The 438,978-nt window shown below is 72.7% G+C and carries 413 protein-coding genes, 11 tRNA genes, 1 other RNA gene, 2 pseudogenes and 1 riboswitch (1 of these 428 only partly in view); of the genes and pseudogenes, 296 read left to right on the top strand and 131 right to left on the bottom strand.

Annotation, left to right across the window (positions count from 1 at the left end; genetic code table 11):
* Positions 1 to 100: 100 nt before the first annotated feature.
* From ACVWW9_RS14300 to ACVWW9_RS14285, 4 genes are read right to left on the bottom strand one after another with little or no spacing between them, the layout of a single operon-like run.
* Complete coding sequence (locus ACVWW9_RS14300; protein ID WP_456516022.1) at positions 101 to 1,504, bottom strand: aldehyde dehydrogenase family protein; 1,404 nt, start codon at positions 1,502 to 1,504, stop codon at positions 101 to 103.
* A gap of 28 nt (positions 1,505 to 1,532) precedes the next feature.
* Positions 1,533 to 2,624, bottom strand: a complete 1,092-nt coding sequence (locus ACVWW9_RS14295) for a GNAT family N-acetyltransferase (RefSeq protein ID WP_456516021.1) — start codon at positions 2,622 to 2,624, stop codon at positions 1,533 to 1,535.
* Positions 2,621 to 3,715, bottom strand: coding sequence for an N-acetyltransferase family protein (locus tag ACVWW9_RS14290; protein WP_456516020.1), 1,095 nt, complete (start codon positions 3,713 to 3,715; stop codon positions 2,621 to 2,623). The genes ACVWW9_RS14295 and ACVWW9_RS14290 overlap by 4 nt, the downstream gene beginning before the upstream one ends.
* Entirely contained in the window at positions 3,712 to 4,788 is a 1,077-nt protein-coding gene (locus tag ACVWW9_RS14285) for an N-acetyltransferase family protein (protein ID WP_456516019.1), read from the bottom strand. The genes ACVWW9_RS14290 and ACVWW9_RS14285 overlap by 4 nt, the downstream gene beginning before the upstream one ends.
* 124 nt (positions 4,789 to 4,912) lie before the next feature.
* Between ACVWW9_RS14285 and smc the strand changes: the two genes are divergently transcribed.
* Positions 4,913 to 8,395 (top strand): chromosome segregation protein SMC, encoded by a 3,483-nt coding sequence (gene smc, locus ACVWW9_RS14280; protein ID WP_456516018.1) that lies wholly within the window; start codon positions 4,913 to 4,915, stop codon positions 8,393 to 8,395.
* Positions 8,396 to 8,416: 21 nt separating this feature from the next.
* Here the strand turns inward: smc and ACVWW9_RS14275 are convergent, their stop codons facing one another.
* Positions 8,417 to 8,899 (bottom strand): hypothetical protein, encoded by a 483-nt coding sequence (locus ACVWW9_RS14275; protein ID WP_456516017.1) that lies wholly within the window; start codon positions 8,897 to 8,899, stop codon positions 8,417 to 8,419.
* A 202-nt stretch (positions 8,900 to 9,101) separates the two neighbouring features.
* Complete coding sequence (locus tag ACVWW9_RS14270; RefSeq protein WP_456516016.1) at positions 9,102 to 9,773, bottom strand: hypothetical protein; 672 nt, start codon at positions 9,771 to 9,773, stop codon at positions 9,102 to 9,104.
* Between the two features lie 93 nt (positions 9,774 to 9,866).
* Here ACVWW9_RS14270 and ACVWW9_RS14265 point away from each other — a divergent pair, with 93 nt between their 5' ends.
* Complete coding sequence (locus ACVWW9_RS14265; protein ID WP_456516015.1) at positions 9,867 to 10,607, top strand: arginase family protein; 741 nt, start codon at positions 9,867 to 9,869, stop codon at positions 10,605 to 10,607.
* Between the two features lie 45 nt (positions 10,608 to 10,652).
* On the opposite strand, the gene ACVWW9_RS14260 is transcribed toward ACVWW9_RS14265, so the two are convergent.
* Complete coding sequence (locus tag ACVWW9_RS14260) at positions 10,653 to 12,023, bottom strand: FAD-binding oxidoreductase (RefSeq protein WP_456516014.1); 1,371 nt, start codon at positions 12,021 to 12,023, stop codon at positions 10,653 to 10,655.
* A gap of 62 nt (positions 12,024 to 12,085) precedes the next feature.
* Here ACVWW9_RS14260 and ACVWW9_RS14255 point away from each other — a divergent pair, with 62 nt between their 5' ends.
* Both ACVWW9_RS14255 and ACVWW9_RS14250 read left to right on the top strand, forming a co-directional pair.
* Positions 12,086 to 13,228 carry a class I SAM-dependent methyltransferase gene (locus ACVWW9_RS14255; protein WP_456516013.1) on the top strand — a complete coding sequence of 381 codons (1,143 nt, stop codon included), beginning with the start codon at positions 12,086 to 12,088 and terminating at the stop codon, positions 13,226 to 13,228.
* 13 nt (positions 13,229 to 13,241) lie between these two features.
* Complete coding sequence (locus ACVWW9_RS14250) at positions 13,242 to 14,162, top strand: DUF817 domain-containing protein (RefSeq protein WP_456516012.1); 921 nt, start codon at positions 13,242 to 13,244, stop codon at positions 14,160 to 14,162.
* A 240-nt stretch (positions 14,163 to 14,402) separates the two neighbouring features.
* Here the strand turns inward: ACVWW9_RS14250 and ACVWW9_RS14245 are convergent, their stop codons facing one another.
* Together ACVWW9_RS14245 and ACVWW9_RS14240 are read right to left on the bottom strand one after the other, a co-directional pair.
* Positions 14,403 to 15,242, bottom strand: a complete 840-nt coding sequence (locus ACVWW9_RS14245; protein ID WP_456516011.1) for a DNA-3-methyladenine glycosylase family protein — start codon at positions 15,240 to 15,242, stop codon at positions 14,403 to 14,405.
* A 7-nt stretch (positions 15,243 to 15,249) separates the two neighbouring features.
* Complete coding sequence (locus ACVWW9_RS14240; protein WP_354260132.1) at positions 15,250 to 16,536, bottom strand: TerC family protein; 1,287 nt, start codon at positions 16,534 to 16,536, stop codon at positions 15,250 to 15,252.
* Positions 16,537 to 16,705: 169 nt separating this feature from the next.
* On the opposite strand from ACVWW9_RS14240, the gene ftsY reads away from it, so the two are divergent.
* Positions 16,706 to 17,575, top strand: coding sequence for a signal recognition particle-docking protein FtsY (ftsY, locus tag ACVWW9_RS14235; RefSeq protein WP_123698210.1), 870 nt, complete (start codon positions 16,706 to 16,708; stop codon positions 17,573 to 17,575).
* A gap of 74 nt (positions 17,576 to 17,649) precedes the next feature.
* On the top strand, positions 17,650 to 18,327 hold the full coding sequence (locus ACVWW9_RS14230) for a hypothetical protein (protein ID WP_456516010.1): 678 nt from the start codon (positions 17,650 to 17,652) through the stop codon (positions 18,325 to 18,327).
* A 5-nt stretch (positions 18,328 to 18,332) separates the two neighbouring features.
* Here ACVWW9_RS14230 and ACVWW9_RS14225 read toward each other — a convergent pair whose 3' ends face one another.
* Complete coding sequence (locus ACVWW9_RS14225) at positions 18,333 to 19,496, bottom strand: AMP-binding protein (RefSeq protein ID WP_456516009.1); 1,164 nt, start codon at positions 19,494 to 19,496, stop codon at positions 18,333 to 18,335.
* 79 nt (positions 19,497 to 19,575) lie between these two features.
* Between ACVWW9_RS14225 and ffh the strand changes: the two genes are divergently transcribed.
* The 6 genes from ffh (at position 19,576) to ACVWW9_RS14195 (ending at position 25,849) form a co-directional block, all read left to right on the top strand.
* Complete coding sequence (ffh, locus tag ACVWW9_RS14220; RefSeq protein WP_354260141.1) at positions 19,576 to 21,117, top strand: signal recognition particle protein; 1,542 nt, start codon at positions 19,576 to 19,578, stop codon at positions 21,115 to 21,117.
* 150 nt (positions 21,118 to 21,267) lie between these two features.
* On the top strand, positions 21,268 to 22,260 hold the full coding sequence (locus tag ACVWW9_RS14215; RefSeq protein ID WP_456516008.1) for a siderophore ABC transporter substrate-binding protein: 993 nt from the start codon (positions 21,268 to 21,270) through the stop codon (positions 22,258 to 22,260).
* 90 nt (positions 22,261 to 22,350) lie between these two features.
* Entirely contained in the window at positions 22,351 to 23,331 is a 981-nt protein-coding gene (locus tag ACVWW9_RS14210) for an ABC transporter permease (protein ID WP_456516007.1), read from the top strand.
* A 43-nt stretch (positions 23,332 to 23,374) separates the two neighbouring features.
* Positions 23,375 to 24,400: an iron chelate uptake ABC transporter family permease subunit gene (locus ACVWW9_RS14205; protein ID WP_456516006.1), complete on the top strand. Its 1,026-nt coding sequence runs from the start codon at positions 23,375 to 23,377 to the stop codon at positions 24,398 to 24,400.
* Complete coding sequence (locus tag ACVWW9_RS14200) at positions 24,397 to 25,152, top strand: iron ABC transporter ATP-binding protein (protein ID WP_354260150.1); 756 nt, start codon at positions 24,397 to 24,399, stop codon at positions 25,150 to 25,152. The genes ACVWW9_RS14205 and ACVWW9_RS14200 overlap by 4 nt, the downstream gene beginning before the upstream one ends.
* A gap of 37 nt (positions 25,153 to 25,189) precedes the next feature.
* Positions 25,190 to 25,849: an NAD(P)H-binding protein gene (locus tag ACVWW9_RS14195; RefSeq protein WP_456516005.1), complete on the top strand. Its 660-nt coding sequence runs from the start codon at positions 25,190 to 25,192 to the stop codon at positions 25,847 to 25,849.
* A 7-nt stretch (positions 25,850 to 25,856) separates the two neighbouring features.
* Here the strand turns inward: ACVWW9_RS14195 and ACVWW9_RS14190 are convergent, their stop codons facing one another.
* Entirely contained in the window at positions 25,857 to 26,963 is a 1,107-nt protein-coding gene (locus tag ACVWW9_RS14190) for a GNAT family N-acetyltransferase (RefSeq protein ID WP_456516004.1), read from the bottom strand.
* Positions 26,964 to 26,994: 31 nt separating this feature from the next.
* On the opposite strand from ACVWW9_RS14190, the gene ACVWW9_RS14185 reads away from it, so the two are divergent.
* On the top strand, positions 26,995 to 27,804 hold the full coding sequence (locus ACVWW9_RS14185; RefSeq protein ID WP_456516003.1) for an LLM class F420-dependent oxidoreductase: 810 nt from the start codon (positions 26,995 to 26,997) through the stop codon (positions 27,802 to 27,804).
* Positions 27,805 to 27,811: 7 nt separating this feature from the next.
* Here the strand turns inward: ACVWW9_RS14185 and ACVWW9_RS14180 are convergent, their stop codons facing one another.
* Positions 27,812 to 28,906 carry a glutamate--cysteine ligase 2 gene (locus tag ACVWW9_RS14180; RefSeq protein WP_354260157.1) on the bottom strand — a complete coding sequence of 365 codons (1,095 nt, stop codon included), beginning with the start codon at positions 28,904 to 28,906 and terminating at the stop codon, positions 27,812 to 27,814.
* A gap of 183 nt (positions 28,907 to 29,089) precedes the next feature.
* Here ACVWW9_RS14180 and rpsP point away from each other — a divergent pair, with 183 nt between their 5' ends.
* From rpsP to ACVWW9_RS14140, 8 genes are all read left to right on the top strand, one after another.
* Positions 29,090 to 29,515 (top strand): 30S ribosomal protein S16, encoded by a 426-nt coding sequence (gene rpsP, locus ACVWW9_RS14175; RefSeq protein ID WP_123698200.1) that lies wholly within the window; start codon positions 29,090 to 29,092, stop codon positions 29,513 to 29,515.
* Between the two features lie 2 nt (positions 29,516 to 29,517).
* A complete protein-coding gene (locus ACVWW9_RS14170) occupies positions 29,518 to 29,754 on the top strand; it encodes an RNA-binding protein (RefSeq protein WP_354260159.1) in 237 nt (78 codons plus the stop codon).
* On the top strand, positions 29,747 to 30,460 hold the full coding sequence (rimM, locus tag ACVWW9_RS14165) for a ribosome maturation factor RimM (protein WP_456516042.1): 714 nt from the start codon (positions 29,747 to 29,749) through the stop codon (positions 30,458 to 30,460). Before ACVWW9_RS14170 ends, rimM begins: the two co-directional genes overlap by 8 nt.
* 3 nt (positions 30,461 to 30,463) lie before the next feature.
* Positions 30,464 to 31,216, top strand: a complete 753-nt coding sequence (trmD, locus tag ACVWW9_RS14160) for a tRNA (guanosine(37)-N1)-methyltransferase TrmD (RefSeq protein ID WP_456516002.1) — start codon at positions 30,464 to 30,466, stop codon at positions 31,214 to 31,216.
* 46 nt (positions 31,217 to 31,262) lie between these two features.
* Positions 31,263 to 31,907 carry a hypothetical protein gene (locus ACVWW9_RS14155; protein WP_456516001.1) on the top strand — a complete coding sequence of 215 codons (645 nt, stop codon included), beginning with the start codon at positions 31,263 to 31,265 and terminating at the stop codon, positions 31,905 to 31,907.
* 195 nt (positions 31,908 to 32,102) lie between these two features.
* Positions 32,103 to 32,453 carry a 50S ribosomal protein L19 gene (rplS, locus tag ACVWW9_RS14150; RefSeq protein WP_123698196.1) on the top strand — a complete coding sequence of 117 codons (351 nt, stop codon included), beginning with the start codon at positions 32,103 to 32,105 and terminating at the stop codon, positions 32,451 to 32,453.
* Between the two features lie 132 nt (positions 32,454 to 32,585).
* Positions 32,586 to 33,359: a signal peptidase I gene (lepB, locus tag ACVWW9_RS14145; protein WP_354260167.1), complete on the top strand. Its 774-nt coding sequence runs from the start codon at positions 32,586 to 32,588 to the stop codon at positions 33,357 to 33,359.
* On the top strand, positions 33,359 to 34,012 hold the full coding sequence (locus tag ACVWW9_RS14140) for a ribonuclease HII (protein WP_456516000.1): 654 nt from the start codon (positions 33,359 to 33,361) through the stop codon (positions 34,010 to 34,012). Before lepB ends, ACVWW9_RS14140 begins: the two co-directional genes overlap by 1 nt.
* A 31-nt stretch (positions 34,013 to 34,043) precedes the next feature.
* Here ACVWW9_RS14140 and ACVWW9_RS14135 read toward each other — a convergent pair whose 3' ends face one another.
* Positions 34,044 to 34,604: an alpha/beta hydrolase gene (locus ACVWW9_RS14135; protein ID WP_456515999.1), complete on the bottom strand. Its 561-nt coding sequence runs from the start codon at positions 34,602 to 34,604 to the stop codon at positions 34,044 to 34,046.
* A 59-nt stretch (positions 34,605 to 34,663) separates the two neighbouring features.
* On the opposite strand from ACVWW9_RS14135, the gene ACVWW9_RS14130 reads away from it, so the two are divergent.
* Complete coding sequence (locus ACVWW9_RS14130; RefSeq protein ID WP_123698192.1) at positions 34,664 to 34,987, top strand: DUF2469 domain-containing protein; 324 nt, start codon at positions 34,664 to 34,666, stop codon at positions 34,985 to 34,987.
* A 30-nt stretch (positions 34,988 to 35,017) separates the two neighbouring features.
* On the opposite strand, the gene ACVWW9_RS14125 is transcribed toward ACVWW9_RS14130, so the two are convergent.
* Entirely contained in the window at positions 35,018 to 35,206 is a 189-nt protein-coding gene (locus ACVWW9_RS14125; RefSeq protein ID WP_354260172.1) for a hypothetical protein, read from the bottom strand.
* Positions 35,207 to 35,306: 100 nt separating this feature from the next.
* On the opposite strand from ACVWW9_RS14125, the gene ACVWW9_RS14120 reads away from it, so the two are divergent.
* The 5 genes from ACVWW9_RS14120 (at position 35,307) to ACVWW9_RS14100 (ending at position 40,296) form a co-directional block, all read left to right on the top strand.
* Positions 35,307 to 35,660, top strand: a complete 354-nt coding sequence (locus ACVWW9_RS14120) for a YraN family protein (RefSeq protein ID WP_354260174.1) — start codon at positions 35,307 to 35,309, stop codon at positions 35,658 to 35,660.
* Positions 35,657 to 37,168, top strand: coding sequence for a YifB family Mg chelatase-like AAA ATPase (locus ACVWW9_RS14115; protein ID WP_456515998.1), 1,512 nt, complete (start codon positions 35,657 to 35,659; stop codon positions 37,166 to 37,168). Before ACVWW9_RS14120 ends, ACVWW9_RS14115 begins: the two co-directional genes overlap by 4 nt.
* Complete coding sequence (dprA, locus tag ACVWW9_RS14110) at positions 37,165 to 38,370, top strand: DNA-processing protein DprA (protein ID WP_456515997.1); 1,206 nt, start codon at positions 37,165 to 37,167, stop codon at positions 38,368 to 38,370. Before ACVWW9_RS14115 ends, dprA begins: the two co-directional genes overlap by 4 nt.
* Before the next feature lie 128 nt (positions 38,371 to 38,498).
* Complete coding sequence (locus tag ACVWW9_RS14105; protein WP_456515996.1) at positions 38,499 to 39,392, top strand: metallophosphoesterase; 894 nt, start codon at positions 38,499 to 38,501, stop codon at positions 39,390 to 39,392.
* Between the two features lies 1 nt (position 39,393).
* A complete protein-coding gene (locus ACVWW9_RS14100) occupies positions 39,394 to 40,296 on the top strand; it encodes a tyrosine recombinase XerC (protein WP_456515995.1) in 903 nt (300 codons plus the stop codon).
* Between the two features lie 132 nt (positions 40,297 to 40,428).
* On the opposite strand, the pseudogene ACVWW9_RS14095 reads toward ACVWW9_RS14100, so the two are convergent.
* Positions 40,429 to 40,779, bottom strand: a pseudogene (locus tag ACVWW9_RS14095) (murein hydrolase activator EnvC family protein); the annotation flags it as partial.
* A gap of 261 nt (positions 40,780 to 41,040) precedes the next feature.
* Between ACVWW9_RS14095 and rpsB the strand changes: the two are divergent.
* The 9 genes from rpsB (at position 41,041) to ACVWW9_RS14050 (ending at position 47,611) form a co-directional block, all read left to right on the top strand.
* Entirely contained in the window at positions 41,041 to 41,961 is a 921-nt protein-coding gene (gene rpsB / locus ACVWW9_RS14090) for a 30S ribosomal protein S2 (RefSeq protein WP_123698185.1), read from the top strand.
* A gap of 10 nt (positions 41,962 to 41,971) precedes the next feature.
* The gene (tsf, locus tag ACVWW9_RS14085; protein ID WP_354260200.1) at positions 41,972 to 42,799 is read left to right on the top strand and encodes a translation elongation factor Ts; all 828 of its coding nucleotides are present in this window, start codon (positions 41,972 to 41,974) and stop codon (positions 42,797 to 42,799) included.
* 162 nt (positions 42,800 to 42,961) lie between these two features.
* On the top strand, positions 42,962 to 43,675 hold the full coding sequence (pyrH, locus tag ACVWW9_RS14080; protein WP_354260202.1) for a UMP kinase: 714 nt from the start codon (positions 42,962 to 42,964) through the stop codon (positions 43,673 to 43,675).
* 44 nt (positions 43,676 to 43,719) lie between these two features.
* Positions 43,720 to 44,271: a ribosome recycling factor gene (gene frr, locus ACVWW9_RS14075; protein ID WP_123698182.1), complete on the top strand. Its 552-nt coding sequence runs from the start codon at positions 43,720 to 43,722 to the stop codon at positions 44,269 to 44,271.
* A gap of 22 nt (positions 44,272 to 44,293) precedes the next feature.
* Positions 44,294 to 45,223 (top strand): phosphatidate cytidylyltransferase, encoded by a 930-nt coding sequence (locus ACVWW9_RS14070; RefSeq protein WP_354260205.1) that lies wholly within the window; start codon positions 44,294 to 44,296, stop codon positions 45,221 to 45,223.
* Positions 45,224 to 45,251: 28 nt separating this feature from the next.
* Positions 45,252 to 45,800 (top strand): DivIVA domain-containing protein, encoded by a 549-nt coding sequence (locus ACVWW9_RS14065; RefSeq protein ID WP_354260207.1) that lies wholly within the window; start codon positions 45,252 to 45,254, stop codon positions 45,798 to 45,800.
* Positions 45,801 to 45,852: 52 nt separating this feature from the next.
* Positions 45,853 to 46,530, top strand: a complete 678-nt coding sequence (locus ACVWW9_RS14060) for an aggregation-promoting factor C-terminal-like domain-containing protein (RefSeq protein ID WP_456515994.1) — start codon at positions 45,853 to 45,855, stop codon at positions 46,528 to 46,530.
* Positions 46,531 to 46,570: 40 nt separating this feature from the next.
* Positions 46,571 to 46,819 carry a hypothetical protein gene (locus ACVWW9_RS14055; protein ID WP_354260211.1) on the top strand — a complete coding sequence of 83 codons (249 nt, stop codon included), beginning with the start codon at positions 46,571 to 46,573 and terminating at the stop codon, positions 46,817 to 46,819.
* A gap of 45 nt (positions 46,820 to 46,864) precedes the next feature.
* Positions 46,865 to 47,611 (top strand): alpha/beta hydrolase, encoded by a 747-nt coding sequence (locus ACVWW9_RS14050; protein WP_456515993.1) that lies wholly within the window; start codon positions 46,865 to 46,867, stop codon positions 47,609 to 47,611.
* A gap of 33 nt (positions 47,612 to 47,644) precedes the next feature.
* Here ACVWW9_RS14050 and ACVWW9_RS14045 read toward each other — a convergent pair whose 3' ends face one another.
* Complete coding sequence (locus tag ACVWW9_RS14045) at positions 47,645 to 48,712, bottom strand: AI-2E family transporter (protein WP_456515992.1); 1,068 nt, start codon at positions 48,710 to 48,712, stop codon at positions 47,645 to 47,647.
* Between the two features lie 186 nt (positions 48,713 to 48,898).
* Here ACVWW9_RS14045 and ACVWW9_RS14040 point away from each other — a divergent pair, with 186 nt between their 5' ends.
* The gene (locus ACVWW9_RS14040) at positions 48,899 to 50,797 is read left to right on the top strand and encodes a hypothetical protein (RefSeq protein ID WP_456515991.1); all 1,899 of its coding nucleotides are present in this window, start codon (positions 48,899 to 48,901) and stop codon (positions 50,795 to 50,797) included.
* 23 nt (positions 50,798 to 50,820) lie between these two features.
* Entirely contained in the window at positions 50,821 to 51,720 is a 900-nt protein-coding gene (locus tag ACVWW9_RS14035) for a tetratricopeptide repeat protein (RefSeq protein WP_456515990.1), read from the top strand.
* 460 nt (positions 51,721 to 52,180) lie between these two features.
* Here ACVWW9_RS14035 and glgB read toward each other — a convergent pair whose 3' ends face one another.
* Positions 52,181 to 54,376: a 1,4-alpha-glucan branching protein GlgB gene (glgB, locus tag ACVWW9_RS14030; protein WP_456515989.1), complete on the bottom strand. Its 2,196-nt coding sequence runs from the start codon at positions 54,374 to 54,376 to the stop codon at positions 52,181 to 52,183.
* Positions 54,373 to 56,364 carry an alpha-1,4-glucan--maltose-1-phosphate maltosyltransferase gene (locus ACVWW9_RS14025; RefSeq protein ID WP_456516041.1) on the bottom strand — a complete coding sequence of 664 codons (1,992 nt, stop codon included), beginning with the start codon at positions 56,362 to 56,364 and terminating at the stop codon, positions 54,373 to 54,375. Before ACVWW9_RS14025 ends, glgB begins: the two co-directional genes overlap by 4 nt.
* An 85-nt stretch (positions 56,365 to 56,449) precedes the next feature.
* On the opposite strand from ACVWW9_RS14025, the gene glgP reads away from it, so the two are divergent.
* Entirely contained in the window at positions 56,450 to 58,987 is a 2,538-nt protein-coding gene (glgP, locus tag ACVWW9_RS14020) for an alpha-glucan family phosphorylase (RefSeq protein WP_456515988.1), read from the top strand.
* An 88-nt stretch (positions 58,988 to 59,075) separates the two neighbouring features.
* Here the strand turns inward: glgP and glgX are convergent, their stop codons facing one another.
* Positions 59,076 to 61,178 carry a glycogen debranching protein GlgX gene (glgX, locus tag ACVWW9_RS14015; RefSeq protein ID WP_456515987.1) on the bottom strand — a complete coding sequence of 701 codons (2,103 nt, stop codon included), beginning with the start codon at positions 61,176 to 61,178 and terminating at the stop codon, positions 59,076 to 59,078.
* A 41-nt stretch (positions 61,179 to 61,219) separates the two neighbouring features.
* On the opposite strand from glgX, the gene ACVWW9_RS14010 reads away from it, so the two are divergent.
* Positions 61,220 to 62,401: a cysteine desulfurase family protein gene (locus ACVWW9_RS14010; RefSeq protein ID WP_456515986.1), complete on the top strand. Its 1,182-nt coding sequence runs from the start codon at positions 61,220 to 61,222 to the stop codon at positions 62,399 to 62,401.
* A 19-nt stretch (positions 62,402 to 62,420) separates the two neighbouring features.
* Here ACVWW9_RS14010 and ACVWW9_RS14005 read toward each other — a convergent pair whose 3' ends face one another.
* Together ACVWW9_RS14005 and ACVWW9_RS14000 are read right to left on the bottom strand one after the other, a co-directional pair.
* Positions 62,421 to 62,984, bottom strand: coding sequence for a hypothetical protein (locus ACVWW9_RS14005; RefSeq protein WP_456515985.1), 564 nt, complete (start codon positions 62,982 to 62,984; stop codon positions 62,421 to 62,423).
* The gene (locus tag ACVWW9_RS14000) at positions 62,981 to 63,754 is read right to left on the bottom strand and encodes a glycosyltransferase family 2 protein (RefSeq protein WP_456515984.1); all 774 of its coding nucleotides are present in this window, start codon (positions 63,752 to 63,754) and stop codon (positions 62,981 to 62,983) included. The genes ACVWW9_RS14005 and ACVWW9_RS14000 overlap by 4 nt, the downstream gene beginning before the upstream one ends.
* A 57-nt stretch (positions 63,755 to 63,811) precedes the next feature.
* Here ACVWW9_RS14000 and mnmA point away from each other — a divergent pair, with 57 nt between their 5' ends.
* Positions 63,812 to 64,915, top strand: coding sequence for a tRNA 2-thiouridine(34) synthase MnmA (gene mnmA / locus ACVWW9_RS13995; protein ID WP_456515983.1), 1,104 nt, complete (start codon positions 63,812 to 63,814; stop codon positions 64,913 to 64,915).
* Positions 64,916 to 64,931: 16 nt separating this feature from the next.
* On the opposite strand, the gene ACVWW9_RS13990 is transcribed toward mnmA, so the two are convergent.
* Both ACVWW9_RS13990 and ACVWW9_RS13985 read right to left on the bottom strand, forming a co-directional pair.
* A complete protein-coding gene (locus ACVWW9_RS13990) occupies positions 64,932 to 65,423 on the bottom strand; it encodes a hypothetical protein (protein ID WP_456515982.1) in 492 nt (163 codons plus the stop codon).
* Between the two features lie 10 nt (positions 65,424 to 65,433).
* The gene (locus ACVWW9_RS13985) at positions 65,434 to 65,844 is read right to left on the bottom strand and encodes a DUF4383 domain-containing protein (RefSeq protein WP_456515981.1); all 411 of its coding nucleotides are present in this window, start codon (positions 65,842 to 65,844) and stop codon (positions 65,434 to 65,436) included.
* Positions 65,845 to 66,037: 193 nt separating this feature from the next.
* On the opposite strand from ACVWW9_RS13985, the gene ligA reads away from it, so the two are divergent.
* The 3 genes from ligA to ACVWW9_RS13970 are packed head-to-tail and all read left to right on the top strand — an operon-like array spanning position 66,038 to position 70,049.
* On the top strand, positions 66,038 to 68,380 hold the full coding sequence (gene ligA / locus ACVWW9_RS13980) for an NAD-dependent DNA ligase LigA (protein WP_456515980.1): 2,343 nt from the start codon (positions 66,038 to 66,040) through the stop codon (positions 68,378 to 68,380).
* Entirely contained in the window at positions 68,380 to 68,886 is a 507-nt protein-coding gene (locus tag ACVWW9_RS13975) for a mycothiol transferase (RefSeq protein ID WP_456515979.1), read from the top strand. The genes ligA and ACVWW9_RS13975 overlap by 1 nt, the downstream gene beginning before the upstream one ends.
* Positions 68,883 to 70,049, top strand: coding sequence for an AAA family ATPase (locus ACVWW9_RS13970; protein WP_456515978.1), 1,167 nt, complete (start codon positions 68,883 to 68,885; stop codon positions 70,047 to 70,049). Before ACVWW9_RS13975 ends, ACVWW9_RS13970 begins: the two co-directional genes overlap by 4 nt.
* Positions 70,050 to 70,068: 19 nt before the next feature.
* Here the strand turns inward: ACVWW9_RS13970 and ACVWW9_RS13965 are convergent, their stop codons facing one another.
* Positions 70,069 to 71,130: an Rv2578c family radical SAM protein gene (locus ACVWW9_RS13965; protein WP_456515977.1), complete on the bottom strand. Its 1,062-nt coding sequence runs from the start codon at positions 71,128 to 71,130 to the stop codon at positions 70,069 to 70,071.
* A 268-nt stretch (positions 71,131 to 71,398) separates the two neighbouring features.
* Here ACVWW9_RS13965 and ACVWW9_RS13960 point away from each other — a divergent pair, with 268 nt between their 5' ends.
* The 5 genes from ACVWW9_RS13960 to ACVWW9_RS13940 all read left to right on the top strand — a co-directional run bounded on the left by ACVWW9_RS13960 (position 71,399) and on the right by ACVWW9_RS13940 (position 76,158).
* The gene (locus ACVWW9_RS13960; RefSeq protein ID WP_456516040.1) at positions 71,399 to 72,379 is read left to right on the top strand and encodes a YdcF family protein; all 981 of its coding nucleotides are present in this window, start codon (positions 71,399 to 71,401) and stop codon (positions 72,377 to 72,379) included.
* 64 nt (positions 72,380 to 72,443) lie between these two features.
* The gene (gene gatC, locus ACVWW9_RS13955; protein WP_354260244.1) at positions 72,444 to 72,743 is read left to right on the top strand and encodes an Asp-tRNA(Asn)/Glu-tRNA(Gln) amidotransferase subunit GatC; all 300 of its coding nucleotides are present in this window, start codon (positions 72,444 to 72,446) and stop codon (positions 72,741 to 72,743) included.
* A complete protein-coding gene (gene gatA / locus ACVWW9_RS13950) occupies positions 72,740 to 74,254 on the top strand; it encodes an Asp-tRNA(Asn)/Glu-tRNA(Gln) amidotransferase subunit GatA (protein WP_456515976.1) in 1,515 nt (504 codons plus the stop codon). The genes gatC and gatA overlap by 4 nt, the downstream gene beginning before the upstream one ends.
* Positions 74,251 to 75,762, top strand: coding sequence for an Asp-tRNA(Asn)/Glu-tRNA(Gln) amidotransferase subunit GatB (gatB, locus tag ACVWW9_RS13945; protein WP_456515975.1), 1,512 nt, complete (start codon positions 74,251 to 74,253; stop codon positions 75,760 to 75,762). Before gatA ends, gatB begins: the two co-directional genes overlap by 4 nt.
* Before the next feature lie 120 nt (positions 75,763 to 75,882).
* Positions 75,883 to 76,158, top strand: a complete 276-nt coding sequence (locus ACVWW9_RS13940; RefSeq protein ID WP_354260250.1) for a GlsB/YeaQ/YmgE family stress response membrane protein — start codon at positions 75,883 to 75,885, stop codon at positions 76,156 to 76,158.
* A gap of 184 nt (positions 76,159 to 76,342) precedes the next feature.
* On the opposite strand, the gene ACVWW9_RS13935 is transcribed toward ACVWW9_RS13940, so the two are convergent.
* A complete protein-coding gene (locus ACVWW9_RS13935) occupies positions 76,343 to 77,263 on the bottom strand; it encodes an LLM class F420-dependent oxidoreductase (protein WP_456515974.1) in 921 nt (306 codons plus the stop codon).
* A 62-nt stretch (positions 77,264 to 77,325) separates the two neighbouring features.
* On the opposite strand from ACVWW9_RS13935, the gene ACVWW9_RS13930 reads away from it, so the two are divergent.
* The gene (locus ACVWW9_RS13930) at positions 77,326 to 78,189 is read left to right on the top strand and encodes a DUF3097 domain-containing protein (protein WP_456515973.1); all 864 of its coding nucleotides are present in this window, start codon (positions 77,326 to 77,328) and stop codon (positions 78,187 to 78,189) included.
* Positions 78,190 to 78,206: 17 nt separating this feature from the next.
* Here ACVWW9_RS13930 and ACVWW9_RS13925 read toward each other — a convergent pair whose 3' ends face one another.
* Positions 78,207 to 78,968: an SGNH/GDSL hydrolase family protein gene (locus ACVWW9_RS13925; protein WP_456515972.1), complete on the bottom strand. Its 762-nt coding sequence runs from the start codon at positions 78,966 to 78,968 to the stop codon at positions 78,207 to 78,209.
* Between the two features lie 70 nt (positions 78,969 to 79,038).
* Positions 79,039 to 79,148, top strand: a riboswitch (TPP riboswitch).
* Positions 79,149 to 79,171: 23 nt separating this feature from the next.
* Here ACVWW9_RS13925 and ACVWW9_RS13920 point away from each other — a divergent pair.
* The 5 genes from ACVWW9_RS13920 to ACVWW9_RS13900 all read left to right on the top strand — a co-directional run bounded on the left by ACVWW9_RS13920 (position 79,172) and on the right by ACVWW9_RS13900 (position 83,645).
* Positions 79,172 to 79,783: an ECF transporter S component gene (locus ACVWW9_RS13920; protein WP_456515971.1), complete on the top strand. Its 612-nt coding sequence runs from the start codon at positions 79,172 to 79,174 to the stop codon at positions 79,781 to 79,783.
* Positions 79,780 to 81,258 (top strand): ABC transporter ATP-binding protein, encoded by a 1,479-nt coding sequence (locus tag ACVWW9_RS13915; protein ID WP_456515970.1) that lies wholly within the window; start codon positions 79,780 to 79,782, stop codon positions 81,256 to 81,258. Before ACVWW9_RS13920 ends, ACVWW9_RS13915 begins: the two co-directional genes overlap by 4 nt.
* The gene (locus ACVWW9_RS13910; protein WP_456515969.1) at positions 81,255 to 82,019 is read left to right on the top strand and encodes an energy-coupling factor transporter transmembrane component T family protein; all 765 of its coding nucleotides are present in this window, start codon (positions 81,255 to 81,257) and stop codon (positions 82,017 to 82,019) included. Before ACVWW9_RS13915 ends, ACVWW9_RS13910 begins: the two co-directional genes overlap by 4 nt.
* Positions 82,016 to 82,495, top strand: a complete 480-nt coding sequence (locus tag ACVWW9_RS13905; protein WP_456515968.1) for an ATP-binding protein — start codon at positions 82,016 to 82,018, stop codon at positions 82,493 to 82,495. The genes ACVWW9_RS13910 and ACVWW9_RS13905 overlap by 4 nt, the downstream gene beginning before the upstream one ends.
* A gap of 79 nt (positions 82,496 to 82,574) precedes the next feature.
* On the top strand, positions 82,575 to 83,645 hold the full coding sequence (locus ACVWW9_RS13900; RefSeq protein ID WP_456515967.1) for an NAD(P)-dependent alcohol dehydrogenase: 1,071 nt from the start codon (positions 82,575 to 82,577) through the stop codon (positions 83,643 to 83,645).
* A gap of 355 nt (positions 83,646 to 84,000) precedes the next feature.
* On the opposite strand, the gene ACVWW9_RS13895 is transcribed toward ACVWW9_RS13900, so the two are convergent.
* A complete protein-coding gene (locus ACVWW9_RS13895; protein WP_456515966.1) occupies positions 84,001 to 84,345 on the bottom strand; it encodes a metallopeptidase family protein in 345 nt (114 codons plus the stop codon).
* Positions 84,346 to 84,437: 92 nt separating this feature from the next.
* Here ACVWW9_RS13895 and ACVWW9_RS13890 point away from each other — a divergent pair, with 92 nt between their 5' ends.
* Together ACVWW9_RS13890 and ACVWW9_RS13885 are read left to right on the top strand one after the other, a co-directional pair.
* Complete coding sequence (locus ACVWW9_RS13890) at positions 84,438 to 85,274, top strand: siderophore-interacting protein (protein WP_456515965.1); 837 nt, start codon at positions 84,438 to 84,440, stop codon at positions 85,272 to 85,274.
* A 43-nt stretch (positions 85,275 to 85,317) separates the two neighbouring features.
* Positions 85,318 to 85,596 (top strand): DUF3253 domain-containing protein, encoded by a 279-nt coding sequence (locus ACVWW9_RS13885; protein ID WP_456515964.1) that lies wholly within the window; start codon positions 85,318 to 85,320, stop codon positions 85,594 to 85,596.
* Between the two features lie 32 nt (positions 85,597 to 85,628).
* Here the strand turns inward: ACVWW9_RS13885 and ACVWW9_RS13880 are convergent.
* The 4 genes from ACVWW9_RS13880 to ACVWW9_RS13865 form a co-directional block, all read right to left on the bottom strand.
* A tRNA-His gene (locus ACVWW9_RS13880) sits at positions 85,629 to 85,701 on the bottom strand.
* A gap of 77 nt (positions 85,702 to 85,778) precedes the next feature.
* On the bottom strand, positions 85,779 to 86,402 hold the full coding sequence (gene orn, locus ACVWW9_RS13875; protein WP_281273321.1) for an oligoribonuclease: 624 nt from the start codon (positions 86,400 to 86,402) through the stop codon (positions 85,779 to 85,781).
* A 9-nt stretch (positions 86,403 to 86,411) separates the two neighbouring features.
* A complete protein-coding gene (locus ACVWW9_RS13870) occupies positions 86,412 to 87,071 on the bottom strand; it encodes an HAD family hydrolase (protein ID WP_456515963.1) in 660 nt (219 codons plus the stop codon).
* 33 nt (positions 87,072 to 87,104) lie between these two features.
* Entirely contained in the window at positions 87,105 to 87,626 is a 522-nt protein-coding gene (locus ACVWW9_RS13865) for a pyridoxamine 5'-phosphate oxidase family protein (RefSeq protein ID WP_456515962.1), read from the bottom strand.
* Between the two features lie 56 nt (positions 87,627 to 87,682).
* On the opposite strand from ACVWW9_RS13865, the gene ACVWW9_RS13860 reads away from it, so the two are divergent.
* The 3 genes from ACVWW9_RS13860 to ACVWW9_RS13850 all read left to right on the top strand — a co-directional run bounded on the left by ACVWW9_RS13860 (position 87,683) and on the right by ACVWW9_RS13850 (position 89,114).
* Positions 87,683 to 87,755 (top strand) — tRNA-Arg (locus ACVWW9_RS13860).
* A gap of 1 nt (position 87,756) precedes the next feature.
* A complete protein-coding gene (locus tag ACVWW9_RS13855) occupies positions 87,757 to 88,440 on the top strand; it encodes a DedA family protein (protein ID WP_456515961.1) in 684 nt (227 codons plus the stop codon).
* Between the two features lie 113 nt (positions 88,441 to 88,553).
* The gene (locus tag ACVWW9_RS13850) at positions 88,554 to 89,114 is read left to right on the top strand and encodes a YceI family protein (protein ID WP_123698148.1); all 561 of its coding nucleotides are present in this window, start codon (positions 88,554 to 88,556) and stop codon (positions 89,112 to 89,114) included.
* Positions 89,115 to 89,173: 59 nt separating this feature from the next.
* On the opposite strand, the gene ACVWW9_RS13845 is transcribed toward ACVWW9_RS13850, so the two are convergent.
* Entirely contained in the window at positions 89,174 to 89,425 is a 252-nt protein-coding gene (locus ACVWW9_RS13845) for a hypothetical protein (protein ID WP_354260281.1), read from the bottom strand.
* A 69-nt stretch (positions 89,426 to 89,494) separates the two neighbouring features.
* Between ACVWW9_RS13845 and msrA the strand changes: the two genes are divergently transcribed.
* The 6 genes from msrA to ACVWW9_RS13815 all read left to right on the top strand — a co-directional run bounded on the left by msrA (position 89,495) and on the right by ACVWW9_RS13815 (position 94,854).
* Positions 89,495 to 90,019 (top strand): peptide-methionine (S)-S-oxide reductase MsrA, encoded by a 525-nt coding sequence (gene msrA, locus ACVWW9_RS13840; RefSeq protein WP_456515960.1) that lies wholly within the window; start codon positions 89,495 to 89,497, stop codon positions 90,017 to 90,019.
* 81 nt (positions 90,020 to 90,100) lie between these two features.
* Entirely contained in the window at positions 90,101 to 90,595 is a 495-nt protein-coding gene (locus tag ACVWW9_RS13835; protein ID WP_456515959.1) for a single-stranded DNA-binding protein, read from the top strand.
* A 79-nt stretch (positions 90,596 to 90,674) separates the two neighbouring features.
* On the top strand, positions 90,675 to 91,133 hold the full coding sequence (locus ACVWW9_RS13830) for a DUF6993 domain-containing protein (protein ID WP_456515958.1): 459 nt from the start codon (positions 90,675 to 90,677) through the stop codon (positions 91,131 to 91,133).
* A gap of 4 nt (positions 91,134 to 91,137) precedes the next feature.
* Positions 91,138 to 92,820 carry an energy-dependent translational throttle protein EttA gene (ettA, locus tag ACVWW9_RS13825; protein ID WP_456515957.1) on the top strand — a complete coding sequence of 561 codons (1,683 nt, stop codon included), beginning with the start codon at positions 91,138 to 91,140 and terminating at the stop codon, positions 92,818 to 92,820.
* On the top strand, positions 92,820 to 93,275 hold the full coding sequence (locus tag ACVWW9_RS13820) for an acyl-CoA thioesterase (protein WP_123698142.1): 456 nt from the start codon (positions 92,820 to 92,822) through the stop codon (positions 93,273 to 93,275). Before ettA ends, ACVWW9_RS13820 begins: the two co-directional genes overlap by 1 nt.
* Before the next feature lie 52 nt (positions 93,276 to 93,327).
* Positions 93,328 to 94,854, top strand: coding sequence for a CoA-acylating methylmalonate-semialdehyde dehydrogenase (locus ACVWW9_RS13815; RefSeq protein ID WP_456515956.1), 1,527 nt, complete (start codon positions 93,328 to 93,330; stop codon positions 94,852 to 94,854).
* A gap of 72 nt (positions 94,855 to 94,926) precedes the next feature.
* On the opposite strand, the gene ACVWW9_RS13810 is transcribed toward ACVWW9_RS13815, so the two are convergent.
* Positions 94,927 to 95,499, bottom strand: coding sequence for a GNAT family N-acetyltransferase (locus tag ACVWW9_RS13810; RefSeq protein WP_456515955.1), 573 nt, complete (start codon positions 95,497 to 95,499; stop codon positions 94,927 to 94,929).
* The gene (locus tag ACVWW9_RS13805) at positions 95,496 to 96,374 is read right to left on the bottom strand and encodes an acyl-CoA thioesterase (RefSeq protein ID WP_456515954.1); all 879 of its coding nucleotides are present in this window, start codon (positions 96,372 to 96,374) and stop codon (positions 95,496 to 95,498) included. The genes ACVWW9_RS13810 and ACVWW9_RS13805 overlap by 4 nt, the downstream gene beginning before the upstream one ends.
* 52 nt (positions 96,375 to 96,426) lie before the next feature.
* On the opposite strand from ACVWW9_RS13805, the gene ACVWW9_RS13800 reads away from it, so the two are divergent.
* Complete coding sequence (locus ACVWW9_RS13800; RefSeq protein ID WP_456515953.1) at positions 96,427 to 97,041, top strand: hypothetical protein; 615 nt, start codon at positions 96,427 to 96,429, stop codon at positions 97,039 to 97,041.
* A gap of 23 nt (positions 97,042 to 97,064) precedes the next feature.
* Here ACVWW9_RS13800 and ACVWW9_RS13795 read toward each other — a convergent pair whose 3' ends face one another.
* The gene (locus ACVWW9_RS13795; RefSeq protein ID WP_456515952.1) at positions 97,065 to 97,532 is read right to left on the bottom strand and encodes a VOC family protein; all 468 of its coding nucleotides are present in this window, start codon (positions 97,530 to 97,532) and stop codon (positions 97,065 to 97,067) included.
* Positions 97,533 to 97,712: 180 nt separating this feature from the next.
* Here ACVWW9_RS13795 and ACVWW9_RS13790 point away from each other — a divergent pair, with 180 nt between their 5' ends.
* Positions 97,713 to 98,759: an NAD(P)-dependent alcohol dehydrogenase gene (locus ACVWW9_RS13790; protein WP_456515951.1), complete on the top strand. Its 1,047-nt coding sequence runs from the start codon at positions 97,713 to 97,715 to the stop codon at positions 98,757 to 98,759.
* A gap of 63 nt (positions 98,760 to 98,822) precedes the next feature.
* Here the strand turns inward: ACVWW9_RS13790 and ACVWW9_RS13785 are convergent, their stop codons facing one another.
* The 3 genes from ACVWW9_RS13785 to ACVWW9_RS13775 are packed head-to-tail and all read right to left on the bottom strand — an operon-like array spanning position 98,823 to position 101,016.
* Entirely contained in the window at positions 98,823 to 99,230 is a 408-nt protein-coding gene (locus ACVWW9_RS13785) for an NUDIX domain-containing protein (protein ID WP_456515950.1), read from the bottom strand.
* Positions 99,231 to 99,247: 17 nt separating this feature from the next.
* The gene (locus ACVWW9_RS13780) at positions 99,248 to 100,285 is read right to left on the bottom strand and encodes an App1 family protein (RefSeq protein WP_354260305.1); all 1,038 of its coding nucleotides are present in this window, start codon (positions 100,283 to 100,285) and stop codon (positions 99,248 to 99,250) included.
* A 35-nt stretch (positions 100,286 to 100,320) separates the two neighbouring features.
* A complete protein-coding gene (locus ACVWW9_RS13775; protein WP_456515949.1) occupies positions 100,321 to 101,016 on the bottom strand; it encodes an SOS response-associated peptidase in 696 nt (231 codons plus the stop codon).
* A 49-nt stretch (positions 101,017 to 101,065) separates the two neighbouring features.
* Between ACVWW9_RS13775 and ACVWW9_RS13770 the strand changes: the two genes are divergently transcribed.
* The 5 genes from ACVWW9_RS13770 (at position 101,066) to cydC (ending at position 107,598) form a co-directional block, all read left to right on the top strand.
* Positions 101,066 to 101,737, top strand: coding sequence for a TetR/AcrR family transcriptional regulator (locus tag ACVWW9_RS13770; protein ID WP_456515948.1), 672 nt, complete (start codon positions 101,066 to 101,068; stop codon positions 101,735 to 101,737).
* A gap of 67 nt (positions 101,738 to 101,804) precedes the next feature.
* Positions 101,805 to 103,229 (top strand): cytochrome ubiquinol oxidase subunit I, encoded by a 1,425-nt coding sequence (locus tag ACVWW9_RS13765; protein WP_456515947.1) that lies wholly within the window; start codon positions 101,805 to 101,807, stop codon positions 103,227 to 103,229.
* 9 nt (positions 103,230 to 103,238) lie between these two features.
* Positions 103,239 to 104,270: a cytochrome d ubiquinol oxidase subunit II gene (cydB, locus tag ACVWW9_RS13760; RefSeq protein WP_456515946.1), complete on the top strand. Its 1,032-nt coding sequence runs from the start codon at positions 103,239 to 103,241 to the stop codon at positions 104,268 to 104,270.
* Positions 104,267 to 105,961: a thiol reductant ABC exporter subunit CydD gene (gene cydD, locus ACVWW9_RS13755; protein WP_456516039.1), complete on the top strand. Its 1,695-nt coding sequence runs from the start codon at positions 104,267 to 104,269 to the stop codon at positions 105,959 to 105,961. Before cydB ends, cydD begins: the two co-directional genes overlap by 4 nt.
* Complete coding sequence (gene cydC / locus ACVWW9_RS13750) at positions 105,958 to 107,598, top strand: thiol reductant ABC exporter subunit CydC (protein ID WP_456515945.1); 1,641 nt, start codon at positions 105,958 to 105,960, stop codon at positions 107,596 to 107,598. The genes cydD and cydC overlap by 4 nt, the downstream gene beginning before the upstream one ends.
* 6 nt (positions 107,599 to 107,604) lie before the next feature.
* On the opposite strand, the gene ACVWW9_RS13745 is transcribed toward cydC, so the two are convergent.
* A complete protein-coding gene (locus tag ACVWW9_RS13745; RefSeq protein WP_354260317.1) occupies positions 107,605 to 108,249 on the bottom strand; it encodes a DedA family protein in 645 nt (214 codons plus the stop codon).
* A complete protein-coding gene (locus ACVWW9_RS13740) occupies positions 108,246 to 109,058 on the bottom strand; it encodes an aminotransferase class IV (protein WP_456515944.1) in 813 nt (270 codons plus the stop codon). The genes ACVWW9_RS13745 and ACVWW9_RS13740 overlap by 4 nt, the downstream gene beginning before the upstream one ends.
* A gap of 12 nt (positions 109,059 to 109,070) precedes the next feature.
* On the opposite strand from ACVWW9_RS13740, the gene ACVWW9_RS13735 reads away from it, so the two are divergent.
* Positions 109,071 to 110,387: an anthranilate synthase component I family protein gene (locus tag ACVWW9_RS13735; RefSeq protein WP_456515943.1), complete on the top strand. Its 1,317-nt coding sequence runs from the start codon at positions 109,071 to 109,073 to the stop codon at positions 110,385 to 110,387.
* Between the two features lie 545 nt (positions 110,388 to 110,932).
* On the opposite strand, the gene ACVWW9_RS13730 is transcribed toward ACVWW9_RS13735, so the two are convergent.
* The 3 genes from ACVWW9_RS13730 to ACVWW9_RS13720 form a co-directional block, all read right to left on the bottom strand.
* Positions 110,933 to 111,295, bottom strand: a complete 363-nt coding sequence (locus ACVWW9_RS13730) for an ArsR/SmtB family transcription factor (protein ID WP_456515942.1) — start codon at positions 111,293 to 111,295, stop codon at positions 110,933 to 110,935.
* Complete coding sequence (locus ACVWW9_RS13725) at positions 111,292 to 112,254, bottom strand: SRPBCC domain-containing protein (RefSeq protein WP_456515941.1); 963 nt, start codon at positions 112,252 to 112,254, stop codon at positions 111,292 to 111,294. Before ACVWW9_RS13725 ends, ACVWW9_RS13730 begins: the two co-directional genes overlap by 4 nt.
* 162 nt (positions 112,255 to 112,416) lie before the next feature.
* A complete protein-coding gene (locus ACVWW9_RS13720) occupies positions 112,417 to 112,887 on the bottom strand; it encodes an SRPBCC domain-containing protein (protein ID WP_354260327.1) in 471 nt (156 codons plus the stop codon).
* A 139-nt stretch (positions 112,888 to 113,026) separates the two neighbouring features.
* Here ACVWW9_RS13720 and leuS point away from each other — a divergent pair, with 139 nt between their 5' ends.
* The 4 genes from leuS (at position 113,027) to holA (ending at position 119,705) form a co-directional block, all read left to right on the top strand.
* Entirely contained in the window at positions 113,027 to 115,570 is a 2,544-nt protein-coding gene (leuS, locus tag ACVWW9_RS13715; protein WP_456515940.1) for a leucine--tRNA ligase, read from the top strand.
* A gap of 235 nt (positions 115,571 to 115,805) precedes the next feature.
* A complete protein-coding gene (locus ACVWW9_RS13710; RefSeq protein WP_456515939.1) occupies positions 115,806 to 116,393 on the top strand; it encodes a helix-hairpin-helix domain-containing protein in 588 nt (195 codons plus the stop codon).
* Positions 116,394 to 116,477: 84 nt separating this feature from the next.
* Positions 116,478 to 118,709 carry a ComEC/Rec2 family competence protein gene (locus ACVWW9_RS13705; protein ID WP_456515938.1) on the top strand — a complete coding sequence of 744 codons (2,232 nt, stop codon included), beginning with the start codon at positions 116,478 to 116,480 and terminating at the stop codon, positions 118,707 to 118,709.
* 9 nt (positions 118,710 to 118,718) lie between these two features.
* Complete coding sequence (gene holA / locus ACVWW9_RS13700) at positions 118,719 to 119,705, top strand: DNA polymerase III subunit delta (RefSeq protein WP_456515937.1); 987 nt, start codon at positions 118,719 to 118,721, stop codon at positions 119,703 to 119,705.
* 152 nt (positions 119,706 to 119,857) lie between these two features.
* Here holA and ACVWW9_RS13695 read toward each other — a convergent pair whose 3' ends face one another.
* Positions 119,858 to 120,442, bottom strand: coding sequence for a helix-turn-helix domain-containing protein (locus ACVWW9_RS13695; RefSeq protein ID WP_456515936.1), 585 nt, complete (start codon positions 120,440 to 120,442; stop codon positions 119,858 to 119,860).
* A gap of 96 nt (positions 120,443 to 120,538) precedes the next feature.
* Here ACVWW9_RS13695 and speB point away from each other — a divergent pair, with 96 nt between their 5' ends.
* Genes speB through ACVWW9_RS13675 form a run of 4 tightly spaced genes read left to right on the top strand, consistent with a single transcriptional unit; the run spans position 120,539 to position 124,045 of the window.
* On the top strand, positions 120,539 to 121,543 hold the full coding sequence (speB, locus tag ACVWW9_RS13690) for an agmatinase (RefSeq protein ID WP_456515935.1): 1,005 nt from the start codon (positions 120,539 to 120,541) through the stop codon (positions 121,541 to 121,543).
* The gene (locus ACVWW9_RS13685) at positions 121,540 to 121,965 is read left to right on the top strand and encodes a nuclear transport factor 2 family protein (protein ID WP_456515934.1); all 426 of its coding nucleotides are present in this window, start codon (positions 121,540 to 121,542) and stop codon (positions 121,963 to 121,965) included. Before speB ends, ACVWW9_RS13685 begins: the two co-directional genes overlap by 4 nt.
* 54 nt (positions 121,966 to 122,019) lie before the next feature.
* Positions 122,020 to 123,399: a purine-cytosine permease family protein gene (locus ACVWW9_RS13680; RefSeq protein ID WP_456515933.1), complete on the top strand. Its 1,380-nt coding sequence runs from the start codon at positions 122,020 to 122,022 to the stop codon at positions 123,397 to 123,399.
* A complete protein-coding gene (locus ACVWW9_RS13675) occupies positions 123,389 to 124,045 on the top strand; it encodes a cyclase family protein (RefSeq protein WP_456515932.1) in 657 nt (218 codons plus the stop codon). The genes ACVWW9_RS13680 and ACVWW9_RS13675 overlap by 11 nt, the downstream gene beginning before the upstream one ends.
* 541 nt (positions 124,046 to 124,586) lie before the next feature.
* On the opposite strand, the gene rpsT is transcribed toward ACVWW9_RS13675, so the two are convergent.
* Positions 124,587 to 124,847, bottom strand: a complete 261-nt coding sequence (gene rpsT / locus ACVWW9_RS13670) for a 30S ribosomal protein S20 (protein WP_123698118.1) — start codon at positions 124,845 to 124,847, stop codon at positions 124,587 to 124,589.
* A gap of 252 nt (positions 124,848 to 125,099) precedes the next feature.
* Between rpsT and lepA the strand changes: the two genes are divergently transcribed.
* From lepA to hemW, 3 genes are read left to right on the top strand one after another with little or no spacing between them, the layout of a single operon-like run.
* Entirely contained in the window at positions 125,100 to 126,950 is a 1,851-nt protein-coding gene (gene lepA, locus ACVWW9_RS13665; RefSeq protein ID WP_123698117.1) for a translation elongation factor 4, read from the top strand.
* 31 nt (positions 126,951 to 126,981) lie between these two features.
* Complete coding sequence (locus tag ACVWW9_RS13660; protein WP_456515931.1) at positions 126,982 to 127,617, top strand: DUF1990 family protein; 636 nt, start codon at positions 126,982 to 126,984, stop codon at positions 127,615 to 127,617.
* 2 nt (positions 127,618 to 127,619) lie between these two features.
* A complete protein-coding gene (gene hemW, locus ACVWW9_RS13655; protein ID WP_456515930.1) occupies positions 127,620 to 128,825 on the top strand; it encodes a radical SAM family heme chaperone HemW in 1,206 nt (401 codons plus the stop codon).
* A 9-nt stretch (positions 128,826 to 128,834) separates the two neighbouring features.
* Here hemW and ACVWW9_RS13650 read toward each other — a convergent pair whose 3' ends face one another.
* Complete coding sequence (locus ACVWW9_RS13650; protein ID WP_456515929.1) at positions 128,835 to 129,695, bottom strand: DUF4870 domain-containing protein; 861 nt, start codon at positions 129,693 to 129,695, stop codon at positions 128,835 to 128,837.
* A 181-nt stretch (positions 129,696 to 129,876) separates the two neighbouring features.
* Here ACVWW9_RS13650 and hrcA point away from each other — a divergent pair, with 181 nt between their 5' ends.
* From hrcA to era, 8 genes are read left to right on the top strand one after another with little or no spacing between them, the layout of a single operon-like run.
* Positions 129,877 to 130,890: a heat-inducible transcriptional repressor HrcA gene (gene hrcA / locus ACVWW9_RS13645; RefSeq protein WP_123698113.1), complete on the top strand. Its 1,014-nt coding sequence runs from the start codon at positions 129,877 to 129,879 to the stop codon at positions 130,888 to 130,890.
* Positions 130,891 to 131,979, top strand: a complete 1,089-nt coding sequence (locus ACVWW9_RS13640; protein ID WP_354260357.1) for a DnaJ C-terminal domain-containing protein — start codon at positions 130,891 to 130,893, stop codon at positions 131,977 to 131,979.
* The gene (locus ACVWW9_RS13635) at positions 131,979 to 132,704 is read left to right on the top strand and encodes a 16S rRNA (uracil(1498)-N(3))-methyltransferase (RefSeq protein WP_354260359.1); all 726 of its coding nucleotides are present in this window, start codon (positions 131,979 to 131,981) and stop codon (positions 132,702 to 132,704) included. Before ACVWW9_RS13640 ends, ACVWW9_RS13635 begins: the two co-directional genes overlap by 1 nt.
* Positions 132,705 to 132,729: 25 nt before the next feature.
* Positions 132,730 to 133,077, top strand: a complete 348-nt coding sequence (locus ACVWW9_RS13630; RefSeq protein WP_123698110.1) for a histidine triad nucleotide-binding protein — start codon at positions 132,730 to 132,732, stop codon at positions 133,075 to 133,077.
* A gap of 34 nt (positions 133,078 to 133,111) precedes the next feature.
* The gene (locus ACVWW9_RS13625) at positions 133,112 to 134,086 is read left to right on the top strand and encodes a PhoH family protein (protein WP_456516038.1); all 975 of its coding nucleotides are present in this window, start codon (positions 133,112 to 133,114) and stop codon (positions 134,084 to 134,086) included.
* Positions 134,086 to 134,562, top strand: a complete 477-nt coding sequence (gene ybeY / locus ACVWW9_RS13620) for an rRNA maturation RNase YbeY (protein WP_123698109.1) — start codon at positions 134,086 to 134,088, stop codon at positions 134,560 to 134,562. The genes ACVWW9_RS13625 and ybeY overlap by 1 nt, the downstream gene beginning before the upstream one ends.
* Positions 134,562 to 135,839 carry a hemolysin family protein gene (locus ACVWW9_RS13615; protein ID WP_456515928.1) on the top strand — a complete coding sequence of 426 codons (1,278 nt, stop codon included), beginning with the start codon at positions 134,562 to 134,564 and terminating at the stop codon, positions 135,837 to 135,839. Before ybeY ends, ACVWW9_RS13615 begins: the two co-directional genes overlap by 1 nt.
* On the top strand, positions 135,839 to 136,780 hold the full coding sequence (era, locus tag ACVWW9_RS13610) for a GTPase Era (protein ID WP_456515927.1): 942 nt from the start codon (positions 135,839 to 135,841) through the stop codon (positions 136,778 to 136,780). The genes ACVWW9_RS13615 and era overlap by 1 nt, the downstream gene beginning before the upstream one ends.
* A gap of 305 nt (positions 136,781 to 137,085) precedes the next feature.
* Here the strand turns inward: era and ACVWW9_RS13605 are convergent, their stop codons facing one another.
* Complete coding sequence (locus ACVWW9_RS13605) at positions 137,086 to 137,862, bottom strand: FkbM family methyltransferase (protein ID WP_456515926.1); 777 nt, start codon at positions 137,860 to 137,862, stop codon at positions 137,086 to 137,088.
* Between the two features lie 164 nt (positions 137,863 to 138,026).
* Between ACVWW9_RS13605 and ACVWW9_RS13600 the strand changes: the two genes are divergently transcribed.
* The 8 genes from ACVWW9_RS13600 to ACVWW9_RS13565 all read left to right on the top strand — a co-directional run bounded on the left by ACVWW9_RS13600 (position 138,027) and on the right by ACVWW9_RS13565 (position 146,541).
* Complete coding sequence (locus ACVWW9_RS13600; RefSeq protein ID WP_456515925.1) at positions 138,027 to 139,238, top strand: histidine kinase; 1,212 nt, start codon at positions 138,027 to 138,029, stop codon at positions 139,236 to 139,238.
* Complete coding sequence (locus ACVWW9_RS13595; RefSeq protein ID WP_123698103.1) at positions 139,235 to 139,885, top strand: response regulator; 651 nt, start codon at positions 139,235 to 139,237, stop codon at positions 139,883 to 139,885. Before ACVWW9_RS13600 ends, ACVWW9_RS13595 begins: the two co-directional genes overlap by 4 nt.
* 81 nt (positions 139,886 to 139,966) lie before the next feature.
* Positions 139,967 to 140,788, top strand: coding sequence for an ABC transporter ATP-binding protein (locus ACVWW9_RS13590; RefSeq protein ID WP_456515924.1), 822 nt, complete (start codon positions 139,967 to 139,969; stop codon positions 140,786 to 140,788).
* Positions 140,785 to 142,236, top strand: a complete 1,452-nt coding sequence (locus ACVWW9_RS13585) for an ABC transporter permease (protein WP_456515923.1) — start codon at positions 140,785 to 140,787, stop codon at positions 142,234 to 142,236. The genes ACVWW9_RS13590 and ACVWW9_RS13585 overlap by 4 nt, the downstream gene beginning before the upstream one ends.
* A 174-nt stretch (positions 142,237 to 142,410) precedes the next feature.
* A complete protein-coding gene (leuA, locus tag ACVWW9_RS13580; RefSeq protein WP_456515922.1) occupies positions 142,411 to 144,198 on the top strand; it encodes a 2-isopropylmalate synthase in 1,788 nt (595 codons plus the stop codon).
* Positions 144,198 to 144,929: a DNA repair protein RecO gene (gene recO / locus ACVWW9_RS13575; RefSeq protein ID WP_456515921.1), complete on the top strand. Its 732-nt coding sequence runs from the start codon at positions 144,198 to 144,200 to the stop codon at positions 144,927 to 144,929. Before leuA ends, recO begins: the two co-directional genes overlap by 1 nt.
* Positions 144,926 to 145,702 carry an isoprenyl transferase gene (locus ACVWW9_RS13570; RefSeq protein WP_354260377.1) on the top strand — a complete coding sequence of 259 codons (777 nt, stop codon included), beginning with the start codon at positions 144,926 to 144,928 and terminating at the stop codon, positions 145,700 to 145,702. Before recO ends, ACVWW9_RS13570 begins: the two co-directional genes overlap by 4 nt.
* Complete coding sequence (locus ACVWW9_RS13565) at positions 145,702 to 146,541, top strand: endo alpha-1,4 polygalactosaminidase (RefSeq protein WP_456515920.1); 840 nt, start codon at positions 145,702 to 145,704, stop codon at positions 146,539 to 146,541. The genes ACVWW9_RS13570 and ACVWW9_RS13565 overlap by 1 nt, the downstream gene beginning before the upstream one ends.
* 101 nt (positions 146,542 to 146,642) lie before the next feature.
* Here the strand turns inward: ACVWW9_RS13565 and ACVWW9_RS13560 are convergent, their stop codons facing one another.
* The gene (locus ACVWW9_RS13560) at positions 146,643 to 147,242 is read right to left on the bottom strand and encodes a nucleotidyltransferase domain-containing protein (RefSeq protein WP_456515919.1); all 600 of its coding nucleotides are present in this window, start codon (positions 147,240 to 147,242) and stop codon (positions 146,643 to 146,645) included.
* A 203-nt stretch (positions 147,243 to 147,445) separates the two neighbouring features.
* On the opposite strand from ACVWW9_RS13560, the gene ACVWW9_RS13555 reads away from it, so the two are divergent.
* The 4 genes from ACVWW9_RS13555 to dnaG are packed head-to-tail and all read left to right on the top strand — an operon-like array spanning position 147,446 to position 153,075.
* A complete protein-coding gene (locus tag ACVWW9_RS13555) occupies positions 147,446 to 148,825 on the top strand; it encodes a glycine--tRNA ligase (RefSeq protein ID WP_123698096.1) in 1,380 nt (459 codons plus the stop codon).
* Positions 148,822 to 149,976 (top strand): tRNA dihydrouridine synthase DusB, encoded by a 1,155-nt coding sequence (gene dusB / locus ACVWW9_RS13550; protein WP_456515918.1) that lies wholly within the window; start codon positions 148,822 to 148,824, stop codon positions 149,974 to 149,976. Before ACVWW9_RS13555 ends, dusB begins: the two co-directional genes overlap by 4 nt.
* Complete coding sequence (locus ACVWW9_RS13545; RefSeq protein ID WP_456515917.1) at positions 149,966 to 151,216, top strand: deoxyguanosinetriphosphate triphosphohydrolase; 1,251 nt, start codon at positions 149,966 to 149,968, stop codon at positions 151,214 to 151,216. The genes dusB and ACVWW9_RS13545 overlap by 11 nt, the downstream gene beginning before the upstream one ends.
* A gap of 8 nt (positions 151,217 to 151,224) precedes the next feature.
* On the top strand, positions 151,225 to 153,075 hold the full coding sequence (gene dnaG / locus ACVWW9_RS13540; protein WP_456515916.1) for a DNA primase: 1,851 nt from the start codon (positions 151,225 to 151,227) through the stop codon (positions 153,073 to 153,075).
* 31 nt (positions 153,076 to 153,106) lie between these two features.
* On the opposite strand, the gene ACVWW9_RS13535 is transcribed toward dnaG, so the two are convergent.
* The gene (locus ACVWW9_RS13535; RefSeq protein WP_456515915.1) at positions 153,107 to 153,796 is read right to left on the bottom strand and encodes a hypothetical protein; all 690 of its coding nucleotides are present in this window, start codon (positions 153,794 to 153,796) and stop codon (positions 153,107 to 153,109) included.
* Positions 153,797 to 153,906: 110 nt separating this feature from the next.
* Here ACVWW9_RS13535 and ACVWW9_RS13530 point away from each other — a divergent pair.
* Positions 153,907 to 153,979, top strand: a tRNA-Asn gene (locus tag ACVWW9_RS13530).
* Positions 153,980 to 154,145: 166 nt separating this feature from the next.
* Here ACVWW9_RS13530 and def read toward each other — a convergent pair.
* Complete coding sequence (def, locus tag ACVWW9_RS13525; RefSeq protein ID WP_456515914.1) at positions 154,146 to 154,709, bottom strand: peptide deformylase; 564 nt, start codon at positions 154,707 to 154,709, stop codon at positions 154,146 to 154,148.
* A 41-nt stretch (positions 154,710 to 154,750) separates the two neighbouring features.
* Here def and ACVWW9_RS13520 point away from each other — a divergent pair, with 41 nt between their 5' ends.
* The 6 genes and pseudogenes from ACVWW9_RS13520 to ACVWW9_RS13495 all read left to right on the top strand — a co-directional run.
* Positions 154,751 to 155,692, top strand: coding sequence for a DMT family transporter (locus ACVWW9_RS13520; RefSeq protein WP_456515913.1), 942 nt, complete (start codon positions 154,751 to 154,753; stop codon positions 155,690 to 155,692).
* The gene (locus ACVWW9_RS13515) at positions 155,689 to 156,888 is read left to right on the top strand and encodes a glycosyltransferase (RefSeq protein ID WP_456515912.1); all 1,200 of its coding nucleotides are present in this window, start codon (positions 155,689 to 155,691) and stop codon (positions 156,886 to 156,888) included. The genes ACVWW9_RS13520 and ACVWW9_RS13515 overlap by 4 nt, the downstream gene beginning before the upstream one ends.
* A gap of 26 nt (positions 156,889 to 156,914) precedes the next feature.
* Positions 156,915 to 156,988: transfer RNA gene (locus ACVWW9_RS13510), tRNA-Ile, on the top strand.
* A 534-nt stretch (positions 156,989 to 157,522) separates the two neighbouring features.
* On the top strand, positions 157,523 to 158,461 hold the full coding sequence (locus tag ACVWW9_RS13505; RefSeq protein ID WP_456515911.1) for a hypothetical protein: 939 nt from the start codon (positions 157,523 to 157,525) through the stop codon (positions 158,459 to 158,461).
* Positions 158,462 to 158,574: 113 nt separating this feature from the next.
* The gene (locus ACVWW9_RS13500) at positions 158,575 to 159,057 is read left to right on the top strand and encodes a Pycsar system effector family protein (RefSeq protein ID WP_456515910.1); all 483 of its coding nucleotides are present in this window, start codon (positions 158,575 to 158,577) and stop codon (positions 159,055 to 159,057) included.
* Between the two features lie 94 nt (positions 159,058 to 159,151).
* A pseudogene (locus tag ACVWW9_RS13495) lies at positions 159,152 to 159,751 on the top strand (transposase); the annotation flags it as partial.
* 49 nt (positions 159,752 to 159,800) lie between these two features.
* Here the strand turns inward: ACVWW9_RS13495 and ACVWW9_RS13490 are convergent.
* The gene (locus ACVWW9_RS13490; protein ID WP_456515909.1) at positions 159,801 to 161,174 is read right to left on the bottom strand and encodes a hypothetical protein; all 1,374 of its coding nucleotides are present in this window, start codon (positions 161,172 to 161,174) and stop codon (positions 159,801 to 159,803) included.
* Between the two features lie 746 nt (positions 161,175 to 161,920).
* Between ACVWW9_RS13490 and ACVWW9_RS13485 the strand changes: the two genes are divergently transcribed.
* A complete protein-coding gene (locus ACVWW9_RS13485; RefSeq protein WP_456515908.1) occupies positions 161,921 to 162,892 on the top strand; it encodes an aldo/keto reductase in 972 nt (323 codons plus the stop codon).
* A 1-nt stretch (position 162,893) separates the two neighbouring features.
* Here ACVWW9_RS13485 and ACVWW9_RS13480 read toward each other — a convergent pair whose 3' ends face one another.
* The 6 genes from ACVWW9_RS13480 to ACVWW9_RS13455 all read right to left on the bottom strand — a co-directional run bounded on the left by ACVWW9_RS13480 (position 162,894) and on the right by ACVWW9_RS13455 (position 168,796).
* Complete coding sequence (locus ACVWW9_RS13480; protein ID WP_456515907.1) at positions 162,894 to 164,627, bottom strand: carbamoyltransferase C-terminal domain-containing protein; 1,734 nt, start codon at positions 164,625 to 164,627, stop codon at positions 162,894 to 162,896.
* A complete protein-coding gene (locus ACVWW9_RS13475) occupies positions 164,624 to 165,430 on the bottom strand; it encodes a TauD/TfdA family dioxygenase (RefSeq protein WP_456515906.1) in 807 nt (268 codons plus the stop codon). The genes ACVWW9_RS13480 and ACVWW9_RS13475 overlap by 4 nt, the downstream gene beginning before the upstream one ends.
* On the bottom strand, positions 165,427 to 166,614 hold the full coding sequence (locus ACVWW9_RS13470) for a hypothetical protein (RefSeq protein WP_456515905.1): 1,188 nt from the start codon (positions 166,612 to 166,614) through the stop codon (positions 165,427 to 165,429). Before ACVWW9_RS13470 ends, ACVWW9_RS13475 begins: the two co-directional genes overlap by 4 nt.
* The gene (locus ACVWW9_RS13465; RefSeq protein ID WP_456515904.1) at positions 166,611 to 167,681 is read right to left on the bottom strand and encodes a cytochrome P450; all 1,071 of its coding nucleotides are present in this window, start codon (positions 167,679 to 167,681) and stop codon (positions 166,611 to 166,613) included. The genes ACVWW9_RS13470 and ACVWW9_RS13465 overlap by 4 nt, the downstream gene beginning before the upstream one ends.
* Before the next feature lie 15 nt (positions 167,682 to 167,696).
* Entirely contained in the window at positions 167,697 to 167,852 is a 156-nt protein-coding gene (locus ACVWW9_RS13460) for a hypothetical protein (protein WP_456515903.1), read from the bottom strand.
* A gap of 689 nt (positions 167,853 to 168,541) precedes the next feature.
* Positions 168,542 to 168,796 carry a hypothetical protein gene (locus tag ACVWW9_RS13455; RefSeq protein WP_456515902.1) on the bottom strand — a complete coding sequence of 85 codons (255 nt, stop codon included), beginning with the start codon at positions 168,794 to 168,796 and terminating at the stop codon, positions 168,542 to 168,544.
* A gap of 818 nt (positions 168,797 to 169,614) precedes the next feature.
* Between ACVWW9_RS13455 and ACVWW9_RS13450 the strand changes: the two genes are divergently transcribed.
* From ACVWW9_RS13450 to ACVWW9_RS13435, 4 genes are all read left to right on the top strand, one after another.
* A complete protein-coding gene (locus tag ACVWW9_RS13450; protein WP_456516037.1) occupies positions 169,615 to 170,457 on the top strand; it encodes an NAD-dependent epimerase/dehydratase family protein in 843 nt (280 codons plus the stop codon).
* A gap of 94 nt (positions 170,458 to 170,551) precedes the next feature.
* Positions 170,552 to 171,382 carry a phosphatase PAP2 family protein gene (locus ACVWW9_RS13445; RefSeq protein WP_456515901.1) on the top strand — a complete coding sequence of 277 codons (831 nt, stop codon included), beginning with the start codon at positions 170,552 to 170,554 and terminating at the stop codon, positions 171,380 to 171,382.
* 94 nt (positions 171,383 to 171,476) lie between these two features.
* On the top strand, positions 171,477 to 171,671 hold the full coding sequence (locus ACVWW9_RS13440; protein ID WP_456515900.1) for a hypothetical protein: 195 nt from the start codon (positions 171,477 to 171,479) through the stop codon (positions 171,669 to 171,671).
* A 109-nt stretch (positions 171,672 to 171,780) separates the two neighbouring features.
* Positions 171,781 to 172,455 (top strand): DUF6338 family protein, encoded by a 675-nt coding sequence (locus ACVWW9_RS13435; protein ID WP_456515899.1) that lies wholly within the window; start codon positions 171,781 to 171,783, stop codon positions 172,453 to 172,455.
* A gap of 13 nt (positions 172,456 to 172,468) precedes the next feature.
* Here the strand turns inward: ACVWW9_RS13435 and ACVWW9_RS13430 are convergent, their stop codons facing one another.
* The gene (locus ACVWW9_RS13430) at positions 172,469 to 173,812 is read right to left on the bottom strand and encodes an APC family permease (RefSeq protein WP_456515898.1); all 1,344 of its coding nucleotides are present in this window, start codon (positions 173,810 to 173,812) and stop codon (positions 172,469 to 172,471) included.
* Between the two features lie 133 nt (positions 173,813 to 173,945).
* On the opposite strand from ACVWW9_RS13430, the gene ACVWW9_RS13425 reads away from it, so the two are divergent.
* Together ACVWW9_RS13425 and ACVWW9_RS13420 are read left to right on the top strand one after the other, a co-directional pair.
* Complete coding sequence (locus tag ACVWW9_RS13425) at positions 173,946 to 176,495, top strand: hypothetical protein (protein ID WP_456515897.1); 2,550 nt, start codon at positions 173,946 to 173,948, stop codon at positions 176,493 to 176,495.
* A gap of 60 nt (positions 176,496 to 176,555) precedes the next feature.
* Entirely contained in the window at positions 176,556 to 177,632 is a 1,077-nt protein-coding gene (locus tag ACVWW9_RS13420) for an alanine racemase (RefSeq protein ID WP_456515896.1), read from the top strand.
* Here the strand turns inward: ACVWW9_RS13420 and ACVWW9_RS13415 are convergent.
* The gene (locus tag ACVWW9_RS13415) at positions 177,629 to 178,465 is read right to left on the bottom strand and encodes an LLM class flavin-dependent oxidoreductase (protein ID WP_456515895.1); all 837 of its coding nucleotides are present in this window, start codon (positions 178,463 to 178,465) and stop codon (positions 177,629 to 177,631) included. The genes ACVWW9_RS13420 and ACVWW9_RS13415 overlap by 4 nt on opposite strands.
* Before the next feature lie 70 nt (positions 178,466 to 178,535).
* Here ACVWW9_RS13415 and ACVWW9_RS13410 point away from each other — a divergent pair, with 70 nt between their 5' ends.
* The 3 genes from ACVWW9_RS13410 (at position 178,536) to ACVWW9_RS13400 (ending at position 181,722) form a co-directional block, all read left to right on the top strand.
* Positions 178,536 to 179,360, top strand: a complete 825-nt coding sequence (locus ACVWW9_RS13410; protein ID WP_456515894.1) for a DUF1684 domain-containing protein — start codon at positions 178,536 to 178,538, stop codon at positions 179,358 to 179,360.
* An 86-nt stretch (positions 179,361 to 179,446) separates the two neighbouring features.
* Positions 179,447 to 181,087 (top strand): DUF222 domain-containing protein, encoded by a 1,641-nt coding sequence (locus ACVWW9_RS13405; RefSeq protein ID WP_456515893.1) that lies wholly within the window; start codon positions 179,447 to 179,449, stop codon positions 181,085 to 181,087.
* Between the two features lie 107 nt (positions 181,088 to 181,194).
* Positions 181,195 to 181,722 carry a DUF3145 family protein gene (locus ACVWW9_RS13400; protein ID WP_456515892.1) on the top strand — a complete coding sequence of 176 codons (528 nt, stop codon included), beginning with the start codon at positions 181,195 to 181,197 and terminating at the stop codon, positions 181,720 to 181,722.
* Between the two features lie 120 nt (positions 181,723 to 181,842).
* Here ACVWW9_RS13400 and ACVWW9_RS13395 read toward each other — a convergent pair whose 3' ends face one another.
* The 6 genes from ACVWW9_RS13395 to aceE form a co-directional block, all read right to left on the bottom strand.
* Positions 181,843 to 183,078 carry a beta-ketoacyl-[acyl-carrier-protein] synthase family protein gene (locus tag ACVWW9_RS13395; protein ID WP_456515891.1) on the bottom strand — a complete coding sequence of 412 codons (1,236 nt, stop codon included), beginning with the start codon at positions 183,076 to 183,078 and terminating at the stop codon, positions 181,843 to 181,845.
* Between the two features lie 64 nt (positions 183,079 to 183,142).
* Positions 183,143 to 183,394, bottom strand: a complete 252-nt coding sequence (locus tag ACVWW9_RS13390; RefSeq protein WP_123698076.1) for an acyl carrier protein — start codon at positions 183,392 to 183,394, stop codon at positions 183,143 to 183,145.
* Positions 183,395 to 183,430: 36 nt separating this feature from the next.
* Complete coding sequence (locus ACVWW9_RS13385; RefSeq protein WP_354260419.1) at positions 183,431 to 184,417, bottom strand: beta-ketoacyl-ACP synthase III; 987 nt, start codon at positions 184,415 to 184,417, stop codon at positions 183,431 to 183,433.
* Between the two features lie 5 nt (positions 184,418 to 184,422).
* Positions 184,423 to 185,343: an ACP S-malonyltransferase gene (locus ACVWW9_RS13380; RefSeq protein WP_456515890.1), complete on the bottom strand. Its 921-nt coding sequence runs from the start codon at positions 185,341 to 185,343 to the stop codon at positions 184,423 to 184,425.
* Positions 185,344 to 185,348: 5 nt separating this feature from the next.
* Complete coding sequence (locus ACVWW9_RS13375; protein WP_456515889.1) at positions 185,349 to 186,512, bottom strand: PucR family transcriptional regulator; 1,164 nt, start codon at positions 186,510 to 186,512, stop codon at positions 185,349 to 185,351.
* Between the two features lie 86 nt (positions 186,513 to 186,598).
* Positions 186,599 to 189,316: a pyruvate dehydrogenase (acetyl-transferring), homodimeric type gene (gene aceE / locus ACVWW9_RS13370; RefSeq protein ID WP_354260423.1), complete on the bottom strand. Its 2,718-nt coding sequence runs from the start codon at positions 189,314 to 189,316 to the stop codon at positions 186,599 to 186,601.
* 119 nt (positions 189,317 to 189,435) lie between these two features.
* On the opposite strand from aceE, the gene ACVWW9_RS13365 reads away from it, so the two are divergent.
* Both ACVWW9_RS13365 and ACVWW9_RS13360 read left to right on the top strand, forming a co-directional pair.
* The gene (locus ACVWW9_RS13365; protein WP_456515888.1) at positions 189,436 to 189,903 is read left to right on the top strand and encodes a peroxiredoxin; all 468 of its coding nucleotides are present in this window, start codon (positions 189,436 to 189,438) and stop codon (positions 189,901 to 189,903) included.
* Positions 189,904 to 190,062: 159 nt separating this feature from the next.
* Positions 190,063 to 190,461: a hypothetical protein gene (locus ACVWW9_RS13360; RefSeq protein ID WP_456515887.1), complete on the top strand. Its 399-nt coding sequence runs from the start codon at positions 190,063 to 190,065 to the stop codon at positions 190,459 to 190,461.
* A 15-nt stretch (positions 190,462 to 190,476) separates the two neighbouring features.
* On the opposite strand, the gene ACVWW9_RS13355 is transcribed toward ACVWW9_RS13360, so the two are convergent.
* Positions 190,477 to 190,549: transfer RNA gene (locus tag ACVWW9_RS13355), tRNA-Val, on the bottom strand.
* 92 nt (positions 190,550 to 190,641) lie between these two features.
* Between ACVWW9_RS13355 and ACVWW9_RS13350 the strand changes: the two genes are divergently transcribed.
* From ACVWW9_RS13350 to rnpB, 5 genes are all read left to right on the top strand, one after another.
* Entirely contained in the window at positions 190,642 to 191,418 is a 777-nt protein-coding gene (locus ACVWW9_RS13350; protein ID WP_456515886.1) for an SDR family NAD(P)-dependent oxidoreductase, read from the top strand.
* A 42-nt stretch (positions 191,419 to 191,460) separates the two neighbouring features.
* Positions 191,461 to 192,297, top strand: a complete 837-nt coding sequence (locus ACVWW9_RS13345) for a Nif3-like dinuclear metal center hexameric protein (RefSeq protein ID WP_456515885.1) — start codon at positions 191,461 to 191,463, stop codon at positions 192,295 to 192,297.
* Positions 192,288 to 193,028: a zinc ribbon domain-containing protein gene (locus tag ACVWW9_RS13340; protein ID WP_354260431.1), complete on the top strand. Its 741-nt coding sequence runs from the start codon at positions 192,288 to 192,290 to the stop codon at positions 193,026 to 193,028. The genes ACVWW9_RS13345 and ACVWW9_RS13340 overlap by 10 nt, the downstream gene beginning before the upstream one ends.
* Before the next feature lie 56 nt (positions 193,029 to 193,084).
* Positions 193,085 to 194,182 carry a hypothetical protein gene (locus ACVWW9_RS13335; protein WP_456515884.1) on the top strand — a complete coding sequence of 366 codons (1,098 nt, stop codon included), beginning with the start codon at positions 193,085 to 193,087 and terminating at the stop codon, positions 194,180 to 194,182.
* Between the two features lie 29 nt (positions 194,183 to 194,211).
* An RNA gene (gene rnpB, locus ACVWW9_RS13330) (RNase P RNA component class A) lies at positions 194,212 to 194,575 on the top strand.
* 85 nt (positions 194,576 to 194,660) lie between these two features.
* Here rnpB and ACVWW9_RS13325 read toward each other — a convergent pair.
* The 5 genes from ACVWW9_RS13325 to map all read right to left on the bottom strand — a co-directional run bounded on the left by ACVWW9_RS13325 (position 194,661) and on the right by map (position 200,337).
* Positions 194,661 to 196,634, bottom strand: coding sequence for a PTS fructose transporter subunit IIABC (locus ACVWW9_RS13325; RefSeq protein ID WP_456515883.1), 1,974 nt, complete (start codon positions 196,632 to 196,634; stop codon positions 194,661 to 194,663).
* On the bottom strand, positions 196,634 to 197,632 hold the full coding sequence (locus ACVWW9_RS13320) for a 1-phosphofructokinase family hexose kinase (protein ID WP_456515882.1): 999 nt from the start codon (positions 197,630 to 197,632) through the stop codon (positions 196,634 to 196,636). The genes ACVWW9_RS13325 and ACVWW9_RS13320 overlap by 1 nt, the downstream gene beginning before the upstream one ends.
* Positions 197,629 to 198,426, bottom strand: coding sequence for a DeoR/GlpR family DNA-binding transcription regulator (locus ACVWW9_RS13315; RefSeq protein WP_342769314.1), 798 nt, complete (start codon positions 198,424 to 198,426; stop codon positions 197,629 to 197,631). The genes ACVWW9_RS13320 and ACVWW9_RS13315 overlap by 4 nt, the downstream gene beginning before the upstream one ends.
* Before the next feature lie 230 nt (positions 198,427 to 198,656).
* Complete coding sequence (ppgK, locus tag ACVWW9_RS13310) at positions 198,657 to 199,412, bottom strand: polyphosphate--glucose phosphotransferase (protein ID WP_456515881.1); 756 nt, start codon at positions 199,410 to 199,412, stop codon at positions 198,657 to 198,659.
* A 55-nt stretch (positions 199,413 to 199,467) separates the two neighbouring features.
* A complete protein-coding gene (gene map, locus ACVWW9_RS13305) occupies positions 199,468 to 200,337 on the bottom strand; it encodes a type I methionyl aminopeptidase (RefSeq protein WP_456515880.1) in 870 nt (289 codons plus the stop codon).
* 101 nt (positions 200,338 to 200,438) lie between these two features.
* Between map and ACVWW9_RS13300 the strand changes: the two genes are divergently transcribed.
* The 3 genes from ACVWW9_RS13300 (at position 200,439) to ACVWW9_RS13290 (ending at position 203,470) form a co-directional block, all read left to right on the top strand.
* Positions 200,439 to 201,332, top strand: a complete 894-nt coding sequence (locus ACVWW9_RS13300; RefSeq protein ID WP_354260444.1) for an SDR family oxidoreductase — start codon at positions 200,439 to 200,441, stop codon at positions 201,330 to 201,332.
* Positions 201,329 to 203,191 carry a glycoside hydrolase family 15 protein gene (locus ACVWW9_RS13295; RefSeq protein ID WP_456515879.1) on the top strand — a complete coding sequence of 621 codons (1,863 nt, stop codon included), beginning with the start codon at positions 201,329 to 201,331 and terminating at the stop codon, positions 203,189 to 203,191. The genes ACVWW9_RS13300 and ACVWW9_RS13295 overlap by 4 nt, the downstream gene beginning before the upstream one ends.
* 63 nt (positions 203,192 to 203,254) lie before the next feature.
* A complete protein-coding gene (locus ACVWW9_RS13290) occupies positions 203,255 to 203,470 on the top strand; it encodes an SPOR domain-containing protein (RefSeq protein ID WP_123698061.1) in 216 nt (71 codons plus the stop codon).
* Positions 203,471 to 203,494: 24 nt separating this feature from the next.
* Here the strand turns inward: ACVWW9_RS13290 and ACVWW9_RS13285 are convergent, their stop codons facing one another.
* Both ACVWW9_RS13285 and panB read right to left on the bottom strand, forming a co-directional pair.
* Positions 203,495 to 204,022 carry a DUF1697 domain-containing protein gene (locus ACVWW9_RS13285; protein ID WP_456515878.1) on the bottom strand — a complete coding sequence of 176 codons (528 nt, stop codon included), beginning with the start codon at positions 204,020 to 204,022 and terminating at the stop codon, positions 203,495 to 203,497.
* A gap of 6 nt (positions 204,023 to 204,028) precedes the next feature.
* Positions 204,029 to 204,949: a 3-methyl-2-oxobutanoate hydroxymethyltransferase gene (gene panB / locus ACVWW9_RS13280; RefSeq protein WP_354260448.1), complete on the bottom strand. Its 921-nt coding sequence runs from the start codon at positions 204,947 to 204,949 to the stop codon at positions 204,029 to 204,031.
* A 66-nt stretch (positions 204,950 to 205,015) separates the two neighbouring features.
* Here panB and ACVWW9_RS13275 point away from each other — a divergent pair, with 66 nt between their 5' ends.
* From ACVWW9_RS13275 to ACVWW9_RS13250, 6 genes are all read left to right on the top strand, one after another.
* On the top strand, positions 205,016 to 206,347 hold the full coding sequence (locus ACVWW9_RS13275; protein ID WP_123698058.1) for a glutamine synthetase family protein: 1,332 nt from the start codon (positions 205,016 to 205,018) through the stop codon (positions 206,345 to 206,347).
* Positions 206,348 to 206,350: 3 nt separating this feature from the next.
* Positions 206,351 to 209,257 carry a bifunctional [glutamine synthetase] adenylyltransferase/[glutamine synthetase]-adenylyl-L-tyrosine phosphorylase gene (locus tag ACVWW9_RS13270; protein ID WP_456515877.1) on the top strand — a complete coding sequence of 969 codons (2,907 nt, stop codon included), beginning with the start codon at positions 206,351 to 206,353 and terminating at the stop codon, positions 209,255 to 209,257.
* 194 nt (positions 209,258 to 209,451) lie between these two features.
* Positions 209,452 to 209,655, top strand: coding sequence for a zinc-ribbon domain-containing protein (locus ACVWW9_RS13265; protein WP_456515876.1), 204 nt, complete (start codon positions 209,452 to 209,454; stop codon positions 209,653 to 209,655).
* A 546-nt stretch (positions 209,656 to 210,201) separates the two neighbouring features.
* Positions 210,202 to 210,630: a hypothetical protein gene (locus tag ACVWW9_RS13260; RefSeq protein ID WP_456515875.1), complete on the top strand. Its 429-nt coding sequence runs from the start codon at positions 210,202 to 210,204 to the stop codon at positions 210,628 to 210,630.
* A gap of 248 nt (positions 210,631 to 210,878) precedes the next feature.
* Positions 210,879 to 211,592 carry a trypsin-like peptidase domain-containing protein gene (locus ACVWW9_RS13255; RefSeq protein ID WP_456515874.1) on the top strand — a complete coding sequence of 238 codons (714 nt, stop codon included), beginning with the start codon at positions 210,879 to 210,881 and terminating at the stop codon, positions 211,590 to 211,592.
* A gap of 520 nt (positions 211,593 to 212,112) precedes the next feature.
* Complete coding sequence (locus ACVWW9_RS13250; protein ID WP_456515873.1) at positions 212,113 to 212,430, top strand: hypothetical protein; 318 nt, start codon at positions 212,113 to 212,115, stop codon at positions 212,428 to 212,430.
* A gap of 154 nt (positions 212,431 to 212,584) precedes the next feature.
* On the opposite strand, the gene ACVWW9_RS13245 is transcribed toward ACVWW9_RS13250, so the two are convergent.
* Positions 212,585 to 212,830 (bottom strand): hypothetical protein, encoded by a 246-nt coding sequence (locus ACVWW9_RS13245; protein WP_456515872.1) that lies wholly within the window; start codon positions 212,828 to 212,830, stop codon positions 212,585 to 212,587.
* Between the two features lie 328 nt (positions 212,831 to 213,158).
* Here ACVWW9_RS13245 and ACVWW9_RS13240 point away from each other — a divergent pair, with 328 nt between their 5' ends.
* On the top strand, positions 213,159 to 214,055 hold the full coding sequence (locus ACVWW9_RS13240; RefSeq protein ID WP_456515871.1) for a hypothetical protein: 897 nt from the start codon (positions 213,159 to 213,161) through the stop codon (positions 214,053 to 214,055).
* 583 nt (positions 214,056 to 214,638) lie between these two features.
* Here the strand turns inward: ACVWW9_RS13240 and glnA are convergent.
* Together glnA and ACVWW9_RS13230 are read right to left on the bottom strand one after the other, a co-directional pair.
* Positions 214,639 to 216,063, bottom strand: coding sequence for a type I glutamate--ammonia ligase (glnA, locus tag ACVWW9_RS13235; RefSeq protein ID WP_354260456.1), 1,425 nt, complete (start codon positions 216,061 to 216,063; stop codon positions 214,639 to 214,641).
* A gap of 98 nt (positions 216,064 to 216,161) precedes the next feature.
* Positions 216,162 to 216,851: a DUF4191 domain-containing protein gene (locus ACVWW9_RS13230; protein ID WP_354260458.1), complete on the bottom strand. Its 690-nt coding sequence runs from the start codon at positions 216,849 to 216,851 to the stop codon at positions 216,162 to 216,164.
* 92 nt (positions 216,852 to 216,943) lie between these two features.
* On the opposite strand from ACVWW9_RS13230, the gene ACVWW9_RS13225 reads away from it, so the two are divergent.
* A complete protein-coding gene (locus tag ACVWW9_RS13225) occupies positions 216,944 to 218,326 on the top strand; it encodes a hypothetical protein (RefSeq protein WP_456515870.1) in 1,383 nt (460 codons plus the stop codon).
* Between the two features lie 3 nt (positions 218,327 to 218,329).
* Here ACVWW9_RS13225 and sucB read toward each other — a convergent pair whose 3' ends face one another.
* From sucB to ACVWW9_RS13210, 3 genes are all read right to left on the bottom strand, one after another.
* Positions 218,330 to 220,273 (bottom strand): 2-oxoglutarate dehydrogenase, E2 component, dihydrolipoamide succinyltransferase, encoded by a 1,944-nt coding sequence (sucB, locus tag ACVWW9_RS13220; RefSeq protein WP_456515869.1) that lies wholly within the window; start codon positions 220,271 to 220,273, stop codon positions 218,330 to 218,332.
* Between the two features lie 25 nt (positions 220,274 to 220,298).
* Positions 220,299 to 221,672: a dihydrolipoyl dehydrogenase gene (gene lpdA / locus ACVWW9_RS13215; protein ID WP_354260464.1), complete on the bottom strand. Its 1,374-nt coding sequence runs from the start codon at positions 221,670 to 221,672 to the stop codon at positions 220,299 to 220,301.
* Between the two features lie 154 nt (positions 221,673 to 221,826).
* Positions 221,827 to 223,275 carry a leucyl aminopeptidase gene (locus ACVWW9_RS13210; RefSeq protein ID WP_354260466.1) on the bottom strand — a complete coding sequence of 483 codons (1,449 nt, stop codon included), beginning with the start codon at positions 223,273 to 223,275 and terminating at the stop codon, positions 221,827 to 221,829.
* 59 nt (positions 223,276 to 223,334) lie between these two features.
* Here ACVWW9_RS13210 and ACVWW9_RS13205 point away from each other — a divergent pair, with 59 nt between their 5' ends.
* The 6 genes from ACVWW9_RS13205 to ACVWW9_RS13180 all read left to right on the top strand — a co-directional run bounded on the left by ACVWW9_RS13205 (position 223,335) and on the right by ACVWW9_RS13180 (position 229,589).
* Complete coding sequence (locus ACVWW9_RS13205; RefSeq protein ID WP_456515868.1) at positions 223,335 to 224,255, top strand: PAC2 family protein; 921 nt, start codon at positions 223,335 to 223,337, stop codon at positions 224,253 to 224,255.
* Positions 224,252 to 225,580: an MFS transporter gene (locus ACVWW9_RS13200; RefSeq protein WP_456515867.1), complete on the top strand. Its 1,329-nt coding sequence runs from the start codon at positions 224,252 to 224,254 to the stop codon at positions 225,578 to 225,580. Before ACVWW9_RS13205 ends, ACVWW9_RS13200 begins: the two co-directional genes overlap by 4 nt.
* 161 nt (positions 225,581 to 225,741) lie before the next feature.
* Positions 225,742 to 227,124: an RNA polymerase sigma factor gene (locus ACVWW9_RS13195; protein WP_456515866.1), complete on the top strand. Its 1,383-nt coding sequence runs from the start codon at positions 225,742 to 225,744 to the stop codon at positions 227,122 to 227,124.
* Between the two features lie 90 nt (positions 227,125 to 227,214).
* Positions 227,215 to 228,063 carry an amino acid ABC transporter substrate-binding protein gene (locus ACVWW9_RS13190; protein ID WP_456515865.1) on the top strand — a complete coding sequence of 283 codons (849 nt, stop codon included), beginning with the start codon at positions 227,215 to 227,217 and terminating at the stop codon, positions 228,061 to 228,063.
* Positions 228,064 to 228,139: 76 nt separating this feature from the next.
* The gene (locus ACVWW9_RS13185; RefSeq protein WP_456515864.1) at positions 228,140 to 228,796 is read left to right on the top strand and encodes an amino acid ABC transporter permease; all 657 of its coding nucleotides are present in this window, start codon (positions 228,140 to 228,142) and stop codon (positions 228,794 to 228,796) included.
* A complete protein-coding gene (locus tag ACVWW9_RS13180) occupies positions 228,786 to 229,589 on the top strand; it encodes an amino acid ABC transporter ATP-binding protein (protein WP_456515863.1) in 804 nt (267 codons plus the stop codon). Before ACVWW9_RS13185 ends, ACVWW9_RS13180 begins: the two co-directional genes overlap by 11 nt.
* A gap of 95 nt (positions 229,590 to 229,684) precedes the next feature.
* Here ACVWW9_RS13180 and ACVWW9_RS13175 read toward each other — a convergent pair whose 3' ends face one another.
* On the bottom strand, positions 229,685 to 230,137 hold the full coding sequence (locus tag ACVWW9_RS13175) for a DUF7455 domain-containing protein (RefSeq protein WP_456515862.1): 453 nt from the start codon (positions 230,135 to 230,137) through the stop codon (positions 229,685 to 229,687).
* Between ACVWW9_RS13175 and ACVWW9_RS13170 the strand changes: the two genes are divergently transcribed.
* Positions 230,110 to 232,203 (top strand): DNA gyrase/topoisomerase IV subunit B, encoded by a 2,094-nt coding sequence (locus ACVWW9_RS13170; protein WP_456515861.1) that lies wholly within the window; start codon positions 230,110 to 230,112, stop codon positions 232,201 to 232,203. The two genes, ACVWW9_RS13175 and ACVWW9_RS13170, sit on opposite strands and share 28 nt — an antisense overlap.
* A gap of 52 nt (positions 232,204 to 232,255) precedes the next feature.
* Positions 232,256 to 233,215: a polysaccharide deacetylase family protein gene (locus tag ACVWW9_RS13165; protein ID WP_456515860.1), complete on the top strand. Its 960-nt coding sequence runs from the start codon at positions 232,256 to 232,258 to the stop codon at positions 233,213 to 233,215.
* 126 nt (positions 233,216 to 233,341) lie between these two features.
* On the opposite strand, the gene ACVWW9_RS13160 is transcribed toward ACVWW9_RS13165, so the two are convergent.
* On the bottom strand, positions 233,342 to 235,789 hold the full coding sequence (locus ACVWW9_RS13160; RefSeq protein WP_456515859.1) for a DNA gyrase/topoisomerase IV subunit A: 2,448 nt from the start codon (positions 235,787 to 235,789) through the stop codon (positions 233,342 to 233,344).
* A 77-nt stretch (positions 235,790 to 235,866) separates the two neighbouring features.
* On the opposite strand from ACVWW9_RS13160, the gene ACVWW9_RS13155 reads away from it, so the two are divergent.
* Complete coding sequence (locus ACVWW9_RS13155; RefSeq protein ID WP_456515858.1) at positions 235,867 to 236,883, top strand: alkaline phosphatase family protein; 1,017 nt, start codon at positions 235,867 to 235,869, stop codon at positions 236,881 to 236,883.
* 365 nt (positions 236,884 to 237,248) lie between these two features.
* The gene (locus ACVWW9_RS13150; RefSeq protein ID WP_456515857.1) at positions 237,249 to 237,641 is read left to right on the top strand and encodes a hypothetical protein; all 393 of its coding nucleotides are present in this window, start codon (positions 237,249 to 237,251) and stop codon (positions 237,639 to 237,641) included.
* 5 nt (positions 237,642 to 237,646) lie between these two features.
* Here the strand turns inward: ACVWW9_RS13150 and ACVWW9_RS13145 are convergent, their stop codons facing one another.
* The 4 genes from ACVWW9_RS13145 to sepH form a co-directional block, all read right to left on the bottom strand.
* Positions 237,647 to 238,762, bottom strand: coding sequence for an alcohol dehydrogenase catalytic domain-containing protein (locus tag ACVWW9_RS13145; protein WP_456515856.1), 1,116 nt, complete (start codon positions 238,760 to 238,762; stop codon positions 237,647 to 237,649).
* Positions 238,762 to 239,676: an NAD(P)-dependent oxidoreductase gene (locus tag ACVWW9_RS13140; RefSeq protein ID WP_123698036.1), complete on the bottom strand. Its 915-nt coding sequence runs from the start codon at positions 239,674 to 239,676 to the stop codon at positions 238,762 to 238,764. The genes ACVWW9_RS13145 and ACVWW9_RS13140 overlap by 1 nt, the downstream gene beginning before the upstream one ends.
* Before the next feature lie 103 nt (positions 239,677 to 239,779).
* Positions 239,780 to 241,147 (bottom strand): MFS transporter, encoded by a 1,368-nt coding sequence (locus ACVWW9_RS13135; RefSeq protein ID WP_456515855.1) that lies wholly within the window; start codon positions 241,145 to 241,147, stop codon positions 239,780 to 239,782.
* A gap of 141 nt (positions 241,148 to 241,288) precedes the next feature.
* On the bottom strand, positions 241,289 to 242,524 hold the full coding sequence (sepH, locus tag ACVWW9_RS13130) for a septation protein SepH (protein WP_456515854.1): 1,236 nt from the start codon (positions 242,522 to 242,524) through the stop codon (positions 241,289 to 241,291).
* Between the two features lie 226 nt (positions 242,525 to 242,750).
* Between sepH and ACVWW9_RS13125 the strand changes: the two genes are divergently transcribed.
* Complete coding sequence (locus ACVWW9_RS13125) at positions 242,751 to 243,041, top strand: DUF4193 domain-containing protein (protein ID WP_123698033.1); 291 nt, start codon at positions 242,751 to 242,753, stop codon at positions 243,039 to 243,041.
* A gap of 83 nt (positions 243,042 to 243,124) precedes the next feature.
* Here the strand turns inward: ACVWW9_RS13125 and ACVWW9_RS13120 are convergent, their stop codons facing one another.
* Positions 243,125 to 243,598, bottom strand: a complete 474-nt coding sequence (locus ACVWW9_RS13120; protein ID WP_456515853.1) for a DUF3093 domain-containing protein — start codon at positions 243,596 to 243,598, stop codon at positions 243,125 to 243,127.
* Between the two features lie 68 nt (positions 243,599 to 243,666).
* Here ACVWW9_RS13120 and dut point away from each other — a divergent pair, with 68 nt between their 5' ends.
* The 8 genes from dut (at position 243,667) to ACVWW9_RS13080 (ending at position 252,413) form a co-directional block, all read left to right on the top strand.
* Positions 243,667 to 244,119, top strand: a complete 453-nt coding sequence (dut, locus tag ACVWW9_RS13115) for a dUTP diphosphatase (RefSeq protein ID WP_123698031.1) — start codon at positions 243,667 to 243,669, stop codon at positions 244,117 to 244,119.
* The gene (locus ACVWW9_RS13110; protein WP_123698030.1) at positions 244,116 to 244,715 is read left to right on the top strand and encodes a DUF3710 domain-containing protein; all 600 of its coding nucleotides are present in this window, start codon (positions 244,116 to 244,118) and stop codon (positions 244,713 to 244,715) included. Before dut ends, ACVWW9_RS13110 begins: the two co-directional genes overlap by 4 nt.
* Positions 244,715 to 245,491 (top strand): DUF3159 domain-containing protein, encoded by a 777-nt coding sequence (locus tag ACVWW9_RS13105; protein WP_354260497.1) that lies wholly within the window; start codon positions 244,715 to 244,717, stop codon positions 245,489 to 245,491. Before ACVWW9_RS13110 ends, ACVWW9_RS13105 begins: the two co-directional genes overlap by 1 nt.
* A gap of 104 nt (positions 245,492 to 245,595) precedes the next feature.
* A complete protein-coding gene (locus tag ACVWW9_RS13100; protein ID WP_456515852.1) occupies positions 245,596 to 248,439 on the top strand; it encodes an aconitate hydratase in 2,844 nt (947 codons plus the stop codon).
* Positions 248,440 to 248,511: 72 nt separating this feature from the next.
* Positions 248,512 to 250,476, top strand: a complete 1,965-nt coding sequence (gene dxs / locus ACVWW9_RS13095) for a 1-deoxy-D-xylulose-5-phosphate synthase (RefSeq protein ID WP_456515851.1) — start codon at positions 248,512 to 248,514, stop codon at positions 250,474 to 250,476.
* A gap of 64 nt (positions 250,477 to 250,540) precedes the next feature.
* The gene (locus ACVWW9_RS13090) at positions 250,541 to 251,011 is read left to right on the top strand and encodes a hypothetical protein (RefSeq protein ID WP_456515850.1); all 471 of its coding nucleotides are present in this window, start codon (positions 250,541 to 250,543) and stop codon (positions 251,009 to 251,011) included.
* Between the two features lie 49 nt (positions 251,012 to 251,060).
* A complete protein-coding gene (gene arfB / locus ACVWW9_RS13085; protein ID WP_456515849.1) occupies positions 251,061 to 251,513 on the top strand; it encodes an alternative ribosome rescue aminoacyl-tRNA hydrolase ArfB in 453 nt (150 codons plus the stop codon).
* A 75-nt stretch (positions 251,514 to 251,588) separates the two neighbouring features.
* The gene (locus ACVWW9_RS13080; protein WP_456515848.1) at positions 251,589 to 252,413 is read left to right on the top strand and encodes an ADP-dependent NAD(P)H-hydrate dehydratase; all 825 of its coding nucleotides are present in this window, start codon (positions 251,589 to 251,591) and stop codon (positions 252,411 to 252,413) included.
* Positions 252,414 to 252,442: 29 nt separating this feature from the next.
* Here ACVWW9_RS13080 and ACVWW9_RS13075 read toward each other — a convergent pair whose 3' ends face one another.
* The 5 genes from ACVWW9_RS13075 to ACVWW9_RS13055 form a co-directional block, all read right to left on the bottom strand.
* Positions 252,443 to 253,945, bottom strand: a complete 1,503-nt coding sequence (locus tag ACVWW9_RS13075) for a DUF7059 domain-containing protein (protein ID WP_456515847.1) — start codon at positions 253,943 to 253,945, stop codon at positions 252,443 to 252,445.
* Between the two features lie 26 nt (positions 253,946 to 253,971).
* Entirely contained in the window at positions 253,972 to 256,113 is a 2,142-nt protein-coding gene (locus ACVWW9_RS13070; protein WP_456515846.1) for a 3-hydroxyacyl-CoA dehydrogenase NAD-binding domain-containing protein, read from the bottom strand.
* Positions 256,113 to 257,318 (bottom strand): thiolase family protein, encoded by a 1,206-nt coding sequence (locus tag ACVWW9_RS13065; protein WP_456516036.1) that lies wholly within the window; start codon positions 257,316 to 257,318, stop codon positions 256,113 to 256,115. The genes ACVWW9_RS13070 and ACVWW9_RS13065 overlap by 1 nt, the downstream gene beginning before the upstream one ends.
* A gap of 74 nt (positions 257,319 to 257,392) precedes the next feature.
* The gene (locus ACVWW9_RS13060; RefSeq protein WP_456515845.1) at positions 257,393 to 258,613 is read right to left on the bottom strand and encodes an HRDC domain-containing protein; all 1,221 of its coding nucleotides are present in this window, start codon (positions 258,611 to 258,613) and stop codon (positions 257,393 to 257,395) included.
* Positions 258,606 to 259,202 carry a DUF3000 domain-containing protein gene (locus ACVWW9_RS13055; RefSeq protein ID WP_123698020.1) on the bottom strand — a complete coding sequence of 199 codons (597 nt, stop codon included), beginning with the start codon at positions 259,200 to 259,202 and terminating at the stop codon, positions 258,606 to 258,608. Before ACVWW9_RS13055 ends, ACVWW9_RS13060 begins: the two co-directional genes overlap by 8 nt.
* A 22-nt stretch (positions 259,203 to 259,224) precedes the next feature.
* Between ACVWW9_RS13055 and ACVWW9_RS13050 the strand changes: the two genes are divergently transcribed.
* Positions 259,225 to 260,436 (top strand): alpha/beta hydrolase family protein, encoded by a 1,212-nt coding sequence (locus ACVWW9_RS13050; protein WP_456515844.1) that lies wholly within the window; start codon positions 259,225 to 259,227, stop codon positions 260,434 to 260,436.
* A 9-nt stretch (positions 260,437 to 260,445) separates the two neighbouring features.
* On the opposite strand, the gene ACVWW9_RS13045 is transcribed toward ACVWW9_RS13050, so the two are convergent.
* Together ACVWW9_RS13045 and ACVWW9_RS13040 are read right to left on the bottom strand one after the other, a co-directional pair.
* Complete coding sequence (locus tag ACVWW9_RS13045) at positions 260,446 to 260,874, bottom strand: SufE family protein (protein ID WP_456515843.1); 429 nt, start codon at positions 260,872 to 260,874, stop codon at positions 260,446 to 260,448.
* Positions 260,871 to 261,761, bottom strand: coding sequence for a sulfurtransferase (locus tag ACVWW9_RS13040; RefSeq protein ID WP_456515842.1), 891 nt, complete (start codon positions 261,759 to 261,761; stop codon positions 260,871 to 260,873). Before ACVWW9_RS13040 ends, ACVWW9_RS13045 begins: the two co-directional genes overlap by 4 nt.
* A 125-nt stretch (positions 261,762 to 261,886) precedes the next feature.
* Here ACVWW9_RS13040 and zapE point away from each other — a divergent pair, with 125 nt between their 5' ends.
* Positions 261,887 to 262,882, top strand: coding sequence for a cell division protein ZapE (zapE, locus tag ACVWW9_RS13035; RefSeq protein WP_456515841.1), 996 nt, complete (start codon positions 261,887 to 261,889; stop codon positions 262,880 to 262,882).
* A gap of 5 nt (positions 262,883 to 262,887) precedes the next feature.
* Here the strand turns inward: zapE and ACVWW9_RS13030 are convergent, their stop codons facing one another.
* Positions 262,888 to 264,087, bottom strand: coding sequence for a Na+/H+ antiporter NhaA (locus ACVWW9_RS13030; protein ID WP_456515840.1), 1,200 nt, complete (start codon positions 264,085 to 264,087; stop codon positions 262,888 to 262,890).
* A 167-nt stretch (positions 264,088 to 264,254) separates the two neighbouring features.
* On the opposite strand from ACVWW9_RS13030, the gene ACVWW9_RS13025 reads away from it, so the two are divergent.
* On the top strand, positions 264,255 to 265,487 hold the full coding sequence (locus ACVWW9_RS13025; RefSeq protein WP_123698014.1) for an ammonium transporter: 1,233 nt from the start codon (positions 264,255 to 264,257) through the stop codon (positions 265,485 to 265,487).
* Between the two features lie 60 nt (positions 265,488 to 265,547).
* Here ACVWW9_RS13025 and ACVWW9_RS13020 read toward each other — a convergent pair whose 3' ends face one another.
* Positions 265,548 to 266,225 (bottom strand): SDR family NAD(P)-dependent oxidoreductase, encoded by a 678-nt coding sequence (locus ACVWW9_RS13020; protein WP_456515839.1) that lies wholly within the window; start codon positions 266,223 to 266,225, stop codon positions 265,548 to 265,550.
* Between the two features lie 104 nt (positions 266,226 to 266,329).
* Between ACVWW9_RS13020 and ACVWW9_RS13015 the strand changes: the two genes are divergently transcribed.
* The gene (locus ACVWW9_RS13015; RefSeq protein ID WP_456515838.1) at positions 266,330 to 266,722 is read left to right on the top strand and encodes a four-helix bundle copper-binding protein; all 393 of its coding nucleotides are present in this window, start codon (positions 266,330 to 266,332) and stop codon (positions 266,720 to 266,722) included.
* 57 nt (positions 266,723 to 266,779) lie between these two features.
* Here the strand turns inward: ACVWW9_RS13015 and ACVWW9_RS13010 are convergent.
* Positions 266,780 to 266,855 (bottom strand) — tRNA-Val (locus ACVWW9_RS13010).
* A 145-nt stretch (positions 266,856 to 267,000) separates the two neighbouring features.
* Between ACVWW9_RS13010 and ACVWW9_RS13005 the strand changes: the two genes are divergently transcribed.
* From ACVWW9_RS13005 to ACVWW9_RS12995, 3 genes are all read left to right on the top strand, one after another.
* Positions 267,001 to 267,072 (top strand) — tRNA-Gly (locus tag ACVWW9_RS13005).
* Positions 267,073 to 267,133: 61 nt separating this feature from the next.
* Positions 267,134 to 267,204 (top strand) — tRNA-Cys (locus ACVWW9_RS13000).
* Positions 267,205 to 267,218: 14 nt separating this feature from the next.
* A tRNA-Val gene (locus ACVWW9_RS12995) sits at positions 267,219 to 267,293 on the top strand.
* 48 nt (positions 267,294 to 267,341) lie between these two features.
* Here the strand turns inward: ACVWW9_RS12995 and ACVWW9_RS12990 are convergent.
* Positions 267,342 to 267,584: a hypothetical protein gene (locus ACVWW9_RS12990; RefSeq protein WP_354260528.1), complete on the bottom strand. Its 243-nt coding sequence runs from the start codon at positions 267,582 to 267,584 to the stop codon at positions 267,342 to 267,344.
* A gap of 105 nt (positions 267,585 to 267,689) precedes the next feature.
* Here ACVWW9_RS12990 and ACVWW9_RS12985 point away from each other — a divergent pair, with 105 nt between their 5' ends.
* The 9 genes from ACVWW9_RS12985 (at position 267,690) to ruvC (ending at position 276,373) form a co-directional block, all read left to right on the top strand.
* The gene (locus tag ACVWW9_RS12985) at positions 267,690 to 269,183 is read left to right on the top strand and encodes a protein adenylyltransferase SelO (RefSeq protein WP_456515837.1); all 1,494 of its coding nucleotides are present in this window, start codon (positions 267,690 to 267,692) and stop codon (positions 269,181 to 269,183) included.
* Between the two features lie 73 nt (positions 269,184 to 269,256).
* Positions 269,257 to 271,182 (top strand): threonine--tRNA ligase, encoded by a 1,926-nt coding sequence (gene thrS, locus ACVWW9_RS12980; protein WP_354261609.1) that lies wholly within the window; start codon positions 269,257 to 269,259, stop codon positions 271,180 to 271,182.
* A 128-nt stretch (positions 271,183 to 271,310) separates the two neighbouring features.
* The gene (locus ACVWW9_RS12975; protein ID WP_123698591.1) at positions 271,311 to 271,829 is read left to right on the top strand and encodes an HIT family protein; all 519 of its coding nucleotides are present in this window, start codon (positions 271,311 to 271,313) and stop codon (positions 271,827 to 271,829) included.
* Positions 271,830 to 271,869: 40 nt separating this feature from the next.
* Positions 271,870 to 272,760: a pyridoxal 5'-phosphate synthase lyase subunit PdxS gene (pdxS, locus tag ACVWW9_RS12970; protein WP_354260532.1), complete on the top strand. Its 891-nt coding sequence runs from the start codon at positions 271,870 to 271,872 to the stop codon at positions 272,758 to 272,760.
* A gap of 2 nt (positions 272,761 to 272,762) precedes the next feature.
* Positions 272,763 to 273,365 carry a pyridoxal 5'-phosphate synthase glutaminase subunit PdxT gene (pdxT, locus tag ACVWW9_RS12965; protein WP_456515836.1) on the top strand — a complete coding sequence of 201 codons (603 nt, stop codon included), beginning with the start codon at positions 272,763 to 272,765 and terminating at the stop codon, positions 273,363 to 273,365.
* A gap of 51 nt (positions 273,366 to 273,416) precedes the next feature.
* Positions 273,417 to 274,373: a DMT family transporter gene (locus tag ACVWW9_RS12960; protein ID WP_456515835.1), complete on the top strand. Its 957-nt coding sequence runs from the start codon at positions 273,417 to 273,419 to the stop codon at positions 274,371 to 274,373.
* Between the two features lie 8 nt (positions 274,374 to 274,381).
* Positions 274,382 to 274,996 carry a hypothetical protein gene (locus ACVWW9_RS12955; protein ID WP_456515834.1) on the top strand — a complete coding sequence of 205 codons (615 nt, stop codon included), beginning with the start codon at positions 274,382 to 274,384 and terminating at the stop codon, positions 274,994 to 274,996.
* Between the two features lie 54 nt (positions 274,997 to 275,050).
* On the top strand, positions 275,051 to 275,812 hold the full coding sequence (locus ACVWW9_RS12950) for a YebC/PmpR family DNA-binding transcriptional regulator (RefSeq protein ID WP_354260540.1): 762 nt from the start codon (positions 275,051 to 275,053) through the stop codon (positions 275,810 to 275,812).
* Positions 275,813 to 275,815: 3 nt separating this feature from the next.
* On the top strand, positions 275,816 to 276,373 hold the full coding sequence (gene ruvC / locus ACVWW9_RS12945; RefSeq protein ID WP_456515833.1) for a crossover junction endodeoxyribonuclease RuvC: 558 nt from the start codon (positions 275,816 to 275,818) through the stop codon (positions 276,371 to 276,373).
* Between the two features lie 19 nt (positions 276,374 to 276,392).
* Here ruvC and ACVWW9_RS12940 read toward each other — a convergent pair whose 3' ends face one another.
* Positions 276,393 to 276,572: a hypothetical protein gene (locus tag ACVWW9_RS12940; RefSeq protein WP_123698002.1), complete on the bottom strand. Its 180-nt coding sequence runs from the start codon at positions 276,570 to 276,572 to the stop codon at positions 276,393 to 276,395.
* A 104-nt stretch (positions 276,573 to 276,676) separates the two neighbouring features.
* On the opposite strand from ACVWW9_RS12940, the gene ruvA reads away from it, so the two are divergent.
* The 6 genes from ruvA to ACVWW9_RS12910 all read left to right on the top strand — a co-directional run bounded on the left by ruvA (position 276,677) and on the right by ACVWW9_RS12910 (position 283,681).
* Positions 276,677 to 277,270, top strand: a complete 594-nt coding sequence (ruvA, locus tag ACVWW9_RS12935) for a Holliday junction branch migration protein RuvA (protein WP_354260544.1) — start codon at positions 276,677 to 276,679, stop codon at positions 277,268 to 277,270.
* Positions 277,267 to 278,280: a Holliday junction branch migration DNA helicase RuvB gene (ruvB, locus tag ACVWW9_RS12930; protein ID WP_354260546.1), complete on the top strand. Its 1,014-nt coding sequence runs from the start codon at positions 277,267 to 277,269 to the stop codon at positions 278,278 to 278,280. The genes ruvA and ruvB overlap by 4 nt, the downstream gene beginning before the upstream one ends.
* Positions 278,281 to 278,341: 61 nt before the next feature.
* Entirely contained in the window at positions 278,342 to 278,722 is a 381-nt protein-coding gene (gene yajC, locus ACVWW9_RS12925) for a preprotein translocase subunit YajC (RefSeq protein WP_123697999.1), read from the top strand.
* 3 nt (positions 278,723 to 278,725) lie between these two features.
* Positions 278,726 to 280,426, top strand: coding sequence for a protein translocase subunit SecD (secD, locus tag ACVWW9_RS12920; RefSeq protein ID WP_456515832.1), 1,701 nt, complete (start codon positions 278,726 to 278,728; stop codon positions 280,424 to 280,426).
* Positions 280,426 to 281,397 carry a protein translocase subunit SecF gene (gene secF / locus ACVWW9_RS12915; protein WP_456515831.1) on the top strand — a complete coding sequence of 324 codons (972 nt, stop codon included), beginning with the start codon at positions 280,426 to 280,428 and terminating at the stop codon, positions 281,395 to 281,397. Before secD ends, secF begins: the two co-directional genes overlap by 1 nt.
* A gap of 55 nt (positions 281,398 to 281,452) precedes the next feature.
* Positions 281,453 to 283,681 (top strand): RelA/SpoT family protein, encoded by a 2,229-nt coding sequence (locus ACVWW9_RS12910; RefSeq protein ID WP_123697996.1) that lies wholly within the window; start codon positions 281,453 to 281,455, stop codon positions 283,679 to 283,681.
* Positions 283,682 to 283,753: 72 nt separating this feature from the next.
* Here ACVWW9_RS12910 and ACVWW9_RS12905 read toward each other — a convergent pair whose 3' ends face one another.
* The 3 genes from ACVWW9_RS12905 to ACVWW9_RS12895 form a co-directional block, all read right to left on the bottom strand.
* A complete protein-coding gene (locus ACVWW9_RS12905) occupies positions 283,754 to 285,412 on the bottom strand; it encodes a DUF349 domain-containing protein (protein ID WP_456515830.1) in 1,659 nt (552 codons plus the stop codon).
* Positions 285,413 to 285,479: 67 nt separating this feature from the next.
* Positions 285,480 to 286,235, bottom strand: coding sequence for a peptidylprolyl isomerase (locus tag ACVWW9_RS12900; protein ID WP_354260554.1), 756 nt, complete (start codon positions 286,233 to 286,235; stop codon positions 285,480 to 285,482).
* 105 nt (positions 286,236 to 286,340) lie between these two features.
* Positions 286,341 to 287,018 carry a DUF6584 family protein gene (locus ACVWW9_RS12895; protein ID WP_456515829.1) on the bottom strand — a complete coding sequence of 226 codons (678 nt, stop codon included), beginning with the start codon at positions 287,016 to 287,018 and terminating at the stop codon, positions 286,341 to 286,343.
* Positions 287,019 to 287,109: 91 nt separating this feature from the next.
* On the opposite strand from ACVWW9_RS12895, the gene ACVWW9_RS12890 reads away from it, so the two are divergent.
* The 46 genes from ACVWW9_RS12890 (at position 287,110) to pyk (ending at position 336,174) form a co-directional block, all read left to right on the top strand.
* Complete coding sequence (locus ACVWW9_RS12890) at positions 287,110 to 288,429, top strand: replication-associated recombination protein A (protein WP_456515828.1); 1,320 nt, start codon at positions 287,110 to 287,112, stop codon at positions 288,427 to 288,429.
* A 125-nt stretch (positions 288,430 to 288,554) separates the two neighbouring features.
* Positions 288,555 to 289,184, top strand: coding sequence for a 30S ribosomal protein S4 (rpsD, locus tag ACVWW9_RS12885; protein WP_123697993.1), 630 nt, complete (start codon positions 288,555 to 288,557; stop codon positions 289,182 to 289,184).
* Between the two features lie 112 nt (positions 289,185 to 289,296).
* Positions 289,297 to 289,476 carry a hypothetical protein gene (locus tag ACVWW9_RS12880; protein WP_123697992.1) on the top strand — a complete coding sequence of 60 codons (180 nt, stop codon included), beginning with the start codon at positions 289,297 to 289,299 and terminating at the stop codon, positions 289,474 to 289,476.
* A 121-nt stretch (positions 289,477 to 289,597) separates the two neighbouring features.
* Positions 289,598 to 292,255: an alanine--tRNA ligase gene (gene alaS, locus ACVWW9_RS12875; protein ID WP_456515827.1), complete on the top strand. Its 2,658-nt coding sequence runs from the start codon at positions 289,598 to 289,600 to the stop codon at positions 292,253 to 292,255.
* Between the two features lie 11 nt (positions 292,256 to 292,266).
* On the top strand, positions 292,267 to 292,767 hold the full coding sequence (gene ruvX / locus ACVWW9_RS12870; protein ID WP_456515826.1) for a Holliday junction resolvase RuvX: 501 nt from the start codon (positions 292,267 to 292,269) through the stop codon (positions 292,765 to 292,767).
* Position 292,768: 1 nt separating this feature from the next.
* A complete protein-coding gene (mltG, locus tag ACVWW9_RS12865) occupies positions 292,769 to 293,845 on the top strand; it encodes an endolytic transglycosylase MltG (RefSeq protein WP_354260563.1) in 1,077 nt (358 codons plus the stop codon).
* A 1-nt stretch (position 293,846) separates the two neighbouring features.
* Entirely contained in the window at positions 293,847 to 294,725 is an 879-nt protein-coding gene (locus tag ACVWW9_RS12860) for a shikimate dehydrogenase family protein (RefSeq protein ID WP_456515825.1), read from the top strand.
* A 2-nt stretch (positions 294,726 to 294,727) separates the two neighbouring features.
* A complete protein-coding gene (gene aroC, locus ACVWW9_RS12855; RefSeq protein ID WP_123697987.1) occupies positions 294,728 to 295,915 on the top strand; it encodes a chorismate synthase in 1,188 nt (395 codons plus the stop codon).
* Entirely contained in the window at positions 295,912 to 296,472 is a 561-nt protein-coding gene (locus ACVWW9_RS12850; protein WP_456515824.1) for a shikimate kinase, read from the top strand. The genes aroC and ACVWW9_RS12850 overlap by 4 nt, the downstream gene beginning before the upstream one ends.
* A 19-nt stretch (positions 296,473 to 296,491) precedes the next feature.
* Positions 296,492 to 297,553, top strand: coding sequence for a 3-dehydroquinate synthase (gene aroB, locus ACVWW9_RS12845; RefSeq protein WP_354260571.1), 1,062 nt, complete (start codon positions 296,492 to 296,494; stop codon positions 297,551 to 297,553).
* A 504-nt stretch (positions 297,554 to 298,057) separates the two neighbouring features.
* The gene (locus ACVWW9_RS12840; protein WP_456515823.1) at positions 298,058 to 298,414 is read left to right on the top strand and encodes a VOC family protein; all 357 of its coding nucleotides are present in this window, start codon (positions 298,058 to 298,060) and stop codon (positions 298,412 to 298,414) included.
* Positions 298,415 to 298,462: 48 nt separating this feature from the next.
* The gene (gene aroQ / locus ACVWW9_RS12835; RefSeq protein WP_456515822.1) at positions 298,463 to 298,897 is read left to right on the top strand and encodes a type II 3-dehydroquinate dehydratase; all 435 of its coding nucleotides are present in this window, start codon (positions 298,463 to 298,465) and stop codon (positions 298,895 to 298,897) included.
* Positions 298,898 to 298,948: 51 nt separating this feature from the next.
* Positions 298,949 to 299,509: an elongation factor P gene (gene efp / locus ACVWW9_RS12830; protein ID WP_123697983.1), complete on the top strand. Its 561-nt coding sequence runs from the start codon at positions 298,949 to 298,951 to the stop codon at positions 299,507 to 299,509.
* A 1-nt stretch (position 299,510) separates the two neighbouring features.
* Positions 299,511 to 299,930 (top strand): transcription antitermination factor NusB, encoded by a 420-nt coding sequence (nusB, locus tag ACVWW9_RS12825; protein ID WP_354260577.1) that lies wholly within the window; start codon positions 299,511 to 299,513, stop codon positions 299,928 to 299,930.
* Positions 299,931 to 300,006: 76 nt separating this feature from the next.
* Positions 300,007 to 301,233 carry an FAD-dependent oxidoreductase gene (locus tag ACVWW9_RS12820; protein ID WP_456515821.1) on the top strand — a complete coding sequence of 409 codons (1,227 nt, stop codon included), beginning with the start codon at positions 300,007 to 300,009 and terminating at the stop codon, positions 301,231 to 301,233.
* A gap of 57 nt (positions 301,234 to 301,290) precedes the next feature.
* Positions 301,291 to 301,869, top strand: a complete 579-nt coding sequence (pyrR, locus tag ACVWW9_RS12815; RefSeq protein ID WP_456515820.1) for a bifunctional pyr operon transcriptional regulator/uracil phosphoribosyltransferase PyrR — start codon at positions 301,291 to 301,293, stop codon at positions 301,867 to 301,869.
* Entirely contained in the window at positions 301,866 to 302,858 is a 993-nt protein-coding gene (locus tag ACVWW9_RS12810) for an aspartate carbamoyltransferase catalytic subunit (RefSeq protein WP_456515819.1), read from the top strand. The genes pyrR and ACVWW9_RS12810 overlap by 4 nt, the downstream gene beginning before the upstream one ends.
* On the top strand, positions 302,855 to 304,159 hold the full coding sequence (locus tag ACVWW9_RS12805; protein ID WP_456515818.1) for a dihydroorotase: 1,305 nt from the start codon (positions 302,855 to 302,857) through the stop codon (positions 304,157 to 304,159). Before ACVWW9_RS12810 ends, ACVWW9_RS12805 begins: the two co-directional genes overlap by 4 nt.
* Entirely contained in the window at positions 304,156 to 304,659 is a 504-nt protein-coding gene (locus tag ACVWW9_RS12800) for a PH-like domain-containing protein (RefSeq protein WP_456515817.1), read from the top strand. The genes ACVWW9_RS12805 and ACVWW9_RS12800 overlap by 4 nt, the downstream gene beginning before the upstream one ends.
* Entirely contained in the window at positions 304,656 to 305,882 is a 1,227-nt protein-coding gene (gene carA, locus ACVWW9_RS12795) for a glutamine-hydrolyzing carbamoyl-phosphate synthase small subunit (RefSeq protein ID WP_456515816.1), read from the top strand. The genes ACVWW9_RS12800 and carA overlap by 4 nt, the downstream gene beginning before the upstream one ends.
* Entirely contained in the window at positions 305,883 to 309,167 is a 3,285-nt protein-coding gene (carB, locus tag ACVWW9_RS12790; RefSeq protein ID WP_456515815.1) for a carbamoyl-phosphate synthase large subunit, read from the top strand.
* Positions 309,164 to 309,973: an orotidine-5'-phosphate decarboxylase gene (gene pyrF, locus ACVWW9_RS12785; RefSeq protein WP_456515814.1), complete on the top strand. Its 810-nt coding sequence runs from the start codon at positions 309,164 to 309,166 to the stop codon at positions 309,971 to 309,973. Before carB ends, pyrF begins: the two co-directional genes overlap by 4 nt.
* On the top strand, positions 309,970 to 310,890 hold the full coding sequence (gene gmk / locus ACVWW9_RS12780; protein WP_456515813.1) for a guanylate kinase: 921 nt from the start codon (positions 309,970 to 309,972) through the stop codon (positions 310,888 to 310,890). The genes pyrF and gmk overlap by 4 nt, the downstream gene beginning before the upstream one ends.
* Positions 310,891 to 311,045: 155 nt before the next feature.
* Positions 311,046 to 311,225 (top strand): hypothetical protein, encoded by a 180-nt coding sequence (locus ACVWW9_RS12775; RefSeq protein WP_456515812.1) that lies wholly within the window; start codon positions 311,046 to 311,048, stop codon positions 311,223 to 311,225.
* 3 nt (positions 311,226 to 311,228) lie between these two features.
* Entirely contained in the window at positions 311,229 to 311,414 is a 186-nt protein-coding gene (locus tag ACVWW9_RS12770) for a hypothetical protein (RefSeq protein ID WP_456515811.1), read from the top strand.
* Positions 311,415 to 311,536: 122 nt separating this feature from the next.
* Entirely contained in the window at positions 311,537 to 311,794 is a 258-nt protein-coding gene (rpoZ, locus tag ACVWW9_RS12765) for a DNA-directed RNA polymerase subunit omega (protein ID WP_123697970.1), read from the top strand.
* Positions 311,794 to 313,032: a bifunctional phosphopantothenoylcysteine decarboxylase/phosphopantothenate--cysteine ligase CoaBC gene (gene coaBC, locus ACVWW9_RS12760; protein WP_456515810.1), complete on the top strand. Its 1,239-nt coding sequence runs from the start codon at positions 311,794 to 311,796 to the stop codon at positions 313,030 to 313,032. The genes rpoZ and coaBC overlap by 1 nt, the downstream gene beginning before the upstream one ends.
* Positions 313,029 to 314,216 carry a methionine adenosyltransferase gene (gene metK, locus ACVWW9_RS12755; protein WP_123697968.1) on the top strand — a complete coding sequence of 396 codons (1,188 nt, stop codon included), beginning with the start codon at positions 313,029 to 313,031 and terminating at the stop codon, positions 314,214 to 314,216. The genes coaBC and metK overlap by 4 nt, the downstream gene beginning before the upstream one ends.
* Before the next feature lie 5 nt (positions 314,217 to 314,221).
* A complete protein-coding gene (locus ACVWW9_RS12750) occupies positions 314,222 to 316,189 on the top strand; it encodes a primosomal protein N' family DNA-binding protein (RefSeq protein ID WP_456515809.1) in 1,968 nt (655 codons plus the stop codon).
* 25 nt (positions 316,190 to 316,214) lie between these two features.
* Entirely contained in the window at positions 316,215 to 317,153 is a 939-nt protein-coding gene (locus tag ACVWW9_RS12745) for a methionyl-tRNA formyltransferase (protein WP_456515808.1), read from the top strand.
* Positions 317,150 to 318,490 carry an RsmB/NOP family class I SAM-dependent RNA methyltransferase gene (locus tag ACVWW9_RS12740; protein ID WP_456515807.1) on the top strand — a complete coding sequence of 447 codons (1,341 nt, stop codon included), beginning with the start codon at positions 317,150 to 317,152 and terminating at the stop codon, positions 318,488 to 318,490. Before ACVWW9_RS12745 ends, ACVWW9_RS12740 begins: the two co-directional genes overlap by 4 nt.
* A 571-nt stretch (positions 318,491 to 319,061) precedes the next feature.
* A complete protein-coding gene (gene rpe / locus ACVWW9_RS12735; protein ID WP_123697964.1) occupies positions 319,062 to 319,733 on the top strand; it encodes a ribulose-phosphate 3-epimerase in 672 nt (223 codons plus the stop codon).
* Positions 319,730 to 319,993: a phosphoribosyl-ATP diphosphatase gene (locus tag ACVWW9_RS12730; RefSeq protein ID WP_123697963.1), complete on the top strand. Its 264-nt coding sequence runs from the start codon at positions 319,730 to 319,732 to the stop codon at positions 319,991 to 319,993. Before rpe ends, ACVWW9_RS12730 begins: the two co-directional genes overlap by 4 nt.
* 37 nt (positions 319,994 to 320,030) lie before the next feature.
* Positions 320,031 to 320,870, top strand: coding sequence for an ATP phosphoribosyltransferase (gene hisG, locus ACVWW9_RS12725; protein ID WP_456515806.1), 840 nt, complete (start codon positions 320,031 to 320,033; stop codon positions 320,868 to 320,870).
* Positions 320,871 to 320,884: 14 nt separating this feature from the next.
* Positions 320,885 to 321,658 carry an imidazole glycerol phosphate synthase subunit HisF gene (gene hisF, locus ACVWW9_RS12720; RefSeq protein WP_456515805.1) on the top strand — a complete coding sequence of 258 codons (774 nt, stop codon included), beginning with the start codon at positions 320,885 to 320,887 and terminating at the stop codon, positions 321,656 to 321,658.
* Entirely contained in the window at positions 321,655 to 322,071 is a 417-nt protein-coding gene (gene hisI, locus ACVWW9_RS12715) for a phosphoribosyl-AMP cyclohydrolase (RefSeq protein WP_456515804.1), read from the top strand. Before hisF ends, hisI begins: the two co-directional genes overlap by 4 nt.
* Positions 322,068 to 323,582 carry a chorismate-binding protein gene (locus tag ACVWW9_RS12710; RefSeq protein WP_456515803.1) on the top strand — a complete coding sequence of 505 codons (1,515 nt, stop codon included), beginning with the start codon at positions 322,068 to 322,070 and terminating at the stop codon, positions 323,580 to 323,582. The genes hisI and ACVWW9_RS12710 overlap by 4 nt, the downstream gene beginning before the upstream one ends.
* Positions 323,579 to 324,124: a Trp biosynthesis-associated membrane protein gene (locus ACVWW9_RS12705; protein WP_354260618.1), complete on the top strand. Its 546-nt coding sequence runs from the start codon at positions 323,579 to 323,581 to the stop codon at positions 324,122 to 324,124. Before ACVWW9_RS12710 ends, ACVWW9_RS12705 begins: the two co-directional genes overlap by 4 nt.
* A gap of 98 nt (positions 324,125 to 324,222) precedes the next feature.
* Positions 324,223 to 324,441 (top strand): DUF6704 family protein, encoded by a 219-nt coding sequence (locus ACVWW9_RS12700; RefSeq protein ID WP_354261611.1) that lies wholly within the window; start codon positions 324,223 to 324,225, stop codon positions 324,439 to 324,441.
* 3 nt (positions 324,442 to 324,444) lie between these two features.
* Positions 324,445 to 325,233, top strand: coding sequence for an indole-3-glycerol phosphate synthase TrpC (gene trpC, locus ACVWW9_RS12695; RefSeq protein ID WP_123697958.1), 789 nt, complete (start codon positions 324,445 to 324,447; stop codon positions 325,231 to 325,233).
* Positions 325,230 to 326,453 (top strand): tryptophan synthase subunit beta, encoded by a 1,224-nt coding sequence (gene trpB, locus ACVWW9_RS12690; protein WP_456515802.1) that lies wholly within the window; start codon positions 325,230 to 325,232, stop codon positions 326,451 to 326,453. The genes trpC and trpB overlap by 4 nt, the downstream gene beginning before the upstream one ends.
* A complete protein-coding gene (gene trpA, locus ACVWW9_RS12685; RefSeq protein ID WP_456515801.1) occupies positions 326,450 to 327,322 on the top strand; it encodes a tryptophan synthase subunit alpha in 873 nt (290 codons plus the stop codon). The genes trpB and trpA overlap by 4 nt, the downstream gene beginning before the upstream one ends.
* Before the next feature lie 251 nt (positions 327,323 to 327,573).
* Positions 327,574 to 328,491, top strand: coding sequence for a prolipoprotein diacylglyceryl transferase (gene lgt / locus ACVWW9_RS12680; protein ID WP_456516035.1), 918 nt, complete (start codon positions 327,574 to 327,576; stop codon positions 328,489 to 328,491).
* A gap of 67 nt (positions 328,492 to 328,558) precedes the next feature.
* A complete protein-coding gene (gene gltB / locus ACVWW9_RS12675; protein WP_456515800.1) occupies positions 328,559 to 333,121 on the top strand; it encodes a glutamate synthase large subunit in 4,563 nt (1,520 codons plus the stop codon).
* Positions 333,114 to 334,568 (top strand): glutamate synthase subunit beta, encoded by a 1,455-nt coding sequence (locus tag ACVWW9_RS12670; protein WP_354260624.1) that lies wholly within the window; start codon positions 333,114 to 333,116, stop codon positions 334,566 to 334,568. Before gltB ends, ACVWW9_RS12670 begins: the two co-directional genes overlap by 8 nt.
* Before the next feature lie 112 nt (positions 334,569 to 334,680).
* Complete coding sequence (pyk, locus tag ACVWW9_RS12665) at positions 334,681 to 336,174, top strand: pyruvate kinase (RefSeq protein ID WP_123697954.1); 1,494 nt, start codon at positions 334,681 to 334,683, stop codon at positions 336,172 to 336,174.
* Positions 336,175 to 336,257: 83 nt separating this feature from the next.
* Here pyk and ACVWW9_RS12660 read toward each other — a convergent pair.
* A tRNA-Leu gene (locus ACVWW9_RS12660) sits at positions 336,258 to 336,339 on the bottom strand.
* Between the two features lie 47 nt (positions 336,340 to 336,386).
* On the opposite strand from ACVWW9_RS12660, the gene ACVWW9_RS12655 reads away from it, so the two are divergent.
* Positions 336,387 to 337,028 carry an ANTAR domain-containing response regulator gene (locus ACVWW9_RS12655; protein WP_123697953.1) on the top strand — a complete coding sequence of 214 codons (642 nt, stop codon included), beginning with the start codon at positions 336,387 to 336,389 and terminating at the stop codon, positions 337,026 to 337,028.
* 406 nt (positions 337,029 to 337,434) lie between these two features.
* On the top strand, positions 337,435 to 338,316 hold the full coding sequence (locus ACVWW9_RS12650) for a DUF559 domain-containing protein (RefSeq protein WP_456515799.1): 882 nt from the start codon (positions 337,435 to 337,437) through the stop codon (positions 338,314 to 338,316).
* Between the two features lie 225 nt (positions 338,317 to 338,541).
* Here ACVWW9_RS12650 and ACVWW9_RS12645 read toward each other — a convergent pair whose 3' ends face one another.
* Positions 338,542 to 338,895 (bottom strand): PaaI family thioesterase, encoded by a 354-nt coding sequence (locus ACVWW9_RS12645; protein ID WP_456516034.1) that lies wholly within the window; start codon positions 338,893 to 338,895, stop codon positions 338,542 to 338,544.
* Positions 338,896 to 339,044: 149 nt separating this feature from the next.
* Between ACVWW9_RS12645 and polA the strand changes: the two genes are divergently transcribed.
* Positions 339,045 to 341,666 (top strand): DNA polymerase I, encoded by a 2,622-nt coding sequence (polA, locus tag ACVWW9_RS12640; RefSeq protein ID WP_456516033.1) that lies wholly within the window; start codon positions 339,045 to 339,047, stop codon positions 341,664 to 341,666.
* 58 nt (positions 341,667 to 341,724) lie between these two features.
* Here polA and ACVWW9_RS12635 read toward each other — a convergent pair whose 3' ends face one another.
* A complete protein-coding gene (locus tag ACVWW9_RS12635; protein WP_456515798.1) occupies positions 341,725 to 342,324 on the bottom strand; it encodes a hypothetical protein in 600 nt (199 codons plus the stop codon).
* A 110-nt stretch (positions 342,325 to 342,434) separates the two neighbouring features.
* Entirely contained in the window at positions 342,435 to 343,085 is a 651-nt protein-coding gene (locus tag ACVWW9_RS12630) for a hypothetical protein (RefSeq protein ID WP_456515797.1), read from the bottom strand.
* A gap of 60 nt (positions 343,086 to 343,145) precedes the next feature.
* Between ACVWW9_RS12630 and ACVWW9_RS12625 the strand changes: the two genes are divergently transcribed.
* The 5 genes from ACVWW9_RS12625 (at position 343,146) to ACVWW9_RS12605 (ending at position 349,397) form a co-directional block, all read left to right on the top strand.
* Complete coding sequence (locus tag ACVWW9_RS12625; RefSeq protein WP_456515796.1) at positions 343,146 to 344,156, top strand: LLM class F420-dependent oxidoreductase; 1,011 nt, start codon at positions 343,146 to 343,148, stop codon at positions 344,154 to 344,156.
* 30 nt (positions 344,157 to 344,186) lie between these two features.
* A complete protein-coding gene (locus ACVWW9_RS12620; RefSeq protein WP_456515795.1) occupies positions 344,187 to 345,881 on the top strand; it encodes a DUF885 domain-containing protein in 1,695 nt (564 codons plus the stop codon).
* Complete coding sequence (locus ACVWW9_RS12615) at positions 345,878 to 346,333, top strand: hypothetical protein (RefSeq protein WP_456515794.1); 456 nt, start codon at positions 345,878 to 345,880, stop codon at positions 346,331 to 346,333. Before ACVWW9_RS12620 ends, ACVWW9_RS12615 begins: the two co-directional genes overlap by 4 nt.
* Before the next feature lie 155 nt (positions 346,334 to 346,488).
* Positions 346,489 to 347,949 (top strand): 30S ribosomal protein S1, encoded by a 1,461-nt coding sequence (gene rpsA, locus ACVWW9_RS12610; RefSeq protein ID WP_123697946.1) that lies wholly within the window; start codon positions 346,489 to 346,491, stop codon positions 347,947 to 347,949.
* A gap of 77 nt (positions 347,950 to 348,026) precedes the next feature.
* A complete protein-coding gene (locus ACVWW9_RS12605) occupies positions 348,027 to 349,397 on the top strand; it encodes a serine hydrolase domain-containing protein (protein WP_456515793.1) in 1,371 nt (456 codons plus the stop codon).
* On the opposite strand, the gene ACVWW9_RS12600 is transcribed toward ACVWW9_RS12605, so the two are convergent.
* Complete coding sequence (locus tag ACVWW9_RS12600; protein WP_456515792.1) at positions 349,394 to 350,017, bottom strand: DUF4126 domain-containing protein; 624 nt, start codon at positions 350,015 to 350,017, stop codon at positions 349,394 to 349,396. The two genes, ACVWW9_RS12605 and ACVWW9_RS12600, sit on opposite strands and share 4 nt — an antisense overlap.
* A 100-nt stretch (positions 350,018 to 350,117) precedes the next feature.
* Between ACVWW9_RS12600 and ACVWW9_RS12595 the strand changes: the two genes are divergently transcribed.
* Both ACVWW9_RS12595 and ACVWW9_RS12590 read left to right on the top strand, forming a co-directional pair.
* On the top strand, positions 350,118 to 351,740 hold the full coding sequence (locus ACVWW9_RS12595; protein ID WP_354260646.1) for a sensor histidine kinase: 1,623 nt from the start codon (positions 350,118 to 350,120) through the stop codon (positions 351,738 to 351,740).
* A complete protein-coding gene (locus tag ACVWW9_RS12590) occupies positions 351,737 to 352,945 on the top strand; it encodes a diguanylate cyclase domain-containing protein (protein WP_354260648.1) in 1,209 nt (402 codons plus the stop codon). The genes ACVWW9_RS12595 and ACVWW9_RS12590 overlap by 4 nt, the downstream gene beginning before the upstream one ends.
* Here ACVWW9_RS12590 and ACVWW9_RS12585 read toward each other — a convergent pair.
* Both ACVWW9_RS12585 and ACVWW9_RS12580 read right to left on the bottom strand, forming a co-directional pair.
* Positions 352,927 to 353,772: a response regulator transcription factor gene (locus ACVWW9_RS12585; protein WP_456515791.1), complete on the bottom strand. Its 846-nt coding sequence runs from the start codon at positions 353,770 to 353,772 to the stop codon at positions 352,927 to 352,929. The genes ACVWW9_RS12590 and ACVWW9_RS12585 overlap by 19 nt on opposite strands.
* A gap of 94 nt (positions 353,773 to 353,866) precedes the next feature.
* A complete protein-coding gene (locus tag ACVWW9_RS12580) occupies positions 353,867 to 354,367 on the bottom strand; it encodes a hypothetical protein (RefSeq protein ID WP_456515790.1) in 501 nt (166 codons plus the stop codon).
* Positions 354,368 to 354,517: 150 nt separating this feature from the next.
* Between ACVWW9_RS12580 and coaE the strand changes: the two genes are divergently transcribed.
* Both coaE and uvrB read left to right on the top strand, forming a co-directional pair.
* A complete protein-coding gene (coaE, locus tag ACVWW9_RS12575; RefSeq protein ID WP_456515789.1) occupies positions 354,518 to 355,135 on the top strand; it encodes a dephospho-CoA kinase in 618 nt (205 codons plus the stop codon).
* Positions 355,136 to 355,144: 9 nt separating this feature from the next.
* The gene (gene uvrB / locus ACVWW9_RS12570) at positions 355,145 to 357,196 is read left to right on the top strand and encodes an excinuclease ABC subunit UvrB (RefSeq protein WP_354260655.1); all 2,052 of its coding nucleotides are present in this window, start codon (positions 355,145 to 355,147) and stop codon (positions 357,194 to 357,196) included.
* Positions 357,197 to 357,200: 4 nt separating this feature from the next.
* On the opposite strand, the gene ACVWW9_RS12565 is transcribed toward uvrB, so the two are convergent.
* On the bottom strand, positions 357,201 to 357,842 hold the full coding sequence (locus ACVWW9_RS12565; RefSeq protein ID WP_456515788.1) for a GntR family transcriptional regulator: 642 nt from the start codon (positions 357,840 to 357,842) through the stop codon (positions 357,201 to 357,203).
* Between the two features lie 146 nt (positions 357,843 to 357,988).
* Here ACVWW9_RS12565 and ACVWW9_RS12560 point away from each other — a divergent pair, with 146 nt between their 5' ends.
* The 15 genes from ACVWW9_RS12560 to ACVWW9_RS12490 all read left to right on the top strand — a co-directional run bounded on the left by ACVWW9_RS12560 (position 357,989) and on the right by ACVWW9_RS12490 (position 375,379).
* Entirely contained in the window at positions 357,989 to 359,263 is a 1,275-nt protein-coding gene (locus ACVWW9_RS12560) for an NRAMP family divalent metal transporter (RefSeq protein WP_456515787.1), read from the top strand.
* A 4-nt stretch (positions 359,264 to 359,267) separates the two neighbouring features.
* On the top strand, positions 359,268 to 360,035 hold the full coding sequence (locus tag ACVWW9_RS12555) for a LamB/YcsF family protein (protein ID WP_354260661.1): 768 nt from the start codon (positions 359,268 to 359,270) through the stop codon (positions 360,033 to 360,035).
* On the top strand, positions 360,032 to 360,835 hold the full coding sequence (locus ACVWW9_RS12550; RefSeq protein WP_456515786.1) for a putative hydro-lyase: 804 nt from the start codon (positions 360,032 to 360,034) through the stop codon (positions 360,833 to 360,835). The genes ACVWW9_RS12555 and ACVWW9_RS12550 overlap by 4 nt, the downstream gene beginning before the upstream one ends.
* Before the next feature lie 10 nt (positions 360,836 to 360,845).
* Positions 360,846 to 362,441, top strand: coding sequence for a 5-oxoprolinase subunit B/C family protein (locus ACVWW9_RS12545; RefSeq protein WP_456515785.1), 1,596 nt, complete (start codon positions 360,846 to 360,848; stop codon positions 362,439 to 362,441).
* A complete protein-coding gene (locus ACVWW9_RS12540) occupies positions 362,426 to 364,150 on the top strand; it encodes an acetyl/propionyl/methylcrotonyl-CoA carboxylase subunit alpha (protein ID WP_456515784.1) in 1,725 nt (574 codons plus the stop codon). Before ACVWW9_RS12545 ends, ACVWW9_RS12540 begins: the two co-directional genes overlap by 16 nt.
* 52 nt (positions 364,151 to 364,202) lie before the next feature.
* The gene (uvrA, locus tag ACVWW9_RS12535) at positions 364,203 to 367,079 is read left to right on the top strand and encodes an excinuclease ABC subunit UvrA (RefSeq protein ID WP_456515783.1); all 2,877 of its coding nucleotides are present in this window, start codon (positions 364,203 to 364,205) and stop codon (positions 367,077 to 367,079) included.
* Positions 367,076 to 369,004 carry an excinuclease ABC subunit UvrC gene (uvrC, locus tag ACVWW9_RS12530; protein WP_354260671.1) on the top strand — a complete coding sequence of 643 codons (1,929 nt, stop codon included), beginning with the start codon at positions 367,076 to 367,078 and terminating at the stop codon, positions 369,002 to 369,004. Before uvrA ends, uvrC begins: the two co-directional genes overlap by 4 nt.
* The gene (rapZ, locus tag ACVWW9_RS12525; RefSeq protein WP_354260673.1) at positions 369,001 to 369,864 is read left to right on the top strand and encodes an RNase adapter RapZ; all 864 of its coding nucleotides are present in this window, start codon (positions 369,001 to 369,003) and stop codon (positions 369,862 to 369,864) included. Before uvrC ends, rapZ begins: the two co-directional genes overlap by 4 nt.
* A gap of 14 nt (positions 369,865 to 369,878) precedes the next feature.
* Positions 369,879 to 370,856 (top strand): DNA-binding protein WhiA, encoded by a 978-nt coding sequence (whiA, locus tag ACVWW9_RS12520; protein WP_354260675.1) that lies wholly within the window; start codon positions 369,879 to 369,881, stop codon positions 370,854 to 370,856.
* An 88-nt stretch (positions 370,857 to 370,944) separates the two neighbouring features.
* A complete protein-coding gene (locus ACVWW9_RS12515) occupies positions 370,945 to 371,568 on the top strand; it encodes a superoxide dismutase (RefSeq protein ID WP_456515782.1) in 624 nt (207 codons plus the stop codon).
* Between the two features lie 78 nt (positions 371,569 to 371,646).
* Positions 371,647 to 372,654 carry a type I glyceraldehyde-3-phosphate dehydrogenase gene (gene gap / locus ACVWW9_RS12510; RefSeq protein WP_456515781.1) on the top strand — a complete coding sequence of 336 codons (1,008 nt, stop codon included), beginning with the start codon at positions 371,647 to 371,649 and terminating at the stop codon, positions 372,652 to 372,654.
* Positions 372,655 to 372,659: 5 nt separating this feature from the next.
* On the top strand, positions 372,660 to 373,880 hold the full coding sequence (locus ACVWW9_RS12505; protein ID WP_456515780.1) for a phosphoglycerate kinase: 1,221 nt from the start codon (positions 372,660 to 372,662) through the stop codon (positions 373,878 to 373,880).
* Positions 373,880 to 374,665 carry a triose-phosphate isomerase gene (gene tpiA, locus ACVWW9_RS12500; RefSeq protein ID WP_456515779.1) on the top strand — a complete coding sequence of 262 codons (786 nt, stop codon included), beginning with the start codon at positions 373,880 to 373,882 and terminating at the stop codon, positions 374,663 to 374,665. The genes ACVWW9_RS12505 and tpiA overlap by 1 nt, the downstream gene beginning before the upstream one ends.
* Positions 374,666 to 374,774: 109 nt before the next feature.
* A complete protein-coding gene (gene secG / locus ACVWW9_RS12495; protein WP_123697927.1) occupies positions 374,775 to 375,023 on the top strand; it encodes a preprotein translocase subunit SecG in 249 nt (82 codons plus the stop codon).
* Positions 375,023 to 375,379, top strand: a complete 357-nt coding sequence (locus ACVWW9_RS12490; protein ID WP_123697926.1) for an RNA polymerase-binding protein RbpA — start codon at positions 375,023 to 375,025, stop codon at positions 375,377 to 375,379. Before secG ends, ACVWW9_RS12490 begins: the two co-directional genes overlap by 1 nt.
* A gap of 453 nt (positions 375,380 to 375,832) precedes the next feature.
* Here ACVWW9_RS12490 and pgl read toward each other — a convergent pair whose 3' ends face one another.
* From pgl to tkt, 6 genes are read right to left on the bottom strand one after another with little or no spacing between them, the layout of a single operon-like run.
* Complete coding sequence (gene pgl, locus ACVWW9_RS12485) at positions 375,833 to 376,528, bottom strand: 6-phosphogluconolactonase (protein ID WP_456515778.1); 696 nt, start codon at positions 376,526 to 376,528, stop codon at positions 375,833 to 375,835.
* Positions 376,528 to 377,463, bottom strand: a complete 936-nt coding sequence (locus ACVWW9_RS12480) for a glucose-6-phosphate dehydrogenase assembly protein OpcA (protein WP_354260686.1) — start codon at positions 377,461 to 377,463, stop codon at positions 376,528 to 376,530. Before ACVWW9_RS12480 ends, pgl begins: the two co-directional genes overlap by 1 nt.
* Complete coding sequence (zwf, locus tag ACVWW9_RS12475) at positions 377,460 to 378,989, bottom strand: glucose-6-phosphate dehydrogenase (protein WP_456516032.1); 1,530 nt, start codon at positions 378,987 to 378,989, stop codon at positions 377,460 to 377,462. Before zwf ends, ACVWW9_RS12480 begins: the two co-directional genes overlap by 4 nt.
* 53 nt (positions 378,990 to 379,042) lie before the next feature.
* Positions 379,043 to 380,638 (bottom strand): glucose-6-phosphate isomerase, encoded by a 1,596-nt coding sequence (locus ACVWW9_RS12470; protein ID WP_456515777.1) that lies wholly within the window; start codon positions 380,636 to 380,638, stop codon positions 379,043 to 379,045.
* Positions 380,635 to 381,750: a transaldolase gene (gene tal, locus ACVWW9_RS12465; protein ID WP_456515776.1), complete on the bottom strand. Its 1,116-nt coding sequence runs from the start codon at positions 381,748 to 381,750 to the stop codon at positions 380,635 to 380,637. Before tal ends, ACVWW9_RS12470 begins: the two co-directional genes overlap by 4 nt.
* A gap of 17 nt (positions 381,751 to 381,767) precedes the next feature.
* Complete coding sequence (gene tkt, locus ACVWW9_RS12460; RefSeq protein WP_456515775.1) at positions 381,768 to 383,882, bottom strand: transketolase; 2,115 nt, start codon at positions 383,880 to 383,882, stop codon at positions 381,768 to 381,770.
* 178 nt (positions 383,883 to 384,060) lie between these two features.
* Between tkt and ACVWW9_RS12455 the strand changes: the two genes are divergently transcribed.
* Both ACVWW9_RS12455 and ACVWW9_RS12450 read left to right on the top strand, forming a co-directional pair.
* Positions 384,061 to 385,005 carry a heme o synthase gene (locus tag ACVWW9_RS12455; RefSeq protein ID WP_456515774.1) on the top strand — a complete coding sequence of 315 codons (945 nt, stop codon included), beginning with the start codon at positions 384,061 to 384,063 and terminating at the stop codon, positions 385,003 to 385,005.
* A gap of 170 nt (positions 385,006 to 385,175) precedes the next feature.
* Complete coding sequence (locus ACVWW9_RS12450) at positions 385,176 to 386,048, top strand: hypothetical protein (RefSeq protein WP_456515773.1); 873 nt, start codon at positions 385,176 to 385,178, stop codon at positions 386,046 to 386,048.
* Here the strand turns inward: ACVWW9_RS12450 and ACVWW9_RS12445 are convergent.
* Positions 386,045 to 387,019 carry a Ppx/GppA phosphatase family protein gene (locus ACVWW9_RS12445; RefSeq protein ID WP_456515772.1) on the bottom strand — a complete coding sequence of 325 codons (975 nt, stop codon included), beginning with the start codon at positions 387,017 to 387,019 and terminating at the stop codon, positions 386,045 to 386,047. The genes ACVWW9_RS12450 and ACVWW9_RS12445 overlap by 4 nt on opposite strands.
* 16 nt (positions 387,020 to 387,035) lie before the next feature.
* Entirely contained in the window at positions 387,036 to 387,956 is a 921-nt protein-coding gene (locus ACVWW9_RS12440; RefSeq protein WP_456515771.1) for a COX15/CtaA family protein, read from the bottom strand.
* A gap of 183 nt (positions 387,957 to 388,139) precedes the next feature.
* Here ACVWW9_RS12440 and sufB point away from each other — a divergent pair, with 183 nt between their 5' ends.
* From sufB to ACVWW9_RS12415, 5 genes are read left to right on the top strand one after another with little or no spacing between them, the layout of a single operon-like run.
* Positions 388,140 to 389,558 carry a Fe-S cluster assembly protein SufB gene (gene sufB, locus ACVWW9_RS12435; RefSeq protein WP_123697916.1) on the top strand — a complete coding sequence of 473 codons (1,419 nt, stop codon included), beginning with the start codon at positions 388,140 to 388,142 and terminating at the stop codon, positions 389,556 to 389,558.
* On the top strand, positions 389,558 to 390,781 hold the full coding sequence (gene sufD, locus ACVWW9_RS12430; protein ID WP_456515770.1) for a Fe-S cluster assembly protein SufD: 1,224 nt from the start codon (positions 389,558 to 389,560) through the stop codon (positions 390,779 to 390,781). Before sufB ends, sufD begins: the two co-directional genes overlap by 1 nt.
* Positions 390,778 to 391,107 (top strand): non-heme iron oxygenase ferredoxin subunit, encoded by a 330-nt coding sequence (locus ACVWW9_RS12425; protein ID WP_354260704.1) that lies wholly within the window; start codon positions 390,778 to 390,780, stop codon positions 391,105 to 391,107. The genes sufD and ACVWW9_RS12425 overlap by 4 nt, the downstream gene beginning before the upstream one ends.
* A gap of 50 nt (positions 391,108 to 391,157) precedes the next feature.
* Positions 391,158 to 391,916, top strand: coding sequence for a Fe-S cluster assembly ATPase SufC (sufC, locus tag ACVWW9_RS12420; protein ID WP_123697913.1), 759 nt, complete (start codon positions 391,158 to 391,160; stop codon positions 391,914 to 391,916).
* On the top strand, positions 391,916 to 392,248 hold the full coding sequence (locus ACVWW9_RS12415) for a metal-sulfur cluster assembly factor (protein WP_354260708.1): 333 nt from the start codon (positions 391,916 to 391,918) through the stop codon (positions 392,246 to 392,248). The genes sufC and ACVWW9_RS12415 overlap by 1 nt, the downstream gene beginning before the upstream one ends.
* A gap of 208 nt (positions 392,249 to 392,456) precedes the next feature.
* On the opposite strand, the gene ACVWW9_RS12410 is transcribed toward ACVWW9_RS12415, so the two are convergent.
* The gene (locus ACVWW9_RS12410) at positions 392,457 to 392,810 is read right to left on the bottom strand and encodes a tryptophan synthase subunit alpha (RefSeq protein ID WP_354260710.1); all 354 of its coding nucleotides are present in this window, start codon (positions 392,808 to 392,810) and stop codon (positions 392,457 to 392,459) included.
* Positions 392,811 to 392,817: 7 nt separating this feature from the next.
* Positions 392,818 to 394,602 carry a DEAD/DEAH box helicase gene (locus ACVWW9_RS12405; protein WP_456515769.1) on the bottom strand — a complete coding sequence of 595 codons (1,785 nt, stop codon included), beginning with the start codon at positions 394,600 to 394,602 and terminating at the stop codon, positions 392,818 to 392,820.
* A gap of 70 nt (positions 394,603 to 394,672) precedes the next feature.
* On the opposite strand from ACVWW9_RS12405, the gene ACVWW9_RS12400 reads away from it, so the two are divergent.
* The 6 genes from ACVWW9_RS12400 to ACVWW9_RS12375 all read left to right on the top strand — a co-directional run bounded on the left by ACVWW9_RS12400 (position 394,673) and on the right by ACVWW9_RS12375 (position 401,879).
* Positions 394,673 to 395,821, top strand: a complete 1,149-nt coding sequence (locus tag ACVWW9_RS12400; protein WP_456515768.1) for an ROK family protein — start codon at positions 394,673 to 394,675, stop codon at positions 395,819 to 395,821.
* 111 nt (positions 395,822 to 395,932) lie between these two features.
* Positions 395,933 to 397,000, top strand: a complete 1,068-nt coding sequence (locus tag ACVWW9_RS12395) for a substrate-binding domain-containing protein (RefSeq protein WP_354260716.1) — start codon at positions 395,933 to 395,935, stop codon at positions 396,998 to 397,000.
* Positions 397,001 to 397,008: 8 nt separating this feature from the next.
* Positions 397,009 to 398,631, top strand: coding sequence for a sugar ABC transporter ATP-binding protein (locus ACVWW9_RS12390; protein WP_456515767.1), 1,623 nt, complete (start codon positions 397,009 to 397,011; stop codon positions 398,629 to 398,631).
* Complete coding sequence (locus ACVWW9_RS12385) at positions 398,628 to 399,617, top strand: ABC transporter permease (RefSeq protein WP_456515766.1); 990 nt, start codon at positions 398,628 to 398,630, stop codon at positions 399,615 to 399,617. Before ACVWW9_RS12390 ends, ACVWW9_RS12385 begins: the two co-directional genes overlap by 4 nt.
* Complete coding sequence (locus tag ACVWW9_RS12380; protein ID WP_456515765.1) at positions 399,614 to 400,585, top strand: ABC transporter permease; 972 nt, start codon at positions 399,614 to 399,616, stop codon at positions 400,583 to 400,585. The genes ACVWW9_RS12385 and ACVWW9_RS12380 overlap by 4 nt, the downstream gene beginning before the upstream one ends.
* A gap of 43 nt (positions 400,586 to 400,628) precedes the next feature.
* The gene (locus ACVWW9_RS12375; protein WP_456515764.1) at positions 400,629 to 401,879 is read left to right on the top strand and encodes a Gfo/Idh/MocA family protein; all 1,251 of its coding nucleotides are present in this window, start codon (positions 400,629 to 400,631) and stop codon (positions 401,877 to 401,879) included.
* 60 nt (positions 401,880 to 401,939) lie between these two features.
* Here ACVWW9_RS12375 and ACVWW9_RS12370 read toward each other — a convergent pair whose 3' ends face one another.
* Positions 401,940 to 402,587 (bottom strand): biotin transporter BioY, encoded by a 648-nt coding sequence (locus ACVWW9_RS12370; protein ID WP_456515763.1) that lies wholly within the window; start codon positions 402,585 to 402,587, stop codon positions 401,940 to 401,942.
* Positions 402,588 to 402,665: 78 nt separating this feature from the next.
* Here ACVWW9_RS12370 and ACVWW9_RS12365 point away from each other — a divergent pair, with 78 nt between their 5' ends.
* The 5 genes from ACVWW9_RS12365 to ACVWW9_RS12345 all read left to right on the top strand — a co-directional run bounded on the left by ACVWW9_RS12365 (position 402,666) and on the right by ACVWW9_RS12345 (position 407,619).
* A complete protein-coding gene (locus ACVWW9_RS12365; RefSeq protein WP_456515762.1) occupies positions 402,666 to 403,421 on the top strand; it encodes an isocitrate lyase/PEP mutase family protein in 756 nt (251 codons plus the stop codon).
* Positions 403,422 to 403,633: 212 nt separating this feature from the next.
* Complete coding sequence (locus tag ACVWW9_RS12360; RefSeq protein WP_456516031.1) at positions 403,634 to 405,196, top strand: ABC-F family ATP-binding cassette domain-containing protein; 1,563 nt, start codon at positions 403,634 to 403,636, stop codon at positions 405,194 to 405,196.
* Positions 405,197 to 405,217: 21 nt separating this feature from the next.
* Complete coding sequence (locus ACVWW9_RS12355) at positions 405,218 to 405,877, top strand: trimeric intracellular cation channel family protein (protein ID WP_354260730.1); 660 nt, start codon at positions 405,218 to 405,220, stop codon at positions 405,875 to 405,877.
* A 66-nt stretch (positions 405,878 to 405,943) separates the two neighbouring features.
* Positions 405,944 to 406,615, top strand: coding sequence for a MerR family transcriptional regulator (locus tag ACVWW9_RS12350; RefSeq protein ID WP_456515761.1), 672 nt, complete (start codon positions 405,944 to 405,946; stop codon positions 406,613 to 406,615).
* The gene (locus ACVWW9_RS12345; RefSeq protein ID WP_456515760.1) at positions 406,612 to 407,619 is read left to right on the top strand and encodes a hypothetical protein; all 1,008 of its coding nucleotides are present in this window, start codon (positions 406,612 to 406,614) and stop codon (positions 407,617 to 407,619) included. Before ACVWW9_RS12350 ends, ACVWW9_RS12345 begins: the two co-directional genes overlap by 4 nt.
* Here ACVWW9_RS12345 and ACVWW9_RS12340 read toward each other — a convergent pair whose 3' ends face one another.
* The 3 genes from ACVWW9_RS12340 to ACVWW9_RS12330 are packed head-to-tail and all read right to left on the bottom strand — an operon-like array spanning position 407,620 to position 409,015.
* The gene (locus ACVWW9_RS12340) at positions 407,620 to 408,420 is read right to left on the bottom strand and encodes an SURF1 family cytochrome oxidase biogenesis protein (protein WP_456515759.1); all 801 of its coding nucleotides are present in this window, start codon (positions 408,418 to 408,420) and stop codon (positions 407,620 to 407,622) included.
* Positions 408,420 to 408,656: a hypothetical protein gene (locus tag ACVWW9_RS12335; RefSeq protein WP_245989893.1), complete on the bottom strand. Its 237-nt coding sequence runs from the start codon at positions 408,654 to 408,656 to the stop codon at positions 408,420 to 408,422. Before ACVWW9_RS12335 ends, ACVWW9_RS12340 begins: the two co-directional genes overlap by 1 nt.
* Positions 408,653 to 409,015 (bottom strand): DUF3099 domain-containing protein, encoded by a 363-nt coding sequence (locus tag ACVWW9_RS12330; protein ID WP_456515758.1) that lies wholly within the window; start codon positions 409,013 to 409,015, stop codon positions 408,653 to 408,655. Before ACVWW9_RS12330 ends, ACVWW9_RS12335 begins: the two co-directional genes overlap by 4 nt.
* Before the next feature lie 80 nt (positions 409,016 to 409,095).
* Between ACVWW9_RS12330 and fabG the strand changes: the two genes are divergently transcribed.
* Both fabG and ACVWW9_RS12320 read left to right on the top strand, forming a co-directional pair.
* Positions 409,096 to 409,803, top strand: coding sequence for a 3-oxoacyl-ACP reductase FabG (gene fabG, locus ACVWW9_RS12325; protein ID WP_456515757.1), 708 nt, complete (start codon positions 409,096 to 409,098; stop codon positions 409,801 to 409,803).
* Between the two features lie 35 nt (positions 409,804 to 409,838).
* Positions 409,839 to 410,231, top strand: a complete 393-nt coding sequence (locus ACVWW9_RS12320; protein WP_456515756.1) for an SRPBCC family protein — start codon at positions 409,839 to 409,841, stop codon at positions 410,229 to 410,231.
* Positions 410,232 to 410,242: 11 nt separating this feature from the next.
* On the opposite strand, the gene serB is transcribed toward ACVWW9_RS12320, so the two are convergent.
* Positions 410,243 to 410,887 (bottom strand): phosphoserine phosphatase SerB, encoded by a 645-nt coding sequence (gene serB, locus ACVWW9_RS12315; protein WP_456515755.1) that lies wholly within the window; start codon positions 410,885 to 410,887, stop codon positions 410,243 to 410,245.
* The gene (gene glgC / locus ACVWW9_RS12310; RefSeq protein ID WP_123697894.1) at positions 410,884 to 412,122 is read right to left on the bottom strand and encodes a glucose-1-phosphate adenylyltransferase; all 1,239 of its coding nucleotides are present in this window, start codon (positions 412,120 to 412,122) and stop codon (positions 410,884 to 410,886) included. Before glgC ends, serB begins: the two co-directional genes overlap by 4 nt.
* An 80-nt stretch (positions 412,123 to 412,202) precedes the next feature.
* Between glgC and glgA the strand changes: the two genes are divergently transcribed.
* The 3 genes from glgA to ACVWW9_RS12295 all read left to right on the top strand — a co-directional run bounded on the left by glgA (position 412,203) and on the right by ACVWW9_RS12295 (position 414,586).
* Positions 412,203 to 413,414: a glycogen synthase gene (gene glgA, locus ACVWW9_RS12305; RefSeq protein WP_456515754.1), complete on the top strand. Its 1,212-nt coding sequence runs from the start codon at positions 412,203 to 412,205 to the stop codon at positions 413,412 to 413,414.
* 46 nt (positions 413,415 to 413,460) lie between these two features.
* Complete coding sequence (locus ACVWW9_RS12300; RefSeq protein ID WP_354260748.1) at positions 413,461 to 414,246, top strand: ABC transporter ATP-binding protein; 786 nt, start codon at positions 413,461 to 413,463, stop codon at positions 414,244 to 414,246.
* A gap of 91 nt (positions 414,247 to 414,337) precedes the next feature.
* On the top strand, positions 414,338 to 414,586 hold the full coding sequence (locus tag ACVWW9_RS12295) for a type B 50S ribosomal protein L31 (protein WP_123697891.1): 249 nt from the start codon (positions 414,338 to 414,340) through the stop codon (positions 414,584 to 414,586).
* Positions 414,587 to 415,261: 675 nt separating this feature from the next.
* Here the strand turns inward: ACVWW9_RS12295 and ACVWW9_RS12290 are convergent.
* Positions 415,262 to 416,119 (bottom strand): exonuclease domain-containing protein, encoded by an 858-nt coding sequence (locus tag ACVWW9_RS12290; RefSeq protein WP_456515753.1) that lies wholly within the window; start codon positions 416,117 to 416,119, stop codon positions 415,262 to 415,264.
* 48 nt (positions 416,120 to 416,167) lie between these two features.
* Between ACVWW9_RS12290 and ACVWW9_RS12285 the strand changes: the two genes are divergently transcribed.
* Both ACVWW9_RS12285 and ACVWW9_RS12280 read left to right on the top strand, forming a co-directional pair.
* The gene (locus ACVWW9_RS12285; protein WP_456515752.1) at positions 416,168 to 417,103 is read left to right on the top strand and encodes an alpha/beta fold hydrolase; all 936 of its coding nucleotides are present in this window, start codon (positions 416,168 to 416,170) and stop codon (positions 417,101 to 417,103) included.
* A 4-nt stretch (positions 417,104 to 417,107) separates the two neighbouring features.
* Positions 417,108 to 418,184 (top strand): glycosyltransferase family 4 protein, encoded by a 1,077-nt coding sequence (locus ACVWW9_RS12280; protein WP_456515751.1) that lies wholly within the window; start codon positions 417,108 to 417,110, stop codon positions 418,182 to 418,184.
* Positions 418,185 to 418,418: 234 nt separating this feature from the next.
* Here ACVWW9_RS12280 and ACVWW9_RS12275 read toward each other — a convergent pair whose 3' ends face one another.
* The gene (locus tag ACVWW9_RS12275; protein WP_354260756.1) at positions 418,419 to 419,231 is read right to left on the bottom strand and encodes a Sir2 family NAD-dependent protein deacetylase; all 813 of its coding nucleotides are present in this window, start codon (positions 419,229 to 419,231) and stop codon (positions 418,419 to 418,421) included.
* Between the two features lie 54 nt (positions 419,232 to 419,285).
* Here ACVWW9_RS12275 and ACVWW9_RS12270 point away from each other — a divergent pair, with 54 nt between their 5' ends.
* Both ACVWW9_RS12270 and ACVWW9_RS12265 read left to right on the top strand, forming a co-directional pair.
* On the top strand, positions 419,286 to 420,110 hold the full coding sequence (locus tag ACVWW9_RS12270) for a TrmH family RNA methyltransferase (protein WP_456515750.1): 825 nt from the start codon (positions 419,286 to 419,288) through the stop codon (positions 420,108 to 420,110).
* Positions 420,107 to 421,378 carry a D-alanyl-D-alanine carboxypeptidase family protein gene (locus tag ACVWW9_RS12265; protein ID WP_456515749.1) on the top strand — a complete coding sequence of 424 codons (1,272 nt, stop codon included), beginning with the start codon at positions 420,107 to 420,109 and terminating at the stop codon, positions 421,376 to 421,378. Before ACVWW9_RS12270 ends, ACVWW9_RS12265 begins: the two co-directional genes overlap by 4 nt.
* A gap of 26 nt (positions 421,379 to 421,404) precedes the next feature.
* Here ACVWW9_RS12265 and ACVWW9_RS12260 read toward each other — a convergent pair whose 3' ends face one another.
* Positions 421,405 to 422,208: an SGNH/GDSL hydrolase family protein gene (locus tag ACVWW9_RS12260; protein ID WP_354260762.1), complete on the bottom strand. Its 804-nt coding sequence runs from the start codon at positions 422,206 to 422,208 to the stop codon at positions 421,405 to 421,407.
* Between the two features lie 102 nt (positions 422,209 to 422,310).
* Here ACVWW9_RS12260 and dinB point away from each other — a divergent pair, with 102 nt between their 5' ends.
* From dinB to ACVWW9_RS12245, 3 genes are read left to right on the top strand one after another with little or no spacing between them, the layout of a single operon-like run.
* Positions 422,311 to 423,570 carry a DNA polymerase IV gene (gene dinB / locus ACVWW9_RS12255; protein WP_456515748.1) on the top strand — a complete coding sequence of 420 codons (1,260 nt, stop codon included), beginning with the start codon at positions 422,311 to 422,313 and terminating at the stop codon, positions 423,568 to 423,570.
* Between the two features lie 47 nt (positions 423,571 to 423,617).
* Complete coding sequence (locus tag ACVWW9_RS12250) at positions 423,618 to 424,166, top strand: dihydrofolate reductase family protein (RefSeq protein ID WP_456515747.1); 549 nt, start codon at positions 423,618 to 423,620, stop codon at positions 424,164 to 424,166.
* Complete coding sequence (locus ACVWW9_RS12245; RefSeq protein ID WP_456515746.1) at positions 424,163 to 425,056, top strand: aminoglycoside phosphotransferase family protein; 894 nt, start codon at positions 424,163 to 424,165, stop codon at positions 425,054 to 425,056. The genes ACVWW9_RS12250 and ACVWW9_RS12245 overlap by 4 nt, the downstream gene beginning before the upstream one ends.
* A 15-nt stretch (positions 425,057 to 425,071) precedes the next feature.
* Here the strand turns inward: ACVWW9_RS12245 and ACVWW9_RS12240 are convergent, their stop codons facing one another.
* Positions 425,072 to 425,314 carry a PspC domain-containing protein gene (locus ACVWW9_RS12240; RefSeq protein ID WP_456515745.1) on the bottom strand — a complete coding sequence of 81 codons (243 nt, stop codon included), beginning with the start codon at positions 425,312 to 425,314 and terminating at the stop codon, positions 425,072 to 425,074.
* Positions 425,315 to 425,422: 108 nt separating this feature from the next.
* Positions 425,423 to 425,508: transfer RNA gene (locus ACVWW9_RS12235), tRNA-Leu, on the bottom strand.
* A gap of 152 nt (positions 425,509 to 425,660) precedes the next feature.
* Between ACVWW9_RS12235 and ACVWW9_RS12230 the strand changes: the two genes are divergently transcribed.
* The 3 genes from ACVWW9_RS12230 to ACVWW9_RS12220 are packed head-to-tail and all read left to right on the top strand — an operon-like array spanning position 425,661 to position 429,118.
* Positions 425,661 to 426,953, top strand: coding sequence for a M20/M25/M40 family metallo-hydrolase (locus tag ACVWW9_RS12230; RefSeq protein WP_456515744.1), 1,293 nt, complete (start codon positions 425,661 to 425,663; stop codon positions 426,951 to 426,953).
* Positions 426,954 to 426,987: 34 nt separating this feature from the next.
* Entirely contained in the window at positions 426,988 to 427,821 is an 834-nt protein-coding gene (locus tag ACVWW9_RS12225) for an undecaprenyl-diphosphate phosphatase (RefSeq protein ID WP_456515743.1), read from the top strand.
* A 13-nt stretch (positions 427,822 to 427,834) separates the two neighbouring features.
* Positions 427,835 to 429,118, top strand: coding sequence for a cysteine--1-D-myo-inosityl 2-amino-2-deoxy-alpha-D-glucopyranoside ligase (locus tag ACVWW9_RS12220; RefSeq protein ID WP_456515742.1), 1,284 nt, complete (start codon positions 427,835 to 427,837; stop codon positions 429,116 to 429,118).
* Positions 429,119 to 429,328: 210 nt separating this feature from the next.
* Here ACVWW9_RS12220 and ACVWW9_RS12215 read toward each other — a convergent pair whose 3' ends face one another.
* Positions 429,329 to 430,267 (bottom strand): PAC2 family protein, encoded by a 939-nt coding sequence (locus ACVWW9_RS12215; protein WP_354260778.1) that lies wholly within the window; start codon positions 430,265 to 430,267, stop codon positions 429,329 to 429,331.
* Positions 430,268 to 430,391: 124 nt separating this feature from the next.
* Between ACVWW9_RS12215 and ACVWW9_RS12210 the strand changes: the two genes are divergently transcribed.
* The 9 genes from ACVWW9_RS12210 to lnt form a co-directional block, all read left to right on the top strand.
* On the top strand, positions 430,392 to 431,063 hold the full coding sequence (locus ACVWW9_RS12210; RefSeq protein WP_456515741.1) for an HAD family hydrolase: 672 nt from the start codon (positions 430,392 to 430,394) through the stop codon (positions 431,061 to 431,063).
* Positions 431,060 to 432,118: a tRNA (adenine-N1)-methyltransferase gene (locus ACVWW9_RS12205; protein WP_456515740.1), complete on the top strand. Its 1,059-nt coding sequence runs from the start codon at positions 431,060 to 431,062 to the stop codon at positions 432,116 to 432,118. Before ACVWW9_RS12210 ends, ACVWW9_RS12205 begins: the two co-directional genes overlap by 4 nt.
* A 32-nt stretch (positions 432,119 to 432,150) precedes the next feature.
* Entirely contained in the window at positions 432,151 to 433,131 is a 981-nt protein-coding gene (locus ACVWW9_RS12200; RefSeq protein WP_456515739.1) for an FKBP-type peptidyl-prolyl cis-trans isomerase, read from the top strand.
* Positions 433,132 to 433,141: 10 nt separating this feature from the next.
* Positions 433,142 to 434,152 (top strand): helix-turn-helix transcriptional regulator, encoded by a 1,011-nt coding sequence (locus ACVWW9_RS12195; RefSeq protein ID WP_456515738.1) that lies wholly within the window; start codon positions 433,142 to 433,144, stop codon positions 434,150 to 434,152.
* Positions 434,149 to 435,102, top strand: coding sequence for a helix-turn-helix transcriptional regulator (locus ACVWW9_RS12190; protein ID WP_456515737.1), 954 nt, complete (start codon positions 434,149 to 434,151; stop codon positions 435,100 to 435,102). The genes ACVWW9_RS12195 and ACVWW9_RS12190 overlap by 4 nt, the downstream gene beginning before the upstream one ends.
* 71 nt (positions 435,103 to 435,173) lie before the next feature.
* Entirely contained in the window at positions 435,174 to 435,386 is a 213-nt protein-coding gene (tatA, locus tag ACVWW9_RS12185) for a twin-arginine translocase TatA/TatE family subunit (RefSeq protein ID WP_354260788.1), read from the top strand.
* Between the two features lie 4 nt (positions 435,387 to 435,390).
* A complete protein-coding gene (gene tatC, locus ACVWW9_RS12180) occupies positions 435,391 to 436,176 on the top strand; it encodes a twin-arginine translocase subunit TatC (RefSeq protein WP_456515736.1) in 786 nt (261 codons plus the stop codon).
* Complete coding sequence (locus tag ACVWW9_RS12175; RefSeq protein WP_456515735.1) at positions 436,173 to 438,602, top strand: DEAD/DEAH box helicase; 2,430 nt, start codon at positions 436,173 to 436,175, stop codon at positions 438,600 to 438,602. Before tatC ends, ACVWW9_RS12175 begins: the two co-directional genes overlap by 4 nt.
* Positions 438,599 to 438,978 carry the start of an apolipoprotein N-acyltransferase gene (gene lnt / locus ACVWW9_RS12170; RefSeq protein WP_456515734.1) on the top strand. Its footprint extends 1,264 nt past the window's final position, so only the first 380 of its 1,644 coding nucleotides appear in the window; its start codon is at positions 438,599 to 438,601; its stop codon lies beyond the right edge, outside the window. The genes ACVWW9_RS12175 and lnt overlap by 4 nt, the downstream gene beginning before the upstream one ends.

The following is a 438,978-nucleotide window of genomic DNA, read 5'->3' as shown; positions in this document are numbered from 1 at the left end:
TACTCGATCAGCGGGTGGGGCGGCGCTTCGCACTGCTACTCGATCAGCGGGTGGGGCGGCGCTTCGCACTGCTACTCGATCAGCGGGTGGGGCGGGTGGGTCAGCCGAGGATGCGCTTCGCGAGCCTGCCGCGCAGCTCGGTGAACGGCGGGTAGATCACCCGCAGCGTGTCGACCGCGGTCGGCTTCGAGAGCACGGCCTTCCGGTGGCTGAAGACCTCGAACGAGTGCCGCCCGTGGTACGCGCCCGAGCCGCTCTCGCCGACGCCGCCGAACGGCAGCCCCGCCGCGCCGACGTGCGCGACGGCGATGTTGATGCCGAGCCCGCCCGATGAGGTCTCGCGCTCGACGCGCCGCACGGCATCCCGGTCCCGCGCGAAGACGTAGAGCGCGAGCGGCTTGTCGCGCCCGCGCATCGTCTCGATGAAGCCGTCGACGCCGTCGACGGGCAGCACGGGCAGGATCGGGCCGAAGATCTCCTCCTGCATCACCGGTGCATCCTCGGCGACGTCCGTGAGGATGGTGGGCGCGATGTAGCGCGCGGCGGCGTCCACCTCGCCGCCGGTCACCACGGAGCCGCTGCCGAGCAGGCCGCGCAGGCGCTCGAGGTGCCGGCCGTTGACGATGCGCGCGAAGTCGGGCGATGTGCGCGCGTCGCCGAGCTGCTCGGCGGTCGCGAGGCGCAGCTGCTCGACGAGCTCGTCGGCGACCTCCCGGTCGACGCGGATGTGGTCGGGCGCGACGCAGGTCTGCCCCGCGTTGATCCACTTGCCCCACGCGATGCGGCGGGCGGCCGCCGCGATGTCGGCCGAGCGGTGCACGTAGACGGGGCTCTTGCCGCCGAGCTCGAGCACGGTCGGCGTCAGGTGCTTCGCCGCGGCCGCGGCGACGACCCGCGCGACCGTGCCGTTGCCGGTGTAGAAGATGAGGTCCCAGCGCTGCTCGAGCAGCGCCGTCGTCTCGTCGACGCCGCCCTCCACCACCCGCACCGAGCGGGGGTCGAGGTGCTGTGGCGCGAGTCGCGCGAGCAGCCGCGAGGTGGCGGGCGCGAGCTCGCTCGGCTTCACCACCGCGGCGTCACCCGCGGTGATCGCCCCGATGAGCGGCGCGAGCGCGAGGTGCAGCGGATAGTTCCACGGCGCGATGATGAGCGTCGCGCCGAGCGGCTCGGGGACCGTGCGCGCCGACGCCGGCTGCAGCGCGAGCGGCGCCGCGACCCGCGTGGGCGCCATCCAGCGCCGGAGGCTCCTGCGAGCCGCGCGCGCCTCCGCGACGACGTAGCCGATCTCGGTGAGGTGCGCCTCGATCTCGCTCTTGCCGAGGTCGGCCTTCAGCGCCGACTCCCACTCCGACGCGTGCTGCAGCAGCATGCGCACGAGCCCCTCGAGCTGCTGCTCGCGGTACGCCCGCGGCCGGGTGACGCCGCCATCGACCGCGGCCCGCAGCTCGGCGGCGATGCCGTCGACGGATGCGGCAGGTGGGGCTTCGGTGCGGATGTCGCTCATCCGCTCATGCTGGCAGGTCACGCTGTGCTCAACCGGCGGGGGAGACGCGCTTCTGCCAGCCGCCCTCGGCGCCGACCGGCGTGAAGCCGAGCGCCTCGTTCACCGCGAGCATCGGGCGGTTCTCCTCGGCGTTCCAGGTGACGACGCGCGAGCGGTCGGGGTGGAGTCGGCCCAGCTGCAGCAGGTTCTCGGCCTTCACGAGCATGCCGAGCCGGTGTCCGCGGTGGTCGGCGTGCACGAGCGTGTCCTCCTGCGTGGCCGGGCGGCCCTCCGCGGGCACGAGCAGCACGGTGAAGGCGACCACCTCGCCGGTCGCGCGATGCACCGCAGCAGCCTGCAGGATCGACTGCCCGGCCTCCTCGAGCTCGCGCTCCGTGCGCTCGAGCCGTGCGGCGTCCCAGTGCTCGTCATCGGCGTCCAGCCCCGCGCTCGGGACATCCGTCGCCATCCGGGCGTGCAGGGCCGCCATGCCGTCGCGAAGCTCCGGCGGCGTGCGACCCGACCACGAGCGCGCCTCGTAGGCGTCGCCCGCCTTCGCAGCCGCATCCGCGCGGTGCTGCTCGAGGGAGCCCCTGGCCGCCTCGACGTCGAGCTCGGAGATGCGCTCGACCTGCTCGAGCGCGTAGCCCATCGCGACGGCCAGCCGCGCCGCGGCATCCGCGGCCACCGAGCCGTGCCCGCTCACGGGCGAGATCGCGGCGTCGCCCTCGACGGGCGCCCGGTGGTCGGCCCACGCCTGCAGTGTCGTCGCGCCGAGCTCGATGGCGATCCGCTCGGTGTGCTCGGCGATCGCTCGACCCAGGCCGTGACCGCGTGCGTCGGGCACGACCCAGGCGGAGACGTAGGCGACAGAGGATCCCTCCTCGGTGTTGAGCGCGGCCACGGAACGGCCGACGTCGCGGCCGTCCTCGACGACGAGGAAGCGGCGCACGACCTCGTCCTCCTGGTGGCGCATGCTCGCGAGGATCTCGCCGACCGTCGTGTCGCGCGAGTCGTCGCCCCAGAAGTCCTGCGTGACGCGGTTGGCCGTCGCGACGTAGCGAGCGATGCGCGAGAGCGCAGGCTCGTCGAAGCCGTCGGCAGGAGCCTCGAGCTCCAGGTACTCCACCGTGCCGGTCATGTCGCCGACTCCTTCCGCTGCCAGACCCCGCCGTGGCAGATCGTCTCGAACCCGAGCGCCTCGTTCACCGACAGCATCGGGCGGTTCTCCTCGGCGTTCCAGGTGCGGACGACGCCCCGAGGGTCGCGCTCGGCGACCGCGAGCAGGTTGGCGACCTTCACCGCCATGCCGAGCCGGTGCCCGCGGTGCTCGCCGTGCACGAGCGTGTCGTGCTGGTACCAGGGCTCGCCGACGCCCTGCCCTGCGAGCGTCGTGAACGCCACGACGTCGCCCGTCGAGACCTCGACGGCGACCGCGCGCAGCAGTGTGCGCCCGCCGTCGAGCTGGCTCGTCTCGTAGCGCTCGAGCCGCTCCGCGTCCCAGCCCTCGGCCTCGTGCTCGACGCCCGCCGACGGCGCGTCCGTCGACATGCGCGCGTGCAGCGCGGCGAGCGATGCGACCCGCTCGGCCGGCGCTCGACCCGCCCAGGTCTCGACGCGGTACCGCGGCGCGGCATGCGCCTCGGCATCGGCGCGGTGCGCGGCCAGCGCAGGCACGGCGGCCGCGAGGCGCAGCTCGCTCGCCCGCTCGATCTGCTCGAGCTCGAAGCCGTAGCGCTGCAGCAGCGCCACCTGCGCGCTCGCGGCGGGAATCTCGCCGAAGCCGGTCGGCGACGGGATCGTCGGTCCGGGCTCCGGGTGGTGGTCGACCCAGGCCTGGAGCGTCGTCGCGCCGCGCTCCCGCATCCGCGCGATGAGGTCGTCGGCGAGCGCCGTGCCGACGCCACGGCGCCGCGCGCTCGGGAGCACCATCACGTCGACCTCGGCGATCGTCGTCCCCTCGAGCAGGCCGCGCGAGGCGTAGCCCCGCCCCGCGGGCACCCCGTCGAGGAGCGCGACCGTGCGGAGGTCGTCGCTCTCGCCCACCTGGCTCTGCCACTGCGCCCACGCCTCCCGATAGCTGAAGGCGTGGCTCTCGTCGCCGCCCCACCCGTCGACGACCACCGCGTTGCGCACGTCGACGAGCATCCGCAGCCGCCTGGCGCCCTCGCTGTCGTCGTCCCATGCCGCCGGCACGGGCACGTCGATGATCTCGATGATCTCGATGGTCATCGCTCCGCCTTCCACTGCCACTGCGCCTCGTAGGCGACCGGTGCGAATCCGGATGCCTCGTTCACGGCGAGCATCGGCCGGTTCTCCTCGGCGTTCCAGGTGACGACGCGCACGAGCTCCGGTCGCAGCTCGCGGAGCCGCACGAGGTTGTCGAGCTTCATGAGCATGCCGAGGCCGTGCCCGCGGTGCGGCTTCGTGACGAGGGTGTCGTGCTGGCGGGCAGTCGCACCGCTCAGCGGCAGGATGAGCGTCGAGAAGCCGCCGAGCTCGCCCGTCGACCGCTCGCGCGCCGCGACCGTGAGCAGCGTGCGGCCGCCCGCCTGCACGGTGCGCTCGAACTCGGCGAGCCGCGCCTCATCCCACACCTCCTCCTCCCACGCGAGGTTGCCGATCGGCGCATCCGTCGACATGCGCTCGTAGAGCGTCCGCATCGCCGGCCGGTGCTCGGCGGGCGTGCCGCCGATCCAGCGCACGAGCTCGTACCCCGGCGCACCGGCCGCTGCCGCGGCGAGCCGCGAGTCGAGGTCGGGCAGGTCGGCGAGCTCCGCCACGCTCACCCGATAGACCTGCTCGAGGGCGTAGCCGCGGCGCACGAGCGGCGCGGCCTCCGGATGCGCGGGGTCGGCACCGCCGAAGCCGCTCGTCGCCGTCACGGTGCCCTCGGCGGCACCGACGGTCGACATGATGACCGTCGAGCGCCCGTCCGTAGCCGCGAGCTCGTGGGCGCGCTCGGTGAGCGCCTCGGCGAGCTCGTGCTGCTCGGCGGCGCTCAGCGCGCTCGAGAGCTCGGGCTGCGCCTCGACGACGTCGGTCGAGTCGAGCAGGTTCGAGTAGAGCGTGATGATGCCCACGAGCCGGTCGCCGTCCCACGCGTGCAGCCGGTCGAGCCGGTAGTCGGCGTTCGGCTGCAGCGAGGCGAGGAACTCGACCGGGGTGTTCACGTAGAGGCCCTCGCCGTAGCGCTCGGCGTTGCTGCGCTCGTTGTAGGCGTGGGCGAGGCGGAACTCGTCGCCCGCCGGGCCGTCCTCGTCCGGGTGCGCCGGCAGCACCATGGGGCGGATGTCGATCTGCATGGGATTCCGCCGCTCGCACCGGCACCGTGCCGGCGGGCAGCCTTGCAGAGTAGACGCGCGCGTGCCGTCCGCGCAACGCGCGACCGCCCGGCTACGGTGTTCCCAGCACCGACCCGGGAGCCGCATGCACCTCAAGAGCCTGACCGTCAAGGGCTTCAAGTCGTTCGCGCGCCCGACGACCTTCCAGTTCGAGCCGGGCGTCACGTGCGTCGTCGGCCCGAACGGGTCGGGCAAGTCGAACGTCGTCGACGCCCTCGCCTGGGTGATGGGGGAGCAGGGCGCGAAGACGCTCCGCGGCGGCAAGATGGAGGACGTCATCTTCGCCGGCACCGCGACCACGGGGCCGCTCGGCCGCGCGCACGTCGAGCTGACGATCGACAACGCCGACGGCGCGCTGCCGATCGAGTACGCCGAGGTGCAGATCTCGCGCACGCTCTTCCGCAACGGCGGCTCCGAGTACGCGATCAACGGCGAGTCCTGCCGACTGCTCGACGTGCAGGAGCTGCTGAGCGACTCGGGCCTCGGCCGGGAGATGCACGTCATCGTCGGCCAGGGCCAGCTCGACAACGTGCTGCAGGCGACGCCGGCGGACCGCCGCGGCTACATCGAGGAGGCCGCGGGCATCCTCAAGCACCGGCGGCGCAAGGAGAAGACGCTCCGCAAGCTCGACGCGATGCAGGCCAACCTCACGCGGCTGCAGGACCTCACGGGCGAGATCCGCCGCCAGCTGAAGCCGCTGGGCCAGCAGGCCGAGATCGCGAAGGAGGCCGCGACCATCCAGGCGACGGTCCGCGACGCTCGCGCACGGCTCATGGCCGACGAGGTCGTCGGGCTGCGCCAGCAGCTGGAGTCGGCCGCCCGCTCGGAGTCGGAGCGCAAGTCGGAGCGGATCGTGCTGCAGGAGCAGCTCGAGCAGGCGCGCCTCCGCGCGGGCCGCATCGAGGAGTCGATGGTCGGCGACGACGTCGACCGCGCCCGCACCGTCGCGCACGCGCTCGAGCGGGAGCTCTCGCGCCTGCAGTCGCTCCACGCGCTCGCGGGGCAGCGGCTCGCGCTGCTCGAGGAGGCGCCGGAGGTCGGCGACGCGGCACCGCTCATCACGCCCGACATGGTGCAGGCCGCGCGCGACGACGCCGCGGCGCTGGGCGCTCGGGTGGCGGATGCCGAGGGCCGCCTCGGCAAGGCCGCATCGGCGACCGCGCTGGCCCGCGCCGGGCTCGACTCGCTCGACGAGGAGATCGCCGCGCAGGCCGCGCTCGTGTCGCGCCACGACCTCGAGGCCGCAGCCCACCGCTCGAAGGTGGAGGTCGCGCAGTCGACGCTCGCGGCCCGCGAGGCGGAGGTCGCGCGACGCGAGAGCGCACTCGCGAACGCCGAGCAGCGGCTCGCCGACGCGCAGGGCGCCGCCACCGACCTCGGCGACGAGCAGGCCGACGGCGACGCGGAGTCGCTCGCGCAGCGCTACCGCGACGCCGACGACCGACAGGCTGCCCTCTCGGCTGACCTCGACGAGCGGCGCGAGGCGCTCCACGCGGTCGAGCGCGAGCGCGATGCGCTCGCCGCCCGCACCTCGGCCCTGACCGCGGCGCTCGCGACCGCGAACGCGTCGGCGGGTCTCGTCGACGCGGGCATCCCGGGACTCCGCGGCCTCGTCGCCGAGCGGGTCAAGGTGAGGAAGGGCTTCGAGGCGGCGATCGCGGCGGCGCTCGGCACGCTCGGCGAGGCGGTGCTCGCCGACACGCGCGAGGCCGCCGCGGCGGCCATCGAGCACGCGCACGAGGCCGGGCTCGGCCGCGTCGAGGCGGTCGTCGCGGATGCCACGCCCATGCGGCCCGACGTGCGCCCCGTCGAGGGCGCCGTGCACGCGCCGACGGTCGTGGATGCGCCGGCCGGCGTGCTCGGCGTGCTCGCCTTCACGTTCGTCGTCGACTCGCTGGAGGCGGCGCAGCAGGCGGGGCCGGCGATCGCCGCGCTCGAGCTCGGCGCGCCGGTGACGATCGTCACGAGGCGCGGCGACTACGTCAGCGAGTACCTGCTGCGCGGCGGCAGCGACGACGCGCAGTCGCGGCTCGAGCTGCTCGCCGAGCGAGACGCGGCAACGGAGCGGCTCGATGAGCTCTCGACCGCGATCGAGCGGGAGGCGGGTGCGCTCGAGGACGCGCGCCAGGCGCACCAGCAGGCCAAGCGCGGCGCGCAGGAGGCGCTCGAGGAGCTCCGAGCGCACGACGCGGCGTCGGCGGCGCGCGGCGAGCAGCGCAGCCGGGCTCGCGCCCGGCTCGAGTCGGCGACCGGTGAGCACCAGCGGGCCGAGGCCGCGCTCGCCGAGGCGAGGCAGGGCATCCGCGAGGCCGCGGAGGGGGTCGAGGCGGCGCAGCTCGCCCTCGAGCGCTTCCAGGCCAAGCCGCGGCCGATGCTCGACGCCTCCGCGCGCGACGGGATGCTGCAGGAGCTGGAGGCCGCGCGCACGGCTGAGACGGATCTGCGCATCGAGCTCGAGACCGCGCGCGAGCGCGTGCGAGCCGAGCTCGCCCGCGCCGAGTCGCTCGCCCGCGATGTCGAGGCGCAGCGCGCGCGGGCCGAGGAGGCCGCGCGCCGCGCCGTGCTGCGCGAGCGCCAGCGCGAGCAGGCTGCGCGGGTGCTCACCGCGATCCCGCCGGTGCTCGGGGTCGCCGATCGATCGGTCGCCGACGCCCGCGGCGTGCTCGCCGAGCGCGAGGCTGCGCGGCGCGACCGCAACGAGGAGCTCGGCAGGCTGCGCCGCGACGAGGCGAGCCTGCGCGAGCGGCTGCAGGTGATCACCGAGCACGTGCACGTCGCCGAGATGGAGGCGTACGAGCAGCGACTGCACCTGTCGAACCTGCTCGAGCGGGCCGCGAGCGAGCTGGGCCTCGAGGAGGCGGTGCTCGTCGCCGAGCACGCGCCGGAGGAGGGCTGGGACCGCAAGGCCGAGCAGGCCCGGCTGCAGGACGCGGAGCGCAAGCTCGCCCGGCTCGGCCGCGTCAACCCGCTCGCGCTCGAGGAGTTCGCCGCGCTCGAGCAGCGCCACACGTTCCTCACCGAGCAGCTCGCCGACCTCGCGTCGACCCGCAAGGACCTCGAGCAGATCATCGCCGACCTCGACGTGACGATGGAGCAGATCTTCGCGGCGGCCTTCGAGGACACGAAGGCGGCCTTCACCGAGGTCTTCCCGATCCTGTTCCCGGGCGGCTCGGGGGCGCTCGCGCTCACCGACCCAGAGAACATGCTCGAGACGGGCATCGAGGTGACGGTGCGGCCGGCCGGCAAGAAGATCGACCGCATCTCGCTGCTGTCGGGGGGCGAGCGCTCGCTCGCGGCGGTCGCGCTCATGGTCGCGATCTTCAAGGCCCGGCCGAGCCCGTTCTACATCATGGACGAGGTGGAGGCCGCGCTCGACGACGCCAACCTCGGGCGACTGCTGACCGTCTTCGAGCAGCTGCGCGAGGCGAGCCAGCTCATCATCATCACGCACCAGAAGCGGACGATGGAGATCGCGGATGCCCTCTACGGCGTCTCGATGCGCCAGGACGGCGTCTCGGCCGTCGTCGGCCAGCGCACGGTGAGGGAGCGGGAGCGCGTCGAGGCGTAGCGGGCGCGGGTCGCGACGGCTTCAGTCGACGAACCATGACGTGACGTGGATGACGCCGTCACCGTAGACCCGGTCGAACGCGGTCTGCATCGACCCGTCGTCGTAGACGACATCGACGACGTAGGTGCCGTTCTCGCCTCCGTGCCCCAGCACATCCGGCCGCTCGAGCGTGAGCAGATCCGCCTGCAGCGCCGCGAAGGACGCCTGGTCGAGGTCCCCGGCGGGGATCTCGCGCGCCGGCATCGTGAGCGCCGCGGGGTCCAGCGGCGGCTCGGTCGGCGTGACCGTGAACGCCTCGGCGTCGTAGGTGGTCCGCAGCGCGACGAGGTCGGCCCAGCGCACGCCCGACGCCTCCTCGTGCGCGACGGCCGTCCAGTCCCAGCCGACGATCGCCGGCCCACCGCACTGCGGCGGGTACGACGTGGCGACGTTGAAGCAGAGCATCGGCGTGCCCGAATCGATGACCGTGCCGACAGCGAGCACCGGCTCGGTCGCGCTCGGCATCGGCAGCTCGCCGAATCGGGGGTCGGCCGTCTCACCGATCTCCGGGTCCGCTGTCGGTGCGGACGATGACGGAGCGGGTGGCACCGTCGCTGTCTCCGAAGACGGGGGTGTCGCAGAGCCGCTGCCGGCCGTCGCCGCGCAGCCCGCCAGGACCAGCAGGGTGGCCGCCCCGACGATGGCGGTGTGCAGCCTGCTCATGGGCTCACCGTAGCGCTCGCACCACGAAGACGACGCCGTCGCCGTAGATGTCGTCGATCGCGGCCTGCACCGAGCCGTCGTCGTACGTGACGTTCAGCACGACCGTGCCGCGCTCGCCCCAGCTGCCGAGCATGTTCGGCCCGGGGATGGTCGTCAGGTCCTCCTGCACAGCCGCGATCGTCGCCTCGTCGAGCTCGCCCTCAGGGGTCTCGATCGCGGGCAGCTGGATGGCGGCGGCGCTCGTCGGCTCGCCCGTCGGCGTGAAGGTCTGCGCCTCCGCGTCGTAGGTGCCCTCGATGGCGACGCCCTGCACCCAGCGCACGCCGCCGGTCTCCTCGTGGTCGAACGCGGCCCAGTCCCACCCGAGCAGCTCCGGGCCGTCGCACTGCGGCGGCGCGGACTCGGCCACGGCACCGACGCAGAGGATCGCGCCGCCGTCCTGCTCGAGCACGGTGCCGATCGCGAGCACGGGCTCGGTCGCGCTCGGTGTCGGCAGGTCGGCGAGCCGTGCCTGCGCGTCGGCGCCCGTTCCGACGGGTGCGGCTGGAGCAGCAGGGCTGTCGGTCGCGCCCGGTGACGCGGGGGCGTCGGGAGCGCTCCCGGCTGTCGTGGCGCAGCCGGCGAGGGCGAGGGCGAGCGATGCGGCCGCGATGCCGCCGAGCACGATGCTTCTCATGGCATCACGCTAGGTCGGCGCCGCGCGAAGCACATCCCAACGTTCTCCGGCATTCGCACGTCCAGCGCTCCCCGCTCGGGCTAGCGTGACCGCATGCCGGTCATCCTGTCGCCGTTCCACCTCGACGAGCGGCTGCGCGGCGGCTGGCCGCTCGACGCCACGACCGTGCTCGACCCGTCGCTGCCCGATGCAGCGCCGTGGGAGCGCATGGCGGTCATCGCGCGCGGCATCGCGGATGCGGTCGCCGAGGAGCGTGCGCGCGGTGCGGTGCCGCTCGTGCTCTCTGGCGACTGCGTCGCGGCGCTCGCGGTCGTTGCCGGCGTGCAGCGCGCCGGCGACGACCCGGTCGTCGTCTGGCTCGACGCCCACGGCGACGTGCAGTCGCCGCAGACGAGCGCCTCCGGCTACCTCGGTGGCATGCCCATCCGGCAGCTGCTCGGCGGCGCCGACCGGACGGTCCCGGAGTCACTGGGCCTCCGGCCGCTCGACGAGGGTGACGTCGTGCTGCTCGACGGCCGCGACCTCGACCCGCCGGAGGCGGCCTTCCTCGCCGCCTCGCGCGTCCGGCACGAGCCGCTCCACGCGGTGCAGACCGACCGCCCGGTCGTGCTCCACGTCGACGTCGACGTCGTGGACGGCGCGGACCTGCCCGGCCTGCTGTTCCCGGTGGGCGGCGGACCGTCGCTCGAGCGGGTCGTGGAGGCCGTCACCGCGATCGTCGCCCGGAACGACGTCGTCGCGGTGAGCCTCGCGTGCACGACCGCGGATCGCGCGTCGGCCGGCGTGCGTGCGATCGCCGAGGCCGCGCGGGGAGCGCTCGAGCAGTCGCGCTGAGGGGTCGCGCTGAGCCGCCGCCTGATTCGCCGGGCAGCGGTGAGGTCAGCGGGGGAGTCGTCCCTCGTGCAGCACGCCGTCGGGGTCGGCGGCGTCGCGGATCGCGCGCAGCCGCGCCAGGTCGTCGGCGGTCGCGCAGCGCTCGAGCGTGTCGTCCTCGCCGAGGAAGGTCGGCACCATCCGCTCGGAGGCGTGCGGCCGCAGCAGCGCGTCGAGGCCGGCGAGGCTCGCCGCGCCCGCCTCGGGCGGTGCGCCGGGGAACATCGGCGCGAGCCCCATCGAGAGCCACGAGGCGCCCGCGAGCGTCGCGAAGCCCGGGCGCTGCGGCGCGTCGAGCGCACCGCCCAGCATGCGCATCGTCACGCCGATGAGCGCCGCCTGCTCCGGCAGCGCGCGCCACTCGAGCAGCTCGTCGATCACCGGGTCGGGCAGCGCATCGAGCGCGATCGAGCTGCCGCGGCTCGGCGACGGGTCCTCGGGCTCCATCGACATCGCGGCCATCGCCGCCTGGGTCGTCGCTCCGAGCTGCTCGCGCACCGGCGTCGCCACGGCGCGCAGGTCGGCGAGCGGTGCGAGGTCCGCCTCCGCGCGCGCGAGCACGTCGACGGTCGTGAAGCTGCGCCCGCGCACCTCCTCCGGCAGCATCGGCGCGTCCGGCATGCGCATCGTCGAGACGAACAGCCCGAGCCCCTCGGGCGCGTCCGCCGCCGCATCGCGCACGGCCCGCAGCACCGCGGGTCCGTCGGCGGCCGAGAACACGAGCGAGCCGCCGAAGAGCGTCGGCGCCTCGAGCAGGTCGATCTCGAGCTCGGTGACGATGCCGACCGCGCCGCCGGCGCCGCGCAGCGCCCACATGGTGTCGGGGTCGGATGCGTCGTCGACGCGCTCGTGCGTGCCGTCCGGCCGCACGATCCACGCGGCCCGCAGCGACTGCGCGCCGAGCCCGGCCCAGCGGCTCAGCCACGAGTGGCCGCCGCCCAGCAGGTAGCCGGCCGGGCTCACGACCCGGCTCGTGCCGGAGGGCACGACGAGGCCCGTGCCGTCGAGCGCCGCGATCACCGCGCCCCACTGCACGCCCGCGCCGACGACCGCGGTGCGTGCATCGGCGTCGATCTCGAGCCGGTCGAAGGCGGCGGGACGCGTGAGGATCGCTCCCTCGAGCGAGCCGGAGGCCCCGTGCCCGTTCGGCTGCACGGCGACGGTCGCGCCGCTGTCGCGGGCGAAGGCGAGGATCGCCTGCAGGTCGTCGACGCCTGCGGGGTAGGCGATCGCCGCGGGGCGCTGGTCGACGGCGAGGTTCCAGGGGGAGCGCTCGGCGTCGTAGCCGGGGTCGTCGGGGGTGGTGAGGCGACCGCGGAGGCTGTCGGCGAGGGAGGTGAGGGCGGCGGGGGCGACGTAACGCTGTTCCGTGGTCACGCGGGCGAACGTACTCCCTGCGACGGACGCCCGCCAGAGTCGCGAGGTGCGAGGATCGACGGGTGACCGACCGCGACGCCCTCTTCGCCGGCCTCCGCCGGTGGCCCGACGTCGAGGATGCGGCGCTGCAGGCGCACGACGCGAGCGACGCGCTCGTCCTCGACCAGGCGGCCGGGGGGATGGCACAGGGCCGGATGCCCGCCGAGGTCGTCGTGATCGGCGACCGGCACGGGGCGCTCACCCTCGGCGCGCTGCACGACGGCGCCGAGCACGTGCGGGTGCACCAGGACTCGATCGTGGGGGAGCGGGCGCTCGACGCGAACGCCGCGGCGGCGGGCATGAGCGGCTACGCGCACCACCAGCTCGACGCCTCGCTCGTGGAGGGCGCGCGGCTCGTGCTGCTGCAGCTGCCCAGGTCGCTCGACGAGCTCGACGAGATCGCCGAGCTCGTCGCTACGCACGCCGACGAGCGCGTCGTGCTCGTCGCCGGCGGGCGGGTGAAGCACATGTCGATGAGCATGAACGCGCTGCTCGAGCGCAGCTTCCGCAGCGTGCACGCGTCGCTCGGCTGGCGCAAGTCGCGGGTGCTGCGTGCGCAGGCGCCGCGTCGGCCCGGCATCAGCTGGCCGCGCACGCGCCGGCACGACGTCGCGGGGGAGCCGCTCATCGTCGCTGCCCACGGCGGCGCGTTCGCCGGCACGTCCATCGACATCGGCGCGCAGACGCTGCTCGCGCACCTGCCCGAGATCCTCGACCGCCCGCTCGCAGCGGATGCGCCGCAGGTCGTCGACCTGGCGTGCGGCACCGGCGTGCTCGGCGTCGCGCTCGCGCTCGCGCACCCCGACATCCGGGTGCTCGCGACCGACGCCTCTGCCGCGGCGATGGCGTCGGCGCGGGCGACGGCCGCCGCGAACGCGGTCGAGGACCGCGTGGTCGTGCGGCAGGCCGACGGCCTCGAGGACGTGCCCTACGGCTCCGTGCACCTCATCCTGCTGAACCCGCCGTTCCACATCGGCGCGGCCGTGCACACGGGCATCGCGGAGCGGCTCATCGCCGACGCCGGCCGGGCGCTCGCGCACGGCGGCGAGCTGTGGTGCGTGTGGAACGCCCACCTCGGCTACCGCCCGCTGCTCGATCGGATCGGCGAGACCCGGCAGGTCTCCCGCAACGCGAAGTTCGTCGTCACCGCCACGCGGCGTCGGTGACCGCACCCGCCCGATGAGCGCTCGATCGGCGTCGGCCCGCGAGTTCACCGCGGTCGAGGAGGCGATCGACCGCGCCGCGCACCGGCTGCTCGACGGCCGCGGCCGCTCGCGCTGGCGACGCGGCGTCATCGAGCTCGGCGTCTTCACGCTCAAGCAGGCGTGGGCGAGCGTCTTCGGCGGGCTGCTGCTCGCCTGCATCCTCGCCGCGCGGCTCTGGTGGCCCGACGACGCGGCCGTCGCGCGCAACGACGCGCTCACTGTCGCGGCCGTGCTGATCCAGCTGGCGATGCTGGGCTTCCGGCTCGAGACGCTGCGCGAGCTGTGGGTGGTCGCGCTCTTCCACATCGCGGGCACGGTCATGGAGCTCTTCAAGACCGACGTCGGCTCGTGGGCCTACGAGGCGGAGGGCATCCTGCGCGTCGGCGGCGTGCCGCTGTTCTCCGGCTTCATGTACGCCGCGGTCGGCTCCTACATGGTGCGCACGATGCGCATGTTCGACCTGCGCTTCACGCGCTACCCGCCGCTCTGGGCGACGATCGCGGTGGCGGTCGGCATCTACGCGAACTTCTTCCTCCACCACTTCTGGATCGACCTGCGCTGGGTGCTCGTCGCCGCGATCGTGCTGCTGTGGGGCGCGTGCACCATGCGCTTCCGCGTGCTGCGCACTCACCTGCGGATGCCGATCCTCGCGGCGTTCGCGCTCGTCGCGGTCGTGATCTGGGGCGCCGAGAACATCGCGACCTGGGGCGGCGCCTGGGCCTACCCCGACCAGGTCGGCGGCTGGCAGCCGGTGTCGTGGACGAAGATCGTCAGCTGGTTCCTGCTGATGATCCTGTCGGTGGTGCTCGTGACGCTCGTGCACCGTCCGCAGCCGGCCGCGCACGCGCGCGCCGACACGCCGTCCCCGCTGCGCGACGGCGTGCACGGCGACTGATCTGATGGCGGCACAGGAACCCGGCCACGTATGAGGTGGCCGGGCTTCGTGCATCCGGGGCTCCAATGGCGGCGGGACGGCCGCTGACGAGGAGGAGGCCCCGCGCGGTATGAGCGTGCGGGGCCTCCGGCCCTCCGAGGAGGGTCACCCTCCGGAGAGGGTCGCATCAGCATGCGCCTCGCACCGACGGAGCGCAAGCCCCGTCGGCGAACCGGCCTCGACCGATGGTCGAGGGTTCGATCAGGCCGGCTCGCTCGCCGCCGCCCAGCAGCGCAGCATGAGCGCGGAGCGGTGGCCCGCGCAGTCGGCGGCGAATGCGGCGAGGTCGGCGAGCCCGTCGCCGATGCCGAGACGCCGCGCGCCCTTCCGCACCGCGACGTCGCCCAGCAGCAGCACGTCGGGATCGCCGAGCCGCAGCGAGAGGTAGCCGACGGTCCACGGGCCGATGCCCTTGAGCTCGAGCAGCTGCGCGCGGATCGCCTCGAGGTCGGCAGTGCCAACGTGGGATGAGCGCTCGAGGGGTATCGCGCCGCTCGCGACCGCCTCGGCCGCCCGCCGCACGGTCGCGGTCTTCGCGGCGGGACCGCGCAGCACGCCGGCGCCGTCGGCGACCTGCGCCATCGTGGGGAAGCAGCGCTCGACGCCGTCGTCGGCGAGCTCCGGCGGCAACGAGTCGCCGAGCGCGCCGAGCAGCGCGAGCTGCTGCGTCGCCGCGACCACCGAGATCTGCTGCCCGACGATCGCGCGCACGAGCATCTCGTGCGCGTCGGCGCACCCCGGCTGGGCGAGCGCCGGCTGCGCGGCGATGGCGTCGGCGAGCGCCGGCACGCCGTGCCGCTCCGCCGCCCACGTGAGGCGCGCATCCGCATCGGCCCGAGCATCCGTGCCACCGGCTGCCCGGTGCAGGTCGAAGACCCGCGCGAGGTCGGGGTCGGCTGTCGTGGCGACGTCGTCGGCGACGGCCGCCGTCGCCACGCGGGGACCGCGCAGCGCGCGCCGGTAGCCATCGGGCCCGACGACCTCGACGCCCGGCACCGCGCGCGGCGCGAGCCACGCGAGGATGCCGGACGCCCCGGTCACGCGTCGGTCAGACGTTGCGGTCGCCGCGCTCGTCGAGCTCGCGCGCGTCGAGGTTCTCGCCCTTCGCGATGCGACGGCGGAGCTCATCGAGCGCATCCGGGTCCATGTCCTCGCGAGCGGCCTCGCGCAGCACGTCCTCGTGGAAGTCGGCGGCGGGCGCCTCGGTGCCCTTCGCGTCGATCACCTGGAGCGTGCCGGTCTCGGAGTGCTCGACCCGCAGCGGGCGGTAGAAGGTCCGGCCGGTCGCGTCGACGATGTGGTAGTGGCCGTCGGCGCCCAGCTCGGCCTCGGACGGGCCGAGGTGGAGCGATGCGTCGCCGGTCTGCTTGGCGTCGATGCGGATCTTGATGAGCGACGCGACGACCGCGACGACCATCGAGACGAGGATGACGAGCAGCGAGTGCCAGGTCTCGATGTGGGGGACCCACTCGATGTGCTGGCCGCCGTTGATGAACGGCAGCTCGTTCTCCTCCATGGCGTGGAAGACGAGCTTGACGCCGATGAAGCCGAGGATCGCCGCGATGCCGTAGTGCAGGTAGACGAGGCGGTCGAGCAGGCCACCGAGCAGGAAGTAGAGCTGGCGGAGACCCATGAGCGCGAAGATGTTGCACGCGAAGACGAGGAACGGATCCGTCGTCACCGAGAAGATCGCGGGGATCGAGTCGATCGCGAACAGCAGATCGGTCGTGCCGAGCGCGATGATCACCATCAGGAACGGCGTGAAGTAGCGGACGCCCTGCTCGGTGAGCGTGGCCTTGCCGCCGTTCCACGTGTCGGTGAAGTTGACGCGCTTCTTCATCAGGCGGACGACGAGGTTGTCCTTCTCGCCCGAGTCGTCGTCGTGGCCGAACGCCTGCTTGTAGGCGACGTAGACGAGGTAGCCGCCGAAGATGTAGAAGAGCCACGAGAGCTGCTCGACGAGCTGCACGCCGACGACGATGAAGATGCCGCGGAGCACGATGGCGATGAGGATGCCGATCATCAGCACCCGCTGCTGCATCTCCTTCGGCACCGAGAAGCGGCTCAGGATGATGATGAAGACGAACAGGTTGTCGATCGACAGCGAGTACTCGAGCAGCCAGCCGGTGACGAACTCGCCCGCGTGCTGGGCGTCGCCCATCACGAAGAGCACGCCGGCGAAGACGAGCGCGAGCGCGACGTAGACGACGACCCAGCCGGTCGCCTCCTTCATCGACGGCACGTGCGGCCGCTTGATGACGATGAGCAGGTCGAAGATGAGGATGGCGACGAGGATCGCCATCGAGGCGATCTCGAAGATCTGATAGGGAGTCAAGCGACGGCCTTCCGATGGGTGCGCGAACGGGCGCGAACGTCTCTCCCGCGCTTCACGCGCCGCCGCGACCGGGAGCGCAGCATCGGGCTCCGTGATGACGATCGCGGCGAGTCGGGATACTCCCCTTCGCCGGAGCCGAGTCTAGCGGCTGCCCGCCTAGCATGGACGCATGGCAGCGAAGTGGTCTCTCACCGGCGCCCTCCGGGGCATGTTCCAGCGCGAGACGATCACCGAGGAGACCTGGGACGACCTCGAGACGGCACTCATCACGGCCGACTTCGGCCCGGACATCACCGAGCAGCTCGTCGACGCGCTCCGCGCCGACGTCGAGCGGCTCATGGTCGACGACCCGCAGGACCTGCGCCGGATGCTGCGGGAGCGGCTCGAGGAGCGCTTCGCCGAGTACGACCCGACGCTCGCGCTCAAGGAGCGGCCCGCGGTCATCCTCGTGGTCGGCGTCAACGGCGTCGGCAAGACCACGACGATCGGCAAGCTCGCCCGCTTCCTCGTCGTGAACGGCCAGTCGGTCGTCGTCGGCGCCGCCGACACGTTCCGCGCCGCGGCCGTCGAGCAGCTCGCCACCTGGGCGCAGCGCGCGGGCGCAGCGATCCTGCGCCCGGAGCGCGAGGGCCAGGACCCCGCATCCGTCGCCTTCCAGACCGTCGAGGCGGCGAAGGCGCACGGCCACTCGATGTGCATCATCGACACCGCCGGCCGCCTGCACACCAAGGGCGGGCTCATGGACGAGCTCGGCAAGATCAAGCGCGTCATCGAGAAGCAGTCGCCGATCGCGGAGGTGCTGCTCGTGCTCGACGCGACCACCGGCCAGAACGGCGTCAACCAGGCGATGGCGTTCATCGAGCACGCGGGCATCACGGGCCTCGTCGTGACGAAGCTCGACGGCAGCGCCAAGGGCGGGTTCATCCTCGCGGTGCAGGAGCGCACCGGCATCCCGATCAAGCTCATCGGCCAGGGCGAGGGCATCGACGACCTGACCGGGTTCACGCCGCACGTCTTTGTCGAGCAGCTCGTCGGGTAGACCGCGTTTCCGAATCGGCCCGTGGACGAACCCGCGCGTCGTCTGCATACTGCCGTCATGAAGCGGAGCCGCTCGTGAGACGGCTGCGGGCACTGCTCGCAGCGGCGCTGCTGACGGTCGCGCTCGTCGCATGTGCTTCGGGCGCGCCGACCGCGAGTGCGCCGACCGCGAGCGCGCCGACCGCGAGCGCGCCGGCGGCGCACTCGATGGAGGCCCAGCGCGATCCGCCATCCGGGATGCCGCCGCCGGTGCTCGCGGAGGACTGTCGCTCGCTGACGGGCATCCTTCCGGTGTCTCCGACCGACCTCGACCCGTATGGGAACACCTGGGCGTTCGCGCTCCGCTACGCGCTCGCCGTCGACCAGCCGGACGCATTCGCCTCCGTGGGCATCCGGGTCGACGAGGTCGTCGTCTATCCGGTCGCCCACGACGTCGAGGGCACGCGACAGGTCGTGGACGCAGCGACCGACGGGCTCGCCGCGGCAGGCTTCACCGTCGGGCAATGGCGGCTGGGCGAGCCTCGCTCCTGGACCTTCACCGACCTCTGCAGCACCTTCGAGCTGCTCCTCGCAGCGGACAGCCCCGACATCGTCGGCCATGGCCCCACGGACGACGGGCACATGGAGGTGTGGGTCCCCGACGAGCGCGCCAGGTCGAGCCCGATCCTCGCCGACATCGAGGCGCGCCGTCCCGGGATGCTGCTCGTGACCCTCCAGGTCGGCGAGATCGTCGCCGAGGTGGGCGGCGGCTAGGCCCGCTAGTCCGACGTGTCGGGCTGCGTGAGCGGGCCGACGATCGTCAGCATGCCGTCCTCGATGCGGGCGCGGTCCTCGGTGATCACGGTCGAGTGCGCGCCGCGCACCCACAGCAGGCCGCTCGCGTCGCCGCGGCCGCGGTGGCCGACGATGCCGAAGTCGCTGCCCGGCAGGCGTCGCCCGACGGTGCCGGGATGCGCCGAGAGCAGCTCGGGCGTCGCGACCGCGACCGTGCCGGTCTGCACCGACCCGTAGGCGCTCAGCACGATCGGACCCCAGACGGTGTGGAGGCGGCGCACGAGGTCGGCGTCGACATCCTGGCCGGCGACCACGATGCGGCGCAGCCGCGGGGGCGCCTCGCCGGTGCGCTCGAGCTCGTCGAGGATGCCGGCGAGCTGGCTCGGTGAGGCGGAGAGCACCGATACGAAGCGGTCGCGGATGATGCGGATGCGATCGGCCGACGGCGTGTGGGCGGCGCTCACGAGCGTCGCGCCGGTGAGCAGCGCCATGCCGAGCAGCTGCAATCCCTTGCCGCGGTGCAGCGGCGCGCAGGTGAGGATGACGTCGGTGCCCTCGATGCCGAGCCGGTCGTGCAGGCCGGCGAGCTGCCGCAGGCCCTGCACGCCCATCGCGCCCTGCACGTGCGTGGTGATGGTGCCGGCGAGCGAGCGGTCGGGGAGCACGATGCGCGCGCGGCGGCGCGGTCGGGCGAGCCCGGAGCCGTCGCTCGTCGACCACGCGACGATCTGCTCGGCCTGCACCGTCGGCCCGCGGTGCCAGGCGGGCGCCTCGCCGTCGTGGATGAGCAGCGCGTCCTGCGGCACGGCGCGGCGGAATTCCTCGAGCGAGCCGCGGCTCACCGGCATGACGTCGAGCCCGAGCCGCGCGACGGCGATGAGCGAGAGCGGCATCGCCGGTCCGGCGCACGCGATCACGACCGGCCGCGGTGTGCGGTCGAGCGGGCCGAGGTAGAGCACCGCGGCGACGCCCTGCGCCGCGCTCCAGAGCTCCCCGAAGGTCACGCTCCAGCCGTCCACGACGAGCCCGAGCCTGTCGCGGTGCACGCGCGCCGCGTGGCGGGCGAGGGCCGTGATGGTGAAGCCGTGGAAGCGGACGCTGCGCGCCAGCGACCTGGCGTGCGACGGCGGCATGCCTCGAAGACGCATCCGGACCCTCCTCGTGCTGGCGGCAGGCGAGGCCTGCTCGCCACCAGCATGCCAGTCGGATCGGTAGACTCGGCCCATCATGGCTGCCTTCGGTTCACTCTCCACCCGCCTCACCGAGACCCTCGCCAAGCTGCGGACGAAGGGCAAGCTCTCGGCGGCGGACGTCGACGGCACGGTGCGGGAGATCCGTCGCGCCCTGCTCGACGCGGATGTCGCGCTCGAGGTCGTGAAGTCGTTCACCGCCGCGGTGCGCGAGCGCGCCCTCGGCGCGGAGGTCTCCGAGGCGCTCAACCCCGCGCAGCAGGTCGTGCAGATCGTCAACGACGAGCTCGTCGGCATCCTCGGCGGCGAGTCGCGCCGGCTCGAGCTCGCGAAGCAGCCGCCCACCGTCATCATGCTCGCCGGCCTCCAGGGCGCCGGCAAGACGACCCTCGCGGGCAAGCTCGCGAAGCACCTGCTCGGCCAGGGGCACACGCCGCTGCTCGTCGCGAGCGACCTGCAGCGACCGAACGCCGTCACGCAGCTGCAGGTCGTCGGCGGCCAGGCGGGCGTGCCCGTCTTCGCCCCCGAGCCCGGCAACGGCGTCGGCGACCCGGTGCGCGTCGCCCGCGACGGCGTCGCCGAGGGCAAGCGCAAGCAGCACGACATCGTCATCGTCGACACGGCCGGCCGCCTCGGCGTCGACGCCGACATGATGCGCCAAGCCGCGGACATCCGTCGCGCCGTGCAGCCCGACGAGGTGCTGTTCGTCATCGACGCGATGATCGGCCAGGACGCGGTCGCGACCGCGAAGGCCTTCCAGGAGGGCGTCGACTTCACCGGCGTCGTGCTGACGAAGCTCGACGGCGACGCGCGCGGTGGCGCCGCGCTCTCGATCCGCGGCATGACCGGCAAGCCGATCCTCTTCGCGTCGACGGGCGAGTCGCTCGACGACTTCGAGCCCTTCCACCCCGACCGCATGGCGAGCCGCATCCTCGACCTCGGCGACATCCTCACGCTCATCGAGCAGGCGCAGAAGGCCTTCGACGAGGACGAAGCCCTCCGCATGGCGGAGGCGATCGCGACCGACGGCTTCACGCTCGAGGACTTCCTCAAGCAGATGCAGCAGCTGCGCAAGGCCGGCAACTTCAAGCAGATGCTCGGGATGCTGCCGGGCGGCAAGGGCATGCGCCAGGCGATCGACTCGTTCGACGAGCGCGAGCTCGTGCGCACCGAGGCGATCATCCAGTCGATGACGCCGCAGGAGCGCAAGCAGTCGAAGCTGCTCAACGGCTCGCGCCGGCTGCGCATCGCGCGCGGCGCAGGCGTGACCGTGACCGACGTCAACCAGCTCGTCTCGCGCTTCGAGCAGGCGGCGAAGATGATGAAGACGGTCGCGAAGGGCGGCGTGCCCAACATGCCCGGCATGGGTCCGATGCCTCCGGGCATGCGCGCGCCGAAGAAGGCCGCGAAGCCGCAGGGCAAGCAGCAGCGACGGTCCGGCAACCCCGCCAAGCGCCAGGAGCCCGCGGTGGAGGCGCCGCAGGGGAGCGCCTTCGGGAAGCCCAAGGCAGAGGGCGCCTTCGGCGAGCTCTCCGGCCCCGACCAGGCGGCGCTGCAGCGCATGCTCGGCAACGGCTGACGCGCCGCGCCGAAAGATTTGACTTAGGTAAGGCTTACCTCATAGCCTGCTATCAGATATGCAGGGCCGCCCGCGGCCGCATGCTGACCTCGCCCCGCTGAGCCCACGCCGGTCCAGTGCGCCGGCGGCATCCAGCACAAGGAGACAGCCATGCCCTCGAACCGTTCGCTCGCCGGCCTCTCGGCGCTCGCCGCGTCCGCGATGCTCCTCGCGGGCTGCTCGGCCGCCACCGCCGAGGAGGCGCCCGCCGAGACGACAGCCGCCGCCTCGACCGTCGAGATCACCGACAACGCCGGCACGCACACGATCGAGCTGCCGCCGACCTCCGTCGTCGCGCTCGACAACCGCACGTTCGAGACGCTCGACGCCTGGGGCATCGAGCTGAGCGCCGCCGCCGTCGCGCTCATGCCCGACACGATCTCGTACACCGAGGACGACGCGATCATCGACATCGGCAACCACCGCGAGCCCGACCTCGAGGCCATCGTCGCCGTCGAGCCCGACCTCGTCATCAGCGGCCAGCGCTTCTCGGACCGCGACGCCGACATCGCCGCCCTCGTGCCCGACGCGACGATCCTGCAGCTTGAGCCGCGCGAGGGCGAGCCCTTCGACGAGGAGCTCCGCCGCCAGGTGACCGTGCTCGGCGAGGTGTTCGGCAAGCAGGCGGAGGCCGCGCAGCTCGTCGCCGACTTCGACGCCGCGATCGAGCGCGCTGCCGCGGCCTACGACGACGCGGACTCCGTCATGGCGGTCACGACCTCCGGCGGCGAGATCGGCTACCTCGCGCCGGGCGTCGGCCGCACGCTCGGGCCGGTGTTCGACATCCTCGGCCTCACGCCGGCGCTCGAGGTCGACGGCTCGACCGACGACCACCAGGGCGACGACATCTCGGTCGAGGCGATCGCGGCCTCGAACCCCGCATGGATGCTCGTGATGGACCGCGACGCGGCCGTGGCCGCCGACGACCCGGCCTTCTCGCCCGCCGCCGACATCCTCGAGGGCTCGGAGGCGCTCGCCGGCGTCACCGCGGTGCAGGAGGACCGGATCGTCTACATGCCCGCCGACACGTACACGAACGAGAGCATCCAGACCTACACCGAGTTCTTCGAGGCGTTCGCGGACGCGCTCGAGTCGGCGAGCTGATCCGATCGTGACGCTCGCGACGGCGGCGGTGCCCGGTCCTGTGGCCGGGGCCGCCGTCGTCGCGCCGTCGCGGCGCCCAGCGGGGGAGCGATGACCACCACCGACGTCCGGGCGAGCACGCGCCCGCCGCTGCTCGACGGCCGCCTCGTCATCGGCATCGCCGTCGTGCTGCTGCTGCTCGGCGCGTCGCTCCTCACCGGCGTCTACGACGTCTTCGGTGCGAGCGACGGGCAGGAGATGTTCGCGATCACGCGCATCCCGCGCACGATCGCGCTCGTGCTCGCGGGCGCGGCGATGGCGATGTGCGGCCTGGTGATGCAGCTGCTCACGCAGAACCGCTTCGTCGAGCCGACCACGACCGGCACCACCGAGTGGGCGGGGCTCGGGCTCATGGCCGTCATGATCATCGTGCCGACCGCGGGCATCCTGCCGCGCATGCTCGGCGCGGTCGCCGCGGCCTTCGTCGGCACGATGCTGTTCTTCCTCTTCCTGCGCCGCATCTCGCTGCGCTCGTCGCTCATCGTGCCGATCGTGGGGATCATGATGGGCGCCGTCGTCTCGGCCGTCTCGACCTTCATCGCGCTGCAGACCGACATGCTGCAGAGCCTCGGCGTCTGGTTCGCCGGCAGCTTCACCTCGGTGCTGCGCGGCCAGTACGAGCCGCTCTGGATCGTCGCCGTCGTGGCGATCGTCGTCTTCATCGTGGCCGACCGCTTCACGCTCGCGGGGCTCGGCGAGGAGGTCGCCACGAACGTCGGCCTCGACTACCAGCGCGTGGTGCTGCTCGGCGCCGCGCTCGTCGCGATCGCGACCGGCGTCGTGACCGTCGTCGTCGGCAACCTCCCGTTCCTCGGCCTCATCGTGCCGAACGTCGTGTCGATGGTGCGCGGCGACGACCTGCGCAGCAACCTCCCATGGGTGTGCCTCGTCGGCATCGCGATCGTGACCGCGTGCGACCTGCTCGGCCGCACGATCATCGCCCCGTTCGAGGTGCCGGTGTCGCTCATCCTCGGCGTGCTCGGCGCCATCGTGTTCATCGCCCTCCTGCTGCGGCAGCGTCGCCGTGGTTGACGTCGTGCGCTCGGGGTCAGCGGACGGCGCGCGAGCGGTTGCGATGCCTGCGCATGCTGTGCCGACGGCCGCGCGCACCTCAGGACCGCTCGCCGGGCGCGCGCGCCGACGCTACTGGGTCGTGCTCGGCGCGCTCGTCGTGCTCGCGCTGGTGTTCGGCTTCGGCCTGCTCGCGTGGGACAACCCCATGCCGATCGGCTCCGCCGGCTTCTGGACGATCGCCGAGATGCGGGCCACGAGCGTCACGGTGATGGCCGTCGTCGCGGTCTGCCAGGCCTTCGCGACCGTCAGCTTCCAGACCGTGACGAGCAACCGCATCATCACCCCGTCGATCATGGGGTTCGAGGCGCTCTACGTGGCGGTGCAGACCACCTCCGTCTACATGCTCGGCATCGCCGGCGTCGTCGCCCTCCAGGGCGTGCCGCAGTTCGTGCTGCAGGTCGGGCTCATGGTCGGCTTCGCGCTGCTGCTCTACGGCTGGCTGCTCTCCGGCCGCTACGGCAACCTCCAGGTGATGCTGCTGATCGGCATCGTCATCGGCGGCGGGCTCGGCTCGGTCTCGGCCTTCATGCAGCGGCTGCTCTCGCCGAGCGAGTTCGACGTGCTCAGCGCGCGGCTCTTCGGCAACGTCTCGAACGCCGACGCCGACTACCTGCCGATCGCGATCCCGCTCGTCGTCGTCGCTGCCGCGCTGCTGTGGCTGCGGTCGCGGCGGATGAACGTGCTCGCGCTCGGCCGCGACGCGAGCACGAGCCTCGGGCTCCACCACCGCGGCGAGGTCATGCGCGTGCTGCTGCTCGTGTCGGTCCTCATGGCCGTCTCGACCGCGCTCGTCGGGCCGATGGTGTTCCTCGGGTTCCTCGTCGCGACGCTCGCGTACCAGGCGGCCGACACGCACGACCACCGGTACATCCTCCCGGTCGCCGCGCTGCTCGGCTTCGTCGTGCTGAGCGGCGCCTACTTCATCATGCGCCACGTGTTCTACGCGGAGGGCGTCGTCTCGATCATCATCGAGCTGATCGGCGGCAGCGTGTTCCTCTTCGTCATCCTCAGGAAGGGCCGACTGTGATCACGCTCCGAGGAGTGCGGAAGGACTACGGCAGCGAGGTCTCGATCGGGCCGGTCGACCTCGACATCCCGCGCGGCGGCATCACGGCGCTCGTCGGCCCCAACGGCGCCGGCAAGTCGACGCTGCTCACGATGATGGGCAGGCTGCTGAGCCTCGACGCGGGCTCCATCGAGATCGCGGGGCACGACGTGACGCGCACGCCGTCGAAGCGGCTCGCGACCGTCGTCTCGATCCTGCGGCAGGAGAACCACTTCGTCACCCGCCTCACCATCCGCCAGCTCGTCGCGCTCGGCCGCTTCCCTCATTCGCCCGGCCGCCTGACGCCCGAGGATGAGCGGCACGTGAGCGACGCGATCGACTTCGTCGACCTCCGGGAGCTCGAGCACCGCTACCTCGACGAGCTCTCGGGCGGTCAGCGGCAGCGCGCCTACGTCGCGATGGTGCTCGCGCAGGACACCGAGTACGTGCTGCTCGACGAGCCGCTCAACAACCTCGACATGCGCCACTCGGTCCAGATGATGCAGCACCTGCGCCGGGCCGCCGAGGAGCTGGGGCGCACGATCGTCATCGTGCTGCACGACATCAACTTCGCGGGGCACTACGCCGACCGCATCTGCGCCGTGAAGGACGGCCAGGTGGTCGAGTTCGGCACGCCCGATGAGGTGCTCACCGACGAGGTGCTGTCGCGGGTGTTCGACACGCCCGTGCAGATGGTCGACGGGCCGAGCGGCAGGCTCGCCGTCTACTACTGAGGCACGACGCCCAGGCGCTCCGCGTAGCGTTGCGGCCATGGCACGCATCCTCGTCCTCGGCGGACACGGCAAGATCGCCCTCCTCGCGCAGCGCATGCTCGCATCGGCCCAGCACACCGTGCACGGCGCCATCCGCAACCCCGACCACGCCGGCGACGTCGCCGACACCGGTGCGGAGCCCGTCGTCGCCGACCTCGAGCAGCTCGACCAGCAGGGCGTCGACGAGCTCGTCAAGGGCTTCGACGTCGTCGTCTGGTCGGCGGGCGCGGGCGGCGGCTCGGCCGAGCGCACGTGGGCGGTCGACCACGATGCGGCGCTGCGCGTGCTCGACGCGGTGCAGCGCAGCGGCGCGCGGCTCGTGATGGTCTCCTACTTCGGCTCCCGCCGGGACCACGGCGTGCCAGAGGACCACCCGTTCCACACCTACGCCGAGGCGAAGTCGCTCGTCGACGAGGCCATCCGCGCGTCCGGCGCCGACTGGGTGATCCTCGCGCCCTCCACCCTCACGCTCGACGAGGAGGGCGGCATCGAGCTCGACGAGCCCTCGGGCTCGCTCGAGTCCAGCGAGATCTCGCGCGCGACCGTCGCGCGGCTCATCGCCGAGGTGGTCGCGCACCGCGGCGTGCGCGGCATCACGCTCCGCTGCAACGCCGGGGGGACGCCGGTCGCCGAGGCGCTCGGCTCGCTGCCCTGGTAGGGGCCGGTCAGAGCTCGATCGACGCCATGTGCGAGCCGGAGACCTTGGCGTAGCCGAGCCGCGCGTAGAGGCCGTCGGCGCCCGTCGGGCTCGCGGTGTCGACGTCGAGCACCGCGGCGTCCATGCCGTCGGCGGCGAACGCGCGGATGCCCGCGGCGAGCGCGACGACCGCGACGCGGCGGCCGCGGTAGGCGCGGCGCACCCCGAGCAGATCGGTGTAGCCGAAGGAGTAGCCGCGCAGGGCGAAGTCACCCTCGTAGCGGCTCGCCAGCTGGTAGCCCACCACGAGCGGCTCGCCGGCACGCAGCGATGCGGCCGTCTCCTCGTCGGTGGACGGGTCGGCGAGTAGCGCGTCGACGTCGGGTGCGTCGTCCACGACGAGGTACGACCACGTCGGCGCGAACTCGCTGCGCCCGTTGGTCCACTGCTCGCGGGTCTGCGGCTCGCTGCCCCAGTGGTCGCGGAAGGCGTCGTTGTGCGCGAGCCGCGCAGGCTCGTCCAGCTCGTCCGACCAGGGCACGAGCCGCAGGGAGCCGGACAGCGCGACCTCCGGCACGGGCTCGCCGTCGACGATCGGCCGCTTGAGGTCGGCGAACCAGCGCCGGATCTCGAAGCCGCCCTGCTCGTGGAGCCGCAGCTTCGACTCGGGCGCGTCGTCCTCGGCGAACGTGGCGATGCGCGCGGGGAGCTCCTTGCCGGAGGCGGCGAGCACCTGACGGGCGCGCGCGATGAGCCATGCCTGCAGCTGCGTGCCGATGCCCTCGCCGCGGCGCTCGGGGTGCACGTTGCCGAAGACGAAGGCGCGCACGGCGCGCACGTCGCCGGGCGCGGTGTTGACGAAGCCGGATGCGCGCAGCTCGCCGTCGGCGTCGAACCCGAGCAGCGAGTCGGTGTCGAGGCTGCGCCACGGCGCCGCGAGGTCGTCGTGCACCTCCTCGAGCGACTCGCGGTACGGCTCGCGGTCGGCGTCGCCGACCGCGCCGTAGAGCGCGACGAGCGCGGGCGCGTCGTCGACGCTCGCGGGGCGCCACGTCAGCGAGCCGGCGGTGATCTCGGGCAGCGTGGCGGGCGCCTGGGCGCGCTCGGCGATGGGGGCGAGGGGCGTTGCGGTCACCGCCCCAGGCTAGCCGCGTAGGGTCGATCGCATGACTGAGCGACCCACCAGGATCGGCGTGCAGCTCGCGCCGCAGCACGCCCCCATGCAGGCCACGATCGACGCCGCCCGCCGGCTCGAGGACATGGGCGTCGACGCCGTCTTCGGCTGGGACCACTTCTTCCCGCTCTCTGGCGATCCGGAGGGCGTGCACTTCGAGTCGACGACGCAGCTCGCCGCGTGGGCGGTCGCGACCGAGCGCGTGCAGATCGGCCCGCTCGTCTTCTGCAACTCCTACCGCAACCCCGATCTGCTCGCCGACGTCGCCCGCACGATCGACCACATCTCCGGCGGCCGCTTCGTCTTCGGCATCGGCTCGGGATGGTTCGAGCGCGACTACATCGACTACGGCTACGACTTCGGCACGGTCGGGACGCGGCTCGACGCGCTCGCCGAGGCGCTGCCGCGCATCCGCGCCCGCTGGGACCAGCTGAACCCGCCGCCGCTCGGCCGCATGCCGATCCTCATCGGCGGCAAGGGCGAGCGGAAGACGCTGCCGCTCGTCGCGCGCCACGGCGACATCTGGCACTCCTTCGTCGGGCCCGACGAGCTGCCGCAGAAGCTCGACGTGCTGCGCGGGCTGTGCGAGGCGATCGGCCGCGACGTCGCCGAGATCGAGATCTCGAACGGCGCGAGCGTGCGCGACGGCATCGGCGGCGTGGGCTTCGAGCGCCTCGACGCGCTGCACGCGGCGGGCACGCGCCTGCTCACGATCCCGCTCTCGGGCGACGACGGCCCCGACGGCTACGCGCTCGACCGGGTGCCGGCCTTCCTCGAGTGGCGCGACCGCAAGAACGCGTGAGCCGCGGCTAGGAGCGCATCGCCTCGATGAGCTCGGCGAGCACCGCCTCGTGGCCGCCGCGCTCGAACGCCGCGCGCTGCCGGGCGGCCGAGCCGCCGCCGTCGAGCACCCGCTCGACGGTCGCGAGCGAGCGGGACGCGCCGAGGTCCTCCGCGATCGGGCGCAGCCGGTCGGCCGCCTCCGCGATCGCGTCGCGGGCGTTCTGCAGCGTGCCCTGCTCGTCGACGATCACGGTCGCGCCGAGGCCGTCGCGCGCCGCGCGCCACTTGTTCTCGCGCACGAGCCAGTACGGCAGGTGGTGCTGCGGCGCACCGTCGTCGAGCGCGCGCGACGCCTCCTCGATGAGGCAGTGCGTGAGCGCGGTGACGGCCGCGAGGTCGTCGACCGACGGCGCGCCGTCCGCGACGCGCACCTCGAGCGTCCCGATCGAGGGGGAGGGGCGCACGTCCCAGCGCAGCTCGCCGAGCTCGTCGATGACGCCGGCGGCGAGCATGTCCGAGAGCGTGCGCTCGTACTCCGCCCAGTCGACGAGCATCGGCGGGAGCCCGCCGGTCGGCAGCTGCTGGAAGAGCATCGTGCGGTGCGACGCGAAGCCGGTGTCGAGGCCCTGCCAGAAGGGACTCGACGCCGAGAGCGCGAGGATGAGCGGCAGCCGGTCGAGCATCGTGCGCAGCAGCGGCACGACCTTCTCGCGCTGCTCGATGCCGACGTGGTTGTGCACGCCGAAGATGATGAGCCGACGGCCCCAGTCCCCGGCCTTCTGCACCACGCGGCGGTAGCGGGCGTCGTCGGCCTGCTCCTGCTCGCGCCAGCGGCTCGTCGGGTGCGTGCCGGTGCCGACGATCGCGACGCCGAGGCGCTCGGCGGCCGTCACGGCGACGTCGCGCATCTCGCGCAGCTCGTCGACCGCCGCATCCGTCGTGGTGTGCACGCCCGTGATGAGCTCGATCATCCCGGTGAGGAACTCCTTGTCGAACCGCGGATCGTCGATCGCGGTGAGCAGCTCCTTGGCCCGGGGCACCATCTCGCCCGACTGGGGGTCCACGAGCGCCAGCTCCCACTCGACGCCGAGCGTCGAGCGCCTGGAGGATGCGAAGTCCATGGGTCGAGCGTAGGGCCGCGCCGCTGGATGGCGCGCACGTCGCCCCGCGGTGTGCCAGAATAGGGGGTCGAGCACGCGCCCGACCCTCTACCCGGCGCGCGGATGCTCACCGAGCTTTGCGGGCCGCGCATATCCCACGTGCGCAGGCCGCGGTGCAACACGAGAACACAAAGCAGGAGAACTGTGGCAGTCAAGATCCGTCTGAAGCGCTTCGGCAAGATTCGCGCACCCTTCTACCGCGTCGTCGTGGCCGACTCGCGCACCAAGCGCGACGGCCGCGTGATCGAGGAGATCGGCAAGTACCACCCGACGCTGAACCCGTCGCTGATCGAGATCGACAGCGAGCGCGCTCAGTACTGGCTCGGCGTCGGCGCGCAGCCGACCGAGCAGGTGCAGGCGCTCCTCAAGCTCACGGGCGACTGGGGTCGCTTCACGGGCGAGGGCCCGACCGAGAGCCAGGTCAAGCAGCCCGAGGGCAAGAAGGCGTTCGTCGCCGACGAGCTCAAGAAGCCGGTGCTGAAGCCCAAGGCCGAGAAGCCCGCTGAGGCTCCGGCCGCGGCTGCCGAGGAGGCGCCCGCCGCCGCCGAGGCCGAGTCGACCGAGTCCTGAGCATGCTGCGCGACGCCCTCGAGCACCTCGTCAAGGGGATCGTCGATCGCCCCGGCGACGTGCGCGTCGGCGCGCGCGACACGCAGCGCGGCGAGGTCCTCGAGGTGCGCGTGCACCCCGAGGACCTCGGCCGCGTCATCGGGCGTGGCGGCCGCACGGCCGGCGCGCTGCGCACCGTGATCGGTGCGCTGCCCGGGGGGCGCCGCGTCCGCGTGGACGTGGTGGACACCGATCGCTAGGCCCGCCGTGCCCGCTCGCACCCAGCTGCGCGTCGGCCGGCTCACGCGCGCCCACGGGCTGAAGGGCGCGATCAAGGTCGAGCTCTACACCGACGACCCCGCGCGGCGGTTCACGCCCGGCGCGAAGTTCACGCTGCAGGTGCCCACGTCGTCGAAGTGGCACGGCAAGACCCTCGAGCTGCTCGAGCTGCGCGTCTACAACGGCACGCCCGTCGCGTTCTTCGCCGGCGTCACCGACCGCACCGAGGCGGAGTCGCTCGTCAAGGCCGTGCTCTGGATCGATCAGGACCCCACCGAGGTCTCGACGGAGCCCGACGCCTGGTACGTGCACCAGCTGGCCGGCCTCGACGTCATCCGCGACGGCGTCCGCATCGGCCGCGTCGTGCGCGTCGACCCGATGCCCGCGCAGGACATGCTCATCATCGACATCGATGGCGCCGAGACGATGGTGCCGTTCGTGAAGGCGATCGTGCCGGAGGTCGACCTCCGCGCCGGGCGCATCGTCGTGACCCCGCCGCCCGGGCTGCTCGAGGATCTCGAGACGCCCGACGAGCCGGCGGAGGGCGCGACCGACGAGGCTGCCGACGCATCCGTCGCCGACGAGGCACCCGAGGCGCCCGAGGGCGCTGTCTCCGACGATGCAGTGTCCGACGGCGCCGTCTCCGACGACGCAGCCGCCGACGACGCGCCCGCCGGCCGGGCGTAGGCCGTGCGCTTCGACATCGTCACGATCTTCCCCGAGTTCTTCGGCGTCCTCGACGTCTCGCTGCTGGGCAAGGCGCGCCGCGACGGTGTGCTCGAGCTCGGCGTGCACGACCTCCGGCAGTGGACGCACGACCGCCACCGCACGGTCGACGACACCCCCTACGGCGGCGGCGCTGGCATGGTCATGAAGCCCGAGCCGTGGGGCGAGGCGTTCGACGCGCTGCTCGGACCGGACGAGGACGCGGCAGGCATGTCGGATGCGGTGGTCGTGTTCACGACGCCCGCCGGCACCCCGTTCACGCAGTCGCTCGCGCGCGAGCTCGCGGCCGAGCGGCGCATCGTCTTCGCGTGCGGCCGCTACGAGGGCATCGACGCCCGCGTTGTCGAGCACGTGGCCACGCGGGCGCGCGTGCTGGAGGTGAGCCTCGGCGACTACGTGCTCAACGGCGGCGAGGTCGCCGCGATGGCGATGATCGAGGCAATCGGCCGGCTCGTGCCGGGGGTCGTCGGCAACCCCGAGAGCCTGGTCGAGGAGAGCCACGAGAGCGGCCTGCTCGAGCACCCGTCGTACACGAAGCCGCGCGTGTGGCGTGGGCTCGAGGTGCCGGAGGTGCTGCACGGGGGCAACCACGCCGCGGTCGCCGCATGGCGCCGCGAGCAGGCGCTCGAGCGCACCCGTCGCGTGCGGCCGGACCTGCTGCCGGACCTGCTGCCGGACGGCGACGACGCGGAGCGCGCGGCGTCCCGCCAGCCCTGAGCGAACATCCGGGCGCCCATCGGCTCGGCCGGTTAGCCTCGATGGCATGGCAGGGACCGCAGGCACGTCGGCAGGCTCGCGCACCGGTGCTCGACCCGGTGCCGGACGACACTGGGCGCTGCGTGGCTTCTTCTGGGCGATGATCGCCGCCATCGTGGTGCTGCCCGCCTGGATCATGTTCGGCCGCGCCTTCGCGGGTGCGCCGCTCGGCGACTGGCTGCTGCTGCAGGCGCTGCTCGGCCCCGGGCTCGCGGTGCTCATCGGCGTCGTCGTCGGCCTCACCGTCGCCCGCAAGGAGGTGCGCCGGCCCCGAGCCGTCCAGTGGCGCGACCTGCGCCTCGTCGGCCCCTGGCTGCTCGTGATCGCGCTCCTCGGCTTCACCGTCGTCGACTCCGGCGGCGGACGCACCGGCAGCGCGCTCACCGCGTGGTTCGGCGACGGCTGGCTCACGGCATCCCAGTCGCTCACCTCGATCGGCATCCTGGCGGTCGTCCTCGGCGGCGCCGTGATCGCATGGCTGCAGGTGCTCGAGCTCGGTCGCGAGACCCGGGCCCGGGTCGAGCGCGCCGTGAACGACCTGCAGTCGCCGCTGCTCGAGCAGCGCGCCCGTCAGGCCGATGCGACCTTCGAGCCCGTCGACGGACCGCAGGCCGGCCGCATCATCAGCATCGACGACGACCCGCGCCGCTAGCGAGCCCGCGCGCGTTGGCGCGCGCTGCCGCGGTATGGCAAGATGGTCCGTTGGTGCCACACGCAGTCACCGCCGTCGTGCGGCCTCTGCCACATTTCCTCTGCCACAGGGGAGCGGCGGGCACCGAGCAAGAACCCCCTGATCCTTCCATCCATTCGCGGCCGACCTGTGGCGGCTGCAGAGAGCGATACCGCCATGCACATCCTCGACAAGGTCGATGCCGTCAGCCTCCGTTCCGACGTCCCCGACTTCCGCCCCGGCGACAACGTCAAGGTCCACGTCAACATCATCGAGGGCTCGCGCTCGCGCGTGCAGATCTTCCAGGGCGTCGTCATCGGCCGCCAGGGCCACGGCGTGCGCGAGACCTTCACGGTCCGCAAGGTCTCGTTCCAGGTCGGCGTCGAGCGCACGTTCCCCGTGCACTCCCCGGTCATCGACCACATCGAGCTCGTGAGCCGCGGCGACGTCCGCCGCGCGAAGCTCTACTACCTCCGCGGCCTGCGCGGCAAGGCTGCGAAGATCCGCGAGAAGCGCGACTTCTCCTGATCGCACCAGAACGGGGCCGGCATCACGCCGGCCCCGTTCTGCGTTCGTCGCCGAATCGTGACCGGATGCGTCGCGGCGGCGCCGGGGTGGCGCACGCGCGCGCCTAGACTTGCCGAGGCGAAGGGTCGAGGGATGACGGAGACGGTGGAGACGGGTGCAGCGGGCCGCGAGCAGCGGTCCGGTGGCCGTGGCTTCCTGCTGTTCCTGCGCGACCTCGTGGTCATCTTCCTCATCGCGCTGCTGATCTCCTTCCTCGTGAAGACGTTCCTCATCCGGCCGTTCTGGATCCCGTCCGAGTCGATGAACGAGACGCTCCAGGTCGACGACCGCATCATCGTCAGCCTGCTGACGCCCTCCGTCGTGGCCGCCGAGCGGGGCGACGTCGTCGTCTTCGAGGACCCGGGCGGCTGGCTGCCAGAGCCGACGCCCGAGCCCGAGTCCGGCGTCTTCGGCGCGATCGACTGGTTCCTGACCTTCGTCGGCCTCGCCCCGGAGGACGAGCACGGCTACCTCATCAAGCGCGTCATCGGGCTGCCCGGCGACCGCGTGCAGTGCTGCAACGACTTCGGCCAGCTGACGATCAACGGCGTGCCGATCGACGAGCCCTACGTGCACCTCGACGCCGCCGGCCAGCCCGCGAGCTCCGTGCCCTTCGATGTCACCGTGCCCGAGGGCCACGTCTGGGTGCTCGGCGACAACCGCAACCACTCCGGCGACTCCCGCGCGCACATGGATGCGCCGGGTGGCGGCTTCGTGCCCATCTCGTCGATCGTCGGCCGCGCCGTGCTCGTGTCGTGGCCGCTCGACCGCTGGACCTGGCTCGACGGCTACGAGCCCTCGTTCATCGGCGTCGAGCCGCAGAGCGCCCCCGCGGAGCAACTGCTGCCGGTCGCCGTCGCCGGCTGATGCCCGCACTGCCGACGCTCGAGGTCGAGCGCACGCTCTGGGCCCAGACGCCGCTCGTCATCGGGATGGACGAGGTGGGCAGGGGTGCGCTCGCCGGCCCCGTGAGCGTCGGCGCGCTCGCGCTGCAGGCCGACTGCGGCGACTGGCCCGAGCACCTGCGCGACTCCAAGACGATGACGGAGCCGCGCCGCACCGCGACGGCGCCGCTCGTGCGCACGTGGGGCGTGAGCGCCGTCGGCCACGCCACGAACGACGAGATCGACGAGCTCGGCATCCAGGTGGCGCTCGGGCTCGCCGGACGGCGCGCGCTCGTCGCCCTGCACGAGGCGGGCATCGACGTGCCGGCCGCCGCGATCCTGCTCGACGGCATCCACGACTGGCTCGCGCCGGCGCTGCGGCGGCCCGTGCGCACGATCCTGCGCGCCAAGGCCGACCGGGACTGCGCATCCGTCTCGGGTGCCGCGCTCGTCGCGAAGGTCGAGCGCGACGGCCGGATGATCGAGTGGGACGACGTGCACCCGGGCTACGGCTGGGTGTCCAACAAGGGCTACGGCTCCGCCGCGCACATGGCCGCCATCGCCGAGCTCGGCCCGAGCGCGCTGCACCGGCGGTCCTGGCTGCACGCGCCGGGTGCGGCGCCCGTCGAGGACTGAGCGTCACACCCTGTGCCTCACACCGTGAGCCTCAAGCCCTGAGCGCCGCGCGGATGTCCTCCGCGACGACGCGCAGGTCGTCGCCGAGCTGGTGCCCGCCCGTCGTCGTCAGCGTCGTGGCCCGGGGGATCGCCGCGGCGTAGCGGGCGCGGTGGGCCAACGGCACCGTCTCGTCGTCCTCGCTCGCGCACAGGAGCACCGGCGCATCCGCCGGCAGCAGCCGGTCGAGGTCGTCCGGGAGGTCGAACCCGTCGAACGTCCAGGCCGGATCGGCGCCCGGGAACGGCGCGGCGATGAGGCAGATGACGGCGACCGCCCGTGCGCTCGGCCGCACCGCGAGGTGCTTGACCAGCAGGTAGCCGCCGATCGAGTGACCGACGAGCACGACCGGCTCGGATGCCGCATCGATCGCCGCGCCGATCGCGTCTAGCCATCGCTCGTCGTCGGGGTCCTCCTCCGGCAGGCGCGGGAACGCGACCGAGAAGCCGGAGCCTAGGTGACGGGCGAGGCTGTCTGCGAGGGCCGCGTCCTCGTCGAAGGCCCCCTCGCCGGCACCGTGGAGGAACACGACGTCGATGATCACAGCGGGCACCTGCTCTCCTGATCGGCCGTGCAGACGGGGCGCCCGCACGGGGGCCATAGGATGGCACCGTGGAACCCGAGGACATCGAGGACTACGACCGCGAGGTCGAGCTGGCCCTCTTCAAGGAGTACCGCGACGTCGTCGGCATGTTCAAGCACGTCGTCGAGACCGAGCGACGCTTCTACCTGGCCAACGACGTGAAGGTCACCCGCCATGACGCGGGCACGGACTTCTACTTCGAGCTCGAGCTGACCGACGTCTGGGTGTGGGACATCTACCGCTCCGACCGGTTCATCAAGTCGGCGCGCGTGCTCACGTTCAAGGACGTGAACGTCGAGGAGCTCGCCTCCCGCGACCTCGAGCTGCCGAAGGACCTCGCGATCGAGGAGTAGCGGCGGTGCCGTGGCACGCATGCCGCGGCGTCAGCTGAGCGTGCGCTTCGACCGCTCCTCGCGCACCATGGTCGCGACCTCATCGCGGGCGGGCTCGAGCCCTGCGTCGCGCAGCTGCCGCTCCACGTCGTCGATCGCGGCGTCCTCGTCGCCGTCGAGCTGCACGTGCACGCCGGTGGTGAGGAGCTGCCTGAGCTTCGGGTTCCACTCGATCTCCATGGACCGAGGCTCCCACGGGCGCGGCCGTCCGGCCAGGGGTTGTCCACAGGGCCGACCGTGACGCGCTCGCCGGGCGCCGTCGCTGCGCTTCGATGCGCCCATGCGAGCGAAGGACCAGCTGGGCCTCGACGGCGAGGCCGCCGCGAGCGTGCACCTCGAGCGCGCCGGGATGCGCATCGTCGAGCGGCGCTGGCGCTGCGCCTACGGCGAGCTCGACATCGTCGCGCTCGACGGCGACACGCTCGTCTTCGTCGAGGTGAAGACCCGGCGCGGGCTGGCCCACGGCCATCCGTTCGAGGCGATCACGCCCGCGAAGGTGCGGCGGCTGCGCACGCTCGCGGGGCTGTGGCTGCAGGAGCGGCCGCACCGCGGCCCCATCCGGATGGATGCGGTCGGCATCGTCGCGCCGCGCACCGGTTCGTGGCGGGTCGAGCATCTCCGGGGCATCCAGTGAGCGGCTTCGGCCGCGCGGCGTGCATCGCGCTGCAGGGGCTCGCCGGCATCAGCGTGCAGATCGAGGTGCACGCGGCATCCGGGCTGCCGGCGGTCTTCATCGTCGGGCTGCCCGATCAGGCGGTGCGCCAGGCGCAGCACCGCACGTGGAGCGCGATCGCGCGCATGGGCATCGCGGCGCCGAGCGGCCGCGTCGTCATCAACCTCACGCCCGCGTCGCTGCCCAAGGCCGGCACCCACTTCGACCTCGCGATCGCGATCGCGGTGCTGCGGGCGACGGGCGTCGTGCCGCCGGACGACGGCGAGACCGCGCTCATCGGCGAGCTGGGCCTCGACGGTCGGCTGCGACCGGTGGCGGGCACCCTGCCGCTCGCCCGCGCCGCCGCGGAGGAGGGGCGGGCGCGCATCGTCGTGCCGACCGGATCGGTCGGCGAGGCGTCGCTCGTCGAGGGCATCCGCGTGCTCGGCGCGCCGAGCCTCGCGCATGCGGCGGCGCTGCTCGGCGCCGAGCTGGACCCCGAGCCCGTCGACGCCGTGCCTGCACCGGCGGCGGTGCCTCGGATGCACGCCGACCTCGACCTCGCCGACGTCGTCGGCAACCGCGATGCCGTCCAGGCGCTCGAGATCGCGGCCGCCGGCGCGCACCACCTGATGATGGTCGGCCCGCCCGGTGCGGGGAAGACGATGCTCGCCATGCGGCTCCCGGGCATCCTGCCAGCGCTCGACACCGACGCCGCGCTCGAGGTGGCATCGCTGCGCTCGCTCGCGGGCGAGCCGCCGCCGTCGACGCTCGACGTGCTGCCGCCGTTCGAGCATCCGCACCACTCGGCGACGGCGGTGTCGCTCATCGGCGGCGGCTCGGGCACGATCCGGCCCGGTGCGGCGGCGCGCGCGACGCACGGGGTGCTGTTCCTCGACGAGGCTCCGGAGTTCCCGCGGGCGGTGCTCGACATGCTGCGGCAGCCGCTCGAGTCCGGCACGATCACGATCCACCGCGCGATCGGGGTCGCGACCTTCCCGGCGCGGTTCCAGCTGCTGCTCGCGGCCAACCCCTGCCCGTGCGGCCTCTTCGGCTCGGGGGAGTGCAAGTGCGCGCCGCAGCAGCGCCGCCGCTACTTCGGGCGGCTCTCCGGGCCGCTGCTCGACCGCGTCGATCTGCAGGTGCGGGTCGACCGGGTCGCTCCGGGCGCCGACGGTGCGCGCCGCACGACCGCGGAGGCGTCCGCCAGGGTCGCGGCGGCACGGGAGCGCGCGGCGCAGCGCCTCGCCGGCACCGGCTGGACGGCGATGGGCCATGTGCCCGGGCCATGGCTGCGCCGCAACCTCCCGCTCGACCGCGCCCTGCTCGAGCCGCTCGAGCGCGCCGTGGAGCGCGGCGCCCTGACGATGCGCGGCATGGATCGCGCGATCCGCGTCGCGTGGACCGCCGCCGACCTCGACGGCGTCGCCGGCCCGACGCGGGCGCACATCGGTCGCGCGCTCGCGCTCCGGAAGGGGATCCCGGCATGACGCCCTTCCGCATCGACCTCGCCCGGCTGCGGGCCGCCGTCACGCCGACGCTGCCGGACGGGGAGGCCGACATCGCGGATGCCGACGTGCTCGAGCGCTTCGCGGCGGGCGCGTGGACGGTGCTGCCCGAGCCGGGCGACGGCGTCGCCGGCCTCGTGCGCGAGCGCCTCGGCGCCGTGCGCTCGCTGCAGCTGCTCATCGACGGCGCGACGGCCGCGGACTGGGCGCGGGAGCTCGGCGATCGTGAGTCGGCGAGCGCCGTCGCGCAGGGGATCGCGCGCTGGCAGCCGCGACTCGCGGCCGAGCGCATCCTCGGCGCTTTCACGCAGGGCGCCGCCTTCGCACAGCGGCTCCTGACCCGCGCCGACGAGCACTGGCCGCACGCGCTCGACGACCTCGGACCGCATGCCCCAGCAGCACTCTGGGTGCGCGGGGAACCGGCGGCGATCGCCGCGAGCGAGCGGTCGGCGGCGCTCGTCGGCTCGCGGGCATCGTCCGGGTACGGCGAGCTCGTGACCGGTCAGCTCGCAGCCGGCCTCGTCGACCGGCGCTACGCGGTCGTCTCCGGCGGCGCCTACGGCATCGACGGCACCGCGCACCGCGCGACGATGGCGGCAGGCGGCAGCACCGTCGCGGTGCTGGCCGGCGGCCTCGACCGCTTCTACCCCGCGGGGCACGACGAGCTGCTGCAGCGCGTCGCCGACACCGCGTGCGTGATCGCCGAGGCGCCGAGCGGCGTGCCGCCGACCCGCTGGAGGTTCCTCGCGCGCAACCGGCTCATCGCGGCGCTCGCGAGCGTCACGGTCGTGGTCGAGGCGGGCAGCCGGTCGGGCTCGATCAACACCGCCGGGCACGCGGCGGCGCTCGGCCGACCGCTCGGTGCGGTGCCGGGGCCGGTGACCTCCGGCGGCAGCACGGGCTGCCACCGGCTGCTGCGCGAGTACGGCGCGGTGCTCGTCGAGCGCGCCGAGCATATCGTCGAGCTCGTCGAGGGGCCGGGCGACGAGCCAGCGCCGCTCGGCGGGGAGACGCGCGACGAGATGCGCGTGCTCGACGCGCTCAGCACCCGCGCCGCGCGATCGGCCGACGAGCTCGCGATCCGCACCGGCATGGCGCCGTCCGACGTCGCCGCCTCGCTCGCGCTGCTCGAGCTGGGTGGGCGCGCCGTCGAGCGGGGGAGCGGATGGGTGCGGTCCTCGTGACCCGAGCAGCCGAGCGGGACCCGCTCCACCGACGAGGACCCGGTGCACCGGGTCCCGAAGGGTCGACGGGGTCCTCGACGCGGGCGAGGCAGCACGGCGCTGCGCCCAGGCGTGACTAGCCTGGGCGCGTGACCCTCGGGATGCATCCGGAACCGGCTGCGGTGATCGCCCACCTCAGCGACACGCACCTGCTCGCGGGCGGTGCGCCGCTCGCGGGCGTCGTCGACACCGAGGGGCACCTGCGCGCCACCGCGGAGCGGCTCGCCGTCGCCGCTGCCGACGCCGACGTCATCATCGTCTCCGGCGACGTCGCCGACCTGGGGGAGCCGGAGGCGTATGCGCTCGCCCGCGAGATCCTCGAGCCGGTCGCCGCCGCCATCGGCGCGCCCATCGTCTGGACCGCGGGCAACCACGACGAGCGCCCCGCGATGCGCGCGTCGCTCGGCCTGCCGGGGGCGCCGCTTGACCCGCTCGACTCGGTGGTCGAGGTCGCGGGGCTCCGCATCGTCGCGCTCGACTCGAGCCTCCCGGGCTGGCACCACGGCGGCCTCGACGAGGGGCAGGCCGCGTGGCTGGCGGACGCGCTCGCCGACCCGCCGCCGCTCGGCACGGTGCTCGTCATGCACCACCCGCCGCTCGCGTACCGGGGCCAGCTGATGCGGCTGCTCGAGTTCCGCGACGAGGCGCTGCTCGCCGAGGCGATCGGCGGCGCCGACGTGCGCGCGATCCTCTCTGGCCACCTCCACATCAACGGCTCCGGCACGTTCGCCGAGATCCCGGTCGTCCTCGCCGGCGCGACGAGCTACGCCGACGACCTGGGCGGCCCGCCGCCCGCGATGCACGGCATCGACGCGACGCAGTCGTTCAACCTCATCGAGGTCTACGCCGACAGCATCGCGCACTCCGTCGTGCCCGCCCTGCCGCACCCCACCCGCGAGACCATCTCGCTCCAGCTCGCCGAGCAGGTGATCGCGCTCGATCCCGAGACGCGGGCCGACCGCTTCAGCCGGAAGCCGGACTGACGTGCGGATCGCCGAGGCCGTCGACGGCTACCTCGACCACCTCGAGCGCGAGCGCGGGTACTCGGCGAACACGGTGCGCGGCTACCGCGGCGACCTCCGCAGCCTCACCGAGCACTGCGAGGGCGCGGGCCTCGAGGACGCCGCCGGGCTCGACATCGACGTGCTGCGCGACTGGCTCTACGCGAGCGCGGAGGCCGGCATGGGCAAGTCGACGATCGCGCGCCGCAGCGCGGCCGCGCGCGGCCTGAGCCGCTGGATCGCCGCGCACGGCGGCGCCGACGTCGCCGGACGGCTCCGCACGCCCAAGCGCGACCGCCACCTGCCGCGCGTGCTCTCGCGCCAGGTGATGGACGGCGTGCTCGGCTCGCTCTCCGCCGCCGCGGGGGAGGGCGACCCGGTCGCGCTCCGCGACCTCGCCGTCGTCGAGCTGCTCTACGCGAGCGCGCTGCGCGTGAGCGAGCTCGTCGGCCTCGACGTCGACGACGTCGACCTCGAGCGCCTCACCGTGCGCGTGACGGGCAAGGGGTCGAAGGAGCGGGTCGTGCCGTTCGGGCGGCCCGCGCTCGACGCGGTGCTCGACTGGATGCGCGTCGGCCGCCCGCAGCTCGCCGACGCCGAGCGCGCGCATCCGGCGCTCTTCCTCGGCGCCCGCGGCGGACGGCTCGGCCAGCGGCGCGTCCACGAGCTCGTCACCGCGCTGCTCGAGGAGATCCCCGGCTCCGGCCCGCGCGGCCCGCACACGCTGCGCCACACGGCCGCGACGCACCTGCTCGACGGCGGCGCCGACCTGCGGGCGGTGCAGGAGCTGCTCGGGCACGCGAGCCTCGGCACCACCCAGATCTACACGCACGTCTCGCTCGAGCGGCTCGCCGAGGCGTACCGCGGCGCGCATCCGCGGGCCTGACCCCGACCACTGACCCTGCTCGCTGCCGCCCATCGGCAGCAGCACCGGCCGGGCGACGCCGAGGAGCGGCAGCGGATCGACGTAGGCGCCCCGCAGCCGCGCGCCGAGGTGCAGCCGCGCGAGCGGCGCCGAGGTGCCGGCGTGGCCCGCCAGCAGCACGCCGATGGTCTGGCCGCGCTCGACGCGCGCGCCCGCGACGACCGACGGCTCGACCGGCTCGAAGCTCGACACGAGCCCGCCGGCGTGCTCGATCGAGACGACCGGGCGGCCGGCGACCGGTCCCGCGAAGCGCACGACGCCGCGCTCCGGAGCGACGACCACCGACCCCACCGGTGCCGCGATGTCGATGCCCCGGTGTCCCGCGCCGTAGGGTGACGCGGGCAGGTCGAACGCGCGCGCGACGTCGTGCGGCGACCCGGCGGATGAGACCGGCCAGGCCCACGAGCCGGCCGCGACCGCCAGCAGGACCGCGAGGATGCGCATGCCGGCATGGTGCCCGGCCGGCCGCCGCGCGCGTGCGCAGTGCGTGCCGACCGGTGGACAGCGGCCGTCGGCGAGCAGGGCCCCCGAGCGTGTATCGTTGGAGGGCATCGCTCATGCGATGACTTCGCGCGCCCGTCGCGACGACACCCCCTTCGGTCCAGCTGCTCGAGCTCGCTCGCGCGCCTGGTGGTGGTGCGTCAGGGCGCCAGGGGCTCGACCACCCGGTCGCGCCGGCAACCAGAACAGAAGAAGGAGGCGGCCATGGCCGTCGTCACGACTCGCCAGCTGCTCGACAGCGGCGTCCACTTCGGGCACCAGACCCGTCGTTGGAACCCCAAGATGAAGCGCTTCATCTTCACGGAGCGCTCGGGCATCTACATCATCGACCTGCAGCAGTCGCTCGCCTACATCGACAAGGCGTACGACTTCGTCAAGGAGACCGTCTCGCACGGCGGCTCGGTGCTCTTCGTGGGCACGAAGAAGCAGGCGCAGGAGTCGATCGCCGAGCAGGCGACGCGCGTGGGCCAGCCCTACGTCAACCAGCGCTGGCTCGGTGGCCTCCTCACCAACTTCAACACGGTCTCGAAGCGCCTGAGCCGCATGAAGGAGCTCGAGGAGCTCGACTTCGAGGACACCACGCAGGGCTACACGAAGAAGGAGCTGCTGCTCAAGAAGCGCGAGCTCCTGAAGCTGCAGAAGTCGCTCGGCGGCATCCGCAACCTCCAGCGCACGCCGTCGGCGATCTGGATCGTCGACACGAACAAGGAGCACCTCGCCGTCGACGAGGCGAAGAAGCTGGGCATCCCCATCATCGCCATCCTCGACACGAACTGCGACCCGGACGACGTCGCCTACCCGATCCCGGGCAACGACGACGCGATCCGCTCCGTCGCGCTGCTGACGAAGATCGTCGCCGACGCTGCCGCCGAGGGCCTCATGCAGCGCCACGGTGGCGGCGACGCCGCTGCCGAGCCGATGGCTGAGTGGGAGCGCGAGCTCCTCGAGCAGCACGAGGCCGAGGCCGCCGCGCCGGTCGTCGAGGAGACGCAGGCCGAGGAGCCGGCCGCCGAGGCACCGGTCGCCGACGAGCCCGCCACCGAGGAGCCGGCCGCCGACGCGCCCGTCGCCGAGGAGCAGCCCGCCGAGACCACCGAGGGCGACACGACGCCCGAGTCCAAGTAAGGAGCAGCGGATGGCATCCATCAGCATCGCCGACCTCAAGATGCTGCGCGAGCAGCTCGGCACCGGCATGAGCGACACGAAGGCAGCCCTCGAGGAGGCCGGCGGCGACGTCGAGAAGGCCACCGAGATCCTCCGCCTCAAGGGCGCGAAGGGCAACGCGAAGCGCGCCGACCGCTCGACGAGCGAGGGCCTCGTGGCCGTCTCCGCCGTCGACGGTGCGACGACGATGATCGCGATCGGCTGCGAGACCGACTTCGTCGCGAAGAACGAGAAGTTCATCGCGCTCGCCGACCGCGTGGTCGCCGCTGTCGCGGCCGCCGGTGCCACCGACCTGGCCTCGGCGCTCGCCGCCCCGGCCGAGTCCGGCACGGTGCAGACCGTCATCGAGCAGCAGGCCGCGACGCTCGGCGAGAAGATCGAGCTGACGAAGGTCGCTCGCATCGAGGGCGAGCAGCAGGCCGTCTACCTGCACCGCACGTCGAAGGACCTGCCCCCGCAGGTCGGCGTCGTGGTGGCCTACTCGGGCGACGACGCGGACACGGCTCGCGCCGTGGCGCAGCACATCGCCATGTTCGACCCCACCTACGTCACCCGCGACGAGGTGCCGGCGGATGCGGTTGAGAAGGAGCGCGAGCTCGTCACCGAGATCGCACGCGGCGAGGGCAAGCCCGAGGGCGCCATGCCGAAGATCATCGAGGGTCGCATCAGCGGCTTCTTCAAGCAGATCGTCCTGCTCGACCAGGACTACGCACGCGACAACAAGCAGAGCGTCGCCAAGGTGCTCGAGGCCGCTGGCCTCACGGTCACCGGCTTCGCGCGCTTCAAGGTCGGCGCGTAGGCACGAGACGCACGAAGAGGGCCGGGGGAGACCCCGGCCCTCTTCGCGTCCGCGGACGGATCCGCGCACGCGGACGCACCCGCGGGGGACGAGTCCCGCCACCCGCGCACGGTAGGCTTCTGCACGGCCCACTCGGGTCGTGACCCCCCAGGAGGACGCCCGATGACAGCACAGCCGCGACGCCGAGTCCTCCTGAAGCTCTCGGGCGAGGCGTTCGGCGCCGGCAGCCTCGGCGTGAACCCCGACGTGGTCGCCTCGATCGCCCGCCAGATCGCGGATGCGGCCGAGACGGTCGAGATCGCGATCGTCGTCGGCGGCGGCAACTTCTTCCGCGGTGCCGAGCTGAGCCAGCGCGGCATGGAGCGCGGCCGCGCCGACTACATGGGCATGCTGGGCACCGTCATGAACGCCCTCGCCCTGCAGGACTTCCTCGAGCAGGCCGGCGCCGAGACGCGCGTGCAGTCGGCCATCCAGATGACGCAGGTCGCAGAGCCGTACATCCCGCGCCGCGCCGAGCGGCACCTCGAGAAGGGCCGCGTCGTCATCTTCGGCGCCGGCGCAGGCCTGCCCTACTTCTCGACCGACACCGTCGCCGCGCAGCGTGCGCTCGAGATCACCGCCGACCAGGTGCTGGTCGCGAAGAACGGCGTCGACGGCGTCTACTCCGCTGACCCCAAGCACGACCCGACGGCGACGCGGTTCGACGAGATCACCTACCAGGACGCCCTCGTCCGCGGCCTCAAGGTCGTCGACTCGACGGCCTTCAGCCTCTGCATGGACAACAAGATGCCCATGCGCGTGTTCGGCATGGATGGCGACCGCGCCCTCGAGCGCGCGATCCTGGGCGAGCCGGTCGGCACGCTCGTGCGCGCCTGACGCCCGCCCCACGCAATACACTCAGCAGCGACGGAAGGAACCACGTGATCAGCGACGTTCTGGCTTCGGCCAAGGAGAAGATGGCCCAGTCGATCGAGGTCGCGAAGGCCGACTTCCAGACGGTCAGCGCGGGCAGGGCCAACCCGGCGCTGTTCCAGAAGCTGCTCGTCGAGTACTACGGCTCGCCGACGCCGCTCGTGCAGCTCGCGGGCTTCCAGCAGCCCGACGCGCGCACGCTCGTGATCACGCCGTTCGACAAGAGCGCGCTCAAGGACATCGAGCGCGCGATCGTCGCCGCGCCCCACCTCGGCGTCAGCCCGTCGAACGATGGCGCGATCATCCGCGTCGTCATGCCGGAGCTCACCGAGGAGCGCCGTCGCGACTACGTCAAGATCGTCAAGGACAAGGCCGAGCAGGCTCGCGTCGCCGTGCGCAACATCCGTCGCCAGGCGCTCAGCGACCTCGACAAGCTGACCGAGGTCGGCGACGACGAGGTCGCGCGCGCCGGCAAGGAGCTCGAGGCCGCGACGAAGCAGGCCGTCGACGGCATCGACGACGCGCTGAAGAAGAAGGAGTCCGAGCTCCTCGAGGTCTGATCGAGGAGTCGGGAGGCGACGCGTGCGACGAGAGCATCGGAGCCCCGCCGAGATCGAGGCGCAGATCCAGGCGCAGATCCATGCCGCGCGGGACCAGATCGAGGCGACCCGCGCGCGCGTGAACAAGCGCACGGGCCGCGACCTCGCGGCCGCGACCGGCATGGCCATCGTGCTCGGCGTGGTGCTGCTGGCGAGCCTGCTGTGGGTGAAGACGCTGTTCATGGTCTTCGCCACCGTGCTCGTCGGCTTCGCGCTCTACGAGCTCGCGAGCGCGATGCGGTTCGGGGGCCGCGACGTGCCGCGCATCCCGCTCGTGCTGCTCGGCAGCGCGATCCTGCCGATCACGTGGGTGCTCGGCGCCGCGGGGATGTGGTGGTCGACGCTCGGCGCGATCGCTGCGGTCGCGCTCGCGCGGGTGCTCGAGCTCGCCGACCGCAGGACCCGCACCGGCCTCCGCGCCGTCGCGGCCGACATCGCCGGGGGAGCGCTCTGCATCGCCTACGTGGCGGTGCTGGGCGGCTTCGCGGTGCTGCTCACCGCGCAGGACGGCGGTCAGTGGTGGACGCTCGCGATGATCATCATGACGACCGTGATCGACACCGGTGCGCTCGCCGCCGGCGTGCTGCTCGGCCGCCACAAGCTCGCGCCCCGCATCAGCCCTGGGAAGACGTGGGAGGGGCTCGCCGGCGGCGCCCTGTTCGCGACCATCACCGGCATCGCGCTCTCGGTGTGGATGCTGCAGCAGGAGTGGTGGTTCGGGTTCATCCTCGCGGCGCTGCTCGTCGCGGCCGCCACGGTCGGCGACCTCGCGGAGTCGATCATCAAGCGCGACCTCGGCATCAAGGACATCGGCTCGTTCCTGCCCGGCCACGGCGGCTTCCTGGACCGGCTCGACTCGATCCTGCCGAGCGCCGTCGTGATGATGGCGCTGTTCCAGGTGGTGCACGCCTGACCAGGCGGCCGCTGGCATGATGGAGACGATGAGCACGTTCCCGAGGGCAAAGCGCTCGCAGCCCGGCTACGACATCGAGCAGGTCGAGGACTTCCTCGAGGATGCTCGGCGCGCGTACGCCACGGACGCGCGCGCGGCGACCGCGATCGACAGCTCCACCATCCGCCGCATGAGCTTCACGATGCAGAAGGGCGGCTACTCGCCGGCCCACGTCGACGCGGCGCTCGAGCGGCTCGAGGAGGCCTTCGCGCGCCGCGAGCACGAGCGCGGCGTCATCGAGCACGGCGAGGAAGCCTGGTACGCGAAGGTGCGGGACCGGGCGCAGCAGGCGCTCGAGACGCTCAAGCGCCCGGACGGCGAGCGCTTCCGCCGCGTCAGCCGGATCTCGCGCGGCTACCGCGTGCTGGAGGTCGACCGCTTCGCCGCGAAGATCGCCGACTACCTCGAGGACGGACCCGACATGACGGTGCGCGAGGTGCGCACGGCGCAGTTCGACGCCCAGTTCGGCGGCTACGACGAGGACGAGGTCGACCAGCTGCTCGACACCGTCGTGAGCCTCATGCTGGCGGTCCGCTGACGGCTGCGAGCCCGCGCAGCCGGGGCTCGACCCTGGGCGTCGTTACCATTCCGTGATAACGTCGATTCTCGTGTTCACCAGGTCCCACTCCGCTTCCGCGCGCTCGACGCGCACGCGCGGCGTGCTCTCCGGGGTGTCGCTCGTGGCAGCTGCGGGCTTCGTGCTCGTCTCCGTCGCCGCGAGCCCCGGCTCCGAGGTGATGGCCGAGCCCGCGTCGCTGCCGAGCCAGCCGCGCGCCGGCCAGGCCGTCGACGCGGTCACCGGCTCGCAGGCATCCCTCGTCCGCGACGAGATCGTGGTGCACACGCCCACCCCGACGCCGACCCCGACGCCCGAGCCGGCACCTGCCGCCGCACCGGCAGCACAGGCTGCGGCGAGCGCCCCGCGCGCGGCGTCGATCGCGATCCCCGCCGTGGCGGCGCCGAACCCCGGCAGCGCCCAGGCCGCGGCCCGCCAGATGGTGCTGGCGCGCGGATGGGGCGAGGACCAGTACTCGTGCCTCTACAACCTGTGGCAGCGCGAGTCGAACTGGAACGTCTACGCGCAGAACCGCTCGAGCGGCGCATACGGCATCCCGCAGGCCCTGCCCGGGTCGAAGATGGCGACCGCGGGTGCCGACTGGCAGACCAACCCCATCACCCAGATCAACTGGGGCCTCGGCTACATCGCCGGTCGCTACGGCACGCCCTGCGGCGCCTGGGGCCACTCAGAGTCTGTCGGCTGGTACTGAGGTGGCCGCGCGGCGGCCCAAGCGTCGCGCGCAGCCCCACGTGCCGCTCGACGTCGACCGCCTGATGCACGGCGCGGCGCGCACCGAGCACCGCGCGGGGGCCGAGTGGCACGTGCAGCCGATCTCGCCGCGCAACGCGGCGAAGGAGTACGTGTGCCCCGGCTGCGGCGGCACGGTATCCGCTGGCGTCGCGCACGTCGTGGTGTGGCGCGCCGACTCGATCTTCGGCGACGAGCGCGCGCTCGAGGATCGGCGACACTGGCACACCGGGTGCTGGCGCGCGCGCTGACCGCACCCGCGTTCGCATGCCCGCGAGGGCGAGACAGGAGATGACGTGACGGAGACCATCGAGATCCGCTCCGGGGCCGAGCTGCCCGCGCGGCGCGAGGAGATCGAGCTGCACACGCTCGACGGCCTCACGCTCGTGGGCGAGCTGGCGCTGCCGCTCGAGCGCGATCCGGTCGCGACCCTCGTCTGCCTGCACCCGCTGCCGACGCACCACGGCTTCATGGACTCGCACGTGCTGCGGAAGGCCGCGCTCCGGCTGCCCGCGCTCGCCGACCTCGCGGTGCTCCGCTTCAACTTCCGCGGCGTCGAGAGCCCGCGCGGGCGCAGCGAGGGGGAGTTCGATGGCGGCGACGACGAGCGCTACGACCTCGCTGCCGCGCTCGGTCTCGTGGCCGAGCGCGCGCTGCCGTCGCCGTGGCTGCTCGGCTGGTCGTTCGGCACCGAGGTCGCGCTGAAGCACGGCCGCGAGTCGAGCGCCGTAGGCGCGCTGCTGCTGTCGCCGCCGCTGCACCGCACGAGCGAGCAGGAGCTGCGCGCCTGGTCGGGCTCGGGCAAGCGGATGGCGGCGATCGTGCCGGAGCTCGACGACTACCTCCGCCCGGCCGAGGCGCGCGAGCGCTTCTCGGTCGTGCCGGAGGCCGAGATCGTCGCCGTCGAGGGCGGCAAGCACCTGTGGGTGGGCGAGAACCAGGTGCGGCGCGTGCTCGACGAGATCGTCGCGCGCGTCAACCCCGCCGCGGCGCCGCTGCCGACGCACTGGCCCGTCGAGGCTCGCGCCGGCTCCGCTGGATGACGGAGCGCTCGCGCGGGCCGCTGACGCGGCCCGCTACTTCGAGTCCTGCCGGGGGATGACGACTTCCTTCAGGATCAGCTGGATCGCCGCCGCGATCGGGATCGCGACGAGCGCGCCCAGGATGCCGAGCAGGGTGCCGCCGATGAGGGCGGCGAGCACGACGACGACGCCCGGCACCTTGACGGCGCGGTTCATGATCTGCGGGCTGATGACGTAGGCCTCGAGCTGCATGTAGATGAGGTACCAGATGGCCACGGGCAGTGCCGTCTGCGGCCCGTCGAGGAGCAGCACGAGCAGCGAGATGACCACCGAGGCCGAGATCGTGCCGACCAGCGGGATCGTGGAGGCGATGAGCGCGATCACCGCGTAGACGCCCGCGAGCTCCGAGCCCACGATCGAAAGCACGATGAACGACAGCACGCCGTTGAGCAGGCCGAGCGCGCCCTGGCCGAGCACGAAGCGGCCGACCGACCGCATGATCTGCTCGGCGATCTCGATGAACTTGGGCCGCGACGACGCGGGCACGAGCCGGTACATGCCCGACTTCAGCGCGGGCATCGAGCCGGTGAAGTAGAGCATCAGCACGAGCACGATGAGCAGCCCGCCGACCGCGAAGACGACCTGCACGGCGCCGCCGACGATGCCCGCTGCGATGTCGGCCACCCACGGCGGCAGGCTCGACCAGGTGTTGAAGTCGTTGAGCGCCTCGCTCAGCTGCTGGAGCGTGCCGTCGAGGTCGAACTGCGGGAACGTCGCGCGCACCCATTCCAGGACGCTCTCGAAGGCGCCGCCCTCGATCTCCGCGACGATCGACTGCACGAGCACCGTGAACTGCGCGACGATCGTCGGCACGATGAGCCAGGTCGCGCCGACGGCGATGCCGAGGATCAGCGCGAAGATCACGAGCACCGCGGCCCATCGGGGCACGCCGCGGCGGATGAAGAACTGGATGACCGGCTCGACGCCGAGCGCGAGGAAGATGCCGGCGAAGGCCCACACGAGCACGGTGCTGATCTGCTGCACCGCGACGCCGATGGCGAGCGCGAGCAGCACGCCGAGGCCACCGACGAGGCCGAGCAGGAAACCGTTGCGGATCTTCACATCGGCAATCCTAGGGTCGCGCCGAGTGGCGGCCCTGCCGCCCCGCCCGCGGCCGGGCTTGGCAGGCTCAGGACCTCCCGGTACCCTGGAGGCTTGCCCGCTCTGCGCCGTCCTGCCCGGACGGCCCGCCGGATCCCCCGGTGAGCGTGAAAGGACCTCTGACTCGTGCGATACATCCTCGCGGCCGTGAGCCTCGTGATCTCGCTCGTGCTGCTCGGGCTCGGCATCGGACAGCGCACCATCTGGGCTCCGCCGGAGTCGATCGTCTCGCAGCTCGACACCGCCACCGACTCGCAGATCCTCGTGATCCCCGGCACGACCATGAACGCGCACGACGGCAGGCAGAGCGTCGTCATCACCGGCGACGGGCCGATCACGGCCGTCGTCGGCCGTGATCACGACGTGCTCGGCTGGGTGGGGGAGTCGGCGCACGCGGTCGCGGGCATCGACGAGTCGGATGCGCTCACGCTCACGGAGCAGTCGGGCAGCAGCGACGCCGTGCCGCAGCTCGCGGGCAGCGACATGTGGATCGAGGAGCACGCCGGCGAGGGCGAGGTCAGCTTCTCGATCGACCTGCCGGTCGGGTACTCGATCGCGATCGCCGGCGAGCCCGGCACCGCCGCGCCCGCCGACGTCCGGGTCGAGTGGCCCTTCGATGCCAAGACGCCGCTCTTCGGGCCGCTCATCACCGCGGGCCTCGTCTTCCTCGCTCTCGCGCTCGTGCTGTTCCTGCTGGCCCTGCGCCGCCACCGCCGACGCCGCGGTCCGCAGCGCCGCTCGCACCGCGAGCTGAGCCGGGCCGAGCGCCGCGCGCTCGCCCGCGACGCGCGCGAGGGCACGCCGCGGGGTGCGGTCGGGCCGGCCCAGGGCGCGCTCGAGGCGCCGTCGGCCGACCAGGCTCCGACGGACGTGCCGGATGCGGTCACGACGCCGGATGCCGCCGACGCCCCGGACGGCTCGGAGGCGCCCGCGGACGACGCGACGACCGACCGCTCGCGCGGCACGGCCGAGCGCACCGCCGCGCCGACCGGCCGCCGCCGCTTCGGCATGATCGCGCTGCCGATCGTCGCGGTCGTGGCGCTCACGGGCTGCGGGCCGCAGTACTGGCCGAGCGGTCCTTCGACGCCCGCGGCGACCGAGGAGCCCACGCCGACGAGCCTCGAGGACACGCTCCCGCCGGTCGCGCTCACCGAGAACCAGTTCGACCGCGTGCTCGAGGAGACGCGGACGGTGACCGCAGCCGCCGACGAGGCGCGCGACCTCGAGCAGGTCTCGACCCGCGTCGGGGGCGCGGTGCTCGACGCCCGCACCACGAACTACGAGGTGCGCGGGCTCAACGGCGAGGTCGAGCCGCTGCCGGGGATCCCGGACGGCGACGTGCAGCTGATCCTGCCGCAGCAGACCGAGGTCTGGCCGCGCACGGTCATGGCGGTCGTCGCGTGGCAGGACGAGGCGCGCGCGCAGTCGGCGCTCGTCTTCGAGCAGGCGGACGCGCGCTCCGACTACCGGCTCGTCTACCAGACGACGCTCGCGTCCGGCGTGCAGCTGCCCGCCGTCGCGAGCCCGACGATCGGTGCCGCGAGCCTGCCCGGCGACACCCCGCTGCTGCAGCGGCGCCCCACCGAGATCACCGACGCGTACGCCGACCTGCTGCTGCGGGGCGACGCATCCGAGTTCGCCGCGTGGTTCCGCGAGGACGGCGACACCCTGCGCGCCGACCTCGGCCGCGCCGCGAAGGACGAGCTCATCCAGCGGCCGGAGTTCGCGCTCTCGGTGCTCGAGTGGGGCGCGGCGGGCGACGCGCCCGCACCGCTCATGCTGGTGACGAACGAGGGCGGCGCGCTGCTCGCGACGTCGTTCAACGAGACGGTGCGCGTCACGCCGAAGGAGGAGGGCGTCGAGATCTCGACGAGCGGCGCCGCCGCCAGCCTCGCGGGCGTCCAGGAGACGACCGCGGGCATCGAGACGACGTACCAGATCCAGGTGCTCTTCGCCGTGCCGCCGGCCGATGCGCCGGAGGGCACGCAGATCCAGGTCGTCGGGTACAGCCAGGCGCTGCTCGACGCGAACGAGGTGGGACAGTGACCGATACGCAGCTTCCGGCATCCATGGGTGGGGCCATCGACCTCTCGGCGCTCGCCGCGCGGCGGGACCAGCCGCCGGCGCCCGAGCGCGCGCAGGGCGGTGCGCCCGGTGTGATCGTCGACATCGGCGACGCCGACTTCGGCCAGATCGTCGAGCTGTCGAGCAGCGTGCCGGTGATCATCGACATCTGGGCCGAGTGGTGCGGGCCGTGCAAGCAGCTCTCGCCGGTGCTCGAGCGCCTCGTCGAGGGCTACGGCGGCCGGCTCGTGCTCGCGAAGGTCGACGCCGATCAGAACCCGCAGCTCGTGCAGGCGTTCAACGCGCAGTCGATCCCGACCGTAGCCGCCGTCATCGGCGGACGCCCGGCGCCGCTCTTCACGGGCGCGCTGCCCGAGGAGCAGGTCAAGGACGTGCTCGAGCAGGTGCTCGCGTTCGCCGAGCAGCAGGGCATCACCGGCCGCGTGCCGGTGGGCGAGGCACCCGCAGACGCGGAGCCGGAGCCGGAGCCCCTGCCCCCGCTGCACCAGGAGGCGTACGACGCGATCGACGCCGGCGACCTCGACACGGCGATCGCCGCGTTCGAGAAGGCCATCGCGCAGAACCCGCGCGACACCGACGCGATCGCCGGCCTCGCGCAGGTGCGCCTGCTCGCACGGCTGCGCGACCGCTCCGCCGACGACATCCGGTCCGCGGCCGCCGCGCAGCCGCAGGACACCGAGGCGCAGCTGCTCGCTGCCGACCTCGACCTCTCGGGCGGCCACGTGGAGGACGCGTTCCTGCGCCTGCTCGACCTCATGGCGACGCTCGTCGGGGACGAGAAGCAGGACGTGCGGCTGCGGCTGCTCGACTACTTCGAGATCGTCGGCCTCGATGACCCGCGCGTGCACGCCGCGCGCCGCCGCCTGACCACGCTGCTGTACTAGCCGTCGGCGCCCGGCCAGGTGGTTGCCGGCGGGCGCGTGCAGTGGCCGAGAGGTCGTCCGGGAACGTGGACGGTAGCTCGCGCGGTGCGTGGTCAGTCCGGTCCGTGAGTGGTCACTCCGGTCGGTGAGCGGTCAGTCTGGCGCGTGAGTGGTCAGTCTGGCGCGTGACCGGTCAGGTCCGCAGATGGCCGGTCAGTTCCGCACGTCAGCAGCGAGCACGGGATGTGTTCGTCGGCTCGGGCGCGGGAGTGACCGCTCAGGCGTGGGAGTGACCGCTCGGGTGCGGGAGTGACCGCTCGGGTGCGGGAGTGACCGCTCGGGCGTGGGAGTGACCGCTCGGGCGCGGGAGTGACCGCTCGGGCGCGGGAGTGACCGCTCGCCGTCCAGGTCCGCGAGGCGACGCTCGCATGCGCGTGGCGCCACCCGGCTCCGGGTGGCGCCACGCACACGGGGGCGCCTGTCAGCTGGCGGCGGGCTTGGTCGCCGGGAGCTGCGTCTCGGAGGCCTTCGGGCGCAGGATCAGGCCCGCGAGCGGCGGGATCGTGACCGTCGCGGATGCGGGACGGCCGCCCCACGCGTCGCCGGTCGCGTGCACCGTGCCCAGGTTGCCGACGCCGGAGCCGCCGAACTCGACCGCGTCGGAGTTCACGAGCTCCTCCCACTCGCCGGCGAACGGCAGCCCCATCCGGTAGCCCTCGATGGGCCGGCCGGAGAAGTTCATGATCGCCGCGACCGGGTCGCCGTTCGCGCCCCACCGCAGGAACGCGATGACGTTGTCGGACGAGTTGCCGCCGTCGATCCACTCGAAGCCGCCGGGCTCGTTGTCGCGCAGCCACAGCGCCTCGGTCTCGCGGTAGACCCGGTTGAGCTGCGAGACGAGCGACATGAGCCCGCGGTGCACCGGCTGATCGAGGATCCACCAGTCGAGGCCGCGCGCCTCGCTCCACTCGCTCGGCTGCCCGAACTCCTGGCCCATGAAGAGCAGCTGCTTGCCGGGGTGCGCCCACATGAACGTCAGGTAGGCGCGCACCGAGGCGAGCTTCTGCCACTGGTCACCCGGCATCTTGTTGAGCAGCGAGCCCTTGCCGTGCACGACCTCGTCGTGGCTGATGGGCAGCAGGAACTGCTCGCTGAACGCGTAGAGGAACGAGAACGTGATCTCGCCGTGGTGGTGCGACCGGTACATCGGGTCGACCGCCATGTACTGGAGCGTGTCGTGCATCCAGCCCATGTTCCACTTCATGCCGAAGCCGAGGCCGCCGGCGCTCGTCGGCTTCGTCACGCCCGGCCACGACGTCGACTCCTCGGCGATCATGATGATGCCGGGGCAGCGGCGGTAGACGGTCGCGTTGACCTCCTGCAGCAGCGAGATCGCCTCGAGGTGCTCGCGGCCGCCGTGCACGTTGGGCAGCCACTCGCCCTCGTTGCGCGAGTAGTCGAGGTAGAGCATCGAGGCGACCGCGTCGACGCGCAGGCCGTCGATGTGGAACTCCTCCATCCAGTACACGGCGTTCGCGACCAGGAAGTTCTTCACCTCCGGGCGGCCGAAGTCGAACACGTGGGTGCCCCAGTCGGGCTGGTCGCCGCGCCGGGGGTCCGGGTGCTCGTAGAGCGGCCGGCCGTCGAAGCGCGCGAGCGCCCACTCGTCCTTGGGGAAGTGGCCGGGCACCCAGTCCATGATCACGCCGTAGCCGGCGCGGTGCAGGCGGTCGATGAGGTAGCGCAGGTCGTCGGGGTGGCCGAAGCGGCTCGTCGGCGCGAAGTAGCCGGTGACCTGGTAGCCCCAGGAGCCGCCGAACGGGTGCTCGGCGAGCGGCATGAACTCGACGTGCGTGAAGCCCGTCTCCTCCAGGTGCTCGACGAGCGCGTCCGCCATCTCGCGGTAGCCGAGGCCCGGGCGCCAGGAGCCGAAGTGCAGCTCGTAGGTCGACATGGGGGAGTTGTGCACGTCGCGGGCGGCGCGGGCGGTCATCCAGTCGTCGTCGCTCCACGCGAAGCGGCTCGTGCCGATCTTCGACGCGGTCGCGGGCGGCACCTCGGTGTAGCGGGCCATCGGATCCGCGCGCGTCACCCAGCCGTGGTCGGTGAGGATCTCGTACTTGTAGGCGCTGTGCTCGAGGTCGCCGGGCACGAAGAGCTCCCAGACGCCGCTCGAGCCCATGGTGCGCATCGCGTGGGTGCGGCCGACCCAGCCGTTGAAGTCGCCGATGATGCGCACCGCGCGCGCGTTGGGCGCCCAGACGGCGAACGCCGCACCGGCGACGCCCTCGTGCTCGACGAGGCGCGAGCCGAGCACCTTCCAGGCCTGCTCGTGCCGGCCCTCGCGCCACAGGTGGAGGTCGAGCTCGCCGAGCGTCGGCGTGAAGCGGTAGGGGTCCTCGGACTCCCACGAGCCGCCGTCGCCGTAGGTGGTGCGCAGGCGGTACGGGCGCACCGGTCCCGGCACGCTCGCCTCCCACAGGCCGTGGCCGACGTGCGCCATCTGTGTTGTGACGGCGCCGGTCGCGCCCTCGCCGATGACCTCGACGGCCGTCGCGAGGTGCCGGACGGCCCGCACGACGTGCGCCGAGCCATCCGGATGCGCGCCGAGCAGGTCGTGGGGTGCGGCGTGCGCGCCGGCGGCCAGCTGCTGGATCGTCGATTCGTCGAGCATCATGCGACCGATCGTCGCACGTGCAGCACGTGAGCCGGCTCGACGAACGCGTCGAGCCGCACGAAGTTGTGGTCGCTCCACGTCCAGGTCTCGCCCGTGATGAGGTCGTGCGCCTCGAACGACTCGCCCGGGCGCAGGCCCAGCTTCGTCAGGTCGAGGTGCACCGTCGTCTGCCGTGCCGAGTGCGGGTCGACGTTCGCGACCACGATGATCGTGTCGTCCTCGCCCGACTCGGTGAAGCGGCCCTCGAGGTGCTTCGAGTAGACGAGGATCGCGTCGTCGTCCGACCAGTGCACGTCGAGCGCCCACAGCTGCTGCACGGCGGGATGCTGGGCGCGGATCTCGTTGAGGCGCGTGATGTACGGCGCGATCGTCGTGCCGTTGCGCGCAGCCTGCTCCCAGTCGCGCGGACGGTACTGGAACTTCTCGTTGTCGTTCGCCTCCTCGGCGCCTGGGCGCGCGACGTCCTCGATGAGCTCGTAGCCGGCGTACATGCCCCACGTGGGGACGGCGGTCGCCGCGATCGCCGCACGCACCTTGAACGCCGGGACGCCGCCGAACTGCAGGTACTCGGTGAGGATGTCGGGGGTGTTGACCCAGAACGCGGGCTTGAACCACGCCGCCTGCGGACCGGTCACCTCGCGCAGGTACTCCTCGAGCTCCGCCTTCGTGTTGCGCCAGGCGAAGTAGGTGTACGACTGCTGGAACCCGACCTTGCCGAGCGCCTGCATCATCGCGGGGCGCGTGAACGCCTCGGCGAGGAAGACGACGTCGGGGTGCGCGGCGTTCACGTCGCGGATGAGCCGCTCCCAGAACCACAGCGGCTTCGTGTGGGGGTTGTCGACGCGGAAGATCTGCACGCCGCAGTCGATCCACTGCTCGAGGATGCGCAGCACCTCGGCCAGGATCCCCTCGGGGTCGAGGTCGAAGTTGATCGGATAGATGTCCTGGTACTTCTTCGGCGGGTTCTCGGCGAACGCGATCGAGCCGTCCGGGAGGGTCGTGAACCACTCCGGGTGCTCAGTGACCCACGGATGGTCGGGCGCCGCCTGCAGCGCGAGGTCCATCGCGACCTCGAGGCCCTCGGCCTCCGCGCGCTGCACGAACGCGCGGAAGTCGGCGATCGTGCCGAGATCGGGGTGGATGGTGTCGTGGCCGCCCGCCTTCGAGCCGATCGCCCACGGGCTGCCGGGGTCGCCCGGCTGCGGCGTGAGCGTGTTGTTCGGTCCCTTGCGGTTGACCTCGCCGATCGGGTGCACCGGCGGCAGGTAGACGACGTCGAAGCCCATCGCCTTCACGGCGGGCAGGCGCTCGGCGGCGGTCGTCAGCGTGCCGGAGGCCCAGCTGCCGTCCTCGCGCTGCTCTGCGCCCTCCGAGCGGGGGAAGAGCTCGTACCAGGCGCCGACGGCGGCACGCGAGCGCTCGACGCGCAGCTGCAGGGTCTCGGATGCGCTGACGAGCGAACGCGGCCGGTTGCGGTCGACCGCGGCGAGCACGGCAGGGTCGTTGACCTCGGCCCAGCGCTGCAGCGGCGCGGTCTCGGTGCGGCGCATCCGCTGGGCGGCGCTCGTGAGCGCCGTCGCGTCCGCGGCCTGCGCCTGCGCCGCGGCACGCTCGAGCAGGTCGGCGCCCATCGTCGCCATGAGCTCGACGTCGATGCCGGCGGCGATCTTGATCTCGGCGTTGTGGTGCCATGTCGCCCACTCGTCGGCCCAGGCCTCGACGAACCAGGACCACATGCCCTGCTCGTCGACCTGCGCGAGCGCGCGGTAGGTGTCGAAGCCGTCGAGGAGCGGCTCCATCGGCACGCGCCGCTGCGACCCGGAGGGGGAGCGGAGCACGAGGGTCACGCCGATGAGGTCGTGCCCCTCCCGGAAGGCGACGGCCTGGAACGGCACCGCGTCGCCCACCACCGCCTTCGCGGGGAACCGGTTGCCCGGCACCTGCGGCGCGAGGTCGAGCACCGGGATCCGGGGCGTCAGGACATCCATCTGCTGGGCATTCGTCTGCTTCGGCACATCACTAACGTAGCGAGCCTGCCTGCGAGCGGGGAGGATGCCCCTAGGCTCTGTCCTCGTGAGAGCGATCCGCAAGTTCACCGTCCGCACCTCCCTTCCCGCGCGCCTCGGCAGGCTCGAGGCGCTCGCCTCCAACCTGCGGTGGTCGTGGCACGAGCCGACTCGCGAGCTGTTCCGCGAGATCTCGCTCGACGGGTGGCGCGCCACCGGCCACGATCCGGTCCAGCTGCTGGGATGGGTCGGCCCCGAGCGCCTCCACCAGCTCGCCGAGGACGACGACTTCGTCGCCCGCGTCGACGCGCTCGCCGACGACCTCGACGACTACCTGTCGCAGGCTCGCTGGTACCAGTCGCTCGACGACGCGCCCGAGTCGATCGCCTACTTCTCGCCGGAGTTCGGCATCACGAGCGCGCTGCCGCAGTACTCGGGCGGCCTCGGCATCCTGGCCGGCGACCACCTCAAGGCCGCGAGCGACCTGGGCGTGCCGATCGTCGGCGTGGGCCTCTTCTACCAGTCCGGCTACTTCAAGCAGGCCATCTCGCGCGAGGGCTGGCAGCAGGAGTCGTACCCGGTGCTCGACCCGGATGGGCTGCCGCTGACGATCCTCCGCAACCCGGACGGCCGCCACGCCACGGTGGAGCTCGCGCTGCCCGGGCACCGCACGCTGCACGCGCGCATCTGGGTCGCGACGATCGGCCGCGTGCCGCTGCTCCTGCTGGACACGAACATCCACGAGAACGACGCCGACCTCCGCAGCGTCGCCGAGCGCCTCTACGGCGGCGGCGGCGAGCTGCGCCTGCAGCAGGAGCTGCTGCTCGGCATCGGCGGTGTCCGCGCGCTCGCCGTCTACAGCGACCTCACGGGCGCGCCGGTCCCGGCCGTCTTCCACTCCAACGAGGGCCACGCCGGCTTCCTGGGCATCGAGCGCATCTCGCAGCTCACGGCGACCGGGCTCTCGTTCGACGCCGCCCTGCAGCTCGTGCGCGCCGGCACCGTCTTCACGACGCACACGCCGGTGCCCGCGGGCATCGACCGCTTCGACGTCGAGCTCGTGCGCCGCCACCTCACGCGCGAGCTCGTGCCGGGCGTCGACGTCGAGCGCGTGCTCGCGCTCGGCCGCGAGTCCGACCCGACGATCTTCAACATGGCGCAGCTCGGCTTCTCGATCGCCCAGCGCGCGAACGGCGTCTCGAAGCTGCACGGCAAGGTCTCGCGCCAGATGTTCCAGGACCGCTGGCCCGGCTTCGACGCGCAGGACGTGCCGATCACCTCGGTGACGAACGGCGTGCACGCGCCCACGTGGACGTCGCCGATCCTCAAGCACCTCGCCGAGCGCGAGCTCGGCACGCTCGACACGGCGCGCTGCGACTGGGCGTCGGATGCGATCACCGACGAGACGCTCTGGGGCGTGCGCCGCGAGATGCGCCAGCACCTCGTCGAGGAGGCGCGCGACCGCACCCGCGTCAAGCACGAGCGCAACGACGGCGTCGTCCCGTCGTGGGTCGACACCATGCTCGACCCCGACGTGCTGACGATCGGCTTCGCCCGGCGGGTGCCGACCTACAAGCGGCTCACGCTCATGCTCCACGACCGCGACCGACTGCGCTCGATCCTCACGAACGCCGAGCGCCCCGTGCAGCTCGTCATCGCCGGCAAGTCGCACCCCGCCGACGAGATGGGCAAGGCGCTCATCCAGGAGCTCGTGCGCTTCACGCAGGAGCCCGAGGTGCGCGGCCGCATCGTCTTCCTCGAGAACTACGACATCTCGATGGCGAAGTCGCTCTACCCCGGCTGCGACGTGTGGCTCAACAACCCGCTGCGCCCGCTCGAGGCGTGCGGCACGAGCGGCATGAAGGCGGCGCTCAACGGCTCGCTCAACCTGTCGATCCTCGACGGCTGGTGGGAGGAGTACTTCGACGGCAAGAACGGCTGGGCGATCCCGTCGGCGCACGAGCAGATGGACGCCGCCGAGCGTGACGCGTTCGAGGCGAACGCGCTCTACGACCTCATCGAGCACCAGGTGGCGCCGCGCTTCTACGACCGCGACGAGCGAGGCCTGCCGACCGCCTGGATCGCCTCGATCCGGCACACGCTCGCGACCCTCAGCCCCGAGCTGTCGGCCGAGCGGATGCTCGCCGAGTACGTCGGCCGCCTCTACACGCCCGCCGCGAAGGCAGCCGCCGTGGCCGCCGCCGACGGTGCGAGCGCCGCACGCGACTTCGCCGACTGGACCGCGCGGATGCGCGATGGGTTCGGCGGTGTGCAGGTGCACCACGTCGAGGTCGAGGGCGTCGACGTGCCGCCGATCATCGGCGACGCCGTGACCGTGCGGGCGTTCGTCGCGCTCGGCTCGCTGCAGCCGTCGGACGTCGCCGTCGAGGTCGTCGCCGGCACCGTCACCGAGGAGGGCGAGCTGCGCCACGCACGCCGCTTCCCGCTCGAGGAGGCAGGCGCCGAGGACGGCAACCACCGCTTCGAGTCGGCGATCGGCCTCGAGCGCGCGGGCACGTTCGGCTACACGGTGCGCGTCGTCCCGCGCCACCCGATGCTCGCCTCCGAGGCGGAGCTCGGCCTGGTGGCCTACCCGCGCAGCTGACCCCGGTCCGTTTCCATCGAACTTCCCTGAACTGCGGGATCCTCCGGAAGGAACCCGCAGTTCGGGGAAGTTCGGCGTTCGGGTCAGCTCAGGACGGGCGGTAGAGCTGAGGGGACGGCGGCGACGCGGGGGAGCGCAGCCGCATGACGGTCGGGGCAGGCACGCCGGCTGCGGGCATGCCGTGCACCGCGTACACGCGCATGCTCATCGCCGTCATGGCGACCGCATCGCCCGGCACCACCCGCTCGGCGCCCTGGTGGTCGGCGGCGGAGTCCCACAGCAGCTCGAGCGCGGTCGCGCCGTCGGCGACTGGCGTCGTCACCCTCGTGTCGCGCGGCGAGCCGTGGAAGATCACGAGCACGCGCGAGTACGGCTCCTCCACGGGGGTCGACTCGGCGAGCATCTGCATCGTGCGGTCGTGGGAGTGGTCCCAGTCGTCGATCGTCATCCGCAGCCCCGCGGCGTTCCACCAGTCGAGGCGCGACGAGCCCGCCACGCGCTGACCGGTCTGGCCGTACTCGAGCGGCCGCAGCGCGGGGTGCTCGCGGCGCAGCTGCAGCAGCCTGCGGGTCTGCTCGAGGAAGGCGTCCTGCCAGTCGCGGCGCTCCCAGCGCATCCACGTGAGGGCGGAGTCCTGGCAGTAGGCGTTGTTGTTGCCGCGCTGGCTGCGGCCGAACTCGTCGCCCATCGTGAGCATCGGCACGCCCGCCGAGACGAGCAGCGTGCCGAGCAGGTTGCGCATCGACTTGCGGCGGTCGAGCTGCACGGCGACGTCGTCGGTGCGCCCCTCGATGCCGTGGTTGTACGAGTGGTTGCCGTCGGCGCCGTCGCGGTTCTCCTCGCCGTTCGCCTCGTTGTGCTTGCGGTCGTAGCGGGTGAGGTCGGCGAGCGTGAAGCCGTCGTGGGCGGTGATGAAGTTGACGCTCTGCAGCGGACCGCGCTCGGAGGCGATGAGCCCCTCGGAGCCGGAGACGGCGTGCGCGAGCGGGCCCACGCCCGTGGCGCCGTCGCCGCCGTGGCGGAACGAGCGGTAGTCGCTCAGCCAGAACTGCCGCGCGGTGTCGCGGTAGCGGTCGTTCCACTCCCCGAAGCCGTCGGGGAACCGGCCGGTCTGCCAGCCGTCGGGGCCGACGTCCCAGGGCTCCGCGATCATCGTCGCGCCGGCGAGCAGCGGGTCGGTGACGATGCGCCGCAGCAGCGGATGCTCGGGGTCGAACGCGCCGTCTGCCCTGCGTCCGAGCACGGGTGCGAGGTCGAAGCGGAAGCCGTCGACGTGCACCTCGCGGTGCCAGTAGCGCAGCGAGTCGAGCACGAGCTCCTCGGCCGCGTGCTCGGAGCAGTCGAGCGTGTTGCCGCAGCCCGTGTAGTCGATGCACTCGCCATCGGGGCCGGTCCGGTAGTACGACGCGTTGTCGATGAGCCGCAGGCTCGACGGTGGGCCGTCCGCGCCCTCCTCGGCGGTGTGGTTGTAGACGACGTCGAGGAAGACCTGCAGGCCGGCCTCGTGGAGCAGCCGCACCATGCCCTTCACCTCGCGCAGCACGCCGCCGGTGCCGTCGAAGCGCGCGCCGCGCGACGCGTAGTCGCTGTGGGGCGCGAACCAGCTGAGGGTGTTGTAGCCCCAGTAGTTGACGCGGCCCTGGCGGATGAGCCGCTGCTCCGAGACGAACTGGTGGATCGGCAGCAGCTGCACCGTCGTGACGCCGAGGTCCTTGAGGTAGCCGATCGTCGAGGGATGCGCGAGGCCGGCGTAGGTGCCGCGCAGCTCCTCCGGCATGTGCGGGCTCAGCTTCGTGAGCCCCTTGACGTGCGCCTCGTAGATCACCTGGCGGTCGAGCGGCACGTGCGGGCGGGGCGCGTCACCCCAGTCGAAGGCCGGGTCGACGACGGTCGCGCGGTGCTGCCCGTGCGGCGTGCGCACGATGCCGCGCGCGTGCGGCGGGATCGCGTGGCGGCCCGGGTCGAAGGCGTGACCGGGGCCGCTCGGGCCGTCGACGCCCACGGCGTAGGGGGTGCCGAGCTCCAGCAGCGGGGTGTCGATCGTGAAGTCGTCGCCGACGCGCTCCATGGGCAGCGACGTCCGCAGCCAGTCGGGGTCGTCGCGGTCGAAGAGCCGCAGCTCCATGCTCGTCGCGCTCCGCGACCACACCGTCAGCCGGTGGCCCTCCGGGGTGCGCTGGATGCCTCGCACCCGACTCCCCGACTCCACCACGCGCCCTAGGCTATTGGAGCATGTCCGAGTCCGAGCACCGAGCCACCGAGCGGGGCTCCGCCGCGCCTCGACCGGCCCGGCAGCTGCTCTTCGACCACGCGGCCGCGACGCCCATGCGCGAGTCCGTGCGGCGCGCGCTCGCGAGCGCGGAGCCGCTCGCCAACCCCGCGTCCACACACCGCGAGGGCCAGCGAGCGAGGGCGGTGCTCGAGGAGGCCCGCGAGCGGCTCGCCGCGACCCTCGGCGCGCATCCGACCGAGGTCGTGCTCACCTCCGGCGGCACCGAGTCGATCAACCTCGCGCTCAAGGGGGCGTGGTGGGCGTCGCGCGATGCCGGCTCGAGCGAGGCGCTCGTGGTGCCGGTCGCGGAGCACCACGCGACGCTCGACGCGGTCGAGTGGCTCGAGCGGCAGGGCGCCGCGGTGCGGTGGGTGGGCGTCGACGGCTCGGCGGTCACTGACGCGGACGCCTTCGCGACGGCGCTCACCGACGGTGCGGCGGTCGCCACGATGCTCGTCGCGAGCAACGAGCTCGGCTCCGTGCAGCCCGTCGACGCCGTCGCGGATGCCGCGGCGCGCGCGGGCGTGCCGCTCCACCTCGACGCTGTGGGAGCGTTCGGCCACGTGCCGCTGCGGTTCGACGAGACGGGGGCGGCGCTCATGAGCGTCGCGAGCCACAAGCTCGGCGGACCGCACGGGGTCGGCGCGCTCGTGGTGCGCCGCGACGCGCGGCTGCAGGCGCTCCACCACGGGGGCGGGCAGCAGCGCGGGCTCCGCTCGGGCACCCAGGACGCGCTCGGCGCCTCGCTCTTCGCGCTCGCGGCCGAGGAGGCCCAGGCCGAGCTGGCCGCGGAGTCGGCGCGCCTGCGCGCCGAGACCGATCGCATCCTCGCCCTCGCCGCGTCGCTCGAGGGCGTGCGCGTGCTCGCCGCGCCCGACCGGCTGCCGCACATCGCGCACCTCGTGGTGGAGGGCGCGGAGGGGGAATCGCTGCAGTTCCTGCTCGACGAGGCGGGCTTCGCCGTCTCGAACGGGTCGGCGTGCTCGGCGGGCGTGGCGCGCGAGTCGCACGTCGTGCGCGCGTGCGGCGTCACGGGCGTCGCGCCGCTGCGGCTCTCGCTCGGCCGCACGACGACGGCCGACGACGTGGATGCCCTGCTGGCAGCCCTGCCCGCGGCGATCGCGCGCGCCCGATCGCTGTGAAGGAGTCCGGGCGTCGCGCTCAGCTCGCGCGACGCCGCCGCGCGAGCTCGATGACCACCACCGCGACGATCGCGCCGACCACGTCGGCGACGAGGTCGCTCAGCGTGTCGGCGTAGCCGACGCGGATCGCGGTCGTGATGAACGTGTTGCCGGCCCACTCGCCGAGCTCCCACAGCAGCCCCAGCAGCGCGACCCCGCTCACGACGTGGAGCATGCGCGCCGCCGCGGCCCGGCCGCCGTCGCCGCCGGGCAGCAGCCCGGCCTGCAGCAGCAGCGCCCTGGCGAGGAGCGCGAGCACCGCGCCCGAGGCGACGTGCGCGACGAGATCGAGGGCGGGCACGGTCTCGTAGAGCCCGAGCGTCGCGCACCACGCGGCTGCGAGGAGCACCGCCTGCGTCGTCACGTCGACCGCGCTCGAGACGGGCGCGATGCGCGTGAGCATCGACCCGCCCAGCACGAGCAGCATCGCGGCGGCGGAGGGCGGCCCCGCGATGAGCCATGCGAGCGGGATGGAGGCGAGGATGACGAGCCGCAGCGCGTCGGTGGCGTGCCACCGCCCCAGCTCGAGCACGCGCGCGCTCATCCGCGCACGCGTCGCAGCCGGCTCGGGGAGAGCCGCCGCACCCAGCGGCGGCCGGGCGAGCCGCCCTCTGCCCAGTTGCGGCGGAACGTGCGCATCGCGACCGAGACGCGGCGGCGCACGTCGTCGCGGCTGCGGAAGATGCGGCCCTCCGCGCTCACGCGCATCCGCGGGTCGAAGCGGATCCGCGCCGCGGGTCCGAGGCGCATCGCCACGTCGAGGTCGTCGTGCACGTCGGCGTCGTCGCGCGTGGCGCGGTGCGCGATCGCCGTCCACGCCGAGCGCCGCAGCGCCATGTTCGATCCCCAGAGCGGCACGTTGCCGATCGCGGCGCCCGCGACGACGAACGTGCCGAACGCGTAGGCGACGCTCGCGAGCCCGGCCCACGGCGCAGGCACGTCGTGGAAGCGGCCCGGGCCGGTGATGGCGTCGAGCGCCGGGTCGTGGGCGAACGCATCCGCGATCCGCGCGATCCAGTCGACCGGCACGCGCGAGTCGGCGTCGCAGCGGGCGATCACGTCCCCGAGCGCGGCGTCGTAGCCGCACGCCGCGGCCGCCGCCACGCCCGGGCGCAGCTCCTCGACCACGCGCGCGCCGCCGGCCAGGGCGACCGCGGCGCTGTCGTCGGTGCTGCCGTTGTCGACCACGACGATCTCGAGCGGCGGCACCGACTGCGCCGCCAGGCGGGCGAGGCAGCCCCGCAGCGCGACTGCGTCGTCGCGCACCGGGATGACGACGGAGACGCGCGGGGGCGTCGACGACTGGGCGCTCACCCCTCCAGCCTCGCACGCCGCGCCCGATCGGTACCCTGGCACGCGGAGGTGGAGCGCATGAAGGTGCTGGCAGCCATGTCGGGTGGGGTGGACTCCGCGGTCGCGGCCGCGCGCGCGGTCGACGCCGGGCACGAGGTCGTCGGCGTGCACCTCGCGCTCAGCCGCATGCCCGGCACGCTCCGCACCGGCAGCCGCGGCTGCTGCACCGTCGAGGACGCGATGGATGCGCGCCGCGTGGCCGACCGCCTCGGCATCCCCTTCTACGTGTGGGACTTCTCCGAGCGCTTCCACGGCGACGTGGTGCAGGACTTCGTCGACGAGTACGCGGCGGGCAGGACGCCCAACCCGTGCCTGCGGTGCAACGAGCGCATCAAGTTCGAGGCGCTGCTCGACCGCGCGATCGGGCTCGGCTTCGACCGGGTCGTGACCGGCCACTACGCGCGGGTCGAGCGCACCGCCGATGGCGTCGAGCTGCACCGGGCGGCGGACTGGGCGAAGGACCAGTCCTACGTGCTGGGCGTGCTCACCGCAGCGCAGCTCGCGCACTGCTGGTTCCCGCTCGCGGACACGCCCACGAAGGCGGCCGTGCGCGCGGAGGCGGCCGAGCGCGGGTTCCTGCTGGCGCAGAAGCCCGACAGCCACGACATCTGCTTCATCCCGGACGGCGACACCCGGGGGTTCCTCGCCGAGCGGCTCGGCGCCGATCCGGGCGACATCGTCGACCGCGACGGCCGCGTCGTCGGCGGCCACGACGGCGTGCACGGCTACACGGTCGGGCAGCGGCGGGGCCTCTCGCTCGGCGTGCCGTCTCCGGACGGGCGCCCGCGCTTCGTGCTCGAGGTGAAGCCCTCGACGCGGCAGCTCGTCGTGGGGCCGAAGGAGGCGCTCGACGTGGTGCGCCTCGCCGGCACCCGCATCTCGCATGCCGGCGCGGTGCATCCGCAGCTCGCCGACGGGCTCCACGTCGAGGTGCAGATCCGCGCGCACGCCGATCCGGTGCCCGCGCGAGCCCGGATGGACGGCGACGAGCTCGTGATCGAGCCTGCGGTGCCGCTCAGCGGCGTCGCGACCGGGCAGTCGGCCGTGTTGTACCTCGGCACGCGGGTGCTCGGGCAGTGCACGATCGACCGCACGGTCGCCGCCGACGTCGTGGCGGCGTAGCGCGCCTCGGCGGCGGTCAGTGACCGCCGTGCTCCTCGACGGCGATGCCGTGCTCGCCGTGCGGCTGCGCGAACTGGCCGGCGTTCGTGCCGGCGAGGGCGGTGGTCGCGATCGTGGCGACGACCGCGGCCGACGACAGCAGCCCGAGCACCGTGTGGATGGGCCTCGGCTCGTCGTCGTGCGTGCGCCGCAGCAGCAGGAGCGCCGCCGCGCCGAGCGCGAGCGTCGACTCCGCGAGCAGCGGCGCCATCGGCAGGGACGATGCGGCCTCGGGCACCGCGAGCAGCGCACCGAGCCAGACGATCGTCGGCAGCAGCAGCGGCACGAGCACGATGCCGGGGTGCCAGCGGGTGCCGCGCAGGGCTGAGACCGCGATGACCGCCTGCCCGATGCCCGCGGCCACCATGGGCACCGCGACCCACGGCACGGCCGCGGCGCCCACCGCGAAGGCGATGAGCGCCGCGCCGAGCGCTGCCACGGCTCCCCAGATCCGGGTCAGCGCTGCCATGACCTGATCCTTACGCGACCGCGCGGCGGGCCGTCGTGCCGCGGTCGAGCGCGAGGCCCGTGCCGAGGAGGACGATCGCCGAGGCGAGGTGCAGGATGTGGTCGGCGGTGTTGAGCGCCAGGATGTTCAGCGCCGTGCCGACGAGGAAGAAGCCCACGATGCCGAGCAGCAGGTAGACCGCGCCGACCGTCGTGTTCGTGGCCTTCGCCGCGGGGGTGCTGCGGAGACCGGCGGCCAGCAGGGCGCCGCCGATGATGAGGTGCGCGACGTTGTGCAGGTGGTTGACCTGGAAGATGCCGAGCAGCAGGCCGCCCTCCTCACCGACGATGTTGCCGCCGGCCACGAAGAGGCCGAGCACGCCGACGAGCAGGTAGACGGCGCCGAAGATCGTGGCGACGAGGCGGTTGGGGGACTGAGTCATGACTCCTCCTTCTGTCAGGGCCGTTTCCGGCCTGCGCGCCGAGGTGGCGCACAAGGTGTCGATCAAGGTTCGGAGCCTCGGTCGACGCGGATTGGTCCTGATGCTGTGAATTCCTGTGCGAATGGACAGGTGGTGCATAGGGGGTGCACCCGGGGGACAGCATGCACGCACCGGCTGAGTGCATGATGGGGACATGGTGGGAATCGAGGCGGACGCCGCCCTCAGTGACGCGAACGCCCGAGCGCAGGACCTGCGCGCCCGCATCGAGGAGGCGAGCACCGCCTACTACGACCGCGACGCGTCGATCATCGACGACGCGACGTACGACGCGCTCGTGCGCGAGCTCGACGAGCTCGAGCGCGCGCACCCCGAGCTGCAGAGCCAGGACTCGCCGACGCAGGCGGTGCAGGGCGGCACGGGCAGCGGCCTGCCGACGATCGAGCACCGCGAGCGCATGCTGAGCCTCGACAACGTCTTCTCGGTCGAGGAGCTGCGCGAGTGGTGCGCGAAGGCGGAGGCCGCGGCGGGCAGGCGGGTCGCGTGGCTCACGGAGCTGAAGATCGACGGCCTCGCGATCGCGCTGCGCTACGAGCACGGCGTGCTCACGTCCGCCGCGACGCGCGGCGACGGGCGCGTCGGCGAGGTCGTGACGGTCAACGCGCTGCGCGTCGCGGGCGTGCCGGAGCGCCTGGCCGGCACCGGGCATCCGCCGGTCGTCGAGGTGCGCGGCGAGGTGTTCATCCCGGTCGAGGCCTTCGAGCGCCTCAACGCCCTGCAGGCGGCGCTGCGCGACCGCTCGGTCGAGGAGGACCGCGGCAAGTGGGAGCGGCGGCCCGCCGCGAGCCGCGGCGACTTCGACGCCGAGCGCGCGGCCGACCGCGCGGCGAAGCGCTTCCCGGCGTTCGCGAACCCGCGGAACGCGGCCTCCGGCGGCCTGCGGCAGCAGCTCGAGAAGAAGACCGGGCTCGAGCTCGAGGCCGGCGAGGCGCGCATCGCGGCGCTCGCGATGTACGTGCACGGCTTCGGCGCGTGGCCCGACCCGCCGGTCGCCGCGCAGAGCGAGGTGTACGACCTGCTCGCCCGCTGGGGGCTGCCGACGAGCCCGCACGTCGAGGTGCTCGACGGCATCGACGGCGTCGTCGCGTACGTCGAGCGCTTCGGCGAGCGGCGCCACGCGGTCGAGCACCAGCTCGACGGCATCGTGGTGAAGGTCGACGAGCTCGCGCTGCACGACGAGCTGGGGCAGACCTCCCGCGCGCCGCGCTGGGCGATCGCCTACAAGTACCCGCCCGAGGAGGTGCACACGAAGCTCCTCGACATCGTCGTGAGCGTCGGCCGCACCGGCCGCGCGACGCCCTACGCCAACATGGAGCCGGTCCAGGTGGCCGGCTCGGTCGTGCGGCAGGCGACGCTGCACAACCAGGACGTCGTGCGCGTCAAGGGCGTGCTCATCGGCGACACGGTGGTGCTGCGGAAGGCCGGCGACGTCATCCCCGAGGTGCTCGGCCCCGTGGTCGAGCTGCGCGACGGCACCGAGCGCGAGTTCGTCATGCCGGATGCGTGCCCGGAGTGCGGCACGACGCTCCGGCCGATGAAGGAGGGCGACATCGACCTCCGGTGCCCGAACGCGAAGGACTGCCCCGCGCAGGTGCGGGGCCGCGTCGAGCACATCGGCAGCCGCGGCGCGCTCGACATCGAGGCGCTCGGCGAGGTCACCGCCGCGGCGCTCACGCAGCCGAGCGTGCCGGCCGAGCCGCCGCTCGCGACCGAGGCGGGGCTCTTCGCGCTCACGCTCGAGGCGCTCGTGCCGATCGAGGTGGTCGTGCGCGACGCCGAGACCGGTCAGCCGAAGCTCGACGACGCAGGCTCGCCGGTCGTCCGCCGGCCCTTCCAGCGCCTCGCCACTGCCGCGGAGCGCAAGGCGGGCGCCGACGGGCCGCAGCCGTCGAAGCAGGCCGAGACGCTGCTCGCCGAGCTCGAGCGCGCGAAGACGAAGGACCTCTGGCGCCAGCTCGTCTCGCTCAACATCCGCCACGTCGGGCCGGTCGCGGCGCGCGCGCTCGCCGACTGGTTCGGCTCGCTCGCCGCGATCGAGGCGGCGACGCCCGAGGAGCTCGCGCAGGTGGAGGGCGTCGGGCCGATCATCGCCGACGCTGTCACCGAGTGGCTCGCCGTCGACTGGCACCGCGACATCGTGCGGTCGTGGCGCGACGCGGGCGTGCGGTTCGCGACGCCCGACCACCCGGGCCCGGGTGCCGCAGCGGAGCGCGGCGGCGTGCTCGCCGGGATCACCGTCGTCGCGACCGGCACCCTCGAGGGCTACACCCGCGAGGGGGCGCAGGAGGCGATCATGGCCGCCGGCGGCAAGGCGGCCTCGAGCGTCTCGAAGAAGACCGATTTCGTCGCGGCCGGTCCCGGTGCGGGCTCGAAGCTCGGCAAGGCCGAGGCGCTCGGCCTGCGCATCCTCGACGCGGCGCAGTTCCGGATCCTCGTCGAGCAGGGCCCGGACGCGCTGCCCGCGGTCGAGGAGGCGTGATGGACGGCATCGCCGTGCTCGTCGAGGCCTTCTCCCGCGTGCCCGACGCCGCCCGCCGGGCGGTGCGCGGCCTCACCCCCGAGCAGCTCGTCGCCGCGCCCGCCGAGGGAGCGAACACGATCGGCTGGCTCGTCTGGCACCTCGCGCGCGGCCAGGACGCGCAGATCGCCGACGTCGCCGGCACCGAGCAGGTCTACCTGACGGGCGCGTGGGCCGCCAGGTTCGGGCTCGAGCCAGAGCCGGACGACACCGGCTACGGCCACGACCCCTCCGCGGTGCGCGCCGTGCGGCCGGAGTCGGCCGACGCGCTGCTCGACTACCTCGACGCCGTGCACGCGGCGACGCTGGCGTACCTCGGCACGCTCGACGACGCAGACCTCGACCGCGTCGTCGACGACGCGTGGGATCCGCCGGTGACGCTCGGCGTGCGGCTCGTGAGCATCGTCGACGACGACGTGCAGCACGTGGGCCAGGCGGGCTACGTGCGCGGGCTGCTGGGCGCGTGATCGACCGGCTCGCGATCGAGGGCTACCGCTCGATCCGCTCGCTCGTCGTCGACCTCGCGCCGCTCACCGTGGTGACGGGGCGCAACGGCAGCGGCAAGTCCAGCCTCTACCGCGCGCTGCGGCTGCTCGCGGCCGCGGGCCAGGGCAGGGCGGTGGGCGAGCTCGCGGCAGACGGCGGCCTCGACGCCGTGCGCTGGGCCGGGCCCGAGCGCATCTCGCGCGCCGTCCGCGAGGGCGGGCCGACCGAGGGTCTCGTGCGCTCCGGTCCGGTCGCGCTGCGGCTCGGCTTCGGCGCGGCCGACGGGCTCGGCTACGCGATCGACCTCGGCCTGCCCGTGCCCGCGAGCGGCGGCGGCTTCGTCAGCCACTTCGACCGCGACCCCGACATCAAGCAGGAGCACGTCTTCGCCGGGCTCGAGCCACGACCGTCGAGCGTGCTCGTCGAGCGTCGGGGTGGCGTCGCACGGGTGCACGGCGACGACGGCTGGCGCGAGCTGGCCCGCGGCATGCCGGCGTGGGGATCGGTGCTCGACGAGCACGCCGGGGCGGCGGACGCGCCCGAGATCGCGGGCCTCCGGCGCCAGATGCGCGCGTGGCGGTTCCACGACGCCTTCCGCACCGACGCCGGCGCGCCCGCCCGACGGCCGCAGATCGGCACCAGGAGCCCGCGGCTCGACGACGACGGCGCGAACCTCGGCGCCGTGCTGCGCACCTCGATCGAGGCGGGCCACGAGCGCGAGATCGCCCGCGCCGTCGCCGAGGCGTTCGACGGCTCCGAGCTCGAGATCGTCGGGCACGACGGCCGCATGACGCCCGCGCTGCGCCAGCCGGGCGTGCTGCGGATGCTCACCGCCGACGAGCTCTCGGACGGCACGCTGCAGTTCCTGCTGCTGCTCGCGGCGCTCACCTCGGTCGAGCGGCCCACGCTCATCGTGCTGAACGAGCCGGAGCGCAGCCTGCACGCCGAGCTCTTCGCGCCGCTCGCCGCGCTCATCCGCCGCGCGAGCGAGCAGACGCAGGTGCTCGTCGTGACGCACCAGCGGCAGCTCGCCGACGCGCTCGACGGCGTGCGCATCGAGCTCGAGAAGGAGCACGGGCAGACGGTGGTCGCGGGCCGCGAGGGCCTGCTCGATCAGCCGGGCTGGCACTGGCCGAAGCGCTGACCCGGGCCGCGCGCGCTCGTCAGAAGAGCGTGGGCGCTGCGACGAGCGGCTCGCTCGTCGACGCGAGCTGCCGCGCTCGCGGCGGCGGCGCGCTCCCGGGCGCGGCGAGGCCCGTGCCAGCGGTCACCTGCACCGGTCCGAGCCGGTGCTCGCGCATGAGCGGGCGGATGCGGTCGCGCAGCCAGTCGCGGTAGCCGCGGTCGGCGTAGCTGCCGGTGCCGTAGATGCGCGCGTAGAGCGGCACCAGGTGCGGGTGCGCCTCGCGCAACCACTGCGTGTACCACTCGCGGGCGCCGGGCCGCAGGTGCAGGGCGCTCGCGATCGCGCGCGTCGCGCCCGCCTCGGCGATCGACGCGAAGGCCGTCTCGAGGTGCGCACGCGTGTCGGTGAGCCCCGGCAGCACCGGCATCGCGAAGACCGCGCAGTCGAGCCCGGCGTCGCGCACCGCGCGGACGGTCTCGAGCCGCGACCGGGTCGTCGGGGTGCCGGGCTCGACCTGCTGCTGCAGCTCGTCGTCGAAGATGGCGATCGACATCGCGATCGAGACCGGCACGTCGCGCGCGATCTCGGCGAGCAGCGGCAGGTCGCGGCGCAGCAGCGTGCCCTTCGTGAGGATCGAGATCGAGGCCCCGTGCCGCGCGAGCGCCCGCAGCACGCCGGGCATGAGCCGGTAGCGGCCCTCGGCGCGCTGGTAGGGGTCGGTGTTCGTGCCGAGCTGCACGGCCGTGACGTCCTTGCGCGTCCCCGCGAGCTCGCGCTCGAGCACCTCGACGAGGTTCGCCTTCACGACGATGCGGGAGTCGAAGTCGGCGCCCGCGTCGAGGTCGAGGTAGGTGTGCGTGTTGCGCGCGAAGCAGTAGCGGCACGCGTGCTGGCAGCCGCGGTAGGGGTTGATCGTCCACGCGCCGCCCATGAAGCCGTCGCCCGCGACGTGGTTGAGGGCGCTCTTCGCCGTCACCTCCAGGAAGGAGGCGCCGTCGAAGCCGGGCGTCGGCCACGACTCCAGCACGCTGCCGCGCTCCTCGAGCCCCGGCAGCGCATCCGCGTCGACGTGCGTCGCCGTCTGTCCCTCCCACCGCATGCCACCATTCGAACACACGTTCGATCCCCGCGCAACCTCGCCGCGCAGGCGACCCCCCGCGCCGCAGGAGCCTCCCCTCGTGCGCGCACAACGCAAGCCCGCCGGGCTGGTCCAGCGGGCGAGCGGGCGAGCGTCACCCGATGGGGCCGGATCCGGGCTGCCGGGCTTGCGTTGTGCGGAGGGGTCGGCGGGCGGCGGAGCTCGCCGAGAGGAGCTCGCCGGGAGGAGCGAGCGGGGAGGCGGGCGCGGCTAGGGTGCTGAGGTGGCGATGCGACGGCGGATGCGCGTGCTCGCCCCGGCGCTGTGGGCGGCGGTCGTCGTCGCCACCGGTGCGCTGCTCGCCGCGAGGCTGCTGCAGCGGCCGGTCGCCGCGTGGCTCGACGTGCCGCTCGAGCACGGCGGATGGGCGCTGCTCGTCACCGTCGCGGCGATCGCGACCCTCGGCCTCGGTGCCGCCTCGCTGTGGCACGCGCTCATGCTGCCCCGACTCGTGCGCGTGCGCCGCGTCGACCGGCTGATCGCTGCGCTGGGCGCCGGCATGGCGGGGTTGGCCACGGCGATCGCGGTGGCCGGCGCGATCGACCCTGCGCTCGCCCGGGCGGCGCTGCTCGTCGCGCTCCCGCTCTGGGCCGCCGGCCTCGGCACCGCCGTGCTCGTCGTCGCGATGCTCGTGCACGCCCGCGCGGCGCGCACGCCGCCACCGCCCGGCACCGTGCTCATCCTCGGCGCCGGCCTCCGCGGTCGCGAGGTCGGCCCGCTGCTGCGCCGCCGCGTGCAGCGGGGCGCCGAGGTGTGGCGCGATGCGCTGGCCCAGCGGCCGGACGCGCGGATCGTCGTCTCGGGCGGCCAGGGCGCCGACGAGGTGCGCTCCGAGGCGTCGGCGATGGCCGAGCACCTCGAGCGGCAGCTGGGCGTGCCGGCAGCGGCGATCGACCTCGAGGACGCGTCCACCACGACCCGCGAGAACCTGCGGCTGTCGAGGCCGCTCGTCACCGCGCCCGGCCGGGCGCCGCTCGCCGTCGTGACGAGCGAGTACCACGCCTACCGCACCGCTGGGCTGCTCGCCGAGGCCGGCATCGACGGCACCGTGATCGGCGCATGGACCCGGCCCTCCTACCGCCCCGGCGCGATCGTGCGCGAGGCGCTCGCGATCGCCGCCGACCTGCGGTGGTGGTGCCTCGCCGCCGCGATCGCGCTCGAGGCGCTCGCGGTCTGGGCGGTCGTCGCCACGCAGGGCTTGGGCCCGTAGCCGGTCCGCCACCGCGGGGTCGGACCGTAGGATTGAGCGACCCCCGCCGCCGCAGAGGAGACGCATGTCCGAGATCACTCGCGAGGAGGTCCAGCACCTTGCTGGACTCGCTCGCATCGCGCTGACCGACGACGAGGTGACGAGCCTCACGACCGAGCTCTCCGCCATCGTCGACGCGATCGCCACCGTGCGCGAGATCGCCGGCGACGACGTCCCCGCCACGAGCCACCCGGTGCCGCTCACGAACGTGCTGCGCGCCGACGTCGTCGGCGAGACCCTCGTGCACGAGCAGACCTTCGCCGGCGCTCCCAGCCACGACGGCGAGCGCTTCCGCGTCTCGGCGATCCTGGGGGAGGAGCAGTGAGCGGCGACCTCACGCGCCTCGCGGGCCACGAGCTCGCCGGCCTGCTCGCCTCCGGCGACGTCTCGAGCGTCGAGGCCACGCAGGCGCACCTCGACCGCATCGCCGCGGTCGACGGCGAGATCCACGCGTTCCTGCACGTCAACGACGGCGCGCTCGACGCAGCCCGGGCGATCGACGAGCGCCGAGCCGCCGGCGAGCAGCTGCATGAGCTCGCGGGCGCCCCGATCGCGATCAAGGACGTGCTCTGCACGATCGGCATGCCCTCGACGGCAGGCTCGCGCATCCTCGAGGGCTGGATCCCGCCCTACGACGCGACCGTCGTCGAGCGCGTGAAGGCGGCCGGCCTCGTCGCGCTGGGCAAGACGAACATGGACGAGTTCGCGATGGGATCGTCGACCGAGCACTCCGCCTACGGCCCCACCCGCAACCCCTGGGACCGCGAGCGCATCCCCGGCGGCTCGGGCGGCGGCTCGGCCGCTGCCGTCGCCGCCTTCGAGGCGCCGTTCGCGCTCGGCTCCGACACCGGCGGCTCGATCCGCCAGCCCGCCGCGGTCACCGGCACCGTCGGCGTCAAGCCCACCTACGGCGGCGTGAGCCGCTACGGCGCCATCGCGCTCGCCTCGAGCCTCGACCAGGTCGGCCCCGTCACCCGCACGGTGCTCGACTCGGCGCTCATCCACGACGTCATTGGCGGGCACGACCCGCACGACTCCACGAGCCTCGCGCGCGAGTGGCCGTCGTTCACGGCCGCGGCCCGTGAGGGCGCTGCATCCGGCAGCCTGCAGGGCGTGCGCGTCGGCATCGTCAAGGAGCTCGACGCCGAGGGCATCGCCGCCGACGTGCAGGCACGCTTCCGCGAGACCGTCGACGTGCTGACGGCCGCTGGTGCCGAGGTCGTCGAGGTCTCGTGCCCGTCGTTCGCCTACTCGGTCGCCGCGTACTACCTGATCCTGCCGGCGGAGGCGTCGAGCAACCTCGCGCGCTTCGACTCCGTGCGCTTCGGGTTGCGCGTCGAGGGCCCCGGCCAGACGGTCGAGGACGTCATGGCGGCCACGCGCGAGGCCGGGTTCGGCGCGGAGGTGAAGCGACGCATCATCCTCGGCACCTACGCGCTGTCGGCCGGCTACTACGACGCCTACTACGGCTCCGCGCAGAAGGTGCGCACGCTCATCCAGCGCGACTTCGACGCCGCGTTCGAGCAGGCCGACCTGCTCATCAGCCCCGCGGCGCCCACGACGGCGTTCAAGCTCGGCGAGAAGCTCGACGACCCGCTGGCGATGTACGTCAACGACATCACGACGATCCCCGCGAACCTCGCGGGCATCCCCGGCATGGGGCTCCCGATGGGGCTCGGCGACGACGGCATGCCCGTCGGCCTGCAGATCCTCGCGCCGATGTTCGAGGACGAGCGGCTCTACCGCGCCGGCGCCGCGATCGAGGCGCTGCTCGCCGACCGCTGGGGCGGCATCCTCACGACCAAGGCACCCGAGCTCACGGAGGCGGCGCGATGAAGGACAAGCTGATGGACTTCGACGAGGCGCTCGAGCGCTTCGAGCCGGTGATGGGCTTCGAGGTGCACGTCGAGCTCGGCACGCGCACGAAGATGTTCTCGGCGGCGCCCAACCCCGCGCACCCCGACTTCCACGACGTCGAGCCGAACACGCTCGTCGACCCGCTGAGCCTCGGCCTGCCGGGCAGCCTGCCGGTCGTGAACGAGCAGGCGGTGCGCTACTCGATCGCGCTCGGCCTCGCGCTGAACTGCGAGATCGCGACCTCGAGCCGCTTCGCGCGGAAGAACTACTTCTACCCGGACACGCCGAAGAACTACCAGATCTCGCAGTACGACGAGCCCATCGCCTTCGAGGGCTCGGTCGAGGTCGAGCTCGCCGACGGCCGACGGATCACGATCCCGATCGAGCGCGCGCACATGGAGGAGGACGCCGGCAAGCTCACGCACGTCGGCGGCTCGACCGGCCGCATCCAGGGCGCGGAGTACTCGCTCGTCGACTACAACCGCGCCGGGGTCCCGCTCGTCGAGATCGTGACGAAGCCGATCTTCGGCGGCGAGCACTCGGCGCCCGAGATCGCGAAGGCCTACGTCGCGACGATCCGCGACATCGTGCTGTCGCTCGGCATCTCGGAGGCGCGGATGGAGCGCGGCAACCTGCGCTGCGACGCGAACGTGAGCCTGCGCCCGCGCGGCCAGGAGGCGCTCGGCACGCGCACCGAGACGAAGAACGTCAACTCGATGCGCTCGGTCGAGCGCGCCGTGCGCTACGAGATCCAGCGGCAGGCCGCGATCCTCGCGGCCGGCGGCACGATCGTGCAGGAGACGCGGCACTGGCACGAGGACACCGGCACGACGAGCCCCGGTCGCCCGAAGTCGGACGCCGACGACTACCGCTACTTCCCGGAGCCCGACCTGCTGCCCGTCGCGCCGAGCCGCGAGCTCGTCGAGGAGCTGCGCGCGCAGCTGCCCGAGCAGCCCGTCGCCCGCCGTCGCCGGCTGAAGGCTGACTGGGGCTTCACCGACCTCGAGCTCCAGGACGTCGTGAACGGCGACATGCTCCACCTCGTCGAGGCGACGGTCGCCGCCGGTGCGACGCCGCAGTCGGCCCGCAAGTGGTGGACGGGCGAGCTCGCCCGCGTCGCCAACGAGCGCGGCGTCGAAGCGTCGACGCTCGTCGATCCTGCGTACGTCGCGGAGCTGCAGCGGCTCATCGACGAGGGCACGCTCACCGACCGGCTCGCGCGCCAGGCGCTCGAGGGCGTCATCGCTGGTGAGGGGTCGCCGAGCGAGGTCGCGGCCGCTCGCGGCCTGCAGGTGGTCACCGACGAGTCCGCCCTCGTCGCGGCCGTGGACGACGCGCTCTCGGCGCAGCCCGACGTGCTGCAGAAGATCCGCGACGGCAAGGTGCAGGCTGCCGGAGCGGTGATCGGCGCCGTCATGAAGGCGATGCGGGGACAGGCGGACGCGGCACGAGTGCGCGAGATCGTACTCGAGCGCGCCCAGGCCTAGTCAGGCGAGTTCCCAGGAATTCTCAATGAATCCGCGTACGCTTGCAGTCGGACATCGCAGAGCGCGAAGTCCCGGCGGAGCGACACCCTTGCACCGCTGCGACACGGAAGGATCACTTACATGGGATTCCTCGTCTTCCTCATCTTCGGCCTCATCGCAGGCGCACTGGCCAAGCTCATCCTGCCCGGCAAGCAGGGCGGCGGCTGGATCACGACGCTGATCCTCGGCGTCGTCGGCGCCATGATCGGTGGCTGGATCGCCGGTGGCATCTTCAACCTCGACATCTACAACAGCTTCTTCGAGCCGCTGGCGTGGGTGTTCGCGATCGGCGGCGCGATCATCGTGCTGCTCATCTGGGGCCTCGTCACCAAGAACCGCGGTCGTACGCGCGCCTGAGACTCGGCGCACACGGAGGGGGCTGCCTGCGGGCGGCCCCCTTTCGCATGCCCGGACGGCGCGCCGAGCGCCCGGCAGCGTCCCGATACTCGCCGGCGAGCTCACCCCTGGCGATCGACGAGTGTCGGCTTCGTGCGGGAGTGTCGGGACACTCGAGCAGCATCCCGACACTCCCCGCACCGGGTCAGGCGGCGCTGACCCCGGCGAAGGCCGCGATCTCGTCGAGGTGATCGAGGTCGGTCATGTCGAGCACCTGCAGGTAGACGCGCTCGACGCCGTCGTCGGCGAGCGCGCCGAGCCGGTCCTCGACCTCGGCGCGCGAGCCGGCGATGCCGTGCTCGCGCAGCTCCGCCGGCTCGCGGCCGATCGCGGCGGCGCGACGGGCGAACGTCGCCTCGTCGTCGCCCACGACCGTCACGAGCGCCGCCGACCGCACGACCGGGGTCGTGCGCTCGGCGCGCTCGATCGCGCGGTCGAGCGCCGCGAAGAGCGGGCGGATGCGGTCGAGCTCGGGGAAGGGCAGGTTGTGCTCATCGGCGAACTCGGCGGCGAGGCGCGGCGTGCGCCGCTCGCCCAGGCCGCCGACGATCACCGGCAGCCGCTCCTGCGCGGGCTTCGGCAGCGCGGGGGAGTCGTCGAGCCGGTAGTGCTCGCCCTCGAACGAGAAGCGGGCGCCGACGGGCGTCGCCCACAGCCCGGTCACGATCGCGAGCTGCTCCTCGAGCAGGTCGAACCGGCGCTCCGGGAACGGGATGCCGAACGCCGAGTGCTCCTCGGCGAACCAGCCCGTGCCGAGCCCGAGCTCGACGCGGCCGCCCGACATCTGGTCGACGTTCGCGACCTGCACGGCGAGGATGCCGGGCAGCCGGTAGGTGACGGACGACACGAGCGTGCCGAGCCGCACCCGCTCGGTGTCTCGCGCGAGGCCGGCGAGCGACGTCCACGCATCCGTCGGGCCGTAGCCGGGATCGCCGTCGCCCATCCGGAGGTAGTGGTCGGAGCGGAAGAAGCCGTCGAAGCCGAGCTGCTCGGTGCGCTGCGCGATCGCGAGCAGCTCGTCGTAGGAGGCGCCCTGCTGGGGCTCGGTGAAGATGCGGAGGTCCATGCCGGAAGCCTGGCACAGCGCGCCTCGCGGGCCGCGGCGCGACGCCCGCGTACGCTCGATCGGTGCCGAACGACAGCCTGCGGATCGACTGGGACGCCTGGGGCGGCGACGTGCTGTCGCCCGAGGCGAAGGCCGCCAGGAAGCCCGCGCCGCCGAAGCGGGTCCCAGCCGAGCGCGACCTCGTGGTCGAGCGCCACGACGGCTGGGTGGGTGCCGTCGTGCGCGTCGAGACGGGCAACGTGCACCTCGAGGATCGCCGCGGCCGGGTGCGCGCCTTCCCGCTCGGCCGCGGCTTCTTCGTCGACGGCGTCGAGGTCGAGCTCGTGCCGGCAGCGTCGCGACAGCAGGCGGCGACGCGCACGGCGTCCGGATCCCGCGCGGTCGCCGACGTGCGGGCACGGGTCGCGCTGCCGAGCCGCATCCTCGTCGAGGGCGTGCACGACGCCGAGCTCGTCGAGCAGGTCTGGGGGCACGACCTGCGGGTCGAGGGCGTCGTCGTCGAGCCGCTGCACGGCGCCGACGACCTCGCGGGCATCGTCGCGGACTTCGCGCCGACCGCGGAGCGGCGGCTGGGCATCCTGCTCGACCACCTCGTGCGCGGTTCGAAGGAGACGCGCATCGCCGAGGCCGTGCTGCGCGGCCCACACGGGGCGCACGTGCGCATCGTCGGCCATCCGTTCATCGACATCTGGCAGGCGATCAAGCCCGCCCGGCTGGGCATCCCGGCGTGGCCGGATGTGCCCAAGGGTGAGGACTGGAAGCGCGGCACGCTGCGCAGGCTCGGCATGCCGCACGAGTCGCAGGAGGACGTCGGCCGCGCGTGGCAGCGGATGCGCACGCGCGTGCGCGACTGGAACGACCTTGAGCCCGCGCTGCTCGCGCGCGTCGAGGAGCTCATCGACTTCGTGACGACAAACCGCCACTGAGCGGAGCCGGCGTCGCGCTATGCGATCGGCTGCACCTCGGTGAGCGTCGGCAGCTTGGGGTCGCGGCCGTCGCCGGAGGAGCGCCCGGTGAACCGGCGCCCGAGCCACGGCAGCACGTACTCGCGGTAGTACCCCAGGTCCCGCCGGCCCTCCGCCGTGCTCGCGCCGGCCAGGTCGCGCCAGCCGGGAGGCGCCTCGTGCCCGAGCGCGCGCAGCACGTTGCGGGCGACGTGCGCGTGCCCGGCCGCGTTGAGGTGCAGCCGGTCGACCGACCAGAAGCGGGGGCTCGCGAGCTCGGTGTCCGACCAGTTGTCGACGTAGGGCGCGTCGAGGTCGCGGATGCGTGCGTGGACGGCGCGGGCGAGCGCGTCGCCCCGGCGCTGCATGACGGCACCGATCGGCATGACCTGGCTCGGGTTGCCGCCCGAGAGCAGGATCGGGCGGATGCCGGCGGCGGCGATGCGGTGCGCGGCGTCGGCGAGCCGCTCGCCGACGTGCTCGATCGAGACCTTCGGGCGCAGGATGTCGTTGCCGCCGCCGTTGAGGCTGATCGCGTCGGGCTGGAGCGCGATGGCCGCATCGAGCTGCTCGTGCAGGATGCCGGCGAGCTTGCGCCCCCGGATGGCGAGGTTGGCGTAGCGCACCGGCTGCCCCTGCGCGGTCGCGAGGCCCGCGGCGACGAAGTCGGCCCAGCCGCGCACGCTGCCGTCGGGCAGCTCGTCCCCGACGCCCTCGGTGAAGCTGTCGCCGATGGCGACGAACGATCGGATCGGCTGCACCGCTCCACCCTACGCGCGCCGTGACGGGGCTCGCGCGGCGCCGTCGGCCGGTCGGACCGCGGGGCTACACTGAGGGCATCACGGGAGTCCGGTGCGCCGGGCTGAGAGGAAGGCCGAAGCCTTCGACCGTCAAACCTGATCTGGATCATGCCAGCGCAGGGAGGACACCACACCCGTGCCATCTCCTCCAGGAAGGCACTGCAATGACCACCACCGCACCCGCGCCAACGCGCACCCGCTCCAGCCGCTGGCGCGTCGTCGACATCGTCGTCGCCGCGGTGCTCGGCGTCGCGACCGGCCTGCTGTTCGTCGTCTGGAACGGCATCGGCTACGTCTGGTTCAGCGCGATGGACGCGCTCACCCCCGGCTTCGGCGGCCTCGCGGCCGGCATCTGGCTCATCGGCGGCGTGCTCGGCGGGCTCATCATCCGCAAGCCCGGCGCCGCGCTCTTCGTCGAGCTGCTCGCCGCCAGCGTCTCCATGCTGCTCGGCTCGCAGTGGTCGATCGAGACCGTGTACTCCGGGATCGCGCAGGGGCTGGGCGCCGAGCTGATCTTCCTGCTCTTCGCCTACCGCCGCTTCGGCCTCCCGGTCGCGATGCTGGCCGGCGTCGGCGCCGCCGTCGCCGCCTGGACGCTCGAGCTCTTCACCTCCGGCAACCTCGCGAAGGGCGCCGAGTTCCTCGGCATCTACCTCGGCTGCCTCGTCGTCTCCGGCGCCCTGCTCGCCGGCCTCGTCGGCTGGCTGCTCACCCGCGCGCTCGCCGCGACCGGCGTGCTCGACCGCTTCGCCTCGGGTCGGTCGCGCTCCCGGTGACCGGCTCCCGCATCCGCGCGCGCGGGTGGGGCTGGCGGCACGCGAGCCGGTCGGCGCCCGCCGTCGCCGGGCTCGACCTCGACGTCGAGCCGGGCGAGCGCGTGCTGCTGCTCGGGCCGTCCGGGGCGGGCAAGTCGACGCTGCTCGCGGCCCTCGCCGGCGTGCTCGGCGGCGAGGACGAGGGCGACGAGACCGGCGAGCTCTCGGTCGACGGCGTGCATCCGTCGACCCGGCGGGGCGCGCACGACCGCGGCACCGCCGGGCTCGTCCTGCAGGATCCGCAGGCGAACACGATCATGTCGCGCGTCGGCGACGACGTGGCGTTCGGCTGCGAGAACCTCGCGGTGCCGCGCGACGAGATCTGGCGGCGGGTCGGGGCCGCGCTCGACGCCGTCGGGCTCGACGTGCAGCTCGACCGCTCGACCGCGGCGCTCTCCGGCGGGCAGCGGCAGCGGCTCGCCCTTGCCGGGGTCATCGCGATGCGGCCCGGGCTCATCCTGCTCGACGAGCCGACCGCCAACCTCGACCCCGCAGGGGTCGCGGAGGTGCGGGACGCGGTCGCCCGCGTGACCGCCGAGACGGGCGCGACGCTCGTCGTCGTCGAGCACCGGGTCGAGACGTGGCTCCCGGTCGTCGACCGCGTCATCGTGCTCGAGCCGGGCGGGGGAGCAGCCGCCGACGGCTCGCCCGAGCTGGTGCTCGACGCCCACCGGGACGAGCTCGCAGGGCACGGCGTCTGGGTGCCCGGGCTGCCGGTCGAGGTGCCGCGCGGCCGCCGGTCGCCGGGCGACGCGCTGCTCGTCGCCGACGCCGTGCGCTCCGGCCGCGCCGGCGCGCCCGTGCACGCGGCGGTCGACCTCGAGATCCCGGCGGGGCAGGCGCTCGTCGTCACCGGCCCGAACGGCGCGGGCAAGTCGACGCTCGCCCTCACGCTCGCGGGGCTGCTGCCGCCCGTCGCCGGTGCGGTGCGGGCCACGCCGGCGCTGCGCGGCGACGTCGCCGCCGAGGCGCCGATCCGGTGGCGGCCCAAGCAGCTCGCGACCCGCATCGGCACGGTGTTCCAGCAACCCGAGCACCAGTTCGTCGCCGCTCGCGTGCGCGACGAGGTCGCGGCGGGGCTCCGCGCGCTGCGGCTGCCGCCCGCCGAGATCGAGGCGCGCGTCGGCGGGCTGCTCGCCGCGCTGCGGCTCGACGCGCTCGCCGACGCCAACCCCTTCACGCTCTCCGGCGGCGAGCAGCGGCGGCTCTCGGTCGCGACCGTGCTCGCGCCGGCGCCGCGCGTCATGGTGCTCGACGAGCCCACGTTCGGGCAGGACCGCCGCACCTGGCAGGAGCTCGTGCGGCTCATCGCCTCGCTCGTCGACGATCGCGGCTGCGCCGTCGTCGCGGTGACGCATGACGCCGACGTCGAGCGGGTGCTCGGCGACCGCGTGCTGCGGCTCGGCACGCAGGCGGCCGACGAGGCCGCGGCATGAGCGCGCTCGACCGCGTCAACCCGGTGACGCCGCTCGCGGCCGCCGTGCTGTACTCCATCCCCATGCTCATGACGATCGACGTCGTGACCGCGGCGGTGGCGCTCGGCGCCTGGCTCGTCGTCTTCGTTGCCGTGGGCATCGGCGCCCGCACGGTGCTGCGCCGCTCGTGGCCGCTGCTCGTCGCTGCGCCCCTCTCGGCCGTGAGCATGCTGCTCTACGCCGAGCCGGCCGGGCGCATCCACGCGCAGGTGTGGCTCGCCACGATCAGCGACGGATCGATCGAGCTCGCGCTCGCGATCGGGCTGCGCGTGCTGGCGCTCGGCGTGCCGACGCTCGTCGCGCTCGTCGGGCTCGACCCGACGCGGCTCGCGGACGGCCTCGCGCAGGTCGCGCGGCTGCCGCACCGCTTCGTGCTCGCGGCGCTCGCCGGCGCTCGCCTGTTCGGCGTGCTGGGCGAGGACTGGCGGCATATCGCGCTCGCGCGGCGCGCGCGGGGGCTCGGCGACACGGGCGCCGTCCGGCGGGCGCTGCAGGCGGCGTTCGCCCTGCTCGTCGTCGCGCTCCGCCGCGGCGGGACGCTCGCGACCGCGATGGAGGCGCGCGGGTTCGGCGGGCCGACGCGCACGTGGGCGCGGCCGTCGACGGTCGGTCGCGCCGACGCCGTGCTGCTGATCCTCGCGATCGCCGTCGCGGCGCTCGCGATCGGCGTCTCGATCGCGGCAGGATCGTTCCGACCCGTCTGGGAGGGAGCCTCGTGGTGACGCGCACGCCGATCACGATCGTCGACGGCCGCTCGGGCGCGGGCAAGACCGCGCTCGCCGCGCGGCTCGCCGAGGCGTCGGGAGCGCGCGTGCTGCACATGGACGACCTCTACGCCGGCTGGCACGGTCTCGCGACCGGCTCCCGCCTGCTCGAGCGCGGCATCCTCGCGCCGCTCGCCGCCGGTCGCCGCGCGGTCTGGCGACGCTGGGACTGGGAGATCGGCGACTGGGGTGCGGAGGACAGCGCGTCGCCCGGGGAGCCGCTCATCGTCGAGGGCTGCGGCTCGCTGACGCTCGAGAGCCGCGAGCACGCCGCCCGCGCCATCTGGCTTGAGGCGCCGGAGGAGGTGCGGCGCAGCCGCGCGCTCGCCCGCGACGGCGACGACTCCTGGTGGCTGCTGTGGCGCGAGCAGGAGGACGCGCACGTCGCGGCGAACGACCCGGCGTCGCTCGCCGACGAGGTGCGCGCGACGTAGCGGCACCCGGCGAGCTCGCCGCTGCCCGGTCGTAGGCTTGCGGCCGGCGTCGCACGATGCCCCACGACGAGGAGGCGCCATGCCCGTCCGCACCCGAGCCCTGCAGAAGACCGCACCCGACCAGCCGTTCCGGATCGCCGAGATCGAGCGGCGCGACCCTCGTCCCAACGACGTGGTCATCTCCATCAAGGCCGCCGGCATCTGCCACAGCGACATCCACACGATCCGCGACGAGTGGGGTGCCGCGCCGTTCCCGCTCACGGTCGGCCACGAGATCGCGGGCGTCGTCGAGGCGGTCGGCGAGGCCGTCACGCGCCACGCCGTCGGCGACCGCGTGGGCGTCGGCTGCATGGTCGACTCGTGCGGCGAGTGCGAGCAGTGCGTCGCCGACCAGGAGCAGGACTGCCTGAACGGCACCGTCGGCACCTACGCATCCGTCGACCGCGACGGCACCGTCACGCAGGGCGGCTACAGCGAGCACGTCGTCGTCGATGAGCGCTTCGTGCTCGGCATCCCCGAGGGGATCGAGCTCGACGTCGCGGCACCGCTGCTGTGCGCGGGCATCACGCTCTACTCGCCGATCGACCGGTGGGGCGTGGGCCCTGGCACGAAGGTCGCGGTCGTCGGGCTCGGCGGCCTCGGCCACATGGGCGTGCAGCTCGCTGCCGCGAAGGGCGCGGAGGTGACCGTGCTCTCGCGCTCGCTCTCGAAGGCCGACCTCGCGGCGGAGCTGGGCGCCGCGCGCACCGTCGCCACCGGTGAGGAGGGATGGGTGGAGGCGCACCGGGGCGAGTTCGACGTGATCCTCAACACGGTGAGCGCGGACCTCGACCTCGGCATGTACCTCTCGACGCTCAAGCCCCACGGCGCGATGGTCAACGTCGGGCTGCCGCCCGAGCCGCAGCAGCTGTCGCTCGGCTCGCTGATCGGCGGCGGCAAGGTGCTCGCCGGCTCGAACATCGGCGGGATCCGGCAGACGCAGGAGATGCTCGACTTCTGCGCCGAGCACGGGATCGGCGCGGTCATCGAGCGCATCGGCGTCGACGATGTGGATGCGGCCTACGACCGGGTGGTCGACGGCGACGTGCGCTTCCGCTTCGTCATCGACACGGCGACCTTCGCCGACGCCGCCCCCGCCTCCCCACGCTGATCGAGCAGCGGCCGCCCCACCCCGCTGATCGAGTAGCAGCCGGCGGAGCCGGCCGCGTATCGAGATCAACTCCTGTCGTCTCGATACGCGGCCTTCGGCTGCTACTCGACGAGCAAGGTGGGGCGCAGCCCGGCGGCCGCCCTCTCTCGCTGATCGATCAGCGGCCGCCCCACCCCGCTGATCGAGTAGCAGCCGGCGGAGCCGGCCGCGTATCGAGATCAGGTGGGTCGTCTCGATACGCGGCCTTCGGCTGCTACTCGACGAGCGGCGGGGAGCGGCCTCCGGCTGCTGATCGACGAGCAAAGGGGCGCGGCCTTCGCCTGCTCCTCGACGAGCGGGTGGCCCGCTGACGCCGCTACGCCCAGCCCAGCTCGTGCAGCTGCTCGTCGTCGAGCCCGTAGAAGTGCGCGATCTCGTGCACGAGCGTCGTGCGCACCTCTGCGCGCAGCTCCTCGAGCGTCTCGGTGGTCTCGAGGTGCGGCAGCCGGTAGACCATGATGCGGTCGGGCAGCTCGCCGAAGCCGTACTGCCCGCGCTCGGTGATCGCGACGCCCTCGTAGATGCCGAGCAGGTCCTCGTCCGGGTGCTCGTCCTCGACGAGGAACACGACGTTGTCGAGGCCATCGACCATCTCGTCGGGCAGCGCGTCGAGCACCTCGGTGACGAGCGCCTCGAACGCACCCTGGTCGAGGTCCAGCATGCGTCCTCCGGTCTCTGCACGATCATCGTGAGCCTAGCGGCGGCTCGCGGGACGGCCCCCGCATGAGCCCCGCTGCTACCGTCGAGAGCACCATGAGCATCCCCGGTCGCGCGCCCCGCCCCAACCGCCCGCAGCACATCATGGAGGTCCTCCGCACGGAGCGGATCGCGCCGAGCCTCGTGCGGGTGTGGATCGGCGGACCGGGCTTCGGCACCTTCGTGCCGAACGACTTCACCGATGCCTACGTGAAGCTCCACTTCGTGAAGCCCGAGCTCGGCCTCGAGCCGCCCTACGACCTCGCCGCGTTGCGCGAGACGCTCGCGCCCGACGACCTGCCGGTCACGCGCACCTACTCGGTGCGGGCCGTCGCCTCCGACGCGATCGCGCTCGACTTCGTCGTGCACGGCGACGCCGGCATCGCCGGCCCCTGGGCGGCGCGGGTGCAGCCGGGGGAGCGGGTCGTCTTCGGAGGTCCGGGTGGCGCCTTCGCGCCCGACCCCGCCGCCGACTGGCACCTCTTCGCCGGCGACGAGTCGGCGCTCCCGGCGATCGCGCGTGCGGTCGAGGCGCTGCCCGACAACGCGCGCGGCATCGCGGTGCTCGAGGTGCGGGACGCCTCGGAGCAGATCCCGCTCCGGCACCCGGACGGCGTCGACCTGCACTGGCTGCACCGCGGCGAGCCGAGCGAGGCGACCATCGGGCTGCTCGCCGACACCGTCGGCGCGCTCGCGTGGCCGGAGGGCCGCGTGCAGGTCTTCGCGCACGGCGAGCGGGAGTCGATGAAGGCGATGCGCGAGCAGCTCTTCACGCAGCGCGGCCTCGAGCGGTCGCAGGTGTCGCTCTCGGGCTACTGGGCGCTCGGCCGCACGGAGGACCGCTTCCAGGCCGAGAAGCGCGAGCCGATCGGCGTCGTGCTGCCGCCGGCATGACGGCACGGATGCGCTGCGGCGCGCGCCGCGCCAGGATGGCGGCATGACCGACGACGCGATGGAGACGGCGATCCTCGAGCTGCTCGCGACGCGACGGCCGGGCGCCACCATCTGCCCGAGCGACGCGGCACGGCGCGTGGCGGGCGACGATCCGGAAGCGTGGCGGCCGCGCATGGACGACGCGCGAGCGGCGGCCGCACGGCTGGTCGACCGCGGCGAGGTCGTCATCACGCAGCGCGGGGATCCGGTCGATCCGGAGCTCGCTCGCGGGCCCATCCGCATCCGACGCATCGTCGAAGAGCAGGCGCCCGAAGACGAGTGAAGGCCCGGAGGACGAACCTCCGGGCCTCTCTGGGTGAGTAACGGGACTTGAACCCGCGACATCCGCCACCACAAGGCGGCGCTCTACCAGCTGAGCTATACCCACCATGTGCGCTCGAAACGCAACCAGGACAGCATACGACATCCTGAGCCCGATCGCCGCATCGGGCGATCGGGCGCCGATCACTCGGGCAGCAGCTCGCCGAATCCCTCGGTCACCTCGCGGGCGATGCCTTGCAGCTCGTCGCTCGGACGACCGGGCGCATCCGTGAAGACCGCGCGGCGGTAGTAGCGCAGCTCGCGGATCGACTCGAGGATGTCGGCGAGCGCGCGGTGCCCGCCGGCCTTCTCGGGCGCCTGGAAGTAGGCGCGAGGGAACCAGCGGCGCGACAGCTCCTTGATGCTCGACACGTCGATCGAGCGGTAGTGCAGGAAGCCGTCGAGGGTCGGCATGTAGCGCGCGATGAACATCCGATCGGTGCCGATCGTGTTGCCGCCGAGCGGCGCCGATCGCTCGACCGGCACGAAGCGCTGCACGTACTCGAGCACCTCGAGCTCGGCCTCGGCGAGCGAGACGCCGTGCGCGAGCTCCTGGTCGAGGCCGCTCGTCGCGTGCATCGTCCGCACGAAGTCGCCCATCTGCGCGAGCGCGGCGTCGGAGGGCTTGATGACGATCTGCAGCCCCGGGTCGAGCACCTCGAGCTCGAAGTCGGTGACGACGACGGCGATCTCGACGAGCTCGTCGACCGACGGGTCGAGCCCCGTCATCTCGCAGTCGATCCAGACGATCCGATCAGCAGCAGCCACGGGCAGAGTCTACGTCGCGGGGACCGCGCCGCCGAGCGCGGCGAAGAGCTCGTCGGCATCGACGTCGGCGAGCGTGCCGATCGTGCGCTCGGCGGGCACGGGGGATGCGGTGAGCTGCGTCGTGAGGAACCACAGCCGGGCGCCTGCCGCGGTCGCGGCGCGCGCACCGCTGCCCGAGTCCTCGAAGGCGATGGATGCGGCCGCGTCGGCGCCGAGCCGCTCGATCGCCCGGGCGTACGGCTCGGGGTCCGGCTTCGAGCGCGACACGTCATCGGCGGAGATCGCGAAGCGCAGCGCTCCCTCCGGCGCGGCTTCGAGCATCGCGCGGGCGTTCTCCGCAGACGCGTTCGTGATGAGCGCCGCTGGGATGCCGGCCTCGGCGACGCGCTCCAGCAGGGCGAGGCTGCCGGGCAGCCACGGCACGTCGTCGCGCACGAGCGCCGCGACGGCGCCCGCGACCGTCGCGATGATCGACGGGGCGTCCATCGTCACGCCGCGCTCGCGCATCCGCTCCGCCCACTCGACCATCGGCCTGCCGGTCGTCCAGTGCGCGTCGTCGGCGGTCCACTCGATGCCGTGGTGGCGGGCGAAGACGCGCATCTGCTCGTGCCACATGGGCTCCGAGTCGATGAGGGTCCCGTCCATGTCGAACAGCAGAGCACCGGCCATGGCATCAGCCTGGCATGCCGGCGCTGCGGGCGCTCACCAGCGGAAGCGCGTCACGTCCTTCGGGAACGAGAACCAGGCGAGCACCCGCTCGGGCGTGACGACGCGCAGCCCGCCGCCGTCGTCGCCCGACCAGGCGTCGGGCGCGGGTGCGTAGCCGTCGTCGGCGTACTTGCCGAACGCCGCCGAGAGGCGCTCGCCCAGGCCGTCGGCCTCCGCCCGGGTGGCGACCGAGGTGCCCTCGACGATCACGACCTGGGTGCCGCTCTCGAGCGTGAGCGTGACCGCAGGATTGCGCTGGGCGTTCCGGGAGTGCTGCGTGGTCGGTGCGCCGTCGTACCACCAGCGGCCGTCGACCCAGACGCCCCAGCGGGGGATGCTGTGGGGCCGGCCGTCCGGTCGTACCGACGAGATCCAGTAGTGCTTCGCCGCGACGAGGCGCGCCTCGACGTCGGCCCAGTCGAGCAGGCCGTCGTCGTCGGCGGGGAGGCCGTACCCCTCGGGGAGTCGAGCGCGATCGCGGCGCGGAGCAGGCAGCACGGGCAGGGGAGCGTCCATGCGCCGGACGCTAGCGTGGGCCGCCCACAGCGGCGCCTCGTAGGATCGAGCGCACCGCCCCCGTAGCTCAGCGGATAGAGCAGGAGCCTTCTAATCTCTTGGTCGCAGGTTCGACTCCTGCCGGGGGCACATGGCATCGATCGTCACGCTCCTCGCCCAGTCCGTTCCCGACACCTCCGAGCTCACCGGTGTCGCTGGCTGGGCCGTCGGGCTCATGGAGGCGGTCGGCGCGCCGGGAGCGGCGATCGCCATCGCCGCCGAGAACCTCTTCCCGCCGATCCCGAGCGAGGTCATCCTCCCGCTCGCCGGGCTCACCGCCTCTGCCGGTGGCTTCACGCTCGCCGAGGCGATCATCTGGACGACGGCCGGCTCCGTCGTCGGCGCCCTGCTGCTCTACGCGCTCGGCCGCATCCTGGGCCACGAGCGGCTGTCGCGCATCGCAGCGAAGATGCCGCTCGTGCGGGCGAGCGACATCGACAAGACCACCGCGTGGTTCGCCAAGCACGGGTGGAAGACCGTGCTCTTCGGCAGGTTCCTGCCCATCTTCCGCAGCCTGATCTCGATCCCGGCGGGGATCGAGCGGATGCCCGTGCTGCTGTTCCTCGGCCTCACCGCGGTCGGCTCCGCCATCTGGAACACGATCTTCATCATGCTCGGGTTCACGCTGGGGCAGAACTGGCACGTCATCGAGCCCTACATGGACTGGCTGCAGTGGCTCGTGATCGCCGCGGTGGTCGTGGTGATCGCCTGGTGGGTGACGCGCCGCATGCTCCTCAACCGCCGCGAGGGGAAGCACCTCTTCCACGGCGAGTGAGGCGTCGCCGGGATCTCTCCGACGGATCGGGAATGGATCGGCGACGGGGGCAGTTCCCTCCTCTCGGACCGCTCGTTCGATTCTGAACGACTCCCCCTGACAGAGAGGCACCCATGCTGCAGAACATCCCCGGCTACCAGCCCGGCACCTACGTCATCGACGGCTCGCACTCGAACGTGACCTTCTCGGTCCGCCACATGATGGTGGCCAAGGTCCGCGGCGAGATCGAGGGCCTCGAGGGCACGATCGTCCTGGCCGAGCAGCCCGAGGCGTCGTCGATCACGGCGACCGTCGACCCGTCGACCATCAACACGAAGAACGCGGACCGCGACACGCACCTGCGCTCGGGCGACTTCTTCGCGACCGAGGAGCACCCCGAGTGGACGTTCACGTCCACCGGTGCGCGCGTCGAGGGCGACGACCTCTACATCGACGGCGACCTGCAGCTCCGCGGCGTGACCAAGCCGGTCTCGCTGCTCGTCGAGTTCGGTGGCATCGGCCCGGACACGTGGGGCAACACCCGCGCCGGCGCCTCTGCCCGCACGCGCATCAAGCGCAGCGACTTCGGCATCACCTGGAACGTCGCCATCGAGTCGGGCGGCGTCATGCTCTCCGACGACATCGACATCGAGATCGAGATCTCGGCGATCCAGCAGGCGCCCGTCGCGGCCTGAGCCGATCCCCAGCAGCGGGGCCGGGGCGCGAGCCTCGGCCCCGCTGTCGCGTTCGCGGGCTAGGGCCCGGTGAAGCACGCGAGCGCGTCGGCGAGCGACCACCCGCCGCCGATCGGCACCATCGCCGTGCCGCCGGGCAGCAGGCGGCGCGCCTCGAAGGCAGGCCCGGTCGGGCCGTCGACGCGCGCGATGTAGCCGAGCGCGAGGCCGGATGCGCTGACGACGCGCCAGAGGTCGTCGCGCACGCGGCGGGTGGCGACGTGGCTCGCCTGGGGCGCCGTGCGCCGCTGGGTGCTGGACATGATGGCCATGGCCCCTCCTCTCCCTCGTCTCCGACGCTACGACGGGCCACCCACACGGGCGCGGGCTAGGCTCGACCCATGCAGGAGATCGTGCTCGCCGGTGGTTGCTTCTGGTGCCTGGACGCCGCGTATCGCGTCGTCGAGGGCGTCGAGGATGTCGTGTCCGGCTACACGGGCGGCGACGTCGCCCACCCGAGCTACGAAGCGGTGTGCACCGGCAGCACCGGGCACGCGGAGGCCGTCAAGGTCGTCTACGACGAGGAGCGGCTGCCCACCGAGGTGGTGCTCGACATGTTCTTCACCATGCACGACCCGCGCCAGCTCAACCGGCAGGGCAACGACATCGGCACCCAGTACCGGTCGGCGATGTTCTACCGCGACGACGCCGAGCGGGAGCGCTTCGAGACCGCGATCGCCCGCGCGAGCGACTGGTGGCCGGGCGAGATCGTCACGACGCTCGAGCCGCTCGGCGAGTTCTACGAGGCCGAGGACTACCACCAGGACTTCTTCGCCAAGAACCCGACGCAGGGCTACTGCCTCGCCGTCGCCGCCCCCAAGGTGAACAAGATCCGCGCCGGCTTCGCCGACTACCTGCGCGTCTGACGGTCCCCGAGGACGGACGCTCTCCACAGGTCGCGCGGTCCGTCGCACGCCGCCGTGCGTCGCGGATGCATGCTCCGTGGCATGAACGAAGACGTCATCACCGTCGTCGGGCGCCTGGGCGGCGACCCGATGCTGAAGTCCGTGCACGGCGACCGCGTCGCCGAGTTCCGCCTCAGCAGCAAGCCGAGGCGCAAGGAGGGTGAGACCTGGGTCGACGGTCCTCCCAACTGGTACTCGGTCGAGGCCTGGGGCGACTTCGCACAGCACGTCGCCACCTCGCTGCGGAAAGGCGACCTCGTCGTGGTGCTCGGCAAGCTCAAGGTCGAGCAGTGGGAGTCGGGGGAGCGGCGCGGCACGAGCGTGAAGATCCGCGCCGACCACATCGGCCACACGCTCCGCGCCGGTGCGGTCGCGAAGGACCGCAGGCCGCGTGAGCAGGACCCGGCGCGCGCGCCCGAGCCCCAGCCGGTCGCGGCGGCCGAGCCGGACCGGGAGCCGGAGCGCGAGCCCGCGATGGCGCTGACGGCGCAGGAGGCGTGGACCGCGCCGCTCGCGGAGCCCGACACGCCCTTCTGACACGCCTGGCCCGACGCCTCGAGGCGCAGAGCGCCGCCGCCGTAGGCTTGCACGGTCCGGCAGCGGCGGAGGAGGGTGCGTGCATCGGCATCGGCATCGGCACCAGATCGTCGCGGTCGCGGTCGCGGTCGCGCTCGCAGCCGCCGTGCTCGCCGGCTGCACCTCGACCGGCATCACCGAGCCGCCCGTCGCGAGCGAGGGTGCGGTCGAGACGCCGGGTGCGGTGGGTGGCGGCGCGGCAGACGCAGCGCCCGACGCCGAGCTCGACGCCTTCCGTGCCGCGATCGCCGGGCACGCCCCCACGGATCCCGACGCGCTCGTCGCCGCTGTCGAGTCCGCCGGCTTCCCGCGATCGGCGATCGAGCGCACCCGCGAGGTCGACTCGCTCGGCGCGCCGGTGACCTTCCTGCAGATCGCCGTGCGCACTGACGCGGGCTGCATCGTCGGCGAGGTGGGCGCCGGCGAGCCGAGGGCCGTGCGGGCGGCTGCGCTCGGCGGCGGCCGGTGCCTGGTCGGGGAGATCGTCACCGTAGACTGAGCGCATGGCCGAATACATCTTCTCGATGGTGCGCGCCCGCAAGACTGTGGGCGACAAGGTGATCCTCGACGACGTCACGACGGCGGTGATCCCGGGCGCCAAGATCGGCGTCGTGGGACCCAACGGCGCGGGCAAGTCGACGATCCTCAAGATCATCGCCGGCCTCGACACGCCGTCGAACGGCGAGGCGAAGCTGACCCCCGGGTACTCCGTCGGCATCCTCATGCAGGAGCCCGAGCTCGACGAGACGAAGACGGTGCTCGAGAACGTCCAGGAGGCGTTCGGCCACCTGACGGCGAAGCTCACGCGCTTCAACGAGATCTCGGCCGAGATGGCCGATCCGGATGCCGACTTCGACGCGCTCATGACCGAGATGGGGCAGCTGCAGGAGCAGATCGACGCCGCCGACGCGTGGGACCTCGACTCCCAGCTCGAGCAGGCGATGGACGCGCTCCGCTGCCCGCCGGGCGACTGGCCCGTCACGACCCTCTCCGGTGGCGAGCGCCGCCGCGTCGCGCTGTGCAAGCTGCTGCTCGAGAAGCCTGACCTGCTGCTCCTCGACGAGCCGACGAACCACCTCGACGCAGAGAGCGTGCTCTGGCTCGAGCAGCACCTCGCGAAGTACCCCGGCGCCGTCATGGCCGTCACCCACGACCGGTACTTCCTCGACCACGTGGCCGGCTGGATCTGCGAGGTCGACCGCGGTCGCCTCTACCCCTACGAGGGCAACTACTCGACCTACCTCGAGAAGAAGGCCGAGCGCCTCCAGGTGCAGGGCAAGAAGGACCAGAAGCTCGCGAAGCGCCTCTCGGACGAGCTCGAGTGGGTCCGCTCCAACGCGAAGGGCCGGCAGGCGAAGTCGAAGGCCCGCCTCGCCCGCTACGAGGAGATGGCAGCGGAGGCCGAGCGCACCAGGAAGCTCGACTTCGAGGAGATCACGATCCCGCCCGGCCCGCGCCTGGGATCGATCGTGCTCGAGGCGAACGGCCTCGAGAAGGGCTTCGGCGACCGCAAGCTCATCGACGGCCTGTCGTTCTCGCTGCCGCGCAACGGCATCGTCGGCGTCATCGGCCCGAACGGCGTCGGCAAGACGACGCTCTTCAAGACGATCGTCGGCCTCGAGCCGCTCGACGACGGCGCGCTCAAGATCGGCGAGACCGTCAAGCTCAGCTACGTCGACCAGAGCCGCTCGAACCTCGACCCGAACAAGAACCTGTGGGAGGTCGTCTCCGACGGGCTCGACTACATCCAGGTCGGCAACGTCGAGATCCCGTCGCGCGCCTACGTCAGCCAGTTCGGCTTCAAGGGTCCCGACCAGCAGAAGCGCGCCGGCATCCTCTCCGGTGGTGAGCGCAACCGCCTGAACCTGGCGCTCACGCTCAAGGAGGGCGGCAACCTGCTGCTGCTCGACGAGCCGACCAACGACCTCGACATCGAGACGCTCGGCAGCCTCGAGAACGCGCTGCTCGAGTTCCCCGGCTGCGCCGTGGTCATCACGCACGACCGGTGGTTCCTCGACCGCATCGCGACGCACATCCTCGCCTACGAGGGCACCGACGAGGACCCGGCGCAGTGGTACTGGTTCGAGGGCAACTTCGAGGCGTACGAGCAGAACAAGATCGAGCGCCTCGGCCCCGACGCGGCCAAGCCGCACCGCTCCGCGTACCGGAAGCTCACGAGGGACTGATGCGCCTCGAGGTGCCGGTGCAGGTGCGCTGGTCGGACCTGGACGCGTACGGGCACGTCAACAACGCGTCGCTGCTGACGCTCCTCGAAGAGGCGCGGGTCTCGGCGTTCTGGGCGGGAGGGCCCGAGGGCTCGCCGACGACGGCGATCATCGACGCCGGTCCGGGCGCGACGAGCATCACCGTCATCGCCCGCCAGGAGGCGGAGTACCTCGGGCAGATCCCGCACCACCGGGAGCCGATCCTCGTCGACACGTGGGTGGGCCACCTCGGCGGCGCGAGCATGCAGGTCTGCTACGAGGTGCTCTCGCCCGACCGCACCGAGCTCTACGCGCGCGCCGCGACGATCGTCGTGATGCTGGACGCGTCGACGGGCGCGCCGCGGCGGCTCACGGATGCGGAGCGCGCGGCCTGGGAGCCGTACCTCGGGCCTCCGGTCGACTTCCGGCGCGGCTGAGCCTCGCTAGGCTGGCGGCGCAACGATGCCACCACGCCGAGGAGCTGCCACCATGACCGACACCGCCGTCGACACCGCGAACGCGCCCGCCGCCCCCACGTCGATCCCGCACTGGATCGCGGGCCGCCGCCAGGAGGGCTCGAGCCGCACCGCGCCGGTCTTCAACCCGGCGCTCGGCACCGCCGTGAGCGAGGTGGCGCTCGCGAGCGCCGACGAGGTGGCCGAGGCGATCGCGACGGCGAAGGCCGCCTACCCGGCCTGGCGCGACCTGTCGATCGCGAAGCGGCAGGCGATCATGTTCCGCTTCCGCGAGCTGATCGTCAGCCGCAAGGACGAGCTCGCGCAGATCATCACCCGCGAGCACGGCAAGGTGCACGCCGACGCGCTCGGCGAGATCGCGCGTGCGATCGAGGTCGTCGAGCTCGCGACCGCCTTCCCGCTGCTGACGAAGGGCGAGTACTCCGAGAACGCGTCGACCGGCGTCGACGTCTACTCGCTGCGGCAGCCGCTCGGCGTCGTCGGCATCATCAGCCCCTTCAACTTCCCCGCGATGGTGCCGCTGTGGTTCGCGCCCATCGCGCTCGCCTCCGGCAACGTCGTGGTGCTCAAGCCGAGCGAGAAGGACCCGTCGGCGTCGATCTTCATCGCCGAGCTCTACCAGGAGGCGGGGCTGCCGGACGGCGTGCTCACCGTCGTGCACGGCGACAAGGAGGCCGTCGACACGCTGCTCACGCATCCGGACGTCCAGGCCATCTCGTTCGTCGGCTCGACGCCGATCGCGCAGTACGTCTACGAGACGGGCTCGAAGCACGGCAAGCGCGTGCAGGCCCTCGGCGGTGCGAAGAACCACATGCTCGTGCTGCCCGACGCCGACCTCGACGTGACCGCGGACGCCGCCGTCAGCGCGGGCTTCGGCTCGGCGGGGGAGCGCTGCATGGCGATCTCCGTCGTCGTCGCGGTCGACGCGATCGCCGACGAGCTCGCCGCGAAGATCGCCGAGAAGATGGGCGGCATCCGCACCGGCGACGGCACGCGCGACAACGACATGGGACCGCTCATCACGGGCGCGCACCGCGACAAGGTGGCCGGCTACATCCAGACCGCGGCCGACGACGGCGCGGAGCTCGTCGTCGACGGGCGCGACCCCGAGGTCGACGGCGACCCGAACGGCTTCTGGATCAAGCCGACGCTCATCGACCGGGTGCCGACCACCTCCTCGGCGTACCGCGAGGAGATCTTCGGCCCGGTGCTCTCGATCGTGCGGGTCGCCTCCTACGAGGAGGGCCTCGCGCTCATCAACGACAACCCGTACGGCAACGGCACGGCCATCTTCACGAACGATGGCGGCGCCGCCCGGCGCTTCCAGAACGAGGTGCAGGTCGGCATGGTCGGCATCAACGTGCCGATCCCGGTGCCGGTGGGCTACCACTCGTTCGGCGGCTGGAAGCAGTCGATCTTCGGGCAGGGCAAGGCCTACGGCAAGCATGCCTACGACTTCTACACGCGCGAGAAGGTCATCACGAGCCGCTGGCTCGACCCGAGCCACGGCGGCCTGAACCTGGGCTTCCCCTCCAACTGACCCGCCTCCTCGACGTCGCCGGTGGTCGCACGACCCGCCATGCGGGATGCGCGACCACTGGCGACGTTGAGATCAGGGGCGGCGGATGGCCAGGATGAGCGAGGTGCCGAGCTCGCCGGTCGCTGGGTTGACCTCGTCCTCGACGTGGCGTGCCTCGACGACCATGCCGAGCCGCTCGGCCACGCGCCGCGACGCGGCGTTCTCCTCGTCGAGGTGCGCGATCACCCGGTACGCGCCCATCGCCCACGCGAGCTGGAGCGCGGCGCGCGCGGCCTCGGTCGCGACGCCCTTGCCCTGCGCCTCGGCGGCGACCATCCAGCCGAGCTCCGCCTGCCGGCTCCGCAGGCTCGTGATGCGCACCATGAGGTCGCCCACGAGCACGCCGTCCAGCTCGATGCCGAGCTGCGTCGCGTCGCCGTCGCGCAGCACCACCGGGGCGCCGCCGGCCGTCCAGGCCATGAGCTCCGCCTCGGTCTGGTCCGGCGTGTAGGTCCAGCGGCGCTGGCCGGGCGCGTTGCGGTAGCCGCGCACGACGTCGATGTCGTCGGGGCGCAGCGTGCGCAGCACGAGCCGCTCCGTCCGGAGCGGCAGCGCGCCCCGCAGCGCGCGCATCGCGTCGGCCGGCGCGATCGGGTCGACCCTCATCGTGCGTCCTGGGGCACGCGCACCATGCCCTCCTGGGCGATCGTCGCGACGTGCGTGCCGTCGGCGCTGTAGACGAAGCCGTTCGCGAGTCCGCGGCCGCCGCCTGACGAGCTGGTCTTGAGCTCGAGCAGCAGCCACTCGTCGACGCGCGCCGGCCGGTGCCACCAGACGGCGTGGTCGAGGCTCGCCGCCTTGAGGCCCGGGGTCGCCCAGGCGGCGCCGTGCATGCGCACGATCGGCTCGAGGATCGCGTAGTCCGACAGGTAGGCGAGCGCGGCGCGGTGGAGCGCGTCGTCGTCGGGCAGCGGATCCTTCGCCTTGATCCAGACGTGCTGCTTGCCGTGGCGCGGGCGCGAGGGGTCGGGCACGTAGACCGGTCCCTCGACGTGGCGGATGTCGAACGGCCGCGCGACCACGGCGCGCGCCTGCGGGTGGCCGGCGTAGGGCGCGAGCAGGTCCTCCGAGCTCGGCAGCTCCTCCGGCGCGGGCAGCCCGGTCGGGATGGTGTGCTGCGAGCTGGGGCCGTCATCGGGGTCCTGGAAGGAGGAGATCATCGACATGATCGGCAGCCCGTGCTGGTAGGCCTGCACGCGGCGCGTCGAGAACGACCGGCCGTCGTGGATGCGCTCGACCGAGAACGTGATCGGCAGCTCGACGTCGCCGGGCCGCACGAAGTAGCCGTGCACGGAGTGGATGGGCCGCGGCGAGTCGACCGTGCGCTGCGCCGCGACGACCGCCTGCGCCATCACCTGGCCGCCGAAGACGCGACCGAACGGCATCGGGTGGCTCGCACCGGTGAAGATGTCCTCGCTCGTGCGCGCACCGGTGTCCTCCAGCGCGAGGGTCTCCAGCAGGATGCGGATGCGCTCGGTCATGCGGGTCCTCTCGACGGTGCCCGGTGCGGGGCCGCTCTAGTCTAGGGAGCGCATGCACGCCATCCTCGCCCTCGACGACCGCTCCCGCGCCGACCTCGTCCTGCTGCTCGACCGCGCAGCGGTGTTCGGCGATGGCTCCGTCCGGCTCGTCGCCGACGGCGAGGTCGCGCTGCTCACCACGCCGATGGCCGCCGCGAGCGGGCTGCTCGACACCGGCCCGACGGTGCTCGTCGCGCGCGCCTCGCGCATGCGCGCTGCGGCGCGTTTCGACGGCGTCGTCCCGCTCGCCGCGCTGCGCGACGCGCTGCGCGAGGGCGCCGACGTCGAGGTGCCGGACGCGATCGGACGACCCGCGTGGGCGGCCGTGTCGCCGCCGCAGGGCGGCTGGGCGCACGGCGGTGACGTGACCGCCGAGGCGGTGCGCGCGTTCGCCACGCAGGCTGCCGCCGACGTCGAGGCAGCGCTGCCCCGATCGCCCGGCGAGGCGGTGCGTCGCCGCGCCGAGCGGGCGGTGTGGGCGCGCGCGGTCGATCCGAGCGGGCTCACCGCCGGGCAGGCGGCCGCGCTCGTGGCGATGCGGTTCCTCGGCGACGCGCCCGTGCGCGTGACCACGGCGGGCGGCTGGACGCGCGCCTCCGGCCGCGCCGGCGAGGTGCTCGCCCGCTAGCAGCCCCTGGCCAGCCGATGCGGCTACGCGGCGGGGTCGAGCATGGCTGATGGATCGCCGATCTCCTCGGCGAGCTCGACGAGGATCTCCTCCGGTCCGCGCACGTAGCAGAGCAGGTAGATGCCCCGGTAGTCCTCGACCGTGCCGATCGTTTCGAAGCCGAGCCGGGCGAGCCGCTCGAGCATGCCGCGGAGGTCGGTCACCACGAAGGCGAGGTGCCGGATGCCGAGCCGGTTCGACTGCGCCGGCTGCGGCCCGTCCTCGTCGACGGGGTCGAGGAACCGGCTGACCTCGAGCCGGGCGTGCCCGTCGGGCGTCTCGAGCATCACGAGCTCGACCCGCTGGCCGGGCAGCCCCGTCACGCGCCCCGCCCACGGCTCGTCGACCCGCGCCTCGCCGACCACGCGGAGTCCGATCTCCTCGAAGAAGCCTCGTGCGCCCGCGAGGTCCTCGACGATCACGCCCACGTGATCCATCCGCTGCACCGCCATGCGCCCACGCTCGCACGTCGGCCGCGCGAGCGGAAGGACCGGCTCGCGGAGCCGCTGAGGGGCACCGACAGGGCCTCCCGGCGAGCGGGCGACCACGCGAGACTCGACGAGGCGCGCCGACGCGCGCCATCCATCGACATCGCACACCCGGGCTCACCCATGCCCGGGAGAAGGAGCACGATGCTGACCGTCAACGCATACGCCGCACCATCGGCCACCGAGCCGCTCGTCAAGACCACGATCCAGCGCCGCGACCTCGGCCCGAAGGACGTGCTGATCGAGATCGCCTACGCGGGCATCTGCCACTCCGACATCCACACCGTCCGCGGCGACTGGGGACCGATCACCTACCCGCAGGTCGTGGGTCACGAGATCGTCGGCCACGTGACGGACGTCGGGTCCGAGGTCACGAAGCACCGCGTCGGCGACCGCGTCGGCGTCGGTTGCATGGTGAACTCCTGCGGCAAGTGCGAGCAGTGCCTCGCGGGCCAGGAGCAGTACTGCCTCGAGGGCAACATCCAGACGTACAACGGCGTCGACCCCGCCGACGGCACCATCACGCAGGGCGGCTACGCCCAGGCCGTCGTGGTCGACGAGGGCTTCGTGCTCCGCGTGCCCGAGTCGCTCGACATCGAGAAGGTCGCGCCGCTGCTCTGCGCCGGCATCACCACCTACTCGCCCCTGCGCCGCTGGAACGCCGGACCCGGCACGAAGGTCGCCGTCGTCGGCATGGGCGGGCTCGGCCACATGGCCGTCAAGATCGCCGTCGCGCTCGGCGCCGAGGTGACCGTGCTGTCGCAGACGACCTCCAAGCGGGAGGACTCGCTCCGCTACGGCGCGACGGCGCACTACGCGACGAAGGACGCGGCGACGTTCGACGAGCTCGCCGGCACGTTCGACCTCATCATCAACACCGTCTCCGCGAAGATCGACATGGGTGCCTACCTGGGGCTGCTCGCCATCAAGGGGACGCTCGTGAACGTCGGCGCCCCGGCGGAGCCGCTCGAGGTCCCGGTGTTCCAGCTGATCATGGCCGGCCGCAGCTGGGCGGGCTCGGCCATCGGCGGCATCGCCGAGACGCAGGAGATGCTCGACTTCTGCGCCGAGCACGGCATCCTGCCCGAGACCGAGCTGATCGCTGCCGAGCAGATCAACGACGCCTACGAGCGCGTGCTCGCCTCCGACGTGCGCTACCGCTTCGTCATCGACGCGAAGACCTTGGCCTGACGGCGGATGCCTGATGCCTGATCACCGATGGCCGGCGGCGATGCCGCCGGCCATCGGTCTCGGCTAGCCCTCCGCGTCGAGCAGGTCGAGCAGCCCGTGGGGCACGACCTCGAGCGCGGGGTCGTCGAAGCGGTCCCGCTCGAGCCACCACACCGGATGCCCGGCGTCCGTCGTGGGCGGGAGCGTCGCATCCGCCGGCAGGTCGACCGCCAGGATCGCGACGCGCTCGTGCAGCGCGCGGCCGGCGAACACGATCCGGTGCTCGAGCTCGCCCAGCGGGCGCGGGCGCGCGGCCTCGACGCCGAGCTCCTCGCGCAGCTCGCGCACGACCGCGTCCGCCGCGGTCTCACCCGGGTCGATGCCGCCGCCGGGCGGTCGCACGAGCGTGCGGCCGGTGCCGGGCTCGGTGGCGCTCGTCACGAGCAGCGCGCCGTCGGCGCGGCGGACGACCGCGATGGCGATCGAGCGCATGCCGGCCGGATCGGCCGTCACAGCACCTGCAGCTCGGGGAGCGACGCGAGCTCCTTCACGAGCCCTCCGCCGTTCGGCGACCACACCCACGGGTGCATCGAGCGCGTCTCGGCGTGCTTGCGGCCACCGGCGAGCACCGCCTCCTGCGTCGACAGCTCCCGGATCGCGACGGCGCGCACCGAGGTGGGGTGCGCGTTCGCGAACTCGCCGTAGAGCTCCTCGTCGTGCTGGCCGTCGTCGCCGACGAGCAGCCACTGGATGTCGGGGAACTCGCGCGCGAGCCGCTGCAGCTGCGAGCGCTTGTGCTCCTTGCCGGAGCGGAAGAAGCGGTCGTGCGTGGGGCCCCAGTCGGTCAGCAGCATGCTGCCGGCCGGGTACAGGTTGCGCGAGAGGAAGCGGGTGAGCGCGGGCGCCGCGTTCCAGGCGCCGGTCGAGAGGTAGACGAAGGGGCTGCCCGGGTGCTGCTGCTTGATGCGCTCGTAGAGCACCGCCATGCCCGGCACCGGGGTGCGGCCGTGCTCGTCGAGCACGAACGCGTTCCAGGCGGCGAGCAGCGGCCGGGGGAGCGACGTGACCATGACGGTGTCGTCGATGTCGCTCACCACGCCGAAGCGCGTCGCGGGGTCGACGACGAGCACGGGCGCGACGACGGGCAGCGAGCCGGCGACGGAGACCGTCACCTCGCGCCAGCCGGGCTCGAGGCGGATCGGCACGATCGCGTCCACGACGCCGCCGCGATCGGCGGTGACGACGTGCCGGTCGTCGCCGGCCGAGATGGTGACGTCGACGTCGTTGAGCGTCAGCGACGTGAAGGATCGCCAGCCGCGCACGTTCTCGTACTGGGCGCGTTGCTCGCCGCCCGGCTCGACGAGCAGCACGCGCGCGAGCACGCGCACCCAGCCGTCGCCGCCGTAGCCCGGGTACGAGACGATCACGGGCAGCCTGCCCGAGCGCAGCGCCCGCGCCTCGCGCTGCTCGTGGAACCAGTCCTCGATGCGGGCGGCGGTGTGCTTGATCGGCTCCGGGATGCGGGCGAGCGGATCGAGCTCATCCATGCGTGACCTCCGAGCGCCGTGAACGATTCCCGACCCTACCCGGTGGTGCTTGCCGCGATGAGATCGGGACCCTGCTCGCGCACGTTCACGACCCGGTTGTCGACGACGTGCGAGGACAGGTCGGCGACGACGGAGGGCGCCTCGGCGATGACGGCCTCGAGCGCGGCCTCGCCGTCCTCGGTGGGGTCGAGCCACGCGTCGCGCATCTCGGGCGAGACGACGAGCGGCATCCGCTCGTGGATCGCGGCGAGGTCGCCGGCGGCGGCGGTGGTGAGGATGCTCGTCGACAGCAGCCAGGTGCCGTCCGGCTGCTTCCACCACGCGTAGAGGCCTGCGAACGAGATCGGCGCGTCGCCGTGCACGTAGTGCGGCGTCTTCGCGTCGCCCTCGCGGTGCCACTCGAACCAGCCGTCGGCGGGCACGAGCGCGCGCCGCTCGCGCACCGCGTCGCGGAACATCGGCTTCTCGGCGGCCGACTCGCTGCGGGCGTTGAAGGCGCGCACCCCGACCGAGATGTCGTCCGCCCAGGCGGGCACGAGCCCCCAGCGCGCCGCCTCGAGGCGGCGGATGGGCGGCGAGTCGTCGCGCGGCGCGGGCTCGACGACGATCGGCACCGTGGTGGTCGGCGGGATGTTCCAGTTCGCCTCCGGCTGGTCGGGACCGACCTCGTCGATCTCGAAGAGCGCGACGAGGTCGCTCGTCGGGGTGGCCATCACATACCGTCCGCACATGGGTGAAATGGTCTCACCTTGACGTCCCCCGGTGCGAGAGGATGTGCGCATGAGCGATCGTCCGAACGGCCAGCCCTCGGTCACCGTGCGCCACGAGCCGGTGCAGGCGCGAGCCGCGCAGCGCGTCGAGGCGCTGCTGGACGCCGCCGCGGCGGTGGTCGTCGAGCACGGCATCGAGCACCTCACGACCGCGCTCGTCGCCGACCGCGCCGGCGCCTCGATCGGCACGGTGTACCGGTACTTCCCAGACCGCGTCGCGGTGCTCGTCGCGCTCGCGGAGCGCAACCTCGAGCGGATGCGCCACGCGGTCGGTCGTGTGCTCGCGCAGCCGCACGAGACCTGGACCGACGCGACGGATGCCGTGATCGGCGCGATGATCGACACCTTCCGCGAGGTGCCCTCGTTCCGCTCGCTCCGCACCGGGGAAGGCCTCGACCTCGGGCCGGTCGCGCGGCAGGAGGTCGCGCCGCTCTTCGCCGACGTCATCGCCGAGTACGTCGCCGAGCGCTGGGGCATCGAGCTCGACGAGGAGGGGCGCGACGGCCTCGTGCTCGCGATCGGCGGGCTGGACGCGCTCGTCACCTACGCGTTCCTGCACGACCCGCACGGGGATCCGCGCTACCTCGCGCTCGGCCGCACGTGCGCGATGCAGCACCTGACCGCCGCCTTCGGCGACCCGGTGGCTCCGGACGACCCCCGAGACGGCGCACCTGTCACATAGGTATCGGCGTGTCGTTGCTGTCATATAGGTCGCGGCGAGAGGATGGAGGCATCCGAAAGGCGGCCTGATGCCCATCGTCCCTCTCGCGCAGGAGCTCGACCCGCTCGTCCTGTCCCAGTGGCAGTTCGGGCTCACGACGATCTACCACTTCCTCTTCGTGCCGATCACGCTCGGCATGGTGTGGCTGACCGCCGGCTTCCAGACGGCGTGGCTGCGCACCGGGAACGTGGACCACCTCCGGCTCACGCACTTCTTCGGCAAGCTCTTCCTCATCAACTTCGCGATCGGCGTCGCGACCGGCATCGTGCAGGAGTTCCAGTTCGGGATGAACTGGTCCGACTACTCCCGCTTCGTCGGCGACGTGTTCGGCGCCCCGCTGGCGTTCGAGGGCCTCATCGCCTTCTTCTTCGAGGCGACCTTCATCGGGCTGTGGATCTTCGGGTGGAACCGCCTGTCGCCGAAGCTGCACCTGCTGACCATCTACATGGTCGCCCTCGGCACGATGGCGAGCGCCTACTTCATCCTCGCCGCCAACGCGTTCATGCAGAACCCCGTCGGCTTCGCGATCAACGAGGCGCGCGAGCGCGCCGAGCTCACCGACATCGGCGCGGTGCTCACCAACCCGGTGCTGCTCGCCTCGTTCCCGCACACGATGTTCGCCTCCGTCATGGTCGCCGGGGCCGTCATGGTCGGCGTCGCGGCATGGCACCTCAAGCGCGCGCAGCACACGTCGATGATGTACACCGCGCTCCGCGTGGGGCTCTGGAGCGTCATCGGCGGCGGGATGCTGACCTTCATCACCGGCGACATGGTCTCGATCGCGATGGTCGCCGCGCAGCCGATGAAGATGGCCGCGGCCGAGGCGATGTACGACACGTCCTCCGGCTACGACGCATCCTTCTCGCTCTTCAGCCTCGGCACGCCGGATGGCGAGCACGAGATCTTCTCGGTGCGGGTGCCGTACCTCCTCGCACTGCTGTCGACGCACGACCCGCTCGGCACCGTCGAGGGCATCAACGACCTCGAGGCGGAGTACACCGCGCTCTGGGGACCGGACGACTACACGCCGATCATCTGGGTCACGTACTGGTCGTTCCGCTGGATGATGGGCCTCGGCTTCCTCGCCTTCGCGATCGCGATCGTCGGCCTGTGGCTGACCAGGAAGCGCCGCATCGAGCAGCCGCGGTGGGTGTGGAACGTCGCCATCTGGAGCCTGCCGCTGCCGCTCCTCGGGATGACGGTCGGCTGGGTCTTCACCGAGATGGGCCGCCAGCCGTGGCTCGTCTTCTCGCAGATGCGCACCGAGGACGGCGTGAGCCCCGGGGTGAGCGGCGGCGAGGTGCTCGCCTCGCTGCTGGCCTTCACCGCGATCTACGCGATCCTCGGCGTCATCGAGTTCCGGCTCATGCAGCGGGCCGCGCAGCGCGGTCCCGCCGAGGCGCCCGAGCTCGACGAGTCCGGCAGGCCCGCGCAACCCGTCACGGTCTACTAGGAGGCTGCCGTGGATCTCCCGCTCATCTGGTTCCTCGTCATCGGGTTCATGTTCGTCATGTACTTCGTGCTCGACGGCTTCGACTTCGGCGTCGGCATGAGCCTGCCGATCCTGGGCCGCAGCGAGACCGACCGCCGGCGCATCATCAACGCGATCGGCCCGGTCTGGGACCTCAACGAGACGTGGCTCATCGTGGCCGGCGCGAGCCTGTTCGCGGCGTTCCCCGAGTGGTACGCGACGATGTTCTCGGGGTTCTTCCTGGCGCTGCTCGTGCTGCTGCTGGGCCTCATCGCACGTGCCGTCTCGTTCGAGTTCCGGCACCAGCGCGACTCCGCCCGCTGGCGCGCGGGCTGGGACGCGTGCATCGTCGCCGGCTCCGTGATCCCGGCGCTGCTGTGGGGCGTCGCGTTCGCGAACGTCGCGCAGGGCGTGCCGATGGAGCCGCACCAGGGCGGCGCGCTCGTCACCGGCTCGCTGCTCACGCTGCTCAACCCCTACGGGCTGCTCGGCGGGCTCACGATGGTCGCCCTCTGCCTCGCGCACGGCGCCGTCTTCCTGTCGCTGAAGACCGACGGCGACCTGAAGGCTCGGGCGCACCGCCTCGCGGACCGCGCGCTGCTCACCACCGCCGGGCTCGCCGTGGTGTTCCTGCTGTGGACGGTCATCCAGAACCCGGCACCGCTCGTCATCGTGCTCGCGGCGCTCGCCGCGATCACGTGCCTCGCGGCGTGGATGCTCAACCGCGTCGAGCGCGACGGGTGGGCGTTCGCGTCGACCGCGGCGACGGTCGTGCTCGCCGTCTCGACGCTCTTCGGCTCGCTGCTGACGCGAGCGGGCGGGCCGTTCGTGATGCCCGCCTCCGACCCGGAGGGCGGCTTCGTCGGCCTCACGGTCGCCAACGCCTCGTCGAGCGCGTACACGCTCGAGGTGATGAGCTGGGCGGCGCTCGTCTGCCTCCCGCTCGTGCTCGCCTACCAGGCGTGGACCTATTGGGTGTTCCGCCGGCGCGTCACCACCGCGGCCGTCGAGGTGCTGCACTGAACGAGCAGGGATCGGACCAGCGGCGCCCGGCGGGTCCCGCTCGCCGCGGCCCGCTCGATCCGCGGCTGCTGCGGCACGCGCCGGGCGCCCGCGCGCACCTCGCGCTCGAGGCCACGATCGCGCTCGTGCAGACCGGCGCGATCGTCGCCTTCGCGTGGTTCGCCGGCCACGCGATCGGCGCGGTCGTGCAGGGTGCGCCGCCGGCGTCGATCCTGCCCGACCTCGGCCTCGCGGCGATCGCCGTCGTCGTGCGTGCCGCGGGTGCCTGGCTGTCGGGATCGCTCGCCCCTGCCGCCGCCGCGCGCGTGCAGTCGCAGCTGCGCACCGCCGCGCTCGCCCGCATCGGCGCGCACGGCAGCCCGGCCGGCGCGGCCGACACCGCGACCGCGCTCGGCCGCGGGCTCGCCGCGCTCGACGGCTGGTTCGGGCAGTTCCTGCCACAGCTCGTGCGCACGGTCGTGGCGACGCCCATCATCGTGCTCGCGCTCTGGTCGCAGGACGCGTTCAGCGGCATCGCGGTGCTCGTCTGCCTCCCGCTCATCCCCGTCTTCATGGTGCTCATCGGGCTCGCGACCGAGCACGTGCAGCGCGAGCAGTGGGCGGCGACCGGCAGGCTCGCGCGCTCGTGGCTCGACACGCTCGAGGGGCTCGCGACGCTGCGGCTGTTCGGCCGCGACCGCCGCGCGGGGGCGCGGGTCGACGCGCTGAGCGACGAGCACCGCATCCGCACGATGGCCGTGCTGCGCGTCTCGTTCGTGTCGTCGATGGTGCTCGAGCTCGCCGGCGCGCTCTCGGTCGCGCTCGTCGCCGTCTCGGTCGGCATCCGGCTGGTCGAGGGCGACATCGCGCTCGGCCTCGCGCTCAGCGTGCTCATCCTGGTGCCGGATGCCTTCCTCCCGGTCCGGCAGGTGGGCGCCGCCTACCACGCGTCCACCGAGGGCATCGAGGCGTCGCGCGCCGTGCTCGACCTCATCGAGGCGCCGGCGCTCGCGGAGCGGCCGGGGGTCGCCGTGGGCTCGGGGCTCGACGTCGGTGCCGGGCTCGTCGTCGACGCTGGTCTCGTGGTCGAGGCGCTCGAGGTGCGCCGCGGCGAGCGGTGGCTGCCGCCGGTCTCGCTCTCCGCGCGAAGCGGCGAGCTCGTCGTGCTGGCGGGGCCGTCCGGCGCGGGCAAGTCGAGCGTCATCGCCGCGCTGCTGGGCCTCGCGCCCGCGCGCGGCACCGCATCCCTCGACGGCGCAGCGCTGGAGCCCGATCGGCTCGCGTGGGCGCCGCAGGGCGCGTGGGATGCCGTCGTCACCGGTACGGTGCGCGAGAACCTGGCGCTCGGCCGAGCGTCCGCCGACGACACGGGGCTGCGCGCCGCGCTGGCCCGCGCGGGCGTCGACGTCGACCTCGACGCGCGCATCGAGCCGGCCACCGGCGGCTCCCTCGGCCTCTCCGGCGGGCAGGCGCAGCGCGTCGTGCTCGCGCGGGCGCTCCACCGCGTCGCGACCGGCGCGGCCGTGCTGCTCGCCGACGAGCCGACGAGCGCGCTCGACGCCGACGCCGAGCGGCAGGTGATCGCGGGGCTCCGCGCCGCCGCCGCCGAGGGCACGATTGTCGTCGTCGCGAGCCACCGACCCGCCGTGATCTACGCCGCGGACCGGGTGGTGCGGCTCGCTGGGGCGCCCAGCATCGAGGTGCGCGCATGACCGGCCGCGACGTGCTCGCGACGCTCGGGCAGCGCCGCCGCATGGCCGGCGGCATCGCGGCCGCGGCGCTCACCGCAGTCCTCGCGATCGCGCTCATGGCGACCGCCGGCTGGCTGCTCGCCGCCGCCTCCTTCCAGCCGCCGATCCTGCACCTGCAGATGGCGATCGTGGGCGTGCGCGCCTTCGCGGTCGGCCGTGCGGCCGGCCGGTACCTCGAGCGGGTCGTCTCGCACGACGCGGCGTTCCGCATGCTCGGCTCGGCCAGGCGCGCCGCGTTCGACCGGCTGCGCCCGGTCGCGCCCGTCGGGGTGGGCCGCTCGAGCGAGCTGATGCCGCGCCTCGTCGGCGACGTCGACCGGCTGCAGGACTGGCCGCTGCGGGTGCTCGGACCGCTGTCGTCGAGCGGCATCGCGGTGGGCCTCGCCATCGCGACGGTCGCCTGGATCCTGCCGGCGGCCGGGCTCGCGCTGCTCGTCGCGGTGGTCGTGGCGGGCGGGCTTGCCGCGCTCGTCACCGCGCGCATCGCCGGCACCGCCGACGCCGCGCTCGGTCCGCTGCGATCGCGGCTCGAGAGCGAGCTCGTCGACCACGTGCGCGCGCTCGACCTGCTGCGCGCCTACGGCGCCGAGCCCGAGCGCCGCGCCGCGATCGAGGTGCTCGACCGCGACATCGCGCAGCGGGCGCGTCGGCACGCGCTGGCGGCCGGCGCGGGCGCCGGTCTCATCGCGCTCGCCGCCGGCGGCAGCGTGCTCGTCGCGACGCTCATCGCCGCGCCCGCGGTCGCCGACGGCGGCCTCACCGGCCCGCTCGCGGCGCTCGTCGCCCTCGTCGGCCTCGCGGTGTTCGAGGTGTGGGGCGCGGTGCCGCCCGCCGTGCTCGCGTGGCGCGAGTCGCGCGCCGCCGCTGCGCGAGTGGCGGAGGCCCTCCCGGGCGACGACGCGCTCGCCGCCGTGCCCGCCGAGGGCGGCGAGCAGGAGCCGCCGCTCGGCGCGCTCGAGCTCGTCGGCCTGCAGGCGGCGTGGCCCGGCAGCGGCCCGGCATTCGCGCCGGTCGACCTGCGGGCCGAGCCGGGCGACGCCGTCGCGATCGTCGGCGCATCCGGAGCCGGCAAGTCGACGCTCGGCCTCGCGCTCGTGCGACTGCTCGAGTCGACCGGCGATTACCGGATCGGCGGCCGCGACGTGCGCGCGATCGACCCGGATGCGCTCCGCCGCTCGGTGCTGCTCGCCGAGCAGCGCCCGCACATCTTCGACGAGGACCTCGAGCAGAACCTGCGCTTCGCCCGCGAGGACGCGACCTCTGAGGAGCTGTGGGCGGTGCTCGAGCGCGTCGGGCTCGCCGGGTGGGCGCGCGAGCGCGACGGGCTCGCGACGCGGCTGGGGGAGCGCGGCGGGCTCGTCTCCGGCGGGCAGGCGCAGCGGATCGCGCTCGCCCGCGCGCTGCTCGCCGACGCGCGCATCCTCGTGCTCGACGAGCCGACGGCGAACGTCGACCGCGAGCTCGCCGAGCCGCTGCTGCGCGACATCCTCGGGGCCGCGCGCGGCGACGGCCGCATCCTGCTCGTCGTCAGCCATGCGCCGCTGCCCGACGACCTCGTGAGCCGGACCGTGCGCATCCGTGCGGCAGCAGCGCGCTGAGCGCCCTCAGTCGTCGAGGTGCCGGGCCTCGCCGCGGGCGATGAGGCGCTTGACGACGTAGACGGCGATGACGAACACCGCGACGACCGCCACGAGCACGTAGCCGGCGCCGTGCAGCTCGTCCGCGAGCTCGCGGTAGCTGCCGCCGGCGAGCCATCCGGCGGTCGAGTACGCGGTCGCCCAGAGCAGGCACGCGGGCAGCGTCCAGGCGAGGAACCGGCGGTAGGCCATGCCCGCGCTGCCGGCGATGAGCGGCACGAGCGAGTGCGCGACGGGCAGGAAGCGCGAGAGGAAGATCGCGATGCCGCCGCGGCGTGCGAGGTAGCGCTCGGTCCTGCGCCAGCGCAGCGACGCCTTCGGCCAGCGTCGTTCGAGCCAGCGGTCGATCGCCGGTCCGATCCAGCGGCCGATCGCGAAGCCGATCGACTCGCCGCACAGCGCTCCGATCACCGTCGCGCCGATGAGCGCGAGCCACCACGGCCACTCCTCGACCGCGAGCGCGGCGATGATGACGATCGTGTCGCCGGGCACGGCGAGCCCGAGCAGCACGCTCGTCTCGAGCAGCATCGCGAGCCCGGCGAGCACCGTGCGCAGCAGCGGGTCGATCGAGCCGATCGTCTCGAGCAGCACGCCGATCGCGTCGTCGATCACCGCCGGCTCGCGATCGGCGCGTCGATCGCCGGTGCCCGCCGCAGCGCCGTGAGCCGCTCCTGCCACGCGGTCGCGCGCTCGCCCCGGCCGACCTCCGGGCCGCCGTGCCAGCGCGTCACGACGCGGATGCCCCGGAGCGCGTTCGCGAGCCACACCTCGGCGCCCGCGAGGTCGTCGGGCGTCGCGTGCACCTCGCGCACCCGGACCCCGTCGGCCTCGGCGAGGTCGAGGAGCACGGCCGCCGTCACCGAGGGCAGCCGCGGGACGTCGGCCGCAGGCACGCGCAGCTCGTCGCCGTGCCACCACAGCAGCGCCGACCAGGCGCCCTCGGCGACCAGGCCACCCGCATCCGCACCGGTCGTCAGGATCGGCTCGACCTCCGCGCCGGCGCGCTCGCGCTCCTCCGCCTGCAGCAGGGCGAGCGCGGCGAGGTCCGGCCCCTTGCGGAGCGGCAGGGTGCGCGGGTCGCGCGACGCCGTGACGACCTCGACGGTGCCGCGCGCCTCGGGGGCGGGGCGGATGCGCAGGCGGATGCCCTCGGGCGTGAGGTCGAGGCGGGGCGACCAGGCGCCCGCGGGGACGTGCCGCATCGCGGCGTCGACGGCTGCGCGCGCGGCGGCCGGGTCGCCGCCGACCTCGGCGGCGGCGCGCGCGAACCGCTCTCGATGGCGGTCGAGCGCGAGCACCGCGCCGTCGATGACGAGCCATGAGTCGGCCGCGAGGATGAGGTCGTTCGCGCCGTGCTCGGCGGGGTCCGCGGGCTCGAAGCCGGCGCCCGTCCAGGCGCGCACGACATGCCTCCGGCTCATAGGATCGACCCTATGCCAGCGACCCCTGCGGCTCTCCTGCCGCACCTCGGGGCGCGCTGGACGCAGCCTGTGACGACGACGCCCGAGGCCGCGTTCGCCGCGCTCGAGGCGGCGTCGACCGACGTCGTCTGGCTCGACTCCTCCTCGGAGGGCGCGCACGTCGTCGGCGTCGGCGCGCACGTGCTGGTCGTGCGCGGGGGTCTCGCGAGCCTCGACGGACGGCCGATCCCGGGCGACGCGGTCGCCGCGCTCGAGGCGGCGCGCGCGGAGCTGCCCGGTGCGTGGGTCGGCTGGCTCGGGTTCGAGGCGGGCGTGCGGATGCTCGGGCTCGAGCCCGCCGAGAGCCGCTTCCCGGAGGCGGCGTGGCTGCTGCTCGACCGCTGGGTCGTGATCGAGGGCGGGCAGGCGCAGCTGCAGTCGCGCGACGGGCTGCCGTGGTCGCTGCCGGACGGTCCGGTGCCGGCGAGATCAGTGCCGGCGCTGCCGCCGATCGCGCGGGTCGAGCCGAGCGCGCTCCGCTGGCGGGACGACGACGCCGCCTACGCCGCGAAGGTCGAGCGGTGCCGCGAGCACATCCGCGAGGGCGACTCCTACGTCCTGTGCCTCACGACCGCGATCGAGGCGCCGCCGATCGACCCGATCGCCACCCATGCGCGGCTGCGGTCGGCGAGCCCGGTGCACCACGGCGGGCTGCTGCGCATCGCCGGCGTCACCGTGTCGAGCGCGAGCCCCGAGACGTTCCTGCGCGTGCAGGACGGCGTCGCGACGACCCGGCCGATCAAGGGCACGCGGCGGCGCGGGGCGGAGGACGACGCGGCCCTCGCGCGCGAGCTGTTCGACAGCGAGAAGGAGCGCGCTGAGAACGTCATGATCGTCGACCTGTGCCGCAACGACCTGCAGCGGGTGTGCGCGCCGGGGACCGTCGACGTCACGAGCCTCCTCGGCGTCGAGACGTTCCCGACCGTGCACCAGCTCGTGTCGACCGTGCAGGGACAGCTGCTGCCGGGGCTCGGCCCGCTCGACGCCGTGCGCGCGCTCTTCCCGGCCGGCTCGATGACGGGAGCGCCCAAGCGCCGCACGGTAGAGCTGCTGCAGCAGCTCGAGGGCGCCCCGCGCGGCGTGTACGCCGGATGCTTCGGGCTCGTCTCGGGGGAGTCGTGCCAGCTCGCGATGGTGATCCGGAGCGTCGTTGCGGACGCGGAAGGCGCGCACATCGGCGTCGGCGGCGGCGTCACCGCCCTCTCGGAGGCCGCCTTCGAGGTCGACGAGCTGCACGTGAAGGCGGCGGCCCTGCTCGCGGCCCTCGTCCCCGCCGCCCAGCCCCGCTGATCGAGCACCAGCCGGCCAGCCGCTGCTAATCCAGTAGCAGCCGGCGGAGCCGGCCGCGTATCGAGATCACGCCCGGGCGGGAGGTTCGTCTCGATACGCGGCGCCTTCGGCGCTGCTACTCGACGAGCGAGTACCGCTGATCGAGTAGCAGCCGGCGGAGCCGGCCGCGTATCGAGATCACGCCCGGGCGGGAGGTTCGTCTCGATACGCGGCGCCTGCGGCGCTGCTACTCGACGAGCAAATACCGCTGATCGAGTAGCAGCCGGCGAAGCCGGCCGCGTATCGAGATCACGCCCAGTTGGGAGGTTCGTCTCGATACGCGGCGCCTCCGGCGCTGCTACTCGACGAGCGAGTACCGCTGATCGAGTAGCAGCCGGCGGAGCCAGCCGCGTATCGAGATCACGCCCGGGCGGGAGGTTCGTCTCGATACGCGGCGCCTCCGGCGCTGCTACTCGACGAGCAGGTACTGCTGATCGAGTAGCAGCCGGCGGAGCCGGCCGCGTATCGAGATCACGTCGTCTCGATACGCGGCGCCTGCGGCGCTGCTACTCGACGAGCGGGGTCGACCCCGCCCGCGCCTCTGCGATGCGCGCGACCCGCTCGAGCCGCGACTCCCACTGCCGGCCGATCGCGTCCAGCCGGTCGGCCAGCGCGCTCAGGCTCGCGCCGATCGCCCGGTACTGCAGCGAGCGGCCGTCGCGCTCGGCGTCGACGAGCCCGGCTGCCTCGAGCACGGCGAGGTGCTTCGCGATGGCCTGCCGCGAGACCGGCAGCTCGCGCGCGAGGTCGCTCGCCGAGCGCGGCTGGCTGCCGAGCAGCTCGAGGATCGCCCACCGGGTGTCGTCGGCGAGGGCCGCGAGCTGCACCACCACGAGCTCGCGCGTCGGCGGGCCGGATGCGCCGGTCACAGCGCGACCGCGCGCAGCACGTGCGCCCGCAGGCCGTCGAGCACCTGCTCCCACCCGCCCGCGTTGCCGCGCATCCGCTCGTCGCGCTCCTCCTCGGGCACGCGCATCCACCCCGACTCGACCACCGTCACCCGCGTGCCGCCGTGCTCGAGCTCGTCCAGGTCGAAGCGCACGTCGCACGCGCGTGGGCCGGGCTCTGCCTCGCCGAACTCGCCCCACCGGAACGCGAACGTCTGCTCGGGGCGCAGCACGCGGATCGCGACGGGCCATCGCTGCCCCTCGTGCTTGAACGTGCCCGTGACGCCCTCGCGGAGGCCGCCGGGGAAGGCGGCCGGATGCCCCCACCACGCCTCGATCGACGCGGGGTCGGTGAGGTGCTGCCAGACGAGCGAGCGCGGCGCCGGGATGTCGAGCACGCGCGTGATCGTGCCGGCGAGCCGGTCGACGGTCGCGGGTGTCCAGCGGCGGGCGAGGAGCGCGACGAGCTCGTCGAGCTCGTGCGTCCAGCCGTGCTGGTTGTCGCGCATCGCGGCGCGCGCCGCTGCGGCGTCGCCGAGCCGCTCGAAGCCGGTCTCGACGACCGTGAGCCGCGTCCCGGCGTCGAGCGGCTCGAGCGTGAAGGTCGCGAGCGTGCTGTTGTCGTCACGCAGCTCCTCGCCGGGCCGCCCCCAGCGGAACGCCCAGACGTGCGGGCGCTCCGAGCGCTCGACGAGTGCGGGGAACGAACCATGGTCGCTCCAGCCGAAGCTGCCGGCCGCGCCTGCGCCCGTGCCCTCGGGGAAGTCCGCGCTGTCGCCGAACCACTCGGCGATCTCGCGCGGATCCGTGAGCGACTCCCAAACCACCTCGATCGGCGCCCGCACCTCGATCGTCCGAGTGACGCGCGTCGCGCCCTCGTCGATGACGGCCTCGGCCTCGTGCCTGCCGCCCTGGCGCTCGCTCTGCACTGCGTCGTCCATGACCCCTCCTGCAATCGTCCGGTTGCACGAGACGCTACGCCGCCGCCGTCCCCGTCGCAACCTTTCGGTTGCACATCCCGGGCGACGTGACGTCGAACTTCCCCGAACTGCGAGATCTCGGCCGCGAATCCCGCAGTTCGGGGAAGTTCGGCCGGCGAGGGCTCAGCGGGCGAGCGACTCCGCGAGGTCGACGAGCTCGTCGAGCTCGACCGTCCAGCCGGCGGCGAGCGCGCGCAGCGCCTCGCGCCGCGTGGCGTCGTCGCCCTCGAGCGGGAAGCCGTGCTCGACGAGGTGCAGCTGCGTCGAGCCGTCGATGTCGCGCAGCCCGATCTCGACCGTCGACGCGCGGCCGGAGAGGATCCCCTCGGCCCAGTCGAAGACGAAGCGCTCCTCGGCGTCGACCTCGAGGATGCGCGCCGCGAGCACGACCTCGCCGGTCCAGGCGAAGCGTCCGGTCGCGCCCGCGACCACACCATCCGGGAACGCGGCGATGTCGCCGAGCCAGCGCGCCAGCAGGTCGGGCTCGGTGAGGCAGCGCCACACCGCGCTGCGAGGAGCGTCGATCGCGACGATGCGCGTCACGCGCGAGGCGGGCACGTCGACCGTCGCTGGCGGGTTCTCGAACTCCGGCACCGACGACTCCCTTCCGCCACCCAGGCGGCCGTGGTGGCCGCGGGAACGGTCTCGATCATGCCATGCGGGGCTCTGCCTGGCTCGCCGTAGACTGGGAAGCCGTCGTGCCGCCTCCGGCCGACGACACCCAGGAGCATCTGTGACCGACGAGACCTACGACTTCGCCCGCATCCAGCAGCGCTGGCTGCCGGTGTGGGACCGCATCCGCCCCTTCGCGACCGACGACGAGACCGACGCACGGCCGCGCAAGTACGTGCTCGACATGTTCCCGTACCCCTCGGGCGACCTCCACATGGGGCACGCGGAGTCGTACGCGTACGGCGACGTGCTCGCGCGCTACTGGCGGCAGCAGGGCTTCAACGTGCTGCACCCGATCGGCTGGGACTCCTTCGGGCTGCCCGCCGAGAACGCGGCGATCCAGCGCGGCATCGACCCGAAGGCCTGGACGGCCGACAACATCGAGCAGCACAAGCGCTCGATGCGCCAGTACGCGACGGCGTTCGACTGGGACCGCATCCTGCACACGTCCGACCCGGCGTACTACAAGTGGAACCAGTGGCTGTTCCTCGAGCTCTACAAGGCGGGCCTCGCCTACCGGAAGCCGTCGAACGTCAACTGGTGCCCGAAGGACCAGACGGTGCTCGCCAACGAGCAGGTCGTCGCCGGCGCCTGCGAGCGCTGCGGCACGCCCGTGGTGAAGAAGAAGCTCACGCAGTGGTACTTCAAGATCACCGACTACGCCGACCGCCTGCTCGACGACCTCAACCAGCTCGAGGGCCGCTGGCCCGACAAGGTGCTGCGCATGCAGCGCAACTGGATCGGCCGCTCCGTCGGCGCTGAGGTCGAGTTCGAGATCGAGGGCCACCACAGCCGCGTGCCCGTCTTCACGACGCGCCCCGACACCCTCTACGGCGCGACCTTCATGGTCGTCGCGCCCGATTCCGACCTGGCCGCCGAGCTCGCATCGGGTGCGTCGCCGGAGGTGCGGATGCGGTTCCAGGCGTACCTGGAGGACGTCGGTCGCATGACCGAGATCGACCGCCAGAACGCCGAGCGCACGAAGACGGGCGTCGACCTGGGCCGCTTCGCGATCCACCCGCTCACGGGCGAGCGCCTGCCCATCTGGGCCGCCGACTACGTGCTGGCCGACTACGGCCACGGCGCGGTCATGGCCGTGCCCGCGCACGACCAGCGCGACCTCGACTTCGCCCGCGCCTTCGATCTGCCGGTCAAGGTGGTCGTCGACACGAACGCGGCGGTCACGGGCGTCATGCCGATGATCCCGATCGACGATGAGGGCAACGCGATCGAGCCCGAGGGCTTCGAGCCGCTCGATCCGAAGGCGACCGGCGAGGCGCTCACCGGCGACGGCCGGATGGTGAACTCGGGTGACCTCGACGGCATGTCGAAGCAGCACGCGATCGGCCGCATGGTGCAGATGCTCGAGGCGAAGGGCGTCGGCCGCGCCGCGAAGTCGTTCCGCCTGCGCGACTGGCTCGTGAGCCGGCAGCGCTACTGGGGCACGCCCATCCCGATCATCCACACCGCCGACGGCCAGGAGGTGCCGGTGCCGCTCGAGCAGCTGCCCGTCACGCTGCCCGACACCGCCGGCCTCGACCTGACGCCGAAGGGCACGAGCCCGCTCGGCGCCGCCGAGGACTGGGTCAACGTGCCGTCGCCGATCGACGGCAGCCCCGCGCGTCGCGACGCCGACACGATGGACACCTTCGTCGACTCGTCTTGGTACTACCTGCGCTTCCTGAGCCCGAACGACGACACCCAGCCGTTCGACCGCGCACAGGTCGAGCGCTGGGCGCCCGTCGACCGCTACGTCGGCGGCGTCGAGCACGCGATCCTGCACCTGCTCTACGCGCGCTTCATCACGAAGGTGCTCTTCGACCTCGGCCACGTGCCGTTCACGGAGCCCTTCGAGTCGCTGCTCAACCAGGGCATGGTCATCCTCGACGGCGCGAAGATGTCGAAGTCGAAGGGCAACCTCGTCACGCTCTCGGAGGAGCTCGAGCAGTACGGCGTCGACGCCGTGCGGCTCGCGATGAGCTTCGCCGGCCCGCCCGAGGACGACATCGACTGGAAGGACGTCAGCCCGACCGGTGCGCAGAAGTTCCTGGCGCGCGCGTGGCGGCTCTCGAAGGAGTCGCTCGCGAAGCCCGGCACCGACCCGAAGCCCGGCGACCGCACGCTGCGCCGCGAGACGCACCGCTTCCTGGCGGATGCGCCGGGGCTCATCGAGGCGCTGAAGTTCAACGTGGTCGTCGCTCGCCTCATGGAGCTGACGAACGCCGCGCGGAAGACCGTCGACACCGGTGCCGGTGCGGCCGACCCCGCGGTGCGGGAGGCGGTCGAGACGATCGCGCTCGGCCTGTCGCTCTTCGCGCCGTACACCGCCGAGGAGATGTGGGCGAACCTGGGCTTCGAGCCGTCGATCGCGAACGCCGGCTGGCGGAAGGCCGACCGCTCGCTGCTCGTCGAGCAGACGGTCACCGCGGTGGTGCAGGTCAACGGCAAGGTGCGCGACCGCATCGAGGTGGCGGCGGACGTCGCCGGTGACGAGCTCGAGCGGCTCGCACGCGAGCTGCCGGGTGTCGCGCGCTCGATCGGCGACGCGACCGTGCGGCAGGCGATCGTGCGGGCCCCGCGGCTCGTCAACTTCGTCGTCGGGTAGCGCTCTCCTGGCTGGTCGAGCCGCACGGCGAAGCCGAGCGAGTCGAGACCACCGCACGCTCGATCGGGCTGAGCCCGTCGCCAGCACCCCATCGGGGTCGGCGCGCGGCTCAGCCCGATCGAGCGTCCCCGCCGGGGCTGTCTGCACCGGAGCGCCGCGCGCGACCCCAGCCCTGCATCCACAGGGCTGACCGCGGCGCGCTCGTCGGCAGCCCGGCCCGCCCTACCGTGCTGGGATGGCCGGTGAGGGCGAGCGCGGTGCGGATGCGCGCTGGCGCCTCGGCGCGGGCGCAGCGGTCGTGCTCGTGCTCGGCGCCGTGGCGGGCGGCGTCGTGCAGCGGATGGTCGCTGACGCTCAGCCCGCGGTCGTCGCCGCCACGCCGGTCGCGACCGCCTCGACGGTACCGGCGGAGGTCGTCGTCGACGTGCAGGGTGCTGTCGCGCATCCGGGCGTGTACCGGCTGCCGGCCGGCTCGCGCGTGCTCGATGCGATCGCCCGCGCCGGCGGCACGAGCGCGGAGGCCGCGCCCGGCGCGCTGAACCTCGCGCGATCGGTCGTCGACGGCGAGCAGCTGCTCGTGCCGACCGAGGGGGAGGAGGCGGAGGCGGCTGCCGCGTCGCCGGAGGAGGGCGCGCTCGTCTCGCTCAACCAGGCCGATCAGGCCGCACTCGAGACGCTGCCGCGCGTCGGCCCCACGCTCGCGCTCGCGATCATCGCCCACCGCGACGAGCAGGGTCCCTTCACCGACGTCGCCGAGCTCGACGACGTCCCGGGCATCGGCCCCGCGCTGCTCGCGGCGCTGACACCGCTCGTGACGCTGTAAGCATGACCGGGCGCCGACCATGCGCACCCACCGGTGGTGAGCACGCATCGATCATGAGCAGGCACAGATCATGAGCACACGCTGATGCGCGACCTCCGGCTCGCCCTGCCGGTGGCCATCGCGTGGGCGGTGCTCGCCGGGATCAGCCCGCACGCGGCGATGCTCGGTCCTGCCGCTGTCGGCAGCGCCGTCGTGGCCGGCGCCTGCCTGCTCGCCGCACGCGGCGCATCCGGTGGGCACGACCGCATCGCGGCTGGGCTGCGCACGCTCGCGGTCAGCGCCGGCCTCGCGGTGCCGCTGCTCGCCGGCGCCGCCTCGACGACGGCGGTGCCGCTCGACGCCTGCGACACCATGTCGCTGCTGGTGCTCGGCGCATCGACGCCGGCCGAGGTGCTCGTCGCCGGCTGCGATGGCCGGGCGGCGGCATCCATCCCGCCGAGCGCGCTGCTGCTGCGCGCGGACGCCCCGCTCGCGATCGGCGCGACCGCCGCCGGTGCGTGCGACGCGTGGCTCGACGGATCGCGCTGGCTGCTCGCCTGCGTCCGGATCGAGGTCGCCGAGCCCGCGGTGTGGGCGGCGTGGGCGAGTCCGCTGCGTGACGGGCTGCTCACCGCGTCGGCGCAGCTGCCCGGCGCGGGCGGCCAGCTGCTGCCGGGGCTCGCGATCGGCGATGAGCGCCGCATCGGGCCGGCGCTCGAGGCCGCGATGCTCGGCGCCGGGCTCAGCCACCTCACTGCCATCTCCGGGGCGAACTGCGTCATCGTCGTCGGCGCCGCGTCCCACGCCGCTGCCGCGCTCGGCGCCCGGCGAGGAGCGCGGGTCGCGATCGCCGCGGGCGCGCTGGCCGGCTTCGTGCTGCTCGTCACGCCGGAGCCCTCTGTCGTGCGCGCGGGCACGATGGCGGGCATCGCCCTGGTCGGCCTCATGACCGGCCGTCGCGCTGGTGCGCTCGCGCTGCTCGCCCTCGCCGTGCTGCTCGCGCTCGCCGCCCAGCCCCACCTCGCGACGAGCGCCGGCTTCGCGCTCTCGGTGCTCGCGACCTGCGGCCTCATCGTGCACGCGCGGCCCATCGCCGTCGTCGTGGCGCACGTGCTGCCGATGCCCGTGGCCGCGCTCATCGCCGTGCCGGCAGCCGCGCAGCTCTGGTGCATGCCGGTGCTCGTCGCCCTCGACGCGAGCGTCAGCCTCGTCGCCGTGCTCGCCAACCTGCTCGCGGGCCCCGCCGCGCCGCTCGCGACGGTGCTCGGGCTCGCGGCGTGCGTCACGGCACCACTCGCGTCAGGCGTCGCAGCGGCCCTGGCGTGGATCGCGTGGCTGCCGGCCGCGTGGATCGCGCAGGTGGCGATGCTCGCACAGCAGCTCCCGGCGTCGCAGACCGCGTGGCCTGTCGCGCCCTGGGGCGTGGTCGCCGCATCCGTCATGCTCGCCGCGGTCGTGCTCGGCCACGCACGGCGGCACCTCCTGCGAGGCGTGGCGGTCGCCTCGGTCGTCGGTCTCGTCGCGGCGGGCGTCGCGGCGTGGCCGGCCGTGCGGCTCGGGTCGCTCGCCGACTGGACGATCGCGCAGTGCGACGTGGGGCAGGGGAGCGCGACGGTCGTGCGGCATGCCGGCGCCACGGTGCTCGTCGACGCGGGCCGCGAGGCGGAGCCGATCGACCGGTGCCTGCGGATGCTCGGGGTCCTGCGCGTCGACCTGCTCGTGCTGACCCACTTCGACGTCGACCACGCGGGCGGGGCGCCGGCGCTCGCCGGACGCATCGGCACGCTCGTGCACGGCCCGGTCGACGAGCGCGCCGCGCCGCTCGTCGCCGAGCTCGTCGCTGGCGGTGCGACGGCGCAGGAGGCGCGCCGCGGCGACGCGTGGATGCTCGGCGAGCTGCGCATCAAAGCGCTTTGGCCGACGGGCGACGACGAGCCGGGCAACGACGCGAGCGTCGCCGTCGCGATCGACGTCCCGGACGCAGCCGGCGCGCACGGCGCGGACGGCGCGCTTGAACTCGTCGTGCTGGGCGACCTGAGCGCCGGTGCGCAGTCCCGCCTGCTGCGCGCGGGCGTGCCGGGTCCGGCCTCCGTGATCGTGGTCGCCCATCACGGCTCTGCAGACCAGCTGCCAGCGCTCTACCGCCGGCTCGGCGCCGCGGTCGGGCTCATCGGCGTCGGTCCGAACGACTACGGGCACCCGACGGATGCGGCGCTGCAGCTCGTGCGCGACAGCGGGGGAGCGCCGCTCCGGACCGACGAGCTCGGCACGATCGCGCTCGCCGTCGACGATCAGGGCATCCGCGTGTGGTCCGAGCGCGTCGGTGGCCCGCCGTAGGCTGATCGCATGGCCGCGAGCATCCCCAAGATCAGCTGGGAGCAGGTGTCGCCCGCACCCGTCGTGCTGGTCTTCGGCAAGGAGTCGTTCCTCGCCGACCGCGCGCTCCAGCGCCTGCGAGCGCTGCTGCTGCTCGAGGATCCCGAGCTCGAGGTCCACGACGTCGATGCCGGCCAGTACAGCGACGGCGCGCTCGAGCTGATCGCGAGCCCGTCGCTCTTCGACGAGCCGCGGCTCGTGCGGGTCGCCAACGGCGTCAAGGCGACGGATGCCTTCATCGCCGACGTGCTCCGCTACCTCGCGCAGCCGGTCGACGGCACGACCCTCGTCATCCGGCACGACGGCTCGACCGTGCGCGGCAAGAAGATGCTCGACGCCATCCGGCAGACGCCCGGCGCGATCGAGGTCGTCTGCCAGCCGCTCAAGCGCGGCGACATGGTGCCCTTCGCACGCACCGAGCTGCGCCTGCTCGAGCGCGAGGCGACGCCCGGCGCGATCGCCGCGCTCGTCGACGCCTTCGCCTCCGACGTCGCCGAGCTCGCGAACGCGATCCGCCAGGTCGCGCTCGACACCGAGGGCGAGGTCACCGAGCAGGTCGTGCGCACCTACTACGCGGGGCGCGTCGAGACGACGGCGTTCGCGGTCGTCGACGCGGTCGTCGCCGGCGACGTCGCCCGCGCGCTCGTCACCCTGCGGCAGGCCATCGCGACCGGCGCCGACCCCGTGCCGATCGTCGCGGCATTCGCGATGCGCTACCGCCAGCTCGCGAAGGTCTCGGGCGCCGGCGGCTCCGACTCGCAGGCGGCGCGGCAGCTCGGCATGCAGGACTGGCAGGTCGGCAACGCCCGCCGCGACCTTCGGTCGTTCACGGATGCGTCGCTGTGCGACGCGATCGAGGCGATCGCGACCGCGGACGCGGCCGTGAAGGGCGCGGAGCGCAACCCCGGCCACTCGGTCGAGCGGCTCGTGCGCCAGCTGGCGGCGCGCACCGCCTGATCCGGGCGCCCTCGCGCTGCGGCGGAGACAGCAAGCGGTCGTCGTCGAGCCTCCGGTACCGATCTCCGGTACCGATCTGCGGGTGGCGGGGCTGCGCACCCGCAGATCGGTACCGGAACCGCCCCTTCGCGACGCGTTAGCGTGGGCGCGGCTCAGGCCGAGCCGCTCCACGGCGCCGGCACGATCGTCCAGAGCACGACGGCGGGCTCGCCGCCCTCAACCCGCCAGGTGTGCGGCTCGCGACCCGGCAGGGTGAGCGCCGCGCCGGCGTCGACCGTCACCGTGCGGTCGGCGAAGCGCACCGAGACGGAGCCGCTCACGACGTGCAGCACCTCGACGTCGCAGTTGATCGTGTAGAGGTCGCTGCCGCCGTGCGCGTCGGGCTCGAGCTCGGAGCGCAGCAGCTGCACGCGCTCCTGCCCGCGCGGCGACAGCATCCGCTCGTCGGCGCCGAAGCCGCCCAGGTTGATCGGCGGCGCCTCCTCCCAGGTGACGAGCTGCACCTCCGGTTCGGTGAACAGCGCGCCGACGGGGAGCGAGAGCACCTGGCACAGCTGCACGAGGGTCGCGACGCTCGGCGACGTCTCGTCGCGCTCGACCCGGCTGAGGAACCCCTTCGAGAGCCCCGTCGTCGTCGCGACCTGGCTGAGCGACATGCCCTGCGCGGTCCGCGCCGCGCGCAGCTTCGCCCCGATCGGGGTCGCGCCCTCGTCGGCGGCGGGGTGGATCGAGCGCATGGATGCTCCTGGTCGCGCGGGCCCGCTTGACGCGTCCGTGCGCGAGGCGTACCTTGTGGGCAATCGTTGCGTCCAGAGTATCGAAGGTTGTCAAATATGCAACTCCCGCAGGAGCAGGATCCCGCAGCAGCCGACGCGGTCGTCGAGAGCCGCGCGGCGCCGCGCGGCCCGGTCGACGCGAGCGTCGTCCCGCGCTTCGCCGGCATCGCCACGTTCGCCCGACTGCCGAGGCTCGACGAGGTCGGCCGCGCCGACATCGCGATCGCGGGCGTGCCGTTCGACAGCGGCGTGAGCTACCGCCCGGGCGCCCGCTTCGGCCCGGCGCACGTGCGCGAGGCATCCCGCCTGCTGCGGCCCTACAACCCCGCGCAGGACGTCTTCCCGTTCGCCTCGCAGCAGGTCGCCGACGCGGGCGACCTCGTCGCCAACCCCTTCGACCTCACGGCCGCGGTCGCCGAGATCGAGGCCGGCGCGCTCGAGCTGCGCCGGAGCGCCGACCGCCTCGTCGTCATCGGCGGCGACCACACGATCGCGCTGCCGCTGCTGCGCGCGGTGCACGCCGAGCACGGCCCGGTCGCGGTGCTCCACTTCGACGCGCACCTGGACACCTGGGACACCTACTTCGGCGCGCCCATCACGCACGGCACGCCGTTCCGCCGCGCGTCGGAGGAGGGCCTCATCGATCTCACCGCGAGCATGCACGTCGGCACCCGCGGGCCCCTCTACGACAAGGGCGACCTCGAGGACGACGAGCGGCTCGGCTTCGCGGTCGTCACGAGCGAGTTCGTCGAGGAGCACGGCGTGGCCACGGCCATCGACCGCATCCGCGCGCGCGTCGGCACCGCACCGCTCTACATCTCGATCGACATCGACGTGCTCGACCCCGCGCACGCCCCTGGCACCGGCACGCCCGAGGCCGGCGGGCTCACGAGCCGTGAGCTGCTGCGCATCCTGCGCGCGCTCTCCGACCTCCGGATCGTCGGCGCCGACGTCGTCGAGGTCGCCCCCGCGTACGACCACGCGCAGCTCACGGCGATCGCCGCGAGCCACGTCGTGTACGAGCTGCTGAGCGCGATGGCGCCGAGGGATGCCCGAGCATGACGGCCGAGGAGCAGGGCGTGCGCACGCCCGACCGAGCAGCGGTCGAGGCCGTGGCCGACGCCATCATCGACGCCTTCGCGGCGACCGACGGCGAGCGCTACTTCGCGGGCTTCTCGCCCGACGCGACGTTCATCTTCCACACCGAGCCCGCGCGGCTCGACGACCGCGCCGCGTACGAGCAGCTGTGGGGCGGATGGGTCGACAGCGGCTGGCGCGTCGCGTCCTGCGTCTCGACCGACCGCCTCGTGCAGGTCTGGCCCGGCGGCGCCGTCTTCACGCACACGGTCGACACCGCCGTCGAGACCCCCGACGGGCCCTCCGCCTACCGCGAGCGCGAGTCGATCGTCTTCGCGCTCGACGGCGACCGCCTGGTCGCCGTGCACGAGCACCTCTCGCCGCTCACCGAGCCCACCCCCGCCTGACCCTGCACGACCCGCGCACGCCGCGCACCTGACGACATCCGCCGAAGGAGTCCCATGTCGCTCTACTCCCGCCTCGAACGCCGACTGGAGGCGAGCTCCGACGACGCCGGCCCCGTGCGCGGCACGTACTCGTCCGGCCGGATGCTCATGATCTGGCTCGCCGCGAACCTCGTCGTCACGACGCTGCTGACCGGCACGCTGTTCGTGCCCGACGTGCCCTACGGCCTCGTGCTCGGGCTCATCGTCGGCGGCACGGTCGTCGGCGCTGCCGTGCTCGTGCTCATCGGCGCGATCGGCACCCGCACGGGCCTGCCGACCATGGCGCTCACGCGCGGCCCGTTCGGCACCCGCGGCAGCCTGCTGCCGCTCGCCGCGAACGTGATCATCCTCATGGGCTGGAGCTGGGTGCAGGCGATGCTCGCCGGCATCTCGCTCGACTTCATCGTCGCGTCGGTCACGGGCTTCTCGAACCCGGTGATCTTCGCCGTGCTCTGCCAGACGATCGTCGTCGTGCTCGCGATCTTCGGCCACGCGGGGGTCGCGCGCGTCGAGCCGTGGTTCGCCGCGGTCATCCTCGCGATCGCCGCGTACGTCTTCATCGCGTCGTTCACGACCTTCGCGCCCGCCGACTTCGCCGCGATCCCCGGCAACCCGGAGGCGTTCTACACCCCGGGGCTGGTCTTCGACGTCGTGCTCGCGACCGCCATCTCGTGGACCGTGCTCTCGGCCGACTTCAACCGCTTCGCGCGGACGACCCGCGCCGGCGTCATCGGCTCGGGCATCGGCTACACGCTCTCGACCATCGTCTCGATGGCGCTCGGCGCGACGGCGATCGGCTACGTCGCCCTCAGCGGCGGCGAGGTCGTCGCGTTCGACCCGGTCACGATCATCGACGCCTTCGGCGTGCTGTTCGCGGTCGCGATCTTCCTCTCGGTGATGGCGACGAACACGATGGTCGTCTACGGCATGGTGACGTCGGTCATCAACGCGCTGCCCGGTCGGAAGGTGCCGTTCCTCGCCACCGCGCTCGTGCTCGGCGCCATCTCGATCGTCGGCTCGACGTTCTTCGGCCTGCTCGCGCAGTTCACGACCTTCCTCGTCACGATCAGCGCGCTCTTCGCGCCCGTGTTCGCGATCATGATCGTCGACTACTACCTGCTCAAGCGCCGCTCCTACGACGCCGACATCCTGCGGCCGACAGGGGGCCGCTACTGGTACTGGGCGGGCGTCAACTGGGTCGCGGTCGTCGCCTGGGCGATCGGCGCGACGCTCGCCTACGTGTGGGCGTACGTCTGGCCGCTCCCGATCGGCGCGACCGTGCCGGCGTTCATCGCGACCTTCGTCATCTACCTCGCGCTCTCGTTGCCGTTCCGCGGCAAGGTCGCGCCCGCGCCGGCCCTGCACCTGGCGGATGCGTCGTCGGATGCCCGCTGACGCGTCGAGGCTCGTCGACCTGAGCCACCCCATCCGCGACGGCATGCCGGTCTATCCCGGCGACCCCGAGGTGTGGATCGGGCCGGCGCTCACCGTCGACGCCGACGGGGTCGACGTCGCGGGCATCCGGATGGGCTCCCACACCGGCACGCACGTCGACGCGCCGTCCCACACGGTGCGCGGCGGCCGCACGATGGCCGACGTCGGGCTCGACGAGCTCGTCGGCGACGCGATCGTGCTGCGCGTGCCGGGGCTCGCCGACGGCGAGGTCTACGACTGGGATCGGCTCGAGGCGCACGGACCGCTGCCGGAGCGGCTGCCGTCGATCGTGCTCATCGACACCGGCTGGGCGCGCTGGTTCGACGACGAGCGTCGCACGCGGCATCCGGCGCTCGCCGCAGCCGCGGCCGAGGAGCTGCTGCGGCGCGGCATGCGCGTGCTCGGCGTCGACACGCTGAGCCCGGACGCGACGGCAGGCGGGGGAGCGGCGTTCCCGGTGCACGAGGCGGTGCTCGGGAGCGGCCGGCTCATCGTGGAGAACGTGGCCAACCTGGATGCCGTGCCCGACCGCGTGCGCGTCGGCTTCTTCCCGCTGCGCCTCGCGGGCGACGGCGCTCCGGTCCGCGCGGTCGCGTTCCTCGACTGATCGCCGTGCGGCTGAGTGGTCACTCCGGGGGTGAGTGGTCTCTGCGGTCGGTGAGTGGTCACTGCGGTGGGTGAGTGGTCACCGCGGTGGGTGAGTGGTCACCGCGGTAGGTGAGCGGTCACTCTGGGAGGTGAGCGGTCACTGCGGGACGTCAGTGGTCACTCCGGCACGTGAACCGCGAGTTTGCAGGGTGAGTTGCGTGGGCGGTGCGTGCGTCACACATCCGGGAGGTGGAAACGTCTGCGCGGTCGCCGGACGATGCCGTCCCTGATGCGCCGTTCATCGGCGCCAGTGACCTCTCGCGCGCGGAGCGACCGCTCAGCTGCGGGAGTGACCGCTCAGCTGCGGGAGTGACCGCTCAGCTGCGGGAGTGACCGCTCAGCTGCGGGAGTGACCGCTCAGGCGCGGGAGTGACCGCTCAGGCGCGGGAGTGACCACTCAGGCGCGGGAGTGACCACTCGGGTGCAGGAGGCTCCACCCGCCCGCGCGCAGCAACGACGAAGGGGACCCCCTCGGGGGTCCCCTTCGTGCAGCGGTCAGCTCAGAGCGACGCGGCAGCCTTCGTGATCGACGACTTGCGGTTCGCAGCCTGGTTGCGGTGGATGACACCCTTCGACACGGCCTTGTCGAGCTTGCGGCCGGCGATCGCGACCTTCTCCTGCGCGACGGCCTTGTCGCCGGCGGCGATGGCCTTGCGGGCCTCGCGCACGGCGGTCTTGAGCTCGCTCTTGACGGCGCGGTTGCGGAGCGTCGCCTTCTCGTTGGTGAGGATGCGCTTGATCTGCGACTTGATGTTCGCCACGTGGTGTCCTGTTCTGATTCGAAGAGTGGTTGGCGGCGGCTTCTGCTCGCCTGAGCCGCCGCGACCCGCCCTCGCGCGACGGGCGCGCAGAAGAAGGGGAAGCCAGCGAATGACTCTACCAGCGCGCGGTGGCCGGGCGCAACGCGGCCCCGCCCCTCCGCTGTGGGAGAATGGACCCTTCCGCACCGCACCCCTGCACCGCGTCACCGCGACCGCAGCGGCGCGGCGATCCCCAGCCGACGAGAAGGACCCGTGAGCCCCCGAGCGACCAAGGCACTCGAGCCAGCCTCCACCGATCCGGCGAAGATCCGCAACTTCTGCATCATCGCCCACATCGACCACGGCAAGTCGACCCTCGCGGACCGCATGCTGCAGCTCACCGGCGTCGTCGACGACCGTTCGATGCGCGCGCAGTACCTCGACCGCATGGACATCGAGCGCGAGCGCGGCATCACGATCAAGTCGCAGGCCGTGCGGATGCCGTGGGAGCTCGACGGCGAGACGTTCGCCCTCAACATGATCGACACCCCCGGCCACGTCGACTTCACGTACGAGGTCTCCCGCTCGCTCGCCGCGTGCGAGGGCGCGATCCTGCTCGTCGACGCGGCCCAGGGCATCGAGGCGCAGACCCTCGCCAACCTGTACCTGGCGATGGACAACGACCTCGAGATCATCCCGGTGCTCAACAAGATCGACCTGCCGGCCGCCGACCCCGAGAAGTACGCCGCCGAGATCGCGCGCCTCATCGGCGGCGACCCTGACGACGTGCTGCGCGTGAGCGGCAAGACCGGCATGGGCGTCGACGCCCTGCTCGACCGCGTCGTGCGCACCGTCCCTGCCCCGACGGGCGACGTCGACGGCCCCGCCCGCGCCATGATCTTCGACTCCGTCTACGACGCCTACCGCGGCGTCGTCACCTACGTCCGGATGGTCGACGGCACGCTGCGCCCGCGCGAGCAGGTCGTGATGATGTCGACCGGCTCGAAGCACGAGGCGCTCGAGGTGGGCGTCTCGAGCCCCGAGCCGCTGCCCTCGAAGGGCCTCGGCGTCGGCGAGGTCGGCTACCTCATCACGGGCGTGAAGGATGTGCGCCTGTCGAAGGTGGGCGACACCGTCACGACCGTGAAGTCGCCCGCCACCACGCCGCTCAAGGGCTACGCCGACCCGAAGCCGATGGTCTTCTCCGGCCTCTACCCGATCGACGGCAGCGACTACCCGGTGCTGCGCGAGTCGCTCGACAAGCTCAAGCTCTCGGATGCCGCGCTCGTCTACGAGCCCGAGACCTCCGTCGCGCTCGGCTTCGGCTTCCGCTGCGGCTTCCTGGGCCTGCTGCACCTCGAGATCATCTCGGAGCGGCTCGAGCGCGAGTTCGGCCTCGACCTCATCGCCACCGCGCCGAGCGTGCCGTACCAGGTGCAGACCGAGGACCGGCAGACGCACGTCGTCACGAACCCGAGCGAGTTCCCCGAGGGCAAGATCCTGTCGGTCGTCGAGCCGATGGTGCGCGCGACGATCCTCGCGCCGAAGGACTACGTCGGCGCGATCATGGAGCTCTGCCAGACGCGCCGCGGCACGCTCGGCGGCATGGAGTACCTCTCGGAGGACCGCGTCGAGCTGCGCTACCGGATCCCGCTCGGCGAGATCGTCTTCGACTTCTTCGACCAGCTGAAGTCGCGCACGCAGGGCTACGCCTCGCTCGACTACGAGGTCGACGGCGAGGAGGAGGGCGACCTCGTCAAGGTCGACATCCTGCTGCAGGGCGAGCAGGTCGACGCGTTCAGCGCGATCGTCCACCGCGACAAGGCCTACGCCTACGGCGTGCTCATGGCCGGCAAGCTGCGCGAGCTCATCCCGCGCCAGCAGTTCGAGGTGCCGATCCAGGCAGCGATCGGCGCGCGGATCATCGCGCGCGAGACGATCCGGGCCATCCGCAAGGACGTCCTCGCGAAGTGCTACGGCGGCGACATCACCCGCAAGCGCAAGCTGCTCGAGAAGCAGAAGGAGGGCAAGAAGCGCATGAAGATGGTCGGTCGCGTCGAGGTCCCCCAGGAGGCGTTCATCGCCGCGCTCTCGACCGGCGAGACGAAGAAGGACGCCAAGTGACGGCGGCAGCCCACGCGAGGAGGACAGCACTGTGAAGCCGATCGGCGAGCGCTCGACGAACTACGGCGCCGTGGGCGCCACCGCGCACTTCGACTTCCACCGGTTCCCGCCGAAGGGCTTCGAGGTCGTGCAGAAGCGCGCCCGCATCGGGCACGGCCGACCGCGCTACGACGCGGCCGTCGCGGCGCTCCGCACCTGGAAGATCCAGCGGCTCTCGGGCATCGAGGTCGACGTCGTCGGCACCGAGGAGGGCACCGTCTACCGCCCGGTGGGCTTCGAGGGCACCGAGGCGACGCGCGCGGCGAGCATCGAGCTGCAGCAGGACTTCGGCCCCGACGGCGAGCCGTTCCTGCAGCCGGGCGACTCCGTCGACCAGCGCATCCGCGTCGCCGGCATGCAGATCCACGCCCCGATGCGCGTGATCGCGGTCGAGGAGGAGCCGAGCACGCACGTCGTCATCGTCGGCTCGCTCGAGGGCCACCCGCTCGCGGGCGAGGAGCGCTTCACCGTCGAGATCGCCGAGGACGAGACCGTCTTCCTGCACTTCCGGGCCATCGTCCGGCAGGACGCCTGGTGGGCGCGGCTCGGCACGCCGTTCGCGCGGGCGCTCCGGCGCCGCTACCACGACCGGTTCATGGACGTGCTGCGCTCGATCGACGTCCGCTGACGATGGGGCGGCTGCCGGAGGGCGAGGCCGCGCCGACGGACGGCCGGCTGCCGGCGGGCACCGCTGTCGACGGCCCGTTCGGCGTCTACCTGCACGTGCCGTTCTGCTCGGTGCGGTGCGGCTACTGCGACTTCAACACCTACACGGCCGACGAGCTGCGCGGTGCGACGCGCGCCGGCTACCCCGACGACGTCGCCGCCGAGATCGCGCTCGCCGCGGCCTCGCTCGCCGAGCTCGGCCCGCTGCGACCTGCGCAGACGGTCTTCTTCGGCGGCGGCACGCCCACGCTGCTGCCGGCGGGCGACCTGCTCACGATGCTGGCGGGCGTGCGGGATGCCTTCGGGCTCGCCCCGGATGCGGAGGTCTCGGTCGAGGCGAACCCCGACTCGATCGACGCGGCCGGGCTCGCGCAGCTGCGCGCGGGCGGCGTCACGCGCGTCTCGTTCGGGATGCAGTCGGCCGTGCCGCACGTGCTCGCGGCGCTCGACCGCACGCACGACCCCGAGCGCGTGCCGCTCGTCGTCGGCTGGGCGCGCGACGCCGGCCTCGAGGTCTCCGTCGACCTCATCTACGGGGCGCCGGGGGAGTCGCTCGAGGACTGGCAGCGGTCGCTCGACGCCGCCGTCGCGATGGAGCCGGACCACATCTCGGCCTACGCGCTCATCGTCGAGGACGGCACCGCGCTCGCCCGGCGCATCCGCAAGGGCGAGCTGGTCGCGCCGGACGACGACCTGCAGGCCGCGATGTACGAGGCGGCGGATGCGACGCTCGGCGCCGCCGGGTTCGCCTGGTACGAGGTGTCGAACTGGGCGCGCGGCGACCGCGTCGCCCGGCACAACCTCGCCTACTGGCGGGGCCAGGACTGGTGGGGCTTCGGGCCCGGCGCGCACAGCCACGTCGGCGGCGTGCGCTGGTGGAACGTGAAGCATCCGGCCGCCTACCGCGACCGGCTGCTCGCCGGCGCCTCGCCCGCGCTCGCGCGGGAGGTGCTCGACGACGAGACGCGTCGCGTCGAGCGCGTGCTGCTCGAGTCGCGCATCGTCGACGGGCTGCCGATCACGCTGCTCGAGCCAGAGGGGCGCCGCGAGGTCGCCGGCCTCATCGCCGACGAGCTCATCGACGGAGGAGCCGCCCTCGCCGGCCGGGTGGTCCCGACGCTGCGAGGGCGGCTCCTGGCCGACGCGGTGGTGCGGCGGCTGCTGCCCTGAGGCTGCGGCCTACTTCACGAGCCGCCAGTTGAACGGGTAGCGGTACGAGCCGCCGCTGTTCACGCGCATGGCACCGACGATCGAGAAGATCACCTGGAGCAGGCCCGGCACCCACCAGAGGATGAGCAGGATGAAGCCGATCCCGACGAAGCTCAGGATGGTGCCGACGACGAGCAGTCCGACGGTGACGATCGTCATGAGGATGCCGAAGTTCAGCGCCTCCTTCGACTCCTGCCTCGCGAACGCGCTGCGGTCCTTGTAGATCATGTAGACGATGAGCGGCCCGACCCAGCCGCCGTAGCCGCCGGTGACGATCGTCGAGAGGCCGGAGAGGTGACCCCACATGCCGGCGTTCTTCTCGTCGACGGGCGACATGGGCGCGGCCGCCGCGTACTGCGGCTGCCCGGGGGCGCCGTACTGCGGCTGCTGGCCGTACTGCTGCGGCCCGCCGTACTGCTGTCCCGACTGCGGCTGGCCGTACTGCGGCTGGCCGTAGGGAGGCTGACCCGGCTGCGCCTGGCCGTACTGACCTTGCCCGTCCTGCCCCCGTCCATACTGGCCCTGGCCGTACTGCGGGGCGCTCGAGGCGGCGCCGCCGAACGGCTGCTCGCCGGGGCGAGGCGCGGCCGATGCGCCGCCTGACGAGTGCTGGCCCTGCTGCCACTCCTGGCCGGCCTGCGCGGCGCCGCCGAACGCGGGCTGCCCGGGCACGTCGCCGGGGGAGGAGAAGGACTGCGCGGGCTGGCCCACGCCGGGCGCGGGCGCCGCAGGAGCGCTCGGGGCGGCGTGCTGCTCGTCGGTGACGTCGAAGCCCTCCGGGTGCTCCGGGGGAACGGGCTGCTCCCCGCGGGGAGCGTTGGGATCGGTCATGGCATGCCTTTCGTGTCGGCCTCGCGGAGCGCGGGGCGTCGCGGGCCCATTGTGCGCCTGATCGGCTGTGCATGGCATCCAAGACTTTTCGCCGCTCGCGGTAGGATTGGCAGTCAGACGACGGGAGTGCCAAGGGGTGCGTCCACAGCGGATGCGTCCCCACCGGACGAGAGGAGCGCGGATGGTCTCGGATCGCGGCCTCGATGTGCTGCGGGCGATCGTGCAGGACTACGTGGCCATGCGCGAGCCCGTGGGCTCCAAGTCGATCGTCGAGCGCCACGCGTTCGGCGTCTCCGCCGCCACCATCCGCAACGACATGGCGCTCCTCGAGGAGGAGGAGCTCATCGTCGCACCGCACACGTCCTCCGGACGCGTGCCCACGGACAAGGGCTACCGGGTGTTCGTCGATCGGCTGCAGCGCATGCAGCCGCTCACGGCCGCGCAGCGCGTGGCCATCACGCGCTTCCTCGACGAGGCCGTCGACCGCGACGACGTGCTCGCGCGCACCGCCCGACTGCTCTCGAGCCTCACGAACCAGGTCGCGCTCGTCCAGGTGCCGATGCGCCGCCCCGCGGGGGTGCGCCGCGTCGAGCTCGTCGCGGTCGCCGAGACGCGGCTGCTCGCGGTGCTCATCCTCGACTCCGGCCGCGTCGAGCAGCGAGTGCTCGACGCGCAGCAGCGCATCGAGCCCGAGCAGGCCACCGCGCTCGGCCGCGCCTTCACCGAGACCACCGCCGAGCTGCCGCCGGCCGAGGCCGTCCAGCGGCTGTCGTCGGCAGCCGCATCCGCTCCGCCGTCGCTGCACGCTGCCACCTCGGCGGTCGCGACCGCGCTGACCGAGATGCTGCAGGCCGCCGGTGGCGACCGCATCGTGATGGCGGGCGCCTCGCACCTCGTGCGCGAGGAGCGCGACTTCCACGGCCGGGTGACCCCGGTGCTCGACGCGATCGAGGAGCAGGTCACGCTGCTGCGCCTCTTCGACGAGATGGGCGCGGAGGGCGAGGTCGCGACCCGCATCGGGCGCGAGCTCTCGGGCCCGCTCGGCGAGGCGGCCGTCGTGGCGTCGACCTACAGCGACTCGAGGCTCGAGGGGCATGTGGGCGTGCTGGGCCCGACCCGGATGGACTACGCAGGGAACATGGCCGCGGTGCGCGCAGTTGCGCGCTACCTGACGCGGCTGCTGAGCGAGGACTGAGTGACTGACCACTACGAGACCCTCGGCGTCGCGCGCGACGCCGGCCAGGACGAGATCAAGAAGGCGTACCGCCGACTGGCTCGCGAGCTGCACCCGGACGTGAACCCGAGCGCCGACGCGGCGGAGCGGTTCAAGACCGTCACGCACGCGTACGACGTGCTCGGCGACGCCCAGTCGCGGGCCGAGTACGACCGCGGGCCGTCGGCGGGAGCCGGAGCCTTCGGGTTCGGCGACATCTTCGAGCAGTTCTTCGGCGGCGGTGGCCGCTCGCAGGGCCCGCGGTCGAGGCGCCAGCCGGGGCAGGACAGCCTGCTGCGCGTCGACCTCGACCTCGCCGACGTCGTCTTCGGCGTGCACCGCGAGCTGCGCGTGCAGACGGCCGTGCTGTGCGAGACGTGCGGCGGGGCGTGCACCGCGCCCGGCACGAGCCCCGAGCGCTGCACGATGTGCGGCGGCTCGGGCCACGTGCAGCGGCAGGTGCGCTCGCTGCTCGGCAACGTCGTGACGAGCCAGCCGTGCGCCGTCTGCCAGGGGTACGGCAGCGTCATCCCCGAGCCCTGCCCGACGTGCGCCGGCCACGGCCGCGTGCGCGCCGAGCGCAGCATTCCGGTCGACATCCCCGCGGGCGTCGACACCGGCCTGCGCATCCAGATGCCCGGCCAGGGCGAGGTTGGCGAGGCCGGCGGACCGGCAGGCACGCTCTACCTCGAGGTGAACGTGCGCCACCACGACGTGTTCAGCCGTTCGGGCGACGACCTGCTCGGCACCCTCGAGGTGTCGATGCCGGATGCGGCGCTCGGTGCGCGCGCGACCGTCGAGGCGATCGACGGGCCCGTCGAGGTCGAGGTGCGTCCCGGCACGCAGTCCGGCGACGTCATCACGATCGGCGACCGCGGCGTCACGCGCCTGCGCGGCGCCGGCCGCGGCGACCTGAAGCTCGGCGTGCAGGTCGTGACGCCGCAGCGCGTCGACCGTCGCACCGAGGAGCTGCTGCGCGAGCTGCGCGACCGCACGAAGGCGCCCGCGCCGCACCTCGCGCAGTTCAAGCAGGGGCTGTTCGCGAAGATGCGCGACCGCCTCCGCCTCTGATGGCCCACTGCTACTGGCACGACGAGCTCGAGGGCTCGGTCGCCGGCGACGTGGTGACGCTCACCGGCGAGGAGGCGCACCACGCCGCCGTCGTCTCCCGCATGCGACGCGGCGAGCGCGTGCTCGTGAGCGACGGCCGCGGCACGCTCGCCGAGGGCGTGATCGACCGCGCCGAGAAGGACGGTGTCGACGTGGTGCTGCACCGCATCGAGCACGTGCCGCCGCCCACGCCGCGCATCGCGCTCGCGCAGGCGCTCGCCAAGGGCGATCGCGCCGAGCTCGCCGTGCAGGCGTCGACCGAGCTGGGCGTCGACGTGATCGTGCCCTGGCAGGCGCGCAGGAGCGTCGTGCAGTGGAAGGGCGACCGCGGCGAGAAGTCGCTCGACCGCTGGCGCCGCGTGGTGCGCGAGGCGGGCAAGCAGGCGCTCCGCCCGCGGCTGCCCGAGGTCGTGCCGGTCGTGGACGCCGACGGGCTCGCGCAGCTCGGCTTCGCGTGGCGCCCGGTCGTGCTCGACCCCACCGCGGAGGCGTCGCTCGCCGACGTGCCGCTCGATCGCGACATCCTGCTCATCGTCGGGCCGGAGGGCGGCATCGACCCGGCCGAGATGGAGCGGCTCGAGGCCGCGGGCGGCGTGCGCGTGCGGATGGGCGACCACGTGCTCCGGACGTCGACGGCGGGGCTCGCGGCGATCGCCGCCCTCAGCGTGCGACTCGGCCGCTGGTGAGCGGCGCGAAGGTAGGCTGACTGCCATGGCTGAGCCCACCGTCTTCGAGAAGATCATCGCCCGAGAGATCCCCGCCGAGATCGTGCTCGAGACCGATCGCATCATCGCGTTCACCGACATCCACCCCCAGGCGCCCATGCACGTGCTCGTCGTGCCCAAGACGCCCGCGTACCGCGACGTCGTCGAGCTGGCGGCCGCCGAGCCGGAGCTGCTCGCCGAGATGATCCAGGCCGCGCAGGCCATCGCGCGCGAGCGCGGCGACGGCGGCGACTTCCGCCTCGTGTTCAACACCGGCGAGCTCGCCGGCCAGACCGTGTTCCACGCCCACGCGCACGTGCTCGCGGGCTCCTTCGGAGAGGGCTCGCTTGCCTGACGCATCACAGTCCATCGAGATCGACGGCATCGAGATGGTGCGGCTGCTGGGGCCGCAGGACCGGCTGCTGACGCGGCTCGAGCACGAGCACCCGGACGTGCGCGTCGCCGTGCGCGGCAACCTCGTCACGCTCGAGGGCCCGGAGGACGACGTGCTCGTCGCGGGTCGGCTCGTGCAGGAGCTCGTCGACATGCTGCGCCAGGGCGCCGACCTCAGCCAGACCGAGGTCGCCGAGGGCACGCGCATCCTGCGCCAGGACTCGACCCGCAGCCTGTCCGACGCGATGGGCGAGGCGATCCTCACGTCGCGCGGCAAGTCCGTGCGGCCGAAGACGGAGGGCCAGCGCGCCTACGTCGACGCGATCGATCAGCACACGATCGTCTTCGGCATCGGCCCCGCCGGCACCGGCAAGACCTACCTCGCGATGGCGAAGGCCGTGCAGGCCCTCCACCGCAAGGAGGTCGACCGCATCATCCTCACCCGGCCGGCGGTCGAGGCGGGCGAGCGGCTCGGCTTCCTGCCGGGCACGCTCACCGACAAGATCGACCCCTACCTGCGCCCGCTCTACGACGCCCTCAACGAGATGATGGACCCGGAGCTCGTGCCCAAGCTGCTCGCGACCGGCGTCGTCGAGGTCGCGCCGCTCGCCTACATGCGCGGGCGCACGCTCAACAGCTCGTTCATCGTGCTCGACGAGGCGCAGAACACCAGCCCCGAGCAGATGAAGATGTTCCTCACCCGCCTCGGCTTCGGCTCGCAGATGGTCGTCACCGGCGACGCGACGCAGGTCGACCTGCCGGCGGGCACCTCCGGGCTGCAGGTCGCGCAGCAGGTGCTGGGACGCATCGAAGACATCCACTTCTCGATGCTCACGAGCGCCGACGTGGTGCGCCACACGCTCGTCGGCGAGATCGTCGACGCCTACACCGAGCACGACCAGCGGCAGATGGCGAAGCAGGCCCGCAAGGCGCAGGGACCGCACCACCAGCAGCGCGGACGGGGTCGCTGATGGCGATCGACCTGCTCAACGAGACCGAGGCATCCGTCGACGAGGCGCAGCTCGTGCGGCTCGTCGCGTTCGACCTCGAGCGGCTCTTCGTGCACCCGGATGCCGACGTCTCGATCGTGCTCGTCGACGTCGCGGCGATGGAGCAGCTGCACGTGCAGTGGATGGACGAGCCCGGCCCCACCGACGTGCTCTCGTTCCCGATGGACGAGCTGCGCCCCGGCGCGCACGACCGGCTGACGCCGGCCGGCCTGCTCGGCGACATCGTGCTGTGCCCCGAGGTCGCGCAGGCGCAGGCGACCGAGGCGGGGCACAGCCTCATGACCGAGCTGCGGCTGCTGACGACCCACGGGCTGCTGCACCTGCTCGGCTTCGACCACGCGGAGCCCGCCGAGCGCGACGAGATGTTCACGCTCCAGGACAAGCTGCTCGCGGGCTTCGAGGAGCACGACGCCGGGACGCCCGGCCGCACCCCCTGATGTTCGAGATCCTGCTCTTCCTCGCCGCGGCCGTACTCATCGCCTTCGGCGCCTGGCTCGCCGCGGCCGATGCCGCGCTCGGCGTGGTCTCGCGCGCCGAGCTGCAGGAGGCGGCCGTCACCGCCCGACGCGGCTCCGCGATGCTCTCGATCGCCGACGACCTCCGCGGCCACGTCATGACGCTGCAGTTCGGCCGCATCATGTGCGAGACGATCGCCGCGGTGCTCATCACGCTCGGCGTCGACTCGCTCGTCACGGAGTGGTGGATCACGCTGGCCGTCGCGGCCGGGGTGATGATCGTCGTCTCGTTCGTGCTCGTCGGCACGAGCCCCCGCGCCGTCGGCCGCACGCACGCGATCGCGCTGCTGCGCGCATCCGCCAGGTTCCTGCGCTTCTGGCGCGTGCTCATGGGTCCGATCGCGAGTCTCATCGCGACCGTCGGCGACAAGATCACGCCGGGGCGCCAGCGCGAGACCGCCTTCACGACCGAGGCGCAGCTGCTGTCGATGGTCGACGCGGCCGCCGAGTCGGACGTGCTCGAGGACGACGACCGCGAGCTCATCCACTCGATCTTCGAGTTCAACGAGACGCTCGTGCGCGAGGTCATGGTGCCGCGGCCCGACATGATCACCGTCGACCGCGACGCGACCGCGAAGGATGCGCTGCGGCAGTTCCTCGACAACGGCCTGTCGCGCATGCCGGTGGTGGGGGAGTCGACCGACGAGATCCTCGGCATCCTCTACCTCCGCGACGTCGTGCGGAGCCGCACGTGGCGACCGGAGGCGACCGAGACCGCCGAGGAGCTCGCGCGCCCGGCCATCCTCGTGCCCGAGTCGAAGAAGGGCGACGACACGCTCGCGCTCATGCAGGCCGAGCGCGTGCACGTCGCGATGGTCGTCGACGAGTACGGCGGCATCGCCGGGCTCGTGACGCTCGAGGACCTCGTCGAGGAGCTCGTCGGCGAGATCCGCGACGAGCACGACCGCGGCCGCGCCGAGGTCGTCGACGAGGGAGAGGGCGTGTGGCGGGTCTCCGCCCGCCTGCAGATCGACGAGCTGGGCGACCTGTTCGACCTCACGCTCGACGACGAGGACGTCGACACCGTCGGCGGCCTCGTGCAGAAGGAGCTGGGGCGCATCGCGGAGGTGGGCGACGTCGTGCACGTCGGCGACCTGCGCATCGCGGTGCGCTCGATCGACGGCCGGGGCCGCAACGCCGGCGAGATGGAGGTCTCGCGCATGGTGCGCGCCGACCACGAGGCCGAGGGGGCCGCTTGATGGACGACACCGCAGACCCCGGGTTCGACTCCGGCGCCCAGGGCCAGCGCGACGCCGCGCACCGCAGCGGCTTCGTGACCTTCGTCGGCCGCCCGAACGCGGGCAAGTCGACGCTCATGAACGCGATCGTCGGCGAGAAGATCGCCATCACGTCGTCGAAGCCGCAGACCACGCGGCACGCGATCCGCGGCGTCGTGCACCGGGACGACGCGCAGCTCGTCATCGTCGACACCCCGGGCATGCACAAGCCGCGCACGCTGCTGGGCAAGCGACTCAACGCCGTCGTGCAGACGACGCTCGGCGACGTCGACGTGATCTGCCTGTGCGTGCCGGCGAACGAGCCGCTCGGGCCGGGCGACCGCTTCATCGACCAGCAGCTCGAGGGGTTCCCGAGGGCGAAGAAGGTCGCGGTCGTGACGAAGACCGACGCCGCGTCGAAGCAGCGCGTCGCCGAGCAGCTGCTCGCCGTCACAGAGCTCCGCGAGTGGGACGCGGTCGTGCCGCTGTCGTCACTGCAGGGCACCCAGCTCGACGTGCTCGTCGACACCCTCGTCGGCCTGCTGCCGCAGGGACCGCCCCTCTACGAGGCCGAGACGACCACCGAGGAGCCGCTCGACATCCGCATCGCCGAGCTCATCCGCGAGGCGGCGCTCGAGGGCGTGCGCGACGAGCTGCCGCACTCGATCATGGTGACGATCGACGACATCGTGCGGCGGGAGGATCGCGAGCTCACCGACGTCTACGCCAACCTGTGGGTCGAGCGCGACAGCCAGAAGGGCATCGTGATCGGCAAGGGCGGCTCGCGGCTTCGCCAGGTGGGGGCGGATGCGCGTGCCGAGATCGAGCGCATCGTCGGCACGCAGGTGCACCTCGACCTGCGCGTGAAGATCGCGAAGGAGTGGCAGGGCGACCCGAAGCAGCTGGGCCGCTTCGGCTTCTAGCCAACCGCTGGTCGAGCAGCCCGCGAAGCCCTCTCCGCTGGTCGAGCACCACGCGAAGCTCTCTTGCTGCTCGAGCAGCCCGCGAAGCCCTCTTGCTGGTCGAGTAGCACGCGAAACCCTCTTGCTGGTCGAGTAGCCCGCGAAGCGCGCGTATCGAGACCACGCCGCTCCGCTGCTCGAGCAGCCCGCGAAGCGCACCCTGCTGGTCGAGTAGCACGCGAAGCGCGCGTATCGAGACCACGCCATCCCGCTGGTCGAGTAGCACGCGAAGCGCGCGTATCGAGACCACGCCCTGCGAACCGCCCCTACGCCGCCCGGAACAGGTAGTTCCGCGTGCCGAGCACGACCCGCTCCGCGGCCCGCCATCCGCCGTCGCGCCACGTCTGCATCGCGTAGCCCCGCTCGCGCAGCATCCCGCTCACCTCGTCCGCCGTGCGTCCGTAGCGGCCGAGGTGGCGGTCCTCGATCTCGAGCAGCAGCGCGGGCATGTCGCGCTCGAGCACGCGCGCGGCGCCGTGCAGCACCTCGGGCTCGAAGCCCTCGACGTCGGCCTTGATGAAGTGCACGCGCTCGATCGCGTGCTCGGCGCAGACGTCGTCGATCGTCGTCACCGGCACGTGGATGCGTCGCGGCGCGGGCCCAGCGGTCGGCGCCGGCGCCGCGAGGCGGTCCGCCAGGTGCGCGTGCCCGCTGATCCGCACGCCGTAGCGCGACGGCAGCACGAGCGGCAGGTGGCCGGCGCGGCGGCCCATCCCGTGGTCGGACAGTCGCACGTGCGCCGCGCCCACCGCGCGACGCATCGCCGCGAGCACCGCGCGCGGTCGCGGCTGCGGCTCGAAGCTGTGCACGGCGCCGTGCGGCCCGACGAGCTCCGCCAGCGGGAACGTGTACATCCCGTAGGCGGCGCCCACGTCGAAGCACACGTCGCCGGCGCGCACGAGGTGGTGCAGGCCGCGGATCTCGGGCTCGACCATCCGCAGCCGCGCCGCGGCGCGCAGCGATGCAGCGGCGAGGGCGAGCCGACCACGGCCGGGCGCGCGCTCGGCGCGTCGCGGCGACGTCTCGACGGTGATCTCGTCCACGGGGCCTCGGTCCTCTGGTGGTGGCTGCGCCGGTGCAGAGGCTGAGCATATCCATGCGGACGCACCCGCCCGTGAAGGCGCCGCTTCGTGACCGCCTCCGCCGAGCGGATGATTCCCGGGCGCCGCGCGCGCCCCGCGCGTGCCGCCGACCTACGCTGGATCGCGTGACCACCCTCCCGATCGCCGATCCGACCGCGCCCGTCGCGGCACCGGCGATCGAGCATGGGTCGCTCCGGTCCGACGCGATCATCGCCGCCGTCACGGCACTCGTGCTCGCGGTGCCGACGCTGCTCCTCGGCACGGTCGGCTACGGCTGGCACTGGATCATGGCGGGCGTCGTCGCGCTCGCGATCCCCGGCGCGATCCTGCTGCGACGCTCGCGGCCCGTGCTCGCGATCGCCGGGCTCACCGCGCTCGCCGCCGTGCACGTCGCGGTCGCCGCACCGATGTTCCCGATGTGGTTCGGCGTGCTCGTGCTGCTCTACTCCGCCGGCCGCTTCTCGCGCTGGTCGGGGCGGCTCGCCGCCTTCGGGCTGTCGCTCGTCGCGTCGGTGCTCGCGGCCTACTGGATCACGACCACCGGCGGCCTCGCGGGATTCGCGCCGGGGGAGCCGGTGCCGCTCGGCGAGACCGTTCGGCTCGTCGCGTTCCTGTGGATCCCGCCGATGCTGCTGTTCTCGATGACGATCCTCGTGGGCTGGGGCGTCGCCGCCGCGGCGCGCACCGAGGCGGCGACGGTCGTCGCCCAGGTGTCGCTGCAGCGCGCCGACCAGGAGGAGGAGCGCGCCGCCCTCGCACGCGACATGCACGACGTCGTCGCGCACTCGCTCGCCGTCGTCATCGCCCAGGCCAACGGCGCGCGCTACACGGCCGACCCTGCCGCGAAGGACGCATCCCTCGAGACGATCGCGGGCACCGCCAAGCAGGCGCTCGGCGACGTGCGGCTGCTGCTGGCGCAGCTGCGCCACAGCGAGGCGCCGGATCCGGTGGCGTCGCTCGACGACGTCGACGCGCTCATCGAGCGGATGCGCGACAGCGGCCTCGACGTGCGGCTCGAGCGGGTGGGTGCGCGGTTCGCGCTGCCGCGCACGGCGGACATCGCCGCCTACCGCATCCTGCAGGAGGCGCTCACGAACGCGCTCCGCCACGGCGACCGCACCGGCCCGGTGCACGTGCGGATGCGCGGCGTCGCGTTCCCAGGCGGGACGGGCATCGTGGTCGACGTGCACAACCGCGTCCTCAGCACGCCGGGCATCGCCGGCCACGGGGTGCGCGGCATGCACGAGCGCGCCCGGCTCTCGGGCGGCGAGCTCTGGACCGGCATCGAGGACGGCTGGTTCCGCGTGCGCGCGGCCTTCCCGGCGGGCGTCGCATGATCCGCGTGCTCATCGTCGACGACCAGGCGCTGTTCCGCGGCGGCATCCGGATGCTCGTCGAGTCGCAGCCCGACCTCGTGTGCGTCGGCGAGGCCGCCGACGGCGCGCAGGCCGTGCGCCTGGCGGAGGAGCAGCAGCCCGACGTCGTGCTCATGGACGTGCGGATGCCCGTGCTCGACGGCATCTCGGCGACCGACCGCATCGTGCGGGCGAACCCCGGCATCCGCGTCGTCGTGCTCACGACGTTCGACCTCGACGAGGCGGCGGCGCGGGCGATCCGGGTCGGCGCCTCCGGCTTCATCCTCAAGGATGCGGAGCCCGAGCTCGTGCTCGCGGCGATCCGCACCGTGCACGCCGGCAACGAGGTCGTCGCCGCGAGCGCGACGCGTGCGCTGTTCAAGGCGTTCGGCCGTCAGCGGCGGACGGCCCCCGCGGCGTTCGGCGAGCTCACCGACCGCGAGCGCGAGATCTTCGCGCTGGCGGCGAAGGGGCTGTCGAACACCGAGATCGCGCGCTCCGAGTTCGTGTCGGAGGCGACCGTGAAGACGCACATCTCGCGGATCCTCGCGAAGCTCGGGCTGCGCGACCGCGTGCAGCTCGTGGTCTTCGCCTACGAGCACGGGCTCGTGGGCGACCAGCAGGCCTGAGGGCGGATCATCCGCTCGGATGACCGGGAGTCGGCCTGCAGCCCGACGACGCGCCGCGCGCCGCCGCGTTGACTGATGAGCATGCACCAGCACGCACTCCGGCTCCGCGCCGTCACGAAGCGCTTCGGCCTCGGCGACGCATCCGTCACCGCCCTCGACCACCTCGACCTCGAGATCGCCCCCGGCACGCTCACCGCCGTCATGGGGCAGTCCGGCTCCGGCAAGTCGACCCTCCTCCACCTCGCCGCAGGCCTCGACGCGCCCACCTCCGGCGATGTCGTCATCGGCGGCACCTCCGTCGTGGGGCTCGACGACGACGCGCTCACGGCGCTCCGCCGCCGAGAGGTCGGCGTCGTCTTCCAGTCGTTCAACCTCGTCCCGAGCCTCACCGCGCTCGAGAATGTGCAGCTGCCCGCGTTGCTCGCCGGCCACGAGCCCGACGGCGCGCGCATCCGCACGCTGCTCGACGACCTCGGCATCGCCGGCCTCGCGGCCCGCCGCCCGCACGAGCTCTCGGGCGGTCAGCAGCAGCGCTTCGCCATCGCCCGCGCGCTCGCGCACCGCCCCGCGATCGTGCTCGCCGACGAGCCGACCGGCGCGCTCGACAGCGCCACCTCGCTCGAGGTGCAGGAGATCCTCGTCGCCCAGGCCGCCGCCGGCCAGGCGATCGTCGTCGTCACGCACGACCCCGCGGTGGCGGCTCGCGCCGAGCGCGTCGTGCTGCTGCGCGACGGCCGCATCGACGACGACCTGCCGGCGACGGATGCCGCCACCATCGCCCAGCGGATGCTGCGGCGCGTCGACGTGATGGACCCCGTCCCGGCCGCTGGACCCCGGATCTCGGGTCCGGCAGCCGGGATCGGGTCCACGAGCGGCCGCGACATCGACGGCGGCTCGCGATGACCGCGTCGCTCGCGGCGGCGGACGCACCCGTGGCAGCGCCCCGCACCGCGCGTGCCGCGACCGCGTCCTCGCGCACCGGCGCAGTGCTCGCCTTCGCGGTCGCCGCGCTCGCCGCCGCCTTCGGCACCGCGCTCTCGACGCTCATGGAGCACGCCGCGCTCGCCCTCTACGGCGAGCGGATGGTCGCCGAGAGCGAGACGGCGCGGCTGCTGCTCGCGCTCGCCGGCACGCTGCTCATCGGCGTCTCGGTCGTCGTCGCCGCGATCGTCGTCCGCCAGGCGCTCACGAGCGCCGTCGAGGACCTGCGTGGCGAGATCGCGCTGCGCCGCCTGCTCGGCGCCACCGCGCGCGCGGAGCGGCGACGGATGCTCGGCCGCTTCGTCGGCGTTGGCGTGGGTGGCGCCGCGCTCGGCTGGGGCGTCGGCGTGCTCGCCACGATCCCGGTCGAGGCGCTGCTCTCGCAGCTCTCCGGCGGCTTCGAACTCGTCGGCATGCCCCCGGTCATGCCCGCCGCCATCGTGCCGGCAGCGGCGGTGGCCGTCGCGGCCGCCGTCGCCGCGTGGCTCGCGACCGGCGCGGTGCTCGCCGTCACCCCGCTCGAGGCGCTCCGCGGCTCGGGCGTCGACGCCGAGACCACCGGGCGCCGACCGCGCCGCGCCGTGGCGCTCGCCGCGCTCGCCATCGCTGCGCTGCTCCTCGCGGGCGCCGTCCTGCTCGGCGCCGTCACACCGCTCGCGGTGCTCGTCGGCTTCGCCGGTGGGGTCGTGCTCGTCGTCGGCATCGTCGGCATCGCGCCGGTCGTCGCCCCGCCGCTCGTCGCACTCGCCGGCCGTGCCATGGGGCGCTCGGTGCCGGCGCGCGTCGCCGCGGGCACGCTCGCGACGCATCCGGGCCGCACGGCATCGCTCGTGCTCGCGCTCTTCGTCGGTGCCGCGATCGTCACGATGATGGTGACCGCCGGCGCGTCGCTGACGACCGCCGTGCTCACCATCGAGCGCGACCCGGTGTTCCGCGCCGAGCTCGAGGCGCTGCTCACCGGCGTGACGACCGTCGTCACGGCGATCGTCGGGTTCTCGGCAGTGCTCGGCGTGCTCGGCTTCGTCGCCGCGATGCTGCTGTCGGTGCGCCGCCGCACCCGCGAGATCGGCCTGCTGCGGATGCTCGGCATGCGTCGCGCGCACACCATGCGGATGCTGCTGGCCGAGGCGGGCGCCATCACGATCGTCGCCGTGACGACCGGCTTCGCCATGGGCGTGCTGCTCGGCTGGATCGGCGTGCAGTCGATGGTGGGCTCGGTGCTCGGGGTCGTCTCGACCGCGCCGACGATCCCGTGGCAGCTGCCGGTCGCGCTCGCGATCGCCGGACTCCTCGTCGCTGCGACGGCGAGCTGGCCCGCCGGCCGGCGCGCGTCGCGCATCGCGCCGCTCGCCGCCGTCGCGGCCGACTGACCCGCCGCGGCGCCACTACCACCCCTGCCCCACCCTGCCCGGGAGGGGCGGGGGTGTACGCTGGCCCCATGCAGAGCGCGCTGCTCCTTCGTCGCCGCGACGAGGCCTGACCCCGGGCTTCCTCGTCGCGGAGGCCGTCCTGCCCGGACACGAGAGCAGCGACAGGAGCGAACGATGAAGAACATGCAGCAGCCGAGCGGGATGCCGGCGCACCGCTACACCCCGTACCACGAGCAGATCCGGGTCGACCTCCCCGACCGGACGTGGCCGACGAAGCGCATCGAGCGCGCGCCCCGCTGGTGCGCCGTCGACCTCCGCGACGGCAACCAGGCGCTCATCGACCCGATGACCCCCGACCGCAAGCTGATGATGTTCCAGCTGCTGGTGCGGATGGGCTACAAGGAGATCGAGGTCGGGTTCCCGTCCGCGAGCCAGCTCGACTTCGACTTCGTGCGCAAGCTCATCGACGAGGACCTCATCCCCGACGACGTCACCATCCAGGTGCTGACGCAGTGCCGCGACCACCTCATCCGCCGCACGTTCGAGTCGATCGACGGCGCCAAGCAGGCGATCGTGCACATCTACAACTCGACGAGCGTGCTGCAGCGCGACGTCGTCTTCCGCTCCGACCGCGAGGGCGTCAAGCAGATCGCCGTCGACGGCGCGAAGCTGTGCCTCGAGCTCGAGGGCATGCTCGAGCGCACGCAGGTCTTCTACGAGTACAGCCCGGAGTCGTACACCGGCACCGAGCTCGACTACGCCGTCGAGGTCTGCAACGCGATCATCGAGACGTTCGACGCGCGCCCCGAGCGCCCGGTCATCATCAACCTGCCCGCGACCGTCGAGATGGCGACGCCCAACGTCTACGCCGACTCGATCGAGTGGATGCACCGCAACCTCGCGCGCCGCGACTCCGTGATCCTGTCGCTGCACCCGCACAACGACCGCGGCACGGGCATCGCGGCGGCGGAGCTCGGCTACATGGCCGGCGCCGACCGCATCGAAGGCTGCCTGTTCGGCAACGGCGAGCGCACCGGCAACGTCGACCTCGTCGCGCTGGGCCTCAACCTGCTGACGCAGGGCATCGACCCCGAGATCGACTTCTCCGACCTCGACGGCATCCGCCGGGTCGCCGAGCACTGCAACCAGCTCAAGGTGCACGAGCGCAGCCCCTGGGCAGGCGACCTCGTCTACACCGCCTTCTCGGGCTCCCACCAGGACGCCATCAAGAAGGGCTTCGAGCGGATGGCCGAGGATGCGGCCGCGCAGGGCAAGAGCGTCGACGAGATCACCTGGGCCGTGCCCTACCTGCCGATCGACCCGAAGGACGTCGGCCGCAGCTACGAGGCCGTCATCCGGGTGAACTCGCAGTCGGGCAAGGGCGGCGTCGCCTACCTGCTGAAGGCCGACCGCGGGCTCGACCTGCCGCGCCGCCTGCAGATCGAGTTCTCGAACATCGTGCAGGGCCGCACCGACAGCGAGGGCGGCGAGGTCACGAGCGACGCGATCTGGACGATCTTCAGCGACGAGTACTTGCCCAACCCGTCGCGCGAGGCGGAGGACCAGTGGGGCCGCTTCGAGCTGCGCGAGGTCGGCTCGTCGTCGTCGCTCGGCGGCGAGACGCGCCTGACGGTCGTGCTGCGCGACGAGCAGACGCTGCGCGACGTCGAGTCGGCCGGCAACGGCCCGATCGATGCCCTGCTGTCGCTGCTGCGCGCCGAGGGCGTCGAGGTCTCGCTCATCGACTACGTCGAGCACACGCTCGCCGAGGGCCAGGACGCCCAGGCGGCGTCCTACGTCGAGCTCGAGCTCGGCGGGGTGCGCTACTGGGGCGTCGGCATCGACCACTCGTCGACGAACGCGTCGCTGCGGGCGATCGTCTCGGCCGTGAACCGCGGGCTGCGCGCCGCAGGCCCCGTGCAGGCGGAGGAGCGCGCGACCGCCGAGCACGTCTCCGCCTAGTGCCCACGTACCGCGACGAGGGGGTCGTCCTCCGCACCCACCAGCTGGGGGAGGCCGACCGCATCGTCACGCTGCTGACGCGCGAGCACGGCAAGGTCCGTGCCGTCGCCCGCGGCGTGCGGCGCACCTCGTCGCGGTTCGGGGGCCGGCTCGAGCCCTTCATGGTCGCCGACCTGCAGCTCGCGGTCGGCCGCAGCCTCGACATCGTCACGCAGGCGGTGACGCTCGGCAGCTACGCGCCGGTGATCGTCGCCGACTACCGCAGCTACACCGCGGCGGCCGCGATGGTCGAGACGGCCGACCGGCTCACCGACGAGGACGCCTCCCGGCAGCAGTACCTGCTGCTCGTCGGCGCCCTGCGGTCGCTCGCGCGCCAGGAGCACGACCCGTCGCTGACGCTCGACTCCTACCTGCTGCGGGCGCTCTCGGTCGCCGGATGGGCGCCCTCGTTCGGCGACTGCGCCGTCACCGGCGAGCCGGGTCCGCACCGCGCCTTCGTGCCGCGGCTGGGCGGCATGGTCGCCGACCAGGCGGCGCCCCCGGGGTCGCTGCGCATCGACGAGCCGACGCTCGACCTGCTGTCGGCGCTGCTGACGGGGGACTGGGCGCACGCGGAGGCCGCCCACCAGGGTGTCCGTACCCGCGCATCCGGTGCCGTCGCCGCCTACGTGCAGTGGCACCTCGAGCGCGGCCTGCGCAGCCTCGAGCACGTCGATCGCGGCGTGCAGTGAGCGAGCCGCTGCGGCCCGTCGACTGGACGGGCGAGCACCCGCCGGCCTACGAGCCGGGCACCGTGCCCGCGCACGTCGCGATCATCATGGACGGCAACGGCCGCTGGGCGAACCAGCGCGGGCTCACGCGCACGCAGGGCCACGCCGCCGGCGAGGCCGTGCTGCTCGACGTCGTCGCGGGCGCGCTGCAGGCGGGCGTGCAGCACCTGTCGGTCTACGCCTTCTCGACCGAGAACTGGAAGCGCAGCCCCGACGAGGTGCGCTTCCTCATGGGCTTCAACAAGGACGTGCTGCGCCGCCGCCGCGACCAGCTCGACGCCTGGGGCGTGCGCGTGCGCTGGGCCGGGCGCCGGCCGCGGCTCTGGACCTCGGTGATCCGCGAGCTCGAGGAGGCGGAGCGCCGCACGGCCGGCAACTCGACGATGACGCTGCAGATGTGCGTGAACTACGGCGGCACGCACGAGATCGCGGATGCGGTGCGCTCGATCGCCGACGACGTCGCGGCCGGGCGGCTCAAGCCCTCCGGCGTGACCGATCGACTCGTGCGCAGCCGCATGTACAACCCCGACGTGCCGGACGTCGACCTCTACATCCGCTCGTCCGGCGAGCAGCGCATCTCGAACTTCCTCACGCTGCAGGGGGCCTACGCCGAGATGGTGTTCCTCGACCGGCTGTGGCCCGACTTCACGCGCCGCGACCTGTGGCGGGCGCTCGACGTCTACACCGGGCGGGACCGCCGCTTCGGCGGCGCCGTCGACGCGCCCAAGGCGTGATGCGCCGCGCGATCGCCGCCGCGGCGGCCGTGCTGCTCGCAGTGGTCGGATGCGCGCCGGCCGATCCCGAGCCGGCGCCGGCGGGCGCGTTCGACGAGGCTGCCTTCGCCGCGCTCTGGGCCGAGGCCGAGGCGGGCGGGCTCGACTACCAGCTCGGCGGCGCGTACGAGCCGGGCGACGGCGTGACCGTGGTCGTGCGCGACCGCGAGGCGGCGCCCGCGGGCGTCGCGATCGACGTCTGCTACGTGAACGGCTTCCAGACGCAGCCGGGCGAGCTCGACTGGTGGCTCAGCGAGCACCCCGAGCTGCTGCTGCGCGGCGACGACGGCGAGCCGGTGGTCGATCCGGCTTGGCCCGACGAGCGCATCCTCGACACGTCGACGGCCGTCGCGCGCGACGCGGTCGCCGGCGTCGTCGGCGGCTGGATCGACGGCTGCGCCGACGCCGGCTACGAGGCGGTCGAGCTCGACAACCTCGACTCGTGGACGCGCGCCGACGGTCTCGACGCGGAGGGCAACCTGGCGCTCGCGGCGCTGCTGACCGCCCGCGCGCACGAGGCGGGCATCGCGGTGGCGCAGAAGAACGCGCTCGAGGCGGGCGACGCCGGGCCCGCCGCTGGCTTCGACCTCGTGGTCACCGAGGAGTGCGCGCGCTTCGACGAGTGCGACGACTACGGCGCGCTCTACGAGCGCCACCTCGCGGTCGAGTACGAGGGCGAGCTGCCCGAGGGCGGCTTCGCGGCCGTGTGCGAGCGCGCGGACCAGCCGCCGCTCACGGTGCTCCGCGACCTCGACCTCACGACGCCGGACGACCCGGCCCACGTCCTCGAGCGCTGCTGACCGACCTCATCCGCCGAACTTCCCCGAACTCGGGGTTTTCGAGCCGAGAACCCGGAGTTTCGGGAAGCTCGGCGCTCCGCACTCGGCGGCGGGGCCGCGCGTCAGTTGAGCCGGGCGCGCCAGGGGTGGTCGTCGGCGAGGCGCTCGGCGAGCCACGCGCGCGCGTCGGCGTCGAGCGAGGGCAGCGCCTCGTCGAGCCACGCGACGTCGACGTGCTCCGCAGCCGCGTAGGCCAGCACGATCTGCGGCTTCGCGAAGCGGATGCCGTCGACCGTCACGAGCGCATCGTCCAGCGGCATCGTCACGGCCGTGTCGCGGCGGAACCGCCACGACTCGCTGTCGCTCGGGTCGAGGAGCACCTCGTACTCCCACTGGCCGTAGGCGCTGTGGCGCAGCCAGATGCTCGTCGTGCCGATCGGCAGCACGTCGGAGTCGTGGGGGAGCAGCGGCTTGAGCGCGCCCTGGAACGTGGACCACAGCTGCCACTTGCCGCCGAGCCAGCCGCGCAGGAGGCTGAGCTCGCTGCGGGGGATGACGATGTCGAGGTCGCCGTGCTCGCGCCGGCGGCCGGTCGCGACGTCGATCGCCCAGCTGCCGCCGATCCACCACGCACCGGAGTAGCCGTCGAGCAGCTCGGCTGCATCGCTGGGCCAGCGCTCCGCCCAAGCCCCGTAGAGCTCCCGCCGCTCCTCGCTCCGCATCAAGCCTCCTCGCACGCGATCGGGGCGCTGACGCCCCGAGGGATGAGCCTATCCCAGCGCCGTCTCGCCCCACGTGCACACCGGCGCCGGCGTGCGCCGCGATCGCGCCCCGCGCTCGGTAGAATCGAGGTTCACGTGCCGCGCGCGCGGCTCGGGCTGACCGGCCCGGGCGGTCGGCGCGCGACCGATCTCAAGGAGCCCCCGTGGTGCAGAACCGTCTCGACGCCGTCATCAACCTCGCGAAGCGACGCGGCTTCGTGTTCCAGGCGGGCGAGATCTACGGCGGATCCCGGTCGGCGTGGGACTACGGGCCCCTCGGCGTGGCGCTCAAGGAGAACATCAAGCGCCAGTGGTGGAAGACGTTCGTGCAGGGCCGCGACGACATGGTCGGCCTCGACTCGTCGATCATCCTGCCCTCGGCCGTGTGGCAGGCGTCCGGTCACGTCGCGACCTTCACCGACCCGCTCGTCGAGTGCCTGCAGTGCCACAAGCGGCACCGCCAGGACCACCTCGAGGAGGCGTTCGAGGCCAAGAAGGGCCGCGCCGCCGCCTCGATGGAGGAGATCACCTGCCCCGACTGCGGCACGACCGGCAAGTGGACCGAGCCGCAGATGTTCTCGGGCCTCATGAAGACCTACCTCGGCCCGGTCGACAACGAGGCCGGCCAGCACTACCTGCGCCCCGAGACCGCGCAGGGCATCTTCGTCAACTTCTCCAACGTCCTCACGGTCTCGCGCAAGAAGCCGCCATTCGGCATCGGCCAGGTCGGCAAGGCGTTCCGCAACGAGATCACGCCCGGCAACTTCATCTTCCGCACGCGCGAGTTCGAGCAGATGGAGATCGAGTTCTTCACCGCGCCCGACGACGCCCCCGAGTGGTTCGACCGCTGGGTCGAGGCGTGCTGGTCGTGGTTCGTCGACCTCGGCGTCGACCCGGCCAACATGCGCCGCTTCGAGGTGCCCGAGGACGAGCGCGCGCACTACTCGGCCGGCACGATCGACGTCGAGTACCGCTTCGGCTTCCAGGGATCCGAGTGGGGCGAGCTCATGGGCATCGCGAACCGCACCGACTTCGACCTCTCGTCGCACTCGAAGGCGTCCGGCAAGGACCTCGTCTACTTCGACCAGGCCACGGGCGAGCGCTACACGCCCTTCGTCATCGAGCCGTCGTTCGGCCTCACCCGCAGCCTGATGGCGTTCCTCGTCGACGCGTACGCCGAGGAGGAGGTGCCGAACGCGAAGGGCGGCACCGACACCCGCACCGTGCTGCGCCTCGACCCGCGCCTCGCGCCCGTCAAGGTCGCCGTGCTGCCGCTGTCGCGCAACGAGCAGCTCTCGCCGCTCGCCCGCGAGATCGCCGGCCGTCTGCGCAGCCTCTGGGCGATCGACTTCGACGACGCCGGCGCGATCGGCCGCCGCTACCGCCGCCAGGACGAGGTGGGCACGCCGTTCTGCGTCACGATCGACTTCGACTCGCTCGAGGACGGCGCCGTGACCGTGCGCGAGCGCGACTCGATGGCGCAGACCCGCGTCAAGGTCGACGAGCTCGAGGCGCACCTCGCGCAGGGGCTCATCGGGGCGTGAGCACTCCAGTGCGCACCACGCCGGCGCTGTCGATCGGGCCCATCGCCCTCGACGCTCCGGTCGTGCTCGCGCCCATGGCCGGCATCACGAACACCGCCTTCCGGCGGCTGTGCCGCGAGTTCGGCGCCGGCCTGTACGTGAGCGAGATGATCACCTCCCGCGCGCTCGTCGAGCGCACGCCCGAGACGATGCGGCTCATCAGCCACCACGAGTCGGAGTCGCTGCGCTCGGTGCAGCTGTACGGCGTCGACCCGCGCACGATCGAGCAGGCCGTCGGCATCCTCGTCGACGAGGACCGCGCCGACCACATCGACCTCAACTTCGGCTGCCCGGTGCCGAAGGTCACCCGCCGCGGCGGCGGCAGCGCCCTGCCCTGGAAGCGCGACCTGTTCGCCGCGATCGTGACCCGCGCGGTCGAGCGGGCCGGCGAGATCCCCGTGACGGTGAAGATGCGCAAGGGCATCGACGACGACCACCTGACGTTCCTGGATGCGGGCCGCATCGCCGAGGACGCGGGCGTCGCGGCCGTCGCGCTGCACGGCCGCACCGCCGCGCAGCACTACTCCGGCACCGCCGACTGGACGGCGATCGCGAAGCTCAAGGAGGCCGTCACCTCGGTGCCGGTGCTCGGCAACGGCGACATCTGGCAGGCGGAGGACGCCGTGCGGATGATGCGCGAGACCGGCGTCGACGGCGTCGTCGTCGGTCGCGGCTGCCTCGGCCGACCGTGGCTGTTCGGCGACCTGGCGGCCGCCTTCTCGGGCAGCGACGCGCGCCACCGGCCGACGCTCGGCCAGGTCGCCGACGCCTTCCGCCGGCACGCCGAGCTGCTCGTCGAGTTCTTCGACGAGGAGGATCGCGCCTGCCGCGACATCCGCAAGCACGTCGCCTGGTACTTCAAGGGGTACCCGGTCGGCGGCGACGCCCGTCGCGCGCTCGCCGGCGTCGAGTCGCTCGCGCAGCTCGACGACCTGCTCGGCGCGCTCGACCACTCCGTGCCGTACGTCGCCGAGGGCATCGAGGGGCAGCGCGGCCGCGCCGGCAGCCCGCGGAAGCCCGCGCTGCCCGACGGCTGGCTCGACAGCCCCGAGCTGACCCCGGCGCAGCGCGCCGCGCTCATCGAGGACGAGAGCGACACCCGTGGCGGCTGAGCGCGGGACCGGCATCGGGGCGTACAGCGCGCACGACGCCGAGCGACGGCTGCCCGAGACGCACGCCTCCGCCCGCACCGACTTCGCCCGCGACCGCGCGCGGCTGCTGCACTCGAGCGCGTTCCGCAGGCTCGGGCAGAAGACGCAGGTGCTCTCGCCCACCATGGGCTTCGACGACTCCCGCACGCGGCTGACGCACTCGCTCGAGGTCGCGCAGATCGGGCGCGAGCTCGCGGGCGAGCTGCGCCTCGACCCGGACGTCGTCGACACCGCGTGCCTCGCGCACGACATCGGGCATCCGCCGTTCGGCCACAACGGCGAGCGCGGCCTCAACGAGTGGGCGCTGTCGATCGGCGGCTTCGAGGGCAACGCGCAGACGCTCCGCGTCATCACGCGGCTCGAGCCGAAGGTCATCCGCGACCAGCCGTATGGGCTCAACCTCACGCGTGCCTCCGTCGACGCCGCGTGCAAGTACCCGTGGCCGGCCGGTGACGTGCACGACGCGTCGGGCCGCATCAAGTTCGGCTTCTACGAGTCCGACCGAGCGGCGTTCGAGTGGATGCGCGAGGGCGCGCCCGATGGACGCCCGAGCGTCGAGGCGCAGGTCATGGACCTCGCCGACGACATCGCCTACTCGGTGCACGACTTCGAGGACGCGGTCGTGGGCGGCTACGTCGACGTCGCGAAGCTGCAGAGCCGCGTCGGCCACGACGAGCTCGTCTCGACGATGCTCACGTGGGTGGGTCCGGAGTTTACGCGCGACGAGCTGCTCGCCGCCTTCGACCGGCTCGACGACCTCGACACCTGGCTGCGCTCCTTCGACGGCTCCCGCGCCGACCACGCGCGGCTCAAGAACCTCACGTCGAAGCTCATCGGCCGCTTCGCGAACGCGGCGAGCCGGCTGACGCGCGAGACGCACGAGGGGCCGCTCGCGCGCTTCGGCGCCACCGTCGAGGTGCCGCGAGAGGTGCGCGCCGAGATCGCGGTGCTCAAGGGCACGGCGGCGAGCTTCATCCTGGCCGAGCGCCGGCAGCCGATCTACGCGAGCCAGCGGCGCATCCTGCAGGAGCTGTGCGACGCGCTCGTGCGCATCGGGCCGGAGGCGCTCGACCGGGCCTACGCCGATGACTGGGCGCAGGCGCCCGACGACGCCGCGCGCGCCCGCGTGGTCGTCGACCAGGTGTCGAGCCTCACCGACCGCGGCGCGTTCGCGTGGCACGAGCGCCACGTCGGGGACTGAGGGCGACCATGGCGGGGCGGATCCGGCGCGAGGACATCGACGAGCTGCGCGCTCGCATCTCGATCGTCGACGTCGTCGGCGCCCACGTCACGCTGAAGACGGCGGGCGTCGGCAGCATGAAGGGGCTCTGCCCGTTCCACGACGAGCGCTCCCCGTCGTTCCACGTGCGGCCGGCCGTCGGCCGCTACCACTGCTTCGGCTGCGGCGAGGACGGCGACGTCTTCCAGTTCGCGATGGCGATGGACCACACGTCGTTCGCCGAGACGGTCGAGCGCTTCGCCGCACAGGCCGGCTTCACGCTCCACTACGAGGACGGCAAGCCGCAGGAGGAGACGAGCGGCCGGCTGCGCCTGCTCGAGGCGAGCCGCGCTGCCGAGGCGTACTTCCGCGAGCAGCTCGTGACGCCCGCCGCTGCGCTGGGGCAGCGGTTCCTGGGGGAGCGGGGCTTCGACCTCGCGGCGGCTGAGCGCTTCGGCGTGGGCTTCGCCCCCGCCTCCTTCGACGCGCTGGGACGGCACCTCAAGGGCCGCGGCTTCACCGAGGCCGAGCTGCTCGGCGCAGGGCTCCTGAGCGAGGGCCAGCGCGGCAGCTACGACCGCTTCCGCGGCCGCCTCATCTGGCCCATCCGCGACGTCGCCGGGGCGACCGTCGGATTCGGCGCGCGTCGCCTGTCGGACGACGACAAGGGCCCGAAGTACCTGAACTCGCCCGAGACGCCCATCTTCCGCAAGAGCCAGGTGCTCTACGGGCTCGACCTCGCGAAGCGCGACATCGCCCGCGGGCACGAGGCGGTCGTGGTCGAGGGCTACACGGATGTCATGGCGTGCCACCTCGCGGGCGTCACGACCGCGGTCGCGACGTGCGGCACGTCGTTCGGCGTCGACCACATCAAGGTGCTCCGGCGCGTGCTCGGCGACGTGTCGACGACCGACACGCGCTCGCTCGGCCGCGTCGTCTTCACCTTCGACCCGGATGAGGCGGGCCAGCAGGCGGCGGCCCGCACGTTCGCAGAGGAGCAGCGCTTCGCCGCGCAGACGTTCGTCGCGGTGCCGCCCGGCGGCCTCGACCCGTGCGACCTGCGGCTCGAGCGGGGCGACGACGCCGTGCGACGGCTCGTGCAGCAGCCGCGGCCGCTGTTCGAGTTCATGCTGCGCCGGATCGTCGCGCAGCACGACCTCGAGACCGTCGAGGGCCGTGTCGCCGCGATGCGCCGCGCAGCGCCCGTGCTGCAGTCGATCCGCGACCGCGCGCTCGCCGATGGCTACACGCGCACGGTCGCCGGATGGCTCGGCGTCTCGCCCGACGAGGTGCGCTCGGCGGTGCGGCAGGCCGGGCCGCGCCCGGCGGCCGCCGCGGAGGGTGCCGCCGCCGCGCATCCGCCCGCCGACGTCGCGCTGCGCCAGCTCGAGCGCGACCCGGCATCGCGGCTCGAGCGCGACGCCATCTCGGCGCTGCTGCAGCAGCCCGCGGTGCTGGGCCGCGACCTCGCCGTGCGCGGCGCCACCGCCTACATCGCGAACCCGTCCCTCGCGGTCGTGCGCGACGGCGTGCTCGCCTCGCTCGACGCGATCGAGGCGACCGACTTCTCCGAGCGCGTCGCCGAGGCGGTGCCGGCCGAGATCGTGCCGCTCGTGCGCACCCTCGCGATGGCGCCCATCCCGCAGTCGACGAACGAGGGCGTCAAGGCGTACGTGCGCGGCATCGTCGGCTCGCTCGTCGACCGCGACATCCTGCGCCGCAAGGCCGAGCTGCTCGGCAGCCTGCAGCGCATGGGCGGTGCCGACCCGGAGGGATCGAAGCGCCTGCAGGAGCAGCTGCTCGAGCTCGAGCGCGAGCGGCGGTCGCTGCGCTCGGAGTGACCGCCGCCTGTGCTCAGCTAGTGCTCTGCCGCTATGGGACCAGGAAGTTGATCTGGAAGTGCTCGGCGATGATGTCGTCGATGTGGTCGATGCCGCCGGCCGCGCCGCCGCAGGTCGCGCGGATCGAGCTTGTCGACTGGCTCGACTGGAAGTTGCGGGCGAAGTACGCCTCGGCGTCGCCGGTCGCCTCGTCCTCGGTGTAGATCGAGAGGAAGGCGACCGTGACGCCCTGCGTCGAGGGGCTCAGGTCGAGCGTGTCGGGGTCCCAGTCGTCGGTCGTCGTGCCGGAGAGGGCGGCGAGGGTCGCCTCCGAGCTCGCGTACTCGTCGGTGTCCGCGCTGTCCTGCGCACCCTGGTAGGCCCAGATGTCGCAGCCGGTCGCGGTCTCGACGACGTGGATCGTCGGGCCGACCGGGAAGTCGGAGTCGCCCTGCACCGCGAAGGCGTCGTCGACGATGATGCTCGTCTCCCAGCCGGCGAGCGTGCCGGGCTCGAGCTCGGTGCCGAAGTCGACGTACTCCGGGAGGTCGCCGCTGCCCGCTTCGGGCGTCGGCTCGACGTCCTCCGTCTCGCTCGGCTCGGGCACCGCCTGGCTCTCGGTCGGCGCGGGCGGCGGCGGGAGAGTCGGCACGGGCGGGGGCAGCACGATGCAGCCCGAGAGGGTGAGCGCGGCGCCGGCGGCGACGACGAAGAGCGGCAGGCGGAAGCGGGACGAGGGCATGGATGCTCCAGGGCGTGCAGGCGGCAGTGGTGCTCGAACGCTAGCGCGGAACCGCGGCGTGCGACCGGTGGCCGCGCGGGATGCTACGATTGTCGTCGCTGCTGCAGCGATCCTCGATAGCTCAATTGGCAGAGCAGCCGGCTGTTAACCGGCAGGTTGATGGTTCGAGTCCATCTCGGGGAGCGACAAGGCCCCGCCTCACGGCGGGGCCTTTCTCGTGCCCGGAGCGGTGGTCTCGACTCGGGCGGCGCGCAGAGCGCGCCGACCGGCTCGACCCGCAGCTGCTGGTCGAGCCGCACGGCCGCCCCGGCGGCCGCGCGAGTCGAGACCACCCCAGATCGGGGGAGCGTCAGCCCTCCAGGTCGTCCACGCCCGGCAGCCAGCTGAGGCCCTCGACGCCCCACTTGTTGCGCTTGATCGCCTTCTGCACGCCCTTCGTGCCGAACGCATCCAGCCGGTCGGCGTAGAGCACGCCGTCGAGGTGGTCGAACTCGTGCTGCAGGATGCGCGCGAGCCACCCCGATGCCTCGAGCTCGTAGTGCTCGCCGTGCTCGTCCTGCGCGCGGAGGATCGCCCGCTCGGACCGCAGCAGCGCGAAGCGCTCACCGGGGATCGAGAGGCAGCCCTCCTCGTCGTCGTCCTCGGGCACGCCGATCGGCAGCGGCGTGATCCACAGCTCCGGGTTGACCGCGACACCGCGCGTCTGCACCCCGTCCTCATCGGTCCAGTCGTAGACGAACACGCGCTTGCCGATGCCGACCTGCGGTCCGGCGAGGCCGACGCCCGGCGCGGCCTCCATCGTCGCGAACATGTCGGCGACGAGGGTCGCGAGCTCCGCATCGAAGTCGGTGACGGGCTCGGCGACGCGGTGGAGCACCGGCTCCCCGGTGATGCAGATGGGCAGAACAGTCATGTCCTCCAGGCTATCGAGGCCTGCGGCGGTAGGTTCGACACGTGCTGTCCACCTCGCTCGACGACCTCGCGGCGGAGATCTCCCTCACGCCGCTGCAGGCCGTGGGCATCCCGCTCGCGATCGTGGGCGCGGTGTTCCTGTCGGTGGGCACCCAGTTCCAGCATCGCGGGGTCGGCCACTTCCAGGGGGGCGACCAGCGTGGCGCCGCGCTCGGCGGCAAGGCCCTCCTCACGATGCTGCGCGAGCCGGCCTGGGTCGTCGGCACCCTGCTGCTCGGCCTCGCGATCATCTTCCAGCTCGCGGCGCTCGCCTTCGCCCCGCTCATCGTGGTGCAACCGCTCGGCGCTGTCGCCCTCGTCGTCACGGCGCTGCTCAACGCGCGCCTCGCCGGCATCCGGCTCGATCACCGCACCGTCCGCTCGATCGTGCTGTGCCTCATCGGCATCGGCATCTTCGTGTTCATCGCCGCGATCTTCGCGATCGAGCGCCCGATCCGCGACCAGCAGCTGCTCACGGTGCTCGCGCTGCTCGTCGTCGCCCTCGGCGGTCTCGGCGCGCTCTGGTGGTTCTTCCGGTCGCGGGCCAACGCCGTCTTCTACATCGTCGCCGCCGGCGTGCTGTACGGATTCGTCGTGACGCTCTCGAAGGTCGTCATCAACCGCATCATCTCCGGCCAGTTCGAGTGGCTCACGGTCGTCTGCGCCGTCGCCATGCTCGTCGCCGTGCTCGCCGGCAGCTATGCGGTCCAGCTCGCGCACGCCTCGGGCCCGCCCGACCTCGTGATCGCCGGCCTCACCGTCATCGACCCGCTCATCGCCGTGCTCATCGGCGTCACCGTGCTCGGCGAGGCGGCCGCGACGCCGCCGTGGGCGATCATCGTCTACGCGGGCGCCGGTGCGCTCGCCGTCACCGGGGTCTTCCAGCTCGCCCGGCACCACCCCCAGATCCGGATGCCCGGTGCGGCATCGGAGGAGGACGAATGACCGACCGACCGCTGCGCATCCTCATCGCGACCGACACCTTCGCGCCCGACGTCAACGGCGCCGCGAAGTTCACCACCCGGCTCGCCGCGCGACTCTCGAAGCGGGGCCACGAGGTGCACGTCGTCGCGTCGGCGCTCGGCCGCGGCAAGCAGGGCACGCACATCGAGGAGCACGAGGGCCAGCGCTTCACGGTGCACCGCCTGCGCTCGATGCTCTACCCGGGCCACGAGTGGCTGCGCTTCGCGGAGCCGTGGCGGATCTGGCAGAACGCCGCCTCGCTGCTCGATGCGCTCCGGCCCGACGTCGTGCACTTCCAGTCGCACCTCGTGCTCGGACGCGCGTTCTCGACCGAGGCGAAGAAGCGCGGCATCCGCGTCGTCGGCACCAACCACCTGATGTTCGAGAACCTCATGGACCACTCGAACATCCCGCGCGCGATGCACGGCAAGGCGGTGGACTTCGCCTGGCATGACGCCGCCACCGTGTTCGGCCGCTGCGACGTCGTGACGACGCCGACGCGACGCAGCGCCGACTACCTCGAGCGCAAGACCGGCATCACCGGCGTGCACGCGATCTCGTGCGGGCTGCCCGGTGACGAGTACCTGCCCAACCCGGAGCGCCAGCGCGGACGGATCGTCTTCGTCGGCCGCGTCACGAGCGAGAAGCGGCTCGAGACGCTCGTGCGAGCTGTCTCGCAGCTGCCGGCGGACCTCGAGTGGCACCTCGACATCGTCGGCGGCGGCGACCTCATCGACGAGCTGGGTGCGCTCGCGCGCGATCTTCGCGTCGCCGACCGCGTCACGCTCACCGGCTTCGTGAGCGACGACGAGCTGCGGGAGCGCCTGCGCTCCGCGGAGGTCTTCGCGATGCCGTCGACGGCTGAGCTGCAGTCGATCGCGACGATGGAGGCGATGGCGACCGGGCTGCCGGTCGTGGCGGCGGATGCGATGGCCCTGCCGCACCTCGTGCGCGACGGCGCGAACGGCTGGCTCTTCCGGCCGGACGACGCGACCGACCTCTCGGAGAAGCTCGAGCGCATCCTCCGGCTCGACGACGACGAGTACCGCACGTTCCAGCAGCACAGCCTCGACATGGTCGCGCCGCACGACATCGAGCGGACGATCACCGCGTACGAGCGGCTCTACCGCGGCGAGGAGATCCGCGACCCGGAGACCCGGGTCGAGCTGCACGGCTAGGCTCGATCTCCGGGCCGGAAGGCCTCGGGGCGGTAGCTCAGCTGGTCAGAGCAGGGGACTCATAATCCCTCGGTCACGGGTTCAAGTCCCGTCCGCCCTACGAGAAAGCCCCGGCAAAGGCACTCTTGGTGATGCAACAGCGTTAGGAGGTGGTCAGGTTTCCACTGATGACGCCGGTCTTGGTTGCCTAAGCACCGATTTTTGCCTGTTTTCGTCGCCGTTTCTCACCGCAGTGGCGCGCATATCGCCTCGCGCTCCCTTCGGAGCCCGTTGATCGGACGAAATGGCGTTACTGGTCAATTTCAGGTCAACGGCGGTCGTCGCTGTTCGGGGTACCGTCGTGCGAGCGGCGCGATGACGTGCCTGCGCTTCGGCAGGAACCGATGCAACGAGGAGCCGGTCCGTGGAGACGACCGAAGCGGTGACCTTGGTCAGTAGCGTTCTGGGGGTTGAGCCCACGAGAAGAACCCGCACTGGCAAGGCGTAGGTAGCCGCGCCTTGGCCAAAGGCGCGGAGACGCCCTCACAAGCGACTCTCTACGCGCTGCCGCATGGCGACGAGTCGGTGAAGCCCCGGGTTCGGGTCCGATCGGGAGCGTCACTGGCACGCCCTAAGGTTTGAGCAGGAGGTACGTATGCCGCAGAAGACTGATGTCAACCTCGATTCACTGCTCGGTGATGTGGATCGCACCACGCGAGATGAGTTCGCTTCGAAGCCGGAGGTTGAGAAGTGGGATGATGACTTCGATGTGAGTGACCTTCCCATCACTGCCAGGAAGTGGGTTCAAGTTCCTGATGTCGTGGCGGTGGTCGCGGACTTGAAGAATTCGACGCACTTGGGGACGGGCAAACACGGCGCCTCGACGGCAAGCATCTACGAGGCCGCTACGGGCGGCACCGTCGCCATCTACAACCGTTTTGGGGCAGACTTCATAGCTATCCAGGGTGATGGTGCGTTCGCGCTGTTCTGGGGAGAGGGTAGATTTGAGCGCGCCATCTGCGCGGGCGTTACGGTCAAGACCTTCAGCGCTCGTCACCTGGTGCCCCGCCTCCAGGGGAAGTGGAGGACACATGCGGAGGAGTACCCCACCGGCTTCAAGGTTGGGATCGCCTCTGGTCGCGTGCTGGTCAAGCGCATCGGCACTCCTCGCAATCTCTCGCAGCAGGAGCCGGTCTGGGCTGGCACGCCGGTGAACTTTGCCACGAAAGCGGCTCAGCAGGCCGAACGGCACCAGTTGATCGTCACGGGCTCTGTTTGGGACCGCATAGTAAACAACGACTATCTGGCGATCACGTGCCCCTGTAACGGTTCGAGTGCGAACCTTTGGAGGGACGTCACCGTCGATAAGATCCCCGAGGCCAATCCCGAGCGCTTCGGTCGGATGGTGGAGCAGGCCTGGTGTGAGACGCACGGCGACGAGTACGTGACCGCCGTCCTGGGAGGTGAGCGGAAGCGCGACGAGGTTGAAGAGGCCAGGGCGTCGCTGCAAAGGCGGATGTTCGAGAACGCGCTGAGCGTGACAGCCAGCCGCAAGCGCGAGCAGTACCGCAACCGACGCCAGGGTCTGGGATGAGCCTCGTCCCCTTCATCCGTTGGCTGAAGCTCAGGAGAGTAACCGGGAGGCGGAAGGCGGAACCGCGGCCTGCGTTGCCGTCAGCCCCTGAGCCCGATCATGCTTGGAACCTATTGAGCTCGATCAACGAATGGATACGCCACGCGGACGCGAAGGCAGCCGTCACACTGGCATTCGTCGGGGCACTAGGGACGATGGTCTTCGATCTAACGCGTGACGCGAGCGCGCGTTCGCTGGTGTTCGACGTGACGGCGGTTGCCGCGTGCGTTTTTCTCGTGATGGCGGCCTGGTTCTGCGGCTGCACTCTGAACCCCCGCTTGCGCACTGGAGAAGAGGACCCCGGGCAAGTCAACCGGCTCTTCTTCGCCAGCATCGCCAAACACTTCGAGGGGGACCGCGCGAAATACGCGGTGGCTCTTGCTGCGCTTACATCGGACTCTGGCGATCTCCTTAGGGAGCTTGCGGACCAGATCCATGCGAACGCGCGCATCGCGACCGTAAAGACCGGCTTTGCAAAACGCGCCATCTGGTCGGCCTTATGCGCCGGCGCTTCCGTCGGTGCGCTCGCTCTCATCATCGGTATCGCCAGCTTCTAGGCCGGGACGAGCCTCGACAAACTTCACGCTCGGCATATCGGAGGTCGGGGAACCGATGACTGGTCGCACGGGGATCACGTCGCGCAAGCGCTGGTGGTCGGGGTTCGGCAAGCGCAAGGCGCGAGGGAGGGGCAAGAAGGGCGGCCCGCCCGTCCACGACGATCCGGTGCAGCGCGAGTTCGTCGCCGATGTCCCGAACCGGCTCTGGCTGACCGACATCACCGAGCACCGCACCGTCGAGGGCAGGCTTTGCCTCTGCGCGTTCAAGGACGTGTTCAGCAGCGAAATCGTCGGCTACTGAATCGACACGCGGATGAAGTCACCGCTGGCGTTCAACGCTATCAACAACGCAGCCGCGCTACGCGGCGGGGTTGGCGGTTGCATACAGCGACCGAGACAGCCAGTTCCTCTCGCGGGTAGCGATAGCGGCGCTTGCCCGTCACCGCATGGACGGATCGATGGGGAGGGTCGGCGCGGCCGGCGACGAACGCCGCGATGGAGTCGTTCTTCTTACTGCTACAGAAGAACGTCCTCAACCGGCACGCATGGGTCACCCGGGAAGACCTGCGCACCGCAATGCTCACCCGGATCGAGTGGACCTACCACCGACGCCGCCGACGACCGGGCCTGGGCCGCTTGACGCCCGTCGAAATCGAGACCCATCATGACTAAAAGCCTGGCCCTCGCGGCCTAATCGAAACTGTCACCAAGTCGTGCAGCAGGCTCCTCGTGGACGACGTATTCTAGTTTGCCGAAGGAACCGATGCCCAATGGAATAGGCGCGCGCCGTCGATTTTGCGTTCCTTCGCCCGGAGCGAGATAGTTCCGCAGTCCTCCCAACCCTGTGCGATGATCTCCGAAAGCGCGGCCTCAAGTGCATCCGCATCAATAACATCGCTGAAAGCCGAGGACAGCACGAGCACGTGCTGGGGACCATCCAACTCCCCAGACTGGATAAGCTCGGCGACGTGAATATTAAGGCCCTGCTCAAGTCGCGCGGTGTCGACAACCGCAGTGCCATTGAATGCTGGCGAAAACGAACTGATGCCATTGATTCGTCCCCACTCATACTCGCCATAATTCAGCGCGATTCGCGAACCTAGCCGAGAGTCATTGCTAGCGTTGGCTAGCTTCGTGTTGATCTCCTCGACGAGTCTCACGGTCGTTGTCCACTGACTGATCACGTTAAGCAGCGTCTCCGCTGGCAGCATCCCTTCCCCAGTCGGGTAGCCTGCAACGAATCCATCGCCGGCAGTCTGAACCTGGGTTGTACCGGTCGCCGTGAGAGCCGTCTCGAGGGCAGCGAGCACCAGTGCCTGGTAGCGCCTTCGTTCGCTATTGGCTTCGGCCAAGATACCGTGATACTTCGAGGTAAGCACACGACCATAGCCCGCGATATCGGCAACTGCGACTATACCCGTTTGCTCGAGTCGCGTCGCTTCGTCCTCGACGTTGATTGCGCGCCTGCGGATCTCGCCTACGCGAACGCGGTCGCGCAAGATATATCCGAGACCGCTGATCAAGGGTTTGCCAAGGAAGTAGAGCGAAAGAATCCCTGTACCGTTCACATCTGGTCGCTCGCTTATCAGCTCCGCCTTCGCATCCCCGTCCAGCGGTAAGAGAACAAAACCGTGACGCCCCTCTCGATCGACTAAGTTTGCTTCGCTACGCTCTCTTAGATCCTCGAGCGCAAACCTTACGGTGCAGAATGCGTTTGTCTTCGTTGGCTGGTTGATCGACGGCTTGAGTTCAATCAGCAGGTCCTCAGCGACGCGTCCGATAACGGCACCTCGCAGTCCGAACGACTCAGCGAGCAATGTTACGTCTTCGAGCATCCTTTCCGCATGGTCGCGAACATACCGGTGAAAGTGAGCGACAATCTCGTCGACATTCTGGGGGGCTTCGTACTTCTGGTTCACGTGATACTGGAGATTTGGAGGGGCCCAATAGCCTTCGTGGCGCAAAGTCGACGGATACGAGTGGAGCCGGAGCGCGAGACTCGTTCCGCGCCCGTCGGTGACGGAGAGTTCGAGAGAGGCCACCACGTAGAGATGAGAGATCGGCACACCCTCAGGAAGGACGTGGTCGGCATCCGCGATTCGCTCGTAGAAGGGCACGAGGTCCTTGATACCACGGCTGCGCCGCTTGCCTCGCCCTCGAAGTCAGCACCCGTCCGCGAACGCCCTTCACCGTAGTGGATGCGACGATCGCCGAGGAAAGAGGATTGCGACCGATTGACCATGACACGTGCCTTTGCCAATCTGCCTTCGCCAATCTGTCCCCACGCGGCTGGAAGGTCGAGGTCCGCGCAAGTCGGCGCGGGGCCAACGACGCACCTCTTCCACATCAGGGAGGCGTACTGGATGGCGGTGGCGCGGAGGCGGATGAGTGCTTGGGACGTCTGCCCGTACCTGCTGCGGCATGTCGCGGAGGCTGACAGTCAACGGTCGCTCCGAACGCACCTGACCGCGAACACTCGGAAGGCCGTGCGGAAGCGGTTCTCGGCATCGCCGGTGGCAGAGATCGGGGCAAGCTCACGTGTATCCGAGCCTTCGCTCCAGTTGCTGCTCGGTATGGGTTGCGATCCCGCACCGGGTCGCCACTCAATCGGCCCAGTGCCGCACTGCGGCACGGGGTCAACTGCGCCGGTAGCGCACTCGCCCGCCCGGTTCCTCGGCACGTCGGCCGTGGAGTGCAGGACCACCCTTGCGCCGAATGCGATGTTACAGCCGCGTGGCGACAACGTGTTCAGCTCAGAGCGCCGGCGCATGGATGATGATGCATGTGTGTGGGATGCAAGAGGGGCCAGCACCGCGGAGCACCCGCCGCTGGCGTTACCCGGGCTAGTAGCCAGCGTCGTCGGATGCAAGCACTGATTCCCGGAGCCGGCGCGCGGCCGCCTTCGTTGGGGCTCGGCACGCTAGCGCTGGCGGGCGCCTATGGCCCCGTGGGCGATGCCGACGCGCTCGCGGTTGTGAGTAGAGCGATCGAGCTCGGCGTGTCGCTCATCGATACAGCCGATGTCTACGGTGACGGAGACGGGGAGTCAATCGTCGGGCGCGCGATCGCCGGTCGGGACCACGAGGTGACCGTTGCGACCAAGGTGGGTCTCGTTGATGGAGGGCGCGGAGGCGTTCGGAACGATCGCAGTTACCTGCGTGCTGCAGTAGGAGCCAGCCTCTTGCGTCTCGGCGTCGAAAGGATCGACCTGCTCTTTCTGCACCGCGTCGACCCGGTGGTGCCGATCGAGGAGACGATGGAGGTCCTCGCCGAGTTGGTTCGGGAGGGAATGGTCGCGAGCCTCGGGCTCAGCGAGGTTACTGCGACCGAACTCGAGCGTGCCTCGACCGTGCATCCGATCGCGGCCGTGCAATCCGAATGGTCCGTGTGGAGCAGAGATGTAGAGCGTTGGGTTGTACCTGCGTGCGCCCGCGCCGGCGTCACCTTCATCGCCTCCGCACCGCTTGGCCGTGGCTTCCTTGCGGGACGAACGACGGCACCGCAAGGCGGCGACGGCCGCGGTCGCGTGCCTCGCCTGTCCGACGATCACCGAACGTCGAATCTAGCTGTTGCTCTGGAACTCTCCAAGCTCGCCCATCGAGAGGGGCTGACCCCGGCACAACTTGCTCTCGTATGGCTGCACCACGCAGGGGACGAGTTCGGCGTCCGAGTACTGCCGATTCCTGGCGCGCGTTCGATCGCACAGCTCGAAGAGAACCTCATCTCGATCGAGCGGCGTGCGTCGGCCGAAACGTTGATAGTTCTCGATGGCCTCGCCGGGCGGGTCTCGGGTGCGAGAGGGAACGCTCGTTGGCTCTCGTTCGGACGGGAGTAAATCACCCGAGCTCGGCAATCAGGCTTCCGATCTGAACCGTCGCGATACCGGCGGTGCGGGCGCTCCGCGCGGCGTCCGAGGGGCGGCACACCATCGGCTCGTCGTGGAGATTGAATGATGTGTTGATTGCCAAGCGCTGGCCGGTGAGGCGCTCGAGCTCGTCCAGGATCGACATCGCTGCCTCATCATCTTCGAGCAACTGCGGGCGGGCGGTTCCATCCGCGTGGACGATGGCTGGATACCGACCACGAGTCTCGGCCGTGCAGAGGATCGCGGTGGTCATCGTCCGCAGCGGAGCCGCGAGTGCGGGTGCGTCGGCGAAGAGATCCGCCGCGTCGCGGGCGCGGGCCATTGGCGCGAACGGCATGAGCGCCGAACGGCGGAGCATCCGGTTGAGCGTCGCCGGCATTTGAGGGTCGTTTGCCGGGGCCAGGATGCTGCGATTGCCGAGGGCGCGCGGGCCGTACTCCGCACGGCCGACAAATCGTGCAACGACCTCGCCGCGCGCAAGGGCGGCGCCCAGCACTAGTTCCGGGGCCGAAGACGGGCGGGTGACGCGATAGCCTTGCCGCTCGAAGGCATCAGCGCAATCCCGATCCGAGTAGGCCGGCCCGAGTCCCAGGTCGAGAAGCGCCGCTGGGCGCGCCCCTTCGACTGAGGACGTCACTGCAGCCGCACCGAGGGCGATGCCTGCGTCGGTCATGGCAGGATGCACGTGCAGCCGCTCCGCCGCATCAAGTTCGGCGAGCCTGCGGTTAAGGCTGACGTTGGCGAAGACCCCACCCGCGACTACGAGGGTCCGTAGCCCGGTCTGAGCGAGATGCCAACTGACGAACTCGGCGACGAGATGCTCCAGGAAACTCTGTACTGTCGCGGCGGCGTCGACCGTGCGAGTGTCGCCGATGACCTCCCGCACGAGATCGTTGTGCAGGTCGGGGCGGCGGTCGGGGTAGGGGCCGACGATGAGGCCCTCGCTAAGCCGCCCACGGATCGCACCCGTATGCGCGTCGAGCTGGAACCGGCTCTCTAGCCATGCGCGGATGCGGCGATCGACGGACCCGGATGCCGCCATTGCCTGCAGTTTTCCTTCGTCGCGCTGCGGGCGCAACCCGCATGCGACGGTAAATGCCGAGTAAAGATGGCCGAGCGAATCCTCGGTCGGCAACTCAAGCGTGCGCACGATGGAGCCTCCGTCTCCTACCGAGACCGAGCCCGAGAGGTCGTCGCCTTTGCCGTCAAGAGTGACTACGAGCGCTGGAGCCGATCCCGACAGCAGGTAGGCACCGCCCGCGTGGGCCGCGTGATGGTCGACGAAAGACACCGGGATGGCCGGCCCAATCCCCGCTTCCGCGATGACGGCCCGAAGGGTGTCCACGCGGCGGCGCTGCGTCGCCGAAGGGAGCTCGCGCAGTTCGGACGCACTCATGCCCAGTTCTGCGGCACGAGCGAGTCGCTGGCGTTCGCCGGCGGCGACGCGAGCGTCGAAGTTGGCCATTGCGCGGTGCGCCAGATCGTCTGGATGCGCGAGGCCGAAGGCGATTCGCGTGACAGGCTCGTCCGAGGCTGCGAGGCAGAACGCGACGCTTTCTTGGGGCGGGGCGTCATGGCCGGGTCGGGCGTCATGGTTCTTTATTCGAGAGAATCGCTCCTCCTCCACAGCGGCGACGACGCGGCCGTCCGAGGAGACGACTGCGGCACTGGCGTTGTGGCCGTCGTAGACGCCGAGAACGCTCAACCCGGCTCGCCGCCGAGCTTGACGCGGACCAGACGGCGTTCGAGATGCTGCTCGATGCTCGGCCCGCGGTGCAGATTCGCGCGATTGTCGAAGATGAGCAGCCGGCCGGGCTCGACCACGGCTTGCACGGGCGACATCGCGTCGATCGTGCGGCGAAAGAGGTCCACCGCATCCTGGAGCTCCTCTGCGAGGGTGCCCTGCAGGTCGGCCAGAACCGACCCGACCCACCGCGGCGGGTCTAAGGAGAGGATCGGGGCACTGAACTGGCGCCGTTCGGGAAAATTGCGTCGCCACGGTACAGGTGTAGAGCGCAACGTGTGCAGCGCCGCGGGATACTCGGCCATCGCATCGTCGACCTTGGAGATGGGGAGAAGCTCCGTTGCCGGAGCCTCAAAGCCCGGGGCGAGATGAACCTGACCGAGAAGAGTCATCGCGTTTGGGCGCCACCAGGGGGTGCTGTCTGTATGCCACTTTTGATCGTCGCGGTGCCCGAGGCCGGATCGCACGATCGTGACCGTTCCGCCGAGATCCTGGTGCACCGACTCCGGAGCAGGGCCGATCCAGGCAGCGAGCGCCGCGGCGGCGTGCAGGGCGCCGTGCTCTTGCGGGTAAGAGAACTGGGCGTGCGAACCGACCGCCGAACGAACCCCCGATGCGAGCTCGCGTGCTTGATCGGCCGGGGTGCGTCGGACGAGCTCGACCAGCGGATGGGACGGATCGCGCAATATTGCGCGCACCGTGGCGTCGTCGCCGTAGATCGGCGCCATCGTGAACCAGGATGCCGGGAGGGGGATGGCAGTCATGGCTTCTCCGCGAGGTGGCGGGCGAGGGCCGCGCGGACGCGTTCGACCCTTTCGGGCGTGGCGTCCTCCGTAACGAAGACATCGAGTTCTGCGTCGTGGACGAGCGGTCCGAATCTGCCGGCGAAGGAGCGGGACGCTCCATCCAGAATGCTCATGCCGAAGCCTGGGTACGCTGAGTCGAATGAGTGTCCGAGGTAGAATGCGAGCGAGCGCTGTCGCGTGGTGTGCGCGTCGCGCTCCCGGTAGTTCTCGAGGCTGAAGCGCGGGTGGCAGGCATCGAGAAGCACCTTGGGTGCTCGCCAGACCGGCATGACGATGCGCTGATCCCCCAGCGGTCGCACCGGATACGCGAGCGGAGCGCGACCGTTCATAAGGGTGAAAGTAATTTCAGCGAGCAGATCCTCGCGGTTGTAGCCGAACGCAAGGTCGCCGAAGCCCTGCTCGCCTGCAATCGTTCGCGCCACCCGCAAGATCAGAAATGTGCCGAAGAAGTGAACCGCTTCTTCGCCGAAAGCTTTCTGAAAATCCGCGTACATTTCCGGCAAGGAGGTGCGCAGCCTTAGGAGTTCAGCCGTCTCGGACTCCGAATAGACTCGATGAGCGATTCCGAGGTCCTGGCAGAGAACGGTTGCGCGGTCGGCGGCTGCGGCGGTCATGACGTCGCGAAACACAAGCGTGAACGCGCTGAGACGGTCCCGAGGGAGCGCGCGCGCGAGTCCAAAGGCCAGCGCGTTACTGTCGCCACCGCCGGACACTCCAAACACGCAGCCGCGCTGACTTACCCCGTGCTCCTCGACGAAGTCGGCGACCTGTCGCGTCACCAGCTGCTTCGCGCGGCCCGCGTCCAGAAGGGCGCCCTCAGCGACGGCGACCCCGCCCGCGAGGGAGATGCCGGCGATCCCTGCGCCCTCGCCTGATGCGCGTGAGTCGTCGCCCCAGGGAAGGATCGTCTCGAACAGGGTGTTGCGCAGCGCCCGTACGACGATTCGAGCGACGTCGGACGAAACTTGGTCGAGTCGCGTCCACCCGGGAACGGGCGTAAGCACGTCGCCACGCGCGAGGTACGCCTGCACCATGGTGCGCGGAATGTCGTTGAGCGCGAGCAGGTCGTCGATCGTCTCTGGATGTGCACGGAGCGTCCGCACGCCGCGGACGTGCTCGAGGTCGGTCCGGCGTTCGGTCATGGGGTCATCTCCTGGTCGGGTACTAGGGCCGCGCTGCGGCGTCCGAGCAGTGCAGGATATGCAGGGCGCGGCACGCCACCGCCGAACGCGCTGAGCGCGACCCTAATTTGCGTGCGCGCGTAGAGATCGGCGGGGCAGCGGCGAGGTCCGGCGCCGAACGGCAACGCGGCGACGGCGTCGGTGCGCGCCGGATCGAAGCGCATAGGGTCGCGCCACGCGGAGGAGCGATGAGTGAGCCAGGGGCTTACGAGGGCCAGTTCCCCGGCCGAGCCCCATGTCTCGTCGCCCGTGAGCTCACGCACGATGAGCCAACTCGGCGGGTAAAGCCGCAAGAGCTCGGAGATCTCGGCTTCCGTTGGAGCGGCGTCCATTCCGAGGGTTAGCGCCGTCGCGACCGCCGCCGCCGTGCTCGCCCAGCCTGCGAGCGCGAGTCCGATGAGCTCTTCGACAATGCGAGGAGTCGACCAGCCGCGCTCCCGTAGCTGCGCGAGGAACACTGTGTGCCCGTCGTTGACTCGTTCCGCGAGCCGGCGCGCGAGCGCGGCGCGGGTTTCTCCGACGTCGGGTTCGGGGAGGATGCCGGCCTGCGCGGCCTCGGCGTTCGCCGTCGCCGCGGCGATGCCGGCGATCAGCACCTCAAGGTCGATGGGCGTGCTGTCGCCGCCCGCGAGGTGATGGAGCATCCAGCGTGTGAATGCTGCAGGGGCTTCATGGCGGGACGGCGCGACCAGGCCCACGGTATCGGAGAGGCTAGTGGCCATGGCCGTCGTATCGGCGGACGCGCCAGCAAGGGCGACCACCACCTCGCTGCGGCTGCGATGGAAATGAGCTCCGCTGAGAGACGGGTAGCCACCGGCCGCTCGACGGGACGCTACGGTGCGCGCTTTCGGCAGATTGCGGCGGCGAAGCAGGTTTCGCGCCGCCGCAGGATGAATGATGACCCAGCCTCGACGGTCACCGAAGCGAGCCTCGACGACGTCTTCCTCGAATGGATAGGCGAGAAGCGCGTCGAAGAGTTCGGGTCGGCTTCGCAGACTCAGTTCAGGGAAGGAAGGGACACCCGACACAATCGCCGGGCTTCGTCACATCTGGGCGGTGAGTGCGGAGGCGCAGAGGACAAACTCGACGCCGCCATCGGTCATGGTCTTCATGCCCTGATCGGCGAGCGAACCGAACACGATCTGAGCGGCCGCGCCGACCGGGGCGGGTGTGTCGAGGGCGATGTTGTCTGGGGTCACGATTCCTCCGGTGCGGCTGAAAGTGTGTCGATGCTATAGGTCACGGATGGCTAATTGCGAGACCTACGTGCGAGCTTTCTCGATCCGTGGTCATGGAGCAACAGCAAGACAGTCGGTCTGCTGAGCTTGATCGTCGCTGGGGACCGCGGCGCGGCGCCTGATTGGCACTCGTGTGCTGTCGCTCTTGGTTGAACATCCCGCCGCCGCGCGAAGTGCCCTTGGGTCGCGTGCTTGAAGCCTGGCTGGGGGGGGGGGGGGGGGGTGATGGCGGCAGACGACAGAGATGAAGTCGCTGGCTCCTCGCCTCCACATGGCGATCGGGTTCGAGCCGATGGCGGCGCAAGCCGTGGTCGAGCAACCCGTGTGCGGGTTGCTGCCGGACCGATGACCGCGCCTCCAGTCAGAGGCGCGATGGGCGTCGTGCTGCACGGGATCACGGACCCGCGGCTTTGGTTCGGCTAACGCGGGGGAAGCTCACGCCCCTGCTTGGGACCGCGTGCCGGCATCCATGTCTGCTTTGCCCGAGGAACCGTCGTGCGGTGAGCCGTCGCTAGTTCTGTCAGCGCTTCGTCACGGCACAACGCGGACGACTCACCAGCGCACCAGAGCATGGCCGTCGCCGGCTGTTGCCTGCTGTCCCGCGCAGACACCTCCGAGGGCGAGCGGTGGCGTTGCATCAGTGAAGGGTCCTAGCCGCCCTCAACGAAGTCGCGAGCGATCGACATCACAGCTGCTGTTTGGTCGTCGGCGATGGCTCCGGCGGGGGAGAGGTGACCAAGGCCGTCTTTCATACCCATCCACCATGCGCGCGTCTTCCCGAGCGACTCGACGGAGAGCACGAATTGCCACACCTCGTGCGCCTCACGCAGGCGTCGCTCCTGCGTCGGAGGGGGTGCGGCAGCTTCACTTCCCCAGCGGTCGATGTCGGCGGGGCTGGCGTCCACCGTGATGGTGAGCAGCCCTCGGCCTAGGCGCTCCGAGAGATCCCGGATCACTTCCGGTAGAGGCATCTCCGCGCGAGGAATCGACCGGCGCAGCGAACGCCTAGAGGGAAAGGTCGGACCGGCAGCGCTGTCTGGAAGACCAGATGGGGCATTGCCCGCTTCGCGAGCCACGCCGCGTGCGGCGCCCAGCGCTGCGTCGCGCACGAAGTCGCCGGCCGAGGCGTCGGATGCGCGGGCAGCTCGTTCGATCAGATCGAGTTCCGATGCGTGTACGGCGATGGCCAGGCGGAGGGGTGTCTGACGCGTAGCGAGAGTGTAAGGGTGTCCACTTTCTGTCCACTATTCGGTCATCTTCGGTCATCGCTCGCGCCGCAGGTAGCAGTACGATCAGCTAGATTTCGCCAGTCCTGGGCTTGTCACCGCTGGTCGGGACCGACTTGAATAGCCCTCGGTCACGGGTTCAAGTCCCGTCCGCCCTACTGTGTGGGTGCACAGCGTCGCCCCGACCGTGTGACCGCGTCCCAGAACGCAGCAGCCCGTCTCCGTGCAGTGATTTGGAGCCGCTATCGGTCATCACATCGCTTTCCCATGCCAGACCCTCTAGTGTCCGATCCACGCGCGCCTTGCCGAAGTCGCGCTTCGAGGACTCGGCGAGGGCCGCAGCCGTCAGCCTCACCCCGACCAGATCACGGAGCCCTTCGCATGAGCACAACGCAGGTGTCAGACCGTGGGGCATCTCGCCTCCGCGGATCCGGCCAGACCAGAGTGCTCGTCGCGGACCGACAGTGCTGCACGAGGGGCGGTCACCGATGACCGCGCTGTCGATCGCGGTCACCGGCGGCTCGGGCAAGCTCGGCCGAACCGTCGTGCGCGTGCTCCGCGAGGCCGGTCACGAGGTGACGAACCTCGACCGGACCGGGGAGCGAGGTCCCGGCTTCGTGGAGGTCGATCTCACGGACTACGGCCAGACGATCGACGCCCTGACCGGAGTCGATGAGCATGCCAAGGCCTTCGACGCAGTCGTGCACCTCGCCGCGATCCCGGCGCCGGGGCTCCTGACCGATGCCGCCACGTTCCACAACAACATCACCGTGACGTACAACGTGTTCCGAGCGGCGATCCGGGCCGGCGTCCGCACCATCGTCGCCGCGTCGAGCGAGACCGTGCTGGGACTGCCGTTCGACGTCCCGCCGGCCTACATCCCGGTCGACGAGCACTCGACCCGTCCCGAGACCAACTACTCGCTCGCGAAGCACCTGGAAGAGCAGCTCGCCATCCAGCTCGTGCGCTGGCACACCGATCTCTCGATCCAAGCGCTGCGGTTCTCGAACGTGATGGAGCCGGCCGACTACGCCGAGTTCCCTTCGTTCGACGCGGACGCTCGGCTGCGCAAGTGGAACCTCTGGGGCTACATCGATGCACGCGATGGCGCCCAAGCAGTGCTCAAGGCGATCGATCGCGGTCGCCGCGAACCCGGCTTCGAGCACTACATCATCGCCGCGGCCGACACGGTCATGTCGCGCTCGAACGCAGACCTCGTCGGCGAGGTGTTCCCGGATGTCGAGATCCGCGGCGACCTGGGAGTGAACGAGACCCTGCTCTCGATCGACAAGGCTCGCGCACTGCTCGGCTTCGAACCCATCCACTCCTGGCGCTCGTAGGCTCCCGGAAACACTCCGACCGCCTGGTGGGGTACAGCAGCGTCACGCGGGAGGATGAGCACATGAGCTACACACCCCACGTCGAGGTCGCCGCATGACGGTCGAGCCTCGCCCGGCCGAGCATGGGCCCGCAGCCGAGCGCGAGCAGGACACCCAGGTGGGCGACGTCGAGCTCACGCGCTGGCGAACGCAGCTCGGTCGCTGGCTCGCGAGCGTCGCGCGGTGGCTCGCCGACACGGTCGGTCCCTACGGCACGCTGCTGCTCACGCTCGCGATCGGCGCAGCCATCGCCGGACTGCTCAGCGTCGTCGCGGTGCTCGTGTACGACGCGGTCACCGACCAGGACGGCGTCGCGGGCATCGACCGCCCGCTCCTCGACGCCATCCTCACGATCCGCAACCCCGCCGTCGACCCATACATCACGAGCTTCACCGACCTCGCGGGCACGGTCGGGATGCCGCTGGTCGCCATCGCGGCCCTGCTCATCCTCAGCATCCGGCGCCGATCGTGGACGCCCGTCGTCCTCATCGTCGCCGCGGGTGGCGGCTCGCTGCTCATGACGATCGCCGGCAAGGTGCTGATCGGCCGCGAGCGGCCGCCGCTCAGCGACGCCGTGCCGCCCTATGAGGTCTCGGCCTCGTTCCCGAGCGGCCACACGCTCAACGCGGTCGCGATCCTCGGCGTGACCGCGTACCTGCTCGTGCTCCGCCGGCAGAGCAACGCGGCCCGCGCCGCCATCATCGCGGTCGCCGTCATCGCGACGATCTTCGTCGCGGGGAGCCGCGTCTACCTCGGCCACCACTGGGTCACCGACGTGATCGCCGGCTGGGCGCTCGGCGCCGCGTGGCTCGCGCTCGTGATCACGGCGCATCGCCTCTACCTGACGTCCCGGCTCCGACGCGACGAGCAGCGCGCCGTCGCCTGAGCCGCCCGAGGAGCGCTGGCGGAGCACGTCCGCGCCTAGCGGGTCAGCGGACCCGCGTGCTAGACCGAAGCCTCAGCGACCCCCGGAGGCTCCCATGGCACCTGACACCGTCGACGATGCCAAGCGAGCCGCCAAGGAGGCTGCCGAGCAGGCCGAGCGAGCCGCCGAGGCCGCGCAGCAAGCGGCGGCGGAGCTGGACCAGCAGCGGCGGAGTCAGGATGCCGAAGGCGCTTCCGACGACATCGGCCGCGGCGGCGATGGCATCGGCACGGGGGAGGCCCGCGGATGAGCGCGCCGCGCGACGGCGCGCCCGACGAGCGCGCCGAGCCGTCCAGGGAGGCGCCGGACGTCGGCAAGGGCGGTGACGGCACGGGCTCCGGCCAGGCGATCGGCGGGCGATGATCCCCGAGGGGTTCGCGACCGTCTACGCCTTCCTCGGGCTGGTCGCGCCAGGGCTGCTCTTCGAGATGCGGCGCGAGCGGCGACGGCCATCGCTCGAGCAGTCGAGCTTCCGGGAGGCGAGCCGCGTCGCGCTCATGAGCCTCGTGTTCACGACCGCGTCGATCCTGATCCTCATGGTGGTCGCGCTCGTGGTGCCGGGAGCACTGCCCGACCTCGCGGCGTGGGTGAGTGAGGGCGATGGGTATGCGCGCGAGCACTTCTGGCGCATCGTCGCCGGCGTCACGGCCGAGGTCGTGATCGCGTGCCTGCTCGCGCTCGGCACGGACCGCTACCTGCGCCGCGGTGACACCGCCGCGCATCCGATCGGCCACGGCGACCTCTGGAACTCGCTCTTCTCCGCCGACCTGTCGCGGGACCAGGTCGCGTGGGTGAAGGTCGAGCTGAGCTCGGGAGCCCAGTACTGGGGCTACGTCGACTACTTCACGATCGGGAAGCCCCCGTCCGAGCGCGAGATGGTGCTCAAGGGCCCGCGGATGCAGTCGCGCGACGCGGGTGCGATCACACCCTCGGAGGAGGAGTACTGGGCGTACGTCGTCGTGAAGTACGCCGACGTGCGCCTGCTGAAGGTTCGGTACGAGCCGCGCGCGAGCGCATCCGCGCCGCCGCCGTGAGCGGCGCCGCGCCTCACCGGCGGGACGCGGTCCTCCGGCCGACCCTCGTCAAGGCATAGGCGACGAGGCCCACGCCGATCGCGATCCCGCCGAACAGCCACACGTGCGGCTCCTGCTGCGTCAGGAGCAGCACGCACGAGCCGATGCCGAGCACGGGCACCCACGTCCACACGCGGAAGTGGTCGTGCTCGACGCGCTCGCGCCGCAGCACGAGCACTGCGACGTTCGTGCTGAGGAACACGAACAGCAGCAGCAGCACGACGGTCTCGGCGAGCGTGCCGAGGTCGCCGACGAAGGTGAGACCGATCGCGATCGCGGTCGTGACGAGGATGGCGACCCACGGCGTGCGGCGCCGCGGCAGCACGCGACCGAGCACGGCGGGCAGCAGGCCCTGCTCCGCCATGCCGTAGGCGAGGCGGCTCGCCATGATCATCGTCAGGAGGGCGCCGTTCGCGACCGCGACGAGCGCGATGACGCTGAAGACCCAGCCGGGCAGCGGGGCACCGGTCGCTGCGAAGACGTCGAGCAGTGGCGAGCTCGAACCCGAGAGCTCGTCGGCGGGCAGCGCGATCGCGCTCGCCAGTCCGACGAGCAGGTAGACCACGCCGGCGACGAGCAGCGAGCCGATGAGGGCGCGCGGGTACACCTTCGCCGGGTCCTTGATCTCCTCCGCGACGTTCGCCGACGTCTCGAAGCCGACGAACGAGTAGTAGGCGATGATCGCGGCGGCGAGCGTCGCGAGCGCCGGGTTCGCGCCGGCCGGGAACTCGCCGACGCGGCTCACGTCGCCTCCGCCGCCGAGCACCATGAAGGCGACGGCGACGATGATGAGCAGCAGTCCGGTGAGCTCGACGATGGTCATGATGACGTTGCCCGCCATCGACTCGCGGATGCCGCGCGCGTTGAGCGCGGCGACGAGCAGCAGGAAGACGGGAGCGGCGATCATCGGCGCGATCGGCACGAGCGCCGCGAGGTAGTCGCCCGCGAAGGCGAGCGCGAGCCCGGCCGCGCTGACGACGCCGGCGGCGAGCATGCAGAAGCCCACGAGGAAGGAGACGATCGGGCTGCCGAAGGCGCGCTGCGCGAAGACGGCTGCACCGCCGGCACGCGGATGCTTCGTCACGAGCTCCGCGTACGACCCGGCGGTCAGCAGGGCGAGCAGCAGGGCGAGCAGCAGCGGCAGCCACATGGCGCCGCCGACCTCGGCCGAGAGCTCGCCGGTGAGCGCGTAGACGCCGGCGCCCAGCACGTCGCCGAGGATGAAGACGAAGAGCAGCGGCCCGGTGATGCCCTGCTTGAGCTTGCTCGGGGTCTCGTGGTCTGCCGTCGTCGTCGCCCGTGCATGCTCGCTGGTCATCGTTCCAGGCTAGGTGAACGCACGCAGGCAGACCGCCATCGCACCGGTCGTGAGTGTCGGAAGTGGGCACTTCTGCCACCCACGGGCCGGGCGTACAGTGCGCACGGGGTCATCGTGCACGACGGGGGACGCCATGTCAGACCTGGTGGATGCGGCTGCCGCGAGCGAGCCGCGCGTGCTCGAGCTGCGGGTCCACGGCGTCAACAACACGACGCCCGCGGCGCTGCTCGACCTGCCGCAGGACGACATCCAGTGCCTGCGCGGTGATGCAAAGGCCGCGTTCTGGCTCGCTGCGCCGCGGCAGAACCCTCCGAACCGCACGCGCGGGCACATCCCCGCCGGGATCCGGCGCGAGGCGTACTCGTGGGGCGGGCTCGTGCGGTCGGAGACGGCCAAGCACACGGCGAGCCGCTCCATCGCGCTCGCCTTCCAGGTGCTCGCGCTCCCGTTCAGCATCGGCAACGGCGCCATGTGGACGCGCCGCCTGCCCCATGACAGCGACACCGGTGCCACCCGGCTTCGGGCGAACATCACCGCGGCGGCCGCGCGGCTCTTCGGGTTCGTGCTCACCCTGCTGTTCACGACGACCGCGGTGACCGTCGCCGTCGACCTCATCGCGCTGCAGTGCTCGATCGGCGGCGAGTGCTCAGCCTGGCCGTCCGACCTGCTCGGGAGCGCGGTGGCATCGATGCCGGGACTTGCCGCGCTGCTCACGCCCGGCCGCGTGCTCGCGCTGCTGGCGATCGTGCCGGTGCTCGGCGTCGGGCTGCTCGTGCTCTTCGCGCGCATCGCGCGCATGCGCTACGACACGCTGCACACGCACGAGACGGCTGCCGGCGCCAAGGCTCGAGAGGCCATGGAGGCGGCGAAGGCGAAGGGGAGCGCGGCGCAGCCCGATCGTCGCGCCGTGCTCGCCCAGCCCGCGTTCTGGTCGAACCGCACCACCGCCCACCTCGCGCTCGTGCACTTCGCGGCCGCGACCGCCCTGACGACGGCGCAGGTGTCGTGGCACCTCGTGGCGCTGGATGCGTCTGCGGGCTTCCCCGCGATCCTCTGCTGGGCGGCCGTCGTGCTCCTGGTGCTCTCGGCCGTCGCGGCGGCGATCCTGCCGACCATGACGATCACGCCGAGCGCGCCGGAGGGCCCGCGGTGGAGCGCGTGGCTCGCGCAGGGGCTGCTCGTGCTCGCGATGCTCTGCTTCGCGCTGCTGCTCGTGCTGCTCGTGCTCCCGTCGGCGCCCGACCTGTCGTCCACCGACGGCCTCGCCGGCGACGAGCTGCCGCCGCTGCTCATCATCACGCTCGGCGGGGTGCTCGCGCTCTCGGGCGTCGCGTGGCGGCCTCGCGGCTTCCGCGCGGGCACCGCGTGGCTCGGCTCCACGCCAGCGGTGTTCATGCTGCTGTCGCTCACGGTCGGCGTGCTGACGAGCTCGGCCGTCATCGCGCTGACCACGATCGTCGTCGCGGGCTGGGGCGGTCCGGCAGCGCTGGTCGCGGGCGCCGCGACCCGTTCGGGCCTCCACGTGCCGGATGTCTTCCTCGCCCTCGGCGGGATGATCGCGGTCGCGCTGCTGCTGAGCCTCGTCGTGCTCGTGACCTTCCTCATCCCGCGGAAGCTGCTCGCCGACCGCGCGAGGACGTGGCTCGTGCAGGACGAGGACGACCCGCTCCGGGCACGGCTCGAGCGCGACCGCCGACGCGCCGCGTTCATCCATCTCATCGAGCCGGCGACCGGGATCATCGCGACCCTCATGGCGGTGGCGATCGGCCTCGCGCTGACGTGGGTCTGGGCGGGCGTGCTGTGGCAGGCACCGCTGCCCGGTGTCGCGAGCGGCACGGCGAGGGTGCTCGGCATCCGCGTCGCCGACATCCTCGTGCTCACCACCTGGTCGCTCACGGTGGTCGGCGTCGCGCTCGCGGGCATCGTCGCCCTCGGGGTGCTGCTGCGGAAGCCGGGGCTGCTCGCGATCGTGTGGGACGTCACCTGCTACCTGCCGCGCACGGCGCAGCCGTTCGGGCCGCCGTGCTACGCCGAGCACGCGGTGCCCGACATCGCGCAGGAGCTCGACGAGTGGCTCTGCGAGCACCCGGAGCGGCACGCGGTGCTCGCCGCGCACAGCATGGGCGCCGTGATCGCGGTCTCGGCCCTCGGGCTGCTGGCGGCGACCACGCGCGATCCGACGGTGGTCGAGCGCGTCGCGCTGCTCACCTTCGGATCGCAGCTGCGCACCTACTTCGGCCGGCTGATGCCAGAGCTCGTCGGACCGGCGGTGCTCGGCACCTACCCGGCGCGAGGGCCCCGGCCGTGGAAGCGCGACCCGTGGTCGACGGATGCGCTCGACGACGACCGCGCCTGGGACGCGCCCCCGCCGCAGCCGTCGATGACCCGGCTCGGCGGTGCGCTGCTGCCGGGCGACGGGGTGCCGTGGATCAACCTCTGGCGGCTGAGCGACTACCTCGGCTTCCCGGCGGTCGCCGGGCGGACGAGCCTGCGCCGAGGGGAGACGACCTACGAGAACGCGATCGATCGCTACGCGCAGGAGATCGACAGGACGATCGATCCGCCGGTGGTCGTGACGCACAACGACTACTTCCGCGTGCCCGCGTACCAGGATGCGCTGCTCGAGCTGCTGGGCGGTCCGGAGATCGCCGAGCGGGTGGACGGCGGCTCGGCGGCGCGCTGACGTCATGCGCCGGTGCTTCAGCATCCGCTGGTGGCCGTGTCGGCGGGTACGCTCCGGAGCATGAGCCCGAGCACGCCGTTCCTCTCGGTCGACCTCGAGCGCATGCAGGCGAACATCGCCCGCACCGCCGACGCCGCCACCGCGCGCGGGCTCGCGCTGCGGCCGCACGCCAAGACCCACAAGTGCATCGAGATCGGGCGGATGCAGCTCGCCGCCGGCGCCGTCGGGCTCACGGTCGCGACCGTGGGGGAGGCCGAGGTCTTCGCGGCCGCCGGCCTCGACGACCTCTTCATCGCCTACCCGCTCTGGGTCGACGCCGACCGCGCTGCGCGGCTCAGCCACCTCGCCGCGGTCGGCGCGAACATCGCGGTCGGCGTCGACTCGGTGGAGGGCGTCCAGCGCCTGACCCGCGGAGGCCTCGCCGGTCGCGTCGCCGTGCGCGTCGAGATCGACGCCGGCCACCACCGGTCCGGATGCGACCCGACGGCCGCGGCCGACGTCGCGATCGCCGCCGCCCGCGCAGGCTTCGACGTCGAAGGCGTCTTCGCGTTCCCCGGCCACGCCTACGCGCCCGGCGCCGGACATCCGGCCGCCGTCGACGAGGCGCGGGCGCTCACGGTCGCCGTCGCGGCGATGCACGACGCGGGCATCGCGCCGCGCGTGGTCTCGGGGGGCTCCACGCCGAGCTTCGACGCCGCGCTCGCGATCGACTCGCCGGTGACCGAGCTGCGACCCGGGGTCGGCGTGCTGGGCGACGCGCAGCAGTGGGAGCTCGGCAGCATGCCGGCGACCGACCTCGCCCTCACCTGCCACGCCACGGTCGTCTCGCACGCCGGCGGTCGGCTCGTGCTCGACGCCGGCTCGAAGGTGCTGGGCGCCGACCGCCCGGCCTGGGCCACCGGTCACGGACGGCTGCTCGACCACCCCGGCGCGCGCATCGTGCTGCTGAGCGAGCACCACGCCGTCGTCGACATGGGCGACGAGGCGCTGCCCGCGCTCGGCAGCATCGTGCGGGTCGTGCCCAACCACGTGTGCACCGCCGTCAACCTCGTCGACGAGCTCGCGGTGCACCATCACGGCACGGATGCGCAGCCCGCGGCCGTGTGGCGCGTCGCGGCGCGCGGCCGCAACAGCTAGCTGGCCTGCGCGCGCGCAGCGTCGCCGATCGTGGCTGCGAGCTGCAGGATGCCGTCGCCGGCCTCCGGCTCGCCGTCGGGGCCCAGCGCGATGAGCGGCACGCTCGTCACGCCCAGCTCGCCGAGCGCGGCGGCGAACGACGAGACCTCGTCGACCGACGCATCCGAGCGGATGCTTGCGAACTGCACGACATCGAACGCGCCTCCGAGCCCCGCGGCCGCCCGGGCGTCGCGCACCACCTGGATGGCGTCGCGCGTCACCGAGCGATCGGCGTCGGGCGTGAGATCGCCGGCGAGGATGACCCCGTCGCCGAGCTCGCCCGCGAGCCCGAGCGTCTTGGGCTTGCCGCCACCGATGAGCAGCGGCGGCACGGGCTCGGGCAGCCAGCGCAGCCGCACGCGGTCGAGCCGCACGTAGCGGCCCTCGACGCTCAGCTCGTCGCCGGCGAGCAGCGTGCGCAGCGCGGTGGCCTGCTCGGCGAGCAGCGTCAGCGGCGACTGCGCGCGCACGCCGGCCTGCGCCATCCACTCGAGCACGCCGTGGCCGATGCCGGGCAGCAGGCGGCCGGGGAACATCCGCCCGAGCGTCGCGATCTCCATCGCGGTCAGCGCGACGTTGCGCAGCGGCACGGGCATGAGCCCGATGCCGACGCGGATGCGCTCCGTCGCGGCGAGCACCGCGGCGGCGGTCGACGTGCCGGACTGCCCGAAGCAGTCCTCCCACAGCCAGACCTCGTCGACGCCCGCCTGCTCGGCGGCGCGGGCGACCGGGAGGAAGCGCTCCGGCGGCTGGTCGGGCGGGATGATGAGGCCGAGCGTCGGTGCTGCATGCATGCGTCGAATGTACGACGCGGCACCCACGCGTGCGCTGTCGTCCCGGCGGGCCTCGTTTAGGCTGGGGTGCATGAGCGACACGGCCCAGACGGCGCCTGACGACGCCGCCATCGCGCAGCACGAGGCATTCCGACGCAAGCGCGAGCAGAGCGTGCGCGCCCCGCAGGGGTCGCTCGCACTCGTCGCCACCGCCTGGATCTCCGAGCCCACGACCGTCGACGGCGTGCCCGGAGCGTGGTCGGCATCGCCCGCCGGCGACGGGCTGCAGGTCTCGGCGGATGCCGCAGACGAGATCACCGTCGACGGCCAGGTGGTGGACGGGGCCGCGATCGTCTACGGCCACGACTCGATGACGCCGAGCTCCGTGCGCTTCGACGACCGGCGCACGGCGTTCGCCATCGGGCCCGACTTCCACGGCCGCTTCGCGCTGCAGGTGTGGGACGCCGACGCCGCCGAGGAGCGCGGCTTCCAGGGCATCGACGCCTACCCGTACGACCCCGCGTGGGTGAAGCAGGGCACGTTCGAGGCCGTCGAGGGCGGTGTGGGCTTCGAGTACGAGAAGTCGCGCGGCGGCTCGCTGCGCCAGGCGGTATCGCCCGGACGCATCCGCTTCGAGCACGAGGGCGCCGAGATCGAGCTGCTCGCGCTGCCCGACGGCGACAGCCTGCAGATCGTCTTCGCCGACGCCACGACCGGAGACGAGACGTATGACGTCGGCCGCTTCCTCTTCGTGAAGCCACGCCACGACGGCACCGTCGTGCTCGACTTCAACCGGGCGATCGTGCCGCCCTGCGCGATGAGCGACCTCTTCAACTGCCCGCTGCCGCCCGCCGGCAACCGCCTCGCCATCGCCATCCGGGCGGGGGAGCAGCGACCGAGGTTCGCGCAGCCGTAGACCGCCGGCAGAGCGCATCCCGACCTGTCCAGAGCATGGGCGCCATGTCCGTGGCCCATGTCAGTGGCCCATGGTGTGATGCGCACATGGACGACTGGGGCATCGACGCAGAGGGCTACATCGCAGCCGTCCGCGCGGGTGCGCTCGACCCCTATGGGCAGACCGCCGACGAGCTGCAGGCGTCGCTCGACGCGTTCGACCGTGAGCTGACGGCGCGCATCATGGCGATGACGCCCGACGAGGTCGAGGCGGGTGCCGACCTGCCGCCGCTGCGTCGGGAGCCGGAGTCGCCGGCGCAGGAGCGGCTGCGGCTCGACGACGAGTTCGCGACGCGGATGCGGGCCCTCGAGACGCAGTCGGCGCGGGTGGAGGGGTCGCGGCGTGCGCTCATGGCCGAGCACATGCAGCGGGTGCTCGACCTGCCCGGTGACGCCGGCCCGAAGGTCAAGGAGCTGGCGTCGTTCGCGGCGGTCGAGGTCGGCCTCACGACCGGCGGGATGCAGCAGCGGATGACCCAGGCGTGGACGATCGTCACGGAGCTGCCGGCGGCGCACGAGGCGGCCTCCGCAGGACGGATCACCACCGCGCACCTCCGGGTGATCGAGTCCGAGACGCGCGCGGCGCGGCTCGACCCTGGCGTCGATGCCGGGCAGCGGGCGCGCGTGGTCGAGGCGCTCGTGGCGGTCGCGGAGCGCTCGAGCACGAGCGAGCTGCGCGCGCGTGCGAAGCGGATCGTGAACGAGGTGCTCAGCGAGCCGCTGCAGGTGCGCCACGACGCCGCCAGGCAGCAGCGCCGGGTCGAGCTGTTCGATGCGGGCGATGGCATGGGCGACATCGTCGCACGGGTGCCGATGCTCGAGGGGACGGCGATCCTCGACCGGCTCACGCAGGCCGCGCGCGGCAAGCCGAAGGACGATGCGCGCACGTTCGACCAGTTCCGCGCCGACGCGTTCCAGGAGCTGATGCTCGCCGGCGTCGTCCCCGAGGACCTCCATGGCGTCTCGCCGATCACGGCGCACGTCTCGATCCTCATCCCGGCGACGACGCTGCTCGACGACGATGGCCAAGACCCTGCGCTGCGGGCGCTCGATTTCCCGGCGTCGCTCGATGGCAAGGTGCTCGTCGACCGCGACACGGCCCGCCGCATCGCCGGCACCGCGTCGGTCTGGGAGCGGCTGTTCACCGACCCCGTCACCGGCGTCGCGGTCACGGTCGACACCTACCGCGTGCCGCGGCAGCAGAGGCTCTGGCTGCAAGCCCGCGACGGCGGCTGCCGCGGCCCCGGCTGCGCGAGACCAGCGCTCCGCTCCGATGTCGACCACACCATCGACTGGGCGAAGGGCGGCACGACGACCCTCGGCAACCTCGGTCACCTCTGCCGCAACTGCCACACGCTCAAGCACGACTCCCGCTGGGCGGTGCGGCAGCTGCCCGGCGGCGTGTTCGAGTGGACCTCACCCATCGGGCGGGTCATCACGGACGTGCCGGAGCCGATCGGGCCCGTCTTCACCGACACGCCGCGGCGCAGCCCGCCGTCGACGGAGACGCGCGCGGAGCGCCGCCGCCGCACACAGGAGGCGGTCGATCGCATGGCCGCCGACCGCGACCGGATGCTCGCGGGCCTTCCACCGGATCCCGACGCGTCCCCGCCGCCGCTGCCGCCCGACTCGCTCGGTGTCTGGACGGCCGAGGGCACGCACGTGCTCGGGCCGCCGGCTCCCTTCTGAGCCGCGGAATCACACGGTTGTCACTCATCAGCGGGCTGTGGCAGACTCGTCACGTCGTCAACGCTCGTTCGACCGATGGGGAAGTCGCATCGAACGAGGGAGAGACGATGACTGCCGCGAATACGCTCAGACGACGTCCCGCATCCACGACGGGGGTCGTCTGGATCCACGCGTCCCCGCGCGCCATGCGCACCCACCTCGAGTGGGCTGTCGGGCATGCCGTCGGCGACGCGCTCCGCTTCGTCTGGCAGCCGCAGCCCGTCGCGCCCGGCCTGGAGCGCACCGAGGTGCACTGGACCGGCGCCGCCGGCACCGGTGCAGCGATCGCGAGCGCCCTCGCCGGCTGGCGCGACGTGCGCTTCGAGGTGTCGGAAGACCCCACGCCCGGCAGCGACGGCATGCGCTGGATGCACACGCCGGAGCTCGGCATCACCGCCCGGCGGATCGACGCAGCCGGCTCACTGGTCGTGCCGGAGGACCGCATCCGCAGCGCGATGGAGGCTGCGGGCACCGACCCGAAGGCGCTGCTCGCCGAGCTCGACGACGCACTCGGCGGCGCATGGGACCGCGAGCTCGAGACCTACCGCCACGCCTCCGACGCGTCGCCCGTCATCTGGCTGCACCGTGTCGGCTGACGACCGTGTCGGCTGACCACCGCGTCGGCTGACCAGCGCGTCTGACCAGCGCGTCGACCACGCGCCCACGAACGGCTGAGGGCCCCGCTGCGTACAGCGGGGCCCTCGGCGTTGCGTCGGTCAGACCGAGCGGATCGCGATCACGGCGTTGTGGCCGCCGAAGCCGAACGAGTTCGAGATCGCCAGCTGCGGCTCGTCGCCCAGCGGCATCGGGGTGCCCGAGATGCGCAGCGGCGCCTCGGGGTCCTGCTCGGTGACGTTGATCGTCGGGGGAGCGACGCGCTCGTTGAGCGCGAGCGTCGTGAAGACGGCCTCGAGCGCTCCGGTGCCGCCGAGCAGGTGCCCGTGCGCCGCCTTCGTCGCCGAGACCGGGATCTCGCGGATGCGCTCGCCGAAGATGCGGTGCATCGCGCGCACCTCGGCCACGTCGCCGACCGGAGTGGACGTCGCGTGCGCGTTGATGTGCGTCACGTCGTCGGCGGTCGCGCCGGCAGCCGAGAGCGCGAGCCCCACCGCGCGGCTGGCGCCGAGGCCCTCGGGCTCGGGCGCGGTGATGTGGTACGAGTCGGCGGTCACGCCGCCGCCCGCGAGCTCGGCGTAGATGCGGGCGCCGCGCGCGAGCGCGTGCTCCTCCGTCTCGAGCACGAGCGCAGCCGCGCCCTCGCCCATGACGAAGCCGTCGCGAGTGATGTCGTAGGGGCGGGATGCCGTCGCCGGGTCGTCGTTGCGGCGCGAGAGCGCCTGCATCGAGGCGAACGCGGCGAGCGTCATCGGGTGGATGGCCGACTCGCTGCCGCCCGCGATGACCACGTCGGCGAGGCCCTCCTGCAGGTGCGCGTACGCGTGCACGAGCGCCTCGGTGCTCGACGCGCACGCGGAGGCGACGGTCTGGGCGTAGGCGCGCGCCTCGAAGTGCATCGAGATCGCGGCGGACGGCGCGTTCGGCATGAGCATGGGCACCGTCATCGGCATGACGCGGCGCGGGCCCTTCTCGCGCAGCGTGTCCCACGCGTCCAGCAGCGTCCAGAGGCCGCCGATGCCAGTGGCGAAGTCGACGCCGAGGCGCTCAGGGTCGAGCTCGGGGGAGCCGGCGTCGGCCCACGCCTCCTTCGCCGCGACGAGCGCGAACTGGCTCGACGGGTCGAGGCGCTTCGCGACCGGGCGCTCCAGCACCGTGTCGGGGCGCACCTTCGCCTGCGCGGCGAAGGTGACGGGCAGCTCGTACTTCGCGACCCAGTCGTGCTCGAGCGTGCTCGTGCCGGACTCGCCGGCGAGGAGCGCGTCCCAGCTGGCGCGCGCTGTGCCGCCCAGCGGCGACGTCGCGCCGATGCCGGTGATGACGATCTTGTGCGTCATGGGATCCCTCCGTAGATGGCGCGTGCGGCCGGTCGCCCGGCCGCACGCGTGTCGCAGCGAAGGCTCAGGCCGCCTGCGCGCCGGTGATGTAGTCGACCGCGTCCTGCACGGTCTTGAGGTTCTTGACCTCGTCATCGGGGATCTTGACGTCGAACTTCTCCTCGGCGTTCACGACGATCGTCATCATCGAGATCGAGTCGATGTCGAGGTCGTCGGTGAACGACTTCTCCATCTGCACGTTCTCGGTCGCGATGCCGGTCTCGTCGTTCACGAGGTCGGCGAGCCCTGCCAGGACCTCGTCCTTGGTGAATGCCATCGGGTGTCTCCTTCTGTCTGGTGGACGGGTTGAAGTCTAGGGGAGGACGACGACCTGGGCGCCGTACACGAGGCCCGCGCCGAAGCCGATCTGCAGCGCGAGGCCGCCCGAGAGCTCCGGCTGCTCCTCGAGCAGGCGGTGCATCGCGAGCGGGATCGAGGCCGCCGAGGTGTTGCCGGTAGTGGCGATGTCGCGCGCGATCGCGACCGAGTCGGGCAGCTGCAGCTGCTTCGCGAACTCGTCGATGATGCGCATGTTCGCCTGGTGCGGGATGAATGCGGCGAGGTCGCCGGGCTCGATGCCGGCGGCGTCGAGCGCCTCCCGCGCCTTCTTGGCCATCTCCCAGACGGCCCAGCGGAAGACCTTCTGGCCGTCCTGCCGCAGCGTCGGCCAGGCGGCGCCCTCGCGCATCGAGCCGAGCGGGTTCGTCATGCGGATGGTGTCCCACTGCGAGCCGTCGGAGCCCCAGACGGAGGGGCTGATGCCCGGCTCGTCGGACGGGCCGATGACGACGGCGCCGGCGCCGTCGCCCAGCAGGAAGCTGATCGAGCGGTCGGTCGGGTCGACGATCTCGGAGAGCTTCTCGACGCCCACCACGAGCACGTGCTCGGCCATGCCGCTGCGCACGAGCGCGTCGGCCTGCGCGACGCCGTAGGCGTAGCCTGCGCACGCCGCCGAGATGTCGAACGCCGGCGCGGGCGTCGCACCGAGCCGCTCGGTGAGCAGCGCGGCCATCGACGGCGTCTGCACGGTGTTGCTGATCGTCGAGACGACGACGGCGTCGATGCGGGAGGCATCGATGCCTGCGCGCTCGAGCGCCTCGCGCGACGCCGTCTCGGCGAGGTCGACGGCCTCGATGCCCTCGGACGCGCGGACGCGGCTGATGATGCCCGTGCGCTGCCGGATCCACTCGTCCGACGAGTCGATGGGGCCGATGAGGTCCTCGTTCGGCACCACGAGGTCGCCGCGGGCGGCTCCCACGGCGAGGATGCGCGCGCCGGCGCGGGTGGGGAGGCTCGTCATCCTGGTCATGCTGCGGCTCCGCTCTCCAGCAGCGCCACGGCTGCGTCCAGGTCGTCAGGGATGGTGATGCCGACGGACGGCACGCCGCGCAGGCCGCGCTTCGCGAGCCCGATGAGGGCGCCCGCGGGCGCGAGCTCGACGATGCCCGTCACGCCCGCATCCTGGAACGCCGCCATGCAGCGGTCCCAGCGCACGGGGCTCGAGACCTGCCCGACGATCAGCTCGAGGAAGTCGGCGCCGGATGCGACGGCGCTGCCGTCCCGGTTCGTCCAGAGCGTCGTGGTCGGGTCGCTCGTCGCCGTGGCGGCGGCCGCGGCGCGGAAGCGCTCGACCGCGGGCGCCATGTAGCCGGTGTGGAACGCGCCGGCCGTCTGCAGCGGGATGACCCGCGCGCGCTCGGGCGGCGCCTCCGCGAGTGCGGCGAGCGCATCGACGGCGCCGGCGACGACGATCTGGCCGCCGCCGTTGTAGTTCGCGGGCTCGAGCCCGAGCTCGGCGAGCCGGGCCTCGAGGGCTGCCTCGTCGGCGCCCAGCACGGCGGCCATGCCGGTCGGGGTCGCGGCAGCGGCGTCCGCCATCGCGCGGGCGCGCTCGCCGACGAGCGCCATCGCGTCCTCGGCGCTCAGCACGCCGGCGGCGACCGCGGCGGTGATCTCGCCGACGGAGTGGCCGGCGACGCCACCGGCGAGCCGTGCGCGGTCGCCGAGCGCGTCGAGGGCGAGGATGCCCGCCGCGACGATCAGCGGCTGCGCCACGAGCGTGTCGCGGATGGTGTCGGCGTCGCTCACCGTGCCGTGCTCGACGAGGTCGATGCCGGCGGCCTCGCCGAGCGCGCCGAGCCGCTCGGGCACGCCCGGCAGCTCGAGCCACGGAGCGAGGAAGCCTGGCTTCTGCGAGCCCTGTCCGGGGGCGACGATCACGATCACGTCGTTCATCCTTCCACTGGGGACCTGCCCCGGCTTGCATGCCGGGTCGAGGCGGCGCCGCGCTGCGTGCGCTCGCGCGACGCGTCGTGGATCGAGCCGAGGATGATCGCGGTGTGGAGGGCGAGCGCCTCGCGCGCACCGGTCGCGTCCCAGCCGATGATCTCGCTGATGCGCTTCAGGCGGTACCGCACGGTGTTCGGGTGCACGAAGAGCTCGCGGGCGGTCGCCTCGAGCGAGCGGCCCGTGTCGAGGTAGCAGGCGAGCGTCGCGAGGAGGTCGCTCGAGTGGTCGCGGAGCGGCTGGTAGACGCCGCGCACGAGCTCCTGGCGGGCGAGGGGGTCGCCCGCGAGCGCCCGCTCCGGCAGCAGGTCGTCGGCACGCACGGGCCGCGGCGTTCGCCGCCACGCGTCGGCGACGGCGAAGCCCGCGAGGGCCGCCTTCGCGCTCCGCGCCGCCTCGACGATGCTCGGCACCACCGGCCCCAGCACGAGGTGGCCCTCGCCGAACGCCTCGGAGAGCTCACCCGCGATCGCGAGGAACGCGATGGGCTCCTCGGCCGCGTCCTCGGTCTCGGCGGCGGCGCGGCCGATCACGACGACGAGCCGGGTGCCCTGCACGCCGACGAGCACGTCGCATCCGGCATGCCGCGCTCGACGGCGGATGACGTCGACGTCGAGCACGCGCGGCGCGGTGCCGACGAGCACGGCGCACTCGCCGCGGCCGTGCCAACCGAGCGCGGCGGAGCGGCTCGGCAGCTCGTCGTCGTGCTCGCCCGTGAGGATCGAGTCGACGACGAGCGCCTCGAGCCGCGCGTCCCAGAGGCCGCGCGACTCGGCTGCGCGAGCGTAGACGTCGGCCGCCGCGAAGGCGATCTCGCGGGAGTACCGCAGGATCGGCTCCCGCATCACGGGGTCGGCGTCGCCGATCCGCTCCTCGAAGACCGACACGACGGTGCGGATGAGCTGCAGCGTCTGCTGCAGGCTCACGCTGCGCAACAGCTCCCTGGGCGCCGCCGCGAAGACGTCGGCGGCGATCCAAGGCTGCGCCTCAGGATCCTCGTGCCACGCGATGAACGAGGTGATGCCCGACTGCGCGACGAGCCCGACCGCGCTCCGCCGCGACGGCGGCATCGTGCGGTACCAGGGCAGCCGGTCGTCGAGCGCCCGCATCACCTGCGTCGCGAGGTCGCCCGAGGTGCGCCGCAGCCACGCGAGCTGCTGCGCCTTGAGCTCCGCCTCGGCGGACAGCGCCGGCCCTAGGACTCGCCGCCGGCGTTGCCCGACTGGCCGGCGTTCACGTCGTGGAGGCTGTACTTGTCGATCGCCTGCATGACCATGCCGAGCGGCACCTTGCCCTGCTTCGCGAGCGCCTCGAGGGCGCGGACGACCACCGAGTGGCTGTCGATCGTGAAGAAGCGGCGGGCAGCGGCACGGGTGTCGGCGAAGCCGAAGCCGTCGGCGCCGAGCGTCGCGTAGTCGCCGGGCACCCACTCGCGGATCTGGTCGGGCACGGCGCGCATGTAGTCGCTCGTCGCGATGAACGGGCCCTCCGCCTCGGACAGGCGCTGGGTGACGTACGGGACCTTCGCGTGGTCCTGCGGGTGCATCCAGTTGTGCTCGTCGGCGGCGAGGCCGTCGCGGCGCAGCTCGCTCCACGACGTGACCGACCAGATGTCGGCCGAGATGCCCCAGTCGCTGCCGAGCAGCTCCTGCGCGTGGTGGAGCCACGGCAGCGCCACGCCGGAGCCGAGCAGCTGCACCTTGATCGGGTGGTGGTCGCTCACCGAGACGCGGTGGATGCCGCGGCGGATGCCCTCGACGTCGACGCCCTCGGGCTCGGCCGGCTGCACGTAGGGCTCGTTGTAGACGGTGAGGTACATGATGATGTCCTCGGGGCTGTCGCCGTACATCCGCTCGAGACCCATCTGGGTCAGGTGCGCGATCTCGTAGCCGTATGCCGGGTCGTACGCGAGCACGGCGGGGTTCGTCGACGCGATGAGCGGCGAGTGGCCGTCGGCGTGCTGCGTGCCCTCGCCCGCGAGCGTCGTGCGGCCCGCGGTGGCGCCGATGAGGAAGCCGCGCGTCATCTGGTCGGCTGCCGCCCAGATCGAGTCGCCGGTGCGCTGGAAGCCGAACATCGAGTAGAAGACGTAGATCGGCACGAGCGGCTCGCCGTGCGTCGAGTACGACGACCCGGCGGCGATGAACGCCGCCATGGCGCCGGCCTCGTTGATGCCGACGTGCACGATCTGCCCGTCGGGCGCCTCGCGGTACTTCAGCAGCAGGTCGCGGTCGACCGACGTGTAGTTCTGGCCGTGCGGGTTGTAGATCTTCGCCGTCGGGAAGAACGCGTCGATGCCGAAGGTGCGCGCCTCGTCGGGGATGATCGGCACGATCCGCTCGCCCCAGCCCTTGTCGCGGAGCAGGTCCTTGAGCAGGCGGACGAACGCCATCGTGGTGGCGACCTGCTGCTTGCCCGAGCCCTTCTTGGGCATGTCGTAGGTCTTCGCCTCGGGCAGCGGGATGATCGTGTGCTTCGAGCGGCGCTCCGGCGTGAAGCCGCCCAGCTCGCGGCGGCGCTCCAGCAGGTACTGGATCTCCGGCGACTCGGTGCCCGGGTTGAAGTACGGCGGGTTGTACGGGTCGGCGTCGAGCTGCTTGTCCGAGATGTCGAGCTGCAGGTAGTCGCGGAACGTCTTCAGGTCGTCGATCGTCAGCTTCTTCATCTGGTGCGTCGCGTTGCGCGCCTCGAAGGACTTGCCGAGGCCGTAGCCCTTGATCGTCTTCGCGATGATGACAGTCGGCTGGCCCTTGTGCTCGGCGGCTGCCTTGTAGGCGGCGTACACCTTGCGGTAGTCGTGGCCGCCGCGCTTCATGCTCCAGATCTCGTCGTCGGTCATGTGCTTGACCATCTCGAGCGTGCGCGGGTCGCGGCCGAAGAAGTGCTCGCGCACGAACAGGCCGGACTCCGCCTTGTACGTCTGGTAGTCGCCGTCGGGCGTGACGTTCATGAGGTTGCGGAGCGCGCCGTCGTGGTCGTTCTCGAGCAGCGAGTCCCACTCGCGGCCCCAGACGACCTTGATGACGTTCCAGCCCGCGCCGCGGAAGAACGACTCGAGCTCCTGGATGATCTTGCCGTTGCCGCGCACCGGGCCGTCGAGGCGCTGGAGGTTGGCGTTGATGACGAAGTTCAGGTTGTCGAGGCCGTCGTTCGCCGCGAGCTGGAGCGCGCCGCGCGACTCGACCTCGTCCATCTCGCCGTCGCCGAGGAACGCCCACACCTGCGAGTCGGCGACGTCCTTGATGCCGCGGTTCGCGAGGTAGCGGTTCGCCTGCGCCTGGTAGATGGCGTCGATCGGGCCGAGGCCCATCGAGACGGTCGGGAACTGCCAGAAGTCGGGCATCATCCGCGGGTGCGGGTAGGAGGGGATGCCGTTCGGCGCCTTCGACTTCTCCTGGCGGAACGCGTCCATCTGGTTCTCGCTCAGGCGGCCCTCGAGGAAGGCGCGGGCGTACATGCCGGGGGAGGCGTGGCCCTGGTAGAAGATCTGGTCGCCGCCGCCCGGGTGGTCCTGGCCGCGGAAGAAGTGGTTGAGGCCGACCTCGTAGAGGGCAGCCGACGACGCGTAGGTCGAGATGTGGCCGCCGACGCCGATGCCGGGCGCCTGCGCGCGGTGCACCATGATGGCCGCGTTCCAGCGGATCCAGCGGCGGTACGTGCGCTCGATCGCCTCGTCGCCGGGGAACTCCGGCTCGTTCTCGGGCGCGATCGTGTTGATGTAGTCGGTCGTCGGCACCATCGGCACGCCCAGGTGCAGCTCCTTGGAGCGCTTGAGCAGGCTGAGCATGATCTCGCGGCCGCGCTCGTGGCCATTGGCCGCGACGAGCTGCGACAGCGACTCCTGCCACTCAGCGGTCTCGCTGGGGTCCACGTCGTCCGTGTGGCCCGAGTAGGGGTCCTGGTCGTTCAGCACCGATGCTCCTGACGTCGATATCTCGCGGCGGCCTGGGTGCGCGCGCCCGAGCATCCACCCTATCGACCGCGGCGTGCATCCATCGCAGTGCCGCCGTCGGCTCTGGCACGATGGGATGCATGGCACAGGATGCGCTCCAGATCGGCGCCGAGGCGCCCGACTTCACCCTCACCGACCACACCGGCGAGGCGGTCACGCTGTCGGCCCTGCGCGGCCACCCGGTCGTGCTCGTCTTCTACCCCGCGGCGTTCACCGGCCGCTGCACGGGAGAGCTGTGCGCGATCCGCGACGAGCTCGCCGCGTTCGAGGACGCGGACGCCGAGGTGCTCGCCATCTCGGTCGACACTGCCGCATCGCTGCGCGTCTTCGCCGAGCAGGAGGGGCTGTCGTTCCGGCTGCTGAGCGACTTCTGGCCGCACGGCGCCGTCGCGCAGGCCTACGACGCGTTCCTCCCGGAGCGCGGCACGGCGACGCGCGCCACCTACGTCATCGACCGCGAGGGCAGGATCGCGGCGCACTTCCGCGTGAGCCCGTCGGCGTCGCGCGACATGGACGCGTACCGCGAGGCGCTCGCCGGCGTCGCCTAGCGGCACGCCGAGCGCCGCCCTGTCGGCGCCCGGGGCGCTGCCCGCTCCATCGCGGAGTGTCGGGTTGTCGCGGCAGTGTCGCGACACCCTCGCAGCAGGTCGACACTCGGGCGATCGGGCCTGCCGTGGTGGGGACGGCCGAACGACTACGGTGCTCGGATGGAGCAGCGGAGCGCGGTCGAGCGACGGTCGGGCCGATCCCGCGGCCGGGCGGCGATCGCGATCATCGCGGGGCTCTCGGTGGCCTCGACCGTGCTGCTGTCGCCGATCTGGGCGCTGATGGGGCTCGCGCTCGGCCGCTACGACGCGTCCGGTCGCGGTGGCCCCTTCGCCGCGTGCGCCGCCGACTCGACCGACTGCAGCGGCCCGGACCTGGTGGCGTTCGGCCTGCTCGCACTCGTGCTGCTGGCGGTCGCTGCGCTCGTCGCGCTGCTCGGCACGACGGTGCAGCGCCCACGTCGTCGCGCCCCCGCGTTCGCCGCGAACCTGGCGCTGACGGTCGCGGTGACGGTCGCGACCGCGGCGGGGCTGTGGTTCGGCAGCAGCTGGCTGCGGTGACCGCGAGCCGCGTCGTGGGCGGTGCCGGGCTCGAACCGGCGACCCCTTCGGTGTAAGCGAAGTGCGCTACCAGCTGCGCCAACCGCCCGTCGGCCATCCTGCCATCCCGTGCGAGCGGATGCCGCGGGCGTGAGCGGTAGCGTGGCCGGGCGCCGATCGGCGCGCGACGAGGAGGTCGATGTGGAGATCCGTGGTGCTGCCGCGCTCGTGACGGGCGCCGCGTCCGGGCTGGGCGCCGCGACTGCCGCCGCGCTCGCCGCCAGGGGCGCGCTCGTGGTCGGGCTCGACCTGCCCGCGGCGATCGAGCGCGCGCAGTCGGAGCCGGACGGGCCGCAGGACGGCATCCGCCTCGTGCCGGGCGACGTGACATCCGAGGCCGACGTGCAGCGCGCGGTCGACGAGGCGTCGGCGCTCGGGCCGCTGCGCATCGCAGTCTCGTGCGCCGGCATCGCGACCGGGAAGCGGCTCATCGGCCGCGATGGACCGCACGACCAGGCCGCGTTCGAGCGCACGATCGCCGTCAACCTCTTCGGCACCTTCCAGGTGCTGCGGCTCGCGGCCGCGCGGATCGCCGAGACCGAGCCGCTCGACGGCCGAGACGGCCAGCGCGGCATCGTCGTGCAGACCGCATCCGTCGCCGCGTTCGACGGCCAGATCGGGCAGGCCGCCTACAGCGCCTCGAAGGGCGCGGTCGCGGCGATGACCCTCCCGGCCGCGCGCGACCTGGCCCGGCACGGCATTCGCGTGATGACCGTCGCGCCGGGCGTCGTCGACACCCCGATGATGGCCGGCATCGGCACCGAGGTGCGCGACGCGCTCGAGGCGACCGTGCCGTTCCCCGCTCGGCTCGCGCGGCCGGACGAGTTCGCTCAGCTCGTCGTCGCGGTCGTCGAGCACGACTACCTCAACGGCGAGACGATCCGCATGGACGGTGCGCTGCGGATGCCGCCCCGCTGACGGCGGCGGGCGTGCCGGGTGCGCGTCCGTAGGATGGGGCGCATGACGAGCGTCGCGGAGGTCCAGCGCGCGGTCGAGTCGCTCTGGCCGGCTGCGACCGCCGAGGACTGGGACGCGGTCGGGCTCATTGCAGGCGACCCGGCCGACGCAGTGTCGCGCGTGCTGCTCGCCGTCGACGCCGTGGGCGCGACCGCCGCAGAGGCCGTCGAGCGCGGCGCCGACCTGCTGCTCGTGCACCACCCGCTGCTGCTGCGCGGCGCCACGAGCGTCGCCGCGACCACTCCCGCAGGCCGGGTCATCACCCGGCTCGTGCGCGAGCGGGTCGCGCTGCTCGCCGCGCACACGAACGCCGACGCCGTCGACCGCGGCACGAGCGGCGAGCTCGCCACGATGCTCGGCCTCACCGGCCTCGCGCCCATCGTCGTCAACCGCGTCGACGCGTCGCTCGGGCTCGGCCGCGTCGGCGACCTGCCGCAGCCGGCCTCGCTCGGCGACCTCGTGCGCACGCTCGCGACGCTGCTGCCGGCCGTCGCCGGCGGCTTGCGCGCCGTGGGCGACCCCGCCCGGCAGGTGCAGCGCATCGCCATCTGCGGCGGCGCCGGCGACTCGCTGCTGCGCGAGCGCGCCGTCGCGGGCGCCGACGTCTACATCACGAGCGACCTGCGCCACCACCCGGCATCGGATGCGCGCGAGCGCCACGCCGCGGGCGAGGGCCCCGCGCTCGTCGACGTGTCGCACTGGGCGAGCGAGTCGCTGTGGCTGCGGCCCGCGGCCGAGCAGCTGCGCGCGGCGCTGCCGGGCGTCGAGGTGCTCGTGAGCGACATCAGGACGGACCCATGGGACTTCGCGGTCCCGCAGGAGGAGCACGCATGGCACTGAAGGCGACGAACGGCGATCAGCGGCGGCTGCTGGCGCTGCAGGACGTGGACACCCGCATCGTGCGGCTGCAGGCGAAGGCGAAGGCGCTGCCGCAGACGAAGCGGATCGACGAGCTCGACGCGCTGCTCGCGCGGCTCGATCGCGCCGTGCTCGACCGGCTCGGCGCCCATGACGACGCCACGGCAGAGGTCGCGCGCATCGAGAGCGACGTGCAGCTCGTCGAGGCGCGGCTCAAGCGCGACCAGGAGCGGCTGCAGGTCGTGAAGGACGCGAAGACCGCGACCGCGACGGAGCACGAGATCGCGACGCTCGAGCGGCGCCGCTCGACGCTCGAGGACCTCGAGCTCGAGGCCATGCAGGCGCAGGAGGACGCGGCCGCCGCGCTCGCCGCTGCCCGCGCCGAGGCGGGCGAGGCGCGTGCGGAGCGCGACCGCCTCGCGGCGGAGCGCGCCGAGGTCGCTGCCGGGCTCGAGCGCGAGCTCGCCGAGGCGCGCGCCGAGCGCGCCGACCGCACGGTCTCCGTGCCCGCGGACCTCCTCGCCCTCTACGACCGCCAGCGCGAGCGCTACGGCATCGGCGCGACGCTGCTGCAGCACCGCACGTCGGCCGCCTCGGGCGTCGAGCTCAACGCGTCCGAGCTGCACCAGATCCGCCAGGCGCCCGACGACGAGGTCATCCTCGACCCGAACTCGTCGGCGATCCTCGTGCGCACGGAGGAGAGCGGGCTGTAGCCCGCTGTCCCGGCCGCCGTAGCATTCCAGCGGGAGGCCGCGGAGGGGGTGGCGCGATGCGGGTCGTGGAGGTCGCCGACGAGGCGGGGCTCGACGCCTTCGTGCGGCTCGGCCAGGACACCCACGGCGGCATGGCGGTGCCGCTGGCCGAGCGCACGGTGCGCGCGTGGCACCGCGGGAGGCATCCGCACCCGCATCCGATCACGCTGCTGCTCGCGCTCGACGGCGACCGCCCGGTCGGCCGCGCCATCGTGCACCGCGACGACCGGCTCGACGCGCGCCTCGGCACCCGCGCGCTCGTGTTCGGCGCGCTCGAGGCCGCGGGTCCTGCCGTCGTCGACGCCCTGCTCGACGACGTCGAGGGGCGGGCGGCCGCGGCCGGCGCGCACGAGCTGTTCGGCCCGGCGCAGCTGCTGCCGAACCAGTCGGGCGGCGTCATCACCGCGGGCTTCGACGAGCGCGGCTTCCTCGACGCGGCCTGGAACCCGCCGTGGCTGCCGGAGGTGCTCGAGGCGCGCGGCATGCAGCGCTGGTACGAGGCCGACACCTGGATCGTCGACGTCGTCGACGAGGACGGACCGAGCGTCGCCGAGCTCGACGCCGCGGGCATCCGCATCGACGAGGTGACGCGCTTCGGCCTCGACCGCGGCCTGCGCGCACTGCTGCCGCTGCTCAACGACTCGTTCGCGCTGCTGCCCTACTTCACGCCGTTCTCGCGCGGCGAGCTGCGCACCCAGACGGCGGGGCTGTGGCTGCTGCACGAGCCGGGCCTCTTCCTCATCGCTCGCGACGAGGACGACCATCCGCTCGCCTTCGTCGTCGCGGTGCTCGATGCCTCGCCGGTGCTGCAGCGCTCGGGCGGTCGGATGGGGCCGAGGGAGGCGTGGTCGGTCGCGGCGCGGCGGGCCGAGCTGCGACGGGAGGCAGTGCTCGTCATCCAGGGCGCGCGCCCTGACTCGCAGGGCAAGGGCATCGTCTCGCTGCTCAGCCGCCGGCTGCACGCGAACCTCGCCGAGCTCGGCTGCCGCACCCTGCGCTCGACGCCGGTCGGCCGGCAGAACCCCGGCTCCGCCCGGCAGTTCTCGCGGTTCGGCGGCCGCCCGCTGCACGCGACGACCTACTACCGCAAGCCGCTCGCGCCCGCAGCGCCGTAGCGGCGGCCGCGATATCCTGGGCGCGCGGATCGGTCGGCTAGGCGGTCGCGTCGCGGCACCTCCGGGTGCTGCGCCGAGGAACGTCCGGGCTCCGCAGAGCAGGGCGGTGGATAACGTCCACCCGGGGCAACCCGCGAGAAAGTGCAACAGAGAACAGGTCCACCCGCCTGGGCGCGAGCCCGAGCGGGCCAGGAGTGAAACGGTGGGGCAAGAGCCCACCAGCGTCGCGTGCGAGCGCGGCGGCTAGGCAAACCTCGCCCGGAGCAAGACCAGACAGCGGATCACGGGGCTGCTCGTCCCATCCGCGGGTAGGTCGCTAGAGGGCTGCAGCAATGCATCCCGTAGAGAGATGACCGTCCACGACAGAACCCGGCGTATCGGCCGGCCGGTCCGCCCACAGCACGACCCCCGAGGCCGCGAGGCCTCGGGGGTCGCTGTGCCTGACGGGTGCGTCAGGCGGGTGCGCCAGGCGGATGCGTCAGGCGGCCACGAGCGCGGGCTCGGCCTCCTGCACCGCCGGCGCGCGGCGCGCCCAGCGCTTGAGCGCGATCACCGCGAGCGCCGTGATGACCGTGCCGACCGCGATGGCGATCGTGAACATGAGCAGGTTGCCGATCGCGAAGAACACGAAGAACCCGCCGTGCGGCGCCTGGCTCGTGACGCCGGCGGCCATCGAGATCGCGCCCGTCGCCGCCGAGCCGAGGATCGCCGCGGGGATGACGCGCAGCGGGTCGGTCGCGGCGAACGGGATCGCGCCCTCCGAGATGAACGACGCACCGAGCAGCCACGCGGCCTTGCCGTTCTCCCGCTCGACGGGCGTGAAGAGCCTGCGGTCGAGCGTGCTCGCGAGGGCCATGCCGAGCGGCGGCACCATGCCCGCGGCCATGACCGCCGCCATGATGAGCCACGGCGAGGGGTTCTCGGGGGAGCCAGCACCGAGCCCGGCGACCGCGAAGCCGTACGCCACCTTGTTGATGGGCCCGCCGAGGTCGAAGGCCATCATCGTGCCGAGCAGCAGCCCGAGCAGCACGGCGCCCGTGCCGGTCAGCGAGCTGAGCCAGGCGGTGAGGCCCGCCATGAGGGCCGCGATGGGGCCGCCGAGCAGCATGACCATGAGTCCGGAGGCGAAGATCGACGCGAGCAGCGGGATGATGACGACCGGCATGAGGCCGCGGAGCCACGAGGGCACCCGCCAGGTGCCGATCCACCACGCCGCGAGGCCCGCGAGCAGGCCGCCGACGAGGCCGCCGATGAAGCCGGCGTCCATGGTGCCGGCGACGGCACCCGCGACGAAGCCGGGTGCGATGCCGGGCCGGTCGGCGATCGCGTAGGCGATGTAGCCCGCGAGCGCCGGCACGAGGAAGCCCATCGAGGCCGCGCCGATCGAGAAGAGCACGGCGCCGAGGTACTGCCCGAGCCCGCCGTCGGGCAGGTTCCAGAGCGTGTTCTGGATGATGACGTCGCCCGCGACCTCGGTGATCCGGAAGCCGCCGAGCAGGAAGCCGAGCGCGATGAGCAGCCCGCCGCCGGCGACGAACGGGATCATGTAGCTGACGCCGGTGAGGAGCGCGCGCTTCACGGTGCCGCCGAGGTTGCCGGCGGACGGCGCGGGCGTCGCCTCGGCGGAGGCGCTGCCCGCGATGCGCGGCCCGTTCGGGTCGTCGGCGTGGCCGAGGGCCTCCTGGATGAGCGCGTCTGCGGCGTCGATGCCGCGCTTCACGGGCACCTGCACGTACGGCTTGCCGGCGAAGCGGCCCCGCTCGCGCACGTCGACGTCGACCGCGAACACGACCGCGTCCGCGGCCGCGATGACCGCGGGGTCGAGCCGCTTCGTGCCGGCCGATCCCTGGGTCTCGACGGCGATGCGCACGCCGGCGCGCTCGGCGGCGGCCTTGAGCGCATCCGCAGCCATGTAGGTGTGCGCGATGCCGGTCGGGCACGCGGTGACGGCGACGATGCTGCGGGCGCCCTCGGCGACCGGCGCGGCGTCCGCCTCGTCGCGGTCGGCGACGACGTCCTCGACGAGCGCGACGACCTCTGCCGGGCTCGAGGCCGAGCGCAGGGCATCCGTGAACCGCTCGTCGATGAGCGACCCGGCGAGCCGCGACAGCACCGCGAGGTGCGTCTCGGCAGCGCCGTCGGGCGCCATGATCATGAAGACGAGGTCGGCGGGGCCGTCGGGAGCGCCGAAGTCGACGGGCGGCTGGAGCCGGGCGAAGGCGAGGCTCGGCTCGCGCACCGCCGCGGACTTGCAGTGGGGGATCGCGATGCCGGCGCCCATGCCGGTGGGCGTGAGCGCCTCGCGGTCGAGCACAGCGGCGGCGAGGCCGTCGCCGTCGACGACGCGGTCGGTGCCCGCGGCACGGGCCGCGAGCGCACGGATCACGGCCTCCTTGTCGGCGCCGAGGTCGGCGTCGAGCACCACGAGCTCGGGGGTGAGGATCTGGGGCATCAGTGCTCCTGTGTGTCAGCGGCGGAGGCCGCGGGGGTGGCGGCGGCGGATGCCGCGGTCGTGGGGGTGCTGATGCCGACGCGGGTCGCGTCGGCGTCAGCAGGCGTGGGGAAGCCGGTGCCCGGCATCGCAGCGGCGGCGGAGCCGTGCGCGACCGCCTGGCGCAGCCGCCCGGCGGCGTCGTCGCCGCGTCGCTCGGCGATGAGCCAGCCGGCGAGGCTCGCGTCGCCGGCGCCGACGGTCGATCGGACGGTCGTGGGCGGCGGGGTCGCGCGCAGCACGTCGTGCGCGTCAGCGAGGATCGCGCCGTCGCCGCCCAGCGTGAGCAGCACGGCGCCGACGCCGCGCCCGACGAGCGCGGCAGCGGCGGTCGCGGCGGCGGCAGGGCCGTCGATCGCGCCGTGCGCGAGGCCGAGCAGCTCCTCGAGCTCCTCGTCGTTCGGCTTGACGAGGTCGATGCCGCCCGCCGTGACCGCCGCGGCGAGCGGCGCGCCCGAGGTGTCGACGGCGATGCGGATGCCGGGGCGCGCCTCCCGCGCGGCGCGCACGACGTCGGCGACGAGGCTCGGCTCCGCGCCGGTCGGCAGCGAGCCGGCGACGACGAACCAGTCCGCGTCGACCGCGTGCGCGCGCACGGCGGCCAGCACGGCTGCGATCGCACGTGCGTCGAGGGCGGCGCCCGGCTCGTTGACCTTCGTGGTCGTGCCGTCGGGCTCGGTGAGCGAGAGGTTCGTGCGCACGGGGGCGTCGACGGGCACGTGCACGGCGTCGACGCCGTCGGCCGCGAGCAGCGCGGCGAACGGGTCGTCCTCGCGCGACACGACGATCGCGCGGGACGGCACGCGGGCGGCGGCGAGCACGCGCGTGACGTTGACGCCCTTGCCGGCGGCGACCTCGGAGGCGGCGGCGCTCGTGCGCTGCACGGCACCGCGCTCGAGCCGGGCGCCGAGCTCGACGGTGCGGTCGATGGAGGGGTTGAGCGTGAGCGTGAGGATCATGCGACCTGCACCTCGCAGCCTGCGTCGTCGAGCGCTGCGGCGAGCGCCGCATCCGGGGCTCCGTCGGTGAGCAGCACGTCGAGCTGCTCGAGCGCTGCGAAGCGGCACAGCGAGGCCTCGCCGAGCTTCGTCGCGTCGGCGAGCACCGCCACCCGGCGGCCTGCCGAGACGATCGCGGTCTTCACGGCGGCCTCGTCCGGGTCGGGGGTGGTCGCGCCGGAGGCGTCGAGCCCGTTCGTGCCGAGCACGACCACGTCGGGCCGGAGCGCCGCGATCGCGAGGACGGTCTGGGCACCCACTGCGGCGCCGGTGACGGCGCGGATCCGGCCGCCGATCGCGTGCACCTCGATCGACGGATGGGCGGCGAGCAGCTGCGCGATCGCGGGGGAGTGGGTGGCGACGACGAGCCGGGGGCCGCCTGCGCCTGGCCACGTCTCGACGAGCTCGGCGGCCAGCGCCGCGGTGGTCGTGCCGGCGTCGAGCAGCAGGCTCGTGGCGCCGGAGGCGAGGAGCCGCTCGCACGCGAGCCGCGCGATGCGGCGCTTGCCGTCGGTGTTCGTGCTCTGCCGCTCGGCCACCGCGGTCTCGACCAGGCTCGACCGGCTGGCGCTGACCGCCCCGCCGTGCACCCGCCGGGCGACGCCCGCGAGCTCGAGGGCGTCGAGGTCGCGGCGCACGGTCTCGGGCGTGATGCCGAGCTCGCGAGCGAGTCCGGCGACGAGGACACGGCCGTCGAGCTGGATCCGCGCGGCGATCTGGTCGCGGCGCTGGGTTGCGAGCATCGGTGCTTCCACGCCTTCACCGTAGCGCCGCAACGCAGACAAAGCAAGAGAGCCCAACACAAACGCAGATCCTGGATCGCGCGGACGGAGTCGGCCACAGCGCGGCGCAGCGCGCCAGAGCAGCCGAACTTCCCCGAACTCGGGTTTGTGCCGCCGAAACCCGCAGTGCAGGGAAGTTCGACGGTGGACGGCCGCTCGAGGCGCCGGCGGAGCCGGAGGGCGGCGGCGAGCGCCGCCCGGCGTCAGACGCCGCGGGCGAGCGCCGCGGCGCCGATGATGCCGGCGTTGTTGCGCAGCTTCGCGGGCACGATGGGCGTGTCGAGGGTGAGGAGCGGCAGGAAGAGCTCCGACGACTTCGAGACGCCGCCGCCGACGACGAAGAGGTCGGGGGAGAAGAGGAACTCGAGGTGCGTGTAGTAGCGCTGCAGCCGCTCGGCCCACGCCTCCCAGCTGAGCTCCTCGCGCTCGCGCGCACGGTTCGAGGCGCGCGACTCCGCGTCGTGGCCGTCGATCTCGAGGTGCCCGAGCTCGGCGTTGGGGATGAGCACCCCGTTGTAGATGAACGCGCCGCCGATGCCCGTGCCGAGCGTCGTCATGATGACGAGGCCGGCCGCGTCCTTCGCGGCGCCGTAGTGGTCCTCGGCGAAGCCGGCCGCATCCGCGTCGTTGACGAAGTGGATGTCGCGGCCGAGCGCCTGCTCGAACAGTCGCTCCGCCTCGAGCCCGATCCACGCCTTCGAGACGTTCGCGGCGCTCATCGTGCGGCCGTGGCGCACGATCGCGGGGAACGTCACGCCGATCGGCGTGCCCTCGGGCGCCTCGAGCCGGTCGACGAGCTCGACGACCGCATCGCGGATCGCGTCGGGCTCGCCGCCCTCGGGCGTCGGCAGCTTGACGCGGTCGCTGAGGAGCTCGCCCGTCTTCACATCGACGAGGGCGGCCTTGACGCCCGTCCCGCCGATGTCGACGCCGACGGCCTGGTGCTTCGACTTGGTCACGGCTCGCATCCTGCCACGGATCCCGCCGTGGAGCGGTCGTCCACGCGCGAGCCGGTCAGGCGGACGGCAGGGTCAGGATCTCGGCGCCGGACTCGCGCACGACGATGGTGTGCTCGAACTGCGCGGTGATGGATCGATCGCGCGTGACGACCGTCCAGTCGTCGTCCCAGCCCTCCCACTCGTGGGTGCCCAACGTCAGCATCGGCTCGATCGTGAACACCATGCCCGGCACGATCTCGGTGTCGTAGCGGTCGGTGTCGTAGTGGGGGATGATCAGCCCGGAGTGGAACGACGTGCCGACGCCGTGGCCCGTGAAGTCGCGCACGACCCCGTAGCCGAAGCGCTTCGCGTACATCTCGATCGCCCGGCCGATGACGTTGACGCGGCGACCCGGCATGGCGGCCCGGATGCCGCGCCGCAGTGCTTCCTCGGTGCGCTCGACGAGCTGCGCGACCTCGGGCGTGGCCTCGCCGACGATGAACGTGCGGTTGGAGTCACCATGCACGCCGTCGAGGTAGGCGGTGATGTCGATGTTCACGATGTCGCCCGGCTCGAGCTCGGTGTCGTCCGGGATCCCGTGGCAGATCACCTCGTTCACGCTCGAGCAGATCGACTTGCGGTAGCCGCGGTAGCCGAGCGTCGAGGGGTAGGCGCCGTGGCCGGTGACGAACTCGTGGCCGATCCGGTCGAGCTCGTCGGTCGTCACCCCCGCCTGCGCGGCGGCGCCGACAGCGGCGATCGCGTCGGCCGCGATCGTGCCGGCGCGACGGATGCGCTCGATCGTCTCGTCGTCGTACGCGTCGCCGCCGACGTGCTTCGCCGGTGCCGGGCGCCCGACGTACTCGGGCCGTGCGATCGCGGGGTCGACCCGCCGCTCCGGGCCGATGCGGCCGGGGATGAGGTGACCACTCGCGTCCTTCGGCATGCGCTCCATCCTAGGAGGGCGGTGCTCATGCACCTCGCGGGCCGGGTCGACCCTGGACGCGCGCTCAGGGTGCGGATGGGGGACATCCGTAGCCTCGACGCATGGCTGATCAGTACACGTTCACCGACCCGACCGCCCGCTACGCCGACATCGACACGAAGCCCGTCTCGCAGGACGGCCCCGGCCTCGACTCCGGGCTGCGCGACCGCGCCGACCTCGGCGAGGAGAGCTACCGCGGCAGCGGCCGCCTCGAGGGGCGCAAGGCGCTCATCACCGGCGGCGACTCCGGCATCGGCGCCGCCACCGCGATCGCCTTCGCGCGCGAGGGCGCCGACGTCGCGATCTCGTACCTGCCGGAGGAGGAGAGCGACGCGCAGCGCATCGTCGCGCTCATCGAGGAGGCCGGCAGGACCGCCGTCGCGATCCCCGGCGACCTCACCGACCGCGCGTACTGCGCGCAGCTCGTCGCCACGACCGTCGAGCGGCTCGGCGGCCTCGACATCCTCGTCTCGAACGGCGGCAAGCAGCAGTACGTCGACCGCCTCGAGGACCTCACCGACGAGGCGTTCGACGAGACGTTCAAGACCAACGTCTACGCCTTCTTCTGGCTCGCGAAGGATGCCGTGCCGCACATGCCGCCCGGCTCGACGATCATCGCGACCTCGTCCATCCAGGCGTACCAGCCCTCCGAGAACCTCGTCGACTACGCGACGACGAAGGCGGCGATGAACACGATGAGCAAGGCGCTCTCGCAGCAGCTCGCGCCGCGCGGCATCCGCGTCAACGTCGTCGCGCCCGGACCGGTGTGGACGCCGCTGCAGACGGCCGGCGGCCAGCCGACCGACGTGCTGCCGGAGTTCGGCCAGCAGACGCCGCTCGGCCGCGCCGGGCAGCCCGCGGAGCTCGCGCCCGCCTTCGTGTTCCTCGCCTCGGGCGAGTCGAGCTACGTCGTCGGCGAGACGCTCCACGTCAACGGCGGGATGCCCACGCCGTGATCGGGCCGGCCGGGATCGGCACCGCCCTGCGCTGGCAGGGCGGTGCGCCGGTCCCGGCGCCGCTCGACGAGCGCGACGCCGACGGCTACGCCGACCTGCGCACGTACGCGTCGATCGGCGACGGCCGCACGATCGCGCTCGTCGCGCGCGACGGCAGCATCGACTGGCTGCCGCTGCCGGCGGTCGACGCGATGCCCGCCTTCGCCGCGCTGCTCGACGCCGAGCGGGGCGGCAGGGTCGCGCTCGCGCCGCTCGACCCGCACCGCGTCGAGCGGCGCTACCTCGAGGGCGGCAACGTGCTCGAGACCACCTTCACGACCGACGCCGGCGTCGTGCGCATCACCGACTCCCTCAACACCGGCATGGCGGGGCGATTGCCGTGGTGCGAGCTCGCCCGCCGCATCGACGGCGTCGAGGGCGAGGTCGAGCTGCGCGGCGAGATCGCGCCGGGCACGATGCTCGGCACCGCGTCGCCGTGGGCCAGCGAGACCGTGCACGGCACCGTGCTGCGGGTCGGCGGGCTGACGCTCGCCCCGCGCACCCTGCACGCCGCCGACGTCGAGGTCGGCGCGCGCCGCATGGTCGCGCGCTTCCGCACGTCGCCCGGGTCACGGCACCTGCTCGGCTTCGTCGCGACCGACTCGGAGCCGCTGCTGCTGCCGGATCCCGCCGCGATGGACGCGGGCATCGACCGCACGATCGACGCGTGGCGGCGCTGGACGGCGTCGTGCACGTACGACGGGCCGTGGCCCGAGGCGGTGCACCGCAGCGCGCTCGTGCTCAAGCAGCTCATCTACGCGCCGACCGGCGGCATCGCCGCCGCCGCGACCACCTCGCTCCCGGAGTCGCTGACCGTGCGGAAGGGCTGGGACTACCGGTACTCGTGGATCCGCGACACCGCCTACTCGCTCGGCGTGCTGCTGCAGCTCGGCGTCAGCGAGGAGGTCCACGGCGCGATGACCTGGATGCTGCGGCTGCTCAAGGACCACAGCGAGACCGCCGTGCTCCACGGGCTCGACGGCCGTGTGCCGGGCGACGACGTCGACGTGCACGACGTGCACGGCTGGCGCGGCGCGCAGCCGGTCGTGACCGGCAACCGAGCCGCCGGCCAGCTGCAGCTCGGCGTCTACGGCGACATCTTCAGCATCGTCGCGATGTACGTCGACGCCGGGAACGTGCTCGACGCACCCACCGGCCGGCTCCTGACCGAGATCGCCGACCTCGCGGCCGACCGCTGGCGGCGCGTCGACGCCGGCATGTGGGAGCTGCCCGACCACCGGCACTACACGACGTCGAAGCTCGGCTGCTGGCACGCGCTCCAGCAGGCCGCGCACCTCGCCGACATCGGCCAGATCCCCGGCGATGCAGCCCGCTGGCGGTTCGAGGCCGACGCGATCCGCGCGTGGGTCGAGGAGCACTGCTGGTCGGAGGAGCGCGGGGCGTACGTCTGGCACCCGGACACCGACGAGCTCGACGCCTCGATCCTGCTGCACGCGATCAGCGGCTTCGACCGCGGCGACCGGATGCGGCGCACCCTCGACGCGCTCGACGCGGAGCTCGGGCGCGGCCCGCACCTCGTGCGCTGGTCGAGCGCCGAGCGCGAGGAGTCGTCGTTCGTCGCCTGCTCGTTCTGGATGGTCGCCGCCCGAGCGCTGTGCGGACAGGTCGACGAGGCTCGGCAGCGCATGGAGGCGCTGCTCGCCGAGGCACCGAACGACGTCGGCCTGCTCTCGGAGATGCTCGAGCCCGAGACGGGCGCCTTCCTCGGCAACCTCCCGCAGGCGCTCAGCCACCTCGCGCTCGCGCAGGCGGCGATCACGGTGCAGGCCGCGGAGCGCGACGCGGGCGACGGCGGCTGACGCCGAGCGGCCTCCCGACCGGCTCCCTGGAGTCGCAGAGCCGACGTGGCTACGCTCGGCCCCATGAACGCCGCTGAGTACTGGTACAACCTCGAGACGGGCGTCGTCGAGGAGGGCATGGTCTCGCCGGGCTACGACCGGGCAGGGCCGTTCACGTCGCGCGAGGAGGCAGCGCGCGCGCCGGAGATCATCAAGCAGCGCTCGCAGCAGTGGGCGGCGGAGGAGGCGGCCGCCGACTCGTGGGGCAGCGGCGCGAAGCCCCGCGACGACGAGGGGTAGCGCGCCGCCCTGCCGTTGGCCGCTTCAGGCCGCGGCGAGCACCTTGCGGAGCGTGCGCACGTTGCGCGTCGTGGTGGCGTCCTTCCCGGAGCCCTGCGAGCGCCCGGCTCGCTCCGACGCCTTCGCGAAGCCGCTCGTGAGCGTGGTGCCCTTGGGGTTCGACCAGTAGAGCACCCCGTCGCCTGCGGCGACGGCCTCGCCGTCGGCGGTCTCGAGCTGCGCGAGCGCATCGATCACGCCGGGCTCGAGCTCGAAGATGACGTACGGCGTGTGCTCGTCGTCCTCGCCGTGCGGGTATGCGTCGACGATCCGCTGCAGCGCGTCGATCCCGATGCCGAGCACGCGGATCCGACGCCCGTAGCGCGCCTCGAGGGCCTCCTCGGCCGTCATGGCCGCTGCGGCGGCGCTCCCGGCGGTCACGACCGCATTGCCGCTCGCGAGCACGGTCGCGACATCGTCGAGTCCCGCCTCCGCGAGCAGCGCGCGGAGGTCTGCGGAGCGCACGGTGACGCCGCCGACGTTGACGCCGCGGAGCAGCAGGGCGACGCGCACGGCTGGCTACTCGTACTCGTGCTCGCGCGCCGGGTAGGCGCCGGACGAGACGTCCTCGCGGAACGACACCGCGGCCTCCTCGAGCGTCTGGGCGAGCTGCGCGTACTGCTTGACGAACTTGGGGATGCGGCCGCTCGTGAAGCCGGCCCAGTCGCTCCAGACCAGCAGCTGCCCGTCGCAGTGCGGGCCGGCGCCGACCGAGATCGTCGGGATCGACAGCGTCTCGGTCACCCGTCGCGCCGACTCCGACGGCACCATCTCGAGCACGACCGCGAAGGCGCCCGCGTCCTCGACCGCGCGCGCGTCGCGCAGCAGCTGCTCGATGCCGGCGTCGCCTCGCGCCTGGATCACGTGCCCGCCGAGCCCGTGCTCCGACTGCGGCGTGTAGCCGATGTGCGCCATGACCGGGATGCCGGCCTCGACGATCCGCCGGATCTGCTCGGCCGAGCGCTCGCCGCCCTCGAGCTTCACGGCGTGCGCGCCCGTCTCCTTCATGAAGCGGATCGCGGTGTGCACAGCCTCTCGCGGGTTCGTCTCGTACGAGCCGAACGGCAGGTCGGCGATGACGAGCGCCCGCTTCGCGGCGCGCGCGACGGCGCGGGTGAGGGGGATGAGCTCGTCGACGGTGACGGGGAGGGTCGTGTCGTAGCCGAAGACCGTGTTGCCGGCCGAGTCGCCGACGAGCAGGAAGTCGATGCCCGCGCGGTCGAAGATGCCCGCCGAGAGGTAGTCGTAGCTCGTGAGCCCGACGATCTTGACGCCGTCGCGCTTCGCCTGCGAGAAGTGGCGCGTGCGCACGCGCTTCGGTCCCGCGGAGCCGCCGCCGTACGGGGCCGCCGCCTCCTGCGCACCCTCGGTCGGCGACTGCGCCGCCGGGGCCTGATCGTCCTGTCCGGAGCCGCGCTGCTGTGAACCACCCTGTGCCATGCCCCGAGCCTAACCTCACGCATCTGCGCGACCACTAGCCTGAAGGGAGGCAGAGAGAGGTACGGGATGGACAAGCAGCGAGACTTCGTGCTGCGCACGATCGAGGAGCGCGGCGTGAAGTTCGTGCGCCTGTGGTTCACGGATGTGCTGGGCACGCTGAAGTCGGTGGCGATCGCCCCGGCCGAGGTGGAGGGCGCCTTCACCGAGGGGCTCGGCATCGACGGCTCGTCGATCGAGGGGCTCTCGCGCTCGTCCGAGGCCGACGTCATCGCGAAGGCCGACCCGTCGACCTTCCAGATCCTCCCGTGGCGCGGCGAGGTCGACCCGACCGCCCGCATGTTCTGCGACATCTCCACCCCGGACGGCCAGCCCGCCGCCGCCGACCCGCGCCACGTGCTCAAGCGCACGCTCGCGAAGGCGGCCGACCGCGGCTTCAGCTTCTACACGCACCCCGAGTGCGAGTTCTACCTGCTCAAGTCGGCCGACGTCGCCAACCCCGAGCCCGTCGACCACGCGGGCTACTTCGACAACGTGCCCGGCGGCACCGCGCACGACTTCCGCCGCGCGAGCGTGCGCATGCTCGAGGACATCGGCATCTCCGTGGAGTTCAGCCACCACGAGGCAGGACCCGGCCAGAACGAGATCGACCTGCGGTACGCGGATGCGCTCTCCACGGCCGACAACATCATGACCTTCCGCACGGTGGTCAAGGAGGTCGCCCAGTCCGAGGGCGTCTACGCCACCTTCATGCCGAAGCCGTTCGAGGGCCACCCGGGCAGCGGCATGCACACGCACCTCTCGCTCTTCGAGGGCGAGCGCAACGCGTTCTACGACGCATCCGGGCAGTACCGGCTGTCGAAGATCGGCCGCCAGTTCATGGCGGGGCTGCTGCACCACGCGCCTGAGTTCACGGCCGTGACGAACCAGTACGTCAACTCTTACAAGCGCATGTGGTCCGGCGACGAGGCGCCCAGCTTCGTGAGCTGGGGCCACAACAACCGCTCCGCGCTCGTGCGCGTGCCGCTCTCGAAGCCCAACAAGGCGCAGTCGGCCCGCATCGAGTACCGCGGCCTGGACTCGGCGGCGAACCCGTACCTCGCGTTCTCGGTGCTGCTCGCCGCAGGCCTCAAGGGCATCGAGGAGGGCTACGAGCTGCCCGACGAGGCGGTCGACGACATCTGGCAGCTCTCCGACAAGGAGCGCAAGGCGCTCGGCTTCAAGCCGCTGCCCGCGAGCCTCGACCGCGCCATCGGCGCGATGGAGGAGTCGGAGCTCGTCGCCGAGACGCTCGGCGAGCAGGTGTTCTCGTACTTCGTCCGCAACAAGCGCGAGGACTGGCAGCGCTACCGCGCGCAGGTGACGCGCGTCGAGCTCGAGTCGAACCTGCTCACGCTGTAGCCCATGCGCGTCCCGTCTCCCCGGGTGCGGCTCGCCCAGCTCGGCTTCCGGGAGCCGAGCAAGGCGGAGGCGTGCCTGGCGGAGCTGCCGGAGGCGCTGCACGGGCTCGTCGACGAGTGCGCGCGCTCCGCCGACCCCGACACCGCGCTGCAGATGCTCGTGCGGCTCGAGCGCGCCGGCATCGACCTGGGCGACGTGCTCGACGACGCCGAGGCGCGCGCGTCGCTCGTGCGCGTGCTCGGCGGCTCGCTCGGGATCGGGGAGCACCTCGAGCGGCACGCCGAGGACCTCGACGTCGCCGCGCGGCCCGCGGCGCCGGCCGATGCCGCGACCTACCGCGCGAGCATGCTCGAGGCCGTCGCGGCCGAGGACGGCGCCACGACGATGCCGCGCGACCGCGCCGTCTCGGCCATGCGCGGCCGCTACCGGCGCCACCTCACCGAGCTCGTCGCCTGGGACCTCCGCCTCGACGACCCCGCCGACTTCGTGCACGTCGTCTCCGCGGCGCTCGCCGACCTCGCCGCGGCCGCCCTCGAGGCCGGCCTCGCGATCGCCCGCTCGGCGGCGCGGGAGCGCTTCGGCGCGGACGCCGACCGCGTGCGGCTCGCGATCATCGGCATGGGCAAGGCGGGCGCGCGCGAGCTCAACTACATCAGCGACGTCGACGTCATCTGGGTGCACGAGGCCGACGACCTCGAGGATCCGCGCGCGACGCAGGTCGCGACGCTGCTCGCGCGCGAGACGGCAGCCGCGTGCTCGCAGTTCCAGGCCGCGCCGCCGCTGTGGGAGGTCGACAGCAACCTGCGCCCGGAGGGCAAGGACGGCGCGCTCACCCGCACGCTCGCATCCCACGTCGCCTACTACGACCGCTGGGCGAAGTCGTGGGAGTTCCAGGCGCTGCTCAAGGCGCGGTTCCTCGCCGGCGACGAGGCGCTCGGCGCGGCCTACGAGGCGTCGGTGCGGTCGAAGGTGTGGGAGTCGTCGAGTCGCGAGGGCTTCGTGGAGTCGGTGCAGCGGATGCGGGAGCGCGTCACCGAGCACATCCCGGCCGACGAGGTGGGCCGGCAGCTCAAGCTCGGCCCCGGCGGCCTGCGCGACGTCGAGTTCACGGTGCAGCTGCTGCAGCTCGTGCACGGCGCCGACGACGCGTCCCTGCGGCAGCGCGGCACGCTCGAGGCGCTCGACGCCCTCGCCGCGCGCGGCACGATCGGCCGCGCGGACCGGCTCGAGTTCGGCGCCCACTACCGGTTCCTGCGCGTGCTCGAGCACCGCATCCAGTTCTGGCGCATGCGCCGCACGCACCTCATGCCGCTCGGCGAGGACGACCTGCGCCGGCTCGCGCGCGCCGCGCGGCTCGCCGACGCCGACGTGCTCGAGCGGCAGTGGCAGGCGACGCGCCGCGCGGTGCGCTCGCTGCACGAGCGGCTCTTCTACCGCCCGCTGCTCGGCGCGATGGCGTCGCTCGGCCACGAGGACGTGCGGCTGAGCCCCGAGCACGCCATGCGGCGCCTGCAGGCGTCCGGCTACGTCGACGGCAAGGGCGCGCTCGCGCACATCGGCGAGCTCACCGCGGGCGTCAGCCGCCGGGCGCAGATCCAGCGCCTGCTGCTGCCGGTGCTGCTCGGCTGGTTCGCCGAGGGCGCCGATCCCGACATGGGGCTGCTCGCCTTCCGCCGGCTGAGCGAGGCGCTGGGGGAGAGCCCCTGGTTCCTGCGGATGCTGCGGGACTCGCCCGTCGCGGCGCAGCGCCTCAGCCACCTGCTCTCGTCGTCGCGGCTCATCGCCTCGCTCATGGAGCGCATCCCCGAGGCCGCCTCGTGGCTCGACAGCGACGAGCAGCTGCGGCCCCGCAGCGAGGCGGCGCTGCGCGACGAGACGGCCGCCGTGCTCGCTCGGCACCAGGACCCGGACGCCGTGCGGCAGGCACTGCGCTCGCTCCGCCGCCGCGAGCACCTGCGCATCGCGATGGCGAGCGCGCTGCAGCGCATCGACGAGAGCGCAGTCGGCGCCGCCCTGAGCGGGATGGCGGCGGCGCTCGTCGACGCGGCGATCCGCCTGCACCGGCCGGAGGGGCTCGAGCTCGCGACCATCACGATGGGCCGCACGGGCGGTCGCGAGATCGGCTTCGGGAGCGACATCGACGTGCTGCACGTCGCGCGCGGCGAGGGCGACGCGATCGCGGCGGCGACCGCCGTCATCCGCCGTGTGCAGGAGACGCTCGCCGACCCGACGCTGCCGTTCGAGCTGGATGCGGGGCTGCGGCCCGAGGGCAGGCAGGGACCGCTCGTGCGGACCATCGAGAGCTACCGCGCCTACTACGAGCGCTGGTCGGAGCCGTGGGAGGCGCAGGCGCTGCTGCGCGCGCGGCCCTTCGCGGGCGACGAGGGGCTCGCGGCGGAGCTCATGGCGATCATCGACGAGCGCCGGTACCCGCGCGACTTCCCCGCGTCGTCGGTGCGCGAGGTGCGTCGCATCAAGGCGCGTGTCGAGACCGAGCGGCTGCCGCAGAACGCCGATCGCCGGCGCCACCTGAAGCTCGGCGACGGTGCGCTGAGCGACGTCGAGTGGCTCGTGCAGCTGCTCCAGCTGCGTCACGCGGGACGCCTGCCGAGCCTCCGGACGCCGTCGACGCTCGAGGCGCTCGCCGCCGCCGCGCGAGAGGAGCTGCTCTCCGACCGCGACGTCGAGGTGCTGCGGGAGGCGTGGCAGCTCGCGACCCGCATCCGCAACGGGCTCGCGCTCGCCCGTGCGCGCACGATCGACCTGCTGCCGGTCGACCGCGGCGAGCTCGAGGCGGTCGCGCGGCTCGTGGGGATGCCGTCGGGCTCGGCGCGTGACCTCGAGGAGCACTACCTCGCGGCGACCCGGCGCGCACGCCGCGTCTTCGAGCGCCGCTTCTACGAGGACTGACCGCCCGCTCGTCGAGTAGCACCGAAGGCGCGTATCGAGACGACCTGCCTCAATGCTCGTCGAGTAGCACCGAAGGCGCGTATCGAGACGACCCACCCGGCGCTCGTCGAGCACCCCTGTCTTGCTCGTCGACTAGCACCGAAGGCGCGCATCGAGACGACTCGTCTCCCAGCCACTCCTCCTACGCTGGCCCGATGTTCTTCATCTTCGGCTTCGGTGCCAAGCAGCAGCACCTCGGCCCCGGCGAGACCCGCACGTGCATGCGCTGCCACAACACCACGGTCTGGGGCCGCACGCGCGAGTCGAAGCAGTTCACGCTCTTCTTCATCCCCATCGCCCGCTGGGGACGCCGCGAGTACGAGGTCTGCGGCATCTGCGGCAACGCCGTCGCCGTCTGAGGCGACCCCCGCGAGACCGATCGGGCTGGAGGCTGCCCCGAGCCCGACAGGCGGCCTTCGCGGCACTCAGGCCGATCGAGCGCACACCCGCTCGGTCGCAGCGCGCACGCAGAGGGGCCGGGTCCCCCAAGGAACCCGGCTCCCGTCTCTGTGCGCGGTGGCGTCAGACGTCAGACCGCGTAGTAGAGCTCGAACTCCCCGGCGCTAGTTGAGCGTGATTGGGCGAGAGCGTTTTCCGCTAGTTGACTAGGTCGCAGGGTTCAGTGGACGTTGTCCATCCTCGTGGCTGCTCGAGGCTCTTGCGGACTCTTTGCGGACTCCCGGGTCGAGCGCGTGCTTGGCTCACGTAGATTCTCCATCGTGCAGAACTACCCTTCGACCTGTGCCGACGTCGGCGACCGCGCGCACCGGCAGAGCGCAGGAGCGCGTGTGCGGTTGAGGTCGAGGTCCGGGATGGCGTTAGCGCTAATGGTGGCAACTGCTGGAGTAAGCGTGTCCTGCTCGGGTTTCTCGCGCGAGCCAGAGCGAACGCCAAGTGCAGAGCAGGTGGCGCAGAGCCAGCAGGCAGAGCGCGATGAGGCATTGGCGGCTAGAGCCGAGCGCGAGCAAGCGCTCGCCGCTTATGTCGAGCTCGAACGTGCACAAGTGCCCCTGCTCCATGAGTTGTTTCCCGGTATGTATTCGGACTTGCGCGTGGAAGGAGAGCTTTCGTACATTGACGCCCAAGGCCTTCCCGCGGGGACCTACGCGGTGGTCCAGTTCCACTACGTGTACGCGGAAGTGAGGGATTGGTCAATTGCGTCGCCGCTACTTGACACCCAGCGCGAGACCTTCGATCGTCTATGCGAATCCGAGGTATTTCCCGACATGCGAGCGGCAGGCATTACGCCGCCTCTTCGCGTGCTCTACTTCTACCACGACGAGCGCACTGGCGATTTCGCTCCGTGGGCACACTACTGCAACGCACAGCGCTAGCAATGGACGGCATCCTCGACGAGCTCGACGACCGCTGCGAGCGGTGCGGGGTGCTCATGCGGGACGACCGGTGCCGAGGCTGTGGCCACCTGAGAGAGGCACCGCCGCACGCCGGCAAGCCCGACCATGGCGAGGCAGCGGGTATCGGCGGCTGGTGAGAGGCTGGCGCTACGGAGCAAGCTTTGTAAGTCATACCCGATAGCCGCGCGCCGCCTGCGCCGCTGTGCGCGCGACAATAGCCTCTGAACGTGACTTCGCCACTACTGCAAGCAAGAGCGCTAGCCGCTAACGCCAATGCCATCCCTGTTTTCTTCCTCGATCCCGTTACGAACAAGGCGCGCGTCGGTACTGCATTCATGGTCGAGCACCTCGGCGGCGCCTCGATGCTGACCGTTGCGCATGTGATGGACCCTCGGCTGAACCCAACGGATGATTGGTCGATGTGGGACCGCCAGCTCCGCGCCCTGCTTCCGAATGGTGACACCGTGGACTTCGATCTCTTCGAAGACTCGACAGAGGGCACGGAGCCTCGCTTCCGGTACTACCTCACGGACACGCGCGACTCAGAGTCCAGACGCATCCTCGACATCATCGGCTTCAATGACGTGGCCTTCCCCTCCCAGCTCGACGTCCTTTCTCGCTACTTCGGCCGATTCGCGCTCCCCTTCCCCAACAGCCGGGTCGCGGCGGCCGGCGAGCGGTTGCTCGGCGTTGGTTACCCTCGTGAGGCCCAAATGTGGCCCACGCGTCCCGCCTTTCAGCGAGAGATGCGGGCGGTCGACCGACAATATGGCTACCTGTTCCTGGACGCGAGTGGAGAGGAGGGAATGTCCGGGGGACCCTTGCTGTACGACGACGGAAGGATCGCGGGGCTAATCGTGGGAGAAGCCAGTGACGGGCGGCCCACCGCCATTGCTGCCGAGGCGTTTCCCTACCTGACGTTCCTTTCAGGGCCGGTCTAGCGACGCGAAATTAGTTCAAGTTCATCCACGGAGCATCGTCCGTCGACCGACTTGGCGCGGGGCGGCGGCCGAAGCGATCGACGCGAAGCGTCACCCGCAGGCGCTCGGTTTGGCGCGTCGGACGGTTTCGAATGTACGTTCGAACGCGTGACGATCAGGCCATGCGAGTGGGACGTGCTCAACCCGCTCGACGGCCGGCCGCTCGCGGTCGTGCGGCTGCTCACCCTTGGCCCGAACAAGGAGCCCTACTATCGGGCCGTCTCTCCGGATGCAGACGGCAGCCAACGTCGACTCATCGGCTACTGGGGATCACTCGAGCACGCACACGACGGCGTTCTCGCGCTCTACGAGCACGCCAGCCGCCGATCGCTAGCCGGCGGAGACATGCCGCCATCGCGGCCGCTCGTGCCACAGAAGCCGGCACCAGGCACTTCCGAGCCGGGACGAGCGGCACGGCCGAAGCGGCATTCCTCACGGGCGTAGCGCTTCGATAGATGCGGTCGGGGGTTAGTGTTCACCCGTGGACTGGCTCTCACCGATCGCTGTCGGCTTCATTGCTGCGATCGCAGCGGTCGTCGTTGGCGTCTTCAATACGCAGCGCGTGCCGCCAGCGATACGGCAGATCGACAAGCTGGCGGCGGCGGCACATGCGATCGGCCCAGACGAACAGACGAAGGCCGAGCTCAATGCGGCGATCCGAGCGCAGCTCGCCCAGGTGGAGCCGGCCCGTGAACGGGCGAAGGAAATCACGATCCGTCTCTTCGTGTCGGCCTCCGTGGCTGGCACCTTGGCTGCGGTGGTCGTCTTGCTCGTCGAGGTCGTGCTGGCTCTCGTGTAGCTGGACGGGAGCGCGGGGAATCAAGCCACGAGAAGCTCAATTCACCACGGGCCTCGAGAGCATGCTCAAGGGCTTCACACACGCATCCGCGAGCAAGGCCGGGCCGGGAGCGACACCACTCGCTCAACCAACCCGGCCAGCTCGCGAGAGCCGGTTACGCAACCATGATGCGCCCGTCCGACTCCTTCACCGGCTTCGCGACGATTTCGAGCGGCACTCCCGCGCTCACGAAGACGTGCACATAACGGCCATCTCCGCGGTCAACGATCACACGCAGCACGCGGCCGTCCCACCGATCGAACTTGTCGAACGTTTCCTCGTCGATCTTGTACTTGGTCCCGCCGTACGTCATCAAATATTCGAACGTCTGCTCGGCCCCATTGTCCTGCTGCTCAACCATGTTGCTGCCCTTCTCGTCGCCGCACGCCGTCGCGCGGGTGTGCTGACATTACCCAAAACCGCCTACACACACGCTCGAGCGGCACAGTCGGCCCTACTGATACCCCAGGGCACCCTCTCCCTTCGACGTCATCTGAAGGCCCTCCGGGTGAAGCCGAGCCACACACACGGGCTGAAATCCACATGTGGTGACCTGTTGCCCCCATGTCCTTCCCGTGGAAAAAAGCGCGGGGGGAGAGCACGGCTATACCCGGAGGGCCGTAATGCATCGGGTGGAGGGGTGCCCCCGCAGGGCGCGAAGGGCTCGGTTCGTGCGGGAAGATGGGCGCATGAGTGCGACAGCGGTTACTTGGGCCGATGAATCCTTGGTCGCGGCTGCTTGGTGGTCGTTCAGCGTCTCCGCTGCATCGCTATTAGCTGCAGCGCTCGTGGGGTTGTTTGTATACCGAACGCTCAAGGCCACGAGAGAGGGCGCCGCGGCGGCGGCTCAGCAGGCGCGGGCCGCGGAGTCGGCGCTCGAGCACTCGCGTGAGGAGTTGGCCAGTCAGGTCGCTGAGCGCAGTCGATCTGTCCGAGATGGATATCGCGCTCGGATCGGGGATGCCATGCCCACTGTCACGATCCGGCTCTCGCTCGTCGATCTGACGATGCACGCGAGCACCGCGGATCTGGAGCATGCGATTTCCGATCATTGGACCCACGAACGCGCCCAGCCGCCGAGGAAGCGGATGCCTGTCGACGAGGCGCTCGAGCTTCGTCTGGGGCACGACGGTCAGAACGATCCATTCGTGTGGTTCGACGAGACGGTGCAGGTCGAATTCGAGAGCCACTCCGACGTTCCAGCCCTGGTGTTGATGCCGTCCGTCACGCTGAACCAACTCAGCGCTCCGGACGGACGCGAGCTGCATCCGATGTACCTGGCTCCTCGAGAGCGTGTGCGGATCTTTCTGACGCGTCAGCGATACATACACCAAATCGGCGAGACCGAGCAGTCAAGGGAAATGGACGCGCTGCGCGTGCAATTCGATGTCGGGGATGTCCGTCAGAACGCGGTCGATCCGTACTCGGTGTTGCTACCGATGGACTTCTACACCTACCGGGCGAACGGGGGCGTTCTCGCGGTCAACCCCCGACCGGACCACCATCTCTCTACCAGCCGCGTAGCTTTTCCGGGCGCGCGCATGTACTTGCGTGAGGAGTCGGAGTCGGAGTCGGCGTCGGGTTGACGCGCGCACCGCGCTAAGAGAGGGCCGGGCCGTCGTGCTGACCGGCCCGACCGTTTCGCTCACCTAGGCGTAGTAGTCGCCACCTTCGAAGATGTCGCGGAGGAGGTCGCCCCTGACGTCGCGGAAGGCGCCCGGGTTGCGCCTTCATTGGGTGCGACGTTCCCCTGGGTCGGGTCGGGTCGGGCGGCTCGGGGGTGATCGGGTCGAGCTTGCCGAACAGAGCGCGGGCGAACGGGCCGTTGGTGTCGCTCATCGGACGCGACCCATGCCGTACTCGGAACGCACCGCTTCCTTCTGCTGCTGCTCAAGGCGCTGCTCGAGTGCTGCCTGCCACTACTACGCGTCTCTGCTGATCGCATCGGGCCTAGACGTCAAGGTCGTGCAGGCGAGACTGCGTCACGCGTCCGCGAAGACGACGCTCGACGTCTACGGCCACCTGTGGCCCGACACGGACGAGTCCTCGAGAGCCGCTATCGCGGGCGTGATGGATGCGCGTGCGGAGATTCTTGCGGACTCTGTGCGGACCGCAACGTGAAGCTGGGCCGGGTCCCCCCAAGGAACCCGGCCCAGCAGTCTAGAAGCGTCAGACCCCGTAGTAGAGCTCGAACTCGAAGGGGTGCGGACGGAGCGCCATCGGCAGGATCTCGGACTCGCGCTTCATGGCGACCCAGGTGTCGATGAGGTCCTTCGTGAACACGTTGCCCTCGAGCAGGAACTCGTGGTCCTGCTCCAGCGCGACGAGCGCCTCCTCGAGCGTGCCGGGCACCTGGGGGATGTCCTTGGCCTCCTCGGGAGGCAGCTCGTAGAGGTCCTTGTCGACGGGCTCGTGCGGCTCGATGCGGTTCTTGATGCCGTCGAGGCCGGCCATCATCTGCGCCGCGAAGGCGAGGTACGGGTTCGAGGCGCCGTCGGGAGCGCGGAACTCGATGCGCTTCGCCTTGGGGTTCGAGCCCGTGATCGGGATGCGGACGGCCGCCGAGCGGTTGCCGGCCGAGTAGACCAGGTTGACCGGCGCCTCGAAGCCCTTCACGAGGCGGCGGTACGAGTTGATCGACGGGTTCGTGAACGCGAGCACCGCGGGGGCGTGCGCAAGCAGGCCGCCGATGTACCAGCGAGCGAGGTCGGAGAGGTTGCCGTAGCCGTTCTCGTCGAAGAAGAGCGGCTTGCCGTCGAGCCACAGCGACTGGTGCGTGTGCATGCCCGAGCCGTTGTCGCCGAAGAGCGGCTTCGGCATGAACGTGGCCGTCTTGCCCCACTGCTCGGCCGTGTTCTTCACGATGTACTTGAAGGCGAGGATCTCGTCGGCAGCCTTGACCATCGTGTTGAAGCGGTAGTTGATCTCGGCCTGGCCGCCGGTGCCCACCTCGTGGTGGCTGCGCTCGACCTGCAGACCGATGCCCTCGAGCTTGAGCACGATGTCGTCGCGGAGGTCGGCCTGCTTGTCGACCGGCGAGACGGGGAAGTAGCCGCCCTTGTAGGGCGTCTTGTTGGCAAGGTTGCCGCCCTCCTCGACGCGACCCGAGTTCCAGGCGCCCTCCTCGGAGTCGACCGAGTGGAACGACTGGTTCTGCGTGACCGAGTAGCGCACGTCGTCGAAGACGTAGAACTCCGCCTCGGGGGCGAAGAAGGCGGTGTCGGCGATGCCGGTCGAGGCCAGGTACTGCTCTGCCTTGTGCGCGACCTGCCGCGGGTCGCGGTGGTAGATCTCACCGGTGCGCGGGTTGTAGATGTCGAAGATCATGACGAGCGTCTTGTGCTCGCGGAAGGGGTCGACGTAGGCCGTCGTCACATCCGGGATGAGCTGCATGTCGGACTCGTGGATGTTCGCGAAGCCGCGGATCGACGAGCCGTCGAACAGCTGGCCGACGGTGAAGAACTCCTCGTCGACCGTGGACGCGGGGATGTTGAAGTGCTGCTGCACACCCGGCAGGTCCGTGAAGCGGATGTCGAGGAAGCGCACCTCCTCTGCCTTGATGTAGGCGAGGACCTCGGACGAATCCTTGAACATGGTGCTCCTTGACTTTGGGGGTAGGGCGGATGCCTTGGCATCGACGCTACGCAGGAGCCGTTGCCCGCCCGTGACGCCGATGTTTCGGCGGTGTTACGTCAGCGGGGGCGACCGGGCCGCACGCGGCGCGGATCGATGCCCTTCGGGATGGGCAGGCTCGCCTGGCCGAGGGACGTGAGGCGGTTCGCGACCGCCATCACCTCTGCGCGGCTGAGCGTGCGCTTGAGGCGCCGCATGGAGCGCGTGAGCTTGCGCAGCTCGAGCTCGGAGTCGGGGCCGATCTCGATGACGTGGATCGGCACGTTCGGCACGATGCGCTTGACCTTGCGCTTCTCCTCGCCGAGCAGGCGCGACAGCCGCTCGCGCGGGCCCTCGGCGATGAGCACGACGCCGGGCTTGCCGACGGCGCGGTAGACGGCGTCCTGCGTGCGCGGGTTGACGCCCACCGGCATCTCGCTCGTCGTCCAGTTGCCGCGCAGGCCGTTCTTCAGCACCGCGCCGACCGCACCGGGGCGGCCCTCGATCTGCGCGAACGCGATCTTCTCGGCGCGCCACGTGAGCGTCATCATCATGAGCATCAGGCCGATGAGCACGCCGCTGATGATCCAGAGGATCAGGAAGAGCGTGTCCTGGCGGAAGACGATCGCGAGCACCGTGATGATCACGATGGGGCCGAAGAACGCCGCCAGCAGCAGCGGCAGCGCGAGCCGGTCGTTCCTGCGGGTCATCTGGAAGATGGACCACATCGTCTTGAGCCTGCCGGGCTCCTTCTCGCTGTCGCGTGCCATGACGACAGGATACCGGCGTGTGGGCGCCTCGCTCTCCACAGGCGTCGCCCGAGGCCCGCGCGGACGCGGCCCGCACTGGCAGGGTCCGGGGCGTGGACCAGGTGGGCGAGACGGCTGCGGTGGATGAGGCGGTCTCCGTCGACGGGAGAGTCTCCGTGGACGGGGCCGAGGAGGAGGACCGACCGACGATTGCCGGCCATCTGCTCGTGCGCCTGCTGCGCCGCACCGCCGAGCGCGAGGTGTGGGTCGCGGCGGATGCGTCGGGCGCTGGCGTCGAGCTGCACCGCAGCATGCCGGGGGAGGAGGCGCTCCTCGCGCGCGAGGTCGAGGCGCTGCTCCTCGCCGATCATCCGCACCTCGTGCCGATCCTCGACGTCGCCACGGACGCGGGGGTGGTCGTCGTGCGGCCGCTGCTGCCTCGGGACCTGGCCGACTGGCTGCGCGACCGGGGTGCACCCGGCCCGGGCGAGGCGGTGACCGCGCTCGCGCCGATCGCGGCGGCCCTGGGTGCGCTGCACGCGGTCGGGGCGACCGCGGGCGCCGTCAGCGCGCACCACGTGCGGCTCGACGCCGACGGCGCGCCGCTCCTCACCGGCGAGGGCGCGCGCGTCGAGGCGGCGAGGCCGTCGATCGCCTGGCGCGAGGGCAGCGCCGGGGTCGGGGTGGATGCCGACGCGTGGCGCTCGCTCGCCGAGGCGGTGCTCGCGGCATGCGGCGAGGCGCTGCCCGACGCCGTCGAGCGTGCGGTCGCCGCGCGGGACCTCGCGGTCGCCGGAGCGGCGCTCCTCGAGGCGTGGCCGGCGCTGCCCCTCGCGCTGGAGCCGGACGTCGGCGCGGCGGTCGCCACGACGCAGCGTCGCAGACGCCTCCGTCCGGAGGGGCTCGAAGCAGTGTGGGCGCGCGCGGCGGTGCTGCTCGAGCGGGTCGCGGGGCGCATGCGGTGGCCCGGTGGCGGTGCCGTCGCGAGGAGCCTCGCGGCCGTGCGCCCGAGGTTCTGGGCCGTCGCGGTCGGCGGCGTCGCGGCGCTCGCGCTCGCACTGCTGCTGCCCGCGCCGGGCGCAGCGGACGAGGGGAGCCGGGCGGCCGAGCGCAGCGACGCCTCGGCGCCGCCGGCCGTCTCGCCGACCGCCTTGCCGACCGTCTCGCCGGCCGTCTCGCCGGGGCCGCAGGCGCAGCCGCACGAGCCGGCGATGACCGACGACCCGGTCGCGGGCGCGGCGCTGCTGCTCGCCGAGCGCGAGGCGTGCCTCGCCGCCGGCGACGCCGCATGCCTCGTCGGCCTCCACGAGCCCGACAGCCCGCAGCTCACGGCCGCATCGCCGTGGCGCATGCCGGACGACGGGCGGATCGAGCTCGTGCAGCGCCTCGGCGACGCGTGGCTGCTGCGGGTGGTCTCGGAACGAGCACCGGCCTCGGTGCTCGTGATGAGCACCGAGGCCGGTTGGACCCTGCGTGACGCCTGGTCGACGCCCTAGCGGCTAGACCTCGAAGGCGCCCGACTCGAGGCGCGCCTTGACCTGTCCCAGGTAGCGGGCTGCGTCGGCACCGTCGATGATGCGGTGGTCGTACGACAGGGCCAGGTACACCATCGAGCGGATGGCGATCGAGTCCTGCCCGTCGACCGACACGACGACCGGGCGCTTCACGACCGTGCCGACGCCGAGGATGGCGCGCTGCGGCTGGAAGACCACGGGCGTGTCGAACAGCGCGCCGCGCGAGCCCGTGTTCGTCAGCGTGAAGGTGCCGCCGGCGAGCTCGTCCGGGCTCAGCTTGTTGTCGCGGGTCCGCTGCGCGAGGTCTGCGATCTCGGCCGTCAGCTCGCGGATGCTCTTCGAGCTCGCGTCACGGATGACCGGGGTCAGCAGGCCGCGCTCAGTGTCGACCGCCATCGCCAGGTTCTCGGTGGCCGGGTAGGTGATCTCCGCACCGTCGTCCGTCGAGTTGATGAGCGGGTGCGACTTGAGCGCCTGCACGGCGGCCTGCGTGAAGAACGGCAGGAAGGTGAGCTTGCTGCCCGTCTCCTGCTGGAACGCCGCCTTCTTGGCCTCGCGGAGCTGCGCGACCTTCGTCACGTCGACCTCGACGACCGTCGTGAGCTGGGCGAGCGTCTGCATCGACTCGACCGCGCGCTTCGCGACCACCTTGCGGAGGCGAGACATCGGCGCGGTCGTGCCGCGCAGCGGCGAGACCTCGACCTCTGCGGGCGCCTGCGAGGGCGCCGCCTCGGCGGCCGGAGCCTGCGCTGCCGACTCGGCCGCGGCGAGCACGTCCTCCTTGCGGATGCGGCCGCCCACGCCCGTGCCGGTCAGGGACGCCAGGTCGACGCCCTTCTCGTTCGCGAGCTTGCGCACGATCGGCGTGACGTACGGCGAGCCGCCCGTCGGTGCCGCCGGCGCTGCCGGAGCGGCGGACTGCGCGGGCGCTGCCGGCGCGGCCTTCGGCGCGGGGGCCGCGGGGGCCTTCGGCTGCGAGGGCGCGGCAGGCGCCTGCTTCGGGGCCTCCTGCTTGGGGGCCTCCTGCTTCGGAGCCTCCTCGGCGATGGCCTCCTTGGCGATCTCCTCCTGCTCGACGCCCACCTCTTCGGTGCCGGCACCCGGGATCACGTCGTCCTCGGCGGGGACCGGCTGCGCGCCGGACGCCTGCGCGGGCTGCTGCTCGGAGGGCTCGTCGGCGGCCGGCGCGGGGGCCGACTCGCTGCCGGCGTCGCCGATGCGGGCGATCACGGCGCCGACGTCGACGGTGTCGTCCTCGTTCGCCAGGATCTCGGTGATCGTGCCGGCGACCGGCGACGGCACCTCGGTGTCGACCTTGTCGGTCGACACCTCGACGATGGGCTCGTCGACCTCGACGGTGTCGCCGACGGCCTTGAGCCAGCGCGTGATCGTGCCCTCGGTGACGCTCTCACCGAGCGCGGGGAGCGTGATCTCGGCGCCGCCGCCGGACGGCTTCGTGCCCGCCTCCTGCGTCTCGGTCGGGGAGATCTCGCTCTGGTCGGTGTCCTCCGCCTGCGCGACGGGGTCGGCCTGCTGCTGCGACTGTGCGGCGTCTGCCTGCTGCGACGGCGAGTCCTGCGCCTCGGCGGCCGACTCGTCGTCGGCCTCCTGGTCGGCCTCGCTGTCGGTGCCGGCGGTCGCGGCCTCGGCGGCCGGGGCCTCCTCGGCGGGCGCATCCTGGGCCGGTGCGTCGCCCGCGTCGCCGATGCGCGCGATGACGGCGCCGACGTCGACGGTGTCGTCCTCGTCGGCGAGGATCTCGGTGAGCGTGCCGGCGACCGGCGACGGCACCTCGGTGTCGACCTTGTCGGTCGAGACCTCGACGATGGGCTCGTCGACGGCGACCTCGTCGCCCACCGCCTTGAGCCAGCGGGTGATCGTGCCCTCGGTGACGCTCTCGCCCAGTGCGGGGAGCTGGATGTCAGTCATGCTTCGTGTCTCCTGTGGCTGTCGATCAGATGGCGTGCAGGGGCGTGCCCGCGAGCTTGAGCATGGTCTCGCCCAGGGCCTCGTGCTGCGTCGGGTGGGCGTGGATCAGCTGCGAGACGTCCTCGGGGTACGCCTCCCAGTTCACGATGAGCTGCGCCTCGCCGATGAGCTCGCCGACGCGGCGGCCGATCATGTGCACGCCGACGACGGGGCCGTCCTTCACGCGCACGGCCTTCACCGAGCCGGTCGTGCCGACGATCTCGCTCTTCGCGTTGCCGCCGAGCGAGTACTCGTACGTCTCGATCTGATCGTCGCCGTACTGCTCCTTGGCCTTCGCCTCGGTGTAGCCCACGGATGCGACCTCGGGGTCGGAGTAGGTCACCTTCGGGATGTTGACGTCGGCGACCGGGCGCGGCTCGAGGCCCGCGATCTGCTCGGCGGCGAAGATGCCCTGCTGGTAGCCGCGGTGCGCGAGCTGCAGGCCGGGGACGATGTCGCCGACCGCGTAGACGCCCGGCACGGAGGTCTGGAGGCGCTCGTCGACCGTGACGTAGCCGCGGTCGAGCTGCACGCCGGCCTCCTCGTAGCCGAGGTTCGCCGTCACCGGGCCGCGGCCGACGGCCACGAGCAGGAGGTCGGCGTCGATCGTCTCGCCGTTCTCGAGCGACACGTGCACGCCGCTGTCGTCCTGCGTCACGCCCGAGAAGCGGGCGCCGAGCTTGAACTGGATGCCGCGCTTCTTGTAGGCGCGCTCGAACTGCTTCGAGATCGACTCCTCCTCGTTGGGCACGAGGTGGGGGAGGCCCTCGATGATCGTCACCTCGACGCCGAACGAGCGCCAGACGCTCGCGAACTCGACGCCGATGACGCCGCCGCCGAGGATCGCGACGCGCTGCGGGATCCAGTCCAGCTGCAGCGCCTGCTCGCTCGTGATGACGTTGCCGGTGATCTCGAGGCCGGGGAGCGACTTCGGGTACGAGCCCGTCGCGAGCACGATGCTCTTGCCCGTGAGCGTCTCGTCGCCGACCTGCACGGTCGTGGGCGACGCGAGGCGGCCCTCGCCGGCGAAGACCTTGATCCCCTTGGCGCTGATGAGGCCCTGCAGGCCCTTGAACTTCTTGGCGACGATGCCCTCGCGGAACGCGGTCACGCGCTCGATGTCGATGCCCTGCAGCTCCGCCTGCACGCCGGCCTCGCCGGACTCGCGCACGACGTCGGCGACCTCAGCCGAGTGCAGCATCGCCTTCGTGGGGACGCAGCCCTTGTGGAGGCACGTGCCACCCAGCTTGTCCTTCTCGACGATCGCGACGGTCTTGCCGAGCTGCACGGCGCGCAGCGCGACGGCGTAGCCCGCGCTGCCTCCACCCAGGACGACGATGTCAAAGCTCTGATCGGACACGCACTAGCTCCTTATGAGTCTTCGTTGCCGCGCCGGTGGACGTGGCGGTGCAGGGCAGGTCTTGCCCGTCCCAGCCTAGTCGGATGCATCTGCGTGGCGCGGTGCGCGCGGGGCGAGCCCCGTGCGCCCTCGGCGATCACCGGTCGGTGCGCGCCTACTCGGCCTCGCGGGCCATCGTCGCGAGCGTGCGGATGAGGCCGCGCACGGTCACGCCCGTCGCGCCCGACGGCGTGTGGCCGAAGGGCGAGCCGTTGTTCGTGGAGGGGCCGGCGATGTCGAGGTGCGCCCACGGGATGGGCGAGCCGTCGCGCTCGCCGACGAACTCCGCCAGGAAGGCGGCGGCGACGAGCATGCCGCCCGCGCGGTTGCCGACCTTGGCGTTCGCGAGGTCGGCGACCTCCGAGTCGAGCATCCCGAGCATCTCCTCGGGGATCGGCATCGGCCAGACGAGCTCGCCGGCGGCTCGCGACGCGGTGACGACGGCGTCCACGAAGGCGCCGTCGTTGCCCATGATGCCGCTCACCCGGTCGCCGAGCGCGACCTGCTGGGCGCCCGTGAGGGTCGCGACGTCGATGATCGCGTCGGGCTGCGCCTCGCTCGCGAGCACGAGGCCGTCGGCCATGACGAGCCGGCCCTCCGCGTCGGTGTTCGTCACCTCGACCGTGGTGCCGCCGCGCATCGTGATGACGTCGTCGGGGCGGATCGAGGTCGACGAGACGAGGTTCTCGGCGAGGCACAGGTGCGCGGTGACGCGGATCGGCAGGTGGAGCGCGGCCGCGGCGACCGTCACCGCGTAGACCGTCGCGGCACCGGTCATGTCGTACTTCATGTGCTGCATCGAGGCGGCGGGCTTGAGCGAGAGGCCGCCCGAGTCGAACGTGATGCCCTTGCCGACGAGCACGACGTGGCGGGTCGCGCTCTCGGGCGCGTGCTCGACCGTGACGAGGCGGGGCGGGCGGCTCGAGCCCTGGCCGACGCCCAGGATGCCGCCGAAGCCCTCGCGGCGGAGGCGCTCCTCGTCGCGGACGACGACCGTGAGCCCGGCTGCGGGCGCCTCGGCGGCGACGCGGTCGGCGAACTCCACCGGGCTCAGCAGGTTGGGCGGCGTGTTCGCGAGGTCGCGCGTGGTCCAGACGGCCTGCGCGGCGATCGTCGCGTCGGTGACGACCGAGGCGGCCACGTCGGCGGCGCCCGCGACCACGGCGATCTCGCACACCTTGGGCGCCTCGGCGCGCTTGAGGCCCGAGAAGCGGTAGGCGCCGAGCGCGGCACCCTCGAGCACCGCGAGCACGTCGTCGCTCGAGGTCACCGGCAGCGACAGCGCGATCGACGGCACGTCGCGGAGCGAGCGCACCGCGGCACCCGCGACCTCGCGGAGCCGGATGGGCGACACGTCGTCGCCGAGCCCGGCGAACGCGACCCGGCGGCCGTCGACCACCGCGCGGACGATCTGCTCGCGCTTGCCCGTCACGCCCAGCGCGGCGAGCAGCTCGGCGTCGAAGCCTGGGACCTCTGGGGCGTCGCCGGCGAGCACGCCGTGCACGACGAGCTCGGCGGTCGCGTCGTCGGCGCTGGCGATGATGGAGAGTGCGGGGATCGGCATGGGTCACGAGGATACCGGCGCCCGGCGGGTGCGGCGCCCGGCGTCGCTAGGCTGGAGGGGTGTTCGATCCGCGCGACCTGACCCTGGCCCTCGAGGACCTCGAGACGGTGCCGCACGGCCTCGACCTCGTGATCGCGATCCACGGATTCGTGGACGCGGGCGCCGCCGCGGAGGCCGCGGCCGCCGCGATCCTCGACACGCTGCCGCACCGCAGCATCGTCGAGTTCGACACCGACATCCTCATCGACCACCGGTCGCGCCGTCCGCGCATCCTCTTCAACGAGGACAAGATCGAGGAGTACCTGCCGCACTCGCTCACGCTGCTCGTGGTCGAGGACGACGCGGGCGCCCCCTTCCTGCTGCTCACCGGGCCGGAGCCCGACTGGATGTGGGAGCGGTTCACGGATGCGCTGCTCGAGCTGATGGAGCGGCTCGACGTGGCGTCGACGACGATCATCACCTCGATCGGCATGCCGGTGCCGCACACCCGCCCGCTCGTCTCGACCGTCTCGGGCAACCGCGCGGAGCTCATCGAGCAGTACTCCGCCTGGCGCCCGGTCTCGCAGGTGCCCGCCTCCGTGATCCACCGCATCGAGCACCGGCTGCACGGCATCGCGCCAGTGACGACCTTCACGGTGCTCGTGCCGCACTACGTGGGGGAGTCCGGGTCGGCCGGGCCCGCGCTCGCGGCCCTCGAGGGCGTGACGAGCGCGACGTCGCTCGCGTTCCGCACCGAGGAGCTGCGGCAGGCCGACCGCGAGTTCCAGCAGCTCGTCGCGCAGCAGATGGAGACGAACGAGGAGCTGCAGCGCATCGTCCACTCGCTCGAGGCGCGCTACGACGCGTTCATGGCGCAGTCGTCGGTGCGGTCGCCGCTCACCGACGAGGACGGCTCGCTGCCGAGCGCCGACGAGATCGCCGAGGAGCTCGAGCGCTACCTGCAGCAGCGGCGGCGCCCCGGGGCGGATCCGCGCGGATGAACAGCGCCCGCTCCTGGATCGTCTGGGGGGTCGGTGCGATCGCCTACATGGTCGCGATCCTGCACCGCTCCTCGCTGGGCGTCGCGGGTCCGGCCGCCGCGGAGCGGTTCGAGGTGCAGGCCACGCTGCTGTCGACGCTCGGCGCGGTGCAGGTCGGCGTGTACGCCGCGATGCAGATCCCGGTCGGCGTGCTCGTCGACCGCTACGGCCCGCGCGTCCTGATCGCGAGCGGCGCCGCCGTCATGGTGGGCGGCCAGACGATGGTCGCGCTCGCCGAGGAGCTGCCGCTCGCGATCGCCGGCCGCATCCTGCTGGGCATCGGCGACGCCGCGACCTTCATCTCGGTCATCCGATTGCAATCGGGCTGGTTCCGCGGGCCGATCGTGGCGCAGATGTCCCAGTGGACGGCGACCACCGGGCAGTTGGGACAGCTGCTGTCGGTCGTGCCGTTCGCCTGGCTGCTCCACCAGGTGGGCTGGACGCTCTCGTTCGGCTCGCTCGCGATCGTCGGCGCCGTCGCGCTCGTGCTCGTGCTGCTCATCGTCTTCGACGCCCCGAAGGGCGGGGCACCCGCGACCGGCTCGATCGACGTGCCGGTGGGCTGGTGGCCGCGGCTGCGGAGCGCCATGCGGCAGCCGGGCACGCGGCTCGGCTTCTGGACCCACTTCTCGCTGCTCGGCTCGACGAACGTCTTCCTGCTGCTGTGGGGCTACCCGATGCTCGTCGAGGGGCTCGGCTACGAGCGCAGCCAGGCGGCGGGCCTCATGGCGACCGTCGTCGGCACGGGCATGGTGGTCGGCCCAATCGTCGGGATCGCGACCGCGCGCTTCCCGCTCCGGCGCTCGACGCTCGTGCTCGCGATCGTCGGGCTCGTCGTCGCGACCTGGACCACCGTGCTCGTGTGGCCAGGGCATCCGCCCACCTGGCTCGTCATCGTGCTCGTGGTCGTGCTCGGCATCGCCGGGCCCGGCTCGACGGTCGGCTTCGACTTCGCCCGCACGTTCAACCCGCTGCGCGTGCTCGGCTCGGCGAACGGGGTCGTGAACATCGGCGGCTTCATGGCGTCGTTCGCGCTCATGCCCGCCATCGGCATCATCCTCGACGCCGTGCACTCCGCCCGAGCCGCCGGTGGTGAGGCGGTCGGCGTCTACGACTGGGAGGGCTTCCGCATCGCGCTCGCCTCGCAGCTCGTCGTGCTCGCGATCGGCCTGGTCATGATCGTGCGGACGCGCCGCATCACTCGCTCGCGGATGCGCGAGGAGGGCATCGAGGTCGGCCCGGTGTGGACCGCCATCGCGCGGCGGATGCGGCGTCGCGGCCGCTGATCGCGCCATCGCCGCGCCCGACCGGCAACCTGGGAATGCGTATGCCATACCCGGCGCTATACTGTCAAGACCGACCCAGTCGAGGTTGTGCTGCCGCACGGACTTGACATGGGTCATTCGACTGCCCCGAAGCCTGGGTGCCTGAGACCTGCGGAGGACGCATGCCAGCCAAGGAAACGACCACGACGACGCGTCGTACCTCGACGAAGGCCGCTGCCGCGACTGACGCCGAGCAGGCCGCCGCGCCCGCGGCGGACGCGACGCCCGCCAAGAAGGCGCCGGCCGCCAAGACGACCGCGGCCAAGACCACGGCGGCGAAGACCGCTGCGGCCAAGACCACCGCAGCCAAGACCACTGCGGCAAAGGCGCCTGCAGCGGCGAAGGCCACGACCGCGAAGACCGCCGCCGCCAAGACCGCCGCGGCAAAGAAGGCCGCTCCGGCCGCCGCTGCTCCCGCTGCCCGCGGGGGACGCCGCAAGGCCGCTGCCACGACCGAGGAGCCGGAGACCGAGGAGGTCACCGAGGAGGTCGAGGAGGCCGAGGAGGAGGAGGCGGTCCACGTCGAGAAGCTCCCGACCGGCGCCATGCGCCTCTCGGGCGACGACGACGAGCCCGCCGCCACGCAGATCACCGGCGCGACGGCCGACCCGGTCAAGGACTACCTCAAGCAGATCGGCAAGGTCGCGCTGCTGAACGCCGAGCAGGAGGTCGACCTCGCCATGCGCATCGAGGCCGGGCTCTTCGCCGAGGAGAAGCTCTCGATGGAGCCGAACCTCGACTGGCAGATGAAGCGCGACCTCACGCGCATCGCCCGCGACGGCCAGCGCGCCAAGAGCCACCTGCTGGGCGCGAACCTGCGCCTCGTGGTCTCGCTCGCGAAGCGCTACACCGGTCGCGGCATGCAGTTCCTCGACCTCATCCAGGAGGGCAACCTGGGCCTCATCCGTGCCGTCGAGAAGTTCGACTACACGAAGGGCTTCAAGTTCTCGACCTACGCGACGTGGTGGATCCGGCAGGCCATCACCCGCGCCATGGCCGACCAGGCCCGCACCATCCGCATCCCGGTGCACATGGTCGAGGTCATCAACAAGCTCGCCCGCGTGCAGCGCCAGATGCTGCAGGACCTCGGCCGCGAGCCGAGCCCGGAGGAGCTGGCGCGCGAGCTCGACATGACCCCCGAGAAGGTCATCGAGGTGCAGAAGTACGGCCGCGAGCCCATCTCGCTGCACACGCCCCTCGGTGAGGACGGCGACAGCGAGTTCGGCGACCTCATCGAGGACACCGAGGCGGTCGTCCCGGCCGACGCGGTCGGCTTCACGATGCTGCAGCGCCAGCTCGAGTCGCTGCTCGACTCCCTCTCGGAGCGCGAGGCGGGCGTCATCCGCATGCGCTTCGGCCTGGGCGACGGCATGCCGAAGACGCTCGACCAGATCGGCGACACCTTCGGCGTGACGCGCGAGCGCATCCGCCAGATCGAGTCGAAGACGATGGCGAAGCTGCGCCACCCGTCGCGGTCGCAGCAGCTCCGCGACTACCTGGAGTGATCCGTCACGGATCGTCACGAGGCCGCCCGGGAACACCCGGGCGGCCTCGCTCGTTCTAGGATGGGTCGATACCCCCAAGAAGGAGCGCTCATGCCTCGCCCCCGCACGATCCTGTCCCGGCTCGCCCCCGTCGCGGCCATCGCCGCCGCCTCCGTCGCCCTCGCGGGCTGCTCGACCGGCCAGCCCGCCGCGAGCGGAGAGCCCGCCGCGAGCGGTGAGGCGTCGACCGGCCTGACGATCGAGCAGGTGCAGGAGGCCGGCACGCTCGTCGTCGGCACCGAGGGCACGTACTCGCCGTTCTCGTTCCACGAGGGCGGCGCCGGCGAGCTCACCGGCTACGACGTCGAGATCATCACCGCGGTCGCCGAGGAGCTCGGCGTCGAGGTGGAGTTCGTCGAGACGCCGTGGGACGCCATCTTCGCCGCGCTCGACGCGGGCCGCGTCGACGTGATCGCGAACCAGGTCTCCATCACGCCCGAGCGCCTCGAGCGCTACGTCTTCAGCGAGCCCTACACGTACTCGCCGGGCGTGCTCATCGTCCCCGAGGGCAGCGACATCGCGTCGTTCGACGACCTCGCCGGACGCACGAGCGCCCAGTCGCTCACGAGCAACTGGGCCGAGATCGCGACCGAGGCGGGTGCCGACGTCGAGGAGGTCGAGGGCTTCGCCCAGGCCGCAGAGCTGCTGCGCTCCGGCCGCGTCGACGCGACGATCAACGACCGGCTCACCTACCTCGACTACGTGCAGTCGCAGGGCGGCGAGACCGGCCTCGTCGACATCGCCGAGACCGAGGAGACGAGCGAGAACGCCCTCGCGTTCCGCGCCGGCAGCGAGTCGCTCGTGACGGCCGTCGACGAGGCGCTCGCCACGCTCGCGGAGGACGGCACGCTCGCCGAGATCTCCGAGCGCTACTTCGGCGAGGACGTCTCCCAGCCGTGACGCCCGCACACCGCTCGCGGCCCCGGCGCTCGCCGGGGCCGCGTCGGCGTCCGGCCCGACGCCGTAGGCTCGCGGCGTGAGCTGGCAGCTGATCCTCGAGTCGCTCGGGCCGATCGCGATCGGCGCCGTGACGGGCACGATCCCGCTGACGCTCGCCTCGTTCGCGCTCGGCCTCGTGATCGCCGTCGCGTTGGCGCTCGCGCGCATCTCGGGCATCCGCTGGCTCTCCGGGCTCGCGCGCGCCTACATCTCGGCCATCCGCGGCACCCCGCTGCTCGTGCAGCTGTTCGTGATCTTCTACGGCATGCCGCAGATCGGCATCACGCTCGACCCGTGGCCGAGCGCGATCATCGCGCTCTCGATGAACGTCGGCGGGTACGCGGCCGAGATCATCCGCGCCTCGATCCTGTCGATCCCGCGCGGGCAGTGGGAGGCCGCGTCGATGATCGGCATGTCCCGCGGCCAGTCGCTCTGGCGCATCGTGCTGCCGCAGGCGGCGCGCGTGTCGGTGCCGCCGCTGTCGAACACGTTCATCTCGCTCGTGAAGGACACCTCGCTCTGCTCGGTGATCCTCTTCACCGAGCTCTTCCGCGTCGCGCAGCGCATCGCCGCGCCGAGCGGCGAGTTCCTCACGATCTACATCGTCGCCGCCGCCGTCTACTGGGTCATCTGCCTGGTGCTCGCGGCCGGCCAGGACCGACTCGAGAAGAAGCTGGACCGCTATGCCGTCTGACGCGTCCGCCTCGCTGCCCACCGCCTCGCTGCCCTCCGGCCCGCTGCTCTCGGCGCGCGGCCTCCAGAAGTCGTTCGGCGACAACCACGTGCTGCGCGGCGTCGACCTCGACATCGAGGCCGGCACGGTGCACGCGCTCATCGGCCCCTCGGGCTCCGGCAAGACGACGGTGCTGCGCTCCCTCAACGGGCTCGAGGAGCCGGAGGCGGGGACGCTGCGGATCGGCGAGCTCGAGATCGACCTGTCGCGGCCGCGGTCGCGGCGGGAGCGCGCCGCCCTGCACCGCGCCTCCGCGATGGTCTTCCAGCAGCACCACCTGTTCCCGCACCTGACGGTGCTCGGCAACGTGACGATAGGGCCGATCCGCGTGCAGGGGCGCGATCGCGACACGGTGATGGCGGAGGCGCTCGGACTGCTCGAGCGCGTCGGGCTGCGCGAGAAGGCCGACGCGTACCCGTCATCGCTCTCCGGCGGCCAGCAGCAGCGCGTCGGCATCGTGCGGGCACTCGCCCTGCAGCCGTCGATGCTGCTGTTCGACGAGCCGACGTCGTCGCTCGATCCGGAGCTCGTCGGCGAGGTGCTCGCCGTCATGACCGAGCTCGCGGGCGAGGGCTGGACGATGGCCGTCGTCACGCACGAGCTCGGGTTCGCGCGGGAGGTCGCCGATCAGGTGTCGTTCTTCGACGAGGGCGTCGTGGTCGAGCGCGGCACGCCGGACCAGGTGTTCGGCGCGCCCGAGCACGAGCGCACCCGCCGCTTCCTGCAGCGCCTGCAGGGGCCGTTCGGCCGCTGAGACGGCCTGACGCCCGGCGCACGCGGAAGCGGCCCGCCCCTCGTGGGGTCGGGCCGCTTCGCTCGTCTGGGACCGTGCGCGGGTGCGCGCGACGGTCAGCGCTCCTGGAGCTTGGCCGTCTCGTCGTGCCACACCTTGGCGAGCGGCTGCAGCGCATCGCGGTGCTTCGCTGCGTGGTGCGCGCAGAAGAGCAGCGTGCCGCTCTCCATCGTCGCGCGGACGTACGCCTGGGCTCCGCAGCTGTCGCAGCGATCGAGCCCGCTCAGCGGTGCGCTTGCCTCATCGGCCTCGAGCGTCGTGGTCTGGATGTCGTTCACGGTGCCCTCCCTCATTCGTCCGTCCTCCATCGTGGCATGGACGACCTGCGCATCGGCGTCATTTCGCGGGCGGTTCGCCAGCGGCGCAACCGGGAGCGCGCCGCGTGGCAGCGCGGCCGTCGTGGGACCGCGGACGTAGGCTGGCAGGCGCGGCAGCCATCGGCGGGCCGCGCACGGCTCGATCGTGCGGAGCGCACGCAGGAATGGGGGATCGGTTGGCAGCCGCGGCATCCGACTACTCGGCACGGCACCTGACGGTCCTCGAGGGGCTCGAGGCGGTGCGCAAGCGCCCGGGCATGTACATCGGCTCGACCGACTCGCGCGGCCTCATGCACTGCCTGTGGGAGATCATCGACAACTCGGTCGACGAGGCGCTCGGCGGCCATGGCGACGACATCACGGTCGTGCTGCACGCAGACGGCTCCGTCGAGGTGCGCGACCGCGCGCGCGGCCTGCCGATCGACGTCGAGCCCCGCACCGGCCTCACCGGCGTCGAGGTCATCTTCACGAAGCTGCACGCGGGCGGCAAGTTCGGCGGCGGCGCCTACAAGTCGTCCGGCGGCCTCCACGGCGTCGGCGCATCCGTCGTCAACGCCCTCTCGGAGCGCCTCGACGTCGAGGTCGACCGCGACGGCGCCACCTGGGCGATGTCCTTCCACCGCGGCGAGCCCGGCGAGTTCCTCGACGAGGGCGAGCCGTCGCCCGGCGCCACGTTCCTGCCGTTCACGGATGCGTCGCGGCTGCGCAAGGTGCGCAAGGTCGCGAAGGGCGTCACCGGCACCCGCGTGCGCTACTGGGCCGACCCGCAGGTGTTCACGAAGGGCGCCGAGTTCCTCGCGGACGAGCTGGCCCGCCGCGCGCGCCAGACCGCGTTCCTCGTGCCGGGGCTCGCGATCCAGATCATCGACGACCGCGCCGACGAGCGCGTCGTGCACGACTTCAAGTACGACGGCGGGCTCAGCGAGTTCGCCGAGTACCTCGCGCCCGACCCGGCGCTCACCGCCACCTGGCGGCTCACCGGCGAGGGCGACTTCCAGGAGACCATCCCGGTGCTCGACGAGGAGACCGGCCACATGGTGACCCGCGAGGTCGACCGCACGTGCGAGGTCGACATCGCGCTGCGCTGGGGCACCGGCTACGACACGGTCGTGCAGACCTACGTCAACATCATCTCCACGCCGATGGGCGGCTCGCACCTCGCGGGCTTCGAGCAGTCGCTGCTCAAGCTGATCCGCGACCAGGTCGCCGCGAACGCGCGCAAGCTCAAGGCCGGCAACGACAGGATCGAGAAGGACGACGCGCTCGCCGGCCTCACCGCCGTCGTGACCGTGCGGCTGCCCGAGCCGCAGTTCGAGGGGCAGACGAAGGAGGTGCTCGGCACGCCCGCCGTGCGCCAGATCGTCGCGCAGGTGGTCGCCCGCGAGCTCGGCGCGATCCTCACGTCGTCGAAGCGCGACGAGAAGGCGCAGGCCGCCGCGCTGCTCGAGAAGGTCGTCAACGAGATGAAGGCGCGCATCTCGGCGCGCTCGCTCAAGGAGACCGCGCGCCGCAAGACGGCGCTCGAGTCGTCCTCGCTGCCGGTCAAGCTCGTCGACTGCCGCTCGAACGACGTCGCGCAGACCGAGCTGTTCATCGTCGAGGGCGACAGCGCGCTCGGCACGGCGAAGCCCGCGCGCGACAGCGAGTTCCAGGCGATCCTGCCCATCCGCGGCAAGATCCTCAACGTGCAGAAGGCGTCGATCGCCGACATGCTCTCGAACGCCGAGTGCGCGGCGATCATCCAGTCGATCGGCGCCGGCTCCGGCCGCTCGTTCGACCTCTCGGCCGCCCGATACGGCAAGATCATCATGCTGTCGGACGCCGACGTCGACGGCGCGCACATCCGCACGCTGCTGCTCACGCTCATCCACCGCTACATGCGCCCGCTCATCGAGGAGGGTCGCGTCTACGCGGCCGTGCCGCCGCTGCACCGCGTGCTCGTCAAGCACCGCGGCAAGCCCGACGAGGCGGTGTACACCTACTCCGACGCGGAGCTGCATCGCACGCTCACGCGGCTGAAGAAGGCCGGCAAGAGCTGGCACGAGCCGCCGCAGCGCTACAAGGGCCTCGGCGAGATGGACGCCGACCAGCTCGCCGAGACGACGATGGACCGCAGCCGTCGCACGCTGCGCCGCGTCACGATCAACGATGCCGAGCGAGCGCTCGAGATCTTCGAGCTGCTCATGGGCAACGAGGTCGCGCCGCGGCGCGAGCTCATCGTCACCTCCCAGGTCGACCGGGAGCGCATCGACGCCTGATCGTGACCCGGCGGGGGTTCCGACGCTCGGCGGTCGCGCGCATACTGGCGACATGCGAGCGGCGCGTCGCGTCCTGGCCGGGCTCGCGCTGGTCGCGGGCCTGGCGCTCGTCGCCTGCGGTGCCCCGGGGCCCGGCGACGAGAACTCCGCCCCGCCCTCCGCCAGCCCGACATCCTCCGCCGAGCCGCTCCCTGGCCCGACCGGGGCGCCATCGCCGGATCCCGCATCCGTCCCGCCGACGACGGGACCGCCCGCCACGGCGGCGCCGCCGGTCGATCCGCCGCCGTCGCCGAACGCCCCGCCGACGCCGCCGCCCACGCAGCAGCCGCGTCCCACGCCGGCACCATCCACGCCGAGCCCGCAGCCGGGGCTCCCGACGGCGTGGCGCGGCGTCGATCTCGAGCGGATCCCCGACGGCCGCGCCGTCGTCGCGCTCACCTTCGACGCCGGCAGCTCCGACCGCGGCGTCAGCGCGATCCTCGAGACGCTCGACGAGCAGGACGTGCCGGCCACCTTCTTCGTGACGGGGGCGTTCGCCCGCATGTACCCGGAGCGGGTCCGCGAGATCGCCGACGCGGGCCACGCGGTCGGCAACCATAGCGACCGGCACCTCGCGTACGAGAGCCTGCCGGACGACCGCATCCGGGCCGACCTCGCCGCGGCGGAGGCGTCGATCGTCGCCGCGACCGGCGTGCCTGCGATGCCGCTCTTCCGCTTCCCCTTCGGCGCCCGCACGGAGCACGACATCCGAGTCGTCAACGACGCCGGCTACCTGCCGATCCGCTGGAGCGTCGACTCGCTCGGGTGGAAGGGCACGAGCGGCGGGCTGAGCGTCGACGAGGTCGTCGACCGCGTCGTCCGCACCGCGGTGCCCGGGCACATCGTGCTCATGCACGTGGGCGCGAACCCCGACGACGGGTCGACGCTCGACGCGAACGCGCTGCCGCGGATCATCCGGGAGCTGCGCGCGCTCGGCTACGGCTTCGTCGGGCTCGGCGACCTGGTCGGCTGACCTCCGCCGACCGCCTCGAGCCGCGACCCCGTTCGCCGAACTTCCCCGAACCGCGGGTTTCAGGCGCGGAAACCCGCAGTTGGGGGAAGTTCGCGCTCGAGGGTCGCGGACTCGCGGCCTGACCGGTCAGTCGCCGAGGCGGGAGCCGATCGCGCCGATCGCGCCGTCGACCGAGACGCCAGAGCCCGCCCGGGCCGCGCCGCCCGGCGGCAGCTGGCGCTGCGAGCCGTCGGTGCCGACCGCGAGCGGCGACGGGCCGGCCCACGCGAGGGCGAGGCCTGCCTCGCCCTTCAGGAGCCGGTGCGCCTGCACGCCGCCCGTGCCGCGCCCCTTGGGCGGGAACTCGGCGAGGTCGGACACCTTCGCGCGCGGCTCGTCGAGGCCCGCGAGCGTCTCGGCCGGCTCGGTGACCGTCACGACCTCCGCGTCGTCGGCGACGACGCCGGCGAAGCGCACGGCGGCACCGGCCTTGAGGCCGATGCCCTTCATGCCGGCGGCACCCGGCCCCTGCGGGTTCACCTGTCCGGCGGGGAAGCGCAGCAGCTGCGCGTCGCTCGTGATGAGCACGATCCAGTCGTCGTCGGGCGCCGGCGCGACGCCGATGACGCGGTCGCCGGCCTTGAGCGCGATGACCGGCTCGCGATCGCGGTCCCGCAGCTCGGTGGGGCGGATGCGCTTCACCGTGCCCTGGGCGGTGGCGACGAGCCAGGGCGCGTCGCTCGCGAGGTCGATGAGCGCGACCGCGTCCTCGCCGCGCTCGAAGGCGCCGAGGTCGCGCACCTTGATGCCGGCGGTCAGGCCGATGGATGCGGGCGGCACCGACGGCAGGTCGGCCGGCGTCAGGCGCAGCACGGCGCCCGAGGAGGTGACGAGTCCGAACGTGCCGCGGGTCGTCGTCGGGACGCTCGAGCGGATCGCGTCGTGGCGGCTGCGGCGCGCGGGCGCGGGGACCGGCTCCTCGCCGTCGACGCGCACGACGCGGCCGGTCGCCGAGAGCAGCACGCGCGTCGGCGCATCCGCGATCTCGAGGCTCGCCGCGACCTTCGCCGCCGACGCGCGGCCGGAGGTGGGTTGGCCGTTCGCCTCGGTCAGCAGCGACCGGCGGGGCGTGCCGAAGCGCTCGGCGACCTCGTCGAGCTCGCTCGCGACGAGCTCGTGCAGCGCGGCCTCCGTGCCGAGGATGCGCTCGAGCTCGGCGATCTGCGCGAGCAGCTCGTCGCGCTCGGCCTCGAGCTCGATGCGGCTGAACTTCGTGAGCCGTCGCAGCCGCAGCTCGAGGATGTACTCGGCCTGCGGCTCCGAGAGGTCGAAGACGTCCTGCAGCCGCGCCCGCGCCTGCTCGCCGTCGTCCGACGAGCGGATGACCTGGATGACCTCGTCGATGTCGAGGATCGCGATGAGCAGGCCCTCGACGAGGTGCAGCCGCTCGCGGCGCTTCCGCAGCCGGAACTCGCTGCGCCGGCGCACGACGCCGACCCGGTGGTCGAGGTAGACGCGCAGCAGGTCCTTGAGGCCGAGCGTCTCGGGCACGCCCTTCACGAGCGCGACGTTGTTGATCGAGAAGCCGTCCTCGAGCGGCGTCTGGCGGTAGAGCTGCTGCAGCACCGCATCCGGGTCGAAGCCTGTCTTGACGCCCACGACGAGGCGGAGGCCGTGCTTGCGGTCGGTGAGGTCCTGCACGTCGGAGAGGCCCTGGAGCTTCTTCGCGAGCACGCCGGCCTTGATCTTGTCGATGACCCGCTCGGGCCCGACGAGGTAGGGCAGCTCGGTGAAGACGATCTGCGTCTTGCGGCCGTGCCGCTCGATCGACGCCCGAGCGCGCGTGCGGAAGCTGCCCCTGCCGCTCTCGTACGCCTCGCGCACGCCGTCGAGCCCGACGATGATGCCGCCGCCGGGCAGGTCGGGCCCTGGCACGTGCCGCATGAGGTCGGCGGTGGTCGCCTGCGGGTGGGCGAGCAGGTGCTTCGCCGCCTGCACGACCTCGACGAGGTTGTGGGGCGCCATGTTCGTCGCCATGCCCACCGCGATGCCGCTCGCGCCGTTGACGAGCAGGTTCGGGTAGGAGGCCGGCAGCACGTCGGGCTGCTGGTAGGAGTTGTCGTAGTTGGGGATGAAGTCGACGACGTCCTCGTCGAGCCCCTCGGTGAGCGAGAGGCCGGCGGCCGCGAGGCGCGCCTCGGTGTAGCGGGCGGCGGCGGGGCCGTCGTCGAGCGAGCCGAAGTTGCCGTGGCCGTCGACGAGCGGCAGGCGCAGGCTGAAGTCCTGCGCGAGCCGCACGAGCGCGTCGTAGATGGCGGAGTCGCCGTGCGGGTGCAGCTTGCCCATGACGTCGCCGACGACGCGTGCGCACTTGACGTGGCCGCGCTCGGGGCGCAGGCCCATCTCCGACATCTGGAACAGGATGCGCCGCTGCACCGGCTTCAGGCCGTCGCGTGCGTCCGGGAGGGCGCGGGCGTAGATGACCGAGTAGGCGTACTCGAGGAACGAGTCCTGCATCTCCGCGGCGACATCGATGTCATCGATGCGCTCGGCGACGGGGATGTCCGAGGGCGGGGGAGGAGGCGAGGCAGTCATAGGCTGACGGAATGCTACCGACGCGAGTGCCCGGATCCCGGAGCCTTGCCGACGTTCTGGCGAGCTCGTCGCTCGCGATGCGCGGCGAGCAGAACCCGCTCGGCCTGCCGAAGGCCGCCGGGGCGGTCGTGCTGCTCGTCGATGGGCTCGGCGCATCGCAGCTCGGGCAGCGGGCCGGCCACGCGCGCACGCTCGCGGGCGCGCCCGGCGGCTCGCTCGACGCCGGCTTCCCGTCCACCACCGCGGTGGCGCTCGCGTCCCTCACGACCGGAGCGCTCGCGGGCGAGCACGGCATCGTCGGCTACGACGCGCTCGTGCCGGGGGCCGGCGTGCGCAACCAGCTGCGCGACTGGGGCGGACCGATGGATCCGGCGCGCTGGCAGCGACGCCCGACGCTCTTCGAGTCGACGCCGTCGATCGCGATCGGCGAGCCGAGGCATGCCGCCGGCGGCTTCACGAACGCCGTGCTGCGCGGTGCGGCGTACCGCGGCGGCCGCACGATGGCCGAGCGCTTCGCGCTCGCCGAGCAGGCGGCCAGGGAGCGATCGCTCGTCTACCTCTACGTCCCGGAGCTCGACCGAGCCGGTCACGATCGCGGCTGGCAGAGCCCGGCCTGGACGGACGCGCTCGAGGAGGTCGACGGGCTCACGGCGCAGCTCGCCGCCTCGCTGCGGCGCGACGTCGGCCTCATCGTCACGGCCGATCACGGCATGGTCGACGTCGACGCATCCGGGCAGCGGATCGCGCCGCCGGCGCTGCTCGCCGGGCTCGCGCACGTCGCGGGGGAGCCGCGCTGCCTGCAGCTGCACGTCGACGACGACACCGACGCAGATGCGGTGGCCGACGCGTGGCGGGCCTGGCTCGGCGACGGCGCGTGGGTGGCGACCCGGCAGCAGGTCGTCGACGCCGGCTGGCTCGGCGAGGTGCACCCGGAGGTGGCGCCGCGGCTCGGCGACGTGTTCGTCGCGGTGCGGGGCCGCACGGCGATCTACCTCGACGCCGACGACCCGGGCCGGGGCATGGTCGGCCAGCACGGCTCGCTCACGCCCGACGAGCTGCGCGTGCCGCTGCGCCGCTTCGGCGCCTTCGCCTGATCGCTCGGCCGCGGCCGTTGATCCGACGTCCAGGGGCGGGGTACAGGATTGCCCTGGATCCGGGTCCAACGGCCCGGGTCGACCAGCCGGGCTCTGAGCCCGGACAGCTCTGAGGAGAGGAACCCACCATGCGCAGGTGGATCATCACGACCGTCGCCACCGCCCTCGTCGGGTTCATCGCCCGCAAGATCGGCGAGCGCCGCGACCGGAACAGCGGGCGAGGCTCGTCGCGCCGCCGCTGACCAGCGAGGGTTTGCGCATCACGTGGTTGCGTGGTGCGCAATCTTGCACGCTACCGTGAGGCGCGAGGGCGGCGGCGCCCGGATGGGTGGTCGACTCGCATGCTCACGAGAACGCGTTCGAGCGTGCTCGCCGTCATCCTCCTGCTCGGGCTCGCGGGATGCACGGCTGATCCCGGGCCGGCGCCGCTGACGCAGGCCCAGCTCGGATCGTTCGCCGCAGCGGTCGACACGGGTTCGACCACGGTCGGCGAGGCGGCAGCGCTCGCGCCCGCCGGCACGCTCGGCCTCATCGAGGTGCGTGTGGAGCCGGGCACCGGCCCCGTCGAGCACGCGTCCTACGGCGCTCCACCGGAGGACTTCCTCGATTGGATCGTCATCGGTCACTGCGGCATGCCGGATGCGGTGCCGTCGATCGAGATCGCCGCGGTCGCGCCGGCGGAGGCGGACGCGTTCGATCGAGCTGGGGGCTTCGACCTGGTGTGCGACGGGCCGCCCGCAGCGCCGGAGGACGGCTAGCGCGGCTAGAAGCGCACGACCTGGCGGATCGCCTTGCCGTCCGCGAGCGTGTCGAGCGCCTCGTTGAGCTCGTCGAGGCCGATCTCGCTCGTCACGAGCGCCTCGACGGGCAGCCTGCCCTCGCGCCACAGCTGCTCGTAGCGGGGGATGTCGCGCGCCGGCACGGCGGAGCCGAGGTACGAGCCGATCACGGTGCGCGCCTCCGCGGTGAACGTCAGCGGCGACAGCGACGACCGCGCATCGGCCCGCGGGAGCCCGACGGTCACGGTCGTGCCGCCCGCGGCGGTGAGGGCGAACGCCGTCTCGAACGCCTTGGGGTGGCCTGCCGCCTCGACCACGACGGCCGCGCGCAGCCCCTGGGCGATCGCGTCGTCGGGGGAGAGCGCGACGTCGGCGCCCAGCTGGAGCGCCGTCTCGAGCTTCGCCGGCACGGCGTCGACGCCGATCACCCGGCCGACGCCGAGCGAGGCCGCCGCGAGCAGCGCCGCCATGCCGACGCCGCCGAGCCCGACGATGACGATGTCGTCGCCCTCGCGCGGCTTCCCCGCGTTGATGACCGCGCCGCCGCCGGTCAGCATGGCGCAGCCGAGCACCGCGGCGACCGCGGGCGGCACATCGGCGCCCACGGGCACGACCGAGCGCCGGTCGAGGACCGCGTGCGTCGCGAAGGCCGAGACGCCGAGGTGGTGATGCACGTCCGAGGCCGAGGCGCCGGTGCCCTCGTGGAGCCGTCGCCCGCCGCCGAGCAGCTCGCCGGCGCCGTTGGACGCCGAGCCGCGCTCGCACGGCAGCCTGCCGTCCGTCGCGCACGCGGCGCACTCGCCGCAGCGGGGCAGGAAGGTCGTGACGACGCGATCGCCGACCGCGACGTCGTCGACGCCGGGGCCGATCGCCTCGATGATGCCCGCGGCTTCGTGGCCGAGCAGCATCGGCACCGGCCGCGGCCGGGCGCCGTCGACGACCGAGAGGTCGCTGTGGCACAGCCCGGCCGCCTCGATGCGCACGAGCAGCTCGCCCGGGCCCGGCGCGTCGAGCTCGAGGTCGACGAGCTCGAGCGGCCGGGACGCGGCGAACGGCCGCTCGGCGCCGATCGAGCGCAGCACCGCGCCGCGGATCCGCATCAGTTGCCGTCCCAGCCCTGCACGGTGCCGTCGGGGCTCGCCTCGCGCACGACGAGCGTGCAGTCCTTGCCGCCGAGCCCGTCGTCGAGCAGCCGCTGCAGCTGATCGCGGATGAGCGTCGCGGCCGGCACGTGCACGCCCGTCTGCTCGGCGCCCGCGACCGCGAGCGTGACGTCCTTGTGGCAGAGCATCGCCGAGAACGACGCGTCGAAGTTGTCGTTGGATGCGGCGCCCGGCACGATCCCGGGCACGGGGTACCAGGTGCGGAGCGCCCAGGAGTCGCCGGACGAGACCCGGGCGACGTCGAAGAACGCCTGCGGGTCGAGCCCGAGCTGCTGGGCGAGCTGCGAGCCCTCGGACATCGCGAGGATCGAGATGCCGAGCATCATGTTGTTCACGAGCTTCGCGGCGATGCCGTGCGTCGCCTCGCCGACCGCGAAGACGTTCCCCGCCATCGGCGTGACGATCTCCTTCGCGTCGGCGACGTCGTCCTCGATGCCGCCGAGCATGAAGGTGAGCGTGCCTGCCTGCGCGCCCTGCGTGCCGCCCGAGACCGGTGCGTCGACGAAGCGGAAGCCGCGCGAGCCCGCCTGCCCGTGGCACCACTGGGAGGTCTCGATGTCGACGGTCGACGTGTCGAGGATGAGCGTGCCGGGCGCGGCGTGCGCGAAGACGCCGCCGTCGCTCTCGAGCACCTGCCGCACGTGCTCGCCCTTCGGGAGGCTGAGGATGACGACCTCGGCGCCCTCCACCGCCTCGGCGATCGAGCCGACGGGCGTGATGCCGTGCTCCGCCGCGCCGTCGCGCAGCGCGTCCACGACGTCGTAGCCGCGCACGTCGTGACCCGCGGTGACCAGGTGGGAGGACATCCGGCTGCCCATGTTGCCGAGTCCGATCCAGGCGATTGACGTCATCGTCGATTCCTTCCGTAGGTGTGCTGCAACGCTATCTGCTGGGACGCGGACGGGCGGCGAGGATGCCCCCGCCGCCCGCCCGATCACCGATCGAGATCGATGATCAGAGGGTGCCCTTCTCGGCGAGCAGTCGCTCGCGGTCGATGTCGTCGACGTCGTGGAGCGAGATGCCCTTCGTCTCCTTGAGCGCGAGCACCGCCACGAGGGTGATGACGCACGCGATGACGATGTAGATCGCGACCGGGATGTAGCTGTCGAACTGGCTCAGCAGCGCGGTGGCGATGATCGGGGCGAGCGAGCCCGCGACGATCGAGGTCACCTGGTAGCCGAGCGAGACGCCCGAGTAGCGCATGCGCGTCGGGAACAGCTCGGCCATGATGGCGGGCTGGCCCGCGTACATGAGCGCGTGGAAGAGCAGGCCGAGGATGATCGCCGACAGGATGACGATGTCGCTGCCCGTCTCGAACATCGGGAAGGCGATGAAGCCCCACGTCGCGCCGAGCAGCACGCCGGCGAGGTACATCGGCTTGCGCCCGACCCGGTCGGTGAACCTGCCCACGATCGGCACGAAGATGAAGTGCGCGATGTGCGCGATCGCCATGAGCCCGAGGATGCGGGAGACGTCGTACTCGAGGTAGGTGCGCAGGTAGACGATCGAGAACGTCACGACCAGGTAGTACAGGACGTTCTCGGCGAAGCGCAGGCCCATGGCCGTCAGCACGCCCTTGGGGTAGCGCTTGAGCACCTCGAGCACGCCGTAGGACTGTGCCTGCGACTGCGCGACCTCGTCGCGGACGGCCTGGTAGATCGGTGCGTCGGTGACGCGCGTGCGGATGTAGTAGCCCACCGCGACGATGACGACCGAGAGCCAGAACGCGACGCGCCAGCCCCAGCTGAGGAACTGGTCGTCGTCGAGCAGCAGCTGCAGCAGGAGCAGCACGACGGTGGCGATGAGGTTGCCGGCAGGCACGGCGGCCTGCGGGAACGACGACCAGAAGCCGCGCTCCTTGTTGGGGGAGTGCTCCGCGACGAGCAGCACGCCGCCGCCCCACTCGCCGCCGACCGCGAAGCCCTGCGCGAAGCGCAGCAGCACGAGCAGTGCGGGTGCCCAGTAGCCGATCTGGTCGAACGTCGGCAGGCAGCCCATGAGGAACGTGGCGACGCCGACCAGGATGATCGCGAACTGCAGCATCTTCTTGCGGCCGTACTTGTCGCCGAAGTGGCCGAAGACGATGCCGCCGAGCGGGCGCGCGATGAAGCCGACCGCGTAGGTCAGGAACGCGCTGATGATGGGGAAGTACGGATCGTCGTTCGCGGGGAACATGATCAGGTTGAAGACGATCGTGGACGCCGTGGCGTACAGGAAGAACTCGTACCACTCGACGACCGTGCCGGCCATGGCGGCGGTGACGACCCGGCCGAGGCCCTTGCGGTCGTTGTCGCGCGTGGTGTCGTGCGCGGATGCTGTCATGCCTACCTCCTTGTAGGTGCACGGGACTGTGCGCGGTGAATCTAACATGACGAAGCGTTCAGGTGGCGCGCGGGCACCCACGACACGCCAGAGGGAGGGCGCCCTGTCGGGCGGCCCTCCCTCTGCGCTGCTGCGGTGCGGCTAGCGGTCGTCGTCCGTGCGGCTGCCGAACACGATCTCGTCCCAGCTCGGCATCGAGGCGCGCGAGCCGCGCTTGCGGCCGCCCACCGGCCCGGTCGCCGCGGCGCGCTGCGGTCGCTGCGCCTCGGGCTCGGCCTCTGCCGCCTGCTCGGCCTGGGTCGGCTCGGGCTCGAAGCGCACGGGCTCGCTCTCGGCCGTGCGCAGCGCGGCCTCGCGCTCGCTCCGGCGCCGGCGCAGCGCATCGAGCAGCTCCGCCGTGTGGTTGGGCTGCGTCGCGGCTGCGGGCCGGTTGATGGCGGCGGCCTGGACGTTCTCGGGCTGGCTGCCGACCTCGCCGCCGCGACGGCGCAGCCACGGGTTGTCGGCCTTCGTGGGCTCGCGGCGCTCGTCGACCGAGCTCTCGACCGCGGCGGAGGAGGCGACGGCGTCCTCGAGGCCGATGCCGGGCTCGACCGGTGCGGGCGACGATCGCGTCGCGCCGCGCTGGATGCGGAAGGCATCCGAGTCGAAGCGGCCCGTGTCGGTCGCCGCGCGCTGCGAGATCGGGGGAGCGGGCTCGTCGGCCGGCGACGGCGCGGAGGCTGCTGCCGGTGCCGCCTCGGACGGCGCGGGTGCGCCCGCCGGGGCGGACGGACGGGACTGCCGGTCGATCGCGCGCAGCCGCGGCACGAGCACGCTCGACGCGTCGCCCGACTGGCTCAGCGAGATCGCCTCCTTGCTGCGCGGGGTGAGCGTGGCCTTCTTCGACTCGTAGCCCCACAGCGCCTCGTGCTGGATGCCCTCGGTCGTGAAGCGCAGGCGCACGGTCCAGGCGCCGCCCTCGGCGTCCTTCCACGACGCCCACGAGCGGTCGGAGGCGCGCAGGTCGTCGAGCCGCTCCTCGATCGCCGCGCCGAAGGTCGTCTCCTGCGCGAGCGGGTCGATGTCGCCGGAGGCGACCGGGATCGACAGCGCGGAGTCGAGCACGTGCGCGCGCTCGGCGAGCACCGGACCCTCGAACCGCTCGATGTAGGCGAGCTCCTCGCCGGTCGACGAGGCGACCTGCTCGGCCGTCATGCCGCCTCGGATGAGGGACTGGATGTCGCGGGGGGTGGCCTTGCGCTCCCGGTGGGGGATCGCGCTCGGCTGCTTCCTGCGCTCGGGCAGTGCTTCGACGGGCACGCTGAAGCGCTCGCCGGAGTCGGACTCGAGGATGAGCACGTCGTCCTCGACGCCGATGACGCTCAGCTGCTGCATGATTCGTCGGTCCTTCCTGGCGGTGTCGGTATCGAGCCAGCATCCCACGCTGCGGGGACGCCGCGCGGGAATGGAGCGGGCGCGCCGCGTGTTCTGGGTGGGGCACGGACGCATGACGGCGCTGATCGTCCGCGCGCCTCGGAACGGGATATCTGATTTGCCATGCGGTCCCGTTTCGTGCAGACTGTGCGCCGACGCCGCTCCAACCCCAAGCAAGGACACCTTCATGGCCACCGATTACGACGCCCCGCGCAAGACCGACGACACCGAGAACGAGTCGATCGAGGCGCTCAAGGAGCGCGTCCCCGCGAAGAGCGTCTCGACCGACGAGGATGCCGACAACCCGGGCAGCTTCGACCTCTCGGCGGCCGACCTCGCCGACGTCGAGCTCGACGTCGTGGTGCTGCCGGCGCAGGAGGACGAGTTCACCTGCGTCAACTGCTTCCTCGTCAAGCACCGCCTGCAGTTCGACCACGAGACGAAGCTCGGCCCGATCTGCCGCGAGTGCGCCCACTGACCTGACCTGATCGTCGCAACGCCCGTCGCCTGCTTGGCGGCGGGCGTCGCTGCGTCCGGGGGCGTGCTGCGCAGGGCTCGGCGCTACGCGGCCGCGGTACCGCGAGGCGTGCTGCGCGCCGCCTCGATCGCCGCCGCGAGTCGATGCGGATGCCGCGAGCTCACGACCCACGCGCCGGTCGGATCGCTCGGATCCTCCACGCTCGCCCGCACGACCGAGCGCGTCCACGGCGAGATGACGTGGTGGTCGGTCGGGTCCCAGCCGCCGCGCATCGCGGCCGTCGCGTCCGCGCCCTCGAGCGCATCCGCCGTGCCCAGGTGCACGACGTCGATCCGCGCCCTTCCTGCGCGCAGCACGTCGCCCTGCACCTCGACGACGGGCGCCGCGAGCCACAGGATGCCCAGCACGGCGACGTAGAGCCCGATCGCGACCGCGATCCCGACGTTGATGTCGACCGGCAGGAACACCAGCAGCGCGGCGGGCACGATGAGGAGCAGGAGCAGGGGCATCCACCACGGCGGCCCGAGCCGCTCGCGGTACGAGGGGGCGGAGGTCATGCCTCCATCATCCCGTGCCCGCGGTGCGCGTTTCCGCCCGGCGTCCCGCTCGGCTAGCCTCGACAGCGATGGAGCAGGTAGAAGTCCTCGTCACCGGATCGCCGGTGCCGTCCTACGCGCACCCTGGCGATGCCGGTGCCGACATCCACGCCGCCGAGGCGGTCACGCTCGAGCCCGGCCAGCGCGCGCTCGTCGGCACGGGCGTCGCGATCGCGCTGCCGGACGGCTACGCCGCGTTCGTGCACCCGCGCAGCGGCCTCGCCGCCAAGCACGGCATCACGATCGTGAACGCGCCGGGCACGGTCGACGCCGGGTACCGCGGCGAGATCAAGGTGAACCTGCTCAACACCGGCACCGAACCGCACCGCATCGAGCCCGGGGACCGCATCGCCCAGATCGTCGTGCAGCGCGTCGAGCGCGTGCGCTTCATCGAGGTCGAGCGGCTGCCGGGCTCCGATCGGGGCGAGCGCGGGCACGGATCGACCGGCCGAGGCGCCGTCCAAGAGGGGATCGCACGATGACCGACACCACCGAGGGCCAGGAGCAGCTGCCCGACGACGAGGCGCTCGTCGAGAAGAGCGCGCCGGACGACCGAGCCGAGATCGGCCCGCTCGACGAGTCGGAGGCGCCCGTGCGCCCCTACGTCGACCTCGGCGGGCTGCGCATCGTGCCCCGACCGGGCATGCAGATGCGGCTCGAGGTCGAGGAGAAGTCGAAGCGGATCGTCGCGGTCACGCTCGAGCACGAGGGCTCCACGGTGCAGCTGCAGCCGTTCGCGGCGCCCCGCAGCGAGGGCATCTGGGCGCCCGTGCGCGAGGTGCTGCGCGCGCAGCTCGAGCGCCAGGGCGCGACGGTCGAGGACGCCGACGGCCAGCTCGGCCCCGAGCTGCTCGCGCGCCTGCAGTCCGGCCCCGACGGCGCGCCGCGCGCGGTGCGCATCATCGGCGTCGACGGCCCGCGCTGGATGCTCCAGGGCCTCATCGGCGGCAAGGCGGCGCTCGACGACGACGAGGCCGCGAAGGCGATCGAGCTGTTCCGCTCGACCGTCGTCTGCCGCGGCGTGCAGCCCATGCCGCCGCGCGAGCTCATCCCGCTCTCCGCGCCGAAGACCGTCTGATGGCGGACGAGCCCGGCCGGCCGGCATCGTCCGAGCCGGCGCGCGACGCCGCGAGCGAGCCGGAGCCCTCGTTCTCCGAGCAGGTCGGCGCCGCCATCCGCGGCTCGGCGCTCGGGCACCTCGACCCGAGCGCGCCCCCGTCCGGGAACGCGATGCTCGCCGCGATGGGCGGCGTCCGCGGCCTCGTCGAGTCGCTGCTGCCGGGCATCCTCTTCCTCGTGCTCTACGCCACGACGAAGGACGTCTGGCTCGCCGTGCTCGTGCCGCTCGCCGTCTCGGTCGGCTTCGTCGCCTGGCGCGTGCTGCAGAAGGGCCAGCCGGTGCTCGCGTTCGCGGGGCTCATCGGCGTCGGCATCTCCGCCGCGGTGGCGCTGCTCACCGGTCAGGGCGAGGACAACTTCCTCTGGGGCTTCGCCGTCAACGGCATGCTCATCGCCGTGCTGGTCGTGAGCATGCTGCTGCGCCGCCCGCTCGTCGGCGTCATCGCGGGCTCGCTCACGGGCACGCCCCACGCGTGGCGCACCCAGAGCGCGAAGCGCGCGGTGGCGTGGCGGGCGACCATCCTGTGGCTCGCCGTCATCGCGCTGCGCCTCGTCGTCCAGGTGCCGATGTACTTCGCGGCCGACGCCGGCACGCCGGGCGCGGTCGAGCTGCTCGCCGCGACGAAGCTCGCGATGGGGATGCCGCTCTACCTCGCGGCGCTCTGGGTCTCGTGGCTCATGGTGCGCGCCGTGCTGGACACGCCCGCGGATGCGGCGGAGGCCGACGCGCGATAAGATATCTTGACGTCAAGATATCTCGCCCTCAGGCCGACCGGAACGCCGGCACGAGGCATACACTCGAGGCGCAGTCAGCGCATCCCAGAGACCCCTGAGGAGTCATGATGGCGAACCCGAACAGCTTCGGCAGCAAGGACACGCTGTCGGTCGGCGGCACCGATTACACGGTGTACCGGATCGACGCGGTGGAGGGCCACGAGCGGCTGCCGTTCAGCCTCAAGGTGCTGCTCGAGAACCTGCTCCGCACCGAGGACGGCGCGAACGTCACGCGCGAGCAGATCCAGGCGCTCGGCTCGTGGGACGCCGACGCCGACCCGAGCGTCGAGATCCAGTTCTCGCCGGCGCGCGTCGTCATGCAGGACTTCACCGGCGTGCCCTGCATCGTCGACCTCGCCACCATGCGCGAGGCCGTCGCCGAGCTGGGCGGCGACCCCAAGAAGATCAACCCGCTCGCGCCCGCGGAGCTCGTCATCGACCACTCGGTGATCGCCGACCTCTTCGGCACGCCCGACGCCTTCGAGCGCAACGTCGAGATCGAGTACCAGCGCAACGGTGAGCGCTACCAGTTCCTCCGCTGGGGCCAGACGGCGTTCGACGACTTCAAGGTCGTCCCGCCGGGCACCGGCATCGTGCACCAGGTGAACATCGAGAACCTCGCGAAGGTCACCTACTCGCGCACCTTCGGCGGCGAGCTCACCGCCTACCCCGACACCGTCGTCGGCACCGACTCGCACACCACGATGGTCAACGGCCTCGGCGTGCTCGGCTGGGGCGTCGGCGGCATCGAGGCCGAGGCGGCCATGCTCGGCCAGCCCGTCTCGATGCTCATCCCGCGGGTCGTCGGCTTCAAGCTCACCGGCGCGATCCCACCGGCCGTCACGGCTACGGACGTCGTGCTCACGATCACCGACATGCTCCGCAAGCACGGCGTGGTCGGCAAGTTCGTCGAGTTCTACGGCACGGGCGTCGCCTCGGTGCCGCTGGCGAACCGCGCGACGATCGGCAACATGAGCCCGGAGTTCGGCTCCACCGCCGCGATCTTCCCGGTCGACGACGTCACGCTCGACTACCTCCGCTTCACCGGGCGCACCGAGGAGCAGATCGCGCTCGTCGAGGCCTACTCGAAGCAGCAGGGCCTCTGGCACGACCCCGCGGTCGAGCCGACGTTCTCGGAGTACATGGAGCTCGACCTCTCGACGGTCGTGCCGTCGATCGCCGGCCCGAAGCGCCCGCAGGACCGCATCGAGCTGACGAACGCGAAGCAGCAGTTCTCGGCCGACCTCGTGAACTACGCCACGGCGCCCGAGCAGGCGCCGGTGCCCGAGAAGGACGTCGTCGACGAGGCCGTGGAGGACACCTTCCCGGCATCCGACCCCGCCTCGTTCTCGGCCGACACCGACGAGGAGCTCGTCGCACCGACGCCCGCCGTGCCGGTGGGCGCGCCGACGCCGTCGCGCATCTCGCAGCCCGTGCAGGTCGAGGTCGATGGCGAGTCGTTCGAGCTCGACCACGGCCACGTGGCGATCGCCGCGATCACGTCGTGCACGAACACGTCGAACCCGTCGGTCATGCTCGCCGCCGGCCTGCTGGCGCGCAACGCCGTCGAGCGGGGCCTCAGCTCGAAGCCGTGGGTCAAGACGACGATGGCGCCCGGTTCCAAGGTCGTCACCGACTACTACGAGAAGGCCGGCCTGTGGGGCGACCTCGAGTCGCTCGGCTTCTACCTCGTCGGCTACGGCTGCACGACGTGCATCGGCAACTCGGGCCCGCTGAAGGAGGAGATCTCGGCGTCGGTGAACGACAACGACCTCGCCGTGACCGCGGTGCTCTCGGGCAACCGCAACTTCGAGGGCCGCATCAACCCCGACGTGAAGATGAACTACCTCGCGTCGCCGCCGCTCGTGATCGCCTACGCGCTCGCCGGCACGATGGACTTCGACTTCGACCACCAGCCGCTCGGCAAGGGCAAGGACGGCCAGGACGTGTTCCTCGCCGACATCTGGCCCTCGGCCGAGGAGGTGCAGGCGACGATCGACTCGTCGATCGACACCGAGATGTTCACGACCCAGTACGCAGCGGTCTTCGACGGCGACGAGCGGTGGCAGAACCTGCCGACGCCCGCGGGCGACGTGTTCGAGTGGGATGCGTCGTCGACGTACGTGCGGAAGCCCCCGTACTTCGACGGCATGACGATGGAGACGACCCCGGTCGCCGACATCACGGGCGCCCGCGTGCTCGCGAAGCTCGGCGACTCGGTCACGACCGACCACATCTCGCCGGCCGGCAGCATCAAGGCCGACAGCCCCGCGGGTCGGTACCTCACCGAGCACGGCGTCGACCGGAAGGACTTCAACTCCTACGGCTCGCGCCGCGGCAACCACGAGGTCATGATCCGCGGCACCTTCGCGAACATCCGGCTGAAGAACCTGCTGCTCGACGGCGTGGAGGGCGGCTACACGCGCGACTTCACGACCGACGACGGCGCGCAGTCGTTCATCTACGACGCATCCGCGAACTACCAGGAGCAGGGCACCCCGCTCGTCGTGCTCGGCGGCAAGGAGTACGGCTCGGGCTCGAGCCGCGACTGGGCAGCCAAGGGCACGAGCCTGCTGGGCGTCAAGGCGGTCATCGTCGAGTCGTTCGAGCGCATCCACCGCTCCAACCTCATCGGCATGGGCGTCGTCCCGCTGCAGTTCCCCGCCGGTGAGACGTGGGAGTCGCTCGGCCTCGACGGCACCGAGGAGATCTCGATCACGGGCCTGACGCAGCTGAACGAGGGCGTCACCCCGAAGACCGTGCACGTCGTCGCGACCCCGACGGCGCACAGCCCGGAGGGCAAGCAGCCGGTCGAGTTCGACGCGGTCGTCCGCATCGACACGCCCGGAGAGGCGGACTACTACCGCAACGGCGGCATCCTCCAGTACGTGCTGCGCTCGCTCGTCTGAGCCGAGGCGCACAGGAAGGCCCCCTCCCACGGAGGGGGCCTTCCTGGTTGCGGCGACTACGATGGAGGGCCTATGGCGATCCTCGAGCAGATCACGGGTCCGCGCGACCTCGACGGCCTCACCCGCGAGCAGCTGGTGGAGCTCGCGGCGGAGATCCGCGCGTTCCTCATCCGCGAGGTCTCGCGGACCGGCGGGCACCTGGGGCCGAACCTCGGCGTCGTCGAGCTGACGCTCGCGATGCACCGCGTCTTCGACTCGCCCCGCGACGCCTTCGTCTTCGACACCGGGCACCAGTCGTACGTGCACAAGCTGCTCACCGGCCGCCAGGACTTCTCGCGGCTGCGCCAGAAGGGCGGCCTCGCCGGCTACCCGCAGCGCGCCGAGAGCGAGCACGACATCGTCGAGTCGAGCCACGCCTCCTCGTCGCTGTCGTGGGCCGACGGCATCAGCCGCGCCTTCGACATCACCGGCCAGCACGACCGCACGGTCGTCGCGGTGGTCGGCGACGGCGCCCTCACGGGCGGGATGACGTGGGAGGCGCTCAACAACATCTCCGACGACAACCGGCGCCGCCTCGTGATCGTCGTGAACGACAACGGCCGCTCCTACGCACCGACCATCGGCGGCATGGCGCGCTTCCTCAACGGCGTGCGCACGCAGCGCTCGTACACGAGCCTCCGCGGCACGTCGGAGCGGCTGTTCTCGCGCTTCGGGCACCCGGGCAGGGCCGTCTATCGCGGCGTCCGCGGCGCCACCCACGGCTTCCTCACCCGCTTCGTGAACAACGAGGTGCTCTACTCCAACCTCGAAATCAAGTACCTCGGCCCCATCGACGGGCACGACCAGGAGGCGCTCGAGGAGGCGATGCAGCAGGCGCGCGACTTCGGCGCCCCCGTCATCGTGCACGTCATCACGCAGAAGGGGCAGGGCTTCGACCCCGCCATCAACGACGAGGCCGACCAGTTCCACGCGGTCGGGCAGATCGACCCCGAGACGGGGGAGTCGATCGCGAGCGCCGGCCGGCCGTCCTGGACCAGCGTGTTCGCCGACGAGCTCGTCTCGATCGCGCGCGAGGACGACCGGGTGGTCGGCATCACCGCGGCGATGCTGCGCCCGACGGGTCTCGACCGGCTCGCGGCGCTCGACGCCTCGCGCGTGCTCGACGTCGGCATCGCCGAGCAGCACGCCGTGACCACGGCGGCAGGGCTCGCGTTCGGCGGCCTGCACCCGGTGGTCGCGATCTACGCGACCTTCGTGAACCGCGCCTTCGACCAGGTGCTCATGGACGTCGCGCTCCACAAGGCAGGCGTGACGTTCGTGCTCGACCGCGCCGGCGTGACCGGCCCCGACGGCCCGAGCCACCACGGCATGTGGGACCTCGCGCTGCTGCAGTTCGTGCCCGGGATCCGCCTCGCCGCACCGCGCGACGCGGCCCGGCTCGAGGAGGCGCTGCGCGAGGCGGTCGCCGTCGACGACGCGCCGACCGTCATCCGCTACCCGAAGGGCTCGGTGCCCAACCAGCTCGACGCGGTGCGCCGCACCGACGACGGCGTCGACGTGCTGCTCGAGGCGCCGCACCGCGACGTGCTGCTCATCGCCATCGGCGCGTTCGCGCACCTCGCGATGGACGTCGCCCAGCGCGTGCAGGCGCAGGGCATCGGCGTCACCGTCGTCGACCCGCGCTGGGTCGTGCCGGTGCCGGCGTCGATCGTCGAGCTCTCGCGTGACCACCGCATCGTCATCACGCTCGAGGACGGCGTGCGCGTCGGCGGCATCGGCACCCGCGTGCGCCAGGACCTGCGCGCCGCCGGCGTCGACACCCCGGTCGACGAGCTCGGCCTGCCGGATGCGTTCATCGACCACGCCGAGCGCGGCGAGATCCTCGAGGACGCGGGGCTCTCGGCGCAGGCGATCGCGCGCAACATCATCCAGCAGGTGCTCGGCACGGGCCGCGTGCCGATCGCCCGGCCGCTGCCCGGCGAGCAGGAGCTGCGGCTCGAGTCGGATGCCGACATGCAGGAGCCCGCCGCCGACTGACGCCCTCCACAGCCGCGCAGTCCGCTGGAGCGGCCGCGGTGCCGGATGCGGTTCCATGCCCGCCATGGACGAGATGACCGGATCCCAGACCACCGGATCCGAGGCCGCGCGATCGCGGCTCACCGTCGAGCGGCTGCTCGAGCTGGGCGACCTCCCGATCGACGACGACGCCTCGCTGCTCGAGCGTGCGAGGAGCGTGGTCCGCGAGGGCCTCGTGCGGCGGCTGTGGCTGCTGCTGCTCGACGGCGACGGGCTGCTCGTGCCGCGCCTCACGCTCATCGACGACACCCCGATCACCCCCGAGGCCGAGGCGCCCGCGGCGCTCGGCAGGATCCTCGGCGGGATCGCCGACGCCGGATGCTCCGTCGCCGTCGTGCTCGAGCGGCCGGGGCCGCCGTGGGCGTCGCCCGACGATTGGGCGTGGCACGACGCGCTGCGCCGCGCCGGGGCGGAGCACGCCGGCACGCTCCGGGCGGTGCTGCTCGCGCACAGCGGCGGCGTCGACCTGCTCGCCGACAGGATCGCCGACGGGTGATCGCGGCGCTGGCCGTGCGGCCGCGGCCGCGCCGTGCGACGCTGGAGGCATGCGCGCTCCGGGATCCGACGACGTGGGCTCCGACCTCGTCGTGACGCCGGCGCTGTCGATCCCCGCGTCCGAGCTGCGCTGGCGCTTCTCGCGCTCGTCGGGGCCCGGTGGGCAGCACGTCAACACCTCCGATAGCCGGGTGCAGCTCTCGTGGAGCGTCGCGGACTCGGCGGCGGTCTCCGAGGAGCAGCGGGCGACGCTCCTCTCCCGCCTCGCCGCCCGGCTCGTCGACGGCGCGGTCACGGTGACGGCGTCGACCGAGCGGTCGCAGCTGCGCAACCGGGCGATCGCGTCTGGCAGGCTCGCGGCGCTGCTGGCCGCGGCGCTCGCGCCCGAGGGGCCGCGGCGTCGCGCCACGACGGCGACCCGGGGCGCGCACCGCCGCAGGCTCGCCGCGAAGCAGCAGCGGTCGGCGACGAAGCAGCAGCGCCGCCGCCCGGACGCCGACTAGCGCAGCCGCCGACTAGCCCAGCCGCCGACCAGCGCGGCCACCGAGGAGCCCGGCCCGGCTCGGTATCGTGGCGGCATGCTGTGGACCGAGGCCGACACCGCCGCGCGCATCGCGGTGCCCGACGCCTTCGCCGACAAGCACCGCCGCGGGGTGCTGGGGGCGATCGTCGGATCGGAGCGCTACCCGGGCGCGGCCGTGCTCGGCGTCGAGGCCGCGCACCGCACCGGGCTCGGCATGGTGCGGCTCATCGCCCCGCGCCGCGTGGAGGACCTCGTGCTCGCGCGCAGGCCCGAGGTGGTCACGGGCGAGGGCCGCGTCGAGGCGTGGCTCGTCGGGAGCGGCCAGGATGCGCGGCTGCGGTCCCCGTCGCTCGCCGCGACGCTCCACGCCGCGCTCGGCAGCGGCGCGCCCATCGTGCTCGATGCGGGCGCCCTCGACCTGGCCGCGCAGGCCGCCGGCGCCGCGGTCGTCACCCCGCACCACGGGGAGCTCGTCCGCATGCTCGCGCACGTCGGCATCGAGACGCACGCCGACGCCGTCCGACGCGCCCCCGCAGAGTGGGCGGGCCGAGCCGCCGAGGCCTACGACACGGTCGTGCTGCTCAAGGGCGCCGAGAGCCTCGTCGCCGGCCCGGACGGCAGCGTCATCCGGCTGCCGCGCGCCACCCACTGGCTCGCGACCGCCGGCTCCGGCGATGTGCTGGCCGGCATCCTCGGCGCGCTCGTCGCGACGCACGCGGGCGAGGTGCACGCCGACGCCGCGCGGCTCGCCGAGCTCGCGGCCTCCGCGGCCGTCGTGCACGGCCTCGCGGCCGCACGCGCGAGCGGCGGCGGACCGCTCGTCGCCCTCGACGTCGCCGAGGCCGTGCCCGCGACGATCGCGGCGCTGCTCGCCGCCTGACGGGCGCTGCACCGTCCGGCGCCGAGCCGTCAGGCCGCGCGCAGGAAGCCCGTCACCACGAGCTCGCGGACGCGCGGCAGCAGGTCGGCCGCGAGGATCGGCTCGTCGACCTCCAGCAGGCCGGCGATCGCGCCGATGAGCACGCCGAGCGGCAGCTCGCCGTCGCACGCGCCCACGAGTGCGGCGAGCGCGGTGTCGACCGAGAGGGTGCGCCCGAGCGCGCCGCCCTGGCGCAGCTCGATGACGTTCGGCCCCGCGGCGCCCGGCAGCTGGTGGCGCGCCTCCGTCACGTCGGGCGCGCGCTCGAGGCGCTCGAGGGCGAGGGCGCCGTCGTCGAGCCCGGCGAGCCAGGCGGCGGCGTCGAACGCCGCCGCGAGGTGCGCGCCCGCGTGCTCGAGCGCGATCGCCTGCGGCAGCCGCTCGAAGCGGGCGAGGCTCACGTCGCCGGTCGCGGGCAGGCGCAGCGCGAGCCAGCCCATCCCGACGGCCGAGACCTTGCGCGCCTCGAAGTCGTCGAGCCAGGCGTCGAGCAGTGCGTCGTGCGCCTCGTCGCGGGGGAGCGTGCCGCCGTCGCGCAGCCACAGCTCGGCGTAGCGCACCGGGTCGAGCGACTCGCGCTCGATGGCCCAGACGTCGAGCCCGGCTGTCCACGGCCGCACCCGGTCGATCCCCGCGGCTCCTGCGACCGTCTCCCAGTTGCCGAGCAGCCGCGCGGTGCCGCCCGGCGCGAGGTGCGCGGCGAGGCCGCCGACGACCGCAGCCATGAGCCCGTCGCCGGTCGCGCCGCCGTCGCGGTACTCGTACGCCGGCACGCCCTCGGCGCGCGGGGTGATGACGAAGGGCGGGTTGGAGGCGATGAGGTCGAAGCGCTCGCCGGCCACCGGTGCGAAGAGCGACCCGAGCCGGGTCTCGATGCCGTCGACGCCGTTCAGCCGGGCGTTGAGGCCGGTGAACCAGAGCGCGCGCTCCGAGATGTCGGTCGCCACGACGTGCGGTGCGAGCCGCCGCAGGTGCAGCGCGATGACGCCGCAGCCGGTGCCGAGGTCGAGCGCGCGGTCGACCGGGAGGGGCGGCAGCAGCGACGCGAGCGTGCGGGCGGCGCCGCCGACGCCGAGCACGTGGTCGGGGCGCAGCGGTGCGACGCCCGCGAGCTCGTCGAGGTCGCTCGCGATCCACCACTCGCCCTCGCCGAGCGCGTCGCGGAACGCGTGCGGCCGGATGGCGACGAGCGGCGCGACGAGCCGCACCTGCCCTGCGCGACGCTCGGCGATGCCGAGCGCGACGGCGCCGTCGACGCCCATCGCCGGCAGCGCCTCCGCCATCGCGGTCTCCGGCACGGCGTCGCCGAGCACGAACGCGCGCAGCAGGGTCGAGCGCGCGCCGGGCCGGCGCAGCGCCGCCCGGCGCGCCGGCTCGGCGACCATGCGGGCGAGCGCCGCGTCGGCGTCGTCGCCGACGAGCGCACGGACGCCCCCGCTCGTGAGCCCCGCTGCAGCGAGGTCACGGGCGAGGGCGTCGATGGCGGCGTGCATCCCGCCAGTCTGCCGGATCCGGCCGGTCAGGCCTTCGGCCCGGCGACGCGGGGCTCGTGGAACGTGCCGCCGAAGACCCGCTCGGACGCGCCGACCCGGTCGAGGTACGGCGTGATCCCGCCCATGTGGAAGGGCCAGCCGGCGCCGAGGATCATGCAGAGGTCGATGTCCTCCGCGGCCTCGACCACCCCGTCGTCGAGCATCCGCTTGATCTCGTCGGCGAGGCCGTCCTCGATCCGCAGCCGCAGCTCGTCGACCGAGAGCGCCACCGCGCCCGCGGGCGTGTGCTTCGCGACGATCTTGCGGGCCCGCTTGTCGATGCCCTTCGGCTCGCCCTTGCCGTCCTTCTCGAGCAGCACGCCCTCGGCGGCGAGCTCGTGCAGCGCCGGCGACTCGAAGAAGCGGTCGGGGAAGGCGCCGTGGTGGGTGTCGAGCACGTGGGCGCCGACCTTGAGCCCGACGAGGTCGAGCAGCACGAACGGGTCCATCGGGAAGCCGAACGCGCGCTGCGCGGCGACGACGTCCTCGAACGACGAGCCCTGCTCGACGGCGTGCATCGCCTCGCCGAGCAGCTTCGCGAGCACCCGGTTCACGACGAAGCCGGGGGTGTCGCGCGTGATGACCGCGTTCTTCTTCAGGTCCTTCGCGACCCGCATCGCGGTCGCGAGGGTCGCGTCGTCGGTGGCCGGCGTGTTGACGACCTCGATGAGCGGCATGACGGCGACCGGGTTGAAGAAGTGGAAGCCGACCAGGCGCTCCGGGTGGGCCAGCTTGGCACCGATCTGCTCCACCGAGAGGCTCGACGTGTTCGTCGCCATGACGGCCGTCTCGGAGAGGTGCGGCTCGACCTCGGCGAAGACCTGCTGCTTGACGCCGAGCTCCTCGAAGACGGCCTCGATGACCCAGTCGCAGTCGGCGAAGTCGGCCTTGTCGACCGTGCCGGAGATGAGCGCGGTGAGGCGCTTGCCCTCGTCGTCGGAGATGCGGCCCTTGCCGACGAGCGTGGTGATCTCGTCGCGGATGCCGGCGACGGCCGTGTCGACGCGGGCCTGGTCGAGGTCGGTGATGACGACCGGCACCTGCAGCCGGCGCACGAACAGCAGCGCGAACTGGCTGGCCATGAGGCCGGCGCCGATGATGCCGACCTTCGTCACCGGCTTCGCGAGCGCCTTGTCGGGCGCGCCCGCCGGGCGCTTCGCCCGCTTCTGCACGAGGTTGAACGCGTAGATCGATGCCGCGAACTGGTCGCCGCCGCTCAGCTCGGCGATCGCGTCGTCCTCGGCTGCGAAGCCGAGCGAGCGGTCGTTCTTCTTCGCCAGCTCGAGCAGGTCGAGGGCGCGGTAGGGCGACTGCGGCACCGTGCCGAGCTTCTTCTCGACCGTCTCGCGCGCGATGCGCAGCGCGATCGGCCACTTGACCGCGCGCTCGATGGTGCCGGGCACGTGCGGGCGGTCGACCTTCTTGCCGCCGAGCACCTCGTCGGCCCAGCGGATCGACGACTCGAGGAACGTGGCAGGGGAGAACATCGCGTCGGCGATGCCGAGCTCGAGCGCCTCCGCGGGCTTCAGCACGCGGTTCTGCTTGAGCGGGTTCTCGATCACGACCTTGAGCGCGCGCTCGATGCCGATGAGGTTCGGCAGGATCGTCGCCCCGCCCCAGCCGGGGACGAGCCCGAGGAAGACCTCGGGCAGGCCCACCGCGGGCGCGGCGGCGTTGATCGTGCGGTAGTCGGCGTTCAGCCCGATCTCGAGCCCGCCGCCGAGCGCGAGGCCGTTGATGAAGACGAACGTCGGCACGGGCGCCTGGTGCAGCAGCCCGAGCACGCGGTGGCCGAGGCGCGGCAGCTCGGCCGCCGTCGCGCGGTCGGGGATGTCGGCCACGTTGCTGAGGTCGACGCCGGCCGCGAGGAAGTAGGGCTTGCCGGTGACCGCGATGGCGTCGATCTCGCCCTTCGCGGCGCGGTCGCGCTGCGCCTCCAGGGTGTCGCCCAGCTCGAAGAGCGTGGCGGGGCCGAGCGTCGACGGACGCGTGTGGTCGCGGCCGTTGTCGAGCGTGATGAGGGCCATCGTGCGACCCGAGGGCAGCGCGATGTCGCGCACGTGGCTGTGCGTGATGACCTCGTCGAACTCGGCGGCGGCCAGCAGGGGGAACTCGTCGCGGACGGCCATCAGATGCCCTTCCCGTAGCGCTTGTGGTTGGGGTTCTCCCAGATGACGGTGCCGCCCTGGCCGAGGCCGACGCACATCGCGGTGATGCCGAAGCGCACGTCGGGGCGCTGCTCGAACTGGCGCGCGAGCTGCAGCATGAGGCGCACGCCGGACGAGGCGAGCGGGTGGCCGATCGCGATCGCGCCACCCCACGGGTTGATGCGGGGATCGTCGTCGTCGATGCCGAAGTGGTCGGTGAAGGCGAGGACCTGCACGGCGAACGCCTCGTTGAGCTCGAACAGGCCGATGTCCGAGATGTCGAGGCCGGCCTTGTGCAGCGCCTTCTCGGTCGACGGCACCGGGCCGATGCCCATGATGTCGGGGTCGACGCCCGCGAACGCGAACGAGACCATCCGCATCCGGGTCGACAGGCCGAGCTCCTTCGCCGCGGACGACGAGGCGACGATCGACATGGTCGCGCCGTCGTTGAGGCCGGATGCGTTGCCGGCCGTGACGCGGCCGTGGTCGCGGAACGGCGTCTTGAGGGCCGCGAGGCCCTCCATCGTCGTGCTGGGGCGCGGCGCCTCGTCCGCGGTGGCGAGCCCCCAGCCCTCTGCCGTCTGCGTGGCGACCGGCACGAGGTCGTGCTGGATGTGCCCGGCCTCGAGCGCGGCGGCGTACTTGTGCTGCGACGCCATCGCGTAGCGGTCGGAGCGCTCCTTCGTCAGGTGCGGGTAGCGGTCGTGGATGCGCTCTGCCGTCTTGCCCATGTTGAGCGCGTCCATCGAGACGAGCTTCTCGGCGACGAAGCGGGGGTTCGGGTCGGCGTCGAGGCCCATCGGGTGGCGGCCCATGTGCTCCACGCCACCGGCGATCGCGACGTGGTAGGCGCCGAAGGCGATGCCGCCCGCGACGGTCGTGACGGCCGTCATGGCGCCGGCGCACATGCGGTCGAGCGCGTAGCCCGGCACGGTGACGGGGAGGCCCGCGAGCATGCTGACGGTGCGGCCGAGCGTGAGGCCCTGGTCGCCCGTCTGCGTCGTCGCGGCGATCGCGACGTCGTCGATGCGGTCGAGCGGCAGGCTCGGGTTCCGCTCGAGCAGACCGGTGAGCGCCTTAACCGCGAGGTCGTCCGCTCGGGTCTGCCAGTACATGCCCTTCTCGCCCGCGCGCCCGAATGGGGTGCGGACGCCGTCCACGAACACGACGTCGTCGTCAGCCACGATGCCTCCTGATTGGGGGTGATTGCGGCATCAGTGTAGGAATGCGCGCCGAGGGCGCGCTCCGCGGTTGCCGCTTCCTACGAGGGGGCGTCGACGGGCTCGGGACCGGCTTGGTCCGCCTCTACAAATGCAGCAGCGATCCTCTGTGCAGTCGCGGCAACCTGCCACGGCCGTGCATCGCGCTCCCGCAGCGCCTCGGCGACCGCCTCGGGCGTCGACTCGACGCGCTCCCACGCGAGCCGGCGGATGGTGTCGGGCGCCAGCAGGTTCTCGGCCGGCATCGACAGCTCCTCCGCCGCGGCCTGCACGGCGGCCCGGGCGTGCTTGAGCCGCACGTCGGCCTCGGGCTTCCGCGAGCGCCAGAAGCGCGGTGGCGGCGGCTCGTCGGACCTCGCCCGCAGCGCGGGAGGATCGTCCGTGGCGCGGCCGGCCTCGATGGCCGCCCACCAGCGGTCGAGCTCGCTGCGGCTCGCGCGGCCGGTGAAGTCCTTGCGTGCCGCGAGCCGGCCCTTCGCGTCGACGTCGGCGAGCGCCGCCGCCAGCAGGGACCGGTCGGGCACGAGCCGGCCCGGCGCGGTGTCGGTCGAGCGCGCGAGCTCGTCGCGGGCAAGCCACAGCTCGCGCGCCACGGCCAGCTGCCGACGGTCGCGGATCGCCTGGATGCCGGAGAGCCGGCGCCACGGCTCGGCGGCCGGCGGCTTGGGCCGGCGCTCGAGCGCGTAGGCGAACTCCTGCGCGGCGAGCTCCTCCTTGCCCTGCCGGGCGAGCTCCTCGGCGAGCGCGTCGCGCGCATCCGGCAGCACCTCGACGTCGAGCGCGGCGTACTCGAGCCAGGAGCGGGGGATCGGCCGGGTCGACCAGTCGGCCGCGCCGTGCTCCTTGCGGAGGCTCAGCCCGACGAGCCGCTCGGTGACCGCGGCGAGGCCGACGCGCTCGAAGCCGGCGAGGCGGGCGCCGAGCTCGGTGTCGAAGAGGGTCGCGGGCTCGAGGCCCACCTCGCGCAGGCACGGCAGGTCCTGGCTCGCGGCGTGGATGATCCACTCCTCGCCGCCGATCGCGTCCTGGAGCGGCGAGAGGTCGTCGATCGTCGTGGGGTCGACGAGCACGGTGCCCGCGCCGCGGCGGTGCAGCTGCACGAGGTACGCCCGCTGCGAGTAGCGGAAGCCGCTCGCCCGCTCGGCGTCGACGGCGACAGGCCCCGTGCCGGCCGCGAGCCGGTCGGCTGCCGCCCGGAGGGCATCCGGGTCGGCGATGACGTCGAACGGACCCTCGGCGACGGCCTCGCGCAGCTCAGCCACGCGTGCGCCTGTGCGCGTCGAGGCCGGTGGCGCCGGGCTGCACCGGGAGGCCCGCGATGGCGCAGAGCAGATCGGTCCAGGCGGTGAGGTGAGCGCCGAAGTCGTGACCGGTGGGCGTCCAGGAAGCGCGGAGCTCGATCTGCGCGCCATCGCCCTGCGCGGCGAGCTCGCCGAAGCCGCTCGAGAGGATCTTCGTCGCGGTGCCCGACTCCGAGTGGTGCTCGGCGCCGCGCTGCTCGAGCGCCTCGAGCAGGTAGGTCCAGGTGACCTCGGCGAGGAACGGGTCGACGCCGATCTCGGGATCCTGCGACGCCTGCGTGAAGCTCACGATGCGGAAGTCGCCGCCCCACGCCTCGGGCTCCTCGGGGTCGTGCATGAGGATGAAGCGGCCGGTGCCGAGGTCGGAGTCGTGCCCGTGGCTCGTCACGCCGACGTCGGCCGCGATCGCGAACGAGTGCGGCGCGATGCGCCCTGGCGCCGGGATCTCGCGCACCGACAGCTCGGAGCGGAGCTCTGCGCGCCGCAGCTGGTCGACGGCAGCGCGGAACGCCTCGGGTTCGGGGGCGGGGGCTCCACTGCTCGTGTCCACCCGGCAAGACTACGATTCCCCCGTGACCACCCGAGCGAGGCGCGCCGCCACCGCCCCCGCGCCCGCCGCCCGTCGTGCCACCCCCGCCTCCCGCCGCGCCGGCGCGATCGCGCTCGCCGGGGCCGGGGTGCTCGTCGCAGGCGCGGGCCTCGCCATCACGGGCGCCTCGGCGGTGCTCGCCTCGATGCTCGTGACGCCGCCGCGCACGCAGCCCGACGACATCCAGATCCTCGGTGTCGACGCGCGCGGCGTGCGGCTCGGCCGCACCCCGGACACCGGGCTGCCAGGCACCTACGCGCTGTGGGTGGGGGAGCGGCACGCGGTGCTCGGCCCCGTGGTCGCGGAGGACGCGCACAGCGTGACCCGCGCGATCGACGAGCCGGCGCGCGAGCTGCTCGCCGGGGCGACGAGCGCCCGCTGGTCCGGGTACGTGCTGCACCTGCCGCAGGAGGTGACCGACGACGTCGAGCGCGTCGACGTGCCGACCGAGCTGGGGCCCGCGCCGGCCTGGATCATGGGCGACCAGGAGGCGCACACCTGGTGCATCCAGGTGCACGGCCGCGGGGTCACGCGCCGCGAGACGATCCGTGCCGTGCCGGCCTTCCTCGAGCGCGGCATCCCCTGCATGGCCGTCTCGTACCGCAACGACACCGAGGCGCCGCCGAGCCGCGACGGCAAGTTCCGGCTCGGGCTCGACGAGTGGCGCGACGTCGACGACGCGATCGGCGTCGCGGTCGCCCGTGGCGCCCGCCACATCGTGCTCATGGGATGGTCGATGGGCGGGCAGATCGCGCTGCAGGTCGCGCGGCGCTCCCGCCACCGCCGGCGCATCGTGGCGATCGTGCTCGACTCGCCGGTGGTCCGGTGGCAGCCGACCCTGCGCCTGCAGGTCGCGCTGGTGCGGAAGCCGGCATGGCTCGTCGACACCGCGATCGGCCTGCTCGAGTCGCCCGCGGCGCTGCTCTCCGGCAGCCGCAGCCTCGACTTCGACGAGCTCGACAACGTGCTGCACGCGGATGCGCTGACGCAGCCGATCCTGCTGCTCCACTCCGCGGACGATGGCTTCGTGCCGCCGGACGCCTCGCGAGCGCTCGCGGAGGCGCGTCCCGACATCGTCGACTACCGCGAGTGGCGCACGGCCCGGCACACGAAGCTCTGGAACCTCGACCGGGCGCGCTACCTGCGCGAGCTGGGCGGCTGGCTCGACGAGCGGGCCCTCGCCGCGTTCGACTGACCGGCGGGCCTAGCGCTCCTGCGCGCGCTCCCGCACCTGGCGCTGGATGCGGCCGAGCATCCCGGCCATGCCCCGCAGCCGCAGCGGCGAGACGACGCGGTCGAGCCCGAGCAGCCGCGGCATGTCGGTCGGCACCGCGAGCGCCTCGTCGGCGCTCGCGCCCTCGAGGCCCTGCGCGAGGATCGACGCGAACCCGCGGGTGGTCGGCGACTCCGCCGGAGCCGTCGCGTGCACGTGCACGCGCTCGTCGACCTCGACGAAGAGGAACACCGGCGACTGGCACTCGGCGACGCGCTCGAGCAGGTCGGGGTGGTCGGCGTAGCGCTGCGGCAGCTCGGGAAGCTCGTCGGCGAACTCGAGCAGCAGCTGCAGCCGGTCGCCCTCCTCCATGGACTGGAAGTCGTCGACCGTCCGCTGCAGGGCGGGGGTAAGCGTCATCGAGCCGGCACCTCGCCGGGCTCGGCGCCGACGGCGATGGGCACGCCGACGAGCGAGCCCCACTCCGTCCACGACCCGTCGTAGTTGCGCACGCCCGGCAGGCCGAGCAGGTGGGTGAGCACGAACCAGGTGTGGCTCGAGCGCTCGCCGATGCGGCAGTAGGCGATGACGTCGTCGGCGCCGCGGAGCCCCGCGCCGTCGAGGTAGATCGCCTCGAGCTCGGCGCGCGAGCGGAAGGTGCCGTCCTCGTTCACGGCGCGGCCCCACGGCACGCTCGCCGCTGTGGGGATGTGCCCCGCCCGCAGCGCGCCCTCCTCCGGGTAGGCCGGCGCGGTCGTGCGCTCGCCCGAGTACTCCTCGGGGCTGCGCACGTCGACGAGCGGGCGACCGAGGTGCGCGAGCACGTCGTCGCGGAACGCGCGCAGCGTGCGGTCGTCGCGCTCGACGACCGGCACCTCCACGGCGGGGCGCTTCGCGGGCTCGCGGGTGAGCTCGCGGCCCTCGGCGATCCAGGCGTCCCGGCCGCCGTCCATGATGCGGGTGCGGTCGTGGCCGTACAGGGCGAAGACCCAGAGCGCGTAGGTGGCCCACCAGTTCGCCTTGTCGCCGTAGAAGACGACGGTCGAGTCGCGGCCGATGCCCTTGCGGCGCAGCAGGTCGGCGAACGCCTCCGCCGAGACGTAGTCGCGCTGCACCGGGTCGTTGAGCTCGGTGTGCCAGTCGACCTTGACGGCGCCCGGGATGTGACCGACCTCGTAGAGCAGCACGTCCTCGTCGGACTCGACGATGACGACGTCCGGATCGTCGAGGTGCGCCGCCACCCACGCCGTGGAGACCAGGCGGTCGGGTGCTGCGTACTCGGCGAAGCGGGGCTCGGACTCGGTCACGGCGTCTCCTTCTCCTGGCTCTCGGTCCAGGGGGTTCGTGTGCCTGACTAGGCTCGGTGAGGGGGAACGCCATCCTCCCACCGAATCTTCCCGCCGGCCCTCCCGGCGTCGCCGAAGGAGCGCCCATGCCAGCACCGATCTCGCTCGTCGAGCGCCGACCGCAGGTGGGCGCGGAGCAGATCGTCGCGAGCCTCGTGCCGCCGCCGCAGTTCGACGGCGCGACGTTCGCGTCGTATCGGCCCGACCCCGCGCATCCGTCGCAGGGTGAGGCGCTGCAGCGGATGCAGGAGCTCGTCGAGGCGTGGACGAAGCCGAAGCGCGGCCTGTTCCGGAAGGCGCCGGAGGTGAAGCCGGGCATCTACCTCGACGGCGGGTTCGGCGTCGGCAAGACGCACTTGCTCGCGTCGCTCTGGAAAGCGATGCCCGGTCCGAAGGTGTTCGGCACGTTCATCGAGTACACCGCGCTCGTCGGCGCGCTCGGCTACGCCGAGACCGTGCAGCAGCTGCAGGGCTCGCGGATCGTCTGCATCGACGAGTTCGAGCTCGACGACCCGGGCGACACGATGGTGATGACGCGCCTGCTCGGCGAGCTCGTCGCGAGCGGCACGAAGCTCGCCGCCACGAGCAACACGCCCCCGAACGCGCTCGGCGACGGCCGCTTCGCCGCTGCCGACTTCCTGCGCGAGATCACCGCGATCGCCGACCGCTTCCAGATCATGCGGATCGACGGCGACGACTACCGCCACCGCGACATCACCGGTCACGCCCCGGTCGTCGCCGACGACGCCGTCGAGACCGAGCTCGCCACGATCGAGGGCGAGACGGCGCTCGACGACTTCGACGCGCTCATCGCGCACCTCGCCCACGTGCACCCGTCGCGCTACATCGGGCTCGTCGAGGGGCTGCGGGGCCTCGGCCTCCGCGGCGTGCGCGTGCTCACCGACCAGAACGACGCGCTGCGCTTCGTCGCGCTCGTCGACCGGCTGTACGACGCGCAGGTGGCCCTGCGCGCGAGCGGCACGAGCCTCGACCAGGTCTTCAGCGAGGAGATGCTGGGCGGCGGCTACCGCAAGAAGTACCTGCGAGCCATCTCGCGGCTCGTCGCGCTCGCGAACGAGTAGGGCGTCTAGACGCCGTCGGTGCGGTGCAGCTGCTCCTCGGCGTTCAGCGCCCGGATCGCGGCCGTCTCCACCGGCGGGTACCTGCGGTTCAGCACCGTGAGGTAGATCGCGCCGAGCACGGCCGCGATGAGCGAGCCGGTGAGCACGCCGAGCGTGCCCTCGACGATGAGGTCCTCGGCGGTGCGGTGCGCGAGCTCGTTCATGAGCAGCGAGACCGTGAAGCCGATGCCGCCGAGCAGGCTGATGCCGATGAGCTCCGTGAAGCGCACCCGCTCGAGCCGCGGCACGCGCAGCGCGGCCTGGCCGAGGAGCCCCGCCGCCGTGATGCCGACGAGCTTGCCGACCGGGAGGGCGACGACGATCGCCCAGAAGACAGGGCTGAGCTCGCTGATGGGCACCTGCGGGATCGCGACCGAGGCCGACGTGAAGGCGAACAGCGGCAGCACGATGCCGTTCGAGAGCGGCTCGAGCTTCTCGCGCGCCGACTCCGCGGGCGCGGGGGAGAGCACGAGGCCGAGGGCGACGCCGGCGATCGTGGCGTGGATGCCGCTCGAGGCGACGAGCCACCAGGTGATGACGCCGACGACGAGCAGCAGGATGCGCAGCAGCCAGCTGCCGCGGCGGGTGCGGTAGGCGCGGCCCAGCAGCCAGAAGCCGACGACGCCCACCGCGGCGAGGCCGAGGTGCCCGAGCGAGAGCGACTCGGTGAAGAACACGGCGATGAAGAGGATGCCGATGAGATCGTCGATGACCGCGAGCGCGAGCAGCAGCGCCCGCACGTTCGACGGCAGCCGCTTGCCCACGAGCGCGAGCACGCCGAGCGCGAAGGCGATGTCGGTCGCGGTCGGGATGGGCCAGCCCTGGGCGCCGTCGGCGCCGGCGAGGTTGAAGTAGAGGATCGCGGGCACGGCGACGCCGCCGAGCGCGGCGATCGTGGGGACGGCGGCCTTCGACACGCTCGAGAGGTCGCCCTGCGTGAACTCGTAGCGCAGCTCGATCGCGACGACGAAGAAGAAGACGACCAGCAGGCCGTCGGTGACCCAGTGGGCGGCCGAGAGGTCGAGCCCGAAGACCGTGAAGGGCAGGTGCGCGTGCTTGAGCGCGTCGAGGCCCGGGCCGAGCCCGGTGTTCGCGATCACGAGCCCGAGGATCGCCGCCCCGAGGAGGAGCATCGCCGACACCTGGGGGTTCCGGATCCACGTCATGCCGTCATCCTCCCACCCGGCCAGCACCGCGCCGCGCGGCGAAACGCGCCCGAAACACGGGTGCGCATCCGTAACCGTCGCGAAACGTGAGGACGACGGCTGGCGAAACGGGCCTGGTGCAACCTCAGCAGTAGTCCCACTTCGGATACCCCCAAGGAGCACCTCTCATGGATGCAGGCAGCATCGCCTTCGGCGTCATCGCGACAGCCCTCGTGCTGTTCATGACGCCCGGGCTCGCGTTCTTCTACGGCGGGCTCGTGCGCGCCAAGAGCGTCATCAGCATGATGATGATGTCGTTCGGCGCCATCGGTCTCGTCGGCACCCTCTGGATCCTCTACGGGTTCAACATGGCTGCGGTCGACTCACCCTTCGCGTTCTCCGGCAACCCGTTCAGCGACTTCGGCCTCGCGGCGCTCGCCGCCGGTGAGAGCGCGAACACCGACCTCGTCGGCGTCGCCTACGGCTCCACCTTCGCGATCATCACGGTCGCCCTCATCTCCGGCGCCATCGCCGACCGCGCCAAGTTCGGCGCCTGGATGCTCTTCGCCGGCGCCTTCGCCACGCTCGGCTACTTCCCGATCGCCGCGTGGGTCTGGGGCGGCGGCTGGGTGTTCTCGCTCGGCGAGCTGCTCGGCCTCCCGGCCGTCATCGACTACGCGGGCGGCACCGCGGTGCACATCAACGCCGGTGCGGCCGCGCTCGCGCTGACCTTCGTCCTCGGCAAGCGCATCGGCTTCACGAAGGGCGCCCACAAGCCGCACAACGTGCCGTTCGTCATCCTCGGTGCGAGCATCCTCTGGTTCGGCTGGTTCGGCTTCAACGTGGGTGCGGAGTGGCTGAACGGCCTCGGCAACGCCGGCCTCATCACGCTCAACACGCTCGGCGCGACCGCAGCGGCGATCTGCGCCTGGCTGCTCGTCGAGAAGTTCAAGGACGGCAAGCCCACGTCGGTCGGCGCCGCCTCCGGCGCTGTCGCGGGCCTCGTCGCCATCACCCCCGCCTGCGCCAACCTGACGCCCGGCTGGGCGCTGCTGCTCGGCGCCATCGCCGGTGCGGTCTGCGCGCTCGCCGTGGAGCTGAAGTGGAAGCTCGGCTTCGACGACTCGCTCGACGTCGTGGGCATCCACCTCGTCGGCGGCCTCATCGGCACGATCTACCTCGGCTTCTTCGCCACCGACACCGGCCTCTTCCTGGGCGGCGGCGCCGGCCAGCTGGCCGTGCAGGTCATCGCCGCGGTGGGCGTGATGGTCTACGCCTTCGTGATCGCCTTCGTCATCGGCTTCGCGATCGAGAAGACGATCGGCTTCCGCGTCAAGAACGAGGACGAGCTGGCCGGTGTCGACCAGACCGTGCACGGCGAGGACGCGTACGGCTACGAGCTCGAGCGCGAGCGCGTCTGACACGCAGCATGCAGCGAAGGGGGCCGGCGTGAGCCGGCCCCCTTCCGCGTGCGCGGTCGGTCAGAGCGCGACGGCGCCCCGCACCTTGTGGCCGACCGCGATCGACTCGGACGAGATCGCCGAGCGGGGCGAGAGCAGCGGGAGCACCGCGAACGCGACCTGCTGGGGTGAGGAGTCGCCCGGCTTGCCCTGGGCCACCTCGGCCTTCGGCGACTCGGTCACCGGGCCGGGGTTGACCACGTTGACGGAGACGCCGGTGCCGGCGAGCTCGTCGGCGAGGCTCTCCGCCGCGATGATGAGGGCGGCGTTCCGCACCGCGCCGGTGATGTTGCCGGTGATGAGCGCGTTCTGGCCGCTCAGGCCGACGATGCGTCCGTAGCCCGCGGCCCGCATGGCCGGGATGACGGCGTTCGCGATCCGCAGGAACGTCATCGCCTTGCCCTCGACGGCGGCGGCCACCTGCGCCGGGTCGCCCTGCTTCGCGGGATCGAGCGACTGCGCCGGCGGTGCGGCCGCGATCACGAGCGCGTCGATCCGCCCGTGCTGCTCGAGCACCGCAGCGACGGCGGCGTCGACGGAGGCGTCGTCCGCCCCGTCGAGGCGGATGTCGGCGCCCTCGCCGCGCGCGGCGGTGACGACGGTCGCGCCCTCGGCGCGCGCCGCATCCGCCACCGCGCTGCCGATGAGGCCGGTGCCGCCGACGACGAGGACGACATGGTCGGAGATCTGGAGGTCCATGCCGGCCACGCTAGCGGCGGCACCTCACGGTCGGTGCCGAGGTTCCGCGCGTACGGTCGCCGGCACGATGCGCGGGCAGCCCCGCCCGCCGAGAGGAGGCACGGATGCACGAGGGACACGAGCACGGAGCTCACGAGGACGGCGCCCACGACCACGGAGCCCGAGAGGACGGCGGGCCGCACGTCGGGACGTTCGGCGCGCACGTGGCCGAGCTCGAGGCGTGCGCGGCGGCATGCCGCGACTGCGCGCGCGCCGACCGCGAGGAGGGCATGGACGACTGCGCCGTCATGTGCGAGGCGTGCGCCGACCTCTGCGAGGCGGCAGCGCGCATCCTCTCCCGGGCGACGCTGCCGCAGGAGGCGAGTGCGGCGCTGCTCGCCGCGTGCGCCGCGATGTGCCGCGCCTGCGCGGCCGAGTGCCGGCGGCACGACGCGGAGCACTGCCGTGCGTGCGCCGAGGCGTGCGAGCGCTGCGCCGAGATGTGCGAGGCGGCATGAGCGGCGAACGGCCGTGGCACACGACGAAGGCCCCGGCAGCTGCCGGGGCCTTCGCGCTGGTGGGCGATACCAGACTCGAACTGATGACCTCTTCGGTGTGAACGAAGCGCGCTACCAACTGCGCCAATCGCCCGTGCCCGCCAGGCGGGACGCATCGATTCTGCCACAGACTGTGCACGGGTGATGACCACGCACGTCTCGATCCGGGCGCCAGGCGGTCGATTTGGAATCATCCTGCGAAGCGGGTTATAGTCATCAGGTGCTCAGCGATGAGCCCCGCGGATGTGGCGCAGTGGTAGCGCATCACCTTGCCAAGGTGAGGGTCGCGAGTTCGAATCTCGTCATCCGCTCGACAGGAATGTCACGACAGCAACGTCATGACAGATGTCACGTGTGAATCTCACACCACCTGGTGGGGTGGCCGAGTGGTGAGGCAGCGGCCTGCAAAGCCGTCTACGCGGGTTCGAATCCCGTCTCCACCTCGAGCATCACCGAAGGGCGATTGGCGCAGCGGTAGCGCGCTTCCCTGACACGGAAGAGGTCACTGGTTCGAACCCAGTATCGCCCACCACGAAGCCCCCGGCACTGCCGGGGGCTTTCTTCGTGCGCCGAGCGGGTCTTAGCGGGTGCGCGTCCAGGCGCCCTCGACGAGCGCGAACTCGACCCAGCCGCCGCCGGGCGTCCTGCCCGGCAGGCGCACGGAGCTGAGCGCCTTGCTCGCGCGCACCATCGCGGTGTGCACCTCGCGGCGGCCCGCCCAGCGGCGCAGGACGAGCGGATCGGTGCCGCAGGCCGTCAGCTCCGTCAGCACTGCAGCGATGTCGGCGGGGGAGTAGACGGGGTGCTGCGTGGGATGGTCCATCTTCTGAGGGTACGCCTGGGAGCACCGCTCGAGCGGCTCGACTTGCACGCCGGCGCTGCCTCACGGCCTGAGGCGACGTCCGGGGTACAGGAGTAGCCTCCCGCCGTGACCACGATCCCGTCCGCGACCGTCGCGCTCGGCGGCAGGTTCGCCGCCGAGCTGCCAGAGCTCGCCGTGCCGTGGCGCGGTGCCGAGGCCGCCGATCCGCGGCTGCTCGTGCTCAACGAGCCGCTCGCCGCCGAGCTCGGCCTCGACCCGGCTGCGCTGCGCTCCGAGGCCGGACTGCGGCTGCTCACGGGCAGCGCGGTGCCGGACGGCGCGACGCCGGTCGCGCAGGCGTACGCGGGCCACCAGTTCGGTGCGTACTCGCCGCGCCTTGGCGACGGCCGGGCGCTGCTGCTCGGCGAGCTCGAGGGCGACGACGGCACGCTGCGCGACCTGCACCTGAAGGGCTCCGGCCGCACGCCCTTCGCGCGCGGCGGCGACGGCCTCGCCGCGGTCGGGCCGATGCTCCGCGAGCACGTGATCAGCGAGGCGATGCACGCGCTCGGCATCCCGACCACCCGCTCGCTCGCGGTGGTGGCGACCGGGCGCTTCGTGCGCCGCGACGAGTGGCTGCCGGGCGCGGTGCTCGCGAGGGTCGCGAGCAGCCACCTGCGCGTCGGCACGTTCCAGTACGCCCGGGCGACGGGCGACCTCGACCTGCTGCGGCGGCTCGCCGACCACGCGGTCGCCCGCCACGCTCCCGACGCCGCTGCCGCCGAGCATCCGTACCTCGCGCTGCTGCGCGCCGTGATCGCTGCGCAGGCGTCGCTCGTCGCGCGATGGATGCTCGTGGGCTTCGTGCACGGCGTCATGAACACCGACAACATGACGATCTCGGGCGAGACGATCGACTACGGCCCGTGCGCCTTCATGGAGGGGTACGACCCCGAGACCGTCTTCAGCTCGATCGACGAGCGCGGCCGCTACGCGTACGGCAACCAGCCGGCGATCGCCGAGTGGAACCTCACCCGGCTCGCCGAGGCGATGCTGCCGCTGCTCGACGAGCAGGAGGACCGGGCGGTCGCGATGGCGGTCGAGGCGCTCGACGGGTTCGCGCCGCGCTACCGCGCCGCGTGGTCGAGCGGCATGCGGGCGAAGCTCGGGCTCCCGGCGGATGTCGACGACGACGCGGCCTCGCTCGTCGTCGACGAGCTGCTCGCGCTCATGGAGTCGGGCAGGGTCGACCTCACGTCGTGCTTCCGCGCGCTCGGGACGCTCGCCCGCGGCGGCGAGCCGACCGCTCCCTTCGCCGCCGACATCGTGCCGCTCCGCGACCTCTTCGTGCACCGGGAGGCGTTCGACGCGTGGGCGCAGCGCTGGCTCGCGCTCGGCCCCGACGCCGACGCGATGGACCGCACGAACCCCGTCTACGTGCCGCGCAACCACCTCGTCGAAGAGGCCCTCGCCGCCGCCACCGACAGCGACCTCGCCCCGCTCGAGCGGCTGCTCGACGCGCTGCAGCGGCCCTTCGACGAGCGGCCCGGCCTCGAGCGCTACGCGGCGCCGAGCCCGGAGCGGAGCTTCCGCGCCTACCGCACCTACTGCGGCACGTGAGGCACGCCGCCGCGCCTACGATGGAGCAGTGACCACAGGATTCGACCTCTTCACCGACCGTGCCGTCGTCGCCATGCGCGTCGACGGTGAGCTGCAGGATCTCGCGCGCGAGCTGACCGAGACGCAGACGGTCGAGTCGGGGTCGGTCGAGCCGGTCACGATCGACAGCCCCGACGGCCTCGACATCCTGCGCCACTCCGCCGCCCACGTGCTCGCCCAGGCGGTGCAGCGCGTCAACCCCGAGGCGCGGCTGGGCATCGGCCCGCCCGTGCAGGACGGCTTCTACTACGACTTCGACGTCGCCGAGCCCTTCTCGAGCGACGACCTGAAGGCGCTGCAGAAAGAGATGGAGCGGATCGTCAAGGCGGGGCAGCGCTTCGTGCGCCGCGTCGTCACCGACGACGAGGCACGCACCGAGCTCGCCGACGAGCCCTACAAGCTCGAGCTCATCGGGCTCAAGGGCGGCGCGGACAAGGCCGCCGAGGGCGCATCCGTCGAGGTCGGCGCCGGCGAGCTGACGATCTACGACAACGTCGACCCGAAGACCGGCGAGGTGGCCTGGAAGGACCTCTGCCGGGGACCGCACCTGCCCTCGACGCGGCTCATCGGCAACGGCTTCTCGCTCATGCGGGTCGCCGGCGCCTACTGGCGCGGCAAGACCGACCTGCCGCAGCTCCAGCGCATCTACGGCACCGCGTGGCCCTCCAAGGACGAGCTGCGCGCCTACCAGCAGCGCCTCGAGGAGGCCGCGAAGCGCGACCACCGCAAGCTCGGGCGCGAGCTCGACCTCTTCTCGTTCCCCGACGAGGTCGGCTCCGGCCTCTCGGTGTGGCACCCGCGCGGCGCGATCGCGCGCGGCGAGATGGAGCAGCACGCCCGCACGCGGCACATCGAGCAGGGCTACAGCTACGTCTACACGCCGCACATCACGAAGCAGGACCTCTTCGCCACCTCCGGGCACCTCGCGACCTACGCCGAGGGCATCTGGCCGCCCATCCACATGGACGAGGAGCGCGACGAGGCGGGCAACGTCACGAAGCAGGGCGTCGACTACTACCTGAAGCCCATGAACTGCCCGATGCACATCCTCATCTACAAGGATCGTGCGCGCAGCTACCGCGACCTGCCGCTGCGGCTCGCCGAGAACGGCACCGTCTACCGCAACGAGCTCTCGGGCGCGCTGCACGGCCTGACCCGCGTGCGCGGCTTCACGCAGGACGACGCGCACCTGTTCGTCACGCCCGAGCAGCTCGAGGAGGAGACCACGAAGGTCCTCGAGTTCGTGCTCTCGCTGCTCAAGGACTTCGGGCTCACCGACTTCCGCCTCGAGCTGTCGATGCGCGACGACGAGAAGGCGAAGTGGATCGGCGACGAGGCGGTCTGGGCGACGGCGACGGATGCGCTCCGCCGCGTCGCGCGCGCGTCCGGCCTCGAGGTCGTCGAGGAGCCCGGCGAGGCCGCGTTCTACGGACCGAAGATCGACCTCAAGGTGACCGACGCGATCGGCCGCTCCTGGCAGCTCTCGACGGTGCAGCTCGACTTCAACCTGCCTGAGCGCTTCGACCTCGAGTACACCGCCGCCGACGGCTCGAAGCAGCGGCCCATCATGATCCACCGGGCGCTCTTCGGCTCGATCGAGCGGTTCTTCGCGATCCTGCTCGAGCACTACGCCGGCGCGTTCCCGGTCTGGCTCGCGCCCGTGCAGGTCGTCGGCGTGCCGGTCGCGGCCGACTACGCCGACTACCTCGACGACATCGCGGCGCAGCTGCGCTCGAAGGGCGTGCGCGTCGAGATCGACCGCAGCGACGAGCGGATGCAGAAGAAGATCCGCACGCACACGCTCATGAAGGTGCCGTTCCAGCTCATCGCCGGCGGCCAGGACCGCGACGCAGGCAGCGTCTCGTTCCGCTTCCGCGACGGCACCCAGGACAACGGGGTGCCGGTCGACGAGGCCATCCGCCGCATCGTCGAGGCCATCGACACGAAGGCCCACGTGTGACCGACCGAGACCTGGACGAGGCGGCGGAGCGCGCTGCGGTGCAGCGGGACTCCCTGCCGCCGTTCGACCCCGCGGAGGCGCAGGAGCCGCCGCTCGTCGGCGAGCACGCGTGGGGCGCGCCCACGCAGATGTCGAGCGAGCTGCCGGGCGTGCCCGACCACTTCCAGCGGCTCTGGACGCCCTACCGGATGGTCTACATCCAGCAGGGGCAGATGCCCGACGAGGAGGCCTGCCCGTTCTGCCGCGCCCCGGAGCTCACCGACGACCAGGGCCTCATCGTGCACCGCGGCGAGACGTGCTTCGTGCTGCTCAACCTGTTCCCGTACAACACCGGGCACATCATGGTCTGCCCCTACCGGCACGTCGGCATGTACGACCAGGCGACCACCGAGGAGGTCGCCGAGATGGCCGTGCTCACGCAGACGGCCATGCGCGTGCTGTCGCAGGTGACGCGCTGCCAGGGCTTCAACATCGGCCTCAACCAGGGCCGCATCGCCGGCGCCGGGATCGCCGACCACCTCCACCAGCACATCGTGCCGCGGTGGAGCCTCGACTCGAACTTCTTCCCGATCATCGCGAAGACGAAGGCGCTGCCCATCCTGCTGGAGGACATGCGCCGGGACATCCAGGCAGCCTGGCCGGCCTGATGCCCCTCACCACCACCGGCCAGCGATCAGAGAGCACACCATGAGCGAGTCCACCACCGGCTCGGCCCGCGTCAAGCGCGGCCTGGCCGAGATGCTGAAGGGCGGCGTCATCATGGACGTCGTCACCCCCGACCAGGCGCGCATCGCCGAGGATGCCGGCGCTGTCGCCGTCATGGCGCTCGAGCGCGTGCCGGCCGACATCCGTGCGCAGGGCGGCGTCGCCCGCATGTCGGACCCCGACCTCATCGACGCCATCAAGGCAGAGGTCTCGATCCCCGTGATGGCGAAGGCCCGCATCGGCCACTTCGTCGAGGCGCAGGTGCTCGAGGCCCTCGAGGTCGACTACATCGACGAGTCCGAGGTGCTGAGCCCCGCCGATTACGTCAACCACATCGACAAGTGGCCCTTCACGGTGCCGTTCGTGTGCGGCGCGACGAACCTCGGCGAGGCGCTCCGTCGCATCACCGAGGGCGCGGCGATGATCCGCTCGAAGGGCGAGGCCGGCACCGGCGACGTCTCGGAGGCGACGAAGCACATCCGCACGATCACCGGCGAGATCCGGCGGCTGCGCGGGCTCTCGAAGGACGAGCTCTACGTCGCCGCCAAGGAGCTGCAGGCGCCGTACGAGCTCGTCGCCGAGGTGGCGGAGCGCGGTGCGCTCCCCGTCGTGCTCTTCACGGCCGGCGGCGTCGCGACCCCCGCGGACGCGGCGCTCATGATGCAGCTCGGTGCTGACGGCGTCTTCGTCGGCTCCGGCATCTTCAAGTCGGGCCAGCCCGAGCGCCGCGCGGCCGCGATCGTGAAGGCGACCGCGGCGTTCGACGACCCGAAGGCGATCGCGGCAGCGTCGCGCGGCCTCGGCGAGGCGATGGTCGGCATCAACGTGTCCGACCTCCCCGCGCCGCACCGCCTCGCCGAGCGCGGCTGGTAGCGGTGGTTCGGCCGGCGCCCCGCGTCGGCGTCCTCGCCCTGCAGGGCGACGTGCGCGAGCACGTCGCCGTGCTCGCGGCGCTCGGCGCGGACGTGTCGCTCGTGCGCACGCCGGCGCAGCTCGAGGCCGTCGACGGCCTCGTGCTGCCCGGCGGCGAGTCGAGCGTCATCGACAAGCTCTCGCGGCTCTTCGAGGTGCGCGAGCCGATCGTGGCGCGGATCGCCGACGGCATGCCCGTCTTCGGCACGTGCGCCGGGCTCATCCTGCTCGCGGACCGCATCCTCGACGGGCTGCCCACGCAGCTGCCGTTCGGCGGCCTCGACGTCGACGTGCGCCGCAACGCGTTCGGCAGCCAGGTCGACTCCTTCGAGGCGGAGCTCGCCGTGCCGGCGCTGGGGGAGGAGCCCGTGCGGGCGACCTTCATCCGCGCGCCCGCGGTCGAGCGCGTGGGCGACGGCGTCGAGGTGCTGGCGCACGTCGACGGCCGCGTCATCGCCGTCGAGCAGGGCAACCTGCTCGGCACCGCCTTCCACCCGGAGGTGAACGGCGAGCTGCGCTTCCATCGACGGTTCCTCGCGACCGTCGAGCGCGTCAGCGGTGCATGATCGAATGCCGCATGATCGGATGCTGCGGCGCAGCGCAGAGGGAGCGACGAGATGACCGACGGCACACGCTCGGCGGGCCGCATGGGCCGGATGCCGTGGCAGGTCCTGTGGATCGGCCTCGCCGTCATCTGGGGCTCGTCGTTCCTGCTCATGAAGCTCGGGCTCGAGGCGCTGCACCCCATGCAGATCGCGACGCTCCGCATCGGGATCGCAGCCATCACCCTGCTCGCGCTCGCCGCCGCGACCCGCACCCGGCTGCCGCGTGACGGCGGCACCTGGGGCCTCCTCGCGATCTGCTCGTTCTTCCTCACCGCCCTGCCCTTCACGGCGTTCGTGGTGGCGGAGACCCGCATCTCCTCGGGCCTCACGGGGCTCGCGAACGCGTTCTCGCCGGTCGCGACCGTGCTCTTCGCGCTGCTGCTGCTGCCGAGCGACCGGCTGACGCCGCGCAAGCTCCTCTCGGTGCTGCTCGGCTTCGTCGGCGTCGTGCTCATCGCACAGCCGTGGACGTCGGGGCAGGGGCCCGACCTGCTCGGCATCGCGATCGCGGTGCTCGGCGCGACCTCGTACGGCGTGGGGTGGACGCTCAACCGCCGGCTGCTCGGGCAGCGCGAGGTGCCCGGCCTCGCGCATCCGACCGCACTCATGGTGACGGGGCTGCCCATGACGCTCGTGGCGCTGCTCGTCTGGGCCGGCGCCGAGGGCTGGACGCCGGTCGCGACGCACGGCGCGCCCGACGCGCTGCCGCTCGCGCTCGTCGCCGTCGTCCTGCTCGGGGTGATCGGCACGGGCGTCGCCTACGTGCTGCAGTTCGAGGTCGTGCGGGCGGTCGGTCCGACCGTCGCGGCGACCGTCACCTACCTCATCCCGATCGTCGCGGTCTCGCTCGGCGTCGTCGTGCTCGGCGAGGAGGTCGGCCTGTGGCAGCTCGCCGGTGCCGCGATCGTGATCGGCGCGGGCGTGCTCGTGCAGTCGAAGCCGCGGTCCCGCGCCCTGCAGCCTGCTTGAATCGAGCCGTGCAGCTCTACTCCAGCCGTCCAGGGCAGGCCGTCTGGCAGGCCGCCGGCGACCTCGTCGCGATCGGCACGATCATCGCCGCCGTCTGGCTCTCGCAGCAGGTCGGCGCGGCCATCGCCTCGCTCGGCGGCTTCGGCGAGCAGGTCGCGGCGGCCGGCAGCGGCTTCTCGACGACGCTCGCCGACGCGGGGGAGGCGCTCGCGCAGGTGCCGCTCGTCGGCGAGGGCGTCGCGCAGCCCTTCCGCGACGCCGCCGGCTCGGCCACCGAGCTGGAGGCGGCCGGCTCGGCGCTCACGGATGCCGTCGACATGCTCGCCGGCGCCGTCGCGACCGCGCTCTGGCTGCTGCCGCTGCTGCTCGTGGTGCTCGTCTGGATCGTGCCGCGGCTCCGCTTCGCGACCCGAGCGGGCGCCAGCCGCGCGCTCGCGCAGAGCCGCGAGGGACGCGACCTGCTCGCGATGCGCGCGATCGTCGGGCAGCCGATGGCCGCGGTGCTGCGGGCGGTGCCCGACCCGGTCGCGGCGCTCCGCACCGGCGACGCGGACGCCCTCCGCGCGCTCGCGGCGCTCGAGCTGCGCAGCGCCGGCGTGCGGGAGTCCAGCCTCCGTCCGTAGCCCCGGCGCGCACGCGTAGGATGGGACCCTCCCGTCTCGCGATCAGGAAGCAGCATGTCCGGACATTCCAAGTGGGCCACGACGAAGCACAAGAAGGCCGTCATCGACGCCCGCCGCGCCAAGTCGTTCGCGAAGCTCATCAAGAACATCGAGGTCGCCGCGAAGATCGGCGGCGCCGACCTCTCGGGCAATCCGACCCTCGTCGACGCCGTGCAGAAGGCGAAGAAGACGAGCGTCCCGAACGACAACATCGACCGCGCCATCAAGCGCGGCGCCGGGCTCACGGGCGAGTCGATCGACTACACGACGATCATGTACGAGGGCTACGCGCAGAACGGCGTCGCGCTCATGGTCGAGTGCCTGACCGACAACAAGAACCGCGCTGCCGCAGAGGTCCGCACGGCGATGACCCGCAACGGCGGCACGATGGCCGACCCGGGCTCGGTCGCCTACAACTTCAGCCGCAAGGGCGTCGTCTCGGTGACGAAGACCGACGACGTCACCGAGGACGACATCCTGCTCGCCGTGCTCGACGCAGGCGCCGAGGAGGTCACCGATCAGGGCGGCGGCTTCGAGATCCTCTCCGAGCCGAGCGACCTCGTCGCGGTGCGCACCTCGCTGCAGGACGCGGGCATCGACTACGACGCCGCCGACGTCGAGTTCGTGCCGAACCTCAAGGTCGAGGTCGACGCCGAGACCGCCCGCAAGGTCATGCGCCTCATCGACGCGCTCGAGGACAGCGAGGACGTGCAGAACGTCTACGCGAACTACGACCTCACCCCCGAGGTGCAAGCGCAGCTCGACGAGGACGAGTAGCCCGTGCCGGCGTCGGTGCGCGTGCTCGGCGTCGACCCCGGCCTCACGCGCTGCGGCGTCGGCGTCATCGACGTCGACCGCCGCACGCCGACGCTCGTGCACGTCGAGGTGGTGCGCTCCGAGCCCGACGAGGCGATCGAGCAGCGGCTGCTGCGCATCGGCCGCGGCGTCGAGGCCGCGATCGACGAGCACCGGCCCGACGCGATCGCCCTCGAGCGCGTCTTCGCGCAGGCCAACCTGCGCAGCGTCATGGGCGTCGCGCAGATCTCGGGCATCGTGCTCCGCGCCGCCGCCGAGCGCGGCATCCCGGTGGCGATGCTCACGCCGAGCGAGGTGAAGGCCGCCGTCACCGGTTACGGCGCGGCCGACAAGCAGCAGGTGGCCGAGATGGTGCGACGGCTGCTGCGGCTCGACGCGGCGCCGAGGCCCGCCGACGCGGCGGATGCGCTGGCGATCGCGATCGCGGAGGGCTGGCGCACGCGCGTGCCGCGCGCGAGCACGTCGACGCCCGCGCAGCAGGCATGGGCGGCAGCCGAGGCGGCTGCCAGGTCGCGGCGCTGAGCGCGCCGCACGACGACGGTCAGCGGTGGCGGAGCCCGCGACGCCCGATCTCGATCGACACGACGAACGACAGCGTGAACATCAGCAGGCCAGCGATGAAGATGAACGCCTCGATGCCCGGGAACGCGAACGCATAGCCCATGACGAAGAACGAGGCGACGAGCATCAGGAACAGGACGAGGAACTGGACGTAGCGCATGCGATCTCCGAGTCGGTCGGCGGGCCGGACCAGGCTATCAGCGCGACGCCCGCCCGACGGCGTGCCAGCGGCCCGAGCGCGCCGCCGCCGCCTAGGCTGACGAGGTGATCTCGAGGCTCGACGGAACGGTGCTGTCCGCACGCGGACAGCGGCTCGTCGTCGGTGTCGGCGGCGTCGGCCTCGCCGTGCACGTGACGCCGCAGTGCTCGCTCGCCGCGCGGCCGGGCGCCGGCGTCGCCCTCCACACGCACCTCGTCGTGCGCGAGGACGACCTCGCGCTCTACGGCTTCGAGACCGAGGCGGAGCTCGAGGCGTTCGAGCTGCTCATCGGCGTCACCGGCGTGGGGCCGAAGTCGGCGCTCGGGGTGCTCGCGCACCTCACGCCCGCCGAGCTCGCGCGCGCCATCGACAGCGGTGACGAGCGCGCGTTCAAGGCCGTGAGCGGCATCGGACCGAAGACGGCGAAGCTGCTCATCCTGCAGCTGAGCGGCAAGCTCGTCGCGCCGGCCGTCGCTCGCGCCGCGACGCCGGATGCGCGCGCCGACGTGCTGACGGCGCTCACCGGCCTCGGCTGGCCCGAGCGCACGGCCGCCGACGCGATCGAGCGCGCCGCGATCGCGGCGCCCGATGCCGCGGGCTCGAGCGGCGCGCTGCTGCGCGCATCGCTCGCGATCCTCGGCCCGGCGGCGCGCCCGTGAACGACCCGCTCATCGACCCCGCGTCGACGCCGGACGAGCTCGCCTTCGAGGGCGCCCTGCGGCCCACGACGCTCACCGACTTCGTCGGACAGCCGAAGGTGCGCGGGCAGCTCGAGGTGCTGCTGCAGGCCGCGCGCATGCAGGAGCGCGCGCCCGACCACATCCTGCTCGCCGGTCCGCCGGGGCTCGGCAAGACCACGCTCGCGATGATCATCGGGCACGAGACGGGCAGGCCCATCCGCTTCTCGTCCGGCCCCGCGATCCAGCACGCGGGCGACCTCGCGGCGGTGCTGTCGGCGCTCGTGCCCGGCGAGGTGCTGTTCGTCGACGAGATCCACCGCATGGCGCGCTCCGCCGAGGAGATGCTCTACCTCGCGATGGAGGACTTCCGGATCGACATCATGGTCGGCAAGGGCGCGGGGGCCGCCTCGATCCCGCTCGAGCTCGCCCCCTTCACGCTCGTCGGCGCGACGACGCGCTCTGGCATGCTGCCCGCGCCGCTCCGCGACCGGTTCGGCTTCACCGCGCACCTGGAGTTCTACGAGACGGCCGACCTCGAGCGGGTGCTCGCCCGGTCGTCGCGCCTCATGGACCTCGACCTCGAGGGCGCGGCCCTCGCCGAGCTCGCCAGCAGGTCGCGCGGCACTCCCCGCATCGCGAACCGGCTGCTGCGCCGCGTGCGCGACTGGCTGCTCGTGCACGCCGGCTCGAGCGACATCGACGGCGTGCGTGCGGCGCTCGAGCTCTACGACGTCGACGAGGCTGGCCTCGACCGCATCGACCGCGCCGTGCTGCACGCGATCGCGCACCGGTTCGGCGGGGGACCGGTGGGGCTGTCGACGCTCGCCGCCGCCGTGGGCGAGGAGGCCGACACGATCGAGTCGGTCGTCGAGCCGTTCCTCGTGCGCGAGGGCCTCATCGGCCGCACGCCGCGGGGCCGGATCGCCACGGCGTCCGGGATGCGCCACGCGCGCGCGCTCGCGCCGGACGACACGCTCGACGGGGTATGATCAGTCCTTGGTCCCGCGCGCAGCCGCGCAGGACGGACACCCCCCGAGAGGCTCCTTCCGAATGCTGTTCCTGCAGACGACGACCACCGCCCAGCAAGGGTTCGCGCTCGACCCGCTGACGATCATCATGCTCGTCGTGCTCGCGGCGATGATCTTCTTCATGTTCCGCAGCAACAAGAAGCGGAAGGCGCAGGCCGAGGACCTCCAGACGAAGATGGTCCCGGGTGCCGAGGTCATGACGAACTTCGGCGTGTTCGGCGAGCTCGTCGCGATCGACGAGGAGCGCAACGAGGCGCACATCGAGATCGCACCGGGCACCGTGATCCGCGTGCACCGCCAGACCCTCGCCCGCGTGGTCGACGACCACGCCGAGGTGACCGAGGCCGCCGACGACCGCACGGACGACCTCGGCGACGCGGACGAGCCGCGCGACCGCGCCTGATCCGTGGCGAAGGCTCGCGCGCGGGGCGGCCGCGCCCTCATCTGGCTGGCGGTGCTGATCGCCGGCCTCATCGGCGTCAACTTCTCGGCGGTCCAGTGGGGTGACGGCGCCTGGACGCCGCAGCTCGCCCTCGACCTGGAGGGCGGCACGCAGATCGTGCTCGAGCCCCAGGTCGCCGAGGGCACCTCGGTCACCCAGGAGCAGCTCGACCAGGCGGTGGCGATCATCCGCCAGCGCGTCGACGCCTCCGGCGTCGCCGAGCCCGAGATCACGACCCAGGGCGGCCGCAACATCGTCGTCGCCCTCGCGGGCGAGCCCGACCAGGCGACCCTGCAGCGCATCCAGGCGAGCGCCAAGATGGAGTTCCGCCCGGTGCTGCAGTCGGCCCCCGCGAACGCGCCCGGCGCGACCCCGACAGCCGAGCCGTCGGAGGAGAGCGAGCCCGCCACGACGCCCGCGAACGCGTGGGACCAGGCGTGGATCACGCCCGCGCTGCAGTCGGAGTTCGACGCCTTCCAGTGCGCCGACGTCGACACGACGGTGCAGGCGCCCGGCGACCAGCCCTACATCACGTGCTCGACCGACGGCAGCGCGCGCTTCATCCTCGGGCCGGTCTCGGTCGAGGGCGCCGACATCGCCGACGCGCAGGTGAGCGCCGCGACGAACAGCCAGGGTCAGGCGACCGGCGGCTGGGGCGTCAACCTCGAGCTCGACGGCGAGGGCCCCGCGGCGTTCGAGGCCGTCACCCGCGCGATCACGCAGCTGCCCGAGCCGCAGAACCAGTTCGCGGTCGTGCTCGACTCGACCGTGCTCATGCCGATCACGTCGAACGCCGTCATCACCGACGGCAACGCGCAGATCACCGGCGGCTTCACCCAGGAGGGCGCGCAGAGCCTCGCCGACCAGCTGCGCTTCGGTGCGCTGCCCATCGGCTTCCAGGTGCAGTCGAACGAGACGATCTCGCCCACGCTCGGCGCGAGCCAGCTGCAGGCGGGCCTGCTCGCCGGCCTCATCGGCCTCATCCTCGTCGTGCTCTACTCGGTGCTGCAGTACCGCGCGCTCGGCCTCGTGGTGATCCTCTCGCTCGCCGTCGCCGGCGTGCTGACGTACCTCGTGGTGACGTTCCTGTCGAGCACCGAGGGCTACCGCCTGTCGCTCGCCGGCATCGCGGGCCTCGTGATCGCGATCGGCATCACGGCCGACTCGTTCATCGTCTACTTCGAGCGCATCCGCGACGAGCTGCGCGAGGGCAAGCACCTGTCGTCCGCGCTCGAGACGGGCTGGAAGCGCGCCTTCCGCACGATCCTGATCTCGGATGCGGTGAGCTTCCTCGCGGCCGTGATCCTCTACCTGCTGTCGGTCGGCAACGTCCGCGGCTTCGCGTTCACGCTCGGCATCACGACCTTCATCGACATCGTCGTGGTCGCGCTCTTCACCCACCCGCTGCTGCGCCTGCTGTCGCGCACGTCGTTCTTCTCGTCGGGGCACCGCTTCAGCGGCCTCGACCCGAACGCGCTCGGCGCGGTCTACCGGGGGCGCGCGAAGTTCCGCGAGCCGGTCGCCGCCGGCCGTGCGGCGCGGTCGTCGAAGGAGGCGCAGAAGCGCCAGACCATCGCCGAGCGCAAGGCATCCGTCGGCGCAGGCGTGGGCGCGGGCACTGGCGCGAGCGTCGCTCCCCGCCCCGGCACCGGCAAGGAGAACTGATGGCATCGCTCACCACGATCGGCAACGAGCTCTACACCGGCGAGCGGTCGATCCCGGTCGTCGCGAAGCGCCGCCTGTGGCTCTCGATCGCCGCCGGGTTCCTGATCCTGCTCGCGCTCGGCACGGTGCTGCGCGGCGGCTTCGTCTTCGGCATCGAGTTCACCGGCGGCAGCGAGTTCCGCGTCACCGGGCTCACCCAGTCGAGCGTCGAGGGTGCTGCGGAGGCCGTCGAGTCGATCGTGCCCGAGTCCGAGGCCCGCGTCGCGACGGTCGGCGCCGACGCCGTGCGCGTCCAGACCGACGTCGTCACCGAGCAGCAGGCGGCCGACATCCGCGCCGCCCTCGCTGAGGCGTACGGCGTCGAGACGGGCGAGGTCGCGTTCTCGTTCGTCGGCCCGTCGTGGGGGCAGGACGTCACGCAGCAGGCGCTGCAGGCGCTCGTGACCTTCCTCGTGCTGGTCTCGATCGTGCTCGCCATCTACTTCCGCACCTGGAAGATGGCGGTCGCCGCGCTCGCCTCGCTCGCCTTCGACCTGCTCGTGACCGCTGGCGTCTACGGCATCATCGGGTTCGAGGTCACGCCTGCCGCGGTGATCGGCTTCCTGACGATCCTCGGCTACTCGCTCTACGACACCGTCGTGGTGTTCGACAAGGTGCGCGAGAACACCGCGCCCGGCATGAGCGGCGACCTGCTCGACAACATCAACCTCGCCGTCAACCAGACGCTCGTGCGCTCGATCAACACGTCGATCGTGGCCACCCTGCCGATCGCGTCGATCCTCTTCATCGGCGCGCTGCTGCTCGGCGCCGGCACGCTCCGCGACATCTCGCTCGCGCTCTTCATCGGCACGATCGTCGGCACCTGGTCGTCGATCTTCGTCGCCGCGCCCGTGTACGCGTGGCTCCGCCAGGGCGACACCATCGCCCCGGAGGCCGTGAAGCCGCGGACCGAGCGCGGGGCGGTCGTGTGATCGCCGCAGCGTCCTGACCCACCCGGCCTGACCGACCCGAGCCAGAGGAGGCGGCATGAGCGAGACCCAGCCATCCGGTGGCTTCCGCACGCTCCTGCCCTTCCTCTTCTCGCGCTCGCACCGCGCCGGCGCGGTCGACGAGCTGATCCGCACGGTCAAGTCGCAGCATCCGAAGGCCGACACCGGGCTCATCCAGCGCGCGTACATCGTCGCCGAGGAGGCCCACAAGGGCCAGTACCGCAAGTCGGGCGAGCCCTACATCACCCACCCGGTCGCGGTCGCGCAGATCCTCGCCGACCTCGGCATCGGCGCGATCACGGTCGCGGCGGCGCTGCTGCACGACACGGTCGAGGACACGACCTACACGCTCGAGCAGTGCCGGGCCGACTTCGGCGACGAGATCGCGATGCTCGTCGACGGCGTCACGAAGCTCGACAAGCTCAAGTACGGCCAGAGCGCGCAGGCCGAGACGGTGCGCAAGATGGTGGTCGCGATGTCGCAGGACATCCGCGTGCTCGTCATCAAGCTCGCCGACCGGCTGCACAACGCCCGCACCTGGGGCTTCGTGTCGGACGAGTCGGCGCAGCGCAAGGCGCGCGAGACGATCGAGATCTACGCGCCGCTCGCGCACCGGCTCGGCATCCAGACCATCAAGGTCGAGCTCGAGGACCTCTCGTTCGCGGTGCTGCAGCCCAAGGTCTACCTCGAGATCAAGAACCTCGTCGAGGCGCGCGCGCCCGAGCGCGAGCGCTACCTCGACGACGTCGTGGCCGGCCTCACCGAGGACATGAAGGCCGCGAAGATCCGCGGCCGCATCGCCGGTCGGCCGAAGCAGTACTACTCCATCTACAACAAGATGCAGCTGCGCGGCCACGACTTCGCCGACATCTACGACCTCGTCGGCGTGCGCGTCATCGTGCCGAGCGTGCGCGACTGCTACGCGGTGCTCGGCGCGATCCACGCGCGCTGGCAGCCGATGCCCGGTCGCCTCAAGGACTACATCGCGACCCCGAAGTTCAACCTCTACCAGTCGCTGCACACGACGGTGATCGGCCCGCGCGGCCACCACGTCGAGATCCAGATCCGCACCGAGGAGATGCACCGTCGCGCCGAGTACGGCGTCGCGGCGCACTGGAAGTACAAGCAGGGCGGCGGCGCGATGTCGTCGACCGACATGGCGTGGCTCGCGCACATCAACGACTGGCAGGAGGAGACGACCGACCCGGGCGAGTTCCTCGACTCCCTGCGCTTCGAGATCGGTGCGAAGGAGCTCTACGTCTTCACGCCCAAGGGCAAGGTCATCGGCCTGCCCGCCGGCGCGACGCCCGTCGACTTCGCCTACGCGGTGCACACCGAGGTCGGCCACCGCACGATGGGCGCGAAGGTCAACGGCCGGCTCGTGCCGCTCGACACGAGGCTCACCACCGGCGACATCGTCGAGGTGCTGACGTCGAAGAACCCGGATGCCGGGCCGAGCCAGGACTGGCAGGGCTTCGTCACGTCGCCCCGCGCGCGCAGCAAGATCCGCCAGTGGTTCCAGCGCGAGCGCCGCGACGAGGCGGTCGAGGTCGGCAAGGAGGCGATCGCCAAGGCGATGCGCCGGCACGACCTGCCGCTGCAGAAGCTCATGGGGCGGGATGCGTTCGCGCAGGTCGCCGCGCAGCTGAAGTACGACGACGTCACCGGTCTCTACGCGGCGGTGGGCGAGGGCCACGTCTCCACCCAGTCGGTGCTCGAGAAGGTCGTCGCCGCGATCCGCGCCGACGAGGGCGGGGCCGACGACGAGCCGCAGGCCGCGCTGCCCACCCGCACGGCCACGCGCGTGTCGACGAGCTCGTCGGGCGTGCTCGTGCGCGGCGCCGACGACATCCTCGTCAAGCTCTCGAAGTGCTGCACGCCCGTGCCCGGCGACGAGATCGTCGGGTTCGTCACGCGCGGCCAGGGCGTGAGCGTGCACCAGCGCTCGTGCCCGAACGTGCAGGGGCTCCTCGCCGAGCCCGAGCGCATGATCGAGGTCGAGTGGGCGCCGACGTCGAAGGGCCTCTTCCTCGTCAACATCCAGGTCGAGGCGCTCGACCGCTCGGGCCTCCTGAGCGACATCACCCGGGTGCTCACCGAGCACCACGTGAACATCCTCTCGGCGAGCGTGCACACCGGCACCGACCGGCTCGCGCTCAGCCGCTTCGCCTTCGAGATGGGCGACGTGACGCACCTCGACCACGTGCTGAACGCGGTCCGCCGCATCGACGGCGTCTACGACGTCTACCGCATCACCACCGGCTGACGCAGCCGACGACCGACCCACCGACGACGAAGGGGCCCGCGCATCGCGCGGGCCCCTTCGTGACGGAGCGGGTCAGCCTGCGGCTGCCACGACCTCGAGCCAGGAGCGCTTCGTCGCGAGCTCGGCTTCGAGCTCGGCGCGCTGCTCCGGGTCGGTGGCCGCGGCGATCTCGCCCTCGAGCTTCTCGATGGCGTCCTCGAGCTGCCCGGCGAGCCCCTCGGAGCGCGCCTTGCGCTCGGGGTTCGACGACTTCCAGTGCTGCTCGTCGAGCTCGCGCACGTGCGTCTCGATGGCGCGCATGCGGTCCTCGACCTCGCGCAGCGCCTCGCGCGGCACGCGGCCGAGCTCGTCCCAGCGGCGCTGGATCGGCAGCAGCGCCTCGCGGGCGGCGGCGCGGTCCTTGATCTGCAGGATCGGAGCGGCCTCCTCGAGGAGCGCGCGCTTCGCCTCCAGGTTGGCGGTGTACTCCTCGTTCTCGACCGACGACTGCTCGGCCTTGGCCGCGAAGAGGACGTCGCCGGCCTCCTTGAACTGCGCCCAGAGCGCGTCGTCGATCTTGCGGCCGGCGCGGCCGGCGCCCTTCCACTCGTCGAGCAGCGACCGGTAGGCGGGGATGCCGTCGACGCCCTTGGGCGCGAGCGCCTGCGCACGCTCGACGAGCGCCTGCTTGCGCGCGCGGACGTCCTTGTGCGAGGCGTCCAGGTCGGCGAAGAAGCGGCGGCGCGCGCCCTCGAGCGTCGCGCGGGCGTCGCGGAAGCGCTTCCAGAGCGCATCCGCCTGACCCTTCGAGAGGCGGGGGCCGTCCTTCTGCAGGCGCTGCCACTCGGCGAAGAGCTCGTCGACGCGCTGCATCGTCTGCTTCCACTGCACGTTCTCGAGGTCGGCCGAGGCGAGCTGCTCGATCGACTCGACGACGCGCGTGCGCTCGGCGATCGCCGCGTCGACCTCGGCGCGGCTCGCGGCCTGCTGCTTGGCCTCGAGCTGGCCGAGCTCGCCGCGCAGCGCGTCGAGGCGGGTGAGCAGCGACGGCACGTCGCCGACGGCGTTCGCCTCCTGCACGGTCGTGTGCAGGTGGGACGCGGCCTTCGCCACGTCGCGGGCGCTGGCGCCGCCGCGGATGCGCTGCTCGAGCAGGCGCACCTGGCCCTCGAGGTCGGCGAACTTGCGCTCGAAGTACGCGAGCGCCTCGGTGGCCTCGACGTCGGGGAACTGGCCGACCACGCGCCAGCGCTCGCCCTCCTTGACCGCGACGGTGCCGGTCGCGTCGACCCGGCCGAGGCCGCGCTCGATGACGGGCTCGCCCATCTCGGGCTCGGGAGCGGGTGCCGGCTCGGCCTCCGGCGCTGCCTGCTCCGACGTCGCCTCGCCGGGCTGCTCGGACGGCTGCTCGGCGGGCTGCTCGGCGGGCTGCTCGGCGGGCTGCTCGGCGGGCTCGACGGGCGCCTCGTCAGCAGCGAGCTCTGCGACGGCCTGCTCGACGGGGATGCCGGTGGCGGCGTCGGCGGCAGCGGTCAGCTCGGCTGCGGAGAGCTCGGCGTCATCGGCCGGGACATCAGCCTCGGCGGTCTTCGCTGCGGCGTCCGGCTCGGCGGGAGCCTCGTCTGCGGGGGCCTCGGGCACAGCGTCGGCGCTGGCCTCGGCGACCTCGGATGCGCTGGCATCCTCGATCGGGGCGTCCTGCACGGACTCCTCCGAGTTCTCGGAGTCGGTGGGCTGGATGGGCTCGGGCATGGAGGAGTCTCTCGTACGAGGGAACGGGCAGGGAGAGCCTAGCGCGGTGGAGCCGGCGCCGGACCCGCTACTGCAGGACGAAGTCGTCGATCGCGACGGGCTCCGCGGGCGGTCCGTCGGTGACGCCGCCCTCGGTGCCGAGCGAGATCACGTCGGCGGTCAGCTGGTCGAGACCGGAGGTCACGCGGCCGATCACGCTGTAGCCGCCGGCGCTGTCGGAGGGGATCGTGGTGTCGCCGTAGACGATGAAGAACTGGTGGCCGTTCGACTCGGCGTTGTTGCCCTGGCGCGCCATGGCGATGGTGCCCTCGGCGTAGACGTCGTCGGCCGGGGCGTTCTCGATGGGGCCGTACATGTAGGAGGGGTCGCCGCCGCCCTGGCCGTCGGTCGAGCCGCACTGCAGCACGCTGAAGCCCTCGCTCGTCGTGAGCCGGTGGCACGTCTTTCCGTCGTAGTAGTCGCCCTGCGTGTCGGCGAGCACCGCGGAGACCGCCTGCGGCGCGGCGGCGCCGTCGAGCTCGACGCCGAGCTCGATGCCGTTGATCGTCAGCGCGCCCGTCCACGTGCGGCCCTCGGCGAGCGAGGGGTCGGGCACGGTCGACTCGGCGGCCGTCGTCTCGGTGGGCGAGGGCGGCGCGGTCGCCGCGGGGTCGGCCGGCGGCTGCACGGTCGAGAGCAGCGCGGTGCCGCCCGCGAGCACGACGAGCGCGAGCGCGCCACCGATGATGGAGTCGCGGCGCTGGCGGCGCTGCCGGCGCTGGTGCACCGTCTGCCGTGCGCGATAGTCGCGCACGCGGCGCTCCTGCTCCTGCTTCGTGACCACGGATTCTCCTCGCATGTCCGCCGCGCGCTGCGTGCCACATCCGGGCTGTCGCGCGACCGCGGATCAGGCTACCTGCTCCAGGCCAGCACGCCGTGCCGGTGCCGGTCAGGCCGCGGTCCAGCTGGCCGCGAGCGCGAAGCTCCCGACGGCGAGCGCCGCCGTCACGAGCGTCACCCACGAGGAGGCGCCCAGGCGCCCATCCTCCAGCCAGCGATGCACGGCCATCAGCAGCGCTCCCACCGCGAACAGGCTCCAGCCCGCTCCCATCAACCCCGCCGCCCACGGATCGCGAGCCAGCATGCGCACGCCTCCCAGCACGAGCCACGGGCCGATCGCGCCCAGGGCCACCAGCACCGCGGAGGCCGCGACGAGCGCCTCCTCGCGTTGAGCGGCGCGCGAGGCGGGGCTGCGCTTCCCATCCGCGGCGGCCGTGCGGCGGCGCGCCTCCGCTCGCTCGCCATGCTGCGCGCGCAGCTCGAGCACCGCGGGGAGATCGGCCGGCTCCGGTGCCCCCGCCGGGAGCGACAGGAACGCCCGCGGCTCGTGGTACCAGATGAGGGCGCGCGCCAGGCGGTCCCGCTCGAAGGCCGAGGTCCACCCATCGATCGCGACGCCCCAACGCCCTGCCTGGTCCGGCGCGCCGAGGTCGCGGTAGAGCTCGGCGAGCGCACGGCGGGCCTCGTACGGCGGCTGCTCCCCAGTCGCGAGTGGCTTGAGCAGGTCGATGGCGGCTCTCGTGCGGCCGCGCTCGGCGTGCGCGCGTGCCCGGGCGATGGCGTCCATCCCGCCAGTGTCCCGGAGCCCCGTGCCCTGGGCAACGCCAGCGGGCGTCGGAGCGCCGGGGGCTGTGGGCGGCGCCGCCTAGCATGGAGGCATGGCCAGGGGGACGACAGCGCCGCTCGCGGTGCGCATGCGCCCCACGAGCCTCGACGAGGTCGTCGGGCAGCGGCACCTGCTCGGCCCCGGCTCGCCGCTGCGCCGCCTGGCCGGATCGAGCTCCGCCGCGAGCGGACAGAGCGTCATCCTGTGGGGACCGCCCGGCACCGGCAAGACCACGCTCGCCCAGTCGATCGCGCACTCGTCCGACCGCCGCTTCGTCGAGCTGAGCGCCGTGACCGCCGGCGTGAAGGACGTGCGGCAGGTGATGGAGGAGTCGCTCGCGGAGCGCGACCTCTTCGCACGCTCGACCGTGCTGTTCCTCGACGAGATCCACCGCTTCACCAAGGCTCAGCAGGACGCGCTGCTGCCGGGCGTCGAGCAGGGGTGGGTCACGCTCATCGCCGCGACGACCGAGAACCCGTCGTTCAGCGTCGTGAGCCCGCTGCTGTCGCGCTCGCTGCTGCTCACCCTCGAGCCCCTGGGCGACGACGACATCGCCGAGCTCATCGCGCGCGCCATCGCCGACCCGCGCGGCTTCGACGGGCGCGTCGAGCTCGACGACGAGGCCAGGGCGCAGCTCATCCGGCTCTCCTCCGGCGACGCGCGCCGAGCGCTCACCGCGCTGGAGGCAGCAGGCGAGCACGCGCTCGAGGCGGCGGGCGACGCCGACGGGCCAGCGCTGATCACGGCGGATGCGGTGGCGAGCGCCGTCGATCGCGCGCTGCTGCGCTACGACCGGCAGGGCGACGAGCACTACGACGTCATCTCGGCGTTCATCAAGTCGGTGCGCGGCTCCGACCCCGACGCCGCGCTCCACTACCTCGCGCGCATGATCGAGGCGGGGGAGGACCCGCGCTTCATCGCTCGCCGCGTCATCGTGCTCGCGAGCGAGGACATCGGCATGGCCGACCCGCAGGGCCTGGTGATCGCCACGGCCGCGGCGACCGCCGTCCAGATGATCGGCATGCCGGAGGGGCGCATCCCGCTCGCCGAGGCGGTCGTCTACCTCGCGACGGCGCCGAAGTCGAACCGCTCCTACCTCGGCATCGACCGGGCGATCGCCGATGTGCGCGGCGGCGACTTCGGCCGCGTGCCAAACCACCTGCGCGACGCGCACTACGCCGGCGCCAAGCGGCTCGGCCACGGCAAGGGCTACCGCTACGCCCACGACGCGCCGCACGGCGTCGCCACCCAACAGCACCTGCCCGACCCGCTCATCGGGCGCCGCTACTACGAGCCGAGCCAGCACGGGTTCGAGCGCGACATCGCGGCGCGGCTCGAGCGCATCCGCCGGATCCTGGCAGGCGACGCCTGATCTGGTAGCCTGGTCGCTGGTCCACCGGCCGGCATCGCCGCGCCACCCGGGCCCGCCCCCCTCCTTAGGTCCTGGCACTGTGCCGGGACAGCCGCTCGCGCGGCAGCGACTCAGCGAAGGAAGTCATGTCCACGAAGTCCCGTACCCGTTCGAAGACGCGCCTCTCGCGCGCCCTCGGCATCGCCCTCACCCCGAAGGCGGCGCGCTACCTCGAGAAGCGCCCCTACGGCCCCGGCCAGCACGGCCGCACCAAGCGCAAGGCTGACAGCGACTACGCCGTCCGCCTCCGCGAGAAGCAGCGCCTGCGCGCCCAGTACGGCATCCGCGAGGCGCAGCTGCGCACGACGTTCAACGAGGCCCGCCGCCAGTCCGGCCTGACGGGTGAGAACCTCGTCGAGCTGCTCGAGATGCGCCTCGACGCCCTCGTGCTCCGCTCGGGCTTCGCCCGCACGATGTCGCAGGCCCGCCAGATGGTCGTGCACCGCCACATCATGGTCGACGGCCAGCGCGTCGACCGCCCCTCCTTCCGCGTCAAGGAGGGCCAGACGATCCACGTCCACGAGCGCTCGTCCGGCATGGAGCCCTTCCAGGTCGCGGCCGCCGGCGGTCACGCCGGTGTGCTCCCGCCCGTCCCGCCGTACCTCGACGTGCAGCTCGACCGCCTGCAGGCGCGCCTCGTGCGCCGCCCGAAGCGCGCAGAGGTGCCCGTCGTCGCCGAGGTCCAGCTCGTCGTCGAGTACTACGCCGCGCGCTGATCCCAGCGTCGCACGAGAGGGGTCGCCGGAAGGCGACCCCTCTCGTCGTTAGACTGTCGAAGCCCCGGAGCCGACCGGTCCGGGGGAGAGCGTGACACGAGGAGACCCCGCTGTGAAGAAGCTCCTGTTCCTGGCCATCGGCGTCGTCATCGGCGTCTTCGCCGCCCGCCGCATCGAGGAGACCGAGAAGGGCAAGGCGCTGCTCGACAACGTCGACGCCCGCAGCCGCGAGTTCACCGACGCGGTCAAGGACGGCTACCAGGCTCGCGACCGCGAGCTGCGAGGCGAGTGACGAGACCCGTCCCGAGCCCGGGCGCGATGCGCCCGGGCTCGTCATGCCTCCACCCGGCACGCCCCCATCCGTTTCGCCCCCTTCCGTCAGGCCCACAGCGGGCTGGAGAGACCTGACCCCCATGCAGACCGCAGACATCCACAGCCGCTTCCTGAGCTACTTCGAGCGCCGCGACCACCAGATCGTGCCCTCGGCATCGCTCGTGAGCGACGACCCGGCGATCATGTTCACGATCGCCGGCATGGTGCCGTTCATCCCGTACCTCTCGGGCCGGGTGCCCGCGCCGTGGCCGCGCGCCGCGGACGTGCAGAAGTGCATCCGCACGAACGACATCGAGGAGGTCGGGCGCACGCCGCGCCACGGCACGTTCTTCCAGATGGCGGGCAACTGGTCGTTCGGCGACTACTTCAAGCGCGAGGCGATCGGCTACGCGTGGGAGCTGCTCACCGGCTCCGAGGCTGACGGCCACTTCGGGTTCGACCCGCAGCGGCTCTGGGTCACCGTCTTCACGACCGATGACGAGGCCGAGCGCCTCTGGCTCGAGACGACCGACATCTCGGCGTCGCGCATCCAGCGCCTCGGCCTCGAGGACAACTACTGGATGACCGGGCAGCCCGGCCCCGCCGGCCCCGACTCCGAGATCTTCTATGACCTCGGCCCCGAGTACGGCCCCGAGGGCGGTCCGGCGACCGGCAGCGACCGCTACGTCGAGATCTGGAACCTCGTCTTCATGCAGGACGAGATCGCCGACGTGCGCTCGAAGACCGAGTTCACGATCGTGCGCGAGCTGCCGAGCAAGAACATCGACACCGGCATGGGGCTCGAGCGCATCGCCTTCCTCAAGCAGGGCGTGCAGAACATGTATGAGATCGACCAGGTGCGCCCGGTGCTCGACCTCGCGAGCGAGCTCTCCGGCCGCCGCTACGGCGCCGTCCACGAGGACGACGTGCGCATGCGCGTCATCGCCGACCACATCCGCTCGTCGCTCATGCTCATGGGCGACGGCGTCACGCCCGGCAACGACGGCCGCGGGTACATCCTGCGCCGGCTGATGCGCCGCTCGATCCGCTCCATGCGGCTGCTCGGCGTGCAGGACGCGACGTTCCCGACGCTGTTCCGCGCGAGCCGCGACGCGATGGTCGCCGCCTACCCCGACCTCGAGCAGTCGTACCCGCGCATCGAGCGGATGGCCGTGGCCGAGGAGGAGACGTTCCGGTCGACCCTCGAGTCCGGCTCGACCGTGCTCGACGTCGCGATCGCCGACGTGCGCAAGGACGCCGGCAACGTCGTGCCGGGCAGGACGGCGTTCCTGCTGCACGACACCTACGGCTTCCCGATCGACCTGACGATGGAGATCGCCGAGGAGGCCGGCCTGCAGGTCGACCGCCCGACGTTCGAGACGCTCATGAGCGAGCAGCGCACGCGCGCCAAGGCCGACGCGAAGTCGCGCCGCCGCCAGCTCGCCGACCTCTCGGTCTACGCCGACCTGCGCGCGAAGGGCGAGACGGCGTTCCTCGGCTACGACGAGCTCGAGGCCGACGGCGAGGTGATCGGCATCATCGTCGACGGCGCGCAGGTGCAGACCGCGGGCGTGGGCCACGAGGCGGAGGTCGTGCTGACCGCGACCTCTCTCTACGCCGAGTCCGGCGGGCAGGACAGCGACCAGGGCCGCCTCGTCGGCCCCGGCTTCGAGGCCGACGTGCTCGACGTGCAGCGCCCCATCTCCGGGCTCGTGAGCCACACCGTGCGCGTCACCTCCGGCGAGATCGCCGTCGGCGACCTCGCGCACGCGGTCGTCGACCCGCTCTACCGCCGCTCCGCGAACCAGGCCCACTCGGCGACGCACGTCGTGCACGCGGCGCTGCGCCAGCTGCTCGGCCCGGATGCGCACCAGTCCGGCTCGTACAACAAGGCCGGCTACATGCGGCTCGACTTCTCCTGGTCCAGCGCGCTCTCGAGCGACATGCGCCAGGAGCTCGAGGGCATCGCCAACACCGCGATCCGCGACGACCTGCCGGTCGAGACGCGCGTCATGCCGATCGACGAGGCGCGCGCGCTCGGCGCGATGGCGCTGTTCGGTGAGAAGTACGGCGACCAGGTGCGCATGGTCGACATCGGCGGCCCCTGGTCGCGCGAGCTGTGCGGCGGCACGCACGTGGCGGCGTCGAGCCAGATCGGGCTCATCTCGATCACGAGCGAGTCGAGCGTCGGCTCGACCAACCGTCGCGTCGAAGCCGCGGTCGGTCCGGACGCGTTCCGGCAGCTCGTCGCCGAGCGCTCGCTCGTCAGCGAGCTCACGTCGATGCTGAAGACGCCCAAGGAGCAGCTGCCGGGCCGCATCCAGGAGCTCGTCGCGTCGCTCAAGACGGCCGAGAAGCGGATCGCGGAGTTCGAGTCGCAGCAGCTCGCCGGCCGCGTGCAGCCGATCGCCGACGCCGCAGAGCGGGTCGGGGCGGTGCGGTTCGCCGCGGTCGACCTCGGCGCGGTCGGGTCGGCCGACGACCTGCGGTCGCTCGCCGCGCAGGTGCGCGAGCGCCTCGGCAGCGAGGCGGCGGTCGTCGCGATCGGCGGCGCGGTCGACGGCAAGCCGGCGATCGTCGTGGCCACGAACCAGGCCGCGCGCGACGGCGGTGTCGTCGCGGGCCCGCTCGCGAAGGCGGCGGCCGGCGCGCTCGGTGGCGGCGGTGGCGGCAAGCCGGACATGGCGCAGGGCGGCGGCCAGGACGCGAGCGCGATGCCCGCGGCGATCGGCGCCGTGCGAGCAGGACTCGACCGCTGAGCGGCACCGGCATGCGTCGCGGGGTGCGGATCGGCGTCGACGTCGGGCGCGCCCGCGTCGGCGTCGCGCGCTGCGACCGCGACGGCCTGCTCGCGACCCCGGTCGAGACGATCCAGCGCGCATCGACGGACGTCGTCGCACGCCTGCGCGAGATCGCCGAGGAGCTCGACGCGATCGAGGCGGTCGTGGGGCTGCCGATCTCGCTCTCCGGCGGCGACACCCCGAGCACCCAGGATGCGCGCGACATGGCCGCGCTGCTCGCCGCCGCGCTGCCCGTGCGGCTCGTCGACGAGCGGCTCTCGACCGTGACGGCCTCGGCCGGCATGCGCGCGGCCGGCAGGTCGAGCCGGCAGCAGCGCTCGAGCATCGACCAGGCGGCTGCGGTCGTCATCCTGCAGCACGCGCTCGACAGCGAGCGCACCGCCGGGCGGGCGCCCGGCGAGCTGCTGCCCAGCCGCGACGACGCGCAGGGCCACGACGACCGCGGCGAGGCCGCGACCCAGGAGGACTGAGATGGCTGGACGTCGCGCGCGAGAGCGCAAGCAGCGGGTCCGCAGGCGGCTGATCGGCGGCATCATCGCCCTCGTCGTGCTGGTGGGCGTCGGCATCGCCGCGGCGTGGGGGATCCCGCGCATCGCCGACCGCTTCAGCGGCCCCGAGGACTACCCGGGCCCCGGCACCGGCGAGGTCGTCGTGCAGGTGCAGTCGGGCGACAACGGCTACGACGTGGCCGCCACGCTGCTCGAGCAGGACGTCATCGCGAGCGCCGAGGCGTTCACCGACATCCTGGTCGCCGACTCGTCGATCCAGCTGCAGCCGGGCGCGTACCGGCTCATGCAGCAGATGTCGGCGCAGGGCGCCGTCGACGCGCTCATCGACCCCGCCAACAAGGTGGAGCTGCGCGTCACGGTGCCCGAGGGCTACACGCTGCCGCAGGTCTACGAGCGTCTCGAGCGCGACATCGGCATCCCGCAGGCAGAGTTCCTGCAGGCCGCCGGCGACCTCACGCAGTTCGCCCTGCCCGAGAACGCCATCTCGCTCGAGGGCTGGCTGTTCCCCGCGACCTACACGTTCGACGAGGGCGTCACCGCGGTCGACGTGCTCACGACGATGGTCGAGCGGCAGCGGGAGGCGCTCGAGTCCGCGGGCGTCGCGGAGGCCGACCAGGAGCGCGTGCTCATCATGGCGTCGCTCGTGCAGCGTGAGGCGAGGCTGCCGGACGACTTCGGCCGGGTCGCGCGGGTGTTCCAGAACCGCCTCGACGTGAACATGCCGCTGCAGTCCGATGCGACCGTCGCCTACGGCACCGGCAACCTCCACGTCGTCACCACGACGGCCGAGGAGCGCGCGGACGCGAGCAACCCGTACAACACGTACGCGAACCCGGGCCTGCCGGTCGGGCCGATCGGTGCCCCCGGCGACGCGGCCATCCAGGCGGCGCTCGCGCCGACCGAGGGCGCGTGGCTCTACTTCGTGACCGTGAACCCCGAGACCGGCGAGACCGTCTTCTCGGAGACGCTCGCCGAGCACGAGGTCGGCGTCGCGCAGTTCCAGCAGTTCCTGCGCGACAACCCGGGCTGGGGCGGCTGACGTGACGGCGGCCGGTGCGCGCCGGCTCGCCGTCGTCGGCTGGCCGGTCGAGCACTCGCTGTCGCCCGCGCTGCACGGCGCCGTGGCCCGCCAGCTCGGCCTCGACTGGGACTACGGCCGCAGCGCGGTCGAGCCCGGCGGGCTCCCGGCCTTCGTCGGGGCGCTCGGCCCCGAGTGGCTCGGGCTGTCGGTGACGGCGCCGCACAAGGACGCCGCCGCCGAGCTCGCGGACGAGCTCGATCCGCTCGCCCGCGCGACCGGCACGGTCAACACGCTGCTGCTCGGTGCGCCGACCCGCGGCCGGCGCGCGCTGCGGGGGTGGAGCACCGACGTCGGCGGCATCGTGCGGGCGTTCGCGGATGCGGGGCTCGCCCGGGCGGGCTCCGCCGCGATCGTGGGCGCGGGCGCCACGGCGCAGACCGCGCTCGTCGCGCTCGCCTCGATGGGCGTCGAGCGCGTGACCGTCGCGCTCCGCACCCCGGCGAAGGCGCAGCGGCTCCGCGAGCTCTCGGCGTCGCTCGGGGTCGCGCTCGAGGTGCAGGCGCTCGACGCGCCGCTGCCCGTCGTCGACGCGGCCGTCTCGACGCTGCCGGCCGCCGCCGACGCCGTGCCGACCTTCGCCGCACCGCCGACGCGCCTGCTCGACGCCGACTACGCGCGCCCAGAGGGCTCGCGGTACCTCGCGTCGCTGCCGCGCCTGCACGTGATCGACGGGCGCGAGATGCTGCTCGGCCAGGCGGTGCTGCAGGCGCGCATCTTCGCGCAGGGCGACGTCGACGCGCCGCTGCCCGACGAGCCGCGCGTGGTCGCGGCCATGCGCTGGGCGCTCGGTGCGAGCGCGACCGGTCCTGGGGCATCCGGGACTCTGGAAGAATCATGAGCATGCTGCGCTGGCTCACCGCTGGGGAATCCCACGGCCCCGAACTGCTCGCCCTCCTCGAGGGGCTGCCCGCGGGCGTGCCCATCACCGCGGAGCAGATCCAGGCCGACCTGCAGCGCCGCAAGCTCGGCGCCGGTCGCGGCGCCCGGATGAAGTTCGAGCAGGACGCGCTGTCGATCTCCGGCGGCGTGCGCCACGGCAGCACCCAGGGCGGCCCGATCGCCCTCCGCATCGGCAACACCGAGTGGCCGAAGTGGACCGAGGTCATGGGCGCAGCGCCGCTCGAGGAGGAGCTCACCGGTGCGCGCGCTGCGAAGCTCACCCGCCCGCGTCCCGGCCACGCCGACCTCGTCGGCATGCAGAAGCACGGCTTCGACGAGGCGCGCCCGGTGCTCGAGCGCGCGAGCGCCCGCGAGACCGCGGCCCGCGTCGCGCTGGGTGCCGTCGCCCGCGCCTTCCTCGGCGAGCTGGGCGTGCGGCTCGTGAGCCACACGCTGTCGATCGGGCCGGTGCGCGTGCCCGACGGTGCCGCGCTGCCCGCGCCCGACGACGTCGACCTCCTCGACGCCGACGAGCTGCGCTGCTTCGACGCCGCGACGAGCGCCGCGATGCTCGCGGAGGTCGAGGATGCCCGCCGCGCCGGCGACACGCTCGGCGGCATCGTCGAGGTGCTCGCCTACGGCCTGCCGCCGGGGCTCGGCTCCTACGTGCACTGGGACCGCAGGCTCGACGGCCGGCTCGCCCAGGCGCTGATGAGCATCCAGGCCATCAAGGGCGTCGAGGTCGGCGACGGCTTCGAGACCACGCGGCGCCGGGGGAGCGTCGCGCACGACGAGCTCATCGTCGGCGAGGGCGGCGTGCACCGTGAGACCGGCAGGGCGGGCGGCATCGAGGGCGGCATGACCACCGGCGACCCGCTGCGGGTGCGCGCCGGCATGAAGCCGATCGCGACGGTGCCGCGGGCGCTGCGCACCGTCGACGTGTCCACCGGCGAGGCCGCCCAGGCGCACCACCAGCGCAGCGACGTGTGCGCCGTGCCCGCCGCCGGCGTCGTCGCCGAGGCGATGGTCGCGCTCGTGCTCGCCGACGCGATGGTCGAGAAGTTCGGCGGCGACTCGGTCGCCGAGACGCGCAGGAACCTCGACGCCTACCTCGCCGCGATCCCCGAGCAGCTGCGCACCACCTCGTGACCGTCGACCGGGCGGGCGAGGCCGGCGCCGGTCCGCGCCCGGGCGACGAGGCGGGCACCGTCCCGCCGATCGCGCTCATCGGACCGATGGCGGCGGGCAAGTCGTCGCTCGGCCGCAAGCTCGCCGCCCGGCTGGGCCGCACCTTCGCCGACACCGACCGGCTCGTGGTGCTCGAGCACGGACCGATCCCCGAGCTGTTCGCCGAGCACGGCGAGCCCGCCTTCCGGCGCTGGGAGGCGGATGCCGTGCGGCGCGCGCTCGTGCCCGGTTCGGTCGTCGCCCTCGGGGGCGGCGCCGTGCTCGAGGAGCACACCCGGGCGCTCCTCGCGCACGCGACGGTCGTGCTCGTCACCGTCGACGAGCACACCGCCGAACGGCGCATCAGCGGCGGCGGCCGGCCGCTCGTCGCCGACGGCATCGCGTCGTGGCGGCGCATCGCCGCAGAGCGGGACCCGATCTACCGCGAGCTCGCGGACACCGTCGTCGACTCGTCGAGGACGCCGATGGCCCAGCTGGTCGATCGGCTCGAGGCCTGGCTCGCGGAGCGCGGGCTGTGACACTCCAGAGGGGGAGCGCATGACCACCATCCGCGTCGAGACCGAGGCGCCCTACGACGTCCACGTCGGCAGGGGCATCCTGGTCGACCGCATCCGCGAGTCGCTCGGCGACGCGACGCGGCTGCTCGTCGTGCACCAGCCGGCGATGAGCCGCATCGCGGAGCACCTCAAGGCCGAGCTCGACGTCGAGGTGCTGCTCGCGGAGGTGCCCGACGCGGAGGCGGCGAAGCGCATCGAGGTCGCGCAGTTCCTCTGGCAGATCATGGGGCAGGCGGAGTTCACCCGCACCGACGCCGTGGTCGGGCTCGGCGGCGGTGCGGTCACCGACCTCGCCGGGTTCGTCGCCGCGACGTGGCTGCGCGGCGTGCGCGTGATCCAGGCGCCGACGAGCGTGCTCGGCATCGTCGACGCGGCCGTCGGCGGCAAGACCGGCATCAACACCGAGCAGGGCAAGAACCTCGTCGGGGCGTTCCACCACCCGGCCACGGTCGTCGCCGACCTCGAGCTCGTCGACTCGCTGCCGCGCAACGAGCTGCTGACGGGCTTCGCGGAGGTCGTGAAGGCCGGGTTCATCGCAGACCCGCGGATCCTCGAGCTGCTCGAGGGCTCGCTCGACGCGACGACCGACCCGTCGACGCCGGAGTTCCAGGAGGCGATCGCGCGCGCGATCGAGGTCAAGGCGCGCGTCGTGGCGAACGACTTCCGCGAGCACGGCGAGCGCGAGTTCCTCAACTACGGGCACACGCTCGGCCACGCGATCGAGCACACGGAGCGCTACCGCTGGCGCCACGGCGCAGCCGTCGCGATCGGCATGGTCTTCGCTGCCGAGCTCTCGCGGCTCGCGGGGCGCCTGCCCGAGTCGGTCGTCGACCGGCACCGGGCGGTGCTCGAGTCGCTCGAGCTGCCGACGACCTACCCGGTCGGCCGGTGGCAGACGGTGCTCGGCACGATGCGCAAGGACAAGAAGACGCGCGGCTCGATGCTCCGCTTCGTCGTGCTCGACGACGTCGCGCGCCCCCGCATCCTCGAGGGCCCGGACGACAGCCTGCTCTTCATGGCGTACCAGTCGCTCGCTGACTGACCCGAGCAGCCCGCCTTCCCCGCCTGCGGAGTGGTGACTCCCACGTGTGAGTGGTCACTCCCACGTGTGAGTGGTCACTCCGACGCGTGAGTGGTCACTCCGACGCGTGAGTGGTCACTCCAGCGCGTGAGGGGTCAGGGACACGCGTGAACGGTCACTTCCGCGCACCAGTGGTCACTTCCGAGTATGGATGCCCGGTGCCGCGTCTGCGATTCCAGTGCGAGGGCGAGCGCGCATCCCGACTGACCACTCAGCGGCGGCAGTGACCAGTCAGCGACGGAGGTGACCACTCAGGCGCGGGATTGACCACTCAGGCGCGGGATTGACCACTCAGCGGCGGGAGTGACCGCTCGGGGGCGGGAGTGACCACTCAGCGGCGGGAGCGACCACTCGGGGGCGAGAGCGACCGCTCGGGGGTGGGAGTGATCGCTCGGCGGCGGCGCGGGGCGAGCGCTGCCACGGGCGGGCTGGCGGCGCGGCCGCGCGCGGTGCAGAATCCCAGCCATGGCACATGGCGACATCACGCATCTCGAGATCCCGGTCACCGACATGGCGCAGGCGACGCGCTTCTACGGCTCCGTGTTCGGCTGGCAGATCACCGAGTCGGAGGGCTACGAGGGCTACCCGATGTGGCAGGCGCCCAACGGCGTCTCCGGCGGCGCGCTCACGGCACGCGAGGACGGCTTCACGCAGCCGCGCTCGGTGATCGAGGTCGACTCGATCGACGAGGCCCTCGCGAAGGTCGAGGAGCTCGGCGGCACCGTCACGCTCCCGAAGGGCGAGATCTCGCCGACGAGCTGGTGGGCGGTGTTCACCGACCCCGACGGCAACAGCATCGGTCTGTTCGAGGGCGAGATGTAGCGAGCCGCGCGGCGCCGACCGCCGGCGCCCATGCGGCAGGATGGCGGCATGCGCATCCTCGTCCTCAACGGACCCAACCTCGGCCGCCTCGGCACGCGGGAGCCCGACGTCTACGGCACCGCGACGCTCGCCGACATCGCGCCGCTCGTCGCGTCCGCCGGCACCGCGGACGCGCCGATCGAGGCCGACGTGCGGCAGACGGATGACGAGGCCGAGCTCGTCGGCTGGATCCACGAGGCCGTCGACGCGCGCACCCCGGTGATCCTCAACCCCGCGGCCTTCACGCACTACTCCTACGCGCTGCGGGATGCGTGCGCGCTGCTGCAGGGCGTGGCGCCGCTCGTCGAGGTGCACATCTCGAACCCGCACGCGCGCGAGGTCTTCCGGCACACGTCCGTCGTCTCCGCCGTCGCGACCGGGGTCATCGCCGGGTTCGGGCTCGACGGCTATCGCCTGGCCGCGTCGGCGATCGCCGCCCGGTAGGATCATCTGTCGGTCCGATGAGGGCCGCGACGATCACGGAACGGAACACGCATGGCAACGACCAACGACATCAAGAACGGCGCGGTGCTCAACCTCGACGGCCAGCTCTGGAGCGTCGTCGAGTTCCAGCACGTCAAGCCCGGCAAGGGCGGCGCCTTCGTGCGCACGAAGCTCCGCAACGCGCGCAGCCAGAAGCTCGTCGACAAGACCTTCAACGCCGGCACGAAGGTGGAGTTCGCCACCGTCGACCGCCGCGACTACCAGTTCCTGTACAACGACGGCACCGACTTCGTGTTCATGGACAACGACACGTACGAGCAGCTGCCCGTCCCGGCCGACATCGTCGGCGACGGCGCGAAGTACCTGCTCGAGAACGGCACCGCCACCATCTCGATGCACGAGGGCGAGGCGCTGCAGGTCGAGCTGCCCGCATCCGTCGTGCTCGAGATCACCTACACGGAGCCGGGCCTGCAGGGCGACCGCTCGAGCGCAGGTACCAAGGCCGCCACGGTCGAGACCGGCGCCGAGATCCAGGTGCCGCTGTTCGTCGAGCAGGGCACGCGGGTCAAGGTCGACACGCGCGACGGCAGCTACCTCGGCCGCATCAGCTGACGTGGGCGAGGAGACCTACCCCGCCCGGCGGAAGGCGCGCAAGCACGCCGTCGAGGTGCTCTACTCCGCGCAGGCGCGGGGCGAGGCGCCCGAGACGGTGCTCCGCGACACCGCCGACCGCCTCGGCTGGGCGACCCACGGATGGTTCCCCTTCGCCCGCGAGATCGTCGCGGGCGTCTCGGACGAGCTCGAGGGCGTCGACGAGCTGATCGCCTCGTCGAGCGCGAACTGGCCGATCGACCGCATGCCGCGCACGGATCTGGCGATCCTCCGCGTCGGCGTCTGGGAGCTCGAGCACGAGACCGCGCCCGCGAGCGTCGTGATCTCGGAGGCCGTGCACATCGCCAACGAGCTCTCGACCGAGCGCTCCGGCGCGTTCATCAACGGCGTGCTCGGCAAGATCGCAGCCTCGCGCGCCTAGCGCCGCGTCGTCGCCCGGGGCGGACCCGCTCCGGGCGGCACTGGCGCGGCGCGCGCCGCGCGACCACGCTGGGGGCGTGAGCGAGCGCCTGGAGACGGACTGCGCCATCGTCGGCGGCGGCCCGGCCGGACTGATGCTCGCCCTGCTGCTCGCCCGGCGCGGCGTGCGCGTCGTCGTGCTCGAGCAGCACGGCGACTTCCTGCGCGACTTCCGCGGCGACACGATCCACCCCTCGACGCAACAGGTGCTGCACGAGATCGGGCTGCTCGACCGATTCCTCGCCCTGCCGCACGCCGACATGCCGCAGGTGTCGATGCGCTTCTCGGGGCACCGGCTCGTGCTCGCCGACTTCACGCGGCTCCCGACCGCGCGGCGCTGCATCACGTTCATGCCGCAGTGGGACTTCCTCGACCTGCTCGCCGACGCCGGGCGCGCGCTGCCCGGCTTCGACGTGCGGATGCGCCACACCGGCCGGGCGCTGCTGCGCGACGGCGGCCGCATCGCGGGCGTGCTCGCCGACGGCCCCGACGGCCCGGTCGAGGTCCGCGCGAGGCTCACGGTGCTCGCCGACGGCCGCGACTCCGCCCTCCGCGACGTCGCGGGGCTCGAGCCCGTCGGCCCGCCCAGCGCGATCGACGTGCTCTGGTTCCGGCTGCCGCGGAGCGAGGGGGAGCGGGTGCCGTTCATGCAGATCGGCGACGGCGCGCTGCTCTCGATCGACCGCGGCCACTTCTTCCAGGCGGCGCACATCGTCCGCCGCGGCGCGTGGACGGGCGACGACGCGTCGCTGGCCGCGCTCCACCGCCGGGTGGCGGCCCTCGAGGCCAGCTTCGCCGAGCGCGTCGCGCGGCTCGGAGCCTCGGACGTGCGCGTGCTGCAGGTGCGCATCGACCGGCTCGAGCGCTGGCATCGCGACGGGCTGCTCGCGATCGGCGACGCGGCGCACGCGATGTCGCCCGCGGGCGGGGTGGGCGTCAACCTCGCGATCCAGGACGCGGTCGCCGCCGCGAACGCGCTCGCACCGGGGCTCGCGAGCGGACGGCCGACCGAGGCCCTGCTGCAGCGCATCCAGCGACGGCGGGAGCTGCCCGCCCGGGCGACGCAGGCCTTCCAGCGGCGGCTCGAGACGGTGCTCGTGCGCATCGCGGAGCCGGGTGCGGAGGTGCCGGTGCCGCTGCCGCTCCGGGTCGTGCAGCGGCTGCCGGCGCTCCGGCACGCGATGGGCCGGTTCATCGGCATGGGCCTGCGCCCCGAGCACGTCGACGCCCCCTCGACCCCCGAGCGGCACCCGGCGACGCGGTAGGGTGGAGTCATCAGACAACCTTGAAGCCCGTCCTGTGAGGCGGAGAAGGGAGTCCCCGTGACTGCACCGCGCACCGTGCTCGGCCCCGACGAGATCGCCAGGGCCCTGACGCGCATCGCCCACGAGATCCTCGAGGCGAACCAGGGACCCGACGACCTCGTGCTGCTGGGCATCCCCACCCGCGGCGCCCACCTCGCGCAGCGGCTCGCCGATCGCCTCACCGGCATCACCGGCATCGACTTCTCGGACCGCGTCGGCGCGCTCGACGTGACGATGCACCGCGACGACCTGCGCGGTCGCCCGACGCGCGCGTCGCAGCCCACGCGCATCCCGCTCGACGGCATCGACGACCGCGTCGTGGTGCTCGTCGACGACGTGCTCTACTCCGGCCGCACGATCCGGGCGGCCCTCGACGCGCTCGCCGACCTCGGCCGGCCGCGCGCCGTGCGGCTCGCGGTGCTCGTCGACCGCGGTCACCGCGAGCTGCCGATCCGCGCCGACTCGGTGGGCAAGAACCTGCCGAGCGCCCGCACCGAGCACGTCTCGATCCTGCTCGAGGAGGTCGACGGCCGCGACGGCGTGACCATCGAGTCCGCGACGGGGTCGATGTCGACCGGCGACGGGGGTGCCGCGTGAAGCACCTGCTGACGGCCGCGATGCCGCGCGACGAGGCCATCGCGCTGCTCGACCTCGCCGAGGACATGCACCAGATCCAGGACCGCGAGCTCAAGAAGCTCCCGGCGCTGCGCGGCCGCACGGTCGTCAACCTGTTCTTCGAGGACTCCACCCGCACGCGCTCGTCGTTCGAGATCGCCGGCAAGTGGCTCTCGGCCGACGTCATCAACGTCTCGGGCAAGGGCTCGAGCGCGTCGAAGGGCGAGTCGCTCCGCGACACCGGCCTCACGATCGCCGCGATGGGCGTCGACGGCGTGGTCGTGCGCTCCGGCGCCTCCGGCGCGCCGGCGCTGCTCGCCGACTGGATCGGCAAGCCCGTCATCAACGCCGGCGACGGCACCCACGAGCACCCGACGCAGGCGCTCCTCGACGCCTTCGCCCTCCGCCGCCGGATCCACGGTGATGCGGCCCGCGGCAAGGGGCTCGACGGCGTGCGCATCGCGATCGTCGGCGACATCGCCCACTCCCGCGTCGCGCGCTCGAACGCCCTGCTGCTGCCGGCCCTCGGCGCCGAGGTGACGCTCGTCGGTCCCGCGGCGTTCCTGCCGGTCCCGGCCGCCGACGGCACCCGGCTCGGGCTCCGCGCCGAGACGAGCCTCGACGCCGTCATCGACGAGCGGCCGGACGCGCTCATGCTGCTGCGCGTGCAGCTCGAGCGGCAGGCAGGGAAGGTGGCGCCGAGCGTCGGCGAGTACATCACCGGCTGGTCGCTCACCGACGAGCGCCTCGCGCGCCTGGGCGACGCCGCGATCATGCACCCCGGGCCCATGAACCGCGGCCTCGAGCTCTCGAGCCGCGCGGCCGACGGCGACGCGTCGACCGTGCTGGCGCAGGTCACCGCCGGCGTCTCGGTGCGGATGGCGGTGCTCTACTCGCTCCTCGCGTCGGACCATCCCGCTGACCACCGACCCGCCGACCACCGACCCGCGAACGACGGAGGCCTCCGATGACGACGCTGCTGCTGAACGCCGCCGTGCTGGGCGGCGAGCGCCGCGACCTCGCGATCGAGGGCGGCGTGCTCGTCGACCCCGCGACCGTCGACCGCGCCACCGCCGAGGTCGTCGACGCCACCGGCCTCGTCGCCCTCCCCGGCCTCGTCGACCTGCACACGCACCTGCGGCAGCCCGGCGGCGAGCAGGCGGAGACCGTCGCGAGCGGCGTGCGCGCGGCAGCAGCCGGCGGCTACACGTGCGTGTTCGCGATGGCGAACACGAACCCGGTCGCCGACACCCCTGCGGTCGTCGAGCAGGTGCACCGCCTCGGCCTGCAGGCCGGCCTCGCGACCGTGCGGCCCATCGGTGCGGTCACCGTCGGCCTCGCGGGCGAGCGGCTCGCCGACATGACGATGCTGGCGCAGAGCGCCGCCCGGGTGACCGTCTTCAGCGACGACGGGAAGTGCGTCGCCGACGCCGAGCTCATGCGCCGCGCGCTCGAGCACGCTGCGTCGCTCGGCGGCGTCGTCGCCCAGCACGCGCAGGACCCGCACCTCACCCGCGGCTCGGTCATGCACGAGAGCCCGCTCGCCGCGGAGCTCGGCCTCACCGGCTGGCCCTCGGTCGCCGAGGCGTCGATCGTCGCGCGCGACGCGATGCTCGCCGAGGTCACCGGCGCGCGCCTGCACGTCTGCCACGTGTCGACGGTCGAGACCGTCGAGGTCGTGCGCGCCGCGAAGGCGCGCGGCATCCAGCTCACCGCAGAGGTGACGCCGCACCACCTGCTGCTCACCGAGGAGCTCGTGCGCTCCTACGACGGCCGCTTCAAGGTCAACCCGCCGCTGCGGGCCGAGCGCGACGTGCTCGCGCTCCGCGAGGCGCTCGCCGACGGCACGATCGACATCGTCGCGACCGACCACGCACCGCACGCCCCGGAGGCGAAGCAGACGGCGTTCGCGGATGCCGCGTTCGGCATGGTCGGGCTCGAGACCGCGCTCGGCGTGGTGCAGCAGGCCATGGTCGAGACCGGCCTGCTCGACTGGGCCGGCGTCGCGCGCGTCATGTCGACGGCGCCCGCCGCGATCGGCAGCGAGCCCGGCTACGACGCGCCGCTCGAGGTCGGGTCGCCCGCGCACGTCGTGCTCGTCGACCCCGACGCCCGCAGCGTCATCGACGTCGACCGCCTGCACGGCCGCTCCACGAACTCGCCGTTCCTCGGCGTCGAGCTGCCCGGCCGAGTGCTGCACGTGTGGCACGGCGGCACGCGCACGGTCGCGGACGGCTGCGTGGGCGTCGCGACCGAGGGCGCAGACCGATGACCAAGGAGCTCTTCGCGCTGCTGTGCGCCGGGTTCGTGGCCCTGCTCGCCGCCTTCGCCGTGCTCGGCGTGCTCGCGCGCCGGCGCCGCCAGCGCGACATCGAGGCGCCGCAGCCGTGGATCCAGGCGGTCCCGACGCTCGTCGTCGAGGCGCTCTACGTCGCGACCACCCGCGCGGGCGACCCCTACGACCGCATCTTCGCCCACGGCCTCGGCTTCCGCGGCCGCACGCAGCTCGCCATCGACGCGGACGGCGTGCAGCTCGTCGCCGACCGCACCGAGGTGCGCATCCCGGCCGACCGCATCCGAGCGGTCGAGCGCGCCACCTGGACCATCGACCGCGTCGTCGAGCCGGGCGGGATCATCGTGATCGCGCACCGGCTCGGCGCCGACGTCGACACCTACCTCCGCATCATCGGGGACGACCGCGAGGCGTTCGACGCGCTCGCCGGCCTCGCCCCCATCCGCACGCAGACACCTGGGGAAGGAACCACCACATGAGCGCCCCGACGCCCGCAGCCCTCGTCCTCGAGGACGGCACCATCTACCGCGGCACCGCCTACGGCGCCGAGGGCACCGCCCTCGGCGAGGCGGTCTTCGCGACCGGCATGACCGGCTACCAGGAGACCCTCACCGACCCCTCCTACGCCGGGCAGATCGTCGTGCAGACGTCGCCGCACATCGGCAACACCGGCGTGAACGCCGAGGATGCGGAGTCGCGCCGCGCCTGGCCCGCCGGGTACGTCGTGCGCGCCGCCAGCCGCGTGGTGTCGAACTGGCGCTCCGAGGGCAGCCTCGGCGAGCAGCTCGAGCGCGACGGCATCGTCGGCATCGCCGGCGTCGACACGCGGGCGATCACCCGCCGCCTGCGCGACGCGGGCGCCATGCGCGCCGGCGTCTTCTCGGGCGCCGCGCTCGTCGACGACGACGCGATGGTCGCGGCGGTGCGCGAGAGCCCGCAGATGGCGGGACGCAGCCTCGCGGAGCTCGTCTCGACGACGGAGGCATACACGCTGCCCGCCGTCGGCGAGTCGCTCGGCACGCTCGCGGTGCTCGACCTCGGCGTGAAGGCGTCGACCCTGCGCTTCCTGCAGGAGGAGGGGTTCGACCTCGTCGTGCTGCCGCAGAGCGCGACCCTCGAGGAGGTGCTCGCGCACCGCCCGATCGCCGCGTTCTACTCGAACGGCCCCGGCGACCCCGCCGCGAGCGACCAGCAGGTCGCGCTCCTGCAGGGACTGCTGCGCGAGGACCTGCCGTTCTTCGGCATCTGCTTCGGCAACCAGCTGCTCGGCCGCGCGCTCGGCTTCGGCACCTACAAGCTGCCCTTCGGCCACCGCGGCATCAACCAGCCGGTGCTCGACACCGCGACCGGCAGGGTCGAGATCACGAGCCAGAACCACGGCTTCGCCGTCGACGCGCCGCTGCACGAGGAGCTCTCGAGCCCGGCCGGCTTCGGCCGCGTCGAGGTGAGCCACTACTCGCTCAACGACCAGGTGGTCGAGGGCCTGCGCGCGCTCGACATCCCCGCCTTCAGCGTCCAGTACCACCCCGAGGCCGCAGCCGGCCCGAACGACGCCCGCCACCTCTTCGCGCGGTTCCGCGAGCTGGTCGTCGCGCACCGCGCCGGTGCCCAGCCGACCGGCGCCGACACCACCACCGACGCCGTCGTGGAGGCCGCGACCGGCCGCACGACCGACGCCACCGACTCGCAGAAGGACGCCTGAATGCCCAAGCGCGACGACATCCGCTCCGTCCTCGTCATCGGCTCCGGGCCGATCGTCATCGGCCAGGCCGCCGAGTTCGACTACTCCGGCACCCAGGCGTGCCGCGTGCTGCGCGAGGAGGGCGTGCGCGTCATCCTGGTGAACTCGAACCCGGCGACGATCATGACCGACCCCGACTTCGCCGACGCCACCTACATCGAGCCCATCACGCCCGAGGTGATCGAGACGATCATCATGAAGGAGCGCCCCGACGCGATCCTGCCCACGCTCGGCGGGCAGACGGCGCTCAACGCGGCGATCGCGCTGCACGAGCAGGGCATCCTCGAGCGCCACGGCGTCGAGCTCATCGGCGCGAAGGTCGACGCCATCCAGCGCGGCGAGGACCGGATGCTGTTCAAGCAGCTCGTGCTCGACGCCGGTGCCGACGTGGCCTCGAGCGTCATCGCGAAGTCGGTCGACGACGCGCTCGCCTTCGCCGGCGAGTTCGGCTACCCGGTCGTCGTGCGCCCTTCGTTCACGATGGGCGGCCTGGGCTCCGGCTTCGCGCACGACGAGGCGGAGCTCCGCCGGTTCGTGGGCGACGGCATCCACTCGTCGACGATAGGCGAGGTGCTGCTCGAGGAGTCGATCCTCGGGTGGAAGGAGTACGAGCTCGAGCTCATGCGCGACACGGCCGACAACACGGTCGTCGTCTGCTCGATCGAGAACGTCGACGCGGTCGGCGTGCACACCGGCGACTCGATCACCGTCGCGCCGGCGCTCACGCTCACCGACCGCGAGTACCAGCGGCTGCGCGACATCGGCATCGACATCATCCGGCGCGTGGGCGTCGACACCGGCGGCTGCAACATCCAGTTCGCCGTCGATCCCGCGACCGGCCGCATCATCGTCATCGAGATGAACCCGCGCGTCTCGCGCTCGTCGGCGCTCGCCTCGAAGGCGACCGGCTTCCCGATCGCCAAGATCGCGGCGAAGCTCGCGCTCGGCTACCGGCTCGACGAGATCCCCAACGACATCACGAAGGTGACGCCCGCGTCGTTCGAGCCCGCGCTCGACTACGTCGTGGTGAAGGTGCCGCGCTTCAACTTCGAGAAGTTCCCGGCGGCGGACGCGACGCTCACGACGACCATGAAGTCGGTCGGCGAGGCCATGGCCATGGGCCGCACCTACGCCCAGGCGCTGCAGAAGGCGCTCCGCTCGCTCGAGAAGCGCGGCTCCTCGTTCCACTGGGAGGGCGAGCCGGGCGACGCCGCTGCGCTCCTCGAGCTGGCGAGCGTGCCGACCGACGGCCGCATCGTGACGCTGCAGCAGGCGCTCCGCGCCGGTGCGACGATCGAGCAGGCGCACGCGGCGACCGGCATCGACCCGTGGTTCCTCGACCAGATGGTGCTCATCAACGAGGTCGCCGACGAGGTGCGCGCCGGGAACGGCGCCGGCGAGCTCGACGAGCCGCTGCTGCGGCGCGCGAAGGAGCACGGCTTCTCGGACGCGCAGATCGCGCAGCTGCGCGGCACGACCGAGGCCGAGGTGCGCGAGGCGCGCTGGGCCGCTGACGTCCGGCCGGTCTTCAAGACCGTCGACACGTGCGCGGGGGAGTTCCCCGCCGTGACGCCGTACCACTACTCGAGCTACGACCTCGAGACCGAGGTGGTGCCGTCCGACCGCCGCAAGGTGATCATCCTCGGCTCCGGCCCGAACCGCATCGGCCAGGGCATCGAGTTCGACTACTCCTGCGTGCACGCGTCGTTCGCCCTCGCCGACGCCGGCTTCGAGACGATCATGGTCAACTGCAACCCCGAGACGGTCTCGACAGACTACGACACGAGCGACCGGCTCTACTTCGAGCCGCTCACGCTCGAGGACGTGCTCGAGATCGTGCACGCCGAGCGCGGCGCCGGCGAGCTCGTCGGCGTCATCGTGCAGCTCGGCGGGCAGACGCCGCTCGGGCTCGCGCGCGGCCTCGAGGCGGCGGGCGTGCCGATCCTCGGCACGACTCCGGATGCGATCGACGCGGCCGAGGAGCGCGGGCTGTTCCAGCGCATCCTCGACGACGCCGGCCTCGTCGCGCCGCGCAACGGCACGGCGACGACCGAGGACCAGGCGGTCGCGATCGCCGAGGGCATCGGCTACCCGGTGCTCGTGCGCCCGTCGTTCGTGCTCGGCGGCCGCGGCATGGAGATCATCTACGACACCGCGAGCCTGCACGGGTACTTCGACCGCATCGCCTCGCACGGGATCGTGGGCCCGGACCGGCCGCTGCTCGTCGACCACTTCCTCGACGACGCCGTGGAGATCGACGTCGACGCGATCTACGACGGCGAGGAGCTCTACGTCGGCGGCATCCTCGAGCACATCGAGGAGGCGGGCATCCACTCCGGCGACTCGTCGTGCACGATGCCGCCCGTCGGCCTCGGTCGCGCCCAGCTGCTCGAGATCCGCGACGCCACCCTGCGCATCGCGCAGGGGCTCGACGTGCGCGGACCGATCAACGTGCAGTTCGCGTACGCCGCCGGCGTGCTCCACGTCATCGAGGCGAACCCGCGCGCGAGCCGCACGGTGCCGTTCGTGGCCAAGGCGCTCGGCACCCCGATCGCGAAGGCGAACGCCCGCGTGCTCGCCGGCGCCACGATCGCCGAGCTGCGCGCCGAGGGCATGCTGCCCGAGCAGGACGGCACGATCCTGCCGATCGACGCGCCCGTCGCCGTCAAGGAGGCCGTGCTGCCGTTCCGGCGCTTCCGCACGGCCGAGGGCCACGTCGTCGACTCGCTGCTCGGGCCGGAGATGCGCTCGACCGGCGAGGTGATGGGCATCGACCGCGACTTCCCGACCGCGTTCGCGAAGAGCCAGTCCGCCGCCTACGGCGGGCTCCCCACCTCGGGCACCGTCTTCGTCTCGCTGTCCGACCGCGACAAGCGGCAGGCCGTGCTCCCGGTGCACCGCCTCCAGCAGCTCGGCTTCCGGATCGTCGCGACGATCGGCACCGCCGAGGTGCTCGCGCGCAACGGCATCCGCGTCGAGACGGTGCGCAAGCACTCGGAGGCCGGCGACGAGCCCTCGATCGTCGACCTCATCGATGCCGGCGAGATCGACATCATCATCAACACCCCGACCGGCGGCATCGCCCGCGCCGACGGCTACGAGATCCGTGCGGCGACGGTGGCGGCCGACAAGGCGCTCTTCACGACCGTCTCGCAGCTCGGCGCCGCGGTCGCGGCGATCGAGGCGTCGCGCGAGCCCTACGAGGTGACGAGCCTGCAGGAGTACCACGCGCGGCGGGCCGGATGACGTTCCTCGCGCGCCTGACGGCGTCCGTCGCCGCGCACGGTCCGCTGTGCGTGGGCATCGACCCGCATCCCGGACTCCTCGACGCGTGGGGCGGGGGAGCGCCGGTCGCGCAGGCCGAGCGCCTCGGCCGCGCGGTCGTCGCGGCTGCCGCAGGCCGGGCGGGCGTCGTCAAGCCGCAGGTCGCGCTCTTCGAGGCGCTCGGGTCGCCCGGCATCGCGGCGCTCGAGCGCGTGCTCGCCGACGCCCGCGACGCGGGGCTCGTGGTGATCGCCGACGCGAAGCGCGGCGACATCGGGTCGACGAACCTCGGCTACGGGGCCGCGTGGCTCGCGCCCGGTTCGCCGCTCGAGGCCGACGCGCTCACCGTGAGCCCGTACCTCGGCGTCGGCGCGCTCGACGGCCTCTTCGACGCCGCGGAGCGCGCGGACAAGGCGCTCATCGTGCTCGCCGCGACCTCGAACCCGGAGGCGGCCGCCGTCCAGCTCGCCCGCCTGCCCGACGGCCGCACGATCGCCGCGGCCGTCGCCGACGCGGTCGCCGAGCGCAGCGCGTCCAGCGGTGCGGGCCACGGCCTCGTGATCGGGGCGACCGTCGACCGCGCCGCGTTCGGGCTCGATGCGATGGATGCGTCGATCCCGGTGCTCGCGCCCGGGTTCGGCGCGCAGGGCGCCCGGCTCGAGGACCTCCGCGCCCTCTTCCCCGACGACGCGCTCGTGCTCGCGAGCGCCTCCCGCAGCATCCTGCAGGCGGGCCCGGACGGGATCGCCGCCGCGATCGACGCGGCCGCCGCAGCGCTCCCGCGATGACCGCGGGCGCCGCGCTGCCGGATCCGGCCGCCGCGGGCCGCGCCGCCATCGAGGCGCGCCGGGCCCGTGCGGCCGTGAAGCGCGCGCTCCGCGCCGGCCAGCGCGGCCCGCGCGACGTCGCGGAGCGCGCCTGGCAGGAGCCGGGCAGCCCCGAGGCGCTGCTGCGCTTCTCGGAGTACGCGTCGAGCCTGCGCGGGTTCGGCCCCGTTCGCGTCGAGCGGCTCATGGCGGGCCTCGGCATCGCGACGGGCAAGCGGCTCGGCTCGCTGGGCAATTTGCAGCGCGAGCGGGTTCGCGGTTGGCTTGACGACGTGGATCCCTCGCGTCGCCCCCGTCTCATCGTGCTCGCCGGGCCGACCGCCGTCGGCAAGGGCACGGTCGCCCAGTACGTGCGCGAGCACTTCCCGCAGATCCGCCAGTCGGTGAGCGCCACGACGCGCGCCGCCCGCCCGGGCGAGATCGACGGCGTGCACTACGCCTTCGTGTCCGACGCCGACTTCGACCGCATGATCGAGGAGCGCGAGTTCCTCGAGTGGGCGACGGTGCACAACCAGTCGCGCTACGGCACCCCGCGCTCGAGCGTGCAGGCCGCGCTCGACGAGGGCAGCTCGGTGCTGCTCGAGATCGACCTGCAGGGCGCCAGGCAGGTGCGCGAGTCGTTCCCGGATGCCGTGCTGCTGTTCCTCGCGCCGCCGTCGTGGGACGAGCTCGTGCGCAGGCTCGTCGGTCGCGGCACCGAGACGGAGTCCGAGCGCGAGCGCCGGCTCGAGACCGCCAAGGTAGAGCTCGCGAGCCAGCCGGAGTTCGACGCCACCATCGTCAACGCCGACGTCGCCGAGGCCGCGCACCAGGTCGTGGAGCGCATCCTCGCTGCCGAGGCCGACGACGGCGCAGCGCGCACCCGCTCCGCCCACTGAGCCCGCCGCGCGGCGGCGGTGACCCCGCGCCTCGTATACGCGAGTCGCCCTTGACTTCGCCCGTCTCCTGTGGACAATTGGGGTACAAGCAGTGCTCTCCAGACCTCGGAGCACGCGTCGCCGGCGGATGCCGGCTCGATGCGGAAGAGGACGCCATGGAGAGCTCCACCGTCACCCTGTCGCGGCAGCGCGACGATCGGCCGCAGGAGCCGGCGCCGTCGGCGCCCGCGGTGTCGCAGCGCGGCGTGGGCAAGATGCTCGACGAGCGCGCGTACCTCGCCGCGTTCGGGCGCGGGGGAGCGCAGCGCATGGCAATCCCGCTGCACAGGAGCTGAGCCGTGGACTACGCGCTCGACATCCGCGTCCTGGCGATCGTGCTGACGGTCGTGCTGATCGTGCAGATGCTCGCGCTGGCGTGCTGGCTCGTCGGCAAGGGCTGCAGCAAGGCCTTCGCGACCACTCGTCGCGCGCGCGAGGCGCCCGAGCCGCAGCGGCCCGCGGTGCAGGCAGAGCCCATGGTCTGACGCGCATCCGGCCCCTCCCGCCGGAAGCCTCCGCCACGCGGTAGGATGGACTCTTGCGCCCACCGGCGCACGAGCTTCGCGGGCGTGAACCCGCACCCGCCAAGAGTCTGCAGGAGGCACCCATGGCCAAGGGCATCATCAACCCGCCGATCGACGAGCTGCTCGACAAGGTCGACTCGAAGTACCAGCTGGTCATCTTCGCGTCCAAGCGCGCGCGCCAGATCAACGACTACTACACCGACATCCACGAGGGCTCGATGTTCGACAACGTCGGCCCGCTCGTCGACGCGACGATCGAGGACAAGCCGCTCTCGGTCGCGCTCCACGAGATCCACGCCGACAAGCTGAGCCTCACCCACGACGAGGTCACCGAGGCCTGATGCGCGTCGTCGTCGGGATCTCCGGCGGTATCGCCGCATACAAGGCAGCGCTCGCCATCCGCGAGCTCGTGCAGGCGGGGCATGACGTGCACGTCGTGCCGACCGCGTCGGCCCTGCGCTTCATCGGGCGTCCCACGCTCGAGGCGCTGAGCCGGAATCCCGTCTCCGACGAGGTCTTCGACGACGTCGCCGCCGTGCGCCACGTAGCGCTCGGGCAGGCCGCCGACCTGATCGTGGTGCTGCCGGCGACCGCGAACACGCTCGCGAAGCTCGCCACCGGTCTCGCCGACGACCTGCTCGGCACCACCGTCCTCGCCTCGCGCGCGCCGCTCGTGCTCGCCCCGGCGATGCACACCGAGATGTGGGAGCAGCCCGCGACGCAGGCGAACGTGCGGACCCTCACCGACCGCGGCGTCACGATCGTCGGCCCGGTCGCCGGCGAGCTGACCGGCGGCGACACCGGCCTCGGCCGCATGGCGGAGCCCTCCGAGGTCGTCGCGGCCGCGCTCGCGCGCGTCGCCGGCTCCGGCGCCCTCGCCGGCCGCACGCTCGTCGTCTCGGCCGGCGGCACGCGCGAGCCGATCGACCCCGTGCGCTTCCTCGGCAACCGCTCGAGCGGCGCCATGGGCGTCGCGATCGCCGAGGCCGCACGCGATGCGGGCGCCACCGTCACGCTCGTGGGCGCCAACCTCGACGTGCCGGCGCCCCGCGGCGTCGAGACCGTCGTCGTCGAGACGACCGCGCAGCTGCGCGAGCGGATGCTCGAGCGCGCCGACGCCGACATCGTCGTGATGGCGGCGGCGGTCGCGGACTACCGCGTCGACGACGTCTCCGACGCGAAGCGCACGAAGGAGTCGTGGGGCGAGCGCCCGACGCTGACCCTCGCGCTCAACCCCGACATCCTCGCCGAGCTCGCGCACCGCGAGCGCTCGAGCCTCGTCGTCGGCTTCGCCGCCGAGACCGAGGCCGACGACGACGCGCTCGTGCAGCGCGGCCGCGACAAGCTCGCCCGCAAGGGCGCCGACCTGCTCGTCGTCAACCGCGTCGGCCACGCCGAGGGCTTCGGCCACGTCGACACGCGCGTGCGCGTGCTCGACGGCTCGGGCGTCGTCGCCGACGCGAGCGGCAGCAAGGCGTCAGTGGCCCGCGCCATCATCGACGCGGTCGCCGAGCGCATCGCCGCGCGACCCGCGTCCGGCATCCCCGCCCCCACATCCCCATCCGAGGAGCATCAGTGAGCCTGCGGCTGTTCACGTCCGAGTCCGTCACCGAGGGCCACCCCGACAAGATCTCCGACCAGATCTCCGACGCGGTGCTCGACGCCATGCTGACGCAGGACACCGAGGCGCGCGTCGCCGTCGAGACGCTCGTCACCACGGGCCTCGTGCACGTCGCCGGCGAGGTGCGCACGACCGGCTACGTCGACATCGCGTCGGTCGCGCGCAAGGTCATCGTCGACATCGGGTACGACTCGAGCGAGGTGTCGTTCGACGGCAACTCGTGCGGCGTCACCGTCTCGATCGGCGAGCAGTCGCCCGAGATCGCCACGGGCGTCGACACGGCGGTCGAGGCGCGCGACGGCTCCGTCGACCCGCTCGACCGCGACGGCGCCGGCGACCAGGGCATCATGTTCGGCTTCGCGACCGACGAGACGCCCACGTACATGCCCGCGACCGCGTGGGCCGCGCACCGGCTCGCCGAGCGGCTCGCCGCCGTGCGCCGCAGCGGCGAGATCCCGTGGCTGCGCCCCGACGGCAAGACGCAGGTGACGATCGGCTACGACGGCTTCCGCCCCGTGAGCGTCGACACGGTGCTCGTCTCGACGCAGCATGCGCCCGGCGTCACCGACGCCGACATCCGCGCCGCCGTCATCGAGCACGTCATCGACCCCGTCGTCGCCCGGCTCGGCCTCGACGCGAGCGGCATGCGCGCGATCGTCAACCCCTCGGGCTCGTTCCTCACCGGCGGCCCGAAGGGCGACGCCGGCCTCACCGGCCGCAAGATCATCGTCGACACCTACGGCGGCGCCGCCCGCCACGGCGGCGGCGCGTTCAGCGGCAAGGACCCGTCGAAGGTCGACCGCTCGGCCGCCTACGCGCTCCGCTGGGTGGCGAAGAACGCCGTCGCCGCGGGCCTCGCGTCGCGCCTCGAGGTGCAGGCCGCGTACGCGATCGGCATGGCGCAGCCCGTGGGCCTCTACGTCGAGACGTTCGGCACCGGCACCGTCGACGACGCGACCATCCAGGCCGCGATCCAGGAGGTCTTCGACCTGCGCCCCGGCGCGATCGTGCGCGACCTCGACCTCCGCAAGCCCAAGTACCGCCAGACCGCTGCCTACGGCCATTTCGGCCGCGAGCTGCCCGACTTCACCTGGGAGCGGCTCGACCGCGTCGACGACCTGCGCGCCGCCGCGGGGCTCTGACCCCCTTGCCCGCGGCGCCGGTGGGCGAGCGGTTCGCCCGGGTCGTCGTCGACTCGCGGCTGCCGCAGCTCGACCGGCTGTTCGAGTACCGCGTGCCGCCGGGGCTCGAGGGCGTCGAGCCCGGCGTGCGGGTGCGCGTGCCGCTGCGCGGCGACCGGATGACCGCGGGCTACGTCGTCGAGGTGGCGGATGCGCGCGCCTGGGAGGGCGAGGTCGCCGACATCGAGAAGCTCGTCTCGCCGGTGCCGGTGCTGCGCCCCGAGGTGTGGGCGCTCGCCCGCGCGGTCGCGGATCGCGCCGCGGGCGGCGCGGCCGACGTGCTGCGCGTCGCGATCCCCGGCCGGCAGGCCCGCATCGAGAAGGCCTGGATCGAATCCCGCGCGGGCGACGCCTCGCCGCCGCCCCCCATGCCCGAGCTGCCGGAGGCCGCCCCGGTGCTGCCAGGGCTCGTCGAGGCGCGCCGCCGCATCGCCCTCGAGTGCGCGGGCGGCGTCGCGGCGGTCGAGACGGCCGACGGCACCGCCTGGATCGGGCGCTGGGCGATCGCGCTCGCCGCGCTCGCGCGGCAGGCGCTCGAGCGCGGCGAGCAGGCGATCCTCGTGGTGCCCGACCACCGCGAGCAGCGCCAGCTGCGGCTCGCGCTCGAGGCCGCGGTCGGCGTCGAGCGCACCGTCGAGCTCGACGCGCGGCAGAAGAACCCGGAGCGCTACCGCGGCTTCCTGCGGTGCATCGATGACGAGCCGATCGCGATCATCGGTCCGCGATCGGCCGTCTACGCGCCGGCCGCGCGCCTCGGCCTGCTCGCCGTCTGGGAGGACGGCGATCCGCTGCTCGCCGAGCCGCTCTCGCCCTGGGTGCACGCGCGCGACGCGGCGCTCGTGCGGCAGGGGCAATCGGGCTGCGCGCTCGTCATCGCCGGGCACGCGCGCTCGACCGACGCGGAGCGGCTCGTCGAGCTCGGCCACCTCGAGCACGAGCGGCTGGGCACGCAGCGCGTGCGCGTGCTGCCGGCTGCCCTCGCCGACGACGGCAGGCGCGTGCCGGCCTCGGCCTTCGCCGCGGCGCGCGATGCGCTGGCGTCGAAGCCGGTGCTCGTGCAGGTCGGCCGCCCGGGCCACGCGCCGGGCCTGCGCTGCGCGGACTGCGGCGCCCGCGGTCGCTGCAGCGCCTGCGGCGGGCCGCTCGGCCAGCGATCCCGCGGCGCCGCACCCGCGTGCCGGCTCTGCGGCCGGCTCGCCGCGGGCTGGCGATGCCCCTCGTGCGACGGCCAGCGGCTCGTGCCCGTCGGTCGCGGCTCCAGCCGCATCGCGGAGGAACTCGGTCGCGCGTTCCCCGGCGTGCCGGTGGTCGTCGCCGACGGCGAGCACGAGCGGCTCACGGTCGACGCGCGTCCGCGCATCGTCGTCGCGACGCGCGGGGCCGAGCCGATCGCCGACGGCGGCTACGGCGCCGTCGTGCTGCTCGACGGCGACGCGCTCCTCGCGCACGAGGGCCTGCGGGTCGCGGAGGAGGCGGTGCGGCAGTGGGCCGCGGCGCGCGCGCTCGCCGCGGAGGGCGCGACGGTCGTGCTCGCGGGGGTCGTCGGGCCCGTAGCCGCGGCGCTCACGGGCGACACGACCGTGCCCTTCGCGAAGGCCGAGCTCGCCGAGCGGCGGCAGCTGCGCTTCCCGCCCGCGGTGCGCACCGCATCCGTCGTCGGCACGCCCGACGCGGTCGCGGAGGCGCTCGAGGCGCTCGAGGGGAGCGAGCACCTCGACGTGCTCGGGCCGGTGCCGGTCGCGAGCGACGACCGCGCACGGCCCGGCGACGAGGTGCAGCGCGCGATCGTGCGGTTCGCCTACGGCGACGGCCCGCGCGTCGCCGGCATCGTGCGCGCTCGCGTGCTCACCGCGGCGTCGCGGCCGAGGCGACCGGGCGCGCCCGCGAGGCTCCGCATCCGGTTGGATGATCCTGAGCCCTTCGACGGGCTCTGAGCCCCCAGCACCTCCGAGAGGAACCATGCGCATCGTCTTCGCCGGCAGCCCCGCCGCCGCCGTCCCGAGCCTCGAGGCGCTCGCGCGCGCCCACGAGGTGGTCGCCGTCGTCACGAGGGCGGCGTCACCGCAGGGGCGCAAGCGCATCCTCACGCCGACACCCGTCGCGGAGGCCGCGACGGCGCTCGGCATCCCCGTGCTGGAGGCGAACCGGCTCGACGCCGATGCGACGGCGGCGATCACGGCGCTCGAGCCGGAGCTCGCCGTGGTGGTCGCCTACGGCGGCCTCGTGCGCGAGCCGCTGCTCTCGGCACCGCCGCACGGCTGGATCAACCTGCACTTCTCGCTGCTGCCCGACTACCGCGGCGCCGCGCCCGTGCAGCGCGCGCTCATCGACGGCCGAGGGACCACGGGCGTGAGCGTCTTCCGGCTCGTCGCCGAGCTCGACGCCGGCCCCGTCGTGCGGATGCGCGAGGCGGCGATCCCGGAAGGCGCGACCGCCGGCGCGCTGCTCGAGCAGCTCGCGGAGCTCGGTGCCTACGAGCTCGTCGCCGCGGTCGACGCGATCGCCGACGGCTCCGCGACGTTCGAGCCGCAGACCGGTGCGCCGACCTTCGCGCCGAAGCTCGCGCTCGCCGACGGGGCGCTCGACCTCACCGCGACCGCGCCGGCGGTGCTCGCGCGCTGGCGGGGGGTGACGCCGGAGCCTGGCGCGCACGCGACCGTGCTCGACGAGCGCGGCGAGGGCGAGCGCGTGAAGCTGCTCGCGCTCGCCCGCTCGGGCACCGAGCCGATCGCGCCCGGGCAGGCGCTGCTCGCGGGCCGCACGGCGGTCGTGGGGACCGGCAGCGCGCCGCTCGAGCTCATCGAGGTGCAGCCGGCCGGCAAGCGGCCGATGTCGGGCGCCGACTGGCTGCGCGGCCGCGGGGGCAGCGCCACCTTCGAGCTCGGAGCCGTGGCATGAGCGGCGCGAGCGCACGCGAGGTCGCGCGCGACGTGGTGCTCGCCGTCGCGCGCGACGACGCCTACGCCAACCTGCTGCTGCCCGCGCGCATCCGGGAGGCCGGGCTGACCCCCGCCGACGCCGGCTTCGCGACCGAGCTCGCCTACGGCACGCTGCGCTGGCAGGGGCAGCACGATGCGCTCATCGCCGATGCGGCCGGCCGGTCGCTCGATGCGATCGACCCGACCACGCTCGCGACGCTCCGCATCGGCTCGCACCAGCTGAGCCGCATGCGCACGCCCGTGCACGCGGCCGTCCATGAGACGGTCGCGCTGCTGGGCTCCCACCGGGGGAGGGCCGGCTTCGCGAACGCGGTGCTGCGCCGGCTCTCGGAGGTGCCGGCCGAGGAGCGGCTCGCGCGCCTCACCGCGGACGCCTCGGACGACGACCGGCTCGCGCTCGAGACCGCGCACCCGGCATGGGTGCTGCGGGCGCTGCGACGCACGCTCGACCGCGAGGGCCGCGCCGACGAGCTGGGCGCACTGCTCGCCGCCGACAACGACCCGCCCGCCGTGCAGCTCGTCGCGCTGCCGGGCATCGCCGACCCGGATGCCGTCGACGGCGCCGAGACGGCGAGCCCGATCGGTCGCGTCGCGCCTCCCGGGGATCCGGCGCGGCTGCCGCAGGTGGCCGACGGCAGCTGGCGTGTGCAGGACGCCGGGTCGCAGCTCGCGGCGCTCGCCCTGACGCGGGCGCGGCCGGCGCAGGCGGGGGAGCGGTGGCTCGACCTGTGCGCGGGGCCCGGCGGCAAGGCGGCGCTCATGGCAGCCGAGGCCGCGGCGGCCGGCGCGACCCTCGAGGCGAACGAGCTGCTGCCGCACCGTGCGCGCCTCGTGCGCGAGGCGGTGCGCGGCATCCAGCCCCGTCCCGACGTCGTGACCGGCGACGGCCGGCGCTACGGCCGCGGCGAGACGGTGGGCGCGTTCGACCGCGTGCTGCTCGACGCGCCCTGCACGGGCCTCGGCGCGCTGCGCCGCCGCCCGGAGGCGCGCTGGCGCAAGCAGCCGACCGATGTGCCGGAGCTCGCGGCGCTGCAGGTCGAGCTGCTCGAGGCCGCGGCGCGTGCCGTCGCGCCGGGCGGCCTCGTCGCCTACGTCACGTGCTCGCCGCACCTCGCCGAGACCCGCGCGGTCGTCGATCGCGCGGCGTCGCTCGGCCTCGTGCCCGTCGACACGCGTGCCGTCGTGCGCGAGCTGTCGCCCGGCATCGAGCTCGGCGAGACGGGCGACGCGGTGCAGCTGTGGCCGCACCGCAATGGCACCGACGCGATGTTCGTGCAGCTGCTGACGACGGCGTAGGTTCCGCGGGCTCGAGGTCCTGCTGGCGGGGGTTGCAAGACGCAGGGATGACCGAGCGCGCCCAGCGATTCGCCCCACTGGAGCGCGAGCGCCCAGAAGTTGCACCGATCTGCGGGTGCGGAGGACCCGGACCCGCAGATCGGTACCACTTTCGGATGCGCCCGCCATGCGAGCGTGCTCGGGGAGCGCCTCACGTGATGCGGGCCGAAATCGGTACCGATGTGCCGCTCGAACCCCGCCCGAGGCGGCACATCGGTACCCCTTCCCACCGAACCGCCGCGGGGCGACCCAGAGCTTGCACCGATCTGCGGTTCCGCCCCCTCCAGAGCAACACATCCGAGCAATCCGTCGACGGAACCGCCCGCGAGACGACCACCGAGCGCCCGACCCGGCCGCCCCGCTCCCGTCCCGGCCTCCCACCCCGACCGAAGCGCAACGACCACCGCACCTGCCGACCGAAGCGCGGCGACCACCGCAGCTCCCGACCACCCGACAACGCCCACCAGCGTCCCCGAGCACCCCCGCACGCCCCTCGACCGCCCCCGCCCGCCCCCGCGGCTAGGCTGGACCCATGGTCAGGATCCACCCCAGCATCCTGTCGGCCGACTTCGTGAACCTCGAGCGCGACCTCGAGAAGATCGCGACGGCCGACGGCGTGCACGTCGACATCATGGATGCGCACTTCGTCCCGAACCTCACGTTCGGGCTGCCGATGGTGCAGCGCATCGCCGAGGTGACGCGGCTGCCGCTCGACGTTCACCTCATGATCGACGACCCCGACACGTGGGCCCACCAGTACGCGATCGACGGCGTCGACTCCGTCACGTTCCACGCCGAGGCCACCCGCGACGCCGTCGCGATCGCGCGCGAGCTGCGCGCCCGGGGTACGCGCTCGGCGATCGCCGTCAAGCCCGGCACGCACATCGACCGGGTCCTCGAGCACCTGCCCGAGTTCGACATGGTGCTCGTCATGACCGTCGAGCCCGGCTTCGGCGGCCAGGCCTTCATGGCCGACATGATGCCCAAGCTGCGGCAGCTCCGCGACCGCGCCGACGAGCTCGGCATCGAGCTCGCGCTGCAGGTCGACGGCGGCATCACCGACGACACGCTGCCCATCGCTGCCGCCGCGGGCGCCGACGTCTTCGTCGCCGGTTCCGCGGTCTACGGGCACGCCGATCCGGCCGCGCGCATCGACGCGCTGCGGGAGGCGGGCATGCTCCAGCCCGGTAGCCTGGAGCGGTGAAGACCTTCGACGAGCTGTACGGGGAGCTCGAGCGCACCCTCGCCGAGCGCCGTGAGGGATCCGGCACCGTCGCGGCCGTCGACGCCGGCGTGCACGAGATCGGCAAGAAGATCGTCGAGGAGGCCGCCGAGGTCTGGATGGCGGCGGAGCACGAGACCGACGAGGACGCGGCGCTCGAGATCTCGCAGCTGCTGTACCACCTGCAGGTGCTCATGCTGGCGAAGGGCATCACCCTGCAGGACGTCTACCGACATCTCTGACGCGCATCCCCACACCCGTCAGAGACCTGAGGAAGCCATGCTGAAGATCGCCGTGCCCAACAAGGGCTCGCTGGCCGAGACGGCCGCCTGGATGCTCGAGGAGGCCGGCTACCGCGGCCGCCGCGACGCGAAGGAGCTCATCTCCGTCGACGCCCGCAACGAGGTCGAGTTCTTCTACCTCCGCCCGCGCGACATCGCCACGTACGTCGGCTCCGGCGCGCTCGACGTCGGCATCACCGGCCGCGACCTGCTGCTGGACTCGGGCTCGCCCGCGACCGAGGTGCAGGGGCTCGGCTTCGCGCGCTCGACGTTCCGCTTCGCCGGTCAGGCCGGTCGCTTCGGGTCGGTGCAGGACCTCGCCGGTGCCCGCGTCGCGTCGTCGTACACCGTGCTCGTCGAGCAGCACCTCGCGTCGCTCGGGGTCGAGGCGACGCTCGTGCGCCTCGACGGCGCCGTCGAGTCCGCGGTGCGGCTCGGTGTCGCGGATGCCGTCGCCGACGTCGTCGAGACCGGCGCCACGCTGCGCGCCCAGGGCCTCGAGGTCTTCGGCGACCCGATCCTGTCGAGCGAGGCGGTGCTCATCACGAGCGGCCGCGACGCGCCTGGCCTCGCGACCCTCAAGCGCAGGCTCGACGGCGTGATCGTCGCCCGCGACTTCGTGCTCGTCGACTACGACATCGAGCGCTCGCGCCTCGACGCCGCGATCGGCGTCGCCTCCGGCTTCGAGAGCGCGACCGTGAGTCCCCTCCACGACCCCGAGTGGGCGGCCGTCCGCGTCATGGTGCGCCGCGCCGAGACGAACGCCATCATGGACGCGCTCGCCGACGTGGGCGCGCGCGCGATCATCGTGACGCGCATCCACGCCGCGCGCATCTGATGCCGGCGCAGCTGATGACCGCCACGTCGACGCTCGCCACCCGGGTCATCCCGTGCCTCGACGTGGCGCACGGCCGCGTCGTCAAGGGCGTGCAGTTCCAGAGCCTCACCGACCAGGGCGACCCGGTCGAGCTCGCCGCGCGGTACGCCGCGCAGGGAGCGGACGAGCTGACGTTCCTCGACGTGAAGGCGACGGTCGACGACGCCGGCACGATGCTCGACGTCGTCGAGCGCACCGCCGAGCAGATCTTCATCCCGCTCACGGTCGGCGGCGGCGTGCGCAGCCGCGACGACGTCGCGCGGCTGCTCGCGCACGGCGCCGACAAGGTGGGCGTCAACTCCGCCGCGATCCGCGAGCCCGAGCTCATCGACCGCATCGTCGCCGACTTCGGGTCGCAGGTGCTCGTCCTGTCGCTCGACGTGCGCCGCTCGTCGTCGCAGCCCTCCGGCTTCGAGGTCACGACCCACGGCGGCAGCCGCGGTGCGGGCCTCGACGCGCTCGCGTGGGCGAGCGAGGGCGTCGCGCGCGGCGTCGGCGAGCTGCTCGTCAACTCGATCGACGCCGACGGCACGAAGGAGGGCTTCGACCTCGAGCTGCTCGCCGCGGTGCGCGCGGTCGCGACCACGCCGGTGATCGCCTCCGGCGGCGCCGGCGGCCCCGCGCACTTCGCCCCGGCCGTCGCCGCGGGCGCCGACGCGGTGCTCGCCGCGAGCATCTTCCACAGCGGCCAGTGCACGATCGGCGAGGTCAAGGCCGCGATGCGCGAGGCAGGGGTGACGGTCCGATGAGCGACGACCCCACGACACCGGCGATCGCCGACGGCCGGCTGCCGGCCCTCAAGCTCGACGCCGACGGCCTCGTCGCCGCCGTCATCCAGGACGACGCGACCGGCGACGTGCTCATGGTCGGCTACATGGACGAGGAGGCGCTGCGGCGCACCGCGACCGAGGGCCGCGTCACGTTCTGGTCGCGCTCGCGCCAGGAGTACTGGCGCAAGGGCGACACCTCGGGCAACATCCAGGTGCCGCGCTCGATCGCGCTCGACTGCGACGGCGACGCGCTGCTCGTCCGCGTCGACCAGACGGGCCCCGCGTGCCACACCGGCGCGCGCTCGTGCTTCTTCACGCCGGTGCCGATGCAGACCGTGCCCACCCAGACCGGCCAGGCGGCCGCGCCGCGCACCGATCGGGACGACGCGTGACGACCACCGATCGCGCCGCCTTCGACGCGCTGCTGCCGCACCACCGCGTCGTGCCGGTGGTGCGCGAGGTGTTCCTCGACGCCGAGACGCCGGTCGGCGTCTACCGCCGCGTCGCCGCGGGCCGCGCGGGCACGTTCCTGCTCGAGTCCGCCCAGCAGGGCGTCTGGAGCCGCTACTCGTTCGTCGGCGTCGCATCCTTCGGGCAGCTCACCGCCGACCGCGGCGAGGTGCGCTGGCGCTCCGAGACCGTCGCCACGGAGCGGCTGCTCGGCGACGACGCCCCGCGCACCGGGCTCGACACCATTGAGCACGTGCTGCGCCGCTGGGCGACGCCGCGCATCGACGGCCTGCCGCGGCTCACGAGCGGCCTCGTCGGCCACATCGGCTGGGAGGCGGTGCGCGAGCTCGAGCGGCTCCCCGACGCGCCGCCGCGCGAGGTCGACGTGCCCGCGATCGCGGTGTCGCTCGTGGCCACGCTCGTCGTGCTCGACCACCGCACCGGTGCCGCGCACCTCGTGGCGAACGTGCTGCACGACGGCGTCGACGACGCGGATGCGCTGTGGCGCGACGCGCAGTCGCGGCTCGACGCGCTCGAGGCCGAGCTCGCCCGACCGGAGGCCGGCTCGCTCGCCGTGCTCGACCGCGACGCCGCGCCCGAGCCCAGCGCGCGCGTGAGCGCCGAGGACTTCCGCGCGATGGTCGGCACCTCCAAGCAGCACATCGTCGACGGCGACGTCTTCCAGGTCGTGCTCTCGGCGCGCTTCGACCTCGAGACCGATGCCGACCCGCTCGAGGTCTACCGCGTGCTGCGCATGCTCAACCCCTCGCCGTACCTCTACCTGCTGTCGCTCGAGGACGCCGCTGGCGCCCCCTACGCCGTCGTCGGCTCGAGCCCCGAGGCGCTCGTGACGGTGCACGACGGCGCTGCCACGATGCATCCGATCGCCGGCAGCCGACCGCGCGGCGCCGACGCGGTCGCCGACCGCGCGCTCTCCGACGAGCTGCTCGCCGATCCCAAGGAGCGCAGCGAGCACGTCATGCTCGTCGACCTCGCACGCAACGACCTCGCGAAGGTGTGCGTGCCCGGCACAGTGGCCGTCACCGAGCTCATGGCGATCGAGCGCTTCAGCCACATCATGCACATCGTCTCGACCGTCGAGGGCCGGATGCGCGACAACGCGACCGCCGTCGACGCGTTCCGCGCGACCTTCCCGGCGGGCACGCTCTCGGGCGCGCCGAAGCCGCGCGCGCTCGCCATCATCGACGAGCTCGAGCCCGCGCAGCGCGGCGTCTACGGCGGCGTCGTCGGATGGCTCGACCTCGCCGGCGACGCGGATCTCGCGATCGCCATCCGCACCGTGACGATGCGCGACGGCGTCGCGCACGTGCAGTCGGGTGCGGGGCTCGTCGCCGACAGCGACCCGGAGACCGAGCTGCAGGAGGTGCGGAGCAAGGCAGCTGCGCCGCTGCGCGCGGTCGCCGTCGCATCCTCGATGCGCCGAGGCGCATGAGCGCGCGCGTCGCGGCCGTGCTGGGGCTGCTGCTCGCCGGCGCGATGGGACTGCTCGCCGCCACGCAGACGTGGGGGAGCGCGACGCTGCTCGACGGCCGCGTGCTCGCGGTCGCCGGGCAGGACGTCGCGGGCGCGATGACGACGCTGTCGCTCGCGACCGTCGCGCTCGCGCTCGTGCTGCCGATCGCCGGGAAGGTGTGGCGGCTCGTGCTCGGCGCACTCGCGCTGCTGCTCGGCGCGCTGCTCGCCGTCCACGCCGGCGGCGCGCAGGCCGGCGTCGCGGGCGCGCTCACCACGCTGGTCGCCGACGCGACCGGGCTCGCGGGCACCGCCCAGCAGGCGGAGCTCACGGCGACCGCGACGACGGCGTGGCCGCTCGTCGGCATCGCCGCGGGCATCGTCGCCGCCGCCGTCGGCGTGTGGGTGCTCATCACGGCGCGTCGCTGGCCCGCGCGCGCACGCCGAGCCGCCCGCTACGAGCGCAGCGGCTCCGGCCTCGCCTGGGATGTCATGGACGACGGCGACGACCCGACTCGGTAGACTGGGGAGGTGGCGCGCCAGCGCGCCGGAGGATCGACCCGAGGAGCATCGTGAGCGCACGCACCGGCATCACCGAGCAGCACGCAGCTGAGCTGAGCATGACCGAGCAGGACGAGTCGTTCGGCGACCCGGGCCACGGCCACTCGCGCGCAGCCTGGGCCAGCGTGCTCGTGATGATCGTCGCCTTCACGCTCGGCACCCTCTTCTTCTTCCTCGACATGCCCCTGCTCGTCTGGGCGAGCGCCGGCCTGCTCGTCGTCGGCATCATCCTCTGGCCGATCCTGAACCGCGCCGGCTTCGGCCCGCAGGGCCACTAGGCCGTGCTCGACGCGCTCACCGCGGGCGCGCTCGAGGACGCTGCGCGGCGCCGGGCCGCGCTGCCCGCCGACCGCCTGGAGTCGATCGCGCTCCAGACGCCGACGCCCCTCGATGCCGCCGCCATCCTCGGCACGCCCAAGCCCGACTCCGACGGCCCGCACATCATCGCCGAGGTGAAGCGCGCGAGCCCGTCGAAGGGCGCGCTCGCCGACATCCCCGAGCCCGCCTCGCTCGCTGCGCGCTACCAGGCGGGTGGCGCGACCGCCATCAGCGTGCTCACCGAGGAGCGCCGGTTCCTCGGCTCGCTCGACGACCTGCGCGCGGTGCGCGCCGCGGTGTCGGTGCCGGTGCTGCGCAAGGACTTCATCGCCGACGAGTACCAGCTGCTCGAGGCGAGGGCGTTCGGCGCCGACCTCGCGCTGCTCATCGTCGCTTCGCTCGAGCCCGCCCGGCTCGCCGAGCTGCACCGCTTCGCGACGCAGCTGGGCCTGTCGGTGCTCGTCGAGGTCCATGACGAGCACGAGATCGACGCGGCCCTCGAGGCGGGCGCCCGGATCCTCGGCGTCAACACGCGCGACCTCAAGACCTTCACCATGCATCCCGAGCGCTTCGCGGAGCTCCGCGCGCGCATCCCCGACGGCGTCGTCGCCGTCGCGGAGTCGGGTGTGCAGAGCGCGGCCGACGTCGCGCGGTACCGGCGCGACGGCGCCGACGCCGTGCTCGTCGGCGAAGCCCTCGTCACCGACGGCGACCCCGAGTCGCGCGTCGCAGAGTTCGGGAGAGCAGCATGACCGAAGCACCGGCAGCCTCGCTGCGCGACCACCACGGCCCCTGGTTCGGCGGGTACGGCGGCGTCTTCATGCCCGAGCCGCTCATGGCCGCGATCGACGAGCTTGCCGCGTGCTACGAGGCGTGCAAGGTCGACCCGGAGTTCCAGGCCGAGTTCGCGCGGCTCTCGCGCGACTACACCGGCCGGCCCTCGATGCTCACCGAGGCGAGCCGCCTCAGCGAGCAGGCGGGAGCGCGCATCCTGCTGAAGCGCGAGGACCTCAACCACACCGGCAGCCACAAGATCAACAACGTGCTCGGGCAGGCGCTCGTCGCGCAGCGGCTCGGCAAGACGCGCCTCATCGCCGAGACCGGCGCCGGCCAGCACGGCGTCGCGACCGCGACCGCGGCGGCGCTGTTCGGCATGGAGTGCGTCGTCTACATGGGCGAGGTCGACACCGAGCGCCAGGCGCTGAACGTCGCGCGGATGCGCCTGCTCGGCGCCGAGGTCGTGCCGGTCACGAGCGGCTCCCGCACCCTCAAGGACGCCATCAACGAGGGCCTCCGCGACTGGGTCGCGAACGTCGACTCGACCCACTACCTCATGGGCACCGTGGCAGGCCCGCACCCGTTCCCCGAGATGGTGCGCGACTTCCACCGCGCCATCGGCGAGGAGGCGCGCGAGCAGACCATCGCGATGACCGGCGGCCTGCCGGATGCCGTGCTCGCGTGCGTGGGCGGCGGCTCGAACGCGATGGGCATCTTCCACGCGTTCCTCGACGACGCCGACGTGCGGCTCATCGGCCTCGAGGCGGCCGGTGACGGCGCCGACACGGAGCGCCACGCGCTGTCGATCGAGCGTGGCGAGCCCGGGCTGCTGCACGGCATGCGCACGTACCTGCTGCAGGACGGCGAGGGCCAGACCCTCGAGTCGCACTCGATCTCCGCGGGCCTCGACTACCCGGGCGTCGGGCCGGAGCACGCGTGGCTGCACGACATCGGCCGCGCCGAGTACCAGCCGGTGAGCGACGCGGAGGCCATGGAGGCGTTCCTCGCGCTCACGCGCGCCGAGGGCATCATCCCCGCCATCGAGTCGGCGCACGCGATCGCGGGTGCGATGCGGTTCGCGCGCGAGCAGCCCGGCTCGACCCTGCTCGTCTCGCTCTCGGGGCGCGGCGACAAGGACGTGGCGACCGCGGGCCGCTGGTTCGACGTGCTCGACGAGGACGCGAGGCAGCAGTGAGCGCGCGCATCACGACCGAGGACGCCATCCGCGCGAGCGGCGGGCGCGCCCTGATCGGCTACCTCCCGGTCGGCTTCCCCGACCTCGCCACGAGCATCGAGGCAGCCGTCGCGATCGCCGAGGCGGGCTGCACGGCGATCGAGCTCGGCGTGCCGTACTCCGACCCCGGCATGGACGGTCCCGTCATCCAGGCGGCGACCCAGTCGACGCTCGAGCGGGGCTTCCGGCTCGAGGAGGTCTTCGAGGCCGTCGCCGCCATCACCGCTCGCACGAGCGCGCCCGTGCTCGTCATGACCTACTGGAACCCGGTGCTGCGCTACGGCGTGGACCGGTTCGCGGAGCAGCTCGCCGCGGCAGGCGGCGCCGGCCTCATCACCCCGGACCTCACGCCCGAGAATGCCGCCGAGTGGCTGGCCGCCGCCGAGCGCCACGACCTCGACCGGGTGTTCCTCGCCGCGCCGTCGTCGTCGGACGCGCGCATCGACCGGGCGGTCGAGGCCTCGCGCGGCTTCGTCTACACGGTCTCGACCATGGGCACGACCGGTGCCCGCACCGACGTCGACGACGCTGCGCGTGCGCTCGCCGACCGCATCGCCGCACGCGCGGCCGCGGCCGGCACCACGGCGCTGCGCTGCGTCGGCCTCGGCATCTCCACCGCCGACCAGGTGCGCGACGTGCTCACCTACGCGGACGGCGCGATCGTCGGCTCCGCGCTCGTCCGCGCGCTCGGCGCCGGCGGCGTGCCCGCCGTCCGCGAGCTCGCCGCGTCGCTCGCCGCCGGTACACTCGACGGCGGCCCGGCCGACGCCGCGGCCACCGCACCGTCGAGCACCGCCTCGTCCAGCCCACAGAAGGACGCCTCCGCGTGACCACCGTCTTCCAGAGCATCCCGAGCCCGAGCCCCGAGTGGCAGCAGGTGCCGCTCGGCGCGTGGCTCGACGCCATCGGCGTGCTGCCGCTCGTGCAGGGCTCGGTGCTCGGCGCCGTGCTCTTCGGCGTCGTGCTCGGCCTCGTCATCACCGTCGTCGCGATGCTCGTCCGCGCGCTCACCAGCGGCCTCTCGAAGCGCGATGCCGCGTGGACGCTCATCGGCTCGCTCGCGACCGGCATCATCCTCGCGATGTTCCTGCGCATCGTCGGTCCGACCTGGGGCATCCAGACCTACGCGCTCTGCATCCTCGCGGGCATCGTCGTCGCGACGCTGCTCACCGGGTGGCGCCTGCGCCAGCGCGGCGTCGAGGCCGGCTACGTCGTCGACATCGCCGTCTGGGCCGTGCTGCTCGGCATCGTCGCCGCCCGCATCTTCCACGTCGCGACGCACCCGGACGACTACTTCGGCGCGGGCCGCGACCCGATGACCGCCCTGTACATCTGGGAGGGCGGCATCGCGATCTTCGGCGCCCTCATCGGCGGCGCGCTCGGCGTCTGGCTCGGCTGCCGGCAGACCGGCGTGCGCTTCACGACCTTCGCCGACGCGCTCGCGCCCGGCCTGCTGCTCGCCCAGGCCTTCGGCCGGCTCGGCAACTGGTTCAACCACGAGCTGTTCGGCCAGCCGACCGGCCTGCCGTGGGGCCTCGAGATCGAGGCGTCGAACCAGGCGTTCCCGGTCGGACTGCCCGCCGACACGCTCTTCCACCCCACGTTCGCGTACGAGATCCTCTGGAACGTGCTCGGCGCCGCGGTGCTGCTGTGGCTCGACCGCAAGCGCGACGTGCAGTGGGGCCGCCTCGTCGCGCTCTACCTCGTCTGGTACGGCCTGGGCCGCTCCGTGTTCGAGACGATCCGCCTCGACCCGTCCGAGCTGTTCCTCGGCATCCGCACGAACGTGTGGATGGCGTTCCTCGCGATCGCGCTCGGCGTGGTCGTCTGGATCGTGCAGACCCGCCGCCACCCCGGCCTCGAGCCGTCGCCCTGGCAGCCCGGGCGCGAGCCCGGTGCCGAGGAGGGCGTAGACTCAGATGTCTACACCGAGCTCCCGGAGTCCCGCACCCAGGACGACGCCGAGCCCGCCGCTCATCCCGCGGCCGCCACGAGATAGTCACGCGCCTTCCGGCGCGCCGCGGGCCGACGGCGTCCCGCTCCCACAGCGAGAGCAGAGGAGCACGATGCGAGCATCCAGCGAGCGTCCGAACCCCGCCGCCCCCATCCGGGGCGCGGCGATGCCCCCCGCGACCGGCATGTACGACCCGCGTCACGAGCGGGACTCGTGCGGCCTCGCGATGGTGGCCACCACCCGCGGCACCGCGGGCCACGACATCGTCGCGCTCGCGCTCGACGCGCTGCGCAACCTCGAGCACCGCGGCGCGGTCGGCTCCGACGCCGGCACCGGCGACGGCGCCGGCATCCTCACGCAGATGCCCGACGCGTTCCTGCGCGCGGTGGTCGGCTTCGAGCTGCCCGCCGCCGGCGCCTACGCCGCGGGGCTCGCGTTCCTGCCGCTCGACGCCGCCGAGCGAGCCGATGCGCGCGCCCGGATCGAGGAGATCGCCGGCCAGGAGCGCCTGCGCGTGCTCGGCTGGCGCGAGGTGCCGATCGCGCCCGACGCGCTCGGCAAGCTCGCGCGCGGCGCCATGCCCGCGATCGAGCAGCTCTTCGTCAGCGCCGCCGGCTCGCCGGTCGCCGGCATCGAGCTCGACCGGCTCGCCTGGCGGCTGCGCAAGCGCATCGAGCGCGAGGTCGGCGAGTACCTGCCGTCGCTGTCGAGCCGCACCATCACCTACAAGGGCATGGTGACGACGCTCCAGCTCGAGCCGTTCTACCCCGACCTCTCGGACCCGCGCTTCGAGACGAAGCTCGCGATCGTCCACTCGCGCTACTCCACGAACACGTTCCCGTCCTGGCCGCTCGCGCAGCCGATGCGCATGATCGCGCACAACGGCGAGATCAACACCGTCGAGGGCAACCGCAACTGGATGCGCGCCCGGGAGTCGCAGCTCGCGAGCGAGCTGCTCGGCGACCTGCGCCCGCTCAAGCCGATCGTCACGCCCGGCATGAGCGACTCCGCGTCGTTCGACGAGGTGCTCGAATTGCTGACCCTCGCGGGCCGCTCGCTGCCGCACGCGATCATGATGATGGTCCCGCAGGCGTGGGAGAACCAGCCCGACATGCCGCAGGACCTGCGCGACTTCGCCGAGTACCACTCGCTGCTCATGGAGCCGTGGGACGGCCCGGCCGCGATCAGCTTCACCGACGGCTCGATCGTCGGCGCGACGCTCGACCGCAACGGCCTCCGTCCGGGCCGCTGGCTCGAGACCTCCGACGGCCTCGTCGTGCTCGCGAGCGAGACCGGCGTGCTGCCGATCGACCCGAGCCGGGTCGTCCGCCGCGGCCGGCTGCAGCCCGGCAGGCTCTTCCTCGTCGACACGGAGGCCGGCAGGCTCGTGCCCGACGAGGAGGTCAAGCGCGAGCTCGCCGCGATGGAGCCGTGGGGGGAGTGGCTCGAGTCGAGCCGCATCCACCTGGCGGACCTGCCTGACCGCGAGCACGTCGCGCACACCGCCGCATCCGTCGTGCGCCGCCAGCGCACCTTCGGCTACACCGAGGAGGAGGTGCGGATCCTCATCGCCCCGATGGCGAAGACCGGCGCCGAGCCGCTCGGTGCGATGGGCTCCGACACGCCGATCGCGGCGCTCTCCGACCGGCCGCGGCTGCTGTTCGACTACTTCAAGCAGGCGTTCGCCCAGGTGACGAACCCGCCGCTCGACTCGCTGCGCGAGTCGATCGTCACGAGCATGACGATGGGCATCGGCCCGGTGCGCAACCTGCTCACGGCCACGCCGTCGCACGCGAGCCAGATCATCGTCGACTTCCCGGTGATCGACAACGACCAGCTCGCGAAGATCCGCTCGATCGACCGCACGCCCGGCTCGCGCCGCACCGTCGTCGTCAAGGGGCTCTACCGCGTCGAGGACGGGCCGGAGGCCATGGAGCGCCGCATCGACGCGATGTGCCGCGAGGTCGACGAGGCGATCGCCGAGGGCGCGCAGTTCGTCATCCTCTCCGACCGCGACTCGACCGACCAGCTCGCGCCCATCCCGACGCTGCTCATGACGAGCGCGGTGCACCACCACCTCATCAAGGCATCCACGCGGATGCGCGTCGGCATCGTCGTCGAGGCCGGCGACGTGCGCGAGGTGCACCACGTCGCGCTGCTCATCGGCTACGGCGCGAGCGCCGTGAACCCGTACCTCGCGATGGAGACGGCGGAGCAGCTCGCGCTCTCGGGGCAGCTCGGCGCCGACGTCGACACCGCCGTGCGCAACGTCATCAAGGGGCTCGGCAAGGGCGTCACGAAGATCATGTCGAAGATGGGCATCTCGACCGTCGGCGCCTACGGCGGCGCGCAGGCCTTCGAGGCCATCGGGCTCTCGCGCGACGTCGTCGACCGCTACTTCACGGGCACGCACTCGCCGCTCGGCGGCGTCGGCCTCGACGTGATCGCCGAGGAGAACCGCCTCCGCCACCGCTCCGCCTACCCGGACGAGCGGGCGCCGATCGCGCACGAGCGGCTCACGACTGGCGGCGAGTACCAGTGGCGCCGCGACGGCGCGCCGCACCTGTTCAACCCGGAGACCGTCTTCAAGCTGCAGCACTCGACGCGCACCGGCCGCTACGACGTGTTCCGCGAGTACACCCGCATGGTCGACGACCAGGCGGAGGAGCTCAAGACGCTCCGCGGCCTGCTGCGGCTGCGCGAGAGCGCGACGCCCGTGCCGCTCGACGAGGTCGAGTCGGTCGCGTCGATCGTCAAGCGCTTCTCGACCGGCGCGATGAGCTACGGCTCGATCTCGCAGGAGGCGCACGAGACGCTCGCGATCGCCATGAACCGGCTGGGCGCGAAGTCGAACACCGGCGAGGGCGGCGAGGACGTCGACCGGTTGCTCGACCCCGAGCGCCGCAGCGCGATCAAGCAGGTCGCCTCCGGCCGCTTCGGCGTGACGAGCATGTACCTGACGCACGCCGACGACATCCAGATCAAGATGGCGCAGGGCGCGAAGCCCGGCGAGGGCGGCCAGCTGCCGCCGCAGAAGGTGTACCCGTGGGTCGCGCGCACCCGGCACGCGACCGCCGGCGTGGGCCTCATCTCGCCGCCGCCGCACCACGACATCTACTCGATCGAGGACCTCAAGCAGCTGATCTTCGACCTCAAGCGGTCGAACCCGGCCGCGCGCGTGCACGTGAAGCTCGTGTCGCAGTCGGGCATCGGCGCGGTCGCCGCGGGCGTCGCGAAGGCGAAGGCCGACGTCGTGCTCGTCTCCGGCCACGACGGCGGCACGGGCGCGAGCCCGCTGAACTCGCTGAAGCACGCCGGCACGCCATGGGAGATCGGCCTCGCCGAGACCCAGCACACGCTCATGGTCAACGGCCTGCGCGAGCGCGTGAGCGTGCAGGTCGACGGCCAGCTGAAGACCGGCCGCGACGTCATCGTCGGCGCGCTGCTCGGCGCGGAGGAGTTCGGCTTCGCCACGGCGCCGCTCGTCGTCTCCGGCTGCATCATGATGCGCGTCTGCCACCTCGACACCTGCCCGGTTGGCGTCGCGACGCAGAACCCCGTGCTGCGGCAGCGCTTCACCGGCAAGCCCGAGTTCGTCGTCCAGTTCTTCGAGTTCATCGCCCAGGAGGTGCGCGAGCTGCTCGCGTCGCTCGGCCTCCGCAGCCTCGACGAGGCGATCGGCCGCGGCGACCTGCTCGAGGTCGACCACGCCGTCGCGCACTGGAAGGCCGACGGGCTCGACCTCGCACCGGTGCTCGCGCAGCCGCAGGGCGCGCTCGGCGCGCCGCGCCGCACGACCGAGCAGGACCACGAGCTCGAGCAGCAGCTCGACACCCGACTGCTCGAGCCGCTGCGACGCGCGCTCGAGGCGGGGGAGCGGCTCGTGCTCGACCTCGAGATCGCGAACACCGACCGCGCGGTCGGCACGATGCTCGGCAACGCGGTGACGCTGCACGCCGGCGCGGAGGGCCTCGAGCCCGGCACCGTCGACCTCACGCTCCGCGGTTCCGCGGGCCAGTCGCTCGGCGCGTTCGTGCCGCGCGGCATCGCGCTGCGCCTGCACGGCGACGCCAACGACTACGTCGGCAAGGGCCTCTCCGGCGGCCTCGTGACGGTGCAGCCCGCGGAGGGCGCCGCGCTCGTCGCCGAGGAGAACGTCATCGCCGGCAACGTCATCGGCTACGGCGCGACGAGCGGCGAGCTCTACCTGCGCGGCATCGTCGGCGAGCGCTTCCTCGTGCGCAACTCCGGCGCGACCGCGGTCTGCGAGGGCGTGGGCGACCACGCGCTCGAGTACATGACCGGCGGCATCGCCGTGATCCTCGGCTCGACCGGGCGCAACATCGGCGCCGGCATGTCGGGCGGCATCGCCTACGTGCTCGACCTCGACGAGCGCCTGCTCAACCAGGACGCGTGGCACCAGGGCGAGCTGCGCGTCGAGCAGCTCGACGAGGAGGACGAGATCGAGCTGCGCGCGATCCTGGCGCGCCACGTCGAGCTGACCGGCTCGACCGTCGCGGAGGCCCTGCTCGAGCGCGGTCTGCAGCGCGTCTCGAAGCTCGTGCCGCGCGACTGGGCGATGGTGCGATCCATCCGCCTCGACGCGGAGCGGCAGGGCGTCGACCCCGATTCGGACAACATCTGGCGGCAGATCCTGGAGGTGACCGGTGGCTGATCCTCGTGGATTCCTGAAGGTGACGGAGCGAGAGCTCCCGAAGAAGCGCCCGGTGCCCGTGCGCATCCTCGACTGGCGCGAGATCGGCGAGCCGGGCGACAAGGCCGTGCTCCGCCGGCAGGCGGGCCGCTGCATGGACTGCGGCGTGCCCTTCTGCCACCAGGGCTGCCCGCTCGGCAACCTCATCCCGGAGTGGAACGACCTCACCTGGCGCAGCGAGGGCAGGGCGGCGAGCGACCGCCTGCACGCGACGAACAACTTCCCGGAGCTGACCGGCAGGCTCTGCCCGGCGCCGTGCGAGTCGTCGTGCGTGCTCGGCATCAACCAGCCGGCCGTGACGATCAAGTCGATCGAGCAGTCGATCGCCGATGAGGCGTTCGCGAACGGCTGGACCGAGCCGCACCCGCCGGCCCGCCTCACCGGCAAGACGGTCGCCGTGGTCGGCTCCGGCCCCGCAGGGCTCGCGGCCGCCCAGCAGCTCACGCGCGCCGGCCACACGGTCGCCGTGTACGAGCGCGACGACCGCATCGGCGGCCTGCTGCGCTACGGCATCCCCGACTTCAAGCTCGAGAAGCGGCAGCTCGACGCCCGCCTCGCGCAGATGACCGCTGAGGGCACCCGCTTCCGCGCGGGCGTCGAGATCGGCCGCGACCTCACGTGGGAGCAGCTGCGCGCCCGCTTCGACGCCGTGGTGATCGCGACCGGCGCGCCCGTCGCGCGCGAGCTCGAGATCCCCGGCCGCTCGCTCGACGGCGTGCACCTCGCGATGGACTACCTCGTGCAGCAGAACCGCGCGGTCGCGGGCACGACGCCGGAGCACCAGATCACCGCGGCCGGCAAGCACGTCGTCGTCCTCGGCGGCGGCGACACCGGCGCCGACTGCATCGGCACCGCGCACCGCCAGGGCGCGGTCTCGGTCACGAACCTCGCGATCGGCGTGCAGCCGCCGTCGGAGCGCCCGGAGCACCAGCCCTGGCCCGTGCACCCGGCGATCTTCGAGGTGCAGTCGAGCCATGAGGAGGGCGGCGAGCGCAACTACCTCGTCTCGACCGTCGAGTTCCTCGCGAACAAGGCCGGCGAGGTGCGCGCGCTGCTCGTCGCGGACACCGAGATCGTCGACGGCGTGCGCCGCCCGAAGCCCGGCACCGAGCGCGAGATCCCCGCGGACCTCGTGCTGCTCGCGCTCGGCTTCACCGGCGCGGACGCCTCGATCGGCGAGGCGCTCGACGTGCCGTTCCAGCGCGGCGTGCCCGAGCGGCGCCCCGACTTCGCGACGGACGCGCCCGGCGTGTTCGTGGCGGGCGACGCCGGTCGCGGCGCCTCGCTCATCGTGTGGGCGATCGCCGAGGGCCGCGCCGCGGCCGCAGCGGTCGACGCCTACCTCGAGGGCTCGACCGAGCTGCCGGCCCCCGTGCGCGCCACGGACCGGCCCTTCGCCGCGGTCTGACGCCACGCCGCTCGCACCGAGCCGCGCACGTCGGCAGCGGACGCCTCCCTCTGGAAGGATGGGGGCGTCCGCGCCGAACACCCAGGCGGCGCGAAAACGGAAAGAGAACCCGATGAGACGAGCCAAGATCGTCGCGACGTGGGGGCCCGCCCTCGCCGGCTACGAGCACACGAAGGCCGCGATCGCGGCCGGCGTGAACGTCGCGCGCATGAACCTCAGCCATGGAGACCGCAGCGTGCACGAGGAGGTGTACGCGAACATCCGCCGCGCCTCTGACGAGCTGCACATGCCGGTCGGCATCCTGGTCGACCTGCAGGGCCCGAAGATCCGCCTCGGCAAGATCCCCGGAGGCCCGTTCGAGCTGGTCGAGGGCGAGCGCTTCACGATCACCACCGACGAGATCGAGGGCGACGGCCAGCGCGCCGGCACGACCTTCAAGGGCCTGCCGGCCGATGTCAAGCCCGGCGACCCGCTGCTGATCGACGACGGCCGCATCACCCTGCGCGCGCTCGAGGTCACCGAGACCGACGTGATCACCGAGGTGGTCGTCGGCGGCCCGGTGAGCTCGAACAAGGGCATCAACCTGCCCGGCGTCGCCGTGAACGTGCCGGCGCTCAGCGAGAAGGACGAGTCCGACCTGCGGTGGGCGCTCGACCTCGGCGCCGACATCATCGCCCTCTCGTTCGTGCGCGACGCCTCCGACATCGTGCGCGTGCACGAGATCATGGCGGAGGAGGGCAGGAAGCTGCCCGTCGTCGCGAAGATCGAGAAGCCGCAGGCGGTCGACAACCTCGCCGACATCATCGACGCGTTCGACGCGATCATGGTCGCCCGCGGCGACCTCGGCGTCGAGCTGCCGCTCGAGCAGGTGCCGCTCGTGCAGAAGCGCGCGGTCGAGCTCGCCCGCCGCTGGGCGAAGCCCGTCATCGTCGCCACGCAGGTGCTCGAGTCGATGATCGAGAACTCGCGCCCCACCCGTGCCGAGGCGAGCGACTGCGCCAACGCGATCCTCGACGGCGCGGACGCCGTGATGCTCTCGGGCGAGACGAGCGTCGGCAAGCACGCGATCACGACGATCGAGACGATGGCGCGCATCGTCTCCGCAGCGGAGGAGATGGGCCTCGGCCGCATCCCGCCGCTCGGCACGAAGCCGCGCACCCAGGGCGGCGCCGTGACGCTCGCCGCGATGGAGGTCGCGAGCTTCGTCGAGGCGAAGGCGATCGTCGTCTTCACCGAGTCGGGCGACTCCGCGCGCCGCATGTCGCGGCTGCGGCCCGCGATCCCGATGTTCGGCTTCACGCCCGACCCCGAGATCGAGTGCCGGATGCAGATGATCTGGGGCATGAACACCCGCCTGGTCGACCGCGTCACGCACACCGACGAGATGATCGCCCAGGTCGACGACGTGCTCATCGGCGAGGGCCTCGTGGCTGTCGGCGAGAAGGTCGTCGTCATCTCCGGCATGCCCCCCGGCACGTCCGGCTCGACGAACGACCTGCGCATCCACCGCGTCGGCGACGTGCACGCCGAGGCCGTGCCGGCCTACCACGGCCTGCGCCGCATCCAGGTGCCGCACCCGTCGGCGCCGCACCCCGCCGAGGGGTAGCAGGCGGACCGTCGGGCTGCTGCTCGACCTCGCATCGAAGGGCTCAAGCCGGCTGACGCTGGCTTGAGCCCTTCGATGTCACGTGCCGGTGGTGGGACTCGAACCCACACTCCTCGCGGAAGCGCAGTTTGAGTGCGCCGCGTCTGCCGATTCCGCCACACCGGCTCTCGTCGAGGCGGAGCCCGCCTCGACCGAACACTAGGCTAGTGCTCATGACCGACGACCTCTTCGCCGAGCCCGAGCTCGGGTCCGCACCTGCTGAGACGCCCTCCACCTCGCGCACCGTGCTCGTCGCCGAGGACGAGTCGCTCATCCGCCTCGACATCGTCGAGACGCTCCAGGCCGCCGGCTTCGACGTGATCGGCGAGGCGGGCGACGGCGAGCGCGCGGTCGAGCTCGCGAAGGAGCTGAAGCCCGACCTCATCGTCATGGACGTGAAGATGCCGAAGATGGACGGCATCACCGCGGCCGAGCGCATCAGCGCCGAGAAGATCGCGCCCGTCGTGCTGCTCACGGCCTTCAGCCAGAAGGAGCTCGTCGAGCGCGCCGGCGAGGCCGGGGCGCTCGCCTACGTCGTGAAGCCGTTCACGCAGAACGACCTGCTGCCGGCGATCGAGATCGCGCTGGCCCGCTGGGACCAGATCCGCACGCTCGAGAGCGAGGTCGCCGACCTCGCCGACCGCTTCGAGACGCGCAAGCTCGTGGACCGCGCGAAGGGCCTGCTGAACCAGCGCATGGGCCTCGCGGAGCCGGAGGCGTTCCGCTGGATCCAGAAGGCGTCGATGGACCGCCGCCTCACGATGGCCGAGGTCGCGCAGGCCGTCATCGAGCAGCTCGGCGCCCCAAAGAAGTAGCCCGCCGCGTCCTCCCCGCCCGCGAGTGGTCGCGCCCGCGCGTGAGTGGTCACTCCCGCGCGTGAGTGGTCACTCCCGCGCGTGAGTGGTCATTCCCGCCCGTGAGTGGTCATTCCCGCGCGTGAGTGGTCACTCCCGCGCGTGACTGGTCATTCCCGCGCGTGAGTGGTCATTCCCGCGCGTCAGTGGTCATCCCCGCGCATGAGTGGTCACGCGTCCCGTGAGCGGTCATCCCCGCCTGCGAGTGGTGACGCTCGCCGGTGAGGGTCGTCACCGTGCCGAGCGGCTTGCGATCGCCCGAGCGGTCATCAGCGGGCTGCGTGGGCATCCGCTGAGCACCCCGTCTCTCCACAGCCGGGACGCCAGTCGCCCGCCGGGCTGCAGCGCTGCAGGCATCATCCTCCGCATGGAGAGTCCGCACGGCTTCACGATCCGGCAAGGCCTGGAGCGGGGATACACCGCAGCCGAGCTGCGCTCGATGGCGTTCACGAGACCGGCCCGCGGCGCCCGCATCACCGCGGCGGTCGGCGACGAGGCGCGAGCCCTGCTCGAGGCTGTTCGCGTGCTCGCGCGGCAGGACAGCTTCTTCTGCCACACGACCGCTGCACGCATCCATGGCATGCCGCTGCCGTCGCGGTTCGAGAGGGAGGCCAGAGTCCACCTCGCGTCTCCGACTGGCGGCTCCCGCATGCGACGGCCCGGCGTCGTCGGCCACCGCCTCAAGTCTGCGGTGGAGGAGGTCGACGGGCTGCGGGTGGAAGCGAGAGCCGACACGTTCGTGCACCTGGCCACCATGCTGAGCCTCGAGGAGCTGGTCGCGGTCGGGGACTGGCTGGTGTCGACGAAGCGGCGTGATCCGCTCACGGTCCAGGACTTGACGGATGCGCTGCGGCGCTACGAGGGAGCCCGTGGGCTCCACCTGGCTCGGCGAGCGCTGGCGCTCGTCTGCGTCGGGGCGGAATCGCCGCGGGAATCCCTGCTGCGCCTCCTGATCATCGGCGCGCTGCCCGCGCCGGTGCTCCAGCATGAGGTGTTCGACGCGACGGGCATGTTCGTCGCGCGACTCGACCTCAGCTGGCCCCGCCTGAAGCTGGCCGTGGAGTACGACGGCGAGCATCACACGGATCCTGCCCAGCAGGAGCGCGACCGCATCCGCCGTCAGAAGCTGCGGGCGTTGGGCTGGCACATCATCGTGGTCACGAAGGACGATCTGCTCGACGGCGGACAGCAGCTGCTGCGGGGGATCGTGGCCGCGTACGAGCGCTACTCCTCCTGGAGCGCTGCTTGAGCGATCTCCCTCAGGCCGCGTACGGACGCGTGAGGGTCGTGGACTCTCGCGCTTGGCAGTGACCGCTGTGGCTCGGGAGTGTCCGCTCGCGCTCCGGATTGACCGCTCAGGCTCCGGATTGACCGCTCAGGCTCCGGATTGACCGCTCAGGCTCCGGAGTGACCACTCACGTTCGGGAGTGACCACTCACGTTCGGGAGTGACCGCTCGTACGGGAAGGAGCGCGCTACGCGCTCGGGTGGCGCTTGATGAAGTTCGTGATGCGGAGGGTCGAGGCGCGGTTGCCAGCGTCGTCGGTGCAGACGATCTCGTGCACCGTCATCGAGCGCCCGAGGTGCACCGCCTTGCACTCCGCGTTGACCCAGCCGCTCGTGATCGAGCGCGTGTGGGTCGCGTTGATGTCGACGCCCACGGCGTAGCCGCCGTCGCCCGCGTGGATGTTCGCGCTGATGGAGCCGAGGCTCTCGGCGATGACGCAGTACGCGCCGCCGTGCACGAAGCCGGCCGGCTGCCGGTTGCCGTCGACCGGCATCCGCGCGATCGAGTGCTCGGCCGAGAGCTTCACGAACTCGATGCCCATCCGCGCCGAGAGCTCGCCGCCCGGCACCTCGCCCTGCGCATCCAGCACCGCTTGCGTCTGGGCGTCGAGCTGGGTCACGTGGGCTCCCGGAGGTGGTGTCGGATGCGGCGGCTAGGCTGGCCACCGTGTCGGACACGAAGCCTACCCTCATGGTCATCGATGGCCATTCCCTCGCGTTCCGGGCGTTCTTCGCCCTGCCGCTCGAGAACTTCGTCAACTCGGAGGGGCAGCACACCAACGCCATCCACGGGTTCCTGTCGATGCTCCTCAAGCTGCTGCAGGACCACAAGCCGACGCACCTCGCGGTCGCCTTCGACATCTCGCGCTTCTCGTTCCGCACCCGTGAGTACGCCGAGTACAAGGGCACCCGCGACGAGACGCCCAAGGAGTTCAAGGGCCAGGTGCCGCTGCTCGAGGAGGCGCTGCACGCGATGGGCGTGCGCACCATCTCGAAGGAGGACTACGAGGCCGACGACATCCTCGCGACCCTCTCGGTCGAGGGCCGCAAGGCGGGGATGGACGTCTTCGTCGTCTCTGGCGACCGCGACACGATCCAGCTCGTCAACGACGACGTCACGCTGCTCTACCCGTCGGTGCGCGGCGTCTCCGAGCTCAAGCACTACACGCCTGAGACGGTGCGCGAGCGCTACGGCATCGAGCCCGAGCAGTACCCCGAGATCGCCGCCCTGGTCGGCGAGACGAGCGACAACCTCACCGGCATCGACAAGGTCGGCGAGAAGACGGCCGTCAAGTGGATCACGCAGTACGGCACCGTCGAGAACCTGCTCGCGCACGCCGACGAGATCAAGGGCGTGGTCGGCAACAACCTGCGCGAGCAGCGCGAGCGCGCCGAGCGCAACCGCCGGCTCAACAAGCTGCTCACCGACGTCGAGCTCGGCGTGACGCCCGACGAGCTCACGCGTGGGCAGGTCGACGAGGCGAAGCTGCGCGAGGTCTTCCAGCGCCTGCAGTTCCGCACGCTGCTCGACCGCGTGCTCAAGCAGGAGGGCAGCGGCGAGGCCGTCGCCGCGCTCGAGCCGGAGGTGCAGGCGCCCGCCGTGCAGAAGCTCGTCGACGAGGAGCTCGACCTGTGGCTCTCGCGGGCGAAGGGCACGGTCGCCGTCTCGATCGCCCACGACGGCGTCGGCGGCATCGCCGGCTTCGGCGTCGCGACCGAGGGCGCGAGCGCCTACGTGCCCTACAAAGCGGGGACCGGCGACTACGACGGATTCGTCGCCTGGCTCGCGTCCGACGCCCCGAAGGCGCTCCACGACGTCAAGGCGTCGAAGAAGGCGCTCGAGCGCGCCGGCCTCGTGCTCGGCGGCGCTGCGCACGACACGCGCGTCGCCGCGTGGCTGCAAACGCCGACCGCGCCCCCGAAGACCTTCGAGCTCGACTGGCAGACCGAGGCGCTGCTCGGCGCGACGCTCCCGGCGCCCGACCCGAACCAGCTCGTGCCCGAGATCGAGCCGGAGGAGCTCGGCACGGTCGCGTGGCTCACCGGTGAGCTCGCCCGCGCCCAGCGGCCGCGGCTCGACCCGGGCACGCTCGGCGTGCTGGACGACATCGAGCTGCCGCTCATGCCCGCGCTTATCCGCATGGAGCAGCAGGGCGTGCACATGGACCGCGAGGTGCTGCAGCGCATCCTCGACCAGATGCGCGAGCAGGCGGCCGGCCACGCCGAGGCCGCCTACGGCGTGATCGGGCGCGAGGTGAACCTCGGCAGCCCCAAGCAGCTGCAGAGCGTGCTCTTCGAAGAGCTCGACATGCCGAAGACGCGGGCGACGAAGACGGGCTACTCGACCGACGCGCAGTCGCTCGCCGACCTGCAGGAGACGAACCCGCACCCGTTCCTCGGGCTGCTGCTGCAGCACCGCGAGACGACGAAGCTCGCGCAGATCATCGAGTCGCTGCTCAAGGCGATCCACGACGACGGGCGCATCCGCACCCGCTATGACCAGACGGGCTCCGCGTCCGGCCGCCTCTCGTCGAACGACCCGAACCTGCAGAACATCCCGGTGCGCACCGAGGTGAGCCGCGAGATCCGCTCCGCGTTCGTCCATGGTCCCGAGTTCGAGACGATGCTCACCGCCGACTACTCGCAGATCGAGATGCGCATCATGGCGCACCTCTCGGGCGACGAGGGCCTCATCGAGGCGTTCCTCTCGGGCGAGGACCTGCACCGCTTCGTCGGCTCGCGCATCTTCGGCGTCGACCCGAGCGAGGTCACGGCGCTCCAGCGCGTGAAGGTGAAGGCGATGAGCTACGGCCTCGCGTACGGCTTGAGCGCGTTCGGGCTCTCGAAGCAGCTGCGCATCACGCAGGCCGAGGCGAAGCAGCTCATGCTCGACTACTTCCAGCGCTTCGGCGGCATCCGCGACTACCTGCGCGGCGTCGTCATGCAGGCGAAGGACGACGGCTACACGACGACCATCTTCGGCCGTCGCCGCCCGTTCCCCGACCTCACGTCGTCGAACCGCGTGCTGCGCGAGAACGCCGAGCGGCAGGCGCTCAACTCGCCGATCCAGGGCTCGGCGGCCGACATCATCAAGCGGGCGATGATCGCGATCGACCGGCGCATCATCGATGAGGGCCTCGGCTCGCGCATGCTGCTGCAGGTGCACGACGAGCTCGTGTTCGAGGTCGCGACGGGGGAGCGCGAGGCGCTCGAGGCGATCGTGCGCGCCGAGATGGGCGGCGCCGCCGACCTGTCGGTGCCGCTCGAGGTGCAGGTCGGCGTCGGCCCGAACTGGGACGCCGCCGCGCACTGAGCCCCGTCGCGCACTGGGTCAAGCCGCACGCGGGCCGGGCGCTCGGACGCCTCGTGCGTCAGGCGCGCCGGTCGCGCCGGAACGCGAGCGCGGTGCCCAGCATCCCGGTCAGCAGCAGCCCAGCGGCGAGCAGGATCGCCCACGCGCCGCGCGCCGTCGTCGCAGCGACAGCGGAGCCACCCGCGAGCGGCACCGCGGCGGCGAAGCCGGCGGCGAGGAGCACCGCCAGCACGAGGCACGGGATGCGCGCCGCACGCGGGCCGATCGTGCCGAGACCGAACCCGCCCAGCACGAGCGCGGCCGGCACGGCGATCGCGCCGCCGCCGATCCCGGTCGTCACGAGCGCGGTGAGCGCGCCCGGCTCCAGCATCGTCAACGCGGTGAACGCGAAGGGAGCGAAGCCGAGCAGCCACGCGCGCCCTCGCGTGCGGCGCGCGTGCGCGACGCCGATGCACGCGCCCGCGATCGCGCCCGGCAGCAGGATGGCGACGAGCGTCCACCACGTGAACGACGACCCCGGGCCCGCGATCGTCACCATGTACGCCCGCAGCGCCGCTGCCCACGTGAGCCCGACCAGCGCGCCGATCGCCGCAGCCGCGACGGGATGCGCGGCATGCGGCGGGCTCGCCGGCGTGGGCTCCACCACCGCATCGCGCATGTCGGCCTCCGCGAGCCGCCATCGGGGCGCCGCTCGGCGCCATCGTCCTCCCGCATCCGCGACCGGTCAACGGGCCAGCGTGGCTGCCGTCCCCGGCGTCGGCCGTCCGCTCAGCGCGGCAGCGCCACCGGCACACCGCGGTGCTGCGCGTGCTCGGCGATCGCGAGCGCGACGGATGCGAAGCGCTCCGGCCCGACGGGGAGCGTGAGGTCGTGCCAGCGGTCGCTGCCGTCGTGCAGCAGCACGCGCACCGAGCGCCGGCCGTCGCGCAGCCCGGACGAGCGGCCGGCGGTGCGGTCGAGCCCGCCGCGCACCGCGACGGCCATCCTGTGGCCGGGGTCGAGCTGCGCGACGCGGTTCGTGGGCGGCGGCGTGGGGCCGTCCGCGCGCACCTCGATGCTCGCGACCTGCTGCCACGCGACCAGCTCGCCCTCGGCGCCCGCGATGCCGGCGTCGTCGAGCAGCAGCAGCGGTCGCGGCGATCGCGCCCATCGCCGGATGCGGCGGAGCACGCCGAGCGCGGTGAGCGCGACCACGGCGCCGAGCAGCGCGAACATCGCGCCGAACCCCGTGCCCAGCACCGCCTCCGGCCTGCCCGGGTACTGCTGCTGGCTCGCGACCACCGTCCAGACGCCGAACGCGGTCACCCCGACGAACAGCGCCCCGGCGACCGCGAGCCCGAGCTGCTGCCGACCGGCGCGCCCCTCCTCGTAGGCCACCGCAGCGGGCCGGAGCGGGGGGAGGGGGCGATCGGGCAGCATGCGCCGAGGATGCCGCATGCCGCTGGACGTCAGCGGCGGGAGCCGCCGTAGGCTTGCGGGATGACCGCAGACGCACTCCGATTCGGCCTCTTCGTCCCGCAGGGCTGGCGCCTCGACCTCGTCGGCATCGACCCCGCCGAGCAGTGGGGGCGGATGCTCGACGTCGCCCAGCGCGCCGACGCCGGCGCGTGGGACTCCATCTGGGTCTACGACCACTTCCACACGACACCGCAGCCGACCGACGAGGCGACGCACGAGGCGTGGACGCTCATGGCCGCGCTCGCCGCGAGCACGTCGCGCGTGCGGCTCGGCCAGATGTGCACGTGCATGGGCTACCGCAACCCGGCGCTGCTCGCGAAGATCGCCGCGACCGTCGACCTCATCTCGGGCGGTCGGCTCGAGTTCGGCATCGGCGCCGGCTGGTACGAGCACGAGTGGCGCGCCTACGGCTACGGCTTCCCCGGCGTCGGCGACCGCATCTCGGCTCTCCGCGACGGCGTGCAGATCATCCAGCGGCTGTGGGCGGAGGGCGAGGCGACGCTCGAGTCGCAGACGTTCACCGTCGACGGCGCCATCTGCCGGCCGCAGCCGCTGCAGCGCGGCCGCGACGGCCGCCCCCGCATCCCCACCTGGATCGCCGGCGGCGGCGAGCAGCGCACGCTCCGCTACGCGGCGAAGTGGGCGGATGCCACGAACTTCGGCGGCAGCCCCGAGCAGTTCGCGCGGAAGCGCGACGTGCTGCTCGGCCACCTCGAGAAGGAGGGCCGCGACCCGGCGGAGGTGCGGCTGACGTCGAACCTCAACATCGTCGTGCGCGAGACGGAGGCCGAGGCCCGTCGCGTCGTCGACGAGGTGAACGCCCGGGCCGACTCGGCGATGCCGGCGGAGCACGCCGGCACCGGCTTCTCGACGCGCGGCGCCGTCGTCGGCACGCCGCAGCAGGTCGTCGACCACGTCGGCGCGCTGCGCGAGGCGGGGCTCGGCACGCTCATCGCCTACATGCCGGAGGTCGCGTTCGAGCAGGACGGCATCGAGCTGTTCGAGCGCGACGTGATGGCCGCGCTCGCGTAGATCCGGCCTCCGCGCCCCTAGGCTGTCGCCATGACTGACGCGAACGTCGGCGCCCCCTCGCGCCCGCAGACCGACATCGACCGCATCGCCGAGGACTACGTCCACCGGGCGGCGGCCCTCAACCCCGAGATCAACGTCTACGTCGGCCTCGAGGGCGACAAGGCCGGCTTCGGCGACTACTCCCCGGAGGGCCGCGCCGCCGGCGCCGCCCTCGCGCGCGAGACGCTCGCGAGCCTCGCGGCGGTCGAGCCCGCCGACGACATCGACTGGGTGACGAAGACCGACCTGTCGCGCGAGCTGCAGCTCGACCTCGACGTCGAGGCCTCCGGCTGGGGCGACCGCGACCTCAACAACCTCGCGAGCCCCGCCACGGGCATCCGCGACATCTTCGACCTCATGCCGACCGGCACCGAGGACGACTGGGCGACGGTCGCCGAGCGCATGCGCAACGTGCCGGCTGCGATCGACGGCTACATCGCGTCGCTGCGCAACGGCATCGCGACGGGCAGCACGCCCGCCGGCCGCCAGATCGAGAACGTCCTCGAGCAGTTCGCCGACTACCAGCCGGGCACCGGCTTCTTCCACGAGCTCGCCCAGTCGGCGAAGGCGGGTGACGCCGAGCTGCCCGAGTCGCTGCGCGGCGACCTCGCCGACGCGGCCGCCGTCGCCACCGAGGCGCACGACCGGCTCGCCACCTTCCTGCGCGGCGAGCTCGCCGCCTCCGCGAACCCGGTCGACGCGGTCGGCCGCGAGTTCTACTCGCTCATGTCGCGCCGCTTCCTGGGCGCCGACGTCGACCTCGACGAGACCTACGCGTGGGGCATCGAGGAGCTCGAGCGGATGCGCGACGAGCAGGAGGCGATCGCCCGCGAGATCAAGCCCGGCGCCACCGTGCAGGAGGCCATCGCCCACCTCGACGGCGACGCGAGCCGCAAGCTGCACGGCACCGACGCGCTCAAGGCGTGGATGCAGGAGACGAGCGACCGCGCGATCGAGGAGCTCGGCCGCACGCACTTCGACATCGCCGAGCCGATCCGCGCCCTCGAGTGCATGATCGCGCCGACGCAGACCGGCGGCATCTACTACACCGGCCCGGCCGACGACTTCTCGCGGCCCGGCCGCATGTGGTGGTCGGTGCCCGAGGGCGTCACCGAGTTCGACACCTGGCGCGAGCTGACGACCGTCTACCACGAGGGCGTCCCCGGCCACCACCTGCAGATCGCCCAGGCGACCTACAACCGCGGGCAGCTCAACCTCTGGCGCCGCGCGTTCGCCGGCACCTCGGGGCACGCCGAGGGCTGGGCCCTCTACGCCGAGCGCCTCATGCAGTCCCTCGGCTACCTCGACGACCCGGCCGACCGCCTCGGCATGCTCGACGGCCAGCGGATGCGCGCGGCGCGCGTCGTGCTCGACATCGGCGTGCACCTCGGCAAGCCGCGCCTCGACGGCACGGGGGAGTGGGACTTCGACTACGCCTTCGACTTCATGAAGTCGAACGTGAACATGAACGAGCCCTTCGTGCGCTTCGAGGTGAACCGCTACTTCGGCTGGCCGGGGCAGGCGCCGTCCTACAAGATCGGCCAGCGCATCTTCGAGCAGATCCGGGATGGCGCGAAGGAGGCGGAGGGCGACGCGTTCGACCTGAAGTCGTTCCACTCGCGCGTGCTGAACATCGGCGGCGTCGGACTCGACACGCTGCGCGGCGCCGTGCTCCGCGGGGCGTGACCGCGCTCGAGGTCGCCTCGGGCATGCGCGAGCCGGTCGAGCACTTCGACCAGCTCGCGCTGCTCGAGCGGGCGGCGCTCGGCGCCCACGCCGGCGAGCCGATCGCGGTGTGCGACCGCGCCCATGCCGAATCGCTGCGGCTGCGCGCGGAGGAGCCGGGACCGGCGCCGCGCGTGGGCCTCTGGCGGCGCCGGGCGGCCGAGCGCGAGCACGAGGCGAGCGTGGACGCGTGGCACGAGGCGCTCGACGCCCTGGAGGCCGAGACCGAGGCGGCGCTGGCCCGCTGGCGCTCGAGCTGCGCACCCGGGCTCGTCGAGGCCGCGACGGCGGATCGCGACGCCGCCATCCGGTCGCTCGCGGAGCGCGACCTCTTCGACCGCGCGCTCGCGGAGGGCTCGTGCGCCGAGCCGCTCGGCACGATGATGGTGCGCTCGGCGCTCGCCCACGACTGACGCGTCCCGGCGAGCTGCGGCCTCGCTTGTCGACCTGTGCGAACGCCGTGTAGAGTTGCCGGGTCACTCGTGTGGTGACGACCCCAATCCGAAGCGCTGGATGGGCATCCGCATGCCCATCGGCCCGAGACCACCAACAAGGCACCTTGAACTCTATGACCACTGCAACGACCACGGCTCCCAAGCAGGTCGCTGTGAACGACATCGGCTCGGCCGATGACTTCATGGCCGCCGTTGAGAAGACCCTGAAGTTCTTCAACGACGGCGACCTCATCGAGGGCACCGTCGTCAAGATCGACCGCGATGAGGTCCTTCTCGACGTCGGCTACAAGACCGAGGGCGTCATCCCCTCGCGCGAGCTCTCCATCAAGCACGACGTCGACCCTACGGAGGTCGTCGAGGTCGGCGACACCGTCGAGGCGCTCGTCCTCCAGAAGGAGGACAAGGAGGGTCGTCTGATCCTCTCCAAGAAGCGCGCGCAGTACGAGCGCGCCTGGGGCGACGTCGAGCGCATCAAGGACGAGGACGGCGTCGTCACCGGCACGGTCATCGAGGTGGTCAAGGGCGGTCTCATCGTCGACATCGGCCTCCGCGGCTTCCTGCCGGCCTCGCTCATCGAGCTGCGTCGCGTCCGCGACCTCACGCCGTACCTCGGCCAGGAGATCGAGGCGAAGATCCTCGAGCTCGACAAGAACCGCAACAACGTCGTGCTCTCGCGCCGTGCGCTGCTCGAGGAGACCCAGTCGGCCTCGCGCGGCCAGTTCCTGCAGTCGCTCCAGAAGGGCCAGGTCCGCAAGGGCGTCGTCTCGTCGATCGTCAACTTCGGTGCGTTCGTCGACCTGGGCGGCGTGGACGGCCTCGTGCACGTCTCCGAGCTCTCGTGGAAGCACATCGAGCACGCGTCGGAGGTCGTCGAGGTCGGCCAGGAGGTCACCGTCGAGATCCTCACGGTCGAGCTCGACCGCGAGCGCGTCTCGCTGTCGCTCAAGGCGACGCAGGAGGACCCGTGGCAGATCTTCGCGCGCACCCACGCCATCGGCCAGGTCGCGCCGGGCAAGGTCACGAAGCTCGTCACGTTCGGTGCCTTCGTCCGCGTCGCGGACGGCATCGAGGGCCTCGTGCACATCTCGGAGCTGTCGTCGAAGCACGTCGAGACGGCTGACCAGGTCGTCGCGGTCAACGACGAGGTCTTCGTGAAGATCATCGACATCGACCTCGAGCGCCGCCGCATCTCGCTCTCGCTCAAGCAGGCGAACGAGGGCGTCGACCCCGACGGCACCGACTTCGACCCCGCCCTCTACGGCATGCTCGCCGAGTACGACGAGCAGGGCAACTACAAGTTCCCGGAGGGCTTCGACCCCGAGACGAACGAGTGGAAGGAAGGCTTCGACGAGCAGCGCGAGGCCTGGGAGGCCGAGTACGCCGCAGCGCAGACGCGCTGGGAGGCGCACAAGGCGCAGGTCGCCGCGGCCCGCGACGCCGACGTGCACTCGAACGACGTGCCCTCGGGCGCATCGTCGTTCGGCGGCTCCTCGGAGGAGTCCGGCGCCGGCACGCTCGCCGACGACGAGGCCCTCGCCGCCCTCCGCGAGAAGCTCACCGGCTCGGCCGAGTAAGCACCGCACCACGACAGCGGGCCGCACCTCCGGGTGCGGCCCGCTTCGCGTTGCGGTGAGCATGGCAGGATCGGAGCATGCCTGCGTCTCCGTCGCTCCTGCACGCCCTCGACTACGCGGACCGCTGGCTCGCCTACCGCCGCTGGCGGCTTCGGATCCCTGGCGTGCAGGTCGCGGTGCGGATCGGCGGCGAGCTCGTGCTGGAGCGCGCGCACGGCGTCGCCGACGGGTCGACGGGGGAGGCTCTCACCCCCGCGCACCGGTTCCGCATCGCCTCGCACTCGAAGGCGCTCGCCGCCATCGCCACCATGCGGCTCGTCGACGACGGCAGGCTCCGGCTCGACGACGAGGCGCAGCTGCACGTGCCGGCGCTGCGCGGCACCGACGCCGGCGCCCTGCTGCTGCGCGAGCTGCTCTCGCACGGCGGCGGCGCGGTCCGCGACGGCGATGACGTCGCGTTCTGGCACCTCGAGGACGACTTCCCCGACGCCGACCGCCTGCTCGGGATCGCACGCGCCGGCGTCTCGCGCGTGCCGGCATCCACCGAGTTCAAGTACTCGAACATCGGCTTCGGCCTGCTCGGCCTCGTGATCGAGGCCGTCACCGGCCGGTCGTACGCCGACGCGATCGAGGCGCTGCTCGTCGAGCCGCTCGGGCTCGGCGCCACGAGCGCCGACCTCGGCACCGGCAGCGGACCGCTCGTCGCGGGCCACTCCGCGCTGCACTCGCACGAGGGCCGGGCCGTGCTCGGCAGCCCCTCGACCGGCGCGCTCGCCGCCGCGACCGGCGCCGTCGCGACCGCTGCGGAGCTCACCGACCTGCTCCGCACCGTCGCCGACGACGACGACCGGCTGCTGGACGCCGCGAGCCGGCGACGGATGCGGCAGCAGCTCTGGACGACCACCGGGCGCGACGGCGGCAGCGCCGGCTACGGCCTCGGGATGATGCTGCGCACGATCGACGGCCGCACGTGGGCGGGCCACGGCGGCGCCTGGACCGGGCAGGCGACGCGCACGCTCGTCGACGCCGAGCGCGACGTGGTGGTGACCGTGCTGACGAACGCGATCGATGGCCCCGCCGAGGAGCTGGCCGTCGGCGTCGCGCGCATCGTCGGGACGGCGCTCGACGCATCCTCGGCCTCCGACGGCGAGCTCGAGCTCGCGCGCTCGTTCGAGGGCGCGTTCGCGAGCATCTGGGGCCGCGTCGACGTCGTCGAGCTCGGCGGCCGGCTGCTCGCGATCGCGCCGACCGCGCCGGACCCGCTGCAGGCGGTGGACGTCCTCACGCCCGAGGGCGACGACCGCGTCCGCATCGAAGCCGCGACGGGCATGGGCTCCGGTCACGAGCACGCGATCGCCGAGCGCGACGACGACGGGCGCGTGGTCCGTTGGCGCGGCGCGTGGCGCATGGATGCCGTCGCACCCGTGCCCCAGGACGCGACGGCCTAGGGCTCCGCCGGCCCGTCGGTCGCCGGTCGCAGCTCCGCGCTGCGGCGGCGCCTCGCCCTGCGCCAGAGCGACCACCCGAGCACGCCGAGCAGCGCGAGCGCGACGAGCACGAGCACCGGCGCCACGATCGCGAGCAGCGAGAGGCCGATCGCGCCGACGTCCTCGATCGTCGAGACCACCGGCGCAGCCGTGCCCGCGGTCGCCACGTTCGCGGCCGGCCGCGTGAGCGACTTCACGGTGTGCACGCCGAGCGCGATCACCGCGCCGACCACGATCGGCACCCACTGGTTCGAGGCGAAGAACGCGGCCGGATCGGTGACGGCGACGGTGGAGGCCGTCGACGACGAGCCGAAGGCGAGGCCGCCCGCGGTCGGGCGCACGATCGACTGCAGCACGTCGTTCACGCTGTCGACGGCGGGGATCTTGTCGGCCACCACCTCGACCGCGAGCAGCACCGCGACGATGCCGAGCACCCAGCCGTTCGACAGCCATGCCCAGCCGTCGGGCAGCTGCATGGCATCCGGGAAGAAGCGGTTCGCGAGGCCGACGACGAGCAGCGGGATGTACGCGTTCATGCCCGCGGCCGCGGCGAGGCCCGTGCCTGTCAGGAACTCCAGCACGACGCCTCCCGTCCGCGGCCGTCGTGGCCGCCTGCGGCGATCGTAGCCGCGCGAGCCGAGCGTGCGCCGCGAACGGCCGCGCGCGCGGTACCGTCGTCCCATGGACGCGGCCGTGACGGTGAGTCGCACCGACGCGGTGCGCCCAGACCGCACTCGAGAGCGCGTCACCGCGGTCAACCAGCTGCTGCTCGCCGCCGCCTGCCTCGTGGCCTGCGGGCTCGTCGTCGTCGTGGGCGAGCTCGCCGCGGGGGACGTGCTCTTCGTCGGCATGCTGCTGCTGTTCGGCCTGACGGTGCTCGCCCTCGTCGTGCCGTGGAACCGCGTGCACCCGATCTGGGTCGGCGTCGTGCCGACCGGCGACCTGCTCGCCATCTTCCTGCTGCAGATCGGCGACCCGGACTCCGAGCTGTGGCTGCTGTGGATGGTGCCCGCGACGTGGCTCGCGACCGTCGGCGGCTGGCGCGGCCTCGTCGTCGGCGCGGGCGGCTCGTCGCTGCTGTTCTGGGCCGCGAGCATCATGCTCGAGCAGGAGGTCGACCCGGTGCACACGTACCTCGGGCCGCTCGTGCTCACCGCCGGGTCGATCGTCGCGTTCGTCGCCGCCCGGCGCGCGGCGGCGCAGCGCACGCTGCTCGACGAGCAGGCGACGTACCTCGACCACGCGGTCGAGCGCGCCAGGCGCCAGGAGGACGCGGTGAGCGAGGTGCTCGACGCCGTCGACTTCGGCGTCGTGCGGATCGGCGCGGACGGCTCCGTCTCGGTCGAGAACGACGCCCACCTGCGCCTCAACGCGTTCGACGACACGGCGGAGCTGTACGACGCCGACGGCGTGACGCCCGTCGAGCCCGGGCAGTCGCCCGCGGCACGAGCCCGGCGCGGCGAGGTGTTCGAGAACGTGCTGTGCTGGCAGGGGCCTCCCGGCGACAGCCGCCGTGCGCTGCAGTCGACCGTCCGTCGGCTCGTCGACGTCGACGGCGCCGACGTCGGCGCGATCCTCATCACGCGCGACGTCACCGCCGAGCAGCTCGCGGGCCAGATGCGCGACGAGCTCGTCGCCTCGGTCTCGCACGAGCTGCGCACGCCGCTCACGAGCGTGCTCGGGCACCTCGACCTCGCGCTCGACGGCGGCGACGTCGGCCCGCACGCCCGCCGCAGCCTCGAGATCGCCGAGCGCAACGCCTCCCGGCTGCTCGTCATCATCGGCGACGTGCTCGCGGCGACCGGCGACGGCCCTGGACGCTTCGACGTCCGCCTCGTCCGGGAGGACATCGCCCGCGTCGTGCAGGCGTCCGCCGAGGCGATGGAGCCGCGCGCGGCAGCGCGCAACATCCGCATCGACACGACCGGGATCGAGTCGGTCGAGGCCGACATCGACCCGATCCGCATCCGCCAGGTCGTCGACAACCTCGTCGGCAACGCGGTCAACTACCACACGGGTGACGGCCTCATCGAGGTCGGCGTGACCTCCGACGACAAGCACGCGTGGCTCGTCGTGCGTGACGACGGGCCCGGCATCGCCGAGGAGGCGCTGCCGCGGCTGTTCGAGCGCCGCTACCGCGCCGCGCCTGCTGGCAACATGGCCCCCGGGAACGGGCTCGGGCTCGCCATCAGCCGCGACCTCGTGCGCGCGCACGGCGGCGAGATCACCGTCCAGAGCGAGCCGGGCGGCGGGGCGACGTTCGTCGTCCGACTGCCGCTCATCCGGCGAGGAGCCGCAGCATGACCCTCGACGTCCCCACGATCCAGTTCCTCACCGCCATCGTCATGCATGTCGCCGGCGGCGTGTTCGTGCTCGAGACGATGCTGCGGAAGGACGACCGCGCCGGCCGGGTGTGGGCGCTCGGCTTCATCGGCGGCATGATCGCGACGGAGGCCTACATCGTGCGCGCGGTCAGCACCGACGCGTGGTGGCTCGTGGCGATCGGCAACGCCGCGTGGGTGGCCGCGCTCGGCCTGCTGTGGCTCGGCTGCCGGGTGTTCAACGGGCATCGCCTGCGACGGTCGGCGGTGGCCGTCATCGCCGCCTCAGCCGCGACCGTGGTCGTGGTGCTGCTCGAGACGCCGACCGAGGGCTGGTCGGCCTCGCCGCTCGTCTTCGGGGCGAACGCGCTGTTCTCGGCGCTGACGGCCTCCGAGGCCACGCGTGGCGCGATGCGCCGTACGCGCACGGCGCTCGGGCTCAGCGTGACGCTCGGGCTGGCCGCCGCCTTCCAGCTCACGCGGAGCCTCACCGCGCTCGCGCTCGGCACCGAGCACCCGGTGTTCCAGACCTGGCTCTCGGACGGCCTGGTCGGCATCGTCACCATCTCGCTCATCGTGATCGTGGTCGTGCTCACCTCGGTGCTGCGCGCCGAGCAGGTGCGCCTGCGCGGGACCGAGGACTCCACGCTCATGGCGATCGCGCCCGACGGGGTGCTGCTCGAGCCGTCGTTCGTCCGCGTGCTCGGCGGCCGGCTCATGCGCGCCAACCGACGGGCCGAGCTCTTCGCGGTGCTCGTGGTGAAGATCGACGCGCTGTCGCGCATCTCGACGGCGTTCGGCGCCGACGAGGCGGAGCACGTGCGCCAGGCCGCCAGGGCGGCCGTGCGGCGGCTGTCGCCGACGACGGCGGCGATGGGCACCGACGACGAGGGCAAGCTGCTGCTCGCGTTCCAGCCCAAGTCGCCCGCCGAGGCGCGGCAGCTCGCCGCGCGCATGCACCGCGCGATGCTCGACCAGCTGCGCACCGCCGGCGTGCCCGTCATCCCGCCGATCGGCATGGGGCTCAGCGTGACGAGCACGAGCGGGTACGACCGCGAGACGCTCCTCGACGCCGCGAGGGCGGCGGCGCGGCGCGCCATCGCGAGCGACGACGTGACGGTGGTGGTCGCCGGTGAGGACGACGACGCCGACAGCGCGGCGCGCGGCGATCAGGCGGTGCGGCGGTAGCCCACTCCGCGCACGGTCTCGATCCAGCGCGGCTCGGAGGGCGACTCGCCCAGCTTGCGGCGCAGGTTGGCGACGTGCACCTCGATGGCGCGCGCGTCGTGCTCGCTCAGGTAGTGGTCGGGCTCGCCGCGCTCCCCGCGCAGCATGCCGGCGAGCTGCAGCTTGCTCACGACGCGCCGGCCGGAGCCCAGCAGCATCCGCAGGATGTCGAACTCGCTGCGCGTCAGCTCGACCTCGGCGCCCTCGAGCTCCACGACGCGAGCGCCGGGCTCGAGGCGCAGGCCGCGGTGCTCGAGCGGGGCGGCGTCGGAGTCCTCGTCGAGCCACGGCGTCGAGCCGGGGGTCGTCGTGCTGGGGGCCGCCGTGCTGACCGGCGCGGTCGACAGCGAGACGTGCTCGGGCGCGGATGCCGGCACGGCGGCCTGCTGGTGGGCCGCGGAGGGGTGCGAGGAGGCGAGCGAGCGCGGTCGCCGCATCATCGCCTCGATCCTGGCGCGCAGCTCGCGCGGCCGGAACGGCTTGACGATGTAGTCGTCGGCACCGGTCTGCAGGCCGACGAGCGTGTCGATCTCGTCGCCGCGCGCCGTGATCATCACGAGGTACGCGGTGCTGATGCTGCGGATCTGCCGAGCGGTCTCGAAGCCGTCGATCCCGGGCATGTTGACGTCGACGGTCACCACGATCGGGTCGTGCTCGCGCACGAGCTCGACGCCGGTCGCGCCGTCGGCTGCCGTGTAGACGGCGAAGCCGCCCTGCGTCAGGACCTGCGCCAGCAGCTCCCGGATGTCCTCGCCATCCTCGATGACGACCGCGACGTCCTCGTGCATCACAACCCCACGTTCCCCACCGCGTGACACGGCGCATTGGGGGAGATCGTACCGTCGTCCGGCGACGTCGAGCGCATCTGCGGCCGCGCGGGCCTCACGCGGCCTTCGTCGAGCGCGCCCGCGGGGCGCCCCAGAGCAGCGCGGCGACGACGAGCAGTCCGAACGCGGAGAGCAGCGGCAGCCCCAGTCGCGGCTCGAGCACGGCCCTCGCGACGCCGCCGACGACCGGCACCCGGAGGGTCGGCTCCCACACCTGGGCGCCGACGATGTGCTCCGCGGCGATGCCCGGGCCGGCGTCGGTGCGGGCGAGGATCGACCACTGCCCGTCGGGCATCCGGGTGATCTCGAGGACGCGCTCGGTGACGAGCTGCGGCGCGCCCTCGGTGGGCAGGCTGATCACGTCGCCCGCCCGCAGCCCGTCGGTGGCGACGGGCGTCGAGATCACGAGGTCCCCGGTCAGGAAGGCCGGCCGCATGGCGTCGGAGCCGATCACCGAGGTGTGCGCGACGCCCGCGAGCGCCGCGCCCCACAGCGCGGCGGTCACGCCGGCGGCGATGCCGCTCAGCAGGAGCAGGGCGATGGCGATGCGTCGCATGGCGACCACGGCCCCTCCCATCCATCGGCGCGCGCCGCGGCGTCGAAGCGCGCTGCGGCGAGGCTACGACCGGCGCCTCAGCGCCCCGGGATGCCGCGCCCAAGGGGCGCGCGGGACTCGCTCAGGACCTGCCGTGCAAGACTCGTCGGCATGCCCCTCGTCGCGCTCACCGGCGGCATCGCGTCCGGCAAGTCCACGATCTCCGCCCGCCTCGCCGAGCGTGGCGCCGTCGTCATCGACGCCGACGCGGTGGTGCGCGAGCTGCAGCAGCCAGGCATGCCCGTGCTGCGCGCGATCGCGGACGAGTTCGGCGATCACCTGCTGCTGCCCGACGGCGCGCTCGACCGCGCGGCGCTCGGCGCCGTCGTGTTCGCCGACGATCGCGCCCGGCGCCGACTGAACGCCATCGTGCATCCCGCGGTCTCCGCAGAGTCCGGCCGCCGGTTCGCGGCAGCGCTCGCGGCGGACCCCGGCGCGGTCGTGGTCTACGACGTGCCGCTGCTCGTCGAGGCGCGTCCCGACGACCCGTGGGACCTCGTGGTCGTCGCGCACGCCCCCGAGGATGTGCGCGTGCGGCGGCTCGTCGAGCTGCGGGGGATGACCGAGCAGGATGCTCGCGCACGCGTCGCATCGCAGGCGAGCGACGAGCGCAGGCTCGCGATCGCCGACGTCGTCATCGAGACGGACGGCGAGCTCTCGACGACGCTCGCGCAGGCGGACGCGCTGTGGGAGCGGCTCTCGAGCGGCCGTGTGGGTGGGCGCTCGTAGGCTGGACCCATGGAACCGACCCGTGCCGTCCGGCCGTTCGAGGTCATCAGCGAGTACACCCCCTCTGGCGACCAGCCGAAGGCGATCCGCGAGCTGACCGAGGCGCTCGGCCGCGGCGAGACCGACGTGGTGCTGCTCGGCGCGACCGGCACCGGCAAGAGCGCGACGACCGCCTGGCTCGTCGAGCAGGTGCAGCGGCCCACGCTCGTGCTCGCGCACAACAAGACGCTCGCCGCACAGCTGGCGAACGAGTTCCGCGAGCTGCTGCCGAACAACGCCGTCGAGTACTTCGTCTCGTACTACGACTACTACCAGCCTGAGGCGTACATCCCGCAGACCGACACCTTCATCGAGAAGGACTCGTCGCTGAACGCCGAGGTCGAGCGGCTGCGGCACTCGGCGACGAACGCGCTGCTCTCGCGTCGGGACGTCATCGTCGTCTCGACCGTCTCGTGCATCTACGGCCTCGGCACCCCCGAGGAGTACCTCGAGGCGATGGTCGCGCTGCAGGTCGGCATGCGGATCGACCGCCAGGCGCTGCTCCGCCGCTTCGTCGCGATGCAGTACCAGCGCAACGACGTGGCCTTCACGCGCGGCACGTTCCGCGTGCGCGGCGACACGATCGAGATCATCCCGATGTACGAGGAGCACGCGATCCGGATCGAGCTCTTCGGCGACGAGATCGAGGCGCTGTCGACGCTGCACCCGCTCACCGGCGAGATCATCGAGACGCACGAGTCGGTCTCGATCTTCCCCGGCAGCCACTACGTGGCCGGCAACGAGCGCATGCAGAAGGCGATGGACCGCATCCGCGACGAGCTCGACGAGCGGCTCAAGGTGCTCGAGCGAGAGAGCCGGCTGCTCGAGGCGCAGCGGCTGCGCATGCGCACCACCTTCGACCTCGAGATGATGGAGCAGATCGGCTTCTGCTCCGGCATCGAGAACTACTCGCGCCACATCGACGGCCGTGAGGCGGGGGAGCCGCCGCACTGCCTGCTCGACTACTTCGCCGACGACTTCCTCGTCGTCATCGACGAGTCCCACGTCACCGTGCCGCAGATCGGCGCGATGTACGAGGGCGACGCGAGCCGCAAGCGCTCGCTCGTCGAGCACGGCTTCCGGCTGCCGAGCGCGCTCGACAACCGACCGCTGAAGTTCGACGAGTTCCTCGAGCGGACGCCGCAGAAGGTCTACCTCTCGGCGACGCCGGGCAAGTACGAGATGGGGCTCGCCGACACGGTGGTCGAGCAGATCATCCGCCCGACCGGCCTCGTCGACCCGAAGCTCGTCGTGAAGCCGACGAAGGGGCAGATCGACGACCTGCTCGAGGAGATCCGGGTGCGCGCGGAGCGCGACGAGCGCGTGCTCGTCACCACGCTCACGAAGAAGATGGCCGAGGAGCTGACGGAGTACTTCACCGAGGCGGGCGTGCGGGTGCGCTACCTGCACTCCGACGTCGACACGCTCCGCCGCGTCGAGCTGCTCACGCAGCTGCGCCAGGGGCTGTTCGACGTGCTCGTCGGCATCAACCTGCTGCGCGAGGGCCTCGACCTGCCCGAGGTGTCGCTCGTATCGATCCTCGACGCCGACAAGGAGGGCTTCCTGCGCTCCTCGACGTCGCTCATCCAGACGATCGGCCGCGCGGCCCGCAACGTCTCGGGCGAGGTGCACATGTACGCCGACCGGATCACCGACTCGATGCGCCTGGCGATCGACGAGACCGACCGGCGCCGCGCGGTGCAGGTCGCCTACAACCTTGAGCACGGCATCGACCCGACGCCGCTCCGCCGCCGCATCGCCGACATCACCGACGTGCTCAACCGCGAGCAGGCCGACACCGACGACCTGCTGCAGGGCACGCGCCGCGGTGCGCCGACGCCCCGGCTCGCTCGGGACCGCTCGGCGATGGACGGGCCCACGCAGCTCGAGTCGATCATCGCCGACCTGTCGGCGCAGATGACCGAGGCGGCGGGCGAGCTGAAGTTCGAGCTCGCGGCGCGCATCCGCGACGAGCTGCACGACCTCAAGCGCGACCTGCGGCAGATGCGCGCGGCCAGCTAGCGGGCTACGCGCGCCCCATCCGCGCGTACGCGCCCAGCACGCGCCGCTCGGACTCCGTGAGGTAGCGCTCGAGCTCGTCCGCGGCTGCCTCCGGGCCGTCGCCGACGAGCGCCTCGAGCACCGCGCGGTTGCGCGCGACGAACGGGCGGTGCAGCGACTCCGGGTCGTCGATGGCGAGGAACGCGAGCCGCAGCTCGGCCGCGAGGTGCCCGTGCGACCGCTCGAGACGCGGGCTGTCGGAGAGCGCCATGAGGGCGCGGTGGAAGGCCATGTTGGCGGTGCCGACGGTCGCCCAGTCGCCCAGCTCGAACGCCGCCTCGGCGCGCTCGAGCGCGGCGCGCATGTCGGCGACGCCCGGGTGCAGGGCTGAGGCGCCGCGCAGCACGCCGCACTCGAGGAGGCGCCGGGCGCGGTAGATGTCGACGACGTCGGCGGTGCTCGGGGAGGCGACCGAGACGCCACGGTGCGGCACGTGCTCGACGAGCCCGTGCTGCGCGAGCACGCGGAAGGCCTCGCGGAGGGTGTTGCGCGAGACGTCGAGCCGGGCGGCGACCGAGGCCTCCGACAGCCGCGCGCCGGGCGCGAACTCGCCGGCGATGATCTGCTCGCGCAGGGCATCCGCCAGCGTCGTCGAGGGCTCGGTCATGCCTCGAGCGTAGGGCCGAGCGCAACACGACCGAAACACGGCGGACCCACATTGTTCAACAATCGATGCGATTCTGCTCTACAGTGATGGGACTCCAGGTCGCGCGGCCCGCGCACCGGAGCCCACCGATGGAGATGGGGACGGCGATGCCCGACGCACAGCACACCACCGAGCCGGACGCCGGCGCGAAGGCGAAGGCGTTCGCCAAGAGCCGCAGGGGACCGATCCTCGGCGCGATCTTCCTGATGGCGACGTCCGCGATCGGGCCGGGCTTCATCACCCAGACCGCGACCTTCACGGCGTCGCTCGGTGCGGCGTTCGCGTTCGCGATCCTCATCTCGGTGCTCATCGACTTCGCCGTGCAGATGAACATCTGGCGCATGATCACCGTCTCGGGCAAGCGTGCGGGCGACCTCGCGAACGACGCCGTGCCGTACTCGGGCCACGTGCTCGCCGTGCTCATCGTCATCGGCGGCCTCGCCTTTAACATCGGCAACATCGCGGGCGGCGGCCTCGGCCTCAACGCCCTGCTCGGCATCGACCCGAAGCTCGGCGGCCTGCTCACGGGCCTCCTCGCGATCGGCATCTTCCTGTTCAAGAAGGCCGGCCGTGCCGTCGACGTCGTCGTCATGGTGCTCGGCGTCGCGATGATCCTCATGACGGTGTTCGTGGCGATCGCATCGCAGCCGCCGGTCGGCGACGCGCTCCGCCAGACCTTCCTGCCCGACACGCTCAACTTCGCGAGCATCACCACGATCGTCGGCGGCACGGTGGGCGGCTACATCACCTACGCCGGCGCGCACCGCTACCTCGAGTCGGGCCTCGTCGGCCCCGACCACATCAAGGGCGTGCACCGCGCGTCGATGCAGGGCATCCTCGTCACCGGCATCATGCGCTACGTGCTGTTCCTGGCGATCCTCGGCGTCGTCGCCTCCGGCGTCGTGCTCGACATCTCCGGCCAGGCGGCGAACCCCGCAGCGCAGGCGTTCGGCGTCGTGCTCGGCGACGCGGGCATCCGCATCTTCGGCTTCATCTTCTGGGCCGCGGCGCTCACGTCGGTGATCGGCGCCGCCTACACGTCGGCGACCTTCCTGTCGGTGTTCGCGAAGCGGCTCGCGGGCGGCTGGCCCCTGCAGCTCGCGACGGTCGCGTTCATCCTCGTGTCGCTCGCCGTCTACGCCTTCATCGGCACCGCGCCCGCGGCGCTGCTCGTCTTCGTCGGCGGCTTCAACGGCCTGATCCTGCCGATCGGACTCGCGATCTTCATGTACATCGGCTGGTTCCGCCAGCACGACGTGCTCGGCGGCTACCGCTACCCGCGCTGGCTGCTCATCGTCGGCACGCTCGCGACGCTGCTGAGCCTCTACATGGGCGCCGTCTCGATCGGGCCGATCTTCGCCCTCCTCGGCGTGGGAGCCTGACCGCATGAGCACGATCGACCTGAACTCCGACCTCGGCGAGAACGTGCCCGACCGCATCGTCGGCGACGACGAGGCGATGCTGCGGGTGGTGACGAGCGCGAACGTGTCGTGCGGCTTCCACGCCGGCAGCCCCGAGGGGATCCGCGCCACGCTCGAGGCCGCCGTCGCGAACGGCGTGACGATCGGCGCGCATCCCGGCTACCGCGACTACGAGGGGTTCGGGAGGCTCGCGATGGACGTCGACTCCGCGACCCTGCAGGCGCACGTCGAGTACCAGCTCGGCGCCCTGCAGGCGCTCGCCGGCGCCGTCGGCGGCACCGTGGCCTACGTCAAGCCCCACGGCGCGCTCTACAACACGATCGCCCGCGACGAGCGGCAGGCGAAGGACGTCGTCGCAGCCATCCGCGCCGTCGACCCGTCGCTCGTGCTGCTCGGCCTCGCGGGCGGCGTCGTGCTCGAGGTCGCCGAGCGGGCGGGCCTCCGCACCGCCGCCGAGGCGTTCGCGGACCGCGCCTACACCCCCGAGGGGCTGCTCGTCTCGCGCACGGAGCCCGGCTCGGTGCTGCACGATCCGGCCCTCGTCGCGGCCAGGATGGTGCGGCTCGCGCAGGAGGGCGTGCTCGAGGCGGTCGACGGCAGCGACGTCGCGGTGCGCGCCGAGTCGATCTGCGTGCACGGCGACAGCGCCGGCGCGATCGCGATGGCCGAGGCCACGCGCGCTGCGCTCGAGGACGCCGGCGTCACGATCGCACCCTTCGCGGTGGCCCGATGAGCGCCGCCGCGGCGACCGCCGCGCAGCTCGCGCAGGCGCGCGAGGCGCGCGCCGCCTACCGGGCGGGAACCGTCGCGCCGACGAGCGGGGTCGCGCACGGGCTCGTGCAGGCCAACCTCATCGCCGTGCCCGCAGACTGGGCGTTCGAGACGCTGCTGTTCGCGCAGCGCAACCCGAAGCCGATGCCGGTGCTCGAGGTGCTCGAGGCGGGACGCGTCGAGTCGCGGCTCGCGCCCGGCAGCGACGTGCGCACCGACATCCCCGCCTACCGGGTGTGGCGCGACGGCCAGCTCGCGGACGAGACGACGGATGCGTCCGCCGCGTGGGAGGAGCACCCGGACCTCGTCGCGTTCCTGATCGGCTGCTCGTTCACGTTCGAGGCGGGGCTCGTCGACGACGGCATCCCCATCCGCCATCGCGAGCACGACCGCAACGTGCCGATGTACCGCACCAGCACGGCCTGCGCACCGGCCGGCCGCCTGCACGGGGAGCTCGTGGTCTCGATGCGGCCGATCCCCGCGAGCCGCGTCGCCGACGCCGTCACGATCTCCGGGCGGTTCCCCGCCGTCCACGGCGCACCCGTGCACATCGGCGATCCCGGCTCGCTCGGCATCACCGACCTCGGCGCTCCCGAGTTCGGCGACCCGCCCGTCATGCAGGAGGGGGACGTGCCGGTGTTCTGGGCATGCGGTGTCACCCCGCAGGCCGCGATCATGGCGTCGCGGCCGCCCTTCGCGGTCACGCACGCGCCCGGCCACATGTTCGTCACCGACGTGCCGGACGCGGCGTACGCCCTATGAGGGAGCTCCCGTGACCGCCCACGCACGGCGGGTGCTGCCCGCCGCCGACACCGCGCTGCTGCTCGAGGCGGCCGACCTCGACGAGGCGATGCGGCTGCTGCCCGCGCTCCAGGACGCCGAGCTGCCGGGCGTCACCGAGCTCGTCCCGGCGGCGCGCACGGTGCTCGTGCGCTTCGACCCGTCGCTCGTCGCCGCCGACGCCCTCGCGGCGCTGCTCCTCGCGGTCGAGCCGGCGGGCGCGGCCGCCGCGAACGGCGACGCCGTGACGATCCCCGTGCGGTACGACGGGCAGGACCTCGCCGAGGTCGCGCAGCTGCTCGGGATCGGCGCCGACGAGGTCGTCGCCCGGCACCAGGCGGCGACGTGGACCGTCGCCTTCACGGGCTACGCACCGGGCTTCGGCTACCTCGTGGGCGACGACCCGCTGTTCGACGTGCCACGGCGCGCATCGCCTCGCACCCGCATCCCTGCCGGCTCCGTGGGGCTCGCCGGCCGCTTCTCGGGCGTCTACCCGCGCGAGAGCCCCGGCGGCTGGCAGCTCATCGGGCGCACCGACGCCCCGATGTGGGACCTCTCGCGGCCGCGGCCGGCGCTGCTCGCGCCCGGCGCGACCGTGCGCTTCGAGCGCGTCGAGCGCGAGCTCGTCACCGCCGCCCCCGCGGCGCGCGAGCCGGTCACCGCCGCCCACGCCCTCGAGATCGTGCGGCCCGGGCTGCAGCTGCTCGTGCAGGACCTCGGCAGGCCCGGCCTCGCGGCGCAGGGCGTCGCCGCCTCCGGCACCGCCGACCGCCGCGCGCTCCGCGAGGCGAACCGCGCCGTCGGGAACGCCGCCGACGAGGCGGGCCTCGAGCTCGCCGGCGGCGGTGCGACCCTGCGCTTCCGCGGGCCGGCGGTCGTCGCCCTCACCGGCGCCCTCGTCGACGCCGCCGTGCACGGGGCGGCGGGCACGCAGCCGGTCGAGCCCGGCCGGCCCGTGGCGTTGGACGACGGCGACGAGCTGCGCGTCGGCGCCGTCCGCGACGGGCTGCGCTCCCTCGTCGCGGTGCGCGGCGGCATCGCGCTCGAGCCCGTGCTCGGCAGCCTCGCGACCGACACGCTCGCGCACCTCGGCCCCGCACCGCTCGCCGCCGGCGACGTGCTCCCGCTGCGCGGCCCGGCCGCCGGCGCGCGGGTCGTCGAGCGCACCCGGGCGCCGCGCGTGCCGCTGCCGACCGCGGGGGAGGAGGTCGAGCTCCGCATCGTGCTCGGCCCGCGCACCGAGTGGTTCACCGACGCCGCCCTCGCCGCGCTCGTCGACCAGCCGTGGACGGTGACGCCGCGCTCCGACCGGGTGGGCGTGCGGCTCGACGGCGCGACGCCGCTCGAGCGCGCGAGGGAGGGCGAGCTCGACAGCGAGGGCGCCGTGACCGGCGCGATCCAGGTGCCGCCCGACGGGCAGCCCGTGCTCTTCCTGCCCGACCACCCGCTCACCGGCGGCTATCCCATCATCGGCGCGGTCCTCGACCGCGACCTCGACCTGGCCGGCCAGCTGCCGCCAGGCGCCCGCATCCGCTTCCGCATCGCGGAGCCGACCCCCACCAGGAGGACGTCGTGGACAAGATCCTGATCGCCAACCGCGGCGAGATCGCCGTGCGCATCGCCCGCGCATGCGCCGAGGGCGGCTACCGCTCCGTCGCCGTGTACGCCGACCAGGACATCGACGCCATGCACGTGCGGCACGCCGACGAGGCGGTCGCGCTCGGCGGCACGACCGCCGCCGAGACGTACCTGAGCGCGGATGCGCTGCTCGCGGCAGCGCGCACGACCGGAGCCGACGCGGTCCACCCGGGCTACGGCTTCCTCTCGGAGAGCGCCGCGTTCGCGCGCGCCGTCGAGGAGGCGGGCCTGACCTGGATCGGCCCCACCCCCGCGAGCATCGAGGCGCTCGGCGACAAGGTCACGGCACGGCGCATCGCGCAGGAGGCGGGCGCACCGCTCGCGGCGGGCACCGACCGGCCGCTCGCCGACGCCGACGAGGCCGTCGCGTTCGCCCGCGAGCACGGGCTGCCGGTCGTCGTGAAGGCCGCGTTCGGCGGCGGCGGCCGCGGGCTCAAGGTCGCCCGCACGATCGAGGAGGTGCCGGACGCGTTCGACTCCGCCACCCGCGAGGCCGTCGCGGCGTTCGGGCGCGGCGAGTGCTTCATCGAGCGCTTCCTCGAGCGCCCCCGCCACGTCGAGGCGCAGGTGCTCGGCGACGGCCGGGGCGGCGTCGTGGTCGTCGGCGACCGCGACTGCTCGCTGCAGCGCCGCAGCCAGAAGCTCGTCGAGGAGGCGCCCGCGCCCGGCCTGACCGACGAGCAGCGCGCCCGCATCCACGAGTCGTCGCGCGCGATCTGCGCAGCCGTCGACTACCGCGGCGCGGGCACGGTGGAGTTCCTGCTCGGCGCCGACGGCACGATCTCGTTCCTCGAGGTCAACACGCGGCTGCAGGTCGAGCACCCCGTCACGGAGGCGGTCACCGGCATCGACCTCGTGCGCGAGCAGCTCCGCATCGCCGAGGGGCACGGCCCCTCGATCACCGAGACGCCCGCGCCCTCGGGGCACGCGATCGAGCTGCGGCTGAACGCCGAGGACCCGGGGAGGGGCTTCCTGCCGAGCCCTGGCCGCATCACGGCACTGCGCGTGCCCGCAGGACCGGGCGTGCGGTGGGACGCCGGCGTGGAGGCGGGCGACGCGGTCGAGGCCGCGTTCGACTCGCTCGCCGCGAAGCTCATCGTGCACGCGGCCGACCGGGATGCGGCGCTCGTCCGCATGCGGCGCGCGCTCGGCGAGCTCGAGGTCACCGGGATCGCGACCGTCGCGCCGTTCGCGCGCGCGGTGCTCGACGAGCCCGACTTCTCGACCGACGGCTTCGCCGTCTCGACGCAGTGGATCGAGGCCGAGCTCATGCCGCGGCTCGAGCCGCAGCTGCGCCCCGCGCCCGCCGCCGGCGCCGCGCTCCGGCGCGTGCCGATCGAGGTCGACGGCCGCCGCGTCGTGCTCGGCCTGCCGGACGCGCTGCTCGCGCCCGCCGCCGGGGCGAGGGGCGCACCCGCCGCGGCGCCCGTCGACGACGCGGCGCTCCCGTCGCCCGTGCCGGGCACGGTCGTCACCTGGCTCGTCGACGACGGCGCCGCCGTGACCGAGGGCCAGGAGGTCGTCGTGCTCGACGCCATGAAGATGGAGACGCGCGTCGCCGCCCACCGCGCCGGCACGCTCGAGCACGTCGTCGCGCAGGGCGCGAGCGTCGCGGTCGACGAGCCGCTCGCGCGGGTCGTCGAGCGCTCGATCCGCTGAGCCGATGGCGAACGCGGGCCCGCGTGTCAGTGGCCGCTCGTAGACTCGTCAGGTGACATCCACGATCTCGAACAGCGCAGAGCTGCACGTCCGCGGCGCCCGCGAGCACAACCTCAAGGACGTCGACCTGCGCATCCCGCGCGACTCCCTCGTGGTGTTCACGGGCCTGTCCGGATCGGGCAAGTCGTCGCTCGCGTTCGACACGATCTTCGCCGAGGGCCAGCGCCGCTACGTCGAGTCGCTCTCCGCCTACGCGCGCCAGTTCCTCGGCCAGGTCGACCGCCCCGACGTCGACTTCATCGAGGGCCTGAGCCCCGCCGTCTCGATCGACCAGAAGTCGACGAACCGCAACCCGCGCTCGACGGTCGGCACGATCACCGAGGTGCACGACTACATGCGCCTGCTGTGGGCGCGCATCGGCGTGCCGCACTGCCCCGTGTGCGGCGAGCGCATCCAGCGCCAGACCGTGCAGCAGATCGCCGACGAGCTCATGGAGCTGCCCGAGCGCACGCGCTTCCAGATCCTCGCGCCCGTCGTCCAGCAGAAGAAGGGCGAGTTCGCCGACCTGCTGCGCAACCTCGTGGCGACCGGCTATTCGCGCGCCATCATCGACGGCGAGCTCGTGCAGCTCGCCGAGGCGCCCGCGCTCAAGAAGCAGGTCAAGCACGACATCTCCGTCGTCGTCGACCGCCTGGTGGCCGAGCCCGGCATGCTCTCGCGCCTCACCGACTCGCTCGAGACCGCCCTGCGGCTCGCCGACGGGCTCGTGACGATCGACTACGTCGACCTCGACGACGACGCGGAGGACCGCCGCCGCGTCTTCAGCGAGAAGCTCTCGTGCCCGAACCGCCACCCCGTCGCGCTCACCGAGATCGAGCCGCGCACGTTCTCGTTCAACGCCCCGTTCGGCGCGTGCCCCGAGTGCAACGGCATCGGCACCCGCATGGCGGCCGACCCCGACCTCGTGATCGCCGACGAGGCGCTCTCGATCCGCGAGGGCGCGCTGCTGCCCTGGACGCAGTCGGGCAAGGGGCTCTACACCTACTTCGAGCGGCTGCTGACGGGCCTCGCGAGCGAGCTGCAGTTCTCGCTCGACACCCCGTGGCAGGACCTCGACCCGGATGCGCGCAAGGTCGTGCTGCACGGCACCGACGGCAACGTCATGGTGCAGTGGCGCAACCGCTACGGCCGCCAGCTCAAGTACGCGTCCGGCTACGAGGGCGTCATGCCCTACATCCAGCGCAAGCACGCGGAGGCCGACAGCGACTGGGTGCGCTCCAAGCACGGCGAGTTCCTGCGCGAGGTGCCGTGCCCCGAGTGCGGCGGCGCGCGCCTGCGCCCCGAGGTGCTCAGCGTGCTCGTGCACGGCAGCTCGATCGCCCACGTCTCCGACCTGAGCCTCGACGCCGCGCACGCCTTCATGCGCGACCTCGAGCTCGACGAGCGCGAGTCGACGATCGCGGCCGCGGTGCTGCGCGAGATCCGCGCCCGGCTCGACTTCCTCATCCGCGTCGGCCTCGGCTACCTGTCGCTCTCGCGCGCGGCCGCGACGCTCTCGGGCGGCGAGGCGCAGCGCATCCGGCTCGCGACGCAGATCGGCGCGGGCCTCACCGGCGTGCTCTACGTGCTCGACGAGCCGTCGATCGGCCTCCACCAGCGCGACAACCGCAAGCTCATCGGCACCCTCGAGGCGCTCCGCGACCTCGGCAACACGCTCATCGTCGTCGAGCACGACGAGGACACCATCCGGACCGCCGACTGGGTCGTCGACATCGGCCCGGGCGCGGGGGAGCGCGGCGGCGAGGTCGTGCACTCCGGCAGCTACGAGTCGCTGCTCGAGCACCCGACGTCGCTCACCGGCGCCTACCTCTCGGGCCGCGAGACGATCCCGACGCCGTCGCAGCGCCGGCCGATCGACCCCGAGCGGATGCTGCGGGTCGAGGGCGCGCGCGCCAACAACCTGCAGAACGTGACCGTCGACTTCCCGCTCGGCGTCTTCGTCGCGGTGACCGGCGTCTCGGGCTCCGGCAAGTCGACGCTCGTCAACGACATCCTGCACAAGGTGCTCGCCAACGCGCTCAACGGCGCCCGGCAGGTGCCGGCGAAGCACACGCGCGTCACCGGGCTCCACCACCTCGACAAGGTCATCCACGTCGACCAGGGGCCGATCGGGCGCACCCCGCGCTCGAACCCGGCCACCTACACCGGCGTGTTCGACAAGATCCGCAACCTGTTCGCCGACACGGCAGAGGCGAAGGCGCGCGGCTACCTCGCGGGACGCTTCTCGTTCAACGTCAAGGGCGGCCGCTGCGAGGCCTGCCAGGGCGACGGCACGCTCAAGATCGAGATGAACTTCCTGCCCGACGTCTACGTCGAGTGCGAGGTGTGCCACGGCGCGCGCTACAACCGCGACACGCTCTCGGTGCACTACAAGGGCAAGTCGATCGCCGAGGTGCTGCAGATGCCGATCGAGGAGGCCGCCGAGTTCTTCGCGCCCATCTCGTCGATCCACCGCTACCTCAAGACGCTCGTCGACGTCGGCCTCGGCTACGTGCGGCTCGGGCAGTCCGCCACGACGCTCTCCGGCGGCGAGGCGCAGCGCGTGAAGCTCGCCACCGAGCTCCAGCGCCGCACCTCGGGCCGCGCGATCTACGTGCTCGACGAGCCCACCACCGGCCTGCACTTCGACGACGTGCGCAAGCTGCTCGAGGTGCTCGACGGGCTCGTCGAGAAGGGCAACACCGTGCTGACGATCGAGCACTCGCTCGACGTCATCAAGTCGGCCGACTGGGTGATCGACCTCGGCCCCGAGGGCGGCTCCGGCGGCGGCACGATCGTCGCGACCGGCACGCCGGAGGAGCTCGCGGAGGTGCCAGAGAGCTACACCGGCAGCTTCCTCAAGGAGATGCTGGGCGCGGGAGTCCGATGAGCGCGGGGCGCACCTCGCGCACGGTGCCGTACAAGCCCGCGCCGGGCACCATCCCGACCGCGCCGGGCGTGTACCGCTTCCGCGACGAGCACGAGCGCGTGCTCTACGTCGGCAAGGCGAAGAACCTGCGCCAGCGGCTCTCGAACTACTTCCAGCCGCTCGAGGCGCTGCACGAGCGCACCCGCAGGATGGTGCTCACGGCGGTGCGCGTCGAGTGGACGATCGTCGCGAGCGAGTTCGAGGCGCTGCAGCTCGAGTTCACCTGGATCAAGGAGTACGAGCCGCCGTTCAACGTGCAGTTCCGGGACGACAAGTCGTACCCGTACCTCGCGGTGACGATGGGCGACGACGTGCCCCGCGCGCTCATCACGCGCAACCGCGGCATCCGCGGCGCGCGCTACTTCGGCCCGTACACGAAGGTCTGGGCGATCCGCGAGACGCTCGACCTGCTGCTCAAGGCGTTCCCGATGCGCTCGTGCAGCCAGTCGATCTACGACCGCGCCGAGCGCACCGGCAGGCCGTGCCTGCTCGGCGACATCGGCAAGTGCTCGGCGCCGTGCGTCGGCCGGGTCACGCTCGCGGAGCACCGCGCGACCGCGAACGACCTCGTCGGCTTCATGAACGGCGGCGACCAGGACTTCGTCGACCGCGTGCGCGACGAGATGCAGCGCGCGAGCGCCCGGCTCGAGTTCGAGCGCGCCGCGCGCCTGCGCGACCAGCTCGTCGCGCTCGAGTCGGTGCTCGAGCGCACGAGCGTCGTGCTGTCGGACCGCGTCGACGCCGACGTGCTCGGGCTCGTGCACGACGAGCTGAGCGCGGCCGTGCACCTGTTCGTCGTCCGCGGCGGCCGCATCCGCGGCACGAAGTCGTGGGTCGTCGACACCGAGATCGACCTGACCGAGGGCGAGCTCGCGACGCAGGTGCTGCGCATCGCCTACGACGGCGGCGACCCGCCCGCGCGGGAGGTGCTGCTGCCCAAGCAGCCCGACAGCGTCGCCGAGGTGGAGGCCTGGCTCACCGACCGGCGCGCCGACCACGGCCTGAGCGGTCGCGTCGCGGTGCGGGTGCCGCAGCGGGGCGAGAAGCGGCGCCTCGCCGACTCCGCCGCCGTGAACGCCGCGCACGCGCTGCAGGTCTCACGCACGAAGCGCACGAGCGACTACGTCACCCGCTCGCAGGCGCTCGCCGACCTGCAGGAGGCGCTCGGCATGGCGGAGGCGCCGCTGCGCATCGAGTGCTTCGACGTCTCGCACCTCGGCGGCACCGGCGTGGTCGCCTCGATGGTCGTGTTCGAGGACGGGCTGCCGCGCAAGGACCAGTACCGGCGCTTCGCGATCGCGCAGACGACCGACGACACCGACTCGATCTACCAGGTGATGACGCGCAGGGCGCGCTACCTCGTCGACGGCGATCCCGACGACACCGGCTCGCGCTTCGCGTACGCGCCGCAGCTGCTGCTCGTCGACGGCGGCCGGCCGCAGGTGCAGGCCGCGAAGCGGGCGCTCGACGAGGCGGGGGTGCGCGGCGTCGCGCTCGCCGGCATCGCGAAGCGGCTCGAGGAGCTGTGGCTGCCCGGCGAGGAGTTCCCGGTCATTCTGCCGCGCTCGAGCGAGGCGCTCTACCTCGTGCAGCGGCTGCGCGACGAGGCCCACCGGGTGGCGATCGGCTACCAGCGGCAGAAGCGCTCGAGCGCGATCGAGTCGCAGCTGAGCGGCATCCCGGGGCTCGGCCCGAACCGGGTGCGCGCGCTGCTGAAGCACTTCGGCTCCGCGAAGCGCGTGCGCGAGGCGAGCCCGGAGCAGCTCCGCGAGGTCGCCGGCGTCGGCCCGGCGCTCGCACTGACCATCGCACGGGCCCTGGCTGGCGACGCGAGCGGTGCCGATACGATGGAGGGAGCAGCCCAGCGACAGGAACCGGAAGCGTGAACGCCAGAGAGATCGTCATCATCACCGGCATGTCCGGCGCAGGGCGGACGACCGTCGCGAACGCGCTCGAGGACCTCGGCTGGTTCGTGGTCGACAACCTCCCGCCCACCATGCTGAAGGCGCTCGTGCGCACCGCCGCGACCGGCGCCTCGACCGAGCCGAAGCTCGCGATCGTCGTCGACGTGCGCGGTGGCGCCCTCTTCGACGACGCGAAGCGCTTCGTCGAGATGCTGCGCGCCGAGCAGACCGTGCGCGTGCTGTTCCTCGAGGCGAGCGACGCCGAGCTCGTGCGCCGCTACGAGCAGGTGCGCAGGCCGCACCCGCTGCAGGGCGACGGCACGATCCTCGACGGCATCCGCACCGAGCGCACGCGCCTCGAGCCGCTGCGCGGCATGGCCGACGAGCTGCTCGACACGACCGGCCTCAACCCGCACCAGCTGACGCGGCGAGTGGGGGAGCGATTCGCGCCCGGCGGCGAGCTCGAGGTGACCCTCACCGTGATGAGCTTCGGCTTCAAGTACGGGCTGCCCGTCGACGCCGACCTCATCGCCGACATGCGCTTCCTGCCGAACCCGTTCTGGATGCCCGAGCTGCGCGGCCACGACGGCACCGAGTCGGTCGTCTCCGAGTACGTGCTGCACCAGCAGGGGGCGACGGAGTTCGCGGACCGCTACCTCGAGGCGCTCGCGCCCGTGCTCGAGGGGTTCGCGCGCGAGAACAAGCTGCACGCCGTGCTCGGCGTGGGCTGCACCGGCGGCAAGCACCGCTCGGTCGCGATGGCCGAGCACCTGGCGAAGCGCCTCTCCGGCCGGCCGGGGCTGCGGGTCGCCGTGAAGCATCGAGACCTGGGGCGCGAATGACGAGAGGAGCCGGCGTGACACTGACCGACGACGTCAAGGAGGAGCTCGCGCGCGTGCGCGTGACGCGACCCCAGACGAAGGCGGCGGAGGTCGCGACGCTGCTGCGCTTCGCCGGCGGGCTGCACGTGATCTCGAGCCGCGTGGCCGTCGAGAGCGAGCTCGACTCCGCCGCGGTCGCGCGCCGTCTCGCCAAGAGCATCCTCGAGCTGTACGGCGTGCGCGCGGAGATCGCGAAGATCTCGTCGTCGTCGAACCGCACGTCGGGCGCCTACCTCGTGCGCGTGATCGCCGAGGGCGAGACGCTCGCCCGTCAGACCGGTCTCATGGACGCGCGACGCCGCCCGGTGCGCGGGCTGCCGAACAAGGTGACCACCGGCTCGCTCGAGGACCTCGCCGGCATCTGGCGCGGCGCGTTCCTCGCGCAGGGCACGCTCTCCGACCCGGGTCGCTCGGCCGCGCTCGAGGTCGCCTGCCCAGGCAACGAGGCCGCGATGGCGCTCGTCGGTGCGGCCGGCCGCCTCGGCGTGCCCGCGAAGTCGCGCGAGGTGCGCGGCGCGCACCGCGTCGTGATCCGCGAGGGCGAACCGATCTCGCGCATGCTCACGACGATGGGCGCGCACGAGACGGTGCAGGCGTGGGCGGAGCTGCGCCAGCGCCGCGAGGTGCGCGCGACGGCGAACCGGCTCGTCAACTTCGACGACGCGAACCTCCGCCGCAGCGCGCAGGCGGCCGTCGCGGCGTGCGCGCGCATCGAGCGCGCGCTCGAGATCCTCGGCGACGAGGTGCCGGACCACCTGTCCTACGCGGGCAGGCTGCGGCTCGAGCACCGCGATGCGAGCCTCGACGAGCTCGGCCACCTCGCGAGCCCGACGATGACGAAGGACGCGGTCGCGGGGCGCATCCGCCGCCTGCTCGCGATGGCCGACCGCGCCGCCCAGGATCGCGGCATCCCCGACACCGAGGCAGCCGTCCCCGACGACATCGACGACTGACTCCGCGCCCAGCCCGCGGCATCGCGGCGGTGGCTAGGATCGGAACGACCCACCGGTGCGCCCGGCGCGCCAGAGAGGAGAGCCAGCCATGGCCGTCTACACCCTTCCGGAGCTGCCGTACGACTACGCGGCGCTCGAGCCCCACATCTCCGCGAAGATCATGGAGCTCCACCACGACAAGCACCACAAGGCGTACGTCGACGGCGCGAACACCGCGCTCGAGAAGCTCGAGGCCGCGCGCGACGCGGACGACTTCGGCGCCGTCAACAAGCTCGAGAAGGACCTCGCGTTCCACCTCGGCGGGCACACGAACCACACCGTCTTCTGGAACAACCTGTCGGGCGACGGCGGCGGCGAGCCCGAGGGCGAGCTGCACGCCGCGATCGGCGAGTTCTTCGGCGGCTTCGGCAAGTTTCAGAGCCACTTCAGCCAGAACGCCACGGCCATCCAGGGCTCCGGCTGGTCCGTGCTCGCCTGGGACTCGGTCGGCTCACGGCTGAACATCTTCCAGCTGTTCGACCAGCAGGGCAACATCCCGGTCGGCACGCACCCCATCCTCATGCTCGACATGTGGGAGCACGCCTTCTACCTCGACTACCTCAACGTCAAGGCGGACTACGTCAAGGCGTTCTGGAACATCGTCAACTGGCAGGATGCGCAGGCCCGCTTCGACGCGGCCAAGGCCCAGACCTCCGGCCTCATCCTCCGCTGACCCCCATCGTCACCACGTGACCGGGGCCCCGGGCACCGCCCGGGGCCCTTCCCACCCCGACAGTCAGGAACCCCTCCCATGACTCTGAAGGTCGCCATCAACGGCTTCGGCCGCATCGGCCGCAACTTCGTCCGCGCAGCGCTTGCCCAGGGCGCTGACATCGACGTCGTCGCGGTCAACGATCTCACCGACAACAAGACCCTCGCCCACCTGCTCAAGTACGACTCGGTCGCCGGCGTCCTCGGCGCCGAGGTGGTCGCCGACGAGGGCTCGATCCGGGTCGGCGACGACCAGTTCCGCGGCTTCGCCGAGCGCGACCCCTCGAAGCTCCCGTGGGGCGACCTCGACGTCGACGTCGTGATCGAGTCGACCGGCCGCTTCACGAAGGTGGAGGACGCCTCGGCGCACCTCACCGCCGGCGCGAAGAAGGTCATCCTCTCGGCACCCGCGAAGGGCCCGGCGCCCACGTTCGTGATGGGCGTGAACCACGACCAGTACGACCCCGAGAACGACCACGTCATCTCGAACGCGTCGTGCACGACGAACTGTCTCGCGCCGCTCGCCAAGGTCTTCCACGAGTCGTTCGGCATCGAGCGCGGCCTCATGACCACGATCCACGCCTACACGGCCGACCAGAACCTCCAGGACGGCCCGCACGAGGACCTGCGCCGCGCCCGCGCTGCCGCGCTGTCGATCATCCCGACCTCGACCGGCGCCGCGAAGGCCATCGGCCTCGTGCTGCCGGAGCTCAACGGCCTGCTCGACGGCTACGCGCTGCGCGTGCCGGTCCCGACCGGCTCGATCACCGACCTGACGGTGCAGACGCGCGAAGGCCTCACGGTCGACGAGATCAACGCGGCGTACCGCGCCGCGGCCGAGTCGGGTCCGCTCAAGGGCTACCTGCAGTACACCGACGAGCCGATCGTCTCGTCGGACATCGTCGGCAACCCGTTCTCGTCGATCTACGACTCCGGCCTCACCAAGGTGATGGGCGACCAGGTCAAGATCTCGAGCTGGTACGACAACGAGTGGGGCTACTCCTGCCGCCTGGTCGACCTCGCGGCACTCGTGGGCTCGAAGCTCTGATCCCGATGGCGATCCGCACGCTCGACTCCCTCGGCGACCTCTCGGGCCGCACCGTCCTGATCCGCTGCGACTTCAACGTGCCGCTGCAGGACGGCGAGATCACCGACGAGGGCCGCATCGTCGCGTCGCTGCCCACCCTTCGCGCCCTGCTCCAGCAGGGCGCGAAGGTGGTGGCGATGTCGCACCTCGGCCGCCCCAAGGGCGCGCCGGAGGCGAAGTACTCGCTCGCCCCCGTCGCCCGACGGCTCGGCGAGCTGCTCGACGCGGAGGTCGCGTTCGCGGCCGACACGGTGGGGGAGGACGCTCACCGCGTGCGGATCGCCCTGCAGGACGGGCAGCTCGCGCTGCTCGAGAACCTGCGCTTCGACCCGCGCGAGACGAGTGACGACGCGGCCGAGCGCGCCTCGTTCGCCGCAGAGCTCGCCGCGGGAGCCGACGCGTTCGTCTCGGACGGCTTCGGCGTCGTCCACCGAGCCCAGGCGAGCGTCGTCGAGATCGCCCAGGTACTCCCGAGCGCCGCCGGCCTGCTCGTCGAGCGTGAGCTCACGGTGCTGTCGCGGCTCACCGAGACCCCGGAGCGCCCGTACGCGGTCGTGCTCGGCGGCTCGAAGGTGAGCGACAAGCTCGGCGTCATCGAGCACCTGCTGCCGCGCGTCGACCGGCTGCTCATCGGCGGCGGCATGCTCTTCACGTTCCTCAAGGCGCAGGGGCACGAGGTCGCCTCGAGCCTGCTCGAGGCCGACCAGCTCGATCGCGTGCGGGGCTACCTCGCGCAGGCCGAGGAGCTGGGCGTCGAGCTGCTGCTGCCGACCGACGTGGTCGTCGCGGCCGCGTTCGCCGCGGATGCGGAGCACGAGACGGTCGCGGCCGACGCGATCGCGGGCTCGCGCTTCGGCGACGCCGGCATCGGCCTCGACATCGGTCCCGACTCGGCTGCCGCGTTCGCGGAGGCCATCCGAGGCGCCCGCACGGTCTTCTGGAACGGCCCGATGGGCGTGTTCGAGATGGAGGCCTTCGCGGCCGGCACCAAGGCCATCGCGCAGGCGCTCACCGAGGTCGACGGCCTCGCCGTCGTCGGCGGCGGTGACTCCGCCGCGGCCGTGCGCCAGCTCGGCTTCGACGACGGCGCGTTCGGGCACATCTCGACCGGCGGCGGCGCGAGCCTCGAGTTCCTCGAGGGCGCGGCGCTGCCGGGACTGGAAGCACTGGGTTGGGAAGGACGATGATGGCGAACCGCATCCCGCTGATCGCGGGCAACTGGAAGCTGCACCAGGACCACCTGCAGGCGATCGCGCTCGTGCAGAAGCTCGCGTGGACGCTGCAGGATGCGAAGCACGACCACGCGGCGGTCGAGGTCGCGGTGTTCCCGCCCTTCACCGACCTCCGCAGCGTGCAGACGCTCATCTCGGCGGAGCGCTTCGAGCTCCGCTTCGGCGCGCAGGACGTGTCGGAGCACGACTCGGGCGCGCACACCGGTGAGGTGTCGGCCGCGATGCTCGCGAAGCTCGAGTGCTCGTACGCGATCGTGGGCCACTCCGAGCGCAGGCAGCACCACGGCGAGACCGACGCGATCGTGGGCCGCAAGGCCGCCGCCGCGCTCCGCCACGGCGTGACCCCGGTCATCTGCGTCGGCGAGACGGCGGAGGACCTCGAGCAGCACGGCGCCTCCGCGGTGCCCGTCCAGCAGCTGCGCGACGTGCTCGCCGAGCTGCCCGCGACCGGTGACATCGTCGTCGCGTACGAGCCCGTCTGGGCGATCGGCTCCGGCCAGGCCGCCACGGCCGAGCAGGCGCAGCAGGTGTGCCAGGCGCTGCGGCAGGCGATCGCGGAGGTCCGCGGCGCCGAGGCGGCGGCCGCGACCCGCATCCTCTACGGCGGCAGCGTGAAGTCGGGCAACATCGCCGGCTTCATGCGCGAGCCCGACGTCGACGGCGCGCTCGTCGGCGGCGCGAGCCTCGACGCGGCCGAGTTCGCCGCGATCAGCCGGTTCCAGCAGCACGTCGGCACCTGATCGGCTCGCGCCGGAATCGGGCGGCGGGGCATCGCTGCGGTAGGATGCTCGTTGGACTTCTCGTGGACCCGCAGCCGATGCGGGTGCCGCGCATCCGGAAAGAGGGCTAGTGGAGATTCTCCAGATCATCATGCAGGTGATCCTCGGCGTCACATCCGTGCTGCTGACGCTGTTCATCCTGCTGCACAAGGGGCGCGGCGGCGGCCTGTCCGACATGTTCGGCGGCGGCGTCGGCTCGTCGCTCGGCTCGTCGGGCGTCGCTGAGCGCAACCTCAACACGATCACGGTTGTCGTGAGCCTCGCGTGGCTCTCGTCCATCGTCGTGCTCGGCCTCATCACCAAGTTCGCGGGTATCTGATGGCGTCCGGCGGCAGTGCGATCCGTGGCTCCCGGGTGGGTGCGGGCCCCATGGGCGAGCAGGACCGAGGCTTCCACGCCGAGCGCGTGGCCATCTCCTACTGGGACGCGATGGGCAACGAGACGGTGCGCTACTTCGCGGCCGACCTCCCCGAGGACGAGATCCCCGAGGTGATCGACTCCCCGTCGACCGGCCTGCCCGCGGGTCGCGACAAGGAGAACCCGCCCCAGGTGGCGAAGAACGAGCCGTACAAGACGCACCTCGCGTACGTGAAGGAGCGCCGCACCCCCGAGGAGGCGGTCTCGCTCCTCGACGAGGCGCTGCAGAAGCTGCGCTCGTCGGAAGGCCGTGGCTGACGCACGACCCGAACGCCGAAGCGGCCGCCCTCTCGCGAGGGTGGCCGCTTCGCGTCTGTCGGCACACGGCGCAGGCGAGCGGTCAGTCCCGCGCGTGAGTGGTCGATCCCGCGTGTGAGTGGTCGATCCCGCGTGTGAGTGGTCGATCCCGCGTGTGAGTGGTCGATCCCGCGTGTGAGTGGTCACCAACGTTGCCGGCTTGCCTTGGATGCTGTGCGTGCATCCCGTATCCGGGACGTCAGCGGCCGGTGCGGAAGCTGGGTGCGTCATGGCATCCTGTGAACCCGTTCCTGCTCGGATGTGCAACTGATGTACGGAGTGACCACTCACCCGCGGGAGTGACCACTCACCTGCGGGAGTGACCACTCACCTGCGGGAGTGACCACTCACCTGCGGGAGTGACCACTCACCTGCGGGAGTGACCACTCCGCCGCAGGGGAGCGCCCCGGGCCGCTACAGGCGGGCGGCCGCGTCCTCGTCGAGCAGCATGAGCGTCTCGAGCCGGCCATGCACGGCGCCGGCCGGCGCCTCGTCGGCGCTCGCGCCGCTCGAGGCGAGCGCGACGGCGTCGGCCTTGTCGGCGCCGGCGACGATGAGCCAGACCCGGTCGGAGGCGTTGATCGCCTCGATCGTGAAGCTGAGCCGCTCGGGCGGCGGCTTGGGGGAGTCGCGCACCGCGATCACCCGGCTGCCGGTGTCGCGCACGCCCGGCAGCCCGGGGAAGAGCGACGCGACGTGCGCGTCGGGCCCCATGCCGAGCAGCGTCAGGTCGATGGCGCCCACGCCGGCGAGCAGCTCGGTGGCCGCCGCGGCCGCCGCGTCGAGCGACGCGCCGTCGGCAGCCGGCAGCTCGAGCACGCTGCCCGCGGGGATCGGCACCCGGTCGAGCAGCGCCTCCCGCGCCTGGCGCGCGTTGCGGTCGGGCGAGCCGGCCTCGACGAAGCGCTCGTCGCTCCAGGTGACGACGACGTGCTCCCAGTCGATGTCGCGGTCGGCGAGCGCGCTGAGCAGCTCGATGCCGACGCTGCCGCCGGTGAGCGCGATGACGGCGCCGCCGCGCTCGGCGATCAGCTCGGCGATCAGCGCCGTGAGGCGATCGGCCGTCGCGGCGACGAGCGCCGCGCGGTCGCCCTCGACGATGGCGCGCATCAGCGGCCCTCGAGGGTCGAGACGAGCACCTGGCGGTACATGTCGTCGGCGTCGAGCTTGCGCAGCTCCTCTGCGAGCTGATCCTCGAGCCCCCGCGTCGAGAGCGCGACGTGGTGCGACGGCTGCCCCGGCTGCTCGAGCACGCCGACGGAGTCGCGCACGCGCGTGAGCGACGAGTCGCCCGTCTCGCGGCGCAGCTCGACCGCGTGCAGGCCGCTCGAGCCCACCGGGGTGTCGCCCGCCTCCACCTTCTCGACCTCGATGCCGAGCCGCAGCTCGAGCCACGCGGCCATGAGGTGCACGCTGGGGTTCGAGAGGTCGCCCGAGACGAGCCCGGAGCGCACCGCCTCGTACGGCGGCTGGTCGAGCAGCGCGGCGAGGTGGCCGCGCCAGTTCGTCAGGCGCGTCCACGCGAGGTCGGTGTCGCCCGGTGCGTAGCAGGCGGCGAGCGACAGGATCGCGCCGCGCGGATCCTTCTGCTTGCCGGAGTCGGTGATGCGCCGCTGGGCGATCTGCCCCAGCTGCGCGCCCGACGGGCGGTCGGGCATGAACGACGGCCACCAGGCGACGACCGGCGCATCCGGCAGCAGCAGGCCCTGCACGATGCCGAGCAGGTGCGAGCCGAGCTCGCCGTAGCACTGCAGCAGCACGACCTCGCTCGCGCCCGCGTCGGCGCCGACCCGCAGCTCCGCGTCGAGGCGCGGCTCCTCCTTGGCGCTCACCCGGTCGGGGTTGCGCGAGACGACGATGACGCGCATCGGGTGCTCGCGCGAGGCCGCGTTCGCGGCGCGGATCGCCTCCTCCTCGGCGCCGATCTGCGTGTGCACGACGAGCGTGAGCACGCGTCCGAGGGCGACGACGCCGCCCTCGTCGCGGATCTCGAGCATGCGCCGCTGCACCTCCGCGGTGGTGGTGCGGGAGAGTCGGATGATCACGGTCGCCTCCAGTGCCTGCCGTCGTGCCCGAGCAGCGCATTCGCGCTCTGCGGCCCCCAGGAGCCGGGCTGGTACTGCTCGATCGGGCCGCCCTCCGCCTCCCAGTGCTCCTCGATCGGGTCGAGGATCTTCCAGGAGAGCTCGACCTCCTCGTGGCGCGGGAAGAGCGGCGGATCGCCGAGCAGCACGTCGAGGATGAGGCGCTCGTAGGCCTCCGGGCTCTCCTCGGTGAACGCGTGGCCGTAGCCGAAGTCCATCGTCACGTCGCGCACGTGCATCCCCGGGCCCGGCACCTTCGAGCCGAACCGCATCGACACGCCCTCGTCGGGCTGCACGCGGATGACGAGCGCGTTCTCGCCCATCGTGCGCATGTCGGAGGCGTCGAAGAGGTACTGCGAGGCGCGCTTGAAGACGATCGCGATCTCCGTCACCCTGCGGCCGAGCCGCTTGCCCGCGCGCAGGTAGAAGGGCACGCCCGCCCAGCGGCGGGTGTCGACCTCGAGCTTGATCGCCGCGTACGTCTCGGTCGCGGAGTCGGGGCGCATGCCCTCCTCCTGCAGGAAGCCCTTGACGTGCGCCCCGCCGTGCCAGCCGGCGTCGTACTGCCCGCGGGCCGTCGACGACTCGAGCGGGAGGGGCACGCGCGCGGCGCGCAGCACCTTCTCCTTCTCGACGCGCAGGTCGCGCGCGTCGAACGAGACCGGCTCCTCCATCGCGGTGAGCGCGAAGAGCTGCAGCAGGTGGTTCTGGATGACGTCGCGCGCGGCGCCGATGCCGTCGTAGTACCCGGCGCGGCCGCCGACCCCGATGTCCTCGGCCATCGTGATCTGCACGTGGTCGATGTGGTTGGCGTTCCAGATCGGCTCCCACAGCGCGTTCGCGAACCGCAGCGCGAGGATGTTCTGGACCGTCTCCTTGCCGAGGTAGTGGTCGATGCGGAAGACGCTGTCGGCGGGGAACACCGACTCGACGACCGCGTTGAGCTCGCGGGCGGAGGCGAGGTCGTGGCCGAAGGGCTTCTCGATCACGACGCGGCGCCAGCGGCCGTCCTCGGACTCGGCGAGCCCGGAGCGCTTCAGCTGCTGGGTCACGAGCGGGAAGGCGTTGGGCGGGATCGAGAGGTAGAAGGCATGGTTGCCCATCGTGCCGCGCGTCTCGTCGAGCTCGGCGAGCACGTCGGCCAGCCGGTCGAAGGCGTCGTCGTCGTCGAAGTCGCCCTCGACGAAGCGGATGCCCTCGGCGAGCTGCCGCCAGGCGGCCTCGCGGAAGGGCGTGCGAGCGTGCTGCTGCACGGCCTCGCGCACGACCTCGGCGAACTGCTCGTGCGTCCAGTCGCGGCGGCCGAAGCCGACGAGCCCGAAGCCGGGCGGCAGGAGGCCGCGGTTCGACAGGTCGTAGACGGCCGGCAGCAGCTTCTTGCGCGCGAGGTCGCCGGTGACGCCGAAGAACGTCATGGCGTTCGGCCCGGGGATGCGCGTGAGGCGGTGGTCGGAGGCGTCGCGCAGCGGGTTGCGGCCCGCGGCGATGCTCGCGCCGGGAGCGACCGGGGCCGCCACGGCGGCCCCGGTCGTCACGTCGGTCATCGTCCGGTGAGGGCGAGGAGCCGGTCGAGGCCCTCGTCGAGGTCGTCGAGCGTCAGCGTCAGCACGGGTCGTCCGTGCTCGGCGAGCACGCTCGCGTCGCCGGAGGCCTGCGCCTGGATGAGCTGCCCGAAGGTGAACGGCCGGCCGGGGATCTCGAGGTCCTCGTGCGGCTGGCCGAGCAGCTGCAGGAAGACGCCGTTCGGCGTGCCGCCCTTGTGGTACTGCCCGGTCGAGTGCAGGAAGCGCGGGCCCCAGCCGAACGTCACCGGGCGACCGGTGCGGGCGGCGAAGGCCGCGCGCAGCCGCTCGAAGCGAGGCTGGCCGATGCGGTCGAGGTAGGCGTGCACCGCGAGGTACCCGCCGTCGCCGAGCTGCGCGAGCAGCGCGTCGACGGAAGCCTCGAGCGAGTCGAGCGCGACGTCCTGCGTGCCGCGGATCTCGATGCCCGCATCCACGGCCACGGGCTCCGCGGCCGGGGCGAGGTCGTCGAGCAGGCCGCGCGCCGCGATCTTCGCCGACTCGACGTCGGGCTGGTCGAACGGGTTGATGCCGAGCAGGCGGCCCGCGACGGCGGTCGCGAACTCCCACACGAGCAGCTGCGCGCCGAGCGTGCCGGCGACCTCCACCTCGCCGTGCGTGACCTCGCGGGCCTCGCGCGCGGACCCGACGAGCCGCACGACCTGGAGGTCGGGGACGTCCGCGGCGAGCTCCGGGGCATCCTTCTCGAGCACGACCGGCAGCACCCCGACGCCGTCCTTGCCGGTCGACTCGGCGATGAGCTGCTCGGCCCACTCACCGAGGCCGACGATGTGCGTGCCGTCTGTGACGATGCCGAGCTTGTCGCGCAGCGGCCGGGTGCCGGCGATCGCGGCCGCGAGCATGAGCCCGGGGTTGTCGTCGGCGTCCTCGCTGATCTCGGGCAGGGCGGCGATCGCCTCGTCGAGCAGCTCGCGCACGTCGACGCCCGCGAGCCCGGAGGGCACGATGCCGAAGGCGGTGAGCGCCGAGTAGCGGCCGCCCACGTTGGGGTCGGCGTTGAAGACCCGGTAGCCCGCGGCCCGTGCGTCGCCGTCGAGCGGCGAGCCCGGGTCGGTGACGACGATGATGCGCTCGACGGGGTCGATGCCCGCCTCGCGGTAGGCGGCCTCGAAGGCGCGGCGCTGGCTGTCGGTCTCGAGCGTCGAGCCCGACTTCGACGAGACGACGAGCGCCGTCCGCTGCAGGCCGTCGCGCAGCGCGCGGCGCACCTGGCCGGGCTCGGTCGAGTCGAGCACCGTGAGGTTCACGCCCTCGGTGCGGGTGATGACCTCGGGCGCGAGCGACGAGCCGCCCATGCCGGCGAGCGCGATGCGGTCGACGCCGCGGAGGCGCAGCTGCTTGCGCAGCGCCTCGATGTCGTCGACGAGCCCGCGGGTCTCGGTCGCGGCCTCGACCCAGCCGAGCCGGATCGACGCCTCGGCTTCCGCGGCCTCGCCCCACAGGGTCGCGTCGCCCGCGACCAGGCGGCCGGCGACGCCGTCGGCGACGAGCTGCGGCACGACCCGCTCGATCGCCTCGCGGGCGGCGCCGGACGCGGTGATCGTGAAGGTCATCGCTCCGCTCCCGCCTGGTCCAGGTGACCCTGCACGGTCTCGACGAGCTCCGCCCACGAGGCGTCGAACTTGTCGAGCCCCTCGGTCTCGAGCAGCTCGACGACCTCGACGTACGAGACGCCGATCGCGTCGAGCGCGTCGAGCACCGAGTTGGCCTCGTCGGCGGTGCCGGTGACGGTGTCGCCGGTGACGCGACCGTGGTCGGCGAGCGCCTCGAGCGTCTTCTCGGGCATCGTGTTGACCGTCTGCGGCGCGACGAGCTCGGTGACGTAGAGCGTGTCGGGCAGCGACGGGTCCTTGACGCCGGTCGACGCCCACAGCGGGCGCTGCGTGTTGGCGCCGGCCTCGAGCAGCGTCAGCGCGCGCTCGGTCGCGAAGGTCTCCTGCCACGCGCGGTACGCGAGGCGGGCGTTCGCGAGCCCGGCCTTGCCCTTGAGCGCGGCCGCCTCGTCGGTGCCGATCGCGTCGAGCCGCTTGTCGATCTCGGCGTCGACGCGCGACACGAAGAACGAGGCGACGGAGTGGATCTTCGACAGGTCGATGCCCGCCTGCTGCGCGCGCTCGAGACCCGTGAGGTACGCGTTCATCACGTCGCGGTAGCGGTCGAGCGAGAAGATCAGCGTGACGTTGACGCTGATCCCCGCGCCGATCGTCGCGGCGATCGCCTCGAGGCCCTGCTGGGTCGCGGGGATCTTGATGAGCACGTTCTCGCGCCCGACCCGCTCGTGGAGCATCGCGGCCTGCGCGATCGTGCCCTCGGTGTCGCGCGCGAGGCCCGGCTCGACCTCGATCGAGACGCGGCCGTCGCGGCCGTTCGTCGCCCGGTAGACCGGCTCGAACAGGTCGCACGCGTCGGCGACGTCCTTCGTCGTGAGCGCGGTGATGACCTGGTCGACGGTCGCGCCCTCGCCCGCGAGCTCGACGACCGCGGCCTCGTACGAGTCGCCGGCGGCGATCGCGTTGGCGAAGATCGTCGGGTTCGTCGTGACGCCGACGACGTTGCGCTCCTCGATGAGGGCGGCGAGCGAGCCGCTCGTGAGCCGCTCGCTCGAGAGGTCGTCGAGCCAGATGCTGACGCCGGCGTCGCTGAGTGCCTTCGTGTTCTCGTTCATGGTGCCTCCTCGCCCGCTCAGCGGGCAGCCTCGATGGATGCGCGAGCAGCCTCGACCACGGCCTCGACCGTGAAGCCGAACTCGCGGAAGAGCGTCTGCCAGTCGGCGCTCGCGCCGAAGTGGTCGATGCCGATGGTGCGGCCGGCGTCGCCGACGATGCCGTGCCAGGTGAGCGCGGAGCCCGCCTCGACCGAGACGCGAGCGCGCACGGCCGCGGGCAGCACCGTCTCGCGGTACTCGGCCGGCTGCTCCGCGAACCACTCGAGCGAGGGCGCCGCGACGACGCGGGCGGCGACGCCGTCCGCCTGCAGCTGCTCGCGGGCGGCGAGGGCGAGCTGCACCTCGGAGCCGGTCGCGATGAGCAGCACCTCGGGGGTGCCGCCGGTCGCCTCGGCGAGCACGTAGGCGCCCTTGGCGACGTTCGACGCGTGCGCGAGGGTGTCGCCCTCGGCCGCGCCGTCGCCGCGCTCGAGCACCGGCAGGTTCTGGCGCGTGAGCGCGATGCCGACCGGCTGGTCACGGCGCTCGAGGATCGTCTTCCACGCCCAGGCGGTCTCGTTCGCGTCCGACGGGCGGACGACCTCGAAGCCGGGGATGGCGCGCAGCGTCGCGAGCTGCTCGATCGGCTGGTGCGTCGGGCCGTCCTCGCCGAGCGCGACGGAGTCGTGCGTCCAGACGTGGATCGGGTGCACGCCCATCAGCGCGGCGAGGCGCAGCGCGGGGCGCTGGTAGTCGCTGAAGATGAGGAACGTGCCGCCGTAGGGGCGGGTCGGGCCGTGCAGCACGATGCCGTTGAGGATCGACGCCATCGCGTGCTCGCGGATGCCGAAGTGCAGCGTGCGGCCGGCGGCGGAGGCGTTCGGCCAGGCCTTCGTCGCGTGCTGCGAGGGGGCGAAGGAGCCCTTGCCCTCGAGCGTCGTGTTGTTCGACTCGGCGAGGTCGGCGGAGCCGCCCCACAGCTCGGGGATGACGTCGGCGAGCGCGTTGAGCACCTTGCCGGACGCCGCGCGGGTCGACACCTCGGTGCCGGCCTCGAAGACCGGGAGCGCGTCCTCGACGCCCTCGGGCAGCGCGCCCGAGAGCAGGCGGTCGAGCAGCGCCTTCTTGTCGGCGTTGGCCTCTGCCCAAGCGTCGAAGCGCTCCTGCCACGCGCTGCGCGCGGCGGCGGCGCGCTCGGCGGCGTTGCCGCGCGTGTACTCGAGCACGGCGTCGTCGACCTGGAACGACTGCTCGGGGTCGAAGCCGAGCACCTCCTTGAGCGCCGCGACCTCCTCGCCGCCGAGCTTCGAGCCGTGGATCTTGCCGGTGCCCTGCTTCTTGGGGGCGGGCCAGCCGATGATGGTCTTGAGGATGATGAGGCTCGGCTTGCCGGTCTCGGCCTGCGCCTGCGCGATCGCGTCGTGCAGCGCCTCGACGTCCTCGACGTACTCGGGGGAGGTGGGGTCGTCGCCCTGGCGCCACGACACCTCGAGCACCTGCCAGCCGTAGGCCTCGTAGCGGCCCTTGACGTCCTCGGTGAAGGCGATGTTGACGTCGTCCTCGATCGAGATGGCGTTGGAGTCGTAGATCGCGATGAGGCGGCCGAGCTCGTGGTGGCCCGCGAGGGAGCCCGCCTCGCTCGTGACGCCCTCCTGCAGGTCGCCGTCGCCGGCGATGACGTAGGTGTAGTGGTCGAACGGGCTCTCGCCGTCCGGCGTCGACGGGTCGAGGAGCTCGCGCTCGAAGCGCTGCGCGTAGGCGAAGCCGACGGCGGATGCGAGTCCCTGGCCGAGCGGACCGGTGGTGATCTCGACGCCCTTGGTGTGGCCGTACTCCGGGTGGCCCGGCGTCAGCGAGCCCCAGGTGCGGAGCGACTCGAGGTCGCCCTTCTCGAGGCCGGAGCCGGTCAGGTAGAGCTGGATGTACTGCGTCAGCGACGAGTGGCCGACGGAGAGGATGAAGCGGTCGCGGCCCAGCCAGCGGTCGTCGGCCGGGTCGCGGTCCATCACCTTCTGGAACAGCAGGTGCGCGACCGGCGCGAGGCTCATCGCCGTGCCGGGGTGTCCGTTGCCGACCTTCTCGACGGCGTCCGCCGCGAGGACTCGGGCCGTGTCGACGGCCTGCTGGTCGGTGGTGGTCCATTCGAATGCCAAGGAGGCTCCTTCATCTGGCGGCACGGAGCCGCTTGCGGGGCGGACGATTGCGACGCCCCCAGCATAGTGAGGGAGCGCATCCCGCCCCGGCGCGAATCCCGCAGTGTGACGCTGCGCGTCCGATAGGATGGAGGGGCCTCCGGGCCCCCCACACGCTCAGTCGAACGGATACCGCTGCATGTCGAACGCCACCTCGCACGGCGTCGAGAGGCCGCAGGTCGCGGGGGAGCGGGAGCGCTCGCGCGTCGCGGTGAAGGCCGAGGCGTACGTCGCCCTGACGAAGCCGCGGGTCATCGAGCTGCTGCTCGTCACCGCCCTGCCGACGATGTTCCTCGCGGCGGGCGGCGTCCCCCCGATCGGCGCGCTGCTCGCGACGCTCCTGGGCGGCTTCCTGAGCGCCGGCAGCGCCAACGCGTTCAACATGATCCTCGACCGCGACATCGACCGCGTCATGCACCGCACGCAGCGCCGGCCGCTCGTCACCGGCACGCTGTCGGTGACCGAGGCGCGGGTGTTCGCCTGGACGCTCGCGGTCGTCTCGACGCTCGTGCTCGGCCTCTTCGCCAACTGGCTCGCCGCAGCGCTGTCGGTCGCCGCGATCGCCTTCTACGTGCTCATCTACACGATGCTGCTGAAGCGCCGCACCGAGCAGAACATCGTCTGGGGCGGCATCGCCGGATGCTTCCCGGTCGTGATCGGCTGGGCGGGCGTCACCGGCTCGCTCGACTGGCCCGCGTGGATCCTCTTCACGCTCGTCTTCCTCTGGACGCCCGCGCACTACTGGCCGCTGTCGATGAAGTACCGCGACGACTACCAGGCGGCCGACGTGCCGATGCTGGCGGTCGTGCGCGGCAAGCCGATGGTCGGCATCCAGGTGATCCTCTACGCGTGGGCGTCGCTCGCCTGCACCCTGCTGCTGATCCCGGTCGCGAGCATGGGTCTGCTCTACTCGGGCATCGCGGTGGTCGCGGGCGCCTGGTTCGTCGCCGAGGCGCACGGGCTGTACAGCCGGGCGATCCGCGGCGAGCGCGAGGTGCGCGCGATGCGCGTCTTCCACGCCTCGAACACGTACCTGACGCTCATCTTCCTCGCGGTCGGCATCGACCCGCTGCTGCCCTTCTAGCGACCGGAGCGCGCCCGGTGGCGTGACGCCGATCGGCCTGAGCGCCGAGGCGGGCGAGATGCGGCGTCGGCATCGCGCACAGCCCGATCGAGCTCGCGCCGATGCAGCGGCTGGCGGCGCATCGCGAGGCGGCGTACCGTGCCAGCTGACCGATACCGGATCGAGCAGCCATGGCGCTGATGCTGGTGTGCGGCGCACTGCTCGCCGTCGGCGTCGCCTTCACCCTCCTGTGGAGCGACGAGCGACTCCTCGCGCCCCACGGCCGGCTGGCGCCCACGGCACCGGGTGTCGGGCCGGCAGGGGCGTCGGCACGGGTGGCGGCCCTCCGGCTGTACGCCTGGTGGGCGTCGGTCCTGACGGTGGCGGGGGTGGCGACCGGCATCGTGATCGCTGGGGCAGGCGGGCGCCTCGCGATGCGGCTGCTGGCCGTCACCTCGCCGCAGTCGACCGGCCGGCTGACCGAGGGCGACGCGACCATCGGCCGGATCACGCTGGAGGGCACGGTCGCGCTGCTCGTCTTCGGCGCGCTGCCGCTCGCCCTCGGCTCCGCCGCGCTCTACCTGCTGGTGGCGCCATGGCTCCCGGCAGGACGAGCGGCCGGCCCCGTCTTCGGCGGGCTGCTGCTCGTGACGATCGCGCCGTTCGCCGACCCGCTGCGAGCGGACAACATCGACTTCGGCCGGCTCGGTCCCGGCTGGCTCTCGGTGCTCGTGCTCGGGGGCCTGACGGTGCTCCAGGGCGCCGCGGTCGCCGCGTGCGCAGGCCGGCTGAGCCGGAGCCTGCCGCTGCTGTCGCGGAGCAGCCTGCCGGCAGCGGTCCCACCGATCGTGCTCGCGCTCCTGCTCGTGCCGCTCGGCCTCCTGCTCGCCGCCGCCGCCGCGGTCGTCGCGCTGCTCCCACGCCTCCTGCCGTGGCTGCTGACGATGCGCGCGTCGCGGCCGGCCGTCGTCGTCGGCCGCGCCCTGCTCGCGGTCGCGGTGCTCGTGGCGCTGCCGAGCTGCATCGCGGCGGTCACGTCGATCGTCACCGCTTCGCCGCGCTAGACGCGGTCGAGCATCTGCAGCAGGCGGCCCTCGCGGAGCGCCCAGGGGCTCACGTCGAGCTCGCGCACGCCGAACGCGCGCATCGCCTCCGAGAGCACGATGCCGCCGGCGACGATCTGGAACGTGCGGTCGGGCGTGATGCCGGGCAGCGCGGCGCGCGACTTCGCGTCCATGCGCGCGAGCCGCGGCACCCAGTCGTCGAGCTGCGCGCGCGTGAGCACGGCGCGATCGGCGTCGCCGACGCCAGGCAGCAGGTTGCCCGCGAGCCGGGCGAGCGAGCGGATGGTCTTCGACGACCCGATCACGTGGTCGGGCCGACCGAAGGGCTTGACCTGCGCGACGGCGTCGTCGAGCACGGCCTTCGCGTAGATGCGCAGCGCGCGCTGGTCGGCGGCGCTCGGCGGATCGGCGTGGAAGAAGCCGACGGTGCTGCGGCCCGCGCCGAGCGGCACCGAGATCGCCACGTCGGGCTCCTCGTCGATGCCAGAGGCGATCTCGAGCGAGCCGCCGCCGATGTCGAGCAGCAGGATGCGGCCGGCAGACCAGCCGAACCAGCGCCGGACGGCGAGGAACGTGAGCCGCGCCTCGTCGGCGCCCGAGAGGATGTCGAGCGTCACCTGCGCCTCGCGCTCGATGCGCGCGACGACCTCCTCGCCGTTCGCCGCCTCGCGCAGCGCGCTCGTCGCCATCACGACGAAGTCGTCGAGCTGCTCGCTGCGCGCGATCGCGGTGCACTCGCCGATCGCCGTGAGCAGCGCCGCGACGCCCTCGTCGCTGATCGAGCCGTCGTCCTGCAGGTAGCGCATGAGCCGCAGCGTGAGCTTGTGCGAGCGCTGCGGGATCGGCCTGCCACCCAGGCGCACGTCGACGATGAGCAGGTGCACGGTGTTCGAGCCGATGTCGAGCACGCCGAGGCGCGCGCCGTGCCGGGCGGCGCCGATCGCGCCGACGATCGGGCGGGTGGAGGTCATGCGCCCGATCCTGCCATCACGCGTCGACGCGGCCCTGCACGACGGCGGCGTCCCGTGCCGCGGGCACGGCGGCATCCGCCGTGGCACGCAGCGACAGCACCGTCGCGACGGCGATCGCGGTCGTCACGACCGAGAGCACCATGTGGATGCCGACGAGGCCGATCGGCAGGCCGATGCGCGACTGCACGACACCCACCAGGATCTGGACGAGCACCGCGCCGAGCAGCGCGAGCGACCAGCCGAGGTGCCGGCGCGGGCCGCGCGCGGCAGCGGCGACCACGACGGCCACGACGAGCGCGAGCAGCAGGTAGCCGGGCCACGAGTGCACGTGCTGCATGATCGCCGGGTCGAGGCCGTTGCGCGCCGCGCCGCCGTCGCCTGCGTGCGGGCCGGAGCCCGTCGTGAGCACGCCCACGAACACGACGACCGCGAGCACGGCCGTCATCGCGTGCACGAGGGCCGACTGCCAGCGCGGCGCCGTGCGAGCTCCGGGCGTGCCCACGACGATCCGCCACGCGAGCACCGCGGAGACCGCGACGAGCACGACCGAGATGGTGAAGTGGATCCCGACCGTGTCGGGACGCAGGGACATCCACACGACGACCGCGCCGATGAGCGCCTGCGCGATCGTGAGCGCGAGCACGATCGCCGCGAGCACGAGGTTCGTGCGACCGGCGGCCTTGCGGATCACGAGCACGAGCATGACGAGCGCGATCGCGACGACGATCCCGCCCCACACGCGGTTGCCGAACTCGATGATGCCGTGGATGCCCTGCTCCGGGACCGGCGTGAAGGAGCCCGGCACGCAGTTCGGCCACTCCGAGCAGCCGAGGCCCGATCCCGTCAGGCGGACGGCACCGCCCGTGCCGACGATGATGATCTGGGACACGAGCGTGGCCCATGCCGCGATGATGAGGCTCCGCGAGCGCTCGAGCAAGATGCACCTCTCATGCCGTTCGCGGTAGGATGTGGGAGAGCCCATCGGCTCCGAACCCCCATGCCGCTGACAGCGGCGAGGCATGTGCGAAGGCCCTACAAGTATGGCTGAGCGCGGCGGTTCGGATTCGCGCGGAATGCCGAGGAGCACCGCCGGGTTGCACACGATGTGGAAGGGGGAGCGATGTCTGACGTCCTGATCGACCGGCCAGAGCTCGAGAGCCTGGGGCAGTACGAGTTCGGGTGGCATGACTCCGACGAGGCTGGAGCCGTCGCGAAGCGAGGGCTGAGCGAAGCGGTGGTCCGCAACATCTCGGAGCTGAAGAGCGAGACCGACTGGATGCTCGAGCGGCGCCTCAAGGGCCTGCAGCTCTTCGAGCGCAAGCCGATGCCCACGTGGGGTGCCGACATCTCCGGCATCGACTTCGACAACATCAAGTACTTCGTGCGGTCGACCGAGCGCCAGGCCCAGACCTGGGAGGACCTGCCCGAGGACATCCGCAGCACGTACGACCGGCTGGGCATCCCGGAGGCCGAGCGCTCGCGCCTCGTCTCCGGCGTCGCCGCGCAGTACGAGTCGGAGGTCGTGTACCACCAGATCCAGGAGGATCTGGAGGCGCAGGGCGTCATCTTCATGGACACCGACACGGCGCTCCGCGAGCACCCGGAGTTCTTCGAGGAGTACTTCGGCACCGTGATCCCGGCGGGCGACAACAAGTTCGCCGCGCTCAACACGGCGGTGTGGTCGGGCGGCTCGTTCGTCTACGTGCCGAAGGGCGTGCACGTCGAGATCCCGCTGCAGGCCTACTTCCGCATCAACACCGAGAACATGGGCCAGTTCGAGCGCACGCTCATCATCGCCGACGAGGGCTCGTACGTGCACTACATCGAGGGCTGCACGGCCCCGATCTACTCGTCCGACTCGCTGCACTCGGCGGTCGTCGAGATCATCGTGAAGAAGAACGCCCGCGTGCGCTACACGACGATCCAGAACTGGTCGAACAACGTCTACAACCTCGTCACGAAGCGCGCCATCGCCGAGGAGGGCGCGACGATGGAGTGGATCGACGGCAACATCGGCTCCAAGGTGACGATGAAGTACCCGTCCATCTACCTCGTGGGCGAGCGCGCCAAGGGCGAGACCCTGTCGGTCGCGTTCGCTGGCCCCGGCCAGCACCAGGACGCCGGCGCGAAGATGATCCACATGGCGCCGTACACGACGTCGTCGATCGTCTCGAAGTCGATCGCGCGCGGCGGCGGCCGAGCCGGCTACCGCGGCGAGGTGCGCGTCGATGCGAACGCGCACCACTCGGCGAACAGCGTCGTCTGCGACGCCCTGCTCGTCGACACGATGTCGCGCTCCGACACCTACCCGGCGATCGACATCCGAGTCGACGACGTCGTGCTCGGCCACGAGGCGACCGTGTCGAAGGTGAGCGAGGAGCAGCTGTTCTACCTCATGTCGCGCGGCCTGGCCGAGACCGAGGCGATGGCGATGATCGTGCGCGGCTTCATCGAGCCGATCGCCCGCGAGCTGCCCATGGAGTACGCGCTCGAGCTCAACAAGCTCATCGAGATGAGCATGGAAGGATCCGTCGGTTGATGACTGCGACAGACACGACCCCCGCACCCCTGGGCGCCGTGCCCGCGCCGGCCGAGCGCTTCGTCCCGATCCAGACCCGCTCGGAGCGCCCGACGTCGTTCGAGCCCGCCGACTTCGGCGTGCCGACCGGCCGTGAGGTCAACTGGAAGCTCTCCGACGTGCGTCGCCTCGCGCCGCTGTTCGTCGACGAGGAGACCGAGACCGCCACGCCCGGGATCGAGTACGACGTCGAGGCGCTCGTCGAGCGCGGCCTGCTCGTCGAGTCGACCGGCCTCGATGCCCCGGTGCGCGGCGAGATCTTCCGCCCCGAGGACGTCGTCGGTGCGATCGCGTGGAAGCGCGGCGTGAACGCGCTGCACGTGCGGCTGCCGGAGGGGCGCGAGCAGACCGAGCCGGTCATCGCGCGCCTGCACGGCACGGGTGCCGACCGCCACGCGAACGCGCACATCGTCATCGAGGCCATGCCCGGCTCGATCGGCACCGTCGTGCTGCACCACTCGGGCTCGGCGCGCTACGCGCAGAACGTCGAGATCCTCGTCCGCGACGGCGCGCGCCTCACGGTCATCTCGGTGCAGGACTGGGAGGACGACTCCGTCCACGCCTCGACGCACCAGGCGGTCGTGGGCGAGGGCGCGTTCCTCAAGCACATGGTCGTCTCGTTCGGCGGCGGCGTCGTGCGGGTCAACCCGTCGATGCGCCTCGCGGGCCACCGCGCCGAGGGCGAGATGTACGGCCTGTCGTTCGCCGACGCCGGCCAGCACATCGAGAGCCAGGTGTTCATGTTCCATGAGGGCACCGAGACGCGCGGCAACGTGCTCTACAAGGGCGCCCTCCAGGGCATCGGCGCGCGCTCGGTGTGGGTGGGCGACGTGCTCATCGGCCGCGACGCGACCGGCACCGACAGCTACGAGAAGAACCAGAACCTCGTGCTGACCGACGGCGCCCGCGCCGACAGCATCCCGAACCTCGAGATCCAGACGGGCGACATCGCCGGCGCCGGCCACGCATCCGCGACCGGCCGCTTCGACGACGAGCAGCTGTTCTACCTCGAGTCGCGCGGCATCGACGAGGAGCAGGCTCGCCGGCTCGTCGTGATCGGCTTCCTCATGGAGATCGTGCAGAAGATCGGCGTGCCCGAGATCGAGCAGCGCCTCGCCGAGGCGATCGAGGAGGAGCTGCGACGCGGCGCCGGCCTCGCCCCCGCGTCGAAGGCTGGGGCATGACGGCACAGCGCGCCTGCGGTGTGGGCGACGTCGCGGTGAGCGCGGCCATGAAGGTCGAGCTCGACGGCATCGCGATCGCGATCGTGAAGGACTCGTCCGGCGCGATCCACGCGATCGGCGACACCTGCACGCACGGCGAGATCTCGCTGTCGGAGGGCTTCGTCGAGGACGAGGCGATCGAGTGCTGGGCGCACGGCTCGCAGTTCGCGCTCCGCACCGGCAAGCCCATGAACCTCCCGGCCTACGAGCCGGTGCCGGTGTTCCCGGTGATCATCGACGGCGACGACGTGCTCGTCGACGTGCAGAACCCATTGACCCTGCAGTAGCTGCAGCCGAGACTGTTCGTGCGGCTGCGGCCGCCGAGGAAGGAAGCGCCATGAGCGTGCTGGACATCAAGGACCTGCAGGTCTCCATCGAGACCGAGCAGGGCAAGAAGGAGATCCTGCGGGGCGTGGACCTGCGGATCGCGTCGGGCGAGATCCACGCGGTGATGGGGCCGAACGGCTCCGGCAAGTCGACCCTCGCCTACACGATCGCGGGTCACCCGCGGTACTCCGTCGACGGTGGCTCGATCACCCTCGACGGCGAGGACGTGCTCGAGATGAGCGTCGACGAGCGCGCTCGCGCCGGCCTGTTCCTCGCGATGCAGTACCCGGTCGAGATCCCCGGCGTGACGGTGTCGAACTTCCTGCGCACCGCGAAGACCGCGGTCTCGGGCGAGGCCCCCCGCGTGCGCCAGTGGATCGGCGACGTGCGCACGGCCATGGAGCAGCTGCGCATGGACCCGTCGTTCGGCGAGCGCAACGTGAACGAGGGCTTCTCGGGCGGCGAGAAGAAGCGCCACGAGATCCTGCAGATGGAGCTCCTGCGCCCGCAGTTCGCCGTGCTCGACGAGACCGACTCGGGCCTCGACGTCGACGCGCTGCGCATCGTCTCGGAGGGCGTGAACCGCATCAAGGGCGAGACCGGCCTCGGTGTGCTGCTCATCACGCACTACACGCGCATCCTGCGCTACATCCAGCCCGACTTCGTGCACGTGTTCGTCAACGGGCGCATCGCCGAGCAGGGCGGCCGCGAGCTGGCCGACCGCCTCGAGGACGAGGGCTACGACCGCTACCTCAAGGCCGGCGTCTGATGGCCCTCGTCGAGATCGACGCGACGAAGTTCGACGAGGTCACCGAGGCGCTCAAGGATGTCGTCGACCCCGAGCTCGACGTCAACATCGTCGACCTGGGCCTGGTCTACGACCTCGCCTGGGACGACGAGCAGCACGCGCTCGTGATCTCGATGACGCTCACCTCGGCGGGCTGCCCGCTCACCGACGTGATCGAGACCGAGATCGCCGAGAAGCTCGACGGCGTCGTGGAGCAGTTCCGCATCAACTGGGTGTGGATGCCGCCGTGGGGTCCCGAGCGGATCACCGAGGACGGCCGCGAGATGATGAGGGCGCTCGGCTTCACCATCTAGCGATGGTCGAGCCGCAGCGAGCGGCTTCAGCAGGAGGACCCGGACGATCCAGTGGATCGTCCGGCCGAGCGTCGTCGGGAGCGCTAGCGAGCGATTTGGGGTTCACGATCTCGCAAGCGAGCGATCTCGGCTTCACCGTCTGGCTAGACCCGAACAAGCACGAAGGGGACGACCCCAAGGTCGTCCCCTTCGCGCATCCACAGCGATCTCACCCCGCCCGACTCACCCGCGGCGCCCACGCCCGCTCCGGCTCGACGACCGACAGCATCGACCAGACGGTGGTCGCGAGCGGCGGGTAGTCCTCGACGATGCGGCGCAGCACGCGGTCGCTCGTCTCGTGGTCCGGGCGCACCGCGGCGGGCAGGAGGATCCGCTCGGCGCGCAGCAGCAGCACGACGATCTCGTCGACGCTCGGCAGCTCGGTCATGAACTCCCATGGGTCCTCGCCGGCGCGCAGCCGCTCCTCGACGAGCACCGAGCGCTCGTCCGCGGCCTCGGCGCGCAGCACCTCGAGGCTCGCGCGCCTGCGCGGCTCGGGGACGTGGGCTTCCGTGTGCGGCACCGAGCGGTCAGCGCTCCCGACCCTGCCGCGGCTTCCGCGGCGGACGCTCGTCGGACCCGCGCCCACCGCGGTCTCCGCGGTCGCCGCGCGACGGCCGCGCACCGGTGTCGACCTGGATGTCGATCGGCACGCCCATGATGCGGGTCTTCGAGAGCTGCTCGAGCTGGGAGCGGTCGAGCTCGGGGAGCTCGACGAGCGTGTGGTCGAAGCGGATCTGGATGCGTCCGAAGTCGTCACGGCCCAGGCCGCCCTCGTTCGCGAGCGCGCCGACGATCTGCCGCGGCTCGACGCCCTTGCGGCTGCCGACGGCGAGGCGGTACGTCGTCGCATCCGAGGGTCCGCGACGCGAGCGTCGCTCGCCGTCGCCGTCGGCGCGGGCGGGACGATCCGCGCGCTCGGGGCGGTCGGCCCGCGACGCCTGCAGCGCGCGGTCGGCGCGCTCGTCGAGCAGCAGCGGCGTCTCGCCCTGCGCGACGACGGCGAGCGCGGCGGCGACGTCCTCCTGCGGCACGTCGTGGTGCTCGACGTAGTGGGCGACGATCTCGCGGAACCGCTCGATGCGGTCGCTCTGCGCGAGCGCGGCGGTGATGGCGTCGTCGAAGCGCGTCAGGCGCGTCGAGTTCACCTCGTCGGCGCTCGGCATCGGCATGATCGCGACCGTGCCGCGGGTCGCCTTCTCGATCTGGCTGAGCATGCGCCGCTCGCGCGCGGTGACGAAGCTGATCGCGTCGCCCGTGCGCCCGGCGCGACCGGTGCGGCCGATGCGGTGCACGTACGACTCGGTGTCGATCGGCAGGTCGTAGTTGATGACGTGGCTGATGCGCTCGACGTCGAGGCCGCGCGCCGCGACGTCGGTCGCCACGAGCACGTCGAGGTCGCCGGAGCGCAGCTGCTCGATCATCTTCTCGCGCTGCGGCTGCGCGACGTCGCCCGAGATGCCAGCGGCGGCGTAGCCGCGCGCCCGCAGGCGCTCCGCGACCGTCTCGGTCTCGTTGCGCGTGCGGGTGAAGACGATCGCCGCCTCGAAGGGCTCGACCTCGAGCACGCGCGTGAGCGCCTCGAGCTTCTGCTGGTACGAGACCATGAGCGCCCGCTGGGTGATGCTCGGCGACGTCGACGCGCTGCCGCGCACGGTGATCTCGACGGGCTCGCGCAGGTGCTGCTGCGAGATCGCGCGGATCTGCCGCGGCATGGTCGCCGAGAAGAGGGCGACCTGCTTCTCCGGCGGCGTCGACTGCAGGATCTGGTCGACGTCCTCGGCGAAGCCCATCCGCAGCATCTCGTCGGCCTCGTCGAGCACGACGTGCGTGAGGCCCGAGAGGTCGAGCGTGCCCTTCGCGAGGTGGTCCATGATGCGGCCGGGGGTGCCGACGATGACGTGCACGCCGCGGCGGAGCGCCGACAGCTGCACGCCATAGCCCTGGCCGCCGTAGATCGGCAGCACGTGCACGCCGCCGAGGTGGGCCGCGTAGCGCTCGAACGCCTCGCACACCTGCACGGCGAGCTCGCGCGTGGGCGTCAGCACGAGCGCCTGCGGGCTGCGGCGCGCGACGTCGATCGCGGCGAGCACGGGGAGCGCGAACGCGGCCGTCTTGCCGGTGCCGGTCGACGCGAGGCCGATGAGGTCGCGGCCGCCGAGCAGCGGCGGGATGGTCTCGGCCTGGATCGCCGACGGCGTCTCGTAGCCGACGTCGTCGAGGGCCTTCAGGATGGCGGGCGGGAGGCCGAGGCTGGCGAACGTGGTGCGCTCGCCGTCGGGCTCGGAGGCTTGGGTGGGCTGCGCGTCGTTCACGTGTGCAAGGGTACGCGGTGCCCCGCGCGCCCGGCGCGCCTCCCGGAGCCGCTGGGTGCAGGATGAGCGGGTGAGCTCGCAGTCGACGACCCGGCGCAACCGCGCATCGGTGCTCGCGGCCGCCCGCACGGCCGGCGACGCGTCGCGCGCGGAGCTCGCCTCGGCGACCGGCCTCAGCGTCGCGACCGTGTCGCGCGCGGTCGTCGCCCTCATCGACGCCGGGCTGCTCGTCGAGCAGAGCGCCGTCGGACCCTCCGGCGGGAGGCCGCTCGGGCGGGTGCGGGTCGACGAGTCGGCCGCCACCGTGCTCGCCGTCGACGTCGCGGACCACCACACGACGCTCGCGCTCGTCGACCTCGGCGGCACCGTGCGCTGGAGCGAGCGGCTGGATGCACCGCCCGGCGCTGACGAGCGGCTCGCGCACACGCTGCACGCCATCGAGACCGCCTGGCACGCGCCGCACGGCCGACGGCCCCCGGTCGCCATCGGCGTCGCGATCCCCGGCCCCGTGCAGGCGGACGGCACGATCGACTTCGCGCCCGCGCTGCACTGGCACGGCATCCACCTCGGCGACCTGCTGCGCCAGCGCCTCGACGCGCCGGTCGCGGTCGGCAACGACGCCAACCTCATCGCCGTGGCGGAGTCCCGCTGGGGCGAGCACCGCGAGGCGACGAGCCTCATGGCGCTCGCCGTCTTCGAGGGCGTCGGCGCCGGCATCGTCGAGCACGGCAGGATCCTCGAGGGGAGCCGCGGCTTCGCCGGGCAGATCGGTCGCATGCTCGTCGGGCCCGACTCGATCGACCGCCTCTACGTCGACTTCGGCGACCTGGAGTCGCAGCTCGGCTCCGCCGGGCTCGTGCGGCGTGCGGCCGCCGACGGGATCGAGCTGCCCGCCGGCGTCGAGCCCTTCGCGGCGGTGTTCGCGCGAGCGGGGGAGCGGTCGCCCGCCGGCGCGTTCGCCCGACGCGTCCTCGACGAGTTCGCGGTCGCGCTCGCCAACGTGTGCGCGCTGCTCGACCCGGAGGTGATCGTGCTCGCAGGCCGCTTCGCTCCGCTCGCGGAGACGGTCGTGCCCGAGCTGGAGCGCCGGCTCACGGGCCGGGTGCTGCACATCCCGAGGCTCGTGCCCGCCTCGGCGGACGGCGAGGGCGCGCTGCTCGGCGCGGCCGCGATCGCTGTCGATGCCTTCGGGTCGCTGGAGCGCCTGCTCGACGCGTAGGTCACGATTCGGACACGGTGCTAGGCGTCGCCGCACGGTCGTGCAACACTGGCCTCATCATTTTTCGCAGTCTGCATGAAAGTGCGGACACGGATGCAAGGAGGCATCGACATGCGACAGCGCGCACTCGGATTCGCGGCTCTGGCGACGGCAACCCTCGTCGTCGCAGGCTGCTCGACCGTCTCGAACGAGCCGGCCCCCAGCGGATCGGACGCAGCAGCGGCCGGGCCCTTCACGATCGGCATCAGCAACGGCTTCGTCGGCTCCGAGTACCGGACGCAGATGGTCGCCGACATCGAGGAGGCGGCCTCGGAGTACCAGGAGGCCGGCACGCTCGAGGATCTCGTGCTCGAGAACGCCGACACCGACGTCAACGGCCAGATCCAGCAGGTCCGCAACCTCATCAACGCCGGCGTCGACGCGATCATCGCCGACCCCAACTCGGGCTCCGCGCTCGACCAGGTGTTCCAGGAGGCGACCGACCAGGGCATCCTCGTCTTCGCGATCGACCAGGCGGTGACCGCCGAGAGCGTCATCAACGTCGGCATCGACCAGGAGCTGTGGGCCGAGACGAGCGCCGAGTGGCTCGCCGAGAAGGTCGGCGACGGCGGCAGCATCGTCGCGGTCAACGGCATCTCGGGCCACCCGGCCAACGAGGCCCGCTGGGGCGCGGCGCAGGCCGTGTTCGAGGAGGCCGGCGTCGAGGTGCTCACCACCGCTGACGGCGGCTGGGACCAGGCGACCGGTCAGCAGGAGATGGGCAACCTGCTCGCGACCTACCCTGACATCGACGGCGTCTGGACGCAGGACGGCATGGCCCTCGGCGTGCTGCAGGCGCTCATCGCTGCCGACAAGCAGGACGAGATCGTGATGTCGGGCGAGGCCCGCAACGGCTTCCTCCGGCTCTGGAGCGAGCAGGCCGACGGCTTCGAGTCGATCGGCGTCGTGAACCCCCCGGGAACGGGCGCGACCGCGCTGCACATCGCCATGGCGATGCTGCAGGGCGCCGAGCTCGACGAGTCGCAGCTGCAGGACGGCCACAACATCGTGCTGGAGCTCGAGGAGGCCGTCACGGCCGAGAACTTCGACGAGATCTGGGGCGAGGTCGAGAGCCAGCCCGACACCTACGTGCTCGACTCGGTGCTCTCCGCCGAGGACGTCCAGCAGTTCCTGCAGTAGGACCGACGATGACCGAGACCTCGCCGCTCGTGCGCCTCAGCGGCGTGCACAAGCGCTATGGCGGCGTCCGCGCGCTGCGGGGCGCGAGCCTCACCGCAGCGGGCGGCGAGGTCCACGGCCTGCTGGGCCCGAACGGCTCCGGCAAGTCCACCCTCGGCAAGGTGCTGGCCGGATCCGTCCGGCCGGATGAGGCCGAGATCGAGCTCGCGGGGGAGCCGGTGCGCATCGGCTCCCCGCGGGCCGCGGCACGCCTCGGCGTCGCCGCCGTCTACCAGCAGCTCAGCCTCGTGCCGGAGCTCACCGTCGGCGAGAACCTCGTGCTCGGCAGCGAGCCCGCGACCGCGGGCTTCCTGTCGGGGCGCGCAGCCCGCAAGCGGGCGCGGCCCGTGCTCGAGCGGCTCGCGCCGGCGCTCGGCGCCGTGCACGCGGACCAGCCCGTGCGGGAGCTCACGCCCGGCCAGCAGCAGCTCGTCGAGATCGGCAAGGCGCTGCTGCGGGAGCCGCGCATCCTCATCCTCGACGAGGCGACCGCCTCGCTCCACCGCGACCAGGTCGCGGTCGTGTTCGAGATCGTGCGCGAGCTGCGCGACCGCGGCGCCGCCGTGCTCTTCGTCTCGCACCGGCTCGACGAGATCACCGAGCTGTGCGACCGCGCGACGATCCTCCGCTCCGGCGAGACGGTCGCCGAGACCGCGATGGCCGGCACCACGCCCGACGAGCTCGTGCAGCTCATGGTCGGCGACGTGCAAGCGGTCGAGCGCGAGCACGGCGAGCGGCCGAGCGGCCGCGTGCGCCTCACCGCGCGCGGCCTCGCCGGCGGCGCGCTGCGCGGCGTCGACCTCGAGGCCCGTGCGGGCGAGGTCGTCGGCCTCGGCGGCCTGCAGGGCCAGGGCCAGTCCGAGCTGCTGCTCGCGCTCTTCGGCGCGACCGCCGCCACCGGCGACGTCGAGGTCGACGGCGAGCCCGTGCGGCTCGCGTCGCCGCGCACCGCGGCGGCGCGCGGCATCGCGCTCGTGCCCGGCGACCGCGGCACGCAGGGCACCCTGCCGCCCCGGCCCATCCAGGAGAACCTGGCGATCGCGAGCCTCGGGCGCCGCACCCGCGCGGGCGTGATCTCCGCGCGGCGCGAGCGCACCGCCGCTGAGTCGATGGTCGAGGCGCTCGCCATCAAGATCGGCGGCCTCGGCGACCCGATCTCGAGCCTCTCCGGCGGCAACGCCCAGAAGGTCGTGTTCGGCAAGTGGCTGCTCACGGAGCCGGGCGTCGTGCTGCTCGACGACCCGACGAAGGGCGTCGACGTCGGCGCGAAGGCCGAGATCTACCGCATCATCCGCCGCATGGCCGACGACGGCGCGACCGTCATCATCAACTCGAGCGAGGACCGCGAGCTCGTGACCGTGTGCGACCGCGTGCTCGTGCTGTTCGAGGGCGCCGTGCGCGCCGAGCTCGTCGGTGACGAGATCACCGAGGAGCGGCTCGTGCAGGCGGCGCTCGTCATCGGCGAGTGCCAGCAGGCGCCGGGCCAGCAGGGACCCGTTCAGCAGGCGCCCGGCCAGGAGCCCCCGGTCCAGCAGCCCGCCCGCACGCACGGCGAGACCGCACCGGACGACACCCACGAGGGAACCCCGTGACCCAGACACCCACCGTCGCAGCCATCGAGGAGCGCCGGCCGCTGACTGAGCGGCTCGGCCGCGTGCGCGTCGCCTCGTGGGCGACCGCTGCGCTGCTGATCGTCGCCGTGGTCGCGGCCGTCGCGCTGCAGCCCAACCTGCTCAGCCCGTACGGCGTCGCCTCGACGTTCGCGACGTTCCTGCCGCTCGTGCTCGTGGCGGTCGCGCAGGCGATCGTCGTGATCGGCGGGGGCCTCGACCTCTCGGCCGGCGCGATCGTGGCGCTCTCGAGCGTCGTCGCCGTGCAGGTGATGCAGGGCGAGGCGGGCAGCGTGCTGCTCGGCTTCCTCACCGCGATCGGCGTCGGCCTGGCGTGCGGCATCGTCAACGGCCTCGTCGTCAGCCGGTTGCGCCTGCAGCCGCTCATCGCGACGTTCGCGACCGCATCCGTCTTCTCCGGGCTCGCGCTGCTCGTGCTGCCCTCGCCGGGTGGCACGGTGCCCGCCATCATCACCGGCACCTTCCGCCAGGCCGTCGGAGGCGTGCCCGTCTCGGTGCTGCTCGTCGTCGCGGTCGCGGCCGGCTGGCTCGTCGTGCGGCATCTGCGCATCATGCGGCACATCCGCGCCACCGGCGGCGGCCCCGCGGCCGCGTTCGCGTCGCTCGTGCCCGTCGCGGGCGCGCAGCTCGCGTCCTACGCGATCTGCGGCGTCATCTGCGGCCTCGCCGGCCTCGCCGTGCTCGGCAACTCCGGCTCGGGCGACCCCTTCATCGGCGGCGACCTCGCACTCAACAGCGTCGCGGCCGTCGTCGTCGGCGGCATCGCGCTGCGGGGTGGCATCGGCTCACCCATCGGCGCGATCGCGGGCGCGATCACGCTCTCGCTCGCCTCGACGATCCTCTTCGCGCTGAGCCTGCCCACCTCGTGGCGCGCGCTCGCCGCGGGCCTCGTCGTCATCCTCGCGCTCGCGCTGAGCGCGCTCGGCGCACCGAGGCGGCAGCGATGAAGCCCGCGACCGCGACCCGCGCGCGCACCCTGCTGCGCGACCCCGTCGTCATCGCTGCGATCATCGCGATCCTGCTCGTCGTCGTCGGCGGCATCCTCAAGCCCGGCTTCGCCTCGCCCGACCAGATCGTGAACATGCTCCGGGTGGCGTCGTTCCTCGGCATCATCGCGATCGGCCAGACCATCGTCGTGCTCTCCGGCGGCGAGGGCATCGACCTCTCGGTCGGCACCGTCGCGACGCTCGGCGCGATCCTCGCGAGCCGCACCATGAACGGGTCGGATGCGCTGCTCGTCCCCGGCATCCTGCTCGCGGTCGGCGTCGCCGCCCTCATCGGCCTCGCGAACGGCCTCGGCATCGTGCTGCTGCGCATCCCGCCGTTCGTCATGACGCTCGGGATGCTCGGCGTGGTCGGCGGGCTCATCCTCGTCGTCACCGGCGGCGTCGCCGACGGCCGCGCAGCCCCTTCGCTCGTGCAGCTCGTGAACGGCCGCGACGTGCTCGGCATCCCCGGCATCCTGCTCGTCTGGGCGCTGCTCGCCGTGATCGTGACGCTCGTGCTGCGGCGCACCACGTTCGGCATGCAGCTCTACGCGACGGGCTCCGGCCGCGAGGCCGCCCGGCTCTCGGGCGTGCCCGTCGGCCGGGTGACCGTGACCGCCTACGTGCTGAGCTCCATCTTCGCCGCGCTCGGCGGCATCGCGATGGTCGGCTACTCGCAGCAGGTCTTCCTGAACCTCGCGAACGACCTGACCCTGCCGTCGATCGCCGCCGTCGTGATCGGCGGGACGCTCGTCGCCGGCGGCGTCGGCGGCTACCTCGGCAGCGCGATCGGCGCGATCGTGCTGACCGTGCTCACCAGCCTCCTGACGACGCTCAGCATGCCCGAATGGGCGCGCATCGTCGTGCAGGGCGTCGTGCTCATCGCGCTGCTGGCGGTCTACGGCCGCCAGCGCAAGCTGCGCACCTGATCCGCAGCCCCTGCTGCACCCCGTGATCGAGAGGATCCCCACCATGGCTCAGCGCTCCGTGCTCGGCGTCGGCATCATCGGCGCCGGCTTCATCGGCGAGTTCCACGTGCGCTCGTGGACCGGCGTGCGCGACGCCGACGTCGTCGCCGTCGCCTCCCGCACCCGCGAGAGCGCCTCGCGGCTCGCGACCATCGCCGAGGAGATCGGCGTCGGCACCGACGTGACCGCGCACGACGACGTGCGCGCGCTCGTCCGCGACGACCGGGTCGACGCCGTCTGGGTGCTCACCCCGAACGACTCCCGCCTCGAGGTCATCCGCGCGATCGTCGAGGAGGTGCGGGGTGGCGCGGCGCTCACCGGCATCGCGATCGAGAAGCCGCTCGGCCGCACCGTGGCCGAGGCGAGGGAGATCCTCGAGCTCGTCGAGTCGGCGGGCCTGCTGCACGCCTACCTCGAGAACCAGGTCTACTCGCCGGCGATCACGCGCGCGCACGAGCTCGTCTGGCGCCGCGGCGCGAGCGAGGCCGGCACGCCCTACCTCGCGCGCTGCGCCGAGGAGCACTCGGGCCCGCACAAGGCGTGGTTCTGGGACGGCGCCAAGCAGGGCGGCGGCGTGCTGAGCGACATGATGTGCCACTCGGTCGAGGCGGGCAGGTACCTGCTCACCCCGCCCGGCGTCGATCCGGCCGACTGGCTCACGCCCGTCTCGGTGACCGCGAGCATCCAGTCGCTCAAGTGGGGCCGACCGGCGTACGCCGAGCAGCTGCTCGAGCTCTACCCGGGCGCCCCCGACTACCGCGAGCGCCCGAGCGAGGACTACGCCCGCGCGGCGTGGGAGTTCGTGAACGGCGACGGCGAGACCGTCATCGCCGAGGGGACCACCTCGTGGAGCTACGTGGGTGCGGGGCTGCGGCTCTCGTTCGAGCTGCTCGGCCCGGAGTACTCGATGCAGTCCGACACGTCGTCGACCGAGTCGAAGGTGTTCCTGTCGCGCGCCATCGGCCAGGGCGTCGGCGAGGACATGCTCGAGAAGCAGAACGCCGAGCAGGGACTCATGCCGGTCGTGGCCGACGAGGCGGCCACCTACGGCTACACCGGCGAGAACCGGCACGTCGCGGCGTGCTTCCTGCGCGGGGAGCAGCCGATGGAGTCGCTGCGGAACGGCGTGGCCGTGGCCGAGCTGCTCATGGCCGCCTACCAGTCGGCGCAGACGGGGCAGACGGTGCGCTGGCCGGTCGACCTCACCGACTTCGTGCCGGACGTCGCGCAGGGCACCTGGAACCCGCGCCGCTGATCGCAGCCGCGAGCACGACGAAGGCCCGCGCGCGAGCGCGGGCCTTCGTCGTGGATCGGGTCAGCCGACGCGGCGGTCCATCGCGCGGACGCCCGCCCACGCGGCGGGCATGAGGGCAGCGGCGAGCGCCCACTTCACGACGCCGCCGACGATGAACGGCAGGAAGCCGAGGGCGAGCGCGCCGACGAGGTCGACGGGCGCGCCCATCGCGGCGAGGACGGCGGCCATGTAGGGGATGCCGAACGCGAACGGGATGAGGCTCGCGGCACCGAAGAGCGCGACGGCGAGCAGCGGGCGGCGGTCCCAGCGGCGCTCCGCGAGCCAGCCGACCACCGCGGCGGTCGCGACGAAGCCGATGATGAAGCCGAAGCTCGGCTTGCCGATCGCGGCGATGCCGCCGGTAAAGGTGGCGAAGATCGGGGCGCCCGCGACGCCCAGCACGAGGTAGCCGACCATCGCGGCGACGCCGCGGCGGAACCCGAGGGTCGCGGCCACGAGCATGACGCCGAGCGTCTGGCCCGTGATCGGGACGGGCCACATCGGGACCTCGACCTGCGCGAGCGCGGCGACGACGGCGATGCCGGCGGCGACGAGCAGCACGTCCTTGACGAGCGTGCGCTGACCGACGAGCACGTCGGCCAGCACCGGCTTCGCGAGCACGGCGGCGGCGGATGAGGAGCGGCGGGGGAGCGGGCGCGGCGCAGTCATGCCGCCAGCCTAGGGGTGCGGCGGTCCCGCGCACCGCATCCACAGGCCCGCGCTGGCGACGGCCCATACGATCGGCCCATGAGCGATCTCTCCACCAAGGCCACCGCACTGCTGACGATGCACGACGAGTTCGTCGTGCTCCCCACCGCGTGGGACGCGTGGTCGGCGCGCACCCTCGTCGACGCGGGCTTCGCCGCCATCACGATCGGCAGCCACCCGCTCGCCGAGTCGCGCGGCCAGGAGGACGGCGAGGGCATGACCCTCGACGACGCGATGGAGGGCATCGCCCGCATCGTCGCATCCGTCGACGTGCCGGTCTCGGCCGACCTCGAGTCGGGCTACGGCGCCGAGCCCGCGGAGCTCATCGAGCGGCTGCTCGAGGCGGGCGCGGTTGGCCTCAACGTCGAGGACACCGTGCATGGCGAGGGCCGGATGCGCGAGGCGCAGGAGCACGCGGACTACGTCGCGGGCCTCCGCGCCGCGGCCGACGCCGCAGGCGTCGACGTCGTGATCAACGCCCGCACCGACGCCTTCGCGCGACCGGAGCTGCACGGCGGCGACCCGCTCGAGCAGGCGATCCTGCGCATGGAGCTCGCCGAGCAGGCCGGCGCGCGGTCGCTCTACCCGGTCAAGCCGCCGACCCCCGAGGCGCTCGCCGCGATCCTCGCGCGGGTGTCGCTGCCCGTCAACGTCACGGCGCACCCCGTCAAGGGCTCGGTCGTCGGCCAGCTCGACGAGATCCGCTCGAGCGGCGCGCGGCGCGTGACGTTCGGCCCGCTGCTGCAGGCGGCGCTCACGGAGTCGATCCAGGAGCTCGTGCAGCCGTGGCGCTGACGGCGCTGCGCTGACGACCGAGTGCTGAGGACCCCGTGCTGACCGGCCCGGGCTGACAGGCGCTGCGGTGCGGGTGCGGGGCCGCTCGACCCGCTGGTAGGCTGGACGGCTGGCTCGCTCAACGCGAGCCGGCCCCCCACCCACTTCGAGAGAGGCTCCCGCGCGTGATCGCCGTGTCCGGATTCGAGCTCTCCGTCGGCCCGCGGACGCTCATGACCGACGTCTCCTTCCGCATCGAGCGGGGCGACAAGATCGGCCTCGTCGGGCGCAACGGCGCCGGCAAGACGACCATGACGAAGGTGCTCGCCGGCATCAGCGACGACCGCGACGGCCACACCTTCTCCGGCAAGGTCGAGCGCAGCGGCGAGATCGGGTACCTGCCGCAGGACCCGCGCTCGGGCGACCCCAAGCAGACGGCCCGCCGACGCATCCTCGACGCCCGCGGCCTCGGCGAGCTCGTCGAGGGCATGCGGCTCGCGACCGAGCAGATGGGCGAGGGCGGCACCGTCGCCGACGAGGCGATGCGCCGCTACAGCCGGCTCGAGGACCGCTTCCTCGCGCTCGGCGGCTACGCGGCCGAGGCCGAGGGCGCCGCGATCGCGTCGAACCTGCAGCTGCCCGACCGCATCCTCGACCAGCAGCTCGAGACGCTCTCCGGCGGTCAGCGCCGTCGCATCGAGCTCGCGCGCATCCTCTTCTCCGGCGCCGACACGATGCTGCTCGACGAGCCGACGAACCACCTCGACGCCGACTCCGTCACGTGGCTCCGCGAGTTCCTCAAGGGCTACCAGGGCGGCCTCCTCATCATCAGCCACGACGTGCAGCTCGTCGAGGAGACCGTCAACCGCGTCTTCTACCTCGACGCCAACCGGCAGGTCATCGACATCTACAACATGTCGTGGAAGCTCTACCTGCGGCAGCGCGAGGCCGACGCGGAGCGCCGCAAGCGCGAGCGCGCCAACGTCGAGAAGGCGGCGAGCCAGCTCGAGATGCAGGCCGCGAAGATGGGCGCGAAGGCGTCGAAGGCCGTCGCGTCGAAGCAGATGGCGAAGCGCGCCGAGCGGATGCGCTCCGGCCTCGAGGACGAGCGCGCCGTCGACCGCGTCGCGAAGCTGCGCTTCCCGAAGCCCGCGCCGGTCGGCAAGACGCCGATCATGGCGCGCGACCTCTCGAAGTCGTACGGCTCGCTCGAGATCTTCACCGCCGTCGACCTCGCGGTCGACCGCGGCTCGCGCGTCGTGATCCTGGGGCTCAACGGCGCCGGCAAGACGACGCTGCTGCGCATCCTGGCCGGCGTCTCGCAGAGCGACACCGGCGAGATCGACCGCGGGCACGGCCTCAAGGTGGGCTACTACGCGCAGGAGCACGAGACCCTCGACGTCGAGCGCTCGGTGCTGTCGAACATGCTGTCGGCCTCGCCCGAGATCACGTCGACCGAGGCGCGCCGCGTGCTCGGCTCCTTCCTGTTCACCGGGGACGACGCCGACAAGCCCGCGCGCGTGCTCTCGGGCGGCGAGAAGACGCGACTGTCGCTCGCGATGCTCGTCGTCTCGAGCGCCAACCTGCTGCTGCTCGACGAGCCGACGAACAACCTCGACCCCGCGAGCCGCGAGGAGATCCTCGGCGCGCTCGGCGCGTACGAGGGCGCCGTCATCCTCGTCAGCCACGACGAGGGCGCGGTCGAGGCGCTCGACCCCGAGCGCGTGCTCATCATGCCCGACGGCACCGAGGACCTCTGGAGCCCGGAGTACCTGGACCTCATCGGCCTGGCCTGACGCGAGAGACGAGGAGCTGCGATGGAGGAGCCCACCGGCTGGCTCGCCGTGGTCCGCGACGCGTTCTCGGCGATCGGCATCCTCGCCTTCGCGATCTCGGGCGCGCTGCTCGCGGTGCAGAAGCGCATGGACGTCGTCGGCATGGCGGGGCTCGCGGTCGTGACGGCGACGGGCGGCGGCATGCTGCGCGACGTGCTCATCGGCGCGACGCCGGTCGCGGCGCTCGTGGACTGGTGGATGCTCGCGGTCGCCCTGGGCGGCGCGCTCGTCGTGCTCGCGCTGCACCGCTGGATGGAGCGACTCGATCGGCCCGTGCTCGTCTTCGACGCGATCGGCCTCGGCATCTTCGCGGTGGAGGGGGCGCGGAAGGCGATCGAGCACGGCGTCGGTCCGGTCGGCGCCGCCTTCGTCGGCATGCTGACGGGCATCGGCGGCGGCATGCTGCGAGACGCGCTCGCCAACGACATCCCGGCGGTCTTCCGACGCGATTCCCGGCTCTACCTTCTGCCCGCGCTCGTCGGCTCGAGCGGCGCAGCTGCCGCGGTCGCGCTCGGCTACGGTCACTGGCTCGTGCTCGCCATCATCGCCGCCGTCGTGACGGCGCTGCGCATCATGAGCGAGCTGCTGCGCTGGCACGTGCCGGCGCTCAAGACGGAGGCGATTCCGACGATCCGGGACTGAGGCGGCGGCGCTCTGCCTAGGCGATCCGCTATTGACAGCGCCGCTATCGACAGCGACACTATCGACATGCGGATCGGTGAGCTCAGCGAGCGGACAGAGGTCAGCAGCGCCTCCATCAAGTTCTACGTGCGCGAGGGACTGCTGCCGCCGCCGGAGCGCGTCGGCTACAACCGCTCCGAGTACGACGACAGCCACGCGGCACGCCTGCGGCTCATCCGGGCGCTGCTCGAGACCGGCGGCCTGAGCGTGCAGGCCGCGCAGCGGGTGCTCGCGGCCGCCGACGACGAGTCGGTGCCGATCCTCGACCTCATGCGCACGGCGCAGGCCGCCATCCCGGTCCCGGAGGCCGCGGCCTCGCCAGAGTCGATCGCGGCGGTGCGCGCGGTCGCCGACCGGATGGGCTGGTCCACCCACGACGAGAACCCGGGGATGCTGCAGTCCGCGCGCGTGCTCGACGCCTACCGCGCGCTCGACCTGCCCGAGCTGGCCGGCCTGCTCGAGCCCTACGCGCGCGCCGCCGACGAGGCGGCCCGCGCGGAGCTCGCCGTGACCGTCGCAGCGCCGGACCGCTCGCGCATGGCGGCGATCGTCGCCGTCGGCACCGTGCTCGGCGACGCGCTCATCGCCGGGCTGCGCCGCATCGCACAGGAGGCCGCGGCGCACGCGGCGATGCGCGACTCCGCTGATCCGCACGCCGCCGAGCTGCGCGACGGGCAGCTCGACCGGGAGCGGTCATGACGCAGCGCCCGATCGTCCAGCGCCCGACCACCCAGCGCGTCCAGCGCCTCACCACCCAGCGCGTGCTGCGCCACCGCCTGCACGGCCCGCTCATCGCCCTCACCGCCCTGATGGGCATCACCGGAGTCGCGAGCATCGTGCTCGCCGTCGTCGCGCCGGTCGAGATCCTGGGCGCGAACGGGTGGCTGAAGCCGCTGAAGTTCTCGATCTCGATCGCCATCTTCGCGGCCACGATCGCGCTCATCCTCGACACGCTGCCCCGGCGGCGCTGGCTGTGGTGGCTCGGCACGGCGATCGCGCTGCTGCTGCTCGCCGAGCAGGTCGTCATCGTGGCGGCCGTCGCGCAGGGGAGCACGAGCCACTTCAACGTCGCGACGGCCGTCGCGAGCACGCTCTACTCGCTCATGGGCGCTTCGATCGCCGCGGTCTGGGTGCTCACGCTCGTGCTCGGCGTGCTCGTCTGGCGCCGTCGCGACGGGGATCCGGCCCGCCGCGCAGCGCTGCGGGCAGGCATCGTGGTGGGGCTCGCCGGGATGGGGCTCGCGTTCCTCATGACCGGCCCCACGAGCGCCCAGCTGAGCGACTTCCAGGGCGTCGCCGGTGCCCACGCGGTCGGCATCGCCGACGGGGGAGCCGGTCTGCCGCTGCTCGGCTGGTCGGTCGAGGGCGGCGACCTGCGCGCGCCCCACTTCATCGGGATGCACGCGCTGCAGGGCCTGCCGCTGCTCGTGTGGGGGCTCGAGGCCCTCGCGCGGCGCGTGCCGTTGCTCGCGAGCGTCAGGACGCGCACGCGGCTCGCGTGGGTCGCGGGCACGGCCTGGGCGGGCGCCACCGCGATCACCCTCTGGCAGGCGCTCCGCGGGGAGTCGATCATCGCCCCGAGCGCGCCCGTCGCGACGGCGACCGCGCTGCTCGCGGTCGGCATCCTCATCGCGACGGCTGCCGTGCTCCGGTCGCCGCGCGTGCCCGAGGCCGGACGCCGCGCGCCGCAGCCCGTCACCTGATCAGCGACGGTCGAGGATGTCGTCCTCGATGTCGGCGTCGCTGCGGCGCCGCCGCACCGGCGCGTCGACGGGCGTCGCCTCCGCGCGGCGCGCGTCCCGCAGCGCCCACCAGAGCGCGGCGAAGCCGCCGAGGGCGAACACGTACCACTGCAGCGAGTACGAGAGGTGCGGCCCCTCGTCGAGCACGGGGCGGGTCGCGACCGCGACGTCGGTCGGCACGTCGTCGCCCTCGGTGACGAGCAGGCCGTAGGCGCCGGTGTAGACGGGTGCGCCGAGCGCTGCGGCGAGCGACGGCAGGTCGACCGAGGCGATCTGCCCGACGGGCGCGCCCCGCCCGGCGATCGTGCCCTCGTTCGGTCGCAGCCGAGCGACCACCGACGTCCGGCCCTCGGGGGTCGCGGGCGCCGAGACCGGCTGCTCCGCGCCCTCGGCCTGGTCGATCCATCCGCGGTCGACGACGAAGACGGTGCCGTCGGTGGTGCGGAAGGGCGTGATCACGTCGAAGCCGACCTCGCCGTCGCGCCAGCGGCCGCGCAGCAGCAGCTGCTCCTCGACGAGGTACTCGCCCTCGACGACCACCGGGGTCCACTGCTGGTCGATGTCGAACGCGTCGAGAGCGGGCAGGACATCCGCGACAGCGGCAGGTGCGCGGTCGTAGTTCGACTCCAGCCGGTCGATCGCGGCGAGCGCCTGCTCGCGGCGCTGCCACTGCCAGACGCCCAGCGCGCAGCAGACGATCGCGAAGACGACGGCCATCGCGAGGTAGCCGAGCCAGCGCGGCTCGCGGAGGAGGCGCAGCATCAGGCGACCCGCTCGACCGTCTCGCCGAAGGCGGTGATCGTGACGGGGAACGCGCGCGACCGCAGCCAGGCGGCGAGCGACTCGCGATGGGCATCGCATGCGGCCCAGGTCTTCACCCGGTCGACGTCGTGGATGCGCGGATTGCGCCAGTGCACCGCGTGCACGGCCGGCGCCGTGCAGCCCGCGGCGGAGCAGCGCGTGCCCGTGTCGCCATCGAGCATCGAGAGCAGGCTCACGCCGTGGGCTCCGTCCTCGGCGATCCGTCGCTCGAGTGCGCGGGACCGCCGGGGCGCGCGTCGTCGTCCGGATCGGCGGGGTCGTCGTGGTGCGTCGGTGCGGCGGGCAGGGCGTTCGGCGAAATCCGACCCGTATCTGCGGGCCCGCGCGTCGTGGCGTTGGCGATCACCACCGCGAAGTACGGCAGGAACACCGCGAAGAAGGCGGGGATGAGCTTCCACCAGTCGGGCACCACGAAGAAGACGCCAAGGGCCGCGACGCGCACGAGCATCAGGATCAGGTACAGCCGGAATCGCCTCTGACGTTCCTCGTCAGGGGAGATCGGGAGGTCGGTGATCGACGCGGATCGCTGTCGCATGGCTCTTGCCACTCTACGCGCGCGCATGCGGCGGCGTCTGTGCTGTGGGCGGAATCCGGCCGAGCCATAGGCTGGCGGGCATGACCTCTCGCACCGTGCTCGTCACCGGCGGCAACCGCGGCATCGGCCGCGCCATCGCCCAGTCCTTCCTCGATGCGGGCCACCGCGTCGCGATCACCTCGCGCGACGGGTCCGGCCCGGAGGGCGCCCTCGCGGTCGCCGCGGACGTCACCGACGCCGCATCCATCGACGCCGCGTTCACGCAGATCGAGGCCGAGCTCGGGCCGATCGAGGTCGTCGTCGCCAACGCGGGCATCACTCGCGACACGCTGCTCATGCGCATGAGCGAGCAGGACTTCACCGACGTCGTCGACACGAACCTCGGCGGCGCGTTCCGCGTGGTGCAGCGCGCGTCAAAGGGGATGCTGCGCAAGAAGTGGGGACGCATCGTGCTCATCTCGAGCGTCGTCGGCCTCTACGGCGGGCCCGGTCAGGTCAACTACGCAGCATCGAAGGCCGGACTCGTCGGCATCGCCCGCTCGATCACGCGCGAGCTCGGCTCCCGCGGCATCACGGCCAACGTCGTCGCGCCGGGCTTCATCGAGACCGACATGACCGCGGCCCTCGACGACGCCACCCAGGCCGAGTACAAGCAGGCCATCCCGGCCGGCCGCTACGGCAGCCCCGAGGAGATCGCCGGCGTCGTCCGCTGGATCGCGAGCGACGAAGCCGCCTACATCTCGGGCGCCGTCATCCCGGTCGACGGCGGCCTCGGCATGGGCCACTGAGGGCCCCCTCGGGAACCGACGGATCGGAGCCGATCGTGGAGAGCCGCCACCTGAGCGTCGTCATCCGGCGCGATCCGCACGCAGTCGCGGCGTTCGCGGGCGACCCGCAGCGGCTGCCCGACTGGGCCGCCGGCCTCGCCGCGGGCGAGCCGCGCGTCGATGGCGATGTGCTCGTCGTCAGCTCGCCGATGGGGGAGGTGCGGGTGCGGTTCGCGCCGCCCAACGACCTCGGCGTGCTCGACCACGAGGTGACGCTGCCCGACGGCACGGCCGTGCACAACCCGCTGCGCGTGCTCCCGCATCCGCTCGGCGCGGAGGTCGTCTTCACGCTGCGGCGCCTCGACGGCGTGACGGCGGATGCCTTCGAGGCCGATGCGACGGCCGTCGCGGCCGACCTCGTGCGCCTGCGGTCGCTGCTCGAGGGGTAGGCCCGGCAGCGTCAGCCGGGCAGCAGCGCGAGCAGCTCGCGGAAGTCGGGCACGTCGACGACGTGCGTCGCCTGCGCCCGCACCGCGGGCTTCGCGCAGAACGCGACCGAGATGCCGGCGACCGCCATCATGAGCAGGTCGTTGGCGCCGTCGCCGACCGCCATGATCCGCTCGCGCGGCACCTGGAGGTTCAGGCGCAGCGACTCGAGCGTGTCGCGCTTCGCCGCGCCGTCGATCACGGGGCCGATCGAGCGGCCGGTCAGCCGGCCGTCCGCGACCTCGAGCCGGTTGGCGCGCGTGTGGTCGACGCCCAGCTCGGCGGCGAGCGGGTCGAGCACCTCGTGGAAGCCGCCGGAGACCGCTGCGATCGCGCCGCCGCGCTCGTGGACGGCGGCGATGAGCTCCGGCACGCCGGGCGTGACGGTGATCTGCGCGCGCGCCTCGTCGACGATCGACGCGGGCAGGCCCTCGAGCACGAGCAGCCGCTCGGCGAGCGACGCGGCGAAGTCGATCTCGCCGCGCATCGCGCGCTCCGTCACCGCGGCGACGTGGCGCTCGGCGTCGGGCCCGACGGCGCGCGCGAGCAGCTCGATGACCTCGTCGCGGATGAGCGTCGAGTCGACATCGGTGACGACCAGCAGGCTGGCCGTCGTCACCGCATGATCTTCTGGCCCTTGCCGACCGTCACGATGCCGGAGGTCGAGATCGCGAAGCCGCGCGCCCGATCCGCCTCGTGGTCGACGCCGATCTGGACCCCGGGGCCGATCTCGACGGCTTTGTCGATGATCGCGCGGCGCACGACCGCGCCGGCGCCCACGTGCACCTGGTCGAAGAGCACCGCGTCGGAGACCGTCGCGCCCGCATCGATCGTGCACCAGGGCGAGACGACGCTGCGGACGATCGAGGCGCCCTGCACGACGGAGCCCGCGCCCACGATCGCCTCATTGACGTCGGCGGCCCGGCCCCACGCGTCGCGGGTGAACTTCGCGGGCGGCGCGTTCACCGTCTGCGTGTAGATCGGCCACTCGCGGTTGTAGAGGTTGAAGATCGGCAGCGCCGAGATGAGGTCCATGTGCGCGTCGAAGAACGACTCGATCGTCCCGACGTCGCGCCAGTAGTACTTGTCGCGCTCGGTCGCGCCCGGCACGGTGTTGTTCTTGAGGTCGTACATCGCGGCCTCGCCGCGCTCGACGAACCAGGGCACGATGTCGCCGCCCATGTCGTGGCCGGAGCCCTCGAGCTCGTTGTCGACGGTGACGGCCTCGACGAGCGCATCCGCGTCGAAGACGTAGTTGCCCATCGACGCGAGCACCTCGCCGGGTCCGACCGCGTAGGCGGTCGCGTCGGCGGGCTTCTCGTGGAAGGCCTTGATGAAGCCGTCGCGCTCCTCGTCCTCCTCGATCACGCCGAACTGGTTGGCGAGCTCGATGGGCTGGCGGATGCCCGCGACCGTCGCGCGCGCCCCGGAGGCGATGTGCGCGTCGATCATGTCCCGGAAGTCCATCCGGTAGACGTGGTCGGCGCCGACCACGACGACGATGTCGGGCTTCTCGTCGGCGATCAGGTTGAGCGACTGGAAGATCGCGTCGCCGGAGCCTGCGAACCAGTGCTTGCCCGTGCGCTGCTGGGCGGGCACCGACGTGACGTAGGCGTTCAGCATCGACGACATCCGCCAGACCTGCGAGATGTGGCGATCGAGCGAGTGCGACTTGTACTGCGTCAGCACGACGATCTGGCGGAGGCTCGAGTTGATGAGGTTCGAGATGGCGAAGTCGATCAATCGGTAAGCACCGCCGAACGGCACGGCGGGCTTGGCCCGATCCGCGGTCAGCGGCATCAGCCGCTTGCCCTCGCCACCGGCCAGCACGATCCCGAAGACCTTCTTGTCCATAGGCGCCACCCTATGTGCCCCGTCTGAGGATGACCAGACAATGCCCGCCGGGCTGCGCGCCGCACGGGTAGCGTGTGGCCATGCGCATCGACCTGCTCACCAAGGAGTACCCGCCGGCCGTCTACGGCGGCGCCGGCGTCCATGCCGCCGAGCTCGTGAAGGCGCTGCGGCGCTCGATCGAGGTGCAGGTGCGCTGCTTCGGCGCCGACCGCGACGAGGCGGATGTCACCGCCTACGACGTGCCGGCGGAGCTCGCGTCCGCGAACGGCGCGCTGCAGACCGTCGCGGTCGACCTGCAGATCGCCGACGCCGTCGCCGGCAGCGACCTCGTGCACTCGCACACCTGGTACGCCAACGAGGCCGGCAGGCTCGCGCAGGAGCTGCACGGCATCCCGCACGTCGTCACCGCGCACTCGCTCGAGCCGCTGCGCCCCTGGAAGTCGGAGCAGCTCGGCGGCGGGTACCGCATCTCGAGCGACATCGAGCGTCGCGCCTACGAGGCCGCCGATCGCGTCATCGCCGTCTCGGACGGCATGCGCGCCGACATCCTGCGCTCGTACCCGGCGCTCGACCCCGAGCGGGTCATCACGATCTACAACGGCATCGACCTCGAGGACTGGGCGCCCAACCCGGACGCCGACCGCGCCCGCGAGCTGGGGCTCGACCCCGCGCGCCCGTCGGTCGTCTTCGTGGGCCGCATCACGCGCCAGAAGGGACTGCCGCACCTGCTGCGCGCGGCGAGCGCGCTGCCCGACGACGTGCAGCTCATCCTCTGCGCCGGCGCGCCAGACACCCCCGAGATCCTCGCCGAGGTCAAGGCGCTCGTCGCCGAGCTGCAGACGACCCGTGAGGGCGTGGTGTGGATCGACGAGGTGCTCCCGCGCACCGACCTGCGGGCGCTGCTCACGCACGCGACGACCTTCGTCTGCCCGAGCGTCTACGAGCCGCTCGGCATCGTCAACCTCGAGGCGATGGCGTGCGGCGCGCCCGTCGTCGGCAGCGCGACCGGCGGCATCCCCGAGGTCATCGACGACGGCGTGACGGGGTTCCTCGTGCCGATCGACCAGGTGCAGGACGGCACGGGCACGCCCACCGACCCCGACCGCTACGTCGCCGACCTCGCCGACGCGCTGACGCGGATGGTCGCCGACCCCGAGGCCGCACGGCGGATGGGCGAGGCCGGCCGGGAGCGCGCCCGGGAGCGCTTCGACTGGGGCCGGATCGCCGATCAGACGCGCGAGGTCTACGAGACGGTGATCGCCGAGCGGGCGGCAGGCGCGGCGCGGCGCTGACCGCCGCGGCGAGGAAGAGCCCCGGGCGATCGGTAGGCTCGCAGGCATGGCCAGCGTCCTCGAGCTCACCGACGTCTCGTTCGTCCGGAACGGCAACCGCATCCTCGACAACGTCTCCTGGACGGTCGACGAGGCCGACCGCTGGGTGATCCTCGGCCCGAACGGCGCCGGCAAGTCGACGATCCTGCAGCTCGCCGCGGCGAACCAGCACCCGACGTCCGGCACGGTCGACCTGCTGGGGGAGCGGATCGGCAAGGTCGACGTCTTCGAGCTGCGCACCCGCATCGGGCTCGCCGCCACCGGGCTCGCGCGGCGCATCCCCGCGACCGAGCGGGTGGGCGACGTCGTGCTCACCGCCGCCTACGCCGTCACCGGCCGGTGGCAGGAGCGCTACGAGTCGTTCGACCTCGAGCGCGCCGCCGAGGTGATGGATGCGTGGGACCTCAGCGCGCTCTCGACCCGCACGTTCGGCACGCTGTCCGACGGCGAGCGCAAGCGCGTGCAGATCGCGCGTGCCGTGATGACGGATCCCGAGCTCATGCTGCTCGACGAGCCCGCCGGCAGCCTCGATCTCGGCGCGCGCGAGTCGCTGCTGCAGTCGCTCGAGGACTACGCGTCGAGCAGCCTCGCGCCGGCGATCGTGATGGTCACGCACCACGTCGAGGAGATCCCGCCCGGCTTCACCCACGGCATGCTGCTGCGCGACGGCGGGATCGTCGCCGCCGGGCCGCTCGACGAGGTGCTGACGGACGCGCGGCTCACCGAGACCTTCGGGCTGCCGCTCGAGGTGCGGCACGAGAACGGCCGCTGGTCGGCGCGCGCGCCGCGCTGAGAGTCGCCCATCGCCCGCATCTTTGATACCATCGTCTGTCGGCCCGCAGTTTGGCCGAAGACTTCCCGCGCTCGAGCGACCAAGGACTGACATGAAGACCGAGATCCACCCCGACTACAAGCCGATCGTGTTCCGCGACCTCGCCTCGGGCGAGACGTTCCTCACGCGCTCGACCGTGACCAGCAACAAGACGATCGAGCTGGACGGCGAGACCTACCCGGTCATCGACGTCGAGATCTCGAGCGCCTCGCACCCGTTCTACACGGGCAAGCAGCGCATCATGGACTCCGCCGGCCGCGTCGAGAAGTTCAAGAACCGCTACAAGGGCTTCGGCGGCTGATCGCACCCCATACGCCCAGAGGGCGACGAGCTTCGGCTCGTCGCCCTCTGTCGTGTTCCGGCCTGCGCTGATCGAGTAGCACGCGGCCGCCACCCCCGCTGATCGAGGAGCACGCGGCCGCCACCCCCGCTGATCGAGTAGCACGCGGCCGCCAGGCCGCGCGCGTATCGAGATCACGGCCGGGACGACGGCGCGGGGTGTGAGATCGATCGGCCTGACCCGGCCGCCAGCGCTCCATAGCGGCCAGCGCCGCGCTCAGACCGATCGGACTCACGCATCCGTCGTCTCGATACGCGCGGCGGCAAGCCGCCGTGCTACTCGACGAGCGTGTGGAGCCCATCCCCGCTGATCGAGTAGCACGCGGCCGCCAGGCCGCGCGCGTATCGAGATCACCCGTTCACGGAGAAAGCGGTGACTCCGATCGGCCTGAGCCCGTCGGCACCGCCCCGCGGCGGTCGGCACCGCCCTCAGCCCGATCGAGCGCACGCATCCGTCGTCTCGATACGCGCGGCGGCAAGCCGCCGCGATCCTCGACGAGCGTGTGGAGGCCATCCCTGCTGATCGAGTAGCACGCGGCCGCCAGGCCGCGCGCGTATCGAGATCATCGAGGCGGTGTCGTCTCGATACGCGCGGCGGCAAGCCACCGTGCTCCTCAACGAGCGTGTGGAGGTGCGACTAGCGGCGCAGCGGCCAGCCTCGGCCCGCACTGAACGACGGGTCGCTGCGGCGGCGGAACGCCTCGAAGTCGGCCGCCTGCTCCTCGGCCCAAGCCTCGGTGAGCTCGTGCAGCGAGATCGGGTCGATGCGCAGCTCGGGGAAGCGAGCCGTCATCGCCTGGGCCACCCGGCCGGCCGCGATCGCGTCGGCGCTCGCGTCGTGCGCGTCGAGCAGCTCGACGCCGTAGACCTCGGTCGCGACGGTCAGGGTGCGCTTGCCGCGCCGGAAGCGGTCGACGCGGCGATCGATCACCATCGGGTCGATCACCGGCCGCGCGACGATCGTGTCGAGGGCGTAGCGGCGGCACTCGGCGTCGAGCAGCGAGAAGTCGTAGGCGGCGTTGAACGCGCAGACGGCGAGCCCCTTGGCGAGGTGCGCCGCGATCGTGTCGCGGATCTCGCGGACCGCGCCCGCGGGCTCCGCACCCTCGGCCCGAGCACGCTCGGTCGTCACGCCGTGCACGGCGATCGACCCCTCGGGGATCTCGATCCCCGGGTCGACGATCCAGGACCGCTCCTCGACAACCTCGCCGGATGCGTCGAGCACCCCGACGTAGGCCGTCACGATGCGGGCCTCTGTCGGGTCGACGCCGGTCGTCTCGAGGTCAAAGACGACGAGCCGGTCGATCCAGCGATCGGGGGCGTCGGCGCTCACCTCGAGGATCGGACGCACGAGCGGCCGAGCGGCGGCGGCAGGCGTGCTCGACGCCGTCGATCCGGGCATCGCGTCGACGCGGACGTCGGCGACCGCGGCGTCCGCATGGCCCGCCATCGGGTCGCCCAGCGTCTCGGTGCTGCGGAGCTGGACGTCCGTCATGCGCTCACGGTAGCCGCCACCGCCCACACCCGCCGGTAGGCTCGGCGCGTGCCGATCGACTCCCCGTACCGGGCGCTCCTGGACGCCCTCCCGCAGCGCGAGCGGACGGCCGACATCGACGGCGTCGCGACCGCGGTCTTCGAGTACGGCCCCGACGACGCGCCTCCGATCGTCTTCGTGCACGGCTTCCGCGGCGACCACCACGGCCTCGAGCCGGTCGCCGCGCACCTCCCCGGCCTGCGCGTGATCGCCCCCGACCTGCCCGGCTTCGGGGTGTCGGATGCGCTGCCGCACGCGACGATCGACGCCTACGCCGCGTGGCTGCGCGCCTTCGTCGCCGCCGAGGCGGCGGCCGCGGGCCGCCCGCCCGTCGTGCTCGGGCACTCCTTCGGCTCGATCGTCGTCGCGCACGCCGCCGCCGGCGGCCTGGAGGCATCGCGCATCGTGCTCGTGAACCCGATCGCGACCCCGGCGCTCTCCGGCGCGAACCGCATCGGCTCGCTGCTCGCGCTCGGCTACTACCGCGCGGCAGCGGCGCTGCCGGAGCGTGCGGGCCTCGCCGTGCTCGGTGCTCCGCCCATCGTGCGCGGCATGAGCGCGTTCATGGCGAAGACCCGCGACCGCAAGCTCCGCGCCTGGATCCACGACCAGCACGACCGCTACTTCTCGCGCTACGCGTCGCGCCAGGCGGTGCTCGAGGCCTTCGACGCGTCGATCCGGCACACGGTCGGCGAGGTCGCGGGCCGCATCCGTCTGCCCGTGCAGCTCATCGCAGCCGACCTCGACGACATCACGCCGCTCGCGCAGCAGCACCGCCTGCGCGGCCTGCTGCCCGACGCGCGCCTCTCGGTGCTGCGCGGCGTCGGCCACCTCGTGCACTACGAGCAGCCGCGCGAGGCGGCTGCGATCATCCGCCGCTTCCTCGCGGAGCCGATCGAGCAGCCGGACGAGCCCGCCGCGCGCCACGACGAGCAGGGCCAGTAGCCGCGTGCGCATCCTCTTCGACTGCCGCTACGTGCGGCTCGAGCGGCACGACGGCATCTCGCGCTTCTCCGCCGAGCTCGTCGGCGAGCTCGCCCGCGACCACGAGGTGACGATGCTCGTGAACGACGAGCGGCAGCTGACGATGCTCCCGGCGCTCCCGCACGTGCTCGGGCCCTCGCCGACGGGACCGCTCGAGCCGCTGACGGCGTGGCGGCTGCGCCACGTCGAGGCCGACATCGCCTACTCGCCGATGCAGACGATCGGATCCGTCGGTCGCGCGTGGCCGCTCGTCACGACCGTGCACGACCTCATCTACTACCGCCACCCGACGCCGCCGCGGAACCTGCCCGCCCCTGTCCGCGGCCTCTGGCGGCTCTATCACGTCTCGTACGCACCGCAGCGGCTGCTGCTCGACGGTGCGGACGGGGTCGTCACCATCTCGGAGGCGACCCGCGCGCTCATCGAACGGCACCGGCTCACCCGCCGCCCGGTCGCGATCGTGCCGAACGCCGCGGCGCCGCTCGGCGCGCCCGTGACGCACGCGACGCCGCCCACCACAAGGCTCGTCTACATGGGCTCGTTCATGCCCTACAAGGACGTCGAGACGCTCGTGCGCGCCGCCGCGCTGCTGCCGGGGCACGAGCTGCACCTCTGCAGCCGCATCGACGCGGCGACCCGGGCACGCCTCGAGCGGGTCGCGCCGGGCGCATCCCTCGTCTTCCACGACGGCATCTCGGACGACGCCTACGCCGAGCTGCTGCGCAGCGCGACCGCGCTCGTGCACGCCTCGCGCGACGAGGGCTTCGGCATCCCGCTGCTCGAGGCCATGAGCCTCGGCGTGCCCGTCGTCGTGGCTGACACCGCGATCTTCCGCGAGGTCGGCGGCGAGGCGGCCAGCTTCTTCCCGGCGGGCGACGCGGATGCGCTCGCACGGGCCGTGCGGACGCTCGAGGGGGAGTGGGCGGCCCGGTCGCGCGCGTCGATGGAGCAGGCCGCGAGGTTCAGCTGGCGGGAGTCGGCGGCGCGGCTCGCCGTGTTCCTCGAGCGGGTGGCGGGGGAGGCGCGGGGGCGGAGGCGCTGACGGGCGGGGGCTGACGCCGCGCGTTTGACCTCGCGCAGTGTCGACCTGCTGCGGAAGTGTCGCGACACTGCAGCAGGAGCTCGACACTCGCCGGCTGAGGCCCGGGGTGAGGGCCACGGCCTGGTCTCGATACGCGCGGCTCCTTCGTCGCCGTGCTACTCGACCAGCAGGCGGGGGGCGCCGTGCTGCTCGACCAGCGGGTGGGCGCCGTGCTGCTCGACCGGCGGGCAGGGGTCAGAAGGGGGCGACGAGGGCGTCGGCGATCGCCGTGAGCGACTCGCTCGTGCCGCCCTCGACGCGGATCGCGGCGCGCGCATCCCAGCGCGTCTCGCCGCGGTTCACGATCACGATCGGCACCGCCGCCCGCCGCGCGACCTCGAGCAGCCGCGTGCCGGAGTTCACGACGAGCGACGAACCGGCGACCAGCACGGCGCTGCCGGCGGCGATGATGTCGCGCGCCTCGGCGAAGACCTTCGGCGGCACCGTCTCGCCGAAGAACACGACGTCGGGCTTCAGCACACCGCCGCACACCGGGCACGGCGGCACCTGGAACTCGTGCGACGCGTCGATCTCGACGTCGCCGTCGGGCTGCAGCCGCACCTGGTCGGGGATGACGATCCAGGGGTTGAGCCGCTCGATCTCGTCGGCGATGCGGTGCCGGTCGAAGGTCGTGCCGCACTGCAGGCACGAGACCGTGTGCATCTGGCCGTGCACGTGCGTGACGTTCGACGAGCCGGCGCGCTCGTGCAGGTCGTCGACGTTCTGCGTGGCGATGCCGGTGATGAGCCCCGCCTCTTCGAGCAGCGCGAGCGCGCGATGCCCGTCGTTGGGGTGCACCGAGGTGAAGCGCCGCCAGCCGAGGTGGCTGCCCGCCCAGTAGCGGCGACGCGCCGCCTCGCTCGAGCGGAACGTCTCGAACACCATCGGCGTGCGCGCCGGCGCGCCCTCGCCGCGGTAGTCGGGGATGCCCGAGTCGGTCGAGATCCCCGCGCCCGTGAGCACGGCGATCCGCTTGCCGCGGAGGAGGTCGATCGCTGCGTCGAGCACCCGGCCACACTACTCGCCGGTAGGCTGTCCCACCGGGGACCCGGGGGAGGGCGCATGCCGATCATCACGATCGACTCCCTCGACGACGCCCGTCTCGAGGACTACGTCGGGCTCACGGACGTCGCGCTGCGGCGCCGCACGGAGCCCGAGCGCGGGCTCTACATCGCCGAGTCGCAGACGGTGCTCGAGCGCGCGCTCGGTGCCGGCCACGAGCCGCGATCCGTGCTCGTCGCGCCGCGCTGGCTGCCGCAGGTCGAGGCGCTGCTCGGCGACCGCGACGTGCCGGTCTTCGTCGGCGAGGAGCCGGTCCTCGAGCAGATCACCGGCTTCCACCTGCACCGCGGGGCGCTCGCGGCGATGCAGCGGCCGGTGCTGCCGGATGTCTCGGCGCTGCTCGCGCACGCCCGTCGCGTCGTGGTGCTCGACGGCCTCGTCGACCACACGAACGTGGGTGCGGCGTTCCGCTCGGTCGCGGGCATCGGCGCCGACGCCGTGCTCGTGACCACCGCCTGCGCCGACCCGCTCTACCGCCGCAGCGTCCGGGTCTCGATGGGCACGGTGCTGCAGGTGCCCTGGACGCGCATCGACTCGCTCCCCGCGGCGATGCCCGCCTTCCACGACGCGGGGTTCGAGGTCGCCGCGATGGCGCTCCGCGACGACGCGGTCGACCTCGACGCCTACGCCGCGGAGGCGCCGGAGCGCGTCGCGCTCGTCTTCGGCTCGGAGGGTCCCGGCCTCGGCGCCCGCGCGATCCACGCGGCCGACCGGGTCGTGCGCATCCCGATGCACCACGGCGTCGACTCGCTCAACGTCGCCGCGTCGGCGGCCGTCGCCATGTGGGCGCTCCGCGCGCCGTCGACGACCGCGGGGCGACGGTGACGGCCGCTGCCGCGCGGCGGCGGACGCGCCGCACCCATCCGCTCGTCGTGCTGCTGCGCATCCTCGTCGCGATGGTGCTCGTCGCCGCCGTGCTGCTCGGCGTCGCCGTGCTGCTCGCGCCGACGCCGGTCGTGGCGGCGACCCCTGTCGAGACGAGCGCCGAGCCGCTGCCGGAGCCCGCGATCGACTGGCCCGCGGAGGCCCGCGCCGCCGGCTACGGCGTCGTCGGCATCGACGGCGCCCCGGACACCTGGGACGCCACCGGCAGCACCGAGTCGCATCCGATGGCGAGCGTCACGAAGCTCGTGACGGTGCTCATCGTGCTCGACGCGCACCCGATCACCGGGGACGACCGTGGCGCGACCATCACGCTCGACGGCGACGACGTCGCCGCGCAGTACCGCGCGCTCGCCGAGAACGCGCCGATCGCGCCCGTGTACGACGGGCTGCGGCTCACGCAGCGCGACCTCATCGAGTGGTCGCTCGTCGACTCCGCCGGCAACGCCATCTGGTCGCTGGCGAACTGGGCGTTCGGCGACATCGACGGCTTCCTCGCCGCCGCCGACGACTGGGCGGCGCGGCACGGCCTCGAGCACACCGACCTGGCGGATCCCGCGGGCCTCGAGGCGGGCAGCGTCTCGAGCGCGATCGACCTCACCCGCATCGCCCTGATGGCGGTCGAGGACCCGGTGGTGCTCTCGACCATCCAGCTCGAGTCGGTGCGCATCCCCGGGATCGGCATCGCGCCGAACACGAACCGCATCCTGGGTCAGCACGACATCGACGGCGGCAAGACCGGCACGCTCAAGGTGTGGGGGCGCAACCTGTTCGTCACCGCCGTGCGCGAGGTCGACGGCGTCGAGCGGCGAATTGTCGGCATCGTCATGGGCACGATCGCCGCCGACGAGACCGACGCGGCGATGATCCAGCTGCTCGAGAGCGTCTGGCCCAACTTCGCCGCCCGCACGATCCTCCCCGAGGGCACCGTGGTCGCCGAGTACCGGGCGCCGTGGGGCGCGGCGACGGATGCCGTCACGACCGGCGCGCTCGAAGCGCACGTGTTCGCCGACGACGCACCGGGATGGTCGGCGACCGCCGAGCCCATCGACGCGGGCTCGCCACCGAGCGCGGTGGGCGAGGTGCGGCTCGAGGTCGGCGACGTCGCCGCGCCGGTGCGCACGACCGAGCTGCTGCTCGCGCCCGACGGCTGGTGGCGGATCGCGAACGCCCCGCAGGTGCTGGGCTGGTACGGGGACTCGGAGCGGTAGGGCTCGGAGCGATAGGGCTCGGAGCGCTAGTCGTCGAGGTGCTGGAACGGCAGCACGGGGCCGGGCGTCGGACGCTTCGGATGGATGGTGTCGCCGGACGACTGACCACGCAGGCGGCGCACGACCCACGGCGCGAGGTGCTCGCGCGCCCAGTGCAGGTCGTCGAGCCGCACCCGCTGCCAGCTGCGCGCGGGCAGCGGCTCGGGCTCCATGGGCGTCAGCTGGTGCTGCACGCCGAGCGCGTCGAGCACGAGGATGGCGATCGCGTGGTGCCCGTAGGCCGAGAAGTGCAGCCGGTCGGGCGCCCACATGCGGGGCTGCTGCAGCTGCCGTGCCGACCACATGTCGGCGACGATCGCGCCGTGCTTCGCGGCGAGGCCGTGCAGGTTGGCGTTGTAGATGCCGACCTTGCCGCGGATGCCGCGCAGCACCGGCGTCATGGCGATGTCGGGGCCGTTGAAGAGCACGACCTGCGCGCCCGTCGCGGTGAGCGCCTCGAGCACCACGTCCATGCGCGCCGCGAGCGCGTCGGGGTCGCCGCCGGGGCGGATGAGGTCGTTGCCGCCCGCCGAGATGGTGATGAGGTCGGGCTCCAGCGCGACGGCCGGCTCGAGCTGCTCGTCGACGATCTGCTGCAGCAGCCGGCCGCGGATCGCGAGGTTCGCGTAGCCGAGCCCCGGGCTCGTGCGGGCGAGCTCCTCGGCCACGCGGTCGGCCCAGCCGCGCACGCCGTTCGGCAGGTCCGGCTCCTCGTCGCCGACCCCCTCCGTGAAGCTGTCGCCCAGCGCGACGTAGCGGGTGTACGGATGCTCCATGCCGGCGTGCTGCATGCCTCCATCCTGCACCGGGAGCGGGCTGGGCTGCACCGGGCAACCGTCCGCGCGCAGGCATGCGGCGGGCCGCATGTCTGCGGCCCGTGGGACGATGACGGGGTGAGCAAGCAGGACGGGTCCGATCGCCTCGTCTCGGGGCCCGACGTCGACGACACGACGGCGACCATCCTGCACGTCGACCTCGACGCCTTCTTCGCCTCGGCGTCGCTGCTGAGCCGGCCCGACCTCGTCGGCCTGCCGGTCGTGATCGGCCACGACTCGACCCGCTCGGTCGTCACCGCCGCGACCTACGAGGCGCGCAGGTACGGCGTGCACTCCGCGATGCCGATGGGGCGCGCGCTGCGGCTGTGCCCGAGCGCGGTCATCCTCGAGCCCGACTTCGGCCTCTACCAGCGGCTCTCGAAGCAGGTGATGGGCATCCTCGACGACGTCTCGCCCGACGTCGAGCGGCTCGGCATCGACGAGGCGTTCGTCGGGATCGCCGGCCTGCGACGGCTGTCGGGCGGCGCGAACCGCATCGGGCCGGCGCTGCGGGCCCGCATCCGCGCCGAGACCGGCCTCGTCGCCTCGGTCGGCGCGGCGGGCACGAAGTACGTCGCGAAGCTCGCGTCGTCGCGTGCGAAGCCCGACGGGATGCTCGTCGTGCCCGATGACGCGGTCGTCGGCTTCCTGCATCCGCAGCCCGTCTCGGCGCTCTGGGGCGTCGGCCCGAAGCAGCAGGAGCGGCTCGAGCGCTACGGCCTCAACACCGTCGGCGACGTCGCGCGCACCCCGCCAGAGCGCCTGGCGGCATGGTTCGGCCCGGCGACCGGCGCCCACCTCGCCGCGCTCGCGTGGGGGCGCGACTCGCGCACCGTGCAGGAGCGGGCGGAGCAGGAGCGCGGCCACGAGCAGTCGTTCGGTCACAACCACACCTTCCACCACGACATCACCGACCGTGCCGAGCAGCAGGGCGAGATCCTGCGCCTCGCGACCGGCGTCGGGCGGCGGCTCCGCGACGCGGGCGTCCAGGCTCGCACGGTGACGCTCACGGTGCGCTTCCACGACTTCCGCACGATCACGCGGTCGCGCACCCTGCCGGAGCCCACCGACGTGACGCGCGTGCTCGTCGAGACGGCGTGGTCGCTGCTCGAGGGGCTCGGGCCGATCCCGCCCGTGCGGCTGCTGGGCGTGCGCGCGAGCGGTGTGCAGGACGCCGCCGACCTCGGGCTGCTGTGGGACGACACCGCGACGTGGGGGAGCGCGGAGCGCGCGATGGACGCGGTACACGACCGCTTCGGCGCCGCCGCTGTGGCGCCCGCGAGCATGCTGCGGCGCGAGCGCAAGCGGGCCGACCTGGGGCCCTCGGGCGGCGACTGAGGCCGGAGGGCGTGCGCGTGCGCATCCGGCGGCCGTAGCCTCGCCGTGTGAGCCGGAGAGACGTCGTGGTGTGCCACCTGCTGTCGCTCGACGGCGTCGCCGAGGCGCCCGAGGAGTTCTTCGACGCATGGGGCGACGAGGCGGACGCCGCGGCCGCCGAGTGGTGCACGACGCAGGACGCCGTCGTGCTCGGGCGTCGCAGCTATGACGAGTGGGTGCGCTTCTGGCCGGGCAGCGACCTGGAGCCGTTCGCGTCGTTCATCGGCGCCGTCGAGAAGCACGTCGCCACCTCGGCGCCGCTGGACCCGCCGTGGTCGAACGCGCGGGCGATCGACGGCGACCTCGTCGAGGGCATCCGCCAGCTGCGCAGCCGGCCCGGGGGAGAGATCGGCGTGCATGCGAGCATCTCGGTCGCGCGGGCACTCCTGGCCGCAGGCGTCGTCGACCGGCTGCGACTGCTCGTCGCGCCGACGATCGTGGGGTCCGGGCGTCGGCTGCTCGACAGCCTGCCGCCGATGCGCCTCACGCCGATCCGCAGCGAGGTGACGCCGGGCGGCTGCCTGCTGCTCGACCACCGGGTCGCCCTCGCGCGATGAGCGAGGCGATCGACGGCGCGACGATCGACGCAGCGCTCGTGCGTGGGCTGCTCGCCGAGCAGTTCCCCGCGTGGGCTGCGCTGCCGCTCCGCCCCGTCGACGCAGGCGGCAACGACCACCGGATGTTCCGGCTCGGCGACGCGCTGAGCGTGCGGCTGCCGAGCGCCCCGGGCTACGTGCCGCAGGTCGAGAAGGAGCAGTCGTGGCTGCCGCGGCTCGCGTCGGCGGTGCCGCTGCCCATCCCCACCGTCGTGGGCGCCGGACGAGCCTCGGCGCGCTTCCCCGCCCCGTGGTCGGTCTACGGCTGGCTCGAGGGCGAGCCGGCATCGAGCGCCGCGATCGACGACCCCGAGCGCTTCGCCGCCGACCTTGCGCGCTTCCTGGTCGCGCTGCGCGGCGCCGACACCGCCGGCGCGCCGGCCCCCGGCCCGCACAGCGCCTTCCGCGGCGGCCCGCTCGAGCACTGGGACGACGAGATGCGCGACCTGCTGCTGCGCGTCGACGGCAGCGAGCGCGACGGCGCGGCCGGCATCTGGCGCGACGCGCTGGCCGCGCCCCACACCGGTCCGGCCACGTGGTTCCACGGCGACGTCTCGACGCACAACCTGCTCGTGCGAGACGGCGCGCTGTCGGCCGTCATCGACTTCGGCTGCTCGGGGGTCGGCGACACCGCGTGCGACACGGTGATCCTCTGGACCCACCCGCACGGCGCCGTGCGCGGCGTCTACCGCCGCGAGCTCGGGATCGGCGACGCGACGTGGGCGCGCGGGCGGGGCTGGGCGATCTGGAAGGCCCTCATCATGCTCGACAGCCGATGGCCGGCGCAGGTCGCGCTCGCGCGCCGCGTGCTCGCGCGCCGCGTGCTCGAGCGGCTGCTCGACGAGCGGTGAGCTGGCGCTGCGCCGTCAGCGGCGGCCGAGCCAGCGCTCGACGGGGATCGATCCGGTCTCGTTGGGCGTGAGCACCCAGATCACGAGGTAGAGGCCCCAGCCGACGACCGGCAGGGCGAAGAGCAGCAGCGTGAGGACGCGCACGATCCAGACGTTGATGCGCAGCTTGGCGGCGATGCCGCCGCAGATGCCGGCGAGCAGTCGCTGCGGGCCGCGGCGGAAGCCGGCGGAGCGGATGGTGTCGAAGACGGAGGCCATGGCGCGAGCGTAGCCGCGCCGGCCGAGCGTCGGCAGGGAGCGCTCTGCCGCGCAGCCGCACCCGGGAACGGGAAGAGGCCCGGAGCATCTGCTCCGGGCCTCTCTCTGTGCGCGAGGGGGGACTTGAACCCCCACGCCCTAATACGGGCACTAGCACCTCAAGCTAGCGCGTCTGCCATTTCCGCCACCCGCGCATGGTGTCGGATGCGCGTCTCCACGCATGTCTTCACCAGGTGTCGATCGGCAGTCCATCGCTGTACTGCACGACCGAGAGACGACTCTAGCACGGCGCTCGAGGGGTCGACGACCACCCGGGCGGCACCGTTCGGGCGGCTACCCTGGACGAGTGACCGACGGCCTCTCCCGCACCGCCCAGCTCGCCAGGGACCTCATCCGGTTCGACACCCAGAACTGGGGCGGTGGTCGCTCGTCGGGCGAGGCGGATGCCGCGGCGTACGTGGCCGAGGTGCTCGCGTCGATGGGCGTCGAGAGCCAGACGCTCGAGTCGGCGCCGGGTCGCGCGAGCGTCATCGCGCGCATCGAGGGCACCGACCCGTCGCTGCCGCTGCTCGTCGTGCACGGCCACCTCGACGTCGTGCCGGCCGACGCCTCCGAGTGGAGCGTCGACCCGTTCGCGGGCGAGATCCGCGACGGATGCCTGTGGGGCCGCGGCGCCGTCGACATGAAGCAGATGGACGCGATGATCCTCGCGGCCCTCGAGCGCATCCTCGCCGCCGGCCGCCGCCCGCGCCGCGGCCTCGTGATCGCGTTCTTCGCCGACGAGGAGGCTGGCGGCGAGTACGGCGCCCACTGGCTCGTGCGCGAGCACCCGGAGCTCTTCGCGGGTGCGACCGAGGCGATCAGCGAGGTCGGCGGGTACTCCGTCGAGATCGCCGGCACCCGTGCGTACCTGCTGCAGACCGCCGAGAAGGCGCTGCAGTGGATCCTGCTGCGCGCCCGGGGCACCGCCGCCCACGGCTCGCAGCACATGCGCGACAACGCCGTGACGAAGCTCGCGCGCGCGGTCGCCGACGTCGGGGCGCACGAGTTCCCCGTCGAGCTGACCGAGACGACGCGCGCCCTGATCGCGGGCGTCGCCGAGCTGCTCGGCGTCGAGGACGACGACCCGGATGCGGTCGCCGAGCGCACCGGCACGATCTCGCGCTTCCTGCGCTCGAGCCTGCGGCACACCGCCAACCCGACGATGCTCGAGGCCGGCTACAAGCACAACGTCATCCCCTCGGTCGCGGAGGCGCGCATCGACGTGCGCCCGCTGCCGGGACGGGAGGCGGAGGCGATCGACGCGATCCAGGCGATCGTCGGCGACGACATCGAGGTCGAGCTCGTGCACGGCGACGTCGGCATCGAGCACCCGTACAGCGGCGAGCTCGTCGAGGCGATGGCTGCGGCGCTCACCCGGCACGACTCGGAGGCACGCGTGCTGCCGTACATGCTCTCCGGCGGCACCGACAACAAGTCGCTCTCGGAGCTCGGCATCGCCGGCTATGGCTTCGCCCCCCTCAAGCTCACGCCCGACCTCGACTTCGCCGCGATGTTCCACGGCGTCGATGAGCGCGTGCCGCTCACAGCGCTCGACTTCGGCACCGACGTGCTCGAAGACCTGCTGCTGACGTACTGAGCCTCCGACCGACCGAACGACTGACCTGGGGACCATGGACTGGCTGATCGCGATTCTGCTCGGAGTGCTCCAGGGCGCCACCGAGTTCCTGCCCATCTCGTCGAGCGCACACCTGCGCATCGCCGGAGAGCTGCTGCCCGGGGCGGAGGACCCAGGCGCGACGTTCACCGCGATCACGCAGATCGGCACCGAGATCGCGGTCGTGGTGTTCTTCTGGCGCGACATCTCGCGCATCATCGCGAAGTGGTTCGGGTCGCTGCGCGGACGGGTCGCGAAGGACGACCCTGACGTGAAGATGGGCTGGCTCGTCATCATCGGCACGATCCCGATCGTGCTCGCGGGCGTGCTCTTCCAGGACCTCATCCGCGACCAGTGGCGGAGCCTGTGGATCACCGCCACGGTGCTGATCGTCTTCGGCATCATCCTCGGCCTGTGCGACATGCTCGGCAACCGCGTGAAGACGCTCGAGACGACCACGTACCGCGACGGCCTGCTCATCGGCCTCGCGCAGGTGCTCGCGCTCGTGCCGGGCGTCTCGCGCTCCGGCGCGACGACGAGCATGGGCCGCGCGCTCGGCTACGAGCGCCCCGCGGCCGCGAAGTACGCGTTCTTCCTCGCCGTGCCCGCCGTCTTCGGCGCCGGCCTGTACGAGACGGCGCAGGCGATCACCGAGCCGTCGTCGGTCGGCCTCGGCTGGGGTCCCACGATCGTCGCCACGATCGTCGCGTTCCTCGTCGGCATCGCGGTCATCAAGTGGCTCATGGCCTTCATCTCGCGCGGCAGCTTCCTGCCGTTCGTCATCTACCGCATCGCGCTCGGCGTGGTGCTGCTGGTCGCGCTGAGCGCCGGCTGGATCGACGCCCAGTGATCGGGGGCGTGCAGTGAGGTCCTGGCAGCGCGCCGAGGTGCCGTCGCTCGACGCGCTCGGGCAGGGCACGGGGGAGCGTCCGAGCGTGCACGACGTGCGGCGCGACGGCCGCGCGGTGATCCCCGCCGGCGGTCCGGAGGACCGGCCGGTCGCATCCATGTACACGTGCGGCATCACGCCCTACGACGCGACCCACCTGGGCCACGCGTTCACCTACCTCGCGTTCGACACGCTCACGCGCGTGTGGCTCGACGCCGGGCTGGAGGTGCGCACGGCGATGAACTCGACCGACGTCGACGACCCGCTGCTCGAGCGCGCCGCGCGCGACGGCGTGGACTGGCGCGAGCTCGCCGATCGGCAGCAGCAGCTGTTCCGCGGCGACATGGAGGCGCTGCGCATCCTGCCGCCCGACTCCTGGGTGGCGGTGACCGAGCGCATCCAGCCCATCGCCGAGGCGGTGCAGCGGATGCTCGACACCGGTGACGCCTACACGCTCCCGGCCGAGGGCGCGGTCGACGAGCACGGTGTCGACGTGCTCTTCGACTCGACGAAGCGGCGCCAGTTCCCGATGGGCACGGGCAGCCGCACCGGCGCCGACGAGATGCTCGAGCTCACGCGCGAGTTCGGCGGCGATCCCGATCGCCCCGGCAAGCGCTCGCCGCTCGACCCGCTGCTCTGGCGCGCCGAGCGCCCGGGGGAGCCCGCGTGGGACTCGCCGGTCGGCCGCGGGCGTCCAGGCTGGCACGTCGAGTGCACCGCGATCGCGATGGAGGAGCTCGGCGCGCCGTTCACGGTGGCGGCGGGCGGCCGCGACCTCCGCTTCCCGCACCAGGAGATGCAGGGGCACCACGCGCTCGCGCTCGGCGCGCCGATGTTCAGCGACGTGCGCCTCAACGCCGGGCTCGTCGCGTTCGAGGGCGAGAAGATGTCGAAGTCGCTCGGCAACCTCGTGCTCGTCTCGCGGCTGCTGCAGGAGGGCGCACGGCCCGCCGCGGTGCGGCTCGCGCTGCTCGACCACCACTGGCGCGAGGACTGGGAGTGGTTCCCGGAGATGCTCGAGGCCGCGGAGCAGCGGCTCGACCGCTGGCTCGCGTGGTCGACGACGCCCGACGACGACCCGTCGCTCGCGGAGTCGATCGTGCCGTGGCTCCGCGTGACGCTCGCCGACGACCTGCACACGCCGGCGGCGCTGCAGGCGGTGGATGCGTTCATCCTGCGCGCGCCCGCCGACGAGGGCAGCCTCGCCGCGATCGACGCGCTGCTGGGGATCGACCTGCGGAGCGTCGAGCCGCGCTGACGGGTGGCGTGAGCCGCGACGGGTGGGCTCACCCGCGAAGGGTGGTGTTGCAGCCCCACCTGTCGTGGGCGGCCCCACCGGTCGGCCGGTAGCCCGTCCGTTCCCGGCCCGCATCGCCCATGACAGGTGGGGTTGCCCGCGAGAGGTGGCCGTGCTGGCCCACTCGTCGTGGGCAGGGCCACCGCTCGGCGAGCGGTCCCACCGGGAGGGTCAGACCGGCGGCGCCGGCGGAGCGTCGTCGTCGTCGGCGGCCGCGGGCCCGTCCGTGGGCTTCTTGCTCTCGTCGCGCAGGAAGCGCTCGAACTCGTGGGCGATCGCCTCGCCCGACGCCTCCGGGCTCTCGACCGCGTCGCGCTGCTCCTCGAGCTTGCCGATGTAGGCGCGCATGTCGTCGTCGCGCTCGGTGAGCTCGTCGATCCCGCGCTCCCACTCGCCCGACTGCTCGACGAGGTCGCCGAGCGGGATCGTGACGTCGACCATCTCGGACAACTGGTCGACGAGCGCGATGACGGCCTTGGGCGCGGGCGCGTTGTGCACGTAGTGCGGCACGGATGCCCACAGCGACGCGGTGCGGACGCCCGCCTCCTGCGCCGCGAGCGACAGCACCGTCATGATGCCCGTCGGCCCCTCGTACTCGCTCTGCAGCACCCCGAGGCGCGCCTGCAGCTCACGGCTGTCGCTCGTGATCGACGTCGAGATGGGCCGGGTGTGCGGCACGTCGGCGAGCATCGCGCCGACGAACACGATCGCGTCGACCTCGCAGCCGCGCACGATCTCGAGGAACTCCGAGGCGTACGCGGTCCAGTTGCGGCTCGGCTCCGCACCGACGAGCGCGAAGATCTCGCCCTCGTTGCCGCTCGAGACGTCGAGCCCCGCGTCCTCGGCGAGCGCCTCGCGGCTCGACGGCTTGGTCGGCGCATAGGCGATCGTCGACGGCCACTGCAGCGCGCGCGTGCCGTCCTCGAGCGTGCGGACCACCGGCCGGTGCATCGCGAAGTCGACGAACTCGTCCGGTTCGATCTCGTCGAACGCCTCGAGCTCGCACGCCTCGATGAGCCGGCGCACCGCGCCGCTCGCCGCGTCGCCGGCATCCGTCCAGCCCTCGAACGCGACCACCATGATGCGGCCCTCGATCGGTCCTCGTGCCACGCCTGGCACCTCCTCCACGTCAAGCGCCGAGTCTACGCGCGCGCGGTGGCGCTGAGAGCGCGGAGCCCGACCCCGGAGCCACGGCCCGTCGGAGCCGCCGACCCCGCGCGACTAGGCTGGCTCGGTGATCTCGCCTGCCGCCGTGCTGTTCGACATGGACGGCACCCTCATCGACTCGGAGCCGTCGTGGATGGCCGCCGAGGCCCGCCTCGCCGCCGAGTTCGGCATCCCATGGACCGCCGACGACGCGGAGTCCCTTGTCGGCATCGACCTCTGGGACGGCGCCCGCGCGTTCATCGCCCGCGGCGTGCCGCTCGAGGCCGACGCCATCGTCGAGCGCCTCGTCAGCGAGGTGATCGCCGACCTCGGCGACACGCTGCCCGCCCGCCCCGGCGCGCTCGAGCTGCTGCGCCAGCTGCGGGAGCAGGGCGTCCCCGTCGCGCTCGTCACGATGTCGACCCGCGCGCTCGTCGACCGCATCGAGGCCGCATTCGCCGCGGCGCTCGGCACCGCGCCCTTCGACGCGACCGTCGCGGGCGACGAGTGCGAGCGCGGCAAGCCGCACCCCGAGCCCTACCTGCGCGGCGCGTCGCTGCTCGGCGTCGACCCGGTGGATGCGGTCGCGATCGAGGACTCGTTCACCGGCGTCGCGAGCGCGCTCGCCGCGGGCATCACCACGATCGGCGTGCCGCACGCCGTCGACGTCTCGCGCGTGCCCGGCGTCATCCACTGGCCCACCCTCGCCGGGCGCACCCCGGCAGACCTCGCGGCCGCGATCAGAGAGGCCCGCGCATGATGGGCAGGACCGGTCCCTTCCAGTGGGGCGACGTGGTGCAGGTCACCGGCCCGAAGCAGCGGATGAACACGATCGTGCTCACCGAGGGCAAGCAGCTCCACACGCAGCACGGCTCCGTGCCGCACGAGGACTTCGTCGGCGCCGACGACGGCTCGCTCGTCATGGTGGGGGAGGCCCCGCACCTCGCGATCCGCCCGCTGCTGCACGACTACGTCATGTCGATGCCGCGCGGCGCCGCGATCATCTACCCGAAGGACGCGGCGCACATCGTCGGCTTCGCCGACATCCACCCCGACCTCACGGTCGTCGAGGCGGGCGTGGGCTCCGGCGCGCTCTCGCTGTTCCTGCTCCGCGCACTGCACGGCACGGGCCGGCTCGTCTCGTTCGAGCGGCGCGAGGAGTTCCGCGCGGTCGCGGAGTCGAACGTCACCGGCTTCTTCGGCGGCCGCCCCGACAACTGGCAGACGGTGCTCGGCGACCTCGCCGAGGAGCTGCCGGCGCACGTCGCCGACGGCGAGGCCGACCGCGTGCTGCTCGACATGCTCGCGCCCTGGGAGTGCGTCGAGGCGACCGCGCGGGCGCTGCGGCCCGGCGGGCTCGTGCTCTGCTACGTCGCGACCGTCACCCAGCTCTCGCGCACCGTCGAGGCGATCCGCGCCGACGGCCGCTTCACGGCGCCGAAGTCGTCGGAGACGCTCGTGCGCGGCTGGCACGTCGAGGGGCTCGCGGTGCGCCCCGACCACCGGATGGTCGCGCACACCGGCTTCCTCATGACGGCCCGGCGCGTCGCCGACGGCGTCGACCTGCCGTCGTTCCGCCGCCGCGCCGCGAAGGCCGACTTCGCCGACGCCGACATCGAGGCGTGGACCCCTGGCGCGGTCGGCGACCGCACGCCGAGCGACAAGCGCGCCCGTCGGGCGGCGCGCGACGCGCGCATCCAGGCGGAGGCGATCACGAGCGGCGGGCGCCCTGCGGCCGCTGCCACGACGGCCCCGTCGACGCCTGCCGACCCGACCCCGCCGGACGCGGCCGAGTCGGCCGCGCAGGTAGACTGACCCGAGCCTCCCCGACCCCGAAAGGCACCGCCGTGCGCACACGCCCCCTCTCGATCGCCGCGCTGCTCGTCGCAGCAGCCGGCCTCACCGCGTGCCAGGCGCCTGCGGGCAGCATCGACGGCTGCGGGCCGCTCCTGCAGCCGGGCGCCGCGACGAGCCAGGTGAGCGTCGAGCAGGCGGAGGGCGCACCGACCGTCGAGTTCGAGATCCCGCTCGTCTCCGACGGCGACCAGGCGCAGGTGCTCGGCGGCGAGGGCAAGCGCGCGAGCGAGGGCGACATCGTCGACGCGGACTACGTCGTCTACTCCGGCAAGACCGGCGCCCTCATCTCCAGCTCCTACGAGGCGTCGGCCGAGGGCCAGCCGCCCGCGACCCCGCTGCGCCTCACGGCCGGCGGCGAGTCGGTGCTCGCCGACGCCGTCGCGTGCGGCGCTCCGGGCGCGAGCATCGTCGTGACGACCACCATCTCGAGCCTCTTCGGCCCGACGGCGGAGTCGCCGGAGCTCGACATCACGCCGGCCGACACCGCCGTCGTCGTGCTCGGCGTCAGCGACGTGCGCGCCGGCCGCGCCGAGGGCAGCGCACGCCCCGGCCAGCAGGGCATGCCCGCGATCGCGATCGCCCCCGACGGCCGCCCCGGCGTCACCTTCCCCGGCAGCCCCGCCCCCGCGGACCTCACCGTGATGCAGAGCATCCGCGGCACGGGCGAGGAGGTCGCCGAGGGCGACCGCCTGCTGCTGCACTACACCGGCATCGTCTGGGAGACCGAGGAGGTGTTCGACTCGTCGTGGGAGACGGGCGCGCCCGCGGTGTTCACGATCGACGACGCCAGCCTCATCCCCGGATTCGTGGATGCCGTGGTCGGCCAGCCGATCGGCAGCCAGGTCGTGGTCTCGATCCCGCAGGAGCTCGGCTACGACGACCCGGCGACGCGCCCCGCGTCGATCGGCGAGGGCGAGCACCTCCTGTTCGTGATCGACATCCTCGACCGTCTCGAGCCCGCCGCCGAATGACCGCGAGCTGATGGCACGCATCGAGGCCGAGGAGCGGCAGTTCTCGCTCCTGCTCGCGCTCGTCGACACGCGCGGCGGCGTGACGAAGCACGAGCTCTTCGAGCGCGTCGCCGGCTACCAGGGGCAGCGACCGGGTGACGCGCTCGAGCGCATGTTCGAGCGCGACAAGGATGCGCTGCGCGAGCTGGGCATCGTCATCGACGTCGTGCAGCCCCCGGGCGACGACAGCAACCACGACGCCCGCTACCGCGTGCTCGACGGCGTGCTCGGCGATCCCGCCGAGCTGCAGTTCGACGCGGAGGAGCGCGAGCTGCTCGACCTCGCGCTGCGCGTCTGGCACGAGGGCGGCCTCACCGAGGAGGCGCAGCGCGCCGCGCTCAAGCTGCGCGCCGACCCCGAGTTCCGCGGCGGCCTGCCGCTCGAGCGCACCCCCGGCCGCAGCGAGGCGGCCGACGTGCTGCAGCCGCGCCAGCGCCCGCGCGAGAGCGCGTTCCAGGCGCTGAAGCGCGCCGCCGATCGCGGCCGCGAGGTGGTCTTCGACTACCTGAAGCCGGGCGAGCGCACGCCGCGCACCCGCACGGTGCAGCCCTGGGCGACCGTGCTGTTCCGCGGTCGGTGGATGCTCGTCGGCCACGACCTCGGCGCGGAGGACACCCGCACGTTCCTCATGCAGCGCATCGTCTCGCCGGTGCGCGACCGCGCGCCGAAGCGGCCGTTCGAGGCGCCCGCCGACGCGGCGTCGGCGGCGATCGAGAAGCTCGAGGAGATCTGGCGCGCCGCGACGGTGCGCGTGCTCGCGGTGCCCGGCAGCGACGCAGACATCCGCCTGCGCCACCGGCCCGACACCGCCGAGGAGGGCAGGCTGCTCGTGATCCACCACGCCGACCGGCACGTCGTCGCCGACGAGCTCGCCGGCTTCGGCGCCGACATCGCGGTCGTCTGGCCCGACGAGCAGCGCGAGCTCGTGCGCCAGCGGCTCGAGCGCATCCGCGACGCCCACGCCGACGGGAGCGGCTCGTGAGCGCCGGTCGCGTCGAGCGCGGACTCGGGCTGCTGCTGTCGCTCATCCAGTACGTCAGCGCCTCGGGCTCCGCCTCCGTCGACGAGGCGGCACGCCACTTCGGCGTCGACCAGGAGCGCATCCGCGAGGCGGTGCAGCGGGTGTTCATGTCGGGCGTGCCCGACGGCGCCGGCGACTTCGTGCGCTTCGACATCGACGTCGACGCGTTCGAGGAGCAGGACATCATCGCAGTGACGATGCGGCCCGCCTTCGAGGACGAGACGCTGCGGCTCTCGCCGCGCGAGGCGAGCGCGCTCATCGCGGGGCTCGCGCTCGTCGCCGGTTACACCGACGCATCGCCCGAGCGCGTCGAGGCGCTGCGCGCCAAGCTCCGCCGTGCCGCGTCGACGGGCGCCGACACCGTCGCGGTCGATGCCCGCGCCGTGCCGCGCACCGCGCAGGTCGTGCGCGATGCCATCCGCGACCGCCGGGTGCTCGCGATCGACTACCGCAAGCCCGGTGAGGGCAGCTCGCGTCGCCGCGTCGCCCCCGTGCGCCTGCAGCTGCGCGAGGGGCAGGTCTTCGTCGAGGGCGTCGACCTCGACCGGCAGGGGATGCGCACGTTCCGCCTCGACCGGATCGAGTCGATCGAGGCGGTCGGCGACGCGTGGCCCGAGCAGCTGCCCCCGCACGAGCGGGTGGTCGCCGGCACGGCGCAGGTCGTCGCGACGCGCGCGGCGGCGGCGATGCTCGCCGACTACGACACGAGCGAGCCCGTCTCGATCGACGGCGAGCGCGTGCGGCTCGACATCGAGGTCTGGAGCGAGCCGAGCGTGCTGCGCGCGGTCGCCGCGTGCGGCGGCGACGCCGAGATCGTCGCGCCAGCGAGCCTGCGCCGCGCGATGCACCGCTTCGCGGTCGAGGCGCTGCGCGGCGCCGATGACGGCGCCGACGGCGCGCAGCCCGCCTGAGCGCGGAAGCGTCGCCCGCGCACGCGGGCCGGTAGGATGGGTGCGTAGGGCAGACGACAGGGGAAACGATCATGGGCGGCTTCTTCAACAACGCGGCATCGCATTGGTGGATCATCCTGATCATCGTCGTGCTCATCTTCGGCGCGACGAAGCTCCCGGCACTCGCGCGGAGCATCGGTCAGTCCGTGAACATCCTGAAGAAGGAGGTCAAGGGCGACGACGCCACGGCCCCCTCCTCGAGCCCGGAGACCGACGACACCGCGTCCAGCACCGACCGGAAGTAGGCGGATGGCCCGCAGAGGCCGCATCGAGAACCCCCAGGGCCGGATGCCGCTAGCCGGGCATCTGCGCGAGTTCAAGCGGCGCTTCCTCATCGCAGGCATCGCCTTCGGGGTGTGCGCGATCGTCGGCTTCTTCCTCGCGGCCCCGGTGCTGCAGCTGCTGAGTTCTCCGCTCGACGACCTGCGCGCCCAGGGCCTCGCCGTCGACCTCAACATCACGAACGTCACGCAGGCGTTCGACGTGCAGATGCGCATCGCGTTCATGCTCGGCATCATCCTGTCGAGCCCCATCTGGCTGTGGCAGCTGCTCGCGTTCATCGTGCCGGGCCTGCGCAGCGTCGAGCGGCGCTACGTCTTCGGCTTCGTCGGCGCCGCCGTGCCGCTCTTCATCGGCGGCTGCCTGACGGGCTGGTACGTGCTGCCCCGCATCATCAGCCTGTTCGTGGGCTTCACGCCCGCGGGGTTCAGCGCCTACCTCGGCGCGCAGGACTACTGGGACTTCTCGTTCAAGCTCGTCTTCGCGGTCGGCGTCGCCTACGTGCTGCCGGTCATCGTCGTCTTCCTCAACCTCGCCGGCGTCTACGAGGGGACGACCATCCTCAAGGGCTGGCGCTGGGCCGTGCTCGCCGCGACCCTCTTCGGCGCCTTCGTCACGCCCGCGGGGGAGGTGCTCAGCATGTTCATCATCGCCGTGCCGATGATCGTGCTGTACTTCGCCGCCGCCGGGTTCGCCCTCATCGTCGATCGCCGGCGCGCGAAGCGCGCGCTGGCCGAGGAGAGCCGAGTCGCATGAGCCACGCCACCGACGCCTTCGCCCGGGCCATGCCCTTCGGCCTCGACCCCTTCCAGCGGGAGGCGTGCGAGGCGATCGAGGCGGGATCGAGCGTGCTCGTCGCCGCGCCGACCGGCGCCGGCAAGACCGTCGTGGCGGAGTTCGCGATCCACATGACGATGGAGGCGCCGACCGGCCGCGTCTTCTACACGACGCCGATGAAGGCGCTGTCGAACCAGAAGCACCGCGAGCTCACCGAGGTCTACGGCCCCGCATCCGTCGGCCTCCTCACCGGCGACACCTCCATCAACGGCGACGCCCGCATCGTGGTCATGACGACCGAGGTGCTGCGCAACATGCTCTACGAGGGTCGCGACCTGACCGAGCTCGAGTACGTCGTGATGGACGAGGTGCACTACCTCGCCGACCGCTTCCGCGGCGCCGTGTGGGAGGAGGTCATCATCCACCTCCCGCGCCACGTGAGGATGGTCTCGCTCTCGGCGACGGTCTCGAACGCGGAGGAGTTCGGCGCCTGGCTCGACGCCGTGCGCGGCGACACCCGCGTGATCGTCAGCGAGCACCGGCCGGTGCCGCTCGACGCGCACGTGCACATCCGCGGCCGGCTCGTCGACCTCTTCGACTCGAAGGCGGGCGAGGAGTCGCACAAGCCCGGCCGCGAGCTCGTCGAGCTCGCGCGCGGCAGCGACATCGCCGATTCGGCGTCGCACGGCCACCGCGACCGGGGCGGCCACAACCGCTACCGCTCGCGGCGCCCGACGAAGGGCGGCCACCGCCCAGGGCCGGGACCAGGCAGGGGCCGTGGCGGCTTCGGCGGCCGGGTGGACCGCGTCGAGCTCATCGCGATGCTCGACGACCGGCAGATGCTGCCGGCGATCGACTTCATCTTCTCCCGCGCCGGGTGCGACGCGGCCGTGCGGCAGGTCGTCGAGGGCGGCGTGCGGCTCACGACGCCCGAGGACCGCGCCGAGATCCGCGCCATCGTCGACGAGCGCTGCCGGCTGCTCGACGACGCCGACCTCGGCGTGCTCGGCTACTTCGACTGGCTCGACGGGCTCGAGCGCGGCGTCGCCGCGCACCACGCGGGACTGCTGCCGGTGTTCAAGGAGGTCGTCGAGGAGCTCTTCCGCGCGCGGCTCGTCAAGGTCGTCTTCGCGACCGAGACGCTCGCGCTCGGCATCAACATGCCGGCGCGCACAGTCGTGCTCGAGCAGCTCGAGAAGTTCAACGGCGAGGCCCGCGTGCGCATCACGCCGGGGGAGTACACGCAGCTCACCGGCCGCGCCGGTCGCCGAGGCATCGACACCGAGGGCCATGGCGTGGTCGTCTGGAACGGCGCCCTCCAGCCCGCGGAGGTCGCCGGGCTCGCCTCCCGCCGCACCTACCCGCTGCACTCGAGCTTCCGCCCGACCTACAACATGGCGGTCAACCTCGTCGACCGGCTCGGCGTCGTCGGCACCCGCGAGGTGCTCGAGACGTCGTTCGCGCAGTTCCAGGCCGACCGCTCGGTCGTGCAGCTCGCCCGCCGCGTCGTCGACCAGCGCGCGAGCCTCGCCGGCTACGAGGAGTCGATGACGTGCCACCTCGGCGACTTCCGCGAGTACGCCCAGCTGCGGCGCGAGGTGACCGACCTCGAGCGGGACGACCAGCGGCAGGGCCTCAGCCACGGCGACCACGAGCGGCTGCAGCGCGAGCTGAAGCGCGTGCGCGCGGCGATGCGCGCGCATCCGTGCCACGCGTGCCCGGACCGCGAGCAGCACGCCCGCTGGGGCGAGCGCTACTGGCGGCTGCGCCGCGACATCGAGAAGGCGGAGCGGCAGATCGACCGCCGCACCGGCCAGGTCGCGGAGCGCTTCGACCGCATCACCGAGATCCTCCGCGAGCTCGGCTACCTCGAGCAGACCGCCGACGGCGAGCGGGTCTCGGCCGCGGGCGACGTGCTGCGCCGCATCTACGGCGAGCGCGACCTGCTGACCGCCGAGAGCCTCCGCCAGGGCCTGTGGACCGGGCTCGACGCGCCCGCGCTCGCCGCGATCGCCTGCGCGCTCGTCTACGAGGGCAGGCGCGACGACGGCATGCTGCCGGAGCGGATGCTGCCGAAGGGGCCGTTCCTCGACGCGCTCGACGCGACCCAGCGGCTCTGGGCGCAGCTCGACGACCTCGAGCAGGGCCACCGACTGCCCGGCACCCTGCCGCTGCAGACGGGGCTCACCCTCGCGATGCATCGCTGGGCGCGCGGCTACCAGCTCGAGGCCGTGCTGCAGGACACCGAGCTCGCCGCCGGCGACTTCGTGCGCTGGACGAAGCAGACCATCGACGTGCTCGAGCAGCTCGAGCAGGTGGCGCCGAAGCGCCTCTCGCGCACAGCGGGCGAGGCCGTCGACCGCATCCGTCGCGGCGTCGTCGAGGCGTCCGGGTCGGCGCTGTGAGCGCCTCGCGCACCGGCGCGGAGCCGAGCGCCGCGGCCCCCGCAGCGCGGCCGAGCCCTGCGGGCGCAGCGGCGACGCTCCGCCTCCGCGCCCGCCAGCCCCTGCCGCTCGCCTACGCGTGGGCAGCGGCCATCCTCGGCGGCGCGCTGCTGCCGTTCGCCTTCCAGCCGTTCGACTGGTGGTTCCTCGTGGTGCCGGCGGTCGCGCTCGCGCTGGCGTCGCTGCGCGGCCGCTCGCTGCCCTCCGCGTTCTGGATCGGCTTCACCACCGGCGCCATCTTCTTCCTGCTCCACATCCAGTGGATCACCGTCTACCTCGGCGCCGTGCCGCTCGTCGCCCTCACCGCCTGGATGGCGGTCTGGTGGGGGCTGGGGGG

It is taken from the genome of Agrococcus sp. UYP33 (genome assembly GCF_054060915.1).
This window is presented reverse-complemented; position numbering and strand designations above follow the sequence as displayed.

Excerpts from the sequence above, each read along its gene's own strand:
- ACVWW9_RS14300 (WP_456516022.1), bottom strand. The coding sequence starts at position 1,504 with ATGAGCGACATCCGCACCGAAGCCCCACCTGCCGCATCCGTCGACGGC.
- ACVWW9_RS14295 (WP_456516021.1), bottom strand. The coding sequence starts at position 2,624 with ATGACCGGCACGGTGGAGTACCTGGAGCTCGAGGCTCCTGCCGACGGC.
- ACVWW9_RS14290 (WP_456516020.1), bottom strand. The coding sequence starts at position 3,715 with ATGACCATCGAGATCATCGAGATCATCGACGTGCCCGTGCCGGCGGCA.
- ACVWW9_RS14285 (WP_456516019.1), bottom strand. The coding sequence starts at position 4,788 with ATGCAGATCGACATCCGCCCCATGGTGCTGCCGGCGCACCCGGACGAG.
- smc (WP_456516018.1), top strand. The coding sequence starts at position 4,913 with ATGCACCTCAAGAGCCTGACCGTCAAGGGCTTCAAGTCGTTCGCGCGC.
- ACVWW9_RS14275 (WP_456516017.1), bottom strand. The coding sequence starts at position 8,899 with ATGCCGAGCGCGACCGAGCCGGTGCTCGCTGTCGGCACGGTCATCGAT.
- ACVWW9_RS14270 (WP_456516016.1), bottom strand. The coding sequence starts at position 9,773 with ATGAGAAGCATCGTGCTCGGCGGCATCGCGGCCGCATCGCTCGCCCTC.
- ACVWW9_RS14265 (WP_456516015.1), top strand. The coding sequence starts at position 9,867 with ATGCCGGTCATCCTGTCGCCGTTCCACCTCGACGAGCGGCTGCGCGGC.
- ACVWW9_RS14250 (WP_456516012.1), top strand. The coding sequence starts at position 13,242 with ATGAGCGCTCGATCGGCGTCGGCCCGCGAGTTCACCGCGGTCGAGGAG.
- ftsY (WP_123698210.1), top strand. The coding sequence starts at position 16,706 with ATGGCAGCGAAGTGGTCTCTCACCGGCGCCCTCCGGGGCATGTTCCAG.
- ACVWW9_RS14225 (WP_456516009.1), bottom strand. The coding sequence starts at position 19,496 with ATGCGTCTTCGAGGCATGCCGCCGTCGCACGCCAGGTCGCTGGCGCGC.
- ffh (WP_354260141.1), top strand. The coding sequence starts at position 19,576 with ATGGCTGCCTTCGGTTCACTCTCCACCCGCCTCACCGAGACCCTCGCC.
- ACVWW9_RS14215 (WP_456516008.1), top strand. The coding sequence starts at position 21,268 with ATGCCCTCGAACCGTTCGCTCGCCGGCCTCTCGGCGCTCGCCGCGTCC.
- ACVWW9_RS14210 (WP_456516007.1), top strand. The coding sequence starts at position 22,351 with ATGACCACCACCGACGTCCGGGCGAGCACGCGCCCGCCGCTGCTCGAC.
- ACVWW9_RS14205 (WP_456516006.1), top strand. The coding sequence starts at position 23,375 with ATGCCTGCGCATGCTGTGCCGACGGCCGCGCGCACCTCAGGACCGCTC.
- ACVWW9_RS14195 (WP_456516005.1), top strand. The coding sequence starts at position 25,190 with ATGGCACGCATCCTCGTCCTCGGCGGACACGGCAAGATCGCCCTCCTC.
- ACVWW9_RS14185 (WP_456516003.1), top strand. The coding sequence starts at position 26,995 with ATGACTGAGCGACCCACCAGGATCGGCGTGCAGCTCGCGCCGCAGCAC.
- ACVWW9_RS14180 (WP_354260157.1), bottom strand. The coding sequence starts at position 28,906 with ATGGACTTCGCATCCTCCAGGCGCTCGACGCTCGGCGTCGAGTGGGAG.
- ACVWW9_RS14170 (WP_354260159.1), top strand. The coding sequence starts at position 29,518 with ATGCTGCGCGACGCCCTCGAGCACCTCGTCAAGGGGATCGTCGATCGC.
- ACVWW9_RS14155 (WP_456516001.1), top strand. The coding sequence starts at position 31,263 with ATGGCAGGGACCGCAGGCACGTCGGCAGGCTCGCGCACCGGTGCTCGA.
- rplS (WP_123698196.1), top strand. The coding sequence starts at position 32,103 with ATGCACATCCTCGACAAGGTCGATGCCGTCAGCCTCCGTTCCGACGTC.
- lepB (WP_354260167.1), top strand. The coding sequence starts at position 32,586 with ATGACGGAGACGGTGGAGACGGGTGCAGCGGGCCGCGAGCAGCGGTCC.
- ACVWW9_RS14140 (WP_456516000.1), top strand. The coding sequence starts at position 33,359 with ATGCCCGCACTGCCGACGCTCGAGGTCGAGCGCACGCTCTGGGCCCAG.
- ACVWW9_RS14125 (WP_354260172.1), bottom strand. The coding sequence starts at position 35,206 with ATGGAGATCGAGTGGAACCCGAAGCTCAGGCAGCTCCTCACCACCGGC.
- ACVWW9_RS14120 (WP_354260174.1), top strand. The coding sequence starts at position 35,307 with ATGCGAGCGAAGGACCAGCTGGGCCTCGACGGCGAGGCCGCCGCGAGC.
- dprA (WP_456515997.1), top strand. The coding sequence starts at position 37,165 with ATGACGCCCTTCCGCATCGACCTCGCCCGGCTGCGGGCCGCCGTCACG.
- rpsB (WP_123698185.1), top strand. The coding sequence starts at position 41,041 with ATGGCCGTCGTCACGACTCGCCAGCTGCTCGACAGCGGCGTCCACTTC.
- tsf (WP_354260200.1), top strand. The coding sequence starts at position 41,972 with ATGGCATCCATCAGCATCGCCGACCTCAAGATGCTGCGCGAGCAGCTC.
- pyrH (WP_354260202.1), top strand. The coding sequence starts at position 42,962 with ATGACAGCACAGCCGCGACGCCGAGTCCTCCTGAAGCTCTCGGGCGAG.
- ACVWW9_RS14065 (WP_354260207.1), top strand. The coding sequence starts at position 45,252 with ATGAGCACGTTCCCGAGGGCAAAGCGCTCGCAGCCCGGCTACGACATC.
- ACVWW9_RS14035 (WP_456515990.1), top strand. The coding sequence starts at position 50,821 with ATGGGTGGGGCCATCGACCTCTCGGCGCTCGCCGCGCGGCGGGACCAG.
- glgB (WP_456515989.1), bottom strand. The coding sequence starts at position 54,376 with ATGATGCTCGACGAATCGACGATCCAGCAGCTGGCCGCCGGCGCGCAC.
- ACVWW9_RS14025 (WP_456516041.1), bottom strand. The coding sequence starts at position 56,364 with ATGGATGTCCTGACGCCCCGGATCCCGGTGCTCGACCTCGCGCCGCAG.
- ACVWW9_RS14010 (WP_456515986.1), top strand. The coding sequence starts at position 61,220 with ATGTCCGAGTCCGAGCACCGAGCCACCGAGCGGGGCTCCGCCGCGCCT.
- ACVWW9_RS14005 (WP_456515985.1), bottom strand. The coding sequence starts at position 62,984 with ATGAGCGCGCGCGTGCTCGAGCTGGGGCGGTGGCACGCCACCGACGCG.
- mnmA (WP_456515983.1), top strand. The coding sequence starts at position 63,812 with ATGAAGGTGCTGGCAGCCATGTCGGGTGGGGTGGACTCCGCGGTCGCG.
- ACVWW9_RS13990 (WP_456515982.1), bottom strand. The coding sequence starts at position 65,423 with ATGGCAGCGCTGACCCGGATCTGGGGAGCCGTGGCAGCGCTCGGCGCG.
- ACVWW9_RS13985 (WP_456515981.1), bottom strand. The coding sequence starts at position 65,844 with ATGACTCAGTCCCCCAACCGCCTCGTCGCCACGATCTTCGGCGCCGTC.
- ligA (WP_456515980.1), top strand. The coding sequence starts at position 66,038 with ATGGTGGGAATCGAGGCGGACGCCGCCCTCAGTGACGCGAACGCCCGA.
- ACVWW9_RS13975 (WP_456515979.1), top strand. The coding sequence starts at position 68,380 with ATGGACGGCATCGCCGTGCTCGTCGAGGCCTTCTCCCGCGTGCCCGAC.
- ACVWW9_RS13965 (WP_456515977.1), bottom strand. The coding sequence starts at position 71,130 with ATGCGGTGGGAGGGACAGACGGCGACGCACGTCGACGCGGATGCGCTG.
- ACVWW9_RS13960 (WP_456516040.1), top strand. The coding sequence starts at position 71,399 with ATGCGACGGCGGATGCGCGTGCTCGCCCCGGCGCTGTGGGCGGCGGTC.
- gatC (WP_354260244.1), top strand. The coding sequence starts at position 72,444 with ATGTCCGAGATCACTCGCGAGGAGGTCCAGCACCTTGCTGGACTCGCT.
- gatB (WP_456515975.1), top strand. The coding sequence starts at position 74,251 with ATGAAGGACAAGCTGATGGACTTCGACGAGGCGCTCGAGCGCTTCGAG.
- ACVWW9_RS13940 (WP_354260250.1), top strand. The coding sequence starts at position 75,883 with ATGGGATTCCTCGTCTTCCTCATCTTCGGCCTCATCGCAGGCGCACTG.
- ACVWW9_RS13935 (WP_456515974.1), bottom strand. The coding sequence starts at position 77,263 with ATGGACCTCCGCATCTTCACCGAGCCCCAGCAGGGCGCCTCCTACGAC.
- ACVWW9_RS13920 (WP_456515971.1), top strand. The coding sequence starts at position 79,172 with ATGACCACCACCGCACCCGCGCCAACGCGCACCCGCTCCAGCCGCTGG.
- ACVWW9_RS13910 (WP_456515969.1), top strand. The coding sequence starts at position 81,255 with ATGAGCGCGCTCGACCGCGTCAACCCGGTGACGCCGCTCGCGGCCGCC.
- ACVWW9_RS13900 (WP_456515967.1), top strand. The coding sequence starts at position 82,575 with ATGCCCGTCCGCACCCGAGCCCTGCAGAAGACCGCACCCGACCAGCCG.
- ACVWW9_RS13895 (WP_456515966.1), bottom strand. The coding sequence starts at position 84,345 with ATGCTGGACCTCGACCAGGGTGCGTTCGAGGCGCTCGTCACCGAGGTG.
- ACVWW9_RS13890 (WP_456515965.1), top strand. The coding sequence starts at position 84,438 with ATGAGCATCCCCGGTCGCGCGCCCCGCCCCAACCGCCCGCAGCACATC.
- ACVWW9_RS13885 (WP_456515964.1), top strand. The coding sequence starts at position 85,318 with ATGACCGACGACGCGATGGAGACGGCGATCCTCGAGCTGCTCGCGACG.
- ACVWW9_RS13870 (WP_456515963.1), bottom strand. The coding sequence starts at position 87,071 with ATGGCCGGTGCTCTGCTGTTCGACATGGACGGGACCCTCATCGACTCG.
- ACVWW9_RS13865 (WP_456515962.1), bottom strand. The coding sequence starts at position 87,626 with ATGGACGCTCCCCTGCCCGTGCTGCCTGCTCCGCGCCGCGATCGCGCT.
- ACVWW9_RS13855 (WP_456515961.1), top strand. The coding sequence starts at position 87,757 with ATGGCATCGATCGTCACGCTCCTCGCCCAGTCCGTTCCCGACACCTCC.
- ACVWW9_RS13850 (WP_123698148.1), top strand. The coding sequence starts at position 88,554 with ATGCTGCAGAACATCCCCGGCTACCAGCCCGGCACCTACGTCATCGAC.
- ACVWW9_RS13845 (WP_354260281.1), bottom strand. The coding sequence starts at position 89,425 with ATGGCCATCATGTCCAGCACCCAGCGGCGCACGGCGCCCCAGGCGAGC.
- msrA (WP_456515960.1), top strand. The coding sequence starts at position 89,495 with ATGCAGGAGATCGTGCTCGCCGGTGGTTGCTTCTGGTGCCTGGACGCC.
- ACVWW9_RS13835 (WP_456515959.1), top strand. The coding sequence starts at position 90,101 with ATGAACGAAGACGTCATCACCGTCGTCGGGCGCCTGGGCGGCGACCCG.
- ettA (WP_456515957.1), top strand. The coding sequence starts at position 91,138 with ATGGCCGAATACATCTTCTCGATGGTGCGCGCCCGCAAGACTGTGGGC.
- ACVWW9_RS13820 (WP_123698142.1), top strand. The coding sequence starts at position 92,820 with ATGCGCCTCGAGGTGCCGGTGCAGGTGCGCTGGTCGGACCTGGACGCG.
- ACVWW9_RS13815 (WP_456515956.1), top strand. The coding sequence starts at position 93,328 with ATGACCGACACCGCCGTCGACACCGCGAACGCGCCCGCCGCCCCCACG.
- ACVWW9_RS13810 (WP_456515955.1), bottom strand. The coding sequence starts at position 95,499 with ATGAGGGTCGACCCGATCGCGCCGGCCGACGCGATGCGCGCGCTGCGG.
- ACVWW9_RS13805 (WP_456515954.1), bottom strand. The coding sequence starts at position 96,374 with ATGACCGAGCGCATCCGCATCCTGCTGGAGACCCTCGCGCTGGAGGAC.
- ACVWW9_RS13800 (WP_456515953.1), top strand. The coding sequence starts at position 96,427 with ATGCACGCCATCCTCGCCCTCGACGACCGCTCCCGCGCCGACCTCGTC.
- ACVWW9_RS13795 (WP_456515952.1), bottom strand. The coding sequence starts at position 97,532 with ATGGCGGTGCAGCGGATGGATCACGTGGGCGTGATCGTCGAGGACCTC.
- ACVWW9_RS13790 (WP_456515951.1), top strand. The coding sequence starts at position 97,713 with ATGCTGACCGTCAACGCATACGCCGCACCATCGGCCACCGAGCCGCTC.
- ACVWW9_RS13785 (WP_456515950.1), bottom strand. The coding sequence starts at position 99,230 with ATGCGCTCGATCGCCATCGCGGTCGTCCGCCGCGCCGACGGCGCGCTG.
- ACVWW9_RS13780 (WP_354260305.1), bottom strand. The coding sequence starts at position 100,285 with ATGGATGAGCTCGATCCGCTCGCCCGCATCCCGGAGCCGATCAAGCAC.
- ACVWW9_RS13775 (WP_456515949.1), bottom strand. The coding sequence starts at position 101,016 with ATGTGCGGACGGTATGTGATGGCCACCCCGACGAGCGACCTCGTCGCG.
- ACVWW9_RS13770 (WP_456515948.1), top strand. The coding sequence starts at position 101,066 with ATGAGCGATCGTCCGAACGGCCAGCCCTCGGTCACCGTGCGCCACGAG.
- ACVWW9_RS13765 (WP_456515947.1), top strand. The coding sequence starts at position 101,805 with ATGCCCATCGTCCCTCTCGCGCAGGAGCTCGACCCGCTCGTCCTGTCC.
- cydC (WP_456515945.1), top strand. The coding sequence starts at position 105,958 with ATGACCGGCCGCGACGTGCTCGCGACGCTCGGGCAGCGCCGCCGCATG.
- ACVWW9_RS13740 (WP_456515944.1), bottom strand. The coding sequence starts at position 109,058 with ATGAGCCGGAGGCATGTCGTGCGCGCCTGGACGGGCGCCGGCTTCGAG.
- ACVWW9_RS13735 (WP_456515943.1), top strand. The coding sequence starts at position 109,071 with ATGCCAGCGACCCCTGCGGCTCTCCTGCCGCACCTCGGGGCGCGCTGG.
- ACVWW9_RS13725 (WP_456515941.1), bottom strand. The coding sequence starts at position 112,254 with ATGGACGACGCAGTGCAGAGCGAGCGCCAGGGCGGCAGGCACGAGGCC.
- ACVWW9_RS13710 (WP_456515939.1), top strand. The coding sequence starts at position 115,806 with ATGGCCGGTGAGGGCGAGCGCGGTGCGGATGCGCGCTGGCGCCTCGGC.
- ACVWW9_RS13705 (WP_456515938.1), top strand. The coding sequence starts at position 116,478 with ATGCGCGACCTCCGGCTCGCCCTGCCGGTGGCCATCGCGTGGGCGGTG.
- holA (WP_456515937.1), top strand. The coding sequence starts at position 118,719 with ATGGCCGCGAGCATCCCCAAGATCAGCTGGGAGCAGGTGTCGCCCGCA.
- ACVWW9_RS13695 (WP_456515936.1), bottom strand. The coding sequence starts at position 120,442 with ATGCGCTCGATCCACCCCGCCGCCGACGAGGGCGCGACCCCGATCGGG.
- speB (WP_456515935.1), top strand. The coding sequence starts at position 120,539 with ATGCAACTCCCGCAGGAGCAGGATCCCGCAGCAGCCGACGCGGTCGTC.
- ACVWW9_RS13685 (WP_456515934.1), top strand. The coding sequence starts at position 121,540 with ATGACGGCCGAGGAGCAGGGCGTGCGCACGCCCGACCGAGCAGCGGTC.
- ACVWW9_RS13680 (WP_456515933.1), top strand. The coding sequence starts at position 122,020 with ATGTCGCTCTACTCCCGCCTCGAACGCCGACTGGAGGCGAGCTCCGAC.
- ACVWW9_RS13675 (WP_456515932.1), top strand. The coding sequence starts at position 123,389 with ATGCCCGCTGACGCGTCGAGGCTCGTCGACCTGAGCCACCCCATCCGC.
- hemW (WP_456515930.1), top strand. The coding sequence starts at position 127,620 with ATGGGGCGGCTGCCGGAGGGCGAGGCCGCGCCGACGGACGGCCGGCTG.
- ACVWW9_RS13650 (WP_456515929.1), bottom strand. The coding sequence starts at position 129,695 with ATGACCGATCCCAACGCTCCCCGCGGGGAGCAGCCCGTTCCCCCGGAG.
- hrcA (WP_123698113.1), top strand. The coding sequence starts at position 129,877 with ATGGTCTCGGATCGCGGCCTCGATGTGCTGCGGGCGATCGTGCAGGAC.
- ACVWW9_RS13635 (WP_354260359.1), top strand. The coding sequence starts at position 131,979 with ATGGCCCACTGCTACTGGCACGACGAGCTCGAGGGCTCGGTCGCCGGC.
- ACVWW9_RS13630 (WP_123698110.1), top strand. The coding sequence starts at position 132,730 with ATGGCTGAGCCCACCGTCTTCGAGAAGATCATCGCCCGAGAGATCCCC.
- ACVWW9_RS13625 (WP_456516038.1), top strand. The coding sequence starts at position 133,112 with ATGGTGCGGCTGCTGGGGCCGCAGGACCGGCTGCTGACGCGGCTCGAG.
- ybeY (WP_123698109.1), top strand. The coding sequence starts at position 134,086 with ATGGCGATCGACCTGCTCAACGAGACCGAGGCATCCGTCGACGAGGCG.
- ACVWW9_RS13615 (WP_456515928.1), top strand. The coding sequence starts at position 134,562 with ATGTTCGAGATCCTGCTCTTCCTCGCCGCGGCCGTACTCATCGCCTTC.
- era (WP_456515927.1), top strand. The coding sequence starts at position 135,839 with ATGGACGACACCGCAGACCCCGGGTTCGACTCCGGCGCCCAGGGCCAG.
- ACVWW9_RS13595 (WP_123698103.1), top strand. The coding sequence starts at position 139,235 with ATGATCCGCGTGCTCATCGTCGACGACCAGGCGCTGTTCCGCGGCGGC.
- ACVWW9_RS13590 (WP_456515924.1), top strand. The coding sequence starts at position 139,967 with ATGCACCAGCACGCACTCCGGCTCCGCGCCGTCACGAAGCGCTTCGGC.
- ACVWW9_RS13585 (WP_456515923.1), top strand. The coding sequence starts at position 140,785 with ATGACCGCGTCGCTCGCGGCGGCGGACGCACCCGTGGCAGCGCCCCGC.
- leuA (WP_456515922.1), top strand. The coding sequence starts at position 142,411 with ATGAAGAACATGCAGCAGCCGAGCGGGATGCCGGCGCACCGCTACACC.
- ACVWW9_RS13565 (WP_456515920.1), top strand. The coding sequence starts at position 145,702 with ATGCGCCGCGCGATCGCCGCCGCGGCGGCCGTGCTGCTCGCAGTGGTC.
- ACVWW9_RS13560 (WP_456515919.1), bottom strand. The coding sequence starts at position 147,242 with ATGCGGAGCGAGGAGCGGCGGGAGCTCTACGGGGCTTGGGCGGAGCGC.
- dnaG (WP_456515916.1), top strand. The coding sequence starts at position 151,225 with ATGGCGGGGCGGATCCGGCGCGAGGACATCGACGAGCTGCGCGCTCGC.
- ACVWW9_RS13535 (WP_456515915.1), bottom strand. The coding sequence starts at position 153,796 with ATGCCCTCGTCCCGCTTCCGCCTGCCGCTCTTCGTCGTCGCCGCCGGC.
- def (WP_456515914.1), bottom strand. The coding sequence starts at position 154,709 with ATGACTGTTCTGCCCATCTGCATCACCGGGGAGCCGGTGCTCCACCGC.
- ACVWW9_RS13515 (WP_456515912.1), top strand. The coding sequence starts at position 155,689 with ATGACCGACCGACCGCTGCGCATCCTCATCGCGACCGACACCTTCGCG.
- ACVWW9_RS13505 (WP_456515911.1), top strand. The coding sequence starts at position 157,523 with ATGCCGCAGAAGACTGATGTCAACCTCGATTCACTGCTCGGTGATGTG.
- ACVWW9_RS13485 (WP_456515908.1), top strand. The coding sequence starts at position 161,921 with ATGCAAGCACTGATTCCCGGAGCCGGCGCGCGGCCGCCTTCGTTGGGG.
- ACVWW9_RS13475 (WP_456515906.1), bottom strand. The coding sequence starts at position 165,430 with ATGACTGCCATCCCCCTCCCGGCATCCTGGTTCACGATGGCGCCGATC.
- ACVWW9_RS13470 (WP_456515905.1), bottom strand. The coding sequence starts at position 166,614 with ATGACCGAACGCCGGACCGACCTCGAGCACGTCCGCGGCGTGCGGACG.
- ACVWW9_RS13445 (WP_456515901.1), top strand. The coding sequence starts at position 170,552 with ATGACGGTCGAGCCTCGCCCGGCCGAGCATGGGCCCGCAGCCGAGCGC.
- ACVWW9_RS13440 (WP_456515900.1), top strand. The coding sequence starts at position 171,477 with ATGGCACCTGACACCGTCGACGATGCCAAGCGAGCCGCCAAGGAGGCT.
- ACVWW9_RS13435 (WP_456515899.1), top strand. The coding sequence starts at position 171,781 with ATGATCCCCGAGGGGTTCGCGACCGTCTACGCCTTCCTCGGGCTGGTC.
- ACVWW9_RS13430 (WP_456515898.1), bottom strand. The coding sequence starts at position 173,812 with ATGACCAGCGAGCATGCACGGGCGACGACGACGGCAGACCACGAGACC.
- ACVWW9_RS13425 (WP_456515897.1), top strand. The coding sequence starts at position 173,946 with ATGTCAGACCTGGTGGATGCGGCTGCCGCGAGCGAGCCGCGCGTGCTC.
- ACVWW9_RS13420 (WP_456515896.1), top strand. The coding sequence starts at position 176,556 with ATGAGCCCGAGCACGCCGTTCCTCTCGGTCGACCTCGAGCGCATGCAG.
- ACVWW9_RS13415 (WP_456515895.1), bottom strand. The coding sequence starts at position 178,465 with ATGCATGCAGCACCGACGCTCGGCCTCATCATCCCGCCCGACCAGCCG.
- ACVWW9_RS13410 (WP_456515894.1), top strand. The coding sequence starts at position 178,536 with ATGAGCGACACGGCCCAGACGGCGCCTGACGACGCCGCCATCGCGCAG.
- ACVWW9_RS13405 (WP_456515893.1), top strand. The coding sequence starts at position 179,447 with ATGGACGACTGGGGCATCGACGCAGAGGGCTACATCGCAGCCGTCCGC.
- ACVWW9_RS13400 (WP_456515892.1), top strand. The coding sequence starts at position 181,195 with ATGACTGCCGCGAATACGCTCAGACGACGTCCCGCATCCACGACGGGG.
- ACVWW9_RS13395 (WP_456515891.1), bottom strand. The coding sequence starts at position 183,078 with ATGACGCACAAGATCGTCATCACCGGCATCGGCGCGACGTCGCCGCTG.
- ACVWW9_RS13390 (WP_123698076.1), bottom strand. The coding sequence starts at position 183,394 with ATGGCATTCACCAAGGACGAGGTCCTGGCAGGGCTCGCCGACCTCGTG.
- ACVWW9_RS13385 (WP_354260419.1), bottom strand. The coding sequence starts at position 184,417 with ATGACGAGCCTCCCCACCCGCGCCGGCGCGCGCATCCTCGCCGTGGGA.
- ACVWW9_RS13375 (WP_456515889.1), bottom strand. The coding sequence starts at position 186,512 with ATGCGGGCGCTCGACGACCGGCTGCCCTGGTACCGCACGATGCCGCCG.
- ACVWW9_RS13365 (WP_456515888.1), top strand. The coding sequence starts at position 189,436 with ATGGCACAGGATGCGCTCCAGATCGGCGCCGAGGCGCCCGACTTCACC.
- ACVWW9_RS13360 (WP_456515887.1), top strand. The coding sequence starts at position 190,063 with ATGGAGCAGCGGAGCGCGGTCGAGCGACGGTCGGGCCGATCCCGCGGC.
- ACVWW9_RS13345 (WP_456515885.1), top strand. The coding sequence starts at position 191,461 with ATGACGAGCGTCGCGGAGGTCCAGCGCGCGGTCGAGTCGCTCTGGCCG.
- ACVWW9_RS13340 (WP_354260431.1), top strand. The coding sequence starts at position 192,288 with ATGGCACTGAAGGCGACGAACGGCGATCAGCGGCGGCTGCTGGCGCTG.
- ACVWW9_RS13335 (WP_456515884.1), top strand. The coding sequence starts at position 193,085 with ATGCGGGTCGTGGAGGTCGCCGACGAGGCGGGGCTCGACGCCTTCGTG.
- ACVWW9_RS13325 (WP_456515883.1), bottom strand. The coding sequence starts at position 196,634 with ATGCCCCAGATCCTCACCCCCGAGCTCGTGGTGCTCGACGCCGACCTC.
- ACVWW9_RS13320 (WP_456515882.1), bottom strand. The coding sequence starts at position 197,632 with ATGATCCTCACGCTCACGCTCAACCCCTCCATCGACCGCACCGTCGAG.
- map (WP_456515880.1), bottom strand. The coding sequence starts at position 200,337 with ATGCCGAAGGACGCGAGTGGTCACCTCATCCCCGGCCGCATCGGCCCG.
- ACVWW9_RS13300 (WP_354260444.1), top strand. The coding sequence starts at position 200,439 with ATGGCTGATCAGTACACGTTCACCGACCCGACCGCCCGCTACGCCGAC.
- ACVWW9_RS13290 (WP_123698061.1), top strand. The coding sequence starts at position 203,255 with ATGAACGCCGCTGAGTACTGGTACAACCTCGAGACGGGCGTCGTCGAG.
- panB (WP_354260448.1), bottom strand. The coding sequence starts at position 204,949 with ATGGCACAGGGTGGTTCACAGCAGCGCGGCTCCGGACAGGACGATCAG.
- ACVWW9_RS13275 (WP_123698058.1), top strand. The coding sequence starts at position 205,016 with ATGGACAAGCAGCGAGACTTCGTGCTGCGCACGATCGAGGAGCGCGGC.
- ACVWW9_RS13270 (WP_456515877.1), top strand. The coding sequence starts at position 206,351 with ATGCGCGTCCCGTCTCCCCGGGTGCGGCTCGCCCAGCTCGGCTTCCGG.
- ACVWW9_RS13265 (WP_456515876.1), top strand. The coding sequence starts at position 209,452 with ATGTTCTTCATCTTCGGCTTCGGTGCCAAGCAGCAGCACCTCGGCCCC.
- ACVWW9_RS13245 (WP_456515872.1), bottom strand. The coding sequence starts at position 212,830 with ATGGTTGAGCAGCAGGACAATGGGGCCGAGCAGACGTTCGAATATTTG.
- ACVWW9_RS13240 (WP_456515871.1), top strand. The coding sequence starts at position 213,159 with ATGAGTGCGACAGCGGTTACTTGGGCCGATGAATCCTTGGTCGCGGCT.
- glnA (WP_354260456.1), bottom strand. The coding sequence starts at position 216,063 with ATGTTCAAGGATTCGTCCGAGGTCCTCGCCTACATCAAGGCAGAGGAG.
- ACVWW9_RS13230 (WP_354260458.1), bottom strand. The coding sequence starts at position 216,851 with ATGGCACGCGACAGCGAGAAGGAGCCCGGCAGGCTCAAGACGATGTGG.
- sucB (WP_456515869.1), bottom strand. The coding sequence starts at position 220,273 with ATGACTGACATCCAGCTCCCCGCACTGGGCGAGAGCGTCACCGAGGGC.
- ACVWW9_RS13210 (WP_354260466.1), bottom strand. The coding sequence starts at position 223,275 with ATGCCGATCCCCGCACTCTCCATCATCGCCAGCGCCGACGACGCGACC.
- ACVWW9_RS13200 (WP_456515867.1), top strand. The coding sequence starts at position 224,252 with ATGAACAGCGCCCGCTCCTGGATCGTCTGGGGGGTCGGTGCGATCGCC.
- ACVWW9_RS13195 (WP_456515866.1), top strand. The coding sequence starts at position 225,742 with ATGCCAGCCAAGGAAACGACCACGACGACGCGTCGTACCTCGACGAAG.
- ACVWW9_RS13190 (WP_456515865.1), top strand. The coding sequence starts at position 227,215 with ATGCCTCGCCCCCGCACGATCCTGTCCCGGCTCGCCCCCGTCGCGGCC.
- ACVWW9_RS13180 (WP_456515863.1), top strand. The coding sequence starts at position 228,786 with ATGCCGTCTGACGCGTCCGCCTCGCTGCCCACCGCCTCGCTGCCCTCC.
- ACVWW9_RS13170 (WP_456515861.1), top strand. The coding sequence starts at position 230,110 with ATGGGGGATCGGTTGGCAGCCGCGGCATCCGACTACTCGGCACGGCAC.
- ACVWW9_RS13175 (WP_456515862.1), bottom strand. The coding sequence starts at position 230,137 with ATGCCGCGGCTGCCAACCGATCCCCCATTCCTGCGTGCGCTCCGCACG.
- ACVWW9_RS13165 (WP_456515860.1), top strand. The coding sequence starts at position 232,256 with ATGCGAGCGGCGCGTCGCGTCCTGGCCGGGCTCGCGCTGGTCGCGGGC.
- ACVWW9_RS13160 (WP_456515859.1), bottom strand. The coding sequence starts at position 235,789 with ATGACTGCCTCGCCTCCTCCCCCGCCCTCGGACATCCCCGTCGCCGAG.
- ACVWW9_RS13155 (WP_456515858.1), top strand. The coding sequence starts at position 235,867 with ATGCGCGGCGAGCAGAACCCGCTCGGCCTGCCGAAGGCCGCCGGGGCG.
- ACVWW9_RS13145 (WP_456515856.1), bottom strand. The coding sequence starts at position 238,762 with ATGCGGATCCGCGGCGCGGTGCTGCGCTCGATCGGCGCCGAGCGGCCG.
- ACVWW9_RS13140 (WP_123698036.1), bottom strand. The coding sequence starts at position 239,676 with ATGACGTCAATCGCCTGGATCGGACTCGGCAACATGGGCAGCCGGATG.
- ACVWW9_RS13135 (WP_456515855.1), bottom strand. The coding sequence starts at position 241,147 with ATGACAGCATCCGCGCACGACACCACGCGCGACAACGACCGCAAGGGC.
- sepH (WP_456515854.1), bottom strand. The coding sequence starts at position 242,524 with ATGCAGCAGCTGAGCGTCATCGGCGTCGAGGACGACGTGCTCATCCTC.
- ACVWW9_RS13125 (WP_123698033.1), top strand. The coding sequence starts at position 242,751 with ATGGCCACCGATTACGACGCCCCGCGCAAGACCGACGACACCGAGAAC.
- ACVWW9_RS13120 (WP_456515853.1), bottom strand. The coding sequence starts at position 243,598 with ATGACCTCCGCCCCCTCGTACCGCGAGCGGCTCGGGCCGCCGTGGTGG.
- dut (WP_123698031.1), top strand. The coding sequence starts at position 243,667 with ATGGAGCAGGTAGAAGTCCTCGTCACCGGATCGCCGGTGCCGTCCTAC.
- ACVWW9_RS13110 (WP_123698030.1), top strand. The coding sequence starts at position 244,116 with ATGACCGACACCACCGAGGGCCAGGAGCAGCTGCCCGACGACGAGGCG.
- ACVWW9_RS13105 (WP_354260497.1), top strand. The coding sequence starts at position 244,715 with ATGGCGGACGAGCCCGGCCGGCCGGCATCGTCCGAGCCGGCGCGCGAC.
- ACVWW9_RS13100 (WP_456515852.1), top strand. The coding sequence starts at position 245,596 with ATGATGGCGAACCCGAACAGCTTCGGCAGCAAGGACACGCTGTCGGTC.
- dxs (WP_456515851.1), top strand. The coding sequence starts at position 248,512 with ATGGCGATCCTCGAGCAGATCACGGGTCCGCGCGACCTCGACGGCCTC.
- ACVWW9_RS13090 (WP_456515850.1), top strand. The coding sequence starts at position 250,541 with ATGGACGAGATGACCGGATCCCAGACCACCGGATCCGAGGCCGCGCGA.
- arfB (WP_456515849.1), top strand. The coding sequence starts at position 251,061 with ATGCGCGCTCCGGGATCCGACGACGTGGGCTCCGACCTCGTCGTGACG.
- ACVWW9_RS13080 (WP_456515848.1), top strand. The coding sequence starts at position 251,589 with ATGCTGTGGACCGAGGCCGACACCGCCGCGCGCATCGCGGTGCCCGAC.
- ACVWW9_RS13075 (WP_456515847.1), bottom strand. The coding sequence starts at position 253,945 with ATGCACGCCGCCATCGACGCCCTCGCCCGTGACCTCGCTGCAGCGGGG.
- ACVWW9_RS13070 (WP_456515846.1), bottom strand. The coding sequence starts at position 256,113 with ATGGCCGTCCGCGACGAGTTCCCCCTGCTGGCCGCCGCCGAGTTCGAC.
- ACVWW9_RS13045 (WP_456515843.1), bottom strand. The coding sequence starts at position 260,874 with ATGACGCTTACCCCCGCCCTGCAGCGGACGGTCGACGACTTCCAGTCC.
- zapE (WP_456515841.1), top strand. The coding sequence starts at position 261,887 with ATGCCAGCACCGATCTCGCTCGTCGAGCGCCGACCGCAGGTGGGCGCG.
- ACVWW9_RS13030 (WP_456515840.1), bottom strand. The coding sequence starts at position 264,087 with ATGACGTGGATCCGGAACCCCCAGGTGTCGGCGATGCTCCTCCTCGGG.
- ACVWW9_RS13025 (WP_123698014.1), top strand. The coding sequence starts at position 264,255 with ATGGATGCAGGCAGCATCGCCTTCGGCGTCATCGCGACAGCCCTCGTG.
- ACVWW9_RS13020 (WP_456515839.1), bottom strand. The coding sequence starts at position 266,225 with ATGGACCTCCAGATCTCCGACCATGTCGTCCTCGTCGTCGGCGGCACC.
- ACVWW9_RS13015 (WP_456515838.1), top strand. The coding sequence starts at position 266,330 with ATGCACGAGGGACACGAGCACGGAGCTCACGAGGACGGCGCCCACGAC.
- ACVWW9_RS12990 (WP_354260528.1), bottom strand. The coding sequence starts at position 267,584 with ATGGACCATCCCACGCAGCACCCCGTCTACTCCCCCGCCGACATCGCT.
- thrS (WP_354261609.1), top strand. The coding sequence starts at position 269,257 with ATGCGCGTCGACGGTGAGCTGCAGGATCTCGCGCGCGAGCTGACCGAG.
- ACVWW9_RS12975 (WP_123698591.1), top strand. The coding sequence starts at position 271,311 with ATGTCGAGCGAGCTGCCGGGCGTGCCCGACCACTTCCAGCGGCTCTGG.
- pdxS (WP_354260532.1), top strand. The coding sequence starts at position 271,870 with ATGAGCGAGTCCACCACCGGCTCGGCCCGCGTCAAGCGCGGCCTGGCC.
- ACVWW9_RS12960 (WP_456515835.1), top strand. The coding sequence starts at position 273,417 with ATGACCGACGGCACACGCTCGGCGGGCCGCATGGGCCGGATGCCGTGG.
- ACVWW9_RS12950 (WP_354260540.1), top strand. The coding sequence starts at position 275,051 with ATGTCCGGACATTCCAAGTGGGCCACGACGAAGCACAAGAAGGCCGTC.
- ACVWW9_RS12940 (WP_123698002.1), bottom strand. The coding sequence starts at position 276,572 with ATGCGCTACGTCCAGTTCCTCGTCCTGTTCCTGATGCTCGTCGCCTCG.
- yajC (WP_123697999.1), top strand. The coding sequence starts at position 278,342 with ATGCTGTTCCTGCAGACGACGACCACCGCCCAGCAAGGGTTCGCGCTC.
- secF (WP_456515831.1), top strand. The coding sequence starts at position 280,426 with ATGGCATCGCTCACCACGATCGGCAACGAGCTCTACACCGGCGAGCGG.
- ACVWW9_RS12910 (WP_123697996.1), top strand. The coding sequence starts at position 281,453 with ATGAGCGAGACCCAGCCATCCGGTGGCTTCCGCACGCTCCTGCCCTTC.
- ACVWW9_RS12905 (WP_456515830.1), bottom strand. The coding sequence starts at position 285,412 with ATGCCCGAGCCCATCCAGCCCACCGACTCCGAGAACTCGGAGGAGTCC.
- ACVWW9_RS12895 (WP_456515829.1), bottom strand. The coding sequence starts at position 287,018 with ATGGACGCCATCGCCCGGGCACGCGCGCACGCCGAGCGCGGCCGCACG.
- ACVWW9_RS12890 (WP_456515828.1), top strand. The coding sequence starts at position 287,110 with ATGGCCAGGGGGACGACAGCGCCGCTCGCGGTGCGCATGCGCCCCACG.
- rpsD (WP_123697993.1), top strand. The coding sequence starts at position 288,555 with ATGTCCACGAAGTCCCGTACCCGTTCGAAGACGCGCCTCTCGCGCGCC.
- alaS (WP_456515827.1), top strand. The coding sequence starts at position 289,598 with ATGCAGACCGCAGACATCCACAGCCGCTTCCTGAGCTACTTCGAGCGC.
- ruvX (WP_456515826.1), top strand. The coding sequence starts at position 292,267 with ATGCGTCGCGGGGTGCGGATCGGCGTCGACGTCGGGCGCGCCCGCGTC.
- mltG (WP_354260563.1), top strand. The coding sequence starts at position 292,769 with ATGGCTGGACGTCGCGCGCGAGAGCGCAAGCAGCGGGTCCGCAGGCGG.
- aroC (WP_123697987.1), top strand. The coding sequence starts at position 294,728 with ATGCTGCGCTGGCTCACCGCTGGGGAATCCCACGGCCCCGAACTGCTC.
- aroB (WP_354260571.1), top strand. The coding sequence starts at position 296,492 with ATGACCACCATCCGCGTCGAGACCGAGGCGCCCTACGACGTCCACGTC.
- ACVWW9_RS12840 (WP_456515823.1), top strand. The coding sequence starts at position 298,058 with ATGGCACATGGCGACATCACGCATCTCGAGATCCCGGTCACCGACATG.
- aroQ (WP_456515822.1), top strand. The coding sequence starts at position 298,463 with ATGCGCATCCTCGTCCTCAACGGACCCAACCTCGGCCGCCTCGGCACG.
- efp (WP_123697983.1), top strand. The coding sequence starts at position 298,949 with ATGGCAACGACCAACGACATCAAGAACGGCGCGGTGCTCAACCTCGAC.
- ACVWW9_RS12805 (WP_456515818.1), top strand. The coding sequence starts at position 302,855 with ATGACGACGCTGCTGCTGAACGCCGCCGTGCTGGGCGGCGAGCGCCGC.
- ACVWW9_RS12800 (WP_456515817.1), top strand. The coding sequence starts at position 304,156 with ATGACCAAGGAGCTCTTCGCGCTGCTGTGCGCCGGGTTCGTGGCCCTG.
- carA (WP_456515816.1), top strand. The coding sequence starts at position 304,656 with ATGAGCGCCCCGACGCCCGCAGCCCTCGTCCTCGAGGACGGCACCATC.
- carB (WP_456515815.1), top strand. The coding sequence starts at position 305,883 with ATGCCCAAGCGCGACGACATCCGCTCCGTCCTCGTCATCGGCTCCGGG.
- pyrF (WP_456515814.1), top strand. The coding sequence starts at position 309,164 with ATGACGTTCCTCGCGCGCCTGACGGCGTCCGTCGCCGCGCACGGTCCG.
- gmk (WP_456515813.1), top strand. The coding sequence starts at position 309,970 with ATGACCGCGGGCGCCGCGCTGCCGGATCCGGCCGCCGCGGGCCGCGCC.
- ACVWW9_RS12775 (WP_456515812.1), top strand. The coding sequence starts at position 311,046 with ATGGAGAGCTCCACCGTCACCCTGTCGCGGCAGCGCGACGATCGGCCG.
- rpoZ (WP_123697970.1), top strand. The coding sequence starts at position 311,537 with ATGGCCAAGGGCATCATCAACCCGCCGATCGACGAGCTGCTCGACAAG.
- coaBC (WP_456515810.1), top strand. The coding sequence starts at position 311,794 with ATGCGCGTCGTCGTCGGGATCTCCGGCGGTATCGCCGCATACAAGGCA.
- ACVWW9_RS12745 (WP_456515808.1), top strand. The coding sequence starts at position 316,215 with ATGCGCATCGTCTTCGCCGGCAGCCCCGCCGCCGCCGTCCCGAGCCTC.
- ACVWW9_RS12740 (WP_456515807.1), top strand. The coding sequence starts at position 317,150 with ATGAGCGGCGCGAGCGCACGCGAGGTCGCGCGCGACGTGGTGCTCGCC.
- rpe (WP_123697964.1), top strand. The coding sequence starts at position 319,062 with ATGGTCAGGATCCACCCCAGCATCCTGTCGGCCGACTTCGTGAACCTC.
- hisG (WP_456515806.1), top strand. The coding sequence starts at position 320,031 with ATGCTGAAGATCGCCGTGCCCAACAAGGGCTCGCTGGCCGAGACGGCC.
- hisF (WP_456515805.1), top strand. The coding sequence starts at position 320,885 with ATGACCGCCACGTCGACGCTCGCCACCCGGGTCATCCCGTGCCTCGAC.
- hisI (WP_456515804.1), top strand. The coding sequence starts at position 321,655 with ATGAGCGACGACCCCACGACACCGGCGATCGCCGACGGCCGGCTGCCG.
- ACVWW9_RS12705 (WP_354260618.1), top strand. The coding sequence starts at position 323,579 with ATGAGCGCGCGCGTCGCGGCCGTGCTGGGGCTGCTGCTCGCCGGCGCG.
- ACVWW9_RS12700 (WP_354261611.1), top strand. The coding sequence starts at position 324,223 with ATGACCGAGCAGGACGAGTCGTTCGGCGACCCGGGCCACGGCCACTCG.
- trpB (WP_456515802.1), top strand. The coding sequence starts at position 325,230 with ATGACCGAAGCACCGGCAGCCTCGCTGCGCGACCACCACGGCCCCTGG.
- lgt (WP_456516035.1), top strand. The coding sequence starts at position 327,574 with ATGTTCCTGCGCATCGTCGGTCCGACCTGGGGCATCCAGACCTACGCG.
- gltB (WP_456515800.1), top strand. The coding sequence starts at position 328,559 with ATGCGAGCATCCAGCGAGCGTCCGAACCCCGCCGCCCCCATCCGGGGC.
- pyk (WP_123697954.1), top strand. The coding sequence starts at position 334,681 with ATGAGACGAGCCAAGATCGTCGCGACGTGGGGGCCCGCCCTCGCCGGC.
- ACVWW9_RS12655 (WP_123697953.1), top strand. The coding sequence starts at position 336,387 with ATGACCGACGACCTCTTCGCCGAGCCCGAGCTCGGGTCCGCACCTGCT.
- ACVWW9_RS12650 (WP_456515799.1), top strand. The coding sequence starts at position 337,435 with ATGGAGAGTCCGCACGGCTTCACGATCCGGCAAGGCCTGGAGCGGGGA.
- ACVWW9_RS12645 (WP_456516034.1), bottom strand. The coding sequence starts at position 338,895 with ATGGGCATCGAGTTCGTGAAGCTCTCGGCCGAGCACTCGATCGCGCGG.
- polA (WP_456516033.1), top strand. The coding sequence starts at position 339,045 with ATGGTCATCGATGGCCATTCCCTCGCGTTCCGGGCGTTCTTCGCCCTG.
- ACVWW9_RS12635 (WP_456515798.1), bottom strand. The coding sequence starts at position 342,324 with ATGCGCGATGCGGTGGTGGAGCCCACGCCGGCGAGCCCGCCGCATGCC.
- ACVWW9_RS12630 (WP_456515797.1), bottom strand. The coding sequence starts at position 343,085 with ATGCTGCCCGATCGCCCCCTCCCCCCGCTCCGGCCCGCTGCGGTGGCC.
- ACVWW9_RS12625 (WP_456515796.1), top strand. The coding sequence starts at position 343,146 with ATGACCGCAGACGCACTCCGATTCGGCCTCTTCGTCCCGCAGGGCTGG.
- ACVWW9_RS12620 (WP_456515795.1), top strand. The coding sequence starts at position 344,187 with ATGACTGACGCGAACGTCGGCGCCCCCTCGCGCCCGCAGACCGACATC.
- rpsA (WP_123697946.1), top strand. The coding sequence starts at position 346,489 with ATGACCACTGCAACGACCACGGCTCCCAAGCAGGTCGCTGTGAACGAC.
- ACVWW9_RS12605 (WP_456515793.1), top strand. The coding sequence starts at position 348,027 with ATGCCTGCGTCTCCGTCGCTCCTGCACGCCCTCGACTACGCGGACCGC.
- ACVWW9_RS12595 (WP_354260646.1), top strand. The coding sequence starts at position 350,118 with ATGGACGCGGCCGTGACGGTGAGTCGCACCGACGCGGTGCGCCCAGAC.
- ACVWW9_RS12590 (WP_354260648.1), top strand. The coding sequence starts at position 351,737 with ATGACCCTCGACGTCCCCACGATCCAGTTCCTCACCGCCATCGTCATG.
- ACVWW9_RS12585 (WP_456515791.1), bottom strand. The coding sequence starts at position 353,772 with ATGCACGAGGACGTCGCGGTCGTCATCGAGGATGGCGAGGACATCCGG.
- ACVWW9_RS12580 (WP_456515790.1), bottom strand. The coding sequence starts at position 354,367 with ATGCGACGCATCGCCATCGCCCTGCTCCTGCTGAGCGGCATCGCCGCC.
- coaE (WP_456515789.1), top strand. The coding sequence starts at position 354,518 with ATGCCCCTCGTCGCGCTCACCGGCGGCATCGCGTCCGGCAAGTCCACG.
- uvrB (WP_354260655.1), top strand. The coding sequence starts at position 355,145 with ATGGAACCGACCCGTGCCGTCCGGCCGTTCGAGGTCATCAGCGAGTAC.
- ACVWW9_RS12565 (WP_456515788.1), bottom strand. The coding sequence starts at position 357,842 with ATGACCGAGCCCTCGACGACGCTGGCGGATGCCCTGCGCGAGCAGATC.
- ACVWW9_RS12560 (WP_456515787.1), top strand. The coding sequence starts at position 357,989 with ATGCCCGACGCACAGCACACCACCGAGCCGGACGCCGGCGCGAAGGCG.
- ACVWW9_RS12555 (WP_354260661.1), top strand. The coding sequence starts at position 359,268 with ATGAGCACGATCGACCTGAACTCCGACCTCGGCGAGAACGTGCCCGAC.
- ACVWW9_RS12550 (WP_456515786.1), top strand. The coding sequence starts at position 360,032 with ATGAGCGCCGCCGCGGCGACCGCCGCGCAGCTCGCGCAGGCGCGCGAG.
- uvrC (WP_354260671.1), top strand. The coding sequence starts at position 367,076 with ATGAGCGCGGGGCGCACCTCGCGCACGGTGCCGTACAAGCCCGCGCCG.
- ACVWW9_RS12515 (WP_456515782.1), top strand. The coding sequence starts at position 370,945 with ATGGCCGTCTACACCCTTCCGGAGCTGCCGTACGACTACGCGGCGCTC.
- gap (WP_456515781.1), top strand. The coding sequence starts at position 371,647 with ATGACTCTGAAGGTCGCCATCAACGGCTTCGGCCGCATCGGCCGCAAC.
- ACVWW9_RS12505 (WP_456515780.1), top strand. The coding sequence starts at position 372,660 with ATGGCGATCCGCACGCTCGACTCCCTCGGCGACCTCTCGGGCCGCACC.
- tpiA (WP_456515779.1), top strand. The coding sequence starts at position 373,880 with ATGGCGAACCGCATCCCGCTGATCGCGGGCAACTGGAAGCTGCACCAG.
- ACVWW9_RS12490 (WP_123697926.1), top strand. The coding sequence starts at position 375,023 with ATGGCGTCCGGCGGCAGTGCGATCCGTGGCTCCCGGGTGGGTGCGGGC.
- pgl (WP_456515778.1), bottom strand. The coding sequence starts at position 376,528 with ATGCGCGCCATCGTCGAGGGCGACCGCGCGGCGCTCGTCGCCGCGACG.
- ACVWW9_RS12470 (WP_456515777.1), bottom strand. The coding sequence starts at position 380,638 with ATGACCTTCACGATCACCGCGTCCGGCGCCGCCCGCGAGGCGATCGAG.
- tal (WP_456515776.1), bottom strand. The coding sequence starts at position 381,750 with ATGAACGAGAACACGAAGGCACTCAGCGACGCCGGCGTCAGCATCTGG.
- ACVWW9_RS12455 (WP_456515774.1), top strand. The coding sequence starts at position 384,061 with ATGTCGAACGCCACCTCGCACGGCGTCGAGAGGCCGCAGGTCGCGGGG.
- ACVWW9_RS12450 (WP_456515773.1), top strand. The coding sequence starts at position 385,176 with ATGGCGCTGATGCTGGTGTGCGGCGCACTGCTCGCCGTCGGCGTCGCC.
- ACVWW9_RS12445 (WP_456515772.1), bottom strand. The coding sequence starts at position 387,019 with ATGACCTCCACCCGCCCGATCGTCGGCGCGATCGGCGCCGCCCGGCAC.
- sufB (WP_123697916.1), top strand. The coding sequence starts at position 388,140 with ATGTCTGACGTCCTGATCGACCGGCCAGAGCTCGAGAGCCTGGGGCAG.
- sufD (WP_456515770.1), top strand. The coding sequence starts at position 389,558 with ATGACTGCGACAGACACGACCCCCGCACCCCTGGGCGCCGTGCCCGCG.
- ACVWW9_RS12425 (WP_354260704.1), top strand. The coding sequence starts at position 390,778 with ATGACGGCACAGCGCGCCTGCGGTGTGGGCGACGTCGCGGTGAGCGCG.
- sufC (WP_123697913.1), top strand. The coding sequence starts at position 391,158 with ATGAGCGTGCTGGACATCAAGGACCTGCAGGTCTCCATCGAGACCGAG.
- ACVWW9_RS12415 (WP_354260708.1), top strand. The coding sequence starts at position 391,916 with ATGGCCCTCGTCGAGATCGACGCGACGAAGTTCGACGAGGTCACCGAG.
- ACVWW9_RS12395 (WP_354260716.1), top strand. The coding sequence starts at position 395,933 with ATGCGACAGCGCGCACTCGGATTCGCGGCTCTGGCGACGGCAACCCTC.
- ACVWW9_RS12390 (WP_456515767.1), top strand. The coding sequence starts at position 397,009 with ATGACCGAGACCTCGCCGCTCGTGCGCCTCAGCGGCGTGCACAAGCGC.
- ACVWW9_RS12380 (WP_456515765.1), top strand. The coding sequence starts at position 399,614 with ATGAAGCCCGCGACCGCGACCCGCGCGCGCACCCTGCTGCGCGACCCC.
- ACVWW9_RS12375 (WP_456515764.1), top strand. The coding sequence starts at position 400,629 with ATGGCTCAGCGCTCCGTGCTCGGCGTCGGCATCATCGGCGCCGGCTTC.
- ACVWW9_RS12370 (WP_456515763.1), bottom strand. The coding sequence starts at position 402,587 with ATGACTGCGCCGCGCCCGCTCCCCCGCCGCTCCTCATCCGCCGCCGCC.
- ACVWW9_RS12365 (WP_456515762.1), top strand. The coding sequence starts at position 402,666 with ATGAGCGATCTCTCCACCAAGGCCACCGCACTGCTGACGATGCACGAC.
- ACVWW9_RS12360 (WP_456516031.1), top strand. The coding sequence starts at position 403,634 with ATGACCGACGTCTCCTTCCGCATCGAGCGGGGCGACAAGATCGGCCTC.
- ACVWW9_RS12355 (WP_354260730.1), top strand. The coding sequence starts at position 405,218 with ATGGAGGAGCCCACCGGCTGGCTCGCCGTGGTCCGCGACGCGTTCTCG.
- ACVWW9_RS12350 (WP_456515761.1), top strand. The coding sequence starts at position 405,944 with ATGCGGATCGGTGAGCTCAGCGAGCGGACAGAGGTCAGCAGCGCCTCC.
- ACVWW9_RS12345 (WP_456515760.1), top strand. The coding sequence starts at position 406,612 with ATGACGCAGCGCCCGATCGTCCAGCGCCCGACCACCCAGCGCGTCCAG.
- ACVWW9_RS12340 (WP_456515759.1), bottom strand. The coding sequence starts at position 408,420 with ATGCTGCGCCTCCTCCGCGAGCCGCGCTGGCTCGGCTACCTCGCGATG.
- ACVWW9_RS12330 (WP_456515758.1), bottom strand. The coding sequence starts at position 409,015 with ATGCGACAGCGATCCGCGTCGATCACCGACCTCCCGATCTCCCCTGAC.
- fabG (WP_456515757.1), top strand. The coding sequence starts at position 409,096 with ATGACCTCTCGCACCGTGCTCGTCACCGGCGGCAACCGCGGCATCGGC.
- glgC (WP_123697894.1), bottom strand. The coding sequence starts at position 412,122 with ATGGACAAGAAGGTCTTCGGGATCGTGCTGGCCGGTGGCGAGGGCAAG.
- glgA (WP_456515754.1), top strand. The coding sequence starts at position 412,203 with ATGCGCATCGACCTGCTCACCAAGGAGTACCCGCCGGCCGTCTACGGC.
- ACVWW9_RS12300 (WP_354260748.1), top strand. The coding sequence starts at position 413,461 with ATGGCCAGCGTCCTCGAGCTCACCGACGTCTCGTTCGTCCGGAACGGC.
- ACVWW9_RS12295 (WP_123697891.1), top strand. The coding sequence starts at position 414,338 with ATGAAGACCGAGATCCACCCCGACTACAAGCCGATCGTGTTCCGCGAC.
- ACVWW9_RS12290 (WP_456515753.1), bottom strand. The coding sequence starts at position 416,119 with ATGACGGACGTCCAGCTCCGCAGCACCGAGACGCTGGGCGACCCGATG.
- ACVWW9_RS12270 (WP_456515750.1), top strand. The coding sequence starts at position 419,286 with ATGCCGATCATCACGATCGACTCCCTCGACGACGCCCGTCTCGAGGAC.
- ACVWW9_RS12260 (WP_354260762.1), bottom strand. The coding sequence starts at position 422,208 with ATGCAGCACGCCGGCATGGAGCATCCGTACACCCGCTACGTCGCGCTG.
- ACVWW9_RS12245 (WP_456515746.1), top strand. The coding sequence starts at position 424,163 with ATGAGCGAGGCGATCGACGGCGCGACGATCGACGCAGCGCTCGTGCGT.
- ACVWW9_RS12240 (WP_456515745.1), bottom strand. The coding sequence starts at position 425,314 with ATGGCCTCCGTCTTCGACACCATCCGCTCCGCCGGCTTCCGCCGCGGC.
- ACVWW9_RS12225 (WP_456515743.1), top strand. The coding sequence starts at position 426,988 with ATGGACTGGCTGATCGCGATTCTGCTCGGAGTGCTCCAGGGCGCCACC.
- ACVWW9_RS12205 (WP_456515740.1), top strand. The coding sequence starts at position 431,060 with ATGATGGGCAGGACCGGTCCCTTCCAGTGGGGCGACGTGGTGCAGGTC.
- ACVWW9_RS12195 (WP_456515738.1), top strand. The coding sequence starts at position 433,142 with ATGGCACGCATCGAGGCCGAGGAGCGGCAGTTCTCGCTCCTGCTCGCG.
- tatA (WP_354260788.1), top strand. The coding sequence starts at position 435,174 with ATGGGCGGCTTCTTCAACAACGCGGCATCGCATTGGTGGATCATCCTG.
- tatC (WP_456515736.1), top strand. The coding sequence starts at position 435,391 with ATGGCCCGCAGAGGCCGCATCGAGAACCCCCAGGGCCGGATGCCGCTA.
- ACVWW9_RS12175 (WP_456515735.1), top strand. The coding sequence starts at position 436,173 with ATGAGCCACGCCACCGACGCCTTCGCCCGGGCCATGCCCTTCGGCCTC.